The sequence below is a fragment of the Pseudomonas sp. NyZ201 genome, from assembly GCF_049860765.1.
GTDB classification, from domain to species: Bacteria; Pseudomonadota; Gammaproteobacteria; order Pseudomonadales; family Pseudomonadaceae; genus Aquipseudomonas; species Aquipseudomonas bharatica.
Window position 1 is genome coordinate 3,161,626 of sequence record NZ_CP187557.1, and the last position, 459,440, is coordinate 3,621,065.

Consider the following 459,440-nt stretch of genomic DNA (forward strand, 5'->3'; position numbering starts at 1 on the left):
TACTTCCGCGCGCGAGCTGGCGCTGTTCGAGCCCGGTCCGCTGGCGGGCAAGCGCATCACCGCCGAGGTCTGCGCGCACCATCTGCTGTTCGACGAGCGTGACTACGCAAGCCTCGGCAACCTGATCAAATGCAACCCGGCGATCAAGGCCCGTACCGACCGTGATGCCCTGCGCCAGGCGCTGTTGTGCGATCGCCTCGACGTTATCGGCACCGACCATGCGCCGCACACCCTTGAAGAGAAATCCCGCCCCTATGCCCAGGCGCTTTCCGGCCTGCCTCTGGTCCAGCACGCCTTGCCGGCGCTGCTGGAACTGGTCGCCGACGGCGTATTGCCGCTGACCCGGCTGGTGCAGAAGACCAGCCATGCGGTGGCCGGGTTGTTCGGCATCCAGGACCGCGGCTATGTCCGCGAGGGTTACTGGGCCGACCTGGTGCTGGTAGAGGCGCTGGCGCACGCCAGGCCGGTATCGCTCGATCCGCTGCTGTCCCACTGCCAATGGACACCGTTCCAGAGCCACGCATTCCGCCATCGCATCAGCACCACCCTGGTTTCCGGGCAACTGGCCTGGCACCAGGGGCGGCTGGTCGAGGGCTGCCAAGGACTACCGCTGAGTTTCAGGAAATGAACATGACCGAAGAAGAACTGCTGCAACAGCCTGAAGAGGCCTATATGAACGCCAGCCAACTGGCGTACTTCCACACTCTGCTGCTGAACGAGCGGCAGGGCTTGCAGGAGCGGATCTCAGAGCAGTTCGAATCCCTCAAGAACCACGAAATCAACTCCGACCCGGCCGATATCGGCAGCACCGAAGAAGCCCGGCACTGGCAACTGCGGGTGCTGGAGCGGGAAAAGAAGCTGCTGGACAAGATCGACGAAGCGCTGGAACGGCTGGCTCGTGGCGAATATGGCTGGTGCGCGGAAACGGGTGAGCCGATCGGCCTGAAGCGCCTGCTGCTGCGCCCGACGGCGTCGTTGTCGGTGGAGGCCAAGGAACGGCAGGAGATGAAGGAGCGGCATAAGCAGAAGGTGCGGTGATCGAAGTGCCAGTGCGGGCCTCATCCCTGCATGGGTATTTACACCTTTGAGGTCAGAAGGCCTGTCAGTAGATCGCATCAGGGCTGACAGGTGCTTGTCATGACGTTTCCAGCGCCCTTGAGATCGAGCGCCGCCCGTGCGGCGCTCGATCTTGAGGACGCTGAAGATCTATCGGAATGCGCCTGGTGGTCATCATGCGCTCTCTCGACAGGCGACACGGGGTCGCCACCTAAAACGCCCCAGCGGCCATGCAATCAAACTTTTTCACTCGCGCGCGACTCTTCTGAAACACCCCCCCGTTGATCAGGAGATGGTCATGACCCACGACGATTCCAGGCAGTCCGACAAAACGCCGCAACCGCTGTCTTCGGAAAACGCACAAAAAGGCGCAACGTCGCCTGGCCCGGTGCTGCAGCAGCCGGACCCGCGTACCGAAGCGGTGGACAAACTCATCACCCCGGTTTCGATCAAGGAAAAGCAGGAGGAGGCGCGGGAAATCGAGGAGCGACTGACCGAAGTCGAGAAGCGCGGACGGTCGTGAAATCGCCCTGGAGTACAGTTGTACTCCAGGGCGTCGGCCTCAGACCTCCCGCGCTCGTCGCGGCATCGCCAGACGTTGCAGCGGCCCGACCATCTGCGCCGAACGGTTGCAGCAGGACGAGCAGGCCCACATGTAGCTGCCGGATGCGGCGGCGTTGGCGGGCGTGGCTTGCGGGCCGATGACCTGATATTCCACCGGATTCGCCACATTGCCTGCGCCGCCATACCAGAAGCAGATCTGGCTGACCAGCGAGCCGTTGAACTCCGCCTGGCTGCCGACCGCGCTGAATACCCGTGGCTCGGCACAGAAGCGCGATTGACCTGCAACCCGCAGGACCTCGGCGGCAGTGGCCTGGAACGCTGCATGGTCCAGTGCGGCGGCCGGCAAGGGCGTGGCAGGCACGATCAGGGCCGCGACCAGGTCGGCGATCCGCCCCAGGAAGGGATACATCGGCAGCCTTCTCAGGGTCGGGATGAAGTTATCGAAGGCCTGGGACACGGCGGCGACGTCACCCGGTTCGATCAAGCGCAGGCGCAGGGCCAAGGCCGCGGCCAGCATCACCTTCAGGCAGTCTTTTTGCGCTCCTGTGGCCTGGCCGCTGCTTCGTGCAGTGGCGGCCCGTGCCGCGAGGCTGGCGATCTGTGCGTGGTCGAGAAATTGCGCACGCTGGATATCGCCATTGTTTCCCGTGGATGCCTGCCCGCGGTTGACGATGCGGTCCTGGGACGCCTGGATCGAGGCCTGGGCCCGCGGATTCAGTCCCGGGGCAGTTGGGTCCGGCCGCGGGGGCAGCGCTGCGGGGCCATGGCCCAGTTCGTTGACCAGTGTCGTGAAGTTGGCGATAGCCCCTTGTACATCGGCCAGGCGCACGAGCAAGGCGGGGTGTACCTGGGTATTGAAGCCGGCGCGGACCGTGCCCAGCAGGGCCGCCACATCGCGATGCTGGGGTTCGTAGAAGGAGTAGTCACGGCGGATCTGGGCAAAGGATGCCAAGGGCCCGAGTACCCGGCGCAACTGGCTGGTGGCGCCTTCCACATCGACGTTCAGCACCCCGGGCGCACCGGAGTTGGCGAACACATACAGGTCGCGGATCCCGTTATTGATCCGGGCGACTTCCACGGCATGGCTGTAAGGGCTGCCGACCAGGTGATCCTTGAGCGTCTCTGCGGCATACACGGTGTCGAGGTCCGGCAGTGGAAACGCGCCCATCCTTGCCGGGCTGGCGGCATAGGCGGCGATTACTCGATGGGCATAGTCCGAATCGATAGGCATGGGCTCTGATCTTCCGTGGTTGAGCAGCAGGGGCCGGGATATGGCCAGTTACTATTACGCGAATACGTGCAGCCTGTGTAGAGGGCGGTGGGCAAAACTGGCTTGTGCGCGAAGCTTTATCGCCTCAGGGATTGCCCGCAGTTTCCTGTACCTCGCCCATCCCGTCCGTTGGCAACAGATCGAACTCGTGCAGCGCACCCTTGTGATAGGGGTCGCCGATCCAGCGCGGCGCCCTGATGAACTGCGTGCTGGCCACGCTCTTGGCCGGTTCGAAGCGGTCGTAGCTCAGGCCGGCCAGGTCCGACAGGGTGTGGATCAGGTGCGAGCTGCTGTAGGCGTTGTTGGCCATCGCCTGGAGATCACGGGGATGGGCTGCCTGCCAGCTTGGCGAAGTCCAGAGGATGAACGGAATGGTGTACATCGGCCGGGTCGGGGCCGCTTCGTTGCGCCCGAGGCGATCATGGTCGCCCGAGCTGTAGACATCCTCGCCATGGTCGGAGAGGTACAGCAGGAAACCGTTGGGCGTGCTCGCCGAATAGCGCTTGATCAGGTCGGACACCACGAAGTCGTTGTACAGCACCGCATTGTCATACTCGTTGTAGGTCTCCACCTGACTGCTGGACAACTGGGCCGGCACGCCCTGGCGGTCGTTGAACCTGCGGTACTCGGGCGGATAGCGGTACTCGTAGTCCATATGGGTGCCCAGCAGGTGGACGATGATGAACTTGTTCGGCGCCGGGTCCTGCAGGGCCTTTTCGAACGGAGCGAAGACCACATCGTCGTACTGCGCGGCGTTCTGGTTGCGCTGGTTGTTCAGGTACACCGGCTCGTCGGTCTGCTGGGAGAAGGTGGTGAGCATGGTGTTGCGCTTGCTCATGGTCTGCTGGTTGGTGATCCAGAAGGTCTTGTAGCCCGCCTGTTTCATCAGGTTGATCAACGACGGGTCGGTAAGGAAGCGATCCGGGTTCTGCTCGTCGCCGAAGGTCAGGATCTGCTGCATCACCTCGATGGTGTAGGGCCGCGGCGACACCACGTTGCGGAATACCGTCAGGCCCTTGTCGCTGGCCGCCAGGGCATCCAGGTTGGGCGTGGTGTCGCGGTTGTAGCCATACAGGTGCATATGCTGGCGAGTGGTGGACTCGCCGAGCACCAGCACCAGGGTGCGGGGTTTGTCGCCACTGCTGTCCTGCAGCCCCTGTACCGGCGGCAAGGCGGCGTTCTGTTCCAGCAGCGCCTGCATGTTGTCCAGCTGCTGGCGGTACTGCCGGTAGCCGACCAGCAATTGCCAGGGCACGGCCGGCTCCATGCGCTGCTCGACCTTCTCCAGGGCATCGGCGAAGTTGCGCTGCTGGGTGACCATCTGCTTGTAGAACGGGTACACCAGGTTGCCCGCCAGCAACAGCACGACCAGCGGCAGCCGGCTGCCGAGCGGCAGGCTGAACGGACGGATGCGTTTCCACAGCCATACCGCCACCAGGGTATAGAGCAGCAGGGCGAACGCCAGCCAGATGGTGAAGTACTGGCTGAAGTATTCGCCGGCCTCCGCCGTGTTCGATTCGAACATGACGAAGATCACGCTCTGCGAGAATTCCTGGCGGTAGATCCCGTAATAGGTCAGGCCGACCAGCGACGCGGCCCACAGCACCACGCCGATCACCGCGCTGGTGCCGCGGGCCAGGCGCGGCATCAGCAGCAGCGGCACCAGCCACAGGCTGCTGAGGAAGAAGGCATCGCGCAAGCCGGCGAACCCGGTGGTGCCGCTGGCAAACAGCAGGACCTGGGTGATTCCCGAGAAATACCAGAAAAACAGCAAAGGCCAGAGCAGGCCGGACCATTTCAGTGGCGCTTTGGAAACAGGGGCAGGAGTAGCGGACACGGGTACCTCGTTGAACCTTTGGCTGTCGCCGGAATGAGCGGGTGGCTCACGCTATGCGGACGACAGTGAAAATTCCGTCAACGAAGTGGTTTTTTTGTGTTGGATGCTGGCCCGGATGCCCGGGCCAGGAAGTGCATGGCCGGGGGCTCAGGGCTTGATGGCGATCTTCAGTACGCCATCGCGCTGATGGGCGAACAGGTCGTAGGCTTCGACGATATCGCCCAGTGCGTAGTGATGGGTGACCAGTGCCCCGAAATCCGCGCGATTGGAGGCGATCACGCTCATCAGCCGACGCATGCGCTCCTTGCCGCCCGGGCAGAGCGCGGTGTTGATGCGATGATCGCCCAGGCCGGCGGCGAACGCGCCCAGCGGAATCTTCACGTCGCTGGAATACACGCCCAGGCTGGACAGCGTACCGCCGGGCTTGAGCACCTTCATGGCCTGTTCGAAGGTGCTCGGCAGGCCCAGGCACTCGATGGACGAGTCGGCGCCGCGGCCGCGGGTCAGCTTCATCACCTCGTCGATCACATCGCACTGGTTGAAGTTCAGGGTGATATCGGCGCCCATGTTGCGGGAAATGCCCAGGCGGTGGTCGTTGCCGTCCACCGCGATGATGGTCGAGGCCCCGAGCAGGCGTGCGCCGGCGGTGGCACACAGGCCGATGGGGCCTTGGGCGAAGATCACCACGGTATCGCCGATGCGGATGTTGGCATTCTCCGCGCCCTTGAAGCCGGTGGACATGATGTCCGGGCACATCAGCACCTGTTCGTCGCTCAGCCCGTCGGGAATGGGCGCCAGGTTGCCCTCGGCGTCCGGCACCAGCACGTACTCGGCCTGGGTGCCGTCGATGAGGTTGCCGAAGCGCCAGCCGGCGGTGGCCTTGTAGCCATGGCATTCGCAGCGACCGGACTCTTGCAGGTAGCTGCCGTCCTGGGAGGCCACGCCATCCTGGGCGGCGTAGGAGTTGAAGTTCGGACAGATCGCCCCGGCGATGACCCGCTGGCCCTCCTTGTAACCCTTGACTGCGCTGCCCAGTTTCTCGATTACCCCGACCGGCTCATGACCCACGGTCAGGCCGCGGGCAATGGGGTATTCGCCCTTGAGGATATGCACGTCGGTGCCGCAGATGGTCGTGGTGGTGATGCGGATCAGCGCATCGGTAGGGCCGACCTGCGGGATGGGTTTGTCCGTCAGCTCGATCCGGCCGGGCTCTACGAAAACGGCTGCTTTCATGGTTGCCATGGGTCACCTCCTGGTTGAGGGATTGAGAAAAGTCCAGGACGGCGCAGATGGCAAGGCCGGGCGTGGCCTATCTGCCGAAGGGTTGTGGCAGGTCAAGGAATCGGCATTCCTTGGCGGCTGCCACAGGATCCGCCTGGTTCAGAGCTGTACCAGGCGCAAGCGGCCTTCCAGCGCTACCACGGCGCCGTCCGGCGTAGGCAATGGCCGGCCCTGCAGGCCCATGCCTTCGCTGACGAGCACCCCGCCCGGCACCAGGCACAGGTTGGACGGCGTATCCAGGCCGCGGGCCAGCACGCTGACCTCTCCGCTGCCCAGGTCGCAGTGCAGCAGCCGCCCGCTGAAGCGGGTAAAGCCGCCATGCAGCGCCTCGCTGTTCCAGGCGGCGGTCAGCGGTTGCTGCAGGCTCTCGCAGAGTTCCAGCACCAGCAGGTTGCCTTGCGTGTCCAGGGCCAGCCCGGTGGGCAGTTGCAGGCCATCGATCAGCACCTCGATCCTGCCGCTGTCCGGCCAGACCCGGATCACCTGGCCGGCCCTGTCGGCGAAGTCCACGCCCTTGCGTTCGGGCGTGGCATGCAGCTCACCGGAGAACAGGCTGATCAGCACGGCATCGGTCGCCGGCTCGTGGACCAGGGTGACCGGGACGGCTTCCTGGCCCTGGGCAAGGTCCGGCAGATGCACCAGCACCTGCTCTTGCTCTCCCGGCCGGAACGCCACCAGCTCGTTGGTATCGGGCTTGACCGCCAGCCAGCTGCGCAGGGTCGGGTGGTAGCACAGGGCATTGAGGTTGCCCTGGCTGTGGCACACCGGCTCCGGGGGGCTGTACTGCAGATCAAGCAATCTGGAACCGGCCACGTAGTCGGTCTGGCTGACCAGGCAGCGGCCCTCGCCGCAGGCGATATCGGACAGCCCCATGATTTCGTCGCGCAGCATGCGCGCCTGCATGTTCATGGCGCGGAAGCCCTCGGCCAGGGGCCGGGGCGGCAGCCAGGCGCCTGGTCTGCCGGCCTCGGCTGGCAGGCGGCTGATCCGCCCGGTGAAGGGGTCGCCCGGCTGGCCGCTGCCGGCTTCGACCAGCAGCAGGCTGCCGTCCTCGGCGAGATGGACGCCGCGGGGGTTAAGCAGGCAGCTGGCGACAAGGGTGGACGGGCGAAGGGTTTCGCGCAGGTGTTGCGCTATATGAATGGGCAATGGCATGGGTCATCCCTGCAATGCGGTGCCTCATCGAGGAAAAACGCCGGGCGACATCACGGTCACCCGGCGCAGCCTGTCAGTTGACGTTGAGTGTGTCGTAGTCGGCCATGCTCAGCTTGACCGGCGGGTAGTTGCGCTGCACCAGCTTCTGCGCCCAGAGCTCCAGCACCGAGCGACGACCTTGCGGCATGTCGCGGGTGATGGGCATGGCCAGGGTGCTTTCTTCCTGGTACGGCTTGCTGATTAGGCGTATCAGCTGGCCAATCGCGCCCTCGATCCGCTTCAGGTTATTGAGCGGCATGTATTTGTTCATGATCGGGTACAGGTAGTAGTAGATCTGGAAGATCTCCGGGTAGATAAAGCTGTCCCAGATCACCTGGGCCGCATCCTGTTGCTGGTAGACCTCGTTCCACTTGTCGACGAAGCGCTGCTTGAGGTCGTCCTCGCTCGGAAGTACCCGTATCGGCGCAAGGAAGTCCACATAGGCGCTCAGGTAGTCGAAGCTGAAGAGGATGTCGGCGGTGCCGTCCTCGTCGGGATAGAAACGCAAGGTGGGGAAGCCCGGGTTCACCCCGGTGACGGTTACGGTGGCGATGCCGTTGGCGTCGGTGGTGATGCGCTTGTAGTCGTACTCCACCAGTTGGCTGTCGGGCTTGAGCCCGGCTTCGGGCTTGAGATAGCGGATCGCCGATGGCTCGCGGTTCTCGAAGCGCAGGCAGGCGCCCACGTTTACCCCGACACAGGTCTTGCGATAGTCCTGATAGAAGACGGGCGTCCCTGGCGTGTCCGGCTCTTCGGTGACGAATGCCACCAGCCTGCGCCCCGCGCCTTCGGTTGCCTGGGTGGTGACCTCGGCCGAATCGGTGAACTGCGGAAGGTTCTCCTTGTTCTGCTCTTGCGAACCGTCGTCCGTATGGTCGTAGAACAGGACGAAATTCGGATTGTTGCGGGTACCGAGGTAGTAGCTGGAGGTTCCCAGCAGGTAGAGGTTGTTGTATTGCGCCACCAGCAGGTCGAGGTTCGCCGCGGGCTTGCCGTTCTTCTGCACCATGATCTTCAGCTCCTTGGTCTGGCCGACGTCAAGGAAACTGCCGCTTTCGATCACTTCGGCGGTCCAGGGCTGCTGGACCGACGTTGGCACCTGGTCGCCCTGTTTGCGCAGCGCCAGCGGATTGTCCCCGGTCAGCTGGGTCACCTGGGCTGGCGTAAGGGGCAGGTCGAGCAGGCCGGACTGGTGATCGAACGCGTCCTGTTGATACTTCGTGTAGTCGAACGAAAGCGGCGGCACGAGCGGAACGAAGGTGTCGCCCTGGGTGGTACCGATATCGAACGCGCCCAGGTCCAGTTTCAGCGGTTGTGGAATCAGCGGGTCGATGCCCGGCTTGGCGGGGCCCTGGATGAACGGGAAGCTGTTCATCAGGTCCAGCGACAGCCGGTTGTCATGGACCAGCGCCGAGATCACGCCCAGTTCTACCGCCTTGGGCTTCTGGTTGTAGGAGGACGGAACCGCCACCGCGGTCTTCGCCACCAGGCGCTGGCCGTCGGGAGCCGTAGGGTACTCGCCGTCGTGCCACAGCCCCAGCACCCCCGAAGTGCAGCCATAGGCCGGGTTGAAGAAAATATCGATGGGGTTGTCGAGCGCCGCCTGGTACATCCGTTGCAGCTTCGCCGGGTCTTTTGACGCACTCACCGGTGGCTGGTCGTTGAACACGCCATTGTAGTCGTAGGCGGTCAGGTAGCTGCAGAAGCGGAACATAAGGCCTTGCACGCCTGGCTGGTCCAACTGGTCATGGAGGTTCTTCAGCAGTACCGAGTCGCCGAGCCGCCATTGCAGGTTGGCTTTCGGGAAGCAGGTTTGCCAGGTGGCGGTCACCGTGAGCAAACCTTTGAAGGCGGCCCAGTTGAAGTTGAGGAAGCGATCGAGCATGCGGTACTGCCGGGTGGCGGTCAGGCCGCAGGCAGCGTTGCCCAGCTCCAGGCGGTCGAAGTACAGCGCGGTGAAGGTGTTCTGCCAGGGGCTGACATCGACGAAGCGGGCTGGTGTCGGGGTGTCGCTGCCGAATGGGTTGCCGTACAGGTTGTAGGGCTGGTTTATCAGCGGGTCGTTGTCGATATAGCCGCCGCCGGGGCCTTCGCCACCGATGATGGTGGAGACGGTGTCCTTGTACGACACCGTGCCGCAGGCGTTGTCGCCGAAGAAGTTCCACTCGGCGGGCACGATTCCGTCCCCACCGGCATTCGGCGGCGCCTGGATGACCGCCTTCGGTGCGCTGGACAACTGCTGGTACTGGATCATCCAGGGAATCAGCTTCTCTGCGGCGTTTTCCGGGGTGATCTGGTACTGGCTGAGGAAGTCCCAGTTCATCTTCATGTTCACGGCGTCGTACAGCGGCAGCACGTCGTTGTTGTTGCCCGTGGGTGGGCTCCAGAACATGTGGCCCTTGAAGTAGATGCGGGGGAAGTTCAATACGCTCATGTCGTGCTCCTTAAGGACGCTGCCACTGGGCGCGCTTGAGCGACCAGACGTAATCGAGTTTGTTGTAGCCCTTGAACGCCGTCTCCGGCAAAGGCGCCGTGGGGTAGACGATGCCGTCCTTGCCATCCTGGCCGCTGAGCGTGAAGTTGAAGTAGCCGTCGTCCTTGGAATAGGCCGCCGTGCCGTGGCAGGCGGAGCACGAGGACTGGCTCTGGAACGCCGATTCCAGCTGCGAGTTGGCCAGCAGTTTCGGGTTGCTATCGATCTGGGTGCCGATCAGTTCGTAGCGCGACAGGTTGCCGTACCACTGCTGGAATTGGGCGTTGACAGGCACTGCCTCGGCGGTCGGCCCGGTGCTGTTGGTCATCGGCTTCGGCGGAATGGCGTTGGTGACCGTGTATTTGCTGTTGTTGACGTTCTCGAAGGTGGTCCAGACCCACTGGGGAACCAGCTTGTTGATTACGTGCAGGGCGCTGAGCGCGGCATAGCCGACCGTGTAGCTGCCGTCGTCATTCTGGTAATAGGCCTGGGCGATGTAGTAGCCATCGTCCTCCAGCTGCTTCTGGTAGGTGGTATCGGTGCCGATCCATAACCAGCCCGCTTTTGCCTCCCAGGACGTGGCCGGGAAGTCCAGGTTGGCGGTCAGGGCACTCTGGCCGTTGGTGTTGTAGACGCCTTTCTGCACGATATAGTCGAAGGTGGATTCGCTCATCAGCAGTTGGAAGCGCACCGGTTTGCCGCGTTGCGACGCCGGCACGGTCTTGCCATCCATTTCCAGCGGCAGGCCATCGACCTGCAGGATGGCATTGAGGTTGTGGAAGGCTCGCTGGGTGTTCATCCCCGGGATCCCGGCGGCCGCTTCCGTCACTGCCTGGGGCGGCGGCGCCAGCGTGTAGGCACCAGGATTGGCGCCATTGGCCAGGTACACCTGGTCCGACGGCTTGAGGGTTTCCCAGACCCGGTCCAGGCCATTGGCGGCAGGCTGGTTCAGGCAGTTGAACCAGTTCCAGCTGAGGGTTTCCTTGCTCGCTTTGAGCTGTGCCAGGGCTTGGGCCTGATTGCCGTTGAAGGTGAGGAAATTGCTGCAATCGAAGGGGTTGGTGTTATCAGCCTGGGCCAGTCCGGCCAGTGTACTGAGAACGGTTATTGAAATGGCTCGCCGCATATGTGCTCCTTGGCATTGGCCAGGTCGTTAAGGTTCTGCCCCAGGAAATGCCGAAGGAGCAGAGGTTTGACCGCCGTTGCCGCCATACTCCGCGGCAATGGCACGTCGCAATCGGTGATGAGCAACGGCCCGGCCTGCTCGCTGGCAGGCGGACGTCCATGACTGCCGCGGACCAGTCCGGTGTCCAGCGGGATCAGGTCCATGTAGTAGCGAAAGCCGAGCTTTTTCTGCAGCAGGCGGCGCGCCACTTTCAATTTGGGGAAGCGAATGGCCGGATCGACGAACAGCTCCACCGGGTCGTAGCCGGGCTTGCGGTGGATATCCACGGTGCGGGCGAAGTCCGGCGCCCGGGCGTCGTCGAACCAGTAGTAGTAATCGAACCAGCATCCCGGCGCGGCGACGGCCACCAATTCGCCGCTGCGCGGGTGATCCAGTTGCCAGGTGCGCTGCTCATGTTTGTCCAGCACCTGCTCGATGCCGGGTTGACGCTCCAGCAGGGCCTTGACCCGGGCAATGTCCGCAGCCCGCCTGACATACACATGGGCGATCTGGTGATCGGCCACGGCAAAGGCGGCGCTGGCGCCCGGATCGAGCAATTCCCAGGTCAGCGACTGGCGCACCTGCAGCAGGCCTTCCTCGCGCAATACGCGGTTGATCGATACCGACCGCTCGACCGCTTCGATGCCGTACTCGGACAACAGCATCACCGCCGCGCCCTGGTCGCGGGCGAATTCCAGCAAGCGCCCGACCTCATGATCGATGGCCCGCACTTCGGCGCCGATCGACGGGTGATCGGGGCCGACCTTCTGCAGGCTGTAGTCGAGGTGCGGCAGGTAGATCAGTTGCAGGTCGGGCCGGTTGAGCTGGAACTCCAGCAGGGCGCAATCGACGATCCAGCGACTCGATGCAATGCCCGCGGCCGGGCCCCAGAAACCGGGGAAAGGGAACTCGCCGATCTGCGCTTCGATGCGTTCGTGCAGCCCCGCCGGCGACGAGTACAGGCCGAAGATCTTGCGCCCGTCGGCCGGGTAGTGCGGACGCGGGGTGATCGAGGCATCGACATCGGCGTACATGTTGTACCACCAGAACAACTGGCTGCAGCGGAACCCGGGCAGCTCGCGCTTGAGGGTTTCCCAGACCTTCTCGCCCTGGATCAGCGCATTGGGCTGCAGCCAGAAGCGCACCTCGGCCTGCTCGCGAAAGTACCAGCCGTTGCCGACGATGCCGTGCTGTGACGGCGCTGCGCCGGTCAGGATCGAGGCCTGCACGGTGGAGGTCACCGCCGGGAACGAGGGTTGCAGGCTGGCCATCCGTGCGGTTTTCAGCAGGGCGTTGATATGCGGCGTGTTGGCCCCTAGCAGCGCGGGCGTCAGACCGACCACATTGATCAGCAGCAGGGGTTTACGGGCAGGCATCGGCAAGTCCTTCATGCAGCGGTTGTTGCAGCAGGCGGCGTTGGCGCAGTTGGGCTTGAACCCAGTCCAGCTCGGCGCCGATACCGCGCAGTTGGGCCTGTTCGTCCGTGGGCCGCAGTTGCGCGGGCAGGACACCCCAGCTGTAGGTTTCCACTTCGAGTACCGGACGCAGGCCGGGGTGGGCCGCCAGGTAGTCGAAGGTCTGCCCCAGGGCGTGCTGGCTGCCGCGCAGTTCGGGCAGCAACAGCTGCTCGCTGAACAGCGGGACGTGAAAGTGAATGCGCAATTCCCGATAGCGGCCTGGATGGCTGGCGCACTCGTCGAGTGCGGCGGGCAGGTCGGCCCAGGCCATCAGCCGGCCGTCGTGGTCGCGGGCCTTGACCTGATGCAGGTAGGTGGCCTCGGAAAAACCGGCAAGGACGTCGAGCACCTGCCTGAAGTGCGGGGCGTCCTGGTCCGGCAGGCGGCAGATCATGGCGCTGGACAGCTGGATCTTGCCGATCGGCACGCCGGCCTGTTGCAGCCGTTGCAACGAGCGGTAGCAGTCTTCGAACATCACGGCCTGGTGGCAGACGTCGAAGCACAGCGCCAGATAGCCATGGTGCGGATCGCTGGACTGCCAGTGGCGGAAGAAGGCGATGGCCTGGTCGGTGTTCTCCAGCACGCAGTCAGGTTCCATTTCCAGGCAGAACACCACCTTTTTTCCCGTCTCCCCGTGCAAGCGGGCCAGGCCGGCGGTGAGCTGGCGCAGCTGGTTTTCGGCACGTTGCTGCAATGACGGGCTCCAGCCGGCGGCGTAGCCGAGGGGGACGGTGGAAATCACCCCCTCGGCACACCCGGCCGGCAGGGCGTGCGCCAGGATGCGCGCCAGGTTCAGGCTGTAGGCAAGGCGTTCGGGCATGGACCAGTCGGGAAGGTAGACGACGGCCTTTACCGCACCCTTATGGAATTCACCATAGGGAAAGCCATTGAGCGAGGTCAGGCGCAGGCCCGTTTCTTCCAGCAGGTCGAGGAACTGGCGGCGTGCCGCCACTTCCTGCAACTGGCCGGCGGCGTGGGCGCAGATCCACAGGCCGCTGTCCTGATGGTCCAGTCCGCGCAGGCGGCGTACCGCCTGGAAGTGCCGGTCGATGGAAGCACGCAGCCCGGCCAGGTCCCGGGTCGCGTGCACGTTGCTGCAATAGCCGACCTGGCTGGGCGTCCAGCCCGTGGCGGCGCTCATTTGACCACCGGGTCCTGGCCGCGCAGGGCGGAGTTATCCTGCCAGGTCTTGCGCTGGTCGATGGGCAGCGGCGTGCTGACCAGCGTCTTGTCCAGCTGGCCGCTCTGGGCGAAGAAATCCACCGGGTTATGGAACAGCACCTGTTCCACCTGGGCCTCGCTGAAGCCCGCTTCGCGCATGGCCTGGCCGGTTTTCGGCACCTTCAGCGGATCGCTCACGCCCCAGTCGGCGGCGCTGTTGACGATCATCTTGTCGGTCCCGTATTGCTGGAGCAGCGCGACCATGCGCTGTTCGGACATCTTGGTGTTGGGGTAGACCGAATGGCCGCGCCAGCAGTCGCTGTCCAGCACCAGGGGCAGGGTCAGTTCGTTGAGGTGATCGATCACCACCAGGTGCTCCGGGATGCCCACTTCGCGGATCACCGCCAGGGTGCGCTTGGTGCCGCCGATCTTGTCGCGGTGCGGGGTATGCACCAGCACCGGCAGCTTGAACTGCCTGGCCAGGTCCAGCTGGAGGGCGAGGAAACGGTCCTCCTCGGGGGTGATGTCGTCGTAACCGATCTCGCCAACCGCCACCACGCCGTCCTTCACCAGGTAGCGCGGCAGGATGTTCACCACCTCCTGGGCCAGCTGCAGGTTGTTGGCTTCCTTGGGGTTGATGCCGATGGTGCAGAAGTGGTGGATGCCGAACATGCTGGCGCGGAAGCGCTCCCAGCCCACCAGGGTATCGAAGTAGTCGGCGAAGCTTCCGACGCTGGTCCGGGCCTGGCCCTGCCAGAAGGCCGGCTCGATCACTCCGGTGATGCCGGCGGCCGCCATGTTCTGGTAGTCGTCGGTGGTACGGCTGACCATGTGGATGTGTGGATCGAAATACTTGGGCATGCTGAATCCTCATCTACTGCGGGGAATGATCGGGTGTTCGATGGCGTAAATGCTGTTCAGGGCCCGGCGCAGTGCGCCTGCCACTCCGCCGGCAAGCGGCCTTGCCGGTGCAGGTCCGCCAGGCGCTGGCGCTGGGCCGGTTCCAGCAATTGGAAGGCAATCAGCCGCGGCAGGCTGGCCGGCACGGCACGGTTGGCGGCCAGTTGCTCGTCCATCAGGTCGAGGGCGAGCTGGTTGAGTTCGGCGCCGCGGCGTTGCTCGATGCCGATCACCCGGCCAGCGTCGAGCCCCATGCCCAGGGCCTTGAGCAGCAATTGCTGGAACGCACGCTCGGGGTAATGGCGGGACGGGTAGGGGTTGTCGAGGGCGAGAGCAGCGAATACCCGCGGATTGCTGGTGCGTCCGGCCAGCAGGGCCAGATCCACGCAGGCGCCCTGGCTATCGAGCCAGTCCAGGGCTTTGAGCAGGGCGATCTTTTCCTCGTCGTCGCCCCACAGGAACAACTGCTGCAGCAAGGCTGGCCGGGCGTGCGCGGGATGGGCCCCGCTGACCTGGGCCAGCAGCAGCGCACGGGCCAGCTCGATCGAGTCCCGGCCCTCGACGCCGGGCACTGCCTGGCGGCGCAGATGACGCTTGCACTGGCTGCTCAGCATCGCCGCGCCGTTGGCGTCCGCGGTTTGCCCGAGGCGGTTGCGCGCTTGCAGCCACCATTGCTGCTCACTGATGTCGAGCAGCGCTGTCAATGCCTGGTTCCATTCGGCCAGGCCGGTGTCGCGCAGGGTCACGTCCATGCTCATGTCGGTTTGATCCAGCGTTGCAGGCGAGGAAGCAGGAAGAACACCAGCACGCACAGCAGGCTGCCCACGGGCTGGTTGGCCACCGCCATCACCAGCGCGTCGAACAGCGGCAGTGCTGCCAGGCCTGCACCGATGAAGGCGCGGACCTTGAGGTGCCGAGGGTTGGCCAGGTGCAGCCAGTAGTGTCGGCCCAGCCAGCCGAGCCAAAGCAGCAACACGGGCCAGAACCACAGGGTTTCGGCGTACACCGCCAAGGCCAGCGGGCTGAGCATCAGCAGCAGGGGCAGGCGGCTGACCAAGCGGTTGCGGTGCTCCTGGCTGGCCAGGTAGGTCAGGCCGCTGATGTAGACACCCAGCAGGATGGCGCAGAGCCAGATGGGCTCGGGCGGTACCGCCAGGCTGGCTGCGGCGCACAGGTACAGTGCCGAGCGACAGGCGCCCATCAGCCAGACGCTGTGCACGTATTTCTTATGCAACAGGTTGTAGCCGAGGATGCAGCCGACCAGCAGGGTGACGCTGCCCAGCAACCAGCCAGGCTGTTCGATCAACCGGCTCAGGCCCAGTGCCGAAGTGCCGGCCAGGGCCAGCAGCAGCCACGAGGCGACGCGCACCTGCTGGCGGCTGACCAGGCCAAGGGTGATCGGGCGCGGGTTGTTGTGCTGTCGATCCCAATCGGCATCCAGCAGGTCGTTCAATAGCATGCCGGCCAGGTACAACAGCGACAGGGTCACCAGTAGCAGGATCCACACCAGCGCTGACGGTGGTGCCAGGGCGCCGGCGCTGCTGGCCAGGAGCGCAGCGGCCAGGCAATTGGTCCACACCGTGGGCAGGTTGGAGACCCTGCCGAGGGTCATCCAGGCCTTGAGGTTCGGTGCCTGGCTCATTGCGCATAGCCCTCGTGCAGATGGAAGGGCGATGCACCAAGGACGGACAGCCGAAGCAAGGCCTGCTCCATGATGCGATCGTCGATTTCATGCAGGTCGATGCAGCCACCGATGCGGTCGAGCATGGGGATCGACAGGCGCCCCCCCAGATGCTGACGGAACTCTTCCAGCCCCAGCAGCACCAGGGAGCGCCCCTGCGCATCCTTCAAACCCAGTTCCGGCGGGCACAGGTCGAAACCCAGCCGTTGCAACAGGTTGATGATCCGTTCGCTATCGGCATCGCCGAGCAGGCCAAGGGCATTGGCGTACAGCGCATCGAGGGCCATGCCCACGGCTACCGCTTCGCCATGGCGCAGGCGGTGCTGGCCGAGTTTTTCCAGTTTGTGCGCGGCCCAGTGGCCGTAGTCGAGCGGGCGGCCATTGCCACGTTCGAAGGGATCGCCGGCGCCAGTGATATGCGCCAGGTGCAGTTCGGCGCAGCGGCGAATGGCGTGGCGGCTGGCGGCAGGCTCGAAGCGGGCGAGCTCGTCTACTTGTTGCTCCATCCACTGGAAAAACGTCCCGTCCTTGATCAACGCCACCTTTACCGCTTCGGCCAGGCCGGCGAGCTGGTCGCGGCGGCCGAGGCTGGTGAGCAACTGGAAGTCGTTGATCACCGCATTGGCCGGGTAGAAGGCGCCCAGCAGGTTTTTCTGGCCGAAGGCATTGATGCCGTTCTTTACCCCGATACCGGCGTCGTTCTGCGCCAGCACCGTGGTCGGGATGCGGATCAGGCGAATGCCGCGGTGGAAGGTTGCGCAGGCATAGCCCACCGAATCCAGCAGGGCACCACCGCCCATGGCCAGCACATAGCAATGACGGTCCAGGCCGTGGTGCAGCATGTCGGCGTACAGCTGTTGCACTACCTCGTCGGTCTTGCTCAGCTCGCCGGCGGCCACGCTGATCGGCGCGGCCTTCAGGTGCAGGTCGGCGCTGCGGGCGCTGAACCAGCTCGAGATTTGCCCCGCAAGCTGCGGGTTGCATTGCAGCAGTCGTTGGTCGGCAAAGATCAGCACGGTCACCCGGCCATGCTGCCCGGCGGTCAGCTGCTGGCGCAGGCAGTCATTGCCCGGGGCGAACAGGTGATCGGTGAACAGCACCGGGTAGTCGTAGCTGACGGTGAAACGCCCACGCAGCGCGTGCTCTTGGGCTTGCCCGCGCAGTTTCTTCGCCAGGCCATGACCGGCCATGAACAGCCCGGGCAGGACCATGCCGGCGCACAGGGTGACCAGCAGCGCATTTTGCTCTGCCAGGAAGCTGCCCACGGCGCTATATGCCAAGGCATACGCCAAGGCCAGGCCGGCATTGGCCAGGGTGGTGACCAGGACGAAGCGGCGCAGCGGGTAGAGCTGCATGCCGGCAGCCACTACCGAGGTTTCCGCCAGGACGGGGACGCCGCGCAGGCAGATCAACGACAGGGTGCCGAGCGTGCGGACAAGCTGCCCCGGCTGACGACGATGCAGCCCCAGGCGACCCGCGAGCATGCGGAAATACCCGGCGCCGAGGGCATACCCCAGCCAGGCGCCGAGGCACAGGCCGAGGAAAATCACCAGGTAACCGCCGGTTTCGCCCAGCGCGGCCACGGCCAGCAACGCCACCACGCTTGATGGCACCGGCAGCACCACGTCGAGCGCCAGCAGGGCGATCAGCAGCAGGGCCAGGTTGGCTTTTTGCGCGGGCGTCTCGGGGAGGTACGTCTCGAGGTGGGTGAGGAAATCCAGGATCTGCTGTTCGAATGCCAGGAAGCTGGCGATCACCAGCCCCGAAAAGCAAATCACCGATACCCAGAAGGGGTCGGCATACACCCGTTTTGCGGGTGCACGACGCCAAGGAGCGCGCTTCATCAAGCATCCCTCTTGATAGTGTTGTAACTGATGTCCGTTTCAGTGTTTTGAGGCTGAGCGTCAGTGCTCGGAAGAAAAAAGGTCTCCGGGAGCGGGTGATATTGTTTTGATGGCTAATTTGACGGTTGTCACAAACTTAGCCGGTCGCCGGGCTTTTGCAAGGCGCCGGCTGAACGAATTGCCGACTTAGGTGTCGGCGGCTTTCGCAACGGTTGCCTCGGCATCCATCCGGGTGTTTTTCTTCCAGCCACGCAGGTTCATGGCGCACAGGCACACCTGCAACGCGATCAACGCCCAGGCCTGTGCCTGCCAGCCCCATAGGGCCCACAGCAGGTTGCTGGCGATAAAACAGCAAAAGCCGAGCTTGCGGCGTCCCGGGCGGCGCGAACCGATGCACCAGGCAGCCAGTACGGTCAGCGCCATGGCCGGCCAGTCCAGCAGGTCGATCCAGTATTCCATCCGATAAATCCCTCTGTGGTACCTTTCGATGTGTGACTGAATGGCCCGGAGCGCGGTTCAAGCAAATTTATGGAACCGCTCTGGGCTGCGCCTTGCCAACACTTCTGCGTGTCAAAGACTACAAGGAGGGCAACATGCCCAATGCAGAAGGCAAGATTCGATATGGCGTGGTGGCGGGCGGCTCGATTTCCCAGGGTGCGTTCATGCCCGGCGTCGGGCAGACCGACAACTCGGTAATGACTGCGCTGGTGACCGGCGATCCGCAGAAGGCCACGAAGCTGGCCGACCGATACGGCCTCAAGGCGTACGCCTACGAGGACTACGCCGCGTTGCTGGCCTCAGGCGAGGTCGATGCGCTGTACATCGCCACCCCGAACTTCCGTCATCGCGAGTTCGTGGTACCGGCCCTGGAGGCGGGGATCCACGTACTGCTGGAAAAGCCGATGGCTACCAGCGAAGAGGACTGCCAGGCGATGATCGCCGCCGCCAAACGCTCCGGGGCCAAGTTGATGATTGCCTATCGCCTGCATTGCGAGCCGGGCACCCTGGACATTATCGGTCGGGTCCGCGCCGGTGATTTCGGCGACCCGCGGCTGTTCACCTCTACCTTCACCCAGACGGTCAAGCCCACCAATCACCGGGCGCACAGCGGCTTCGGCGCCGGCCCGGTGCCAGACATGGGCCCCTATCCGTTGAACATGGTTCGCCAGTTGTTCAACGCCGAGCCGATCGAAGTGTCGGCCATCGGTGTCCATTCACCCGGCAGCGCCGTGGACACCTGGGATACGGTCACGGTCAGCCTGCGGTTTCCGGGGGAACGCCTGGCGCAGTTCACCCTGAGCTACTGCCTGCCCGACAGCGAGCGGTTCCAGTTGCTCGGCACCAAGGGTGAGATCGAAGCGTCGCCTTGCTTCGGTTATGGGGAGGGTGTAGCGATCAGTTACCGTGCCACCCTGGACGGCGAAACCCGAGAGCAGGTGCACCCGGTGGTCGATCAATTCGCCGGCGAAACCGCGTATTTCTCCGATTGCATCCTGCAGGACCGGCAGCCGGAGCCCGATGGCGAAGAAGGATGGCGGGACGTGCGGGTGGTGATGGCGATCGAGAGGGCATTGCAAAGCGGGCAGCCGCAGCGCCTGGAACCGCTGGAGTCGAGGCGCACTGCGCAGCGTGAGCAGCGTCGGGAATTCCCGCTGGCGCAGGTTCCGCCCTTCATCGATACCGAATCGCCTACGCAGTAGGGCTCAAGCCTGCGCGCCTGGCGGGGCGCGCAGGCATGTTGCATCAGGCCGCGCGCTGCTCGCCCTTGAGCAGCTTCTTTTGCATCTCCATGGCCTGGCCCAGTTCATCGAGCTTCGCCTTGCCCAGCAGCTTCTTCGCGGTCGGGAACAGCTCGCTTTCCTCTTCCTCGATATGGTGCTCGAGCAACTCCTTCATGACCTTGACCCGCCCGGCGAACTCCACCGTTCCGGGTTCGGTTTCCAGCAGGTCGGGAATCACCAGGGAGTCGACGGTACGGTGTTCTTCCTTGGCTTCGTAGTACATCTTCGCCTCTTCCTTGCCGCCGGCCTGCTTGATGGCCGGATAGAGGATTTCTTCTTCCAGCTGGGTATGGATCTGCAGTTCCTGCTCGATGCGGTGCAGCAGCTCGGCGCGTTTCTTGACGGCGCGCTCGGTAGTGGAGGACAGCTCCTCCAGCAGCTTTTTCACCAGTTCATGGTCCTTGGTCAGCAGCTCGATAGCGTTCATGGATTCACCTCTTCATGGGCTGGATAAACACGGTCTTGCACAGGGATGGAGCCGGGTTCAAGCGAAAGGGTTCAATGCCGATGATGGCCGGCACGATCAACGTTGCGGCCCCTGGCCGCCGATGGCCAGTGCGGCGCGCAAGGCGGCCAGGTGGGTCAGGCCCTGGGGCAGGTTGCCGAGGAAATGGCCCAGCCCGGGATCGATCATTTCCGAGTAGATGCCCACGCCGTGGGCAAGGCCCGCGAGCGCATCGTGCAAGGCGGACCGGGCGCGCTCGTCCTGGCCGAGCAGGGCCCAGGCCTCGATCAGCCAGAAGGTGCAGGCCAGGAAGCACCCTTCCTCCTGTGCGGCCTGGCTGTAGCGATAGTGGAAAGCCCCGGCGCCGAGCTCTTCATGGACCGCGTCCAGGGTGCTGCGCAAGCGTTCCACCGACGGGTAGCCGAAGCGCACGGCCAGGGCCACGGATGCATCCAGGCGATCACTGTCCGGGTAGAACAGGTACGCCTGGCGCGCCTCGCTCCAGCAGTGCTTCTCGATCCACGCCCGGACCCGCTCGCGTTCGCGCTGCCAGCGTTCGCGGCAGGTGGTCGGCAGGTGCCCGCCATCAGCCAGTTCGATGGCCCGGCTCAGTGCCTGCCAGCAACTGATCTTCGAGGTGGTGTAGTGGCGGCTTTGCTGCAGCTCCCAGATCCCGGCGTCTGGCTGACGCCAGCGGTCCGCGCATTGGTCGGCCAGGCGCGAGAGGATCATGGCGCTGGAGGTGTCGAGGATGTTGCCGCTGTCGATAAAGCAGCGCGCGGTTTCGAAGATATCGCCGTACACCCCGTGCTGGAGCTGGTCGCGCGCGTCGTTGCCGACCACTGGCGGGGAGTTCTTGTAGCCGGGCAGGTCAACGGGCCGCACGCACTCGCCCAGGGCGCCATCGAGTGTGTAGAACACCCGCGGCCCGTGCTCGCCGAGGCGGCGCAACAACCAGGTGAAGGCCGCCTTGGCCTCCGGTTGCGCACCGATGCCGATGAAGGCTTCGATGGTATAGCTGGCGTCCCTGATCCAGGCGAAGCGGTAGTCGTAGTTCTTCAGGCCACCGATGCGCTCGGGCAACGACGTGGTCGCCGCCGCCATGATCGAACCGCTGGGCGAGGACAGCAGCAGTTTCAATGCCAGGGCATTGCGTACCACCGTGGACCTGTACGGTCCGTCGTAGTGCAGGGTGGTTGCCCATTGCCGCCATTCGCGGTCGGAGCCGTCGATACGCTGGTCGATCAGTTCCAATGCCGGTACCACCAACGGCTCGTTGTGCCCGGCGATCAGCGCGAGCACGGTTTTCTCGCCCTTCGAGACCCGGGCGCGGGCCCTGACGCCGAGATCGTCCTTGCGCTGGATGGCCAGCCGTTCGTCATGCAGGAACAGCCCGAGAATGTCGCCGGCATAGAACACGCAGCCATTGTCGTTCGACGCCAGGTAGGGGCTGACGGTGTCGGCCTGGGTGCCGAAATCGATGGCGACATCGAACTCGAGGCTGCCTTCCAGGCCTTCGATGCGCCGCGCCAGTTCGGCCCAGGGCAGGCGCCCGGCCGGGCCGCTGTTCAAGGATTCGACCAGGCGCGCGCGGCCGCTGGGGGTAATGAACAGGGTTTCCAGCACGTTGCTGTCGGGCAGGTAGCGCCGCTCGGTGCGAAAGGCCTCGCAGGGGGTGATCGCGAAATAGCCGCCAGTCCTGGGCGACAGCAGGCGGTCGAACAAGGGCGGCGAGTCCATGTGCGGCACGCACCACCAGTCGATGGAGCCATCCAGTCCGATCAGCGCCACCGAGCGGCCATCGCCCAGCGCCGCATATTCCTCCAGCAGCAGCCAGCCGCCCTGGTCGCGTCGAGGTTCGCCGTGTTGGGTGTCAGGGGTCGAGTCTGTGGTCACGGTGCGGCCTCTTGAACGGTGGGGTCTGTTTCTGGGACAGGCCAGCGAAGCCGGGAGTTCGTCCGGAATCAGGCTGAACGCGCTGCCGCGCGCGGCGGTCAACCGCAGCATCGACGCACAAGGGAGCTGCAAGGGTGGATATCGCCACGCTATTGGAAGAACTGCTGGCCGCTCGTGGGCCCGGTGGCCAGGAGGACGAGGTGCGGGTGATCTGCCAGCGGATGCTGGAGCCGCTTTGCGATGAAACCCGCATCGACGAGGCCGGCAACCTGGTCGCAGTGATCCGTGCCGGGGGCGACGCCGACCCTGCCTCGTCGATCAGGGTCATGGCGCATCTGGACGAGATCGCCATGATCGTCAAGAACGTCATGCCCGACGGCACCCTGCAAGTGCTGGCGCTGGGCGGCGCGCAGCCGATCAGCTTCGGGGTCTGCCCGGTGGATATCCTCGGCGACCGCCTGGTGTGTCCCGGAGTGCTGTCCTACGGGTCCATGCATAACAGCGGAAACAGCGCCAACGGGCGTGACGTGCTCAACGGCGCGGTGCAGTGGAAGGATGTGCATGTCGTCACCCGCCAGACCAGGGCGCAGCTCGAAAGCGCCGGGGTTCGCCCTGGCACCCGTGTGGTTTTCAGCCAGCACTGGCGCAAGCCTTTCCGGGTAGGGGACTGTATTGCAGCGCACTTTCTCGATGACCGCGCGCCGCTGGTCGCGGTCATCGAATGCGCCAGGCGCCTGGTCGAGCGGCGCGAGCAACTGCAGCAGGATGTCTGGTTCGTGTTGACCACGATGGAGGAGGAATCCAATGCCGGTGCCATGTACGCCGCTTCATGGCTGCCGGGCAACACTACCCTCGCCGTCGAGGTCGGGCCTGTGCTCGACGAGTACGGCACGCGCCTGTGCGCCGACCCGATCGTCAATACGGGTGACCAAAAGGGCTATTACAGCCGCAGCGTGGTACAGGGCTTGCTCGCGGCCTGCACGCGGGCAGGGTATGACCCACAGGCGGCGCTATTGGTAGATTTTGCCTCGGATGCCAGCGCGGTGCTCAGCAGCGGCATCGATGCCCGCGCGGGCTGCATCGCCATTCCTACGGAAAATACCCACGGTTTCGAGATGGTCGTGATGGACGGCATAACAGCCTGTGCGGCCAGTCTGGTGGAATACCTGATCCGGCCGCAGGCCGGTTGATCAGAGAATCGGCTTGCCGCCCGTCACCGCATAGCGCGAGCCCGAGATATAGCTGCCTTCGTCCGAGCCGAGCAGCACATAGATCGGCGCCACCTCGACGGGCTGGCCCGGACGGCCAAGCGGTGTTTGCGAGCCGAAGTTCTTCACCGCGTCTTCAGGCATGGTCGCCGGGATCAGCGGCGTCCAGATCGGACCCGGCGCGACGCTGTTGACGCGGATGCCCTTGCTGCCGAGCAACTGCGCAAGGCCTGCGGTGAAGTTGGCGATGGCGCCCTTGGTGGTGGCGTAGGCCAGCAAGGTCGGGGTCGGGTCGTCGGAATTGACCGAGCTGGTATTGATGATCGAGCTGCCGGCAGGCATGGACGGCAACGCGGCCTTGCAGATGCGGAACATGGCGGTGATGTTCACATCGAAGGTGCGCACCCATTCCTCGTCGTCGATGTCGTCCAGGCTTTCCCGGGTCATCTGGAACGCAGCATTGTTGACCAGGATGTCGATGCGGCCGAACCGGCCCACGGTCTTCTCGACGATATCCTGGCAGTGCGCCTTGCTCGCCAGGTCGCCAGGCAGCAACAGGCACTGGCGCCCGGCAGCCTCTACCCAGCGTGCGGTTTCCTGGGCATCTTCATGCTCGTCAAGATAGGCGATGGCCACATCCGCACCTTCGCGTGCGTAAGCGATCGCCACGGCGCGGCCAATGCCGCTGTCGCCGCCGGTGATCAGGGCGATCTTGTCCTGCAGGCGACCGCTGCCGGTATAGCTTTGTTCGCCGCAGTCGGGGTATGGCTCCATCTTGCGCTGCGAGCCGGGGACGTCCTGGGGTTGGGTGGGGAAAGGCGGGGTAGGGTAGTCGTGCATGGCGATTCTCCTTCGATCGATAAGGCTGATATGGATTCGAAAGACAGGGCCGTGCAGGGTTGAGGTGGATTCCGGGTCGGTGCGACGAGCGGTCCTGTGCCGCGATTCCACTGAATCTTTATGCCGTGCCTGGTTCTACCGCAGACGTTCAAATGCCACCGGGAGCATCGAGTGCCGCGCATCATCACCCCGTCCACCCCCGAACACGAGATCAACGAGCGCAATGCCATGATGTTCGGTTCGCCCAAGGAACGCCTGGATTTCTACCGCCGCGAGATCCAGTACGAAACCAGCATCCTGGCCAACCGCACCGACGCCTACCTCACCGCGCAATCGTTCCTGGTGATCGCCTTCGTGTCGTGCATGGGCAACCTGAATCCCGGCTGGGGTCCGAGCTTTACCCTGATGGTCGCGCCGTTCCTGGCATTGCTCGGCGTGTTGAGTTCACTCAATGCCTGGCCGGGCATCCATGCGGCGTTCAAGATCATCGAGCATTGGCAGCTCAAGCAAAGCCATCTGCTGCGCAGCGAGCCGATGATGGGCCTGGCCTATGACGAGTCGCCGCTGTTCAGCGAGGCGGAAACCTCGCGGGTCGGGCATCGCAAGTCGCTGCTGTTTTCCCTACGCACGCCGTGGATCTTCCTGGTGTTCTGGATCGTGCTGGGCAGCTACTCGGTGTATATCCAGATGGCCTGAAGGAATACGGGGCCTTGCCGGCCCCGTATCGATCGATGCGGCTTCAGTACCTGCGACGCTTCAGCGTTGCCAGGGCAACGCCGCCCAGCAGCACCATCGCCCCGGCCAGCAGCAGGCCTGGCACCTTGTGCAACTTCGGTGAAGCCTGTTCGACGGGCTCCCAGCCGTCCTCCGGTTCGACGAAGGCCGAAGCCTCCACCAGCGTCACCGGCAGCACGGCACCGTCTACCAGGGTCAGGGCAAGGTCGCGGATCTCCCCGGCGACCCGGTCCGGAAACACCGGCTCACCCTCGGGATCGAGGCTGTCGTAGATGAAGCGGGTGCCCTCCAGCCAGCCCACTGCCGTGAGCAGTTCAGGGCCGAGGTAGTACTTGCCATCGAGGAAAAACCCCGGGAACTGGTGGGCGCGCTCGATGCTTTCCACCTGGTAGCGTTCGCCGGCCTTCATGCCTGTTGCTGGATCGATCATGGTTGCGTTCTCCTTCATACGTAATCCTTGCCCAGGGTTCCGGCCGCCGCACCCGGCACCAGGATGACCTTGCGGCAGTCATCCTCCTTCTGGTCGAACATCTTGTAGCCCAGCGCCGCTTCTTCCAGGGCCAGGCGGTGGGTGACGATCATTTCCGGTTGCAGCCGCCCGGCCTCGATATGTTCGAGCAGCTCCGGCAGGTACTTTTGCACGTGGGTCTGGCCCATCTTGAAGGTCAGGCCCTTGTCGAACGCATCGCCGAACATGAAGCCGTGGATAAAGCCGGCGTAGACCCCGGGCACGCTGACCACGCCGCCGCGGCGCACCGCAGCGATGCACTGGCGCAGCGCCTTGCCGCTGCTGGTTTCGATCTTCAGCGCGGTGAGCACCGTTTCGGTGGTGCTGCCCTTGGCTTCGAAACCGACCGCATCGATCACCGCGTCCACCCCGCGCATGCCCGGGGTCTGGCGAATGATGCTGTCGGCCGGGTCGTCGTCCTGCTCGAAGTTGATCGGGATCGCCCCGTAGGCTTCACGGGCGTAGGCCAGGCGATAGTCGTTGTCGTCGACGATGAAGATGGTCTGGGCGCCGAGCATGCGCGCGCAGGCTGCGCTGAGCAGGCCAACCGGGCCTGCACCATAGATGGCCACCGACGAACCCTGGCCGACGCCGCCATTGACCACGGCCTGCCACGCGGTGGGGAGGATGTCGGAGAGGAACAGGACCTTGTCGTCGGCCAGGCTGGTCGGCACCTTGAACGGCCCTACGTTGCCCTTGGGCACCCGCACGTAATCGGCCTGCCCGCCTGGAACGCCGCCATACAGGTGGCTGTAGCCGAACAACGCTGCGCCTGGTGGAATGGCTTTTTTGTTGATGATGGCGCCACGTCCGGTGTTGGTAGTCTCGCAGGCGGCGAACAGGTCCTGGTTGCAGAAGAAGCAACTGCCGCAGGCGATCACGAACGGGATCACCACCCGGTCGCCGACCTGCAGGTTGGTCACCGCGCTGCCGGTGTCTTCGACGATGCCCATGAACTCGTGGCCGAAGATGTCGCCATGCTCGGTTTCGGGGATCTTGCCGTGGTAAAGGTGCAGGTCCGAGCCGCAGATCGCGGTGGCGGTAACCCGCAGGATAATGTCGTCGGGCTCGTGTAGTTGCGGGTCCGGCACGGTATCCACTCTGACGTCGTTGGCGCCGTGATAGGTCAATGCTCTCATGCGCTGTCACTCCCTTGGTGGTGGTACGGTCTATTCAGGGGAAGCCGGCAGGCGGGGCAAAGTTCACACGGATTGATCGGAGGTGCGCCGCAGCGGGCCGCGGCCTGTAGAATCCGGCGTCTGTACGCTGCGAGATTCAGCATGTCCTTTATTCGTCCAATGCTGGTGTCCCTGGATGGCCCCAAGGGAACTGGCAAGACCACGCTACTGGAAGCCGTCACCCGGGTACTGAGGTCCGACGGCCACAAGGTGATCCGCCTTAGCGAGCGAAACAACGATCCCCACCGGGCCGAAACCATGGCGCTGGTCAATCGGCTCGCCCGGCACCCCGACGCGGACCTGGAGCTTGAAGTATGCGAACGCCTTGCCGACAGCCGTGCCTGGATTTCCCGGCAGGTCCTGCCCGGGCAACCCGCAGGCAGCATCATCCTGATGGACCGCTGGTACCCGTCCGAGGCGGCATTCCGGCGCAGGGTGCCGTTTGCCGAGGTGTTGCGGATCAACCTGGAGCGCGGCGTACAGGTGCCGGACCTGGCGGTGGGCGTGCTGACCGATCCGCAGGTGTCCTGGGCAAGGGCAGCGTCGCGCACGCGAGGGCTGGGGAGCACCGTCATCCTCAGGCTGGAGGAGCATGTCGCCGCTACCCGGGCCTTCGAGCAGGCGGCGCTGCAGCAGGGATGGTACCTATGCCGCAACGAAGGGACGGTGGAGGAAGCGACCCTGGCGGTGGTGGCTGCGATACGCCGGATAGCACCACCGCCAAGGCTGCAAGACCACCCCTGATTAGAGCAGCGCCGCAAGCACCGTTTGCAGGCGTCCGAGGGTTTGGGCACCGCTGGGCTGCATGGGTTCGCGCAGCTCGTTGGCGATCAGACCCTGCACGCTGAGCGCTGCCTTGACCACGGCGGGATTGGCTTCGCAGAAGGCGGTCTGGATCCACGGCAACAGCCGATGGAACACTGCCCGGGCCGCGCTGACATCACCTTCGTCCATATGCCGCATCATCTGCACGTAGAGGTCTGCCCGGACATGCGCCGAGGCGGAGATGGCGCCGGCACCGCCCAAGGCGAGATGGGTGAAGATCTGCAGGTCTTCGCCGGCCAGCACCTGGGCATGACCATCACCGATCAGGGCCAGGGTGGTTTCGATGTCGCCACCACAATCCTTCACCGCCACGATGTTCGGGTGGCGCACGATCCTGCGCAGTGTCTCCCGCTCGATGCGCACGCCGGTGCGATAGGGAATGTCATAGACCACCAGGGCAACGGACGCGGCGTCGGCTACGGTCTGGAAGAACGCCTCGATGCCCTGCTGCGACGGTCGGATATAGCACGGCGCCGGGACAAGCAGCCCGGCGATCTGGCGCTGCTGGATTTTCTCCTGGAAGGCCAGGACCTCCTGCAGGTTATAGCCCGACAGGCCCATGATCACCTGATGCGGCTGGGCGACCTGCAGCACCGCATCCAGCACCGCAAGCTGTTCGCCCTTGTCCAGGGCGGCGGCTTCGCCAGTGGTGCCGCACACCACCAGGCCCCGTGTGCCTTCGGCGAGCAGCTTCTTCGCCAGGCCTTGAAGTGCCTCGAAATCGACCTCGCCGGAACGGAAGGGTGTAGCCAGTGCAACCCAGATACCGCGCAAATCAGACATGCATTACTCCTCGGGTAGACCGAACTGGGCGCCAGAGGAGAGAAGGGGAATCAAGCGGGGGAGACCTTGCGCTATCTGTCCTGTCAGCTCATCTGACGGGACAGCGCCCCGGTCAAATGAGCGGCTGTTTCTTGGATTTCTTGGCAACGGACAGGCATGCGCTGGCCGGGGCGTGGAGGCCCTGGGCAGTAGGCATGTCGTCGTTGTTCAAGATCATGGTGGTTCTGTGCTGGAGAAAATGTTTCCGGATAATGCGCAAGGTCCGGGCGCTTAGTCAACACCCGAGCGGGACAGTGTCTGAGAACCGCGTTATGGCCACTGAGCGCATGCCGGGAGATCTTCAGCGCCCTTGAGATCGAGCGCCGCCCGCGCGGCGCATCGCGGGTGAACCCGCTCCCACATTTGTTGCAACGTGCCATGGCCTGTGAGATCTCCGTTGCCAGCCTTTGGATGTTCGGCGATCTACTGCGGGGAGGCTGTTGGGCTCGACGCGGTATCGCGTCGTACAAGCAATGCGATCACTATGGCCTGTCAGGCATAGGTACGTTGCAACAAATGTGGGAGCCGGCGTTGCCGGCGATGCGCCGCGCGGGCGGCGCTCGGTCTCAAGGACGCCGGAAAAGCCATGACGAGCACCTGCCAGCCCTGATGCGATCTACTGACGGGCCTTCTTACCTCAGATGAAACATTCCAGCCCAGCCCGTGTCCTGCGCGCAAATATTTGATAGCCTCCTATCATTTTGGAGGATTCCCATGACAACCAACGCCCAGTCAAAGCTGGCCGCACGCTACGGCGCGCAGGACATTGCACCGCTCGATGCCTGGAACGAAACCCTCGATCAGTTGCTTGACCACCGCAGTGTCCGCTCTTTCACCGATCAACCTCTGCCTGAAGGCACCCTCGAGACGTTGGTCGCCGCGGCGCAGTCCGCCTCCACGTCATCCAATCTCCAGGTCTGGAGCGTTGTGGCGGTGCAGGATGCCGGCCGCAAAAAGCGTCTGTCCGAACTCGCCGGCAACCAGGCCTATATTCACCAGGCGCCGCTGTTCCTGGTCTGGCTTGCAGACCTGTCCCGTGTCTCGCGTATCGCGGAGCAGCAAGGGGTTGAACTGGAGGCATTGCCGTACCTGGAAAGCCTGCTGCTGGGCACCATCGACGCAGCGCTGGCGGCGCAGAACGCCGTGGTTGCCCTGGAGTCGCTTGGGCTCGGGAGTGTCTATATCGGCGGCATCCGCAATGACATCGAAGGCGTCGCCAGGGAACTGGGGCTGCCTCCTCAGGTTTATCCGGTCTTCGGCCTGTGCGTGGGCTATCCCTCCACTGAGCGTCCGGCCAAGGTAAAGCCGCGCTTGCCACAGCAGGCGGTGCTGCATCACGAAACCTATACGACCACCGGTGAGGAGCAGGTGCTCTCGGAATACGATGCGCGCCTGGGTGCCTTCTATCAACGCGAGGGCATGAAGGCGTCGGGCTGGTCGGAGCAGGTGGTCAGCAGGTTGCGCAATGTTTCGAGCCTGCACGGGCGTGAGGCGCTTCTGGGTGAACTGGCGCGGATGGGGTTCGGGCTGCGCTAGCGAGGGCGCTCAACCCTTCAGCGATGGTGATCAGGTCGGCTGTGATGCCTCAGAGTTCACGTCCGAAAAGGTGGTCCAGGGAATAAGGACCGGCGCCGCGAAAGGCGATGTAGAAGAAGAGCACCAGCATCAAGACCGGATACTCCATGCCACGATCGATCCAGGGCCAGTTGGGGCCGAGAATGTAAGCGATGGCGGCCATTTGAACCGCCATCGCCGCCGCCAGTGCGCGGGTGCCGAAGCCCAGGGCCAGCAGTACACCACCGACGCCTTCGAGCAGCGCTACCAACATGGCGAAGGCCTCAGGAAACGGCAGGTGCAGCACCGTCTCGATCAGCCGGATGGAGGCGGCCATGGGGTCGGCCATGGAACCATGGGACGTGCGCAGCAGCTTGGGTAAACCATGGCTGAGCATGACAATGCCCAGGCAGGCGCGAAGCGACGCATAGGCCAGTGGTTCGCCACGCTGATAGAACCCGGCCAGAGCGGGGAACAGCAATTTGGGCGAGGCATCGACGTTGCGGACGAAGGGCTTCATGGGGGCGGTTCCTTGGCGAGTGGTCGTAGCGGTGATGATTGGATGGTCCCGGTGGCCGGTTGGCAGAAGTGCCGGGCATTGCGGTCCTCGATCAGCTGTTGCTGCAGGCCTTGGATAGCGCGCGGTAGGTAATGGCTTCGACGTTCCCCCGCGAATCGAGGTAAGTCATCCTGGCTTCCACCACCTGACAGAGGACGGTGTCAGGTACTTCGCTGGTGAGCACCTTGGTGACGTCCAGCGGCATGCCATAGTGGTACGCGCGGACTTCCATGGGTTGTTGTGAGGTGACGGCAAGCGCGCTTGCCGAGGTCAGCAGCGCCAGGGTGGCGATGGCAAGACCGATACCACGGGATGCGCCTGTAACCAGGGCCGTTCTTTTGACTTCACTCATGCTTCGCCTCCCATCAAATTCGGGGCTGGTTTGCCCACTGCACTGGAAGACATTCTGTTTGGGTGTCTGGGCTGGATAAATCCCGACAATCTGGTAAGACTGTTCAGTCATCCAAAACAATCGATACTGCCATGGACAAGCTGGACACCTTGCAACTGTTCATCCGCATCATCGAACAGGGCAGTTTCACCCGGGCCGCCAACGCCCTGGATATTCCCCGCGCCACGGCAACCCTGGCGATCAAGGAGCTGGAAGCGCGCCTGGGTGCCCGGCTGCTCGAACGCACCACCCGGCAAGTTCGCCCCACACTCGACGGCCAGGCTTTCTACGATCGGTGCAAGCGCATCCTGGGCGATCTGGAAGAAGCAGAGTCGGCGCTCAGCACATCGGCGGCCAATCCGCGAGGGCTGCTGCGCCTGGACCTGCACGGCTCCCACGCGTCGCAGATCATCCTGCCGCATATCCAGGATTTCCATCGCCGATACCCGCAGATCAAGCTGGCGATCAGCTGCGGGGATCGCCTGGTAGACCTGGTGAGTGAAGGTATCGACTGCGTAGTGCGTGCCGGTAACCCGCGCGACTCCTCGCTGGTGGTCAAGCGCTTGGCCTTGATGCCGGAAGTCGTCTGCGCCAGCCCGTCCTATCTGCAGCGCCATGGCATACCTACTTCTCCGGAAGCGATCACGGAACATCAGGCGGTAGGTTTTTTCGCCAGCAACCACGACATCCGCTATCCGTTCAGTTTCCTGGTTGACGGACAAGTGCAGGACTATGAACCGGGGGGCTGGATCTCGGTCAACGACGCGGAGCTCTACCGCGCCTGCGCCCTGAATGGCTGCGGCCTGATTCAAGTGTCGCGCTTCCGCGTCGAGGAATACCTGGCCTCCGGGCAACTGGTGGAAGTGTTGGCGGACTGGGCAAGCCCTGGCTTGCCTGTTTCGGTGCTCTATCCCTATCACCGACAGTTGTCGCCGCGGGTCAAGGTGTTTGTGGATTGGGTGTCGGGACTCTATGTCGAGCGTTTTGGGCCGCTGGGTTGAGGCGTGGGGGTCGATTGCTTATAGATGAGGGGGAGAGGGTGGGTCACGGGAAGTCAGAGAGAAAGTCACCACCAGCGATGGTTTTCTTCGCGGCTTAGTGGCCGCACTTTTTGATATTTAGTTCAGTGTGCTCGCGATCTCGGAACCAGCGCATCGATTACATTATGCTTTGCAACTCAATGACTGATGAGATACGAAATAAATATGAAGGAATGCTGTTTGAACATGGTCGAATCCATTGCTTGGGAGCAACATGGAAGCTGCAGCTTCGACTGGATACGGGAATCTGTCCTCAAGAAACGTGACTCGTCCCGGTCGCCATGAACTTCGTTGGTACTGCAAGAGAATCGGTGTTGACCGACAAAGTAGGGGTGCCTTGATTATTCCACTTGGTTAGGTTCTGATTCGGGCTCTGCTGACTTTGGTGTGAGATACATATCAAAAAGCCATCGTTTGCTGGCAAAGCAGCTACGCTTCAATGTGAATTGCATCTCATAGATAGGGACTGTCACGGTGAAGCGCATCCTCCTCTTAAGCGGCCCCATGGCCAGTGGCAAGTCCTCGATCTCCCAATTTCTGCAAGAGAATTACGGGTTCGCGGCAATCAGCAGCGGAGCGTTTCTTCGCGAACAGTTGGTTGCCCGAAGCAAGCCGATTGACCGCCAGCAGCTTCAAGAACTTGGTGATGCCCTGGATGCAGCTACAGACTTTTCTTGGATCATAGAGTCGGTGGCACGGCCAATCATCGATGCTCAGCCTCACATAGATAATTGGATCTTGGATGCCGTACGCAAGCCTCGTCAGATAGAGCTGTTCAGGCTCAATTACACTGAATCAATCAGGCATGTTCACGTAGTTGCACCAGAGTCAGTGCTTCAACGTCGATACGCAGAGCGCGGCGTAGGACTTGCGCAGTACCAAGCCAATATATCGCATCCAAACGAGCAAAGTGCGCGCTCACTCGCGACTCATGCTGACAAGGTTGTGGACACTGACGAGCTCATATTGGTTGAAATCGCAAATCAGATCTTGAAGACCTGGGAGAGCTAGCGCATGGAGAGTCGGCAGATCGTCGTGATCAGTGGCAAGTCTTGTAGTGGCAAAAGCGGGTTGGCCCGTCTACTTCAAAAAGAATTTGGCTTTAGGGTCGTTCGCGACCGTCGAGTTTCTCAGGATGCTGAGTGGAACCTCAACATGCCTCAAACGGCACTCGCAGACCGGCGCCGCAAGCTGACAGATTCCGGGAATGCGCAATGGATGCTGGAAGCTACCAAGGCAATCTGCTTGGAGGATCAGGATGGCGGTCCCTTGGTCGTTGATAATTTGAACTCGCTCGCCGAAGTACAGCAGTTTCGACTGACCTTTGGCGCAAACTTGGTGCATGTTCACCTTTATGCGAGTGAGCCCACACTTAGGGCGCGTTACGCGGAGCGATCAGAGTCTGGAGAGTCTTCAGCCACCTATGACCAAGTCAACCAGCTCAATGATCCGGCCGAGATCGATGCGCTGAAGAAAGATGCGGATGTCCGAATCTATACCGAGCGTTCAGATTCGAGCGACACGTTAGTGCGGGTGGCTGCACGTTTGCATCTGTATACGCCGCCTGATATCAGATGCGTGGATGTGCTGATCGGCGGTCAGTATGGAAGTGAAGGTAAGGGCAATATCGTTTCATACTTGGCCCGTGAGTACGACGTTATGGTTCGCGTAGGTGGCCCCAATGCTGGGCATACCGTGGTCAACTCCGCCGGCACCTATACCTACCATCATTTACCTTCCGGGTCGCGCGACGTAACTGCCCGGTTGCTCCTGGGACCAGGCATGACTATTCATTTGCCTGGGCTCCTGCAGGAAATCAAGGATTGCGGTATCCGCGAAGACCGGCTCTTCATCGATCCTCAGGCCCTCATTATTGAGGATGAGGACATAGTTACAGAGAGGAAAGGACATTTGGTATCAACTATTGCCTCTACGGGAAGTGGAAGCGGGGCTGCGGCTGCACGTCGCATCTTGGACAGAGGTAAAGGGGGCAGGCTCGCGCGAGACGTAGAAGAGCTCCGCCCCTATGTAGGTGTCTTGGGTAATTACCATGGATGCACCTCCGACCGCTTGGAGGAGGCCTATCGCAGCGGTCACTCCATTTTGCTTGAGGGTACTCAAGGTAGTGGCTTGAGTATTTTCCATGGCGATTATCCGCACGTCACGTCCAGAGACACGAACGTTGCAGGCTGCATTGCGGAGGCCGGCATCTCACCCAGCAGGATTCGTAAAATTCTAATGGTTATCCGACCGATGCCCATTCGTGTTGGTGACCCAGATGGAGACCAGGGACACACGTCAGGGAGGCTCAAGCATGCAACGAATTTTGATGAAATTGCACGCAAGGCGGGCCTGGATGCTCAAGCGTTAAACACCGCTGAGAAGACTTCGACAACTCGTCGCAATCGGCGAGTTGGTTGGTTTGAGTGGGATCAATTCCGAAAAGCGTGCGCGCTCAATGCGCCCACCGACATTGTTTTGACCTTTGCGGATTACCTCAAGGCGAGTAACCGTAATGCCAGGCGATTCGAGCAGTTGGATCCTGAAACGATCAAATTTGTGGAGGAACTTGAACGTATATCGCAAGCTCCAGTTTCGCTCATAAATACAAGGTTTACACGCGACCCGGATCCCAGCGATTTACGTTCCTTGATTGATCGACGGAATTGGACTGCACGCTCAGGGAGGAGGTGAAGCATGGATGTCGACATGTTGATTGAGCTTTACCCGCGGGTTTATCACATGGCGGAGCGGGGAGCTTGGGATAGCATCCGCGCGCGTGGATTGATGAGCGCGACGGCAGTCCTTGACCATCTTTCAGTTAAGGGTGATGACCGCGTTTCATTCGAGAGCGAGCATCGCAGTGAGAAAATGAATGTGAGGCCAGGTGACCCGTTTGATATTGTGCTCCGCGATCAGAAGCCTATGCCTGAAGGACGTTTGCTTCAGGCACTCACAGATGGAACGACGCCACGTCAATGGTATGAGTTGATCAACAATAAGGTCTTCTTCTGGGCTGAAGAAGCTAGGTTGCATCGTCTGCTCGGTGCTCGCGATTACCGCAGGCTCGAACACGATGTTCTTACGCTGGATTCAGCGAGATTCATCCCGGCCTATGCGGAAAGCATCTGGCTGTGCCATATGAATTCGGGGAACACTTGGCCCATGCCGCATCGACGTGGTACTGACATTTTCCGCCGAGTGCTTGATTATCCGGTTAAGCGGTCTGGGAAACCGGTTAAAAACGTTGTGGAGCTCGTGGTTGATTATGCCGTCCCAGACATTGCTGATTTCGTGCTTGAAGTTCGGCGGATGCGGGGTAGTGATGTGCTGGGTGTGATTGAATAGTTTATGGGAGGGGAAATGCAGCGACGCCGGTTATCTGCCCGCATTTTGCTGATCAGTGACAAGGGGCGGCTGCTGCTCTTCAACATTCGTTACGACAGTGGTCTCTTGGCGGGCAGGAGCTATTGGGCTACTCCCGGTGGAAGTTTGCGAGACGACGAGTCCTTTGAGGACGCAGCCATTCGTGAGCTTCATGAGGAGACTGGCGTCATGACACGGACTGTTGGACATTGTGTGGCACACAGGGAGTTCCCCTGGCAGATGCCAGATGGTGAGGAGGTTCTCGCCGTTGAACACTATTACGTGGTTCGCGTGAAGGATGAGCTGTGTTCGAGAGCGCTATGGAGTGATCAGGAGCGCGAGGTCGTACGTGACGTAAGATGGTGGACACTGAGCGAGTTGGCAGCCTCTAAGGAGCAGGTTATCCCGCACGACTTAGCGATCCTGTTTGACCTAGCGCATAAGCCTTCGGTCAAAGGACATCTTGATCACCTGCGGTGGCCGAGGTGAAAGATACCCAGCATCGGCAGGAGCATGTCATTTCTGACATTGCATTTAATTTAACATAATATACATTATACGAACCTTCATGCCTTCCAATCAGCCCAACCCTGCACTACATTTCAAACCCTGCATCGATCCAGGATTGCCATCCATGCCGCACCACCCATCCGCCGAGCGCATCATCGAACTTTACGAACGCCATGCCCGAACCTGGAGTCGTCTGCGTGGCGATCGATTGATCGAACGCAAATGGATCGAACGTTTTCATTCACTGCTGCCTCCGTGCTCGGCCATCCTCGACCTTGGCTGCGGTTCCGGCCAGCCCGTGGCGCGCTATCTGATCGAAGCCGGCCATGGGTTGACCGGCGTGGATTCTTCGAGGCAAATGATCGCCTTGTGCAGCGAGCGTTTTGCCGGGCATCGATGGATTCACGGGGATATGCGCAGCGTAGCGCTGAACCGCCAGTTTGCCGGCATCCTGGCCTGGAACAGCTTCTTTCATCTGGTGCACGAGGACCAGCGCCGGATGTTTCAGGTGTTCAAACGCCACGCGGCGCCCGGTGCATTGCTGATGTTCACCAGTGGCCCCAGCCATGGCGAGGCCCTTGGCGAACTCGAAGGCGAGACGCTGTATCACGCCAGCCTTGATCCGCAGGAGTACCGGGCATTGTTGAAAAGCCATGGTTTCGTGGTGCTGGATCATGTTGCCGAGGATCCGGAAAGCGGCGGCCTGACCGTCTGGCTGGTTCGTGCCCTGCCGGACTGATATTCATCCGACTTATAACTAAACTAAATGAATATTTAATTGAGTTATATAAACACTAGCCCTCAAGACCCACTCTCCACGCCTGTCTCGTCGAACCGCAACAACCGCCCGGCATTCCCCAGCACCAGCAAGGTACTCAGGTTGTGCAGCAACGCCGCGATCATCGCGCCTGCTGCGCCGAGCAGGCCAAAGGCCGCTGCCACCACTATCGCCAGGGTCCAGCCGAGGCCGATCACCACGTTCCACTGCAATGTGCGCCGACATTCCCTGCTCAAGCGCACGCAGGTGCCCAGCCGGCGCAGATCGCCGTTGATCAGTACGATATCCGCCGCTGCCAGGGCAATATCCGCCCCGCCCGCCCCCATTGCCACGCCCACTGCACCAGCCTTCAGTGCCAGCGAGTCGTTGATGCCGTCACCCACCACCATGGGCCGGAAGCCGGCCTGTAATTCGCGGTTGACGTGATGCAGCTTGTCCTCGGGCAGCGCCTGGGCGACTACCTGGGTAATACCGGCCTGCTGCGCAACCGCTTCGGCAACGCTTTGCCGGTCGCCGGTCAGCAGCAGTTGCCGGTGCAGGCCCAGCTCACGCAGTTGCGCCAGTGCTTGCGGGGCCTCCTGCCGTAGCGTGTCGGCGAGCAGCAGCCAGGCGATGAAGCGGCGCTCCAGGGCGAGGCCGGCGATAGGGCCGTCGTGTTCCGGAATCGGCGGAATGGCGATGCCCAGTTGCGCGAACAGTTCCGGGCGACCCAGTGCGGCCTCTCCCCGCTTCGTCCTGGCAACCACGCCGAAGCCCTGGCGTTCATGCACGTCGCTCAGCGTCGGCAATTGCTGGTGAGGCACCAGGCGCGCCAATGCGCGGCTCACCGGATGACTGCTCGCTGCCCCGAGACCGGCGGCCAGCTCGATGATTTCACTGTCCGGGTGTTCGCTGCCCGCCGGGATGATGCGCTGCAGGTGCAGCGAGCCATGGGTCAGGGTGCCGGTCTTGTCGATCACCAGGGACGACAGGTCCGCCAGTTCTTCGAGGAACGCCGAGCCGCGAATCAGGATGCCGTGCCGCGCCGCCACGGCGATGCCGGCAATCGCCGTGGCCGGAGCCGACAGCACCAGCGCGCAGGGACAGGCCGCTACCAGCACCGCCAGCATGGCCTGGGCATCGCTGGTGATGAACCAGGTAGCCGCGGCGATCAGCAATACCAGGAGCAGGTAGCGACCGGCATATCGCTCAAGCAACCGGGTGATCGGCGGCTTAGCCTGCTCGGCGCGTTGCATCAGGGCGATCACCTTGCCCAGGGTCGAGTCGCTGCCGACCCGGCTGATGCGCACTTTCAAGAACCCGTCGAGGTTGATCGCGCCACCGTGGATGTCCGCTCCTGGCCCGACTTCCTGGGGCAGTGCCTCACCGGTGATCGGCGAGTTATCGAGGCTGGCCTGGCCTTCCAGTACCTGCCCGTCGGCAGGCACCCGGTCACCGGCGCGTATTTCCACCAGGTCTCCCGGTACCAGGCTGGCGTTGTCAACTTCGCGCACCTGGCCACTGGCATCGAGCAGGCGCGCCTGGCTGCGTGTCAGGCGTCCCAGGGCTTCGATGGCCTCCTGCGAGCCCAGCATGCTGCGCTCTTCGAGCACGTGGCCGAGGATCATGATGATCGGCAACAGTGCCGCAGTGGCCAGGTCACCGGTGGCCCAGGCGCCGAGCATGGCCAGGGCGATCAATTGGTCGGTGATCCCGTGCAGGCTCGGGTGCAGCAGGCTATGCCAGGCCGAGCGCAACACCGGTACTGCCACCAGCAGCGAGGCTATGCCGAGCAATACATCGGCCACGCTGTCCTGCCCCGGAGCCAGCCAGCGCCAGAGCAGGCCCAGGCCAAGCAGGCCCAGGGCGATCATGGCCAGGCTCAGTTGCCGTGCGGCCTGGCGGCGCTCGTCCCCGGACAGCAGGCCGGTGCCCAGATGCAGGTGGCCATGGTGGTGATGGTCGTGGCCGTGATGGTGGTGATGGGCGCTCATTGGAGTCCTTTGATCAAGGTTTGGGACCGTCGAGGATCAGACGACCGCTGTCCTGCGGATCGACCAGGGTCACCGAGCCTGCTCGGGAGAGGATCGCCGGAACCCGCTCGCGATAGAGGCGCAGCATCAGGCCCGGGTCGTCCTGCTGACCGAGGCCGACGATGGTCGCAGTCGCGGCCTGTGCGCGGGACAGGCGTTCCCGCGCTTCGGCTTCGGCCACCTGCACGGTGCGGTCGGCGTTCTGCGTGGCCTCCTGCAGGCGGCGGGCGGCGTCGGTGCGGGCGCCGGCCACTTCCTGCTCGGCCAACTGGCTGGCCGTCAGTACCGAGTTGAAGGCATTGACGGCTGGCTGGGGCAAGGCCGATTGCACATCGACCCGGACCACCTCGATGCCCAGGTCGGTGCCGGCGGCCTTGAGCGCCGCCAGGCTGCGGTTGATGCCGTGCTGCAGGTCGCCACGCAAACGCTCGCGGCGTTCGGCAAGCTGGCTGTCGGTGCCGACCAGTTCGGGGCGGGCGACCAGGATGGTATCCATGTCTCGCGAGGCGCAGATCTGTACGGCGTTGCGCTCCACCAGGCGATCAAGCGCCGTCTCGACATGAGTGCCCTGCCGGGTAAAGGCATAGGGTTCGTTGACCTGATAGAACACCCGCACGTCCAGTTGCACGATGCCGGCGTCACCGGTCAGCAGATAGCCGGAGCCGGCCGTGGCATCGCCGGCCAGCTTCACATCGTGATCGGCCTTGACCGCCGCTTCCGAGCGCAGCAGCAGTTCGACCCGGCGCTCGGTGACGCGCCCAGCCGATGGCAGCATCAGTACCTGCTCGAACGGCCGTGGCCAGGCCAGCAGCAGCCCGGCATTCTGGATGCGCAGCTCGGCGCCCAGGCGCAGGACCACCGCACGGCTTTCCGGGCCGATCTCGCGGACATTACCGAACAGCCAGCCCAGCGCCGCCAGCAAGGTCACCCCGTACACCGCGATGAAACCGATGCGTCCGGCCTGCAGCCAGGGCGCGGCACTCCCCTGCCCTCGCTTGCTCATGGCCTCGCTCCTGCTGGCGGACCGTCCACCAGCACGCGGAACGGCGCGGCGTCGGTGCGCAGGACCAGGCGCGTGGCCGGATTGACCAGGTTGTCCAGGGTATCCAGCGAGCGCAGCAGGTTGTACAGCTCGGGCGCACCGGCGTAGGCCTTGCCATAGATCTGTGCGGCCTGGACCTGGGCGCGAGCCTGGATATCCGCAGCCTTGACGCTGGCGTCAGCTTCGATGATGCGTGCATCGCGTTCAGCGGCGGAGCGGATCTCGGCGGCCTTGCGCTTGCCTTCGGCGGTGCGCTCGGTGGCGATGGTTTCGCGCTCGGCACGCATCCGGTCAACCGTCGCTTCCAGCGTGACCTTGGGCAGGGTCAGGCGCTCGATGCCCACTTGCACCACCTTGACCCCATAGGTGTCGCGCAACTGGCCAGTGATCTGTTCGCCCAGGCGCTGCTCGAAGGCGTCGAGGCGCACCTTGCTCGCATCGACGTTGACCAGGTCGGCCAGTTCGAAGCCGCTGGCGCTGGTTTCCAGCGCCGAGCCGACCAACGTGCGGATCTGCCGCGCGGCTTCGTCGGGCTGGTTCTGCACCGCGCGCATGAAGCGCTTGACGCTTTGCGGCGTGGCCTCCACCTGCCAGGCGATATAGGCCTGGACAATGATGCGCAGGCCGTCCCGGGTGCCGACGTCCTGCAAGCCGCTCGAAGTGGTACGCAGGCGCAGGTCCACCGGCACGGTGTTCTCCAACGGCAGCGGCCAGCGCCAGGCCAGGCCGGGCTCGAGCAGAACGCGTGCGGGGTTGCCGAAACGGGTCACTACCGTGGCCTCGCCGGTGCGTACCTGCACCAGGCAAGCGGCGGCGAGCATGACCAAAGCCAGTGATCCCGCCACCAGCAGGCGGCGCCAGGTCGGCCCGGTGGCGGCTCGTTCATGCGCGTGGTCATGGGCATGATCCTGGCCGCAGCCATGGGCATGGGAGTGATCGGCGTGATCGTGGCTCAATGGGCACGCTCCTGGTCAGGTCGGGTTGCGGGTTTGCCTGTGCCCGGGCCCGCAGTGGGGTCCACGGGGAATGCATAGCTGCGCAGGTCCAGGGTCGGGGCCTGCGCAGCTCCGAGGCGGTGGTCGATGATCAGGCTGCTGGCCTTGCCCAGGCCCTTGGCCAGATGGTCCAGGTACTGTTCGAGGACAAAGGCCTGTCCTGCCTGCTGCCAGGCGCTGCGTTCGGCGCTGAAGCGCAGCTCGGCGATTCGCGCCCTGGCTTCGGTTTCATGGGCGCTGGAGGTGGCCTGGTGGTCAAGGCCGGTCGCCTTGGTCCATGCCTGGCTGCTTTGTTCGGTGGCTTTGCCTCGGTCACGGGCGATCAGGGCCTGGGCGGTGATCTGTGCAGCCTGGACGCCGTGGTAGGCATTGGCCGCGCCTGCTGGCGGATGAATTGCCTCCACCGAGGTGACGAGAACCTGCACGCCGCTGTCCAGGCGATCCAGATCCGCCTGGACGGCCGCGCCTATATCCTGGCCAAGCGCCTGCCGCTCGGCGCCGAGCACGCCATCTAGGCTCCGGCTGGCAAAATCGCGAACCAGCACACGGTTGGCGATGGTGCGCAGGAGCATGGCGACGTCGGTGCTGTGATAGGTCGCGGCCAGCGCGGCGCGGTCGTCCAGGCCGATGCGATAGATGAAGCGCACGTCCATATTGACGATCTGGAAGTTCTGCCGGCCGCCCCCGTCGCCCGCGATAACCTGGGCATTCTCGCTGATATGGCTGGCATCCCACAGACGGTTCGCCGCGGCGGGCGCCGGGCCTTCCGCATCGGCCAGCGGGTCGGCCAGTGCAGCGTCGCCGCTGGTCGCCAGTTCGTGGACCTGGCCATTGTCGACCACCAGGACCCTGCCCAGCGGCCAGGGCAAACCGAGATGCAGCCCGGGTTGCCACACCTCGACCGGGTTGCCGAAGCGCTCGTAGATGCCGCGATTGTCCATCGCGATCTGCGTCACTCCGGTCAACAGCCAGCCCACCATGGCGACCAAGGCCAGCACCGGCAACGCGGCACGGCGCATGAAGTCGAAGGCCCAGACCTGACGCAGGTCGATGCCGAAACGCTGGTGCAGCTCGTGACGCAGGAACGCCAGCGGGCGTGGCGGCCATTGCAACAGGCCGCACACCAGGCTGCGGGCCAGCAGGCGTGGTTCCTGCCCGGCGCGCCTGGGGCTAAATACGGAAAACAGCGCGCGCAGGATCAGTTCCATGGCCAGGGCGCCCGGCAACAGGCCGGTCAGCACCGCAAGGCGTACCGGCCACAGCCGCTCGCCGCCTGTAAACAGCAGGCAGGCGATCGATAGCACCTGCACGGCCACCAACCAGCGGATCTGTGCCGCCAGGTCCGCGGCTTCCGGCCACACGACCGGGTTCTCGCTGGCCAGATGACGCTCCGCCACCACCAAGGCAAACGCCGCCAGGGCCAGCACACCGCCCGCGAGCCAGTGCAGTTGACCCGCCGCGGCCGGCGCCGGCAGGTCGAGGCGCCAGGCACTGGCGACCATTACCAGCGCCAGTACCGCCAAGCCTGCAAGCCACAGCGCTTCGCTGCCCAGGCGCTGCAACTGGCGCCGTCCTGCCAGGCCAATGCGCAACAGGCCGCGTTCCAGTGCACTGAGGGGCGGATCGTCGGGATTGTCCGAAGCGCTCCACAGGGCCAGGCGCACGGCTTGGTGACCGATGGCTTCGGCGCGCCATCTGGCCACGGCCCAGGCTGAACGTCCTGCTGCTGCCAACAGCACCAGGGCCGCCGCATTCATGGCCAGCACCACTACCCATTGGCTTGCCGGATCGAATACGCCAATAAACAGTGCGCCGAGCCACAGCAGCGCCGCAGTCAATGTCGAGCCCTGGACCAGGCGGGCCAGGCGAAGGGTATGCAGGGAGGCTTGTTGAAAGCGCGGTGTTTCCTCGAACTGCCCGTCCGTGCTGGCTGGTTTGGCGCTCATGTGAATACGGGAACTCCGGGAAGGCTTATCGACCGGTTCTTGGGGCTGGGTGCGCGGGTTATGTTATAGCGGAGCTTGTGAAAAAGTCGTGTTAATGTAACTAAATGATTCAAGTTTCATCTTCAGTTCAGAGACTGCAAACGGCAAGCAACCATCCGCCCATGCCAAGGGTCAAAAAATAAACCGAACCTAAATCTGCCAAGGAAATCTCCGATGAGTTTGCCCAACGAACCCCTACGGACAAGGCAATTACTGCAAGGCGCACGACTGGGCGACGCAATCGCTGCCCACCTTGAAGGCCTCAAGCGCCTGCAAGCCCAGGTCAGTTATATGACCAGGGCAGCAGAACACGTGGACATGCAACTGAGCACGATCGAGAACGATCTCGAACAGGTTCGCGCGCAGCTTGGCGAAACACCCCGCACTTGAGCCCTGCGCGCAGGTTTTATGCGGTAAAGTTCGGCGCTTGCGCCAGGACGGCAGCACCGTGGCTGTCCAATCCTTCAATGGCAGGTCATCACGCGTCAGCAGAGCATTAGGAATGAACAAACCCGACGAGACGCTACAGGCCGAGACGCCCTACACTTCCCTGCCCAGTTTCCTGCCATTCCCCATCGTTGGCCTGGGGGCTTCCGCAGGCGGGCTGGCCGCGCTGCTGCATTTCTTCGAAGAAATGCCCAATGAAAGCGGCATGGCTTTCGTGGTGGTGATGCACCTTTCGGCTGAACACGAGAGCAGCGCCGACCGCATCCTGCAGAAGGTCACGCGCATGCCCGTGCAGCAGGTGACCAAGCCCACCCCGATCGAGCCCAACCACGTCTACCTGATCTCCCCTGCCATGCAGCTGGAAATGCTCGACGGCTACCTGCGCGTTACCGAGCGGCCCAGTGGCCAGCCGCGACATATCGCCATCGATGTGTTCTTCCGCACCATGGCCGACGCCCATCGTCATCGCAGCATCGGCATCGTCCTGTCCGGTGCCGGCAACGACGGCAGCGCCGGGCTGGTGAGGGTCAAGGAACAGGGTGGGGTGACCCTGGCCCAGTCCCTGGACGATGCCGAATACGAAAGCATGCCGCACAACGCCATCGCCACTGGCCAGGTGGACTTCGTCCTGCCGGTGGTGGACATGCCGCAAAAGCTGGTGGAACTGTGGGAAAACATGCGCAGCATCGAGTTGCCGCTGGGCGAAGAGATCGAGGCGCCGCTGCACAATCCCGAAACCGCCGAGGACGAGCGCGCCGCCGATGCCGCCCTGCGCGAGATCATCATCATCCTGCGCGCCCGCACCGGCCATGACTTCAAGCATTACAAGCGGGCCACCGTACTGCGCCGGATCGAGCGGCGCATGCAGGTCAACCGCCTGAGCGACCTGCCGGCCTATCGCGACTTCCTCAACGTCAATACCGAGGAAGCCCGCGCCCTGCTCGACGACATGCTGATCGGCGTGACCAACTTCTTCCGCGACCGCGAGGCTTTCGAAGCGCTGGAGCGGGAAATCATTCCGCGCCTGTTCGAGCTCACCGGCGAAACCGACCCCACGGTACGGGCCTGGTCGGCAGGCTGTTCTTCCGGCGAGGAGGCCTACTCCATCGCCATGCTGCTGGCCGATCATCTCGACTTCAGCCATGCCAGCCACAAGTTCCAGGTGTTCGCCACCGACATCGATGAACATGCCATCGGCGTCGGCCGGGCCGGGGTCTATCCCGAGGCGGTGGTCACCGATATACCGCCGGCACGCCTGCGCCAGCATTTCGCCAAGGAGCAGACCCACTTCAGGGTCAAGAAGGAAATCCGCGAGCGCGTGCTGTTCGCCCTGCACAACCTGCTGCGCGACCCACCTTTCTCCAAGCTGCACCTGATCAGTTGCCGCAACCTGCTCATCTACCTCGACCGGCAGGTCCAGGCGGACATCCTGCAGATGTTCCACTTCGCCCTGGCCCCGGGTGGCTACCTGTTCCTCGGCAGTTCGGAATCGGCGGACGTCTGCCTCGACCTGTTCACCCCCGTGGACAAGAAGAACCGGATCTACCGGGCCAAGGCCAGTTCCAGCCTGGGAAGACCGACCCCTGCCCTGCCCCTCAACGCCTTCACCGGGTTTTCCTTGCCCAATGTCGAGCGCAACCTGGAGCGGCGCAAGGTGTCCTTCGCCGAGGTCCACCAGCGCGTACTGGAGCAGTACGGCCCGCCCAGCGTGGTGGTCAACCAGGACTCGGACATCGTGCACATGTCCGATCGCGCCGGGCGCTTCCTGCGCTATGTCGGCGGCGAACCGTCGCACAATCTTCTGGTGCAGGTGCTGCCTGAACTGCGCCTGGAGCTGCGTACTGCGCTGTTCCAGGCCTTCCAGACCGGCAAGAGCATCGAGGCGCGGCGCGTGCAGCTCGAGCGCGAGGGGCGCAGTTACTACGTGAACATGGTGGCCCGGCCATTCCGCGACCTGGATGCCGACTTCGTCCTGGTACTGTTCGACGAGGTCGAGGAAACCATGAGTGCCGAAGTCAAGAGTATCCGCGACGACGGCAAGGACAGCGTGCTCTCCCAGCTTGAAGGCGAGCTGCACCGGACCAAGGAGCAATTGCAGGCCACCGTGGAGCAATCCGAGACCTCCACCGAAGAGCTGAAGGCTTCCAACGAAGAACTCCAGGCCATCAACGAAGAGCTGCGCTCCACCACCGAGGAGCTGGAAACCAGCAAGGAAGAGCTGCAGTCGATCAACGAAGAGCTGATCACGGTCAACCAGGAACTCAAGAGCAAGGTCGAGGAAACCGGCAAGATCAACGACGACCTGCAGAACCTGATCGCCTCCACCGATATCGCCACGGTGTTCGTCGATCGGCGCATGCGCATCAAGTCCTACACGCCGCGGGCCACCGAGATCTTCAGCATCATTCCCTCGGACACCGGCCGCTCGCTGCTCGACATCACCCATCGCCTCGACTACCCGGGCATGGCCGATGACGCAGTGGCCGCCTTCGAGTCGCTGCGCATCATCGAATGCGAGGTGCCAAGCACCGATGGTCGCTGGTATATCGCCCGGCTGCTGCCCTACCGCACCACCGAGGACCTGATCGACGGCGCCGTACTGACCTTCATCGATATCACCGAGCGGCGCCAGGCCGAGGAGCGCGTGCGCGAAGGCGAGGAACGCCTGCGCCTGGCGGCCGAAAGCACCCAGGACTTCATCATCCTGACCATGGATGCCCAGGGCCTGATCACCACCTGGAACCGCGGCGCCGAACGCACCTTCGGCTACAGCGAGGAAGACGTACTGGGCCGCAGCGCCGAATTGATCTTCCTGCCCGAAGACCGGGAAAACGGCGTGCTCCAGGAAGAACTGCGCCTGGCCCGCAGGGATGGCCGTGCCGACGACGAGCGCTGGTTGCAGCGCAAGGACGGCAGTCGCTTCTTCTGCAGCGGCGTGACCACCGCCCTGCACAACGGCCAGCACGGCTTCGCCAAGATCGGCCGGGATGTCACCGACAAGAAGCGCCAGGAGTCCGAGCAGGTCTGGCAACTGCAGCAGAGCCGTAACACCAGCAAGCTCAAGGACGAGTTTTTCGCGGTCATGTCCCATGAGCTCAAGCACCCGCTCAACCTGATCCAGCTCAACGGCGAACTGATGACCCGCCTGCCCCTGGTGCGCGGCAATGCCGTGGCCGGGCGGGCGCTGGATACCATCCTTGGCGCGGTACGCAGCCAGGCGCGGATCATCGACGACCTGCTCGACCTGTCCCGGATCAATACCGGCAAGCTCAAGCTCAACCGCGGGCCGGTGCTGCTCCAGCAATTGCTCAGCGATATTGCCGCGGTGGCCAAGGACGACGCGGCCGAGGAACGTATCCTTATCGAACTGCAATTGCCCGAGGATGCCCAGGAACCCCTGGTGATCGACGCCGACCCGGTGCGTATCGAACAGATCATCTGGAACCTGCTGAACAACGCCCTGAAATTCACCGATGCCGGCGGTCGCATCTGCCTGCGCCTGGTAGATGAAGGCAGCCATGTGCGATTCGACGTGCAGGACACCGGCCAGGGTATCGCCGCCGAATCGTTGCCGCTGATCTTCGACCTCTTCGGCCAGGTGCCGGAGCACCGCCACGGGCAGAACCGTGGCGGCCTGGGCATCGGCCTGGCGCTGGTGCGCGAGCTGGTGGAGGCGCATCACGGCCGGGTCGAGGCCAGGTCTGCCGGGCTGGGACTGGGTGCGACCTTCAGCGTCTGGCTGCCGCACTACAGCCGTGACGAACAGCCAATGGTCGGCGAGCTCGACCTGACACCGGGCGATTTCAGCGGGCTCAAGGTACTGATCGTCGATGACTCCGAGGACATTCTTGAAATCATGAAAGCGCTGATGGAGCTGGAAGGCGCCGAGGTGACCCTGGCAAGCAACGGGCTCGAGGCGCTGGAGCGGCTGGACGGCGATAGCGTCTTCGACCTGGTGTTGTCCGACCTCGGCATGCCGGTGATGAACGGGCTGGAGCTGATAGGCCGGATACGCGCCGACTCACGCTTCAACGCGCTGCCCGTGGTTGCGCTGACCGGCTTCGGCGCCAGCCAGGACAAGGCCGAGGCGCTGACGGCAGGGTTCAATGCCCATGTCGACAAGCCGGTGGCGTTCGAGGTGTTGCAAGAGACGGTGCGGGCGGTGCTGGGGCGCTAGGGCGCTAGGCGCCGGACTCGGGGTCACTGGCCGGCACGCCCCTGGGTTCCTCCTGCTCGTCGCCAAGCGAGGGGTCGGCGTCCGGATCCGGTGCCTTGTCGTGCTCGTCGGGAATCTCGACCTGCGGTCTTGACGGTTCCAACTGGCCGGGTGGCATGTCGTGATCGGGCATGCGGGTTCTCCTGAGAAAAAGGGCCGCGAAGCGGCCCTTGGTAGCTTAAGGCTTGGTCGTTTCCGAATGGTCTTTAGGGGTGGTCGGAACGCCGCCTGGACCAGGCACCACCGGATCGGTCGCATCGCGGGTGGTCGCCCCCGAACCTACCGAACTGCCGCCATGGGCTGCAGCCAGTTGGCGGGCTTTTTCCAGGTGAGCCTTCAGGGTGGGCAGGGTCTCGGCGGCGAATGCCTTCAGTTCCGCGTCCTTGCCATCCTTCGCGTAGTCATCGAATAGCTTGATGGTCGCTTCATGGGCGTTGACCTGGTTGTTGGCATAGGCCTGGTCGAACGACTTGGCGCCGCGCAGTTCCAGGATCATGGCCTTGGCCTTGTCGATCAGGTCGGCGTCGCTCGACACTTCAAGCTTCTTGCTTGCGGCCAGGGATTTCAGCTTCTCGTTGGCCGCGCCGTGGTCCTTGAGCATCATCGCCGCAAAGGATTTCACATCCGCTGCGGTGCCTTTCTCCTGGGCCAGCTTGGCCGCTTCCACCTCGGCGACGCCCTTGGCCGAGGCGTCCTCGACGAAGTCATCGGCATCCTGGGCGGCATGCACCGCGCCCGCCAGGGTGAAAGCCAGGGCAAAGCCCGCGCTACGCAACAGTGTATTCATCGTTGAATCCTCGCTTCAGTTCCGGTTCTGGTGTTGCAACCTGTTTAGGTGTCGCTAACTGTTCTGAGCCGAAGGCTTGGCCCGAGGTTCATCTTTTTTGCCCGGGGGCTATGATGGTTGCCCTTTTTGCACACGCCACCGTCCCCCCCATGAAGAAACTGGACAACTACAAGACCATTGCCGACTGCATCGCCACCCTGCTGTTCCCCCACGCGGAGGTGATCGTTCACGATCTGGCCAGCCAGACGGTCGTGCATATCGCCAACAACTTCTCCAAGCGCCAGCTTGGCGACGATTCGGCGCTGGACGAACTGCCCGGTGACTTCGACCAGGCATCCAGCCTCGGCCCCTATGAAAAGCTCAACTCGAACGGCCAGAAAATCCGTTCCATCACCAGCGTGCTGCGCGATGAGGCAGGCAAGGCCGAGGCATTGTTGTGCATCAACCTGAATTTCTCGGTGCTGGACCAGGCCCGCGAGGCACTGAACGCCTTTTTCCAGGTCAGTCGCCTGCTGCCCCAGCCGGAAGCGCTGTTCCGCGACGACTGGCAGGAGCGCATCAACACCTTTCTCCACGCCTGGCTCGCCGAGCGTCAGCTATCGCTGAGCCTCCTGGGGATGAAGGACAAGCGCGCGCTGGTCGAAGCCCTGTATGCCGAAGGGGCTTTCGAGGGGCGCAGCGCTGCCGACTACGTGGCCAGCGTTCTGGGCCTGGGGCGGGCGACGGTGTTCAAATGGGTCAAGCTTTTGCGTGAGAGTGCTCCTATAGCTCATTGATTTTCAAGAGATTATGTGAGAGCGGGTTTACCCGCGATTGCAATGGTGAATTCACCATCGCAATTGCGGGTGAACCCGCTCCCACAGGGTACGCGTTGTTCTTTCAAAGAGATTTGTTGTCTACGGTAGACTTTAAGGCTATAAATGGCTTTACCCGGGTCCTACCAACCTGCTTCAAGAAAGCGAGACAACCTTATGAAGATCAAGGAATTTGGTGTCGAGATCTGGATGAACGCCTATGAGACCCAGTGCCGCTACAACCTGGCGGAGACCTGCGTCGACTCCATAACCATCGGCCAGTTGCTGGAGTTCGCCGGCAAGAGCGGGACCATCCTCGGCGAATTGCTGCCGATGAAGATGACCTACGGCGCCATCGAAGGCTCTGAGCGCCTGCGCGACCTGATTGCCTCGCTCTACGACAATCAGCAACGGCACAACGTGATCGTTACCCACGGCGCCATCGGCGCCAACGCACTGGTCTATGAAACCCTGGTGGAGCCTGGCGACCATGTGGTGTCGGTCGCACCCACCTACCAGCAGCACTATTCGATTCCGCAGAGCTACGGTGCCGAGGTGTCGATCCTGCGCCTGCGCGAAGAAAACGCTTTCCTTCCCGATCCCGACGAGTTGCGCGGTATGGTCAGGGCCAATACCAGGGGCATCGCCCTGAACAACCCGAACAACCCGACCGGTTCGCTGATGGACCGGGCGCTGCTCGAAGAGGTCGTCGAGATCGCCCGCTCGGTGGACGCCTGGCTCCTGTGCGACGAGGTCTATCGCGGTACCGACCAGCATGGCGATGGTTTCACCGTATCGATCGCCGACCTGTACGAGAAAGGCATCAGTACCGCGAGCATGTCCAAGACCTACTCCCTGGCCGGGCTGCGCCTGGGCTGGATCGTCGCGCCGCAGGCGCTGATCCATGCCGTGTCGATCCATCGCGACTACAACACGATCAGCGTCGGCATGCTCGACGATCACTTCGCCTGCATCGCCCTGGAGAACCGCCGGTACATTCTCGATCGCGCCCACGCCATCACCCGGGAGAACCTGGCACTGCTGGAGGCCTGGGTGGAGAACGAACCGCGGGTGTCCTGGGTCAAGCCCAGGGCCGGTACCACTGCCCTGCTCAAGATCGACGTGGACATGCCGTCACGAGCGTTCTGCGTGAAGCTGCTGGAGACCAAGGAGGTGATGTTCACACCGGGCAGTGCCCTGGATATCGAGGGGTATGTGCGCATTGGCTTTGCCAATGATCGGCAGGTGATGGAGCAAGGGTTGGCGCTGGTATCGGAGTTCCTCCGGGAGATCTGAGCCATCGGGTTCCAGGACCGCCAGGCGGCCCTGGAACCATCCGCCTCACGGCAACGGATTGCCCCCGGTCACCCCGAACACCTCCCCGGTGATATAGCTCGATTCCTGCGACGCCAGCAGCACGTACAAGGGGGCGCATTCGGCCGGCTGGCCGGGCCGTTTCATCGGCACCTGCTCGCCGAAATGCGGGATCTTTTCCGCAGGCTGGCCGCCGCTGGGCTGCAGCACCGTCCAGATCGGCCCAGGCGCTACCGCATTGACCCGGATACCGCGCTCGACCACCTGCTTGGCCAGGGCCTTGGTGAAGGCAACGATGGCCGCCTTGGTCGTCGCGTAGTCCAGCAGCGTCGCCGAAGGCTGGTAGGACTGGATCGAGGCGGTGTTGATGATGGTCGCCCCCGCCGGCATCAAGGGCACGGCCGCCTGGCAAAGCCAGAACAGTGCGTAGACATTGGTCTTCATGGTCGCGTCGAACTGCTCGCTGCTGACCTGCCCTACGTCCTTGCGCGCCACCTGCTTGCCGGCCACGTTGACCAGGATGTCCAGGCCGCCCAGTTGCTCATGGGCCTGGTCCACCAGGCTTTTGCAGAACTGCTCGTCCTTGAGGTCGCCGGGAATGGCGACGGCGCGACGGCCCTCCGCCTCGATCAGCTTGACCACTTCCCTCGCGTCGGCCTGTTCGACCGGCAGGTAATTGAGCGCGATATCCGCCCCCTCGCGGGCAAAGGCAATGGCCACCGCGCGACCGATGCCCGAGTCGGCACCGGTGATCAGCGCCCTGCGCCCGGCCAGGCGACCGAAGCCCTTGTAGGTCGCCTCGCCGTGGTCCGGTTCGGGATTCATCTTCGCATCCAGCCCTGGCGCCGGCTGTCCCTGGGCCGGAAACGGCGGCTGCGGGTATTGGGTCAGCGGGTTTTGCATGCTGAACTGATCGTGTTTTTTCGTCGACATCGGAACACCTCCACGGAACGGAAAACGTCAGGTTCGTGGAGGTGAGAGCGAATGCGGCCGGGGAAGGTTTGTCCGGGCCGGGATCAGTACCGACAGGCGGTCAGTCCGCGGCGTTGCGCCATTCGCGGATCTGTTCGATGGATGCCGTGACGCCGCCGCATACCACCACCAGCACGCGCCGATACCGGCGTAGCGCTTCGCTCGGAGCATAGGCCAGGGCCAGGGCGGCGCCACAGGCCGGTTCGACCAGCACGCGGTGATCGGAGAGGAAGCGTTCGCAGGCATCCAGCGCCTGAACGTCGCTGACCACGTGGCTGATCACGTTCATCTGCTGGCTGATCCGGAACGCCTCGTCGCACACTCGCTTGGCGCCAAGGCTGGTGGCCACGGAAGCGATGCTGTCGATGCTGACCAGTTCGCCCTTGTCCATGGCCGCCGCCAGGGATGCAGCGCCGCGGGTTTCCACCGCGAAAACCGGCACATCGGACCAGCCATTGCGCCGCAATCCTTCACCGACGCCCGACAGCAGGCCGCCGCCGCCGACCGCCACGACCACGGCATCGGGCTTCATTCCGGCCTTTGCCACTTCATCCACCAGGCTGGCATGCCCCTGCCAGAGCAGCGGGTTGTCGAACGGATGGATGAAGGCATCATCGGCGCCCACCAGCGACAGCGCCAGTTCATTGGCCTCCTGCCACAGCTTGCCGTGGACGATCACCTCGGCGTTTTCCTGGCGGATCAACCGGCGCGCGCGTTCGGTGGTGGTTTGCGGTACGACCACGGTGACCGGCAAACCCAGGCAGCGCCCGGCGTAGGCCACGGCGATCCCGGCATTGCCGCCCGACGAGGAGACGAAGCGGCGCTTGCCCTGGCGGGCAAAATGCTCGCAGGCCAGGCCGATCCCGCGCAGCTTGAACGACCCGCAAGGCTGCAGGGCGTCCATTTTCAACCAGATCTGCTGCCCGTTCGCCAGGCTCAATGGCCGCGACTCCAGCAGCGGCGTATCGATATGCAAGCTCATTCGGCCACTCCCAGGTACAAGGTGCCGCGCATGTACAGCGCGCCCCGTCCACTGATGATGATCCGGCCGTTGCCCGGCAACTCGCAGTGCAACTGCCCCTGGCGTGCCCCGCCCTGGCGGGCGTTCAGGCGGGTCTTGCCCAGGCGCTGCGACCAGTAGGTCGCCAGCGAGGTATGGGCCGAGCCGGTTACCGGGTCTTCGTTGACCCCGACCTGCGGCCCGAACCAGCGCGAGACGAAATCGAATTCACCGACGCCCGGCGCGGTCACGGCCACACCCCGTACGTCATGACTGCTCAGCGCCGCGAAGTCCGGTTGCAGTCCTTCGACCACCTCGGCGCTGGCCACCACGGCGATGTAGTCGTCGCTGCGGTGCAGTTCCAGAATCTCGCAGCCCAGGGCCTCGGCCAGCCCCTCCGGCAGTGGCGTCGGTTGCGGATCCTTGAGCGGGAAGTCCAGCGCCAGGCGCTCCCCGTCACGGCTGACGCGCAATTCGCCGCTGCGCGTGAAGAACCGCAGGGTCTGCTCGGTGGCGCCGAGTTCGTTGAAGAGCACCCAGGCCGAGGCCAGCGTGGCATGGCCGCACAGGTCCACTTCCGTACCCGGGGTGAACCAGCGCAGCCGGTAGCCCTCGCCCTCGGCGACGAAGTAGGCGGTCTCCGAGAGGTTGTTTTCCTCGGCGATGCGCTGCAGGGTCGCGTCGTCCAGCCAGTGCTGGAGCGGGCACACCGCGGCCGGGTTGCCGCCAAAGATGCCGTCGCTGAAAGCATCGACCTGATAGATCGGAAGTTGCATGGGATTCCTCATCCGTTGCGGATTTCTTCGAGATAGTTGTAGACCGTATAGCGGCTCACCCCGAGGGCTGCGGCGGCCTTCTCCACCGCGCCCTTGACGATGAACAGCCCGCCGTCGTGCATCTGCCGCACCGCTTCGAGCTTCTGCGCCTTGCCAAAGCGTATGCCGCGGACGCGGGCGTCCTGCAGGGCGCCGTCGATGATGCGGGTCATCAGTTGTTCCAGGTCAGGGGTTTGTGCCGGGGGCTGGGCAGGGTCCTCGGCGGTAGCCAGCAGTTGCTCCAGGCAGGCCTGCGCAGCGGCGATGCCGCTCAGATCGGTGTTGACGCACAGGCTGGCGAAGGGCTCGCCGGCAGCATCACGGAAAACCGCGGTGGCGCTGCGAAAGGCTTTGCCGTCGTGGCCCAGGGTCGGGTAATTGCCGATCACCACCGGCGCCTGGCTGCCCTTTTCCAGGGCGGCGTGGAGCACAGCGTCGAAACCGCGGTCATGGCGAGGTCCGGCAAGGATCGGACTGCCTACCTGGCGGCCGCTGAGATGACCATTGACGATGGCCAGCACCGAGTGTTCAGGGCGCGTCAGGTCGTGCAGGACCACCTCGGTATTACGGCCCAGTACGGTGCCAAGCATGCGCACCGTGGCGTGGAGGACGTTGAGGACCAATTGGCGTTCGGGGGGCATGGGGAATCTGTCCGTTGCAGGCGGACAGGGAAAATATCAACACCAAGTTGATATTTCAACAAAAGGCCAGTTTTTCAGGCTGCGATGTCGCCCAGAGAACAGTTCCAATGCATGACGCGTATCCTGTGGGAGCGGGTTTACCCGCGATTGCTGTAGTGAATTCAACAATCGCGGGTAAACCCGCTCCCACAGGGTCCTTGCAAATCAAAGAGTTATGTTTTGCTCTACCGACACCTGTGGGGGACGGTGGGGCCTACTTTTCTGCCTCGACCACCTGGTTCAGCACCTTGCCGTCGATGGTCAGCGACGCCGTGTTGAACATGCCTGCGACATAGTCCTTGGCCGCCTGCTCCTGGCGCTGGGCACGCAGGGCATCGCGCAGTTGCGCGCGCATCTCGTCGAAGGTCGCGGTACGCGCCGGCATTTGTTCGGTGAGCTTGATGATGTGCAGGCCCAACGAGCTCTGCAGCGGCTCGCTGACACTGCCCACCTTCATTTTCGACACCGTGCCGCGCACTTCCGGCAACAACTGGTTCAAGGGTTGCAGGCCGGTGTCGCCACCGCGGGTGTTGCTGCCGGCGTCCTGCGAGTAGGACCGCGCCAGTTCGGCGAAGTCGGCATCGCCGGCCTGGGCCCGCTTGGCCAGGGACTGGGCCTGCTTGCGCACCGATTCCAGGGCGTTTTCATCCGGCACGGCAAGGAAGATCTGGCTGACACGGTACAGCGCCGGCACCTGGAAGCCCGCCTTGCCGTTTTCGTAGGCCTGTTTCAGCTCCTCGTCGCTGGGATAGTCCTGTGGCACCGCAGTCACGCTGTTGAGGTAGCTACGCAGCACGATCTGCTCGGTCGCGGCGCGGGTCTGGGCCTGAACTTCCGGGCGCTTGGACCAGCCTTTGGCTTCGGCCTGCTGGTACAGGGCCTTTTCCGCGAGCCGGGCGCGAATCCAGGTTTCCAGGGCCGGCCGGTCGTTGCTCAGTTGCTGACGCGCTTGCACCGGCAATTGCGCGAACAATGCCTTGAGCTCCTCGGCGTCGATCTTCTGCTCACCTAGACTGGCCAGCTCGGTGCCGCCCTGCCCCGCCTCAGGTACCGCGCGACTGGCCGCGACCGGGTCGGTACCCGGGCGCAGCGCCAGCCCCACTGCCAGTGCCAGGACGGCCAGGGCCCCGACCCCGGCCCAGAGCTTGCGGCTCACGACGCGCTGGCCGTTTCGGCGGCGGCCTGGGTGGCAGCAGCGTTGCGGCTGAAGTCACGCAGGTAGGTGACGAACTCCTGCAGCACGCGGTCCCACAGCAGCAACGAGCCCGCCAGATGCTGCGCACTGACGCCGTCGGCGACCACCACGTCCTGTTCCAGGACCAGGAACTCACCCTGGACCGACAGGCGCGAGAAGCGACGGGAATAGTTCCACTGGTTGGCCAGGTTTTCCGGCAGTTCGCCTTGTACGCGCAAGGCGCAGCTGAAGGTGAAGTCGAGGAACTCGCCCGTTTCCTTGCCCTGGTTGCCGAAGCGCACCGAGTAACCGATGCCCTGGCTGGCGGTCTGCAACTGCACGACCTGGTTCTGTTCGATGCGATTGACCCGGCACCCCGCGTCCTGCAGCAAGGTGGTCAGAGAATCGGCGGTGACGAACTGGATCAGGGTGGTTTCAGTCATGAATCAACTTCCTTGTGCGGTTAATGGTTTGAACTGCAAGGCAAAATTTGTAGCACATTGATAGTAGTCGGTATAGCGCGTACGCAAACCTTCCTGCGCCGATCCAGGCTGCCGTTCATCCATTTCGTGGTCCATCGCCCAGGCGCCTGAGCAATCCGTCCTCGGTCAGCAACGGCGCGAAATAGCGCCCCTGGCCCTGAAGGCAACCCATTTCCATCAGCAGCAGATGCTGTTCGGCGCTCTCCACGCCGGTCACCGTGATGCCGAGGCCCAGCCTGCTGGCCATGTTCAGAGCCGCCCTCAGGACTGCGCGATGGCGCGGGTGGTTTTCCAGCTCATGCATGAACCGGGCGGAGGTCCGGATCTCGTTGAACGGCAACTGGCACAGGCGCTGCAGCGAGCCGGCGCGGGTGCCGAACTCGCCCAGCACCAGTGCGCAACCGAGCAGGCGCAAGCGAACCAGGCCTTCGAGGTGAATCATCGAGGGTTCCGCCGGGCCATCGAACACCAGTTCGAAACCGATACCCTGCCCCATCGAGCGCTGGAACTGCATCAGCGACTTGATCCTGCGGGTCAGGCTGCGATTGTCCAGTTGCTTCAGGTGCAGGGCGAAGCACATGCGCAGTACCTGGCCGCGCGACATCAAGGCCCGTTGCAGCTCCAGCCCTTGTTCGAGCAACACCACCAGCAGGTCGTCGAGCAGGCCGCAGTGCTCGACCATCGGCAGGAAGCGGTTTTGCGCCAGTGTGCCGAGGTTCGGATGCTGCCACTGGGCAATCACGTCGACGCCGCGAATCTCGCCGTTGCCCAGGTCACAGCGCGGCAGGTAGCAGGCGACGAATTCCTTGTACGACAGGCCGCGGCGAATATCCGCCTCGCTGATCGGCGCTGCCCGCTGCGGCGCCGGCAGCGACAGCACAACGGGCTGGCGGCCGAGGTCCAGGGCCTGGCGCATGCTGCCCAATTGCAGCGGCTTGCCGACATCGCCAAGAAAGGCCAGGCCCAGGCCGTTGACCAGTTGTGCCATGGCCCGACGTACTTCCGGGTGCAGGCCGCTGCTGACGATCACCCCGCCGATCAGCGCCGCCTGCGCTGCACGATGGATGAATTCAAGGCCGTCCATGCCCTCCATGCGCACATCGCAGACCACCAGGTCCACTCGACCGATGCGGTCAAGCAAGGCCAGGGCCTCGCTGCCACCGCAGGCTTCGAAGATCTCCCGGCAACCCAGCTGGCCGAGGATCTTCACCGCGATGGCGCGCTGGAACGACTGGTTTTCAAGAATCAAGACACTCAATGACTTGGCAGGCACGTCCACTTTCCTCACAAAGGTCCCAGGCCTCATGGTGCTATCGCTTCGCTGCGGTTGAATCAGGCGACTTCCCGGCAGCAGCCGAAAAATCTCCTGTACTCGCTCATGCCTGGCACACCTGTTCCAGGCGCTGGCCAAGGCTGGTCATGGCCAGGCGCAGGTCGTCCACCAATGGGTCGATAGGCTGCACCGGACGCTGGCCGTTGACCGCCTGCTCGATGTTCTCGCAGGCACGCAACAGGCGGCGGGCCTTGATGATCCGTGCGCCGCCCTTGACCCGGTGCACCAGGTCGGCCAGCCCGCCGAGGTCGTCGGGGTGCAGCTGGACCAGGCGGACAAGGTCGTCACGGTTGCTGACCAGCAGATCGCGCAGCAGGTCCTTGATCGCCTGGTCGTCACCGCCCGTAAGCTGGCGTAGGCCCGACAGGTCGTGGCCCGCTCCCAGTCCACCCTCGGCGCCGGGTTCCACGGTTCGCCGGCCCCTGGCACAAGGTGCCAGCCTGGCGGCCAGTTCCGTGAGATCGAGAGGTTTGAACAGGCAATCGTCCATCCCCGCCTGCCGGCAGCGCAGGCGTTCCTCCGCCTGCGCATTGGCGGTACAGCCCAGGAGCAGCGCGGCCGGCCTGGCCTTGCGCCGCTGGTCCTGGCGAATCGCCCTGACCAGGGCGTAGCCGTTCATGCCGGGCATGTTGCAGTCGGTGATCAGCACGTCGAAGTGCTGGCGCAACCAGGTGCGCAAGCCTTCGTGGCCGTCGGCTGCGGTGGCCACGCGGTGACCGAGGTAGCTCAATTGCTGTTGCAGCAACAGGCGGTTGGGCGGGTAATCGTCCACCACCAGGATGTCCAGCGCGGCCATGTCGCCGGCCTCGGGCTGCGGCAGGCTGGCCAGCACCCCCGGGCAAGGGGTCAGGCGCGGCAGGTCGAGATGCAAGCGCGCCTGCGTGCCGACGCCGAGGGTGCTGCACAGCTGCATCTCGCCGCCCATCATGGCGCACAGCGCATGACTGATGCTCAGGCCCAGCCCCGATCCGCTGCGCGCGCCCTGCTGGTTGTTGCTGGCCTGGCGGAACGGACGCCCCAGTTGCTCCAGTTCGTCGGCCGGAATGCCGACCCCGGTATCCTCCACCGAGAGGTGCAGGCCAACCCGTTCGCCGCCGATATCCAGGGCCAGGCTCACGCAGACCTGGCCCTCGTCGGTGAACTTGATCGCATTGCTGATCAGGTTGGAGAGTATCTGCTTGAAACGCAGCGGATCGAGCAGTACCTGCACCGGACCCTGGCCGTCCATGTCCAGCTTCAATTGCAGGCGCTTTTGCCGGGCCTGGCCCTCGAACAGGCGTACCGTGCTTTCCACCTCGCGATACAGGTCGACCTGCTGCGGTGATAGGGTCAGATGGCCCGACTCGATCCGCGTGATGTCGAGAATGTCGCCGACCAGGTCACGCAAACCCCGTGCCGCGCCGGAAGCGACCTCCAGGGCCAGGCGGTCGAGAACACCATCCTCGGACTTGCGCAGCGCCAGCTCCAGCATGCCCAGCAAGGCGTTGAGCGGATTGCGGATTTCGTGACTCATGGTCGCCAGGAAGTTGGTCTTGGCCCGGTTGGCCGCCTCGGCGTCGTCCTTGGCCACCTGCAGTGCATCGTAGAGCTGCTGGCGCTCGGAGATATCGATCCAGCCTCCAATCAACCCGTTGACCTCGCCGTCGCTGCCGCGGTACGGCAGCATCCAGTGGTAGATGGTGATGCGCCGGCCGCCGAGCACCAGTTCGCGATCCTCGACCACCGCCTCGCCAAGGGCGATGACCTGGCGGTAGGCCTCGCGGCAATGCCGGGCCTGGGCGGCGCCGATCAACCATTCCGGGAGTGCCTGGTCGATTACCGCTTCGAAGGAAACGCCAAGGGCGTCCAGGTAGCTGACGTTGCAGGTGATCAAGCGGCCCTTGCGGTCGCGCACGTAGATCGGGTTGGGCGTGCCGTCGATCATGACCCGCATGAATTCCACCTGTTCGTTCAGCGCCTTTTCCGCCGCCTGGCGCCTGCGCACCTGCCGGCGCAGGCCGCGGATCCAGTACACCGCGAGAAACAACAGGGCCGCGGCCATCAGGAAGGTCTGCAGGATCATGCCGCGGTACTTGCGCCAATAGGTGTCGGCGACGATCACCTCGTTGCGCCAGCGACTGGTCAGCTCGTCCATTTCCTGTGGGCTGATGCTCAGCAGTGCCTTGTTCAGGATCGACAGCAGCTGATGGTCATCGCGCCGGCCGGCGAAGGCGAAATGCAACGCCGGCACCGGCAGCGCGGCACTGATCTGCAACTGCCCGCGGTAAAAGCGCGCGATGCTGTAGCGCGCGCCTATCAGGCTCACCACCGCACCATGGGCTTCACCGCTGGCGACCCGCTCCAGGGCCTGCAGCGGGCCGTCGTTCCACAGCGGGCGAATACCCGGGTGCTGCTCGCGCAGGTAGTCCTCCAGCACGCTGCCCTCGACCAGGGCCAGGCGTTTGCCCTCCAGTTGGTCGAGGCTGTCCAGACGGGTCCCGTCACGGGTTACCAGGACCAGGCTGTTGCTCAGCCAGGAGCGGGTGAAGCCCACCTGCTGCTGGCGGCGCTGGCTGAATGGCAGCGCCGCCAGCAGATCGACCTCGTTCGCCTCCAGGCGCCGGGCCATGTCGTAGAAACCACCGTTATCGACGATATCGAAGGCCAGCCCGCTGCGCTGGGTGATGAGGTCCAGCAGGTCGGCGGTGATACCGCGAAATGCGCCGTTGTCGTCGCGGTAACTGATTGGCAGGAACTGGTCGTCGATGGCCACCCTGACCCGTGGATTGCGCTGCAGCCAGTCCTGCTCGGCCAGGGTCAGGTCCAGTTGTTCGCGCTCGATGAACTCGCGGGTGCCGGCGTTCCAGCGTTGCAGGATGTCCAGGCGGGTCAGTTCGGGAATCTGTGCCAGGGCCAGGTTGACCAGATCCTTCAGGCGCCGGTTCGCGGGGTTCAGGGCAAAACCGTAATGGCCATCCTGAAAGGGATCGGCCGGCGTCAGCTGCAACTGGTTCAGGTAGCTCTTGTGCAACAGGTAGCGCGTGCCCAGGGCGTCGCCGAGAAACACATCGGCCTGACCGAAGGCCACGGCGCCGAGGGCGTTGAGCATCGATGGGTAGAAGGTTGGCAACGCCTGGGGGAACAGCTCGCGCACATGCGCCTCGGACAGATAGCCCTCGCGCAGGGCCAGGCGCATACCGGGTTTGCGCAGGTCCGGGGCTTGCGCGCTGTCACTGCGACTGGCCAGCATGGGCCGGTTCTCCGCATATGGGCGTGACAGCAGCAAACCGCTGCGAGCTGCTTCGTCGGCATTGGCGGTGCCGAGCAGGTCGATTTCGCCGCGGTTGAGCGCATCCAGGGCGGCGCTTCGGCTGGCATAGCGGCGTACACCAATCTCGACGCCGAGCAATTCTCCCAGCAGGCCGGCATAGTCGGCGGTCAGACCCTCGTAATCACGTCCGGTGGTGGTGATATCGAACGGCACCCGGTCCGGACGGCTGACCCCCAGCCACAGGGTGCGCCGCGCCCGGAGCCACTGCCGGTCATCATCCTTGAGGTGCAGGTGCAGGCCGTCACCGAGGCTGGAGCGGGCCAGCAGGCTCGGTGTTTCACCCCAGGCCAGGGCAGCGCCAAGCCATAGGCAGGGACCGAGCACGAGCAGCCACCTGAGGATGCGTTTTATCGGCCTGCGCCCGTCAGATAAGTTCATGACGCCTGGCCAGATCGGCCAGGTCGACCTGGGAATCGACCCGCAGCTTCTCCAGCAGGCGGGTCTTGTAGGTGCTGATGGTCTTGTTGCTGAGCAGCATGGCTTCCCCGATCGCCTTGTTGCTCAGGCCACGGGCCAGTTGCTGGAGAATCAGCAACTCGCGATCGGTCAGGCGCTCGATGCGTTGCGACTCGGTGGCCTGACAGTCGTAGCGGTTAACCGAGCTCAGGGACACCTCAGGAAAGTAGGTGTAGCCGGACATCACCGCCATCACCGCCTTGCGCAGCTCGGTCAGGTCGTCATTCTTCGAGACGAAGCCCGAGGCTCCCAGGCGCATGCAGCGCAGGGAGAAGTAACCGGGGACCTGGGAGGTCAACACCAGCATCTTCATGGCCATGTTCGCCGCCTTGACCCGGGTGATGATCTCCAGCCCGTCCATACGTGGAATGGAGATATCGAGAATGGCGATATCCGGTTCGTGCTCACGGATCATGCGCAAGGCATCGACGCCGTTATCGGCCTCGGCGACGATGGTGATGTTCTCCTGACGCAGCAGCATCCTCACGCTGGCGCGAATGAACGGATGATCGTCCACGATCATGGCTCTGTACATGAATCCCTCACTTTCTGGGTGACGTACCTGTCGGCGGGTAATACTGAATGGCAACCAGTCGCAATAGCATCAAAGTGCCACCACCTTATGGCCAGCAGTATCGGTTGCCGGACAGGCCTATGTGCATCGGACAATTCCCATCTGGTTGAGGGAAATTTCCGATAGCGCGCTTCAACCCTTGATTTCGACACGTCGCCGCTCTTCTCCCTCGATCAATTCGAAGCGGTACACCCGCCCCGGCGCCCGGGCGAACAGCCGGGATACGCCGGGGCGGATATGGTGCTTGGTGGCTACGGCACATTGCTTGCCGCTGCGATCACAATCATTGAAATGATCGAGCACCACGGTGGCGCTGCCCTGGTTGCTGACCCGGAACTGATCGTCCAGCTCGGCGATATCCGTGTCATAGCGGGTTTGCTGGGGACGGATGAACAGCAGCGACCCGTAGCCGGCCAGGATGTTGACCCCGGCCTTGAGTTCCTGCTCGTAGCGCTCGGCCTCTTCATCGCTGATGGCGAAGCCATCGCCGTGCTCGGGCAGCACCGGCACGAAGCGCAGGCGGAAGTAGCGCTCCTGTTCGCGTGCGCCGCGGTAGAGCAGGCGCACGGCCTGCATGCCTCCGGCCGGGACGATCAGGCGGGCCGGGCTGGCGATCAGCGGGCGTTCGGCCACGGGCAGGTGTTCATGGGAGATTTCCCGGGCGGGCCCCTGCCCGTCATGGATCACCTCGACCACGCTGACCTTGACGAAGGCGGTGGTGTCGCCCAGGTTGCGCACGCGCTTGAGCAAGGTGCTGGTACCGCCGTCGAGGTAGTCGTAGAGACCGCCGACATTGATCTGCGGGCCGGCCTGTACCGTCCCCGCCAGCAAGGCCAGGGCCAGAGTGAACAGCAGGTTTTTCATGAGCGCTCCTGAGCAAAACCTAGAAATCGGCATCGAACACCACCGTGACATCGCCCTCGTAGCGGGCGCCGGGATAGCGGGTCATCTCGCTGACCGCGCTCTTGTCCACCTGGAAATGCAGGCTGCCACCGCGGTTGATTGCCGGTTGCGTGGCGTCCATCCGGATTGCCGTGGCCTCCCCTACCGGCAACGGCAGGCGGCTGACCGGCTGGCCGTTATGCAGGATGACGCTGGGCAGGGTCAGCGCGACCTGCACCGGCACCTGGTGGTCGTTGGCGTCGTTGCGGATGGCGCACTGGCCGCCCAACGGGTACTCGCAGCGGGTGTGCACGGTGAACGGCCCCGACGACCAGATGCGCAGCGGCAGGTCGCGGTACAGGCGCTCGGGCAGGCGTTTATTGTTCAGCCATTGCGTCCAGCCGCCCGGTGGTTCAAGCACCACCCGCTCGGAGCCGGCCGGGAAATCGATGACGAAGGCGTGGACCACGTCCAGTTCGAAGTTGATGGTCAGGGTATTGCTATTGAGGTTGCTGACGTCGTTGCCGAAGTCGAAGTCGGCACCCGGGCCCACCTGGTAGGTGACCTGCCCGCGGTACATGCCTTGCTTCATGCGCAGTGGCGACGGGGTCACCAGGCGATAGGCCACGCCGAAGTCACTCACCGACACGTTCCGCTCCATTCCAGGGCTTCCGGGGCTACCGACGGGATAGCAATAGTCCGGATTCCCGGGGTTTTTCACACTCCACAGGTAAGATGCCCAGGCCCCCGTTCCCAGGGTGTACAGATAATTGCAGCCGCCCCGTACATAAAGCGTGTACACCGGGCTGTTGCTGGTCGTTGCAACGTACTGGCTGATGGCGAAGATTTCAAATGTCAACTGGTACGCCTCCCCCGTCAGCTCATGGGTCACCGTCACCGTGCGGCGCCCTGGCACCCTGATGTAGAACAGGTCGCGGTGGTCCGGCGCGCTGTGAGTGGTCTTCTTGTCATAGGTAAGCGGGATCCCGACGGTTTCCACGCCGTTGCAGTAATGCGGCCAGCGCCCGCAGAACGCGGCCTGCGGCGTTGTATTGATGAATTCGTTGCCGCCGCCGCGATACTCCGCGGTGACGGTGACCTCCGCCGCCTGTGCGGGCAAGGCGAGCAGCAGCACGAGCAGGGCAAGGCCGATCAACAGGGTTCTGGTCATGATGGATTGCTTGCAAGGCATCAAGCGTCACCTCCCGGGTTGCGTGGGGCATTCGCTGCGAGGCTGTCGGGCGAGCAGACCTGGTCGCCAGCCAGCACGACGTCGTCCTGGCGCTGGGCGCCGGTGTCGAGGCGCAGCAGGCACAGGCGCTGGCCGCCCTGGCGGACTTCCAGGGTTGGCGTCGATTCGCTCATTTCAACGGCGAAGAAGCCATCCGCTTCGCTGACACTGCGGCTGGCATGGTTGATGACCATGGCGCCGCGCAGCGGCTGGCCATGGTGGTCGAGCAGGCGGCCCAGCACGGTCACCGTGCGCATGACCCGCAGCGTGCGGTAGTCGACACCGCCACGGTTGAGGTGATAGCTCAGTGAGGACGGCTGGATCACCGCCGTCGGTGCGCCTTCGCCTTCGAAGTCCAGTTGCACGCTGCCGGACTTGTAGGCACTCACCGGAATGACGTTGCGCCCCGGCCTCAGCAGGCTGGTGTGGCCGTCCAGGTCGTCGACCCGCAGCTTCAGCTCCGGGTAGTCCGATTCCACGTCGACGATCAGCCCCGCCTCGTAAGGCAGGTATTGGCCACTCAGGGCTGCCTTGCCGCCACCGATGGCCAGGGTGCTTTCCAGGTTGAGGCCGCCGCTCACTTGATTGTTGTAGGAGGAATTCTGCACATAGGCGTCGCCATGCAGCGCGCGGTTCTCGAACTGCGCGTTGGCGGCCAGGCCGACACCGTAGCGGTCGCCGTTGAGCGTTCCGCCGACGCTGCGCAGGGTGCTGCCGTCGATGTCCTGCTGGTAGGTCAGCGAAGTGTTCAGGTCACGCCCGCCATCGCGTGAAGTGCGAGTGCCGACACTCCCGGAAATGCGCCGGCCGGGACCACCCAGGCTCATGCTCAGGCTGAAGTTGACGCCGCGGTTGCGCTGGTTGCCGCTGCTGGAGTTGCCCGGGCGGTCGAACAGCGCCAACCGCCAGTTGGCATCCGAGCCCATCACCTGGCCATGATGCGACCAGCCTAGGTCAAGGGCCACGCCGCTGTTGCCGTAGCCGCCGTCGCTATGGCTCAGGCGCACGGTCGCCGTGCTCTTGCGGGTGACGCGCTGGCTGACCGACAGGGATGACTGGCGCAGCTCGCGACTGCCTGTCTGGTCGCGGTCGCGCCCATAGTCCTCGCTGTTCTCATAGCTATCCAGGCGGCGCTGTCGCGGGTATTCGAGCCAGGACCGGTTGTGGCTGAGGACCACGCTGCCCGACGCGTGGTGCCACACACCTTGCAGGTCGTAGCCATTGCCGCGCTGGTCGGTGTGGAACACATTGCCGAACACCTTGAGGCGGTCAAGCGCATCCCAGTCCAGCGAGGTGCCATACTGCATCTGTCCATCGATGCGCTGGGCCGAGGCCCCGGCCACCAGGCGCGGGTGCAGCAGGTAGTTGGTGATGACACCGGCGGCCAAGCCGCCGTAGTCCTCGTCGTCCCAGTTGCTGAGCAGTTCGCTCTGCTTGCCCAGGTACAGGTTGTAGCGCCAGGGCGAGGCGTTGTTGCTCCAGTTGTTGGGCTTGTAGATGAATTCCTCGTTGCGCGAAGTGACCTGGCCATCCTCGACCAGGCGCACTTCCACCTCGTAGATGCCCCCCGGCAGCACGCGCGTATCGATGGCCTGCAACCCGGGCTGTACAGGCTGGCTGTTGATCAACTGGCCATTGCGGTAGATCTCGACGATGCCGGGACGGTTGGGGGTGACATAGATGGGCGTGGCGCTGGCCTTGCCGTTGTCGATCGCCAGGCTGTCGCTGCTGCCGTACATCAGGCCCAGGGTGGTGTCCGGACTGTTGCCGAGCAGGCGCGGTTGGCGACTCATGGCCTGGGCGCCGGGGGTGAAATAGCCGAGCCGGAAGAAGTTGTCCTGGTGCACGCGTTCGGCGAACAGTTCGTCCACCCGGTGCCGGGTTTGCGGCCGGTCTTCGTTGCTGCGGTCGACCTGGGCCTCGGCCACCGTGGTCCAGTTGCCGACACTGCCCTGCCCGCGCAGGGCGTAGCGGCCGACGGTTTCCTGGCCGTCGCGGCTGAGGTTGAGCTGGTTGCGCAGGATCACGCCCTGGCTGCCCTGTTCGGGCAAGACGTGCCAGGCCGCCTGCTGGTCGCGTTCGGCATTGCGGGTCAGGATCGACAGCTGCGAATTGACCAGGCTGTAGTGCACTGCCACCAGGTCCTGGGGGCAGGCCTTGATGCAATTGCCCAATGCCTGCCCGGCCTGCAGTACCTCGCCCCAGCGCTGGCGCACGGTTTCCGGTTCGCGGCTTTCGTGGGTTTCGGTGAATTCCAGCAGTTGAACCCGTTCGTCACGGCTCAGTACCACCATGGCTTCGCCGAGCAGGCGACCGTCAAGGTCGATGCGCACGGCAAGGGGTACATCGAAAAAGTGTTCGTCGAATTCCTTCGGCAATCCTTCGGCCTGTCGCAGGATGCCAAGCTGACTGGTATTCCCCGTCTCTTCCCTGGCGCTGACGTCGGTCAGCCAGACGGCGGCCATGCAGCAGCCCACCGCCATTCGTATGGATGTCGCAAGAGACATGTGTGATTGCTCGTCGCGGATGGAAGCATGACCGATCACCCCCGGCCCGACATGGGGAGCGCCGGACCGGGGACGATCGGAAAGGGAGGGACTGGCCCGGGTTTACTCGGCGGTGGTCTCGAACATCATGTTCACCACGCCCAGGTAGTTGCCCGGGACATAGCCGCCGGCACCTGCAGCCTTGGCAGCTACCTCGAAACCGACGATGGCGCCGGGCGCGGCCAGTTCCTTGCTGATCACCTCGGCGGAGGTGAGGGTCAGGGACTTGCCGGCGACGCTGACGTCCAGGCCGATGGTGTCGGCGCCACTGGTGATGGTCGCCGGGTTGGTCAGGTAGGCCGAGATCGGTCCGGTGGTGCTGCGTACCTGGAGCTGCTTGCGAATCGGTTGCAGGGTTTGCTGGAAGGAGTTCCAGGCCATGTCCTGCGGCTCGTTCATCCAGTTGCCGCCTACCGGCTCGACGTAGAAGCTTTCGGTCGGGATGCTCGCGGTCACGGTGACCTGTTTCTCGATCGGGTCGGCGGCCAGGGCGGTACCAGCCGCCATCATCAATGCCAGTGGGAGTGCGAGAACGCTGTATTTCATGACCAATTTCCTTGTTGGGTGGCAAATTTTCCGATCGCCCGGCGAGAGCGCCGGACGGGGCGAATTATTTGCTATCAAGGGAAATGGCTTACATCAGACGTATCCCAGCGAGACGAGGAAATTTCCCACCGTCTTCCGTTGAAAGGCGGTGAGGGACTACCCCAGAGTGGATAGGACAAGCAGAGACGATTGCGTAGGAGCTGGTTTACCTGCGCCTACACTGACCGCGTTGGCAGGAAGATGCTGAAGCGCGCCCCGCCCAGTGCGGACTGCCCTACCGTCAACAGCCCCCCCTGGCTCTCGATCACTCGCCTGCTGATCGCCAGGCCCAGGCCAAAGCCGCCAGTGGCCCGGTCGCGGCTGCGATCCAGGCGATAGAACGGCTGGAAGATTCGCTCGCGTTCCTGCTCGGGTATGCCGATGCCGTCATCCTCCACGCTGATCAGGCAGTTGCCCTGTCCGTCCAGGCTCAGGTCCAGCAACAGGCGCCGGTGGCAGTAGCGCATGGCATTGCGGATCAGGTTCTGCACCGCCCGCGCAGTCATCCGCGGGTCGAGGGCGAAGCGCTGGTCGCCGCCGCGCACTTCCCAGCAGATATCCCGGCTGTCCAGCTCTTCGGCAAAGCTGCCGAGCACGCTGTCGACGAACTCCAGCAGCGACACTTCCACCCGCTCGACGCTCTGCCCGGGCGTTTGCAGGCGGCTATAGGACAGCAGTTCGAGCACCAGCTCGTCGAGTTCGCGGACGTGCCCGACCAGTTGCATCAGGCGCTTGCGGCTGGCTGCCGGCAGTTCGTCGTACAGCAGTACCAGGCCGAAATCCAGGCGGGTCAGCGGCGTGCGCAACTCGTGGGACACTGCGTTGAGCAGCTCGCGCTGCTGGGTGAGCAATTGCTCAAGATCATGGGCCATGGTGTCGAACACTGCGGCCAACGCGCCGATATTCGAGCGCGGCGAAATCAGCGTGCGTTCGGAGAGCTGGCCCTGGCCAAGCAACTGCGCCGTGGCCTTGAGCCGCTGCAGGTCGCGCCAGTGCGGCCATAGCCAGAGCAACAGGCAGCCAAGCAGCGCGGCGCCGATCAGCACGGTGATGCCCCAGGACAGCAGGTTGATGTCCAATGGGTCCGGCGGATTGCGCAGGGCCACCAGCCATTCGCCGCCAAGCGGGGCGATGGCGGTCTCGTAGTAGCCCCAGTCGCCCAGGCGCACTACGTTGTTGCCGGCATCGAGACGCTCGCGTTCCGCCTCGCTCAGGCCCATTTGTTCGCGGGTGCGCAGTTCGATCGCCAGCGGTGCGAAATCCGCCGCCAGCGCTTGCGCCACCCGCGGCCATTGGTTTTCCGGGACCTGGCGAAACTGCTTGACGATCAAGCTCTGCACGCCCCGGGCCTGGTCGAGGTTGTAGGCGACGTAACGCTCGTTGAACAGGTGCAGGATGGCGTCGGGGATCAGGAAAATGCCGCCGGCGTAGGCAACGATGGTCAACAGGTACAGGCGAATCAGGATCTTGAGCATGGCCGGGCCTCAGACTTCCCATTCCACACGGCTGAACAGGTACCCCTTGCCCCACACCGTCTTGATCTTGCGCGCTTCGCCGGCGTTGTCATCGAACTTGCGCCGCAGCTTGGAGATCGCCACGTCCACCGAACGGTCGGTACCGTTGAACTCGATCCCTCGCAGGTGCTGGAGGATGTGGTCGCGGCTGAGCACCGTTCCGGCATTGCGGGCCAGCACCACCAGCAGATTGAACTCGCCACTGGACAGCTCCACCGGCAGGCCGCGCCAGGTCACGGTGCGTTCGGCCAGGTCGATGCACAAGGCGCCGACCAGGATGCGATCGCTTTCCAGATGAGGCTCGGCAATGCTGCTGCGGCGCAGCAGGGTACGCACCCGGGCCAATAGCACCCGCGGTTCGCAGGGCTTGGTCACGTAGTCGTCGGCGCCCATCTCCAGGCCCAGGACCTGGTCGTGGCTGTCGTCGCGGGCGGTCAGCATGAGGATCGGCAAGGTCTGCGACTCGCCGCGCAACAGCCTGCAGACCTGCAGGCCATCGAGGCCCGGGAGCATCAGGTCGAGAATCACCAGGTCGGGCTTGTCCCGGCGCACCTGCTCCAGCACCAGGTCACCGCGGGCGATGACGCTCACGGTGAAGGCATTGCGTTGCAGGTAGCTGGCGATCAGTTCGGACAGGGCGCAGTCGTCTTCGACCAGTAGGATAGTGGGCATGGTTCGGATTGTTCGGAGGGTGTGGAAAATCGGCAGGATATAGAAGCGGCAAAGGTAAGAAGTTATTTCTTCACACTTTTTAACAGACGTTCTACAGAGCTTCACAGCCCGGGGCCGCGTGCCTGCGTACCATGCGACGGTCATTTATGGAAGATCCCTATGTTTCCTTCAAGCCCCGCCCGTCTGCGCCTTCTTCCCCTGGCTGGTGCCTTTCTCCTGCTTGCTGCCTGTGGCGCCGAACAGGGCGCCGAGGACGCGCAGATGCCCGCCCCCAACGTTTCGGTGGAAACCGTACAGGTCCAGGCGCTGGCCATCAGCAGCGAACTGTCCGGTCGTATCCAGGCGCCGCGCATTGCCGAGGTGCGGGCGCGGGTGGCCGGTGTGGTGCTCAAGCGCGAGTACCGTGAAGGCAGCGATGTGAAGCAGGGCGATGTGCTGTTCCGTATCGACCCGGCCCCCTTCCAGGCCGACTACGACAGCGCCCGCGCGACCCTGGCCAGGGCCGAGGCCAATCGCTACCAGGCCAGGTTGCAGGACCAGCGCTACGCGGAGCTGATTGCCATCGATGCGATCAGCCGCCAGGACCGCGACAATGCTCGCGCCGCGGCGATGCAGGCGGAAGCCGACGTGGCCGCGGCCAGGGCGGCGGTGGAACGGGCCAGGCTGAATCTCGGCTATGCGACGGTCACCGCGCCGATTTCCGGGCGCATTGGGCGCGCGCTGGTGACCGAGGGCGCGCTGGTGGGCCAGAACGAAAGCACCGCGCTGGCGACCATCCAGCAACTCGACCCGATCCATGCCGATGTCACCCAGTCGACCCGCGAAATCAACGCTCTGCGCCGTTCGTTGCGGGCCGGCCAATTGCAGCAGGTCGGCCAGGAGGAGGCCAAGGTCACCCTGATCCAGGACGACGGCACGCCCTACCCGCTCCCCGGCAAACTGCTGTTCTCGGATATCGCCGTGGACCCGGGGACGGGTCAGATCACCTTGCGCAGCGAGTTCCCCAACCCCGATCTCGACCTGCTGCCGGGCAGCTTTGTCCGCGTGCGCGTCGAGCAGGCCGTGCAGCCCCAGGGCATCAGCGTGCCGCAACAGGCGATCCTGCGCGACAGCGCCGGCCAGCCACGCGTGCTGGTGGTCGACGACGAACACCGCATCGTCGAGCGTGCGGTGGTTTTGGGCGCTGCGCAGAACAATCGCTGGATCGTCAGTGACGGCCTGAGCCCGGGCGAACGGGTGGTCACCGAAGGCCTGCAGCATGTCAAGGCCGGTGACCAGGTGCAGGTCACCCCCGCCGCTTCCGTCCACCAGCCCATCGTCCAGAATTCCGGCCAGTGAGGGCCTGATCCATGCCACGGTTTTTCATCGAACGCCCGGTATTCGCCTGGGTGGTCGCCCTGTTCATCCTCCTCGCCGGCGCCCTGGCCCTGCCCAAACTGCCAGTGGCCCAGTACCCCAACGTCGCGCCGCCGCAGGTGGAAATCTATGCGGTGTATCCCGGCGCATCGGCACAAACCATGGACGACAGCGTGGTCAGCCTGATCGAGCAGGAGCTCAACGGCGCCGATCACCTGCTGTATTTCCAGTCCCAGAGCAGCCTGGGCAGCGCTACCATCACCGCCACCTTCGAGCCCGGGACCAACCCGGAGCTGGCCCAGGTGGACGTGCAGAACCGCCTGAAGATCGTCGAGTCGCGCCTGCCCCGGGCCGTGACCCAACAAGGCCTGCAGGTGGAAAAGGTGTCCACCGGTTTTCTCCTGCTGGTGACCCTCAGTTCAGAGGATGCACGGCTCGACGAGACGGCCCTGAGCGACTTTCTCGCGCGCAACGTGATGAACGAGATCCGCCGCCTGCCTGGCGTAGGCAAGGCGCAGCTGTATGGCTCCGAGCGGGCCATGCGCATCTGGATCGACCCGCGCAAGCTGATCGCCTTCAATCTTACGCCCGAGGACGTCAACGCTGCCGTTGCCGCGCAGAACGCCCAGGTGGCACCGGGCAGCATCGGCGACCTGCCCGGTCGGCCAGGCCAGGAAATCACCGCCAACGTGCTGGTCAAGGGGCAGTTGTCGAACCCCGAGGAGTTCGCCGCCATCGTCCTGCGCGCCAATCCGGACGGCTCCAGCGTGACCGTCGGCGATGTCGCCCGGGTCGAGATCGGTGCCCAGGAATACCAGTTCGGCACCCGCCTCAACGGCAAGGCGGCCACTGCGTTCAGCGTGCAACTGGCGCCGGGAGCCAACGCCATGCAGACCGCGACTTTGGTGCGCGAGAAGATGGACGAGCTGTCGCGCTACTTCCCGCCAGGTGCGAAATACGACATACCCTACGACACCTCGCCCTTCGTCAAGGTCTCCATTACCCAGGTGATCCACACCCTGGGTGAAGCCATTGTCCTGGTGTTCCTGGTGATGCTGCTGTTCCTGCAGAACATCCGCTACACCCTGATCCCGACCCTGGTGGTGCCGGTGGCATTGATGGGCACCTTCGCCGCCATGCTCGTCCTGGGGTTCTCGATCAACGTGCTGACCCTGTTCGGCATGGTCCTGGCCATCGGCATCCTGGTGGACGATGCCATCGTGGTGGTGGAAAACGTCGAGCGAATCATGATGGAGGAAGGCCTGCCGCCGAAGGAGGCAACGCGCAAGGCGATGGGGCAGATCAGCGGTGCCATCGTCGGCATTACCGTGGTGCTGGTGGCGGTATTCCTGCCGATGGCCTTCATGAGCGGATCGGTAGGCGTGATCTACCAGCAGTTTTCCATGTCCATGGCGGTGTCGATCCTGTTCTCGGCCTTCCTCGCCCTCAGCCTGACCCCGGCCCTCTGCGCCACCTTGCTCAAGCCGGTGGCCAAGGGCGAACAGCATGCGCGCCGCGGCCTGTATGGCTGGTTCAACCGGCGTTTCGAGGCCATGAGCGACGGTTACCAGCGCTGGGTGGTGCAGGCCATCGCCCGTAGCGGCCGCTACCTGCTGGTCTACGCCCTGCTGTTCGCCGCGCTGGTGTTCAGCTTCGGCCAGTTGCCGTCGTCGTTCCTGCCGACCGAGGACCAGGGCTACACCATCACCGACGTGCAGTTGCCGCCAGGCGCCAGCCGCGAGCGTACCGAGCAGGTGGCCGCGCAGATCGAGGAGCACAACGCTGCCGAACCCGGAGTGGGCGATACCACGGTAATTCTCGGTTTCAGCTTTTCCGGCAACGGGCAGAATGCGGCGCTGGTGTTCACCACGTTGAAGGACTGGTCGGAACGGGCCGCCGATGACGCTGCAGCGGCCATCGCCGAGCGCGCCACCATCGCCTTCAGCCAGTTCAAGAATGCCATCGCCTACTCGGTGCTGCCGCCGCCGGTGGACGGCCTGGGCACCTCGACCGGTTTCGAGTTTCGCCTGCAGGACCGCGGTGGCCTGGGCTATGCCCGGCTGATGGCGGCGCGCGATCAGTTGCTGGCCGCTGCGGAAAAAAGCCCGGTGTTGGTCAACGTGCGCGAGAGCGCCCTCGCGGAAAGCCCGCAGGTGCAACTGGAGATCGACCGCAAGCAGGCCAATGCGCTGGGCGTGTCCTTCGCCGATATCGGCACGGTGCTGAATACCGCCGTGGGCTCCAGCTACGTCAACGACTTCCCCAACCAGGGCCGCATGCAGCGGGTGGTGGTTCAGGCCGAGGGCGACAGCCGCAGCCAGGTCGAGGACCTGCTGCAGATCCACGTACGCAACAGCAGCGGCAAGATGGTTCCGCTGGCAGCCTTCGCCAAGGCAAGCTGGGTATCCGGGCCGGTGCAACTGACCCGCTACAACGGCTATCCGGCGATTGCCGTGAGTGGCGAACCGGCGCCAGGCTACAGTTCGGGCCAGGCCATGGCCGAGATCGAGCGACTGGTGGGCGGGCTGCCGCTGGGCTTCGGCCTGGAGTGGACCGGATTGTCCTTGCAGGAACGCTTGTCGGGTAGCCAGGCGCCATTGTTGATGGCCCTGTCGCTGCTGGTGGTGTTCCTCTGCCTGGCGGCCCTCTATGAAAGCTGGTCGATCCCGACCTCGGTGCTGCTGGTGGTACCGCTGGGAATCCTCGGCGCGGTGCTGGCCGTGACCCTGCGCGGCTTGCCCAACGACGTGTTTTTCAAGGTCGGCCTGATCACCCTGATCGGTCTGTCGGCGAAGAACGCCATCCTGATCATCGAATTCGCCAAGAGCCTGGTGGATGAAGGGCATGACCTGGTGGACGCGACGGTCCAGGCGGCACGCCTGCGCTTGCGGCCGATCGTGATGACCTCGCTGGCCTTCATCCTCGGGGTGGTGCCGCTGGCCCTCGCGACCGGAGCCAGTTCGGCCAGCCAGCAGGCGATCGGCACCGGGGTGGTCGGCGGCATGCTCAGCGCGACCCTGGCGGTGGTGTTCGTACCGGTGTTCTTCGTCGTGGTGATGCGGGTGACGGGGTATCAGAAGAAGAAAGCCGGGACTGAGGTGCCTGCGGGCGAAGTGAACTGTTGAAGATGTACCGGCCTCCCACAGGTACATCGCGGAACCTGTGGGAGCTGCGGTTCGGCGCCCCGACTTGCCAGCGATGAGGCCCTCAAGAACGACACAGTTGAAACCTGCCTGCCGCCCATGGGATGGTGCCACCCTCGTCCAGCAGGAAATCCCGCTCATGACCCTTCTCCCTCCCTGCTCCATCCTCATCCTCGCCGGCGGCCGCGGCCAGCGCATGGGCGGGCGGGACAAGGGGTTGCTGGAGTGGCGCGGCGAGCCGATGGTTGCCCATCTGCATCGCACCCTGCGCCCGCTGACCGACGACCTGATCATCTCCTGCAACCGCAATCTCGACCGCTACCGCCCCTATGCCGATACCCTGGTGCAGGATGCCGAAGGCGATTTCCCCGGCCCCTTCGCCGGTGTCCTGGCGGGCCTCGCGGTGGCACGGCATGACTGGTTGCTGGTGCTGGCCTGTGATGCACCGAAGGTCGATCGGCCCTTGCTGGAGTCGCTGCTGAAGCTGGCAACCGATGCGCATACACCGGTAATGATCCGCCAGAACGGCCACTGGCAACCCATGTTCAGCCTCATCCCGCGCGCACTTGCACCCACACTTTCAGCCGCCTGGGAAAGTGGCGAACGCAGTCTGTCGTGGGTGTTGCGCGGCGGGCCTTTGCTGGCCCTGGACTGTGCCGGGGACGATCCCCGACTGGCCAACTTCAATACGCCGGATTGCCTGGACGACGCCGCTTCAGCGCAATCGTGAGCGGATCTGTCGGCAGGTGTCGAGCATCTGCTGCATGTTGCCGGGCTCCAGGCCAAGCTTGCCGTTCATGCAATCGAGCAGTTGCGCGGCTTCGAGCTTGAGCGCCCTGCCCTTTTCGGTCAGCAGTACCTTGCGTCGACGGCGGTCGCCTGGGTCCAGGTAGACCGTGATGAAGCCGGCGTCGCTCAAGCGACGGATGATCGGCGTCAGGGTGCCAAGGTCGAACAGGGTCACCGCACTCAGGGAACTGATGGACATGTCGTCCTCGCCCCACAGCCCGATCAGCACCAGCAATTGCGGGTAGGTCACGCCATGCCGGCGCAGCGGCTCGCCATAATCGCGAACCATGGCATTGGCCGTGGAGTACAGGGTGAAGCACAGCATTCTGTCGAAATCGAAGGTAGGTTCTTCCATAGGCGTCTCTCGTGCGGTGTTCATGCAGCCACCGCGGCTTGCTCGTAGCGTGCCCGGTTCCGCAGCAGAACCAGATCCACTGGCCTGCGACCCGTGCCGGGCATGGTTGTGGTGAGTGTTGTCCGCTTCCCGCGCGCCAGCATCAGGCAGGCGTGGCACTCGCTCGGGAACAGCCGGTGCAGGGTCGTGGTCGGGAAATGGGGATACGGGCTGTTCATCCTTGATGTCCGGTGGCGATACGACCCGGGATACCGGGGTGCATCCGATGCCGCGCGATGCTGTCCTTCGATGGCGCGGACAATGGCAGGCGGCCCGGGACCTTGTCAGTGACTTCGCGGGCCAGATTAATGCGCAACGAGTCCATTACCGAAACACCCTTCATGGGTCGCCTCATTGGTTTGTGTAAAAAGTAAAGACGCAGTTGGTCGGAAATGTCTTGAAATGTGAACTGGATCCGATTTCTCCCAAGATTGCCCCATCCGAACGAATATAGCCAGTTGCCATTGCGGCGAATAAATGACGTCAAGAAACGGCGAAAGCCCGTCTGGGACGGGCTTTCGGGGTCATAGGGAATGGCTCGGTGCGTTCAGCCCAGGCTATGCCAACTGCGCTTGTCCTTGGCCAGCAGATCGTCCGCTGCCGCCGGGCCATCTTCTCCGGCAGCGTAACTGTGCACCTCGCCAGCGTCTTTCCAGGCGTCGAGGAAGGGTTGCACTGCGCGCCAGCCGTTCTCGATATTGTCGGCTCGCTGGAACAGGGTCTGGTCGCCGGTCAGGCAGTCGTAGATCAGGGTTTCGTAACCGGTGGCCGGCTGCATCCTGAAGAAGTCCTTGTAGGCGAAGCCCAGGGCGATGGTTTCCATTTCCAGGGCAGGCCCGGGACGCTTGGCTTGCAGGTCGAACCACATGCCTTCGTTGGGCTGGATCTGGATCTTCAGGTAGTTGGGCTTGGGCCGTTCGGCATCGCTGTCGCGAAATTGCGAATACGGTGCAGGCTTGAAACAGATGGCGATCTCGGTGTCGCGCACGCTCATGCGCTTGCCGGTACGCAGGTAGAACGGCACGCCGACCCAGCGCCAGTTGTCGATCATCACTTTCAGCGCGACGTAGGTTTCGGTCTGGCTGTCCGCCGCTACCCGCGGCTCCTGCCTGTAGCCCTTAAGCTTCCTGCGCCCTTGCTTGCCCTCGGTGTATTGGCCGCGTACCGAGTTCTTCAAGGCCATGGCCTTGGACCAGGGACGGATCGCGCCGATGACCTTGGCCTTTTCGCTGCGCACCGCATCGGCACCGAAGGCGGCCGGCGGCTCCATGGCCACCATCGCCAGCAACTGGAACAGGTGATTGGGCACCATGTCGCGCAAGGCACCGGTGTGGTCGTAGAACGCGCCGCGCTCCTCGACACCGACGGTTTCCGCCGCCGTGATCTGTACGTGATCGATGTAATGGTTGTTCCAGAATGCCTCGAACAGACCGTTGGAAAAACGGCTGACCAGGATGTTCTGCACCGTCTCCTTGCCCAGGTAGTGATCGATCCGGTAGATCTGCTTTTCGCTCATCACGCGCAGCAGGCTGGCGTTGAGCATCTCGGCGCTGGCGAGGTCGGAGCCGAACGGCTTTTCGATCACCACCCGGCGAAAACCCTCGGTTTCGCTGAGCAAGCCGGCGTCGCCGAGACGTTGCACCACATCGGTAAAAAACCGCGGCGCCGTGGCCAGGTAGAAGATCGCATTGCCGTTGCGCGACTTGCCGATCTGCTTGCCAATGGCCTGGTAGGTGGCCGCCTCGAGAAAATCCCCGGTCAGGTAGTCGATGCGCTTGGCCAGGCGCGCCCAGCGCTTCGGGTCGAAGCATTGCGCGCCTTCGCCGGAGCCCTTGTCGCGCTCGCGCATGAAGCCCTCCAGGCGCTGGACGAATTCGCTGGCGCTGGCCGGGTTGTGATCGACCCCGACGATCCGCAGGTTGTTGTCCAGCAGGCCGTCGCGACTCAGGTTGTACAAGGCCGGCATCAACAGGCGCTTGACCAGGTCGCCGCTGGCGCCGAACAGGAACAGGGTGCAGGGTGGCGCGGTTTCGACGTTGTACGGGTTCATTCAGGACGCTCGACATGGCCGCCGAAACCGAAGCGCATGGCTGACAACAGCTTGTCGCCATAGGTGCCCTGCTGTTGGCGCGAGCGGAAACGGGCAAACAGTGCACTGCTCAGCACCGGCACCGGAACCGCCTGTTCGACGGCTGCATCGATGGTCCAGCGGCCCTCGCCACTGTCGGCCACGGCGCCGCTGTAGTGCTCCAGGTGCGGGTCGGCCGCCAATGCGTCGGCGGTCAGGTCCAGCAGCCATGAGGTGACCACGCTGCCACGCCGCCAGACCTCGGCGATCTGCGCCAGGTCCAGCTCGTAGCGCTGGTCTGGGGGCAATGCCTCGCTGGCCTTGCCCCGCAGAATGTCGAAACCTTCGGCGTAGGCCTGCATCAGGCCGTATTCGATGCCATTGTGGATCATCTTGACGAAGTGCCCGGAACCGGCCGGGCCGGCATGGATATAGCCCTGCTCGGCGCGACCCGGTTCGCCGCTGCGACCGCGGGTGCGAGGAATGCTGCCGATTCCCGGGGCCAGGCTGGCGAACAGCGGATCGAGGCGTTCGACCACTGCCTGCTCGCCGCCGATCATCATGCAATAGCCTCGCTCCAGGCCCCACACGCCACCCGAGGTGCCCACGTCGATGTAGTGCAGGTGGCGTTTTTTCAAATCGCTGGCGCGGCGTATATCGTCCTTGTAGAAGCTGTTGCCACCATCGATCAGGACGTCGCCGGCGTCCAGCAGGTCGGCCAGTTGCGCCAGGGTCTGCTCGGTCGGCTCGCCGGCGGGCAGCATCACCCAGATCGCCCTGGGCCTGGCCAGATGGCCGACCAGGGCTGGAAGATCATTCGCGCCCTGTGCGCCCTCGACCGCCAGCGCGGCGATCGCCGCCGGGTTGCGGTCGTTCACCACCACCTGGTGACCGTTGCGCATCAGCCGCCTTGCAATGTTGCCGCCCATGCGGCCCAGTCCCACGATTCCCAGTTGCATGTGCCGATGCTCCAGTCCGAGGAAGAAGTCCTCAAGGTTAGTCCAGCATGGGCAGCGATGGTTTCACGACGAACGGCGAGACAGCGGCCAATAAAAAAGTTCCCTTGGCGAAAAAAAGAATTCAGAATCCCGCCCCGTCAAGCGTCTACGCTTCAGTTGTGTGACAAGCCATTAGTGAGGTGCCCTATGCAAACCCTGATCTCGGCAGCCCCGCCCCAGACGCTCTACGTCTCGATCCGCCGTGACGAACTGCAGCGCCTGAAGCAGGAGCGCGACGCCCTCCAGGAACAGGTCGCGCAACTGAACCTGCTGCTGCAGCAAGCCCGGCTGGGCGACCACGCGCTGACCCGCTGACTCAGCCCAGCAGCACACTACACCAGTAGATCACCCCCAGCGCCGCCAGCAGCAACAGCATCCACGCTGACAAGCGCGACACCCACGCCCTGTAGCGTTGCGCCAGGGCGTGACGCATCAGGCCGATGTACAGGGCCAGTATCCCCAGGTCCACAAGCAGCCACAGCAAGGCCAGAAGGCCGACGCTGGTGCCGAACGAGCCGGTCACCGGGATGAACTGGGGAAACAAGGCAACGAAGAACAGGATGTCCTTGGGGTTGGAGATGCCGATCAGAAAACCCTGCCACCATCCATTGGCCTTCCGGTCAGGGCTTGTCTCTCCCTCCCCGCCATCGCGCAAGCCACTGAACCCCAGCCAGCCGATGAACAGGCACCCAGCCAGGGCGCCCCACTGCAACAGGTGCGGGCTCAACGCCAGGGCCCCGGCCAGCACGCCCGCTGCCGCCGCCACCAGCACCAGCGACGCCGCATTGGCGCCGAGCGCCGTACGGATTGCACTGGCGGTGCCGCTACGACTGGCCGCATCCACGACCAGCAGCACGACCGGCCCAGGTGTCGCGATCAACAGGACAATGGTGCCCAGATAGGCAATCAGCAAGGTGGTGTTCATGTCATTCCAGGATTCGTTGATCGCGGGCATTCTGGTTAGCCGACGGCTCCTTGAAAAACGCAAAATGCGCAGGCCTACTATGACTCCAGCTCATAGTGGACTCTGTTCAGTGGCCGATCGCCTGCCTCCCCTCTACGCCCTGCGCGCCTTCGAAGTCGCGGCCCGCTCCTGCTCCTTTACCCGTGCCGCCGACGAGCTGGCCCTGACCCAGAGCGCGATCAGCCGGCATATTCGTAGCCTGGAAAGCCATCTCGGCTGCCGCCTGTTCGAACGCCAAGGGCCGCGCTTGCGCCTTACCGACGTCGGGGAGCGTCTGGCCAGGCAGCTCAATGCCGGTTTCGGCCTGATCGAGCAAGCCTGTCAGCCGTTTCGCGAGGGTGGCCGGCAACTGCGCCTTAAAGCCCCCTCGACCCTGACCATGCACTGGCTGCTGGACTGCCTGGCGCTTTTTCGCCAGGAACCGGAGCCGATGGGTGTGCAGCTCGCCAGTGTGTGGATGGATCAGGACAGCGTGGACTTTTCCAGCGAGCCCTACGACTGCGCGGTATTGCTGGGAAACGGGCATTTCGGCGAACGGGTGAAATGCCGCTTGCTGTTCGAGGAGTGGCTGATTCCCATCTGTTCACCCGCCCTGCTGGGGAACCGGGCGTGGGACGCCGCGCACCTGGGCGAGTCGCCGCTGGTGCATCCCTCGGCAGATCGACGTGACTGGCAACGCTGGCTGCAGGGCGCCGGCCTGGGTGCACAGGTGCAACTCGATCGTGGTATCTGCTTCGATACCCTGGACCAGGGCATGGGGGCGGCGATGGCCGGGCATGGCGTATCGATCGGGGATCTGGCGCTCGTTGGCCGGCATGTACGCGACGGGCGCCTGGCGCTGCCGTTCAAGCAGGCGGTGGCGACCGGGGACGGCTATTACCTGGTGTGGCCGCAAGGCAGTGCCTGGGAAACCGCAGTGCAGCGGCTGGGGGACTTTCTGCTGGAGCACCGCCCGCAGTCGGCATCGGTACAAGAACCCGGGTAACATGCCCTCATGCAAATCGACCTCTTCACCCCAGCGCCAGCAAGCGCACCGCAATGGCTCGGCCAGCAGGTCGTCCTGTTGCCAGGCTTCGCCCTTGACCGGGTCGAGCTACTGCTGCCCGCCTTGCGCCAGATCGTCCTCGCCGCCCCCTTTCGCAACATGATCACGCCCGGCGGCCGGACCATCGCCGTGCGCGTAACCAACTGCGGCGAACTGGGCTGGATCAGCGATCAGCGGGGCTACCGCTACAGCCCTGTAGACCCGCTCAGCGGCCAGCCCTGGCCGGCGCTGCCACCCGTATTCAGCGACCTGGCCCGGGCCGCTGCGCAGGCAGCCGGCTTTGCCGATTTCATCCCGGACGCGTGCCTGATCAACAGCTACCTGCCAGGCAATCGCCTGACCCTGCACCAGGACCGCAACGAGCGGGACTTCAGCCAGCCGATCGTTTCGGTATCCCTCGGCCTGCCCGCCACCTTCCTGCTCGGCGGCCATGAACGGGCCGAGCGCACGCAGAAAGTCGGCCTGCAGCATGGCGACGTGCTGGTCTGGGGCGGCGAAGACCGCCTGCGCTTCCATGGAATCCTGCCACTGAAGGACGGCGCTCACCCGGTGCTGGGGGCGCGCCGGATCAACTTCACCCTGCGCAAGGCCGGTTGATGACCATTCGCTCCGCCCGTCCCGACGATGCCGTGGTGCTTCCCGCCATAGAGCGCTCGGCGGCACAGTCGTTCGCTGCGATCGCCCACCTCGCCTGGCTGGCCAGGCATGAGGTGCTTGGCGTCGAGCAGCACCTGGCCTTTATCGCCAACGGCCTGCACTGGGTGGCGGTGGATGATGAGGATCGCCCCGAGGGTTTCCTGTGTGCGAGCGCGCAGGGGCACGCGCTTCATATCGAGGAACTCTCGGTTGCCCGAAGCAGCCAGGGGCGAGGCTTGGGGCGTGAGCTGATCATGCACGTCCAGGACCAGGCCGCCGCCGCAGGCTTCCGGGCCTTGACCCTGACGACCTTTGCCGACGTGCCCTGGAATGCACCCTTCTATGCCCGGTTGGGCTTCGAACGCGTGGACGCACATCACGCCAGCGACTTTCTTCGCCAGCAGTTGCAGCATGAGCACGCGCTCGGGCTGCCGGGGCGTTGCGCCATGGTCAAGCGCCTGTAGCCGTTATGCCTGGGTCGATTGCTGCTGCGCCGCACGCAGTGCTTCGATGCCGGCTTGCAGGTCCTTCACCTGGCTGACCAATTGCAGCCGTTCGGCGTCGACCTGTACCAGTTGCACCGCCTGATCCTGCATCTGCCGCTGCAATTCGTCCCGGGCTCCCTGGGACTGGGCCAGGTTGGCGCTCAGGGTGCGGGTTTCGAGCACGTGCTGTTCGCACTGATCCTTGAGCTGCTGGACTTCGCGCTGGATATGGCGCGCCTCCACCAGCAAGCGTTCGTTGTCGCGGTTGAGTCGGGTGGTTTCGTCCTGCTTGACGATCAGGGTCTGCTGCAACTGACGCAGCTCGACCTGCAACTGCTGCACCTGGGCTTCGTGGCGGCGCTGGTCCTGCTCGCGTTGTTCGCGACTGGCGCTGCGGTAATGTTCAAGGGCATCACGCGCATGCTGATGCTTGTCTTCCAACGAAGCGATCTGTTCGTCCTTGTCGGCCAGGCGCACGTTCAGCTCGCCCACCGCCTGGCTCAGCGTGGCATTGCGCGTGTGTTCGCTCTGCAAGGTGCTGCGCGTGGTCGCCAGTTCGGCGGACTCGGCCGCCAGCGCCGCACCCTGGATCTGCAACTGCTGCTGCGCCGCAGCCAGTGCCTGCTGGCTTTCCTGCAACTGCGCCTTGAGCGCTGTGGTTTCCACATCGAAAGACTTCTGCGCCTCATCGATCTTCGCATCGCTTTCTTCTTTCAGTTGCTCGGCCAGTTGGCGCACCAGAGCGCTGATGGACTCGCTCAGGTCCGGCACGCTGGTGGTGGCCGGGGGCTTCTGAATGTCCAGTTCCTTCAGGTACCGATGAATGGTGGTTTTCGAACCGGTATTTCCCAGTTCAATGCGCACCGCATCGATGCTCGGGTGCTCACCCCGGGCAAGGATCGCCTGACGAGCCTTGTGCACTACCGCCTTGTTGATACCACCACGCGCCATGTTGCAATTTCCTGCGATTTCATAATGTGGTACGTATGGTGTACTTACATACTGAATTAGTCAATTTGGAAGAGATTAATTTTTAAAATAAAACATCAAATAATCACGACTTATCAGATGTCAGGATGTTTTTGGTCGTGCCGAAGCGCGCAAAGGGGTGTACCTGCGTGTCCTGCAGCCCGTCCGGCGAGATGCGCTGTTTTTACAAGCGTCCACGCGCACCGCTGCACAACACTCGCGGCTCCCACTGCTCTGGAGCCGCGAAGTGCGCTTTATCTACGCCCCGCTGTTTTTCTTCGTGTTCATCTGCGCCGCCGTGATCATCGTCACCATGAGCGGCGGCTTCGTCTGGCTGCTACCGCTGCTGCTGGTGGCGATCGGCATCAGCGCCTTCTGCGAATGGCGCTGGCCTTACCGCGACCGATGGAACCGCGACCATGGCGACCGCCTGCGCGACGTGCTCCATGCCAGCGTCAATGAATCCTTGAATGTCCTCAGCATCGCGGCGATTCCGCTGATCGCTCCCTGGCTCCTCGATCTCGGCATCTGGCCCACGCATTGGCCGCTGGGCCTGCAATTGCTGCTGGCGATCCCGATCGCCGATCTCGGCATCACCCTGGTCCATTACGCCAGCCATCGTTCGGCGCTGTTATGGCGGCTGCATGCGGTGCATCACAGTGTCACCCGCATGTATGGCTTCAATGGCCTGATGAAACATCCGCTGCACCAGTTGCTGGAGGCCCTGGGCGGCACCCTGCCCCTGCTGCTCTGCGGCATGCCCCAGGACGTCACTGCATTGCTGGCGTTCAGCATTGCCATCCAGTTGCTGTTGCAGCACAGCAACGTGGACATGCGCCTGGGCGTGTTGCGTCATGTATTCGCCTGGGCGCCGCTGCATCGCCTGCATCATCTGAAATACGGCCATCATGGCGATGTGAATTTCGCCCTGTTCTTTGCGTTCTGGGATCGGCTGCTGGGGACGGCACTCTACCTGCCGGACTATGAGCTGGCGGACGACGACCTGGGCATCGGAGATCAGCCGGATTACCCGTCGGGCTACGCTGCACAGTTGCGTCAGCCGTTCAGCGCCACCCAGGCCAGCCATCCGCCGGCCGTGTTGCCAGCGGGCCTGCGCGATGCGCTAGCCGATTACGCGGAGCTTTAAATGACGCAGGTTGCGATCAGCGCGAATACCGAAGTGCTGGCGAATGCTGCGGGAAAGATGGGCGGAGTCGGCGAAACCGGCGGTAGCCCCGGCATCGGTCAGGCTGTAGCCCGACAGCGCGAGTTGCAGGGCGAAGCGCAGGCGTTGCCAGAGCACCAGGCGACGTACCGACAAACCCAGTTCGCCGGTGAACAGGCGTTCCAGCTGGCTGAGGGACAGCGCCGCTTCCCGGGCGATCTCGGCGGCTGGCAACGCATCGGCATCAAGTTGGCGGATGCGCAGCAGGGCCTTGGCCAGGCGCGGCTGCAAGGGGCGGCGTGGCAAGGTGGCTAGTGCTGCGATCAGACGTTTGGCGTCCGGCCCGGTTTGCCTACAGAGCTGACGCAATCCGGGCAGGTCGAAGGCCAGTGGCTCGGCGTAAAGGGTCAGGGTTGGCTGGCCGGTCGCAATGATTGCATGGGGCTGGCCCGATGTGATGGACAGCACCGGGCCGCGCGCAGGGACACCGTCGATCAGGGCCTCGACTTCGCAACTGCTGGCGATCAGCAGTTGGTGCGGGTAGTGGGCGTGGACGCCGGTCTCGCCTGCGCTGCCGGCGATCAGGCAGTAGTCGGTGGCCAGCCAGAGCTCGCCTTGCCAGGATTGGGACATTTGGGCTCCAGGGGTGGCTTGGTGGGCAGAGTAGCACTGGAGGTTGTGCATTGGCTTTCAGGACCTCATCGCTGGCAAGCCAGCTCCCAAAGGTTCTGGGAGGTGGCTTGCCAGCGATGAGCATGGGTATCTACATATCTTTTGAGGTGAGAGGGCCTGTCAGTAGATCGCATCAGGGCTGACAGGTGCTTGTCATGACTTTTTTGGCGCCCTTGAGATCGAGCGCCGCCCGCGCGGCGCATCGCGGGTGAACCCGCTCCCACATTTGTTGCAACGTGCCATGGCCTGTCAGATCTCCGTTGTTCGCCTTTGGATGTCCGGCGATCTATCGTGGGGAAGCTGTTGGGCTCGGCGCGATATCGCGTCGTACGAACAAGGCGGTCAACCATAGCCTGACAGGCATAGGCACGTTGCAACAAATGTGGGAGCGGGTTCACCCGCGATGCGCCGCGCGGGCGGCGCTCGATCTAGAGGGCGCTGAAGATCTACCGGCATGCATCTGGTGGCCATGACGCGGTTCTCTGACAGGCACCTCGCCACCGCCACTGCTCAGAAAAGATGTGTAGATACCCATGCAGCGATGAGGCCATCCGCCCCACCCCACCTCCCCATGTCACGCACAGTCAAACCCGCTGACACGCAGGCTCAAGACTTGCCTACCGATCGTTAGCAACACTTCCCTCCATTGCTCCGCACGCCATACCGGCGGCGCAGAGCCCTTCACCTGTCCTCGCCGACAACCAGAACAACACCCGCCGTACACGAGATCGTGCCATGACTACGAAAATCGACTTCATCTACCTTTCCGAGCAGGACATGATCCGCGCCGGCGTTACCGATATGCCGGCCTGCGTCGACACCATGGAGGAAATGTTCGGGCTGCTGTACCGGGGCGATTACCGTATGGCCGGGCCGAACAACGATTCCCACGGGGCGATGATCACCTTCCCAGAGCATTCGCCCTTCCCGGACATGCCCAAGCCCACCGCCGACCGGCGCATGATGGCGATGCCCGCCTACCTCGGCGGCAATTTCCGCACCTCCGGCTGCAAATGGTATGGCTCGAACATCGCCAACCGCGAAAAAGGCCTGCCCCGTTCGATCCTGATGTTCACCCTCAACGATGCCGACAGCGGCGCACCCCTGGCCTACATGTCGGCCAACCTGCTGTCGGCCTACCGCACCGGGGCGATCCCGGGCGTCGGCGCACGCCACCTGGCGCGCAAGGACTCCAGGGTCATCGGCCTGCTCGGCCCCGGCGTGATGGGCAAGACCACCGTCGCCGCGTTCATGGCCGCCTGCCCGCAGGTGGACACCATCAAGATCAAGGGCCGCGGCCAGCGCAGCCTCGACAGCTTCATTACCTGGGTCGAGCAGACCTACCCGCAGATCACCAGCATTCGCATCGTCGACAGCCTGGAAGAGGTGGTGCGCGATTCCGACCTGGTCACCTACTGCAGCACCGGCGAAGTCGGCGACCCGAGCACCTACCCGCTGGTCCGCCGCGAGTGGGTCAAGCCCGGCGCTTTCCTGGCCATGCCGGCGCCGTGCAGCATCGATGCCGGCATGGAGCGGGACGACATCCGCAAGGTGGTGGACAACACCGGCCTGTACGAGGCCTGGTTCGAGGAACTGCCCAAGCCTGCACACAACCATGTGCCGCTGGTGGGCGTGCGCTTCATGGACATGATCGCCGAGGGCTCGCTGCAGGCCGGGCAGGTGGAAGACATCGGCAAGATCGTCGTCGGCGACGCCCCGGGCCGCCTAAATGACGAGGAAATCATCCTGATGTCGGTGGGCGGCATGCCGGTCGAGGACCTGGCCTGGGGCACCGTGGTGTACCGCAAGGCCGTGGAGCTTGGCATTGGCGTGAAGCTCAACCTGTGGGACGAACCGGTCCTGCGCTGATACCCCTTCCCTGATAACGAGGATTTCCCCATGACCCGTATCATCAAAGTCAAAAGCGGCTCCATCTTCGAGGAAAAGGCCAGCTACTCGCGGCTGGTTGCCGTCGATAACTGGATCCATGTGTCCAATACCGCCGGGCGCAACCCGGACACCAAGCTGATTCCGGAAGACGTGATCGAGCAGGCCGAACAGGTCTTCGACAACATCGAGCGGGCCCTGGCCGCAGTCGATGCGACCCTTGCCGACGTGGTCTGCTCGCGCGTGTTCATCCAGGACCCGGCCGACGTGCCCAGGGTCATGGACTACATCGGTACCCGGTTCCGCGGTATCGACCCGGCCTGCACCGCGACCTGCCCACCGCTGGGCTCCACGGTCTACAAGGTGGAGCTGGAGGTCACCGCCTATCGCGGCGCCTCGCAAGCCGAAGTCGTGCAGATCAATCTCGGCCAGTAACGTCCTTTATAGAGCCTCGCCCATGTCGCCCAGCATCGACCCCGTACAAACCAGCCAGCAACTGCCCGCCACCACCGGCGTGGTGATCATCGGTGCCGGCATTATCGGCCTGACCGCCGCCCTGACCCTCGCCGAGCGCGGGATCCCGGTTGTGGTCGTGGAAAAAGGCCGGATCGCCGGCGAGCAGTCGTCGCGCAACCTCGGTTGGGTGCGCAAGACCAGCCGCCATGCCGATGACATTCCGCTGGCCCTGGCCGCAGACCGCCTGTGGGCACGGATGCCGGAACGGGTCGGTGCCGACGTGGGCTACCGCCAGGCCGGCATCATGTTCATCGCGCGCAACGAGGCGCAGATGGCCATGCATGCCAACTGGCTGAAGACCGTCGAGCACCTGGATCTCGACAGCCGCCTGCTCGGCAGTCGGGAAATCGCAGAGATGGTGCCTGGCGGCAAGGGCAACTGGGCCGGCGGGATCTTCACCGCGTCCGACGCCCGCGCCGAGCCGACCCTGGCCTCCAGCGCCATCGCCAGGGCGGCGATGGCCAAGGGCGCGGTCATCGTCGAGCACTGTGCGGTGCGCAGCCTGGTCACCTCGGCCGGCAGGGTCAGCGGTGTGCTGACCGAGCGCGGCGAAATCCGTTGCGACCAGGTTTTGCTGGCCGGTGGCCTGTGGTCGCGGCGTTTTCTCGGCAACCACGGGGTAGACCTGCCGACCTTGCCGTTGACCTGCTCGGTGCTGCGTACCGAACCCATGGAAGGCCCCACCGGGATCGCCGTCGGCGCCCCGGACTTCTCCTTCCGCAAGCACAAGGACGGCGGGTTCATCATCACCCAACGCGGCAAGCTGGACGCCTTCCTCACCCTCGACCACCTGCTGCTGGGCCGGCGCTACCTGCCACAGCTCAAGGCCCAGCGGGATTTCCTGAAGATTTCCCTGGGCAAGTATTTCCTCGATGACCTGAAGCTGGCCCGACGCTGGAAAGCTGGCGAGGTCAGCCCTTTCGAACAGGTCCGGGTGCAGGATCCAGCGGCCAATGAAACGCTCAATGGCGACGCCCTGCGCAACCTGCGCGCCGCCTGGCCGGTGTTCGAACAGGCGCGGGTCGCCCAGAGCTGGGCCGGCACCATCGATGTCACCCCGGATTCGAATCCGGTGATCGGCCCTATCACGGCCATTCCCGGCCTGACCCTGGCCACCGGTTTCTCAGGCCATGGTTTCGGTACTTCGCCCGCTGCGGGCCATCTGGCGGCCGACCTGGTGTCCGGAAATACCCCGATCATCGATCCGGCGCCCTACCGCTTCGAGCGCCTGGCCTGAGTGTCCACGCCGTGCCCTAGGGAATAGCGCTAGGGCCCTGGCGTAAGGGGCTGAATCGAATCACTCATTTGAAACATTCATTCATCAATAAGGGGTAACCTTGGGGAACGATGTCTAACTGACATCATCGAAGAAAGGCGCCAGCGCATCGGTCCGTCACGACAAGGTCCGACGCTGCGTGACCGGGCGGTCGCCCGGTGACTGCCAGCTTTTTCCCAAGGAGTACCCATGCAGTTCAGGCAAATGAAAATCGGCAAACGGGCCGCCAGCATGTTCACCCTGCTCGGCCTGTTGGTTCTGGCCCTCGGCCTGGTGTCGTTGTACGAGACCCGGCAGATGGACAAGGCCTCTTCGGAGATCCGCGAAACCTGGCTGCCCTCGGTGGTCGCCATGGGCCAGGTCGGCACCGACCTGAACCGTATCCGCGCCATCACCATGCGCAGCCTGCTCGAAGACCAGCCCGAGATCCGCGCGGCAACCCTCCAGCGCGCCGAGCAGCTCAACCAGGCCTTGCAAAAGCCGCTGGACGACTATGAAAAGACCATTTTCGAAGCCAGGGATCGCACGCTGTTCGATACCTTCATGAGCGCCCGCGAGCGCTACAACGGCATCCAGGCCAGTGTCACCGATGCGGTGATCAACAACCGCATGGACAATGCCCGGCAGTTGATCAACGGCCCCTTGGCCGACGCCACCGACGCCATGCAAGGCAGCCTGCGCGAACTGGTCAAATACAACGTCGACGGCGCCGATCAGGCAGCACAACGCAGCGCCGATGCCGCCGAGGAATCCTTCCTGCTGATCACCCTGGTCCTGGTGGTGATCATGCTGGCGCTGGCGGCCATTGCCACCTTGCTGACGCGCAGCATCGTCGTGCCATTGGCCGACGCCGTGGCCGTGGCCGAACGGGTTGCGACCGGCGACCTGACCAAGGACATCCAGGTCGTGGGCAAGGACGAGCCGGCGCTGCTGCTGGGTGCCCTGGGCCGCATGCAAACCAGCCTGCGCTCGACCCTGGCACGCATCAGCGCCTCATCCGACCAGCTCGCGTCGGCCTCGGAAGAGCTGCATTCGGTTACCGAGGACACCAGCCGTGGCCTGCATCAACAGAGCGCGGAAATCGAACAGGCCGCCACTGCGGTCAACCAGATGACCGCCGCCGTGGAGGAAGTGGCCAACAATGCGGTGAGCACCGCCGATGCGTCCAAGGGCGCCGACCAGACCACCCGCGACGGGCGCGACCAGGTCAACCAGGCCTTGCAGTCGATCCGCGCACTGGTCAGCGAAGTGACCAGCACGGCGGGCGACATCGAACAACTGGCGGCCAGCGCCAATGAAATCAGCCGGGTGCTGGATGTGATCGGTTCCATTGCCGGGCAAACCAATCTGCTCGCCCTCAACGCCGCCATCGAGGCTGCCCGCGCCGGCGAAGCAGGCCGCGGCTTCGCCGTGGTCGCGGATGAGGTACGGGCGTTGGCGCACCGCACCCAGGAGTCCACCGGCGAGATCGAACAGATGATCGCCGACATCCAAAGCGGCACCGAACGTGCGGTCGGTGCCATGCGCAGCAGCCAGGGACGAGCCAGTGGCACCCTGGACATCGCCCAGGCCGCCGGCGAGGCACTGGAGCTGATCGCCGAGGCCATCGCCTCGATCAACCAGCGCAACCTGGTGATCGCCAGCGCGTCCGAGGAACAGGCCCAGGTGGCCCGGGAAGTGGACCGCAACCTGGTCAATATCCGCGACCTGTCGATGCAAACCTCGGCCGGGGCCAACCAGACCAGCGCCGCAGCACAGGACCTGTCGCGCCTGGCGGTGGAGCTGAACGCGATGGTGGCGCAGTTCAAGGTCTGAAGGTTGACATCCAACCCTGTGGGAGCTGGCAAGCCAGCTCCCACAGGGTTCTCGGTGCATTCACTATCCGATTTCGGCAAACCCTCCTTCCGGTAACCGGCGACGGAGCAAAACTTGCTTCATCAGCACTTTCCCGCAAAACGGTTACCGAAATGCCCAGCAGCGTTCTGCACCACCAGACCCTGGATATCGAGGAGCACGCCAAGCGCCTGGCCGGTTGGCAGTTGCGCTATGACCAGCTCACCCCCGGGCGTTTCGCCGGCCAACTGAGCGAGCTGCGCCTGGACGGAATGCAACTGGTCCGCGACCGGGCCAACCAGGCCATGGTCAAGAACGGCGCGACCTGGCCCGGAGCGATCAGTTTCAGCATGCCCCTTGAAGCCCACTCCGGGGATTTCCACTGCGCCGGCCATGCCATCAGCGGCCAGAACCTGCTGGTGGCGCGCGGCCAGAACCTGCCCGAACTGCGTGCCCCGGCCGGGCTCGACCTGCTCAGCGTCAGCATCGACGAAACGCTGCTTGAACAGACGCTGCACCAGCAACGGCACGGCTTCGACCTGGATGCCCTGCCACGCTGCTACCGCCTGCAGGAAGGTGGCAGTCAGACGGGCCTTATCGAGCTGGTCCAGGGGCTGTTCGCCGAAAACGCCCTGCAGGCGTCATTGCTGGGGCACCAGGCCATCCGCGACGGCATCCGCGATACCGTGCTGATGCACCTGCTCGACCTCGTCGACCAGGACGCTGTCCAGCCCCTGCCGCCGAGCGCCCGCAAGCGCATGGTCGACCGCGCCCGCGAGGTGCTGCTGGCCACCCCGGACAACCCACCCTCCATCGTCGAACTGTGCAACCGTATCGGCGCCAGCCGGCGCAAGCTGCAGTATTGCTTCCAGGAAACCCTCGGCATCAACCCCCTCGCCTACCTGCGCACCCTGCGCCTCAATGCCGTGCACCGCGCCCTGCTCGAAGACCACCCTGCACCGGTACAGGACGTCGCTGCCCATTGGGGTTTCTGGCACCTGAGCCGCTTCGCCAGCGACTATCGCCAGTTGTTCGGCGAGCTGCCTTCGGAAACCCGCCGGCGCAACCGCGGTTGTGCCGATTCCGGATAACCCGCCAGCGGTCCCCGGCCCCAGCATCGAGGCACAACAACGCCAACGACCGGGGATCATCATGTTCACCAGACCGACCACAGCGCTGCTCGCGCTGTGCCTTAGCAGCAGCGCCATGGCCGTGGAAAACGGTTCGCCCACCACACCCAATGGTGTCTACGACTTCGGCGCCGGCTTCACGCCACCACCCACTCCGACAGGCACCTTCGGCCTGCGTACCGCCTTCTACTCCGCCAATCGCCTGAAGGGTGGCGACGGCCACAAGGCACCCGTGGACTTCTCCATCGACGTGCTGTCGATCGGGGCCTTCTACGGACGCATGACCGAGCATGAACTGTTCGGCGCCCGCTACGGCTTCGCAGCCGTAATGCCGTTCTTCAGCATGAGCGCCTCGCTGGACGTACCGACGCCTTTCGGCACCTTGTCCCGGGACGCCCGGGTGTTCCGCCAGGCCGACGCCCAGTTGATTCCGCTGATCCTGCAATGGACCCCGGCGCCGAACCTGGGCATCAACGCGCAACTGCAGATCCAGGCGCCGACGGGCGACTACGACAAGGATCGCTTGGTCTCCCCGGGCCTTAACCACTGGACCTTCTCGCCGATCCTCAATGCCACCTGGATCAGCCCGACCGGCCTGGAGCTGTCGTCGAGCTTCGAGGTGGACATCAACACCCGCAACCACGCGACCGACTACCGCAACGGCGTCGAGTACCGTCATGAGTTCGCTGTCGGTCAGCACGTCGGCCCCTGGACCCTGGGCATCGGCGGCTACTACTACCGCCAGTTGAGCGACGACGAGGCGCCAAATCTCACCGGTGGCAACCGCGCCCGGGTGCTGGCCGTGGGGCCGGCAATCGGGTGGTTCAAGCCGGGGATGCCGCCGGTCTGGTTGCATGCCTACAAGGAATTCGACGCGGTCAACCGCGCCGAGGGCTACACCGTCGCCCTGCGCTTCGCCCACAGTTTCTGAGGATCCGACCATGCATGCACACATCCCCCGGGTGGGCCGCGAAGGTACCGTACTGGTACTCGGCAGCAGCCTGACGATCATGGGCGCGGTGATGGTCGCGCCGATCCTGCCACGGCTGGCGGCCGAATTCGGGCCGGTCACGGCCCATGCCGAAGCCCTGGTCCCGCTGGCGGTCACCGGCCCGGCGCTGGCCATCGCCCTGTGCGCGCCTTTGGCCGGCTGGATTGCCGACCGGGTCGGGCGCAAAGCCCTGTTGATCGTCGCCACCCTGCTCTATGCCCTGTTCGGTGTCTTGCCGGCGCTGCTCGACGACCTGCCGTCCATCGTCGCCAGCCGCCTGCTGTTCGGGTGTGCCGAGGCGGCGATCATGACCTGCTGCGCCGCCTTGATCGCCGATTACTGGAAGGGTGAACAGCGCCTGCGCCTGATCAACTACCAGGTGGTCAGCATCGGCCTGGTCGGCGCGCTGTTCTTCGTGATCGGCGGCGCGGCGGGCGAGCATGGCTGGCGCACGCCCTTCTATCTCTACCTGCTGCCGCTGCTGCTGGTCCCGGCGATGCTGCGCTGGTTGTGGGAGCCGCAGCGACAGCTGCACGCCGGGCCGGACGATCCGGCGCGCAGCGCCATCCCCAGCATAGCCCTGGGCTACCTGCTGATCTTTTTCGGCATGGCGCTGAACTTCATCGTACCGGTGCAGGCACCAGCCTTGCTGGTGAGCATCGGCGTCAACTCCAGCACCCTGATCGGCCTGGCTGCCGGGCTGGGGCTGCTGGCCAGCCTGGCCGGTTCGCTGCTGTGGCCGCTGGTGCGCAGCTACCTGGGCATTCGCGGCGGCAATGCCCTGCTACTCGTCCTGCTGGCCGCCGGTCTTTGGTGGCTGGGCGCTGCACGCAATTACGCCGACGTGCTCTGGGCCGTGCTGATCCACGGGATCGGCGCTGGCCTGCTGGTGCCCAATGCCATGGCGCCGGTAATGAACGCCCTCAGCGCCCGAGCCCGGGGCCGCGGCCTCGGCGGCTTCACCGCCTGCCTTTATCTGGGCCAGTTCGCCAGTCCGCTGCTGGTCATGGCCCTCGGTGCCGATCTGCGCGGCGCCATTCACTGGCTGGCCTTCGCCAGTCTTGCCGGCGCCCTGGCCTGGGGCCTTGGCGCAACCCTGACCCGCTCCGACGCTTCCTCAACTGCCCAATGATCCGGACATCACCATGCACGACATTCAAGCCCTGATGGACCAACACGACGCCACCGGCCTGGCCGGTCTGATCCATGATCGAGAGATCAGCCGCGAGGAACTGCTGGAGGCTGCCATAGCCCGCCTTGAACAGGTCGAACCGCAACTCAACGCTGTCGCCGAAAGGCTCTATGACAGCGCCCGCTGCGCAGCCCCCGTGGACGGAGCGTTCTCCGGCGTGCCGACCCTGGTCAAGGACCTGTTCTCGCCCCTGCGCGAGGCGCGGATGAGCAACGGCTCCCTGGCGCTGGGCGAAGCGCGCCCGGGTCTCGACGATGCGCTGGTCGGCCGCCTGCGCGAGGCCGGTTGCCAGTTTATCGGGACCAGCACCTCGCCAGAGTTCGGCACGTCCTACACCACCGAATCGACCCGTTTCGGCGCCACCCGCAATCCGTGGGATACCCGGCGCAGCGCCGGCGGCTCCAGTGGCGGTGCGGCAGCGCTGGTCGCGGCGCGGGTGGTGCCCTTCGCCCATGGCAACGATGGCGGCGGCTCGTTGCGCGTGCCGGCCTCCTGCTGCGGCGTGTTCGGGCTCAAGCCCAGTCGCGGGCGCATGCCCAGCGGTCCGCTGGTGGGTGAAGGCTGGGCCGGGATGGGCACACCCCATGCGATCACCCTGTCGGTGCGCGACAGCGCCGCCTTGCTGGATATCACCGCCGGCGCGGATCTCGGCGCGCCTTATGCCGCGCCCTGGCAGGACATGCCCTTCGTCGACACCCTGCACCAGCCGCTGCGGCCATTGCGCATCGCCCTGGTGGAGCACCTGGCACCCTGGACCAGCAGCCCGCAAGCCCTGGCGGCGGTACGGCATGCCGCGCGCTTGTGCGAATCACTCGGCCATCGGGTCGAACCGGCGCGGTTGCCGGTGCAGCCCCTGGCGTTTCTCGACCAGGTGTTCGATGTGATCGGGGCCAGTACCCGCAGCTATGTCGACCTGCTGGGTGAGCTGCGCGGCCGGCCCGTGGCGCTGGAAGAACTGGAGCCGCGAACGCGGATCATCCTGCGGGAAAAAGGCGGGATCAGTGGTGCGCAGTATTCGGCGGCGGTGGCAGGGATTCATGCGCTGGGGCGGCAGCTTGCCGGCTTTCTGCAGGACTACGACCTGATCCTGACGCCGACCTTGACCCGCGAGCCGCCGCTGATCGGCAGTCTCGACCGCTTCGACGACAGCCTCGATCTCGCCACCTTGATCGATGACTTCCACAGCTATTCGCCGTTCACCGCGCTGTTCAATGCCAGCGGCCAGCCGGCGATGTCGGTGCCGCTGTACTGGACGCCGGAAGGATTGCCGATCGGGGCGCATTTCGCCGGACGCTTTGCCGAGGAAGGGACATTGCTGGCCCTGGCTGCGCAGTTGGAGCGGGTGCAGCCTTGGGTCGGGCGGGTTCCGGAGGTGAATGCGTGTAAAGGCTGATGGCCTCATCGCTGCAAATACTATGGCCAACACAAAACCAGTGGGAGCCGGCGTTGCCGGCGATGAGGCCTTGGAAAACACCACAAGATCCGGCTTAATGCCCACCTCCTCACCCGGGCAAACCCATGCTTTCCAGCTGGCGCATCCACATCCTCCTGCTCGCAGGCTTCGCAGTGCTGTTCAACCTGCTGGCCATGCCGCTCGACCGTGCCCTGCGCCCTGCCAGCCCGATCGATGAGTCGCTGATCCTCGGCAGCTTCTGCACCCTCCACGGCGTACAGAGCCTGCCCAACTCCCTGCTGGCCGAGCTCAAGGCCCAGTTTCCCGACCTCGGCGAGCAATCGTCCGGCAAAGTGCAAAGCGGTGATTGCTGCTGCGGCCATGCCGGCCAGTCCGCCTTGCCGGGCGACTATTTCAGGCATCTGTTCCCGCGCTACTGGCCTGAACGCCTGCTGCTCGGCCAGAACCCTCCGTTGCCCCTGCCCCGGGAGCAATGGCCAAGACTCAACCCCCGCGCCTCCCCCGCTTTCCTTGCCGTGATCTGACATCGCCCGCGCCCGGACGGCGCGTGCCTCTCGAATCCGTACAGGAAGCTTTTGCATGTTTCGCCTGACTTCCCTGGCACTGCTGATCGGCAGTGCCTCGACCTGCGCCCTTGCCCAGGACGCCAGCCTGACCCTGCCTGCCAGCACCATTTCCGCCGAGGGCGAGGTGCCCGCCGAAGGTACCCGCCTCGACCTCGACAAGCCCGCTGAAGCCGGTTCGCGCCTGAACCTGACACCACGGGAGAATCCTGCCTCGGTCGCCGTCGCCGATCGCGCCACCATGGAGCGCATCGGCGCGCGCACCTTCCAGGACGCGGCCAATGCCCTGCCCGGTGTGAACGCTTCGGCGCCGCCCGGCTGGGGCGGCTATGTGTCCTATCGCGGCTTCAACGGTGCGCAGATCGCCCAGTTGTTCAACGGCATCAATCTGCAATACGGCGCCGCCGCGCGCCCCGTGGGCGCGTGGATCTATGACCGCGTCGAACTGCTCGGCGGCCCTTCGTCCTTCCTTAACGGCAGCGGCGCGGTGGGCGGCAGCCTGAACATGGTGACCAGGCTGGCCGACCGGAGTGAAAACCGCGTCGAAGGCCGTGTCAGCTACGGCCGCTACGACACTCTGGAAACCGCCATCGGCATCAACCAGGCGCTCAACGAAGGCGACGGCCCGCGCCACTACGCCCGCCTCGACTACAGCCGCACGGGCAGCAACGGCTACATCGACCGCCAGGAAAACAATGCGGGCAACCTGGCCTTCTCCCTGCTCAGCGACTTCAACGAGCGCCTGTCCCACACCCTGGCCATCGAGTACCTGGAAGAACAGGAAGACAGCCCCTACTGGGGCTCGCCGGTGCTGCGCCCGCTGAGCGGCGAGCTGCATATCGACCGGCACGATCGCTTCGCCAGCTACAACGTCGAGGACGGCCGCTACGAGCAGCGTACCCGCTGGCTGCGTTCCATCACCGAGTACCGTTTCGATGACGCGACCCGGCTGCGCAACACCTTCTACCACTACAACGGCCAGCGCGATTACCGCAACCTCGAGGTCTACCGCTACACCACCGATAACAGCGCGGTGCTGCGTTCCGGAGGCTATCGCCAGCGGCACGACCAGGAGGTCAATGGCAACCGCCTGGAACTGACCCGTCAGGACCAGCTATTCGGCCTGCCCAGCGACTGGGCCTTCGGCCTGGACTACAACTGCAACCAGCAGACCAACTACCCGCTGTCCATCGGTGGCACCTTCGACACGGTGACGCCGGGCAACTTCCAGCCCGGACATTTCCTCGATATCCCCGGCATGGCTGCGCCCCGGCGCAAGGGCCGCAGCACCTGGACCGACACCCGTTCGGCCTTCGTCGAAAACCGCACCCGCCTTAGCGAACGCCTGGCCTTGGTCAGCGCCCTGCGCTACGACCACCTGGACTTCGAAGTGCGCGACCATGTCGTCGGCACTGGCCTGGAGCGGCGCTGGGATGCCCTGACCGGCCGCCTCGGCCTGGTCTATGACCTGAGCGAAAGCCTCAGCCTTTACACCCAGTTCAGCACTTCGGCCGAACCACCGGGCGGCACCCTGACCAGCGCGTCCATCGCCCAGGTCCGTGACATGGACCTGAGCAGCGGCCGGCAGATCGAGGCGGGCAGCAAGTTCGACTTTCTCGACGGTCGCGGCAGCGCCACGGCGGCGGTGTATCGCATCGTGCGCAAGAATATCCCGGTGCCCTCCTCGACACAGGCCAACGTCACCGAACAGGCCGGGCAACAGACCTCCACCGGGGTCGAACTGGCGGCTTCGTTCAAGATCACCCCGCAACTGCTGGCGGCGGGCAACTTCGCCTGGGTGCGAGCGGAGTACGACGAGTTCAACGAGCGCGTGGCCGGCGTGGTGTATTCACGGGAAGGCAAGACGCCGGTAAATATCCCCGAGCGCACCGCCAACCTGTGGCTGACCTGGGATTTCGCCCCGGGCTGGCAGGTAGGGGCCGATGCGCGCTATGTGGCGTCGGTGTATGCCGACACGGCGAACACCCTGTGGGTACCGTCCTACACCCTGTACGGGTTGTCCATGAGCCACGACCTGGACCGGCACACCAAAGTCAGCGCACGCCTGCGCAACCTGACCGACGAGGTGTATGCGCGGTTTATCCACCAGAGCAATACCCAGTACTACCTGGGTGAACCGAGAAGCCTTGAGGTGGCGGTGGACTGGCGATTCTGAGTAGAGGGATGCAGAGCGCGGGACGGTTTTCCGGGGATCTGTCAGGACCGACAAAGGTGAAAAAGCTGGCTACAGTCATTTTGATATCACTCAGTCGTCCTGCGGATTCACGGAGGAACCATGCACGCAAAGCATCTGATGGCCTTGATCACCCTGGGTGCGGCCCTTGCGGGCTGCACGTCCACGGAACGGGTCATGACCCCCTACGAAGAAAAACTCGCCGTCGATAGCTCGAACGCGGTCAAATTCCACAGCATGCTGTACTTCCCCTCCGGCACTTCCCTGCAGTACCCAGGGTATGTGGTGGCGCTGGAGAAAAGCCCCCAGGCGATCATCGGCGGCCCCAAGGCCAATCCGGGGGCGGCCTTCCTCCACGCCGACGCCTCTTACTTCAAGGGCGAGGACGGCAGCTACAACACCACTCGCGAACATATCGAGCGCTTCCAGAACAAGGACTGGAAGGCCATGTTCGTCTCGCACATCCTGAAAAACGCGGTCGTGGAGTACAAGAGCGTGGAAGCTGCGAGCTACTTCGCCAAAAGCCACTGCTTCGTCTACAACGCCTACGCCGCCAAGCCCCTCGCCGACGTGCGCAATGACTACGACCTGAGGAAGATCAGTGACTGGAACGCCTGTCCAACAGCGATCAACCTCGAGGAAAAACCGCTGGCCACCCTTAACCAGTTGTACGCCTACGGTGGGGTCGCCCTCGATGCTCTGCAAAAGAACCTGACCCGGGACCTGCATGGCGACCGCTACACCCATGTGGTCATCGTAGTGATGGGCTGGAACACCGCACAGGACGAGGCCATACGCAACATCAACGACATCACCGGCAACCTGATGGCCGCGGCCGAAGAAGCGCGCGGCGCGCAAATCAACGAACTGGCCACCAGCCCGAAAGCGCAGACCGTTGCCATGAGCCGTTTTCGGCCTCTGGTGATCGGTGTGACCTGGCCCTCGTTCTGGAGCAATTCGTTGAGCAATTTCTTCAGCTACGGAAACAAGGCGAACGACGCCGACGAAATCGGGCTGTCCTGGCTCAACAAGTTGATCAACCAGACCGTACCCAACGCCCTCGACGCGTCCGGGAGCCAGGCCCGGGTCGTCGCCATCGGCCACAGCTTCGGTGCCCGGGCCATGACCCGGGCCTTGTTCAGCTCGCCCGCACTGGATCCCGGTTCGGATGGCCCCAAAAGCCGTGTCGACCTGGCGATCGGTCTGCAAGGCGCCGTCAGCATCAATCGCTTCATGCCGGGAAAAGGTATCGAGGGCGCGCCGTACCGCGACTTCGCAAAACTCGGCAAGACCCATATTGCCCTGACCGCGTCGCAATATGACGGCGCTGCCGGAGGCCGGGTGTTCTGGTACGACCCGTCCGGCTCGATCAAGTCCTGGCACCTGGCCTGCGACGGCCGCGATGCCCAGATGGCCGCGACCTTCGACTGCCTTACCGCCAGCGATACCTCGGCATCGCCCGGAGGTGGCTTCAGCCTTTGCAAGGCCGGCGACGACCGCTGCAGCACGACGCCGGTCAGCCAAGGCAAGGTCAGCTATATCGATGCCTCGAACGGGATTACCCAGTTCAACTCGCCCGGCTCCGGCGGCGGTGCGCACAGCGATATCTATCGCTTGCCCATGGGCAGGCTGTTATGGCGGCTCGTGGAAGAGTACGCTCTGGCGCCATGAACAAGATCGACCATTACCTCCAGGCCGCCGTGCGCGACAACACGCGGCGCAGCTACCGCGCCGCCGTCGAGCATTTCGAGGTGACCTGGGGCGGCTTCCTGCCGGCCACGGCAGACAGCATCGCCCGTTATCTGGCTGATTTCGCCGCGGAGCACTCGCTCAACACCCTGCGCCAACGCCTGGCGGCGCTGGGGCAATGGCATGTCAGCCAGGGCTTTCCCGACCCGACCAAGGCGCCGCTGGTACGGCAGATGCTCAAGGGTATCCGTGCCATGCACCCGGTGCAGGAGCGCCAGGCCACGGCACTGACCCTGGAGCATCTGCAGCGCACCATCGGCCATCTTGAACAGCAGGCGCTGGTTGCCCAGCGCGAGCACTGCCTGCCCGACCTGCTGCGTGCGCGGCGTGATGCGGCGCTGCTGCTGATCGGTTTCTGGCGCGGGTTTCGTGGCGACGAGCTGGCGCGGCTGCGGGTCGAGCACATCCAGGCCCTGGCCGGCGGCGGCATGCAGCTGTACCTGCCACAGAGCAAGGGCGACCGCCAGGGGCGCGGCGTTACCCATCGGATGCCGGCATTGAAGCGTCTTTGCCCGGTACAGGCGTATCTGGAGTGGATCACGGTAGCCGGGATCGCCCGCGGACCGGTGTTCCGCAAGCTGGACCGCTGGGGCAATCTTGGTGAGGAGGCGTTGAACAGCGGAAGCCTGATTGCCCTGCTGCGCCGGATTTTCGCCGGCGCCGGATTGCCGGCCGAGACCTATAGTGCCCACTCGCTGCGACGCGGCTTTGCCACCTGGGCCAGCAGCAACGGCTGGGACACCAAGGCACTGATGAGCCATGTGGGCTGGCGGGATGTGAAGTCGGCGCTGCGCTATGTAGATGCCAGCGCTTCGTTCGGGGAGCTGGCGTTGCCGGTATCCTCTGAGCCAAAACAGATCAATTGAACCTGCCGGCCTCATCGCTGGCAACGCCAGCTCCCACAAGATCCAGCGGTGCACGCAAATCCCTGTGGGAGCCGGCGTTGCCGGCGATGAAGGCGCCCACGGGTTCAGCAGTGTCTCGCTATCTGCCACAAACGCACGATATCGCCGGCCCGTTCCGCCAGTAATTGCGCGGCATTGCCACACGCCTGCTGCAGGGTCATCGGCCCGTTGGCAATGGCGAAGGCGGCATCGATGCCATGGCCGTACAACGCTTGGTAACCCTCACCCAGCGTCCCGGCCAGCACCACCACCGGCACGCCATGGCGCTTGGCGATCCGCGCGACGCCGAACGGCGTCTTTCCGCGCAGGGTCTGGGCATCGAACCGGCCTTCGCCGGTAATCACCAGGTCAGCGCCCTGCACCGCCGCCTCCAGACCGGCCAGTTCGGCCACCACTTCGATTCCCGGACGGAACTGCGCATCGAAAAACGCCTTGGCCGCGAAACCCATGCCGCCGGCAGCCCCGCACCCGGGGAAGTCACGCACATCACGGCCCAGCAATTGCGCACAATGATCGGCGAAATGCCCCAGGGCGTGGTCCAGCAGCTGCACCTGCTCGGGATTGGCGCCCTTTTGCGGGCCGAAGATCGCCGAGGCACCGTTGCTGCCGCACAGCGGGTTGTCGACATCGGCTGCGACTTCAAGGCGTACCCCGGCCAGGCGTGGATCGAGCTGGCTGGCATCGATACGGCCGACATTGCACAGCGCCAGGCCGCCTTCTTCCAGTTCCGCACCCTGGGCGTCGTAGGTGCGCAAGCCAAGGGCACGCAGCATGCCACTGCCGGCATCGTTCGTAGCACTGCCGCCGATGGCCAGGATGATCCGCTCGGCACCGGCGTCCAGCGCTGCGCCGATCAATTGACCGGTGCCGTAGGTGCTCGTGCGGCAGGCATCGCGCGTGCTCGGTTCGAGCAGTTGCAGACCGCTGGCCTGGGCCATCTCGATGATCGCGGTACGGGACTCGGCGAGCCAGCCCCAGTGGGCAGCGACTTCCCGGCCCAGCGGCCCGCGCACGTTCAGGCGGCGTTGCTCACCGTGGCAGGCCGCGACGATGGCTTCCATGGTGCCCTCACCGCCGTCGGCCATGGGGCAGCAGACCACCTCGGCCTGCGGCAATACCCCGGCAATGCCCTGGGCAATGGCCGCGGCAACCCCCTCGGCGCTGAGGCTGTCCTTGAACGAGTCGGGGGCGATGACGATCTTCATGTGGGGCTCCTGTTGCAGATGCCTGCATGCTGCCAGTTGTCAGGCTGGCTCGCTTCTGTCGCCTGCACAAGTCGGGGTGTGGGTTGTTTGGTCAGTTGGACAAGAAATAGTTTAGGCCCCCCCCTGTGGGAGCGGGTTCACCCGCGATTGCGATGGCGGGCGCACCGCCGTCATCGCGGGTGAACCCGCTCCCACAGGGTCCGTGCAAACAGCCTATTCGGCAGGCAACAACTGCAACCCCAGGTACAGGCTCAACATCCCCTCCAGCCTCAACGGATCCACCCCGCTCAACTCACCGATCCGTTCCAGCCGGTACCTCAGGCTGTTGCGATGGATGCCCAGCGCCTCGGCACACGCCTGGCTCTGTCCGTCATGGCTGCACCAGGCGCGTAGGGTGGCCAGCAGTTGCCCGCTGACATCCTTGGCACGAATGCGCTGCAAGGGCTCGAGCAACTCGTCCAGGGCGTCATCCTGGCGATGACGCCAAAGCAGGGCCGGCAGGCGATAGCGGCTCAGGCTCAGCAACTGTTCACCGGGCAGCACCTCTCGCCCGTAGGCCAGCAGGTCGCGCACCCGGCGATAGCCCCGGCGCAGCTTTTCTACGCTGTCCGCAACCCCGCCCAGCGCCAGGCGCTGCACCTGCCAGCCCTGGATGCGCAAGCGCTCCAGCAGCCTGGCTTCGTCCAGCGCCAGTCCGGCAGGGCGACACCAGAGCAGCGAATGACGCGCCGGGCTGACGCACCAGCTGTCCGGGTAGCGCTGCATCAACCACACCGCCAGGGCCTCCGCGCCCTGCCCTTCATCCAGTTCGAACAGGCACGGCACTCGCGGCAGCTGCGGCTTGAGGCCCAACTGCCGGGCTTCATCCACCAGGCGCGGGGCATCGCCACTGCCGCCCAGCAGCAGGGCCAGCAGATCGTCGCAGCGCTGCCGCCGCCATTGCTGCTCCACCTGGAGGTGACGCTGGGCCAGGAGCATTTCCGCGGTCATCCGTACCAGTTCGGCATAGGTGCGCAGTTGCGCAGGCTCCCCGGTGATGCCGAGCACGCCGATCAGCCGGCCATCGAGCATCAACGGCAGGTTGACGCCGGGCTGCACGCCCTTCAGGCACTTGGCCGCTTCACTGTCGATCTCGACGATGCGCTCGTTGGCCAGCACCAGTTGCGCGCCTTCGTGGCGGGTGTTGATGCGCTGGGCCTCGCCGCTGCCTAGAATCAAGCCCTGGCTGTCCATGACGTTGACGTTCCAGGGAAGGATGGCCATCGCCCGATCGACGATATCCTGCGCCAGGTCATGGTCCAGTTCGAACATTGGGGGTTCCTTGCAGGTCCACAGGTTGGTCGGCGGCACAGCCAGGCGCCGCGAATGCTGTGCAAAAGCACAAAGACAGGCATCCCGCGCTCGTCGAGACTTTTCACCAGCGCCCGCCTCGACGCGGGATGCCGCACAACCATAACAACAGAGAGAGAATCATGTCATCCAGCCCTGCCCCTGACCAAGGCCACGGCATCGACCGCGACGCGCTGTACCGGCGCATCACGCTGCGGTTGATCCCGTTCATTTTCGTCTGCTACCTGTTCAACTATCTCGACCGGGTCAACGTCGGCTTCGCCAAGTTGCAGATGCTCGACGCGCTGAACTTCAGCGAGACCATCTACGGCCTCGGCGCCGGGATCTTCTTCATCGGCTACGTGCTCTGCGGCCTGCCCAGCAACCTGGCGCTGAACAAATTCGGCCCGCGGCGCTGGATCGCGCTGATGATGATCACCTGGGGCACGCTCTCCACCTGCCTGCTGTTCGTCACCACGCCGACCCAGTTCTACGTGCTGCGCCTGTTCACCGGTGCCGCCGAGGCCGGCTTCTTCCCCGGAATCGTGCTGTATCTCTCGCAGTGGTTCCCCGGCCAGCGGCGCGGGCGGATCATGGCGCTGTTCATGTCGGCGATCCCGGTGTCGGGGTTGCTTGGCGGGCCCTTCTCCGGCTGGATCCTCAACCACTTCGCGGCCGGGCAAGGCGGCCTGGCCGGCTGGCAGTGGATGTTCCTGATCCAGGGCTTGCCGACGGTGGTGCTGGGCTGCCTGGCCGTGTTCCTGCTCAGCGACAGCTTTGCCAAGGCCGGCTGGCTCAGCGCAGCCGAGCGCCAGGCGGTGGCCGATGACCTTGCCGCCGATGCCGCCGGCAAGCCGAAGACCGTCAGCGACAGCCTGCTTTCGGTGCTGACCAACCCGCTGATCTGGACCTTCGGTTTCGTGTATTTCTGCATCCAGAGCGGCGTGTATGCGATCAACTTCTGGCTGCCCTCGATCATCAAGAACCTCGGTTTCAGCGACGCCCTGCTGATCGGCTGGCTGAGCGCCATTCCTTACCTGCTGGCGGGCGTGTTCATGCTGCTGGTGGGCCGCTCGGCAGACCTGCGCAACGAACGGCGCTGGCACTTGGTGGTACCAATGCTGATGGGCGCCCTCGGCCTGCTGATCGCGGTGAACTTCGCCCATAGCCCGGTGATCGCCATTCTCGGCCTGAGCATCGCGACCATGGGCGCACTGACCGGACTGCCGATGTTCTGGCCGATGCCGACCGCGCTGCTGACTGCCGGAACCGCGGTGGCTGGCCTGGCGATCATCAACTCGGTCGGGCAGATGGCCGGCTTCCTCAGCCCCTACCTGGTGGGCTTCATCAAGGACCAGACCGGCTCGACCGATGCCGCGCTGTATTCGCTGGCGGGGTTGATCGTGTTTGGTAGCCTGGTGGCGTTGCGGGTTTCGCGGCAGCGTTGAGTCATCAAGCCTGTTGGGGGCTGGGCGGGCCTCATCGCTGGCAAGCCAGCTCCCACAGGGTTCAGCGGTGACACCACAAATTTGCAGTCAGCCTTTCCCACCTGTACAAAAGTCCCTTCCACCTGACGCGAAGGGATTTCCGACCATGATCTACCGTCCACTGGGCCGCAGCGGCCTGCAAGTCTCCGCCCTGACCCTGGGCAGCATGATGTTCGGCGAGCAGACCAGTACCGAAGAATCGCTGCGCATCATCGACAAGGCCTGGGACCAGGGCATCAACTTCATCGACACCGCCGACGTCTACAACGGCGGGCGCTCGGAAGAGATCGTCGGCGAAGGCATCGCCGCCCACCGTCATGACTGGATCCTCGCGACCAAGGTCGGCTACGGCCCGGCGGACGGGGTGCCGAACCGCAGTGGTTTGTCGCGCAAGCACATCTTCAATGCCATCGAAGCCAGCCTGACCCGCCTGGGTACCGACTACATCGACATCTATTACCTGCACCGCGAAGACCACGCCACCCCGCTGGACGTCACCGTCTCGGCCATCGGCGAGCTGCTGCGCCAAGGCAAGATCCGCCATTGGGGCGTGTCCAACTTCCGCGGCTGGCGCATCGCCGAAATCTGCAACCTGGCCGAGCGCCTCGGCGTGCCGAAGCCGGTGGTCAGCCAGCCGCTGTACAACATCGTCAACCGCCAGGCCGAACCGGAACAATTGACGGCTGCGGCGTACCACGGCCTCGGCGTGGTGCCCTTCAGCCCCTTGGCCCGCGGGGTACTCAGCGGCAAGTACGCACCCAACGTCGAACCCGAGGCCGGCAGCCGCGCAGCGCGCCAGGACAAGCGCATCCTCGAGGTGGAATGGCGTGCCGAGTCCCTGGCCATCGCCCAGAAGATCCACGCCTATACCGAAGCCAAGGGCGTGGGCATGGTCGAGTTCGCCATCGCCTGGGTGCTGAACAACCAGTCGGTCAGCTCGGCCATCGTCGGCCCGCGCACCGAGGCGCAATGGGACACCTACGGCGGCGCGTTGCAGGTGAAGATCAGCGCCGAGGACGAAGCCTTCATCGATTCGCTGGTCACCCCGGGCCATGCCTCGACCCCGGGCTTCAACGATGTCGCCCACTTTGTCAGCGGGCGTGCAGCACGCTGAGTTCGTTACCGAGCAGGTGGCTGATGGCGGCCTTGAGCTTCATCGGCCGCACCGGCTTGTGCATCAGGGTATGGCCCAGCTCGCGCACCTGCTGCTTCAATTCGTTGCTGTAGTTGGCGGTGATCATCAGCGCCGGCAGGGGTGAGACCCGCCGCGCGTTGATCGCCGCCACCGCGTCCAGGCCATTGCGATCGTTGTCCAGGTGATAGTCGACGATCAGCAACCCGGTTTCCTGCGCGGGCAACTGTCCGGCCAGTTCCTCTTCGTTCAGCGCGGTATTGACCCGGCAGCCCCACTGCTCCAGCAAGGTCCGCATGCCGGCGCAGATCGCTGCATCGTTATCCAGCACCCAGATCCGCGCCCCTTCCAGACGCTCCAGCGACGGCAGCGGCTCCGGCACCGTGACCAGGGCCTGCGGCGGCTGGCGGCTGAGCGGCACCTCGATGGCGAACACCGAGCCCTTGCCCGGCGTCGAGCGCAACTGGATGCGATGGCCCAGAATCCCGGCGATCTTCTCGACGATGGCCAGGCCCAGCCCCAGGCCCCGGTCCTGGTCGGGGCGCTGGGAGTCGCCGCGCTTGAATTCCTGGAAGATTTCCTCGCGCTTGTCCGGGGCGATGCCGATGCCGGTGTCCCAGACTTCGATCCACAGGCGCCCCGCCCGGCGCCGGCAGCCCAGCAGCAGGCGCCCGCTCGGCGTGTAGCGAATGGCATTGCTCAGCAGGTTGCGCAGGATCCGCGCCAGCAGTTGCATATCGCTGCGCACCCGCAGGCGGGTCGGCACGTAGTCCAGGCGCAGGCCCTCGCTGGCGGCGGTGGCGGAATATTCAGCGGCCAGGTTGTCGAGCAGGTCGCTGACGGCGAAGGTGGCGATATCGGCCTTGATCACCCCGGCGTCCAGCTTGGAGATATCCACCAGGGTGCCGAGCAGGCTTTCTACATCGTCGAGCGCATTGCTGACGTTGCGCACCAGCGCCGGGCTGCCGCTCTGCTCCTGCAAGGCGCTGGTGAACAGGCGTGCGGCGTTCAGCGGCTGCAGCAGGTCATGGCTGACGGCGGCAAGGAACTTGGTTTTCGACAGGTTGGCCTGCTCGGCTTCCTGCTTGGCATCGCGCAGCCGCGACTCGGCGCGGCGACGCTCCTCGATTTCGCGCAGCAACTGCTGGTTGAGCTGGGTCAGCTCGGCGGTGCGCTCGCGCACCCGCAGCTCCAGGTGCTGGTAGGCCTGGTGCAGCGCCTCGGCGGTCCGCCGGCGCTCGGTGATATCGCGGATCATCACGAAGATCCCCACCACCTCGCCGCTGGGCAGGCGATTGGGCACATAGGAGCGCAACATGTAGCGCTCCTGGCCATGGGCGTTGGTTTCGGCGAACTCGAAGGTCACGGCCTCGCCGGCCAGGGCCTGGGCGATATAGCTTTCCAGGCGCTGGTAATGCTCGGCGCTGTGCACGTCGCGCAGGCGCTGGCCGAGCATCGCCTCGTGGGGCCAGCAATACCATTGTTCGTAGACCTTGTTGGTGAACTCGTAGACCAGGTCGGCGTTCAGGTAGGCGATCAGCGCCGGCACCTGGTCGGTGATCAGGCGTATCCAGCGCTCACTCTCGCTCAGGGCTTCGGCATGCTGATAGCGCTCGGTGATATCGGTGAAGGTATTGACGAAGCCACCGGTGGGCAGCGGGTGCGTGCGGATCTCCAGCATGCGCCCGTCATACAGGCGTTGCTCCAGCTCCCGCAGCGGCCGACCGTTGGCATCGCGGCTGGCGGGGGTCAGCAGGTCCAGCTCGCTGTCACCGATGACATCGGCGAACTGCCGGTGTGCGGCAATCGGCGCCAGGCCGCTGAGTTCGAGAAAACGCCGGTTCCACAGCTCAAGCACGCCATCGGCATTGACCATGGCAACGCCTTGGGACAGGTTGTCCACGGCACGTTGCAGCAAGTGCGACTTCTGCGCCACGGCCTGCTCGCGGCGCTGGGTTTCGCTGTGCTTGACCTCGGTGATATCGGTCAGCAGCACCACGCGCCCGCCGCCCTGGGTCGGGCGTTCGGACACCTGCAGCCAGCGGCCGTCACGCAGCCGGTAAAGCAGGTTTTCGTCGTTGATGCTGCGCGGCTCCTCGGTGAACAGTCCGGTACGCAGCATCAAGCGGCGCACCTCGGAAAGGTGCATGCCGCTGATGATGCGGATCCGGCTGTTGGCCCAGAGCGCCTTGAAGCGCTGGTTGAACAAGACGATGCGCAGGTCGGCGTCGAACAGCACGAAGGCGTCGGAGATGCTCTCGATCGCATCCACCAGGTATTGATGAGCGGTTTCCGCGCGGTGGCGGGCGTCGCTGAGCAGGTGATTGCTTGCCTTCAGCTCGGCCATGGCCTGGTTCAGCGCGTCGGTGCGCTCGCGCACCTGCTCGGCCAGCACCACCGAGTGCTGGAACGCCGCATAGGAATCGTCGGGGCGCGCCGCACCGGACTCCAGGCGCTCGATCAGCGCTGCATTGATGCGGCCGAGCTTGTGGTTTTCATGGCGCAGTTGCGCGATCAGCGCCTGGGCTTCAGTCGAACCGGCGGGCACGGGAACGTCCGATGGCAACGCCGGTGAAGGTCTGGTTGATGTGCATGCCATTGAACTGTTCCCCATAGGTGTTGAACCCCACCACCGCATGCCGGCGCAGGATCGCTTCGACCTGGGCTTTTTCCGGCTGGCCTTCCAGCTCCAGGCGGCGCAGGAAACAGTCGCAGCCGATGGTCAGGACCAGCGTGCCAAGCCGCTCGCAAAGGCCGTCGAACACCGCGTTCAAATTCGGAACCAGCGGCCCCGGGTGCATGGCGGTGAGGACGATGCCGTTTTCCACGGCGCAATAGAAACTCAGGCTCAGGTCGTCGTGGACCTGCTGGATCGCCCGCACGTAGTAGCGCTCGTTGATGCGCACCGCCAGCGGATGGGCAGCGAAGGTGCGCTGGTCGATCTGCGCCACCGGCACGCCGAGCAACTGTGCATAGGCCAGGGCGGCGGGCTCGGCATTGAGCTCGTAGACCCGGCGCAGGGCGCGGTCGGCGCGGGTTACCACGAGCTTTTCCTCGCGGGGCTGGATGTGATGGGTGGTGAACACCTCGAAGTCCAGCCAGGTGTTGACCAGCAGCACCACCGCCGCGCCGCTGTGGAAGGCGCCGTCGTAGTAGACGTGGGTATGGTCCAGGTAGTTGTCGTCGCCGGCCGAGCCGCCGAAATGGGGAATATCGCCGAGGGCAGCGTTAAGCGCGGCAAGCAGCATTTCCTCGCGGCTCGACAGGCCATCGAGCAGGGTCAGGGCGAAGCTGTGGCCCTTGATCGGCGCCAGGGTGTTGCCGCGGCATTCGTTGACCAAGCGTTCGACGCAGCGCTGGGCGTCGATCAGGGTGAAATCGTGGATCGGCGCGATCAATTCGGCGGCGATGGAGAAGTGCCGGTGATCGAAACCCAGGGCGGTGATGCAGCCGCGACCGTAGCCTTCCGGGGTGATTTCCCCGGCGCTGGTGCAGCCGGCCAGGCGGATCCCGCCGAGGCTCTGCTGCAGGGCCTCGGCCAGGGCTGGCAGATCGTACTCGGCGGAGCAGAAGAACAGCACGAAGCCCAGGTGCGGGTGCATCAATTGCCGGGCGAGGTCCTGGGCGGCCTCTTCGGCGATCACGGCGCGGGATACGGCACTGAGAACGCCTTCGGCGTTGGACTGCGGCATGGCAGCCTCCAGCGTTTTAATGGATGTATGGCGCAATTCTAGGGGCCGGCGGGAGGGGCTCGAATGCTACTTGGGTAGTGGGTGGTGGTGGCATTGGTTGTAGATTGTGAATGTGTGGTGTTGCTGATGGCCCTATCGCTGGCAAGCCAGCTCCCACAGGTCCAGCGGTGCACGCGGTCACTGTGGGAGCTGGCTTGCCAGCGATAGGGCCCGAAAGGCCACCGCAAGACAGGGCCCTTGAGCCGGCAGGATGCGCCTTGCCGACCGAAAGGCCCCACCCCGCGATGGTGGGGTTCACCAGGTGAGCACGGCCCCCAGGGCCAGGGTGTCGGTGTCCTCGTTCTGCGCGTCGCCGTGATGGCCGTCGATCTCGAACTGGTTGTACTCGGCTACCAGCTTGAGGTTGTCGTTGATGTCGTGGAACAGCGCGATGCCGCGGGTCTCATAGTCCGCGCCGGTGTTCACCGCGCCGTTGCCGTCGTCCTTGGTCTTGCCATACGACAGCGCCAGGCGGTTCTTGCCGAACTTGTACGAGCCCTGCACCAGGTAGCCCTTGCTATCCACTTCGCGCAGGGTCGCTTCGCCGGCATTGTTGGTGAAGAACGGGTTGATGCCCTTGGCGGTGAAACCCGAGCCGGTCAGGGAGAACGCGCCCATTTTTGCCTGCACGCCATAGCCCAGGCCCTTGGAGGTGACGCTGTCGACGTTGTGGTCGGTGTTGTCGGAGGTCTGGTAGCTGCCGTTGATCCAGCTATAGATCTGCGCGCCGCCAAGGTCGAACTGGTAGGTGATCTCGCTCTCGGTACGCGGGTTCTTCTGGTAGGCCTTGCCCACCGCGCTGTCGTCGTTGGTGTCCACCGGGTCGAGGACGCCCACGGCGATGCGCAGGCCATCCATCACCGGGGTGCGGTAGGTGATCTGCGCCGACGGGAACGGGTACGGATAACCGCTGCCGATGTTGCCGAACGACACCCCGCCGCCATCCACCAGGCCCAGGGTGTCGCTGACCTGCCCGTAGCCGGCCAGCAGCTCGTCGAGCAGGATGTTGGAGCGGGCGAACAGGCCGAAGTCCTTGCCGATCAGCACTTCGCCCCATTCGGGATTGGCTACGGTGCCGTAGAACTGGCGCACGTCGATGGCGGTATCGGTGCCGTTCTGCTCGCTATCGTTGATGGTGACCCAGAACGAGGCGCGGCCGCCGAGCTTGAGGTCGCCCATCTGCTTGGTCATGTTGAAGCCGAGGGTGTTGGGCAGAAAGCCCATCTTGATCCGCGATTGACGGCGGTCGTACTGCTCGCCGGCGCGGTCGATATCGCTGTTGACGTAGAAGGCGTTAACGTAGCCATCGGTGGAGAAAGTCGTTTCATCCTTGTCGTACAGCATGATTTCCGCCTGGGCCAGCGGGGCGAGCCCGACGCTGGCGAGGCCGGCCAACAGCGGCAGGAAACGGGCATTGGCATTCTTATTGTTGTGCATGACGCTCTCCGCGAACGGTGGGGACGGTTGTCGGAGCCGATTATCGAAAGCCCGGACGCCCTGCCCTACGCTGCCTTGGACGCGGATTCGCGGTGCTTTGGCCGCGGCCATGGGCCGGGCGGTCGAGGGAACTAAGCCCCTGTGCGGGCGGGTCACAAGGCTAAAGTGTCGAGTGCGGGGCCCAAGGTCGGGGTTGCCCATGCAAATTTGCAGATTGGCATTGCAGTTTTGTCGATTGAGCTTGGCAAATTTGCACTGCTACGATCCGGGCGATCCTTGGCCAATACTCCACGCCTCGATAATTCATGTGGAAAATCAATAACAAAGCAGGGAGACAGCGATGACTGCGCCAGTTTCGACTACCGACAATTCCCAAGCGCAAACCGCTCAGGTCCTTTCCGAAGTCCGCAACCATATCGGCCACTTGACCCTCAACCGCCCCGCCGGCCTCAACGCCCTCACCTTGCAGATGGTCCGCGACCTGCGCCGGCACCTGGAGGCCTGGGCGGCGGATGCCGATATCCATGCCGTGGTCCTGCGCGGCGAAGGCCCCAAGGGCTTCTGCGCCGGCGGCGATATCCGCTCGCTGTACGACAGCTACAAGAGCGGTGCCACCCTGCACCATGATTTCTTCGTCGAGGAGTACGACCTCGACCTGTTCATTCATCACTACCGCAAGCCCATCGTCTGCCTGATGGACGGTTTTACCCTGGGTGGCGGCATGGGCCTGGCCCAGGGCGCCGAACTGCGCGTGGTCACCGAGCGCAGCCGCCTGGCCATGCCGGAAGTGGGCATCGGTTATTTCCCGGATGTCGGCGGCAGCTACTTCCTCTCGCGGGTGCCGGGTGAGCTGGGCACCTACCTGGGCGTGACCGGCGTGCAGATCCAGGCCGCCGACGCGCTGTATTGCGGGCTGGCCGACTGGTACCTGGAGAGCGACAAACTGGACGATCTGGACCGGGCTCTCGATCGGTTGAGCTGGGGTGAATACCCACTGAAGGACCTGCAAGGCGCCCTCGCCCGCCTCGGTAGCCAGACACTGGCCAACCCGCCATTGGCCGAGCTGCGCCCGGCTATCGACCACTTCTTCGCCCTGCCGGATATCGCCGGCATCCTCGAGCAATTGCGCACGGTGAACGTCGCCGGCAGCCATGAATGGGCGCTGAAAACCGCCGACCTGATGGACAGCCGCTCGCCGCTGGGCATGGCGGTCACCCTTGAGTTGCTGCGCCGCGGGCGTAGCCTGTCGCTGGAGGACTGCTTCAGGATGGAGCTGCACCTGGACCAGCAGTGGTTCGAGCATGGCGACCTGATGGAGGGCGTTCGCGCCCTGCTTATCGACAAGGACAAACAGCCGCGCTGGAACCCACCGACCGTAGCAGGCCTGGACCGCCAGCGCGTCGACCAATTCTTCGAAGGCCTCTGAGCGCCGGAGCACCGCTATGCAAGACCTGGAACTGACTGAAGAACAGAGCATGATCCGCGACATGGCCCGCGACTTCGCCCGCAACGAAATCGCGCCCCATGCCCAGGCCTGGGAAAAGGCCGGCTGGATCGACAACGAGGTGGTGCGCAAGATGGGCGAGCTGGGCCTGCTCGGCATGGTCGCGCCGGAAGAATGGGGCGGCAGCTACACCGACTACGTGGCCTATGCCCTGGCCGTGGAAGAAATCGCCGCCGGTGACGGTGCCACCGGGGCGATGATGAGCATTCACAACTCGGTGGGCTGTGGCCCGCTGCTGGCCTACGGCAATGCTGAACAGCAACAGGCCTGGCTGCCGCGCCTGGCCAGCGGCGAAGTGATCGGCTGCTTTTGCCTGACCGAACCGCAGGCCGGCTCCGAAGCGCACAACCTGCGCACCCGTGCCGAACTGCAGGACGGCCACTGGGTGATCAATGGTGCCAAGCAGTTCGTCAGCAACGCCCGCCGCGCAGGCCTGGCCATCGTCTTCGCCGTCACCGATCCGGAACTGGGCAAGAAAGGCCTGTCGGCGTTCCTGGTACCGACCGACAACCCCGGTTTCGTGGTCGATCGCAGCGAGCACAAGATGGGCATCAAGGCGTCCGACACCTGCGCCGTGACCCTGAACGATTGCCGGATCCCCGAGGCCAACCTGCTGGGCGAGCGCGGCAAGGGCCTGGCCATCGCCCTGTCCAACCTCGAGGGCGGGCGCATCGGTATCGCCGCCCAGGCGCTGGGCATCGCCCGTGCGGCGTTCGAAGCGGCGCTGGTGTACTCCCGCGAGCGCATCCAGTTCGGCAAGCCGATCAACGAACACCAGAGCATCGCCAACCTGCTGGCGGACATGCAGGTGCAGATCAATGCCGCACGCCTGCTGATCCTCCACGCCGCACGCCTGCGCACGGCCGGCAAACCGTGCCTGAGCGAAGCCTCGCAAGCCAAGCTGTTCGCCTCGGAAATGGCCGAGCGGGTGTGCTCCATGGCGATCCAGGTGCATGGTGGGTACGGGTATCTGGAGGATTACCCGGTGGAGAAGTACTACCGGGATGCGCGGATCACGCAGATCTACGAAGGCTCCAGCGAGATCCAGCGCATGTTGATTGCCCGGGAATTGAGGAACTATCCGTTGTAAGTGCGGCTCCCACAGGTTCAGGTCGCTGCGAACCCTGTGGGAGCTGGCTTGCCAGCGATGAGGCCTCCAGCTACCCCACCTTCCTGGCCGTGCACCGCTCAGTCGGCATCGCGGCCGGTGAACGTCACCCGCGCGGTTCCCTTCGGCGGGGCGATGACACCGTAAACGTTCTGGGTACCGTGGCAGATGACCCGCACATGGGTCGCCTGGAAGGACTGCGGTACGTTGAAGTGGAAGCGGTTTAATTCATTAGTGTTCAAACGGGTGCCGTGAAGCACGAAGTACAGACGTTCGTTCCTGGCATTACTGATCCACGCATAGCATCGAGCGGCGTCAACCTCCGCAGCGCTGGCAGCCGGATGAATAACCCCGTAGGCGCAATGCAGGGCTGGGTAAGCGATTCCGGCCCGCTGCAGGTCGGGATCGTAGAAGCCAACCAGCGTAGTGGCTGGCACACCGATCTGCTGCGGGCGGCCAGCGACATGCTCGGGAAAGTCTTCATACGGCTCCCAGGCCCTGCCATCCGAGACGAAGTTCAGCACATCGCCCTTGTTCAGTTGCAGGGTGGTGCCGTTTAAATGAAGCGTGGTCTCGTAGGTTGCCTGGTGAATGATGCGCACGCCTTTCCCTCGATTGGCGGTTTCCGGAATGGGCAGGAAGATCTCTGTAGCCCAATGCCCGTCGAAAATATCCACTTCCACCCGCTGGAAACTTCTCAGCAATGGCATAAGCCCGCCCTGACCCGCCTCTTCGGGGGCGGCGCGATACAACTCGCCCCACTCGACCATGCTTTTGCGGCCTTCATCCCACTTCATATAGCCAGTCGAGGATGTCTTGCTGAACACCGCCTTGCCCTCGATGAAGCCCTGCGCGATCTTCAGGCTGTATGGGGTGAGCATGGTGTAGCGGTTGGTGTCAGGGTACAGCGGGTAACCTTCCGCCATGGTGTCCTTGCCGAAGGAATGGCCATGGAAGGGCTGTTCACACCGGCCACTTTGGCACGTCGGCACGCCGGTTATGGCTTTTTCGAAATTGGGCAGGAAGACATTCCTGTCGCTGTCCCAGCCCCAGGTTGAATTCGGTGAAAAGGCGGCGCGGTGGATGGACCCATCGAAGCCGCCGGGGTAGTGATTGATGCCGAAGTTATGCCCCAGTTCATGGCTGAACTCGTTCCCGTCGCAACCATACAGCGTCACGATGCTGCCTCCACCGGAAAGACCGTGCACTACACGGCCATTGCTGTAGTTGCCCACCGAGCTGTGCGCCGTCAGCTGCGCCACTACCCAATGTCGGTTGAGCCCGTCCTCGCCACTGCCGGGTGAGCTGTGCACGCCAACGGCCGCGTTATTGATTCCCAGGGAGATCAGCTCCTTGCCGATGCGTTGGCGCAGATCACCGCCATGCACCTCGCCCTTTTCCGCGGAGTGGTCGGTGTAGTGGGTGCCGTCGGCCATTTCAATGACCTCGCAGTGCACCGGCTCGTACTGGTTGACGATCAGGCGAGAGCACGGAATGGTCTGGTAGTACTGGCGTTGCAGCTCATCGGTGAAATCATCGATGAACACGCGTTGGTTGGGAGTGAGCATGCCGATATCGATGGTGTTGACCAGCATTTCGCCTGGCGCGCCGACATCGGCGTCGGCGAAGGTCCCCGAGAGGGCCCCGGCCCTGAACACCAGGTCCATGCCGGCCATCACCTGCTGCCAGGGCAGGATCGCGCTCCAGAAGTTCTCGCCGTAGACGATGCGGCCATATTCCGCATCGCTGTCGCGCTCGGCGATCGGCGGCAATTGCTCCGGCGGCGCCATGGCCAGGGTGAAGTCGCCGACACTCAGCTGGATACCCTCGGCAGCGTCAATGGCACTGATGGGTTTGAACATCACCAGGATATCGCGCAGGCCGGTCAGGCGCGGCTGCACATCGCCGGCAATCGGCGAACTGCGCGACGGCAGCACCGAGACCTGGGCGAACAGGACACTGCCCTTGAGCTCGCCGACCAGGTCGTTGCCCAGGTCGCGGTCGTTGAAATACAGCGGGGATTGGCTGCTGGACATGGTGACGGGCCTCGTGGCGGAATGACATGGCTGTACGAGGCCCATTCGAACACCGGTGGGAAAAGCCAACAACTGACAGAAATATCAGGTGCCCACCCGGATTTGTCACACCAAAGTGAAGATCATCCGGCTTGTCAGCCCCTGGCTTTCGGAACCGACCAGCTCGAACTTCCCGGGACGGGCCTGCGGCGTCACTTCGATGACATGCTTGAGCATGGCTATCCCGTCGTAGGGCAACGGCAGGTCGACCGACCATTGCCAATACGCCGGCTCGTTGTACGGCAAGCGTGCGTCGTTCTCGTCGTAGAAGGACACCAGGGCAACCACGTAGATCGATTTGTCCGTGGGAATACTGATCGGCTCGCCCGCCGGCGGGGTTTTCCATTCAGCGCGAACCGCAGGCAGCAGGTCGGTGCGCAGGTTATGCATCACCACCTCGCCCACTGCGACTTCCTGGAAGTTGTGCACCACATGGATGTTCACCGTCACGGGCCAGGTACCGCGCCAGGTGTCGAGGAAACGGTGGTCAACCTCGATCCTGCCGCTCTGCGTCTCTTCGTTCTCGCTGATGAACAACCCCGTGAACGGGCCTTGCTCGCCGTTGATCTTGACGACATAGCGCACCAGGCCCACTGCTGGCTCGGCCGGCGCATAGGTGATGTGCACGGTCGGCGCTCCGATGGTAGCCGGGGCATAGAGATGCTTGTGACTGACGATCAGCTCGAAGTCGGCAGCAGAGCCGGCCCGCGGGGTGGAATCCACCGGTGCTGCTTGCTCCAGTGTCAGGGTCATCATCAACTGCAACCCATAGGCGCTATGGAGCATGGCCTGGACCTTGCCGGCCTGCGCAGCGGGAGTGATCTGCAACACGTGACCGTGGGGGACGACTCCCGTGGGCTGTCCGTAAAGCTGAACGAACCAGTCCAGCTCTTCAACCGGCAGGACAACACCCATACGGTCGTAGAAGGTCGGCGTTATCACGACCCAGGCATCGTCGCCGCTCGGGATCTCGATCCGCTCCGCTGGGTGGATGTTTCCCTCCATCCGGGCCGGGGCGATCTTGCGGGTGTCATGAAGGGATAGCGTTGCCTCGTCCAGCAAGGTGCCATCATGCAGCGCCAGCAGTTTCAATTGCACGGGCCAGGTGCCCTTGTAATGTTCGATAAATCTCCTGTCCACGAGCAAATGGCCGGTGCCCTGTTCCGGCAAGAGGTTCAGTTGCATGCCTTCGGGGATGCCTGGCTGGCCGTTGAGCGTCAGCTGGAAGCTCAGCTCCTTCGGTGCCTCCTGCGGCACCATGCTGACCTGGATGCGCGCAGTAGTAGCGCGCAGCGGCGGGTAAAGGTCACTGGAAGAGAATTCCAGGTCGATAAGCCTGGCGGTGCTGCCAAGCGGAATCCGGTTCATAGCGATCTCCTGAGGATGGTGCCAGCGGGATGAACGATCCGATTGCAGCAACATTCACCTGGAGCCACAACTGACAGAAATATCAGGTGCCCCCAGGCAAATACCGCGCACTTACATCAAGGTCAGTACCTTGGCCCGGTTCACGCCATTGGCAACGACGATCGTCGGTGCCGGCTCAGCCACCTGCGACAACGCGTCCTTGCCCGGCCGGTTGGCCCAGAAGCGGTCCCAGCATGTCTGGGTATCTACACATCGTTTCCCGAAGACCAGTGGCGACCCCGTGTCGCTTGTCAAGAGACCGCATGATGACCACCAAGCGCAAGCCGACAGATCTTCAGCGTTCTCCAGATCGAGCGCCGCCCGCGCGGCGCATCGCCGGCAACACCGGCTCCCACCCATGGCCCGTGAATCTGCGCTGCCAGCCTTTGGATGTTCGGCGATCTACTGCGGGGAGACTGTTGGGTTCGACAGGGTATCGCGTCGTACAAGCAAGGCGATCACCATGGCCTGTCAGGCATAGGTACGTTGCAACAAATGTGGGAGCCGGCGTTGCCGGCGATGCGCCGCGCGGGCGGCGCTCGATCTCAAGGGCGCTGGAAACGTCATGGCAAGCACCTGTCAGCCCTGATGCGATCTACTGACAGGCCTCTCACATTAAAAGATGTGTAGATACCCATGCCTAGCACAGGGGACTGTTCGATCGCAGTTGCCTGTAGTTCCTGCAGTTCGGTTGAGTCGCGGTTTTCCCGCACTATCGGTAATATCCCGCGCCAACGAATACAGGCCCCTCCATGAACGGCGTCCCGGTTCCTGACAGCCGGACGCCGCTCGACACTGCGAGCCTCATTCCCCGATACAGGAAATCACCATGGCACGCCTGGCCGCACTTACCGTTGCAAGCGCCCTCTCCCTCCTCAGCATCGACACGGCGCTGGCCGTGGATGCTAGCGCGGGGACCTTCACCATTACCCAGACCTGCGAAGCCTTCCAGTCCTTCAAGAACCGCACCAACCCCGGTGGGCTGTCCGTGCAGCCTGGCCAGGCGTTGCCCATCGCCGAGGTCAATCGCGAGCAGTACCAATGGGTGCGGGTCAATGTCGGCAGCGGTAGCAAGGACCTGCGCTGGGTCGCCGCCGAGTGCGGCCGGGTCGAGGGCTTGCACATCGCCCAGCCCGGCGCGCGTGCCTGCAGCGTTGCCGACCAGTACGACAGCCACGTGCTGGCGATAACCTGGCAGCCGGGCTTTTGCGAGCACGACCGCAGCGGGCCGGGCAAACCGGAATGCCAGGCCATGCGCGAAGGCGAGCTGAAGGTCGATCATTTCACCCTGCACGGCCTGTGGCCGAACAAGCAGGCCTGTGGCATCGACTACGGCAGTTGCGCCGGCCCGGCGCTGGACCTGGACCAGGCCACGGTGGACTACATCAAGCCGTGGATGCCCAACTTCCACTACGACACCCGGTTCGGCAACCACGAATGGAAGAAACACGGCGTCTGCCAGACCGCCATGGACGATGACCAGTACTTCAGGCTCGCGGTGGACCTGGTGAAATCCTTCAACGATTCGTCGGCCGGCGCCTATGTCCGCGAGAACGCCGGCGGCTCGGTGTCCAGGGAACAGTTCCAGGCAAAGCTGGCGGATGATTATGGCAACAAGGCCGCCGCCAACAACTTCCAGCTGATCTGCACCGGGGAGTACCTGGAAGAGGTCCGCGTCGCACTGCCCAGAGACTTCAAGGGCGAACGCAGTGTGAAAGGCGTGCTCGGCCAGGACTTCCTCGCCGAGCGCAGGAGCGACCGCAACGAGTGTCGTGGCGAGCGGATCCGGATCGAGGCCAGTGGGATGGCGAAGTGATTTCCTGCGCAAGGACCTGGCAGGCGTCGGCGAAGGGGGCACCGGGCCCCCTTCGTGGCGTTCACCCCTGCTATTTGAGCAGGTCCTCCCGGCCCAGCATCGGCAATGCCACCAGCGACCTTATTTCCGTTTCGCTGACCATCGGTGGTATGAACTTCTGACCCAGCACATTCGGGCCCGTATAGAAATCCATGGTGTATCCAAACAAATCGAACAATTCCTCATCGAATTGCCAAACCGTGCCCTTGTACAGTTTCCGGGTGGTGGAAGTGACCTGCTGTTTGAACCCGCCGCTCAAGAACAGTCCCCCCGCAGCCTCCGTACCGTTGTTGAGGTAGGCCGCCTTGAACGCATCGAACTTACCCGTAGCCTTTGCCTCGTCCACATGCTGGACCAACTGGGTCAGCGCCTTGGCCCGTGCCTGCTGGGCGAACCGCAGTTCACTGGGCACCGTGGGCCACTTCGCCGGAACCTTGGACAGCGGCCCGCCCCGAGTACGGAACCAGTTGCGCGGAAGCCCCTTCAGACCGTGCAGGCCCATGGAGATCCCGGCCGCCGCGCTGGCGATACCGAAGGCCTGTCCCCAGGCTTCCAGCGTCCTGGAGAGTTGGGGATCACTTTCCGCAATGATGATCGAGTCCACGTCGAAGGCGAAGGAAATCGCTGCCAGGGCGGTGGTCGCGACCGCCAGCAGCATCGAGGTGCCAGCAGTGAACGGAGCCAGCAGCACCCCCACCGCACCTGCCACGATACGGAATGCCGTGCTCTGGATGGCTGGCGCATTGTTCCAGCGCGAATACTGGGCGACCACTGCTCGGCCACTGGGGTCTGCGTTGTTGACCGGATCGGCATTGCCGAACACATAGCCTCCGGCACCACCGATACCGAACGGGCTGTTGCTGTCGCGAGAGAGGAACCGGCCAAGCGCCGGGTCGTACAGGCGATAGCCATTGCCCGGGTGGTATAGCCCCAGACTGTTCAACGGTTTGCCCTTGAAGCCCAGCCAGTTGGTTGCTTTCGTGCCGGAATAACGCTGGCCGTAGGGCTCGTAGTGGAAATAGGTGATGGCCTTGGTTGTCAGGTCGACGCTGGCGAATACCGTACCGTTGGCATCGCGCAATTCGAAGGAACGGCTTTCGTTGCTGTCGGTGATGGCATCCTGCAGCAGGCAGGCTCGGCTTTCGTTGCGCACGATGAGCGAACGCTTCTTGAAGCTGGCTCCTGTTGTGCTGTCCGTCTGCACCAGCGCATAAACGCAATCACCCCGATAGTGGTAGGTGTCCGTCATGTTGCCGATAGTGCCGCCGCGTACCCGGCCTTCCTTGTCATAGCTGAAGGTGTACTTGGTCTTGTCGCCATCGGCGGAATAGGTGTTGACCTGACCGTTGCCGTGGTAGCTCAGCCTGCGGGTGCCCCCCCCCGATGCAAAGCAGGTCGTCACCGTCACCGAGCAGGAGGTCAACAGCTACGAGTACGACAAGTCCCTGAGCCAGTTGCTGGAACTCGCGATCGTGGTGATGACCTGCACGTCACGCCCGGTAACGTTCCAGAACTTGTTGAGATAGGAACTGCCCGGGATCTCCAGCCTGGTATCGGCCTTGACCCCGGCCTGAATCAGTTGCATCCGGGCATTGACCTGCTTGCACAGGTCCATCACCCAGGTGTACTGGCCTAGCCGACCTGGCAGCGGCACGAAGGTAGTCTGTTCCAGTACGCTCTGCGTCGCCTTGTCGAGCACGCTGACCGTGATCCGTTCGCCCTCGGCAAGATCACGGCCAGACCAGACACTACCCAGGTCCACCCAATTATTCTCCATCGCGCAAGCTCCTCGGATGAGCGTCGCAGGACGGTTGCGGAAGGCATCGTCGGGCCGACGCGGAAACCACAAGAAAGGGAGAGATGCGCTTTACGCTAGAGCGGGCCGGGCCGGGCCGGCTCACAACTGACAGAAATATCAGGTGGGTGGTTATCCAGTGGTTCTTTCGGAAGCTGGCCCTGGGCAGGATTTATAGAGTCCGGCGCGGACTCGTAGGAGCGAGGCTTGCTCGCGAAGGACCGCGCAGCGGTCCCGGATTTGCGGCGACAACACAATTTTGGGACCGCTGCGCGGTCCTTCGCGGGCGAGCCTCGCTCCTACAGAAGCAGCGCGCGTGGGCGCGTGGTATCAGGCCGCCGAGCCGCTGGTGCGACACTGCGCCGCACCCCGCCCCACCTGTCGGTCCGCCCTCGAAACCCATTAGAATTGCGCGCCCCTTTTTCGCCTCATCGCATCGAGCAGCGACAACCCCAACAAAAACCAGCAGCCCCGGCCCGCAACGGTCCGGCTGACATGCGCGCGCGTCCCGAGGGTGTCTGTCCGCTGTTCAATCGATTTTCGAGGTACCTATGTCTCCGCGTTTGCTGGCGATGGCGCTGGCACCCCTGCTCGGGCTGTTCATCATGGCCCTGGGCAACGGCTTCCTGTCTTCCCTGACCACGCTGCGCCTGGATGAGGCCGGCGAGTCGGCCACCCTGATCGGCATGGTGTCGTCCGCCTACTTCATCGGCCTGACCCTCGGCGCCGTGTTCAATGACCGCCTGATCCTGCGCATCGGCCATATCCGTGCCTACAGCAGCTTCGCTTCGCTGATCGCCGTGACCATCCTGCTGCAAGGCCTGTTCGTCGATACCTGGGGCTGGATGGTGCTGCGCCTGATCAACGGCTGGGCCACGGTAGGGGTGTTCCTGGTGATCGAGAGCTGGCTGCTGATGGCCGGCGATACCAAGGTGCGCGGGCGTCTGCTGGCGCTGTACATGATCGCCTTCTACGGCGCCGGCGTATTGAGCCAGGCCGGCCTGGGCGCCCTGAGCGGCTGGGGCGACACGGCACCGTTCATGGTCGCCGGCATGCTGGCTTCGCTGTCGGTGCTGCCGATCGTGATCCTGCCGCGGGTTTCGCCGATCCTCGAACATGTCGAACCGCTCAAACCGCGCCAGTTGCTAAGCGTCACTCCGACCGGGCTGGTCGGTTGCTTCGGCTCGGGCGTGACGATCGCCGCGGTCTACACCCTGCTGCCGCTGTACCTGCAACGCAGCGGCCTGGACGTGGGCGAAGTCGGCCGGATGATGGCCTGGGTGATTCTCGGCGCCATGCTCCTGCAATATCCGGTGGGCCGCTGGTCCGACCGCAAGGACCGTCAGGACGTGCTGATCGCCCTTGCCGCGCTGTGCGTGGTGCTGTCGGTGGTGATCGTGCTACTGCCGTCCAATTCGGTATTGTTGCCGGCCATGCTGTTCCTGCTCGGCGGCGGAGTGTTCGCGGTCTACCCGGTATCGGTCAGCCATGCCGCCGACCGCGCCCCGGTGGAAGCCTTGGTGCCGATGATCCAGGGCATGCTGCTGATCAACTCGCTGGGCTCGGCCTTGAGTCCGCTGGCGATCTCGCCGGTGATGAGCAGCTACGGCGCGGCCGGGCTGTTCTGGGCCTTCGCTGCGGTCAACCTGGCGATGGTCGGCTTCTTCGTGCTGCGTCGCGGCAAGCGGCCGGTGCCGGCCAACCCCGCGCCGTTCGTGCCTTCGGCCACCTTCTCGCCAACCGGCGCGGAACTGCGGGTTACCGACGACCTGCGCCACGCCGCCCAGGAGCACCCGCCGGTGCCCGAGTGCGACAACGCCCATTCGCCGCCCGTGCCCCGCGCCGGGGTGGAGTGACGCACCGCGCGGCCGTCTGCCCCGCCCTGGTCAGGGCGTGGTCTTCGGCCGCGGTACCAGCCAGCCGAGAATCACGCCTTTCTTCGGCGCCGCCTCGATCAGTGGCCTGGCGTCGTACCAGCGCACACGATCGAGGGCATCCTGCTTGTCGCCCCAACTGTTGCGCAGGCGCAAGCCGTAGCGGCACTCTCCCGAGGCTTCGCACAGCCTGGCGTAGCCATAGATCACGTAGGAATGGGCGAAGTCCTTGCTGCAGCCCTTGGCTCCGGTCTTTTTGAGCGCGCATTCCACTTCGAGGATCAACGGCGAACCGCCATCGATGGCCTTTTTGATCACGGCCAGGGCGCCGGCATAGGTGTGGGGCTTTTTCTCGCTGTCGGGGTATTCCACCAGCTTCATGTTGCGCTCGAACGGCACATGGTTGGGCAGGCGCTTGCAGCGGTCCGGGATCACCACCCGCAACAGGAATTCACCGAATTTCCTGCCATTGAGGCCCTTGGCCAGTTGCGGGTTATCGACCGAGGGCACGATCTGGCGCAGTTCGGCCAGGACCGTCTCGGGAATGTCGGCGGTAGTGGCGAACTTACCGTTGTACTTGCGGTAGAACGCTTGCAACTGCCCGAGCAGTTCGCGCTGTGCAGCCACCGAGGCCTCGCTGATGCTGCCGTCTTCCACATAGCGGCTGCCCAGGAACGCACGTTCATCGATGCAGGCCTGGTCGATGGCCGAACCCCGGATTACCGCGGTATTGAACAATGCCAGGATCGCGCTGCCGCCTTCGGTCAGTTCCTCGGGTTTGTTGAAGCTGTAGCCGCCTTCGCCGTAGACCGGCATTTCCTGGCCCCAGACCGCCACGCCCAGCGGTGACACCAGGCGATTGGGCTCCACCGCGGTGCAGCTTTCCTTGTAGGCCTGGCAGTTGTGGTAGTTGAACACCGTAGCGGCAGAATGCCCGTAGCAGAAACCGAAGCCCTGCTGGCTGGTGGGCGCGGGCATGTTCTCCAGGACCTTGATGTCCTTGTCCGAGACGGTCCATTGCTCGTCGAAATAAAGGTCGGCACGCACGTATTGGTACTTTTCTTCGGCATGGACGAAGACCGGCAGCAGGCACAGGACGATCGGCAGGAGGCGCTTCACGGCAGGAATCCCCGGGGGGAGGCTATCAAGCGAAGCGTACAAGCAGGTATGTCGTTACGCCACTAGTTGATGTGCCTGCCTTGCAATATCAGGTCAAACCGGCCCCCAGGCGGTCATCAACGGGCCCTCGATACCGCCCAGAGGATCGGCCTCCGGCAGCGGCACCCGGGCGATGCGCGCTTGCGAACCGGCATGCCCGGCGCTGCCGGGGCGCTGGATGTCGTAGTCTTCCTGCCCGCGCGGGTAGGCGCCGACCACCAGGAAGTCCTTGCTGCACTCGACGCAACGGTGGCCGGTGCCGGCTGGCAGCACCAGCACGTCCCCCGGTTCCAGGCTCAGGGTCTGCCCCGACTCGCCGCCCAGGGTGACCCGCGCCCTGCCCTGCACCACGGCCAGCGCTTCGTGGGCCGTGGAATGGTAATGGTGATAGTCGAAAATGCCGTCGCGCCAAAGCGGACTCCAGTGGTTATCGCGGAACAGGGCCTCGAAGGCGGCGGCTGCATCGCTGCCCGGCCTGGGGCGCAGGTGGTAGCGCAACACCGGCAGGTGGCTGTTGGGCGTTGCGCCGTCGTCATGGAAGTACAGTTGCTGGACCTTGGGCAGTGCGCCGGGCAGGTCATCGAAAGCGTGCATGGTTCACCTCTTCTTGCGCGAACCCAGTTCGATCCAGGTTGGCGCGTGGTCGCTGGCCTTGGGCTCGTTGCGCACCCAGGCATCGACCCCGGCGTTCTTCAGGTAGGGCGCCAGGGATGGATTGAGCAGCAGATGGTCGATGCGCAGGCCGGCGTTCTTTTCCCAGTGCTGGCGGAAGTAATCCCAGAAGGTGTAGATGCGCTCCTCGGGATAGACGTGGCGCAGCGAATCGACCCAGCCCTGCTCCAGCAGGCGCTGGTAGCAGGCGCGGCTTTGCGGTTGCAGCAAGGCGTCCTTGAGCCAGGAACGCGGGTTGTAGATATCCAGGTCGGTCGGCACCACGTTGAAATCGCCGGCCAGCACCACCGGATGTTCGCTGTCGTGCAGCGCCCGTGCATGTTCGATCAGGCATTCGAACCAGGCCAGCTTGTAGTCGAATTTGGGGCCCGGCTGGGGATTGCCATTGGGCAGGTACAGGCAGGCGACGATCACGCCATGGGCGGCGGCCTCCAGGTAGCGGCTCTGGGCATCGTTTTCCATGCCCGGCAGGCCACGGCGGATCTCCAGCGGCTCGGCGTCGCGGGCGAGGATGGCCACGCCGTTCCATGAAGGCTGTCCCAGGAACAGGCTGCCATAGCCGGCTTCGGCGATTTGCTGGGTGGGGAAGTCGGCGGCCTTGAGTTCCTGCAGGCAGACGATGTCGGGTTTCTCGCGCTCCAGCCAGGCCAGCAGATGGGCCTGGCGTGCGCGGATGCCGTTGATATTGAAGGTGGCGATCTTCAGCGCTTTCATGCGTCGGGGTCCGCCAGCCGGCTGTCCAGCGCATCTTCAAGCGCGCGGGCATGCCCGCTGTTGGCCAACGCCTTGAGCGCCATGTACTCGTCCCAGTCCACCACCCCGCTGCTGAGCAGTTCCTCGGCGCCCTGCAACAGACTGGTGTGCCAGGCGTCGGGTGAGTCAAGGCGGTAGCCGTCGTCCATCAGCATGTCGTGCCAGGCCTGGAGTTCCGGGCGATGGGGTTTGTCATTCATGGCGATGTCCTGGTTCGGTATCTGTTGGTTTGAGCCCGGGCGGGCGGCGGGCGTTCAGAAAAAACAAACTTTTCCCGCTGCCCGTGCCTCAACACCCAGGAGGCGGCAAGTCGCCGCCATGACCTGAACAGGAGGAGCTCACTCATGGCTCAGCAACTGCAAGGCAAGAACATCCTGGTAATCACCTCGAACGCCGGGGTCGAACGGGACGAACTGCTCAAACCGCTCGAAGAGCTGCGCAGCCAGGGCGCGACCCTGGTCCACGGCTCGATCGAGGGCGGTACGGTGCAGACCTTCCTGCATGACACCGAGAAGGACCGCACCGTCGAATCCGATGCCCGGCTCAAGGACCTGCACGAAGCCGATTTCCACGCCCTGGTGATCCCGGGCGGAACGGTCAATGCCGATACCCTGCGTACCGACGAGGATGCCCGCCGCCTGATCAAGGAATTCAGCCTGGCCGGCAAGGTGGTCGCAGCGATCTGCCATGGCCCCTGGGCCTTGATCGATGCCGGCGTCGCCGAAGGCAAGACGCTGACTTCCTACCCCAGCCTGAAGATCGACCTGGCCAATGCCGGGGCCGAATGGGTCGATAAGGAAGTTCAGAAATGCGGGGCCAAGGACTGGACCCTGATCACCTCGCGCAAGCCGGATGACATTCCGGCGTTCAACCGGGCGATTGGTGAGGCGCTGGTGGCCTGACGGCTCGAGTGCCTGGACGGGCCTCATCGCCGGCAACGCCGGCTCCCACAGGTTTTGTGTGCACCGCGAACCTTGTGGGAGCCGGCGTTGCCGGCGATGAGGCCCTCAAGGCTGTCAGTGATCCATCTCGTCCTTGACGATCTTGCCGCTGTGCGGGTCGACCTTGAATTCGTATTTCATGCCATCGGCCTTGACCCCCTCGCCTTCCCAATAGCCGTCATCGGCTTCGATCTTGGTGATCTGGGTGTAGCCGGCCGCCTTGAGGGTGGTTTGCGCCTGGTCCTGGGTGACTTTCCAGTCCGCGCCGGGCTGGTCGGCAAAGGCCGGCGCGGCCAGCGCGCCGACCAGGGCCAGGCCGGCGAACATCGAGGTCAGTGGTTTCATGGGGGCATCTCCTTGTTTTGCATGAAAGGTCTGTGGTGGACCCGTACGCCGATACCAAGGTTCAGCCGGATTCGCCGCAAGCGACGGCACGGCTTACACTGTGCGGCCGTTTTACTCGTCAAACCCAGGGGTTATCCATGGCCAAACACGACATCACCTACATTCCCGACCCGGACCCGGAGTCGATTTCCTCCGATGTGACCGGCTTCAACGGCATCCTGATGTCCACGCAAATCCCCACCCGCGCCGACGGCAGCCTGGAACTGGGCGATATCACCGCGCAAAGCGAATGCACGCTGCAGGCGCTGAAAGTGGCGCTGGAAAAGGCCGGCAGTTCGATGGACCGCGTCCTGCACCTGACCATCTACCTCACCGACATGGCCGAACGCGCGGCGTTCAACGAGGTATACCAGCGTTTCTTCAAGCAGCCCTGGCCGGTGCGTGCCGCAGTGGGCGTGGCGCAACTGGCGGTTGAAGGCATGAAGGTGGAAGTCACGGCGATGGCAGCGAAGGCCTGATTTTCCCTGCTCTACACAAAACCTGTGGGAGCGGGTTCACCCGCGATGGCTATGGTGTATCCACTATCGTAATCGCGGGTGAACCCGCTCCCACAGGGGACGTGTGCGACAGCGTTGTCCGTCCCGCCTGGCAGCATTCGGATGCCCCCCGGCCAATTCGCCGCTACAATGCGCGCCTTGACCGTGAAGCAGCCCGAAAAAAACATCATGTCCTTGCCCAAGCATCACCTGGAATTGCTCAGCCCCGCCCGCGATGTCGCCATCGCCCGCGAGGCCATCCTGCATGGCGCCGACGCCGTGTACATCGGCGGCCCGAGCTTCGGCGCGCGGCATAACGCCTGCAACGACGTCAGCGATATCGCCGAGCTGGTGACGTTCGCCCGTCGCTATCACGCGCGCATCTTCACTACCATCAACACCATCCTCCACGACAACGAGCTGGAACCGGCGCGCAAGCTGATCCACCAGCTCTACGATGCCGGCGTGGATGCGCTGATCGTCCAGGACCTGGGGGTGATGGAGTTGGATATCCCGCCGATCGAACTGCACGCCAGTACCCAGACCGATATCCGCACCCTGGCCCGGGCAAAGTTCCTCGACCAGGCCGGTTTTTCCCAGCTGGTACTGGCCCGCGAGCTGAACCTCAAGGAAATCCGCGCCATCGCCGACGAAACCGACGCGGCGATCGAGTTCTTCATCCACGGCGCGCTGTGCGTGGCCTTCTCCGGCCAGTGCAACATCTCCCACGCCCAGACCGGGCGCAGTGCCAACCGTGGCGACTGCTCCCAGGCCTGCCGCCTGCCCTACACCCTCAAGGATGAAAAAGGCGGCGTGATCGCCTATGAAAAGCACCTGCTGTCGATGAAAGACAACAACCAGAGCGCCAACCTGCGCGCACTGGTCGATGCCGGGGTGCGTTCGTTCAAGATCGAAGGCCGCTACAAGGACATGGGCTATGTGAAGAACATCACCGCCTACTACCGCCAGCGCCTCGACGAGATCCTCGAGGAGCGCCCGGACCTGGCCCGCGCCTCCAGCGGCCGTACCGCGCACTTCTTCGTGCCGGATCCGGACAAGACCTTCCACCGCGGCAGCACCGACTATTTCGTCAGCGAACGCAAGATCGATATCGGAGCCTTCGACTCGCCGACCTTCACCGGCCTGCTGGTGGGCAACGTCGAGAAGGTCGGCAAGCGCGACCTGAGCGTGGTCACCCATGAGCCACTGTCCAACGGCGACGGGCTGAACGTGCTGGTCAAGCGCGAGGTGGTGGGCTTCCGCGCCAACATCGCCGAGCTCAAGGGCGAGTTCGAGGAAGACGGCGAGAAGCGCTACCGCTATCGCGTCGAGCCCAACGAGATGCCCGAGGGCCTGCACAAGCTGCGCCCGAACCATCCGCTGAGCCGCAACCTCGACCACAACTGGCAGCAGGCCCTGCTCAAGACCTCGGCGGAACGCCGGGTCGGCCTGTCCTGGGTGGCCCGCCTGCGCGAGGATGCCCTGGAACTGACCGCCACCAGCGAGGAAGGCGTCAGTGCCAGTGCCCGCCTGGCCGGTCCGTTCGGCGCCGCCAACAAGCCGGAACAAGCCCTGGAACAACTGCACGACCTGCTGGGGCAACTGGGTACCACCCAGTACCACGCCGACGCCGTGGAACTGGATGCGCCGCACGCCTTCTTCATCCCCAACTCGCAGCTCAAGGCCCTGCGCCGCGAAGTGATCGAGGCCCTGACCGAAGCGCGCATCGCCGCTCATCCTCGTGGTGGGCGCAAGGCGGAAACCACGCCGCCACCGGTCTACCCCGAGTCGCACCTGTCGTTCCTGGCCAACGTCTACAACGAGAAGGCCCGGGCGTTCTATCACCGCCATGGCGTCGAGCTGATCGATGCCGCGTACGAAGCCCACGAAGAGCCGGGCGAAGTGCCGGTGATGATCACCAAGCACTGCCTGCGATTCTCGTTCAACCTGTGCCCCAAACAGGCCAAGGGCGTGACCGGCGTGCGCACCAAGGTGGCGCCGATGCAACTGATCCATGGCGATGAAGTGCTGACCCTGAAGTTCGACTGCAAGCCGTGCGAGATGCACGTGATCGGCAAGATGAAGGGCCACATTCTCGACCTGCCGCAGCCGGGCAGCGCCATCGTCGGGCATATCAGCGCCGAAGACCTGATGAAGACCATTCCCCGCGGGCCGCACTGAGGCCCCACCTGGCATTCGTTTTGCGTCGAAATCGTCCTCCTAGACGATCAATTCCCCTGTGGGAGCGGGTTCACCCGCGATTGCTATGGTGACTTCACTACCGTAATCGCGGGTAAACCCGCTCCCACAGTGATCGCATTCCGCCATTTATCTCCACCTCCGATCCGACCACCAACCGGTAGCTCTTTGCGCAACCTGTAGGAAATATTGCTATCATCCGTAAGCTTTTTCCTACGCGACTCAGGGCCCGCCTGAGCGCCATGTCAGGGAAAAACCCAAAAAACGGCATTCAACTTTTATCGACACAGGCCGATGCAGGAACGCAGGCCGTGCCAGAGCGGCTCAGGATCAAGTCAAAATTTCGGCGCTTTATTTTCGTTGCTCCAGCAATCGGAAACACCGGCGTAGAAAAAACAAATTATTGACACCGTCATTTTGATATCACACCCTTGCCTCCTTGGAAGACTTTTGATCTGCCCCTTCTGTAGTCCAGATAGCCGTTGGCTGGAAGTACATATATGAGTCAAGCAGACGATATTGGAAATCTGTTCCTACGCTTTGGGGCCAGCGCCGACAGCTACCGGGAAATCAACACCGAGTTCGAGTACCTCGAACCGCTGCCCGGCAGGACCGAGCCGGCGCCGCTTGCGCCCGCTGTGGTGAAACCCGCCCTGGTCGAGGTCAAGCGCCTGGCCCTGGCGCCTGCCGTTCCCGTGTCATCCAACCCTGCTCCGGCACATTCGCCGTCGAGCCTGGAGGCACCGGCCGGGTCTTTGCGCGAGCGTCTTCTGGAGATCGCCCGCGAACGCCGCCAGGCCGCCGAAGAGAGCAACCGTCGCGCCCTGGACAAGGCCATGCGGGTGCAACCTGCGTCGCGCCCGCAGGCCCGGGTGCTGGCAGTGGTGTCAGCCAAGGGCGGCGTCGGCAAGACGACATTGACCACTGCCCTGGCCAGGCTGCTCAAGCGCCCGGCCGGTCGTACCCTGGTGCTCGACCTCGATCCGCAGAATGCCGTGCTCAGCCACTTCGGCCTGCCGCGCAGCACGCCGGGGCTGAACCAGGCACGCCTGCAGGCCCTGGACTGGAGCCAGATCCGCGTCCCTTGCGACGCCGGGATCGAATGCCTGCCGTTCGGCCCCAGCAATGCCTCGGACCTGCGCGCCTTCGAAAACCTCCTGGCCAGCAATCCCGAATGGCTGGTCCAGGAACTGTCCACCCTTGACCTGGGCAAGGACGACCTGCTGCTGATCGACACCGCCACCGGTGCTTCGCCGTGGCTGCATCAGGTGCTGGCCATCGCCGACCAGGTGGTCGCCTTGACCCTCGCCGACGCAGCTTCGTACCTGGTGCTGGACAAGTTGCAATCCTGGCTCTCGCCACTGCGCCCCGAGCACTGCGCGTTCCTGGTCAACCAGGTCGATGCCCGCAGCGCCCTGAGCCTGGACATGAGCGAAGTACTGCGCCAGCAACTGGGCAGCCAATGCCTGGCCGCCATCCCGTTCGACCCTCAGGTTGGCGAGGCCCTGGCCCTCGAATACAACCTTTTCCAGCAACCGGCCGATAGCCCCGCCTGCCAGGCGCTGCGCAACGTTGCCGGCCAGTTGTCCCACCGCCTCGAGCAGATTCGCGAAGAAAACAGCGCCTCATGACCGCCCAACTCACATCGACGCCGGAGTTGCCGACGTCCAGGAGAGCGCGGGCGCTTGCCTGGGTCGCCCGGATGGAACAGCTGCCATCCCCGCTGAAACTCGGCCTGAAGATCGCTGCGGCAGTGCTCGGCCTGCTCCTGCTTGCCGCCGTGGTCACCGCGCCCCTGGACCTGGAGCGCCAGTTCGCCTTCGCCGGCCTGTGCCTGGTCTGCCTGCTGGTGCTGCGCAAGGTACCCGGACGCCTGCCGGTGATGGCGATGATCGCCCTGTCGCTGCTGGCGACCTTGCGCTACGTCTATTGGCGCCTGACCGATACCCTCGGATTCGACAACTGGCTGGACATGTTCTTCGGCTATGGCCTGGTGGCCGCCGAAACCTATGCCCTGATCATCCTCGCCTTCGGCTACATGCAAACCGCCTGGCCGCTCAAGCGCAAGCCGAAGCTGCTCGACGTGCCGCCACAGGAATGGCCGGTGGTGGACGTGTTCGTGCCGACCTACAACGAAGAGCTGAGCATCGTGAAGCTCACCGTACTGGCCGCCCAGGCCATGGACTGGCCACGGGACAAGCTGCGCATCCATGTGCTCGACGACGGTCGCCGCGAGGAGTTCCGCGAGTTCTCCCGGCAGATCGGGGTCAACTACATCGTTCGCGACAACAACCGCCACGCCAAGGCCGGTAACCTCAACGAAGCGCTGAAGGTCACCGACGGCGAATTCGTGGCGATCTTCGATGCCGACCACGTGCCGACCCGCTCCTTCCTCCAGGTCACCATGGGCTGGTTCCTCAAGGACCCGAAGCTGTCGCTGCTGCAGACCCCGCACTTCTTCTTTTCTCCAGACCCGTTCGAGAAGAACCTCGACACCTTCCGTTCGGTACCCAACGAAGGCGAGCTGTTCTACGGCCTGATCCAGGACGGCAACGACCTGTGGAACGCCACGTTCTTCTGCGGCTCCTGCGCCGTGATCCGTCGTACCCACCTGATGGAAGTCGGCGGGGTGGCGGTCGAGACCGTGACCGAGGACGCCCATACCGCCCTCAAGCTCAACCGCAAGGGCTACAACACGGCCTACCTGGCGATCCCCCAGGCGGCGGGGCTGGCCACCGAGAGCCTGTCGCGGCACATCAACCAGCGTATCCGCTGGGCCCGAGGCATGGCGCAGATCTTCCGCACCGACAACCCGTTCATGGGCAAGGGCCTCAATTTCGGCCAGCGGGTCTGCTACGCCAATGCCATGGCGCACTTCTTCTACGGCCTGCCACGCCTGGTGTTCCTCACCGCGCCGCTGGCCTACCTGATCTTCGGCGCGAAGATCTTCCACGCCTCGGCGCTGATGATCACCGCCTACGTGCTGCCCCATATCATCCACGCCAGCCTGACCAACTCGCGGATCCAGGGGCGCTTCCGCCACTCGTTCTGGAACGAGGTGTACGAGTCGGTACTGGCCTGGTACATCATGCGCCCGGTGCTGGTGGCCCTGATCAACCCGAAGATCGGCGGCTTCAACGTTACCGACAAGGGCGGGATCATCGAGAAGGACTACTTCGACTGGAAGCTGGCCCGGCCCTATATCGTGCTGCTGACGCTGAACCTGATCGGCATGGTCTGCGGCATCGTCCAGTTGATCGTCGGCGACCCGGACGCGGCGGTGACCATCGTCATCAACCTGGGCTGGACCCTGTACAACGTGATCATGACCAGCGCCGCCGTGGCAGTGGCCAGTGAAAGCCGCCAGGTGCGCACCGAGCCGCGGGTGCATGCCGAGCTGCCGGTACGCCTGGCCCTGCCGGACGGCCGCCAGATCGACACCAGCACCCTGGACTTCTCGCAGAGCGGTGTCGGCGTGAAGCTGCCGCGCGACCTCGCCCTGGAGAAAGACATGGAGGTCCAGGTCACCCTGCACCGCGGCGGCCAGGCCTGTGTGCTGCCGGCACGGGTGATGTTCTCGCGCAACGGCATGGCCGGCATGCGCTTCAAGGAACTGAGCCTGCGCCAGCAAAGCGACATGGTCCGCCTGACGTTCTCCCGCGCCGACACCTGGGCCTCGACCTGGGGCGGGGCCAAGACCGACACCCCGCTGCACGCCCTGCGCGACGTCGGCAAGGTCGGCCTGCGCGGCATGTACGACCTGGGGCAGGCCACCCTGGCGGCGCTGCACCATCGCCGCTATTTCCGCAAGAACCCGACTTCTACCTCCGAACCTGCAGTGGAAACCCAATGACCTTCCAGGCTCCCGACGCCCGCCCCGTGAACCCGTTGCGCCGCCCCGCCCTGCTCGCCTGCGCCCTGCTGCTGGCCGGCGCGGCCCAGGCCGAGGACCTTGCGGCCAGCGCATCGACGCCGGCAGCGCCGGAGGCGGCACTCAGCCCGGCAGGCACCTCGCCCGGCTACCGCATGACCTTCAAGGACCTGGGCAAGGACTACACCATGAGCCTGCGGGGCATCGAGTCCGCCGACACGGTGAACTTCGACATGCGCGCCGACGAGGTGGTCACCGGCGCCCAGCTGACCCTGCAGTACACCTATTCGCCGGCCCTGCTCAGCGACCTGTCGCAGATCAACATCATGGTCAACGACGAAGTCGCCGCCAGCCTGGCGCTGCCCAAGGAAAGCGCCGGCACCCTGCAAAAGCAGACGGTGGACATCCCGCCCTACCTGATCACCGAGTTCAACCGCCTCAGCGTGCAGTTGATCGGCCACTACACCATGCAATGCGAAGACCCGCAGCATTCCAGCCTGTGGGCCAAGGTCGGCCCCGACAGCCAGTTGAGCATCCAGGTGTCCCAGGTCGAACTGCCCAACGACCTGGCCAACCTGCCGCTGCCGCTGTTCGACCGTCGCGATCGCCGCGCCCTGGCCCTGCCGTTCGTGTTCGCCGCGGCCCCTGACAACACCACCCTGGAGGCTGCCGGCGCCGTATCGTCCTGGCTAGGAGCGCTGGCCAGCTACCGTGGCGCGCGCTTCTCGACCCAGGTACAGGGCCTGCCCGCCAGCGGCAACGGCATCGTCCTGGTCAACAGCAGCGACGCCTCGCACCTGGCCGGCCTCGACCTGCCGGCGGTGGACGGCCCGACCCTGTCCATCGTCGCCAACCCCAACGACCGCTTCGGCAAGCTGCTGGTGATCGCCGGTCGCGACAGTGCCGAGATCAAGCAGGCGGCCAGCGCACTGGTGCTCGGCAGTCGCAGCTTCTCCGGGCAGCGCGTGAAGATCGAGGCCGTCGACCTGCTGCCGCGCCAGCCCTACGACGCACCCAACTGGCTGCCCAGCGACCGCCCGGTGCGCCTTGGCGAACTGCTGGAGCCGCGCCTGCTCAACGTCTCCGGCTACGCCCCGGGCATGATCACCGTGCCCCTGCGCCTGCCGCCGGATCTGTTCAACTGGCGTGAAGACGGCGCCCGCCTGGACCTGAAATACCGCTACACGCCACAGCAGACCTCGAACAATTCGTCGCTGATGGTGAGCTTCAACGACCGTTTCATCCGCTCCATGCCGCTGCCGTCGATCCAGAGCATGGGCGCCGGCGAAAGCCTGCTGGCCATGCTGAAGAAGGACGACAGCCTGGTACGCGAGGCGAGCATGCTGCTGCCGCTGGATTCAGTGGCGCTGCAATCGCGCCTGCAGTTCCGCTACCAGTTCGACTACGTCAAGCAAGGCGAATGCGGCGACATCATCATCGACAACATGCGCGGCGCCATCGACCCCGACTCGACCCTTGACCTGAGCGGCTACGACCACTTCATCGCCATGCCCAACCTCGGCGTCTTCAAGGACAGCGGTTTCCCCTTCACGCGCATGGCCGACCTGTCGCAGACCGCCGTGATCCTCCCGGACAACGCCGGCCCGGCCGACTGGGACGCCTACCTGACCGTACTCGGGCGCTTCGGCGACTCCACCGGTTACCCCGCCACCGCAGTGCGTGTTGCCCAGGCCGATGACATCGCGCAGTTCGCCGACAAGGACCTGCTGGTGCTGTCTTCGGCGCACAACCAGCCGCTGCTCACGCAATGGGCCGAGCATCTGCCAAGCCGTGCCGAAGACGCCAAGCGCTACGTGGAGTTCTCCGACCTGCCGCTGCGCCTGCGCCAATGGCTCAGCCCCGACCCGGCCGCCAACCTGCGCAAGGCCCGCGGCGCCCTGACCTTCAGCGGCGAAGACAGCGCATCCTACGTCAGCGGTTTCGAATCGCCGCTGCAGAAGGGTCGCAGCGTGGTCCTGCTGTCCAGCCCGCGTCCGGACAAGCTCGGCGAAATCACCGACGCACTGATTGGCGGCGAGCACTACACCCAGGCCCTGCAAGGCAGCCTGGCGGTGATCAAGGGCAAGAACATCCAGTCGCTGGTGGCCGAGGAGGACTACTACGTCGGCCACCTGGGCCCGTTCAGGTACATCCAGTGGGTACTGTCTCGGCATGTTCTGCTGCTGTTGGTGCTGACCGTGGTCGGCGTGTCGCTGGTCAGTTGCGCCGCCTACTTCTCGCTGCGGGCCATTGCCCGGCGCCGGCTCAAGGACCAGTAAGCCATGGGCAGCCCTTGGAAAACCCTGCTCGCAACGGCGCTCGCGGCCTGGCTGCTGCCTGCCGGCGCACAGGCCGCGGAGCAGTGCGGCGTCAGCGACTGGCCGTTGTGGCACCGCTTCGTCGAGCATTTCATCCAGCCCGACGGCCGGGTGCTGGACGCCAGTACCCCGCAGTTGCACAGCTCGTCCGAAGGCCAGTCCTACGGCATGTTCTTCGCCCTGGTGGCGAATGACCGCGATGCCTTCGACAAGCTGTGGGCATGGGCGAAAAACAACCTGGCCGGCAGCGACATCGGCGCCAACCTGCCTGGCTGGTGGTGGGGCAAGGACGACAAGGGCCAGTGGCGCCTGCTCGACAGCAACTCGGCCTCCGACGCCGACCTGTGGTTCGCCTACGCCTTGAGCGAAGCGGCGCGCCTGTGGAAGGACGAACGCTATAGCGAAGACGCCAGGCTGTTGCTGGCCAATATCAAGGCCCGGGAAGTCGCCGACCTGCCCGGCCTGGGCAAGATGCTCCTGCCCGGTCCGTTCGGCTTCGCCCAACCCGATCATCTCTGGCACCTCAACCCCAGCTACCTGCCGGTACCGGTGCTGCGCCGCCTGGCCGGGGTCGATCCACAAGGGCCGTGGAACGAAATCGCCCGCAGCACCGGCAGCCTGATGCAGCGCGCCGCCCGGCACGGCTTCGTCGCCGACTGGGTCGGCTATCGCGGTACCGGGCCCACCTCCGGGCTGTTCATCATCGACCCGCTCAAGGGCGACCTGGGCAGCTATGACGCAATCCGCACCTACCTCTGGGCCGGGCTGACGCCCAACAGCGATCCCCTGGCCAAGCCGATCCTCGACAGCCTCGACGGCATGTCGCGGATCGTCGCCACCCAGGGCACGCCACCGGAGAAGGTCGAGGTGCACGCCAACAGCACTAGCAATGCCGGCAATTTCGGTTTCTCCGCCGCCCTGCTGCCCTACCTCAAGGCCCGCCAGCAACCCTGGCTGGAGCAGCAGCAACGGGCCCGCGTCGATGCCGAACTGGCCCAAAGCCTTACCCCGCAGGCCGTGCAGGCCAGCCAACCACCCTATTACTCCGTGGTCCTCAGCCTGTTCGCCCTTGGCTACATGGATGAGCACTACCGCTTCCTCGCCGACGGGAAGCTGCAACCTCTCTGGGAGACTTCATGCGCTCGCGCCGCCAAACCCTAGCCGTCGGCCTGCTTGCCGCACTGTCCTGCTCCGCCGCCCACGCCGAACTCAGCGCCAACGGCAAGGCCCTGCTCGAACAGGGCCAGTACTGGCAGGCACGCAAGGACAAGGCACGGGCCTCCGAAGCCTGGCGCAAGCTGCTGCTGATCGATCCGCAGCAATCCGATGCCATCTACAACCTCGGCCTCATCGAGCTGGACAGCGATCGCCCGGCCAACGCCAAGCGTTATCTTGAGCAATTGCAGGCGGCCCATCCCGGCTCGCAACAGGCCCTGCTGCTGGACCAGGAAATCCGCCTGCACGGTGCCGCCACCGGCGAGCACCTGAACCAGGCGCGTATCGCGGTGGAATCCGGCGAAGCGGAAAAGGCCGTGGAAACCTACCGCGGACTGTTCGGCGGCCAGCCGCCCCAGGGTGACCTGGCCCTCGAATACTACGGCACCCTCGGCTACACCAAGGGTGGTTTGCCGGAGGCCCGTCAAGGGTTGGAGCGCCTCATCGCGCAGGGCGGCGACAATCGCCGGGCCAGGCTGATCCTGGCCAAGCTGCTGCTCGGCAACGAAAGTACCCGCGCCGACGGCCTGCGCCGCCTGGCTTCGTTCCGCGATGATCCGGTGATCGGCAGCCAGGCCGTGGAAGCCTGGCGCCAGGGGCTGTCGTGGCTGGGCGGGAGCAAGGCCGACATGGCCTTGTTCGAGGAGTACCTGAAGGCGTATCCGGACGACGAGGAAATCCGCGAGCAGATGCGTACCGGCCAGCGTCGGGCGCAGTCCGGCTATCAGCAGAATCCCCATCTGGCCCGGGGCTTCAAAGCCCTCGAAAGCGAAGACCTGAACGCTGCCGAGCAGTCGTTCCAGGCGCGCCTGCGCGAAGCGCCACAGGACGCCGATGCCCTCGGCGGCCTGGGGCTGGTGCGCCAGCGCCAGGGTCGCCTGGCAGATGCCGATGCCCTGCTGCGCCAGGCGATCAAGCAAGGCAATGCCAGCCGCTGGCAGAGTGCACTGCTCGCCAACCAGTACTGGGTGCTGCTGGACCAGGCCGCACAGGCGCGTGACGCCGGCAATCCGGACAAGGCCCGGGAACTGCTGCAACGGGCCATCGCCAGCAATCCGCGGGAAGTCCAGGGCCATCTCAACCTGGCCGACCTGCAGGCGTCCCAGGGCCAGTTCCAACTGGCCGAGACCACCTACCGCCATGCCCTGAGCCTGGATGCCGGCCAGGCCGACGCCCTCGCCGGCCTGATCGCCATCCTGGCGCAAAACGGCAAACTGGCCGAAGCACAGCGCCTGATCGACAACCTCGGCGATGCCCAGCGCCAACGCGTGGACATGAGCAGGCTGCGTGCCGCCATCGCCGTCGGCCAGGCCAAGGACGCCGAAGCCCGGGGCGATCTGGCCGCCGCGCGCAAGGCCCTGGAGGACGCGGTGCGCAACGACCCGCAGAACCCCTGGACGCGCTCGGATCTGGCCGAGATCTATCTGAAGACCGACGCCGCGAACAAGGCCCGGCAGACCATGGACGAACTGGTCCAGGCCAACCCGGGCAAGCCCGAGGCGCTGTATGCCGGTGCGCTGTTCGCCAGCCGCCAGGAACAGTGGGCCAAGGCCCGCCAGTTGCTCGAGCGCATCCCCGCCAGCCAGCGCAGCAAGGCGATGAACAACCTCGCCGAGGAAGTCGAACTGCGCCAGTTGGCCGCCCAGGCGCAAACCCTGGCCAAACAGGGCAAGCGCAGCCAGGCCCTGAACCTGCTGCAACGGGCCGAGAATGGCGTCAGCGCCAGCCCCGACCTGTATGCCGCCCTCGCCGCGGCCTATATCGAGATCGGCTACAGCGACCGCGCCGTGTCCATGCTGCGCAACGCCATCGCCCAGAGCAGCACGCCGACGCCGGCCCTGCGCATTGCCTATGCCGGCGCCCTGCTCAAGAGCGGCGACGACATGCAGGTCAGCCAGATGCTGCGCGAACTGCGCAGCCTGCCGCTGACCCGCGCCGAGCAGCGCAGCTACGACGACCTGCTGTTCCAGTACACCGTGCGCCAGGCCGACCTGCTGCGCGAGAAAGGCGACCTGGTCGCCGCCTACGACACCCTGGCCCCGGCCCTGGCCCAGCGTCCGGACGATGCCCAGGCGGTGTCCTCGCTGGCGCGCATGTACCTGGATAACCGCAATCCGCAGAAGGCGGTGGACCTCTACCAGCCCTTGCTTGCCGCCCAGCCGGACAACGCCGATGTGCAAATGGGCGCGGCCCTGGCCTACCAGCAGAACGGCCAGACCGCCCAGGCGGAGCGGGCCATCGAACGTGGCCTGGAACTGGCCCCGGAAAATCCGCAGGTGCTGAGCACGGCAGCGGCCTGGTACCGCAGCCGCGGCAAACTGGCCAAGGCCCAGGCACTTTATGCCCAGGCCCTGGCCTTGCAGGGCCCGAAGGAAGAACTGATCGACAACCCGTTCGGCCAGGCCATCGCCGCCAACCCCTTCGTCGGGCAACCGGGCCAGCGCAAGGCCTCGCGCCTGGGCGATATCGCCCTCAACGAGATTCCCGAGCCGGCCAAGGTGCAAACCAGGAACCGTGCCAGCGAACCGGTGCCCTTCGACGAGCCCATGCTGCTGGCCAGCCGTGATGCCGAGCCGCTGCAACGCCGCGCTACCCGGCCGGTGGAAGAGCCACAGCGCGACGAGGTCGAAGCGGATCCGCGAGCGGCCATCGAGACCGAACTGGCCAGCCTGCGCGAGCAGCGCAGCCCGCAGCTCAGGCAAGGCGTGACCTTCCGCAGCAACAACGGCGAGTCGGGCCTGAGCAAGATCACCGACATCCAGGCGCCGCTGGAGATCAGCTTCCCGGTCAACGACGAGCGCATGGCCGTGCGGGTGACCCCGGTGTCGCTGAACGCCGGCGGCTTCCACTCCGCAAGCAACAGCGCCCTGCGTTTCGGTGGTTTCGAGGCGGGCCAGGCGCTGGACATGGACACCTTGCTGCAAGGTTCGCCCGGTTCGCAGAAGGACGCCGGCGTCGGGCTGGCCCTGGCCTATGACATGCCGGCGCTGGGTATCAAGACCGATCTCGGCAGCACCCCCATCGGTTTCCGCGAAACCAACCTGGTCGGCGGCATCAGCCTCGACCGGCCGTTCGCCGAGAACAGCAACTTCCGCTACAACCTCAACCTGTCGCGACGGGCTATGGTCGACAGCCTGGTGTCATTCGCCGGGGCCAAGGACGAACGCAGCGGCGTGGAATGGGGCGGCGTCACCGCCACCGGCCTGCGCGGCCAGCTCAGCTACGACAACCAGCGCTGGGGCAGCTATGCCTATGCCGGCTGGGCCAACCTCGACGGCAAGAACGTCGAGGATAACCAGCGTATCGAACTGGGCAGCGGCATCTACTGGTACCTGGTCAACAACGAGGATGCCCGCCTCACCGGCGGCCTGGGCCTGTCGGCGAGCAGCTACGAGAACAACCAGAGCTTCTTCACCTACGGCCACGGCGGCTATTTCAGCCCGCAGAACTTCTTCTCCATCGGTCTCCCGGTGAACTGGGCCCAGCGTGGCCCGGACTGGTCCTACCAGATCCAGGGATCGGTCGGCCTGCAGCATATCGAGCAGGACGGCGCGCCCTACTACACCGACAAGAACGCCCAGGCGACCCTGGAAAGCCTCGCTGCGATCTACCAGGCCAACAACCCCGGCAGCCTGGTCACCACCCGCTACGAATCGCAAAGCAAGACCGGCATCGGCTATTCCCTCGGCGCCAGCGGCGAATACCGCCTCGGCGACGGTTTCTTCTTCGGCGGTGCGCTGGGCGTGGACAACGCCCGCGATTATCGCCAGTTCACCGGTGGCCTGTACCTGCGCTACCTGTTCGAGGACGGCGGCGGGGCCATGCCCCTGCCGGTCAGTCCTTACCGTTCCCCCTATTCGAATTGAGCCAAAGGAGATCCATACATGGCTGCTTCCCTGCTTGCCGGCCTGACCATCCTGATGATCGGCGACAGCCACCTGGCCACGCCCAACTACCTGATGCAGGACCTGCACGACAACCTGGTCAACCAGGGCGCGCAGGTGCATACCCTGGGCGTGTGCGGTTCCAAGGCCGGTGACTGGACCGGCACCGTGGTCGGCGAATGCGGCGGTGCCGAACGGCGCAACAAGGACAAGGCGGTGGTGCTGGGCAACAAGGCCACCACCCAACCGGTGGGCCAACTGGTCGCTGCCGACAAGGCCAACCTGATCGTGGTCGTGATGGGCGATACCATGGCCGACTACACCAAGCCGGCCTTCCCCAAGGTCTGGGCCTGGCAGCAGACCAAGCAACTGACCAAGGCCATCGCCGAGACCGGTGCCAAGTGCGTCTGGGTCGGCCCAGGCTGGGGCACCGAAGGTGGCAAGTACAAGAAGACCTTCGCCCGCGTCGAGATGACCTCGAAGTTCCTCGCGGCCAACGTTGCCCCTTGCGACTACATCGACTCCCTGACCTTCGCCAAGCAGGGGCAGTGGGCGACCACCGACGGCCAGCATTACACGCCGATGGGCTACACCAGCTGGAGCAAGGCGATCACCGACGCGATGCTGAAAACCCCGGCGGTACAAGGGGCGAAGAAATGAGCCTGCGCACCCTGCTCGCCCTGCCCCTGGCGCTGGCCGCCGCTGCGGCCAACGCCGACGTCGCGCTGTACCCCACCGGCCCGGGCGAAGACTCGGCCTTCCTGCGCTTCGTCAACGTCGCCCCCGGCGCGCTGAAGATGCAGGCCGGCGGCTCCGGCGCCAGGCTCGACCTGGATGATGCGAATAAGGTCTCCGACTACCTGCCGGTGCCGGCCAACAAGGCCATCAAGGGCACCCTCAGCCGCGGCGGCCAAAACGCACCGCTGGACCTGCAGGTGGCGCCGGGTGAGTTCGCCACGGTGTTCGCCTTCGATAACGGCGGCAAGATCAGCCAGCGCGTGGTCCGCGAACAACCGGACGACTTCAACGGCCTCAAGGCCTCGCTGGCCTTCATCAGCCTCGACGCCACCTGCCAGGGCGCCAGCCTGCGTCCGGCCGGGCGCAACGCCGACCTGTTCAAGGATGCCGCCGATGGCAGCGTGCAGCGTCGCTCGATCAACCCGGTGAAGCTCTCGGTTCAGTTGGTCTGCGCCAATGCCAACGTCGGCGAGCCGCTGGACCTGGGCGAGCTCAAGGCCGGCGAGCGCTACAGCGTGATGCTGCTGCCGGGCGCCAATGGCCCGCAGTTGCTCAACGCCACCGATACCCTGGCCAACTGACAGGACGTCCGCCGCACCATGGTTTTCGCCTCGCTCGAGTTCCTGACCCTGTTCCTGCCGCTGTTCATGCTGGTCTACGCCCTGAGCCCGGCGCGGGGACGCAACCTGGTGCTGCTGCTCGGCAGCTGGTTCTTCTATGGCTGGTTGAGCCCGCTGTTCCTGCTGCTGCACGTGGTGCTGACGGTGATCGCCTGGGCCGGCGGCCTGGCGGTGGACCGCAGCCGCGAGGATGGCCGCGGCCGGGTGCACCTGCTGGCGGCGCTGATCGTGCTCAACACCCTGGTGCTGTGCTGGTACAAGTACGCCAATATCGTCGCCGCCACCTTCAACGAGCTGATCAGCCATTACGGCTACCTGCCCATGGAGTGGCAGCGCGTGGCCCTGCCGGCGGGGCTGTCGTTCATCGTCCTGCAGGCGATCTCCTACCTGGTCGATGTGCACCGTCATACCGTGCCGGTGGAACGCAGCCTGGTGAATTTCGCCACCTATATCTCGATGTTCGGCCACTCCATCGCAGGCCCCATCATTCGCTATGACTGGGTGCGCCGCGAGCTGGAGCAGCGTTACTTCAACTGGCAGAACTTCTCCCTCGGCGCGCGGCGCTTCATGATCGGCATGTGCATGAAGGTGCTGGTGGCCGACACCCTGTCGCCGCTGGTGGACGTGGCCTTCCATCTGGACAACCCGTCGTTCCTCGACGCCTGGCTGGGCTGCCTGGCGTACTCGCTGCAACTGTTCTTCGACTTCGCCGGCTACAGCGCCATGGCCATCGGCCTGGGCCTGATGCTCGGCTTTCACTTCCCGGAAAACTTCAACCGGCCTTATCTGGCCAGCAGCATCCAGGACTTCTGGCGGCGCTGGCACCTGTCGCTGTCCAGCTGGCTGCGCGACTACCTGTACATCGCCCTGGGCGGCAACCGCTTCGGCACCTGGAACACCTACCGCAACCTGTTCCTGACCATGGCCATCGCCGGGCTCTGGCATGGCGGCGACAGCTGGAACTACCTGCTCTGGGGTGCGGCCCACGGCGTGGCCTTGTGCATCGACCGGGCCTGGAGCCGCTCCAGCCTGCCAGCGATTCCCAGGGTGCTTTCCCATACCCTGACGCTGCTGTTCGTCTGCCTGGCCTGGACCCTGTTCCGCGCTCCGGACTTCGCCACCGCCATGGACATGTACGCCGGGCAGTTCGGCCTGCACGCCTTCGCCCTCGGTGAAGCGCTGTCGGCCACGGTGCGGCCGGTGCATGGCCTGGCGGCGGCGCTCGGGGTATTTTGCGTGATCGCGCCGTTGTACCAGGCACGGCTCGAACGATCCTTCGGTCACAGCGCGCTGTATGCGCTGCTGGCTACCCTCTGGCCCGTGGCCGGTTTCCTGCTGGCGTTCTCCCTGATCGCCAGTCGCGATGCCGTGCCCTTCCTGTACTTCCAGTTCTGATGACGACCAAGACCCCGCCGCCAAGCACCGCACCGACGCCCCCGAGCGCCATCGCCTTGCGCACCAGCCCGCTGGCCGGTGCCGTCCTCGCCGCCTTCCTCGCCGCCGGGCTGTTGTCCTGTGGCTGGCTGCTGGCGAGCGGCAAGCTGCAATTGCTGCCGGGCAAGGCACTGTCCAACGACGCGGTACTGGAGGGCGAAATCACCCACCGCATTGCCAAGGAACTGGCCAAGGCACCACTGCCGGAGCATGCCGCGCAGCTCGAACGCGCTGCCAGCTGGCTGGCCCTGGGCGATACCGGGCCGCGGGTCCGCGAGGGTTGTCCGCAGTGGCTGTTCATCAGTGACGAGCTGAAGATCAACCGGCATGCAGCGGACAACGCCAAGGCCAAGGCGGCGGCCGTGATTGCCCTGCGTGACCGGTTAAAGAAACGGGGCATCCAGCTACTGGTCAGCGTGGTCCCGGACAAGAGCCGGATTGCCGCCAGCCAGCTCTGCGAACTGCCACGTCCGCCCAGCCTGGAACCACGGGTGCGGGACTGGACCGCCAGCCTGCAAGCGGCGGGCGTCAATGTGCTGGACCTCACCCCAACCCTGCAACCGCTGGGCGCCGAGGCGTTCCTGCGCCTCGATACCCACTGGAGCGAAGCCGGGGCCCATGCGGCGGCGGTGGCGATTGCCGGGAAACTCGCCGGCATGGGCTTCACGGCCACACCGACGCGCAGTTTCGAAAGTGCCCGGCAGCCTGCATCGCCACGTCCGGGGGACCTGGTGCGGCTGGCCGGGCTGGACTGGTTGCCGGCGCACCTGCAACCGGCTGAAGAAGTGGTGATGACCTCGACCATCAACGAGCAGGTGCCGCAAGCGCAAGGTGGCGGCGATAGCCTCGACGACCTGTTCGGCGACGACAACCTGCCCAACCTGGCGCTGATCGGCACCTCCTTCTCGCGCAACTCGAACTTCGCCGGCTTCCTGCAACAGGCGCTCAACGCGCCGATCGGCAATTTCGCCAAGGATGGTGGGGAATTCTCCGGGGCGGCCAAGGCCTACTTCGCCAGCCCGGCCTTCTCCCAGACCCCGCCGCAACTGGTGGTCTGGGAGATTCCGGAGCGGGATGTGCAGACTGGGTATGGTGGGGATCTGAATTTGCAATGATCGCTCGGTTCTGCCAAATGACCCTCAGCGCCGGCTCTGCGGCTGACCCAGCCCCCTGTGGGAGCCGGCGTTGCCGGCGATGAGGCCGGCACTGGCAATGATGTTGTCCGGTCGGGCCAATCGCTGGCAACGCCAGCTCCCACAGGGTTCTGCAGAGCACGCGATGAGGCCGGTGGTCACCATCAATCTCGCGGACCACACCCCGCTTCCGCAGCCGGCCCATCCAGGTACTCGCGGCTCCACTGCTCCAGCGGCAACGGCGGTTGCTGCTGGAAGATCCGCGTCATGATCCGCTTCAGCGCTTCGGGGTTGCGCATCGAATCCACCCCTGCCCCCGGCCAGGAAGCCGGCGTCTGCACCTGCCATTGCCCCTGCCCATCGCACGTCGCCATGCGGAAGCGGAAGGTGTAGTTGCCCGGAATGCCCATGCGCAGGTCGCTGACCACCAGCGCATCACCGACCACGTCATAGCGCAGCCAGTCGCCGGTGAACCAGCGCAGGCGCTCGTACAGGGGCGAGCCTTCCAGCACCCTGGCCGCTTCCAGATTGAGTGGCTGACGCTGCCATTCCGGCGGGTCGTCGTCGAACAGGCTGCTGACGCCCTCGTAGTAGTCGCCCTCCGGCGTCTTCGCCACAACCCGCCAGAGCAGTGTGTTGAACGGCATCGGCAGTGCACGCAGTTGAGTGACATCGATCTCCCGGGCGCGCAGGGCGGCGTGGAAACGCTGTTCGGCAATGTTCTTCGAGAGCAGGCCGAAGCCCAGGTAAACCGTGCTCAGCAACAGCAGTACGCCGAGCACCTGGGCGGCGCGTCCGCTGAACCCCTTGATCGCGGCATAGATCACCCCGAGCAACAGCGGCAGCGTATACAGCGGATCGATGATGAACACCGCCGCCCAGCTTTGCGGCGTGGGTTGCAACGGCCAGAACAGTTGCGTGCCGTAGACGGTGAAGGCATCCAGCAGCGGATGGGTGATCAGCACCAGCCACAGGCCGAGGAACAGCCGCGGCCCGCTGTAGCCCGCGTCGGCACGGCGATGGCGGACCAGCAGCAGGACCAGCCAGGTCAGCAGCAGGGCCAGGCCGGTGAGGACGAACAGGGAATGGGAAAAGCCGCGGTGGAAGGTCATGCTCGACACGGGGTCGGCGTAGCGGATGGCGACATCGAGGTCCGGCAGGGTCGCCAGCAGCGCACCGTAGAGCAACGATCGCCGCCCTTGTACCTTGCCCAGCACCGCGCCCTGGATGGCGCCACCCAGAACTGCTTGGGTCAATGAATCCAATGGCTTTTTCCTTGAGCAAGGGGCAAAGGGCAGATGCTAGCTCAGTGACAGGCAGGAAAGCACCCTGTGCGGAGACTTGGGTGTATTTCAGGGCCTCATCGCTGGCAAGCCAGCTCCCACAGGTTCAGCACAGATCTTGAGACTTGTGCAGTACCTGTGGGAGCTGGCTTGCCAGCGATAGGGCCAGTTCAGGCAAAACATGTCCATCAGGTGTCATATAAAGCTACGAAAAGTGAGTAGCTTCCGACTTTTTTGTAGGCATTTTCCCAAGCATACTTCTGCGCGCTTTTGACGGTTGCGCTCATGGAAACCAGCACCTAGTCTCCGCCGGTCGTTGCAAATTCAACGATCGGCTTTGACAGGCCGGGATTGCATGAACGCTAGCTACCGTTATGGCGGCTGTGCGTGTGGGCACCTTCGGGTGCGCCAGGATTCTCATGCTCTCTGGTCTGTCAACCCGCGCACAGCTGCCACCCACCTGTTTGACAGCAGGAGTCTTTCCAACTCTCAAGAGCATGAGATCACCATGAAAAAACTTGTACCTGACCCACCTCGCCTCACCACCGTCCACACCCACTTCGCCACCTGCCAGAACCACCACCCGCCCCTCTTTGCCGTCTGCGAAGGCGCCGATATCGGCGATGCCCTCGAACATCTGGCGATTGCCTTGAAATCGGCGGCGGAAACCAATGCCCAGATGTGCGACCTGGCGGACCGCAAATATGGTGATCTGCTGTGGGGTACGCAGCAGTCGCTGGAGATCTCGCAGGCGTTGGTGGCTTCGTTGTTGAAGGCGGTCAAGCGGCAGGGCCTGGAACAGTTCTAATGCCTGGCGCGTACCCTGTGGGAGCGGGTTTACCCGCGATTACGTTAGTGAACCCACCATCGTAATCGCGGCGGTTCGGCGTTCCGATAAACCCGCTCTCACAGGGTACGCGTCGTGCTTTGGAACTGTTCTATTTGCTTTTCAGCTTCAGCCAGGATTGATGCAGGTCGATCGCCCAGCCATCGATGACCTGGCGGACATCGTCCGGGCGCAGTACGGTCTTGTCGTTTTCCAGTTCCTTGCCGGTGCCCTTGCGCACCACCTGGGCCACGACCTTCTGGTTGCCGCCATCGAGGAATGCCGCCTCGGTGGCGATTTCGGCCTGCCGGTCGCGGCTGCCGGCCGCCGTGCTCGCGGCCGCCACCACCAGGGCGATGGGGATCACTTCATAGGGCTTGAGCCCTTCCACATCACTGCTCACCGCTGTAATCGCCGGACGCACCACGATCACCCCCGGCCCGGGCTTGCTCGCCAACGGCAAGGATTTGCCCAGCTCGCGCTTGAGCGCCTGGTCGTAGTAATCGGTGATGCCCTTGAGGGTGGTTGCCGGAATCTGCGCGGTCGGCGCAGGCTTCGGATAGAACTGGCTCGGCTCGATATACACGCTGGTGTAGGCCTTGCTGTCCAGTTGCGGGTCGATCCAGCGCATCACCGGCGCGCCGGACGGTGATTTCGCTTCTTTCAGGCGGCTGTAGTCCTTGAGAAAGCCCGAGTAATCCTCCGGCTTGCTGAGGTTGCTGGCGCAACCGGCAAGCAGCAACGAGCTCAGGCCAATCGCTAGGGCGACTTTCATAAGTGCTCCCCACTACGGAAATCCATGGAAAAAACCCGCTGGCACCACGCCAGCGGGTTTAGGTATAGCCCAGCTTCTGCGGCTTGCCCCGGGAAAACCGGGGCAGATCCGCAAAACATGCGCAGCGTCAGCTTTTCGGGCTGACCATGGCCTCCACGGTGCTGTCCAGGCTATCGGCCGCCTTGCTCGCCCGCCCTGCCCCGGCCACCTGCCGCGCCTGCGGACGGGCCGCATCGGCGAGGATCACCTGGGCCGCCTTTTCCGCCGCGACGTAGATCGAGGTGACGATGAAGAAGCCGGGGATCTTCGGGAAGATCGAGGCGTCCACCACCCGCAGGTTGCTGGTTCCGCGCACCCGGAAGGCGCTGTCGAGCACCGCCATCGGGTCGTTGGCCGCGCCGATCGGGCAGGTGCAGGAGGCGTGGTGACCCCAGGCCTGGTTCATCACGTACTCCTTCAATTGCTCGTCGGTCTGCACCGCGTCGCCGGGCAGCTCTTCCTCGGCTATGAGCCTGGCCTCCTTCAACGGCTTGGCCAGGTTGCGCACGAACTTGATGCCCTCGACCACCGATTGCAGGTCTTCGCCCTTGGTGTCGTTACCCTCCTCGAAATAGCGGAAGTTGATCATCGGCGTCTGCGCCGGGTCCTTCGAGCGCAGGGTGACATAGCCGGCGGTGTTGTTGGTGTACGCCTTGAGCACCGCCCAGGTCAGGTAGTTGAGCTTTTCCACGATCAGCTTCGAATAGCCCGGGAAGTACCCGCGGAACAGGGCCAGCAGCGAGAAGCAGAACAGGTCCGGCAGCGGCCGTTGCTTGAGCGACTTCTTGATCACCGCCAGCACCGCGCCGTTGGTGGAGTACACCCCGACCTTGCCCTTGGCCCACTCCTCGTACTGCGGGTCGCCCTTCTCATAGCGCGCGCCTTCGAGGACTTCCCAGTTGTCGAAGTTCATGCGGTTGACCACCCCCACTTCATAGCGGTCCTGCAGGTTGCGCCCGACGCCGGGCAGTTCGACCCGCACCGGCACGCCCACCGATTCCAGCACCTCGCGCGGGCCGATGCCGGACAGCATGAGCATCTGCGGAGTGTTGAAGGCACCACCGGCGAGAATCACCTCGCGGCTGGCCCGGACCTGGCGCAACTCGCCGCTCGAGGTCGGGTTGCGCGGCAAGGTGCAGGCCTGGTACATCCGCGAACCCTTGATGTACTCCACGCCATAGGCGCGTTGCTCATCGTCCAGCAGCACCCGGGTGACCAGCGCATCCAGCTCGATGTGCAGGTTATCGGGAAAGCGCTGCTGCACATCGAGCAGGCGCTCGCGGGTGCCCATGCGGTGATGCTTGTGGGTGGCCAGCGGCGGGTAGCGCAGGCCGATCGCCTCGTCCTTGACCAGGCGCCAGTCGTTGGGGTCGCCAACGCCCTGCAATTGCCAGCCAATGCGCTTGAGCGGCTCGGCCAGGGTCTCGAAGGCCTGCTTGGCGGACTTGACGATGGAGCGCACCAGCGAAAAATCGTCGATCACCGCTTCGGGTACCGCCTTCTCCGTGTGCAGCCAGCCCTTGAAGCCATGCCGCGACGGATTGAAGCCGAACCACGAGAGAAACCGCTGGAACGGTCGGTGGTGGCAGTTCTCCAGGCGCTGGAAATGCTCGCGCATGGCGCTGGCCTTCCAGGACGCATCGCCGGTGATCCGGGCGATGTGGTCCCAGTCCTGGTTATGCGGGTAGACGGTGATCATCGCGTTGTGCGCGGTGCAGCCGCCGAGGCAACTGGCACGCGGGTACAGCACGCCATCGACGGTTTCGCCTTCGTAGCTGCGGGTGAACTTGGGGTCCTGCAACTGGCGTGCGTCGCTGCTGTAGTGGCGCACGAAAAAGTCCCAGCGCATGGCGTTGTTCTCGGTGGAACGCGGATGGAACGCCGGCACCTGGTACTGCTCCGGCAGGCCCGCGTCGTCGCCCTTGGCCACCGGGTCGCTGCCCGATTCCAGAACCAGCACGCGCCGGCCCTCCTCGGCCAGGCGCGCGGCCAGGGTGCCGCCGCCGGCGCCGGAGCCGACCACTATGTATTCGTATTCAGTCTGGTCAGTCATGACAGCGGCCTCAGAAGGTTTTCAGCAGGGAGATCAACGCGCGCTTGTCGTCGTCGCTGAGCGGTTGTTCGTCCTTGTCCTGGAGGAATTTCGTGCCGAAGTAATGGCCCTTGTCGACCACGTAGTCCGGGCACTTGCTCACTTCCAGCAGCGGCTTGACCAGGCGCTTGAAGACCTTGCGCGCTTCCTCGTCGCTGGCACCCGGCGGCAGTTGCTTGAGGTCGTGCTTGATCTTCACCAGCAGGTCGAGCACCTGGTCGCGTTTCTCCAGGTCGATGTTGGACAGCAGGCTCACCGGCGTACCCTGCGGGATAGGTCCGATCTGGATGCCGTCGTCACCGAACAGCCACGGCAGCCAGCGGGTCAGCACGCCTTGCAGGTCCTGCAGGAACTTCGGCAGGTAGCCGCTGCTCACGCGCAGGTAGCTGGTTTCGGTGGTGGTGTCGATGGTGCCCGGGTGGGTCAGCCCGGAACGGGTGACCACTTGGAAGTTGCCCTGGCGCTTTTCCGGCCACAGCAGCATCTCGATGGAGCTGTCGAACGAGGCGATGCGATCATCCACGGTGCCGGTCCACTTGAACGGGCCCAGGGCGTTGTTGAGGAACAACGGTGCCGTCGACCAGACGCTGACCAGCGACGCCGGCCGGGTGTAGCCCCGCCCGCCACCCGGCATCTCGTATTCCCGCGCCTCGCCGGTGTAGGGGTTCTGCACCAGCATCTTGCCCACCGCCGGCAACTGCTTGTAGGACTCGGAAGAGAAGTTGTCCCAGATGTTGTCGGCCAGGGCGTTGGTCGCCAGCGGGCTGCAGGCGTTGGTTTCGAGCAGCGTTACCGGCACGCGCAGTTCGGTGGACAGGAAGTTGTCGGTGAGGAAGTCATCCTTCTTCACAATGTCGCGCATCGCGTTCTTGAACTCCGGCGTCTTGCTGTAGCTCCAGTAGTCATTCCAGCACTTGAGGTAGTTGCCGTTGACGCAGCCGTTGTCCGGGAACTTCGCCCAGGCTTTTTCCGGCAGCTTGCTGGAGTGGCAGCGCGCGCAGGTTTCGGCGAAGACTTCCTTGCCCCGCTCCAGTTGCGCCGGCGAGGCTTGCAGATGCTGCTCGCCACCGGGTGCATTCTTGAGGTTGTCGGGGGTCGCCGAGGCGAGGAAGAACAGCGCCAGGTCCGGTGTCTGCGCTTCGTTGGCACGCCAGAAGGCCGAGTTCTTGCGGGCGGTCTCGATGGTGAACGGGGTGATCGGCTTGCCACCGATCAGCGGCCGGAAGTGCTGCGTCCATTCCTCGCTGAACAGGCCGATATTAACGAACACCCGGTTCAAGGCACCCAGGGCGCCGACCGAGTCGGCACCGTCCTTGAGCACCCGCGGGGTGAACACGGTGTCCGGCTTCTTGTAGAACTGCATCAGCGGGCTGTCGGCAGGAATGCCCGGCACCTCGTTGAACTGCTTGTTGTTCAGGTCGCCACCCTTGAGGGTTTCCTTGCCCAGGTGCGCGGCCAGCTCGATGCGCGCCTTGAGGTTGTAGACGGCGTTCATGGTCCGCGGGTTGTTGATGTAGTCGGTGGACACCAGCGAGGTATCCAGGGCCCCCGGCCGCGAGGTGTGGAACAACTGGTGCGGGAAGCTGCTGTCGTCCTTCTGCCACATGAAGATGCGATCCACCCAGAAATACTGCGCCCCCGGGTTGGAGTTGAGGTTGGCCCAGGCCGGGCTCTCCGGGTTGGCCGGCGGATTGGTCGGGTTCGGCCCGACGTGGCAGAACCCGCAGGACATGCCGACGCGATACGGCTTCACCAGCTTGCTGTCGTTGTAATAGCTGGGGTCTTCGTAGTAGCGCTTGGGATCCCAGTGCTTCTGCGCTTTCTCGTCGAAATCCGGGTTGGGGAACAGGCGCAGGCCGACGATGCCGGTGCCGTAGCCGTAGTAGGAGCCGGTCTCGATGTTCTTGCCACGGGCACCGATCTTCACGCCTGGGTACTTGGCCTCGTTCTCGAACGGGTCGGGAGCGCAGGACGGGTCACGGTTATCCAGCCACAGGCCATGGCGGTCTTCGCGCGGGCCTTCGCCCTTGGTGTAGCACGGCTCGTTGACCACGCCCAGGTACTGCCAGCGGTTGCTACGGTTGGCGGCCAGGGACGGATGGTTGGAGATGGTCTTGAGGAAGTCCAGGTTGCCGACGCTGTCACGCGAGAGCTTGTCCCACAGGGCATCGTTGCCGGCGGTCCAGACGATCCAATTGTTGCGCCCGCGGGCGAAGGCGTCCACCGCCTGCTGCTGGGTAATACCGGGGATGAAGGGCGAGAGGCGGTCCACCAGCAGCGCCGGTTGCTTCGAAACGCCATAGTCCATGTCGGCGAAGTAATCCTCGTCGGCGCCCTTCAGGCTGTCGGCATCGCGGCCGACGCACTGGGCTTCGTCAAGGATCTTGCCGGGTTGGTCACCGCAAGGGTTCTTCGGTTTATCGGAACACCCCTGCAACAGCACCAGGGGAAGAAAGAGGCTCAACATCAGCTTCACGGGTGTCATGCGTTTGCTCCTTGCAAAACGTGCAGACCGGTCCCTTCTGTCCTTGAGGAACACGTTATTGCGGCCGGTCCGGTTGGCCGATCTCAACTGAATGCAGTGCCCGCCGCGCTCGGTTGTGCGGCGGACCAGTTGGTTACAACTCCTTTACAGCACCTAAAGCATATGCCATTAAGTGATGGCACATTGCTTTCATTTGGTTATGAAAACCGTCGGCTTATCGCAGCTGCTCATAGGTTTGCGTGCAGGGCTTTTGTGATGGGGTTCACAGTGGTGGCAAGTGGCTATTTCCTTGCTCTACACTCCAGCGCCAAGGGAAGCATCTCCACCCATCGGCGGGACGGCACATGGACAGGCAAGATACGGTCAGCACCGATCAAGACACCCAATTCAGCGCCGAACAGGCGCGCATCACCGAACGTCATCGCTTGCTCGGGCTGCCAACCGGCGGCAAGCGCCTGGCCCTGGCCCTGTCCGGGGGTGGCATTCGCAGCGCCACCTTCTGCCTGGGCGTGGTCCAGGCCCTGGCCCGGGCCAAGGCACCTGGCGCGCCGCCGGGATCGAACGACGACAGCAAGGCCGACGACCTGGGCAAGCGCCTGTTGCCACGCTTCGACTACCTGTCGACCGTCAGCGGCGGCGGTTATTTCGGCTCGTTCCTCGGCAGCCTGTTCCTTCCAGGGCGCCTGCGCGATCGGGAGAACACCGGCGTCATCGGCGCCGGCGAGTCCGCGCCCAGCAACGACGCCAAGCGCCAGGCGGCCCGGCAGGCCTACGAAACCCTCGACTACGAGCCACCGGGACGCATCCACACCGGCGACGACTATCGTCGCCAGCCGGTTGGCGCCGCGCCGCTGGGCTGGCTGCGGGAAAACGGTCGCTACCTCACCCCTGGCGGTGGCGGCGACCTGTTCTATGTGCTCGGCATGTCGCTGCGCAACCTGCTGGCGGTGCACACGGTCATCGGCATGCCGCTGCTGTTCGGCCTGGCCCTGGCCGTGCTGCTGCAGGTCGGCATCAGCGACCTGGCGCTGTGCTCACCGCTGGGCGCCTTTTTACCGCTGAACAGCGTGCAACTCCTGTGCGGCTCGCTGTGGTGGCTCCCGGCGGCGCTGATCGTGTTCGCAGTGGTGCCGCTGATGCTGGCGTACTGGATGATCTATCGACGCTGCAACACTGACGAAACCCCGCATCCGTGCAACCGCGCCACCGTGCTCTATGCCACCACGGGCGCGGTGATGATCCTCCTCGGCGTGTTCGCGCCCTGGCTCGGCGGGGCCTTGCGCGCCTTGCTGGTGCTGGGCGGAGTGATCTGCGGCGTCGGCCTGGCCTACTGCCTGTGGTTATGCATTTACCTGGGGCATGGCCGTCCCTCGCCGGAGAAGATTCTTGCCCGGCAAAACACGGTCGCCACCTACCGTGTGCTGGTCACCCGGCGCCTGGCCACGGCCATCATCGCCACCCTGGTCGCAGCCTTCTTCGCCCTGATTCCCTGGGCGAGCCAATGGCTGTTCCTGCGTGTCGAGCAAGGGCCGCTGCTGTCCGGCGGCATCGTGCTGCCAGCACTGATCGCACTGGTGCGCTGGGTCTCGGTATCCAGCGACGACAAGGCTACCCCGGGCTGGCTGAGCAAGCTGCCGATCAGCATCATCGCCGGTACCGCGGGGGTGGTGATCCTGCTGCTGGTCTCGCTGTTCTGGGGGCTGCTGGTGCAGTACGTGCGCTACACCGGCGACTGGTTCGGCGACTCCCATGCCTGGGCCCGCCTGCTTGGCCTGACGGTCATGGCGGCGCTGTTCAGCCTGGGCTCGGGCAAGTTCATCGGCTTCCTCAACCTGTCGTCGTGGCAATCCTTCTATCGCGCCCGGCTGGCCCGCGCCTACCTGGGGGCCTCCAACGGCCTGCGCTTTTCCGGCAATACCCGCAAGCAACGCCGGCGCCTGCTCAGCGTCGCCGAAACGCTGCCCGGGGACGACGTCAGCATCGAAGCGTACTACGCCCATGCCACCTGCGCGCCGGTACACCTGATCAACGTCACCCTGAACCAGACCGTCGACCCGGCCGAGCAACTGGTGCAGCGCGACCGCAAGGGCAAGCCACTGTGCCTGGCGCCCTCCGGCCGATACGGCGAAGGCAGCGTCAGCTACATTCTCGACGGCGAACCGCGCCAGCGTGCCCTGCAACCGGAGTCCGGGGAAATCTACCAGCCGCTGACCCTGGCACACTGGATCGCCACGTCCGGGGCCGCGTTCTCCACCGGCCTTGGACGCGCCACCACACTGGGTACTTCCCTGGCCTTCGGCCTGACCAACGTGCGCTTGGGCACCTGGTGGCCGGCGGACTTCCTGCAGAACGGCGAAAAGGACAGCGGCCTGCGTGCTCCCCGCGATACCCTGCGCGAGCGCACCCTGACCACCCAGCATTACCTGTTCTACGAAATCACCGCGCACTTCCACGGCTTGAACCGCGACTTCCAGTACCTCTCCGACGGCGGTCACTTCGAAAACACCGCCTGCTACGAGCTGATCCGCGAAGGCCGCAAGATCGACCTGATCGTGATGTGCGACTGCGGCGCCGACCCGACCTACCAGTTCGATGACCTGGCCAACCTGATCCGCCTGGCGCGGATCGACCAGGCGCTGGAAATCAGCGAGGACCCAGGCATCTTCGAGGTCGAGGAACTGGCCCCGTATTTCGGCCGGATCCAGGACTTCAAACTGGACAGCGAACAACGCAAGCAAGCGGAGTACCGGCGCTGCGCCGTGCTCCTGAACGTGCACAACAAGCAGCAGCAACTGACCTCGCGCATCCTGCTGATCAAGCCGAACCTGATCGCGGGCCTGCCGGTGGACCTGCTCAACTACGCCAGCGAACACCCGACCTTCCCCAACGAAAGCACGGCCAACCAGTTCTTCGACGAGGCGCAGTTCGAGGGGTATCGGCAGCTAGGCTTGCAGATCGGCCGGCGGTTGTTCGGGGATGGGAAGCAGGAAGCGAAGGTGGCGGATGCGTTGTGGAAGTACCTGGAGTATTAGGTGGCTGTTCGGGCTCTATCGCTGCGGTGCGGCGGTCCGACAAGCCAGCTCCCACAACCTGTGGGAGCTGGCTTGCCAGCGATGAGGCCGGATCAGGCAACAACCGAATAGGCAATTGCCGAAAGGGTAATCAACCCCACCGCCACCACGAACACGTTAGACGCCTTGCCCGAGTACTGGCGCAACGATTGCACCTTGTTGATCGCGTACATCGGCATCAGGAACAGCAGGCAGGCGATCACCGGTCCGCCGAGGGACTCGATGATCCCGAGGATGCTCGGGTTGAGCGTGGCGACGATCCAGCAGGTCAGGACCATGAACAGCGCCGTTACCCGCTCCAGGCTCTTGGTCGACAGCGAGCGGCCACGACCGCGCAGGCTTTTTACGATCAGCCCCTGGAAGCCTTCGCTGGCACCGACGTAATGGCCGAGGAAAGACTTGGTGATGGCCACCAGCGCGATCAGCGGCGCAACGAAGGCGATCACCGGTGTCTGGAAATGGTTGGCCAGGTACGACAGGATCGAAATGTTTTGCGCCTTGGCCGCCGCCAGGTCGGCCGGAGACAGGGCCAGCACGCAACTGAAGCAGAAAAACATCACCGTCAGCACCATCATCAGGTGCGAGGCCGCCAGGATGCGCCCGCTCTTGTACTCGGCACGCTCGCCATACTGGCGCTTCTGCGCCACGGCAAAGGCCGAGATGATCGGCGAGTGGTTGAAGGCGAACACCATGACCGGAATCGCCAGCCATAGCGTCTTGAGCAGCAGCCCGGCGTTCATGCCTTCGCCGGCCTGGGCGAAGAAGGCGCCGTTCCAGTAGGGAATCAGCCCCAGGGCAAGCAACAGCAGCGCGGCGACGAAGGGGTACACCAGCACGCTCATGACCCGCACGATGATGCCCTGTCCACAGCGCACCACGATCATCAGGCCACAGATCAGCAGCAACGACAGCAGCGCCCGGGGCGGTGCGGTGACGTGCAACTGGTGTTCGAGGAAATTGCCCAGGGTGTTGGTCAGCGCCACGCTGTACACCAGCAGGATCGGGAAGATGGCGAAGAAATACAGCAAGGTAATCAGTTTGCCGGCACCGGCGCCGAAATGCTCTTCCACCACTTCGGTGATGTCTTCGTTGCCGCCCTTGCGCCCGGACAGGACGAAACGGGTCAGGCCGCGATGGGCGAAGAAGGTCATGGGGAATGCCAGCAGCGCCAGGATCAGCAACGGCCAGAAACCGCCGACCCCGGCGTTGATCGGCAGGAACAGGACCCCGGCACCGATGGCGGTGCCGTACAGGCCCAGGGTCCAGGTGGTGTCGTGGCGGCTCCAGCCGCTGGAAATGGCAGGCGCAGCGGCGTCGCCACGCAATGAAGTGGTGCTGTTTACATCAGTCATCGATATCGCCTTGTAATTATTTTTGATAACCACCGTCGCCTGTGCCGGACGCCGGTCTTAACACTCGACAAAAGCGACGGCCAGGCCGCCGCGGGAGGTCTCCTTGTAGTTTTCATGCATGTCGGCGCCGGTATCGCGCATGGTGCGGATGACCCGGTCCAGGGAAATGAAATGCTCGCCATCGCCACGCAGGGCCATCTGCACGGCGTTGATCGCCTTGACCGCGGCGATCGCATTGCGCTCGATGCACGGCACCTGGACCAGGCCGCCGACCGGATCGCAGGTCAGCCCAAGGTTGTGCTCCAGGGCGATTTCCGCCGCGTTTTCCAACTGTTCCGGGGTAGCGCCGAGGACATCGGCCAGGCCGGCGGCGGCCATGGCGCAGGCCGACCCGACCTCGCCCTGGCAGCCGACCTCGGCGCCGGAAATCGAGGCGTTTTTCTTGCACAGGATGCCCACCGAGGCGGCAGCCAGGAGGAAGTCGACCACGTCGTCGTCACGGGCTTCGGGGCTGAACTTCATGTAGTAATGCAGCACTGCCGGGATGATCCCCGCCGCGCCATTGGTCGGCGCCGTGACCATGCGCCCGCCGGCGGCGTTTTCCTCGTTGACCGCCAGGGCGAACAGGTTGACCCACTCCATGGCACTGAGGGTCGAGCCGATCACGTTGGGCTTGCCCAGCTCCTGCAGGCTGCGGTGCAGCCTGGCCGCGCGGCGCTTGACCTTGAGGCCGCCAGGCAGGATGCCTTCGTTGCTCAGGCCGTTGGCGACGCACTCGCGCATCACCGCCCAGAGTTGCAGGAGCCCGGCGCGTACCTCGCTTTCCTCGCGCCAGGCCAGCTCGTTGGCCATCATCAACTGGCTGACCCGCAAGCCATGGCGCTTGCACAGGGCGAGCAGTTCTTCGGCGCTGGAAAATTCGTAAGGCAGTTCGACCTGCGGACCGGCAGGGCCCGCGCCGATTTCCGCCGCCTCGACGATGAAACCGCCGCCCACCGAGTAGTAGGTTTGCTGCAGGAGCAGGCCGTTGTCGCCGAAGGCTTCCAGGGTCATGGCGTTGGGGTGGTATGGCAGGCTCTCGTCGAGCAGCAGCAGGTCGCGTTGGCTATCGAAGGTGATCGCCCGGCTGCCGCCCAGCACCAGCACGCCGGTGCTTTGCAACTGTTCGATCCGCGGGCCGATGTACTGCGGATCGATCCGGTCCGGCCATTCGCCCATCAAGCCCAGCAGGCAGGCGCGGTCGGTAGCGTGGCCGACCCCGGTCGCCGACAACGATCCGTACAGGCGCACTTCGACACGGCTCACCGTTTCCAGCAGCCCCTGTGCACGCAGCGCCTCGACGAAGGTTGCAGCGGCGCGCATCGGGCCTACGGTATGGGAACTGGACGGGCCGATGCCGATTTTGAACAGATCGAAAACACTGATAGCCATGCTAATGCCTGCCTGCCCGAAAGCGGTGAACCCTTTCGGTGCACGGTGAAAAAATTGAGGGGTGTCGCCAAGTTGGGCGATACTGCCCTGCGAAATTTCCTACTACCAACGAAACTTTCTAACCAAGGCTTTAGCAGGACTAAACGATGCGGCGATCGATGAATGGCCAGATGTATGTCTGGTTGCATGTGTTTTCCTGCGCGGCGCGGCACCTGTCGTTTACCCGTTGCGCCGAGGAACTGCATATCACCCCCGGTGCGGTGAGCCAGCAGATCCGTCAGCTGGAAGAGCGCCTGGGCTTTCGCCTGTTCCTGCGCCGGGCCCGGGGCGTGGAACTGAGCGCCGAAGGCCAGCGCCTGGCCGTGACCGTACACGAGGCCTACGGCAGCATCGAAGCCGAGCTGCTGCGCCTGGATGCCGGGGAGATCCGCGGCACCCTGCGTTTGCGCTCGATTCCCTCGTTCCTGGCCAAATGGCTGACTCCGCGGTTGCCGCGCCTGCAACAGCGCTTCCCGGACATCCAGTTGCGCCTGGTGGCCGAGGACAGCAACCAGGCCCTGCACGAAGGGGACTTCGACCTGGCCATCGACCTCAACGACGGCAGCTATCCGGGGATGTACTCGACGCCGTTGCTGGACGAGGAAATCTTCCCGGTCTGCTCCCCCGCCCTGCTCCGCGGCCGCCCGCCGCTGCACGGGCCGAACGACCTGGTGCACTACCCGCTGCTGCATGACATCACCGCCTGGCGCGGCAGTTCGGAATACGCCGAATGGGAGTTCTATCTCGAAGCGATCGGCGCCGGCGGCCTGGATGTGCGGCGCGGGCACACCTTCAACCGCAACCACCTGACCATCGAAGCGGCGATTGCCGGAATCGGCGTGGCGATTGCCCGGCGTACGCTGCTTAACGACGAGCTGGAACGGGGGACCTTGATCGTGCCCTTCGGAGCTCCGGTACCTAATCACAAGCGTTACGTGCTGTTGTACAGCGCCGGGACCCTGGCGCACCCGAGTGCCCGGGCGGTGCATGACTGGCTGGTGGAAGAGGCCCGGGCTTTCGGCTGAACGCAAAACCCTGTGGGAGCGGGTTTACCCGCGATTGCCATGGTGAAGTCACTACCGCATCGCGGGTGAACCCGCTCCCACAGGGTACGCGTATGCCAGTCAAAAGATTTGCGCGAATGCGGGTGAGGTTTTTTTACTGTCGCGCGTCATCTTGCACGTCTAGTTACAAGGCCCGTCCCACACGCAAGGAATTCCCGATGACCGCCAACACCGAACGCGCCAGCCTGCGCTCGCAGCGCCTGAACCAGATCACCCATGCGCCGCATAGCGAGCTGGACGCGCTGGTGAAGTCCCACGCGCCTTTCGAAACCCGTGAAAACTTCGCTCGCTTCGTCGTTGCCCAGTACCTGTTCCAGAACGAACTCAAGGCGCTGTACACCGACCCACGGCTGATCGCCATCGTTCCCGACCTGGCCCAGCGCTGCCGCGCCGAACAGGCCCGCCTGGACCTGGCCGACCTCGACACCGAAGTCCCTGCCGACTTCCCCGGCGCCCTGCAGAATCCGGGCATCGCCCAGGCCATGGGCTGGATCTTCGTCTCCGAAGGCTCCAAGCTCGGCGCCGCGTTCCTGATCAAGCGCGCCGTGGCCCTGGAGCTGAACGAAAACTTCGGCGCCCGCCACCTGGGCGAGCCGGCCGGCGGCCGTGCCGAGGGCTGGAAGCAGTTCTGCCGCATCCTCGACAGTCTGGAACTGAGCGCCGAGGAAGAAGCCGCCGCCGAACAGGGCGCGGTCGCCGCCTTCGAGCGCTTCACCGCGCTGCTCAAGCATGCCTACGCCACTGCGCCTAAAGCCGAACTGGCCTGATCATGCTCCGGCCGTCATCATGACGGCCGGATTTCCCCGTGCAGTCGACAAACCCCATGACCCGACCCTCTTCCTCGAAGCTTTCCCGCGTGCTCTATGGCCTGCTGGCCTACGTGAGCCTGGGCATCGGCCTGGTGGCGATCGTCGTGCCCGGCCTGCCGACCACCGAATTCATCCTCCTCGCCGCCTGGGCCGCGACCCGCAGCTCGCCGCGCCTCAGCGCCTGGCTGGAAAACCACCGGCTGTTCGGGCCGATACTACACAACTGGCGTAACGGCAAGGTGATCCAGCGCCGGGCCAAGGTCAGCGCCACGCTCAGCATGCTGTTATGTGCCACCCTGATGCTGGTGTTTCTTGAGCACCACTGGCCGGTATGGCTGGCGATCGGCGGCATGACCCTGGGCAACCTGTGGATCTGGTCGCGCCCCGAAGCCCTCCCCGCCACCGCCGCCAAGCCGAGCGGTATTTGACCTGCGTGCGCTGATTAACTTCACTTGTCTCCTTCGACCCCAGGAGGACAACGATGCTGAACATGCTCGGCGCCATCGCCCATGACCTCGACCTGCCACGCCCGCAGGACGGCGCGGTGCGTTTTTCCACGCCCGGCAGCCTGCCGTCGGCCTTCGCCGTGACCGAGATGGCCGGGGTCAGCGTCGCTGCCGCCGGGTTGGCCGTGGCGGCACTGATCGAGCAGCAGGCCGGGGAATGCCGCCAGGTCCAGGTGGACAGGCGCCTGGCCGCCATGTGGTTCGAGTCGAGCCTGCGCCCGCAAGGCTGGGAGTTGCCACCCAAGTGGGATGCCATCGCCGGCGATTACCAGACCCGCGACGGCTGGATCCGCCTGCACACCAACGCCGCGCACCATCGCCTGATCGCCGAAGCCGTGCTCGGCCCCGCCACCGATCGCCAGGCCATGGCCCGGCGGGTACTGGCCTGGTCGGCCCAGGAACTGGAACAGGCCATCGTCGAAAGCGGTGGCTGCGCAGCGCAGATGCTCGGTTGGCAGCAGTGGTCGGATCATCCCCAGGGCCGGGCGGTAAATGCCGAGCCGCTGATCCGCCGCCAACGGCTGGACGCCGACGGCTCGCGCAACTGGTCGGGCAACACCGAGCGACCGCTGGCCGGCGTGCGGGTACTGGACCTCACCCGGATTCTCGCCGGCCCGATTGCCACCCGCCTGCTTGCCGGTTTCGGCGCCGAGGTGCTGCGCATCGACCCGCCGGACTGGAACGAGCCTGCGGTGGTCGCGGAAGTCACCCTCGGCAAGCGCTGCGCCCGCCTCGACCTGCGCAATTTCGACGACCGCAAGATCTTCGAGCGCCTGCTGGCCCAGGCCGACATCCTCGTCCACGGCTACCGCGCCGACGCGCTCGAGCGCCTGGGTTATGGCGACGAGCAGCGCCGGCTACTCAATCCGGCACTGGTGGATGTCAGCCTCAATGCCTACGGCTGGAGCGGCCCGTGGCAGTTGCGCCGCGGCTTCGACAGCCTGGTGCAGATGAGCACGGGTATCGCCCATGCTGGCATGCGCTGGCAGCAAGCCAGCCGGCCGGTGCCCTTGCCGGTACAGGCGCTGGATCATGCGACCGGCTACCTGATGGCGGCGGCCGCAGTGCGCGGGCTGGCGCAGCGCCTGGCCACGGGACAAGGGGCGATGGCGCGGTTGTCCCTGGCCAGGACAGCGAAATGGCTGGTGGAACAAGGCACCATGCCGGACGACCTGCCTCTCGCCGCAGAGACCACGGCGGACCTGGGACTGTGGCGGGAGCACACACCCTGGGGCCCGGCGCAGAGGCTGCAAGCGCCGTTGCAGGTGGTGGGGGCGGAGTTGCATTGGGAGCGAGGAGCTTCGGAACTGGGCTCGGCCGAGGCTTGTTGGTAAATCATCCCGGCCTCATCGCTGGCAAGCCAGCTTCCACAGTGTGGGAGCTGGCTTGCCAGCGATGAGGCCCGAAAGAACACCCTCACTCCCGACTCCCGATCACCGTGTCCACCGGCACCACCACCTGCCCCAGATCGATCCGCTTGAACACCGGACTCGCGCCCAGCCGCGCATTGAACCGTGTGTTGAAACTGAACTCGTCCTCCGTCGCCACGCTCAATGGCCGCCCGTAGGCCGCCTGCACCTGGGCCGCGTCATAGCCGAGCAATTGCAGCAGGGTCGGGAACAGGTTGTAGTGACTCGACCGGTCGCGGTTCTGCGCCAGGTGCGCCGACCAGTCCGGCGCCTTGACGTGCTCGCCCTGGATCACCACCAGCGGCACCAGCCCTTCCTCCATCACCGGATCGCTGTCGCAGTGGGTGTTCAGCCCCGGGTTGCCGCGCTCGTGCAGGTCCTGCCCGTGGTCCGAGGTGTAGAGCAGCACCGCCTGGTCGAGATCGGCCCGGGCCAGCAGGCGTTTGAAGAACTCACCGACATTCCACGCCAGGGTGTTGCGGTAGGCATTACGGTACAGCACCCAGTCCTGCGGGCTGCCGGCGAAGCCATCGCGGCGCCCGGTATCGGCAATATCGGCGTATTGCCCGCGAGGCAAGGCCGGGCGCCAGAGCAGGAAGTCGTCCGGGTATTTGTCGTGCACCGGAAAATGCGCGCCGACCTTGTTGACCAGGATCAATTGCGGCCGGCCGTCGCCGAGCAGCTCCACCAATTGTTGCGCGACCGCCATGTCGCGCTGCTGCACCGGTGTGTCGTCGAACTGGATGAAACGGTCGATATCGCGCTTTTCGGTTTCGCTCATCAGGTTCTGCAGGTTGCCGCCGGTGCGCTGGGCGTCGATGTAGACGGTCTGCATGCCGGCCTGGTGGGCGTACTGCCAGATCGACGGCTGGGTCGAGTTGATCCGCAGGTAGTCGGCGCGGGTGCCGCCGTAGCGCAGGGTGACATTGGTGTCGGCGCTGCAGTTGGCGATGGACGCAGCGTAGCCGAAGTTGAAGATCTTCAGCCCCGGGTGCGGCTGGGTCAGCGGGGTTGGCACGCCATGGGCGGTGTTGAGGTCGAGATAATTGCCGGACACGCTTTCGTCGATCAGCAGCACGATGTCCCGGGCCATGGGCGGACCGCTGCGCGCCAGGCTCACCGGCTGGCGCGCCCCGACGTGGTCGTGCAGGGTTTCGTAGACCAGCAGGTTGAGATAGGCCAATGGCGTGTACATCACCGGCAACCCGCGCGCGCCCTCCCCGGCACGGACGAACAGGATCGCTGTCAGCAGCAACAGGCCGAACAGCGGCGCTGCCCACGGTAGCCCACGGGGCACGCGCGGTCGGGCGCCGGGACGCAGGCCGACACCGAGCAGCAGCAAGAAGCCCCGGGCCAGCGCCAGGACGATCGCATCCTGGTACTGCACCAGCGCTTCCTGGATGAAACCGCCGGAATAGACCATCGAGATGAACGAGCTGTAGGTCAGGTAGCTGGCAGTGATCCGGGTGTAGGCATCGAAGAACACCGCACTGGCGAAGAACACCATGGCCAGCAACCAGCGCAATGCACCCTGGCGGATCTGCGCGGCCAGCCATAAACCCAGCGCCAGCACTAGGAACACCCCGGCATAGAGCACCAGCGCCGGACTCATGCCCAAGGCCTGCAGGCGCTCAAGCACCGCATCGTGAAAACAGGCCAGGTAACCCAGCAACAGCAAGCCCTTGAGATATGCGCGCATGGGTGAGTCCGCCTTTGCCACACCGGGGATTTTCGAAGGGTAGCCAGCCAGCGAAGGACTTTCCAGCTATCGACTGCCAAATAAATGGCGATTTTTTGGCGCCGAAAAATAGGGATTAACACTAAGGAAAGCGTCGCCAGCGGCTTACCCTGCAACCTCTGAAAGCCTTTCATGGCGCGGCTTTCGACCGTTTATCGAGAAACTGATCGATGACGCTGCAGCACCTTTCTGACGCAAAGGCGCGGATTGAAAGGGATTGATGGCAAAACGACCCATGCATCAGGCGACGTAAGTTAAGCGAAACATGCCATTCCCTTGACACTTTTTCCGCAGCCTGCGCTATACCCAACACACATCGCTGTTACATCCCCATTACGTCATGCGAGGCCGCCGGAATGGACGTGAGTGTGTTCGGTACGGGTTACGTGGGTCTGGTCCAGGCAGCCGCCCTGGCGGATGTCGGCCATCGGGTGCTGTGCGTGGATGTCGATAGCCACAAGATCAGCCAGCTTCGCCAGGGCGTGCCGCCGATCCATGAGCCCGGGCTGTCGGCCCTGCTCGAGGACAATATCCGCGATGGCCGCCTGCTGTTCAGCACCCAGGCCAGCGATGCGGTAAACCACGGTGAACTGATCTTCATCGCTGTCGGCACACCGCCCGACGAGGACGGTTCCGCCGACCTTTCCCATGTGCTCGGCGTCACCCGGCAGATCACCGAACTGATGGACAGCGACCGTACCCTGATCATCAAGTCCACGGTGCCGGTGGGTACCGCCGACCAGGTGGCGCAACTGGCCCGCGAACAACTCGATCGCCTGGGCAAGCTGGGCCTGAAGGTGCGGGTGGTGTCCAACCCGGAATTCCTCAAGGAGGGCAGCGCCCTCGCCGACTGCCTGCGCCCCGACCGGATCATCGTCGGCACCTGCGACGCCGATGCCCAGGACCAGCTCACCGAACTCTACGCGCCCTTCTGCCGCAACCATGAAAAGCTCATGTTCATGGACAACCGCAGCGCCGAGCTGACCAAGTACGCCGCCAACGCGATGCTCGCCACGCGCATCAGCTTCATGAACGAGCTGGCCAACCTCACCGAGCGCCTTGGTGCCGATATCGAGGCAGTACGCAAGGGCATCGGCTCCGATCCGCGCATCGGCTATCACTTCATCTACCCCGGCTGCGGCTTCGGCGGCTCGTGCTTCCCCAAGGACCTGCGCGCCCTGCTGCACACCGCCGAGCACAACGGCATGCCACTGCGCCTGCTGCAGAGCGTCAGCGAAATCAACGACAGCCAGCGGCAGATCCTCTTCGCCAAGCTCAAGCAGCATTTTCCCGGGAGCCTGGCCGGTAGGTCGGTAGCGCTCTGGGGGCTGGCCTTCAAGCCCAATACCGACGACATGCGCGAGGCGCCCAGCCGCTACCTGATGGAAGCGCTGTGGGCCGAGGGCGCGACGGTGCATGCCTTCGACCCGGAAGCCATGGCCGAATGCCGGCGCCTTTACGGCTACCGCAAGGACCTGCACCTCTGCGCGACCCGCGACGATACCCTGGAAGACGCCGATGCCCTGGTGATCTGCACCGAATGGAAAAACTTTCGCGTGGTGGACTTCACCCTGCTGGCGAGAAAGCTGCGCCAGCGCCTGATCATCGACGGCCGCAACCTGTACAACCCCGACCAGGTCGCCACCTTCGGCCTGGACTATTGCGGCATCGGCCTGCGCCATGTCGTGCCCGAGGTTCCGGCGCCATGAAAGTCCTGATGACCGGCGCCGCCGGCTTCATCGGTGCCCATTGCGCGCTGCGCCTGCTGCGCGATGGCCACCAGGTGATCGGCCTGGACAATTTCAATGCCTATTACAACCCGGCGTTGAAGGTGGCCCGGGTCGACTGGGTACGCCAGCAGGCCGGGGACTTCGCCCCGCGTATTCTCGACCTCAACGATGCCGAGGGCCTGGAGCGCCTGTTCGCCAGCGAGCGCCCCGAGATCGTCGTGCACCTGGCCGCCCAGGCCGGGGTGCGCTATTCCCTGGACAATCCCCGGGCCTACCTGGACAGCAATATCGCCGGTTTCCTCAATATCCTCGAATGCTGCCGCCGCCATCCGGTGCAACACCTGCTGTTCGCCTCGTCCAGCTCGGTTTACGGCGCCAACCGCCGGGTGCCCTATTCGGTACGCGACGGCGTCGACCACCCGCTGTCGCTGTACGCCGCGAGTAAGAAGGCCAACGAGGCCATGGCCCACTGCTACAGCCACCTGTTCGGCATCGCCGCAACCGGTCTGCGCTTCTTTACCGTGTACGGCCCCTGGGGCCGGCCCGACATGTCGCCGATCCAGTTCGCCACCGCCATCCATGAAGGCCAACCGCTGCGCCTGTTCAACCACGGCCGGCACCAGCGCGACTTCACCTGCATCGACGACATCGTCGAAAGCCTGGTGCGCCTGATACCCCTGGCGCCGACGGCCAATCCGGACTGGGATGCCCTGCACCCGGACCCGGCCAGCAGCCACGCGCCCTGGCGCCTGTACAACATCGGTGGGCAACGCCCGGTGGCCCTGCTCGACTACGTCGCGCTGCTGGAGAAGCACCTGGGGCGCAAGGCGCACATCGAGCTGCTGCCGCTGCAACCGGGCGATGTGCTCGACACCTGCGCCGACGCCAGCGACCTCGCCTTCGCCACCGGCTACAGCCCGCTGATCTCCCTGGATGAAGGGCTCGAGCGCTTCGCCGCCTGGTTCCTCGACCACTACCTGCCGCTGCTCGGGACGCCAGCGCAGATCCACCGGGCCACGCCCGCAGAGCAACGGAGGTCGTCATGACCGGACAACCGCAAAGCGCCCAGGTACAGGCGCTGCAAGAAGACAAGCGGATGGACCCCAAGCACCGCATGCGCATCGATTCGGCGGTGCACAAGCAGGGCCGTGGCTGGTTCACCGGGCGCATCGGCGGCCGGCCCTGGACCCTGTCGCGGACCAACCGCTGTGTCGCCGCCGTCGGTGCGGTGCTCCTGATCATCCTTCTGGCGCCGCTGCTGCTGGTGCTCGCGGTGCTGGTCAAGGCCAGCGGCCCGGGGCCGGTGTTCTTCGTGCAGCGGCGCACCGGTTACCGCGGGCGCTGCTTCGGCATGTACAAGTTCCGCACCATGGTCGCCGAGGCCGAGGCGTTGAAAGAATCCCTGAGGCACCTGAACAAGCACGGTGCCCACTCCATCGACTTCAAGATCGACGATGACCCGCGGGTAACCCGGATCGGCCGCTGGCTCCGGCGCAGCAGCCTCGACGAGTTGCCCAACCTGTTCAATGTGGTGCGCGGCGAGATGCGTTTGGTGGGACCCCGACCTACCTCGTTCAACGCCTACCGCTACAAGGACAGCCACCTCGCCCGCCTGAGCATCTACCCCGGCATGACCGGACTCTGGCAGATCTCCGGGCGCAGCGACATCGACTTCGACCAGCGGGTCGAGCTTGACCTCAGCTACATCGCCGAACAGAGCCTGAGCCTGGACCTGAAGATCCTGCTCAAGACCCCCTTCAAAGTCTTCACTGGCCACGGAGCAAGTTGAGATGGACGGTTCTACTTCAAGAAGCATGAGTATCGCGACCCCAAGCGAAACCAACCTGACCTCCACCGTGCTCGACCAGAATCGACGCCTGCTGTTGCTCACCGCCGCCAACAGCGGTGCCGGCACCAGCACCAGCGCCCTGGCCGTCGCCAAGCAATTGGCGCAGATGAGCGGTGGCACGGTGTTGCTGATCGATGCCAGCAACGCTCCCGACAACCTCAGCCAGCAACTGGGCCTGGGCAAGTTGCGCGGCTTGCGCGACCTGCTGTTCGACGACCAGACCCCGCCGCTGCCCCAGGACTGCATCGTGCGCCTGTCCGACCAGAGCTTCGACCTGCTGCCCTGCGGGCTGCACAAGCGCGGCGGTGCACGGCTCGATCCGGAAATGCTGCGCGTGCTACTGCGCAGGCTGGCCAACGACTACCGCTTCGTGGTGATCGACGGCGAGGCGGTCTACGCCGGGGCCGACAGCCTGGTGCTCGGGCCACTGGTGGACGGGGTGATCCTGGTCATCGACGCCGACGACACCCGCCGCGAAGTGGCCCAGGCCGCCAGCCAGCGCCTGGTCCAGGCCGGGGCGCTGCTGATCGGCAGCGTCTTCAACCGGCGCCGGTACTACATGCCCAAGTGGCTCTACAACAACCTTTGAGCCGACCGTGCGAGGGACAACGACATGAACACTCCCCTGATCGCCCTGTTCGCCCTGGTCCCGCTGCTGGCGGCCTGCAGCAGTAACCAGGAAATGCACCAGATGCCGGTGCAGATCATGACCGCACCGGCCGCCGGCGCCCAAGCCACCGAGCTGGAAAGCCAGGAGCAGGTACTGCGGCCGCAGGACGTGCTGGACGTGATCTTCCATATCGCCACCAGCGGCACCGATGCCTACCGCATCCAGCCCGGCGATACCATCGGGCTCAACTTTCTCTCCGCCAGTTCGCTGAACGGCAACCAGCTGGTGCTGCCCGACGGCCGTATCGAGCTGCCGGCGGCCAACACCTCGGTACAGGTCGCCGGGCTTACCTCCGACCAGGCCCGCGCCGCGATCCAGCAGGCCTACCGCAACAAGAGCCTGTTCCAGCCCAACCGCGACCAGTTGACCGTGCAGGTGATCAGCCCGCTGACCAACGAGCAGAACCTTAAGAACGCCCTGAACCACCCGGCCACCGGCCTGAGCCGGGAAATCACGGTGAACAGCGACGGCCGCGCGAACTTCCCCGAAGTCGGCTCGGTGGCCCTGCAGGGCATGACCGTGAGCCAGCTGGAAGCCTACCTGAACAAGCGCTATGCCGAGCTGCCGGGGAAGATGAGCGTGGACGTAATGCTCAAGTCCACGGCGGTGAACGAGATCTACGTGCTGGGTGAAGTCGGCGCACCAGGGGCTTATCCGATCCGCCGCCCGGTCTCGGTGCTCGAGGCCCTGACCCTGGCCCGCGGCCCCAGCATCAAGGCCCGCCTGGACTCGGTGATGATCATGCGGCGCAAGGGCAACCAGGTGACGGCGGTGCCCTACAACATCGACCAGGCCCTGGACGCCAGCGCCCAGCAGGTCGCCTACCTGCAACCGGACGACATGCTCTACGTGCCCAAGACCAAGCTCGCCAGCGCCGGCGAACTGGCCCGGCAACTGGCCGACGTGGTGCTGTTCCAGGGCTTCGGTGTGAGTTTCAGCTACCGCCTCGACAACAAGGGCGGCTCCAACTGACCTTCGGGAGTATCGCGACATGAATCCCAAAGAGAATTACCTGCACGAGTTCTTCCGCATCTTCTTCGCCAACCGGCAGTGGGTGAAGCGCATCTTCCTGGCCTTTGCGGTGATCGCGCTGCTGTTGCCGTTGGTGCTGCGCCAGAGCTTCGATATCGGCGCCGAGGTGATCGTCCAGTCGAAAAAACTGTCGCAGAGCGACACCAACACCGCACTGGCCCAGGAAACCGACAAGTTCATCCCGCCGTCGCTGGCCGACATGGAAACCGAGAGCAATATCCTGCGCTCGCCGACCCTGATCCGCCAGACCATCAGCCAGCTGCGCAGCGAAGGCAAGTACAGTGCGGAGCCGGGCATGCTGGAGCGCTGGGTGCTCGCTCCGCTGCACGCCCGGGTCATCGACCCGATGCGCACCGCCCTCGGCCTGCGCGTGCAGGCGGCCGGCGACAGCGAACTGGATGCCCTGACCGACCAGGCGGTGAAAAACCTCAAGGTCGATACCCTGCCCGGTTCCAACGTGATCTCGGTGAACTACAGCTTCGCCGACCCGGCCCAGGGCACCGCCTTTGTCGCGCGCCTGCTGGACAACTACCTGAAGAACCGCCAGGACCTGCAATCCAACGAGCTGCCGGAGTCCTTCTATGAACAGAAGAAACTCCAGTACCAGACCCGCCTCGATGACCTGGAAAGCAAGCGCCTTGGCTTGCTGGAGGCCAACGGTTCGTCCGATCCGAAGGAGGAAATCACCTTCCGCCTGAACGCGATCAACACCGAGGAACAGGACCTCAACCAGTACCGTGACCGCCTGCTGCAAAGCCAGCGCTGGCTCGACTACCTGAAGTCGGCCCTGGCCAGCGCCAGCTCGGCGAAGATGAGCGACTACGCCTTCCCGTTCACCTTCACCACCACGGTGGACAACATCGCCTTCGAGGATCGCGAGATCAAGCAACTGGGCGAGCAATTGACCACCCAGGTATCGCGCTACGGCAATGACACGGCGATCTTCCAGCCCGGCAGCGAGCCCATGCAACTGCAACGCGAGCAGATCACCCGCACCCGCCAGCAATTCCTCAAGGTGGTGTCCAACCGCATCAGCGAGCGCGAGAAGGACCTGACCGTGGTCCAGGAAGTGATCGCGCAGAAAACCGCGCGCATCGGCGAGCTGAAAGGCCGCATCCACCAGTTGCAGGAAACCCAGAGCAAGGCGCGCCAGCTCGACACCGAGATCGATGCCCTGCACAAGGCCTTCTTCACCTACACCCAGCGCTATGAAGAAAGCCGCGGCCAGGGCCAGCTGGACAACCTGTCCAACGCACGCATCCTCAGCGCGCCCTACCAGCCCACCGAAGCCGCCTTCCCCAGGCCGCTGCTGATCGTGCCGTTCGGCATGCTCACCGGGCTGCTGTTCGCGATCGCCCTGGTGTATGTCCGTGAGTTCTTCGACCACCGCTTCAAACATCCGGCACAGATCGGCCAGGAGCTGAACCTGCCGGTGCTGCTGGTAATCAACGACCAGACCCCGGAACTGCCCAACCCGCACCGGCAATGGTCGCTGCCGCGGCTGTGGCACTGGGTGCGCAATTGAACGCCGCGGCCCCGCGCCAGCCGATCATCCACCTGCTCAACAGCGGTGGGTTCTACGGCGCCGAGCGCATGCTGCTGGACCACTGCCTGGCCACGCCAGGGCAGCATCGGGTGTTGTTTCTCGAAGCACCGGATGAATTGCTGGCGCGCTTTCGCCGCGCCGGGGTGGACTGCCAGCGTTGCACCGGGGTGGCGGGGCTGCTCGGCGAAATCGGCCGTGGGCGGCGGGCGAAACCGCTGCTCAACGCCCACAACTTTCGTGGCCTGCTGTTCGGTTGCCTGGCTGCGCTGCTGTGGGGCGTGCCGCTGCTGGCCACCCAGCATGGCTTCACCCCGCACAATCGCAAGCAGCGCCTGTACACCTGGCTGACCCTGCGCCTGTGCCGTTCGCCGCTGGTGAGCAAGGTGGTATGCGTGGCCGAAAGTATCGCCCGGATCCTGCGTGACGCCGGGGTTGCCAGCAGCAAGATCCGGGTGATCCCCAACGGCCTGCCGGACACCGCGCAGCCACTGCGCCATGCGCCTCATCACGGTCAATGGCTGGCCGGCTACGTGGGGCGCCTGAGCAGCGAGAAAGGCCCCGACCTGTTCCTCGATACCCTGATCCCGCTGTGCCGGCGTTATCCGCACTTGCATGCGGTGATGCTCGGCGACGGCCCCGAGCTGCCGGCCCTGCGCGCACGGATCGCCGCCGCCGGGCTGGGCGAGCGCATTCTGCTGCCCGGCTTCCAGCAGGACATGCGCCCGTGGATGGGCCGGCTCGACGCCCTGGTGATCAGCTCGCGCACCGAGGGCACGCCGATGATCCTGCTCGAAGCCATGCAGGACGGGGTTCCGGTGGTGGCCTTCGGCGTCGGCGGGATCCCCGATGTGATCGAACACGGGCGCAGCGGCCTGCTGGCCCGGCCGCTGGCCGTGGACGAGCTGGCCGCGCAATTGGCCGCGCTGATCGACGACCCGGCCCAGGCCGGCGAGCTGATCGCCCAGGCCCGGCGTACCCAGCGCGAGCGCTATCACCTGCCCACCCTGGCCCAGCGCTGGGCCCAGGTCTATCTGGGCACCGCAACGGAGGTCCGCGCATGATCCTGCCTCTTTCCCTGATCGGGCTGTTCGGCCTTGTCGCCGTGGCCCTGCTCATCAGCCCCTGGCCTTACCTGGCGCCGGGCGCGGTGCTGGCCCTGGGCGCGATCCTGGCGCTGTGGCGGCGCCCGGCCTGGGGCCTGCTGGCCATCGTCGCCCTGGTGCCGTTCGAAGGCCTGTTCAAGGACAGCGACCTGTCGGCGGCCAAGCTGGTGGGTGCAGCACTGGCCCTGGTGCTGGTCCTGCAACTGGCCAGCGGCAAGCTGGACGGCCTGCGCCTGCGCAGCAACCTGTGGCCCTTGCTGCTGGGTTTCCTGGCCTGCTATGGCTTGAGTTTCTGGCTCAGCGACGACTGGCTGCTGTCGGCGCAGCACCTGCGCGAGTTGCTGATCGGCTTGCTGCTGTTCGTCATGACCCTGCTGGTCGGGCGCGAAGTCAGCCTGCCGGTGCTGGCCCGGCTGGTTTCCCTTAGCGTCGCCACCACCTGCCTGCTGGCCATGTATTCCAGCAAATACCAGGACCAGGGCCGCGCCGCCGGGTTGCTGGACGACCCCAACGTATTCGCCATGCTCATCGCCTTCGCCGTGCCATTGACCATCTGGTTGCTGCTCAATGCACCGCGCCTTGCCGAAAAGGCACTGTGGCTGCTGTGCGCCGGGCTCTTGCTGGCCGGCATGACACGCACCGAATCGCGCTCCGGCCTGGTGGTATTGCTGATCAGCCTGGGCATCGGCCTGTACCACTACCGGGTGCAACTGACGCGGATCCGCCCGCGCCACCTCGGGCTGGTCATGCTGGCCCTGGCCATACTGCTGCCCACGGCGGTGGCGGTGATGCCGGCCAAGTACATCGAGCGCATCCAGTCGCTGAGCGTGCTCAAGTCCGGGGTCAATGCCTACGAGGACGATTCCCTGGGCCGCCGCGCCTCCTATATCGTCGTTGGCAGCCGGATGATCCGCGAGAACCCGGTGTTCGGCTCCGGCCCCGGCACCTTCCCCCTGCATTACGCCCATACCGGCTACGCCAAGGCGTTCTCCGCGAACCGCAAGATCACCGACCTCTATCGCCGTGCGCACAACACCTATCTTGAGCTGTTCAGCGAAGTCGGCATTCCCGGGGCGCTGCTGTTCATCGGCATGATCGCCCTGGCCCTGCGCAACTTCTGGGCAGCCCGCGCTGCCTGGCTGCGCCAGCATGATGTGGCCCGCGCCGACCTGCTCACCCACCTGAGCATGAGCATGCTCTCGATCGGGTTGTTCCTGATGTTCCTCAGCGCGCCGAACCACAAGTACTTGTGGATCATGCTCGCGCTGTCCGCGGTACTGCGGGCCCGGGCCGAGGCGTCCCGCCAGCTGGAGGCGCAGCCATGAGCCGGGTCGCCATCGTCATCCCGATGTTCAACGAAAGCCGGCATATCGGCCGCACCCTCAGGGCCGTGCACGAGGCGGCGCGCAGGGCCGAAGCCATGTGCCGCGTCATCGTGGTCGACAATGGCTCCAGCGACGACAGCCCGCAGATAGCCCGGGCCCTGGGTGCCGAGGTACTGAGCCTGCCGGGCTTGAGCATCGGTGCCCTGCGCAACCGGGGTGCGGCCGCGTGCGACAGTGAATGGCTGGCCTTCCTCGACGCCGATATCGAGGTGCCGGATACCTGGCTCGAGCGGCTTTTCGCACTCAGTGACGAAGACCGTGGCGATGTCTTCGCCCTCGACTGCGACACCCCGCGGCAGGCGCCCTGGTTCGCCATCGCCTGGCAGCGCCGCACCTTGCGCAGCAGCGAGCTGCTGCAGCCGCGGCAATGGCTGCCCAGCCCCAACCTGCTGATGCCACGGCATTGGTTCGCAAAGGTCGGCGGCTTCAACGAAGGCCTGCGCAGCGGCGAGGACAAGGATTTCACCCTGCGCCTGCACCAGGCCGGCGCGCGCCTGGTGGCGCTGCGCGATCCGGTGGTACTGCATTGGGGTTACGAGGCCAGCTGGAAAGAATGGCTGGGCAAGGAGATGTGGCGCCAGGGCAGTCATTTGCAATTGCTGCGCAGCCATGGCGCCAGCCTGCGCTTGCTGCGCTTCCCGGCCCTGTCCCTGGGCGCCTGGGCGCTGGATGCCATGGCCCTGTCGGCGCTGCTCGACGGTTTTCCGCACCTGGGCCTGCTGCTGGTGCTGCTGGCCAGCCTGCCCGCCCTGGCCCTGAGCCTGCGGCAAAGCCTGAGGCAGCGCGACCCACGCTTGATGGCGCAGCTCTGGGGCCTGCATTTCATTCGCCTGCACCTGGCCGGCATGGCCTTCGTCCTGAGCCTGTTCAACCTCACCGCAAGGAGGCCTGCCCGTGGCTGAATTCATCTTCTGGTCGTGCCTGTTGCTACCGCTGTATGCCTGGCTCGGCTACCCGCTGGTACTGAGCCTGCTCGCGCCCTTTCGCCACCAGCCCCAGGCGCGCTCGGCACCCCCGCTGGCGGTCAGCGTGGTGATCGCCGCGCATAACGAGCAGCGGCATATCGCGCAGAAGCTGCGCAGCGTGCTAAGCCAGGCAGACGCCAGCGCCAGCCTGCAGATCATCGTCGCCAGCGACGGCTCCAGTGATCGCACCGTCGCTTGCGCGCGCAGCATCGACGACCCGCGCATCCTGGTCCTCGACCTGCCGCGCATTGGCAAGGCCGCCGCCTTGAATATCGCGGTCGAGCGCTGCCAGGGCGAGATCCTGGTGTTCACCGATGCCGACAACCAATGGGTCGACGACACCCTCGGTCACTTGCTGCGGCCGTTCGCCATGCCCGGTGTCGGCGGTAGCGCCGGGCAGATGATCATTCCCCGCACGGGCAAGGGCCTGAGCCTTGGCGATAGCCTGTATCGGCATTACGAAGGCTGGGTGCGCCGCGTGGAAAACCGCAACGGCTGCATGGTGTCCGCCGACGGTGCCTTGCTGGCGCTGCGCCGCGAGCTGTACGAGGCGATTCCCGAACAGGTCAACGATGACTTCTTTATCAGCACCTGCGCCCCGGCGGCGGGCCAGCGCATCGTCTATGTGCCCGAGGCGCTGGTGCTCGATTGCGGCGTGGACGAGCCCGGCAAGCAGTTCCGCCGGCGCCAGCGGGTCACGGTCGGCGGCTTGCGCAGCCTGGCCGCACGCAGCCAGTTGCTCGACCCGAGCCGCCACGGCCTGTACGCCATCGCCCTGATCAGCCACAAGCTGCTGCGCCGCCTGGCGCCACTGCTGCTGGTGCCGCTGTTGCTGAGCAACCTGTGCCTGCTGGATAGCGGCGCCTTCTACCTGTGGACCTGCACCCTGCAGTTGCTCGGCTACGGGATTGCCCTGATCGGCCTGCTGGATGCCGGCAGGCGCCTGCCCAGGCCCTTCCGCCTGGCGGCCTACGTACTGGTGACCTGTGCCGGGATGAGCGTCGGGCTGTGGCAATTCCTGCGCGGCCAGGGCTATCGCCAATGGAACCCCGAGCAGAATCGCTGAGGCCATGACCATGCCGATCAAGACCACGCTCAAGCGCGCCCGGGGCTGGATCTACCTCAACTCTCCGGAAGGCCGCCGCCAATTGCAGAACGCCGGGCTGATCCTGATGCTGCACCGCGTACTGCCGGACGATCGCGCCGCCACCCTGCCCCATCGCAACGAGCTGTGCGTCGGGCCGCTGGCCTTCGAACGCTTGCTGCGCTGGCTGCGCGGGCATTTCGACTGCCTGCCGCTGCTGGACCTGCTGCAAGGGCCGGGCCATGGCAAGCGCCCGCGGGTGGCGCTGACCTTCGATGACGGCTGGCGCGACAATGCCCTTCACGCCTTCCCGCTGCTGCAGCGCTACGAGATGCCGGCGAGCATCTTCCTGTCCACCGACTACATCGGCAGCCGCCAGCGCTTCTGGTGGGAGAGCCTGGGCGAGACCCTCTGGGGCAGCCATGGCGAGCCGGCACGGCACCTGCTGATCGAGAAGCTGCGCCGGGTCGGACGCCCGCTGCCGGCCGCCTACTTCATGCACGACGCGCCGCGGGCCCGCAGCCTGGCCCTGGCGTACTACCTGCACAGCCTGAAAAGCCTGGCGCCAGCGGCCTTGCAGCTATTGACCGACGCCTGCCCGGCGGAGTCCCTGCCCCAGGCCCTGAACTGGCAGCAGGTGCGCCAGCTGGAGGATTCCGGGCTGATCCGCTTCGGTCCGCATGGCGCCAGCCACGCCTTGTTGCCGGGGCTGGACGAACATCGCCTGGAGGAAGAAATCAGCCGCAGCCACCGCGCCCTGCGCAACGGCTGTCGCGATCCGCTGCCGGTGTACTGCTACCCCAATGGCGACCATGACCTGCGGGTGCGCCAGCGCCTGGCCGCGCACCAGTATCCTTGGGCCTTGGGCACTCGTCCCGGGTTGTGCCTGGGCAGCGAGGATCCCCTGGCCCTGCCGCGTATCGGTGTCAGCCAGCGCAATGCCAGCCGCCCCTCGCTGCTGGCCTGGCGCATCAGCCAGGCAGGCCGGCCATGAACCGTAGCCACTACGTGCGCCATTTGCTGCTGAGCATGGCCACCAAACTGGCGATGATCGCCCTGCGCCTGCTGCGCAATGTGCTTTTGGCGCGCCTGCTCGGTCCCAGCGAACGCGGCCTGTTCGCCTTGCTCAGCAGCCTGCCGGACCTGATCGCCGCCGCTACCAGTGGCGGGCTGAACAGCGCGATCGGCTATCAAGCGGCGCAGCAACGCGATCCCGGCCTGCTGCTGACCCAGGTGCTGGTCTACGGCTGCCTGTTGGCGGGGTTGCTGACCCTGTTCTGCCTGGGCCTGCTGCGAGGCCTGGGCATCGAACTGGAAGTCACCGAACAGTTGGGTTTGCTGGCCTGGCTGCTGTTGCTGGCGGTGCCGTTGAGCGTGCTGAAGAGCGGCCTGCTGACCCTGCACAACGCCACCGGAGGCGTCGGCGCCTTCAACGCCCTGCGCCTGACCGAATCGCTGGCGCCGTTGCTGCTGTTCATCGCCTTCTACCTGATCTGGCCCGAGGCGGCCCTGCCGGCCGCCCTGGCCAGCTGGTTGCTGGGCCTGGGCCTGGTGGCCGTGCTCGGCCTGCTGTGGCTCGGCCGCGGGCGCCGGCTGCGCCTGTGCTGGGACCGCAGCGGCCAGCGCGAGCTGCTGGCCTATAGCGCCAAGAGCCATCCCGACCTGCTGTTCCAGCAGGTGATCCTGCGCTCGGACTACCTGTTCGTCAGCGCCCTGCTCGGCAGCGCCGCCCTCGGCCACTACGCCATGGCCAGCGCTGCCGCCGAATTGCTGCTGATCGTTCCCGAGGCGGTGACCACGCCCTTGATGAAGCGCCTGCTGCAACAGGACCCGGGCATGGAGCGCCTGACCCCGCTGGCCCTGCGCCTGACCGCCACGGTGATGCTCGGCGCCTGCTTGGGCATGGCGCTGATCGGCGAATGGCTGATCGTCACCCTGTTCGGTGTCGCCTACCAGCCGGCCTATCCGGCGCTGCTGGCGTTGCTGCCGGGGCTGTTCGGCCTGTGCTACGCCAGCATCCTGCGCCTGGACCTGTTGGGCAAGAACCGTCCCGGCAGCGTGTCGCTGATGATGGGCGCCGGTGCCGCGCTGAACCTGGTCCTGAATGTGCTGCTGATCCCTCGCTACGGCATCGTCGGTGCCGGGCTGGCCTCGTCGGTCGCCTACCTGGCGGTGACCCTGGCGATGCTGGTGCTGTATTGCCGGCTCAGTGGCGTGGCCTGGTGGCGTGTGCTGATCGTGTTGCCTAGCGACCTTGTGCCGCTGTGGCGCAGGCTGCCCGGGAGGCTCACGCAATGAAAGGCCTCGGCGTGCTGATCGCGCTGTGCCTGTGCAGCGCATTGACCCAGGCCGCGCAACTGCGCTGGCCGGATATCCGCGATGGTGCGCTGTACCTGACGCCAGCGCGCAACGACACCCTGCGCCTGGACTGGGTCGGCGCCTGGCAGGCCGGAGCCAATCCGGAGCAGGTGTTCCTCCTCGATGGCCACGGGCGCCTCGCAGCGCAACGCGCCATCGCCGCCAGCGAGGTCCGTGGCCAGCAGCAATGGCCGTTGAGCACCGGGCGTGGCAGCTATCGCCTGGAAATCCCCGGCTATAGCTTCCGCCGCTACCAGCCAGCGTTCAGCGACAGCACCCAGGCACAGTTCGCCCCGGCCAGGGTGCATTTCAGCCTTCAGGTGCAAGCCGGAACCCTCTTCTATTTCCGCGTCGGCCCCGGCGAAGCGGCGGTGCTGGCGGGCAAGTACCAGGGCGGCGTCAGCGGCCTGCGTGCGGTGCGGCTCGAAGATGGGCAAAGCCTGGACCTGCTGCTGGCCCCACAGCCGGCCTACTGGCAGTACCAGCAGGTCAGCCTGCCGCGCAGCGCCAGGGCGCAGGTCTGGCGCCTGGAACTGCAAGGCAGCGGCAAGGCGGCTTTCTGGCTGGATGGCACCGCCAACCTGTTCGCACGCCGTCCCGAAGACCTGCAGCCCTTGCAGGAACAGCCCGGCACTGTCGCTCTGCGCCTGGGCAGCACGCAACTGGGGCCGACCGCGAAACTGGGGCTGAACCTGCCCTACCTGCTGCCCCCGCCGTCCAGCCATGCCTTGCTCGACGCCCTCAAGCCCCGGGCCGGTGGATTCTATAGCTTCGTCGATGTATTGGCACGACAGCCTGATTTCGAGACGGGCTTCCGGCGTTTGTATCGCCAGCGCTTCGGCATCGAGGATGACATCACCCTGCTCGCTGCCACCGGACGCCGGGCCGATCTCAAGGATGACGCGGTGAGCCGCCGCGGCCTGCACGCCTGGCTGGCGACCAGCGTCGCCTTGGGCGGCAGCGGTCGGCATTACATTGCCTTTGCCGACGAGCCCAACCTCAATTACCCGGCCTACGCGGATTTCCGCGCTTTTTTCGCTGCGCGCCTGCAACAGGTCGAGGACTATCCAGGGGCCCGTGAAGCGGGCGTGCGCATCGCCCTGCCGGCCAGTTCGCGGCTGGTCAATGGCCCCACTGCCGAGCACAGCGAGCAGCGCCGCGGGCTGGACTGGGCGCGGCGCCTGCTGGAAGAGTTCGGCCCGCGCATCGACGCCCTGGCCTGGCACGAATGGATGGTGCGCGACCTGTTGGCCACCCGCGCCTACCGCGACCAGGTGCGCCAGGCCGCGGCGCTGGTCGGCCTGGACCAACGGGGCCGACCGCGCAAGGCCTTGCTGCTGGACCAGACCAACCTGTCCAGCGGCTCCAGCCTCAGCCTCTACGAGCAGGACGGACACCTGGGCGCGCTGTGGTGGGCCTCGGTGGCGATCAACGCCAGCGCCGACGGCCTGCTGGACATGCTCAACTGGTTCCAGGCCGCCGACGAGCCGGACTACCCCAAGGGCATGCTGCGGGTCCTGGGCCCACGCCAATTCGAACTCAAGCCGGTGGGCCTGGCCCAGCAGTTCATCCAGCGCCACTGGCTGGACCAGGTAATGCACCTGGACAACGACGCCTTCGAGGTGGACGCCCTGGCCATGGCCCGCGACTCGCGGCGCAGCCTGCTGGGGGTGAACAAGAGCGAACGCCTGCAACGAGTGCTTTTCGACAGCGGCGCCCGGCAGTGCCCGACACAGACCGAGTTGACCTTCTTCGGACCCGACCACCAGCCACGCAAGGCCGAACCGGCCTGCCACGGCGGGCGCATCGGCTTCGAGCTGCCGGGGCAGACGATCTTTGCCCTGGGCTGGAACGCGTCGTGACCTGCACGGCGCCGATCACCTGTCTTGCCCGATCCAGGAGGCAATCATGCGTGTACTGAACCAGCTGCAAACCCATATCAGGCACAAAGGACTGCGCTCGGCCCTGAACACCGCCTTCCGGCACTATGTGTTCTATCACTGGGAACTGCTCTGGATGGAGCGCGACCTGGTCAGCCCGGTACCACCGCACAATCTCAAGTCGAGCCCGCCGACCCACAGCGAGCTGATCACCCTGCACAACGTGCATGCCTTCGCCCGCTATTTCGGCGACCGCCTGGACACCATGCGCGAGCTGGTTGCCGAGGGACACACCGGGATTGTCCGCCGCGACCCCGAGGGCCACGTGGTGGCCTTTATCTGGGGCAGCCCCAAGGACTATCACGACCACCACTTCTACGGTTGCTGGTTCCCGGTCAAGCCCGGCGAGTTCTTCGAGTTCGGCGGCGAGCTGACCCGCGCCTACTGGGGCACCACGCTGTCGGTGGACCTGCAGCTGGACCTGTGGAAGGCCATGAGCAAGCAGGGCTGCGACAAGGTGGTGGACGTCTGCGAAAGCCACAACATCCCGGCGCTGAAGCTGCACATGCGCATGGGTTACCACGAGCAGCACCGGGTGACCCATGTGTATTGCCTGTTCGGACGCTGGAAATTCTTCCGCCAGAGCTGCTACGAAGGTTCGCGCCTGGCCGGGCTGCGCAAGCCGGCCGCTGCCGCTGCTGCCGGAGTGGCCTGAGATGGGCTTGCGCTTGAGCTGGGTGGCCTCGCTGGCGGAACCGGGGTTTCCTGCCGCGGACTACGAAGCCCTGCGCCAGCGCCTGCCCCGGGCCACGCCGTTCAACAGCCTGGCCTGGTTGCGCGCGGCCGAGGCGGCCGTGCAACCGCGGCACAGCGTGCACGTGCTGCTGGGCCATGACGGCGAGCGCCTGCGCTTGTGCCTGCCCTTGCTGCGCATGCCGCTGCGCGGTGGCTTGCCGGGGTTGGTGGTGGTGCGCCACCTGGGCTGGCCGTTGAGCGATCGGGTCGGGTTGATGATCGATCTCGACGAGCAGAATGCGCCGCAGGTGCTGCGGGAGATTCGCCAGCGCCTGCCGCATGCGCTGTTGCAACTCAACGAACTGACCGTCGGCGAACCCTGGCTGCTGCAGTGGAGCCGGCACTGTTCGACCTACGAACGGCGCCGCATATGCACTGTGCCGGTGCACGGGATCAGCCCGGCGGACCGCCAGGAAGTCAGCGGCGACCCACGCTACAAGTTGCGCCGGGCGCGCAAGCGGATCGCCGCCTGCGGCGCGCAGGTGCGTCGGGTGCGGCTGGATGCCGGGAACATCGAGGCCTGGCTGCAACGTATCGCTGCGGTCGAGGACGCCAGCTGGAAAGGCGACGACGGCGTCGGCATCTTCAGCACGGCACCGTCCAGGGCATGGATGTTCCAGGCCCTGACGGCCCTCGCCGGGCAGGATGGCGTGCGTTTGGTCGTGCTGGAGCTTGACGGCGCGTGCATCAGCTATCGCCTCGGGCTGCTCGAGCGCGGACGCCTGTATGACTACAACCTGGCCTTCCTGCCCGCACACGCCGGGCTGGGCAGTGGCCGGGTACTGTTGCAGGAATGGATCGACTGGGGGCTCGACGAAGGCTGGCAATGGATCGATGCCTCGCGGGTCAGCCTGGAAAACTCCAGCCATCAGTTGCACGAACGCATGACCGGTCAGATCGAGCATCTGCGCCATGGTTTCTACAGCTGGCGATTATCCGGCATCTGCCTGGGCCTGGCCCTGCGCATGTGGCGCCGTTGCCAGTCCTGGTTGCGGGCCGCCGGTAAATCTTCCCCTCGTCCCTCCGTTGCAGGAGTTGCACAATGCCCCTCCAGGTCATAGTTAACGCCGATGATTTCGGTCTCAACGAAGCCACCAATGCAGTCATCCTGCGGGCTTTCCAGAATGGCCTGGTCAGCTCGGCCACGGCCATGGCCAACATGCCGGCGTTCCGCAATGCCTGCGCCCTGGCCAGGCAGCAGCCGATGCTGCGCGGGCGGATCGGGCTGCACTTCAATATCAGCTATGGGCGGCCATTGAGCGAGGCGATCCTGGAGGAGCCGTTGTTCTGCAATGGCGCCGGGGAATTCGAATTCAGCCTGTCACGCAAGAGCCTCTGGCTGCAAAAGCGCACGCGGCAGGCGGTGGAGCGGGAACTGGCGGCGCAGTGGCAGCATTGTTTGAGCCTGGGACTGCTGCCCAGCCACCTGGACTCACACCAGCATGTGCACAACGTCTGGCCCATCGGCGAGATCGTCGCCCGCTTCGCTGCGCGGGAGGGCGTGCCCGTGCGCCTGGCGCGCAATATCGGCGGCAATATCGGCACGGCGAAGCGCTTGTTCAAAAGCCTGCTCAACCGGCGGCTGCGGCAACTGGCCGGGGCCAGTGCGGATCACGTGTGCACGCCGGTGGACCTGCGCGCAGGCCTGGCGCCGCAGAACGGTTTACTGGAGGTGGTGGTGCATCCGAGTGCGCTGGGATACGCCGACTTCGGGGATGCCTACCTGGATAGCGGGGAGTCGTTGCTGGACTTGCTGGAGGATCGGTTGCCGGGGGTGAAGCGGGTTGGGTATGGGGTGTTGGCGAGAGGCATGGCCCGGACGCAAAAGCTGAGGGCCACGGGGTCCATGTAGGCGCGTGCGGGATGGTTTCGGGACCGCTATCGCGGTCCATCGCAGGCAAGCCAGGGCCTACAGGCGCCTCACTCCTCGCCAATTTTCGGGAAGCGCCTGCAGCTCTTGCGCTCCATCATCTGCTTGTCCGTAGGCCGTTCATCGATGAACCGTGCCTGGCCGTCGCTGTGGATTTCCAGGAACCCCCAGCGCAGGTCCTTTTCCGTCTGGCCCGGCTTGGGCGGTTCGAACCACCAGACTTCGCGGCTGATCAGTGCCATGTGCACCCCCTTCGGCTGAATATCATCGGTTTCCTGTCACTATAGCCACCGCCCCGCATAACTATGTGCCACCTCCTGTCCGGCAGGACGCGGTGTGCTTGCGCTCCTTCAACAAGGAGTGCCATTGATGAGCGAAAACACCTCCCCTACCTTTCATGACCTGCATGTCAAGGAGCGCCTGCCGCGCTGGCTGGAGCATCTGACGCCGGAGCAACTGGCCCGGCTGAAACACCTTGAGGATTATGCCAACTGCACCTGGGCCAATAGCACCTCGCCCGAGCTGCGCCTGGCCCTGGCCGAGGCCCGGCAGCGCAACCGCGAGGTGACCTTCGCCCTGGCAAGGGCCACCGCCGACCTGCGCAGCATCCCTGAGTTCAGCGGGCCATTGCTGATGCAACAGCTCGGGCTGGGCGGTCTGGAACTGAAGAACCTGAAGTTCGTGCGTTTTACCCGCGACTGGAACTGGAAAGCGCTGGCTACCGACCTTAACCACAGGGTCGAGCCGCTGCTGCAGGCCGCCCTGCAAAATTTCGAGAAAGACGCGGAAATGCAACCGGAAAGCGCGGCCATCAGCGGCGACTTCAAGGTCGGCTCGTTCAACGGCTACGCTCGCTACAGCTTCGATGCCCTGCCCTTCAGCGCGGCGCAGTTTGCCGCGCAGTGCCATGAGCTGGACCTTGGTCAACGCTACCAGCAGCACCTGGAGCAGGTGCTGAACCGCGAGGAGGTGCGCAGCCTGGGCATCCGCGCCCGCCGCGAGGCCCTGCAACTGGAATTGATCGTCGCGCGCATGCGCGGCCTGGAGGGCGACCATGCCCAGGTCCAGCGCTTGATCGACGGCGCCAGCGACGCCCCGCGCTGCCAGCATTTCAGCCTGTTCGGCGTGGATGTCCTCGACGCCCTGCTGATCCGCCCGGCCCACAGCGAAGCGCTGTTCCTGTACCTGCCCGGCATGCCCCGGGCGCTGAGCCATTACCCCAGCCTGGCGGCCTGCCAGCGCGCAGTGCTGCGGCAACTTTGCGATCCGGCCTTGCGCCAACGCTTCTACACCTTCATCCAGCAGGACAAGCTCGAACACTTCGCCAGTGTGTTGCAGCGCAACCTTACCGGCCAGCCCCTGGCCAGCGACCGCGACCGGCTTTGGAGCGCTGCGGCCGACACCAACCTGCACTGGGTAAGCAAGCGCATCGAGGACGACCTTTTCCCGTTTCTCCAGGACCGTCACTACCGCCGCCTGCGCAACGAGGCGCGTTTGCTGGCCGTGCCCAGCGCCGACGCGGACGAGGCCGCGCGCCAACGGCGCCTGCATTATTGGGAGTCCGTCGGGCTCGACGTGCTGGGCGTCGCGGCGTTCTTCATTCCAGCCGCCGGCAGCCTGATGATGCTGGTGTTCGCTGCACAGGTTCTCGACGAAATCTACGAAGGCGTGGAAGCCTGGGAACAGGGCGACATCGATGGCGCACTCGAACATGCCAAGGCGGTGGCCATCGATATCGGCACGGCGGTGGCCACCGGCGTCACCCTGCATTACGCCGGCAGGCTGCGCTCGAAGCTGGTCGAGATTCTCCGCCCGGATGGCACGCCACGTCTGTGGAACGGCGATCTCAGGCCCTACCGCGTTGATCCGCCTGCCGCCGCCCAGCGCAACGAGCTGGGCCTGCTGCACAGCGCTGGCGAGCATTATCTGCAACTGGACGACGGTCATTACCGCGTACAGCCCCATGCCGACGGCCAGCGTTGGCAGATCCGCCATCCGCACAATGCCAGGGCAGCGCAGCCACTGCTCGAACACAACGGCGACGGGGCCTGGCACGCTGCCCACGAACGACCGCTGGAGTGGCCGCAGGCCACCCTGCTGCGCCGCCTCGGCACCAGGGTGGCGCAGTACAGCGACGACGAGCTGGATATCGCCTGTCGCATCAGCGATACCACCCGGGATGAACTGCTGGACGTGTACCTCAAGCACAGCCCAACGCCACCGCGCCTGCTCGCCACCCTGCAGCGCCTGCGCGCCGGCCTGCCCGCGCAAGACCCGCTGGAGGCAGTGCTCGAAGGCCTCTACCACCCGGCCCGCTGCCTTCCGGCCAGCGAGCGCCTGGCCTTGCTCAGCCTGCCCGAGCAGCCTGGCTGGCCTGCCGACTGCAGCCTGGAACTGCGCGCCGGTGACCGCTCCGGACCACTGCTGGAACGCGCCGGCGAACGCTTCGCCGGGGATGTGCGCCTGATCATCAAGGGACCCGATGGTTACTTCTGCGAACCTGGCGGCCCGGTACAGGCGGACCTGTTCGATGCCATCGTCAAGGCATTCCCTGAACTCTCCAGCACTGCGCGGGCCCTGAAAAACCGCATCGTCGAACGGGCCCTGCTGCAGCCCGCGCGCACGCGCAGCTGGATCTGGTCCGGCCACAGCGCCGGCTGGCGCGACGAGGGCCGCCTGCTGGGCGGCTTCGATGCCGCGCCGCGCACCCTCCACTATCCCTCGTTCCGCCCGCCCGTCGACCCGCTGCGGGCACGCTATTGCCGACTGTATCCGGCCAGCAGTGACGAACAGGCGGGCAATGCGCTGCGCGCCTGGAGCGACGCCGGCAAACAGCCGCACCTCGAACTGCGCGCCCTGGAGCAACAGCTCGACTACCTGCGCACCACCCTGGGCCAGTGGGCGTCGGCTGCGCCACGGCGCACCGTGGCGCGGGACACATTGATCCGCAGTTGGCAACGCAACCAGCTCGACCAGCGCGAATTGAACCTCACCTCCGTCGGCCTGACCGACGAGGACCTCGCCACCCTGCCCCACCTGGCCGGTGCCTTCGGCCACGTCGAAGAACTGCACCTGAGCGGCAACCCGCTGCGCTCGATGCCCTACCTGTTGACCCGGCAGCTGCCGGCGATGCGTACCCTGTTCGCCAGTGCCATGGAACTCGAAGCGCTACCCGGCGGCCTGCCGCCAACCCTGCGCAGCCTGGAACTGACCGACAACAATATCGTCTGGAGCCCGGCGTCCCAGGACGCACTGGCCAGCTATCCGGCGCTGGAGCGCCTGAACCTGTCCGGCAACCCGCTGACCGTCACCCCATACCTGCCCGCCGCGCCCAGCCTGATCGAGGCCAACCTGTTCGACTGTTCGCTCTATGAAATGCCCATGCATCTGGAGCGTCTGCCGAACCTGGAGCACCTGGACCTGTCTTCCAACCACATCAGCGTGCTGCCTCCGGGGCTGGAGCAGCAACTGTCGGCCGACGCCCGGCGGGCCCTGAGCCTGGAACACAATCCATTGGACGAAGATGCGCTGAACCGTATCGACAACCACTACCAGGCCACCGGCATCGACCTGCTGGTGGCCGAGGACGACTACACCAGCCTGCTGCTGGACGCCGACGATTCGACCCAGGCCTGCTGGGAACGCCTGGCCCGCCTGCTGCCGGTGGAGTATCGCCGCGACCTGCGCGGGGTAGCCGACGAGCCCGCCTACCAGGCCACGCCGATCACCACCCGGCGGCGCTTCTGGTTCATGTTGCACTGGCTGGAAGGCAGCCCGCTGGCCCGGGCCGCAGCGCAGCGCATCGACGCCAGCAAGCTGCTGCACTACGAGCTGCTCGCCGATCTGCAACAGCCAGAGCCCTTCGCCACCCAGCGCCAGCGCACCGAGCACTACCTGAATGTCGCCGTGGCCGCTGCGCGCAGCCTGGCAGTGGACCAGGCCCTGCTCGCGCGCCTGCCCGGCCTTGGCGCGGAACCCATGGAGGCCCTGCGCGCCCTGACCCTGCAGCGCCTGGGCAGCGACCCGCAGCTACAGCTGCGAATCGCTCCAACCGCGCGTGAGCCGGTGAACCTTGACGGTGTGCAGCAGCAGGCGCAGCAGCTCGATGGCCTGTGGACCAGTGCCCTGCGCCATCAACTGCGGCTGATCGACGGCACAACGGCCATCGGACGCGATGCCATCCTCGCCGAACAACCCAACGGCGAACCGGCCTTGCCGTTCTGGAAGCGTCATCTGGAACAGCGCTATCACGTCCAGTTCGAGCAATTGCAGGAACAGGCCAACGCCCAGTTGCTGGATGCGGAGAACCTGCTCAGCGAAGGCGAATACCTCAACGAAGCCAACCACCTGCGCCGGCAACTGGAGCGTGAACGCCAGCGCCTGCTCGACGACCTGACCCGCAGCATCGCCGAAGGCAGCCAGACCCACTGGTAGCCCTCAGCACTGCACGCTGGTGAAACGCTCCCCGGCCAGCCAATGCTCGAAGCGCTCCGCAGGCATTGGCCGGCCGATCAGGTAACCCTGGCCATGGTCGCAGCCGGCATTGCGCAGGAATTGATGCTGTTCTTCGGTCTCGATGCCTTCGGCGGTGATGCGATAGCCGAGGGCATGCCCCAGGTCGATGATCGCCCGGGTAATCGCGACGTCGTTCTCGCCATGGGGTAGGTCCTTGATAAAGGCCCGATCGATCTTCAGGTGATCGATCGGCAAAGCCTTGAGGTAAGCCAGCGACGAATAACCGGTGCCAAAGTCGTCCACTGCCGTGGCCACGCCCAGCGCCTGCAACTGTGCCAGCACCTCGCAGGCGCGCTGCTGGCTTTCCATCAGCAGGCTCTCGGTGATTTCCACTTCCAGCAGCTCGGCGCCCAGCCCGTGACGTTCCAGGCAGCGGACCAGGCTGTGCACGTAGTCGCTGCGCTCGATCTGCAAGGCGGCGACATTGATGGCGATCGGCCCCGGCAACAGTTCGCGATCGCGCCACTGGCGGATCTGCTGGCAGACCATGTCCAGAACCTGCTCGCCCAAGGGAATGATCAAGCCGGTGCGTTCGGCCAGCGGGATGAAATCACCTGGCGACACCAGGCCCTGCTGCGGATCGCGCCAACGCAGCAGGGCTTCGGCGCCTTCGACACGGCCATTGAACAGGTCGATGCGCGGCTGGTACCAGAGCTCGAACTCGCGTTGCTCCAAGGCGCGGCGCAGAGCACTTTCCATCGCCAGGCGCTGCTGCAGGCGAGCGGTCATGTCAGCGTGGTACAGGCGCCACGCGTTGCGTCCGCCTTCCTTGGCCGCGTACATGGCGGTGTCGGCATGGCGCATCAGGATTTCGGCGCTGAGCCCGTGCTCCGGGCACAACGCCACACCAATGCTGCCGCTGACCAGCGCGGCATTGCCCTTGAGGTCGAAAGGCCGTTGCAGCGCGCGCAACAGGCCGTCCACCACCCTGCCCACCTCGTCCGGGCTGCCGGCCCGGGCGAGGATGAACGCGAACTCGTCGCCACCCAGCCGGCACACCGTGTCATGGGCGCCGATCCCCGCCACCAGGCGCTGCGCGGCCTGCTCCAGCAGCAGGTCGCCAAGGTCGTGGCCGAGGCTGTCGTTCACCTGCTTGAACCCGTCGATATCCAGCAACAGTACGGCGCTCTGTATCCGTGGCGCCGCCAGTGCCTGTTCCAGGCGACGCAGGAACAGCACACGGTTGGGCAGGCCGGTAATGGCGTCGTAGTGGGCCAGGCGCTCGAGTTGTGCCTGGGAATGCTTGAGCTCGGCATTGCGCTGGTTGATCAGGCGGTTGCTGCGGTTCAACTGGGCGACGAAGACGCTGAACAGGCCCGTGGCGCACAGGGCGAAGAGGAACAACGGCGAACCGAACAGGCTGATCGACGACCAGCCGCTGCGCGGCATCGCCGCCAGTTGCCAGGTTCCGCCTGGCACATCGACGTTCAGGGTGACCGCCGAATCGGCGAACAGCCGCGCCTCGCCCCAGATCATCGCCCCGGCCGCGCCCGCGCCATCGGCACCACGCAGGGCCAGGCGGAAGTTGGCATCCTCGACCACGCCGGCGGCCCGCAGCAGGCTGTCGATATCCGCCACTACCGAGACATTGCCCCAGTACAGGCGCACGCCCTTGTGGCCCTTGAGGAACACCGGCCGCCGGTAGATCAGGCCGCGACCGCCCTGGTACAGCTGCACGGGGCCGGCCAGCACCGCATCGCCGCTCTCCCGCGCCCGTTGCACCAGCGGGTATTGCGCAGGCAGCAGACGGTAGTCAAGCCCGACGATGCGTTCGTTGTGGTTGGCGTTCAGCGGGTAGACATCGGCGACCACATCGTTGGGTGCCACCGAGATATGGCGGATATAGGACACCGACTCCAGGGCCTGGCGCGCCATGTCGTGAAAATGCGCCGTGGAAATATTGCCATCGGCACTGAGCAACTGGGCGATGCCCTCGGTCTCACCAAAGGCCGAGCGCATCTGCGCCTCCAGGGCGGCACGAATACCCGACAGGCGCACACTGGCATTGGCGAACTGCTCGCTTTTCTGGCGCTGTACATCGAGCCGGCCAAGGGCGACGGAAAGCCCGATGCCGATCACGGCAAAGCCAAGCGGTAGCAAGCGATAGGCGGTGGAGCGCACGCGGGTGGGGAGAACTCGGGTGGTATTGCCCTGGACCAGTATTCTTGTCGTCATACGCCGGCTGCTTGCGTCCGTTTCCCGGGTTATCGGCGATGGCAAAACAATATTGAGGTGCGCTGGCTTTTTTTTGCAGTGCGGCGTTATTCTCGACTGAAACGTTTCACCCATCAAAGAAAAAGAGGTGTCGTGCCATGGATCGTTTGCTGGATTCGCTGTTTCCCACTGCCGAGGAAATCCCCGAGGCCTGGCGCCTGGGGCCACCCCTGGAGCAACGCGACTACCTGGTGGACGGCGAACTGCGCCGCTGGGAAGGTCCGCTGGCCACGGTGCGCAGCCCGGTGTGGCTGAAACAGGACGATGGCAGCGAGCAGCAGGTGATCCTCGGCAGTGCCCCGCTGCTGGATGCCGACACCGCCCTCACCGCGCTGGACGCCGCCGTGCATGCCTATGACAAGGGGCGCGGGGCCTGGCCGACGATGCGCGTGGCCGAGCGCATCCGCCATGTCGAAGATTTTCTCGGGCGCATGCGCCAGCAACGCGAGGCGGTGGTGAAGCTGCTGATGTGGGAGATCGGCAAGAACCTCAAGGACGCCGAGAAGGAATTCGACCGCACCTGCGACTACATCGTCGATACCATCGGTGCCCTCAAGGAACTGGACCGCCGCTCAAGCCGTTTCGAACTGGAACAGGACACCCTCGGCCAGATCCGTCGCGCACCGCTTGGCGTCGCACTGTGCATGGGCCCCTACAACTACCCGCTCAACGAGACCTTCACCACCCTGATCCCGGCGCTGATCATGGGCAACACCGTGGTGTTCAAGCCGGCCAAGTTCGGCGTACTGCTCATCCGTCCGTTGCTCGAAGCCTTCCGCGACAGCTTCCCGGCCGGGGTGATCAACGTGATCTACGGCCGTGGCCGCGAAACCGTCAGCGCCCTGATGGCCAGCGGCAAGGTGGACGTGTTCGCCTTCATCGGCACCAACAAGGCCGCCAGCGACCTGAAGAAACTCCACCCCCGCCCGCATCGCCTGCGCGCGGCGCTGGGCCTGGATGCGAAGAACCCCGGCATCGTCCTGCCCGAGGTCGACCTGGACAATGCGGTCAACGAAGCCTTGACCGGCGCCCTGTCGTTCAACGGCCAGCGCTGCACGGCGCTGAAGATCCTGTTCGTCCACGAGCAGGTGGTGGAGGCCTTCCTCGAGAAATTCCAGGCCCGGCTCGCCGCGCTCAAGGCCGGCATGCCATGGACCCCGGGCGTGGGCCTGACCCCGCTGCCCGAACCCGGCAAGATCGACTACCTCAACGGCCTGGTGGCCGATGCCCTGGAGCATGGCGCCAGGGTGCTCAACCCCGGCGGCGGACAGAGCCGCGGTTCGTTCTTCTACCCCGCGCTGCTGTACCCGGTGAGCCCGGCGATGCGCGTCTACCACGAGGAACAGTTCGGCCCGCTGGTGCCGGTGGTGCCGTACCGCGACCTGCACACGGTAATCGACTATGTGCTGGACTCCGATTTCGGTCAGCAGCTCAGCCTGTTCGGGACCAACTCCAGGGATATCGGCATGCTGGTGGACACCTTCGCCAACCAGGTCGGCCGGATCAATATCAACGCCCAGTGCCAGCGCGGCCCCGACACGTTCCCGTTCAATGGCCGCAAGAACTCCGCCGAAGGCACCCTGTCGGTGCACGATGCGCTGCGGGTGTTTTCCATCAGGACCCTGGTGGCCACGCGATTCCAGGAAGCCAACAAGCAACTGATCAGCGACATCATCCGCAACCGCGAGTCGAGCTTCCTCACCACCGATTACATTTTCTGAGCACCGTCCGGCGGGCTTCATGCCCGCCTGTCCTGTGGTCGCACCAACGGATTTGCACTTTTGCCGATCCTGTACAAACATACAGGTCTACGTCCGAATATCGTTTTCGGAACGCGTCCATCGTTTTTGTACAGGAGGAACAGGCAATGGCAGCAAAACCCATCCCCGAGGGGGCGCACAGCATCACCCCCTACCTGGGCATCAAGGATGCCCACCAGGCCATCGATTTCTACAAGGCCGCCTTCGGCGCCGTCGAGATGTTCCGTCTCGAAGGCCCGGACGGCCGCATCGGCCACGCCGAACTGAAGATCGGCGACTCCTCGATCATGCTCGCCGAGCCCTGCGACCAGGCCTCGCTGGTCAGCAGCCAGTCGCAGCCGGGGGTTTCCGTCGGGCTGCATCTGTACGTGGAGGACGTCGATGCGCGCTATGCCCGGGCGATCGAGGCAGGCGCCACTCCGGTCAGCCCGGTGCAGGACCAGTTCTACGGTGATCGCAGCGGCACGCTGAAGGATCCGTTCGGCAACCTGTGGTTCGTTTCGACGCACAAGGAGGACCTCAGCCCGGAAGAGATCCGCGCGCGTGCGGCGAAGTTGTTTGGTGGCTAGCAAAGATCCAGAATGCGACGCGGACCCTGTGGGAGCGGGTTCACCCGCGATTACGTCGGTGGACTCACCATCGCAATCGCGGGTGAACCCGCTCCCCACAGGGTCCGCGTCGCACTTTAATTCGCACCCCAAGGACCTCCATGCGAATCATCGATAAAAACGCCGCCCTGATCCGCAGCCTCACCCCCGCCGAGGACGACCTGCTGCGCGGTTTCAACCGCGGCACCCTGGAAGGGCCGCGCCTGCTCCAGGCCAACCAGTTGCTGATGAAGATCCGTGGCGCGGGGCACTGGCTGGCCTGCGACTGCAATGCCAGGGCGATGCCGGTGCTCAACGTCACCCTGAACAGCCACACCGGCACGCTGTTCCTCAAGAACAACCCCGGCACCGCCGACCATGCCGCCGATTGCCCGTTCATCAAGGATGAGCGCGAAGCCGGCGACAGCGACACCCAGGACGCCCCGCCCGCCGCCTGGCTGGCCCCGGATGCGCCGCTACGCCTGCTCGGCGATTTCCGCCGCGCCGCAACCACGGACGCTGCTCCCGGCGTGGCCGGCAGCGGCGACAAGCGTGACCAGCACCGCCTGCTGTCCCTGCTGCTGACCTGGATCGAAGCCAGTGGCCTGAACGTTTATGCCACACACCTGAAAAAGGACCTCACCGCCCAGTTCGCCGAACTGCGCGGGGTCGCCGCGCGCTATCCGCTGATCGAGCGGGTCCCGGCCAGCAACTACCTGGAAACCCGCCTGGACATGAAGCACATGATGATGCTCAAGGCGCGCCTGCGGGACTCCACGGTATTCGGCAACCATCGTCGCCATGGGTTGCTGCTCGATTGCGTCAACCAGATCAAGGCGCGCAAGGTCTACAACGAGCGCAGCGAAGACGGCTTCGACTTCCAGGGGCATCATCTGCTCTGGGGTGGCAGCCGCACCCCGGGCCCGTTGCTGGCCCTGGCCCTTTATTCACCGACGAGTGCCGGCAGCCATTTCTACGAACTGATCCATATCGCAAGTGTGCCGGTACTGTCGCGCGGACACCTGTTCCCGGTGTTCCGCGACGAAGAGCGCGAGCCATTGAAAATGCTGGTGTCGCTGATCGACTGGATGGCCAGCAAGGGCGTGCGGGTGACCATGCGCCGACCGGTGATCGGTGGCCAGGTAATGGACGAGCTGGTGCTCAGTTCCGACCAGGACCGGGTGCTGTCCATTTCCCTGACCGAGAAACCCATGGGCCCGGAGCCGGAGGTGGAGCATTTCCGGCGCTACGCCGATTTCAAAGGGCTGGATACCTTCCGCAAATACGTGGCGGGGTTCTTCATGCGCGGGCGGGAATAACCCTATAGCCAAGCGCCACTGGTCGCCGCGCCCACCTGCGTGATCGCACAAATCTCCCCGGGCATCCCCCAATGAAGGGTATCCATGAAAAAAGGGAGTTCGATCATGAAACGTACAGCTTTAGCCGCCCTGCTCTTCAGTGCCCTGCTGGGCGGGCAGGCCATGGCCGATACCGGGCCGACCAACCCCACTTCGCCGGGAGTGGGCTCCGGTGTGCCACCGGAGATGCCGGCGCCAGGCAGCACCGACCCGCGCATCCAGGGCAGTGATCCAGGACGCCAGGGTGGTGCGCCAACCGACGGCACGGATCGCACCCGTCCGCCAACCATCGATGATCGCGGGACCGAGCGCGGCAACGAGCGCAACGGCACGGGGAGCGGGTCCGGCATGGGTGGCTCCGGTACCGGCATGGGTGGTTCAGGGTCAGGTAGTGGTACCGGCATGGGCGGGTCCGGTACAGGTACGGGCACCGGCTCCAGTACCGGCAGCGGTACCGGTTCGGGTGGTGGTCAATAACCTGTCTGTCGATGGTTCATCGCCGGTAGCCGTATCGCCGGCGATGGCCCCTTGGCTGAAATATTCTGAGAAAATCTTTCTCCGGCATGGTCTAACCTCCATCAGCCAGCATCCGCCCGCTCAAAGGAGGTGACTACCCATGGCCGCGGCTATCGCCCCCCGTCCACAAACACTGGAAATCGCTTATCTCAGGGATACCCTCCTGGGTGTATTGACCCGTACCGAAGAGTGCCAGGTGCAGCTCGAAGCCCTGAATATCGCCGGCAAGCCCGGCGTGCAGTTGCAGATCACTCCGCCGGTGCCTGAGCGCCTGGAACGGGCCCACACCCTGGTGTTCACCTGGCGCGGCCATCAATGCCGGGGCATCGTGCAGTCGGCACGACAATGCCACGACGGCAGCCTGCAACTGCGACTGGAACTCCAGTAAGGCTCAACGGCCGGTCAGCAGACGGGACACCCTTGCATGCTCGCGCTGCTGGCGAACCCGGCTGACCAACTCGGCCAGCGCCCTGCCATTGGGCAACTCGCTTAACTGGACGTCACGCACGGTCAGCGCCGGACGTCCGGCATCGGCGGGAAAATGCAAGGTCAGCGACATCCCGTCGCTACAGCTCACTTGGCAATGATCAGGCAGGAACGCCCCTTCGATCAGTTGGCGCAATTCCAGATCGCACACTCCATGCATAGGCATGATAAAGATCCTCCTCAGACCAGGATGGCCGTCCAAGTCAGAACCTGCCGTGCGCCGGCGTCCAATGGAAAAAAGCCATGTGCAAGCGCTTGCGCCATTGATGCCGGGCATCACCTCATGCCGTCGGATCTTGTACGTCCTGTGCGTGGGAGGGGCCCGCGACGACGTCGGTTCAACGGCGTGTCGCGGGCAGCGGACGAAAGGTCAGGCCCGGCTCATCTGGCCAAAGCGGCCGGCGTGGAAGTCCTCGAAGGCCTGGACGATTTCCGCCTCGCTGTTCATCACGAACGGGCCGTAGCCGACGATGGGTTCATCCAGCGGCTCGCCGCTCAACCAGAGCAGCATGGCATCGCTGTCGGCCTCGATGAGCACCTGGTCACCGTCGCGTTCGAACAGCACCAGCTCTGCGGCGCCGACGCTTTTTTCCGCATTGACCCGGACCGTGCCGCGCAGCACGACCAGGGCAGCATTGCGCCCTTGCGCGCCTGACAAGCGCAGCGATTTGCCCGCCTTCAGTTGCACGTCCAGGACGTCCATTGGCGTGAAGGTCCGCGCCGGGCCTTCATGACCAAGGTACTCGCCGGCAATGACCCGCAGGCTGCCGGCCTCGTCCGCCAGGGCAACCCGTGGGATATCCGCGTCCAGCAGCGTTTGGTAGCCCGCCGGTGCCGATTTGTCGCGGGCTGGCAGGTTGACCCAGAGCTGGACCATTTCCAGCATGCCGCCGCTCCTGGCGAACGATGGCGCATGGAATTCCTCGTGGATGATCCCCCCGGCGGCGGTCATCCATTGCACGTCACCCGGGCCGATGAAGCCGCCGGCACCGCTGGAGTCGCGGTGCTCGAGTTCGCCCTGGTAGACGATGGTCACCGTCTCGAAACCGCGATGGGGATGCTCGCCCACGCCACGCCGGGCGCTGGTCGGTGAGAAATGCTGCGGCCCAGCATAATCCAGCAGCAGGAACGGGCTGATATGCCGCGCCAGGTTGTCGTAGCTGAACAGACTGCGCACCGGAAAACCGTCGCCGACCCAATGGGCGGGCGGGGCCTGGTACACACCGTGGATCTTTTTCATGAGAAACCTCCTCGTTGCATGGACAACACCATACCCATGCAAACAAAGCGGCGGTAGAGGGCAAAAAGCGCTTTCACTGTTCCACTGATGGAACGATCAAGCCCTTTTGAACTGCGGCTCCGCAGCGGCCTGCAACAGCCAGGCTTCGACGCGGTGGGCGCTTTCGTGAGGGTCCTCCTGCATGAAGCAGTGCCCGCCAGCGACCTTTTGCGGCACCACGTTCGGGTTAAGGCGGGCCCAGCGCGCCAGGGACAGCGGGACGAAGGGGTAGGTCTGCTCGCCATGCAGCACCAGGGTCGGGGTCTGCACACGAGACAGCGACGCCCACATGCGTTTCGGAAAGGAACTGAAGATTTCCACTTCGCGGCTCGGTCGACAGCGCAGCACCACGCCCGCACCGCACTCGCCGATGGCATGGGTGACATACGCCTGCAAAGCCGCTTCGCTCCAGCCCTTGAAGATACCGCGGCCTTGCAGCGAATCATGCGCCGCCTGGCGATCGGGCCAATAGCTGCGGCGGGTCGCGGCCTTGCGTGCCAGGCCATGGCGACGATGCATGCCGAACCAGCTGGCCACCCCCATCACGCCGATCATCGAGCGGCTGAACACCACCGGATCGAGCAGCACGGCACGCTGGAACAGCCGCGGTTGCAGTTCCAGCATGAGCCCGGTCAGCACCCCGCCGAAGCTATGGCCAACGGCGAAACAAGGCACGTCCCCATACTCCCCGCGTCCGGCATCGAAGGCTTCCAGCGCCAGTTCGGCACTGCGGTTCCAGCCCACGAAGGGCCCGCCGTGATCGCTGTCGCCATGGCCCTGCACGTCGCTCAGCCACAGGTCGAAATGCACCGCCAGCAACTCCAGCAGTGGCTGGTAGGCCAGGCAGCAGAAGCCGTTGCCATGGATGAAATGCAGCAGCGGCTTGCCGCTGGCCGGCGAACGCCAGCCGCGCAGGGTGAAGCGTTCGGCGCAATCATGCGCCCAGGGGATCAGTTCCATCGGGGCTCGCAGCGGGATTCAGGAAAAACCCGATTCTACAAACACCAGCGGATACAGCGAAAGCACCAGCAGTGTCGCCATCAGCAGGTTAAACAGCCGAAGCCGGCGGGGATCCTGCAAGAACCGCCGCAAGGCGCTGCCGAACATGACCCAGACACACACCGACGGCAGGTTGACCAGGCAGAACACCAGGGCGATGACGATGACATTGACCAGGTAACCCTGGGCCGGCGTATAGGTGGTGATCGCGCCGACCGCCATCACCCAGGCCTTGGGGTTGACCCACTGGAACGCGGCCGCACCGAAGAAGCCCAGGGGCTTGCGGCTTTGCGGCGAGGCCGCCGACATCGGACCGGACGTGGCGATCTTCCAGGCCAGGTACAGCAAGTAGGCCGCCCCGACATAGCGCAGCACCGTATAGATCACCGGATAGACCTTGAACACTTCGCCCAGGCCCAACCCCACCGCCATCACCATGACCATGAAACCGATGCTCACACCCAGCGCATGCGGGACGCTGCGACGCACGCCGAAGTTCACCCCGGAAGCCATCAGCATGGTGTTGTTCGGGCCGGGTGTGATGGACGAAACGAAAGCGAACAGCACGAAGGCTGACAGCAGGTTCAGGGAGGTGAGCAGCATGGCGGTCGATCCTGGTTGTTGTGGGATCCACCCTACAGTGCACGGGCGAACGCAGACCGGTACAGCCAGGGAGAATTAATCAGGTACACCACAGTGTTAAGCGCCTGCATGGACTTCCGGGCTGCGGGCAGCCTCTACAACGCGGTTGTTCTGGACTACGATGTCGCCACCCTTTTCCTACGGGACTTCTCCATGCCTCTGAACATCCGCCCTGCCCGCCCCGAAGACGCTGCCCAGATCCTCGCCTTCATCACCGAACTTGCCGACTACGAACGTGCCCGCCATGAGGTGGTCGCCACCGTCGAGCACATCCAGCGCAGCCTGTTCGCCGCCGACAGCAGCGCCAGGGCGCTGATCTGCGAACGCGACGGCCAGGCGATCGGCTTCGCGGTGTATTTCTTCAGCTACTCGACCTGGCTGGGGCAAAACGGCCTGTACCTGGAAGACCTCTACGTCACGCCGGAAGCCCGTGGCACGGGCGCAGGCAAATTGCTCCTGCGGCACCTGGCGCGACTGGCCTGCGACAATGACTGCGGCCGCTTCGAGTGGAGCGTGCTGGACTGGAACCAACCCGCCATCGACTTCTACAAATCCATCGGCGCCGAGCCCCAGGACGAATGGGTACGCTACCGCATGGACGGCGAAACCCTGCGCGCCTTCGCCAGGGGCTGATGGCGCGACCACAAGGGACTGCCCGGGATAACCACACATGGCCGTGAAAGCTAATACCCAGACCTTTACCATCCTCGCCCAGGACCCGGCGGTGCAACGCGCGCCCGGGCAGCCGCTGTTCGCCCGGGTTTCCGTGCCCCTGGAACGGCTGGCCGACGGCCCCACCGGCTACCGGGTCAAGGTGGTCGATTTCGATGCCGACGCCAATCGCCTGTACCTGCCGCATCACTACCAACAGGCACCGGACGACAAGGCGATCGATCCCTTCGATCCGCCGGATGCCAGCCTGCTCGGGCGTCCGGATTTCCATTGCCAGCAGGTCTATGCGGTGATCATGCGCACCCTGGCGCGCTTCGAGCTGGCCCTGGGGCGACGCGTGGCCTGGGGCTTCGACGGCCATCAGCTGCATGTGGTGCCCCATGCCTTCGTCGAGGCCAACGCCTTCTATTCCCGTGAAGACCGCGCCCTGCTCTTCGGTTACTTCCAGGATGACCAGCAGGACTGGGTGTTCACCTGCCTGTCCCACGACATCGTCGCCCACGAGACCACCCACGCCATTCTCGACGGCCTGCGCGCCGGCTTCATGCGTGCCTCGGGCCCGGACCAGGCGGCTTTCCATGAGGGCTTCGCCGATGTGATCGCGCTACTTTCGGTGTTCTCCCTGCGCGAGGTGGTCGAGTTCGCCCTGACCTGCCACCGCGGCCTGCCGATCCAGCGCCAGGGCAGTGTCCGCCTGGTCGATGGCGCTTCGCTGCAGATCGATGCGCTGGCCGATACCCTGCTGTTCGGCCTTGGCGAACAGTTCGGCCAGGCCGTCAGCGGACTGCGCGCCAACCCGCTGCGCCGCTCGGTGCAACTACGTCCTTCCACCGCCTGGCTGGAGAGTGCCGAGTACGACGAGCCTCACGCCCGCGGCGAAATCTTTTCCGCCGCCATGCTGCGCTGCATGCTGGAACTGTGGGTGGCGCGCTGCCAGGACCTCGGCACCTTCGGCGACAACCTGTACAACCTCGACGCGGTCATCGACGAGGGCGCCAAGGCCGCGGACCAGTTGCTGACCATCGCCATCCGCGCCCTCGACTATTCACCGCCACTGGACCTGGAGTTCGGCGACTATCTCGCCGCGCTGCTGACGGTCGATACGCAAGTGGCACCGGACGATTCGCGTTTCAGCTACCGACAGATCATCCGCGACACCTTCGCCGCCTATGGCATCCAGCCCCCTGCCGGACGCACCGACCCGGATGGCTGCTGGCTGACGTTCGCCGACAACGACAAGGTGCGCTATCAGAACAGCCATTTCGACTCGATGCTGCGCGATTCCGAGGAAGTGTTTCGGTTTCTCTGGGAAAACCGCGAAGTACTGCAGATCGACGAGCGCGCCTACACCGAAGTGGTCTCGGTGCGCCCCAGCCTGCGTTTCGGACCGGACGGCTTCATCCTGCGCGAGACCGTTTGCGAGTTCACCAGCCGGATCAACCTGTTCGGCGCCGAGTTCACCTCGGTGTTCAAGGAGCCGCGTCCCGAGTGGCTGAAATCCACCACGCCATTCACCGTGTATGGTGCCGGCACCTTGATCTTCGACCAGTACGGGCGGATCAAGTACTGCATCCAGCGTCCGCTGACCGACGCCCGCTGGCAGGTACGTCGCCTGGAATGGCTGTACGGACCGGGCAGCGATGCCGTGGAGCCCGGCTCCGCCGCCGACCTCACCCGTATCCACCGCGCCCGGGCCATGCAAGTGCCCTCGGAGACCCGTCCATGAGCCCGATCCGCCTGCACCTGTTCGCCTACCAGGTCGGTTTCGGCGACTGCTTCCTGCTGCGCTTCGTCTACCCGGACGACACTCGCCGCCATCTGTTGATCGACTTCGGCACCGTCGGCATGCCCGCCGGTGTCGACAAGGCCACGCAAATGCTGCGTATCGCCAACGACATCGCGGACAAGTGCGCCGGCAAGCTCGACGCCCTGGTCGCCACGCACCGGCATGCCGACCATATCAGCGGGTTCGACCCGCTCAAGAAGGGCAACGGCCCCGGCAGCATCATTGCCCGGTTGAACCCCGATGTGGTGCTGCAACCCTGGACGGAACAGCCGGACCTGGCCGAAAACGCCACTGCCCCGCTGGCCGCAGGCCATGCCCAGGCCCTGGCCGGGATGAACGAGGTGGCGCGCCGGTTGAAAGCGCGGCTGGATACCGGGCCCAAGGGACTGGCGCCGGAGCTGAACCGGCGCCTGGGCTTTCTTGGCGAGAACAACATCGCCAACAAGGGCGCGGTGAACAACCTGATCGCCATGGGCACCCGCCCGGGTGCCCGGGCGGTCTACGCCCATTTCGGCAGCGACGACCCGCTGAGCGATGTGTTGCCGGGAATTCGCACGCGGGTACTCGGCCCGCCCACCGTGGAGCAAAGCGCCGAGGTCCGCCGGGAACGACGCACCGATCCGGAGTACTGGCTGCGCGCACCCTTGCTGTTCGCCCGCAAGAGCAGCGCTGGCAGCGCGGCCTCGCCCTTCCCCGACGCCCCCGGGATACGCGGTAGCAAGTTGCCGCAGAGTGCCCGCTGGATTGCCGGAAGGGTGCGTGAGGCCAGGGGTGCGCAGTGGTTGTCCATCGTCACCGCGCTGGACAAGGCGATGAACAACACCAGCCTGATCCTGCTGTTCGAGGCCGGCGGCAAGAAACTGCTGTTTCCCGGCGACGCGCAGATCGAGAACTGGCGCTATGCCCTCAACCAGCCGGAGATCGCTGAACTGCTGAAGTCGGTCGACCTGTACAAGGTCGGCCACCATGGCAGCCTCAATGCTACGCCGAAGACGCTGTGGAACGGCTTCAGCAAGAAAGGTGAAGCGCAAACTGCCGGGCGCCTGACCAGCGTGCTGTCCACCCTGCCCGGCCAATACGGCGGCAAAAGCGCAGGCGCCAACACCGAAGTGCCGCGGGTGCCGCTGCTCAACGAACTGGCCAAGGACTCCGACCTGCATGACACCCACAGGCTGGCAGCGGACGCGCTGTATGACGAAGTGATCCTCGAACTCTGAGTGTCACTCCCGCACCGCATAGCGCTGCGCCAGTACCGCGCACACCATCAGCTGGATCTGGTGGAACAGCATCAGCGGCAGGATCAGCGTCCCCACTGCGCCACCGGCGAACAGCAGCTGCGCCATCGGTACGCCGGTGGCCATGCTTTTCTTCGAGCCGGCAAACAGGAGGGTGATGCGGTCTTCCAGGCTGAACCCGAGCCAGCGCCCCAGGCTGCGGGTAGACCACAGCACCAGGGCGAGCAGCAGGCAGCAGACCAGGGCCAGGCCGAGCAGCTTCGAGGGTGGCACCGATCGCCATAGCCCGCTGACCACCGCATCGCTGAAGGCGGTATAGACCACCAGCAGGATCGAACCCTGGTCCACCGACTTCAGCCAGCCGCTATTGCGCGCCACCCAGGCACCGAGCCACGGACGGGCCAGTTGCCCTGCCACGAAGGGCACCAGCAGTTGCAGGATGATCGCCCACACCGCCTGCAGGTTAGAGCCGCTATCGCCCTCCACCCCCATCAGCAGCATCACCAGCAGGGGCGTCAGCACGATGCCCAGCAGGCTCGAGGCCGCCGCACTGCAAATCGCCGCCGGCACGTTGCCCCGGGCCAGCGAAGTAAAGGCGATCGCCGACTGCACCGTGGCCGGCAATGCGCACAGATACAGCACGCCGAGGTACAGGGCATCGCCCACCAACGGCAGGATCAGCGGCTTCAACAACAGCCCGAACAACGGGAACATGACGAAGGTGCAGGCGAACACCAGCAGGTGCAGGCGCCAATGTCCCGCCCCGGCGAGCACCGCCTCGCGCGAGAGCTTGGCGCCGTGCAGGAAGAACAGCAGGCCGATAGCCAGATGGGTCAGGGTTTCGAAGACTGCCGCTGCGTTACCGGAGGCCGGCAGCCAGGTAGCGATGGCGATCACCGCGAGCAAGGCCAGGGTGAAGTTGTCGAAGAGCAACCGCAGGTGTTTCATCGGGTGTTTTCCACGGGTTGTTGTGAGGTGCGCAAGACGATAGGGTGTTCGCCACGTTCCGGCTAACGCCAGAAACCCGGTAATGTCGTCGAATGGACAACATCGTGCACTTGAATGAACTCGCCAACCTGCCCCGCCCGCTCTACGGGCAGCGCGACAGCTTGCCGAACATTGCCCTGGACTACCGGCATCGGCATGCCTGGGGCCAGCTTTCCCATGCCCTGCACGGCGTATTGCAGGTGCATACCGATAACGCCCGGCTGGTGGTGCCGCCGCACCGCGCGGTGTGGATTCCGCCCGGTTCGATGCATCGTGTCGAAAGCACGGCCGATGCCTGCATCCGCAGCCTCTATATCGATGCGGCGCAGTCGCCATGGCCGGGCCAGGAGTGCCGGGTGATCGCCGTCGATCCGTTGCTGCGCGAGCTGATCCGCGCATTCGGCGAGTTGCCGGTCGAGTACGACCAGGAGGCCGCCGATGGACGCCTGGCGCAGGTCCTGCTGGACCGCCTGTGCCTGGCCGAACAGCTTGACCTGGTCCTGCCCCAGCCCCGCGACCCGCGCTTGCGCGCCCTGTGCGGCCAGGCCACGGCACGGCCTTGGGCGGATATCCGGCTGGGCGAGGCCAGCCGCAAGGCTGGCGTCAGCGAAAAGACCTTCAGCCGACTGTTTCTCAAGGAAACCGGGATGACCTTCCGGACCTGGCGCCAGCGCATGCGCCTGGTCAGCGCCCTGCCGGCACTGGAGCGCGGCGAACGGGTTACCGACGTGGCGCTGGCCTGCGGCTATGAATCGCTGTCGGCATTCAGTGCGGCATTCGCCAGGCTGTTCGGCTTGTCTCCCGGCGAACTGGCCCGGGGCGGCAGCATGACGCAGGCCTGAATGAGAAGCGCTTGCTATGCTGGCGCAGCGATTTTCCCGTCACTACAACAAGGAATCGACCTTTGAAAGCTGCCTGCGTACTGCTTCTGGGCCTTTTGCCCCTCATGGCCCACGCCGCGCAAGTCGGCGAGCGCCTTGCGCCCTTCACCCTGAACGACCAGCATGACCAGGCGTTCACCCTCGACGCCAGCACCCGGGTGTTGCTGGCCGCCAGCGACATGGACGGCGCGAAGCTGGTCAAGGCCGCGCTGGCCGACCGGCCCAAGGGCTGGCTGGAAGCGCGCCACACGGTGTTCGTCGCCGATATCCAGGGCATGCCAGCGCTGATCGGCAAGCTTTTCGCCATACCGAAGATGCGCGACTACAGCTACCGCGTGGTGCTCGATCGCGAAGGCCAGGTGGTTCCGCAGTACGCAGTGCCCGCAGGCCAGGTGCAATGGCTGCAACTGGAAGACGGCAAGCTGGTGTCGAAGCGTTCGTTCAGCGATGCCGAGGCCCTGGGCAAGGCTCTTGCCGAGCTGCCGCAAGGCTGAGCTTCACGCCTCCAGGCCGCGGTCCACGAACCAGGTCAGCGGCAAGGTCAGCAGCAGGGTCGCCGCCAGTACCATCAAGGCCAGCGGCATCCCGCCAAGATCCCCCAGGCGCCCGAAAACGATGGGCGCCAGTGCCCCGCCACCGATGGTCCCGGTATAGAACAGGGCAAAGGCCTGCTCGCGCTGCCCCGGCGCAGCCAGTTCCGGAACCACACCGTAGAGCACCGACGAGGTGCCGTTCAGGACCAACCCCAGCAGCGGCAGCAGGATCATCAAGGCATTCAACGGCAGGTACACCGCAGCGACGATCAGTGCAGCGGTCAACGACTCGCTGAACCACACGGTTTTCAACAGCCCGACCCGTGCACCCAGGTAGCCGCAGATCAGCTTGCCGAAAGCGCCGCCGATAAACAGCAGCGTCAGGGCCAGGCCGATACCGGCGGTACCGGCGCCCTTGTCGCTGAGCAGGAATGGCAGGAAGGTGAGGAAACCCATGCGCACCGCACTGTCGAGAAACCCGGTCGCCAGCAGGGCGCGAAGGCCGCCCGGCGAGCCCTTGCCCTCCCCGATCCCGGCCTTGCCGGCAGTGGTGGCGGACGGGTCGATATGACGGGGTATCAGCAGGTACATGCCCAGCGCGGCCAACAGGCCCAGCACACCGGCCAGGGTTACGCTGAGGCGCCAGCTCATCACTGTCAGCGACACACCGACCAATGCCGGAACCAAGGTCTTGCCGATGTCACCGGCGAAGTTGTAATGCGATAGCGCCTGCTTCACCTGGCGCCCCGGCGCATGGGTGTCGGTAACCAGCGAAGAGGCCAGCGGATGCTGGGTGCTGGCACCGAGGCCACCCAGCACCAGCGCCGCCAGCAAGGCTGCCAGCCCGCCAGCCTGGCCGGCCAGCAGATAGGCGATGCCCACCAGGGCAGTGCCGCCGATGAGCAGGGCCCGCCGTCCGAAGCGCCTGGCTGCGCGGCTGGCGAGTAATTGAAAGCCGGCCATGGTTGCGGAGTACGCGCCGCGCATCAGGCCGATCTGCGCGTAGCTGAGCCCGAACTGGGTTTGCCAGATCGGCAGCAGGACATAGATCAGGTCGGTCAGGCCATCGTTGACCGCATGGGCACCGCACGCCGCCAGCAGGGCGCGGCGGCGCGGGGAAGCGGTTTGGGTCTGGCCTGAAACAGCGGCCGGGCAGGCATCGGACATGACTGGCAATCCACTGCTAATTGGATCCACTCATTAAAACAGTAACAAAATATTAACGCGACCCTGTTTTTCGGGCCGCTTTCATCAACCCGGAATTTCCGGCTCGACCAGATTGGCCAACTGGTTCAGAGATTCCTGCCAGCCCAGGTAGCAGCTTTCCAGGGGGATGAGATCAGGCAAGCCTGCCTGGACGATATTCACCTCGGTGCCGCACGAGACGCTGTTGAAGGTGATGGTGACGGTGATTTCCCCCGGCAGGCCGGGATCGTCGAAGCGATCGGTATAGCGGATGCGTTCGTTCACCAGCAATTCTTGGTATTCGCCGCCGAAGGCGTGGCGCTGGCCGCTGGAAAAATTGCTGAACGACATTTTGTAGGTGCCGCCGACCCGCGCATCGAGATGATCGACCTTGCAGGTGAAGCCATGGGGCGGTAGCCACTTGGCCATGGCGTCGGCATCGAGGAAAGCACGGTAGACCCGCTCGACGGGGGCCTTGAAGACACGGTGCAGGCGCACGGCATTGTTGCTCATGGACGCTATCCTTGTGGTTTATCCGGACGAGGCTATCAGTGAAGCCCAGCCCCGCGACAACGTCCAGCCGTGGCCTGCACCGGCCCTGTCAGCGCTCGCTTTCGAAGCGGTCGCTGACCAGGATCGCCTGCGCCAGCTCTTCATCGCTGGCCTGCAGGCCAGGGTTTTCCTGGCGTACACGCTGCAACACGGCTTCCAGGTAGGCGCCGCGGATCGCGCCACCGCTGGCCACGAAGCTGGACGCCTCGTCCCGGGCCGGGATGATGCGCTTGTCGTCCTTGAAGGTGGAATACAGCGAGGCCGAGACGCCGGCCGAGGTGGCGACATCACCTGCGTCCACGCGGGCCAGCGCCGAACCAACAGGCAGGCAAAGCAACAATGAAGATACGAGCAAAATACGCCGCATGACGAAGTCCTCCGGTCTACCTGAACGGAATTGTCAGGTATTACCCAGTCTAGGATTCATTTCCCCGGGTCGGAGTTCCCTAGCGGGTTCTGCTAGGGTGGCGGTTTTTCCGCCGTGGACCCTTCGTCAATGCGCTTCCCCACCCTCCTCCTGCTATGTACCTGCCCGCTGCTTGCCGTGGCAGACCCTGCCTTCGACAGCCAGGTGCGCAGTGCCGCCGAACGCGTCATGCGCGACAACGGCGTTGCCGGCCTGGCGATCGCCATCAGCGACCATGGAAAACAGTACTTCTACGAGTTCGGCGTGGCCGACAAGGCCACGGGACAAGCGGTCAGCCGCGACACCCTGTTCGAGCTGGGCTCGATCAGCAAGACCTTCACCGCCACCCTCGCCGCCCGGGCGCAGATCGACAAGCGCCTGTCGCTACACGCCAGCGCCGCCGAATACCTGCCGGAGCTGGCGGGCACTGCGTTCGGCAGGCTGAGCCTGATCAACCTGGCCACCCACAGCAACGGCGGCATGCCCCTGCAACTACCGGACGGAATCTCCAACCAGGCGCAGTTGTTCGACTGGCTCAGGCACTGGCAACCCGAGCATGCAGCGGATGGCTGGCGTGCCTATGCCAACCCGGGGATCGGCATGCTCGGAGTGATCACCGCACGGCAACTGGGCACCTCGTTCGTCAGCGCCATGCAGGAGCAACTGCTGCCGGAGCTCGGCCTCGAACACACCTACGTGCAGGTCCCGGCCAGTCAGCAGGCGCTCTATGCCCGCGGATATGACAAGAATGACGCTCCCGTGCGGGTCAACCCCGGGGTGCTGGCCGACGAAGCCTACGGCGTCAAAAGCAGCAGCCGCGACATGCTGCGCTACGTCGAGGCCCATCTTGGCCGGGTGCAACTGGCCGCGCCGCTGAAGCAGGCGCTGGACGACACCCGCCGCGGCTACTACAAACGCGGCGCGATGACCCAGGAGCTGATCTGGGAACATTACGATTACCCCCTCGCGTTGCAGACCTTGCTCGATGGCAATGACAACCGCTATGCGCTGGCCGGCAGCCCCGTAAACGCGATCAATCCACCGTTGGCACCACAGTCGAAAGCCTGGGTGAACAAGACCGGGGCCACCAACGGTTTTGGCGCCTATGTGGCGTTCGTGCCGGAGCAGCAACGCGCAGTGGTGTTGCTGGCCAACCGCAATTATCCGAACGGGGAGCGGGTGAAACTGGCCTGGCGGTTGTTCGAGTTGCTGGATGAGCAGCGGTAGACCTAAGGGCTTGCGCCTTGGCTTGCAGATTTGCAGGAGAATTCGCACAGCAATTCCGGTAGGCTCTGGCTTTTCCCAACAGGAGTACTTCCCCATGGCCCGAGCCACTGCCCGCCACATCCTCGTCAGCAGCGAAGACAAGTGCAACGAACTGAAGGCACAGATCGAAGCCGGCGCGGACTTCGCCGAAGTCGCCAAAGCCAACTCCACCTGCCCGTCCAGCCGCCAGGGCGGCGACCTGGGCTCCTTCGGTCCGGGCCAGATGGTCAAGGAATTCGATACCGTGGTGTTCAGCGCCCCGATCAACGTGGTGCAGGGTCCGGTGAAAACCCAGTTCGGCTACCACCTGCTGGAAGTGACCAGCCGCCAGGACTGATCGGTCTTGATTGGCAAGGCCATCCTGGCCTTGGGGGGCTGCCTCGCAGCCCTTCTGGGGTTCAACGCCCAGGCCGCCCCCACCCACGCCCTTACCGTCTACGGCGAGGCGCCGCGCTATCCGCAGCACTTCAGCCATTTCCAGTACACCAACCCGGACGCTCCGAAGGGCGGCAGCCTGCGCCGCTCGGCCATCGAGATCGGCCAGTTCGACCATATCCTGCCGTATATCGACAAGGGCATCGGCGTCAGCGAGATCGACGGCTGGCTGTACTCGCCCCTGGCCGTCCGCTCGCTGGACGAGCCCTACACCGTCTACGGCCTGGTCGCCCGGCGCATGGAGCGGGCCGACGATGGCCTGTGGCTGCGCTTCTACCTTGATCCGAAGGCCCGTTTCGCCGATGGCAAGCCCATCCGTGCCGAAGACGTGCGCTTCACCTACGACCTGCTGCTGCGCGAAGGCAACCTGAAATACCGCACCCAGTTCGCCGATGTCGCCGATGTGGTGGTCGAGTCGCCGACCCAGGTGCGCTTCGACTTCAAGACCAGCCAGAACCGCACCCTGCCCCTGGACCTCGCGTCGCTGCCGGTGCTGCCGGAACACTGGTGGCGCGGTCGCGATTTCGCCAACGGCGGCGGCTTCGAGGCACCGCTGGGAAGCGGCCCGTACAAGGTCGGGCGGATCGACAATGGCCGCAGCATCACCTTCGAGCGCGACCGCGACTGGTGGGGCAAGGACCTGCCGGTCAACCGCGGGCGCTACAACTTCGACCAGTTGCGCATCGAATACTTCGGCGATACCGACGTGGCGCGGCAAGTCCTGCGCGGTGGTGGCTACGACTACAACCGCGAGTTTTCCGCCACCGGCTACACCATCGGCTACGCCGGGCCGGCCCTGGACGATGGACGCCTGCAACGCGCCCACCTGGCCAGGGAAGCGCCGCAGAACGCCCAGGGCTATGTGTTCAACCTGCAACGCCCGATGTTCCAGGACCGCCGCGTACGCCAGGCCATCGCCCTGCTCTGGGACTTCGAATGGAGCAACCGGCGGATGATGCGCGACCTGTACATCCGCCAGCAAAGCTACTTCGCCAACAGCCCGCTGGCCGCCCGCGAGTTGCCGGATGCCGAGGAACTGAAGATCCTCGAACCACTGCGCGGGCAGGTTCCCGACGAGGTGTTCACCCGCGTCTTCGAGGCACCGCGTACCGACGGTTCGGGGATCATCCGCGACAAGCAACTGCAGGCCCTGGCGCTGCTGGGCGAGGCCGGTTGGCACCCGGACGGCGATCGCCTGGTGAATGCCGCTGGCGAGCCGCTGAGCTTTACCTTTCTCAACGGCCAGAACGGCATGGAGCGCCTGCTGCTGCCCTGGAAGCGCACCCTGGCGCAGATCGGCATCGACATGCAGATCCGCCGCGTGGATTCGGCGCAGTACGTCAACCGCCTGATGGCGCGGGACTACGACATGATCGTCACCGGCTATCCGGTCAGCCCCTCGCCGGGGCTGGAGCTGTACAGCTATTTCGGCTCTGCCGCGGCCAAGGATCCGGGCTCCAACAACTTCATGGTCCTGCAGAGCCCGGTGGTGGACCGCTTGATCGACGGCCTGGTGCGTGCCGACACCCAGGCCGGCATGCAGCGCCATGCCCACGCGCTGGACCGGGTGCTGCAATGGAACTACTACTGGATCCCCAACTATTACCCGCCGGGTACCTCCAGCGTATGGTGGAACCGCTTCGGCCTGCCGAAGGTCGCCGCGGCCAATGACCCGGCGCTGGACACCTGGTGGGAAGTCAGCCCGACCGCGCTGACCAACGAGCAGATGGCGCAGCGCACGGGAGGCCAGCCATGACCGCGTATATCCTGCGGCGCCTGCTGCTGGTCATCCCGACGCTGCTGGTGATCCTGCTGGTCAACTTCGTCATCGTCCAGGCCGCTCCTGGCGGGCCGGTGGAGCAGGCCGTGGCGCGGCTGCAGGGCATTGGCGCCGGCGCACCGGGCGGCGCCTCGGTGCAACTGGACTCACGCGCCAGCCGCGGCCTTGACCCGGCCTTGCTGGAAACCATCAAGAAGCAGTACGGCTTCGACAAGTCGGCGCCGGAACGCTTGTGGTTGATGCTTTGCAGCTACGCCCGGCTGGACTTTGGCAACAGCTTCTTCCGGGGAGCCAAGGTCACCGACCTGATCCTCGACAAGATGCCGGTGACCCTGTCCCTTGGCTTCTGGGCGACCCTGATCACCTACCTGGTATCGATCCCCCTCGGTATCCGCAAGGCCGTGCGCCATGGCAGCGCATTCGATGCCTGGAGCAGCAGCCTGATCGTGATCGGCTATGCCCTGCCCGCCTTCCTTTTCGCCCTGCTGCTGATCGTGCTGTTCGCCGGTGGCACCTCGCTGAACTGGTTCCCGGTGCGCGGGCTGGTTTCGGAGAACTTCGCCGAACTGAGCCTGGTGGGCAAGGTCGCCGACTATTTCTGGCACCTGGTGCTGCCGGTGGGTGCCCTGGTGATCGGCGGTTTCGCCACCCTGACCCTGCTGACCAAGAATGCCTTCCTCAACGAGATCACCCGCCAGTACGTGATCACCGCCAAGGCCAAGGGCCTCACCGAACGCCGGGTGCTCTACGGCCATGTGTTCCGCAACGCCATCCTGCTGGTGGTGGCCGGGCTGCCACAGGCGCTGATTACCGTGTTCTTTGCCGGCTCGCTGATGATCGAGGTGATCTTTTCCCTCGACGGCCTGGGACGCATGAGCTATGACGCGGCGGTGAGCCGCGACTATCCGGTGGTGTTCGGCACCCTGTTCATCTTTACCCTGTTCGGTTTGCTGATCCGTCTGGTCGGCGACCTCTGCTACACCCTGGTCGATCCGCGCATCGACTTCGCCACGAGGGCGCACTGATGATCTGCCTGTCGCCCATCGCCCAGCGTCGCTGGCAACGTTTTCGCAAGAATCGCCGCGGCTGGTTCTCGCTCTGGGCGTTCGCCGCCCTGCTCACCCTGAGCCTGGGGGCCGAGTTGATCGCCAATGACAAGCCACTGCTGCTCAAGTACGAAGGCAGCCTGTATTTCCCGGCGTTCAAGCGCTACACCGAGCAGCAGTTCGGCGGCCAGTTGCCCTTCCAGCCGGACTATCGCAGCCAGTACGTGCGCCAGCTGATCGAGGGCAACGGCGGCTGGATGCTGTTCCCGCCGATCCCGTTCAGCGCCGATACGCCGAACTACGACCTGCAGGTACCGGCGCCGAGCCCGCCTTCGGCCAGCAACTGGCTCGGCACCGACGACCAGGCGCGGGACGTGCTGGCCCGGGTGATCTACGGCACGCGCGTGTCGATCCTGTTCGCCGTGGCCCTGACCCTGATCTCCACGCTGATCGGCGTGACCGCCGGGGCACTGCAGGGCTACCACGGCGGTTGGGTCGATCTGCTCGGGCAGCGCCTGCTGGAGGTCTGGTCCGGCTTGCCGGTGCTCTACCTGCTGATCATCCTCAGCGGCTTCGTCGAGCCGGATTTCTGGTGGCTGCTGGGAATCATGGCGCTGTTTTCCTGGCTGGCACTGGTGGACGTGGTGCGCGCCGAGTTCCTGCGCGGGCGCAACCTCGAGTACGTCCAGGCTGCCCGTGCCATGGGCCTGCCGGACCGCCTGGTGATCATCCGGCATATCCTGCCCAACGCGATGAACGCCACCCTCACCTACCTGCCGTTTATCCTCACGGGCGCCATCTCGACCCTGACCGCCCTGGACTTCCTCGGCTTCGGCATGCCTGCCGGCAGTGCCTCGCTGGGTGAGCTGGTCAACCAGGGCAAGCAGAACCTGCAGGCGCCCTGGCTGGGCTTCACCGCATTCTTCGCCCTGGCCCTGATCCTGACCCTGCTGGTGTTCGTCGGCGACGCTCTGCGCGAAGCCTTCGACCCACGAGCCTGAGCCCTATTCACGGAACGACCATGCACGACGAAAGCCTCAAGGACTACCAGCGGGTGCGCCGCCTGGCGATCAAATCGCTGTTCGAGATCATCGAGCAATCCAGCGAAGGCACGGTGATCGTCGATCGCGATGCCCGGATCGTCTGGATGAACGAGCGCTATGCCCGGCGTTTCGGCCTGGCCGACGCCAGTGCCGCGATCGGCCAGCCTTGCGAACAGGTCATTCCCGGCAGCCTGATGCGCGAGGTGGTGAGCCAGGGGCGGCCTATCCTGCTGGACATGCTCGACACGCCGAAGGAGCCCCTGGTGGTGATGCGCTTGCCGATCCAGGACGCAGGTGGCGAAGTGATCGGCGCCATCGGCTTTGCCTTGTTCGACGAACTGCGCAGCCTGTCGCCGCTGCTCAAGCGCTACGCCAGCATGCAGCAGGAACTGGCCTCGACCCGCTCGTTGCTCAAGGCGCGCCAGGCCAAGTACAGCTTCGCCCAGTTCATCGGTACCAGTGCCGCCAGCCTCGAGGTCAAGCGCCGGGCGCGACGTGCGGCGAGCAGCGATTCGCCGGTCCTGCTGCTGGGCGAGACCGGCACCGGCAAGGAACTGCTCGCCCACGCCATCCACGCGGCCTCGCCGCGGGCACACAAGGCATTCGTCAGCATCAACAGCGCAGCGATCCCGGAAACCCTGCTCGAAGCCGAGTTCTTCGGTACCGCACCGGGTGCCTTTACCGGCGCCGAGCGCAAGGGCCGCGCCGGCAAGCTGCAACTGGCCGAGGGCGGCACGCTGTTCCTCGACGAGATCGGCGACATGCCCTTGCCCTTGCAAAGCAAGCTGCTGCGGGTGCTGCAGGAAAAGGAGTACGAGCCCGTGGGGTCGAACCAGATGCTGCAGAGCGATGTGCGGGTCATCGCCGCCACCTCCCGGGACCTGCAGGCGGCCATGGCGCGCGGCGAATTCCGCGCCGACCTGTATTACCGGCTGAACGTGCTGCCTATCGAGGTGCCGGCGCTGCGCGAGCGGATCGAAGACCTGCCGGCGCTGACCGAGGCGATCCTGGAAGAACTCGGTAGCCGGCACGAGCTGGAGGACAAGGCGCTGGCGCTGCTGGGCCGGCATGCCTGGCCGGGGAATATCCGCGAGCTGCGGAATGTGCTGGAACGGGCGACCTTGCTGGCGGACCGGGCGCGGTTGGAGGTCGAGGACATTCGCGGGGCGTTGGGGACCTTGATGCCTCGGGCGGTCGAGGAGACGACGCCGGTGCCTGGGTATCGCGAGGCTTGCGCGGCGTTCGAGCGGCAACTGTTGCGCGATGCACTGCAGCGCTGTGCCGGCAATGTACCGGAAGCGGCGCGGCAGCTGGGCTTGGGGCGCTCGACCTTGTACAAGAAGCTGGTGGCTTTGGGGATTCAGTCTCAATAGGGAGATCTTGATCTCTTCAAAGAGACAGCGCCGAGTACCCTGTGGGAGCGGGTTTACCCGCGATCAGGTCGGTGAATTCACCATAGCAATCGCGGGTGAACCCGCTCCCACAGGGTACGCAGGGCCCTTCCCAGTCTCACTTCAGAGACAAAATCAACCAAACAATACAAATAAACAGATTTTTCCCTTGTAAATCAGCCAGTTAAACACCTGGCACAGTCCCTGCTATCTCCTTGTTTCCAACAAAAACAAGATTCACCAAGGAGACACTCGATGAGTGTGATCATCGCCCTGGCAGCCCTGGCGCTGCTGATGCTGGCTGCCTACCGTGGTTACAGCGTCATTCTGTTTGCCCCCATCGCCGCCCTCGGTGCGGTACTGCTGACCGATCCGTCCGCCGTGGCGCCCGCCTTTACCGGGGTGTTCATGGAAAAGATGGTCGGCTTCATCAAGCTCTATTTCCCGGTGTTCCTGCTCGGCGCGGTATTCGGCAAGCTTATCGAGCTGTCGGGCTTCTCCCGCTCCATCGTCGCCGCCGCCATTCGCCTGCTCGGCACCCGCCAGGCGATGCTGGTGATCGTGCTGGTCTGCGCCCTGCTGACCTACGGCGGCGTGTCGCTGTTCGTCGTGGTGTTCGCGGTTTACCCGTTCGCCGCCGAGATGTTCCGCCAGAGCAATATCCCCAAGCGCCTGATCCCGGCGACCATCGCCCTTGGCGCGTTCTCGTTCACCATGGACGCCCTGCCCGGCACCCCGCAGATCCAGAACATCATCCCCAGCACCTTCTTCAATACCAACGCGTGGGCCGCGCCCTGGCTGGGCCTGATCGGCACCCTGTTCGTCTTCTGCGCCGGCATGCTCTACCTGCAACGCCAGCGCAACAAGGCCCTGCGCGCCGGCGAAGGCTACGGCACCGAGTTGCGCAACGAGCCGGAAACCGCCGACGACCTGAAGCTGCCCAATCCGCTGCTGGCCCTGTCGCCGCTGCTGCTGGTAGGCATCATAAACCTGCTGTTCACCCACTGGATTCCCGAGTGGTACGGGAAAAGCCACACCCTGCAGCTGCCGGGCATGACCGCACCGGTACAAACCGATATCGCCAAGCTCACCGCCATCTGGGCCGTGGAAGCGGCGTTGCTGCTGGGCATTCTGCTGGTGCTGGTCAGTGGCTTCAAGGCCATCAAGACCCGCCTGGCCGACGGCACCAAGGCCGCCGTCGGCGGTGCCTTGCTGGCGGCGATGAACACCGCTTCGGAATACGGTTTCGGCGCAGTGATCGCGTCGCTTCCCGGCTTCCTGGTACTGGCCGACGCGCTGCGCGCCATCCCCAACCCGCTGGTCAACGAAGCGATCACCGTCACCCTGCTGGCGGGGATCACAGGCTCCGCATCGGGCGGCATGAGCATCGCCCTGGCGGCCATGTCCGAGACCTTCATCAGCGCGGCACACGCGGCGAATATCCCGCTGGAGGTCCTGCATCGCGTGGCCGCCATGGCCAGCGGCGGCATGGACACCCTGCCGCACAACGGCGCGGTGATCACCCTGCTGGCGGTCACCGGCCTGACCCACCGCGAGGCCTACAAGGACATTTTCGGCATTACCCTGATCAAGACCCTGGCGGTGTTCGTCGTGATCGCCACCTTCTATGCCACCGGCATCGTTTGAGGAACCGACCTGTATGAAGCTATCCGGAAAAACCGCACTGATCACCGGCTCCACCAGCGGCATCGGCCTGGGCATCGCCCGGGTCCTGGCGCAGGCCGGCGCCGATATCCTGCTCAACGGCTTTGGCGACCCGGCGGCGGCCCTGGCCGACATCGGCCGCTTTGGCGGCAAGGTTGCCCATCACCCCGCCGACCTGGGTGACGTAGCCCAGCTCGAGGCCTTGTTCGCTCATGCACAGGAGGAATTCGGCGGGGTCGATATTCTCGTCAACAATGCCGGGATCCAGCACGTGGCGCCGGTGGACGCGTTTCCCGTGGAACGCTGGGACGCGATCATCGCCCTGAACCTGTCGGCGGTATTCCATTGCACGCGCCTTGCCCTGCCGGACATGAAGCAGCGTGGCTGGGGGCGGATCATCAATATCGCCTCGGTGCATGGCCAGGTTGGCTCGGTGGGCAAGGCGGCCTATGTGGCGGCCAAGCACGGGGTCATCGGCCTGACCAAGGTGGTCGGGCTGGAGACGGCCACCAGCGGAGTGACCTGCAACGCCATCTGCCCGGGCTGGGTGCTGACGCCGCTGGTGCAGAAGCAGATCGATGCGCGCATCGCCGAAGGCATCGACCCGCAGCAGGCACAGCATGACTTGCTGGCGGAGAAACAACCGTCACTGGCGTTCGTCACCCCGGAGCACCTGGGCGAACTGGTGCTGTTCCTGTGCAGCGAGGCCGGCAGCCAGGTGCGCGGAGCGGCGTGGAACGTGGATGGGGGGTGGCTGGCGCAGTAGATTTGTTGGGTTGCTGATGGCCTCATCGCTGGCAAGCCAGCTCCCACAGTGTCCGCGGCGCTGCTGAATGAGCTGCGCCCCGGATGTTGGACACTTTTGTCTAAAGCTATGCGGCTTGTGCTCTGTACGCTACAGGGCTCAGGCCGCCGAGCTTCATCTTGATACGTTCGTGGTTGTAGTAGCGGATGTAATCATCAATCCCAGCGCGTAATTGCTCGATGCTCTCAAATTTCTCGCGGTAGAAATACTCGGACTTCAGCGTGCCGAAAAAGCTTTCCATCGCCGCATTGTCCAGGCAGTTGCCCTTGCGCGACATGCTCTGTTCCAAGCCCGCTTCTTTCAAGCGCTGGCGGTAATCCGGATAGCGATAATGCCATCCCTGATCTGAGTGCAGCATCGGCTTACTGTCAGTCGGCAGCTTCTCCAGCGCTCGTTCAAGCATCGTTCCCACCAGGGTGTAACGCGGCCGAGTATCCGTTTGATAGGCCACGATCTCCCCGTTGTACAAGTCCAGAACTGGCGACAGATAAAGCTTTTCTCCAGCCACCTTGAACTCGGTAACGTCTGTCACCCATTTCTGATTCGGCTGATCAGCAGCGAACTCCCGGTTCATGGTGTTCGGCGATGCTTCGTCCATCAGCACTCTGTACGACTTGTATTTCTTCGGTCGTACCGTGCACTTGAGGTCCAACTCGCCCATGAGGCGGCGCACTTTCTTGCCGTTGATCACGTGCCCTTTCTGGCGCAGCGCAGCGGTCATACGACGATAACCATACCGGCCCCTGTGGTGCTCCTGAATGCCCCGCATCGCCTGTTTCAGTGGAGCGTACTTATCCTCGGCGCCCTCGTCCCCGAAGTAGGTGTAGTAAGTGCTACGAGGCAAACCAGCAGCGATCAGCAGGTATTTCAGCCTGAACTGTCGGCGCAGCGCGGTAATCAGCTGGGCTTTTTCCTTGCTGCCCGGGTCTGCCTGAGCTTCGCCTCCTCTAACTCCTCGAGCTTTTTTAGGTAGGCGTTCTCCGCTTCAAGCATGCGAACTTTCTCTAGTAACTCTTTGGGCGAGAGGTCCTCGTTACGCACGGCTGCAGGCTTGGAGGACTTGGCGGAAGGCTTGGGCATGGTGCGGGTTGAACTCTTTTCTACAGAAAGCTGGTTTGCGAGCCCGTCACTGTAATACTGGCGCAGCCATCTGCCCAGCTGACTAGAGTTACCTAGGTTGAACAACGCTGCGGCGGCGCGCTGAGAAAGACGGTCATTTAGCATGCGGTGAAGCACCGTAATCTTGAATTCGGCGCTGTGGCGCTGATGGCGACGCTCAAGGCTGGACCTGCCGTGTTGCTGATAGGCCACGACCCAACGGCGAAGCAAGGTGGGATCTATCTGGAACTGGTTCGCCACATGACGGAAACCTCGGCCTCGCTTGAGGAAGGCTTCGATGGCGGACAACTTGAACTGCTTTGAATACTTGGTCATGCAAAACACCCCGATGTTGGATTTTTTGTCCAACATCCGGGGCGCAGCTCAGAACCTTGTGGGAGCTGGCTTGCCAGCGATGAAGCCATCAGCAGCACCATAAGGGCTAGACTCAGGACATTGACAGACCACCAGGAACAATCCTGCATGAACGATGAGCTCTGGCGCCCGGACGCGGCGCGTATTCAGGCCAGCCGGATGGAAGGTTTCCGGCACGCCATCAATCAGCGCTTCAACCTCGAACTGGCGGACTATGCCGACCTGCATCGATGGAGCATCGACCAGCGCCCGGCCTTCTGGCAGGCGCTGGCCGACGAGTTCCGGATACGCTGGCGCACCCCGCCCGCCAGCGTGCTCGAGGAAGGCCCTCGGATGCCGGATGCGCGCTGGTTTCCCGGCGCTACCCTGAACTTCGCCGAACATTTGCTGCGCCGCCGCGATGACGCTATCGCTTTGGTCTCGGTACGCGAGGACGGCCAGCGGGTGACGTTGAGCCATGCCGAACTGGCCGCCGAAGTCGCAGGCTTGCAACAGGCCTTCAAGGCTGCCGGTATCGGTGTTGGCGACCGAGTCGCCGCCTGCATGCCCAACACCTGGCAGACCGTGGTCGCCATGCTCGCCGCCACTAGCCTTGGCGCCATCTGGTCCAGCTCGTCGCCGGAGTTCGGCACCCAGGGCATCGTCGAACGTTTCGGCCAGATCGAACCGAAGCTGCTGCTGGTCTGCGCCGGCTATCAATACGCGGGCAAACCCCTGTCCCAGGTAGACAAGATCAACGAGGTCCTGGCCGCCTTGCCCGGCCTGGAACACCTGCTGGTAGTGCCCTACAGCGCTACCGATATCCGCCTCGATGCGTTCGTCACCCGGGCGCGCACCCGCCTGTGGGACGATTTCTACCAACGCGGCGGCGAGCTTGACTTCGTCGCTCTGCCTTTCGATCATCCGCTGTACATCCTTTATTCCAGCGGTACCACCGGCGTGCCCAAGTGCATCGTCCACAGTGCCGGCGGCGTGCTGGTGCAACACCTCAAGGAACATGGCCTGCACAACGACCTGCAAGCCGACGACTGCCTGTTCTACTACACCACCTGCGGCTGGATGATGTGGAACTGGCTGGTCAGCGGCCTGGCCTTGGGCGCGACGCTGGTGCTGTATGACGGCTCGCCTTTCCATCCCGGCCCCGAACGCCTGCTGGACCTGATCGACGCCGAAGGCATCAGTGTCTTCGGCACCAGTGCCAAGTACCTGGCAGCACTGGAGCAGGCCGGCCTGCGGCCACGGCACAGCCACCGCCTGGAGCGCCTGCGCCTGTTGCTGTCCACCGGCTCGCCGCTGTCACCGCATAGCTACGACTACGTGTACCGCGAGCTGAAAAGCGACCTGTGCCTGGCCTCGATGTCCGGCGGCACCGATATCGTCTCCTGCTTCGTCCTTGGCAACCCGACCCTGCCGGTACGCCGCGGCGTGATCCAATGCAAGGGCCTGGGCATGGCTGTCGAGGTGTGGAACGACCAGGGCCGGCCGGTGCTCGACGAAAAAGGCGAACTGGTCTGTACCCGGCATTTCCCGGCGATTCCCCTTGGCTTCTGGCACGACCCGGCTGGCGAGCGCTTCAAGGCCGCCTATTTCAGCCAGTTTCCCGGTGTCTGGTGCCAAGGCGACTATGCCGAAGAATTCGCCGACGGCGGCCTAGCGATCCACGGGCGCTCGGATGCGGTGCTCAACCCGGGTGGCGTGCGTATCGGCACGGCGGAAATCTACCGCCAGGTAGAAAAGATCGAGCAGGTGCTCGACAGCGTCGCCATCGGCCAGCAATGGCAGCATGACGTGCGCGTGGTGCTGTTCGTGCGCCTGGCCGACGGCCTGACCCTGGACGACACCCTGCAAGCGCGGATCCGCAAGGTCATCCGCGACAACACCAGTGCCCGCCACGTCCCGGCGGTAATCGTCCAGGTAGCGGACATTCCGCGCACCATCAGCGGCAAGATCGTCGAACTGGCGGTGCGCAACGTGGTGCACGGCCTGCCGGTGAAAAACACCGACGCCTTGGCCAACCCGCAGGCGCTGGAGCATTTTCGCGACCGCATCGAACTGCGCGATCAGGCATAATCGCCGGCTTTTACCCGCAACCCCGAGGCACCCGCATCATGAAAGCACAGGCCCGTCACATCCTGGTCAAGACCGCCGAAGAGGCCGAGCAGCTCAAGCAGCGCATTGCCAAGGGCGAGGCCTTCGACGTACTGGCGAAGAAATACTCCACCTGCCCTTCGGGCAAGCGTGGTGGAGACCTGGGCGAAATCCGCCCGGGGCAGATGGTCGGGGCGATCGACCAGGTGATCTTCAAGAAACCGCTGCGCACGGTGCATGGGCCGATCAAGAGCAAGTTCGGCTATCACCTGGTGCAGACGTTCTATCGGGATTGATGATTTGTGTCGTTGCTGAGGGCCTCATCGCTGGCAAGGGCAGCTCAGAACCCTGTGGGAGCTGGCTTGCCAGCGATGAGGCCCTCAAGAACAACCCATAATCTAGCCGGCATCGCGCAATGGCTGCTTGTCCAGCAACTCGCAACGCAACTTGCTGACCAGGCTGAGGATCGCCCGCCGGCTATCGAGCTGTTCCGCGCGGATTCCGGCGACCTGCAAATCAGGCTGCGGCGAGCCGCGATTGAATAACTGCACGGTCAGCGATTGATCCGCCGCCAGCGTGCAGCGGCAACGAACCGGCAAGAAACTCTTCTCGATGATATCGCGCAGTTCCAGCGTAGATAGCATGTCCATGACTCCCGGGCAGTTGAGGGACCGCAGCTCCATGCTTGCGGCGCGTTGTGAATCCTAGGCCAAGTGTCCGGCCCTCGTCAGATCTTTTCCCGATAAGCCGTACGGCTTTTTACGTCGACCTAGCATTTTTGCCAGTTGTCCGGACATGCAATGCCCTGTATCGCTATGACATCGTCCAGCGGGCGCTGGATCGAGGCAGTACCTGGCCGTTGATCTTCCATGGAGAAACAACGTATGCGTACACCTCTGTTGCTGACCCTCACTGCTCTTTCGGCAATTCTCCCCACCAGCCAGGCCAACGCAGCCTGCACCTTCGGCCCGGATACCGGCGACAACAATTACACCTGCGACAGCGGCAGCGCCGCTTCACTGACCGACCTGACCGGCAACAACACCCTGACCCTTCCCGCCGGTGGCAGCGGCAACATCACCGGGGCCGTGAACCTGGGCATTGGCAACGATCGCATCGAGATGCATTCCGGGACCATAGGGGGTGCGGTGGTCATGGGTGACGGCATCGACACCTTCATCATGACCGGCGGACAGATCCAGTCCCTGGACCAGGGCGAAGGCCTGGATGTCTTCGAGATGAGCGGCGGACGTATCATTGGCGGCTTCGACTCGGGCGACATCGCCAGGATGAGTGGCGGCCGCATCGGCCGGGTCGATATGAAGCTGGACGACAACCTCTTCGACATGTCCGGCGGGGCCATCGACGGCAACCTCGTCACCGGCTTCGGCCGTGACACCATCATTCTCGGCAATGGCACCATTGGCGGGAACATCAGTGTCAGCGGCGGCGACGACAGCGTCACCATCAGCGGCGGCGATGTCGGCGGCAACGTGCTGCTGAGCAGCGGCAACGACAGGCTGGTGTGGCGTGACGGCGGCCTGGTCCATGGCTCGCTGCAAATGGGTGTGGGCGACGACAACGCACTGCTGAGCAACCTCACCGACACGCAATTGTCCGTGTTCACGCAACTCAACGGCGACCTTGGCAACGATGTGCTGACGCTGGACAACAGCAAGGCGACCCTCGACCCGCGTTACTTCCTGTGGGAAACCATCCAGTTGCGCAATGGCTCGCAGGGCACTCTCAACAGCACCCTGAGCCTGGGTGATGCGGTCAGCAAGGTCGGCACCCTGGCAATCGACGCCAGCAGCAGCCTGGTTTCCAGCAGCGGCATCGTCGGCACCTTCAGCGCCGGGCAGAACGCCACGGTCGACAACGCCGGCCTGATCGACCTGAGCAGCGGCGGGGATGGCGCCGGACGCCTGACCATCAACGGCAATTACATCGGCAACAACGGTCGCCTGAAGCTCAACAGCGTGCTCGGCGGTGACGGCGCGGCGTCGGATCGCCTGGTGGTCAACCAAGCCAGCATCAGCGGCACCACCACGCTGCTGGTCAACAATCTTGGCGGCGCCGGTGCCCTTACCAGCGCCAACGGCATCCAGGTGGTGGAAGCCGCAAGCGGGGTAACCAGTACCGCCAGCGCGTTCCAGCTCGGCCAGCGGCTGTCGGTTGGCGCGTACGAGTATTACCTGTTCAAGGGCGGCGTGACTGCCGACAGCACGCAAAGCTGGTACCTGCGCTCCTCGGTGGTGGCTGCGCCAGCCGCCGTCGTCGTGCCCGAACCGACGCCGGAAAACCCGACACCCGAGCCGATACCGCCTGTCCCGGCACCGGTCGCTGCCGTCGGCACCCCGCCACTGCCGGAACCGGTGGCCGGCGAAAGCATCCCCCTGTATCGCCAGGAGGTGCCGGTGTACGCCGTCGCCAATCGAGCTGCGGCGCTGGTCGGGCGCAGCACCCTTGGCACCTTCCACGAACGCCAGGGCGAACAGGGCCTGCTCACCGAGAAAGGCGCGGTACCCGCGGGGTGGGCCCGGATGTATGGCGATCACTTGCGCCAGCAGTGGAGCGGTGATGTCGCGCCGAGCCTGGATGGCAACCTGCGCGGTTTCCAGGTCGGCCACGACCTGTATGGCAGCGACGACGACAGTGGCTATGGCCAGCGGGTCGGCCTGTATGTCGCGCACACCCGCCTGACCGGCGATCTCCGCGGCTTCGCACTCGGTTTCGAGGACAGCGCGGCAGGCAATATGAAGCTCGATGGCGACAGCGTCGGCGCCTACTGGACCCTGATCGGACCGCAGCAGTGGTATGTCGACGTGGTTGCGCAGTACACCCATCTGGACGGCCGCGCCCGTTCCGACCGCGGGCTGCAGATCGACCTGAAGGGGCATTCCACCGCGTTGTCGGTGGAAACCGGCTTCCCCATCGGCCTGGGTAACGACTGGGTGCTGGAGCCCCAGGCGCAGTTGGTCGGCCAGAAAGTCTCGCTGGACCGGCAGAACGACGGCATTTCGGAGATCCGCCAGGACAGCGACACCAACTGGACCGGTCGTCTCGGCGCCCGTCTCAAGGGCCGCTACGAGGCCGGCGGAGTGCCGCTGGAACCCTACGTGCGGGCCAATGTGCTGCACAGCTTCAGCGGCGAGGACCGGCTCACCTTCGATGACGTCGACACCATCAAGACCGACCAGCAGGCCACCTGGATGGATGTCGGCGCTGGCGTCAGTGCCAGGCTGAGTCCGGCGGTAAGCGTGTATACCGGCGTCAGCTACGCCGCCAACCTCGATGGCCGGCAGCGCGAGGATATCGCCGGCAACCTCGGCCTGCGCATCAGTTGGTAAGTGCGCTCCCCGGCCGGGCTTCCAGGCTCGGCCGGTTCTTTTTAAGTGTGCTTGCTCATGCCCGCCGTGCCGCCAGCAACCCCAACCCTGCGCAACCCAGCAGCCCTGCACTCAGCCGATTGAACAATCGCCGCGGCCCCGGCTGGTTGAACCAGCGCTGCAGATACGCCCCCAGCCAGGCATAGATAGCGATGGCAAACCACTCCAGTAGCAGGAACATCACCCCCAGCCAGAGGAACTGCTCGCCCACGGGGACGGCGCTGTTCATCGACACGAACTGGGGCAGGAATGCAGTAAAGATAAGGATGGCTTTCGGATTGCCCGCTGCGACGAAAAACTCCTGCCGCGCCAGCTTCAGTACTCCGCCCTTGCGCTCGACGATCACCCCGCCCTCACCCACCGGCGCGCGCCAGAGCTGCCAGGCGATGTAGAACAGGTAGAACGCACCCAGCACCTTGATCGCCAGGAACAGGTATTCACTGGTGTGCAGTACCACCGCCAGCCCCAGGGCAGCGAGCAGGATCATGCCGGCGAAGGCGAACAAGCGGCCAATGCCGGCAACACAGGCGGTACGCAAGCCGTAGCGGCTGGCGTTGTTGAGGGACAACAGGTTGTTCGGCCCCGGGGCCATGTTGAGGGCGAAGCAGGCAGGGATGAACAGTGCGAGGGTGGACAGGTCCATGGCGGGCTCCTTGGGCAAGGAGGCCAGAGTGAGTGGCGGTGGTGGATGGCGTCAAGCTGGCGAGCCACACGATTCCGATTCGACGCGGTCCCTGTGGGAGCGGGTTCACCCGCGATTACGGGTAGCGAATTCACCGTCGCAATCGCGGGTGAACCCGCTCCCACAGAGTCCGAGTCGTGCTTTAGACCTGTTCTCCGCGCGACAAGACTGAGCGCACTCCCACAGGTCTTGCGGTGCTTTACCAGTCGTGGCTATACCCCACCGTCAACACCGTCCCCGGCGCCGGAAGGTGGCTGGTGTTGGTGCTGCTGCGCATCAATTGGCTGTACTGCGGGTAATAGTCGCGGTTGAACAGGTTCTGGATACCCAGGCTGACCTTGTCGTTGGCCGTGACCTGGTACTGGCTGACCAGGTCCACCGTGGCATAGCCATCCACCTTGCGCCGGCCAAAGCTGGCCACGCCATCCAGGCGGTAGTCGTGGCCATCGAACCAGGTCAGTTGCGCGCGATGGCTCCAGTCTTCGTCCGGCTTGTATTGCAGGTAGCCGGTGACCTTGAGCGGCGGGATGCGGTAGCCGGTCATGTCCTGCCAATCACCGTTGTCCGGTTTCTCACGGCCTTTCAGCCAACTGACGGTGCCGCCTGCGCCCCAGCGCTCGTCGTCGGTCAGCCAGTCGGCGCTGCCTTCGATGCCGTAGATGCGCTCCTGGGTACGGGTCAGGATCAGGCCGTTGTTGAAGCTCTGCACGTCGCCCAGCTTCGAGGTGGTGTAGAACACTGCCAGGCTGGCCAGGGTCTGCTCGCCGACGGCACCGCGCCAGCCCAGTTCATAGTTATTGGTCTTGACCGGCTCCAGGTTCGACGAATCGATATCGAAACCGCGCCGGGCATTGCGCACCTGTACGCCGATATCCGGCAACTGGAAGCCCTGGCTGAAGGCCGCGTACAGCTCCTGCCCGCTGACGGGCGACCAGGTCAGGCTGATATTGGAAAGCACGGCGTCGTAGTTGATCTCGCCGCCGGCCACGGTCGCCGGCGCCGCCGCGGTGGATTCGGACAGCGGTACGAAGTCGTCGTAGCGGGCCGTGGCGTACTCGTAGCGCACCCCGCCTTCCATCGACCACTGCTCGTTGAAGCGATGCTGCAACTGGGCAAAGCCGCCGAGGCTGCGGGTGGTCAGGTCGGGCATGTAGGTGAGCCGGCCGATCTTGTCGTAGACCCGGCCGCCGCTGGCGTCGTACTGGCGCGGGTCGAAGATGTCGATCGGCATGTCGCTGCGTTCCTGGTTGAAATCCGCCCCCCAGAGCAGTTCGGTAGCGCCTGCCTGGCCCAGCGGGGTGCGCAGGGTCACGCGGCTGCCGAAGACTTCGCTGTTCTGCATCACCTGGTCGACGTTGCGCCCGCGGGTCGCCACGCCCCGGGCATCGAACGGCGTGAAACGGGTGAAATAGTCGCGGTAGTAGAGCTGCGCGTTGAGGGTGCCACCGAGCACGTCGGCATGGGCGTATTCAAGGTTGACCAGGGTGTTCCTGATCTGGTTCTGCTCGTCCAGCGACAGCCCCGACAGCGCCTGGGCCGGCACCGACCCAGGCGGCAGGCGTGCCACGCTGGGGTCGGAGGTGAAGTCGCTGTCCTGATCGGCGTTGTAGTGGCTGGCGGAGAGCTGGATGCGCTGCTCGTCGTCGATGCGCAGGCCGAGCTTGCCGCCGATGTTCCAGGTGTTGGAGTCGAACAGGTCGCCCTGGCTCGGTTCAGGTGCGATGCGCTGGCCGTTGGCGTCATAGGAAGCGCCGATATGCCGGGCACCGAAGTCCAGCGCGTAATCCACCTGGCCCTCGGAACCGGAGAGATGCTGCTGCAACTGGCCGCCAAGGCCGTCGCTGCCCAGGCGGCTCAGCGGCGACTCGGCTCGCAGGCTGGTTTGCGCGCGATTCTCGCCCCCCGCAGGACGAGTGGTGATGGAGATGATCCCGCCGGTGGCGCCGGCACCGTAGATCGCGCTGCTGCCGCGGATCACTTCGACCCGCTCGATCAGCGCCGGATCGATATTGGCCAGGTTGCGCGAGGAGTCGCGGTTGGTATTGAGGGGCACGCCGTCCACCAGCACCAGCATGGTCCGCCCGCGCAGGGTCTGGCCGTAGTCGGTGATGGTGCGGCTGGAATCGGCCATTCCCGGGACGCTTTTGGCCAGCACCGTGGCCAGGCTGTCGGAGACTTCGCGCAACTGCTCGAGCTGCTCGCGCTCGATCTCGCTGACCTGGCGCGCCTGCGGTACCAGGCTGCTGCTGGTGCGCGACGAGGTGATTTCCAGGCTGGAGAGCTCCATGACTGCGGATGCGGGGGCCGCAACGCCGGCCGCGCCGGGCACCACCACGAAGGTCCGCTCGCCCTGCGCCTGCACGCTCAAGCCGCTACTGCCCAGCAGCCGCTCCAGGGCCTGCTCCAGGGTATAGCTGCCTTTCAATGCAGGAGCCTGCTTGCCGCTGGTGACATCGCTGGCAAAGAGGATCTGCGCCCCGGCCTGGCGGGCCAGGGTGTTCAGGGATTGCTCCAGCGCTGCGGCAGGAACATCGAACGCCTGCGGCGCCGGTCCGGCCAGGGCGAACGAACTGGTCAACAGGCCGGCGGCCAGCAACGACAGGGACAACGGGGACTGACTCACGCAAGGCTCTCCATGAAGTGAAAAGGGTCATGGAGATAGCCGCCAGCCGCCGCACGCAACCCTACCCCGCGCTTAAAATTATTTTTTCCCGCGTGGGCTGATCAGCACCGAGCCGTCGGCCGCCGTACCCAGCTGGACCGGCAGGATGCTCGGCAGCAACGCCAGCAAGCGCTCGACCTGGGCGCTGTCGAATACGCCGGAAACCGGCAGCGTGGCGAGACTCGGGTCCTGCAGATGCACCGGTTTGTCCCGGTAGCGGCGGACGGTATCGAGCACTTCGCGCAGCGGGGTGCGCTGGAACACCAGTTGCCCGCCTTGCCAGGCGCCAACCGCGTTGGCATCGACAGCGACCAGGGCACCGAGCCCTGCGTTGCTCGCGCGCACCTGCTGACCCGGCAGCAGCTCCCGTTCAGCGCCGCCTGCAGCGACCGCGACGCGGCCCTCGGCGACGCTGACACGTACTTCGCTTGCGTGGCGATCGACATTGAAGCGCGTCCCGACCACCCGGACGCTGGCCTGGCCAGCATCGACCAGCCAGGGCCGGTATACCCGCGGCGCCACCTCGAACAGCGCCTGGCCACGTTGCAGTTCACTACGCCGGCTGAACAGGTGCCAACTGACCGCAACTTCGCTGGCAGCGTCGAGGGTGACGACGGTGCCATCGACCAGGTTCAGGGTCTGCCGTTCGCCGACCCGTGTCAGGTAGTGCTCGCTGCGATAGGCCGGGTCCAGCCACGCCAGGGTCGCGAGCACCGCCAGTGACAACAGGCCGGTACCGAGGATACGGGTGCGCTTGTTGCGCGGTTTGGGGTCGGGCATCGGGAAGCGCTGCTTGAGTTCTTCGCGCAGGCGGGCAATGACCTGGTCTTCCTCGGCAAACTTGTCGGGACGGCTGTTGCGTTCGCTCATGCCAGGTACTCACGGCACGCCGCCATGCCAAGGCGCAGGTGCTTTTCCACGGTTTTCAGGGAAATGCCCAGGCGCTCGGCGACTTCGGCCTGGGGCAGTTCATGGAGCTTGTGCATCACGAAGACCATCTGGCAGCGCGGTGGCAGGCTTTCGATGGCCCGGACCAGGCGGTCGAGGGCCTGGCTGGCGTCGAGCTGGCGTTCCTGGCTGGGGATCTGCGCCTCCACCTCCGGCAATTCGGCAACGGTGACGAGCCAGCGCTGGCGGCGGCGCTCGCCACGGTAGCGGCCAACGGCATTGTCGTGGGCGATCTTGCGCAGCAGCGCAAGCGGGCTGCGTACGCCTTGCTTTTCCTGCTTTTCCAACAGTTGCACGCAGACATCGTGGACCACCTCGCGGGCGAAACCGCGCTCGCCGAAGCGACGGCGGATGTGCTCCACCAGTTCGTCGTAATGACGGACCAGCGTGGACAACAGCGTGGGTTGCGGGGGATCGGCCTGCACGGTGCTCTGCCTGAGAAGGGATGCCGGGGCCGGAGTGTAAATGAGAATGCATTTTATTTGAAACAGGTTTTTCAGGCTGACCTCAAGGACCTCATCGCCGGTATCGCGTAAGTACCGCCGAACCTTGTGGGAGCTGGCTTGCCAGCGATGAGGCCATCACTCACGCCTTGAGCCAGGGCGCAACTGGCTCGAACCGCCCCTCGATCCACTGTTTGAACGCCAGCACCGTCGCCGCCGGAAAACGCGCCGAGGGCCGTACCAGGTAGACCCCGCCAGTCGGGTCCAGTTGCCATTGCGGCAACACCTGTACCAGCCGCCCCGCTGCCAGGTCACGGCTCATCAGCCATTCCCCCGCGCCGAGGATTCCGGCGCCGCTGCGGGCGGCAGCCAGCAGCGATTCGCTGTCGTTGGCAGTGAGGTTGCCCTTGGGCGTCACCGTGCATTGCTCGCTGCCCGCATACAGCCGCCATTGCGGAAAGGAAGCCAGGCCGCTGAAACGCAGGCAGTTGTGCTCGCCGAGGTCCTGCGGTCGCCGGGGCGTGCCGCGGCGCTGCAGGTACTCCGGCGACGCACAGAGAATCCGCCGGTGATCGCAGAGTTTCCGGGCGATAAGGCGGTTGTCCTCCAGCTCACCGATGCGAATGGCAAGGTCGAAGCCCTCCTCGATGATGTCCACCAGGCGTTCGCTGTAGTCGGCGACGATGGACACCTGCGGCCAGGCGTCGAGAAACTCCGGCAACATGGGCCCGATGCACAGGCGCCCCATGGCTGCCGGCAGGGCCAGGCGCAATACCCCGCGCACCTCGGCGGCACCGGAAATGGCTTGTTGCTCGGCTTCGGCGATCATGCCGAGGGCGGCGCGCAGGCGCTGTTCGAGTTTTTCGCCGGTCGGCGTGACCCGCACCTGGCGGGTCGAGCGCTCGATCAGGCGCACGCCGAGGCGCTTTTCCATCGCCGCCACGCGTTTGGAGATCACCGAGGGATGGCGCTCCAGCAGACGCCCGGCGCCAACGAAGGAACCTTGCGCGGCAACGGCAAGGAACGCGGCGATTTCATCGCTGTGCGGGTTGTCCAGCAAATCGAGGTTCATGGCGTGAGAATGATCGCTCCCGAGGATCGTCCGGATTCCAGGTCGGCGTGGGCCTGGGCGGCATCGGCCAGTCGGTAGCGGGCCCAGATGCGCGGGCTGATGATACCCGCCTCGAGAGCAGCCAGCACGTCGGCGGCGCGGGCCTGGTATTCCTCGGCCGTGGCGGTATGGGCGGCCAGCGAAGGCCGGGTGATGAACAGCGAGCCCTTGCTGTTGAGGGTGGCCATTTCCACCGGCGCCGGCGCACCGCTGGAAGCGCCGAAGGAGACCATCAGGCCGCGCGGGCGCAGGCTGTCGAGGGAGGCCTCGAAGGAGAGACGGCCTATCGGGTCGTAGACCACGTCCACCTTGCGTCCGTGGGTGATGCGCGCGACATCGCCAGCCAGGGTTTGCGGATCGAAAACCAGGACCTCATCGCAACCGAGGGCACGGGCCTTGTCGACGCTGGAAGAACGCGAAACTACGCCGATCACCCGAGCGCCCAGAGCCTTGGCCCAGGGCGCCATGAGCGAACCCAGTCCACCGGCGACGCCGTAGAGCAACAGCGTGGTTCCCGGCCCTACGGCGTAGGTGGACGTGAGCAGGTACTGGGCAGTGATGCCTTTGAACAGCACGGCTGCGGCATCGTCGAAGCTGACCGAGTCCGGCAGTTTGACCAGGCGCTCGGCGGGAAACCGCCGGGCGCTGGCGTAGCCGCCCAAGGGACCGGTGGCGTAGGCGACCCGATCGCCTACCGCGACATTGCCCACCCCTGCCCCGACCCGCGCGACCCGGCCCGCGCCTTCCAGCCCGAGCCCGCCCGGCAGCAGCACGGGTACCGCACCCTTGCGCTGGGTGACATCCAGATAGTTGACGCCGATGGCCTCCTGCTCCAGCCATACCTCGCCGGGACCAGGTGCCGACTCCGCCACTTCATGCAGCTCAAGAACATCCGGGGCACCGGGCTGGCTGAAACGTATTGCGTGAGGCATTGCGGTTCTCCTTGCCCGTCCAGGCAACTGTCGTTGATGACCGGAGTATGAAAACTGCCTCACCGGGCAACAAGACCGTGAAATTGCACTTCATTACTGCATGGCTTGCAGCAATCTGCCGTGTGGAGGCGCCGTATAGGCTAGGCAGGCATCAGGGTCGCCAGGTCCAGCAAGGTGAAATGGCCGTTGGCCCAGCCGCCGGTGTCGATATGCCAGACATTGCCCAGCACCTTCACGTCCGGCACCGGCGTATGCCCGACCAGCAGCGCGCGCAGATCATCGACGCCGCGGGTGTTCTCTTCCTTCAAGCGCAGACGCGACCATTGGCAGACCTCGCGGATCTTCTCCGGAACCGCGGATTGCTCAAGCAAGGGCAGCAGATCGCGCCAGCGCCCCAGCGGGCAATCGGCGTGCAATAGACCGACCGGGCCCAGCGCCGTGTCCACCTCAAGGGCCAGGGGCAGTTGCTCGAAGGCTTCGGCAAAGCGCAGTTGCTCGGCTTCCTCGAGATCGAGAAACCAGCCGCCACCCGCAGCGAGGTACAGGCGGTAGTCCAGCCACTCGCCACGCACGTGGGAAATCGCCAGAGCTTCGTGATTGCCCTGCACCGCGTAAAACCACGGCTGCGCCAGCCAGTCGAGGGCTTCTTCGCACTCCGGGCCGCGGTCCACCAGGTCGCCGACGCTGAACAGGCGGTCCCGTAGCGGATCGAACGCCACCTGCTCCAGCGCCTCGCGCAAACGGGAAAAATGCCCATGGACATCGCCCACCGCCAGATCGCGGCCTTCAAGGTTGCGGCTTAGTCGAATCACCCTGCTCATATCACCACTCCGGTTCCATGGCGCTGCTACACTGAAATCGCTTACAGGAGGAAGAGTCATGTCCGACAAACACATTCAAACCCTGCTCACCCTCATCAACCATCGCCAGGAGCGCCTGGCCAGCGCCTGCAAGGACATCGCCGACTGGATCGACAGCCAGGGCGACCTGCCTGCCGCGGGCAGGATCCGCGAGAGCCTGCGGGCGGTGGAAGCGGATGAAGTGCTGGTGAAACGTACCCTCATCACCCTCTCGCTCGACAGGCCGTTACCGCGCTTCCGCCATTAAGCCGGGCGCCGGGGATCAATCGTCCAGGTGATCTTCGTGGTCCTCGTCGTCCAGCACATCCAGGCCATACTCCTCGTCTTCATCGACGTCATCGACGTCATCGAACATCGGGTCGGCGTATGCCTCGCCTTCCTCGTGGTCGTGGAATTCGTGATCGAGCAGGTGGTCGTGCTCCGGCTCATGGAGTTCGTCTTCATCATGCATGGGGCTGTTTCCCGGGTGTTGGATCATGGCGATCAAAGCGCCTGGCGCATCTGCACCAGGGCGACACGACGACCGTCCTGGTCCTGGCGCTCCTCGATGCCGAAGGGTACGAAGCCAAGCTTCGGGTATAGCAACAGGCCGGCAGTGTTGTGATTGAAGCACGACACTTTCATTTCACGGGCCTGATGACGACTGCGCGCTACCTCCATCATTTGCCCGACCAGGTAGCGCGCCACGCCACGGCCCCGGGCAGCAGGCGCCACCAGTACATTGCCCAGCGAACAGGTACCGCCCTGCTCCCACTGGTAGAAGTTGGCGAACGCCAGCACCTCGTCCCCCTCGACCACCACGCTGGAATCGCTGCGCTGGGCGATCGCCGTGGACAATTGCTCGGAGGTCAGGGGCCAGGTGCATCTGGGGAAGAAGAAAAATGCCTCATCGGCAGACTGGGCGAAACCACAGATGATCGGGATGTCGCTGGCCTGGACAGGCCGGAAACGCAGGGGCACGGTCGTTTTTCTCGGCAGATCGGTTGTCCAGTTAACTACAGGGTGCCGGGACTGTAAACGATGCTGGCATTTTTCACCTTGAGCGCTCTATTCCGACTGCCACGAGGTTAAAGTAAGCCCTTGCGCGAAAGGCCCATGGAAGGGATATGCAGGACAAGTACGAAATCCACTATGTAAAGAACGGCCTGAAGAAAGTCGTGGTGACCAACCACAGCGGCATGAACTGGCTGGAAGCCTGGAAGACCGCCTTGCTGATCGACGGTACCTGCGCCGGGGCGACCGTGGGCTTGCGCTGCATCGACGAAGCGATGGCCACGGCCGGGGCAAGCGGGATCAGCAAGGTGCGCTGGAACAAGGCGAGCCATATCGTCTCGTGGAGCGAGCGGGCCCGGCTCGACGAAGGCCGGTTGCTGGTCAAGCAGATCGAATGACCGTCCAGGCCAAGGCCGACCGGCAATTGCCAGCGGTCGCGCAACACCGTCATGCAACTCCCCTGCAAGCTGTGCGACAATGCGCGCCAAAATCCGGCCCTACCCCCGCCTTCACCTCCTCGACAGCCCGGTCCTGACGTGCCTCCGACGCACGGCGGACGAACGCGTCTGCCCCGGGCTGCAAGGCGTCACCCCAGTTACTGATAGGTAAGCACTTTGATTTCAACAGCCAATATCACCATGCAGTTTGGCGCCAAACCGCTGTTCGAGAACGTTTCCGTCAAGTTCAACAACGGCAATCGCTACGGCCTGATCGGCGCCAATGGCTGCGGCAAGTCCACCTTCATGAAGATCCTCGGCGGCGATCTGGAGCCAAGCGCTGGCCAGGTCATGCTCGAACCCAACACCCGGCTCGGCAAGCTGCGCCAGGACCAGTTCGCCTACGAGCAGTTCACCGTGATCGACACCGTGATCATGGGCCACGAGGAACTGTGGAAGGTCAAGGCCGAGCGCGACCGCATCTATTCGCTGCCGGAGATGACCGAGGAAGACGGCATGGCCGTCGCCGAGCTGGAAACCGAGTTCGCCGAGATGGACGGCTACACCGCCGAATCCCGCGCCGGTGAGCTGCTGCTGGGCCTGGGTATCCCGCTGGAACAGCATTTCGGGCCGATGAGCGAAGTCGCACCCGGCTGGAAACTCCGTGTGCTGCTGGCCCAGGCGCTGTTCTCCGATCCGGAAGTGCTGCTGCTCGACGAGCCGACCAACCACCTGGATATCAACACCATCCGCTGGCTGGAAAACATCCTCACGGCGCGCAACAGCACCATGATCATCATTTCCCACGACCGTCACTTCCTCAACTCGGTCTGCACCCACATGGCCGACCTGGACTATGGCGAGCTGCGCCTGTTCCCGGGCAACTACGACGAGTACATGACCGCCGCGACCCAGTCCCGCGAGCAGTTGCTGGCCGACAACGCCAAGAAAAAGGCGCAGATCGCCGAACTGCAGACCTTCGTCAGCCGGTTCTCGGCCAACGCCTCGAAAGCCAAGCAGGCCACGTCCCGCGCCAAGCAGATCGACAAGATCCAGTTGGCCGAGGTCAAACCGTCGAGCCGGGTCAGCCCGTTCATCCGCTTCGAACAGACCAAGAAGCTGCACCGCCAGGCGGTGACCCTGGAGAAAGTCTCCAAGGGCTTCGAAGACAAGCAACTGTTCAAGAACTTCAGCTTCACCGTCGAAGCCGGCGAGCGCGTTGCGGTAATCGGCCCGAACGGTATCGGCAAGACCACCCTGCTGCGCATGCTGGTCGGCGAAATGGCGCCGGACGCCGGCAGCGTGAAATGGACCGAAAGTGCCGAAGTCGGCTACTACGCCCAGGACCACGCCCACGACTTCGAGGACGACGTCAGCCTGTTCGACTGGATGGGCCAGTGGACCCAGGGCGAACAGGTGATCCGCGGTACCCTCGGGCGCATGCTGTTCTCCAACGACGAGATCCTCAAGTCGGTGAAGGTGATTTCCGGTGGTGAGCAAGGCCGCATGCTGTTCGGCAAGCTGATCCTGCAAAAGCCCAACGTGCTGGTGATGGACGAGCCGACCAACCACCTGGACATGGAATCCATCGAGGCGCTCAACCTGGCCCTGGAAAACTACCCGGGCACGCTGATCTTCGTCAGCCACGACCGCGAGTTCGTGTCGTCGCTCGCCACCCGCATCATCGAGCTGAGCCCGGATGGTGTGGTGGACTTCAGCGGCACCTACGACGACTACCTGCGCAGCCAGGGCGTCGTGGTCTGATAAACCCATGGGGCCGCTTTGCGGCCCCAACGGCAGTCCCACATGCCGGGACTTGAGCAACAGCTGATCGATTAATTCGTTAGCCTGCTTTCTTTTATTTCCGCACGCAGCCATGATGCAAGACGTCAACCGCTTGCCTGCGAACGAAACCCCATGCCTGCCGCACCCTCCGCTTCGCCCTCGTCGCTATCCATCACCCTGCGCATTCTCTCGATCGTCTTCTACACCTTCATAGCCTTTATCTGCATCGGCCTGCCGATCGCGGTATTGCCCGGCCATGTCCACGATGTGCTCGGCTACAGCGCCGTGGTAGCCGGGCTGGTCATCGGTATCCAGTACCTGTCCACCCTGCTCAGCCGGCCCATGGCCGGGCGCCTGGCGGACAGCCTGGGGACGCGGCGGTCCATCGCCTACGGTCTGATCGGCATTGCCCTGGCCGGCCTGCTGACCTGGGCGTCGGCGCTGGTGGTCAACCTGCCGCTGCTGAGCCTGATGCTGTTGCTGGTGGGTCGGGTGCTGCTGGGGGTGGCCCAGGGGCTGATCGGCGTCGGTACCCTGAGCTGGGGCATCGGCCAGGTCGGCGCCGAGCACACGGCACGGGTGATCAGCTGGAACGGCATCGCCTCCTACGGTGCCATTGCCATCGGCGCACCGGTCGGGGTGTTCATCGCCGGCGAGAGCGGTTTCTGGAGCATCGGCCTGGCATTGACCGTGCTGGCGCTGATCGCCTTGCTGGTGATCCGCAGCCAGCCTTCGCTGCCGGTCGTGCGTGGCGAGCGCCTGCCGTTCTGGGCCGCCTTCGGCCGTGTCGCACCGTGCGGCCTGGCCCTGACCCTGGCGTCGATCGGCTACGGCACCCTGACGACCTTCGTCACCCTCTTCTATCTGGAGCGCGGCTGGAGCGGCGCAGCCTGGTGCCTGAGCGCATTTGGCGTGTGCTTCATCTGCGCGCGGTTGCTGTTCGTCAACGCGGTCAACCAATGGGGCGGCTACCGCGTGGCTATCGCCTGCATGACCGTCGAGACCCTGGGCCTTGCGCTGCTCTGGCTGGCTCCCTCGCCGGTGCTGGCCCTGGTTGGCGCCGGCCTGACCGGCTTCGGCCTGTCGCTGGTGTATCCGGCCTTGGGGGTAGAGGCGATCCGGCAAGTGCCGACCACCAGTCGCGGCGCCGGGCTTGGCGCCTACGCTGTGTTCTTCGACCTGGCCCTGGCGATCGCCGGGCCGGTGATGGGATTCGTCGCCGCCCATTTGGGCTATGCCTGGATCTTCTGCGTGGCGGCGCTGCTCTCGCTGTTCGGCGTGGCGCTGGTGACGCTGCTGTTGCGCCGCTCAGTTACCGGCGGTATGTAGGCCGGCGCGAGCGGAAACGCCCAAGGCCTTGTTGAAGAAGTGCGAGGCCTCCGACTGCAGCGACAGGTGGATGCCAAGGCGATCGACACCTTCGGCATCGGTGCACAGGGCGGGCATCCGCGCCCGCTGCACCTCATCGCAAGGTGACATGAAGACGAAATGTCCCGCACCTTCCAGGCGGCGGTAGTTGGGCGTCACCGGCAGCTTGCGCGCCAGGGCCTCGGCGTTCTTGTCCACGGCCAGCAACTGGTCATGATCGCCACTGTAGATCAGCGAAGGCACCTTGACGTCCGCCAGCGCCTGGCGCCCGAAGCTCAGGCTCAGCGGGGCCATCAACAGCAATGCGCGAATCCGCGGGTCGGCTTCGGGGAGCAGGTCGTCGCGATCGGCGATCAGCTCACCCTGCCGGGTGCAGGCATCGGCATCCTGCGGACGCTCCTGGCAGTAACGCCGCAGGCGCTGCAGGTCGGGGCGTGCTCCGGAAAGGATCAAGGCGGTCTCGGCGCCGGCCGAATAGCCGATCATGCCCACCTGGTCGGGGCTGACCTCGGAAGCCAGCAGCGGATCGTCGAGGGCGGCAGTGATCGCCGCGCTGATCTGCAAAGGACGGCCATAGAGATTGCTCAAGGTGCCGAGACGGCTGTGGTCCTTGTTGTTATCGCCGGGATGCACCGCAGCGACCACCACGAAGCCGCGCCGCGCCAGGGCACTGGCCAGGTCGTGCAGGGCCATGGGCGTGCCGGTATTGCCGTGGGACAGCGCCAGCAGCGGGAAGCGCCCCATCACCACCGGCCCCTCGGCCGCCACGTTGAGCCGATAGCCATCGATACGCCGTACATGGGGCTGGCCGCTGGAGGGATAGAACGCCAGCACCTGCATTGGCTGGCCGTCCAGCGGATCGGGCACCGTCATGCGATGCAGGCCGACACTCCAGTGCTGCGCCGGTTCGGCCTGCACCAGCAGGCTGCACCCAAGCAGCGAAAGCACCAGCAACGTCCGCAGAACCTGCATTTTCGTTTCACCTTGATCCAAACGGCGATGGCCCGCTCCATGCCAAGCATAGAGCGGGCCAAAACGCAGCGTATGAAAGCTGGATGAAACTCCTGACAGCAGGATCAGGCGGCAGCGAACAGCTCGTTGGCAATCTGTGCCTGGGCCGCCTGGATTGCGCTGTTGCGCGGCTCCTCGCCATAGGCCAGGCCGTGGGCGCGGACGAACTCGACATCGGTGATGCCGATGAAGCCGAGGAGCACCTTGAGGAATTCTTCATGGCCGACACCGGTAGGCTGGCCAACATGCAGGCCACCGGCAGTGGACACCACGATCACCTTTTTGTTACCGCACAGGCCTTCAGGGCCGGCTTCGGTATAGCGGAAGGTCTTGCCGGCGACGGCGATGCGGTCGATCCAGGCTTTCAGCTGGCTGGGGATGCTGAAGTTGTACATCGGCGCACCGATGACCACGGCGTCGGCATCCAGGAACTCCTGCAGGGTATCGGCGCTCAGCTTGGCTTCATGGGCCAGGGCGGCGTCACGGGCCTCTTCCGGGGTACCGGCGGCCAGCAGGGTTGCCGAAGAGAAGTGGCTGATGGCGTCGGCAGCGAGGTCGCGGTAGATCACCTCGACACCCGGCTCGGCGGCCTGCCAGGCCTGGACCACTTGCTGGCTCAGCTGGCGCGAAGCCGAGTTGTCGCCGAGGATGCTGGAATCGATATGCAAGAGCTTCATGGGATTCTCCCTGATGTGAGGACCGCGGGTCAGCGGTGACGATGGAGTGAATCCTACCGGCATGATCAATGAGTGATAAGATGGCGAATTCGCGCCAGTTCGTCCCACCAATGGAACAATCATGCAAGACCTCAATGACCTGTTCTACTTCGCCCGCGTTGTCGAAGCCGGTGGCTTCGCCGCCGCCGGACGCCAGTTGGGCATTCCCAAGTCGCGCCTGTCGCGGCGCATCGCCGAGCTGGAAGAGCGTCTCGGCACTCGACTACTGCAACGCACCACCCGCCAGCTCAAGCTGACTGCCGTGGGCGAGCGCTACCTGCGGCATTGCCAGGCCATGCTGCTTGAGGCGGAAATGGCCGACGAGGCGGTGGCCAGCATGACCAGCGAACCCCGTGGACGCTTGCGGGTATCGAGCCCGGTCGGCCTGGCCCATGCCTTCCTGCCGGACGTCATCACGCGCTTTCTGGCCTTGTATCCGCAGGTGCAACTGGAGATGGTCCTGGTCAATCGTCGTGTCGACCTGATCAACGAGGGCATCGACGTTGCGCTGCGCGTCCGTGATGTCGGGGACGAAGACCCCGCCCTGGTCACCCGCCGCCTCAACCGGGCACAGATGCAACTGGTGGCATCGCCGGATTTCGCCCGCGCGCACCCGCTCGGGCATCCGTCCGAGCTGGCCGGGCTTCCCGTCCTGGGCGCAGTGGAGGCCGATCGCTTGGTGCACCTGCGCCTGCTCGATGGCAACGGCAAGCGCGAAGAGCTGGCCCTGGAAGCGCGCCTGGCCATCGACGACTTCGTCGTGCGCAAGGCCGCCGCCCTGGCCGGCCTCGGTTTCACCGCCCTGCCCCTGCTGCACTGCGAGCAAGAGCTGGCCCGGGGCGAACTGGTCAATCTGCTGCCGGACTGGTCGATGCCCAGCGGGTTCCTGCAGGCGGTCTACCCTCATCGACGCGGTGTGCTGCCAGCGGTGCGGGCCTGGATCGATCACCTGGTGGCGTCCTTCGAGGAATGTGGAGAGCGTTATGTCTGAGCGGCAGTTGAACGAAGAACAGGTTGCAGCCTTCTGCCTGGGCTTGCCGGGTGCCCGGGAAGACTACAAATGGGGCGGCGTACGAGTGTTCTCCGTCGCCGGCAACAAGATGTTCGCGGTCATGGACCTGGCGGGCGCGGGATTGTCGTTCAAGGTCGACAAGGACCTGTTCGTGGGTTACGTGGATATGCCCGGGGTCAGGCCGGCGCCGTATCTGGCACGAGCGCACTGGATCAGTGTGGCCTGGCCTTATGCCTTGGGAAGGGAAACACTGGAGGATCTGTTGACCCGCTCGCACCAGTTGGTGGTGAGCAAACTGCCGAAGGCGCTGCGGGCTGGGCTTACCCGGGACCTGTAGGAGCGCGGCTCAGAAAATGTGCTTCCACTGCCCGAGAAACAGCCAGTCCACCCAAATCGCCTGGTGGATCAGCACAATCATCCAGAACACCAACTGGTAGGAAAGCTTGCGCGTCTTGTGCCGCCAGGCCTGCTGTCCGACCAGCGCCCCTGGCCAGCCGCCGAGGAATTCGAGCAGATGCAGCACCTTCTCCGGGATCCGCTGCCCCTGCGCCAGTGCCTGGCGCTTGTCATGCCAGTAGAGCCCGGCACAGACCAGGCTCGCCAGCAGATAGGCCAGCGCCGGCAGCCAGAACTGCCCCGCCAGCCCCACCTTGAGTGCTCCGCCCACGGGCAGCAGGCAGAGCACCACGAAGGCGGCCAGTTTCAGGCGCGGGTAGCGCATCACCCCTGGGCCACCGACCAATCGACCCAGCCGAATACCCAGGTCGCCAGGATCAGCAAGCCAAAGCCGATGCGATACCAGGCGAACGCAGCGTAACTGTGGCTAGCGATGAATTTGAGCAGGCCGCGCACGGCGATCATGGCGAAGATGAACGAGACCACGAAACCGATGGCGAAGACCATGAAATCATCCGGCTGGAACAGGTGCCGGTATTTGTAGCCCGAATACACGGCGGCGCCGACCATGGTTGGCATGGCCAGGAAGAACGAGAACTCGGTGGCTGCCTTGCGCGACAGGCCGAACAGCAGGCCGCCGATGATGGTCGAGCCGGAACGGGAGGTTCCCGGGATCATCGCCAGGCACTGGGCGCAGCCGATCTTCAGGGCGTCGGTCCAGCGCATGTCGTCGACTTCCTCGACGCGGATCACATGCTCGCGGCGCTCGGCCCAGAGCATGATCACCCCGCCCACCACCAGTGCCACGGCCACGGTGATCGGGTTGAACAGGTAATGATGGATCAAGTCGGCAAAGGCGACGCCGAGGATCACCGCCGGGAAGAAGGCGATCAGCAGGTTGGCGGTAAAGCGCTGGGCCTGGCGCTGCTTCGGCAGGCCGACCACCACATCGAGGATCTTGCGCCGGAATTCCCACACCACCGCGAGGATCGCCCCGAGCTGGATGATGATGTTGAAGGCCATCGCCCGTTCACCACCGAAGTCGATCAGGTCGGCCACGACGATCTGGTGGCCAGTGCTGGAGATCGGCAAAAACTCTGTCAGACCCTCGACGATGCCGAGAATCACTGCCTGCATGGCGGTCCAAAAATCCATCATTCCCCCGTGAGGCGATGCTCGCGGCATGCCCCTTTGTAGTATTCGTTGCTTGGTTTAGAGACCCAGACTCGCCGAGCGCCGTAGAAAAAAGCCGGCGCACCCTTCAGTTTTGGCCCGCAAAGGCCGAGATCCTATCAGACCCGTCGGATAAACGCTGCCCGGTCGTACGCAACGGAGCCTGCCGAATCAACGACTTATCCATTGGTCGAGTAGGTAGAAGCGGCAAAGCGTGCTTGGATGCTCGTGACAATAACAAGAACTCGAGGCCACTTTTATGAAGACTTTACGCGGTATGTCGATCAGCCGGCGCCTGTGGCTCATCCTGGTGCTGGCCGTAGCGATGCTGGTGACCCTCGGCTTGCTCATGCTCAACCAGATCCACACCGACCTGTACAAGGCCAAGGCCGAGAAAACCCGCCACGTGGTGGAAACTGCCGCCGGCATCCTGGCTTATTACCAGGGCCTGGAAAGCGCCGGGACCCTCAGCCGCGAAGCAGCCCAGCAACACGCCATGAATGCCGTGCGCGGGTTGCGCTACGACCAGAACGACTACTTCTGGATCAATGACCTGGGCCCCAGGATGATCATGCACCCGACCAATCCCAAGCTCGAGGGCCAGGACCTGTCGGCGATTCGCGATCCGGACGGCTTCGCCCTGTTCAACGAGATGGTGGCGCTGGCCAAGGCCAAGGGCGCCGGCAGCATCGATTACCGCTGGCCCAAGCCCGGCGCCAGCGAGCCGGTGGAAAAAACCTCCTATATCCAGCTGTTCCAGCCTTGGGGCTGGGTCATTGGCTCGGGCATCTATATCGACGACATGCAGGCCGAGTTCTACCGCCAGTTGCGCGACGCCTCGCTGGTTGGCATCGGCATCGCGGTGATCCTCGCCCTGCTGGTGATCATGATTGCCCGCAGCATCGTCCGGCCCCTGCGCGAAGCCGAGGACGCCATGGCCACCATCGCCAGTGGCGAAGCCGACCTGACCCGCCGGCTCGACACCCACGGCAACGACGAAATCACCCGCCTCGGCCAGCATTTCAACGCCTTTACCGGGCAACTGCAGCAGGTGGTCAGCCGCCTGCGCGAGGCCGCCCATGAACTGGACGGCTCCGCCGGTGCCGTCGGCAGTACCGCCGAGCAGACCCGCCAGTGCAGCGAACAGCAATCGCAGCAGATGGAACAGGTGGCCACGGCAATCAATGAAGTCAGCTATGCGGTGCAGGATGTCGCCAAGCATGCCGAACAGGCCTCCGGCGAGACCAGCGCCGCCCAGGACTGCGCTCGCCAGGGCCAACAGAGCATCCAGGGCAGCCTGCGCAAGATCGACGAACTCTCGAGCACCATCGACGAAGCGGTCCAGGTGATCCAGGCCCTGGCCGGCCAGAGCACGCGGATCGGCAGCGTACTGGAGGTGATCCGCTCCATCGCCGAGCAGACCAACCTGCTGGCGCTCAACGCCGCCATCGAGGCGGCCCGGGCCGGGGAACAGGGCCGCGGCTTCGCCGTGGTCGCCGACGAGGTACGCCTGCTGGCCCAGCGCACCCAGCAGTCCACCGCCGAGATCCAGGCGATGATCGAACACCTGCAAGGCCAGTCGGAAGCAGCGGTCAAGGCCATCGACGCCAGCAGCCAGGTTTCCCGCGAGACCGTCGCGCAAGCCAGTGAAGCCGGGGCCAGCCTGGATGCAATCAGCCAGGCGCTGCATAACCTCACCGCACTCAATGCCTCGATCGCCAGCGCTACCCTGCAGCAATCCCATGTGGTGGAAGACATCAACCGCAGCGTCACCGAAACCGCAGGGCTGTCCCGCGAGACCACCCTCGCCGCCCAGCACTCGAGCGAGTCGGGACGTGCGCTGAATCGGCTGAGTGCGCATCTGGAGAATGTGCTGGGGCAGTTCCGGGTGTGAAAAAAACCGCCGGCGCACCCACGAAAATGCCCCTGTCGGCAGCGGGTGCCGACAGGGGCATGATTGGCCGGTCTATTTTCCGGCGTCGGACGGCAGGGGGTTGCACATGAACTGCAAACGCAGCGAAGCCTCATGGGAAATGTAAGGCCGTGCCGGCTCGAGGTTCCAGTACTCCTTGAAGGGTACACCCACCACATGGCAACCGAATTGCCTGCGCATGGAACCTGGATTGATATGTTCGGTCCAGCGCGGATCGTTCTTGAACATCTCGTACAGCTCGCTGTAGGCCCGGTCGGTCTGGTCAGGGCCCATGCGGCGTGCGCACTCCGTCGGCTTGACCTGCAGCGACCAGATCAGCCCGTAGCCCGGCTCGTCACGCTGGACCCAGGTGGCGCTCTCGATGTACTTCTGACAGTAACCCGCCTGCGCTGCGGCCGTTGCCGCCCCCTGAGCCTGCGCTGCCGCGGCTGCCGCCGCCTGAGCCTGGGCCGCCGAATTCACGGCATTTTGCGCGGCCTCCATTTGCGCTGCGGCCATGGCAGCCTGCTCGGACTGGGTCATCGCGAGCGCCAGTGTCGTCTGCAGCAGCAAGGGCAATGCCGCCACCAGTACCCATCCATTAATGCGTCTGTTCATCATCCTGTCTCCGGAGCTATTGAATAACTGATCCGACGCAACAACGACTGGACAGCCACAACTCGACGTCGCAATCACAACCTGCGCGCAACGGTCGGCAGGCGAAACTGACAGAAATATCAGGTCAGGCGCACAGCCGACCGCAGACCCATGAAAATGCCCCTGCCGGCAGCGGGTGCTGGCAGGGGCATGGCAGGCCGGTCTATTTACCGGCGTCGGACGGCAACGGGTTGCAGATGTACGGTAAGTTCAGCGAAGCCTCACTGGAAACGTAGGGCCGTGCCGGCTCGAGGTTCCACTCTTCCTTGTCCGGTACGCCGACGCGATGGCAGACGAATTGCCGGCGCATGGAGCCAGGGTTGATATTCTCGGTCCAGCGCGGGTCGGTCTTGAACATCTCGTACAGTTCGCGATACGCGCGGTCGGTCTGGTCAGGTCCCATCCGGCGTGCGCACTCCGTCGGCTTGACCTGCAACGACCAGATCAGCCCGTAGCCCGGCTCGTTACGTTGTACCCAGGTGGCACTTTCGATGTACTTCCTGCAGTAGCCCGCCTCGGTCTGCGCCTGCGCCGCAGCGGCAGCCGCCGCCTGGGCCTGGGCTGCTGCAGTTTGCGCTGCCACGGCACTTTGCGCGGCCTGGGCCTGGGCTGCCGCCAGCGCGGCCTGCTGAGCCTGGGTCATCTGGCCACTCTGCGCAGCTGCCTGTATCGCCTGGGCCGACTGGGCAGCAGTTTGCGCCGCCTGGGCAGCAGCGGCGGCAGACTGGGCGAAGGTCGCCGCCTGGGCGGCGGCCTGAGCAGCAACCTGCGCAGGTGATTGCCCGGAAACCTGCGGATATTGACCGGAAGATTGCGGCGTCGGCCCCGAGGACTGTGGAAGCTGACCGGAAGATTGCCCCGCCTGGGCAGCCGCAAGGGCTTGCGCTGCCTGGGCCGCAGCCTGTGCCTGTTGCGCCGCCTGGGCCGCCTGTTGTGCGGCCTGCGCCGCCTGGGCCGCAGATTGCGCCGGTGTCAGTACTGGCGAGCCGGGTACACCAAAGCCCGGGCTGGAGGGTTTGCCAGGCCGGCAGAAGCCCGCCGTCTTGCTGTAGCCCGGGAAAGCCATCTGCTGACCATCGCACAGGAACTGTACTTGTCCGCCCTGATACTTGGGCAATATCACCTGGACGACCGGCCGATAGTTGCCCGTGACCCGGAAGTAATCAGCCTGGTTCTTGAGTGCATCCGCGCGCCCGGCGGGGTCGGTGTACATGAACGCTGTGATGTTGGGCGGCTGGTCGTTCGACCTCAATATCTCGTTGGCCATCAGAAATTCGCGGCCGCCGGTAAGCTTGTAGGCGTCGATGAAGTCGCCGAAGGCTTCGGCCCGCCCTGCCTTGCCCCGGGCTTTGGACATGTCGAACGAGCATTGCATCTGGTACGGTTGCGGCCCCCAGGCGCCGTCCGGGGTCTGGTTGCGCCGGAATTGGTCCCACCAGGCCTGGCCGCTATTGACACCGACATTCTGGCAATGGGTTTCGGTCATCGAGGTTTGCGGGCTATCGCCGCAGCCTCGATCAGTGCGGTCATAGGTCCAGCCGTCCTTGGGGTAGGCGCACTGCGTATAGGAAATCGGCTGACCCGCGCAAACATTGGCGTTTGGCGCGATGATGTAGCCGTTATTGGTGTACACGGCGAGGTCGGCGAAGTTGATGTCGGCACGAATATACGAATACGAGTCAGTGCCCCGCTGCTTGCTGCGCGGGCTCGACTCCCAAACGTTCCAGGCCTCGCCTTTCGCCGGGTCGGCACGGGTGGTCCCGCGCAACGTCACTCCCGAACAGCTGTCGGCGGCCTCGCCGTCAGGACATATGCGCGGTGTGTAGCGGTACATCTCCTGAAGAAACTTCACGGTTTCCGCACAAGTCTCCGCCCGCGCCACGGTCCATGGCAGCAGCAAGGGTAGCGTCGATAACAACAGGGCTTTTCTGGCAGTCGCTCGCATGGCAAGGGTCTCCTTCGCATGCTGGATTAAAGGTCCCAGGCGAAAAGGAAAACGACAAACCACTGACCCACGCCACAGAGCGAAGCCTGACAGAAAGCATTCGGATGGATAACTGACAAAAATGTCAGTCCTGCCTACCGGCAAGCGCTGTCAGAAAAGCCTCATGCAGGTACAATCCGCCCCTCTTTTCCGCTTGTAACAAGGAGCGCCGATGTCCGGCCTCGAATGGCTCGCCGTGGCCTTCAGCGCTTTCTCCGTGTGGCTTACCGTGAAACAGAACCTCTGGTGCTGGCCGGTCGGCCTGGTGGGCGTGTTGCTGTTCGGCTGGCTGCTGCGCGACAACCATCTGTATTCGCAAATGGCCCTGCAAGGCGTTTATGCCGTGCTGCAGGTCTATGGCTGGTGGCAGTGGACGCGCCCGGACAGCGTGCGCGAGGCGCGCAAGGTCACCCTGCTGGCGCCGGCGCAGGTCCGCCTTGGCCTGCTGGCGGGCCTGCTGATGAGTGCCGCTCTCGGTGCCGCCATGAGCACCTGGACCGATGGCCAACAGCCTTGGATCGACGCCACCATCACCGGCTTCAGCCTGGTGGCGCAGTGGTGGATGGCGCAAAAGCGCGTGCAGTGCTGGGCGCTGTGGATCGTGGTCGACCTGGTCAGCGTCGGCCTTTTCCTCTGGCAGGGCCTGTACCTCGCCGCCGGGCTCTACGCCCTGTTCACCCTGCTGGCGATCCAGGGTCTGCGCGAATGGCGGCGGGATCCGGCCCTGGTAGCCGCAGCATGAAGGTCCTGGTACTGACCGGCCCTGAATCCAGTGGCAAAAGCTGGCTGGGCGCGGAAATCCAGGCGCATTTCGGCGGTGAACTGGTGGGTGAGTATGTCCGTCACTTCATCGATGAGCAGCAGCGCGATACCTGCTACGCCGACATCGCTACCATCGCCACCGCGCAACTGGCCTGGGAGGATGCCGCCCGCCGTCGCCAGCCGCCCCTGCTCATCCTCGATACCCACCTGCTGAGCAACATGCTGTGGAGCCGGGTACTGTTCCACGATTGCCCTGACTGGCTCGAACCGGCGCTGCTTTCACGCCGCTACGACCTGCACCTGCTGCTCAGCCCCGACGGCGTGCCGTGGATTGCCGACGGCCAGCGCAGCCAGCCGGCACTGGATGATCGAAGAACGTTCTTCGAAGACAGCCGCCGATGGCTGGAGCAGCACCGGCAACCCTTGCAGATCATCCGCGGCGATTGGGCTGGCCGCCGCGCCACGGTGCTGGCCGCAGTGCAACGCCTGCTCGACGACAGGCCGGCAGATTGCCCCACCGAGTGTTAACCGTCCGAAACAGTTCGCGCTAGCCCAGGCCACGGAATAGAGCCTGCCCGGCCCGAACGGGCAGTGTTGTAAATATGCTGATACACATCCCGCCCAAGCCGCTGCGAGCGGCCTTTTCCCTATCCTTACCGGGCCCATGCGGGCTGCCTGTTTCGTCGGCTTTACACCTGCCACCGGCGTAATTCCGTCACGTTCACGCAACCCGCTGATTCGCCTGGATAAACAAAAAGCGGCACGCCTTCTGCTCTCTCTCTCGCAACGCTAAAGGGCCAGCGAACAGAAGAAGGAACCGCCACCGTGGGGACTCACAATAAAAACCTGCTTCACCTCATGCTTGCCGGATGCGCGCTCGGCGCCTCCCTTCTGGCCGCACAGGCCCAGGCCGCCGGCAATGGCGTAGTGGTCCTGACCCGCGATGTGCATACCCGCCCCGCCATCCGCCAGGACCGCCCCGATCCCAGCCCGACCACCGTCAACCTCAACGCCTCCAAACGCATCGTCGGCCAGACCGATAACGAACTGAGCGACGGCGACTTCGCCAATGTCGCCAGTGGCTCGACGGTCAGCCGCATGCTGTTGCCGGACGCCGGCGGCGTGCGCGGGGTCAATGCGGTACCCGCCACGCTGCCGGGCATGGGCGGTGCCAACGGCCTTGGCGGTGGTGCGGCAGCGGGTGGCGGTGGCGCCGGGGCCGGCATCTCCAATCGGGTCGGCGGTGCCATCGGTGCCGGCCTGGCTCCCCTGCAGATGCTGACCGGAGGCAAATAGGATGGACGCCCGTGCGCTGTTCCTCGTGCTGTTCTGCTCCGCCAGCGCTTTGGGCGCCCCGCCGGTACAGGACAACGCCAACATCGACGGCAGCGCCCACGGCTACAAGGGCAACCTGTCGATCAACCAGGCCGCCGGCGACCAGCAACAGCAGGCCAACAGCCGGGCCATCGCCATCGGCCACGAAGCCCAGGCCAGCACCCATATCATCCAGCGCATCGACACCCCGGCCAGCCGCGCCGTGGACGCCAGCGCCACTATCGGCGGCAACGCCTTCGGCAACGGCAACGGCATCCTGGGCGTCAACCAGTCCGCCGGGGCCGGTACCCAACAGGCCAACGCGGTGCGCATCGCCATCAGCGCGGTACCGCAAAGCATCGATGACAGCGTCCTGCTCCAGCAGAACGTGGCGCTGTCCAACAGCTCCGATCCAGCCGGACAAGCCCCGGGCAGCCGCCAGGTCAGCACCAGCGACCAGGCGTTCGCCAACAGCCGCGGGGTGCTCCAGTTGAATCAGAGCGCAGGGGTGGGGAACCGAATGGCCAACACCCTGAGCGTACGGGTCGCAGATTGACCCGAAACCGGCAACACAACACTTAACAATCAAAAACGATAATGCGGAGAAACACCATGAAACCAACAATGGCACTCAAGCCCCTGGTATTCGCACTCGCAGCGGTCATGGCAGTTGCTGCACAAGCGGGTGGCAACAACGAACACGGCGGGCATAACGGCGGCCACAATGGCGGCCACGACGGCAACACCAGCTACCTGCTGAGCCTGCTGGTCAATGCCGGATCCGCCGCCACGGTGATCGACACCCAGACCAACGCCGCCAACTGGGTGAACAACCAGGCCACCCGCAACGACGCGAAGATGGACAACTCGGCCAACGGCTCGCAGGGCAACCTGGGCGCCAACACCGCCGCAGGCGACGGCAACCAGCAGGACAACGTCGCCGCCATCGCCACCGCTGACGAAAGTTTCGTCTTCGGCAGCGCCATGGCCGTGTCCAGTGCCACCCAGAACAACATCGGCAACGGCGTGGCGAACTTCTCCACGAAAAACACCGCGTCCCTCAACAGCTCGGCCAACGGCAGCTCCGGCAACATCGGCGTCAACGTTACCGCCGGCGACTTCAACCAACAGAAAAACAACCTCGCCATCGCCGTATCCGGCGGTCGGGTAGCCGTGGCCAGTGCCGCTGCCAACCAGACCACCACCGGCCTCGGTGTGAGCAACAGCGCCGACCGTACCTACAAAACCGATACGCTGTACTCCGGCTTCGCCGCCTATGGCAAGTATCAAGGCAACGGCTGGGGCTACGTAGAAGACGAAAGCAGCAACGGCCATGGCCATGGCCAGGGTCATGGCGGCGGCCGTACCGACAAGGACCCGCTGAAGTTCCACGAGGAAGGCGACTTCGCGCTGTTCGGCGTAGCCTCCTACCAAGTGCTGACGCCAACCGGCTGGGTCAACCCGGTGACCAACACCGCGTCGCTGACCAACTCGCTGAACGGCGTGTCGGGCAACGTCGGGGCCAACGTCTCGGCAGGCAACGCCAACCAGCAAAGCAACTCGCTGTCCATCGCCGCAGGCTGCCGCGCCTGCACCGGCATGTAACAGCCACCTTGATCGGGGCCCTTCGGGGCCCCTTTCCTTGAATTCATGGAAGGGGAAGCCCATGCGCGCGCTTTTGCTGACGCTGCTGGTAGTACTGGGTCTGCCGCTCGGCCAGGCCGTCGCCGTGCAACGCATGGCGGTCGCCCTGCCAGGCGGCACCATGGTCTACAAGCCGGTGCAAAGCATCCGCGAACGCCGCTTCGCCAATATCGTCCAGCAAAAGACCGACTTCAGCTGCGGCGCTGCCGCCCTCGCCACCATCCTCAAGCAGGCCTATTGGCTGGATGTGGATGAAGCCCACATCATCGAAGGCATGCTCGCCCACTCCGACCACGACCAGGTTCGCGTCCAGGGCTTTTCCATGCTCGACATGAAACGCTACGTGGAAAGCCTGGGCATGCGTGCCCGCGGCTACCGGATACCACCGGAAAGCCTGCAGAGCGTGACCATACCGGTGGTGGTGCTGATGGATATCCGCGGCTACAAGCACTTCGTGGTGCTGCAGCGCACCCAGAACGACTGGGTCTATGTCGGTGATCCGGTGCTGGGCAACAAGCGCTACAAGTTCGACGATTTCGTCAAAGGCTGGAACGGCATCATCTTCGCCGTCATCGGCCCCGGCTACGACAAGGCCAATGCCCTGCTCGCCCCGCCGGCGCCGCTGACCGCCAAACACCGGATAAACGACTTTCAACCCATCGACGACGCCCAGTTGATGGAATTCGGTTTCATCCAGAGCGACTTCTTCTAACCAAAGAAAAGCGAGCAGGGAGCTCCGGGAGCACGCGATGAAGACTTCAAGCTGGCTGGTGGCCCTGTGCATGGCGGCCAGTCTTCCTCTGCCGGCGCTGGCGCAATTCAAGCCGATCGAGGTCAAGGACCAGGAACTGGCGCAGTTGCGCGGTCGCTATGTGATGCCGGGACGGATCATCAGCTTCGGCGTGGTCATGAGCAGTACCTGGCAGAACGCCAATGGCGACCGTCTCGGTGCCACCGCCTCGCTGCAGGTGCAGCAGTCCACCTTCAAGCCGCAGTTCTACGTGTCCACCACCAGCGAAACCGGTACTGGCACGTCCACGGCCCAAGGCTATGGCAGCGTCACCGGCGGCGCCGGCCTTGGCTCCGGCCAGGGGGTGGTCCAGGTCACCCGGGCCGCCGGCGACAACAACAGCGCGTACAACGACGTGCAGATCAACGTCAAGGAAGCCAACCAGGCTCCCCCGATGGGCACCCCGCAAGGCCAGGCACTGGCCAGCGGCGGCACCATCACCACCAGCAACGGTGCTGGCACCCTCAGCGTTTCCTCCACTGCCACTGGCCTGCAGATGGGTATCCAGGCCGCCAACGGCCAGGGTTCCAGCCTTCAGCGCCTGGCCGACGGCGGCCTGATGCAGAACACCACGCTGCTCGGCGGCAACAATGCCGTGCACAACCTGACCCAGCTCAACGTGGTGCTACGAAACAACCTGCCTACCACCGGGGCGCTGAACTGCAATCTTGATCAACTGAAGGGCCTTCGTCTTTCAGGATATTGATCTACGCTCTGTTGCAACTTATTGCGCAGTTGGAAAGGATGGCTGACCTATGCACCGCTCGTTGTCATTCAATGCAGTTGTTTGTCTGAGCACACTCGTCCCTTCGTCGCTGCTCTACGCGGCGCAGGATCCCCAGGTAGAGGCGCTGAAACAGGAGTTGCAGGCCCTCAAGCAACGTTACGAGCAACAGCAGCAGGCGCTGATGGTGCTCGAACAGCGGGTTCGCCAGGTCGAGGACCAACCCGCGGCCCCTCCCCCGAAGCGCCTGGTGCGTTCGCCGGCGTCGAAACCGGCACAACCCCAGGGTTCCGGGCAAGCGGTCGCCGCCGCCGGCAGCTCCTACGGCGAATCGCTGAAGGATGATTCGGAACCGGCGCAAAGCGTATCCAACCTCTACGACGAGGCCAGCGGCTTCTTCGGTGGCGGCAAGTTCAGTTTCGAGACCGGCATCACCTACGCGCGCTACGACACCAAGCAACTGCTGCTCAACGGCTTCCTGGCGCTGGACTCGATTTTCCTCGGCAATATCAACCTCGACCGCATCAAGTCCGACACCTGGACCCTTGATCTGACCGGACGCTATAACTTCGACCAGCGTTGGCAGTTCGACATCAACGTGCCCGTGGTGTACCGCGAATCCACCTTCCAGTCCGGCGGTGCCGGCGGTTCGGGTGCGGCCCTGTCGGACGAAACCGTCACCCGCGACCCGACCATCGGCGACGTCAACGTCGGTATCGCCTACAAGTTCATGGACGAGTCGGAATACGCGCCGGATGCAGTGGTGTCGCTGCGGGTCAAGGCTCCCACCGGCAAGGAGCCCTATGGCATCAAGTTTCGCCAGTCGCCCGGCAACGACAGCCTGAGCTACCCGGAAAGCCTGCCCACCGGCAACGGCGTCTGGTCCATTACCCCGGGCATCTCGCTGGTCAAGACCTACGACCCGGCGGTACTGTTCGGCAGCGTGTCGTACACCTACAACATGGAAGAGTCGTTCGGTGATATCAGTTCCACGGAAAACCAGAAGGTGCCGGGGAAGGTCAAGCTGGGTGACAGCTTCCAGATCGGTGCGGGCGTCGCTTTCGCCCTCAACGAGAAAATGAGTATGTCGTTCTCGGTCACCGACCTGATCCAGCGCCGCTCCAAGGTCAAGGCCGACGGCGAGGACTGGAGCACCGTGGTCGGCAGCGACGCCAACGCCGGCTACTTCAACATCGGCATGACCCTGGCCGCCACCGACAAGCTGACCATCGTACCCAACCTGTCCATCGGCCTCACCGACGACGCCCCGGACTTCACCTTCAGCCTGAAATTCCCGTATTACTTCTAAAACGGTTCCAGAAAGCGCCGCGTACCCTGTGGGAGCGCGGCGCTTTCTGATTCACCGTATCTGATGCTTGTGCAGCAACCGGTAGAACGTCGGCCGCGACACCCCCAGTACCTTGGCCGCGACACTCAGGTTGTCACTGTGGCGGTCCAGCACATCGCACAACGCCTGGCGCTCGGCCTGGTGCTTGTAGTCTTCCAGCGTGCCCATCGGCACCACCAGGTTGCGCTGCTCATGCAGCCCCAGGTCCTGTGGTTCGATCTGCCGTCCCTCCGCCAGCACCAGCCCGCGCCGCACACGGTTGGCCAGCTCGCGCACATTGCCCGGCCAGTCATGCTTGCCCATCGCGCTCAAGGCGTTCTCGCTGAAGGTACGGGGACGCCGCCCGGTTTCCTGGCTGTAGAAACGGGAGAAGTGGCTGGCCAGCATCGACAGGTCGCCGTGCCGGTCACGCAGGGGTGCGGTGACCACCTGCAGGACATTCAGGCGGTAATACAGGTCTTCGCGAAAACGCCCGTTGGCGATGGCGCTCTCCAGGTCCACATGGGTCGCCGCCAGGACGCGCACATCCACCGCAACGGGCTGGCTGCCGCCGACCCGTTCGATGTGCTTTTCCTGAAGGAAGCGCAGCAGGTTGGCCTGCAACTCAAGCGGCAGATCCCCGATTTCGTCGAGGAACAGCGTGCCGCCATGGGCCGCCTCGATGCGTCCGACCTTGCGCTGGTGCGCGCCGGTGAAGGCGCCCTTTTCATGGCCGAACAGCTCTGACTGGATCAGGTGCTCGGGGATGGCACCGCAGTTGATCGCCACGAAGGGCTTGTCGTGGCGCTGCGACTCGCGGTGCAGGGTGCGCGCCACCAGTTCCTTGCCGGTACCGCTTTCCCCGCGGATCAGCACCGGCGATTCGGTCGGCGCCAGCTTGCTCAGCAGCTTGCGCAGTTCACGGATGGGCCGGCTATCGCCCAGCAGTTCATGCTGCGCCTCATCGATGCGCACCGCACCCTTGCCGCGCAGGCGGCCCATGCCGAAGGCGCGACCGAGGGTCACCTGGACCCGGGACACATCGAACGGCAAGGTATGGAAATCGAAGAACCATTCGCAGACGAAATCCCCGACCTTCTGCGCCCGCAACTCCTGGGGGCTGAGCACCGCGATCCACTCGGCGCCGCTGCGGCTGATCAGGTCCTTGACCGCGTCGGGATGCTGCACGTGCCTGGCCTGCAGGCGCAACAAGCCGACATCGCAAGGATGCTCCAGGGCCGTGGCCAGGGTACAGCTGTGGACTTCCCAGCCAATGCCGCGCAGCCCAGGCAATAAACGATGGCAATCGTCACAGGGATCGACCACCAGCAAACGACGGTGCGGGGCAGGCTCGAGCATGATCTTTCCTTGACGTCAATTTTTGGAAAAACGAATGGAAACAGCATCTTGGCAAACCCGCTTGTAACAGTAGCAACGAACGTCGGGATCCCCACTACCGTCTGTCCGTTGAAAAATCGCATTACATTTCCTTCATGGAACATTCTTCGCAATCCGCCGTCACAAGCGCCAGGAAAAAGCGAATGACCGAAGAGGGAATAAAAAATTTTCCCGACAGGTGTGACTTACCCCGTTACTTCGGACATCAGTACAAGTAACCTGCCGCCGCGAATCACGCCCGGCAACTTTCTTTCGATGTTTGGGACCACAGAGAGACCGAACCCATGAACGCTCCGCTGCGTGTCAACGAAGCACTGCTGATTGCCGACCATGCCTTCGAACCCTTCCAGTGCGTTGCCTGGGATGCGCCAAACGGTACCGGTGAGCTAAGCCTTGCCGTGATTGACCGGACCAGCACCCGGATCGGCAGCAAGCAGGTATCGAGCAGCACCTATTCCGACCCGGCACAGTGGGCTCACCTGATCGAGGAAGTGCGCGCCGAACTGCGCCAGAAGGGTTACGACCTGCAACCCTGGACCATGCCGAAGTAACTTTCCCGAATGAAAAAAGTGCACCCCAGGGTGCACTTTTTTCTTGTCGCGAAGTTGTACCTTATTGTCGCTGCGACACATCACCGCAGTTAGCCAACTGCCAGTTCATCGATATGCCGGTATTCTGCCTGCAAACTTTCCGCCAGCTGACGGGCCCGCCCAAGACGAATGGGCGCACTTTCCATATCGAGCAATAAAGTGCTGCACGGCAACGCTTGAAGTGGTTGGTCGAGGGCCAGCCGTCCGTCGGTCAGTACCAGGCAGCGTTGCGCTTCGGCCGGAAACTGCCGTTGCCGATGCGACAACCACTGCCGCGCTTGCTCCAGCGCCGCCAGCAACGGTGTCCCGCCACCCGCCCCCAGATCCGCCAACCATGGCTGCAACGCCGCCGAGGCTTTCAGGCCGTGGCGTTGCCAGCGTGGCGTGCTGCCGCTGGCCGTCAGCAGCGCCAATCGCGCCCGGGCCCGATACGCCTGGTCGAAAAAATTCGCCAGGACGCCCTTGGCCTTGCTCAGGGCTTGATAGCGCCGGGTCGAGGCCGAGGCGTCGACGATCACCAGCCAGAGTTCCGGGCTGGCGGCATGGCGCTGTGTCCAGCGCAGGTCGCCGCGCTTGCCTGGACGCCCTTTGAGCAAGGTCGCCGGCCAGTCCACCTTGCCCTGCCCCGCGCTACGCCCACGGCCGCGCGCGCCCTTGTCGAGCATGCCGGCCCAGGGCCTGGCATCCACGCTGGCGCGGGCGCGGATGCTCAGGGCTTTTTTGGCCAGGCCGGCACCTCGCGCCGTGGCCCTGTCGCGACCGGCTGCGCCGGCATTTCACCCCATTGCCCGGCTGGCATTGCCTGGTTCTGCTGCGGCTGGCCAGCCTGCGGTACCGGTGGCTGAGCGTCAGCGGGCGATTGCTGGCGACGGTGGCGCAAGGCGAACTCGGCCACCGCCTCGATATCCGCGTCCTCGATTCGCTCGCCGCCACGCCAGGCAGCATGGGCCCGGGCGGCCCGCCACCAGACCAGGTCGGCACGCAGGCCGTCCACCCCTGCCGCGAAGCAACGCTCGGTGATCAGCGCCAGCGAACGGTCATCCAGTTCGATGCTTGCCAGGCGCTGGCGGGCATCCTGGCAGCGCTGGCGCAGCGCCGCCTGGGCCGGCGCCCATTGAGCAACGAAGCCCGCAGGGTCGCTATCGAACGCCAGGCGCCGACGCAGGATCTGCCCCCTGGCCTCGGGCACGGGTTGCCCGTGCAGCGCCACATTGAGGCCGAAGCGATCGAGCAATTGCGGGCGCAACTCGCCTTCTTCCGGGTTCATCGTGCCGATCAGCACGAAGCGTGCGCTGTGCCGGTGGGACAGGCCATCGCGCTCGATGCGGTTGGTGCCGCTGGCCGCGACGTCCAGCAACAGGTCCACCAGATGGTCGGGCAGCAGGTTGACCTCGTCGACATACAACACGCCGCCGTCGGCCTTGGCCAGTACACCCGGGGAAAACTGCACGCGGCCCTGGCCCAGCGCGGCATCCAGGTCCAGGGTACCGACCAGGCGCTCTTCGCTGGCGCCCAGCGGCAAGGTCACGAACGGCCCCTCGCCAAGCAGGTCGGCCAGGCCGCGAGCCAGGGTGCTCTTGGCCATGCCGCGCGGTCCCTCGATCAGCACACCACCGATCTTCGGGTCGATGGCGGTCAGGCACAGGGCCAGTTTCAGGTCCTCGGCGCCGACCACCGCAGCCAGGGGAAAATGCACGGGTTCAGTCATTTCAAGCCTCTTCCTCGCCATCCAGCAGCTGTTGTTCAAGCGCCTCGCGATAAGCCCCCGGGTCCTGCCAGAGGCCACGCTGCTGGGCCTCGACCAGGCGCTCGGTGATATCGCGCAAGGCTTCGGGATTATGCTGCTGGACGAATTCTCGGGTCGCCGGGTCGAGCACATAGGCATCGGCCAGCGCCTGGTAATGGTGATCGTCGATCAGGTGGGTGGTGGCATCGAAGGCGAACAGGTTGTCCACCGTCGCCGCCAGTTCGAAGGCGCCCTTGTAGCCATGGCGCTTGACCCCGTCGATCCACTTGGGATTGAGCGCGCGGGCACGGATCACCCGGTTCAGTTCTTCCTTGAGGGTGCGGATGCGCGGGCGCTCCGGCTGGCTGTGATCGCCGTGATAGCTGGCGACGCCCTGCCCGCCGAGGCTTTCCACCGCCGCGAGCATGCCGCCCTGGAACTGGTAGTAGTCGTTGGAATCGAGCAGGTCGTGCTCGTGGTTATCCTGGTTCTGCACCACGGCCTGCACCTGGCTCAGGCGTCGGGCGAACGGCGCCCGTGCCTCGGTACCGTCATCGGCGCCACCGTAGGCATAGCCGCCGTGATTGAGGTAGACCTCGGCGAGGTCCTCGCGGCTGTGCCACAGGCGTCCGTCGATGGCGTTCTGCACCCCCGCTCCGTAGGCGCCGGGCTTGGCGCCGAACACCCGCCAGCCGGCCTGGCGCCGCGCCTGCTCTGCGTCCAGGCCGCTGGCGAGCAGTTCGGCGTGCTCGCTGCGCACCCGCGCCGCCAGGGGGTTCATGTCGTCCGGCTCGTCCAGCGCCGCCACCGCCTGTACCGCCGCGTCGAACAGTTTGATGAGATTGCCGAAGGCATCGCGGAAGAAGCCGGAGACGCGCAGGGTCACGTCCACCCGAGGGCGGTCCAGCAGGCTCAGCGGCAGGATCTCGAAATCGTCGACCCGGTGACTGCCCGCCGCCCATACCGGACGCACGCCCATCAGGGCCATGGCCTGGGCGATATCGTCACCGCCGGTGCGCATGGTCGCCGTGCCCCAGACCGACAGGCCAAGCTGGCGCAGATGGTCGCCGTGATCCTGCAGGTGACGTTCGAGAATCAGGCTGGCCGAAGTGAAGCCCAGGCGCCAGGCGGTGGCCGTGGGCAGGTTGCGCACATCGACGGTATAGAAGTTGCGCCCGGTGGGCAGCACATCGAGACGCCCGCGGCTCGGCGCACCGCTGGGGCCTGCGGGGACGAAACGCCCTTCGAGGGCCGACAGTACGCCGTGCATTTCCGCCTCGCCGCAGGCGTCCAGTTGCGGCGCAACACGCTCGGCCAGCGCCTCCAGCACCGCGCGCACATCGTTCCACTGCGCGTCGTCCGGCACCGCCGGCTCGCCGGCAAGGGTCTGCTCGATCAAGCGTGCCGAAAGCATTTCCAGACGCTCGCGGGTATCCCCCGCCGTGCGCCACGGCGCGTCGTCGAGGTTCGCCAGCCATTGTGGTCGGGGCCCGTGCCAGGGCTCGCCCAGCTCGCAGTCCAGCGGATCGAAGCCCAGCGCCAGGGCGCGGGCCAGCGCCCGCGGCAGGCTGGCGTTGGCTCCGCGACCGTCGCCACGGGCTACCCGCAGCAGTGCCGCCAGGGTATCGATGCGCAGCCGGCCCGTGGGCGACTCGCCGAACACATGCAGGCCGTCGCGAATCTGCGATTCCTTGAGGTCGCACAGGTAGGTATCCAGGCGCGGCAGCCACACTGCGGCATCGTCCAGCGCGCCGTCCAGTTGCAGCTCGCGGTCGATATGGTTGTCGCGCACCAGTTGCAGGATCTCCTTCTGCAACTCCACGGCACGTCGCGGGTCCAGCAACTGCGCCTCGTAGTATTCGTCGGCCAGGCGCTCCAGGTTGCGCAACGGCCCGTAGGTCTCGGCACGGGTCAGCGGCGGCATCAAATGATCGATGATCACCGCCTGGGTACGACGCTTGGCCTGGGCGCCCTCACCCGGATCGTTGACGATGAACGGGTAGATATTCGGCAGCGGCCCGATCAGTGCATCCGGCCAGCAGCCCGCCGACAGCCCGACGCCCTTGCCCGGCAGCCACTCCAGGTTGCCATGTTTGCCGACATGGATCAGCGCATCGGCGGCAAAGCCATGGCGCAGCCAGAAATAGAAGGCCAGGTAGCCATGGGGCGGGACCAGGTCGGGATCGTGATAGACCGCACTCTGGTCGAGTTGATAACCCCGCGCCGGCTGGATGCCGACAAAGGTCAGGCCCAGGCGCAGGCCGGCAATCATCATCCGCCCGCCACGGAACATCGGGTCCGCCGAGGGTTCGCCCCAGCGCTCGCGCACCGCCCGCTGGTTGGCCTCGGGCAACTGCGCGAAGGCCGCCAGGTAGTCATCCAGGGCCATGCTTTGCATGCACGGGCGCTGGTCGAGGCTGTCGAGGTCGTTGCTGACGCCACCGAGCAGGTCGTGGATCAGCCGGGTGCCGCTGTCCGGCAGCTCGCCCACCGGGTAATCCTGCTGTTTCAGGGCACGCAGGATATTCAGCGCCGCTGCCGGGGTATCCAGGCCGACACCGTTGCCGATGCGGCCATCCCGGGTCGGGTAGTTAGCCAGTACCAGGGCCACGCGCTTCTGCCGGTTGGGCAGGCGCGCCAGCGCGCACCAGCGCCGCGCAAGCTCCGCAACGAAGTCCATGCGCTCGGGCTGCGGCCGGTAGCAGACCACATCGGACTGGCTGCGCTCGCTGCGCCAGGCCAGGTCCTTGAAGCTGATCGGTCGGGTGATGATGCGCCCGTCCAGTTCCGGCAAAGCGATGTGCATGGCCAGGTCGCGGGCGCCGAGGCCTTGCTCGCTGGCCTGCCAGCCGGGTTCGTTGTCCTGGGCGCAGATCGCCTGCAGCACCGGGATATCGCGGCGGAACGGGCGCAGGTGCGGCTGTTCCGGGCTCGACTGGGCGAAACCGGTGGTGTTGATGATCAACGCCGCATCGGTTTCGTCCAGCCAGTCCTCGACCTGGGCCAGGCAGCCGGCCTCCTTCAGGCTGGCCACGGCGATCGGCAGCGGATTCAGCCCGGTGTTTTCCAGCCGCTGGCACAACACATCGATAAAACCGGTGTTGGCCGCTTGCAGATGGGAGCGATAGAACAGGATCGGCACAACGGGTCGCCCGGCGTGCCAATCGGCGCGCCAGTGGGCCATTCCGGCCTCGGCATGACGCGGGTGATACAGGCTGGTACGCGGCAGTTGCCGTGGTTCGTCCCAGGGGTAATCGCGCCCCAGCCAGGAACTGGCGAGGCAGTTGAACAGGTTCAGGGCATTGGCCTTGCCGCCCTGGCGCAGGAAGTGCCAGAGGCGCTCGGCCTGCTCGGCTGCGACGTTGCCCAGGCTGCTCAGCTCCGGGTCCGGGCGATCGTCACCCGGGACCAGGATGAGCTTCACGCCACGGGTCGCCAGTTCGACAAGCTGCTCGACGCCATAGCGCCAATAGCCGATGCCGCCGTGCAGCGACACCAGGATCACCCTGGCGTGGCGCAACACCTGGTCGACGTAGAGGTCGACCGAGGCGTGGTTCTGTACCTGCATGGGGTTGGCCAGGCGCAGGCTGGGGTAATCCTCCGGCAGCTCGCGGGCGGCTTCCGCCAGCAACGCCAGGTGCGAATCACCGCTGCAGAGAATCACCAGTTCGGCCGGGGTCTGGCCGAGGTCGGCAATGCTGTCGTCCGGCACGAAGCCGCCGGGCTGGGTCCGCAGCAGGTGCATGGATCAGGCGCCCAGGGCCGCGCGCAGCCGCGCTTCGAGGGCCGAGGCATCGAGGTCCTGGCCAATCAGCACCAGGCGGGTGATGCGCGCTTCGTCGCTGCGCCAGGCGCGGTCGAAATGCTTGTCGAAACGGCTGCCCACGCCCTGGATCAGCAGGCGCATCGGCTTGCCCGGAATCGCCGCGAAGCCCTTGACGCGCAGGATGCCGGTCTCGCTGACCAGTTGGGTCAAGGCGTCGAGCAGTAGGCTTTCGTCGGCTTCCGGCAGGTCGAGGGAGATGGAGTCGAAGGCGTCGTGGTCGTGATCGTCGTGGTCATCGTCGCCGTCATGGTGCGAATCATGGTGGGTGCGGCGGCCGTCGATATGGGCCTCGGACTCGGCCCCCAGGCCCAGCAGCACGTCCAGCGGCAGCACGCCCTTGCTCGCTTCGACCACCTTGACCGCGGGCGGCAGCTCTTCCTCGACCTCGGTACGCACGGCGGCCAGGGCTTCAGGGGCGATCTGGTCGCACTTGTTGAGAATCACCAGGTCGGCGCTGGCCAGTTGGTCGGCGAACAGCTCGTGCAGTGGCGATTCGTGGTCCAGGTTCGGGTCAAGCTTGCGCTGGGCATCGACCTGGTCGGGGAAGGCGGCGAAGGTGCCGGCGGCCACGGCCGGGCTGTCGACCACGGTGATCACCGCATCGACGGTGCAGGCATTGCGGATTTCCGGCCACTGGAACGCCTGGACCAGCGGTTTGGGCAAGGCAAGGCCGCTGGTTTCGATGAGGATCTGGTCCAGGTCGCCACGGCGCGCCACCAGCTCGCGCATCACCGGGAAGAACTCTTCCTGCACCGTGCAGCACAGGCAGCCGTTGGCCAGTTCGTAGACGCGGCCGTTGGCCTCTTCCTCGGTGCAACCGATGCTGCATTGCTTGAGGATTTCGCCATCGATGCCCAGCTCGCCGAACTCGTTGACGATCACCGCGATACGGCGGCCATTGGCGTTGTCGAGCATATGGCGCAGCAAGGTGGTCTTGCCCGAGCCGAGGAAGCCGGTGACGATGGTAACGGGAAGTTTGGCCAGTGTTTTCATGTCGGATGCCCTTGGCAGCATGGCGGGCATGGGGACGGAGGCCAGGCACCGTGCGGTCTGGACGCGTTCGCCACCGGATCACCCCGCCCGGTTAATGTGGAATCTGGTCGAGGCAGGTCTCCTGGCTTGCATTGTGTCCTCGGGACGCCATCGACGCCTTCCCGCCTTATATAACCGGCAGTGGCAATGGTCGGTGGGCTCAACGCCTACAGTTGCGGGGGCAGCCGCGGCTTCGGCACCGCGTTCCCGTCTTAGCTCCGACCCGTGTCGGAGAACCTCGAACCGGCAAGGCTACGCAGTGCCCGGAGGGCGGTCAACCGCTGTATTGACGGATGTCAACGCGCGTGATTTCCTAACGCAATTCGTTTGGGTGCCTTTTTATTGCAAAAGGTGAAACGGGAAACCGGTGCGCGGTGGTCTTCAAGACCGTGGCAAGTCCGGTGCTGCCCCCGCAACGGTAATCGAGGAAAACGTCTGATCCACTGTGCCAGCAGTCCGGCATGGGAAGGAGACGCCCAGGCCCATGGCCCCTTGAAAGCCCGGAGACCGGCCCACGACCGATTTGACCAAACCCGCGGTGGGCGGGCGACGTTGCACTCCTGGACTTCCATGCCCCGGAGTTCTTCGCGCTTGCCTGTTGCCACGACAACTGCAAAAGGAAAGCGCCATGCCCGTCACCACCACCGCCAGTCACGCCAGCACTACCTCCACCACCCTCAGCCAACGCGTCGTCGCTGCCGTCAGCGCCTCGGTACTGGGCCTGTGCCTGGTCTATTTCGCCGGCTTCTCGCATATCGAAGCGGTGCACAACGCCGCCCACGATACCCGCCACAGCGCCGCCTTCCCTTGCCACTGAGGTCGCATCATGTTCACTCGCATTGCCCGTACCGCGGGCTTTACCGGGCTGCTCGCGGCCTTGCTGCTGACCGTGCTGCAAAGCTTCTGGGTCGCGCCGCTGATTCTCCAGGCGGAAACCTACGAGGGCTCTGCACCGGCTGCCGCCCATGAGCACGAGCATGCCGACGCCGCCGCTGGCGAAAGCCATCACCACGACGCCGAAGCCTGGTCGCCGGAAGATGGCTGGCAGCGCGTGCTGTCCACCACCGGCGGCAACCTGGTGGTCGCGGTAGGCTTCGCCTTGTTGCTGGCGGGCATGTACACCCTGCGCAGTCCACGCAGCATCGGTGCCGGCGCGCTTTGGGGCCTGGGCGGGTTCGCCGTGTTCTGCCTGGCGCCGAACCTCGGCCTGCCACCGGAACTGCCCGGCACTGCGGCCGCAGACCTGGCCCAGCGCCAGTTCTGGTGGGTTGGCACCGCCGCTGCCACCGCTGTCGGCCTGGCACTGATGGTGTTTGCCGGCAACTGGGTGCTGAAAATCGCCGGTCTGATTCTGCTGGCAATTCCCCATGTGATCGGCGCGCCGCAGCCGGAAGTGCATGAAAGCCTGGCGCCGGAAGCCCTGGAATCGCAGTTCATTGTCGCTTCGTTGCTGACCAATGCCGGTTTCTGGCTGGCCCTGGGCCTGATCAGCGCCTGGCTGTACCGGCGGCAGTCCGCCTGATGGCCGTCCCGCCCGGCGTAGCGTCGCTGTACGCCGGGCTGGGTTGCCGGCGTGGCGCTCCGGCCAGCGAACTGGCCGGGTTGCTGCGCGATGTCATGCAGTCGCGCAACCTGCCTTTCGCCGCGCTGGTTGGTCTTGCCAGCATCGATCTCAAGCGCCAGGAACCCGGCCTGCTGCAACTGGCTGCCGATCTCGGCCTGCCCCTGCACTTCTTCAGTGCCGTGCAACTCGCTGCCTATACCCCGCGCCTTAGCCATCGTTCGGCCATTGCCTTTCAGCACAGCGGCTGTTATGGCGTGGCGGAAAGCAGCGCCCTGGCCCTGGCCGAACAACTGGGCGGCGGGCTGGCCGCACTGCGCGTCGAACGCATCGTGCGCGACGATATGACCCTGGCATTGGCCTGGCTCCCTGCTTCTGGCGGATAATCCGTCATTCCGTTTTCCAGAGACTTCCCATGACCGTCTATTTCATCGGCGCCGGCCCTGGCGATCCGGAGCTGATCACCGTCAAGGGCCAGCGCCTGATCCGCCGGTGCCCGGTCATCATCTATGCCGGCTCGCTGGTGCCCGCCGCTGTGCTCGACGGGCATAACGCCGAGACCCTGATCAACAGTGCAGAACTGCACCTGCAACAGATCATCGAGGCGATTGCCGCCGCCCATGCCAAGGGTCAGGATGTCGCCCGGGTGCACAGCGGCGACCCCAGCCTGTATGGCGCCATCGGCGAGCAGATCCGCCACCTGCGCGAGCTGGGGATTCCCTACGAGATCATCCCCGGGGTCACGGCCACGGCGGCCAGCGCCGCCCTGCTCGGCTGCGAACTGACCCTGCCGGACATCGCCCAGAGCGTGATCCTCACCCGCTTCGCCGATTCCTCGCCGATGCCCGAAGGCGAAGCCCTCGCCAGCCTGGCCAGCCACAAGACGACCATGGCGATTCACCTGGGGGTGCGCCATCTGCCGAAGATCGTCGAGGAACTGCGCCCGCATTACGGCGGCGACTGCCCGATCGCCGTGGTCCACCGCGCGACGTGGCCGGACCAGGACTGGGTGCTGGGGACGCTGGACGATATCGTCGCACTGACGGCGGTCAAGGGCTTCCGGCGTACCGCGCTGATCCTGGTGGGTCGTGTTCTGGCCAGCGACAGTTTCCGCGAATCGGCGTTGTACCGTGCCGGGCATGCCCACCTGTACCGGCCCTGAGGCCCCTTGCACTGCCGTTGGCGGGCCTGCACTCTACGGCAACCACCACCCGAGAAAGGATTGCCCCGATGCTGGAACTTCGTCCTTGCTGCGAATGCTGCGCCACACCACTGCCGGGCGACAGTCGCGACGCGATGATCTGTTCGTTCGAATGCACTTACTGCCGTAGCTGTGCAGGCGACCAATTGAAGGGCAAATGCCCGAATTGTGGGGGTGAATTGCAGCCGCGGCCGGCGCGGGTCGGCGAGAAGCTGGTGAAGAATCCGGCGACGACGGTGCGGACGGTGAAGGCCCAGGGTTGTTCTGCACACTGAATCCCGTGCAAGCGACGCGGACCTTGTGGGAGCGGGTTCACCCGCGATTGCAGTAGTAAATTCACTATCGCAATCGCGGGTGAACCCGCTCCCACAAGGTCTGCGTCGTTGCCTCTAGCGGTTCAATGCGCCTGCATCTTGCTCTTGATGAACCCAGCCACCCAGGTCAACACCGCGCCACCGGCACCACCGCCGATCACGCTGCTGATGATGGCCGGGATATCCAGGGTTCCTGCCGCTCCGGCCTCGGCCAGGGTTTGATCGCCAGTCAGGTGGGCCAGCACCTGCCCCAGCAGCACCCCGCCGATTGCACCTGCTACGGAGTTCAGGGTCGGCCCCATCCCCTCCTTGCTCAACCCTGCCACGTTGCCGCCAATCACACCGCTGAAGATCTGGATGATCAGAGTGATTAAGTCCATCGCAATAGCCCTCTTAGCGTCTGTAAGGACACCTCGCGTGCGGGCTACTGCGGATACGGCACTACCAACGGGCATCGAGGCGTCGATGTCCGACCGACGACGGCAAGCTGTGGCGGATAACCGACAGTATATGTAGGACTTTTTACTTGCGCGAATCGGCGTCAGGGCTTGACGTTTTTCAGTTCGTTCAGCAAGCCCAGCAACGCCTGCAATTTTTCATCGCCGAACTGTTCAAGGATGCGCTGGTAGTTGCGCTCCATATCCTCGCTCATGGCGATGAAGCATTGCTGGCCCTGCTCCGTCAGGCCGACGAAAACCCGGCGCTGGTCGGTACTGGACTTCTTGCGCCGCACCAGGCCATCGCGCTCCAGGCGAGCGAGCACGCCGGTCATGCTCGGCTTGAGGATGCAGGCCTGCTCGGCCAACTGATGGCTTTCCAGTTCACCCTGCTGGCGCAGGATGCGGATTACCCGCCATTGCTGCTCGGTCAGGCCATGCTCGTTGAGGGACGGACGGAAGAAGGCCATGGCGGCTTCGCGGGCCTGAAGCAAGGTGAGGGTCAGGGAGGGTCTTGGTTTCGACATGGTCAGACTGATATCAACGATGATGGGGCAGCTTAAGAGCCGGGGTTACGGCCTGCAAGGCCCTTGGCAGGCACGGCGAATCGAGCCGGGCCAATCGTCAAATATAATGAACTGCCTCAGTTGAAATAGACCTGATTTATCACATTAAAATCAGTATTTTAGGCCGCATACCTCGCCTAAAACGTTAATAAATACGCACACAAAAGCATGAATCCGCTTGATATATTTAACGGCTCTGGCAAGCTATGGGGCAGGTTTCGACCGGGAACAGAGCTTCGCGTGCCTCCCGGCAGTGCTCGAAACCCCAGGCAGCGCCAGCTCGATAGCGGCGCGCCTGCACAACAATGACAGGCTGCGCCTGTCCCAAGGTGACATATGCCCAACAGCAACATTGGCAATAAGAATCAGAAATCCCGCAAACCCGTGGTCCTGATGACCATGGGCACCCAAGAGCGCAAGGGTCACGACTACCAGGTGATGACCCACAAGTACATCACTCCGCTGGTGGAACACGCCGGCTGCGTCCCGGTCCTGGTCCCCACCTGCTGCGGCATCGAAGACCTCGAGCAGTACCTGGACATGGCTGACGGCGTCTACCTGACCGGTGCCGGCAGCAACATCGACCCGGCCCTCTATGGCCAGGAAAACGAAACCCCGGGCAAGGCCCAGGACCGTGACCGCGACCTGTTCGACCTGCCGCTGGTGCAACTGGCGATCGCCCGCGGCCTGCCGATTTTCGGCATCTGCCGTGGCATGCAGGAAATCAACGTGGCCCTGGGTGGCGATATCTACCAGAAGGTCTACGCCGAACCCGGCTTCAACGATCACCGGGAGAACCCCGAGGATCCGGTGGACGTGCAATATGCCGCCTCCCACAGCGTGCGCCTGAAGCCGGGCAGTTGGCTGCAGGAATTGCTGCAGAGCGACGAGATCCGCGTCAACTCGCTGCATGGCCAGGGCCTGAAAACCCTGGGCGACGGCGTCGAGCCCCTGGCTCATGCCGAAGACGGCCTGGTCGAGGCGATCCATGCGCCAAGCCTGTCGCCGTTCCTGTTCGCGGTGCAATGGCACCCGGAATGGCAAGCCGCGAAGAACCCGGATTCGGTGCGGATGTTCGAGGCATTTGGCGACGCTTGCCGGGTGCAGGCGAGCAAGAAGCAGCAGAGTAGAACCCAAAGCATCGCTTGAGATAATCACCTCAAGACACTGATGTAGAAGAGCTTTTAAATCCGAAAGGCCGTATCGAGCGCACATCGATACGGCCTTTTTTGTGCGCACCGCACCTCCATTCCGAACAATTGACTTTACATTAGACACATAACTCATTGTTTTTAAATGATTTAACCCAAAGCAGAATCAACCTTAAGAGCATCGCTCAAGTTGCTGTCTGCGCTAGGGAATAGCATCCATCCTCGGCTCCATTCCCACCCTTCCCGTCAGCTCGCCTTCGATCTGCCCCGACAACGACCAGACCCCGGCCATCACCCCGGTGCCATGGTTCTCCATCAGGTTCTGCCACTCCTCGTTCAATGCTGCATTGAGGATCACCCGCAACTGCTCGACCATCTCCGGTCGGTCGCTCTCATGCATCATCGCGCCGATCCCGGCCGAGGCCACCGAGATCGCCATCCCCGCCGCCTTGCCCACCGCCGCCGCCACGGCGCTGAGCGCCCCCCGGGGCGCCAGGGTCGCTTCCAGGCGAGTGCTGGCTTTGCTGGCCACCGATGACAGTCCGTTGTCCGACGCCGTCGCATTGACCGCTGCGGCCTTGCGAATCTCTTCGTTCAGGGCCAGCCAGGCCGGCAGTTGCACGAAGGGCTTTGCCGTGAGCACGCCGCGCAGGCTGGCATCCCGCGCGGCAGGCGGGCCCAGGGCAATGGCGGGAATACGTTCAAGGTGCAGGGCGAACTGGTCCGGCGCGGGCCGATAGCGCTCGCCAATCCCCTGGATCTGCTGGCCGAGCAATTGCACGTACAACTCGGTCGCACGCTCGCGGATCAGGTCGGGATTGATCTGCTCGGCCACCGGCTCCAGGACGCGCTCGCGATAAGCGTCCTGCAGATAAAGGGCCAGGCGGTTATCAGGCTGGTCGCGGTGCTGGCTCATCTTGTACCAGGCCACCCTGAGGGTCAGCCATTGCTGGGTCCAGTAGCCGGTGAACCAGGGAATGAAATTCTCTTCGGTCTGCACCTGTACCTGCTCGCGCCAGACCCGCATGGAGCGCCGCGCATAGTCCCCGGCCGAACCGGCGGCGCCGCGCGAAGCCTGGACGATCTCCCGGTCCACCTGCTGCCAGGCGGCGGGCGACAGCACCACCGGCGGCAACTTCGGCACGCGGTTGCGCGAACCGCAGCCGCACAGGATCACCAGCAACGCTACAAGCCACACCCGATACAGGGAACGCCGGTTCACGATCGCCACCCCCTTCGCCACGCTGTCTGGAGTATAGGAACGGCGTGGCTGCGGCGATCTAACTTCTGGCGATATCCAGCAGGGGCCAGTGCGCCAGGGGCTCGTATTGGCCTTTGCTGGACTCGTAGAGCACGAACTCCCGTGCATTCCAGCGAAACTCGGGCGCCACCGCTGCCTCGGGCACTTCGTGGCGGAAATTCCGGGCCAGCGTCAGGTGCGGGCGAAACGCTTTTGAATCGACGACGAAGCCCAGTGGCAACAAGGCCTCCTGCAACTGGTAGACCCAGCGCAGCAGCGCCTTTGGTGGTTCCTGCGTGGTCAGCACCAGCGCCTGGCTGCGCCGCCAGACCTCCAGGCGATCAAGAACCAGCGGTTGCGGACGCTCCAGCGGGCGCAGCCGTGCGGCTATTTCGAAAATCGCCGGCAACTGGCTGACACCGACTGCGCCGAGAAACATCAGGGTTACATGGAAATTCCCGGTCGGTACCGGCTTGCCGCTGCGCAGGCGCAGGTCGCTACGCCAGCGCGACAGGGCCTTGCCTTGCGTCGGGGTGCAGGGCAAGGCGAAGAACAGGCGCTTGAAGGGTTCGTTGGGTCCGGGGTCGAGGCTGATCACGAAAGGCTCCTTGGGTGTCTCGCGGCACTATGACTCAAGACAGTGCCGCCCTGCCCGGCTATCGGATCTGGCCAAGCCTGCTGATATGCAGTGTTGCTGAGGGCCCCATCGCTGGCAAGCCAGCTCCCACAGTCGCATAATGAGCTGCGCCCCGGATGTTGGACACTTTTGTCTAAAGCTATGCGGCTTGTGCTCTGTACGCTACAGGGCTCAGGCCGCCGAGCTTCATCTTGATACGTTCGTGGTTGTAGTAGCGGATGTAATCATCAATCCCAGCGCGTAATTGCTCGATGCTCTCAAATTTCTCGCGGTAGAAATACTCCGACTTCAGCGTGCCGAAAAAGCTTTCCATCGCCGCATTGTCCAGGCAGTTGCCCTTGCGCGACATGCTCTGTTCCAAGCCCGCTTCTTTCAAGCGCTGGCGATAATCCGGATAGCGATAATGCCATCCCTGATCTGAGTGCAGCATCGGCTTACTGTCAGCCGGCAGCTTCTCCAGCGCTCGTTCAAGCATCGTTCCCACCAGGGTGTAACGAGGCCGAGTATCCGTTTGATAGGCCACGATCTCCCCGTTGTACAAGTCCAGAACTGGCGACAGATAAAGCTTTTCTCCAGCCACCTTGAACTCGGTAACGTCTGTCACCCATTTCTGATTCGGCTGATCAGCAGCGAACTCCCGGTTCATGGTGTTCGGCGATGCTTCGTCCATCAGCACTCTGTACGACTTGTATTTCTTCGGTCGTACCGTGCACTTGAGGTCCAACTCGCCCATGAGGCGGCGCACTTTCTTGCCGTTGATCACGTGCCCTTTCTGGCGCAGCGCAGCGGTCATGCGACGATAACCATACCGGCCCCTGTGGTGCTCCTGAATGCCCCGCATCGCCTGTTTCAGTGGAGCGTACTTATCCTCGGCGCCCTCGCCCCCGAAGTAGGTGTAGTAAGTGCTACGAGGCAAACCAGCAGCGATCAGCAGGTATTTCAGCCTGAACTGTCGGCGCAGCGCGGTAATCAGCTGGGCTTTTTCCTTACTGCCCGGGTCTGCCTGAGCTTCGCCTCCTCTAACTCCTCGAGCTTTTTTAGGTAGGCGTTCTCCGCTTCAAGCATGCGAACTTTCTCTAGTAACTCTTTGGGCGAGAGGTCCTCGTTACGCACGGCTGCAGGCTTGGAGGACTTGGCGGAAGGCTTGGGCATGGTGCGGGTTGAACTCTTTTCTACAGAAAGCTGGTTTGCGAGCCCGTCACTGTAATACTGGCGCAGCCATCTGCCCAGCTGACTAGAGTTACCTAGGTTGAACAACGCTGCGGCGGCGCGCTGAGAAAGACGGTCATTTAGCATGCGGTGAAGCACCGTAATCTTGAATTCGGCGCTGTGGCGCTGATGGCGACGCTCAAGGCTGGACCTGCCGTGTTGCTGATAGGCCACGACCCAACGGCGAAGCAAGGTGGGATCTATCTGGAACTGGTTCGCCACATGACGGAAACCTCGGCCTCGCTTGAGGAAGGCTTCGATGGCGGACAACTTGAACTGCTTTGAATACTTGGTCATGCAAAACACCCCGATGTTGGATTTTTTGTCCAACATCCGGGGCGCAGCTCATAACCCTGTGGGAGCTGGCTTGCCAGCGATGGGGCCCTCAAAGCCAATAGAGATCTCAAACCGGCGAAATGGTCCCCAACGCCCCGATCACGATCGCCAGTGCCAGAAACCCGAACAGAAAAATCGCCATCTTGCCCATCACTGCCTCCACGTACCGAAAATAAACCTTGCATGGGGCCTATTTTCGGCAAGCATCTGTTTGCATAACAGATCCAGAAAGCACTGAAAAATACGGATCAGATCAGCAACGGAAATGCCCGACCATACCGTGCAGACGGCTGCTCAAGTGGCTCAACTCGGTACTCGCGGCGGAAATCTCGGCGCTGGCGGTGGCCGATTCCTCGGCGGTCTCGCGCACCCGGGTCACGCTTTGGTTGATCTCTTCGGTCACCGCGGCCTGTTCTTCGGCAGCCGTGGCAATCAGCTCGCTCATCTGCTGGATATTCGAGACCTGGCGGGTGATCTGCTCCAGCGCAGTGCCGGTGTCGCGCACGCCATTGACCGAGGCGCTGGTCTGCTCCAGGTTGGTCTGCATCATCCCGGTACTCTCGTTGGCGATGTGTTGCAGTGTGACGATCAGTTGCTCGATCTCGCTGGACGAGGCCTGGGTACGCTGGGCAAGGTTGCGCACTTCGTCGGCGACCACGGCGAAACCACGCCCTGCCTCGCCGGCCCGGGCCGCCTCGATCGCCGCGTTGAGGGCCAGCAGGTTGGTTTGCTCGGCGACGGCCTTGATCACATCGAGGATCGCGCCAATGCGTCCGCACTCCTGCTGCAAGCGGCCAAGGGATTCGGCAGAAACGCCCACGCCATTGGCCATCGCCTCGATCTGGCGGATCGCCTGCTGGGACATCGCCAGCACGCTGGTCACCTCATGGTCGGCGCCCTTGGCCGCACTGGCAGCCTCCTCGGAGTTGCGCGCCACTTCCTGCACGGTGGCGGCGATTTCGTTCATTGCCGTGGCGACCATATCGGTCTCATTGCGCTGGCTGTCGATGCCTTCGCGGGTGGTGCTGGTGATCGCCGCCAGTTGCGAGGCGGAAGCCGCCAGTTGCTGCGAACCACAACCGATCTGCGAAATCACCTCGCGCAGGCTCGCGGTCATGCTGTCCAGCGAGCGCAGCAGCACACCCAGTTCGTCGCCCCGCTCGGTGTGGGTTGCACCGGTCAGATCGCCACCGGCGATACGCTGGGCGGTGTTCACGGCCTCGCGCAACGGATAGACGATCTGCCGGCTGATCAGCAGGGCCACGGCGATGCCGCAGAGGATCGCCACCAGGGTAATCACCGCCAGCAGCATATGGGTGCTTTTCACCTGGGCGGAGGCGCGGTCTTCCTCGGCGTAGTACAGGGCATTGGCGCCGTCCTGGAGTTTGGAGAGCAACTGGTTGGCCGCCGTCAGTTCAGCCACCGAGCGGGCCTGCTCGCGGGCCTTGCCGTAGGTTTGCAGGTCGGCCTGGAGCTGCTGCGCCGCTGCCAGGTCCTGGGCCGGCCAGCGGCCTTCGCGGGCGTCCAGCAGCAACTGGTCGAAACCGTCCTTGAGCTTGGCGTGGTGCTCCTGGTGCAAGGACTGCTGCCCGGCGTCACCGGTCAACGCCAGGTTGTAGTTGGCCTCACGGGCAAACACGATCTCGTCGAACAGGCCGCTGATGAAACTGATGCGCTGCAACGACGCGCTGCTGTTGTGCAAGCCAAAGCCGCCGAGCAGCGACAGCAGCAAGGCGAAGGCCAGCAGCAGGCCGAAGCCGAGGCCGAGTTTGCGGGTAACGCTGAGGTTCTTCAGCGTGAATGCCTGGGACATAGTTTTCTCCAACCTGTGAATTCGCCCTCGCCGGTCCGCAGGTGACGGGGACCGGCAAGTCTGTCTGACGCCGAAGCCGATGAGGCGCGGAGCCCGTACGAACGGCACGGGCCCTGGTGCACAGGAGTGTTCCGGAGGGGATTCACGCGCTGGGCATCCATGCAGTTCCCCAGAGACGGGAAACTTCCTTTTGCCCGGACTTCCAAAGCCCGGCATTACCCTACTTGCAGCAAGGGAATAGTAACATCCGCAGATAAATGATACCAATGTGACACTACGAGTGGTTAGCGGCCACTCGCCGCGCAGCCAGGTGCTTGAGCGGGTACACAATGTGCCTCACTGCACCACCCCGACCGGATAAACGAACGCGTTCACGTCATAGAACGGCGTGCGCTGATAGAACCAGTTCAGCCGCGCCTTGGGGTCCTGGGCGAATGCCATGTCGTCCTTGAGCTTCTTGTCGAATTCCGCCTTGAGCCCCGCATCCTCTTCCAGCATCTTCCTCGCCATCGGCTCCATCACGTATTCCTCCGGCTCCTCGGCGACCACCAGGGTCGAGTTGAAGAAGCCCCAGGACCAGAACGAATCCGGGCTTTGCGGGTGCAGCAGGTTGATTGCCAGTACACCCAGCGGCTGGTCGGTATCGATCACCACCGAGCCTGCCGGGAAGGTCTGCAAGCGCTCGAACGGCTTGCCCGTGCCACTGACCAGCAGATGCCCTTCATACCCTGGAATCTCGTTGCTCTGCGCCCGGTCCGGCTCGAAGCCGCCGGCCACTTTCACCTCGTCCATGCGATAGAGCGTCACGGCGACGGCAGTCGGCTTGTCGAGGGTGCGCATGACGATACCGTGGGCCTTGAGCCGGGCAATCACATCGCGCCATTGCGCCGGAACGATGTACTGCCTTGGCCGCTTCACCACCAGGTCCGGCTCGGTATTGCCGGTGACCGGCACTTCGAGGTTCTTTGGCTGGTTGCTCCAGACGATGGTTTTCGCACCGGTGATCGGTGAGGTCTCGTAACGGTAGTCACCGACGGTGAACGGCACGTTCTGTGGCACACCGGCCTTCCAGGTGAGGATCACCTCCTTCTGCGCAGCAAGACGGGCGCGGTCCTTGTCGATGGCGGCACGCAGGGTTGCCGCCTGTTCACCGATCACCTGGAACATCGCCTTGAGCATCACATAGTTGCCCAGCACCTGGGTGCGGTACGGGTGCAGGGCATGCTGCTCGATCAGGATCGAGGGCACGTTGCGGATATCGCCGTACTGGTTGGAGAAGCGCGCCAGGTCCGTGCGGTACGGATAGTAGCCTTGGGTCGGGTCCTGGTTGTCGTTGAAGCTGATGCATTCGTGGACCACGTGCCCTTCATCCTGCAGCGCCTGGTACACCGGGGTGCGCATGACCTGGTCCATCCACGCACTGCTGGCCGGCGACCAGCCGTTGCCGTTATGGCAATAGGAACTGTCGTAGGGGTACATGGCGCCGTCGGTGGAGTGGGTGTCGGCGAAGAAGCTCAGCTCGTAATGGTTGAAGACCCAGGCGACGTTGCGGATTTCGGCACTGTCGAGCTTGGTGAAGTCGCGGTTGAGGTTGTAGTTCAGGCCGTTGACCCGCCAGCCGGCGATATCCGGGCCGTTCTGGTTGATCCGGCCGTAGGCACTGCGGCGAATGTCACCATCGATGTTGACCGTAGGGATGAAGAGGATATTGACCCGTTCCAGCAGCGCGGCGAGAGGCTTGTCACCTGCGGTCATATCACGCAGGAGCATGAACATGGCGTCCTTGCCGTTGGATTCGCCGGGGTGGATCTCGGCCTCGACGAAGATCGTCGGCTTGCCGGACTGCTTCAGTCCCGCCGGGGATTTGTCCTTGGACAATGAAGCCACGGCCAGCACCATCGGATGGCCTTCGGCACTCTTTTCCGGCAGTTCGCTCAATACCACCTTGCCGCCCGAGGCAGCGGCGAGCTTGCGCAGCCAGGCGCGGGTCTGTTCGTAGGTGCTGGTCTGCTTGAAGTCGCTGGCTTCGGCCACGGTGATCAGCGGGTTGTCCGCCTTGGCGATATAGCGGGTACTGGTGATCTGCTGTTCGAACATCGCCGGCAGGATCCGCTGCCTGGCCGCCTCGGGGTACTTGCTGTCATCGATATAGGCCGGGGCCGAGGGCAAGGCAGCCAGCGCGGACTGGCCAGCGCCGAGCAGCAAAGCGGTGAAAAACAGCCTGGAATGCTTCATGGGGGAGTTCCTTCTCACGCGGGAACTGGCAACCTTAGAACAGATTGCCAAAGGTTACGAGGAACCAACTGCCATGTTGCACAACCTGTTCGAAGGCATCGCCGAAGCGGCGGTGGAGGAACGTTTCGATGACCTGCTCAAGCGGCCGGGGCTGCGCATCGAACGCATCGTCTCCAATGGCCAGAGCAGCCCGGAGGGATTCTGGTATGACCAGGCGGAGGGGGAATTCGTGCTGGTGCTGACGGGCTCGGCGGGCTTGCGCCTGGAGCATGAGGCCGAGGTGCGGGTGCTGGGGCCGGGGGATTTCGTGGATATTCCGGCAGGCTGCAGGCACCGGGTGGAGTGGACGGATGCGGGGCAGCCGACGGTGTGGCTGGCTGTGTTCTATCAGGCGAAATGAAAGACCTCTGGGAGCGGGTTTACCCGCGATTGCGGAAGTGAACCCACCATCGCAATCGCGGGTAAACCCGCTCCCACAGGGTTCGCGTCAGGCCAGAGGGCGCAACATCCCCCGATCCACGATGAAGTCGATCAGCGTCTGCAAGCCATGCCCAGTCTTCAGGTTGGTGAAGGCCCAGGGCCGCTCCGGGCGCATGCGCCTGGTGTCACTTTCCATGACCTCCAGCGAAGCCCCGACATAGGGCGCCAGGTCGATCTTGTTGATCACCAGGAAGTCCGACTTGGTAATCCCCGGCCCGCCCTTGCGCGGGATCTTCTCGCCTTCGGCAACGTCGATCACGTATACGGTGAGGTCCGCCAGTTCCGGGCTGAAGGTGGCGCTGAGGTTGTCGCCGCCACTCTCGACGAAGATAACCTCCAGGCTGCCGAACTTGCGCGCCAGCTCTTCCACCGCCGCCAGGTTCATCGAGGCGTCCTCGCGGATCGCCGTGTGCGGGCAGCCGCCGGTTTCCACGCCGACGATGCGTTCGGGCTCAAGGGCACCGGCCTCGGTAAGGATGCGCTGGTCTTCCTTGGTGTAGATGTCGTTGGTGACCACGGCGATCTCGTAGTGGTCGCGCATGGCCTTGCACAGCGCTTCGAGCAGCGCGGTCTTGCCGGATCCGACCGGGCCGCCGACGCCGACGCGCAGGGGTTGCTTGTAGCTTTGCATAGGGAATTCCTCAGGATCGGAACAATCGGGTGTATTGGGTTTCGTGGCGCGACGAGGCGATCGCCAGCAGTGGCAGGCCGCCACCCAGTTCTTCATCGGGCAGCAGCAGAGCGCGCTCGAGCACGGCGCTCAGGTCGTCGGAGAGATCGCGCAGCAGGCTTTGCGCGGCCTGCTGGCCGAAGGGCACCAGCTTGACCCCGGCCATTACCGCGCCTTCCAGCCAACTGAAGCCATGGCCCAACAGCAGGTCGCGCAGCGGGATCTCCCAGTGCGCCGCCAGCCAGGCCATGCCGCCCAGTTGGGTCAGCTCCAGGCTGGTGCGCCACTGCGGCGCCTGGCCCAGTTGCCAGCCATCGAGCATCCGCGCCAGGGCCGCGCCACGTTGGCGTTCCTCGGTACGCAGCTCGGCGGTTTCGCGATTGGCCAGGAGGAAACGGCTCCAGTGCGCGAACGCCTCGGCATCATCGGCTTCACAGGCCCGGTACAGGCGCACCAGCAACGGCCAGTCGAGATAGCCGAGGGTGTCGTCGATCTGCTGCCGTTGCCAGGTCCGAAAGCCATCGGCGCCCTTGACCCAGCCCGCTTCCACCGCCCACTCCAGGCCCTGCGAGTAGGTGAAGCCACCCACCGGCAGGCCCGGACTGGCCAGTTGCAGCAAACGCAGGAGCTTCAGGTCGCTGTTCATCAGCCCGCCAGCAGCATCGCCGCGCCAGCCAGCAGGCCGCCGCCAAAGGCCTGTTGCAGGCGGGTATGGCGGCGCAGCACGCAGCCCAGGGCGAAGCCGGCCACCAGCAGCAGGCCGCTGACGGTGACGAAACCGGCGCTGAACACCCAGAACGCGCCCGGGCTGGCCTCGACGCCATGGGCCCAGCCATGGAACAGGGCGAACAGCGGCATCACCAGCGACAACAGGACCTGGCGCCGCGGCAGCAGCAGCGCGGCAGCAGCCACCAGCAGCGAGCCGAGGATCATCTCCTCCATGCCGATCACACCACCGAACAGGTGGCCCAGCACTGCACCGCCGAACATCGCCGCCAGGGTCAGGGCCGGCAGCACCAGGCGGCTGCGGGTCAGTGCGGCGAGCACGCCGGTGCCCAGCAGCATCAACAGGTGGTCGAGGCCGGTCAACGGATGCAGCAGGCCATCCTGCAGCGGATTGGCGTCATGGCCTGGGTGGGCGAATGCCGGAACGGCGACCAGCAGCAGGGCAAGGGCAAGACACTTCTTCATGGAAAACTCCTTGTTGTGATTTACAGCGCCTGGGCAGGCAGGCGGACGAACAGATGATCGGAATGGTTATGGCTATGCGGGGCGCTCTGGTAGGCACCGGCTTCGGGCTCGAACGGCGCTTGCTCGACACACACCTCAAGGCCGAAGCCACGGACCATGTCGTCCAGCACATAGTCATGCTGGTAACGCAGGAAACCTGCCTCGACCTGCAGCGGCACATGGCGGTTGCCCAGGTGGTAGGCCGCGCGCGCCAGCGCGAGGCCATCGGCGCAGTACACCGTTGACACCTCCTCGGCAGCAGCGATGACGCGAATCACCTCCCCGCCCGCCTCGTTCGCCAGCAGTTCGCCGCCACGGATCAACTGGCCGCGTTCCAGCATCAGCCCGGCATCGCGGCCATCGTCGAGGGTGATACGTATGCGGCTCTTGATCCGGGTATCCAGGCTCAAGGTGGCGGTGGCCGTCACGGCGCCCTCGCCCACCTTGCGGGTCAACAGAATCATCGGATTCTCCTTGCTCAAAACAGAAAGTAACGCTGGGCCATCGGCAGCACCGTGGCCGGTTCGCACACCAGCAGCTCGCCGTCGGCGCGCACCTGGTAGGTCTGCGAATCCACTTCGATATTCGGCATCAGGCCGTTGTGCACCATGTCGCCCTTGCGCACCGTGCGGCAGCCGTGGGCCAGGCCGATCAGGCTGCGCAGGCCGAGCTGCTGGTGCACGCCACGGTCCAGCGCCTCGCGCGACAGGAAGGTCATGCGCGTGGCATGCCGCGCCGCGCCGAGGGCGCCGAACATCGGCCGGTAATGCACCGGCTGCGGGGTCGGGATCGAACCGTTGATATCGCCCATCGGCGCCGTGGCGATCATCCCGCCCTTGACCACCAGGGCCGGCTTGACGCCGAAGAAGGCCGGCGCCCAGAGCACCAGGTCGGCCAGCTTGCCGGCCTCCAGCGAACCGACTTCATGGGCGATGCCATGGGTCAGCGCCGGGTTGATGGTGTACTTGGCGATGTAGCGCTTGACCCGGGTGTTGTCCCTGTACGACGAATCCCCGGCCAGCGGCCCGCGGCGCAGCTTCATCTGGTGCGCCACCTGCCAGGTGCGCAACACCACTTCGCCGACCCGGCCCATGGCCTGGGAGTCCGACGAGGTCATGGCGAAGGCGCCCAGGTCGTGAAGGATGTCCTCGGCAGCGATGGTCTCGCGGCGGATGCGCGACTCGGCGAAGGCCACGTCCTCGGCAATGCTGGTGTCCAGATGATGGCAGACCATCAGCATGTCCAGGTGCTCGTCCACGGTGTTCACCGTGTACGGCAGGGTCGGGTTGGTCGAGGACGGCAGCACGTTGGCGAAGCTCGCCGCGCGGATAATGTCCGGCGCGTGCCCGCCGCCGGCGCCCTCGGTGTGGAAGGTATGGATGGTACGGTCACCGATGGCCGCCAGGGTGTCCTCGATGCAGCCGGACTCGTTGAGGGTGTCGGTGTGGATCGCAACCTGCACGTCCATTTCCTCGGCCACGCCCAGGCAGCAGTCGATGGCCGCCGGGGTCGAGCCCCAGTCCTCGTGCAGCTTCAGGCCCACGGCGCCGGCGGCGATCTGCTCGCGCAGGGCCTCGGGGCGGGACGCATTGCCCTTGCCCAGCAGGCCGATATTGATCGGCAGCTCGTCGGCAGCCTGGAGCATGCGCGCCAGGTACCAGGGCCCGGAGGTGCAGGTGGTAGCGTTGGTGCCGGTAGCCGGCCCGGTGCCGCCACCGATGAAGGTGGTGATACCCGAGGTCAGCGCCTCTTCCACTTGCTGCGGGCAGATGAAATGGATATGCGAGTCGATACCGCCGGCCGTGACGATCTTGCCTTCGGCGGCGATCACTTCGGTACCCGGGCCGACCGGCAGGGTAACGCCGGGCTGCACGTCGGGGTTGCCGGCCTTGCCGATGCCGAAGATGCGGCCGTTCTTCACGCCGATATCGGCTTTTACGATGCCCCAGTGATCGATGATCAGGGCGTTGGTCAACACCAGGTCCATGGCCTCGTCGGCGAGCATCTGGCCCTGGCCCATGCCGTCGCGGATCACCTTGCCCCCGCCGAACTTGACCTCTTCACCGTAGATCGTGAAGTCCTTCTCCACTTCCACCCATAGCTCGGTATCGGCCAGGCGCACGCGGTCGCCGACGGTGGGGCCGAACATATCGGCATAGGCCCTGCGGGAAATCCGGCTCATGCGCCTGCCTCCAGCTTGCCCATGACCTTGCCCTGAAAGCCGTACACCTCGCGCTTGCCCACATAGGGCACCAGGGTCACGCTGCGCGACTGGCCCGGTTCGAAGCGCACGGCGGTGCCGGCCGGGATGTCCAGGCGAAAGCCACGGGTGGCCTCGCGCTCGAACACCAGGGTGTCGTTGACTTCGTAGAAGTGATAATGCGAGCCCACCTGCACCGGACGGTCGCCGTGGTTGGCGACGCTGACCACCAGGGTCTGGCGACCGGCATTGAGTTCGATATCGCCATGCTCGGCGACCTGAATTTCTCCGGGAATCATGCCGTCCTCCTAGACGATCGGATCATGGACGGTGACCAGCTTGGTCCCGTCGGGAAAGGTCGCTTCGACCTGGACGTCGTGGATCATCTCCGCCACGCCTTCCATCACCTCGTCGCGGCTCAGGACTTCGCGGCCGAGGTTCATCAGTTCGGCGACGGTGCGCCCATCACGGGCGCCCTCCATCACCGCCGCGCTGATCAGCGCCACCGCTTCCGGGTAGTTGAGCTTCAGGCCGCGGTCCCGGCGGCGCTCGGCGAGCAGCGCAGCGGTGAACAGCAGCAGTTTGTCTTTCTCTCTCGGGGTCAGCTCCATGGTCGCTCTCTCAGGTGGCCCAGATCCGCGGCGGGCACGGCGCCAGGCCAAGGATGGCCGGACGCAGCGCGCACCACAGGCGCAGCAGTGTGGATTGAAGGCGCTGGTTGTCGTGGTCGAGCAAGCGGACCACCAGCAGGTGCCCCAGCAGGGTTGCCCCGGCAGGGACGGCAAGATGCTCGATTAGGGTGCGTGTCTGTTCCAGCAGCTCCGGGGTGGCCGGTGCCGCGCAGAAGGTGGCTTGCAGCGGATAACCCGCGAGCTTGTGCAGGCTGTCGCCGTCGACGCGCAAGCGTTCGTGCAGGCCCGGATCGTCGGGCATATCGATCTGCAGGCGGCTGTCCACTGCACCGTGGCTGAAGGTTTCGCCCATCACCGGACGCCCCAGGCACAGGGTTTCCCAGGCCAGCAGGCGCGCTCCGAGGGCCAGGGAAAAACGGTTTTCCAGACGGGTGCGGGCCCCGGGGAAACAGATATTGCCGTGAGGCAACCATTCCAGCGTGCTGCCCTCGGCCAGATGGAAATGCTGCTTGAGCACCGAAACGGGGCCGGCGCTGCGGTAGAACTTGGTTGCACCGGGCATGGTCAGCAGCGCATGGGTGCCGGGGTCGAGGGTCACGTCCAGGGTCAGGCGATCGCCGCCGACCACGCCGCCTGGGGGGTGCAGTACATACACGTGGCATGGCGCGCCCTCCGGATAGAACGGCCGCTGCACCAAAAGAGGTCCGAAATGTCGGCGCGCACCAATACAGGTCCTTTCCCCGCGCTGGACAAAGCGCAATTTCAGCTCGGCACTCCAGCCTGCGGTGTCATCCGCAGCGGTGAGCAGTTCGGGTAGGGACATTCCAGTGCTTCCGAAAAACGCCGCGTTTATTGGGAAATGTCTGACATCCCGGTACTACGCAGCTGATTAAGAGCGCCTGCGAAACCCTTGTGATTGACGGGTTTGCGCGGACCTGATCGATCGATCAGTAATCGATGGAAGCTGTAAAAGCATATTGCGGGCCAGAATGGCGCATGTAGGGGATTTCTTGCGGGGAGTGTGCACTGGGATGGGGATGCAACATTTGGATCGAATGAACGCCGCGTACCCTGTGGGAGCGGGTACGCGTACGTCTTGAAGTCAGCGCTGGAATTTGGCCTGTGCGACAAGGCCTTTCACATACTCCGTCCCTGGCCGATCCAGCACCTCGGCAGTGCCGCCCTGCTCGATGATGCGCCCGTCCTTCACCACCACGATGCGATCGGCGATCGTCCTGACCACCCCCAGGTCATGGGTAACGAACACCAGGGTCATGCCCTCGGCCTGCAACTCCCGCAGCAACGCCAGGATCGCCGCCTGCACCGAGACATCCAGCGCCGAGGTGACCTCGTCGCAGATCAGCACCTCGGGCTCGCACACCAGCGCCCGGGCGATCGCGACCCGCTGGCGCTCGCCGCCGGACAGGTGATGGGGATGCTTCGCCGCCGTTTCCGCCGGCAACGCCACCCGCGCCAGCGCCGCATCGATCCTTGCCCGGCACGCAGCGCCCTTGAGCCCGAAGAAGTGCTCCAGTGGCGCTTGCAGGCATTGGCCGATGCTCTGCCGGGGGTTCAGCGCGCGATACGGGTTCTGGAAGATGTACTGGATCCGGTGCCGGGTCGCCGCGTCGCGCTTGCGCGCCATCAGGCTCAGGGGTTGTCCGTCGAAGCTCAATGCACCGACGCCGCCATCGCCCAATCCGGCCAGGGTTCGCGCCAGACTGGTCTTGCCCGACCCCGACTCGCCCACCACCGCCAGGCATTCACCACGATGTACGTCCAGAGACAGGTCGAACAGCACCTGACGGTCATAGCTTAGGTTCAGGCCGCGCAGCTCCAGCAACGGCGTGCGCGCCTGGTGCACAACCTGCACCGGCTTTGTCTCTTCCTCCGGCACTGCAGTCAGTTGCGGGTGCAGGCAAGCCACCTGCTGCACGCCATCCAGCCCCTGCAACGCCGGCTCGATTGCCGAGCATGCCGCACTGCGCCGAGGGCAGCGGGGGGCGAAGGCGCAACCGGCCGGCCGCTGCCCCGGCGCCGGCGCATGCCCGGCAATTGCCCGCAATACACGCTGGCGCCCGACCTCGGGAATCGCCGCGAGCAACCCCAGGGTGTAGGGATGCCCTGGCCGCGAGAACAGCCGCTCACGACTGGCAACCTCGACGATGCGCCCCGCGTACATCACCATGACCCGGTCCACCAGGTCCTTGATCACTCCAAGATCATGGGACACATACACCGCCGCCACGCCCTGCTCCTTGCACAGCCGGCGCACGGTGGCGAGGATATGCGCCCTTGTGCCGACATCCAGCGCCGTGGTCGGCTCGTCCAGCACGATCAGCTTCGGCCGCAACACGAACGCCAGCGCCAGCATCACCCGTTGCTGCTGCCCACCGGACAGCTGATGCGGGAAGCGCCGCAGGAACTCCTGCTCCCCTGGCAGCCCGACATCCGCCAGGGTCTGCGCCAAGCGCTGCTCGCGCGCTGCGCGGTCCAGCCCTGGCTCATGGGCCTGCAAGGTTTCCAGCAACAGCTTGCCGATACGGATCGCCGGGTTCAGGGCCAACGCCGGGTCCTGGGCGACATAGCCGATCAAACCGCCACGCGCCCGGCGCAACGCCTCGCCGTCGAGGGCCAGCAGGTCGGTCCCGGCCACGCTTACCCGTCCGCCACTGATCCGTGCACCACGACGGGCATGAGCGAGCAAGGCGGTCGCCAGGGTGGTCTTGCCCGAGCCGGACTCACCGACAAGGCCGAGGATCTCTCCCGGCGCCAGGCTGAAATCGATGTGCTCGATCACATCGGTGCCACTGTCCAGCTCGACCCGCAAGCCCTCGACCTGCAAAGCCTCGGGGGTAGAAAGAACGAATGCATTCATGAGCGCGCTCCCGCGCTGTACCGGGCAATGCCTTCGGCCAGCAGGTTGGTGCCATAGGCGAACACCGCGATCAGCAACGCCGGGGCCAGCACGGCCCAGGGCTGGATCAGCAGGCCGGCCTGGTTTTCATTGATCATCAGGCCCCAGTCCGCCGCCGGAGGGGCAACGCCGTAGCCGAGGAAACTCAAGCCCGAGAGCATGCCGATGCCCCAGGTCAGCATGTTGCCGAAATGCACCAGCAGCGGTGTGAGCACATTGGGCAGGATCTCCCGCAACAGGATGCGCGTGCGGGAAAAGCCCATCATCTGCGCGGCCTCGACGAACTCCTGGCTGGCCACCGATACCGCACTGCCCCGTGCCAGGCGGATCACCCCGGGGGTGAAAGCGATGGCCACGGTCAGCACGATCAGCCACGGCTGGCGACCCAGCATCGAAACGATCAGCAGCACCAGGATCAGGTCGGGAAAGGCCAGCCAGACATCCGCCAGCCAGGTGATCGCCTGGTCCAGGCGCTGGCGCGACAGCCCGGCGAGCATGCCCAGCGCACTGCCGACGATCAGTGCCAGCGACGCCGCGGCCACCGACATCCAGAGAATCGACAGGCCACCGGCCAGCAGCCGCGAAAGCACGTCATGGCCAAGGAAGTCATGGCCCAGCGGCGCGTCCGCCGTGGGTGCACCGTAAACGCCGCCAAGCATGTCGGTCGGCGCATGGGGCGCCAGCCACGGGCCGAAAAGGGCCAGCAGGACCACCGCCAGGGTCACCAGGGCCCCGCGGCGTATCGAAGGTTCACGCCAGAATCGTGCGCTGAACATAAGCGAATCTCCTTATCAAGGTGCCTTGGCCGCCGGACGTCGCCACCAGCTCTGGATACCGCGGCGGTTGCGCTGGATAAGGCTGGCCCGGCGCGCGGTGCGCAGTTTCGGGGTGAGCAGGACGGTGAGCAGGTCGGCCAGCAGGTTGACCAGTACCACGCCCAGGGTGATGACCAGCACCGCGCCCTGGATCAGCGGCAGGTCGCGCATCTGGATCGCACTGTTGAGCAAAGTGCCGATGCCCGGGTAGCTGAATACCACCTCGGCGAGCAACGCACCGCCGATCAGGGTGCGCAGGGTCAGGGCCACGCCCTGGATCGCCGGGACCAGCGCATTGGGCAAGGTGTGGCACCAGACCAACCGCCACTGCGGCACCCCGCGCAGGCGGGCGGCACCGACATAGTCCGAGTCCAGTGTTTCGATCATCGAGGCACGCACCAGCCGCGCCAGATACGGCAGCGCCGACAGGCTCAGGGCGAACACCGGCAAGGCCAGGTAATCCAGTTGGCGCCACAGCGGCCGGTCCGGATCGATCAGCGACACCGCCGGCAGCAGGTCGAAATGCGGCATGGAGAACAGCAGCACCAGGCCGATGGCGATCAGGTAGCCGGGCGTGGCCTTGAGCACGATCAGGGTCGCCAGGCCCCAGCGATCCAGGCGCGAATCGCGGCGCAGGGCCAGGCCGACGCCGATCGTCAGAGCCAGCGGCAGTACCACCATCAGCACGCCGAGCAGCAGCGCCAGGGTATTGCCGAAGCGGATGAACAGCAGCCCCGCCACCGGTTGCGCCGAATCCAGGGAAATCCCCAGGTCGCCGCGCAACACCTGGGCCAGCCAACTGAAGTACTGGACCAGGATCGGCCGGTCCAGCCCCAGTTGCTGGCGCAAGGTCAGGATGCTTTCCAGCGGCGCCTCGGGCCCGAGGATGACCCGGGCCGGGTCCGACGGCAGCGCCTGGGTGGCGATGAACACCACCAGGCTGATGACCCAGGCCGTCAGCAGGCCATAACCGAGCCGGCCGATGAACCACGGCAGCCAGGCGGGCAAACGGGAGGTACGGATAGGCTCAGGCATGGTTCAACCACAGGCTGTCGAAGCGCCAGGAGGCGAAGGTGGTCTGTTCGCCGTGCAGGCCGCCGACTTTCTGCGAGGCGGCATCGAGCACGTCGGTAAAGCCCCAGATCAGCAGGCCGCCACGCTGGTGCTGGATGGCCTGGGCCTCGTGCACCAGCTCGCGGCGCAGGGCCAGGTCGGGCTGGCCGAGGGCCTGGGTGAACAGTTGCGAGAAGCGCTCGTCACGGAAGTTGCTGCGGTTGTAGATCGCCAGGGGCGCATCGTTGTGCAGGCCGGTGGCGAGGAAGCCACGGGCCGGTGTCGAGCACGGCGACATCAGCCACTGCTCCTTCTGCGGGCCATTGAACACCGAACCGTCCACCGGCGTGACCTTGATCTCGATCCCGGCCTTCTTGGCCTGCTGGGCGAACACCAACGCCGCGTTGACCTCGTTGGCGGTGGTGGTCAGTTCCAGGCGCAGGTCGGTGGCCCCGGCTTGGCGCAGCAGCGAGCGAGCCTGCTCCAGGTCGTACGGACGCTGGGCGATGGCGTGGTTGTAGGTCGGGTCCTGGGGCGAATACAGGTCGTTGGCGATCCGCCCGAAGCCATTGAGGCCGCGCCCCACCAGTTCCTGGCGGTCGGCCAGCAGGCGGAACGCCTGGCGCACCCGCTCGTCCTGGAACGGCGCCTTGGCGGTATTCAGGTTGAAACCGCTGAACGAAGTGGTCGGCGAAGCCACCAGTTGCAGGCGCGGATCGGCCTTGATCAGCGCACTGTGCTCGGCCTGGATGGCACTGGCGATATCGATCTGCCCGGCGCGCAGGGCGGCGACCCGCGACACCTGGTCCTTGAATTCGATGATCTCCAGCTCGTCGGCATAGGGCTGGTTGGGCTTGAAGTAGTTCTCGAAGCGGGTGAACAGCGCCCGCTGCCCCGGCACGAAGCGCTTGAGCCGGTACGGCCCCGCGCCCACCGGATTGTTCGGATCGTAGTCGGTGGGCACGATGCCGCCGAAGGCGATCAGGGTTTCGTCGAGGGGGAAGAAGCTGCGGCCTTCCTTGAAGCGGATCTCGATGGTCCGGTCGTCCAGCTTGCGCAAGGCCTGGCGATCGATGGCGCCGACCAGCCCGGCATAGGGCGAGGCCAGCTTCGGGTCGGTCAGGCGCAGGATCGAGAACAGCATGTCGTCCGAAGTGATGGTCTTGCCGTGGTGGAACTCCAACCCCGGCTTGATGCGGATGGTCCAGGCGCTGGCGTCGGCGTTGGGTTCGGCGAACTCGGCCAGGCCCAGGCGCGTGCTGACATCGTCGTTCCATTCCCAGAATTTGCTGTACAGCGCCCAGCCGCGAATGATCCCGCCGCCGGACGGCTTGTGCGCGTCGAGGTTGCCGGCCTGGTCGCCGTCGATGATGCCGACCCGCAGGCGACCGCCGCGCACTGGCGTGCCGGGGGCGACTGCCGCCCCGGCCACGGCAGCGGGTTCGCCGCCACCGCAGCCGCTGAGCAGGCTGGAACCGAGGATCAGGCCACCACCGACGACCAGGCCGTTGCCGAGAAACGCCCGGCGGGAAAATTCGTTGCGCATGGGTACTTCCTTAGGCCGGTTCGGCGGCCGTGCGGGCCTTGAGGCGCGGAACCTCGAAGCCATGGTCCAGGTCGAGCAGCGGGAACAGCAGGTCGGCGACCCGGTGCGCCTCATCGATCAGCGGGAAGCCGGAAAGAATGAAGGCGCTGGTGCCCTGGGCCTCGTACTCGCGAAGGCGTTCGGCGACCTGTTCGGCGCTGCCCACCAGGTAAGTGCCTGCAGCAGGACCGAGCAGGTTGAAACCGAACAGGCTCGGGCCGGTCCAGACGTTCGGGTAGATTTCCAGGTCGCGGGCTTTCGGCAGACGACCTTCGCGGATCGCCTGGACATTGGCCTGGATCCGCGGGTCGTCGCTGTGGAAGCTGTCGAGGGTCTGGCCCGGCGGCAACTGGCGCTCGATGGCGGCGCGGGCGGTGGCCACGGAGGTATTGTCCAGCAGCTTCTGGGCATGGGCCCAGGCTTCTTCCTCGGTCTCGCGGACGATGATCTGCAGGCGTGTGCCATAGGTCAGCTCGCGGCCGATCTTCGCCGCTTCGGCGGCCACCTTGCGGAACTTGGCACCCAGCTTTGGCGGGGTGTCGGCGAAGCTCAGGTAAACATCCAGCAGCTGCACCGAATGGGCCACACCCGGATCGGAGGTACCGGCGCCCCACAGCGGCACGGAAAGACGCTTCGGCGGATGCCAGCCACCCAGCGGGTGCCGTGCAGCCGCGGCCGGACGTGGCGCCAGCTTGACGAACTGGCCGTCATAGCCCTCGGTGCCACCGGCATAGATCGCCTGGAAGGCCCGCCAGTATTCAAGGCTGAACTGGTAGCGCTCGTCATGCGGGTAATGCACGCCCAGGGTCGCCAGCCCGGCATCGCTGCCGTTGACCACGTTGAACAGCAGGCGGCCACCGGAGAACTCGTCGAAGGTCAGCGCCCACTTGGCCAGCACGGCCGGCGACACCTCGCCCGGATGCTGGGCCACCAGGAAGCGCAGGCGCTCGGTGGCATCGATCAGCGAGGCCGCCACGGCCAGGCTTTCGTTGGGGCTGGTGCCGAGCAGCGAGCCGTAGTAGCCGAGGCGGTCTGCGCTCACGGCCAGTTGCTTGAGGTGATTGAAGTCGGTGCGCCAGCGGCCTTGCTCTTCCCATGGATAGGGGCCGTCGGGGCTGGTGAGGTACCAGAGGATCTTCACTGCCATGGTTCGATGTCCTTATGCGCGCGGGCTGTCGTTGGCGGGCACCAGGCCCAGTTCACGGGCCTGGCCGAGCAGCTTGCTCATGGTCCATTGCTGGGTCAGCACGCCCGGGCCATAAGGCCGCGATCCACCGATGGCCTCGGCCAGCAGTTGCAGTTGCGCGCCCTCCTCCAGCAGCAGGATGAATTCCGCCGTGGCCTGCAGGCCCTGGGTGCCCCACACGGTGGCGCCGCCATTGGCTTCGAGGATCGCCGGGGTGAAGGGGTTTTGCGCAAGGCTGTCGAGGATGAAGTCCACCTCGTCCTGGCGCCGGTCGATGTACACCGGCAGCTCGCGGGCGAGCTGGAAGCGCTGCACCGGCACATAGTTGAACGGCAGCGAGCGCTGGGTCTGGGCCCAGGCGCCGAGGTACGGCGAATGCACGTGGGACACCGTGGTGATCTGCGGCTGCTGGACGAACAGCCGGGTATAGCGGTTCAGCCCGCCCTTGCCCTGGCCATGCACCAGGTTGCCGGCAAAGTCGCTGACCGTGGCCTTCAGTGGCTGGTCCTTTTTCCACGGGCCCGGGTAGTTGACCGACACCAGCAGCTCGCGCCCCGGCACCCGTTCGATAAAACCGACGGTGCCGTTGGCGGTGATGCTGTTGGTTTCCCGGTAGACCCGGAAGGCCTCGCCGGCCAGGTGGGTGACGTTGTCGACGAAGTCCTTGAGTTCGGCGTCGACCAGGTGTTCGGCAGTCAGTACGGTCATGTCAGATGTCCTTGTCTTGGGAGGTGCGTTGGGCGAGCAGGTCACGGGCGGCCTGCAACGGGCGGTGGTCGACCCACTCGGCCAGGTCGAAGTCGGCCTCGAGGAAGCCATGCAGGTTGAGGAAGGTCTTCTGGATATCGAGGAAGGCCAGGCGCTGCTCGGACAGGTCCGGGGCCAGGGTGGTGTGGAAGTCGCCACGGTAGGCCTGGTCCACGCCCTCGGCACCGGCGCGGGTCTCGTCCTGGAGAATGCGCAGCACGCCCTCGCGGTTGTCCCGCGCCCAGTCGGCGGCGCGCAGGGTCTGGGCGAGGAAGCGCACCACCAGGTCGAAATGTTCGTCGAGCAGGCTCTGGTGCACGGTGATCGGCCGCGGCGTACCGTTGTTGATGCGGTAGCGCGGGTCTTCGATCTGGTCCAGGTCGATACCCACTTCCAGGCCCAGGCGGCGCGCGGCATCGGCGGCGGAAGCGCCCTTGACGTAGACCGCATCCACTTCGCCGCGCACCAGGTAATCCAGGCCGGACCACAGGCGCTGCAAGCCCTCTTGCGGATTGGGCGCCTGCTCCTGGTCGTGCAGCGGCACCTCCACCAGGGTGACGTCATCGAAGCTCAGCCCGGCCAGGCTCAGCGCCCCCTTGTAACCGTGCAGGCTCATGGCCCGGGCGATGCTGCCGGGACGGCTGGCACCCCAGGCCGGCAGGGCCAGGCGCTTGCCTTTCAGGTCGGCAGCGCTGCGGATGCCGGAGCCGGGACGTACGAGGATGGTCTGCCATTCCTCGATCCAGGTCAGACCGATCAGGCGGCTCGGCGAACCGGCAGCACGGGCAGCCAGGGCCGGCACGTTGCCGCCCTCGCGAAACAGCCCGGGCAACTGGTGGTCGTAGTGATGGTGACCCAGCTGGCGGGCCTCCTGCAGGGTCAGGACCGGCAGGCCGTCGGCGGCGAATTCCTCGCCGAGCCAGCCGAGGGTGTAGGCGATGCCGGAAGCGGTCGGCACCGGGCAACGGGTGAACCAGAGTTGCTCCAGGGGCGCTGCGCCGGGCAGCGGCAAGGTAGCGGCAAGTGACATGAGTTGGCTCCATCAGGGGATCGAACGGGCCGGGTGGCCTTTGCCTGGGCTATTGCAGCGCTCGTGCCAACTCACTAATTCATTGTTTTTAATAGGTTTTTTGTGATCGCCAAGCACCGACTGCTGATCTGCCAACACTCCCCCAGCGGGACTGCTGCTGCCTGAGCAACAATCGGCCCGGGGCTGCTGCTGGAGCAGCAACAGGGCTCGACGAAATCGCTGCAAGCCGCGTCCTGCAAGGGCTTCAGGGCGATGGCACAGAACCTGCTCCAGGGCCTGGACCTGTTCACCCAAGGAAGCTCTATCGTGTCCAACCTGCCCCGCCGCCTGGAAAGCGAAGACCAGGCCATTACCGCCGCCCACGAGATTGCCGGCGAAATCGCCGCCCTCGCCGCCGACCCGCAACACAACCGCAGCCTGCCCCGCCGCCAGGCCCAACTGCTGTCCGACAGCGGCCTCACCGCCATCGGTGTGCCCAAGGCCGATGGCGGCCTTGGCGCCTCGGTGGAAACCATCGTCGAGACGGTGCGGATCATTTCCCGCGCCGATGGGGGCGTCGGCCAGTTGCTGCAGATCCACAATGTGATGCTGCGCGGCGTGCTCAGCGGCTATCCGGACGAAGTGCGCCAGCGCCTGATCGACGATGTGCTGGCCGGCAAGCGCCTGGGCAACGCCCTGGCCGAGATCGGCGGCAAGAACAAGTTCGCCCTCAAGACCCGGGTCGAGCGCCGCGAGGACGGCGTGCTGGTACTCAACGGCAGCAAGTTCTACTCCACCGGTTCCTACCTCGCCGAATGGATCTCCCTCACCGCCGCCAGCGACGACGGCGGCGCCGGCGTGCTGCTGCACCGCGACACCCCCGGCCTGACCCTGGTCGACGACTGGGACGCCTTCGGCCAGAACAATTCGGTCAGCGGCACCGTGCGCTTCGACAATATCGAGCTGGACGAACGCTACGTGCTGCGCCGCCAGGGCCCGATGAAGCGCACCGGCCTGACCTTCCCGCAGATCCTGCATGCCGCCATCGACACCGGCATTGCCGCCGGTGCCCTGCAGGCCGGGATCGACTACCTCAACCAGCACGCCCGGCCCTGGGTCGAGAGCGAGGTGGAACGGGCCAGCGACGAGCCGCATATCATTCGCCAGATCGGTGAATACGCCGTGGCGCTGCGTGCAGCCGAATCGCTGCTGCGCGATGCGGCGCGGGTCTTCGATGCCCACGAGCGCGATCCCGAGAACAAGGCGCTGCAGGACGAGCTGATCCTCTCGGTGGCCACCGCCCGCGCCCACTCCGACGGCGCCTCGCTGAAAATCTCCAGCGATATCTTCTCCCTGCTCGGCGCCAGTGCCTCCCTGAGCAAATGGAACCTCGACCGCTTCTGGCGCAACGCCCGGGTGCATACCACTCACGACCCGATCCGCTGGCGCCTGCACCACGTCGGCAACTACTACCTCAATGGCGTCGATCCGGGCGAGTACACCGCGATCCTGGCGGCAAAGCAGAAGGTCGGTGCCAGTCGCTGAATCCATCGCGCGGGTCGACCCGCGCGCTTCTTCGTCCTGTTTCGAGTTCTTCATGAGCCATCGACATCCGCTGCTGCGCAGCCTGGCGATCTACCGCGAAATGCCCTGGCGCTTCGCCCTGGTCGCCGGGTTGTTCGTTCTTATCAACCTGGGCCTGGTCTGGCAGCAATGGCTGATCGGCCATGCCCTCAACGACGTTACTGCCGGCGTCGCGGTGCGTCGCCTCGATGATGGCGGGCTCGACGGCACGGTGGCCTGGCACTGGTTCTGGGCCATTCTCGCCGTCGCCTTCGGCCGCGCCGTTTTGCAGTACGCCGCCTCCCTCGGCTCGCTGATCCTCGGCCAGGAACTGCTCACCCGCTTGCGCGAACGCATTCTCGAGCAGGTCTTGCGCCTGCACCTGGGTTATCACTGGCAGCACGGCATCGGCGAGATCGTCACCCGCACCACCCGCGATGCCGACAAGGTCCGCGATGCCCTGGTGAGCTTCTGGCGGCAATTGGTCGAGACCCCGCTGGTGGTGCTGGCCACCGTTGGCCTGCTCGGCTGGTACCACCCGCTGCTGGCCCTCGGGCCGTTGCTGCTGACCCTGCTCGGCCTGTACCTGTTCGTGCTGCAGACCGACCGTCTGGTGGAACTGGACCGGGCCGTGGGTGCGGCCTACGACCGGGTCAACCAGGACCTGGCCGAGGGCATCGGCGCGGTGCGGGTGATCAAGTCGTTCGGCCTGCAGCAGCAGCGCATCAACGGTTTCAGCGAGCAGGTCCGGCAGTTCACCGGGTTGGCGCGGCAGGCCCTGGCCTGGGCCAGCTCGCGGATTCCACTGCCCCAGGCCCTGGTAGCGCTGGGGCATGTGTGGATACTGGTGGTGGGTGCCCAGTTGGTCGCGGCGGGGAAAATCGGGATCGGCGAACTGGTCACCTCGCTGCTGATCGCTACCACCCTGGTGTTCCGTATCGAAGGCATTGGCCGGGTAATGCAGACCTTCGCCGATGCCCGCGCCAGCGCCGGGCGCATCTGGCAGTTGCTCGACGCACCGACGCAGATCGAAAGCGGCCCGCGCCTGCTGCCAGCGGGGCCGCTGGGCCTGCAACTGGAAGAGGTGAATGTCAGCGCCCCCGGCAGCGAGCGGGACATCCTGCGCCAGTGCTCGCTACTGATCGCGCCGGGTGAGGTGGTCGCCATCGTCGGCGCCACCGGCACCGGTAAAAGCCTGCTGGCCAGCCTGCTGCCACGCCTGACCGACGCCGACAGCGGCCGCGTGCTGCTCGGCAACCACCAAGGTGGCTGGCAGGACGTGCGCGCCCTGGACCTGAAGGACCTGCGCCGGCGCGTGCATGTGCTGCCCCAGGAAAGCTTCCTGTTCGCCGACAGCCTGGCGGCCAACCTGCGCCTTGCCGCGCCACAGGCCACGGACGAGGAACTGCTCGACGCCCTGCATCGCGCCGCCGCCGACGACATCCTCGAACGCTTGCCCAACGGCCTCGACAGCCCGCTGGGCGACCGTGGCGTGACCCTTTCCGGCGGCCAGCGCCAGCGCCTGTGCCTGGCCCGCGCGCTACTCGCCTCCCCCGACCTGTTGTGTCTCGACGACGCCACCAGCGCCCTCGATGCCATCAGCGAGCGGCATGTCCTCGACCACCTGCGTCGCCCCGGAGGCCCGACCCTGCTGCTGATCGCGAGCAAGGCCACCACCGTGGAACGTGCCGACCGCGTGCTGCTGCTGGACCAGGGCCGTATCGTCGCCAGCGGCCCACACGCCGAACTGCTGCAACGCAATGCGGCCTACCGCGACCTGCTGGGGATCGACCAATGAGCAAGAACGCCGGCAATACCGCCATGAGTGATATCGAGATCGAAGAACGCCTGGCGAAAAAGGCCCTCGACCGCAGCATGCTGCAACGCCTGCTGCCACTGCTCAAACCGGTGCGCGGCCAGGTGGCCTGGGTGATCGTGCTGGAGCTGGTGCTGGTCTTCACCGTGTTCCTGCGGCCATGGTTCGTCCGTGAATTGCTTGATCGCGGGCTGGTCCATGACGGCACTGCCTGGCTGCTGGACCTGCCGCTGGTGCTCTGGCTGGGTGCCGGGCTGGCGGCGAGCTGGCTGGGGCGGATCCTGCTGGGCGGGCTGTCGCAATACATCGCCGGCAGCGCGGCCATCGCCGTCCTCAACCAGTTGCGGGTGCGGGTCTTCGCCCATGTCCAGGCCCTGAGCATCGGCTACTTCGACCGTACCCGCGCCGGGCGCATCCTCTCGCGCGCCGACCGCGACGTCGATGCCCTTGAGCCACTGCTGATCCAGGGCCCGCCGGAACTGCTCGGCGCCCTGCTGCGCTGCACCCTGGCGGCGCTGATGCTGTGGCTGATCACCCCGCTGTTCTTCTTCGCCCTGATTGGCAGCGTGCCGTTGCTGTTCCTCGCCACCTGGGCCTTCAAGCGCGTGGCCCAGCGCAACTGGGCCAGGGTCGCCGAGCAGCGCAGCCGCTTTACCGCGCACCTGGTGGAGAGCGTCGGCGGCGTGCGCCTTCTGCAGCAGAGCGGGCGCGAGGCGGACAACCAGCGGCGCTATCGCGGGCTGCTGGACGAATTCAACAACGCCCTGATCACCGGCAGCCTGCGCTCCGGCTGGTTCGCACCCTTCACCGCGCTGCTCGCGGCCGGCGGCATGGCGGTGCTGGTGCTGGTCGGCGCCTACTCGCTGGCACAGGGCACGGTGACCGTGGGCCAGGTTGGCGAAAGCCTGTTCTACGTGATGCTGTTCCTCGGCCCGCTGCAGGAGCTGACCGACCTGTTCGAGCGCTACGCCACCGGCTCGGCCTCGGCGCAGCGGATCTTCCTGCTGCTGGATACCGCGCCGGAGATTCGCGATCCCGAGCGGCCGCTGCCGTTGCCGCGGGTGCAGGGTGAAGTGCATTTCGACAAGGTGCGCTTTGCCTACCAGCCCGACAGCGGGCGACCGGTGATCGATGACCTGGACCTGCGCATCCGCGCTGGCGAGGTATTGGCCATCGTCGGCCCGTCCGGGCATGGCAAAAGCACCCTGGTGCAGTTGCTGACCCGCTTCTACGAAGTCAACGACGGCGCCGTGCGCCTTGACGGCGTGGATATCCGCCATGTCAGCCAGGCCCAGTTGCGCCGGCATATCGGCGTGGTGCTGCAGGACAACGTGCTGTTCGCCGGCAGCATCCTCGACAACCTGCGCCTGGCCGCGCCGGGGGCGGACGACGCCAGCCTGATCGCGGCGGCGCGGGAGCTGGGCGCGGACGAGGTGCTGGAGCGCTTGCCCCATCAGTACGCGACCCAGGTCGGCAGCCTCGGCAGCCATCTGAGTCATGGCCAGCGGCAACTGGTATGCCTGGTGCGTGCCTACCTCGCCAACCCGGCGGTGCTGGTGCTGGACGAGGCCACCTCGGCGGTGGATGTGCACACCGAGCGACGCATCCAGCGGGCCCTGCGCAGGCTGTGCCAAGGCCGTACGGCGATCATCATCGCCCATCGTCTGGCGACCATCCGCGATGCCGACCGCATCGTGGTGATCCGCCAGGGCCGCGTGCATGAACAAGGCAGCCACGGGCAACTGCTGGCGGCGGACGGAGCCTACGCGGCGCTGTATCGCAGCCATGACCAGCTGGCCGTGCATGAACAGTGATTGCTTTTGGGGTGCTGCCCAGGCAGCACACAGATCCTGTGGGAGCGGGTTTACCCGCGATTGCAATAGTGGATTCACCACCGTCATCGCGGGTGAACCCGCTCCCACAGGGTCCACGTCACTCCCGTGGCACACAGGTTGCACCTTCTCTTTTCAATTCACCAAAGGACCCGCCATGACCACCGAATTCTTCTGGCGCCTGCCCCTGGGCACCGACGGCCCGCAACTGACCACCGACAAGCACAACCGCGGCAGCTTCGCCGGCCAGCACGGGCATATCGCCCCCGGCCTGCTGGCCGACGGCAGCCCCGACGGTTTCACCTACATCGACTACATCGCCCAGGTGGCCAAGACCGCCGAGCTGGCCGGCTTCGAAGGTGCCCTGCTGCCTACCGGCCCGGAGCCGTGGATAGTCGCCGCCGCCCTGGCCCGGGAAACCCGGCGCCTGCGCTTCCTCGTGGCGTTCCAGGCCACCTGGACCCTGCCCGCCTACGCCGCGCAGCAGGCCGCGATCCTGCAGCACCTGAGCCATGGGCGCCTGGACTGGAACATCATTACCGGCGGCAGCCCGGCCAGCCAGCGTGCCCAGGGCGACTTCCTCGACCACGACCAGCGCTACCAGCGTACCGGCGAGTTCCTCGACATCATCGATGGCCTGTGGAACCACGAGCGCTTCAGCTACGAAGGCCAGGTCTACCGTCTGGAAAACGGTGCCCTGCCGCCGGGCCTGGGCAACGAGCGTAAACCGGCGGTGTACTTCTCCGGCTTCTCCGACCCGGCACTGGAGGTGGCGGCCCGGCATGCCGACGTGTACCTGAACTGGGCCGAGCCGGTGGACAAGCTCAAGCCGCATATCGAGCGGGTTCGCGAACTGGCCGACAAGCAGGGACGCACGGTGCGCTTCGGCCTGCGCGTCGACCTGTTCGCCCGGGAAACCGAGGAAGCCGCCTGGCGTGACCTGCGCCGCCAGTTCGAGCGCCTGGAGGGCAAGCCCAGTGCGGTCTCCAGTGCCTTCACCCGGGCCAGCGACTCGGTCGGCGGCGCACGGCAGACCGCCTATCATCAGAACATCCAGGACTTCGACGACCTGGTCATCGGCCCTAACCTCTGGGCCGGGTTCGCCAAGGCCAAGCCGGGGCCGACCGTGGGCCTGGTGGGCAGCCACCAGAACATTGCCGAGCGCCTGGCCGAATACCGCGACGCCGGCTTCTCCACCTTCATCCTCGCCGGCAACCCGCACCTGGAAGAAGCCCTGCGCATCGGCCAGGAAGTCCTGCCGCTGCTGCGTCAACCCACTCCCCAGGCTTTCAAGGATACGATCGCCCCATGAGCACACCTCTCGATACCCTTTGGTACACCCACAGCCCGGTGCCCACCGGCCTCGGCATCGCCGTGCAGACCGGGCGCCTGGCCGAGGCCTTCGCCCCGCTGGGCACCTCGATCCAGTCGCTGCGCGAATCCAGCGAACGGGAAGTACGCGAGGCCCACTACGACCACCACCTGCCCAACTCGGTGCGCCATGGCGGCAATATCCCGGCGATCTGGGCCTACTCGGCCGGGGTCGAGACCCGGGTGCTGGGCTTGAGCTGGGCCGATGAAGTGCAGTTGATCCTGACCACCGCCGAGAGCGGGGTGAAAACCGTCCGCGACCTGAAGAACCGCCGTTTCGGCCTGCCCAAGTGGGCCAACGTACAGATCGACTTCACCCGCGCCCAGGCCCTGCGCGGCCTGGAAAACGCCCTGCGCCTGGAAGGCCTGAACGTGGGTGATGTGGAGCTGGTGGACTATCCCTATGGTGGTACCCACAGCGACGAGCAGGTCACCCATGTCCACGGCGCCGCCGTCTATCTCAGTGGTGCCCGCATCAGCCGGCGCAACAACGAGCTGATCGGCCTGCTGCGCGGCGATATCGACGCGATCTTCCTCAAGGGCGCCACGGCCTTGCAGCTCGCTTATGAGCTGGGCCTGCATGTGGTGATCGATACCGGCTCGCACCCCGACCCGCTGATCCGCGCCAACAACGGCACACCGCGCACGCTCACCGTGGACACCCACTTGCTGGACAACCATTTCGGCGCCTGCAAGCGCATCGTCGACGTGCTGCTGCGCACCGAGCAATGGGCCTGGGCCAACCCGGACGAGACCCGGCGTTACCTGGCGCGGGAGCTCAACACCAGCGAGTACTGGGTAGCGGCGGCCTACGGCGAGGACGCCCACCGGCGCCTGCGCACGACCCTCGACAGCCGCTCGATCACCGCGCTGCAGGACTTCACCGATTTCCTGTATCGCTGGGAGTTCATCCCACGGCACTTCGATGTGCGGGAATGGATTGATTTCAGGGTGCTGGAGGCGGTGATCGGGTCGACTTCGCGGGTGGCGACCTGAGGGAAACAGCTGTTGTCGCTCATGACCTCATCGCGCATTTTCTGGCGATGGGGTCGAGGTAAAAAACGATGCATAACCACACCGAAACTTATGTTTATAAAAAAGGAAACCTCTTACACCGAGCAATAAACAGGAAACAAGCCTTGAAACAAACGGTATGAATTCCCGGCATTCAATCATTTAAACGCCATCTATAACTACTTCGCCTTACCTTCAAAGCAAGCCAAGCACAGGCGTCATCTCCGAGTGCAGAGTGTGACGCCGAACCCATGGCATTGGAAAATGCGGAGTAAATATGGATCAGTTGAAAGACATTATTTATGCACCCTGCCTGCGATCAAGTACATACGACCTTCTGGCACTAAGAGAAATCGAGGAGCGTCGCCGAAAGAGGATTAGTCCAATCATATCTGCCAGGGGTAATGATTTGGCCTTGATAAGCGAGTTCGCCAAGTATTGGGAAGGTGATAGCTTCTGGCTGGACTCATCAAGATTCCCACAGGACAGCCAGACCGAACTGACAAAGAAACTGAACGATCCTAGCGGAAATTTCGACGGCAAGTTTTCTGCCTTCAGTAAGATCAAACAGATCAATCCAGGCACACTGCCCGTTGTAGGTTTCAGTTCCGGTGATAAACCGCGTAACGTGGTGCAATTCGCCCTTCGACTATATAAGGAGTTTTCAGCGGTCGCCGTTCGCATTGAGGGTTCTGGTGCAGTTCTTGAACGCAACCTGGCAACAGCGCGCGCCGTTCTGAACGCTGTCAGCGACGAAGATCTAGCACGTACAACCATCATCCTGGATGCCTGGAGCATCAGCCAGATCCCTTCCATGCAGGAAGGAAGCAGCCTTCAGAAAATGCTCCGTCTGACCGAGGAGTACGATGTCGCCAACGTGATCACCCTCAGCACGTCCTGGCCCGACGACCGTCCGGACAGAGGTGTCAACGCGACTGTGCCCTGCATTGACCCTTTCTGGCAGGCGATCACGCACAAACAGTTGGGTACCAGGGGAGTAGCACATGTCTACGGGGACTACGCCGCTACTAACCCGATGCGCGATCTTCTGGACGATTTCGATCCCAAGAAAATGGCGCAGCCCATTCCTTTCGCCGGCTACTACAACGCTTGCTCCTGGCATCAGGAACGCCATGGTGCAGGTGGTGAAAACGAGAAATATCGGGATATCGCCCGCTCATTCAGGGCACTCGGTAACTACCACGGTGACGAGTTCTGCTGGGGCACACGTGCAATCGGAGCGATCGCTAGTGGCGCACGTGACAAGCCCGGAAATATGGCGTTCTGGAACAAGATCCGTATCAACCAACACATCTGCGCCATGCTTGAGGACCTCTCGGGAGGCTTGCTGCAAGCCCTGGGCAACCCACATGAGCCTGAGTACGACGATCTGGATGACCTGATCTAGCCGCCCTTACGGTCCTTGAGACAAGCCAGTACACAACTGCGAATCGAGTCGATAGGAACAGACCCGGAGACCTTGCCGCGGACTTCCGCCTTGGTCTCCTTCTTTTTCACAACGATACCGTTTTGCTCGCACAAGGCATCCAACTCCTCACGCCAGAGCAGACCAGTGAGGTCGTAAGCATTGGCTTGACGATTAGGCTTAGCATTGCGCAACAACACGAGCCCTCCCAGGTCATCAGCAACAAGAATGCCGACGCCTTTGGGCGTGACCTCGAGTGCCTTCTCAAGATGGCGACCATGGGTACACAGCCACACCTCATCGAAGACGTTGAAATAGGCATCACATTGGCTCGGCCAGCGTTTCAACGTATCGGCACCGGATTTGATTTCAAAAGCGACAAGGCGGCCATTGGCAACTGCAAGATCCGCCCGGAAGGTCATGTCGATGGACCGCCCTTCCTGCCGGTTGACGAACCCCAGCTCCTCGATAAGCACATCATTGACGTCCTTGGAGAGATGGGTCGTGACCCAACCTTTCAGGTTGTCCCGGATGGCGGCAGGCGAAAGCATGGCGATTCCTCAAACGATAAGCGGCGGGAGTATAGGAAATCGCCAAGGGCCTAGCCAGCGTCACCTATCGGTAGCAGCCAGAAGAGTTGTTTCTAAACGGCAAAGACCGATTTCATCTTGCATAGTCGGGAAAATATGCAATAAAGGCCGCCCCACGGATTACCCGGCCTTTCGAGCCGCCATGGACTGCCAAGCCGATGAACATCAATAAGACCTGCATCGCCCTGCTGGGCCTTCTGACCCTGCCCCATGCCTCACTGTCGATTGCCGACCCTGCCAACGGCTCCGACTCAACGGCAATCTGATTCCGAAGACCTTGCAGGAAAATGGCGTGAAGATGCCGCCGTTTACCTGGAAGGTTCAGGATTTCCGGGATTTGAATCAGTACATGGTGGGGGTGATTTCAAGAGCGCGGTGATCCGGGTAGGACAATCAAGGCTGCTAAGCCATTACAGAAAGGTACAGTTGCCACCCTTTGCTTGATTCGCCGCGGCCCTTGTGGGAGCTGGCTTGCCAGCGATAGCGGTGGTGAATTCACCGCCGTCATCGCCGGCAAGCCAGCTCCCACAGGGTCCGTGTCATCAGGCCGACTTCCCGCCACATCAGGCAACGAACTTCACCGATTTCCGACTTTCTTGTAGGCAATTTCCCAAGCATACTTCCGCGGCTTATCAGCTGTTGCGTGCCGGGGAAACGCTGCCTAGTCTTGCTGCCGTCGTTGATGTCTGGCGACCGGTTTTGACAGACCGCAACCGAAAGTACCCGCAACGCCCATTTCCTTCGCGGCAGGCTTTGTATCGCCTGGGCGACGTGTCATGGCGGCTGTGCGTGGGGCGCATTCGTGCGCGCCGGGGTCCTTTCGGTCCGGTCTGTCAACCTACGTACAGCTGCCACCCGTTTGTTTGACAGCAACGCTTGGCAGTTCCTATCAATCCGAAAGGAAGTGCCCATGAAAAAGATCGTCCCCGATCCACCCCGTGCCGTCACCGTCCACACCCGCTTTTCCGCCTGCGACGGCCACCATTCCCCGCTGTTCGCCGTCTGTGCCGGTGCCGATGTCGACAAGGCGCTGGCCCATCTCGTCGTACTGCTGCGCTCTGCCTATGAAACCAATCTCCAGGCCTGCGATGCGGTCAAGAATGACCATCTGGCCGGGATCCTCTGGGCGACCCAGCACGCGCTCGAAGCGTCCCGGGCGCTGGCGGAGTCGATGATGAGGGGGATAGCGGAGCAGGCCTCTGGCTGAGCCAGTTGATTCGATGCGGACCCTGTGGGAGCGGGTTCACCCGCGATTACTCTAGTGAATTCACCGACGTAATCGCGGGTGAACCCGCTCCCACAGGGTCCGTGTCGTCAGGCCAGATACTGCAAGGCCATTACGCCCAACCGATCCCATAATCGCTCTACCCGCTTGACACCGAAGGCGCGCAACCCGGAGTGAACCAACCCGTCCACCACCTCGACATCCGCCTTGACTCCCGCTCCCACAAGTGCCACCGCATAAGCCAGCCCGTGATCCCGCAACGGATCCACCCCGGCCACGGCAATGAACGCCGGCGCCAGCCCGCTGAAGTTCTCTGCCTCCAGCGGCATGGCACAAGGATCCTGCCAATCACTCTGTTGCGGCAGAAACCCCGCCAACGACCGCCGCAATCCCGCCACTGTCATCAACGGTGCCTCGGCATGCTCGCTCATCGATGGCAGATGCTCCCGTGCCGTCAGCACCGGATAGACCAGCAACTGCCCCAACGGCTGCGGCTGACCATCCCGGCGCAAGGCCATGCACAGCCCGGCAGCCAAGGTCCCGCCAGCGCTGTCACCACCGACGATCAGCCGCTCGCGACTCAGCGCCGCATCGACCCGCCCTTCGCGCAAGCCATTCCATGCACCCATGCAATCCTCCAGCGGCGCCGGATAGCCATGTTCCGGCGCCAACCGGTACTCCACCGCCACGATCGCCACCGACACCCTTCGCCCAAGCGCATAGGCAAACCAGTCATGGGTGTCCAGGTTACCCAGGTTCCACCCACCACCATGCAGATACAGCAACGTTGGCCAGCCACCATGCGGTACCGGTCCCGCTGGCTTGTAGACCCGAAGCCTCACGCCATCCAGCACCCGGTCAGCGATAGACCAGCCTACCGGCGCCTCGGGCGTACAGGCCCGACAAGCCCGCAGAAACGCCTCCCGCCGTGCCTCGATACTGTCATCGACAGGCACAAACCGCTGGCATGCCTCGACATAGGCCTGGATTTCCGGATCAAGGCGATAACTCATGACAACACTCCAAAACGCAAAAGCCGCCGCCCGTTCCAGGGCAGCGGCAGGGTTCAAGACAAAGGTCAGAACAACGGCAAGGTATACGCCAGAATCACCCGGTTTTCATCCCGGCGCCCGGTGGCATCGCCTTGCAACTGGACATTGCGCAGGCGCAGGGCAAGGTTCTTCAGCGGCCCGTCCTGCACGGTGTAGGTGATGTCGATATTGCGCTCCCACTCGCTGCCGTCCTCGCCCGCCACCTTGAAGTTGTCGCCCTTGACGTATCGGGCGAAGGCCACCAGTCCCGGCACGCCCAGCGAGGCGAAGTCGAGGTCGTAGCGCGCCTGCCAGGAGCGCTCCTGGGCCCGGTCGAAACGCAGCACCTGCACGGCGTTGGCCGCCGCTGGCAGGTCGGTGTCGTGGATGAACGGCAACGCGCTGTCACCGGCGTTGTACTGGTAGCCGACGCGGAAGGTCTGCGGCCCGAGAGTGGCGCTGAGCATCCCGGAGGTCATGCGGCTGTCCAGCTTGCCGGCCTTCTCGGCGCCGGACTCACCGGTGTCGAGGTAGTTGAGCGTTCCGGACAGGTTCCAGTCGCCGAGCTTCTGCGTGTGGGTGACGGTAGCGAGGTTCTGCTGGTAGACATCCTCCAGACGCCCGCCCCACAGCCCCGCCGACCACTGCGGGGTGATGCGCCAGGTGCCGCCGAGGTAGTTGAAGCGGTCGCTGAAGACGCTGTAGTAGTTGCCCACCTGGATATCCCGGGCGCCTGCAAATTCACGCTGGTTGACCTGGCGCATCTGGCCGACGCTGAGGTCGAGGTTGTCGATCTCCTTTACATCGAGCATGGCGCCTTCGAAGAACTGCGGCAGCAGGCGCGCGTCGCCGGAACTGACCAGGGGGATCTTCGGGAACAGCCCGCCCACCTTCAGCTCGCTTTTCGAATACTTGAGCTTGAGCGCGGCCGTGGCTTCGGAAAACTCGTCCACCGAACGCGGATCGGCATTGCGCGGGCCGCCGGCACGGTCGTAGGCGCCTGGCAGCAAGGCAGTGCCACTGCGCGACGGTGAAGAGTCCAGCTTCAGGCCAAGCCCGGCATAGAAGTCCACGCCCACGCCAACGATGCCCTCGGTGTAGCCCGATTCGCCCTTGAGGATGAAGCCCTGGGCCCACTCCTCCAGCTTGGATTGCGCGGGCTTGGTGGAGTCGCGCAGGTCGTGGTTGTAGTAGAAGTTGCGCAGGGTAAGGTTGGCCTTGGCGTCTTCGAAGAACGCCGCATGGGCGCCCAGCGGCGCCAGGCCCAGCAGCAGTGCCAGGGGTTTTGCCGAGCGAGCGAAGCCCGCCCCGTACGAGGATGAGTTCATTGTTGTTGTTCTCTTTTTTAGCGGTGATGGATCGGTAACGCGCGGCCGGGCTCAGCGTCCGTGCCAGATAAAGGTCAGGGTCGTCTCCAGAGACTCTCCCGGGGCCAGTTCATGGGTGCCGACCTCGGCCCACTCCGCTCTGGGGCGGTTGAACGCGTCGGCCAGATGGGAAACCGGCTCCAGGCACAGGTAGCCCAGGCCTGCGGGGGCGAAGGCGACCATGTGGGTCAGGTCGCTGTACAGCTCCAGCGAACCCTGCGGATAGTCCACCTTTACCTTGCCGTCCCAGCGCGACTGGTAATGGGCGACCGCCTCGCCGTTGTCGGCGGCGATGTGCAGGGTTTTCGGTGCGTCCAGGTAGCTGCCGGTAGCGAGGTAGTCGGCATCGATCTGCCATTCACGCCCGACCCGGTATTGGACGCGCATCCCGGGATGACGCTGGAAGTACGGATGCAGCCCGACCCCAGCCGGCATCGGGGTCTCGCCCTGGTTGACAAGGCGCAGGGTGACCCGCAAGCGAGGGCCCTCCAGCGCGAACGCCTGCTCGGCACGAAACGCCCAGGGCCAGTGCTCGCCCTGGTAATCGCAGCGGATCAACGCCCTGTCGGCTTCGGCGCTGACCACTTGCCATGGCTGGGTATGACTCACGCCATGCAAGGTGTGCGGCAAAGCCGCCTGATGGGCCGGCAGACGATACTCGGCCCCCTCGAATGACAGGCGCGCATCACGAATCCGGTTGGAATACGGAAACAGCGGATACGCCCCGGCCCGCGGCCATTCCAGCGGGTCGAAGGACTTGCTGGTGATCGGCAACAGCACCTCCAGCCCCTCGGCACTGAGCGAAGCGATACGCCCGCCCCAGGCCGGCAGCAGGGCCAGCTCCCAGATTGCATTGTTCAGTTCGACACGTTGCATAAGACCCTCCGTTACCCGAAAGCGGGCACGACAAGCCCCTGCCGCCACGCCGGAGCGTGGCGGAGGTTGAAAGCCAAAAGACGACAAAGCCGGTCAGTTGCGGCGGAAGCGCTCGATCACCTGCTGATCGATGTCCAGGCCCAGACCCGCGCCCTGCGGGATCTGCAACCGGTTGCCGCTGCGCAGCGACTCCACGGGATATAGCCAGCCTGCCGGCTCGACGAACAGGTATTCCACCTGCGGCACCCACGACTGGACAGCCGCCAGGTGCAGGGTGGCGATCAGGCCGGGGCCGAAGTACGGGCAATGCGGCAGTACCACTGCCTCGCGCTGACGGGCCAGTTCGCCGATGCGCAGGCATTCGGAGATACCACCGACCTTGGTCACGCTGGGCTGGATCGAATCCACCGCCCCCGTCCCCAGGGCCTGCTCGAACTGCACTGCGGTGCACCAGTTCTCTCCCGCCGACAACGGCACGCCCTGCCCGCGCAGGCTGGCCAGGGTGGCGAAGTCTTCCGGCGGGAAGATCGGTTCTTCCAGCCACGCCAGCTTGAGGTCACGCAGTGCCGGCAGCCAGTCGCGGGTGTCTTTGACCTTCCAGCCGCAGTTGACGTCGGTGGCCAGCGGCACGTCGTCGCCGATGGCGCGGCGGCAGGCGGCGATCTCGTCGACCGTGACTTCATGCAGCTTGATATCGCTGAAGCCCATCTCCAGGGCCTTTTCGCAGATGGCCGGGGCCACCTCGTTGTCGGAATAGCGGACCAGACTGGCATAGGCCGGCACACTCTCGCGCACCGCCTCGCCGAGCAGGCGATGCAGCGGCAGATTGCGCCGGCGCGCTGCCAGGTCCCACAGGGCGATATCGATGCCGGAGATGGCGAACAGGGTCACGCCATAGCGCCCGAACAGGTGCAGGCGCAGTTGCAGTTCCTGGTTGAACGCGGCGATATCGGTGATCTCGCGGTTCAGCAGCAGCGGCGTGATCAAACGGTCTATCAGGGCCTTGGTGGCGTTGGCGACGAAGTAGCCGAAGGCCTCGCCCCAGCCGACATTACCCTGCTCGTCCTCGATACGGACCAGCACGTTTTCCAGGGTGTTCCAGGTGGTCGGGGTGATGCCCTGGCCCTTGCCACCATCATGGAACGGGATTTCCACGATCTGCGTGTCGATGCGGACGATCTTCATTGCGGGTTCTCCAGCAGCGAAGCCAGGGGCACGCCGGCGTACGCACCGCCGACATGGTCGCGGCCCGAGCCTTCCGCGGCCATGGCTTCATACGGCAGGTAGTTGTCGGCCAGATGCTCGCCGGCATTGTCCTGGGGCTGGTAGCCGAGGGCACGGGCGCGGTTGTTGTGGAACAGCGGATTGGGGCTTTCCGAGACGCCATAGACGATCTCGTTGCGCACCTTGGGGTGTTCCAGGCCGATCAGCATGAGCTGGGCCAGGTCGCGGGCGCTGGTCCACATGCGCAGGCGGCGGGCGTCGGAAACCTTGGGGTCGGCATTGCCGATCCGCACGATGAAGGTCGCCACCTCGCTGCGCAAGGAGAAGGTGGTGCAGGCGGCTTCGCCGAACACCTTGCTCAGGGCGTAGTAGCTGTCCGGGGCCACCGGCATGTCGTCGAAAAACTCGGCCCGGTCGCTGCGGTACTGGCCCAGCACGTGGTGGCTGCTGGCGAAGACGAAACGCTTCACGCCATAACGCTGCGCCGCTTCAAGCAGGTACAAGGTGCCGTGGTAATTGGGCTCCACGGTGCTGTTGAAGTGGATGTCGGTGCCATGGGAACAGGCCAGGTGGAGGATGCCATCGACCCCGTCCACCGCGCGCTGCACACAGGCCGGGTCGGTGAGGTCGCCGACCACCGCGGTCTCGCCTTCGTGCAGGTCCGCGACTTGCTGGCGGTCGAGCAGGCGCAGGCTGTAGCGCTGGCGCAGGAAGGGCCGCAGGGCGGTCCCGACGATACCGGCGGCGCCGGTGACAAGAAGCGTAGGCATAGCGAATTCCTGAAATCCTGGTAATTGCACAAGCGGGTTGCGGCCCGCAGGCCGCGTTTTACTATCAGGCTGCCGCGACCACGGCGTCGCGCTTGACCGGCGCCTTGCCGACGAAGAACGCTACGATCAGCGCTCCCAGCACACCGAGGCCGCCGGCCAGGGCGAAGCCGCTGCCGTAGGTGCCGGTGGCCTGGATGATAAAGCCGGTCACGGTCGGCGCTACGATCCCGGAGAGGTTGGCCAGGCCGTGCATGAAGCCGCCGGCAGTGCCCACCTGGTGATCCGGCACCGCGTCCTGGATCAGCGACCAATAGGCCGGTGCGGTGAGCATCAGGAAGCCGATGGCCACGGTCATCACCGCCACCGTGCTGGTGACGCTCTCGACCCGTCCGGTCAGGACGATGCACACCGCCGCCACCAGCAGGCAGGTAACCAGCACCACCTTGCGCGAGAACAGCTGCTTGCCGGTGCGCTTGAACACCCAGTCGATCAGCAGGCCGCCGCAGACGAAGCCGACCGTACCCACGAGCCAGGGCAGCGCGGTGACGATGCTCATGGACTTGAGGTCGATGCCCTTGGCGTCGATCAGGTAGCTTGGGAACCAGGTCATGAAGAAATACAGGATGTAGTTGTAACAGAACAGCGAGACGCCGGTGACCAGCACCGAACGTTGCAGGATGATCTGCAGCACCGGGGTGCGCGGGGCCTGCTCGGCGGTCATGACCGGGGCAACGCGGCCTTCGTTGATCTCGGCCAGTTCTTCCGGCGAGACCTTGGCGTGTTCCTGCGGGGTCGAAGTCGCCAGGCGGTACCAGGCGATGGCCCAGAGCACGCCGACCACCGCGATCACCACAAAGGCCACCCGCCAGCCCAGCCACAGCGCGAGGAAACCGACGATCGGGCCGGCCAGCGCACCGCCCAGCGGGCCACCGGCCTGGTTGATGCCGATGGCACGGGCGCGTTCCTTGATCGGGAACCAGCTGTTGACGGTCTTGTTCGCGGTGGTCGAAACCGGGCCTTCACCTACCCCGAACAGGGCGCGAACGATCAGCAGCGACCAGAAGTTGAAGGCCAGCGCGGTGGAACCGCAAAGCACCGACCAGAAGCTCATGGACCAAGTCAGGACCTTCTTCGGCCCGAAGCGGTCGGCCAGGTAACCGCCGACGAAGCAGAACAGTGCATAGCCGAAGAAGAAGCTGCTGAAGATCATGCCTTTTTCGGCAGGGGTCAGATGGTATTCCTGGGTAATGAAGGGCATGGCGATGGACAGTGCGGCCCGATCGACATAGTTGATGATCATGGCGATGAACAGCATCGTCAGGATCGTCCAGCGGTAATTCTTTTTCTTGTTCATGTACGTCTCCGTCCGGCGCCAGTAGCGAACCGGATCTTGTTGTTATAGCGCCGGACCCCAGGCAGGGTCCGGCTGCCTGTCGGGTCTAGACGCTGTAATCCACTGCCACCCACTCGAAGTACTGCTTGAGCTCCGCGACCAGTGCCTGGTGCGCGGGGTGTGGCAGGTACCGCTCTACCGCGGCGGCATCGTCGAAGCCCGAGTCGAGGATGTAGTCCCAGCAGATGGGGCGATCCAGCTCGTTGGCGGCGACGGTCCAGTCACGGATGAAATCGATCTCCTGATCGAGGTCGCGCATGCGCGCGACCAGGCGTTGCTCCAGTTCCGGCTGCCGCTCGACCTCGGCGAGGCGGCGAAACAACACGACGTGACGCATCATGGCGCTGCCCTCCCCTTAGCCCAGCGTCCACGCCGGCGCGTCCTGCAACGCGACCGGACGCAGGAAGCGCTCCAGCGCGGCGTAGCCGACCGAGGTGGTTTGCGGGGTGGTGGACGACGGCCAGGGCCCGCCATGCTGCTGGGCGTGGCACACCGCGACACCGGTCGGCACACCGCCGAACAGCACGCGCCCGGAGATCTTCTCGGCCGCACGAACCAACTGGCGATTGTCATCGCTGGCCTGCTCGGCACCCCATAGGGTGGTGGTCAGGCTGCCCCCGACGGCCTCCAGCACAGCCACCACTTCGGCAACCGAAGCGGCGCGCACCAGCAGCGCCGCCGGGCCGAACATCTCTTCGCGCAGATGGGCATTGGCGATGAACGCCGCCGCATCGGTGCTGAACAGGCGCGGCGCCGGGCCGGCCCCATCGGCCGCCGGGGTGAACACGGCATCGGCATTCGCCGCCACGGTGGCCGCCGCAGCATCGAAGCCCTGGCGCATGCCGGCGGTGAGCATACGGTGCGTGGCGATCGGCGCAATGGCCTCGGCCAGCTGGGTGACGAAACGCTCGCTGTGGGGCGAGTCCAGCAGCACGATCAGGCCGGGGCTGGTGCAGAACTGTCCGCAGCCGAGGGTGATCGAGGCGGCCAGCGTTTTCGCCAGGCCTTCGCTGTCTTTTTCCAGGGCGGCAGGCAGGGCCACCAGCGGGTTGATCGAACCCAGCTCGCCGAAGAACGGCACCGGGCGCGGACGCTCATTGGCCGCCTGCCACAGGGCCTTGCCGCCCTGATAGGAACCAGTGAAGGCGACGGCGGCAATGCCCGGATGCTGCACCAGGTAGGTACCGCCAGCACGGGAGGTGGCTTCGACCAGGGTCAGCAGGCCTTCCGGCAGGCCCTGCTGGCGAACCACACCGGCCGCCAGTTCGTATACCGCACGGGACAGCTCCGGGTGACCGGAATGCGCCTTGACCACCACCGGGCAACCGGCGGCCAGGGCCGAGGCGGTATCGCCACCCAGCACCGAGAAGGCGAACGGGAAGTTGCTCGCCGAGAACATGGCGACCGGACCGAGTGCACGCTGCACCCGCACCAGCGCCGGACGCCCGGCAGGCGGTGCGCCGGCCACGGCAGCGCTGACCAACTGGCGATACGGCACGCCCGCTTCCACTTCGCTGGCGAAACCGCGCAACTGGAAGGCGGTGCGGGCCACTTCGCCCTTCAGGCGGCCTTCGCCCAGGCCACTTTCACGGTCGGCAATGGCGACCAGTTCGGCCTGCTGGTCTTCCAGCGCGGTCGCCAGGCCATTGAGCAGCGCAGCGCGCACGGCGGCCGGGGACTCGGCCCAGAAATCGGCGGCGGCAACCGCCTTGGCGACCACCTGTTCGATCAGCGCCAGGGACGGATCGTGTTGAATACTCATTGAACGCATCCTTCAGCGGGCCTTGGGTTCGAGGTGATAACCGCGGCCGGTGTAGTCGAAGTCCACCAGCTCGTTGATCGCCACGTCCTTGTCCGCCGGCGAGGCGTAGTAGGCGCGGATCTCGCGGATCAGGCCGCTTTCCTCATCGAAGACGTACCACTCGTCTCCGCGCAGCGCGGTGCCCGGTCTGCTTTTCCAGTGGGTCCACTCGATCACCGCTTCATTGCTGTCGTGGCTGACCAGGATCTTCTCGATGGTCCACTGCGAGCCCAGGTTCTCCACGCACCACACCCACTTGCGGGCGATGGTGTCGGCCGTGCGCCAGGGCACTTCCGGCAGGCCGGCGGGGAAGTAATGCACGGCGTCCGGGGTGAAGCAGGACACCAGCTTGTCGTAGTCGCCCTCGTTGCAGGCGTCGAAGTAACGGCGGATCAATTGCGCGTGCTTGTGCTCGGCCACGGCTCAGGCCTCCTTGTTATCGATGATCGAGGGGATCGCCGGACGGCCACTGGCGACCCAGGCGTGGTAGTCGGAGACCGAGGCCGGGCTCGGCGGGTAGACGCCCCACAGCGGCTCGCCCGAGGCGATGCGCATGGCCAGGTAGTGCTCGATGTCGTCCTGCACGCTGCACACTTCGGCCAGCTCCTCGGCCAGGTGCGCGGGGACCACCGTCAGGCCATCGGCATCGCCGACGATGATGTCGCCCGGATACACGGCGACGCCGGCACAGCCGATCGGCACCTGCAGGTCGGCGACGTGGTGATAGGAAATGCGCGTGGTGGCGGTGATCTCGCGGGCATAGGCCGGCAGGTTCATCGCAGCGATCTCGCTGCCGTCGCGCAGTGCCCCATCGGTGACGATGGCCTTGGCGCCACGTGCCAGCAAGCGGGTCACCAGGATATTGCCGGCGGAGGCTGCGGCTGGGTCGTTGCGGCTGTCGATTACCAATACGTCGCCAGGCTGCACCTGCTCCACACCAACCCATTGCAGGTTGTCGTCGTTGGGCTTGGTGGTCATGGTCTGGTAGGTGTCGATGTCTTCACGGGCAGGAATGAAGCGCATGGTGAAGGCGCGCCCGGCGAACGGCTGGGTGTCGCGGGTCATGGCGCGCAGGCCGACCAGCGCCGGCTGGCGGAAGCCGCGCTTGAACAGCTGGGTGGTCAGCGAACCGCTACTGCAGGCGGCCAGCTTGGCCAGGGTGGCGTCGCTGACTTCGACGCGCTTGCCCGAGGCGCTTTCGTGGGCATCGGCATAGGTATGGATGACGGACATTCTTATAGGTTCTCCAGGCGGATTCATCCGATGGGCGGCCGACGTCATTCCCACCATGTGGAACAAGCGCCGGCTTCAACCCCCGTTGAGGCCGATTCTATGGGGGAAAGTCCCAGCAAAAAGGGGCAGAATCGGTGTCACAGCCGTTCCGTTCCAACTGATGGGAATAACCGATGAAACCAGGTGAAGGCACCGCCGCCCTTGAAAAGGCCCTCGACGTGCTCCAGGCCGTGGGCGCCATGCCCAGCGGTATAAGCCAGGCGCAACTGGCCGCCCAGGTGCCACTGCCGCGCACCACCCTGTACCGCATCCTCGCCACCCTGGTGGAGCGCGGGATGATCCGCCGCGATCCGACGCGCAAGGTCTACCGCCTGGGCTTCAACTACCTGGAGATGGTGCGCAATGCCTACCTGGAGCCGGACCTGGTAGCGGCGGCCAGCGAGGAACTGCGCGCCCTGCGCGACCTGACCGGGGAGACTTCGTACCTGGCGGTACTCGACGGCAACCAGGTGCTGTCCCTGGAGCGCTGTGATGGCGCCCATACCCAGCGCTCGGCGGCCAGCCTTGGCCAGGGCAAACCGGTGTACTGCACCGGCCAGGGCAAGGCGATTCTCTCGGCGCTGTCGGCCACGGCGCGGGACGAGATCCTCAAGGGCGTGGCAATGGAGCCGCTGACTCCGCTGACCATCACCGACCGCCGCCGCTTGCTGGCCGAGCTGCAGATTACCCGCGCCCGCGGCTATGCCCTCGACGACGAAGAAATCCGCCTCGGCGTGCGCTGTGTGGCAGCGCCGATCATCGACAAGCAGGGTGTGGTGCGTGGTGCGTTGAGCGTGGCCGGGCCGGCCTATCGCCTGACCCTGGAGCGCCTGACCCTGCTCGGCCCGGAGCTGGCGGAGGCGGCACGACGGGTGGGCGAGCAGTTGCGCCCGGAAACCACCCAGCGGCCGTCGGGTGCCTTGAACGTGCTGCCGGCGCCCTGGTCGTTCCATGGCGCCTTTCCGCGCTGGCATGCCGCGAGCGGCCTGCTCTACTGGGCCGACACCCTGGCCCCGGCAATCCATTGCTGGGACGGACGAACCAGCCGCCTGCTGACGCGCCTGGACATGCCGGTGCGAGCCATGGAGCTGCACCGCGACGGCTTGCTGGTGGCCCAGGCAGGGGCCTGGTCATTGGTGGATTGGGAAGGAAACGAGCATCCGATGCAGGATGTGCTGGGCAGTCGCTTGCTCGCCTTGGCCGGGCATCCGTCCGGCACCCTGTGGGCCTGTGCACGCACGGCCAGCGGTTGCCTGATCGGCGAGATGAGCAACGAGGGCGAGTTGCGTCATGGCTGGGCGCTGAGCGAGCAGGTCAGCGGTTTTCGCTGGGACGCCAGTGGCAGCGCGGTGTACGCGATCGCGCCGGAGACCGGGGCTATCCTGCGCTTGCAACCGGGCAGCACGGCGGTGCGGCGCCTGGCGTCGCTGCCTCGGGGCGGCGGTAGCCTCAGCGGGCTGGCGCTGGATGCACAGGGTGGGGTCTGGACTACCCAGCGTGATGGCTGGAGCCTGGCGCGGTTCGATGCCGAAGGGAACCTGGAGCGGATGATCGGGTTGCCGGTGCCCTGCCCTACGGACCTGTGTTTTGGCGGGGATGGGATGCGGACGCTGTTCATAACCAGTGCGCGGCAGGAATTGAAGCTGGAGGTGCTGGGGAGTGCGCCGGATTCGGGGGGTGTGTTGCAGGTGGAGACCGAGGTGGGTGGGCAGGTTGTAGGTGGGATCAACAGGTTTCCTTGACTGTCCGGGCCTCAGGAGCAACAGCAAAATGGAATTAACAAATGCAAATTCATTATTTCTGGTTCTAAGAGCAAACCAGTAGTCTCCCGCTCATGGCCCCCTGCTCCAGACAAGGAATACTCCATGAGCCACGCCGCCACCATCCTCGATTTCACCCTGCACCGCAAACGCAAGCTGGCTCAACAACAAGGTCGTCTGCTGTGGGCGATGTATGCGCAGCAGGCCGGCTTTGCCGCCAGCCCGGAGAACGTCGCCATCACCTCATCGAAAACACCGCGCCAGGCGTAATGGCATGACCACGCCCACCCGCTTTCTGATCACCTCCGACGAACCGCCTTTTGCCTTGCCCGACGCCGTCACCCAGGAAGACGACGGCATCGGCCAGCGGGTCGCCAGCAATCTCCAGCGCCTGCGCGCCAAGCGCCAACTGTCCCTCGACGCCCTGGCCCGGGCCAGCGGCGTCAGCCGGGCGATGCTGGCTCAGGTCGAATCCGGGCGCAGCGTGCCGTCGATCCGTGTGCTGTGCAAGATCGCCCGGGGCTTGAAAGTGTCGGTGGCGGCGTTTCTGGATCAGCGCGAATGCGCCGGGGTCACGGTGCTGCCGGCGCGCGACAGCAAGCGTCTGGTCAGTGCTACGGGGGCGTTCGTCAGTCGAGCGCTGTTTCCGGTGGATGTACCGCAACAGTCCGAATTCTATGAATTGCGCATCAGCCCGTTGGGCGAGGAGCACTCCGCCGGACACGGCCCGGGCGTGCGGGAGAACCTGGTAGTGGCCCAGGGTGCGCTGGAGATCAGCGTCAATGACGAGCGTTTCCTGCTGTCGACGGGCGATTCCATCGTCTTCTACGCCGACCAGCCCCACCGCTATCGCAATCCGGTGGACAGCGAAGCGGTGGCGTACCTGGTGGTGACCCATCCCGAGAGCCGGGACTGAATCAAAAGCCGTACGTCAATCCCTGTGGGAGCGGGTTTACCCGCGATTGCGATGGTGAATTCACTACTGTAATCGCGGGTGAACCCGCTCCCACAAGGTCAGTGCAAACCCGCCGATCAGCAGGTGCAGCACATCATCGGCATGCCGTTGCAGCTCATCATCATCGGCATGCTGCAGTCGTTCATCATCTTCATCATCAGCATGCAGCAGCTGTTCATCATCTCCATGCTCATGCCGGCCATCGGCATCATCTTGCAGGTCATGCCGTCGGCCATGACGGTGCACTCCATCATGCATTTCATCATCGGCATCATCATGCCGTTCATGGGCATCATCGGCATGGTCATCTGATTGCAGCCCATCAGCATCAGGTTGCCGCACTGCATCATCATCGGCATGCCGCAGTTCATCATTATCTGCATCATTTCCGCGCTGTTGCGGAACATCGCCATGTCCATGCCGGCGGCAGGCTTCATGGTGCACATCATGCCGTCGTCGACCATCTTGCAGGTCATCGTGGCCATCATCATCGGCATGCCGGTCATTGGCATCATCGGCATGGTGGCGTTCATCATCGGCATCTGCATTGCGTTCATCATGGTGAAGTCCTTGTTCAAAGTGACGAGAGGAGATGGATGCAGATTCTAGGGATCGGCGACGAGGCGGCAAGATGGCGGAAAAACAGCGGCTGGCGGTGCGACGACGGGCAAACAGGACGCTGTGGCAATTCCATCCGATGCAATGATGACGATCCGTATAACATTGCAGCCATAACCGGCATCCAGACTGGAAAAACGACGCAATGGATATCGCCAGATGATCCATGCTCATAACCGCCATGCATATTCGGTCTAAGCCGCCGTGAAATAATCGCCGGTGGCGGCTCTTCACCCGCTGGCGGATCACGGCTAACCTTGGCGACCGGTCTTTTGGAATCCCCTGTCACGATGGAAATCTCTGCCCCTCAACCTGCGGCCAACGGCAAGGACAACGCCGGCGGACGCGTCCAGGTCATCGACCGCTCGATCGTCCTCCTGCGTGCCCTCGCCAACCTCAAGCACGGCGCCAGCGCCCTGGACCTCGCACGGCAGACCGGCATCGAACGCTCCACCATCCACCGCCTGCTCAAGACCCTCACCTATTGGGGCCTGATCGAATCCCGCGGGGCCACCTACCATATCGGCCCGGAAAGCCTGATCTATTCCGCCGCCTACCTGAACCGCCTGAACCTGCGCCGCCTGGCCCTGCCCTATGCCATCGAATTGCAGCGGGTGATCGGCGAACGACCGGCGATCGTCTCGCTGTCGGTGCCGGTGGGGGACCAGGTGGTGCTGATCGAGCGCATGTGGACGCCGGCCACGCCGTTGAATGTGATCGTGGACCTGGCGGATCAGTTTCCGATCGAGGGCAGCCCCAGCGGCCGGGCGGTGCTGGCGACCTACAGCGAAGCGATGGCGCTTGGAGTGCTCGGGGAAGAGCGCTATGCCAAGGCGCTGCCAGGGTTGCAGTTGATCCATAGCCAGCAAGACTTCGCCTTCGGGCATGGGGAGTTCAAGCCGGGACTATCGTCGGTGGCGTTTCCGATCCGCGTCGCGGGCGGGCAGGCGTTGGGAGCGGTGGTGGTGGCCGGGCTGGATATGGAGGAAGAGACCCATCCGGGGTCGGCACTGGCGGCCCATGTACGGCGGGCTTGCGAGGGGATTGCGGCGCAGCTTGGGAATCCGTAACGGGTCGTATGGTCTTGGGTTGTTGCCGCTGGCCCCATCGCCGGCAACGCCGGCTCCCACAGGGTTCCTGGTCGTTCACAAAATCCCCGCCAGACGCTAAACCTGTGGGAGCCGGCGTTGCCGGCGATGAGGCCATCAGCTACACCACACAACCCGGAAATCACAACCAGATCGCATCCCAATGCGGATAATCCCCAGCCTTCGACACCAACCCGGCACGCACCGGATTTGCAACGATGTACCGCGCCACCGCAACCACATCATCCTCCCGGCGCAAGGCACGGTCATGAAAACCCTGCTGCCACGGACGCCCCTGCCTGCCATAAGCCTTGTTGATCAAACAGGTACTTCGGCATTTCACCCGGCGCATCAAGGTTGTCAACGAAACCTGATCCAGCTCTATCAACCAATGCAAGTGGTCAGGCATGACGACCCACGCCAGTGATCGGACCATCCCGGTCCGCTCGGCATGGCGCAACTGCTCGACCATCAACCTGGCCACCGCAAAATCGCTAAATACAGGTTCACGCCCATCCACAGTCGTGGTGAGCAAATACAACTGCCCGGGAATCGAAACCCGTCCCCGGCGCAGTCGGTTGGAAGCTGGACTGTCCATGTCACTCTCCTTGCGAAATGAATCCTCAAGGTAGAAACAACAGTCCAGGAATGACCAGAAGCATGGCAACAAGGTATTTCGACCTAGGCCCCCAGCACCGCCAACAACCGGTTGCGCTGCACCTTCCCATAATGCGAACGCGGCAGTTCCTCGATGAAGTGCACCTGCCTCGGCACCTTGTAGCGAGATAGCAAACCGCGACAGTGCTCCAGAAGCTCCTCCACCGTCACCACCGCGCCAGGCTCCAGGACCAGGGCCGCACACACCTGCTCCCCCCACTCCAGGTCCGCCCTGCCGAATACATGGGCCTCGCGCACCGCGGCATGGCCGAGCAACGCCTGCTCCACCTCCCCCGGCTGCACCGATTTACCGCCGCTGCGGATGATGTCCTTGCAGCGCCCGAGCACTTCCAGCAGCCCGTCAGCGCGGATTCGTCCCAGGTCGCCACTGCGCAACCAGCCGTCTACCAGCACCTCACCGGTAAGACCCGGCTGCTGCCAGTATCCCGCCATCAACTGCGGACCGGCCAGCAGGATCTCGCCCATACCGCGCTCATCCACCCGGTCGATCCTGACCGCCGCCGAGAACAGCGAACGCCCGACCACGCCTTCGGCGCTTTCGCCGGACGCACGCAGCGCAACCATTTGCGCCGCGGACAGGTAGCAGCTCCAGGGGGCTTCGGTCATGCCGTAGAGCACCGCGATGCGCCCGGCGAACAGGCTGAACGCCCCCTCAAGTACCTCGCCGGTCAAGGCCGCCGCGCCAATGTCCAGGCTCTTGAACCAAGGCAGCTCCGCCGGCGCGTTGCCGCTCTCACGCAACAACCGCAGCAACTGGGTCGGCACCAGCGAACTGAACGCCACCCGATACTCGCGCAGCGAATCCAGGAACTGCTTGCTGTCGAAGCGACCACCCAGCACCACCTCGCCACCCGCAAGCAGATGCGCCAGTACCGCCACCGCCGCGATCGGCCACAGCGGCCGCACATTCAGCAGGACATCCCCCGGCAGCGCACCACGGCCCATGACCACGTTCTGCAACACCGCGCAGAGGCTGGCATGCCGGTGCATCACCGCCTTGGGCACACCGGTGGTGCCGCCGGTGTAGTTGAGCGAGGCCAGGGACTGCGCCGGCTGCGCAGCGCGGACAGGCAAGGGTGATGCGCAACCGACCGTCAGCGAAGCCAGGTGCCGACACTCGACGCCCTCCCCGCGCAACGCCTCGGCCACCTCCGCATACGCCGAGGAAAACAGCAGCAATGCAGCCCCGGCATCGCGCAACTGGGCCAGCAACTCGCCCTGGGACAGGGCCGGGTCCAGCGGCACCCGCACGCGCCCGTTAGCCATGCAGCCATAATCGGCGATCAGGTAATCGACACTGGCATCGGCCAGCAGCGCCACCCGCGCCCCTGGCTCGATACCCAGGTCGTCCAGGGCCAGGCCGAACGCCGTCAGCGCCTGGTCCAGCTGCGCGAAGGACAGGCGTCGCCCGGTAGCCGGCTCGTGCAGCGCCGACGCCTCCGGCCATTTGCCTGCGGCCTGGCCCAGCAGGGTACTGATATCCATGCTCACCACCCGCTCAGGACGATGCGTCCATTGACCTGCCGCGATTCCAGCAGCGCATGGGCCTCACCCGCCTGCGGGAAGGGCATGACCCGGTCGATCAATGGCCGCACCTGCCCGCCATGGATCAGCGCCAATGCCGTGCGCAACTGCTCCAGGGTCGCACTGCCCGAGCCTTGCAGCCTCAACCTGCGCCCGATCAACAGACCGGGATTCACCGGTACGCTGCCCGGCTCGACATTGCCCAGCACCACCACGCGACCGCCCAGGGTCATGCTGCGCAGGGTGTCTTCCAGCGTGTGCCCGAGGTTTTCCATGGCCACATCGACGCCGCGCTTGCCAGTCAGCTTCCACACCTCGGCGCTATAGCCGCCGGCAGAAACCACGACCTCATGGGCCCCCAGCTGGTGCAGGAACTCACGCTTGGCCTCGCTCCCGGTCACCGCGATCACCCGCGCCCCCAGGGCCCGGGCCAGCTGGATCTGATGCGCCCCCAGACCGCCACTGGCGCCAGTGATCAGCACCGTCTCGCCGGGCTGCAATCCGGCTTCCCCATACAGCGCGCGAACGCTGGTAGCGATCGGGCAGGACGCCAGCGCGGCGAGCGCGTAGTCCAGCCCTTCGGGCAATTCGACCGCGGAAATCGCCGGGATCCGCAGGTATTCGGCGTAGGCGCCCTCGGTATCCACCGACGGCAGGCCCAGGGCCCGGCACAGGTCCTGACGCCCGCGCAGGCAGTCGCGGCATTGCCCACAGAAACGTCGTTGATAGACCACCACCCGCGAGCCGACCTTGAGCTGCAACACGCCGGCGCCAACCTCGACCACCTCCCCGGCCACTTCATGCCCCAGCACCACCCCGGTATGGGCCCCGGGCAGTTGCCCGGCGCGGTGCAGCAGATCGTGGTGGCAGACTCCGGCGGCGTGCACCCGCACCAGCACTTCTCCCGGCCCGGCCTGTGGCGTCGGAACCTCTTCGAGTTGCAACTGTTCCGGCCCGCCGAAGGCCTTAAGTACTATCGCTTTCATTTTTTATAACCATTTGAGAGGAACACAAAACATGTTCGTATAACAAACATGTTGTTTGCATTATGAACATACATTAAGTTTTCCCCACTTCGACGCGATGCCGCAAGAGGCAAAACGTCTTTCTTTCACCCGCAGCGAAAATCGTAATGACAGTCGACTACCAACCCCTTGGCGATGGCGTGGTGCAGATCACCCTGAACCGCCCCGAGCGCCTGAATGCCCTGGATGGCCAGGCCAAGCGCGAACTGGCCGAGGCCTGGGCACGTGCCGCCGCAGACCAACAGGCGCGGGCCATCGTCCTGCGCGGCGCCGGCGACAAGGCCTTCTGCGCCGGCTCCGACCTCAAGGAAATCCAGGCCACCGGCGAAGCCGTGGCCAGCGCCCTGCTCGCCCGCGCCCTGCCCGATGTCGGCCTGGACCTGAACAAACCGGTAGTTGCCGCCTTGCACGGCCACACCCTGGGCCTGGGCATCAGCCTGGCGATCCACTGCGATTTCCGCATCGCCCGCCCGGACACCCGTTTCAGCTTCCCGGAAGTGCGCCACGGCATGCTCTCCGGATTCAGCGCGATCACCCTGCCCAGCCTGATCGGCGAGGCGGCGGCCCTGGACATCATGCTCAGTGCCCGCAGCTTCGATGCCGAAGAGGCCCTGGCCCTGGGCCTGATCAACCGTATTGCACAGGACCCGCACAGCGCCGCCATCGAACTGGCGACACAACTGGCCGGACATTCGGCCAAGGCCATGGAATGGAGCAAGACCCTGCTGCTGGCCGACCGCAAGCGTCGCCTGCAACAACACATGGCGCTGGTCGACCAGGCCCGACAGGACGTCATGCTGTACCGATAACCAAAAGCCCAACACTTAAAAGCCTCGCCAGTACTGTCAGGAACACCCACCACCAGGAATGGACAGCGGCCCCCGATCCCGGAGCCTCACCATGTCTCGCCCCATTCTTTTCCAGCCCAGGCTCAACCTGCTGACCGCAGGCATCCTCGGCTTGTGCGTCGCGCCCCTGGCCAGCGCCGCCGATACCAGCAGCACCGACACCGCCCTGCAGACCGTGGTAGTCACCGGTGCCCGCGACAGCGGTCGCACCGTGGCCAAGAGCCTGGCGCCGATCGACGTGATCAGCGCCGACGACCTGGCCCGTTCCGGCAAGCAGAACCTGCGCGACGCCCTGGCCGCCAGCGTACCGTCCTATACCAATGCCGCAGGTTTTACCGGCGGTACCGGGCTGTCGGTGAAGTCCGCGACCCTGCGCGGCCTGGGCGGTAACCATGTGCTGGTGCTGGTCAACGGCAAGCGCCGGCACAACACGTCGCTGATCTTCGTGCAGACCGCCGCCAGTTCCAGCGGCCAGTCGCCGGCCGACCTCGACCTGATCCCGATCAGCGCGGTGGACCATGTGGAAGTCCTGCGCGATGGCGCCGCCGCGCAATACGGCTCGGACGCCATCGCCGGGGTGATCAACATCATCCTCAAGAGCAACAAGTCCGGTGGCAGCGCCAGTGCGTTGTATGGCCAGTACGAGAACCGCATCGGCGGCAAGGGCAACTTCGGTGCCCGCGGCCAGGGCCAGATCAACCAGGGCTTCGAGCTGCCCAATGACGGCTTCTTCAGCCTCAGTGCCGATATCGGCATCCAGGAGAGCTCCAACGTCGCCGGCGCCGTGCCGGAGCGCACGCGCATCTATTTCCCGGTCAATGGTGCCGCCGACCCGCGCGAAAACGGCGAAAGCCGCTACCGCCAGCAACTCGGCCAGCCGCGCTCGCAGACCTACAACTTCGGCTACAACGCCGAGTTGCCGCTGAACGACCAGGTCAGCCTGTATTCCTTCTCTACCCTCAGCCACCGCAACTCCACCAGCTGGGGCACCTACCGCACCGCCAACTCGCCGCAGAACATCGTCTCGGTGTACCCGGACGGCTTCTCGCCGCGTTTCGTAGTGGAAGAGGACGACTTCCAGACGGTGATCGGCCTGCGCAACGAGGACGTGCTGGGCTGGAAGCTGGACCTAAGCACCAGCTACGGCTACAACGACGCCAACACCCGCAACGAGAAGTCGCTGAACCCGTCCCTCGGCCCGGACAGCCCGCGCAACATGGACGGCGGCCATCTGATCGCCAGCCAGTGGACCAACAACCTCGACCTGACCCGCGCCTTCGACACCGGGCTGTTCGCCAAGCCGCTGAACGTTTCCACCGGCCTGGAGTTCCGCCGCGACGGGTTCGAGATCGAGGACGGCGAATACGCGTCCTACGCCGATGGCGGCTACGTGTTCCCGGCCGGCCACCCGCTCGCCGGCCAGCGCCCGAACCCTGGCGCACCGGGCCTGGTCGGCTTCACCCCGGCCGACGCGCACAACTATTCGCGGACCAACACCGCCGGCTACATCGACCTGAGCCAGAGCCTCACCGAGCAGTGGGACGTCAGCCTGGCCGGGCGCTTCGAGCACTACAGCGACTTCGGCGACACCGCCAGCGGCAAGTTCTCCACGCGCTATGCCTTCACTCCGCAGTTCGCCGTGCGCGGCACCATCAGCAACGGCTTCCGCGCGCCGTCGCTGCAACAGCAGTACTACTCGTCATCGCTGACTGCCTGGCGTACCAGCCCGCTGACCGGGGTACTGGAACAGGCCACCACCCGCTACGTGACCGTGGACGACGCGGCCGGCCGCGCCCTGGGTGCCAAGGACCTGAAGCCGGAAAAATCCATGAACTACAGCCTCGGCTTCGTCGCCACGCCGACCGAGAACCTGGATATCACCGTCGACCTGTACCAGATCGATATCAAGGACCGCATCCTGCAGACCAGCAACCTGCAAGGCACCGCCGTATCCAACATCCTCGCCGCCAATGGCCTGGACCCGAACCAGATCGTCTCCTACTTCGGCAACCTGGCCGACACCCGCACCCGCGGCATCGACCTGGTCGCCGACTACCGCTACGACCTCGGCGAATACGGCAAGACCAAGTGGACCCTGCTGAGCAACCAGAGCCTGCAGACCATCGAGAAGATCAAGGAACCCGATGCCCTTGCCGGCACCGGCGTGACCGCCGTCGGCCGCGACCGCCAGGGCAACCTGACCAGTGCCTATCCGAAGAACGTCACCTCGCTGACCGCTGCCTGGCAACTGGGCGACTTCGACGTCACCCTCAAGGGCACGCGCTATTCCAAGGTCACCGGGCGCAACCAGATCTCCGCCAGTCGCGACGAGGAAATCCGCCCGGCGTTCATCACCGACCTGAGCCTGGGCTACTGGCTGAGCGACTCGGTGAAGGTGACCGTCGGCGGGGAAAACATCTTCGACCGCCGGCCACAGCAACTGAACGCCGAAGCCAAGCGCTACTACTACTTCCCCACCGACGACCCGACCTACAGCTGGTACTCGCCGTACGGCCTGGAAGGCGCGTACTTCTTCGGCAAAGTCGACGTGAGCTGGTAACCCGCGATGAACAGCCTGTCCGCAACCACCGACGCCGCGCCTGCGGCGTCGGCACCGAGCTTCGACCAGCGCCTGTACCGCAAGCTGGCCTGGCGCATCATGCCGTTCCTGTTCCTGTGCTTCGTGCTCAACTGGCTGGACCGGGTCAACATCAGCTTCGCCCACTTGCAGTTCAAGGCCGACCTGAACATCAGCGACGCCACCTTCGGCATCATCGTCGGGGTGTTTTCCATCGGCTACCTGCTGTTCGAGATCCCCAGCAACCTGCTGCTGGAGAAGTTCGGGGCGAAGAAGACCATGACCCGGATCATGATCCTCTGGGGCCTGGTCACCATCGCCACCGCCTTCGCCCAGACCCCGGCGCAGTTCTATGTGCTGCGGGTGCTGCTGGGGGCGGCCGAGGCCGGATTCTTCCCCGGGGTGATCCTGTACCTGACCTACTGGTTCCCGGCGGCCTATCGGGCGCGGATCACCTCGCGCTTCATCATGGCCATCGCCGTCTGCGGCATCGTCGGCGGCCCCTTGTCCACCTGGATCATGAGCCACTTCGGCGGCCTGGGCGGCTTCAGTGGCTGGCAATGGCTGTTCGTGGTCACCGGCATCCCGCCGGTGCTGGCCGGCCTGTTCGCCTGGTATTGGCTGGACGACAAGCCGGCCAAGGCCAAATGGCTGAGCGACGTCGAGAAGCAGACCATCGAGCAGGCCCTGGCGGATGAGAAGAGCAAACGCAAGCCCGGCGGCCACCAGCGCTTCGTCGAGGCGCTGATGGACCGCAAGGTGTGGTTCATCACCCTGGCCTATTGCCTGACCATCATGTGCACCGGCAACGTCACCAACATCTGGGCGCCGTCGATCATCCGCGATTCCGGGGTGAGCAACCTCGGCCAGCTCGGTCTGTTCTCGGCCCTGCCCTATGTGGTCGGGGTCGGCGTGATGCTCTGGGCCTGCCGCCACTCCGACCTGCGCCAGGAACGCCGTTGGCATTTCGCCCTGGGCGGCCTCACCGCCGCGCTGGCCATGACCCTGCTGCCGAACCTGATCGCCGGGCCCTGGTCGGCCATCGCCCTGCTGACCCTGATGACCAGCGGTTACCTGGTGGCCACGGCGGTGTTCTGGACCATTCCCACCTACTACCTCTCCGACCGTGCCCGGGCCGCCGGCCTGGCGCTGGTCAACTGCTGCGGACAGATCAGCAGCCTGCTGACGCCGATCATGATCGGCAGCATCAAGACCAACACGGGCGATATCAGCCTGGCGCTGTACATCGTCGCGGGGCTTGTCACCTGCGGCACCCTGATCCTTTTGCTCGGCGTTCCGCGCCAGGCCTTGCGCGATGCATCCTGATCCCTTTTTCGAGACATGCCCATGACCGATTACCTGGCACTGGCCAATGAACTGGCCACCCATATCCAACCTGGCGCCGCCGAGCGCGATGCGCGGCGCATCCTGCCCCATGAGCAACTGGACCTGATCCGTCAATCCGGCCTCGGAGCCGCCCGTGTTCCCGTCGAACTGGGCGGTGGCGATGTCAGCCAGCTCGACGTGGCACGGATCTTCATCACCCTGGCCAAGGCCGACCCGAGCGTGGCCCAGGCGTTGTTTCCGCATTTCGCCACGGTGGAACACCTGCGCCTGATCGCCGACGCAGACCAGCAGCGTCGCTACCTGGGCGCTTTCGCCGAACGCCGGTTGTCCTCCGGCGCGATTGCCGAGCGCAGCGGCAAGTTCCGCGGCGAAATCCACACGCGCCTGGAGCGCGATGGCGAGCGCCTGGTGCTCAACGGCAGCAAGTTCTACAGCACCGGCTGCCTGTTCGCCGACCTGCTGAAGATCCAGGCGGTGGACGAGGCCGGTGACGCGGTGTACGTCATGCTCCCGGCCGATACCCCGGGCATCACCCTGCTCGACGACTGGGACGGCATGGGCCAGCGGGTCACCGCCAGCGGCACCACCCTGCTCAAGGATGTGCCGGTGCTGCCCGAGCAGGTCATTCCACTGGCCAGGTGGTACCAGCGACGCAACTACATCGGTGCCAGCGCCCAGTTGATCCACTGCGCCATCGATATCGGCATCGGCCTGGCGGCACTGGACGATGCGGTGGAGTGGTCACGCACGGGGGCGCGGCCGGTGCGCGAAAGCGGCGTCGACCAGGCGCGCAACGACCCGTACATCCTGCATACCGTGGGCGATCTTTCCGCTGCGATCCATGGCGCCGAGGCGCTGGTGGAAAAGGCCGCGCTGAGCGTCGACCTGGCTGCCCGCACCCAGTTGCAGGGCGCTCTCGAAGGTGAGGAACTGGACGCCCTGCTCGCCCGTTCCTCCATCGCCGTGGCCGAAGCCAAGATCGCCTCGACCCGCGCCGCCCTGCATGTCTGCGAGCGGCTCTACGAAGTCGGCGGCGCCGCCACCACGCAGTCGCGCTACAACTTCGACCGCCACTGGCGCAACGCCCGTACCCATACCACCCACGACGCGGTGGCCTACAAGTACAAGGCCATCGGCGACTACCTGGTGAACGGCAACTATCCGCCGATCGCCTTTACCTACTGAGGAGCCGGGATGCTGCCGTTTCGTCTTGCGGGGATCGCATTGTTACTGGTGTCAGGGGCCGTTGCCGCCGAGGATTGGGGCGACCTGGATGCACGGATCGCCAAGGCCCTGCCCGGGGTGATCGAGCTCCGCCACCAGATCCATCAGCACCCTGAACTGGGCAACCGCGAAGTGCAGACCGCCGAGCGTATTGCCCGGCGCCTGCGCGAGCTGGGGCTGGAGGTACAGACCGGGGTAGCCCATACCGGCGTGGTCGGCATCCTGCGCGGTGGCAAGCCGGGGCCGGTGGTGGCGATCCGCGCCGAACTGGATGCCCTGCCGCTGACCGAGCAGACCGGCCTGCCCTACGCCTCCAGCGTGCGGGCCAAGGACGAAGGTGGCGATTTCCGCACCCGGGGCAAGGAGGTCGGGGTGATGCATGCCTGCGGGCATGACGCCCATATGGCCATGGCCCTGGGCGTGGCCGAGGTGCTGGCTGCGCGGCGCGACGAATTGCCGGGCACGTTGAAGCTGATCTTCCAGCCTGCCGAGGAAGGCCCGCCACTGGGCGAATCCGGTGGGGCGAAGCAGATGATCGAAGAAGGCGTGCTGCAAAACCCGGCGCCGGCAGTGATTTTCGGGATCCATGTCACGGCTGGCGCCTCCGGTGGTTTCACCCTGAGTCGCACCCGCACAACGGCGGCGGCGGACACCTTCGTCGCCCGGATCAAGGGCCGCCAGACCCATGCTGCCTTCCCCTGGACCGGCATCGACCCGGTGCCGGTGGCGGCGCAGACGATCCTGGCCTGGCAGACCATTCCCAGCCGCCAATCGAACCTCAGCGTGTTGCCGGCGCCGGTGATTTCCGTGGGCCGGATCGAAGCCGGCGACCGGCATAACATCATCCCTGCCGAAGTGCGCCTGGAAGGCTCGGTCAGGACGGTCAGCGACGAGCAGCGCGAGGATGTGCTGCAGCGCATGCGCCGCACGGCGGAAAAGATCGCCGAGGCCTCGGGGGCCAGTGCCGAGGTGGACTACCTGCCCGGCAACTACCGCGCCGGCTACAACGACACGGCGCTGGTGGACCGGCTGTTGCCGGTGCTGGAAAGCGTCTCGACAGTGCCGGTCAAGGTGGATAGCGGCACCTACGGCGCAGACGATTTCGCCGAATATGCGCGGCAGATCCCCGGGATCTTCATGCGCATGGGGGTAACGCCGAAGGCACTGGCGGACAAGCCGGTATGGCCGACCCATTCGCCGGGGTTCCAGGTGGATGACGGGGCGTTGGCGGTGGGGATCCGGGCACTGGCCAGGATGACCCTGAGTTATATGCAGGAGCATTGATGGTGTGCTTGAGGGCCTCATCGCTGGCAAGCCAGCTCCCACAGGTCCGGCGGTGTACGCGATCACTGTGGGAGCTGGCTTGCCAGCGATGAGGCCCTCAAGGTCTAGACTCAACCAGCCACCCTACCCAGGAGCTGCCGTGATGCCCCCCGAAAAGCACCATCTCCCACCGTGTCCGGATCGAGGCGGCGCTGAAGGATTAGGCAAGAACCCGGTCGGATCGGGTTACCGGCTGCGCCCGGCGCCCCCTGAAGATGAAACCGTCACTTACCCTACCGAGGAGTTGCGCATGCAAGTCATCGCCTATGGCGCCCATTCCGGCCACCAGCCGCTGGAGCCGCTGACCATCACCCGCCGCGACGTCGGCGCCCACGACGTGCGTATCGAAATCGCCTACTGCGGCATCTGCCACTCCGACCTGCACCAGGTGCGCTCGGAGTGGGACGGTACCCGCTACCCCTGCGTGCCCGGCCATGAGATCGTCGGCCGGGTCGCCGCCGTCGGGGGGCATGTCAGCGGCTTCAAGGTCGGCGACCTGGTGGGCGTCGGTTGCATCGTCGATAGCTGCAAGCAGTGCGCCGACTGCGACGAAGGCCTCGAGAACTACTGCGACGGCATGATCGGCACCTACAACTTCCCGACGCCGGATGCCCCGGGCTGGACCCTGGGCGGGTATTCCGAACAGATCGTCGTGCACGAGCGCTATGTCCTGCGCATCCGTCACCCCGAAGAGCAACTGGCCGCCGTCGCGCCGCTGCTCTGTGCCGGCATTACCACCTACTCGCCGCTGCGCACCTGGGGTGCCGGGCCGGGCAAGAAGGTGGGTGTGGTCGGCATCGGCGGCCTGGGGCATATGGGCATCAAGCTGGCCCATGCCATGGGCGCCCATGTGGTGGCCTTCACCACCTCGGAATCCAAGCGCGAAGCGGCGCTGGAGCTGGGTGCGGATGAAGTGGTGGTGTCGCGCAACCGGGCGGAAATGGCGGCGCACAGCAAATCCTTCGACCTGATCCTCAACACCGTCGCCGCGCCCCATGACCTGGATGCCTTCCTGGTCCTGCTCAAGCGCGACGGCACCCTGACCCTGGTCGGCGCCCCGGCCACCAACCACCCGTCACCGAACGTGTTCAACCTGATCTTCAAGCGCCGCAGCATCGCCGGCTCGATGATCGGCGGGATCCCGGAAACCCAGGAAATGCTGGACTTCTGCGCCGAGCACGGGATTGTCTCGGATATCGAGCTGATTCGGGCTGAGCAGATCAACGAGAGCTACGAGCGGATGTTGAAGGGGGATGTGAAGTACCGGTTCGTGATCGATAACGGGACGCTGGCTGGCTGATCGGCGCAGGTCTTCAGGGTCAATCGCCGGCAACGCCGGCTCCCACAGGGTTTTGAGTCACTCTGGAGTCAGTGTCCGCCGCGGACTCTGTGGGAGCTGGCGTTGCCAGCGATTGGCCCGAATGAACACCACAAATCTGCCGGAGTCCCAACACCATCACTCCCCGACAAAGGTGCTGGTCATGTCCCCCATCACAGGCGGCTGCCTCTGCGGCCAGGTCCGCTTCGAAGCCCGCGGCGAGCCCTACCGCGTTGGTCTCTGCCATTGCATGGACTGCCGCAAGCACCACGGCGCCCTGCTCAACGCCTCGGCGATCTACCCCGAAACCGCCGTCAGCGTCACCGGCCAGACCGGCACCTACCAGAATCGCCATTTCTGCCCCAGGTGCGGTTCCCCGGTGTTTTCCCGCAGCGGCGATGAAGTCGAGCTGAATATCGGCTCGCTGGATGCACCCAGCCAGTTCAAACCGACCTACGAGCTCTGGGTGATACGTCGGGAAAACTGGCTCCCGGAATTTCCCGGCGTCAAGCATTTCGAACGTGACCGCACTGGCACCAGTCGCAACGAGGACTAGGCTTTTTGCTTGCTGCGCAACCGCTCCAGCACCTGCTGCGCATTCTCCGAGCAGGCCTGGCCCTGCGGCCGGCTTTCGATGCCCTCGATCGCTACCAGCAACTGTGCCTTGTTGCGCGCCAGGCGTTCCTGCAAAACCTCGATCTCCGCAACCTTGCGCCTCAGCCCGGCCAGCAGTTCCTCCTGCGGCCAGGCGCCCCCGGAAGTCGGCAGCAGGCTGCGGATCTCGTCCAGGGAAAACCCGGCGCGCTGCGCACCGGTGATGAGTTCGAGCATCCACAGCGCATCCGCCTCATAGCTGCGATAACCATTGCCCGTACGTTCCACCGTGCTCAGCAGGCCGCTGGACTCGTAGAAACGGATCCTCGACGCCGATAACCCGCTACGTTTCGCCAACTCGCCGATTTTCATTCACCACCCCGCAGCAAAGTGCTTGACCTTAAAGTTCACTTTAAACCTAAGGTGAGGCCACGACCAACCGTGGAGTCCCCTTATGAACCTGTTCACGCCCCTGACCCTGCCCAACGGCAGCGTGCTCCCCAATCGCCTGGCCAAGGCCGCCATGGAAGAAAACATGGCCGATGCCGACCATGCCCCTTCTGCCGGGCTGCTGCGCCTGTACCGGACCTGGGCCGAAGGTGGTGCCGGGCTGCTGATCAGCGGCAACGTGATGATCGATCGCCGCGCCATGACCGGCCCCGGTGGCGTGGTGCTGGAGGACGACCGTCAACTCGAACGCTTTCGCCACTGGGCCCGTGCCGGACAGGCTGGCGGCGCGCAGTTCTGGCTGCAGCTCAACCATCCCGGGCGACAGATGCCAGCCAATCTCGGCCAACCGGCCTGGGCACCCTCGGCCGTGCCCTTGGCGCTGGGCAATATGTCGCGGCATTTCGCCCTGCCCCGGGCCATGGACCAAGCAATGATCGCCGAGGTGATCCAGCGCTTCGCCAACACCGCCCGCCTCGCCGAGCAGGCCGGTTTCAACGGCGTGCAGATCCATGCGGCGCACGGTTACCTGCTCAGCCAGTTCCTTTCGCCCCTGAGCAACCAGCGCACGGATCAATGGGGCGGTTCGCTGGAGAACCGCGCACGCCTGCTGATCGAAGTGGTGAACGCCGTGCGCACCGTGGTCGCGAAGGATTTCACCGTGGCAGTCAAGCTCAACTCCGCGGACTTCCAGCGCGGCGGCTTCAGCGCCGAGGACGCCCGCGAGGTGGTGATGCGCCTGAACGAACTGCCCGTGGACCTGGTGGAATTGTCGGGCGGCAGCTATGAAGCACCGGCGATGCAGGGCGTAGCCCGGGATGGCCGGACCCTGGCCCGGGAAGCCTATTTCATCGACTTCGCCCGGGATCTGCAGGGTGTGGCGAAAATGCCGCTGATGGTGACCGGCGGCATCCGGCGTCGCCCGGTGGCCGAACAGGTGATCGCCTCCGGCGTGGCCATGGCCGGGATCGGTACGGCCCTGGCCATCGAACCCGACCTGCCGCGCCAATGGCAGCAAGGGCGGGACAACGTCCCGGCACTGCGCCCCATCACCTGGAAGAACAAGGTGCTGGCATCGATGGGCGCCATGGCCGCCGTGAAGTTCCAGTTGCGCCGGCTGGGTCGGGGCCGCGCTGCCGATGCCAGCGTATCCCCTGCCTGGGCGTTGCTGGTGCAGCAGATCAGCACACTGCGGCTGACACGCCGGTATCGCAAACACATGGCCCTGCAGCAACCGTGATCCAGGGGGCGCCGATCGGCGCCCCGCTCATCACTGCTGAAACACCTCGGTGCGGTGGTAGCGCAGGTAGTGCGCCATTGCGCCCGGCACGAAGCGCAGCGCCCGTGGCAGCCCCAGGGCCGCCCGATCAGCCTCGCCCAGCCAATGCGACACCAGCATCTGCCCCTGCTCGTCGAAAGACAGCAGGCCACGGTAGAACAGGACGTCGAGATTCGCCGACAACAGCAACCCGTTATCAGGATCCAGACGCTCCTTCGCCGTCGCCACCGCCCAGGGCTTGATATGCGAGGCACGCAACACCTCGGCGCAGGCCAGCCCGGTCACCGCACAGGCTCCGCCCCAGGTTTCCAGCAGGTCCTGGCGGAACTTGCCGCGCCCGCGGCGGGCTTGAAGGTGGGTCAGTAGCTCGGTCACCGGCTCGCGGCCTTCCAGCAGCGCATCCCGGTCCGAGGCCGCCACCGGTTCGCTCGGCGCGCAGTGGATGGCGTCGATCAAGCGCGCCCAGCGCTCGCCCCGCTGCGACGCGGGAATGGCATCCATGATCCGCCCCACCAGGGCCAGGTCCAGCTCGCTGGTGCCTGCGGACGCCAGCTTCTCCGCGCCATTGATCGCCCGCAGATCAAGGGTGACGGGCTCGTCGAACCACCAGAAGTACTCTTCCGGGCAGATCCAGGCGGGAATACGCTGAAGGTTCTGTTTCCAGTTGCGCAGGAAGTGGTGGCGGTCATCCTCGTGGATACGCCGGACCTTGGTCACGGCCCAGGCTTCTTCCCACAGTTCCTGCAGGGCGAGCTTGTCGACGATCTGCTGGCGCTGCCCCAGCAGGCGTTCGTCGAACAGGCCGACGGCGTTACCGGCGACGCCTACCAGTTGCAGGATGCCGTTGTGCGCGGCGGTCATGAACACGAAGGTCTGGCCGGCGTTTTCCACCAGCGGCGCCGCACCGGCGCCCTCGGTATGGAAGACCCGGTAACGCTGGTTGCCCTGGCGCAGGAGCAGGCGTGGCGAGTTGTTCCATTCTTCGTGGCCGTAGCCGTTTTCCCGGGCGAAGCCACTGGTGGCGAAGCCGCCGGACGGCGCGATGTAGTTGTTGGTGTTCCAGAACACCGGCTTTTGCAGGAATAACGCCATGGGACTCGGGATCCTTAGTACAACTCGCTTGCGCAGAGCGCTGGATATTATTTGTGGGCAAATGATAGCAAAAAGACACTATCCTTTCGAGAGAGCGCTGCGGACCTTGTGGGAGCGGGTTCACCCGCGATTACGGCGGTGAATTCAATATGGTAATCGCGGGTGAACCCGCTCCCACAAGGTCCGCGGCGCTCAATAAAAATACTTATTCCTGATTTTGATAAGCCACTAAATACATAACTCGCATAATTAGCTTAGAACCAAAAAGCCTTTCCCTCCCACCCGCTCCCGCGCCTATCGTTCTATCCCAAGACCCGACCCCATTCCCGGCGGAGGCCGTCCCCAACGACCTCAGCCGGAGTGAATGCGCCAATGATCCCCCTGTTTCACAACGCCCCCGCCCCGCTCCAGCTCGCTGCCGATGTGCTGGTGATCGGCGGTGGCCTCGCTGGCACCTGGGCCGCCGTCGCCGCCGCCCGCGAAGGCGCCAAGGTGGTGCTCGCCGAAAAAGGCTGGTGCGGCACCAGCGGCGTGACCGCCAGCGCCGGGCCCGGCCATTGGTGGGTGCCGCCCGACCAGCGCCAGGCCGCGATCGGCAAGCGCGTCGAGAGTGCCGCAGGCTTGGGCGACGCGCGCTGGATGGCGCGCATCCTCGACACCACCTGGCAGTCCTTGCCGCAACTGGACCGCCTCTACCATTTCCCCAGCGATGAGCAGGGACGCAAGCAGTACCGTGCACTGCGCGGCCCTGAATATATGCGCGCCATGCGCCAGCTTGCGCTGGAGCACGGCGTCACCCTGCTGGACCAGAGCCCGGCCCTGGAACTGCTGCGCAGCGAATCCGGCGAGCTGGCCGGCGCCCGCGGCTGGCAGCGCCAGCTCAACCGAGAGTGGCAGGTAACGGCCCCGGCCACGGTGCTGGCCACCGGCGGCTGCGGCTTCCTGTCACGCCTGCTCGGCAGCCATACCAATACCGGCGACGGCTACCTGATGGGCGTGGAAGCCGGCGCCGAGCTGTCGGGCATGGAGTTCTCCGCCTACTACTGCATCGCCCCGGCCGGCAGCACCATGACCCGCTCGATGGTCTACACCTTCGGCCGCTATTTCGATGCCGCCGGACGCGAGCTGGATATCCCCCAGGGCCCTGAATTCAACAACGCCCTTGCCCGCCATCTGCTGCGCGGGCCGGTGTACTGCCGCCTGGACCGGATTCCCGCCGACATCCGCGCACGCCTGCCCTATGTGCAGCCGAACCTGATGCTGCCGTTCGATCGCCTGGGAATCGACCCCTACCGCGACAAGTTCGCCGTGACCTTGCACGGCGAAGGCACCATTCGCGGTGTCGGCGGCCTGCGGGTGACCGACGACCACTGCCAGACCACCGTGCCCGGCCTGTTCACCGCCGGTGATGCCGCCAGCCGCGAAACGGTAACCGGCGCGATCTCGGGCGGCGGCGCGGTGAATTCCTCGTGGGCGCTGTCCAGCGGGCAATGGGCGGGAAGCGGTGCTGCGCAGTACGCAAAAGCCAATCGTACGGTGGTACGTACCGTGGCACGGTACGCTGAAACCTCGATTCCCGCTGCCGACGCCGATTACCGCGAGACTATCCAGGCCGTGCAGAACGAATTGCATCCGTACGACAAGAACCTGTTCCGCACCGGCGCCCAATTGCAGCGCTCGTTGCTGACGCTGGACAGCCACTGGGACCGCCTGCGCGGCAACGCTCCCCACAGCGACCCGGACAGCCTGTTGCGCCGGCGGGAAACCCAGGCCCTGCTGGCCAGTGCCCGCTGGTGCTACTCCAGCGCCCTCGCCCGCAACGAAAGCCGCGGCATCCACCAGCGCACCGACGCACCGCAACGACACGACCGCTTCGACGTGCACCTGCGCAGCGGCGGGCTGGACAGCCCTTGGGTCCGTCACGACCCGGTCACGCGCGCCGTGGAGACCCCGGCATGATCGAACTGATCTTTAGCGACCGCTGCAGCGGCTGCAGCCAATGCATCAGCGTCTGCCCTACCAATGTCCTCGCCCTCGGCAGCGACGGCAAACCGCGCATCGCCAACCAGGGCGCCTGCCAGACCTGCTTCATGTGCGAGCTGTACTGCGCCAGCGATGCGCTCTACGTACACCCCGATTGCGAACATCCGGTCAGCCTCGACCCCGCGCAGGTCCTGGCCAGCAACCTGCCTGGCCAATATCGCCGCGATTCCGGCTGGGACGAGTTCGCCAACGACCCGCGCTACGACAACCAGCACTGGCGCATGGAGCATATCTTCGCGCTCGCCCGGGAGCTGGCCACCCCTTCCCCCGACACAGGACCACGCCATGAGTGAATCCCTCAATCACCTGCTTGCCGAACTGCATGCCGAACGCGTGCGCACCTGGGCCCCGGAAGCCCTCAAGGTCAACATCGACCAGCGCCAGCGCCTGGTGGACGAAGCCGATCCGCAGCGCTTCATCAAGGCCGGCGACCTCGTCGAGCCCTTCGAACTGCTCAAGGTCGAAGGTGGCTCCGTGACCCTCGACCAGTTGCTGGAGAACGGACCTGCCGTGCTGGTGTTCTTCCGCTTCGCTGGTTGTCCGGCATGCAATATCGCCATTCCCTACTACGAGCGAAACCTGCAACCGGCCCTGCAGCGTCGTGGCGTGCCGCTGGTCGCGATCAGCCCGCAGGTGCCGGAGCGCCTGGTGGACATCCGCGACAAGCACCGCTTGACCCTGCAGGTCGCCAGCGACCCGGACAACCGGCTCGGCCGCCGCTTCGGCGTGCTCTACAGCTTCGACGAAGCATCGCGCCAGGCCGCCTTGGCCAAGGGCAGCAGCATCGGCGCCGTGACCGGCACTGGCACCTGGGAATTGCCGCAGCCCACGGTGGTGGTGATCGGCCGCGATAGCCGGGTGCAGTTCGCGGAGGTCAGCCCCGACTGGCTGGTGCGCAGCGAAGCCCAGCCGATCATCGACGCGGTGGATGCCGCCCTCGATGCCGATGGCCTGGTAGTCCGCCACGCCTGGGCCTGAGCCCTTCTTCTTCACCAACTACAGGAGTTGCAGCATGAGCACACGGCAATTGCACCTTGGCGCGATCCTCACCGGTGTCGGCACCGATCAGCAGGAATGGCTGGACCCGAGCATTCCCGGCAACGCGAGCATCGATATCGACTGGTACAAGCAGCAGGCCCGGGCGGCCGAAGCGGCGAAGTTCGACTTCGTCTTCATCGTCGACAGCCCCTACATCACCCCGGACTCTGCGCCGCACTTTCTCAATCGGCTGGAGCCGCTGACCTTGCTCTCCGCGCTGGCCGGCGCCACGGACCGGATCGGCCTGGTAGCGACCCTGACCACCTCGTACACAGAGCCCTTCAATGTCGCCCGCCAGTTCGCCTCGCTGGACCACATCAGTCATGGCCGTGCCGGCTGGAACGTGGTGACCACCGGACTGGAAGGCGCCGCCGGCAATTTCGGCCGCGAGCAGCATATCGACCACGGCGAGCGCTATCGCCGCGCCCATGAGCACGTGGCGGTGGTCCAGGGGCTGTGGGACTCCTACGAGGACGATGCCTTCCCGCGGGATCGGGCCAGCAGGCGCTTCCTCGATCCGTCCAAGCAGCATCGACTGGACCATCGCGGCGAGTTCTTCTCGGTCGCCGGGCCGCTGAACATCTCGCGCTCGGCCCAGGGCCAGCCGGTGATTTTCCAGGCCGGGGTGTCGGAGTCCGGTCGAGGGCTGGCCGCGCACATTGCCGAAGGGATCTTCGCCGGGGTCGACAACTTCGACGATGCCCGCGAGTACTACGCCGACATCAAGCGCCGGGCGGCGCAGGCCGGGCGCGATCCGGCGCAGGTACTGGTGTTCCCGGGGATCACGCCGATCATTGCCGATACCGATGAAGAGGCGCAGGCGATCCTCAAGGCCAGGCATGGCGAGCTGGACCTGAACAAGGCGCTGGTGCAACTGGGGCGGCCGTTCAATTACCACGACTTCAGCCAGTACCCGCTGGATGAGCCGTTCCCGGAGTTGGGTGACCTGGGCAGCAATGGTTATCGCGGACATGCCGAGAAGATCAAGCGGGTGGCCCGCGAACAGGGCCTGACCCTGCGCGAGACAGCGCTCAGGTTCGCTCGGCCCTTTACCGGCTTCGCCGGATCGGCGCGAACGGTGGCCGACGAGATCGAACGCTGGTTCAAGGAAGGCGCGGTGGACGGATTCAACGTGCACGTCGGCGCGCCGGCGGCGTTTGCGCGCTTTACCGACGAAGTGCTACCGATCCTGCGCGAGCGCGGGTTGTTCAGGGAGGAATATAAGGGGCGGACCTTGAGGGACCACCTGGGGCTGGTGGTGCCGGTGAATCGGCACAGTACCAAGGATGCCGAAGTCGCCTGATCGAAGACCGCCGCAGTCCCTGTGGGAGCGGGTTTACCCGCGATTGCTATGGTGAATTCACTACAGCAATCGCGGGTAAACCCGCTCCCACAGGGTACGCGCAACAGCCGCCTGAATTGCTCAACAAGGAAATGCAATAATTAAATATTCATCTGATTTTTTATTCTGAAAAATAATAATAAAAATAGATCAAAACAGTATTTCTGCCCTTCCCTTCCCCCTTGCTACAGTCCCTCCAGACCCGACCCCTCGCACGGTGGAGGCGCCCGATTCATCCACCTGCGAGTACGCCCCGATGAGCCATAGCATTACCCGCCTGCCGAACCACAACCATCGCCTGCAACTGAGCGCCCCGACCACCCACGCCGATCTTCACGCCGAACGCCTGCACCGCAAGCAACGACTCGCGGCGTCCTATCGGCTGTTCGCCGAACTGGGCTTCGAGGTCGGCCTGGCCGGGCATTTCACCGCCCGCGATCCGATCGAGACCGACCATTACTGGATCAACCCGCTGGGCGTGCCGTTCTCGCAGATCCGCACCAGCCATCTGCTGCGGGTCAACGGCCAGGGCCAGGTAGTGGAAGGCGACGGCCTGCTCAACACCAGCGCCCTGGAACTGCACTACGAGTTGCAGAAGGCCCGTCCGGAGGTGGTCGGCATTGCCCATCTGCATGGTTTCCATGGCCGGGTGTGGTCGTCCCTGGGCCAGCTGTTCCAGCCGATCACCGCCGAGTCCTCGGCCTTCGTCGGCCAGCAGGTACTGTTCGACCGCCACGCCCTGGGCACCGCCGATCGCGACCTGGTGGCCCGCGCCTTCGTCGAGACCTTCGCCGACAACAACCTGCTGGTCTGGCAGAACCACGGCCTGTGGACCACCGGCCAGACCGTGGAAAGCGCGGCGTGGCGCTTTATCCTTGCCGATGACACCGCCCGTGCTCATCTGCTGGCGTATGCCGCCGGCCAACCGCGCATTCCACAGGTGGGCGAGGACAGCTTCGATGCGGCCCAGCGCGAGCTGTTCGGCTGGCTGAACTTCCTGCCGCTGTGGGACCGCATCGTCCAGCAACAACCCGACCTGCTGGACTGAGCCATGAACATCGATCTTCACCGCCGCCGCTTCATCCAGCACAGCGCCCTGCTCGGCCTCGCCGCGGGCATGGCTCCGGCGCTGGCGAACACCCCGAAGGCACTGCGGGTCTGGCGCTACAAGGGCCAGGCCGCAAGCTTTCTCGGCGATGCCGGGCAGGCCGCCACGCCCTATCCGGTGGAATGGGTGGACATCCCCGGCGGTGCCATGGTGCTCGAGGCGTTCGCCAGCGCCAGCCTCGACTACGCCTTCATGAGCCCGGTGCTGCCATTATTCGCCAGTGCCGCTGGCAATCCGCTGGTGCTGATCGCCAGCTACCAGGGCGAGCAGAACCGTAGCGGCGTGATCGTCAAGCGCGGCAGCGGCATCCGCTCGACCAACGACCTCAAGGGCAAACGCATCAGTTTCGTACGCGCCACCGACACCCACTACCTGGTGCTCAACCTGCTACGCGACAACGGCCTCAGCCTTGACGATATCCAGGCCCGGGCGATGCCGGCGCGCGATGCGCTGATCGCGTTCCAGAACGGCCATCTCGACGCCATCGTCGCCGGCGGTATCGGGGCGCTCCAGGCCTTGACGCAAATGGACGGCGAACTGCTGGCCGATGCCAGCCGCTATCAGTGCGGCAATTACCTGATCGCCACCAGCGCGAAGGTGTTGGCGCAACCGGGCAAGCAGGCGCAGATCGCCGATTTCCTCGAACGCGAACGCGCCACCTGGGACTGGGTGGAGCGCAATCCCGACGCCTGGGCCGCGCGCAACGAAGCCCTGACCGGGATCTCCCGGTCCCTCTACCTGCAACAGTTCGACCAGCGCCAGCGGCCATGCCGCCTGCTCCCGGTCAGCGACGAGGACATCGCCGCACAGCAGCGCATCGCCGACCTGTTCCATGACAGCGGCCTGCTGCGCCAACCGGTGACGGTCCGCGACTTCTGGGACCGCCGCTTCAGTTCATTGCTCAGCGGCCAGGGATCCGCCGCGGCATAAGCGTACCGGCGCGCGCCGGACGAGACACAGGCACGCCGAACCACGGGAGCAATGGACCTCCCGCGGGCCCGGCCATGCCTGGAAAACGTGAAACAACCTATGAGAGCCCGTTCGATCGCACATCCAGGGCCTGACTGCCAATCGAACCCTTAGGAACCGTCATGAAGTCCGTATTCACTCCCTTGTCCATGGCCCCGGCGCTGCTCGCCGGCTATCTGTTCAACCCGCTCGCAGTGGCCGCCGACAGCGATACCGCGCTCGGCACGGTGATCGTCACCGGTTCGCGCGGCAGCGAGGTGCGCACCGTCACCAGCAGCCCGGCACCGATCGACGTGATCGACAGCAAGCAGCTCGAACAGACCGGCTCCAGCAGCCTGCGCGAAGCCCTGCAGAAAACCCTGCCATCGTTCTCCCAGCGCCCTTCCGGCACCTCCAACGACAGCGTCGCCCGCCCCTACAGCCTGCGCGGCCTGAACGGCTCCAACGTGCTGGTACTGGTCAACGGCAAGCGCCGCCACAACAGTTCGGTGATCAACCTCGACTCCACCGCCGCCTACGGCACCAACCCGGTGGACCTGGACATGATCCCGATCAGCGCCATCGACCATGTCGAAGTGCTGCGCGACGGTGCGTCGGCACAGTACGGCTCCGACGCCATCGCCGGGGTGATCAACATCATCCTCAAGCAGAACGACAACGGCGGCTCGGTCAGCACCCAGTACGGCCAGTACTACGAGGACGGCGACGGCGGCAACCTGCGCCAGACCCTCAACCAGGGCCTGGCCCTGGGCGACAACGGCGGCTTCTTCAACTACGCCCTGGATGCCAAGTCGGTGCAGACCGCCACCCGCTCCCGCGAGGCCACCGGCAACCTGTACTTCGCCGGCGACCCGCGCAACGCCACGGCCGACCGTGAAGTGCAGAAGAACGGCCTGCCGAAGATCAAGGCGATCAACCTGTCGTACAACGCCGAACTGCCGGTGAACGACGACCTGACCCTGTATTCCTTCTCGACCCTGAGCCAGCGCGATGCCAAGGGCGGGCAGAACTACCGGCGCCCCAACTCGACCAACATCATTCCGCAGATCTATCCGGACGGCACCGCGCCCTTCTACACCCTCAAGGAAACCGATTACCAGGCCGCTGCCGGCGGCAAGGGCGAGATCGCCGAGTGGCACTGGGACCTCAGCTCCACCTTCGGCCGGGCGAAAAGCCAGGCCGGCGCCGACGAAACCCTCAATGCCTCCCTCGGCCCCAGCAGCCCGACCCACTTCGATACCTACAGCAACACCTTCGACCAGTGGACCAACAACCTTGACCTGACCCGCGCCTTCGAGGTCGGCCTGAGCAAGCCGCTGCAGGTGTCCTGGGGCCTGGAACACCGCCACGAGCGCTACAAGACCGAGTCGGACGACCCGTTGTCGTGGATCAACGGCGGCTATATCTACCCCAGCGGCCCGCTGGCCGGACAACCCGGCTCGGTGGGTGCCCAGGGCGCGATCACCCTGACCCCGGAAGACGAAGGCCAGGCCAGTCGCAACAGCTACGCCAGCTACCTGGACCTGGGCTTCAACCCCACCGAGAAGCTCTACCTGGGCGCCGCCGCACGCTTCGAGAAATACGACGACAACAGTGGCAATACCCGCAGCGGCAAGCTCACCGCGCGCTATGACTTCACCCCGACCTTCGCCGTGCGCGGCACGGTGAGCAACGGCTTCCGCGCACCATCGCTGTCGCAGTCCACCTACGCCCAGACCGCCAACCAGTACACCACGGTCAACGGCGTGTCGCAGTTCGTCGAGGCCAAGACCGCCCGGGTCGACTCGGCCCTGGCCAAGGCCCTTGGCGCCGAGGACCTGAGCCCGGAGAAGTCGCGCAACATCAGCCTCGGCCTGACCTGGCAGCCGCTGCCCCAGGCCAGCGTGACCCTCGATGCCTACCAGATCGAGATCCGCGACCGCATCGCGCTGACCGGCTTCCTCTACGGCAACGGCGTCGATCAGATCCTCGTCGCCAACGGCTACAAGCCCGGCTACCGCATCAAGTACTTCACCAATGCCGCCGACACCACCACCCGCGGCATCGACCTGGTGGCCGACTACCGGGTCGACTATGGCCAGTTCGGCCGGGTGAAATACGGCATCGGCGCCAACTACAACAAGACCGATATCGACGACATCAAGCAGACCCCGGCCGCCCTCAAGGCCGCCGGCAACAATCTGGAACTGTTCGACCGGGTGGCCCAGGGTTACCTCACCGTGGCCAACCCCAAGACCAAGCTGATCCTCAGCGCCAACTGGCAGATCGAGCGCTTTACCGTCAACGCCGCGGTGACCCGCTACGACAAGGTCATCACCCGCGACGCCAACCCCAACTACGACGTGACCTACGGCGCCAAGTGGCTCACCGACCTGGAAGTGGCCTATGCGGTCACCGACAACTTCGATATCGCCGTGGGCGCCAACAACCTGTTCGACGTACGCGCCGATAACAACGCCTACCCGGCCGGCGACGTCAACGGCTTTCCGAAATTCGGTTCGATCTCGCCGTTCGATCCGTACGGCGGCTTCTGGTACACCCGCGTCGCCTACAACTTCTGACCCCAACGATCGAGCGCCCGCCTCGTTCGGCGGGCGCCAGGAGAATGTTCATGAGCCAAGGCCAGTTCGTACTCGGCGCCTTCATCCCCGGCACCCTCAGCGGCAGCGCCTGGCGCCTGCCGGAGGCGCCGCTGGATACCTTCCGCAGCCTGGAGCATTACCAGTACATCGCGCGCAAGCTGGAGGCCGGGCGCTTCCATTCGCTGTTCTTCAACGACACCCTCGACGTCAAGCTCGACCTGGCCCTGCAACGCGGGCCCAACAGCGTGCGCTGGGACCCGCTGATCCTGGCCCCGGCGCTGGCCGCCAGCACCCGCCATATCGGCCTGATCGCCACCGCCAGCACCACCTACAACGAGCCCTACAACGTGGCACGCAAGTACGCTGCGCTGGACCATCTGAGCGGTGGCCGGGCCGGCTGGAACCTGGTCACCTCCCTGGGCGGCGGCGAGAACTTCAATCGCCAGGAGCATGTCGAGCATGACGACCGCTATGCCCGCGCCGAGGAGTTCTACGACGTGGTCAGCGGCCTGTGGGACAGCTGGGCCGACGACGCCTTTATCCAGGACAAGGCCAGCGGTACCTGGCTGGACATCGACAAGCTGCACGTACTCGACCACCAGGGCGAACACTTCCAGGTCCGCGGCCCGCTCAACGTGTCGCGCTCGCCCCAGGGCCATCCGGTGGTGGCCCAGGCCGGCGCCTCGGTGGCGGGCAAGCGCCTGGCGGCGCGGGTCGGCGAACTGATCTTCACCGCCCAGCACACCATCGAACAGGGGCGCGCCTTCTACCAGGAAACCAAGGCCGCGGCCGCTGCGTTCGGGCGTGGTGCCAATGAGCTGAAGATCCTCCCCGGCGTATCCCCGGTAGTCGGCAAAACCCTCGCCGAAGCCCAGGCCAAGTACGACCGCCAGCAGGAACTGCTGGAGCCGAAGGCCTTCCTCAGCTCGATTTCGAAGTTCGTCAGCCTCGGCTACGACCTGTCCGAACTGCCCTTCGACGAGGTGGTGCCATTGCCACCGGAACACTTCACCACCAACACCCACCAGAGCCGGCAGAAGCTGGTGTTCGACCTGATCCGCCGCGAGCGCCCGACCGTGCGCCAGCTGTTCAACCAGCTCACGTCCGGCGGCCATCGGATCCTGATCGGTACCCCGGAAAGCATCGCCGATGACCTGCACGCCTGGTACGAGGCGGGTGCCGCCGACGGCTTCAACATCATGTTCAGCGGCCTGCATTCGGCCATCGACGATTTCGTCGACGGCGTGGTTCCCGAACTGCAACGCCGCGGCCTGTTCCAGCGCGAATATGCCGGTACCACGCTGCGGGAAAACCTCGGCCTGCCCTACCGCACCAACCGGTTTTTCTGAGGAGCGTCCATGATTCGACCCCTGGCAATCCTGGCCATCGCCGTGGCCCTGGCCGGCTGCGACGGCAAGCCCGAGCAAGCGGCCGCCACCGGCACCCCCGCGCAGCCGCAGACTGGCGGCGTACTGCGCGTGGCCTTCGACGGCGACCCGAACTGCATCGATCCGCAGCAGGCCGGCAACAACACCGCGCTCAACGTGGGCCGGCAACTGGTGGACTCGCTTACCGACCAGGACCCGCAAAGCGCCGAGATCCTGCCGTGGCTGGCCGAGCGCTGGGAAGTCAGCGAGGATTCGCGACAGTTCGATTTCCACCTGCGCGAAGGCGTGACCTTCGCCGATGGCAGCCCGCTGGATGCGGCGGCAGTTAAGGCCAATTTCGAGGCGATCGTCGCGCTTGGCGCGCGCGCGCAACTGGCCGGGACCTACCTGGCGGGCCTTGAATCGGTGGAGGTCACCGGCCCGTCGAGCGTGCGCGTCACCTTCAAGCAACCCAACGCCCAGTTCCTCCAGGCCAGTTCCACCATGAGCCTCGGGCTGTTTTCCCTCGACACCTTGAAACGCACCGCCGAGGAGCGCTGCCAGGGCGCCCTGGTGGGCTCCGGGCCGTTCACGGTGAAAAGCTTCGAGCACAACAGGCTGGTGCGCATCGAAGCCCGCCCCGACTACCGCTGGCCGTCTTCGATTGCCCAACACCAGGGCCGCGCCTGGCTGGATGCCATCGAGTTCCATATCCTCCCCGAGTCCGGCGTGCGCCTGGGCAGCCTGCTGTCCGGGCAGATCGATGTGAACACCAGTGTGCCGGTGCAGGACGAAGCGGTGCTGCAAGCCCAGGGCGTGCCCTCGATCAACCGCCCCAACCCGGGCATCGTCTTCAGCCTGACGCCGAATGTCTCGCGGGCGCCACTGGATGAGCTGGCAGTGCGCCAGGCGCTGAACAAGGCCATCGACCGCAGCCAGTTCCAGGGCGTGATTTCCCGTTACCAGAAGCCGGCGACCTCGGTACTGGCGAGCAGCACGCCGTATTACCAGGATCTGAGCAGTCATCTGGCCTACGATCCGGCGGGCGCGGAAAAGCTGCTGGATGACGCCGGCTGGCGCAAGGGTGCCGATGGCTGGCGCCAGCGCGACGGCAAGCGCCTGGGCTTCACCCTCGACTATTGGCAGGCCACTACCCCGGTGCTGGAGCTGGTACAGCAACAACTGCGCAAGATCGGCGTCGAGCTGCGCCTGAACAAATCCACCATCGGCCAGGTCAGCCTGCAACAGACCTCCCTCGACTACAGCCTGTGGTTCTTCAACCTGACCCGGGCCGATCCGGACGTACTGCGCACGGTATTCCTGTCTCCGGGACGCAACGTCAATGTTCGCGCACCGCTGCCACTCGACCGGCTGCTGCTGGACTCGGCGGCCAGCCTCGACGGGCAGAAACGTGGCGCACTGATCCAGCAGGCCAGCGCCGAATTGCTGGACCTGGGCCATGTGCTTCCGCTGGTGGAAATGGCCACCGTCACCGCTTTCCGCGACGTGGTGCACGGCCTGCACTACGAGGCCTCGACGCGCCTGCAGTTCTACGACACCTGGCTGGCACAACCGGGAGGCCACTGAGCATGCACACCTCTGCATTCTGGCGTCTGGCCCAGGCCCTGCTGGTGCTGTGGGCGGCCTTCAGCCTGTCGTTCGCCATTCTTTATGCGCTGCCGGGCGATCCGGTCGGCATCCTGCTCGCCCAGGGCGGCGAACCGGGCACCGCGGATCCGGCACAGGTCGCCGAACTGCGGGCTCGCTATCACCTCGACGGCAGCCTCTGGCAGCAATACGGCGGCGCCCTGTGGCGGTTGTTGCACCTGGACCTTGGCATGTCGCTGCAGACTGGCAAGCCGGTCGCGACGGCCCTGGCCGCAGCACTCCCGGCGACCCTGGCACTGGCCTTTGCCGCGCTGCTGATCGCCGTGCCGCTGGGCATCGGCGTGGCCCTGGCGGCCCACCAGGTGCGCCGGCGCCCGCTGCAGGCGGCGCTGCACAATGCGCCGGCGCTGGTGGTATCGCTGCCAACCTTCTGGGTTGGCCTGCTGTTGCTGCAACTGTTCTCCTTCCGCCTGCATTGGTTGCCGGCGATGGGCGATCACGGCCTCGCCAGCCTGGTGCTGCCGGCAGTCACCCTGGCCCTGCCCTGCGCTGCGATGATCGCCCAGGTGCTCGGTCGTTCCATCGCCAGCGTCAGCCAGCAGCCCTTCGTCCAGGCGCTGCGCAGCAAGGGGGTCGGGCGCTGGTCGTTGCTGTGGCGGCATATCCTGCATAACGCCTCGATCCCCCTGCTCAGCCTGACCGGCACCCTGCTGGGCAATCTGCTGGCCGGCGCGGTGGTCACCGAGACGGTGTTCTCCCGCGACGGCGTGGGCCGCCTGGCCCAGGCGGCGGTGGCCAGCCAGGACATCGCCGTGGTCCAGGGCGTGGTGCTGCTGGCCGCGACCCTCTATGTGCTGACCAACCTGCTCACCGACCTGCTCTACCCATTGCTGGACCCGCGCATTCGCCAAGGGAGCCATCCATGATCCTGCACCCCGCCATTTCCTCCTTGCCTGCGTGGCGCTACCGGCCTGGCTTGCCAGTAGCGCTGAGCCTGGTGCTGTTCGTGCTTCTGCTGGGCTGGGCGTTCTTCCCCGGGCTGTTCACCAGCCTCGATCCGTTGCTGGCCGACCCCACCCAGACCCTGCGCGCGCCCTCGGCGCAGCACTGGTTCGGCACCGACCATCTGGGCCGCGACCTGTATGCCCGTTGCGTATACGGTGCAGCGCTGTCGTTGCAGGCCACGGCCATTGCGGTGGTCATCGCCCTGCTGGCCGGGACCCTGCTCGGCGGCATTGCAGGCTGGTTCGGTGGCGCGGCCGACCGCGTGCTGGCGGTGGTGGTGGAGGTGCTGATGGCGATTCCGGCCCTGCTGCTGGCCATGGCCATCGTCACCGCCCTGGGTTTCGGCACGCTGGAGATCGCCATCGCGGTGGGGCTGTCGTCGGTGGCGGTGTTCGCCCGGCTGGCCCGGGGCGAAGTCCTGCGCTGGCGCAGCCGGGTGTTCGTCGAAGCCGCCCAGGTGGTCGGCGTTGGTTCCTGGACCAACCTGTGTCGGCATGTCCTGCCCCATGCGGCCGGGCCGTTGCTCGCCCTGGCGGCACTGGAGTTCGCCAGTGCGGTGCTGGCGGTCTCGGCCCTCAGCTTCCTCGGCTTTGGCGCCCCGCCGCCGCAACCGGAATGGGGCCTGTTGATTGCCGAAGGGCGCAACTACATGGTCGCCGCCTGGTGGTACACCACGCTGCCAGGGCTGGTGGTGGCCGGCGTCGTGCTCGCCACCCAGCAGCTTGGCCGGGGTTTGCAACGTCTTCAGGGAGAACATCCATGAGTGCGCCATTGGTGCGTATCCGCCAGTTCGGGGTCGAGTATCCGGGGGCGACGCAGGCCGCCGTGCAAGGGCTGGACCTGGACATCGCCGCAGGCGAGATCGTCTGCCTGGTCGGCGAGTCCGGCTCCGGCAAATCCACCACGGCTGCGGCGCTGGCGGGCTTGTTGCCCGAAGCGGCGCGGCAGCACGGGCAGCTGTGGTTCAAGGGCCAGGCGCTGGACAGCCTCGACGAACGTGCCTGGCGCCAGCGTCGTGGCCGCCTGGTCGGCTTCGTGCCGCAGGATCCGGGCACCTCGCTGGACCCGGTGAAGACCATCGGCGCCCAGGTGGTGGAAGCCATGACCGTGCACGGCATGCCCCTGGCCCAGGCCCGTCCGCGTGCCCTGGAGCTGCTTCGGGAAGTCGGCCTCAAGGCGCCGGAAACCCTGCTCGCCCGTTATCCCCATCAACTGTCCGGGGGCATGTGCCAGCGGGTGCTGATCGCCATTGCCCTGGCCAACGACCCGCCGCTGCTGATCGCCGACGAGCCCACCAGTGCCCTGGATGTCAGCGTGCAACGGCAGATCCTCGACCGCTTGCAGCAACTGGTCCGCGAGCGTGGCAGCAGCCTGCTGCTGATCACCCATGACCTGGCGGTGGCGCTGGATCGTGCCGACCGGATCCTGGTGATGCGCCACGGTCGCCTGCTGGAAAGCGGTACTCCGGCGCAGCTGTGGCATGCGCCGGCGCATCCCTACACCCGCCAGTTGCTCCAGGCCTCGCCGCTGGCGCGCTTGCAACAGCGTCGCGTGGCGCCAGCGCTGAGCCGGGAACCGGCGCTGCTGCAGGTCACCAGCCTGAGCCGGCGCTTCGACAAGCGCGGGGCAGCAGCGGTGGATGGTGTCAGCTTCAGCCTGCAACGGGGCACCACCACCAGCCTGGTGGGCGAGTCCGGCTCGGGCAAATCCACCACGGCGCGGATCATTCTCGCCCTGGAACAGGCCTGCTCCGGCAGCGTGCGCTTCGACGGGCTCGAAGTGCTCGGGGCCGGTCGCCGCCAACTGCACGGTTACCGGCGGCGGGTGCAGCTGGTCTACCAGAATCCTTATGCCGCGCTGGATCCGCGCCAGGATCTGCTGGCGATCGTCAGCGAGCCGCTGCGTGCGTTCGGGATAGGCCAGCGGCGCGATCACCGGGCACGGGTACTGGCGTTGCTCGAACGGGTCGGTTTGCCGGGCGACCTGCTGCATCGCCGCCCTGCCCAGCTCTCCGGCGGCCAGCGCCAGCGGGTCGCGATAGCGCGGGCGCTGGCGGCGGAGCCGGAGCTGCTGGTGCTGGACGAGCCGCTGTCAGCGCTGGATGCACCGGTGCAGGCGCAAGTGCTGGATCTATTGCAGCGTTTGCAGGAGGAACTTGGCTTGACCTATCTGTTCATCTCCCACGACCTGGCGACGGTACGCGGGATCAGTGACCAGGTGCTGGTGATGAGCCAGGGGCGGCTGGTGGACCAGGGGCCGACCGAGGAGGTGTTCGGGCGGCCGGGGAGCGACTATACGCGGCGGCTGCTGGAGGATATGCCGGGGCGGTTGGTACCGGAGGCTGAAGTGCAAACCAGGGCAGTGAATCTCTGAACATCCAAGGCTTGCAACGTCCCTGTGGGAGCGGGTTCACCCGCGATGACGATGGTGGGCTCACTAACGTCATCGCGGGTGAACCCGCTCCCACAAGGTCTCTTCAAAGAGTTATGTTTTTTCTATGAGAGCTGGCTTGCCAGTGGTTGGGCCAGCTCCCACAGGGTTGCGTGCAAGCCGCAGATGCCTTCATCCATTCTTCATCATCCCTACCAGCACGCGGTTCTCCACCGGTCGGCTCAGTAGATAGCCCTGTACCTCATGACACTGGTCGGCACTGAGCAGGTCCAGTTGCCGCTCGGTCTCGACCCCTTCGGCGGTGACCGTCATGCCCATGGCGTTGCCCAGGTTGATGATCGCCTGCACCACGCTGCGGTCGCTGTCGCTCTTGCCCAGGGCCTGGACGAAGCGCTTGTCGATCTTGATGCTGTCGAACGGATAGGTACGCAGGTACCCCAGCGACGAATAGCCGGTGCCGAAGTCGTCCATGTTCAAGCGCACGCCCAGCTCCTTGAGGGCCGTCATGGTCGCCAGGGCGTTCTCGATATCGTTGAGCATCACGTTCTCGGTGATTTCCAGCTCCAGGCGGTGCGCCGGCAGGCCGCTGTGCAGCAAGGCCTCGCGGACATCGCGCACCACATTGCTGCGGGTGAACTGCGCCGGTGACATGTTCACCGACACCAGCACCGGCTGCGGCCAGGCCCTGGCCGTGCTGCAGGCCTCGCGCAGCACCCAGTTGCCCAGCTGGACGATCAGCCCCGACTCCTCGGCCAGCGGGATGAACTCGTCCGGCCCGACCAGCCCGCGTTGTGGATGCTGCCAACGCACCAGGGCCTCCACCGACGCCACGGTGACCCCATCGATCAAAAAGCGTGGCTGGAAATGCAGGACCAGTTGCCCCTGCTCGATGCCCAGCGCCAGCTCGCGCTCCAAGGTGCGCTTGCCCTGCACGGCATCGTTCATCTGCGCCGAGAAGTGCAGCCAATTGCCCTTGCCGGCGGCCTTGGCGTTGTACAGGGCAATATCGGCGTACTTGATCAGGTCCGCCGGCTGCCCGCCGTGCTCACGGGACAGCACCACGCCAAGGCTGGCATCGATATGCAATTGCTGGCCGTCATGCTCGATGGGCCGGCGCAGGGTATCGATGACCCGCTGGCACAGGGCGTCCATTTCCTCCCGCGTGCCCGGCCGTGCCACCACCAGGACGAACTCGTCGCCGCCCAGGCGGGCCACAAGGTCGCTGTCGCGGGTGATGGTTCCCAGGCGCCGCCCCACTTCGATCAACACCGCATCGCCGGCCGGATGACCGAGGTGATCGTTGATCGGCTTGAAGTTGTCGAGGTCCAGGATCAGCACCGCCAGGTCCGCCTTCCCCTCCAGCAGGGCCTGTTCGATAAAGGCGAACAGCTTGTTGCGGTTGGGCAGACCGGTCAGGGCGTCGTGCTGCGACAAGTGCTGGATGCGGGCATGGGCCGCCACTTCATCGGTGATGTCGAAGCTGGTACCGCGAAAGCCCTGGAGCTGCTCGTGATGCAGCACCGGCCGCGCCGACAATCGGCAAATGCGCTGTTGGCCGAGGTGGTCACGGTACTGGCAGCGCAGGCTGTCGGAGCCGTTGACGCTGCCCAGTTGCGCCAGCCAGTGCTGTAGGTGGGCAGTGTCGCAACTCATCAGGTCGGTTAAGGGCCGGCCCAGCCACTCCTGCACCGGGTAGCCGGTCAGTTCGGCGAAACGCCCCGACAGGTAGGTGAGCCTGAGCTGCGCATCGGTTTCCCAGATCCAGTCCGAGGCCGCCTCGGCCACCGCCTTGAAACGCTCCTCGCTGACTTTCAGGGCTTCGCGGGACGCTGCCAGCTCCTGATAGTTGCGGTCGTTGCGCGCGCTGACGCTCAAGGCCTGGCGGGCGAAGGCGAGCATGGCCAGGAGGATTACCAGGGTCGCCAGGGCCAGCGGCGGCATGACCGTCAGGGCCAGCTCGCTGCCAGGACGCTGGACCGGCCACACCAGCCAGTAGCCGCTGTTGTCCAGGCGCATGCGGTCCTCTCCCGGCGCGTCATAGCCACGCGCAGTGACCGAGAACGAGGCCAGGCCGACGCTATCGGCCAAGGGCTGCAGTACCGCCGGGGTCAGGGGCCGGACGAAGACCAGCACCCGTTGTGGCCCGGGGACGTGATGGGGCAATTGCGGCGGGCGGATCACCGCGGCGCTGAACAGCGCCGGGCCATCGCGAAAGCGGATATAGCCCGAGGCAGCCTGGTCGTCCAGCAACGCCACGCGCGCCTGCGCCAGGATCCGTTGCTTTGCCGGGGTCAGGGCCTCCAGCGGCTGGTCGCTCAGTTGCCCGTCGACGACCGCGTAGCTGGTGGTGTTTTCGTCGATAACGAAGACCCCGGCGTAGCCATCGCTGCTGTACAGGGTCGGGCCGATATTGTCCTCGGCGTAGGCCCATTGGCGGTTGTTGCCGATGCCCAGCTCGTCGTAGGCCGCCTGCCAGAAGGCATGGGACAGCAGGTAGGTCTTCTCGGACTTTTCCAGGCTTTGCCGGACCGAACCGGCGAGAAAGGCGCTGCGCAGTTGCTCGCGTTCATCGAGGGCCACGACGATGCGGTAGAGGGATGCCAGGCCGACCGCGAGGATCAACAGGATGGCACCGGAAAAACCCAGGATCAGCTGCCGTGTCAGGCGGCTGCGGCTTGCGCTGGTAGAAGTCGTCCCTGCTTGCATGCGTGTCCTCGTTGGCCAGAATCATGCGGACCTTGGGGGAACGGTGGTGCCGGGGCTTGGTATGCCCTACGTGAAAACTGAGGGTCCGCTTGGCCAGGGTGTTCAAACCAGGCGACGGACGGACACCTGCAAAAAGCCCGAAGGCCGCGTCTGCGGCCTTCGGTGATCCTGCTATTGCTCTCCCTGCGGGTTGAGATCCGGGTCGGCACCGGCACCCGGCTCGCCCAGCGGGTCGATGTTCTGCGGGTTACCCGCCTCCTGGCGCTGGTCGATCCCCGGCGCCGGCGCCAGTTGCAGCACTTCGCTGGTATAGGCCCACTCCCGCTCCACCGCCGCCGGATCGTCGTTCAGATGCGTACCGTAGCTGGGAATGATCTGCTTGATCTTTTCCTGCCAGGCCGAAGACTGCAGCCGGTCCTTGAATACCTTCTGCATCAAGTCGAGCATGATCGGCGGCGCCGTCGAGGCACCCGGCGAAGCGCCCAGCAGGCCGGCGATGCTGCCGTCCTTGGAGGTCACCACTTCGGTACCCAGCTTGAGCACGCCGCCCTGGTTCTCGTCCTTCTTGATGATCTGCACGCGCTGGCCGGCCTGCCACAGGCGCCAGTCTTCCTTCTTCGCATGGGGGAAATAGGTCTGCAGGGCGGCGAAGCGGTCGTCATCGTTTTGCATCAGTTGGCCGATAAGGTATTTGACCAGATCGAACTCGCGCACCCCGACCCGCACCATCGGCCAGACGTTATGCACCGACATGCTGGCAAACAGGTCGAGCAGCGAGCCTTCCTTGAGGAAGCGGGTGGAGAAGGTCGCGAACGGCCCGAACAGGATCACCCGCTTGCCATCCAGGACCCGGGTGTCCAGGTGCGGCACCGACATCGGCGGCGCGCCGGTGGAAGCGATACCGTAGGCTTTGGCCATGTGCTGGAGGGCGATATCCTGCTTGTCGGTCACCAGGAACGAACCACCCACCGGGAAGCCGGCATAGTCCTTGGCCTCGGCAATGCCGGACTTCTGCAGCAGCGGCAGCGCCGCGCCGCCGGCCCCGATGAACAGGAACTTGGCGTCGGTGGTGGTCTTGCTGCCATCCTTGAGGTTCTTGTACTCGACCCGCCAGGAGCCGTCGTCGTTGCGGGTGATGTCCTCGACCTCGCTATTGAGCTTGAGGCTGAAGTTCTGCTGTTTCTGCAGGTACCCCACGTACTGGCGGGTGATCTCGCCAAAGTTGACGTCGGTGCCGATCGGGGTCCAGGTGACCGCCAGCTTCTGCTGCGGATCGCGGCCTTCCATCATCAGCGGGACCCATTTCCTGATCTGCTCGTGGTCTTCGGAATACTGCATCGGACGGAACAACGGGCTTTTCTGCAGGGCTTCGTAACGGCGCTTGAGGAAGCTGATGTTTTCATCGCCCCAGACGAAGCTCATGTGCGGCGTGGTGTTGATGAACGAACGCGGGTTGTTCAGCACGCCGCTCTTGACCTGCCAGGCGAGGAACTGACGGGTGATCTGGAACGACTCGTTGATCTCCACCGCCTTGGTGATATCGATCTTGCCGTCCTTCTCCGGGGTGTAGTTCAACTCGGCCAAGGCCGAGTGGCCGGTACCGGCGTTGTTCCAGCCGTTGGAGCTTTCCTCGGCCACCTTGTCCAGGCGCTCGACCATTTCCATCGACCAGCCCGGCTCCAGTTCGTTGAGCCAGATGGCCAGGGTCGAACTCATGATCCCGCCGCCCACCAGCAGCACATCGACCTTCTTCGGCTCGGCGGCCTGGACGCCGGCGAGGTTGCATGCCAGCGCAAAGCCGACCAGCGCGCCTCTCCACATGATCCGGTTATTCATCTTTTCTCCCACGAGGCGAGCCCCGATTCGATTGGCGTGTGTTCCCTGCCCGATGGAATGCCCGTGTTGTCCTTGATGCACGCAAGGCACCAGGCTTGAGGCTCGAAGGCAGCACTGCAAGGTTCGAGACCCTCCATCGACGAACAGTTCAAAGGTTAGCCGAGACTCCCGGGCTTGCCGGGGCGCGGCGTCCCCTGAGTAGCACGAACGGCGTGGCCGGGGCTTTAGTCGTGGCGGGCAAACATCAATCAAGACTGATGCCAGTCGCAATAATCATGAATTTTTCCTGACCCGACGTCGACATACGCTGTGCCGGAACCTCGAGTGCCCTCAAGAGGCACCGGATCTCGATAACAATTCCAATACCTGCCGAGGATCCCCCATGTCCGTTCCGTCCAATCCCGACGAGCACCTGCTCGCCAGCCACGGCTACCGCCAGGAGCTGGATCGCGGCCTGAGCCTGTGGTCGTCGTTCTCCGTGGGCTTCGCCACCATCTCGCCGGTTGTCGGCATCTATTCGGTGATGTCGCTCGGCGCCATCAGCGTCGGGCCCTCCTGGGTGTGGATCGTGCCGTTGTGCCTGTTGCTGCAGCTAAGCGTGGCACTGGTGTATGCCGAGTTATCCTCGCAGTTTCCCCTGGCCGGCGGCTGCTACCAGTGGGTGCGGCGCCTGGTCGGTGACCGCCTGGCCTGGTTCACCGGTTTCCTGTACCTGGCGGCGGCGCTGGCCTCGCTGACCACCGTGGCCTATCTCGGCGGTTTCTGGCTGGGTTTGCTGCTGTTCGATGAACCGCCCTCGGCCAATGCCCAGGTGGCCTGCGCAGCCGCGCTGCTGGCGCTGGGGCTCGGGGTGAATCTGCTGGGAATCAATCCACTCAAGTACTTCGTCAACGCCGGCATCCTTGCCGAGGCCATCGCCTCCATCGGCATCGGCGTGCTGTTGCTGCTGTTCTTCCGCAATCATTCATTCGAGCTGCTATTGAGCAGCATGGGCGCGGAAAACGCGTCCGGCGGGTCCTACTTGAGCGGGTTGCTGACTGCCATGGCCGTGTGCGGCTGGGCCTTTCTCGGTTTCGACGCCTGCTCGCAGCTGTCCGAGGAGACGACCGATGCGCGCGTTTCCACACCGCGGGCAATCCTGCGCTCGATGCTGGTGGTAGGCCTGACGGTGATGCTCACCGCCTTCGCCGTGACCCTGTCGTTCAATGACCCCGCCGCGCTGGTCAGCGGGCAGGTCATCGACCCGGTCACTCCGGCGGTGTCCGATGCGTTCGGCCGCTGGGCCGAACGCCCCTTCGTCGCTATCGTCCTGATCGCGTTCGTCGCCTGCGTGGTCTCGGTGCAGACCTACATCGGCCGGGCCATCTTCGGCATGGCCAGGGACGGTATCCTGCCTGGGTCCGGGCTGCTGCGCCGGGTGGACAAGCGCAAGGTGCCGATGGCGGCGATGCTCTGCAGTACGCTGCTGGCCAGTCTTGGCCTGATCCTGGGCCTCAACGCAACCGCCGTGGGCACGCTTATCGCCTTCGGTAGCGGCGGCTTCTTCTTCGTTTTCCTGATCGTCACCGCCAGCGCCTTGTACGCGCGCCTCAGCGGGCGCTGGGACCCGGCCAAAGGCGCCTTGCAATTGGGTCGCAAGGGGCTGGCGGTCAACTGGCTGGCCGTGTTCTGGCTGCTCTTCGAGGCAGTCAACGTGGCCTGGCCGCGGGAGCTGCTGGCGCCGCCTGGCGCCCCCTGGTTCCAGGTCTGGGCGGTGGTGCTGGTGTTCTCCGCACTGGCGCTGTTCGGTCTCACCTACCTGGCGCTGGCCAAACCCCATCGGCGTATCGCCAGAAGCCTGAGCTTCGCCGGTCGCGCCGTCGAGTAATCCTCCCCCGTCCTTGTCCCGTCACCGGCGTCCTGCCCGGCGGGACAAGGCATGCCTGCACACAGGAACCGACCATGATTCACTACTGGAACTACCCCACCGAAATCTTCTGCGGCGTCGATGCCCTCACGGTGCTCGGCGAACGGTGTGCCCTGGCTGGCATGCATCGCCCGTTGCTGGTCACCGATCCTGGCATGCTGGAGTTGCCGCCATTGCGTGCCGTGCGTGAGCATCTAAAAGCGGCAGGCATCGATCACGGGCTGTTCCATGGCCTGTCGGGTAACCCGAGCCTCGAGCACGCTCGTGCCGGGGCAGCCGCGTTCGCCGAGGGCGGTCATGACTCGCTGATCGCCCTCGGCGGCGGCAGCGCCATCGACGCCGCCAAGGGCATCGCCCTGCTCAGTCGCGATCCGCAGGGCGCGGCACGGTTCGAATGGACGCAGATGCTTGAGCATTACCCGACCCTGGCTGATTACCCGCCCCTTAACCTGCCGCCACTGATCGTCATTCCTACCACCGCCGGTACCGGCTCGGAACTGGGACGCGAAGCGGTACTGACCGATACCGTCCAAGGCGTGAAGAAAGTCATTGGTCATCGCGAGATGCTGGCGCGCGGCGTGATTCTCGACCCTCGCCTGACCCTGGGCCTGCCGCCCGGCCTCACCGCAGCCACCGGCATGGACGCCCTGACCCACCATCTCGAAGCGCTGTTTTCGCCACTATGCCATCCGATGTCGGCGGGGATCGCGGTGGAAGGTGTACGTCTGGTCCGGCTGCATCTGGAAAACGCCGTGCGCGACGGCAACGACCTGCTGGCCCGGGAAGGCATGCTGATCGCCTCGGCCAGCGCCGCCGTGGCCTTCCAGAAGGGCCTGGGCGGCGTGCATGCCCTCGCCCACCCGCTAGGCGCGCGCTATCACCTGCATCATGGCCTGCTCAATGCGGTACTGCTGCCGTACGTGCTGGTGGCCAATCGCAGCGCGATAGAGGGCGATGCTGCACGGCTGGCACGCTATCTCGAGCTGGAAGATGGCAGCTTCGACGGCTTGTTGGCATGGGTACTGGAATTGCGGGCACGGGTGGGGATTCCGGCAACGTTGGCCGAGCTTGGGTTGAATGGCGACGATGCGGCCCTGGTGGGAGAACTGGCGCTGGCGGATATCTCGTCATCGCAGACCAATGCGCTGCCGCTGGGGGCCGGCGATTATGCGCGGATCTATCGGAATGCGGTGGGTGGCGTACTGGAATAGATGCGCGGTGCCGCTACTGGCCCCATCGCCGGCAACGCCGGCTCCCACAAGATTCCTGGTAGACCACGAAATCCAGGCCAGACGCTAAGCCTGTGGGGGCTGGCGTTGCCAGCGAGAGGCCCGTGAGACCCGCATCTCACCTTGGCATTGATGCCATCAGGAACACCTTGAGCCGGCGCCAGGCGCCACCAGTCCGTGCACCGCCAGCAGATCCTCGACAAATGCCCGCGCCGCCTCGCTCCGGGGCCGGCCGCTGTAGGTGATCATGCTGTGCACCACCTCGTACTTCAGGCGCTGCGGCTGCAACGCACGCATGCGCCCGCGCTCGATCCAGATCTGCGCATAGTGGGTCGGCAGATACCCAAGGTGCGTTCCCGCCAGCACCGCATGGGCCACGGCCTCCATATGGTAGGCGGTGGCCCGGCTGCACAAGGGACGCAGCGGCAGGTCCTGGTTTTCCGGAAGGAAGCCGTGACTGATCCAGTTGCATCCGGCTATCCGCTGCAAGTCCGGGTCGGTCTCTTTGAACAGCGGATGCCGATCACCGCAAAACACGCCAATCTCCTCGTTATACAACGGCAGGTACTCCAGGCTCGGCCGCGAACGGCTGAAATAGGACACTGCCAGGTCGAGCTGCCCATCGATCACCGCCAGCTCCAGCTCGGTCGGCGAGTTGACGTAGAGATTCAGCTGCACATCCTGTTCGCGTTGGTGAAACCTTGCCAATGCCTCGCCGAAGCGCGCCTGGGGCAACGTGGCGACATTGTCCGCCATGCCCACATAAAGATCGCCCACCAGGTTGCCCGACAGCCCCTGCGCCTCGTCACGGAACAGGCCTATGGCTTCGAACATTGCCTGCGACGCTTCGAGAATCCGCTTGCCCTTGGCCGTCAGGCGAAACCCGCCCTTGCCCCGCTCGCACAGGCGATAACCCAGGCGCTGCTCCAGGCTGCCGATCTGCATGCTGATATTCGACTGGCTCATGTTCAGCTCGGCCTGCGCAGCGGTGAACCCGCCGCAGCGCACCACGGTGGTGAAGATGCGCAGCAGGCGCAGGTCGAGGTCGGTGACGGTACGGAGCATGGTGACAAAGGTCCGGGCAAAGGACGTCCAGTGTACCTGTGGCGACGTCCGCCGCCACCGCCCCGTGCCGTAATGGCCGGCTTGGTAAGCTGGAGACTCGAGGCGGTATCTTTCCGGTCATCAGACCTGGGCAGGCAACGAAGCGGCAGCCGCGCTGTCTGTATAGGCAGCCCCGTTACAAAGGACTTCACCGTGCCCAACACCCCCACCCGCGTCGACGATGCTTCGACCGCTGACATCTCCGGCCACCCGAAGGACATCTTCTTCGCCGCGGTGGAAACCACGCGCATGCCGATGATCGTCACCAACCCCAACGCCGCGGACAATCCGATCATCTTCGCCAACCAGGCGTTCCTTGATATGACCGGCTACAGCCCGGCAGAGATCGTCGGGCGCAATTGCCGCTTTCTCCAGGGGCCGGATACCGATCCGGAGGTGGTCGGGGCGATTCGCAATGCGATCGAAGGGCGCTACGACTTTTCCACCGAGATCCTCAACTACCGCAAGGACGGCAGCAGCTTCTGGAATGCCCTGTTCATTTCGCCGATCTTCAATGAGAAAGGCGAGCTGGTCTATTTCTTCGCCTCGCAGTTGGACGTCAGCCGCCGCCGCGACGCCGAGGACGCCCTGCACCAGTCGCAGAAGATGGAAGCCCTGGGCCAGTTGACCGGCGGCATCGCCCATGATTTCAACAACCTGCTGCAGGTCATGGGCGGCTATATCGACCTGATCCGTACCGCGGCGGAGAAACCCGCCCCGGACATGGAGCGCATCCGCCGCAGTACCTTCCACGCCCGCTCGGCGGTGGACAAGGCCAGTACCCTGACCAAGCAGTTGCTGGCCTTTTCCCGCAAGCAGAAGCTGCAGGGCCGGGTGCTCAACCTCAACCAGCTGGTGGACACCGTGCGCCCGCTGGTCAACCGCACCTTCGGCGACGGCGTGCAGGTGGAATACGATCTGGAGCAGACACTGAAGAACTGCCGCATCGACCCCACCCAGGCGGAAGTGGCCCTGCTGAACATCTTCATCAACTCGCGGGATGCATTGATCGGTCGCCCCAGGCCGCAGATCTTCATCGAGACCCGCAACGTCACCGTGCGCGACCTCGCAACGACGTCCTACGACGGCCTGTTGCCTGGCCACTACGTCAGCCTGGCGATCACCGACAACGGCGTCGGCATGCCGGCAAGCATTCGCGACCGGGTCATGGACCCCTTCTTCACCACCAAGGAAGAAGGCAAGGGCTCCGGGCTCGGGCTGTCCATGGTCTACGGCTTTGCCAAGCAGTCCGGCGGTACCGCGCGGATCTATACCGAGGAAGGCATCGGCACCACCCTGCGCCTGTATTTCCCGGTGGACGGCGGCCCGGTACTGCCACTGGAGCGAAACAAGACGGCGGAGGCCAGGAACGGCAACGAAAGCGTACTGATCGTCGAGGACCGCCCGGATGTGGCGGAGCTGGCGAAAATGGTCCTGGAGGACTATGGCTACCAGGCTGACCTGGTGCTCAATGCCCGCGAGGCACTGAAGCGCTTCGAGGCCGGCGAGCGCTACGACCTGCTGTTCACCGACCTGATCATGCCCGGCGGCATGAACGGGGTGATGCTGGCCCGGGAAGTGCGACGCAATCATCCGTCGATCAAAGTGCTGCTGACCACCGGCTACGCGGAGAACTCCATCGAGCGCACGGATATCGGCGGTTCCGAATTCGAAGTGATTTCCAAGCCCTACCTGCCCCATGACCTGGCGCGCAAGGTCAGGCAGGTACTGGACTCGCCGGGGGGAGTCTGAACACCGCAAGCGCGCCGCGGAAACTTGTGGGAGCGGGTTTACCCGCGATTACGGTTGTAGATTCACCGACGTCATCGCGGCGGTCCGGCGCTCCGGTGAACCCGCTCCCACAGGGTTCCGCGTCGCGCTTGCGATTGAAGATTTAGTTGCAACAGAGTTAATGAGAAGTATTACCATGCGCACCATTCCGTAACCTTTTCATGGAAGCGCGCGCATGCCCTCTTTTGCGTCCCCGCATCACGCCATCGGCGAACTCTATGTGGCCCACCACGGTTGGATCGTCCAGTTGCTCCGGCGCAAGCTGGGCAACCATCAGCAGGCGCAGGACCTGGCGCAGGACACCTTCGTCCGCCTGATGCGCCAGGGCGCACTACCCGGCTTGCGCGAACCCCGCGCCTACCTGGCCACCGTGGCCAGCCGCCTATGCGCCGAACTCTTCCGCCGGCGCGCACTGGAAAACGCCTACCTGGCGTCCCTGGCAGCCCTTGATCCACAGGAAATGCCCTCGGCAGAGACCCGCCTGCTGGTCCTCGAGGCGCTCGACGCGGTCGGTCGGGTGCTCGACGGGCTAGGCGCGCGAGTACGGGAAATCTTCCTGCTGTCGCAACTGGATGGCCTGACCTACCCGCAGATCGCCGAAACGCTGGGGATCAGCGTCAATGTGGTGCAGAAGGCCATGCTCAAGGCCTATCGCACCTGCTACGCCGCGGTCTACGAGTTGTGAGGCCGTTCCAGCCAGTGCAGCGCCAGAGCATCGACGAGCAGGTGCTGGAGCAGGCACTGCACTGGATGGTGCTGTTGCAATCCGGGGTCAGCAGCGCGGCCGACCAGCAGGCATGCGACGCGTGGCGGGCACAGAACGCAGACCATGAACTGGCCTGGCAGCGTCTGGCCAGCTTGAACCAGGACCTGCGCCAGACCACCCGCAACCTGCCGCCGGCCAAAGCCCGCAGCCTTCTGCAGGCGCGCAGCGGCAGCTCGCGACGTACGCTGCTCAAGGGCATCGCCGGCCTGGCGGTGCTCGGCGCCACAGGCGTCGGGGTGCGCGAAACCGGCCTGGTGCCGGAACTGTTCAGCGACTACCGCACCGGTACCGGCCAGCGCGAGCGCCTGCAACTGGCCGGAGGGGTCGAGTTGCAAATCGATACGCGCAGCGCAGTGGACCGGCACGCCACCGACCTGAGCCTGGAGCTGGGCCGCCTGCTGATCAACACTGGCACCCAGCCACAATGGCGCGTTCGCACCCGGGATGGCTGGGTCACGCCCGGGGCGTCAAGCAAGCTGGTGATCGCCCTGGACCTGCCGCGAACGCCCGGCAGCCAGCTGCAGGTCTTCACCGGCAGTGCAACGCTGGAACTTGCCCAAGGCGAGCGACTGACGCTTGGCGCCGGACAACAGCTGGACTTCAGGGCCGGACGCGCTTCTCCCCCGCGCTCCTTGAAAACTGCCGAACTGGCCTGGAGCGACGGGTTGCTGGTCGCCGAGCGCATGCCCCTTGGTCTGCTCCTGGCCCACCTCGACCGCTACCGCCGAGGGGTACTGCGGTGTGCGCCGGAGATTGCCGAACTGCCGGTATCGGGCTCGTATTCGCTGGATAACCCGCAGGCCAGCCTCGAGCTGCTGGCGCGCATGCTGCCGATCAAGGTAGAGCGGGTACTCGGTCTCTGGACCACGGTGAAGCCCGCCTGAGTCTCGCTTACGAATAAAAATAATTCGCGATACCTGGCAGTTTTTTCCGACTCGCGCATCAAGACAGGCAGAACGCTGAAAAACAGTGCCCCTGCCCACTCAACGGATCGTCTTCATGCTCTCACGTCCTATCCCACTGGCCTTCGCCCTGCGCCTGGCCCTGCTCGGCGCTACCCTGGGCGCCAGCCAGCCGTCATTCGCCGCCGAGGCCGCGACCCAGCAACAAAGCCGCAACTACCGGATTCCCGCAGGCAGCCTGGACAGCGTCCTCGGCGCCTTCGGCCAGCAGGCCGGGATAATGATCGGCGTGGATTCGGCACTGACCGCCGGCCTGCACAGCGACGGCCTGAGCGGTGACTACAAGGTTGCCGACGGCCTGGCCCGGATTCTCCTCGCCAGCCCTCTGCAGGCCATTGCCGACGGCCCGGGCTATCGCCTGGTCAAGCGCCCGGAAAGCGGCGCCCTGCAACTGGCCGCGACTACCATCAGCGGCCAGGGCATGGGCGAAATGACGGAAAACTCCGGGTCCTATACCACCGGCCTGGTCAGCATCGGCTCCAAGACCCCGGTCAGTCTCAAGGACACGCCGCAAAGCGTCTCGGTCATTACCAGCAAGGTCATCGAGGACCAGCGCCTGACCACCCTGCCCGAGGCCATGAAGCTGGCACCGGGCATCACTACCCGCAGCGCCACCTATCACTCGAAACAGTTCTACTCGCGCGGTTTCGGCATCGATAACCTGCAGATCGACGGCGCCGCACCGATGGATATCGGCAATGGCGTCGGCACCTTCTACAGCGACCGCCTCTACGACCTGGCCGCCTATGACCATGTCGAAGTCTTGCGTGGCGCCAGCGGCCTGCTTGGCGGCACCGGCGACCCGGGTGGCATCGTCAACCTGGTGCGCAAGCGCCCGCTGGATCACTACCAGCTCAAGCTCGATACCTCCGCCGGCTCCTGGGACAACTACCGCAGCGAGGTCGACCTGACCGGCCCCCTGGCGTTCGACGGCGCGCTGCGCGGGCGCCTGGTGGCCGCCTGGACCGACCGCCAGTACTTCATGGACAACCGCAGTACCGAGAAGCCTTTGCTGTACGGCGTCCTCGAAGCGGATCTTGGCGCGGACACCTTGCTGACCGTCGGCGGCAGTTACGACAAGGTCAAGGAAAACGGCACGGGCGACGGCCTGCCCCGCTACAGCACCGGCGGCGACGTACACCTGCCGCGACACAGTTGGTACACCACTCGCCAGGCCTGGAGCGACAGTTCGACCAAGGAGTGGTTCGCCAAGGTCGATCACTACCTGAGCGAGGACTGGAAGCTCAATAGCTCGTACACCTGGAACTACAACAGCTCCACTACCGAAGGCGTGATTCCATATGGCTCGGTGGACGAAACCAGCAACACCGGCCCGTACTGGTGGGGCAGCTACGTGTCGAGCTGGAGCGAGCAGTCGGTGTTCGATATCAACCTGTCCGGCGGCTTCGATGCCTTCGGCCGCCGCCACGAGGTGCTGCTCGGTGCCGACTACCAGAAGGTCACCAGTCGTTGGCGCGCCGCCGGCGGGATGGTCGGCAAGGGCGGCCTGATCGATCTGTGGAACCCATCGGCCACGCCGCTGCCCAGTGACGACTCCAGCCATGCCTTCTGGCGTGATTACTCACCGAACACCCGCGAGCAATATGGCGTCTATTCAACCCTGCGCCTGCAAGTGAGCGACCCGCTCAAGCTGGTGGCAGGCGCCCGTGCCCAGCGCTACAAGTTCGAGCAGGCCTACAGCAAGCGCAACAGCGACGGCACCGGACCCTGGGCGTTGCAGGACCGCGTGTTCGATCGCGAGCCGACTACCCTGGTGCCCTTCGGCGGCCTGATCTACGCCCTGGACGATCAGTGGTCGGCCTACATCAGCTACAGCGAGGTATTCAAACCCCAGGCACAAAAACTGATGGGCCCGGAAGACGCCGCGACGTCCATCGAGCCGATGACCGGCAAGACCTACGAAACCGGAATCAAGGGCGAGTTGCTGGGCGGTGCCCTGAACGTCAGCGCGGCGCTGTTTCGTACCACCCGCGAGCATCAGGCCGCGATCGATCCGGCCTACCCCGATCCGGCCTTCAGCTACAGCGGCGCCTGCTGCTACCTGGCCCAGGACAGGATCGTCAGCAAGGGCCTCGACCTGGAGGCCAGCGGCCAGATCGCGCCGGGCTGGGAGGTGCTTGCCGGCTACACCTACAACCGCGTGCAGAACGACACCGGGGAAACCCTCTACAGCACCATCACGCCCAGGCACCTGTTCAAGCTCTGGAGCATCCATACCCTGCCCGGCGCGCTATCGGCAGTACGTGTCGGCGGCGGTATCACTGCCCAGAGCCCTACCTACGTGACCGGCCAGGCCTACCGCCTCGATGCGGCAGGCAATGCCATCGACAGCCGTGCCTACGACTTCAGCCAGGCGGGCTATGCGGTGTATGACGCGCTGATTGAGTACAAGGTGGACCAGAACTGGACCGTCGCGCTCAAGGGCAACAACCTGTTCGACCGTCGCTATTACGAAAGCGTCGGGACATCCGAATACGGCAACTACTACGGGGAGCCACGCAACTTCACCCTGACGCTGCGTGGCGTGTTCGACTGATCCGCCGCGTCACTCGATGCGCAGGCGCCAGCGCTCGTAGCGGCTGAGGCTGACCCGCGATAGCGCAAGCACGTCGATGTGCTGGAACGCCGTCGGCGGGCATTGCAACACATGCATCAATGCCGCGCGAATCACCATCGGGTGGGTAATGGCCTGCCAATGCCCGGTGGCCGTCCAGCCCTCCAGCCAGTCCGCCACCCGCTGGCACAGCCGCGCCACGGACTCCCCGCCATGGGGCGCGGCCTGGGGATCGTGCAGCCATTGCTGCAGAGCATCGGGCTCGTCTTGCGCCAAGCGCTTGAGCGACAGGCCCTGCCAGCGCCCAAGATCGCAGTCGCGCAGCGCTGGCTCGGGCTGCGCGGCGAGTCCCAGCAGCTCGGCAGTCTGTCGCGTACGCCACTCAGGCGCGACCAACGTGCGCGCCTGCCCGTCGAGCGCGACGGGTGAGGCGAGCGGTACCAGCACCCCCTCCTCTTCCAGGTGGAAGCGGCCGACGCGCTGGGCGTCGCTGCGGGCGTGACAGATAAGGGTCAACTGGCTGTTGTTCATGGACGGGCCTGGACGAGGGACGGGGCGGCTGCGCGCATTGTGTCACAGCTGAATTGGAGCGCCGCTCAAGCTTCTCGCCCAAGCGCCGATAACCCTTGGACAACTATGGACATCACGGGCCCACTCATGAACCCGATCAACGCAGGATTGCGAATCTCGCCTGTTTACACCGCGCCGCAGCGCGCAGCCGACTCCAGCATCGCCATACAAGCGCCTGCCGCTACCACCAGCGGCAATGTCACTCTGGGCCAGACACGCAACGATAACGATGGCTACACCTACCCGTCACGCAGTACTGCCACGACCGCGAGCTATGCCCTGGAGCAGGACGCGGTCGACAAGCTCAGCCTCAGCCTGCTGACCGGGGTGCAAGGGGCTTCACTGGGCGAACGCCTGCGCGGCGTGGGGGCAGCCCTGGTCGAGCAACTGGCGCTCAAGGGCGGCGCATCCGTGTCGCAATCGGCGTTGCGCTATGCTGCCGGCGCCGAACCCGGCGCCGAAGCCGTGAAGCTGCGCGGCGACAGCCTGCGCCAGGCACCGGACAATGCCATCAGCCTGCGCCTGACCACCGCTTCAGGCGCCACCATTACCCTGTCCCTGGCCAGCGACGACAACGGCCTCGCGGTCAGCGCCGAGGTCCAGGGCGGTGAACTCAACGCCTACGAACTCAAGGGCCTGGCAACGCTGGCGGAGGGTTTCCAGGCCGCCATCGACGGCCTGGCCCAGGAACCGCCAAGCCTCAAGCTGGACGGCCTGGTCAGCTTCGACGCGAACCTGTTCAAGTCCTTGCAGATGAACGCCAGCCTGCGAACCGCCAGCGGCGAGCCGCAGGTGTTCGACCTGAGTCTCGATGACAAGGCACGCAACCTGAGCCTGCAAGGGCCGTCGGGGAACATCAGGCTCGATCTGGATACCCGCGACAGCAGCCTGCTGGGCAACGCCGGGCAGCGCCAGGCCGCGATCGACAACTACCTGCAGCAGTTCGACGCAGCGCGAAAGCGCGGCAACGGCGACAAGGACCTGATGAACCTGTTCAAGGACGCTTTCGTCCAGCTCAACCGCGTGGACGATGGCAGGCTTGCCAAGGAGGCCGGTTCGACCCAAGGGCGAAACGATCGGTTGCTGCTCAGCGGCCTTGCTGACTTCAGTGCCTCGATCGGCCAGCCGGCGAAGTCGGTCAACCCGCTGCTGCCCGGGGAAACCGACCGTTTCGACTATCGGGTTTCGCAAAGCACCACGGCCCAGGGCAAGGCCCTGTCCAGCCGCTCGATCCAGCAGGACCAGCAATCGCGCCTCGACGCCGCCTGGCATGTCGGGGCCAATCCGCAAGTGCCGCTGGCCTTGAGCAAGGACTACAAGTCGCAGAACTACAGCTATCACGAGATCACCGACGAAGCGAAAAGCAGCACGCGCCTGGGCTTCAACAAGGACAACCGGCTGGTGGAGGCCAGCGCGACCCAGCAGGCCAGCCAGAACGAGCGGGTGCGCAGCTATGTCGATGGCGTGCTGAGCAGCGAAACCAACACGCCCAAATCGGTCTCGCAGACGCGCAACCTGCTCGGCTTGCTGGATGACGTACTGCAGCGCGAGCGGATCTCGCTCCGGGAAAAGGGCGTCTCGGTGCTGGAGTCGCTCCTGGCGGGCAAGCGTGATGAATGGTGGTTGCAAGGTGATGCAAACGGCATCGCAGTGCACGCGTGAAACCAGGCGTTCGCGTTTGTGACCAGCCACGCAAAGCCGCAGATGCCAAATTGACATCATTCGGGGCCGGACCTACCCTCGGCCACCGTCCCCAGAATCTTTGCCGGCAAGGACCGCAGACCCGCCATGAGCCCCCGCGAACAACTCCGCCGAGACGGCTACCTGCTGCTGCGCCAGGCGATCCCGGAGGCCTGGCTGGACGACCTGCGCGCTGCCTTCGACGCCGGTGCCCGCGCCTCGCATGAATGGCCGATACCCCGTGGCCGCGACTGGCGCCACTCGCTGCTCGACAGCCATCCGCGGATCCAGGACCTGTGCCGTCTACCGTTACTGTTGGCGGCCACCGGGGCGATCATCGACGAGCGCTTCTTCCTCTCCCATGTCGAGGGCCGCGAACCCCTCGCCGGCGGTGGCCATCAGCGCCTGCACCGGGATATGTGGGGACACCGGCCGGGGGACACGGTAACGGCCATGGCCTACTTCGACGACTTCGGCCCGGACAACGGCGCGACCCGCCTGGTCCCCGGTACTCATCGCTTCGAGCCGGGGGAAACGCCGTTCGACTTCGACGATGAAACCGGGGTGGTGCAGGTATCCGGAAGGGCCGGCGACATCCTGGTGTTCGATGTCGACCTGGTCCATGGCGCCAGCCTCAACACGTCGGGCGCACGGCGCCGCTCGGTCCTGATCAACTATTGCGCCGAACCGCTCTACGCCACCCACCTGCAGACCGCACCGATGCGCAATGTGAGCATGGACAGCAGCGAGCGCTTCGAGCCCATGGACTATGCGTTCGAGCAGTAAATGCCAGGCAGCAAGGACTGAGTTGTCAGTACCGGCCTCATCGCTGGCAAGCCAGCGATGAGGCCGGTACTGAAAAGAAAGATGTCGAATCTTTCATCAAGGCCACACCCCCGGCCATCCGCGCCCTCCTACAATGACCTTGTAGAAACCCCAAGCGAAGCGCTTGACCCGCCTCTCCTGCGCGGGTAAGGTGCGCCGCAATTTCAAACCCCATAGGAGTCCTGCCTTGGACAGTTGTCCCAGTCGATTGCGACAGGTCTGAACAGCGAGCACGTCCGGCAGCACTTTCCCTGCCACTGTCTCGCTGATCCCAGCGGACAGTGGCGATCCGCATCCCACCCGGGATGACGCATCCCCATTCTCCCTCCCGACATTGCCCGGCAGCGTTCGCGCGGCCCGGTAACGCCGCGACCTTTCGCCATCCATAAACCCGCATTCGCGCCGGCTTGCAGCCGGCGTCAACACCGGCCTCTATCCGTAGAGAAACGGAGGTGAATCATGGATTGGAAAATCTTTCTGCTGCGCGCCGCTGCAGCGCTCGTCCTCGGTGCCCTGATCGGCGCCGAACGGCAACTGCGCCAGCGCCTCACCGGCCTGCGCACCAACGCCCTGGTCAGCACCGGCGCCTGCCTGTTCGTGCTGATGACCCAGAGCGTCCCGGGCCTGGCCAGCGACGCCTCGCGCATCGCCGCCTACGTGGTCTCCGGCATCGGCTTCCTTGGCGGTGGCGTGATCATGCGCGACGGCCTCAACGTCCGCGGCCTGAACACCGCCGCCACCCTCTGGTGCACCGCCGCCATCGGCGTGCTGTGCAGCATGGGCCTGCTGCTGGAAGCCGCACTGGGCGCCATGGTGGTGCTCTGCGCCAATATCCTGCTGCGCGATATCGCCCAGCGCCTGAACCATCAGGACGTGGTGCCGCCCACCGAATCGGCCCAGCACTATGTCGTGGAAATCGTCTGCCGCGCCGAGGATGAAATCCAGGTACGCAGCCTGATGCTGCACAGCTTCGACGGTGCCAGCCTGCGCCTGCAATCGCTGCACAGCGAGGACCAGGCCAACCCGGCAAAGCTGGAGGTGCGCGCCGAACTGCTCGGCAATCACGACGCTACCAGCCAGCTGGAGCGCCTGGTCAGCCGCATCAGCCTGGAAAAGGGCGTCAGCTCGGTACGCTGGCAAGTCTTCGAACTGGCGGCCGATTAAGGCCGCTGAACATCAACCCGAGAGGAGCATCCGGAGCCCGGCCATGAATCCCGACCCCAGTCCCGTGACACCCAGAACCGGGCTGGGCGGCAGCTAGCGATCGCCTTTCGCGCTGCCGTCCGGCCTGACCCGACGGCAGCGCACTCCCTGCGCTGCGCAAGCCCTATTGGTGGCGGCCCGCGCGGCAACCACCCGGGAGTAGATCATGCTGTTCAAACGCTTCGGCCAGCGCCTGCTGGCCTTCTTCGACCACGGCCTGAGCCGGCACCTGCGCCGCCAGGCGATCCTTGAATCACTGCGTGGCGGCAGCGCCCGCAGTCACCTGCCTGCAGACTTCGTGCGCCAGCTCACCCTGGTCGCCAAACTGGATAACGACGCCCTCTTCCAGCGCTTCGGCAGCCGTGCCGAAGGGCTCGACGAGGCTCGCGTCGAAGCCATTCGCGCGCGGGCCGGGGCCAACCTGGTGGGCCAGGAAAAGCCGGTCTCGCCCCTGCGCCACCTGTGGTGGTGCTACCGCAACCCGTTCAACCTGCTGCTGACCCTGCTGGCCCTGGTTTCCTGGCTGACCGAAGACCTCAAGGCCGCTACCGTGATCGGCAGCATGGTGCTGATCTCGACCCTGCTGCGCTTCGTCCAGGAGTCGCGTTCGAACCATGCCGCCGAGCGCCTGAAAAGCCTGGTGGCGAATACCGCCAGCGTGCTCCGGCCCGGAATGCCCGGAGCCGACCGGCGCGGCGCGGTGGAAATTGCCTTCCGCGACCTGGTGCCCGGTGACCTGGTGCTGCTCAGCGCCGGCGACATGATCCCCGCCGACCTGCGGGTGCTGGAAGCCAAGGACCTGTTCGTCAGCCAGGCGGCGATCACTGGCGAATCGCTGCCGGTGGAGAAGTTCGCCCTGCCCCGTCACGGCGCCGCCGGCAGCCCGCTGGAGCTCGACAACCTGTGCTTCATGGGCACCAACGTGGTCAGCGGCAGCGCCCGCGCGCTGGTGGTCGGCACCGGCGAGCACACCTGGTTCGGCAACCTCGCCGAACGGGTACTGGCCAGCGACCGCGAGCCCACCGCCTTCCAGCAAGGGGTGAACAAGGTCAGCTGGCTGCTGATCCGCTTCATGCTGGTGATGGCGCCGCTGGTGCTGCTGATCAACGGCTTCACCAAGGGTGACTGGCTGGAGGCTTCGCTGTTCGCCCTGTCCATCGCCGTCGGCCTGACCCCGGAAATGTTGCCGATGATCGTTACCTCGACCCTGGCCAAGGGCGCGGTGGTGCTGTCGCGCAAGAAAGTCATCGTCAAGCGCCTGGACGCCATCCAGAACTTCGGCGCCATGGACGTGCTGTGCACCGACAAGACCGGCACCCTGACCCAGGACCGCATCGTCCTGGAACGCCATACCGATGTGTTCGGTGCCCCCTGTGACGCGGTGCTCGACGATGCCTGGCTCAACAGCCACTACCAGACCGGCCTGAAGAACCTGCTGGATGTCGCCGTGCTGGAACACGCCGACGCCGGGCGCATGGCGCGCCTCGGCGAGCGTTTCGCCAAGGTCGACGAAATCCCTTTCGACTTCCAGCGCCGGCGCATGTCGGTGGTGGTCGGCGAGCAGGACAACGGCCACCGCCTGGTGTGCAAGGGTGCGCTGGAAGAAGTGCTCGAGGTGTGCACCCGGGTGCGCATCGGCAGCGATGAAGTGCCCCTGGACGCCGCCCTGCTGGCGCGCATCCGCCAGCACACCGCCAGCCTCAACGACGATGGCCTGCGGGTGGTCGCGGTAGCGGTACGCCAGTTGCCGGGCGCTCGCGAGCAGTATCGGGTGGCCGATGAAAGCGACCTGCTGCTGACCGGCTACATTGCCTTCCTCGACCCGCCACGGGACAGCACGGCGGCGGCCCTGAAGGTGCTGGCCGAACAGGGAGTCGAGGTCAAGGTGCTGACCGGCGACAACGAGCGCGTCACCCGCCGGGTCTGCCATGACGTGGGCCTGCCGCTGAAGGGATTGCTGCTGGGCGGCGAGATCGATGCCCTGAGCGATCGGCAACTGGGTGAACGCGCCGCCGAGTGCAACCTGTTCGCCCGCCTCACCCCGGCGCACAAGGAGCGCATCGTGCGCCTGCTGCGCCAGCGCGGGCATGTGGTCGGGTTCATGGGCGACGGCATCAACGACGCCCCGGCCCTGCGCGCGGCGGATGTGGGCATCTCGGTGGACTCGGCGGTGGATATCGCCAAGGAAGCGGCGGACATCATCCTTCTGGAAAAGAGCCTGATGGTGCTCGAAGAAGGCGTGGTCGAAGGGCGCAAGACCTTTGCCAACATGCTCAAGTACATCAAGATGACCGCCAGTTCCAACTTCGGCAACGTCTTCAGCGTACTGGTGGCCAGTGCCTTCCTGCCCTTCCTGCCGATGCTGCCGCTGCACCTGCTGGTGCAGAACCTGCTGTACGACGTGTCGCAAACCGCGATCCCGTTCGACCATGTCGATGCCGAGCAACTGCGTAGCCCGCAGCGCTGGCAGGCCGAGGACATCGGGCGCTTCATGCTGTTCTTCGGCCCGCTGAGCTCGATCTTCGACATCCTCACCTATGCGCTGATGTGGTTCGTCTTCGCCGCCGACACGCCGGATCACCAGACCCTGTTCCAGTCCGGCTGGTTCGTCGAAGGGCTACTGTCGCAGACCCTGGTGGTGCACCTGATCCGCACCCGCAAGCTGCCCTTCGTGCAGAGCCGGGCGGCCTGGCCGCTGCTGGCGATGACCGTGGCGATCGTCGCCATCGGCCTGTTGCTGCCGATGTCGCCACTGGCCGGGTACTTCAAGTTGCAGGCGCTGCCGTGGACCTACTTCCCGTTCCTGCTGGCGATCCTGGTGGGCTATGTGGGGGTGGTGCAGGCGATGAAAGGATGGTTTGCGCGGCGGTATGGATGGAAGTGACGGTTAAAGAGGGGCTGTAAGGCCGGTATTGCCCGGGAAAGCCCATTTGCTTTCCCGGACAATCCCTCTATGATTGCGATCAATTCCTAATTGCACCCTGTTATCAGGAGATCCTGGTGCCTGTCTCGCCGCCGCCCTCTTCCGCCCACGACCCGCTCCATGGCCTGTACCGCGACCACAGTGGCTGGCTGCGCGGCTGGTTGCGGCGCCGCCTGGGCGACGGCGAACGCGCCGCCGACCTGACCCAGGACACCTTCCTGCGCCTGATCACCGGTACCGTCGCCTATCCCCTGCGCGAGCCGCGCAATTTCCTCGCCACCGTGGCCAAGCGGGTGATGGTCGATCACCTGCGAAGGCGCAGCCTGGAGCAGGCCTACCTGCAAGCCTTGGGCAATGAGCCGGAGCTGCTCGAAACCTCCCCGGAACAGCGCCTGTTGCTGCTGGAAACCCTGTTGCAACTGGATGCCATGCTCGACGGGCTCGATCACAAGGTGCGCCAGGCCTTCTTCCTGGCCCAGCTCGACGGCCTGCCCTATACCGAGATCGCCCGACGCCTGGACGTATCAGTGAGTTCAGTGACCAAGTACATCGCCCGGGCCACCGAGCAGTGCCTGCTGTTCAGCCTGGACGCGGCACGGTGAATCCGGGGGCCCAGCGCGTTGCCCTGCGGGATGCGGCCAACTGGTACGCGCGCCTCGGCGCGGCGCCGGACTGTTCCGGTACACGGCATCAATGGCAGGCCTGGCTGGAACAGGACGCCATGCACCAATGGGCCTGGCAACGCCTCGAAAGGTTGCAGAGCGAGCTGCACGGACTGCCCCCGGCCTTGACTCGCGATACCCTGGCCAGCGACCTTGAGCAACCTGCCCGCCGCCTGCTGCTCAAGGGACTGGTCCTCGGCACGGGCGTCTCCGCGCTGGCCTGGAGCGGCTACCGACAGTCGCCGTTGTGGCTGGCAGACCTGCGCACGGCAACGGGCGAGCGCCGTCGCATCCTCCTCGCCGACGGCACGCAACTGATCCTCAACACCGCTTCCGCCGTGGACATCCGCTTCAGCGCCGAACAGCGCCTGATCCTCCTCCACGCCGGAGAAATCCTCGTCGCCACCGCCAAGGACCCGCGACCGCTCAGCGTGCGCAGCCGCCACGGGCACATGCGCGCTCTGGGGACGCGCTTCAGCGTGCGTCAGGAAGACAACTGCACCGAACTGCAGGTACTCGAACATGCGGTCGCCGTGCGCAACCGCGCGGGAGCAGCGGAACTGCAGGTCGAGGCCGGGATGGGGCTGCGCTTCGCCGACGGTCCGCTACCGGCTGCGCAGCCACTGGACCCGAATGGCGCCGAATGGGCCAATGGCCGCCTGGTCATCGACAACTGGCGCCTGGACCGCACCCTCGCCGAATTGCAGCGCTATCGCCCCGGATTCATCCAGTGCGCCGACGACGTCGCCCATCTGCGCCTGTCCGGCGCCTACCCACTGGCCGACACCGACCGCGCCTTGGCCGCAATCGCCAAGGTGCTTCCGGTACGCATCGACCAGCGCACCCGCTACTGGATCAAGGTGCGCGGGCGCAGCTGAGTGCTCAATGAAAAATATTTTCATTTTCCTTTGTCGATTTGGACTTCTCGCTCGACCCCTCCTTCAAATCGCCGCCATTGCCCTTGAAGGAGCCCCGCATGCAACACCCCGCCTTTGCCCGAAAACCTCTGGTCGTCGCCTTGCTGGGCGCTGCGCTGGGCCTGCAGGCCGGGCTGATCCAGCCGCTCGCCGCCAGCGGCCAGGCCCGTGCCGAAGAACCCCAGCGCCGCTATGCCATTGCCCCCGGCCCGCTGGGCGCGGTGCTCAGCCGCTTCGCCAGCGACGCCGGGGTGGTGCTGTCGTTCGATGCCCGCCTGACCCAGGACCGGCGCAGCCCGGGCTTGCAAGGTAGCTACAGCGTCGAGCAGGGTTTCGCCCTGCTGCTGCGCGACAGCGACCTGCAGGTGGTGCGCAGTGGCGGCAGCGATTACCTGCTGCTGCCACGCAGCAGCGACGACGCCATGAACCTGGGCGCCACCACCATCAACGCCGCCGGCCTGGGCACTACCACCGAGGGCACCCACTCCTACGCCACCTCCGCCGTGACCATCGGCAAATCCACCCAGAGCCTGCGGGAAACCCCGCAATCAGTGACGGTGATGACCCGCCAGTTGATGGACGACAAGAACCTCAACAGCCTCGACAAGGTCATGAGCAAGACCCCGGGCATCACCTTCAGCCAGCGCAACTACGGTGCCCATGTGTTCCAATCCCGCGGCTTCGTGCTTGGCGAGGAAAGCTATTTGATGGACGGCGTGCCCGGCCAGGCCTACACGGTGACCGGCTGGCTGCCACCGGACATGGCGGTGTATGACCGGGTCGAGGTCCTGCGCGGCGCCAGCGGCCTGCTGGTGGGTGCCGGCAACCCGGGCGGTGCGGTCAACCTGGTGCGCAAGCGGCCAACCGCCGAGCCACGTTTCTCGGTAACCGCCCGTGCCGGCTCGTGGGACAACTATCGCCTCGACCTGGATGGCAGCGGCCGGCTTAACGACTCCGGCACCGTGCGCGGGCGCTTCGTCGCCGCCTATGAAGACAGGCACTCCTACCTCGACGAACTGGAATCCCGCACGCCGCTGCTGTACGGCATCATCGAGGCCGACCTGAGCGACGACACCACGCTGACCGCCAGCCTTCGCCACCAGACCGGCGATATCAACGGCTATTCGATCTTCGGCCTGCCGCGCTACAGCAACGGCCAGTCCCTCGGCCTGTCGCGTTCCACCGCCCTGGTCCAGGACTGGAACAGCCACGAAACCGAGATGAACGAGGTATTCCTCGAACTGGACCACCGCTTCGACGACCGCTGGACCAGCACCACCTCGTTGAGCCATTCCAAGGGCCAGGTCTACCAGGCGCTGGCCTACGCCCGCGGGGCCATCGACCCGATCACCCGGACCGGTTCGACCTTTCGCGGCGTCGAGTTCCGCAAGGTCGGCATCGACAGCACCGGCATCGATAGCCACATCGACGGCAGCTTCGACGCGTTCGGCCTGACCCACCAACTGACCCTGGGGGGCAACTGGTCGAAGCAGCGGATCGACGACAAGGCGGCGGATATCTACTTCGATGACCCGGTGCCAGTGGATGTCTTCGACCCCGACCACCACTCCATCGCCAAACCGGCGCGCCCGGCCTGGACCTCGGCCAACGACCTCGTCGACCAGCGCTACGGGCTGTATGCCAATACCCGGCTCAAGCTGGCCGAGCCCCTGACCCTGGTTCTCGGCGGGCGGGTGAGCTGGTACGACTACGACTACACCTACAACCTCAAGGAAGCGCCGGACTATCAGTCCAAGGAAACCGGCCAGGTCACCCCGTTCGCCGGGCTGATCTACGACTTCAGCCAGGACTGGTCGTGGTACGCCAGCTACGCCGATATCTTCATGCCACAGAGCAACTACGTGAGCTACGCCGGCTCGCCCCTGAAGCCGGCGATCGGCACCAACTACGAAACCGGGATCAAGGGCGAGCTGTTCGACAAGGCCCTGAACCTGTCCGTGGCGCTGTTCTATATCAAGCAGAAGGATGCCGCCTACTTTGACCCTGACGAAAACCACAGCTGCCCGCAGAATGCCAACGGCTTCTGCTGGCTCAACGGCGTGGTCCAGCGCAGCAAGGGCGTGGACATCGAGGCCAGCGGCGAGCTGCTGCCGGGCCTGCAGGTACTGGCCGGCTACACCTACAACAGGACGGCCAGCAGTGGCACCGAACGGCTGTCCAGCGAAACGCCACGCCACCTGGCCAAGGTTTCCACCAGCTACAACCTGCCCGGTGCGTGGAACCGGGTGACGCTGGGCGCCGGGGTGCAGGCGCAATCGGGCTACGAAAACGAAACCTGGGACGGCTATGGCTACGGTGCCGCCGGACGGGCGATCTGGGATGCGCGGGTCGCCTACCGGATGGACGAGCACTGGACACTGAGCCTGGTCGGGGAAAACCTGGCGGATCGCAAGTACTACGTTTCGGCAGACGGAACCGACCGGGTCAACCTGTATGGTGAGCCACGCAACTATATGCTGACCCTGCGCGGGGAGTTCTAGGAGGGTGCTGAATGGTCCGGCCTCATAGTGGGGCTGGGCATGGTCTTCGGCACCTCCCGGCTGCGCGGGCTGTACCTGCGGGTCGAGCGCTGGATCAACGGGTTCGCGGGCGCAGCGCTGGTCACGCTGGGGGTGCAGCGGGTCTTCAGTCGCTGAGCTTGTCCCCCTGTAGGAGCTGGCTTGTCGGAGCGCCGAACCGCTGCGATGGACCGAGCCCTGTGGGAGCGGGTTCACCCGCGATTGCAGTAGTGAATTCACCATAGCAATCGCGGGTAAACCCGCTCCCACTGGGTACGCGTCGTGCTTTGGAACTGTTCTCTGCGCGACAGCGCAGCCTGAAAGGCTGGGCGGACTCCCACAGGGGCCACATTCCAATCAGGGACTGCGTCGTCGCTGTGTTAAAGAACCCCCAGCAAGGTCCACAACCGCCGCGCCTCGGCATCCGAATTGATCAGTTCCCCCAGCAGTTCGCGCAGCGGCTTGTTGCCCCATTCCACGCCGCGACGGATCAGGTACGGCACCGGGCTGTGCGGCTCGGTACGGGCCAGGTAGTCGGCGATCACCAGCAGTTGCCGGTAGGCTTCCTCACGGGTGCGCGGCTCGGCGAACGGCGCGCGGGGTTCGATTGCGGCAGACAGGTCCATCGCGCGGGGTTTCTCCGGTTCGGGTTGCGTGGCTTCGGGCTCGGGCGGCAGCAATTGCGGCGGGTGCAGCGCGAGGAATTCACGCAGCAGGTTTTCCAGGTTGTCCAGTTGCTTGCGCAAGCGCACGAACGAAGGCCCCTCGCCGCCCAGGTTGCGATCGCACCAGCCATCGAGCAGCAACAGTTGCGCCTTGGTGGTTTCCACCGCCTTGACCCCTTCGAGCCACCAGGCGACCGGCGTTCGCCGAACCTCGTCGTTGACCTTGTTCTGCAATGCCTGGGCCGCTTCGGCAGCGACCTTAGCCGGCTTGCTGTCATTGATCTGCACCTGGCGTTGCTTCATCTGCTGCCAGCTGTACAGGTTGAAGACGCCGATCTCTGCGGATACCTGGGGAAACAACGGCATCCGGGTATGGATCACCTCGTCATAGCGCCGCGCCATCCAGAGCAGCGGCGCGGCGCGGCGACCAGGGTCATCGTCGTCCAGTTGCGGATGCAGATCGCCGGGGTAGCGCTCGCACAGGCCACCGATCAGCGCCAGGGCATCGACCATACCCTTGAGCCCCTCGCGGTGCAGCCAGGCCTCGCCGAGCCAGGCGGCGATCATCAGGTCCTTGCTGCGCGTCTTCATGACATCGCTGGCGATCACTTCGACCTTTTCCCAGTCGGCACGCTTGACCTCGGTGGTCGACCACACGCCCGTGGGCAGGCTGGTGTCATCTTCGCGGCGCAGTTCCTTGATGCGGTCGAACACCGCCTCGTAGTGCAGGTCGGTACCACAGGGCAGGTTCGCGGAAACGGGTTCGAGCAACTGGCTGACCCGCGCGGAGAAGCCGGGGGTAGTCATGGTAGATCTCCTGAATCGACCACGGCACGCGAGGCGTAGCCGAGGGGGGATGACGGCGCCTGGACCGGCAGCGGATGAATGGACAGGGGCGCCTTGCCCCCCTGGCTCATCAGCGACAGGCGCAGGAACATCCGCGTCTGGTTGTCTTCCTCGGGCTGGGCGTGCACCGGCACTTCCAGGCTCAGGGGGAATTCGGTGTAGTCGACATTCGGCTGGCGCAGCGTGGAACCGTGGGCCGCCATCATGCGCAGCAGCGCCCAGGGCCCCTGGTACTGCCATTCGGCTTCCAGGCCGTTGACGTGGAGTTGCTGCTGCACCGGGTCGTTGACCGGCCGCTGGGTGCCGTCGCGGGCCCAGCGCAAGCGCAGATCGAGGGTCTGGCCGAGGCTCCAGTGCAACACCTGCTCATCCCCCGGCCAGACGATTTCTCGATTGCCGGCAGCCAGGGTCCAGGCGATGACCTGGTCGGCGCCGCGTTCGCTGTCGCGGTCGGTACGCCAGGTCACTTCCATGTCGATCCCGGACAGGCCGGCCTTGTCGCGCATGAGGATCGCCCCGAGCCAGGGGCGGGCCAGTGCGATCCGGTCGAGGAATTCGCCGGCCGCCGCGCGATCGCGGACCGTCAGCAGGCCGAGACCGTCCCGCGCCTGTGGCAGGCGGTTGTCGATCAGGGTGAGGAAATACTGCACCCGTGCAGGGTCCGCGTCTGGCGCATGGCGGTCGCTGGCAAAGGGGAAGCGCCCGGCCAGGTACTGATTGAAATAGCCGGCCAGTTCGTTCCAGGCGCCGGCCACGCTCTGCCGCTGGAGGTACTGGCAACGCTGCAGGGCGCTGCGCTGCAGGGCATTCCAGTGCTGGGTGAGTTGCCCGGAAGCATGGGGCGCGAGGGCCGAGCCGAGGATCTTGGCGCAACTGCCCTGGTCCATGTCGTTGAAGTCGCGCACGATCAGTTGGGTGATCAGGGCTGGCGAGCTGGACGGGTTCTGGGCCTTGTACTTGACCATCTCCTCGCTAAGGGAATTGAAACGGTTGACCAGCTCCGCCTCGCCGAGGTTGAGGCTCGGCAACTGGGTCATCAGCCAGTCCTTGGCCGGCGCCGCCTGTTCGGTGATCGCGGTGATCACGGCGAACTGTTGCTCCAGGCTGCCCTTCAGGTCCTGGGAATCCACTGCACGGAACAGGCGCAGGCCCAGGTCCTTGGTGCCGTCCCACTGGTTGATGGCGCTGTAGTCACGGAACAGCGGCTGCTGGTAGACCTCCTCGATGGCCAGGGACACATCGGCCAGGGCGCTGCGGTTCAAGGCGCTTTGCAGGCCGCTGGCCAGGTCCGGGCGCTGCAGCTGGATAAACGCACCGTGCACGGCCAGGGCCTGGTCGGTGCGCACCTGGAAGGTCGCGGCGCCGGGCAGTTCGCTGTCCACGGTCTGACGGCCCAGGCTGGCCCACATGGCGTCGCCCGCCACCGTTTCGGCCGTCTTCAGCAGGGCATTGCGGTACACCGGAGGAATGCCCGCCAGCGACTCGTGGGCATACTGCCGATAGCTGTCGGCATAGCTCTGCGCCAGGCGCAGGCCCTCGCCATCCACATGGCTCAGCGGCGTCGCCTCGCCCAGCGCATCCTCGCGCAGGGCCCGGGCGACGAAGTCACGCTTGAGCAAGAGGTTGATCGCGCTTTGCAGATGGACGATGCGGTCCTGCAAGGCCAGTTGCCCGGCAGCGTTCTGCACCAGCAGGTTGCGGCTCGACGAGCCCTGGGCGATCCACTGTTCCTTGAAGGCGTATTGCATCTGCTCGGCCTGGCGCTCGGTCTCGTCGGCGATGGCCGGGCCCAGCAGCTTGCTCTGGCGGATCTTTTCCAGCAGTTCCCCGTAGCCTGCCACCAGGTCCTGGCCCTTGCCGCGGCTCCAGGTGGAGTTGGTCAGGTCGATGGCCGACTGCAGGTCTTCGATCAGCGCATCCACATGTTCCAGCTCGCGCAGGGTCTGCCCGGCACCGTTTTCCAGGCGGTCAAGGTAGAGCTTGAGGTAACCGGCGGAAACGACATAGCCGTCGGTGCGGAAATAGTGCCCCAGCCAGTTGCCCATCAGCTGGTTGAAGTTGCCCTGGATGGTGCTGCGGTACAGCGACAGGTCTAGCGGCTTGAGCGGGCTGATGCCCTGGTTGACCAGCAGGCGGTTGTAGTAGCGCTCGTTGGGCAGGGTGCCGGCGTTCAGGTTCATGTCCAGGACCTGGTTGCTCAGCGGGATCAACTGGTCGAGCGGGGTCTTCTGGTTGGCCTGGGCCTGGCCATAGAGGCTGGCCACCTGCTCCAGGCGCAGCACCTTGTGCACCAGTTCGCGCGCCTTGAGGTAGCTCGGCCATTGCGCCGGATCACCGCCCTGGGGCGCAGCCGTACGCCGGGAGGCCTCGGCGATGGCCAGTACATCACGCAGCTCGGCCTGCAGCAGGTCGTGGATCGGCTGCTGCATATGGGTCATGGCGGTGCGCTGCAGCACCCGGTCCATGTCCTGGTCCAGCGACGAGAACCAGGAGGTCGGATAGGCCAGCGAGGTGAAGTGCCAGCGTGGCGCACGCTCCAGCACATTCCAGAAACTCTGCACGTTGTGCCGGGTCAGTTCCTGGCGATGACTGTCGTCAGGGACCGCGACGTAGTCGTTCTGTGCGTTCTGCAACAGGCGCGACAATTCGCCAGCATCGCGCAGCGAATCGCGCCACACCCAGATCATGCCGATGGCCCAGAGCACACCGACCACCGCCGCGCTCACCGCGACGATGCGCTGCCAGCGCTGGCGCAGTTGCAACAGCCGCGGAATCGGCCGGGCCAGGCCGCGCTCGGCGTTGATGCGTTGCTGCCAAAGGCCGTGGGCGAAGACGTTCTGCACCCGCGGCTGGTCCAGCGCAGTCAATGCCCCGGCCTCGCCCGACATGGCCTGGGTGCCGGTGAAGTACAGGCCGCGCAGGGCCGGCGCCTCGCCGTGGGTGTTGCCCTGGAACACCGGCCACAGGAGCATCTGCAGGTTGCGTCGCATGCCCTCGAAACGCTGCGGCAGGGTGTCCAGTTCGTTGCTCAGTTGCCCGGACAGGGTCCCCATTTGCACGATCGCTTCGGACAGCGCATGGCTGATACCATCCACCGCGTCGTCGGTCCACTGCGATTGCCAGGCCGCCTCCGCCGGATACGGCGAAGACCAGCCGAGCGCCTGCTTGCGTGCCTGCTCCGGCAAGGCCCGGGCCAGTTCCTGGAAGCCCGGCACCTCGTCCATCCCGGTGACCAGGACATACACCGGCAGGCTGGTACCCAGGCGTTGCAGCAGGTCGATGAAGCGCCGGCGTGCGTCGAGGCCCAGGGTCGCGGCGCGGTCGGCGTCGAGCAGGTCGGCGGCGGCGATGGTCCAGATCACGCCGTCCAGCGGGCGGCGCGAGCGCAGGCGCAATAGCAGGCCGATCAGGTTCCACCAGCCGCTGGCCTGCTTCATGCCCTCGCCGGGCATGAACAGCGCCTGCGGCACCACCAGTACAGCGCCGCTGGGGTCCGCCCACCAGCGACCGAACCAGGCCGGTTTGTCCACCGGGTTGAGGTTCCAGTCGGCGCACAGGCGCTTGCCTTCGACCTCGTCGCCAAGCATCAGCAGCCAGGGAGCCTGGTAGCGGTCGCTGACCCCCTGTTCGTGTTCCATCTGACGCACGGCCAGATAAAAGCTGCGCACCGTCGCGCCATTGCGGCTGCGTAGCCACAGCACCAGCAGCACCACCAGCAGCAGGACGACCAGGATGCCAATCACCCAGGCCACGACGGACAGGCTCATGAAATCGGCTCCTGGACCTGGTGGGGCACGGCCAGGTGCAGCACCGGCGACAGTTCCTGGCCAATATCGCGCCAGAACAGGTGGCCGACTGCGACCAGCAGCAAGGTCACGCCAAGGATCAGCAGGCCCAGGCGCACCCCGTCGCCCATGGCTTCCCGCGGCGCAAGCTGCTGTGGCCGGACACTGGCCGGCTCTGCCAGCAGGGCACCGACGTTGGTGTAGTCCGGGTCACGCTGGCGGGTGAAGTTGTACAGCGCATGCCGCCATTTGGCGTGCAGCGCTTCGCCGCCGGGTCCGCGCAGGCGGCCATGGAAACCGAGGATCAGGCACAACAGGTAGACATTGCCCAGGTCCTGGCTGGTGGGTGCCTGTTCATCGAGCAGGCGCTTGATTTCCACCGGCAGGCGATCGCCGGCCTGGCGGCTGCTGTACAGGCGCAACTCCAGCGGGCGCTCCTGCCACACCGGCTGGCCGGGCCAGTCGGCGAACAGCAGGGTTTCGTCGACCAGGGCGACGAAGGCGTAGACCATCGACTTGACCTGCAAGGGCGCCGAATCGCCGACGCTGGCAAAGGCCGTACGCCACAGGCGACGGGTGGCGCCGGTGGAGAGCTCGACCACCTGGTCGACGAGTTTGTCGAGGTCCTGGCCGCGCTTGTCCAGTTCGTCCCAGGCTTGCGCCCAGTCCTGCCAGGCCTGGTGAAAGGCACTGGTCAGGGGCGCATCCTGCACGCCGCGATAACGCGAAACGGCAATCCCTTCTGGCATAGGCTTCCCTACCGTGTCAGGCGTCTTGTTCTTCGTGGTCGTCGTCGATCAGCAGTACGATCTGCCAGGGCCGGAAGGCTTCACCCGAGCCGGTGGACACGATCTGCAACGGCTGGTGCGGGTCGAAGCCCGGGCCACCGGCCTCGATCACGAACAGGCGGGTATCGTCGCCGACCCCGTAGGCCACCTGATCCTTGCGGCTCATCGGGTTATGCGCCAGGCCCGGGCGGCGCTGGCGCGCCAGTTCGGGCACCTGTGCGGCAGAGGCGATGATGGTCCGCCCCAGCCACAGGCGGGCACCCTCCTCGGGCGTTCCGGCCGGCATGCGCAGGCCGATGACCAGGGTCTGGCTGGCCGCCGACGATGGCAGGCTGATCTCGTAGACATTGCCCATCTGCCTGAACAGATGGCTGCGATAGCCCAGGCGCAGCTTGCCCAGTACCTGCTCCATCCAGCGCAGCACCTCGTCGTAGCCGCGGTACAGGTCAAGAAAATCCAGCGGCGCAAAGGCCGGAACGCCCCTGGCCGGATCGAGCACCGACCAACTGCCGGCCATGCCCAGCAACAACCCGTGCAGGCCCTGGGGCGTGGCGATGCGGCTGTTGAGCAGGCCTTCGACTTCCGGCAGGCGCGCCCACAGGGCTGCCGATTGCCGGCGCAGTTCCTCGGCACTACCGGCATCCCCTTGCAGCGCCTGCAGGCGCTTGCCGAGGAAGACGCATTTCTCGCGGATCATCGCGCAGAGCTGGAAGACCCGCTGGCCCAGGGGCGATTCGGGCAGGATGCGCGGCGTCGGTGCAATGAAATCATCCATTACCTTGTAGCCGCCATCGGCCTTGCTGATCCGCAGCAACGGCAGGCACACGGTGTCGGCCTTGCTGGCATCGGTCACCAGGCGCGGGTGCGGTATCCAGACCTGGACGGGCTCGTCATCGAGGTTGTTGTCGAGGTTGGGTACCGGCTCGCTGAGCGCCGACCGCCAGCGACCGTCCAGCGGGCGCAGGCGCTGGCCCTGCCAGATCGGGCTGACGGCGAGGTAAAGGGTGACACTGGCATCGGGCGCGGCGGCGATCACCTCGACCAGGTCGAACTCGGGCAGGCCGCCCTCCCCCGGTTCGATACTGATCGGCATGCCGTCGGGCAACGTAGCCTCCAGACCAAGGATACGCAGCTTGCCGGCGACCAGCGCCGGCTGCTCCCAGGACAGTTGGGTCACGCCCCAATACCAGGGGTTGGCGGCCCTGGCCAGGTGCGCGGCAATGGCCTCGGCCCGCAGTCCTTGCAACTGAAAATGCTGGGGCAGCAGTTGCATGCCTTCGTACCAGCAGACCACATCAGGTCGCACGCTCATAGGTTCCCTTGACATCCTGTATTTGGCATCTGTGCAAACGCGCCCGCGCTCAGCGCAGGTTCTGGTCGAGCAGGGTCATCTCGCGCGCATCGAATTTCAAGCGGATGCTGCGCTGGTCTTCCAGGCGCAGGCGATGGGCGCCCGGGCTCTGGTAATTGGCAAAGGCCACGAGCCCTACCGAGGGTTTTCCGTCCAGCGGGAAGGTCGATGATTCAATCAACTGTCCCGGCACCAGTTCCAAACCCCAGACATAAAGATATTGACGAAAGTCGCGCTGATATTGATCGCGCGTTGCAAACCATTGTTTTGCTGTAAGTCCCGATAACTTTGCAAGCAAATCATTATCGTTGACGGCAATAAAGTCGACCGCGATGGGCGAGTCATCATTTGCACGCAAAGCAACATCGAGGGTAACTCCGTCGACACTTACCCTGGATCCAAAATAGGCGCAGCCGGCCATGTAGGCCAAGCCTGAAAGTATCACCGCCATCCTTAAAAACTTGAACTTCTTAAGACGCATAATGATCCAAGAAAAGTTTTATTTGCATTTCCGGATGCCTGTTATAGCATCCATGCCAATTCGCCACCACGACGAATTGAGGTGATTGCGGAAAACAGGATCCTCCAACGCGAGTGTGTCCGCTCCGCGGTCTAAGCAAGGGAATGCGATCAGTGGGAAACCGTTGCATTGCGCCCGCCTTCTGCATCGGAGTCAGCCACTATGGAAGAGAGTATTCAGCACAAGCTGGGCCGGGTTCGTCCGCCTCGTGTGCAGATCACCTACGACGTCGAAATCGGCAACGCCATCGAGAAAAAGGAACTGCCGCTGGTCATGGGCATCCTGGCGGACCTTTCCGGCGCCACGCCCAACCCGGAAAAACTCAATGAGCGTCGCTTCGTCGAGATCGACAGCGACAACTTCAACCAGGTCCTCAATTCGATCAAGCCCAGCGTTACCGTCAACGTCAAGAACACCCTTAGCGGCGGCAACTCCCCTCTTAGCGCCAAGCTGGTCTTCGAGTCGATCGAAGACTTCGATCCGATCAACGTGGTGAAAAAAGTCGATGCACTCAAGGTGCTGTTCGGTGCCCGCGAACGCCTGCGCGATCTGCTGACCAAGCTCGATGGCAACGACAGGCTCGATGAAATGCTGAAGCAGGTGCTGTCCAGTGCCGACGAGGATCTTGAGCTGATCAAGGCGGCTCGCTCCGATGCCACGGCGAAAACCGACGCCAAGCCCGAAGACAAGACAGACGACGCGGATACCGGCGAAACCCCGGAAACCAAGTAACCGGCCCGACGCCTGATTCGCCCGCCCGATCATTCCCCTTGCATCCGGAGACTTCACCATGCCCGCGTCCAGCACCGAGAATCCAAGCGAAGGCAGCACCCAGACCCTGACCCTGCTGGAAAAGATCATCCAGGAAGGTCAGATCATTCATGACGAGAGCCAGAAGGTCTACGCCCAGGACCTGATCGCCGAGTTCGCCAGCCAGGTACTCGACAAGGCCCTCACCGTCAGCCAGGGCGAAGACCCTGACACCCGCGCGCTGATCAACAACCGCATCGAGCAGATCGACAAGCTGATCGGCGACCAGCTCAACGAAATCCTCCACGACGAAGGCTTCCAGAAGCTCGAAGCGTCCTGGCGCGGCCTGCATATGCTGGTCAGCAACACCGAGACCAGCACCCGCCTGAAACTGCGCCTGCTCAACGTGTCGCAGGACGAACTGAAGAAAGACCTGACCCGCGCTGTCGACTTCGACCAGACCGTGCTCTTCAAGAAGATCTACGAAGAGGAATACGGCACCTTCGGTGGCAACCCGTTCAGCGTCCTCGTCGGCGATTACTTCTTCGGCCGCCACCCGCAGGACATCGCCTTGCTGCGCAAGCTGTCCGAAGTCGCCGCCAATGCCCACGCGCCCTTCATCGCCGCGGCCAGCCCATTGTTGTTCGACATGAAGCAGTTCACCGACCTGGGCGTACCGAAGGACCTGGCCAAGCTGTTCGAAAGCCTGGAGCTGGGCCCCTGGCAAGACTTCCGCAATACCGAGGACTCGCGCTACGTGTCCCTGGTGCTGCCACGCTTCCTCCTGCGCCTGCCCTACGGCCCGGACACGCTGCCGGTGGAGGGCATGAACTTCACCGAGAACGTCAGCGACCCGGACGGCAAGCAGTACCTGTGGGGCAACGCCGCCTGGGCCCTAGCCCGGCGCATCACCGACGCCTACGCCAGGTTCGGCTGGGCGGCGGCGATCCGCGGCGCCGAGAGCGGTGGCGCGTTGACCAACCTGCCGCAGCACACCTTCAAGACCGCGTCCGGCGACCTGACCCTCAAATGCCCGACCGAAGTGGCAATCACCGACCGCCGCGAGAAGGAGCTCAACGACCTCGGCTTCATCGCCCTGTGCCACAAGAAAAACACCGGTACCGCGGTATTCTTCGGCGGCCAGACCACCAACAAGCCACGCACCTACAACACCAACGAGGCCAATGCCAACGCGCGGATCTCCTCGATGCTGCCGTATGTGCTGGCGTCGTCGCGCTTCGCCCATTACCTGAAGGTCATCATGCGTGACAAGGTGGGCAGCTTCATGACCCGCGACAACGTACAGACCTACCTGAACAACTGGATCGCCGACTACGTGCTGGTCAACGACAACGCGCCCCAGGACATCAAGGCCCAGTACCCGCTGCGTGAAGCCCGCATCGATGTGACCGAGGTCGCCGGCAAGCCGGGCGCCTACCGTGCCACGGTGTTCCTGCGTCCGCACTTCCAGCTCGAAGAGCTGACCGCCTCGATCCGCCTGGTAGCCACCCTGCCACCACCGGTCGCTGCCTGACCCTGGCTCCTGCGGGCCCGGCCCGCAGGAGTGCTTTCCCTACCTATTCGAATTTTCTGACTGCAGGAGCTTCACGCGATGGATGCGATCATTCTGGATCTGGGCGACGACATCAAAGGTGACTCGCTGATCGAAGGCTACAAGGACAAGATCGAGATCATGTCCTACAGCCACAACGTTGCCATGCAGGTGACCAACGACGTCAGCAACACCGAGCGGACGTCGGGCAAGCCCTTCGTCGGCGAATTCACCCTGACCAAGTTCATCGATACCTCCACCCCCAACCTCAATCTCTATTGCGTCTCCGGCAAGCCGGTGGCCGAGGCCAAGATCACCGTCGGCCGTAACGCCGCCGAGAGCAGCGGGCAGATCATGCCCTTCATCGTCTACACCCTGACCAACGTGATCTTCTCCAATGTCAGCGTCAGCGGCGGCACCGGTGGCAAGCCGGTGGAAACGATTTCCCTGAACTTCACCAAGATCAAATGGGAACTGACCACGCAGAAAGACGACGGCACCAAGGAAGGCGTGGCGGGCACCAGCTGGGACATGACCCTGAACAAGGCCGGTGCCTGAGTAGATGTCCAGCGGTCACCGCCCCCTGCTGTTCGAACGCCTCGGCAACCCTGCGGGCGAGGCGCCGACCCTCGACCGCCAGGCCCTGGCCGATTCGGTCCGCGAGGAACTGACGCGGCTGCTCAACAGCCGCCGTGCGGGCCCGACGCTGAGCACGCCGCCCACGGTGCTGGACTACGGCATTGGCGACTGGAGCGGCCTGCAGGCCAGCAACAGCGACGATCGCCGGCGCATCGCCCGGGAAGTCCGCGCCGCCATCAACCACTTCGAACCACGCCTGAAGGCCGGCGAGGTCGAAGTACGCCAGGTGGCCGGACAACCACGGCGGCTGAATATCCTGGTCAGCGGCATGCTGCGCCAGGGTGGCCAGCAATGGCCGGTGGCCTTTGTCCTGGACAAGCAGGACTCGGCGGTGGAGGTCAGCCATGAGCGACTCGATTGACCCGCTGCTGCTCAACTATTACCAGCGCGAGCTGACCTGGCTGCGCAACGCCGGCAGCGCCTTCGCCGAGCGCTATCCCAAGGTGGCCCGGCGCCTTGAGCTGTCGCCCGGAGAGAGCCAGGACCCTCATGTGGAACGGCTGCTGGAAGGCTTCTCCCTGCTCTCGGCACGCCTGCAACGGCGCCTGGACGACGACTACGCCGAATTCAGCGACGCCCTGCTCGAACAGCTTTACCCGCTGGCCCTGCGCCCCTTGCCTTCCTGCGCCATTGTGCGCTTCGAACCGGACCTGACCAAGGGCGCGCTCGCCAGTGGCTATGCCCTGCCCCGCGACACGCCCCTGTTCGTCACCACGACCCGTGGCGACAGCCTGCATTTTCGTACCGGCGCCGAGGTCAACCTATGGCCGTTGCAGATCAGCGAAGCGGTGCTGCTCGGCGCCGACGAGGCCCGCGAGCTGACCGGGCTGCACCAGGCCGCGTCGGCCCTGCGCCTGCGTATCGATTGCCTGGGCAAGGCGTCCTGGAACGAACTGGACCTGCGCCATCTGCGCGTGCACCTCGATGCATCGCCCATGGTCAATGCCGCGCTTTACGACCTGTTGGGCGCCCATACCATCGCGGTGTGCAATGGCGCCAGCCGCGAGCGCCTGCTGCGCCTGGACCGCCTGCCGCAGGTGGTGGGCTTTGCCGAGCACGAGGCACTGCTGCCCGAGGAGGACGGCGTACATCCCGGTCTGCGCCTGCTGGCCGAGTACTTCGCCTTCCCGGAGAAATTCCACTTCTTCGACCTGCCCCTGGACCCGCGCCAGGTCGAGGGCAGCAGCCTGCAGCTGTACCTGGTGTTCGACCGCCCGGCACCCACGCACCTGTTTCTGCAGCCCGGCGACTTCGCCCTGGGCTGCGCCCCGGCGATCAATCTGTTCCGCCGCACCTCCGAGCCCTTGCGCCCGGACGGACGCAGCAGCGAATACCGCCTGGTCGCCGACAGCCATCGTGAGAACAGCGTCGAGATCCATAGCATCCGCAGCCTGCGTGCCCTGGGCGCCGATGGCGTGGTGCGCCCGCTGGCGCCCTACTACGGCAGCCAGCACGGCAGCGCTGCCACCCGGTACTGGCACGCCCGGCGCATCCATGGGCTGACCCCGAACCGCATCGGCAGCGACATGATGATCAGCCTGGTCGACCCCGGCTTCGATCCGCTGCGCCAGGCCTGGGATTTCAGCCTTAGCGCCGACCTGCTGTGCACCAACCGCCATCTGGCGCAGAGCCTGGCGGCCGGTACCCGGCTATCCTTCGAGCGCCCCGGCGCACCAGCCAGCGCATACCTGGTCAACCCGCCCAGCGCCCAGGGGGTACCGAACCTGGACGGCCAGTCGCGCTGGCGCCTGGTGTCGCAGCTCACGCTCAATCACCTGTCGCTGGTGGAAGGCCCGCAAGCCCTGGGGGCGCTGCGGGAAATCCTGGTGTTGCACAACCTGCGCAACGAAGCCAGCGCCAGCCGGCAGATCGACGGCCTGAAGAGCCTGAGCAGCGAACGGCGCGTCGCCCAGGTCGGCAACGATGCCTGGCGCGGCTGGCGCAAGGGCCTGGAAGTACGCATCCAGCTTGACCCGACCCACTTCGCCGGGCATAGCACCGTGCTTTTTTCTGCGGTGCTGGCGCAATTCTTCTCGCTCTATGCCACCGCCAACCGCTATATCAGTACGGTACTGGTCGATGCCGATGACCCCACCAAGGAAATCAAGACATGGAGCCCGCAAGCCGGCATGCCCCTGAGCCTTTGAGCCAGACACTGCGCGAGCGCCCGCAAGGTTTCGAGCTGCTCCAGGCCCTGCTGATCCTCGAACACGAGAACCGCAAGGCCACCTCCCTCGGCTGCGGCAGCGTCCCGCAGAACGAAGCGGTGCGCCTGCGTGGCCCGCTGACCCCGGTGTTTGCCGTGGCACAGGTGGAAAAGCTCAGCCATGACGCGGCGGATCCGCGGCCGATCCTGAGCACCCCGGTGTTCGGCCTCGGCGGCCCTGACGGCCCGCTGCCCTACGCCTTCCAGGAATGGCTGCAACAGCGTGCCGTGGCCCGCGACCATGCCCCGGCGGAATTTCTCGACCTGTTCCAGCATCGCCTGCTCAGCCTGCTCTACCGCGCTCTGCGCAAGCATCGCATCGCCTTCGGTTTCGCCAGGCCCGAGGCCAGCCCGGTGCATCGGCAACTGCGTGCCTTGAGCGGCCTGCTGCCCCAAGGCCTGCACGAGCGCCAGGGCCTGCCGGACGCCGTGCTGCTGGCGCGCACCGCCCTGCTTGCCGGCGGACGGCGCTCGCTGGCCGGCTTCGTGTCCATCGTCCGCCATCATTTCGGCCTACCGCTGAGCATCGCCCCCTACACCGGCGCCTGGTGCGAAATACCGCCCGGCAGCCGCAGCGTGCTTGGCCGTGGCCGGCGCAACCTGAGCCTGGGGCGCACGGCGATCGCCGGCAAGCACATCTGGGACGAGCACGCCGGCATTACCCTGACGTTCAGCCCGCTCAGCCAGGCCCAGGCCGACTCATTGCTGCCCGGCGCCGACGTACACGGGCAGTTGGCCGACCTCGCCGCGCTGTATTTCGGTCCCGACCTGGACTGCAGGCTGGTCCTCGAAATCAAGGGTGCGCCCGTGCTCCACCTGGGCCGCCAGCACGATACCCGGTTGAACTGGAACAACGGTGTCCGCCGCCGCGCGGATCCGGATCAGCTCCAGCGCATCGAAACCCGCTTGCGCCAACCCGACAGGGAGTGAACATGGAACTCGGCAGCCTGATCGCCTGTTTGAACCCGGATACCCGCGACGCCCTGGAGCGCGCCGCCCAGCGCTGCCTGCAGCGCGGCCATCATTTCGTCGAGGTGGAGCACTTTCTCCTCGAACTGCTGGAAATCCAGGGCGGTGACCTGGCCTGCCTGCTGCCGCCCTTCAAGGTCGAGCGCGACGCGCTGGCCGAGCAGATCAACCGGGCCCTGGAGCTGTTCAAGTCGGGCAATACCCGCACGCCATCGCTGTCGGCGCAGACCATCGACCTGCTCAAGGAAACCGTGCTCCAGGCCAGTATTCGCGGCGGCGGACAGCGTATCCGCTCCGGGCAACTGCTGCTGACCCTGCTGGAGCGCGAGGCGTTGCGCAGCCAGTTGCTCAACAGCGCCGCCGGCCTGCTGGCCATCCCGCTGGACAGCCTGCGCGCACGGTTCCAGGAACTGACCCGCAGTTCCCGCGAGCAACCGGCCGAGCCAGCGCCGTCCAAGCGTGGCAAGGGCGCGGCGAACAGCAGCGAAGATCCGATCCTCGAGCAATACACCCAGGACCTCACCGCCGACGCCAGGGCCGGCCGCATCGACCCGATCATCGGTCGCGAAGGCGAGATCCGCCAATGCATCGACATCCTCCTGCGCCGCCGGCAGAACAACCCGATCCTGGTCGGTGCGCCGGGCGTGGGCAAGACCGCGCTGGTCGAAGGCCTGGCGCTGCGCATCGCCGCCGGCGACGTACCACCGGCCCTGCAGGACGTTTGCCTGCGGGTACTCGACCTCGGCCTGCTGCAGGCCGGGGCCGGGGTCAAGGGCGAATTCGAGCAACGCCTCAAGGGCGTGATAGACGCCGTGCGCAGCTCACCCAGCCCGACCATCATGTTCATCGACGAGGCCCATACCCTGATCGGCGCCGGCGGCGCCGAAGGTGGCAGCGATGCGGCCAACCTGCTCAAGCCGGCCCTGGCCCGGGGCGAGCTGCGTACCCTGGCCGCGACCACCTGGCAGGAATACAAGAAATACTTCGAGAAGGACCCGGCCCTGGCCCGACGCTTCCAGCTGGTCCAGGTGGAAGAACCGAGCGAAGCCACCTGCGTGCAGATGCTGCGTGGCATCGCCGCCAGGCTGGAGCAGCACCACGGCGTGCTGGTGCTGGACAGCGCCATCCAGGACGCGGTGAAGCTGTCGCACCGCTACATTTCCGGGCGCCAGCTGCCGGACAAGGCCATCAGCATCCTCGACACCGCTTGCGCCCGGGTTGCCCTCGGCCAGCACGACGTGCCGCCGCCCCTGGAAAACCTGCGCCACCGCCAGCACAGCCTCGATGAAGAACTGCAGCGCCTGCGTCGCGAGCAGGCCACCGGCCAGGATCACCGCGACCGCATCACCACCCTGGAAACCGAACTGACCCTCAACCAGGACGCCATGCGCGAGCTGGAAAGCCGCTGGAGCGAAGAACGCGAAGCCGTGCGCGAGTTGCTCGAGACCCGCCGCGAGCTGCTGGCGCTGAGCGAGAAGGCCGACGCCGACGGCGAGCGCCGCGATCCCGACACCGACAGCCGCATCGATTACCTGGCCGCCGAACTGCTGCGGCTCGAGGCGGGCCTGGATGCCATTCGCCAGGATGATCCGCTGGTACCCGAGCAGGTCGACTCGAAGATCGTCGCTGCGGTGATCGCCGGCTGGACCGGTATCCCGGTGGGCAAGATGCTCGCGGACGAAGCCCATGCCGTGCGTACCCTCGGCCAGCGCATGGGCCAGCGGGTGATGGGCCAGAAAGCCGCGCTGGATACTATCGCCCAGCGCCTGCAGGCCTACCGTGCCGGCCTGACCGACCCACAGAAACCGGTCGGCGTGTTCCTCCTGCCCGGCCCCACCGGCGTGGGCAAGACCGAGACCGCCTACGCCCTGGCCGACGCCCTGTACGGTGGCGAGCGCAACCTGATCAGCATCAACCTGTCCGAGTACCAGGAAGCCCACACCGTCAGCCAGCTCAAGGGCGCCCCGCCCGGCTATGTCGGCTACGGCAGCGGCGGCGTGCTCACCGAAGCGGTGCGGCGCAAACCCTATTCGGTGGTGCTGCTGGACGAGATCGAAAAGGCCCACCCGGATGTGCTGGAAGCCTTCTACAACGTCTTCGACAAGGGCGTCATGGAAGACGGCAGCGGCCTGATCGTCGATTTCAAGAACACCGTGATGCTTGCCACCAGCAACGTCGGTGCCGAGCTGATCCTCGACACGGCGAAGGCCGACCTGGACGGTGACGCGTTCAACGAGCGCCTGCACAAGGTGCTGTTGCAGGCCTTCCGCCCGGCGTTCCTGGCGCGGATGACCGTGGTGCCCTACCACCCGCTGGACGAGGCCACGCTGGAAGGTATCGTCCTGGCCAAGCTGGAGAAACTGCGCGAACGCTACAAGGCCGCCACCGGCAAGCAGTTCGACTTCGACCGCGGCATCGTCAAGGCGGTACTCGGTAAATGCAGCGGCGCCGGAGCACGGGATATCGAAAATGTGCTGATGAAGCAGGTCACCGGAAAACTGGCGGAGTGGGCGCTTGAGTAAAAGCGCCGTAAGCGTGCCATGACCGTGTACAGTCGCAGTTTTGCCCGATCCATCCCGAGAACCCTAGATGCCCCGCGCCACCGACAGCACCACCAGCCTCTACCTCAGCGCCAGTGCCCTGCCCGATCTCTATCCCGAGGCGCTGAGCGGCACCGAGCTGCTCAATGGCCTGGGCATGCAGATGCTGCGCGGGCACTCGGATGCGGCGCTGGCCCTGGCTGACGCGGTCGCCAGCCATGTCACCGTCACCCTGCACAACGACGAGCAAGTGCGCCCGCTGGACGGCCTGGTGGCCGAGATCCGCCAGATGCCGGCCGATGCCAGCGCCGACCGCTACCAGTTGCTGCTGCGACCCTGGCTGTGGTGGCTCAACCTCGCGAGCAACAACCGGGTATTCCAGAACCTGACCACGGCGGACATCGCCAGCCAGATCTTCGATGCCCACGGCTTCAGCGACTACAAGCTGTCCCTGAACGGCAGCTACACGGCCAGGGAATACTGCGTGCAATACGGCGAAAGCGACTTCGCCTTCGTCTCGCGGTTGCTGGAGGAAGACGGCATCTTCTGGTTCTTCACCCACGACGCTGGCGTGCATACCCTGGTCCTGGCGGACAACAACGACGCCTTCCCGGCCATCCCCAACGGCCCGGCCATCCAGTACCTGGGCCAGGGCATGGGGGTGCGCGAGCTGCACGGCATCCGTTCCGGGCAACGGGTGATGCAGGCGGTCGCCGGGGTCTATTCGGCGAGCGACTACACCTTCGCCACACCCACCACCGAGCTGTACAGCCAGGCCGAAGCCAAGGCCGGGCCGCTGAACCTTTACGAACACCCCGGCGGCTACATCGAAAAGGCCCGCGGCGATGCCCTGACCAAGCAACGGGTCGACGGCCTGCGCAGCCAGGAGCAGCGCTTCATCGGCGAAAGCGACTGCCGCTGGCTGGTGCCCGGCCATTACTTCTCCCTCAGCGGCCATGACGACGAAGCCCTGAACAGCGACTGGGTAGTGACCTCGGTCACCCACGACGTCGATCACCAGCATTACCGCAACCGCTTCGAGGCAATCCCCAAGGCCACCGCCTACCGCCCGCCACGGGTCACGCCCAAGCCGCGCATGCATACCCAGACCGCCCGGGTGGTCGGCAAGGCCAGCGAGGAAATCTGGACCGACCAACATGGCCGGATCAAGATCCAGTTTCCCTGGGACCGCGACGGCAAGGGCGACGAAAGCAGTTCGTGCTGGGTCCGCGTGGTCCTGCCCTGGACCGGCCAGGCCTTCGGCATGCAGTTCGTGCCCCGGGTCGGCCAGGAAGTGATCGTTACCTTCATCGATGGCGACCCGGACCGCCCCCTGGTCAGCGGCTGCGTGTACAACGGCGACAACACGCCGCCCTGGCCCCTGCCGGAAAACCAGACCCAATCGGGCATCATGACCAACTCGTCGAAGGGCGGCGGCGGCTTCAACGCCCTGCGCTTCGACGACAAGAAGGACAGCGAGGAAGTGTTCCTCCAGGCACAGAAGGACTTCAATACCAAGGTGCTCAACGATGTCACCGTCGATATCGGCCACGACGAAACCCAGACGGTTAAGAACGCCCGGACCCGCACGGTCAAGGAAGGCGATGAAACCATCACCCTGGAAAAGGGCAAGCGTACGGTGGCGATCCAGACCGGCAGCGACAGCCTCGACGTCAAGGACAGCCGCACCGTCACCGTCGGCGGCGACCAGACCCACCAGACCGGCGGCAACTACACCGACAAGGTCAGCGGCAACTACAGCCTGACCATCGATGGCGACCTGAGCATCAAGGTCAGCGGATCCATCACCCTGCAAAGCGGTGCCAGCTTCAGCATCAAGAGCGGCGCCGACCTGGCGGTGCAGGCCAGTACGTCGATCGCGCAGAAGGCCGGTACCTCCTTCGCCAACCAGGCCGGCACCTCGCTGGAGAACAAGGCCGGCACGACCATGACCAACGACGCCGGCGTCAGCCTGACCAACAAGGGTGGCGCTGAACAGACCGTGGACGGCGGCGGCATGCTGACGATCAAGGGCGGACTGGTGAAGATCAATTGAAGAATACCGCCAGGGGTGATGCTTTCCAGCTTGAACGCGGCGACTCGCGGCTTACCGGGCGGCTGCTCGAGGGTGACCTCGATGGCCCCCTGCGCATCGAGGAAAACGCCCGGCCCCAGGCCAGCCTCAACTATGCCGGCGGGGTGCTGCACGGGGTCAGCCAGACCTTCCATGCCAATGGCCGGGTCTCGGCACGGTTGCCGTTCAGCAACGACAAGCTGGAAGGCGTGGCCAGCTTCTACGGCGAGGACGGCCAATTGCTGCGGTCAGCCAGCTACCGCCGCGGGCTGCTGCATGGCGAGGCGGTCAGCTACTTTCCCGACGGCAGCGTGGCCGAGCGCGAGCTGTACAGCAATGGTGTACGCGAGGGGTTGCAGCAGCGGTATCACCCCAACGGCAAGCTGGCGATGAGGGCGCAGTACCTCAATGGCCAGGCGCTGGATCCGGGGCAGAAATATGCCGAGGATGGCCGGCCGCTGAATGCGGCGGGGAAACCGGTTTCGCGGTTGAAGTGGTGGTGGACCAATGGGGCGGAATAAGGTCCGGGATCTGCTTTGATCCTTGAGGGCCTAATCGCTGGCAAGCCAGCTCCCACAGGGATTTGAGCTGTGGGAGCTGGCTTGCCAGCGATTAGGCCCTCAAGGCAACTCAAGGAATCAGGGTCTGGACCTGGCCGGCGAAGTTGATCTTGATCACCCCGGCCCAGTTGCACATAAGCATGCTGTTGGCATCCAGCGCCGGCATGTTGCCCAACAGCACCGTGGGCGCGCCGGGAATCCATGGCGAGGCGGTGGCCGGGATGCACGGCATCGGCGTCAGCACCCCGAGGGCGGCGGCGGTAGCGGCGGCGACCATCGGGTTGGCCATGCTCGTGCACATGCCGAAGGTGGGGATATTGACCAGCGGGATATGGTCCATGATGTTCGCCGCCGGCACCCCACCGACCATCACCCGGTTGACCGGCAGGACATTCAGCGCGCAAGGCGCAGCACCGAAGCTGCATTGCAGCAAGGCGCCGGTGCAGACTTGGGGGCAGGACATCAGCAAGCTCCAATCCGTGGGAATCGAAGTGTCCGACTCTACCCCATTCCCATGACATTTCCTTCTCCCGAGCGGTCCCGATCACCGGCATATTTCTTCCAGTTATTTATCTAGCTTTATTGATAATTGGACTGCATATCAAAACTTCTCTAAAAACCTGTTCACCCGGCCACTGTTCGCCGGGCAACTGTTCACCCAGCAACACCTGGGCAACAGTTGCCTTCCATGCCAACACCTCGGGTAGCCGCGATACCAATGCAACCCATTGATTCATAAGGCTTATGGAAACTGGAACGGCTCTTGCTCCATTCCAGGAAAACCACAGCGCCAAGGAATCCGAATCAATGAGCACCGCATTCAACATCGTCGCCGTTTCCGGTGGGGCCTGGCGCCCATCGCGCACCCTGGTCCTGACCGAGGCCCTGATCGGCGCACTCGGCCAGCATCTGGACTTCAACGTGCAGGTCATCGAACTGGGCGACATCGCCCGCCCCGTCGGCGGCGCCCTCTCACGCAGCGAATTGCCCGCCGACGTCGAGGCACAACTGTTGGCCATCGAACAGGCCGACCTGCTGATCGTCGCCGCCCCGGTGTATCGCGGCTCGTACCCGGGCCAGTTCAAGCACCTGTTCGACCTGATTGGCCAGGATGCCCTGATCGACACCCCGGTGCTGCTCGCCGCTACCGGCGGCAGCGAGCGCCACGCGCTGGTCATCGATCATCAACTGCGCCCGCTGTTCAGTTTTTTCCAGGCCCTGACCCTGCCGATCGGCGTCTACGCCTCGCAAGCCGATTTCGACGATTACCGGATCACCAGCCCGGCCTTGCAGGCACGCATCGCCCTGGCTGCGGAACGCGCCGCCGCCGTGCTTGGCGGGGTGATCGACAGTGCACCCCGCAAGATCGCTTGAGGCATGCCCATGACCCTGCCTTCGCCTACCCTGCAAACCCCACTGCAAATCGCCCGTGAGCTGGCTGCCGGATTTGCCGCCACCGCCGTCGAACGCGACGCCCGCGGCGGCACGCCGAAAGCCGAACGCGATGCCCTGCGCGCCAGCGGCCTGCTCGGCCTGGTCATTCCGACCCAGTACGGCGGCCTTGGCGCCAGCTGGAGCGAAACCTTGGAAGTGACCCGCGAATTCGCCCGGGTCGATAGCTCCATCGCCCACGTCTTCGGTTTCCAGCACCTGATGCTGGCCACCGTGCGCCTGTTTTCCCGCCCCGAGCAGTGGGAGCCCTGGTTCGAACAGACCGCGCGCAAGCACTGGTTCTGGGGCAATGCCCTGAACCCGCTGGACACACGCACCGTGGTCAAGCGCTTCGATGGCTGGGTGGAGTTTTCCGGCAGGAAGAGCTTCTGCTCCGGCGCCAGCGATTCGGAAATGCTCATTGCCTCGGCAGTGGATGAAAGCGCCGGCGGCAAGCTGTTGATCGCCGCCGTACCGAGTGCGCGCAGCGGTATCACCCTGCACGGCGACTGGGACAATATCGGCCAGCGCCAGACCGACAGCGGCAGCGCTACCTTTGAGCGGGTGCGCATCGAACACGGCGAGCTGCTCCTCGATCCCGGTCCGCTGAGCACGCCGTTCGCCTGCCTGCGGCCGCTCATCGCCCAGTTGCACTTCGCCAACCTGTTCCTCGGCATCACCGAAGGCGCCTTCGCCGAAGCGCGCCAGTACACCCTCAACGAAAGCCGTCCGTGGTTCCGCTCCAGCGCCCGCCACAGCGGCGAAGACCCTCATGTGCTGCGCCATTACGGCGAGTTCTGGGTCGGCCTGGAAAGCGTGCGCCTGCTGATCGGCCGTGCCGCCGACCTGCTCGACCAGGCCTGGGCCAAGGGCACCGCCCTGGGTGCCGAGGAGCGCGGGCAACTGGCCCTGGCCATCGGTACCGCCAAGGTTGCCGCGACCCGCCACGGCCTGGACATCTGCAATCGCCTGTTCGAGGTCACCGGCGCCCGTGCCACCCACGCCTCGCTGCGGTTCGACCGGCACTGGCGCAACCTGCGCACCCAGACCCTGCACGACCCGCTGGACTACCGCGTCCACGAGCTCGGCGAATGGGCGCTCAACGGTACGCGCCCGACTCCGACCTTCTACTCATAAGGCCCGACCATGCAACTGCTGACCCTGCCCCCGTCCCCGACCCTGGCCACCTCGATCCGCGCCACCGCGCAGGTCTTCGAAGACCCGCGCTCGCAAGCGCTGCTGGCCCACCTGCAACAGGTCGCGCCCAGCGAGGCGAGCGTGCTGATCATCGGCGCCACCGGGACCGGCAAGGAACTGGTGGCGCGGCATATCCATAACCTCAGTGGCCGGCGCAACGGGCCGTTCGTGGCGGTCAACTGCGGCGCCTTTGCCGAGTCGCTGGTGGAAGCCGAGCTGTTCGGCCATGAGAAAGGTGCCTTCACCGGCGCCCTGGCCGCCAAGGCCGGCTGGTTCGAGGAAGCCGACGGCGGGACCCTGTTCCTCGACGAAATCGGTGACCTGCCGATACCGATCCAGGTCAAGCTGCTGCGCGTGCTGCAGGAGCGCGAAGTGGTGCGCCTGGGCTCGCGCAAGAGCATCCCGATCAATGTGCGGGTGCTGGCGGCGACCAACGTGCAGCTGGAGAAGGCCATCAACGCCGGGCACTTCCGCGAAGACCTTTACTACCGCCTGAACGTGGTCAGCCTGCAACTGCACCCGCTGCGCGAACGGCCGGGGGACATCCTGCCGCTGGCCCGGCACTTCATCGCCGAATACAGCCGGCGCCTCGGCTATGCCGAAGTCAGCCTCAGCGAAGAAGCCCGCCAGCGCCTGGCCAGCTACGACTGGCCCGGCAACATCCGCGAGCTGGAAAACGTCATCCACCACACCCTGCTGCTGTGCCGCGACCAGGTGATCCGCGCAGAAGACCTGCACCTGTCGAGCCTGCGCATCGAGCGCGAGGGCGACAACAAGCCACGCCAGGAAAGCGCTGACGAACTGCTCCAGCGCGCCCTGCTGCAACTCTTCGAGGAACAGGGCGAGGGCCTGCATGAAAAGGTCGAGGACGCCCTGCTGCGCGCCGCCTACCACTTCTGCCACTACAACCAGGTGCACACCGCGCAGTTGCTCGGCCTGTCGCGCAACATCACCCGCACCCACCTGATCCGCATCGGCGAACTGGTGGTCAACAAGCGCCGACCTGCCCCCGGCGGCTTCGATGGCCGGGTGATCAATCTGTCGATCTGAATTCCTATAAAGCCCCTTGCTACGCGTGCCTACCTACCAACGATGGCAACAAGGACACTGCAATGAGTCTCGATATTTTCTGGTTCCTGCCGACTTCCGGCGACACCCGCTACCTTGGCCACTCCGCCAGCGGCCGTCCGGCGACCAACGCCTACATGCGCCAGATCGCCGTGGCTGCCGACCAGCTCGGCTACGACGGCCTGCTGATCCCCACCGGCGCCAGTTGCCTGGACCCCTGGGTCACCGCCGCCAGCCTGGTGCCGGTGACCCAGCGCATCAAGTTGCTGGTGGCGCTGCGCACCTCGCTGGGCAACCCCACCGCCTCGGCGCGCCAGGCAGCGACCCTCGACCAGGCCAGCAACGGGCGCCTGCTGCTCAACGTGGTGCCTGGCGGCGATGCCACCGAGCTGGCCGCCGACGGCGTATTCCTCGAACACGACCAGCGCTATGAAGCCTCGGACGAGTTCCTGACCATCTGGCGTCGCCTGCTGCAGGGCGAGAACGTCGATTTCGCGGGCAAGCACCTGAAGGTCGAAGGCGCGCAGAACTTCTTCCCGCCGGTGCAGCAGCCCTACCCGCCGCTGTACTTCGGGGGCTCCTCGCCCGCTGCCCATGAGCTGGCAGCCAAGCATGTGGATGCCTATCTGACCTGGGGCGAGCCGCCTGCCGCGGTGGCCGAAAAGATTGCCGACGTGCGTGCCCGCGCGGCGAAGCATGGCCGGACCGTGCGGTTCGGCGTGCGCCTGCACGTGATTGTCCGCGAAACCAGCGAAGCCGCCTGGGCCGCGGCCGACGAACTGATCAGCCATCTGGACGACGCTACCATCGCCGCGGCCCAGGCCAACTACGCGAAGATGGACTCCGAAGGCCAGCGACGCATGGCGGCGCTGCACGGCGGTGATCGCAACCGGCTGGAAGTGGCCCCCAACCTCTGGGCCGGGGTCGGCCTGGTGCGCGGTGGCGCCGGGACCGCGCTGGTCGGCGATGCAGAAACCGTCGCCGCCCGTCTGCTGGAATATGCCGAGCTGGGAGTGGACAGCTTCGTGCTGTCCGGCTACCCGCACCTGGAGGAAGCCTATCGCTTCGCCGAGCTGGTCTTCCCGCTGCTGCCGGGCAAGGGCAAGGTCACCGTGGACGGCGCCTTCACCGGCGGTGCCTTCGATGTCCGTGCCGGCAAGGGCAAGGAGCAGGCGGCATGAAGATCATCGACCTGCGCTGCCGCCCGGCCTACCTGCACCCTTTCTTTGGCGGCGTACCCGGCTCGCCCGAGCACGACACCGCACGCTGGCTCAATCGCCGGGTCGGTACCCAGGGTGCCGACAACCATTTCGAGCGGTCCCTGACCCAGGAAGGTTTCCTTGGTGAAATCCGCGCAGCCGGGCTGGACAAGGCCGTGGTGGTGGGCCGGCACACCCCGGGGCAGCATCTGTCCAACGACCTGGTCCACAGCGTGGTCCACGGCCATCACGAGCTGCTCGGCATCGGCGCGGTGGAGCCGGTGCTGCAAGGGATAGAAGGTGCCCTCGCGGAAATCGACCGGGCCATCGATGTGCTGGGCCTTGCCGGTATCGACCTGGAGCCGGGCTTTGCCGAGCCTGCGCGGCATCCGGACGACCGCCTGTACTGGCCGATCTACGAGCACCTGCAAAAACGCGGTGTGCCGCTGTTCATCATGAGCGGGCCGACCACCCCGGACCCGGCCTACAACGATCCGGGGCGCCTGGCTGCGGTGGCGCGGGCCTTCCCGCAGTTGAAGATCGTCGTCAGCCATGGCTACTGGCCGAATGTGCAGCAGGCTATCGGAGTGGCCTTCCGCTACGAGAACATCCACCTGGTACCGGACATGTACCTGTTCCAGCCCGGCAGCGAAGGGTACGTGCAAGCAGCCAACGGCTTCCTGGGCGACCAGTTGCTGTTCGGCTCCTCGTATACCTTCCGCCCGATCGGGCAGAGCATCGAGGATGCGCAGCGCCTGGGCTTCAGGGATGAGGTGGTGGAGAAGTTCTTCTACCGCAATGCGCTCAGGGTGCTGACGCCTGGCTGATGCAGCCGGCTCCGTCGCCGGCAACGCCTGGGAACCGGCGTTGTCAGCGACGGAGCCCTGCTCATTCGATGACCGAATGAACCACCCTGACCCCGTCCGCCGTAGGCCGGTCGATGAACAGGCTGTCCAGCAGCGGACTGTCCGAATACAGCTCTGCGTTCCAGTTGGCCGAGCAATGGATGTAGCGACGCCGTAGCAGGCCGATCTCCTGCGCATCCGGCGCCTGCCCGCCGAGCACCTTGGCGGCGATGGCCTGCAACTCTTCGGGCAAGGTCCAGTCGTCCGGTTCCAGCGGCACGCCGGCCTGCACCGCCCGCTCATGCATCAAGCGCAGGTACACGCGCGACAACGCGCCACTCACCTGGCGCTCCCCCTGAATCCACACCCTCACCCGCTTTTCCCGCTGGATATCGCGCTTGGGCAGGAAAGGCTGATCGATGCTGCGACTTTGCAGCTGCACGCTCAGCCCCAGTGCCTCCCATTCCTGGCGACGACGCTCCAGGCACTGGCTCGCCAGTTGCCAGGCCCGGGTCTTTTCCAGCGGCACATGCGCCCACTCAAGGCTGCTGAATGGCCGCTCCAGCACCAGACGCTCGAGCCCGTCCCGATAGCCCCCGCCGATATCGCAGTGATCCCCAGGCAACAGCCGGTCGTCCGGCCCGGCAACCAGGGGGAAATTCAAACGCCGCTCATCCGCCGCCACCAGATGCACCACCCGCCGCGCCTGATTGGCGCGCAGGGCCAGGCGCAAGCCGTCAAAGTCGGCATTGGCCGCGCTCAGGTTGCCCTTGAGCGGCGCGATGATGCTGGCCACCGTGTCGAACAGACCGATGAAATTCAGGCTCACCGGCAGATCACCGCAGACGCTGCGCAGCCCCTGCAGGTCGTTGGCCAGGTGCCGTGCGGCCGCGGCGCCACGACTGAATCCGAACAGATCGAGCTTGATGCCCGAAACCGCCAGCGACGGGTTGGCCACCAGGAAACGCTGGAGCAACGCCTCGACCTGGCTCGGCACCTGTGCTACCCGCGCGGCCACGCCGGAGGCGCCCCGCCCGGTAGCCTGGGTGAACATGGCGTCGGGCTCGCCGCACGCAGTGCCGATACCTTCGATGTACAAGGCCAGCGCAGCCTGCCGTGCATCGGCGGGCACATGCAGGCTGTGCCGGTAGCGCTCGAACAGCCGTGCCACATTGCTTTTGCCCCTGGCATAGCTGCCAGCCCCGTCTTGCCCGCTGTTATGCAGGTTCATGCCGGTGCCGTCGAAGAACAGCCCAAGGTGGAGAGTGATGTCCTGATGTCGCGGAGGGAGTGTCGGATTCATGACGGTTCCTGTGTCGTGAGAACAAGGAACCGATCGGATCACCCCGCGCAATCGCGGGGTATAAGGGAAATCGACTCAGCGCGTACGAACAAGCTGATGCTCAGGCCAGCAGCGCCTGGATCTGTTCGCGCAGGCTATCGAGGTCGAACGGCTTGGCCAGGATTGGCGCGCGGAAGGCGATGGGGCTGCCGGATTCGCGGATTTCCGCCGGATAGCCGCTGATGAAGATAACCTTCAGGTCAGGCCGCAGCTTGACCGCCGGTTCGGCGATGTCGACCCCGGAGATTCCGCCGGGCAGGCGGAAATCGGTGACCATCAGGTCCAGGTGCGGCTTGCTGGCGAGGATCTCGAACGCCTGGGCGCCATCCTCGGCCAGGAGGACGCGGTAGCCCTCCCCCGACAGGTAGTCATTGAGGACCATACGGATAACCGGCTCGTCCTCGACGACCAGTACTACATCTTGCGCATCTACGCTCATGCCAACGCCTTGATTCTTTTCATTCGGGTGATGATGACCATACTGACCCCGGGGCTACGCAGAGGTTGCTTCGGAGCGACCACTTTCATCATTTTGTTCATGCACATCGCATACCAGCGGCAGATGCACGCGGAACGTCGCACCCTCGCCTTCGGCACTGCTGACCGAAATGCGCCCGCCGTGGGCCAGGACGATCTGTTCGGAGATATACAGCCCCAGGCCGAGCCCGGCGACGCTGTGGTTGGAGGCGACCCGTTCGAACTGCTGGAAGATCCGCCGCTGGTTCTCCGGGCTGATGCCGATGCCCTGGTCGCGCACTTCGACGCAGGCCATGCCCTGGTCTTCCAGCACGCGCACCTGCACCGGCCGTTTGGCACCGTAACGCAAGGCGTTACTGAGCAGGTTGGCAATCACCTGTTCGATGCGGAACTCGTCCCAGATGCCTTCCAGCGGCCCGGCAACTTCCAGTTCGATGACCGAACCGACCGCCGCGGCCTGGGCCGCGAAGTTCTCCACCAGGCCACCGACCAGTTGGGTCAGGTTGAAGCGCGACGGGCTGATGGACAATTTGCCGGTGCGGATCCGCGACACATCGAGCATGTCCTCGATCAGCCGGATAAGGCTGTTGATCTGGCGCTCGTCGCGCTCGACCATGGCCCGCATCTTGTCGAGGGTGAAGGCGTCGGCGTTGTCCCGGGACAGGTGCAGCTTGCGCAGCTGGGTCTCCAGGATCAGCCCGTTGAGCGGCGTACGCACCTCGTGGGACACGATCGACATGAAGTCGTCGCGCATGCGCACGGCCCGCTCCAGCTCGCCCCGTGCCACCTGCAGCTGTTCGAGCAGTTGCTGCTGCTCCTGCTGGCTGCGCGCCAGGGCCTGGACCTGACGGTCGAGGGCCTTGCGCTGGCGATACAGCTCGACGAAGACCTTGACCTTGCTCTTCACCGCCAGGGTATCCAGCGGCTTGTGCAGGAAGTCCACCGCGCCGCTCTCATAGCCCTTGAACGCATAGTTCATCTCGCGCCCGGCGGCGCTGACGAAGACGATGGGGATGTGCTTGGTTTTCTCCATCCCGCGCATCAGCTCGGCCAGCTCGAAACCGTTCATGCCGGGCATCTGCACATCGAGGATGGCCAGGGCGAATTCGTGCTCGAGCAGCAGCGACAGGGCCTGGTCGGCGGAGCCTGCCTGGTAGACCTCGCGATCCTCGGCCTTGATCAGCGCTTCGAGCGCCAGCAGGTTTTCCGGAAGATCGTCGACGATCAGCAGTTTGGCTTGGATGTGGCTCAGCATTCTTGTGATTCCAGCTTGGCGAGCAAATGCCCGATGCCATTCAAAGGGAGTATATGGTCGGGCCGATGCAGCGCCAGCGCTGCCTCCGGCATGGCCGGGACCTGGGCTTCGGCCGGGTCCTGGACGATGCTCAGACCACCGTACTGGCTGATTCGTGCCAGACCGGCGGCACCATCTTCATTGGCCCCGGTCAGCAATACTCCGGCGAGGTTTGCCCCATAGGCGTCGGCGGCGGATTCGAAGAGGATATCGATCGACGGGCGGGAGAAGTGCACGCGCTCCTCCTGGCTCAGGGACAGGCTGCGGTCACGCTCCACCGACAGGTGATAGCCGGGCCCGGCAACGTAGATCATCCCCGCCTCGATGCTTTCCTTGTCCCGCGCCTCCACCACCGGCCGTCCCAGCCTGCGGGCGAAGACCTCGGCCAGGCGGCTGTCGTGGTCATCGGGCAGGTGCAGCACGCAGATCAGCGGCAGGCGATAGAACCTGGGCAGGCAGGCCATTACTGTCAGCAACGCGCTGACCCCGCCGGCCGAGGCGCCCATGACGATCGCTTCGATGCGCCTCATAGCTTGCGGTAGATCCGTTCGGGCTTGACCAGCGCCTCGAAACGTTTGGCATAGGCGGAAAAATCCAGGGTCTCCTTACTGCCCAGAACGAGGAACCCGCGGTGGCACAAGGACTCATGGAACAGCCCGAAGGAGCGATCCTGCAGGTCTTTGTTGAAATAGATCAGCACGTTGCGGCACGACACCAACTGGGTTTCGGAGAACACGCTATCGGTGGCCAGGCTGTGGTCGGCGAAGGTCACGTTTTCCCGCAGGCTGCCGTCCATGATGGCGTTGCCGTAGGCACAGGTGTAGTAGTCGCTGAATGCCCGGGTACCGCCGGCAGCCACGTAGTTGCGCTCGTAGGTGCGCATGGCGTCCATGCTGTAGATGCCCTGCTTGGCCTTCTCCAGGGAGTTGGGGTTGATGTCCGTGGCGTAGATGATGGTGCGCTCCAGCAAGCCTTCCTCGCGCAGCAGGATGGCCATGGAATACACCTCTTCGCCGGTGCTGCAGCCGGCGATCCAGATCTTGATCGACGGCCAGGTCTTCAGGTGCGGGACCACCTCACGGCGCAGCGCGAGGAAGTGGCTGGGGTCGCGGAACATCTCGCTGACCGGGATGGTCAGGTACTGCAGCAATTGCAGGAAGATGCCCGGGTCATGCAGCACCTTCTCCTGCAGCGCGGTCACCGTGGCGCAGTCGAACTGGCGCACGGCATGCAGGATCCGGCGCTTGATCGAAGCGCCGGAGTAGTCGCGGAAATCGTAGCTGTACTTGAGGTAGATGGCCTCGATCAGCAGGCGGATTTCGATGTCGGTATTACGCTCGCTAGTCAAATTCGCTCCAGTTGCGGCAGCCACACGCGGATCAGGGAGAACAGCCGGTCAAGGTCGATCGGCTTGGCCAGGTAGTCGTTGGCGCCTGCCTGCAGGCAGCGTTCCTGATCGTCTTTCATTGCCTTGGCGGTGACGGCGATGATCGGCAGCTTGCGCCAGCGCGGGTCCTTGCGGATCAGGCGGGTCGCCTCGAAACCATCCATCTCCGGCATCATCACATCCATCAGCACCAGGTCGATATCACCGCCCTGCTCCTCCAGGCGTTCGATGGACTCGCGACCGTTGCGCGCGATCTCCACCAGGGCGCCCTTGTGCTCCAAAGCACTGGTCAGGGCGAAGATATTACGCACATCGTCGTCCACCAGGAGGATCCTGCGTCCTTCGAAGACCTTGTCGCGGCTGCGCGCGGTGCGCAGCATGCGTTGCCTTTCGTGGGACAGCGTCGATTCGACTTTGTGCAGGAAAAGTGTCACTTCGTCCAGCAGCCGCTCCGGCGAGCGGGCGCCCTTGATGATGATCGAGCGCGAATACTTGAGCAGTTCGGTCTCTTCATCGCGGCTCAGGTTACGCCCGGTGTAGACGATCACCGGCGGGAAAGACTGGATCTCGTCGACGGTCATGCGCTTGAGCAGTTCGTTGCCCGGCATGTCCGGCAGCTTGAAGTCGATCACCATGCAGTCGTAGATGTGCGCCTTGAGCAGTTCCAGGGCCTCCTGGGCGGTACCCACGGCGGTGATCTGCACATCGTCGTCGCCGATCAGGCGGGCAATGCTCTCGCGCTGCAGGTCGTCGTCCTCGACCAGGAGGATGTGCTTGAGCTTCTGGGTCAGTTTTTCTTCGAGGCGGGCGAAGACGGTTTTCAGCTCCTCGCGACTGGTGGGCTTGACCACATAGCCCACCGCGCCCATGTGCAGCGCGGTCTCGATACGGTCCTCGACGGAAATCACGTGCACCGGGATGTGTCGGGTCGCGGCCTGTTCCTTGAGACGTTGCAGCACGGTCAGGCCGGAGTGGTCGGGCAGGCGCATGTCCAGCAGGATGGCGTCGGGGACGAAGCGTTCGGCCAGGTCGAAGCCGTCGTCGGCGGCATGGGCGACCAGGCAGTTGTAGCCCAGCTCGTGGGCCAGGTCGAAGAGGATGCGGGCGAAGTTCGGCTCGTCCTCGATCACCAGGATGCAACGCTTGCTGAACGGCGCTTTGTGCCGGTCGTCCTCGAAAGCCAGGCGACGCACCGCGCCCTCGGCCGGCGGCACGCCCTGCGCCGCCACCCGCGGTGCCGGGGTCGGCACGGCCGGTACCAGCGGCTGCGCACGAACAGGCGCCAGCGATGGCGTCTGGTCGACGATGGGCTCGTAGCTTTCCGGCAGGCTCAGGCTGAATACGCTGCCCTGCCCCGGAGTGCTCTGCACTTCGATCTCGCCACCGAGCAGGCGCGCCAGGTCACGGGAGATCGACAGGCCCAGGCCGGTTCCGCCGTAGCGGCGGTTGGTGGTGCCGTCGGCCTGGTGGAACGCTTCGAAGATCGCCTGCTGCTGATCGGCGGCAATGCCGATGCCGCTGTCCTGCACGCGGAACACCACGCCGCCGGGCTGCGCGGCCACGGTCAGGCTGACCTGGCCCTGCTCGGTGAACTTGAGCGCGTTGGACAGCAGGTTCTTGAGGATCTGCTCCAGGCGCTGGCGATCGGAGTACAGGGTCGCCGGCACCTGCGGCTCGACGTTGACGGCGAAGGCCAGGCCCTTGTCCGCCGCCAGCGGCTCGAACAGCCCGCGCAGGCCATCGGCCAGGCGCGCCACCTGGAAGGTCTCGGCACGCACGTCGAGCTTGCCGGCCTCGACCTTGGCGATATCGAGGATGTCGTTGATCAGGTTGAGCAGGTCGTTGCCGGCAGAGTAGATCGACTCGGCGTACTTGACCTGCTCGTCGCTGAGGTTGTCCTGCGGGTTCTCGGCCAGCAGCTTGGCCAGGATCAGCGTGCTGTTGAGCGGCGTACGCAGCTCGTGGGACATGTTGGCGAGGAACTCCGACTTGTATTTGCTCGACCGCTGCAGCTCCTCGGCACGTTCCTGCAACTGGATCTGCGCTTCGTTGAGTTCGTTGTTCTTGATGTCCAGGGCGTCGCGCTGCGAGGCCAGGGCTTCGGTACGCTCGGCCAGTTGCTCGTTGGTCTGCTCCAACTCGGCACGCTGGGTTTCCAGATGGGCCTGGGACTCCTTGAGCACCCGCGACTGCTCCTCGAGCTCTTCGTTGGCGGTCTTGAGCTCTTCCTGCTGGACCTGCAGCTCCTCGTTGAGCTGTTGGGTCTGGGCCAGCACTTCCTGCAGGCGCTGACGATAGCGGGCGCTTTCGATGGAGGTGCCGAGGTTGCCGGCAACCCGCTCCAGCAGCTCATGGTCGCGCGGGTTCAGCGGGCGCAGGAAGCCCAGTTCGATCACCCCGTTGATCTGCCCGTCATGGGTCATCGGCATCAGCATCACGCTGCGCGGCAGGCCGTCGCCCAGGCCCGAACTGACCTTGAAGTAGTCCTGCGGCACTTCCTCCAGGGCCAGCAAGCGATTTTGCACCAGCACCTGGCCGACCAGGCCCTCACGAGGGCCGACCACCTGGTCGAGGGCTTCCTGGTCGCGGGAAAAGCCGTAGCTGGCGACGCGATGCAGGTTGTCGAACTCGTCGCGCACGTACAGCGCAGCGACCACGCTGCCGAGGTAGTTGGAGAAGAACTGCAGGATGTTGTGCCCGAGGGTCGGCAGCGTTTGCTGCCCCAGCACACGCTCGGCCAGTTGGGTCTGCCCGCTCCGGATCCAGGCCTGTTGCTCCAGGCGCTGGGTGGAGCGCTCCTGGGCATCGATATTGGCCTGGTAGCTGCGCGACAGGTTGACCAGGTCGCGCCGCCCGACCCAGGCCAGCAGGCCGCTCACCACCACGACGAACAGCAGGTACAGGGAAATCGACACCCAGGTGGTGGTGCTCACCTGCTCGTTGCGCTCGGCCCGCAGGCGCTGTTCCAGGGCGACGAAGTCCTCGTATTCCTTGCGGATCTGGTCGGTCAGGCGCTTGCCACGACCGGCCTCGATGTCGGAGCGGTAATCGTCGCCATTGCGACGCCGGTCGATCATTTCCTTGCCGAAGGCATTCCATTCGGCCTGCAGGGCTTCGAGGCGGCTGAGGCGATCGAGCTGGACCGGGTTATCCGCCACCAGCTCGCGCAGGGTATTCATCTGCGCCGCGATACGCGGCTTGGCCAGTTCGTAAGGGTCGAGGAAGTGTTCTTCCCCGGTAAGCAGGAAACCACGCATGCCGGTTTCCTTGTCGATGGACAGCTTGAGCGACTCGTTGGCGTTGTTGATCACCCGGTCGGTATGCCCGACCCACTGGATCACCGAAAGCAGGTACGCAATCACCGCAACGAACACCACGGCACTCAGCAGCCCCACTCCCAGGGGCAGGCTGATGTTGCGCACCAACAGCTTCTGGAAGCGCTGCTGGTCGATAGGGCTTGATTGATTCATCTGTTGGTCCATGCGGCAGAGTGTGACAATTGTTTTCTGGGCTTTGGGTCGGGCGCGAGCGCGACCGGAACGGCGCTGATGTCCCAGTCTATCCGTCTTCGCGGCTATTGGCAGGGCATAAAGCCAGCATTTGAGGCATGACGTCCGGATTCGTTCCGTGCATTATCACGGCCCCGCTATGCTCAACCAGGTCGCCCCCGGGAACTTCCAGCCGCGTGCCGCTTACAGAGTGAGTAACCATCATTGCCTCAGGAGTCACCCATGCCCGACACCCTCCCGCTTCTGGTCGTTGAAGACGACAACATCGTGCGCATGCTGATGCTCGACGTACTTGAGGAACTGGGATACGAGGTCACGGAAGCAGAAGACGGGGAAACAGCCCTCGCACTGCTGCGCAGTGGGCAGCAGTTCGCGCTGATGCTCACCGATGTCGGCCTGCCCGGTATCGACGGCAAGGAACTGGCCCGCCAGGCCCGCGAATTGCGGCCGCAGCTACCGATCATGTTCGCCAGCGGCTATGGGCAGAGCATCGACCTGCCCGAAGGCATGCACATGATCAGCAAGCCATTCGGCATCGATCAGTTGCGCGACAAGATGAAGGCGATCCTCGGCTAGGCCGCAATAGGCATGGGTTTCTGCATATCTTTTGAGGTAGAAAGCCCGCCAGTAGATCGCATCAGGGCTGGCAGGTGCTTGTCATGACTTTTCCGGCGCCCTTGAGATCGAGCGCCGCGCGGGCGGCGCTCGATCTGGAGAACGCTGAAGATCTCCCGGCGTGCAAATAGTGACCATCACTATTCAGATACCGTGATAGGCCCCCTCTCCCTGCCCCGAACGCAAAATTGTGACCAACGGGTCACGCCCACCCCCAGCGTCTCCTACACTCATCAATCCTGCCTGCCAGCCGCACGGAAGCACCATCCAAAAAAGTTTGAACCTTCCGTGAAACCGGCCAGTCAGGAATTCAAGTAGGTCATCGTTTCCGGCATTCCGGACGCGGCCCGCCCATCTCTACCCTTCGTCACCTCGTCAACGGCTGGAGCGCCGATTGGCGCAGCGCTTGCACGGACGACAGGGACGCAACACCGCCAGCAGAAAAAGAGAGAAGGGATACAGGCATCGAATTCGGGCGAATCGCCCATCAGTACAAGGGACGGAGAGAAGTTAAATGATCAGTGCCGCTGTCGAACCGCAGTTCAATCCAGACACCAGCGCCCCCGTGGGCAGTGATATCGTCACCACCGGCCGTGGCTTCATTGGCGATAACAGGCAGAACCGGCACAAACGCAAAGTCTTGTTCGTCACTTCGGAAATCGCCGACCTGGTCAAGACCGGCGGCCTTGGCGACGTCTCCGCCGCCCTGCCCCGCGCCCTGCGCCATTTGCACGATGTGCGGGTGCTGATTCCGGGCTACCCCCAGGTCATGGACAGCGACTACCCCATCCATGTGGTCGGCCACCTCGGTGGCCATGCCGCCCTGCCGCCTTGCCAGATCGGGCGCATGGACCTGCCCGACGGCCTGGTCATCTACGTGCTGATCTGCCCCGAGCTGTACCAGCGCGAAGGCACGCCGTACGGCGCCAACAACGGTCGCGACTGGCCGGACAACCATATCCGCTTTGCCCGCCTGGGCCTGGCGGCGGCGGAAATCGCCGCCGGCGAAGGCATGGTCCACTGGACGCCCGAACTGATCCATGCCCACGACTGGCCCGCGGGCCTGGCCCCCGCCTACATGCACTGGCGCGGCCTGAACACGCCGACCCTGTTCACCATCCATAACCTTGCCTATCAGGGCGTGCACAGCCTGGGCTGCTGCCCGGAGCTGGCGATTCCCGAGCATGCGCTGCAACAGGAAGGCATGGAGTTCTACGGCAAGCTGTCGTTCCTCAAGGCGGGCCTGGCCTACTCCAGCCACATCACCACGGTCAGCGCCACCTACGCCCGCGAAATCACCACGCCGGCGTTCGGCTGCGGACTCGACGGCTTCCTCGCCAGCAAGGCCCAGCAAGGGCTGCTGAGCGGTATCCCAAACGGCATCGACGAGAGCTGGAACTCGGCCACCGACAGCCACCTGCAACATAATTTCGGCCTGAACGACTGGGAAGGCAAAGCGGCCAACGCCACCCAGGTACGCGAGCTGTTCGGCCTGGAGCCTTCCACCGGGCCGCTGTTCGCCGTGGTTTCGCGCCTGGTCTACCAGAAGGGCCTGGACCTGACCCTGGGCGTGGCCGAGTACATCGTCCAGCAGGGCGGCCAGCTCGCGGTGATCGGCCGCGGCGAGCCCGAAGAGGAACAGGCCATGCGCGAGCTGGCCCTGCGCTTCCCGGGCCGGATCGGCGTGCGCATCGGCTTCAACGAAACCGATGCCCGGCGCATGTTCGCCGGCAGCGACTTCCTGCTGATGCCGTCACGCTACGAACCTTGTGGCCTGAGCCAGATGTACGCCCAGCGCTTTGGCTCGTTGCCGATCGCCCGCAACACCGGCGGCCTGGCCGACACCATCGAAAACGGCGTAACCGGCTTCCTCTTCGACGAATCCACCGTCGAGAGCTATCGCGAAGCCCTGGGCCGGGCCTTCTACGTGTTCGAGAAAAAGCCGCTGCTCAACGCCATGCGCTGCCTGGCCATGACCCAACCCTTCAACTGGTGCCAGGCAGTGGAACCCTACGCCCGGCTCTACGAGGACCTGGTCGTTCGCGCCACGTGCGTACGGGGGTGAGCCATGCCGGCACTGCCCCTGCGCTTCACCCATGGAGCGCTGGTCGAAGACGGCCAGCGCACCTGCTTCTCGCTCTGGGCACCTGACGCCCGTTCCGTCGAACTGGAACTGGACGGCGCCACGTTCGCCATGGCCCCCGAGGCCGACGGCTGGTTCCGCCTGCACCGGCGCTGCGCCCAGGGTGCCCTGTACCGCTACCGGATCGATGGCGAACTGTCGGTGCCGGATCCGGCCTCGCGCTTCCAGCCCCAGGGCGTGCATGGCCCGAGCCAGGTCATCGCGCCCGGGCGTCATCCCTGGCGCCATGAGCAGTGGCGCGGACGGCCATGGACCGAGGCGGTCATCCAGGAACTGCATGTCGGGCTGCTCGGTGGCTATGCCGGGGTCATGCGCGAGCTGCCGCGCCTCGCCGAACTGGGCATCACCGCCATCGAGCTGATGCCGATCAACCAGTTTCCCGGCGAGCGCAACTGGGGCTACGACGGCGTCCTGCCCTTCGCGCCGCAGCACAGCTACGGCAGCCCGGACGAACTGATGGCGTTGATCGACCAGGCCCATGGCCTGGGCCTGATGGTCATGCTCGATGTGGTCTACAACCACTTCGGCCCGGATGGCAATTACCTGCACCGCTACGCCGAACGCTTTTTCCGCGAGGACAAGCACACGCCCTGGGGCGCCGCCATCGACTTCCGCCGCCCGCAAGTGCGGGACTTCTTCATTGAAAACGCGCTGATGTGGCTCAGCGACTACCGCTTCGATGGGCTGCGCCTGGACGCGGTCCATGCCATCGAGGACCCCGATTTTCTCCGCGTGCTGTCCAGCGCCGTGCGCCAGCACTGCGGCGAGGACCGCCATTGCTGGCTGGTACTGGAGAACGAAGCGAACCAGGCGAGCCTTCTGGAAAGCGCCTTCGATGGCCAATGGAATGACGACGGCCACAACACCCTGCACGTCATGCTGACCGGCGAGAAGGAAGGCTACTACGCGGATTTCCAGGCGCCGACCGAGCGCCTGGCGCGCTGCCTGGGCGAAGGTTTCGTCTACCAGGGCGAGGCCAGCCACCACGGCACGCCCCGTGGCGAACCGAGCGCGCACCTGCCGCCGACGGCCTTCGTGCTGTTCCTGCAGAACCACGACCAGACCGGCAACCGCGCCCTGGGCGAGCGCCTGTCCAGCCTGTGTTCGCCCCAGGCGTTGCGCGCGGCGACCACGCTGCTGCTGCTGTCGCCGATGATCCCGCTGCTGTTCATGGGCGACGAGTGGGCCAGCGAGTCGCCGTTCCTGTTCTTCACCGACCATCACGACGAACTGGCCGACGCCGTGCGCGAAGGCCGCCGCGCCGAGTTCAAGGGCTTCGCCGCCTTTGCCGACCCGGCGCAAAGGGCGCGGATCCCCGACCCCAACGCGCTGCAGACCTTCCTCGACTCGCGACCGCGGCGCAACGCCGACAGCGACGACTGGGAGGCCTTCTACAAACGGCTGCTGGACCTGCGTCGCCAGCACTTGGTGCCCCATCTGCCGGGCACCCGCGCACTGGGTGCACAGGTGCTCGGCGACAGGGCAGTCAGTGCCCGCTGGCGCCTGGGTAACGGCAGCGAACTGCGCATCGACCTCAACCTCGGCCCGGATCCGGTGCAGACGCACCTGCCGGCTACCTATCAACCGCTGTTCAACTGCACTGAAGAAGTGCACCAGCCAGGCACGCTGCACCCGTACAGCGCCCTGGTCAGTCTCGATTCCACCACCGCAGCGGAGCCTGCCCCATGAGTGACCTGCAACTGCACCATCTGGCCCGACGCGCTGGCGTCGCCGTGGACTGGATAGATGCCAACGGCCGTGCACAACAGGTCAGCGAAGCCAATCTGCGCCGGATCCTCGGCGCCCTTGGCCACCCCGCCGACGATCCGGACAGCGTCGCCAGCAGCCTGGCGGCACTGGAAGACGCCGAAGACGGGCAACACCTGCCGCCCCTGCTGACCGCGGATGTCGATGCCCCGCTGGACCTGTCGCGCTGGTTCGACGGCGCCAGCCTGGTCCACGCAACCTTGGAAGACGGCAGCGAGCAAGCCCTGCGCCTCGATGCCCATGGCAAGCTGCCGGCCGGTTTGCCGATCGGTTACCACCGCCTGAACATAAACGGCGAGGGCTTCACGGTTGCCGTGGCGCCGCAGCGCTGCTTCACCCTGGCCGACGCGAAGCACCAGGCCACGCCCCGTGCCTGGGGCATCAGCGCCCAGTTGTACAGCCTGCGACGCCCCGGTGATGGCGGCTTCGGCGACTGCCAGGCCCTCGAAGCCCTGGCCCGCAGCGCTGCCGAACGCGGCGCCGACGCGCTGGCGATCAGTCCGACCCATGCGATGTTCGCCAACGACAGCCACACCTTCAGCCCCTACTCGCCGTCCAGCCGCCTGTTCTTCAATGCCCTGTATGCCAGCCCGGAACTGCTGCTCGGCGAGCGGGTGGTACGGGTTGCGAAGGAGTCCCTTGAACAGCCTTTCGAAGAGCTCGAGCAATTGCCGCTGATCGACTGGCCGCTGGCCGCGGCAGCCAAGCAGAAATTGCTGCGCGCGCTGTACCGTGACTTCAGCCGCGGCGAGCATCCGCTGCGAGAGGATTTCCAAAGCTTTCGCAAGGCCGGTGGCCAGCCGCTGGAGGACCATTGCCGTTACGAAGCCCTGCTCGATGCCGCCGCCAGCCGCGGCATCGGTACCGACTGGCGCAACTGGCATGACGACTGGCGTGACCCGGGCAGCCTCGAAGTGGCACGGTTCGCCGAGCACTACCCGGCCGCCATCGAGTACTACGCGTTCTGCCAATGGCTGGTAGCCCGTGGCCTGCAACGGGTGCAGCAGGCCGCACGTGGCCAGGGCATGGCCGTGGGCCTGATCGCCGACCTCGCCGTGGGCGCCGACGGTGCCGGTAGCCAGGCCTGGAGCCGGCAGGCCGAGTTGCTTGCCAACGTGCATGTCGGCGCGCCCCCGGACATCCTCAACCGCGCCGGACAGAACTGGGGGATCAGCGCCTTCTCGCCGCAGGGCCTCAAGCGCAATGGCTTTCGCGCCTTCATCGAAATGCTGCGGGCCAACCTGGCCCATGCCGGCGGCCTGCGCATCGACCATGTGATGGGCCTTTACCGCCTGTGGCTGATTCCCGCCGGAGCCAGTGCCCAGGAAGGCGCCTACCTGCATTACCCGATCGACGACCTGCTGCGCCTGCTGGCGCTGGAGTCGGTACGCCACCGGGCGATCATCCTTGGCGAAGACCTCGGCACCGTGCCCGAGGGCCTGCGGGAAAAGCTCGCGGCCAGGGGCATCCTCGGCATGCGCGTATTGCTTTTCGAGCAGGACCCGCCGGGGCATTTCAAACCCATCCTCGACTGGCCCGACAGCGCCCTGGCCACCACCAGCACCCACGACCTGCCGCCGCTGGCCGGCTGGCTGGCCTCCCGGGACATCGACTGGAACCACCGCCTGCAACTGATCGACGCCATCACCGAACGCGACTGGCGCGACACCCGACAGACCGAAATCAAGGGACTAGGCCAATTGCTGGAACGCAACTATCACACCCCGCTGCAGAACCCCGATGCCGTGATCGACGCCAGTGTGCGCCTGCTCGGCCATACCCGCGCCCCGTTGGTGCTGCTGCCGCTGGAAGACCTGCTAGGGGTCGATGAACAACCCAACCTGCCCGGCACCATCGACGGACATCCCAACTGGCGCCGGCGCTTCGCCGCCCCGGCCGCGGCGCTGCTCGACGATGCCGACGCCGCGCGCCGCCTCGAACTCCTCGCGCAGGCGCGCGAACAAGCCTGGGAGCGCGACCGATGAAAGCCCTGACCGCGACCCTGCGCCTGCAATTCCACGCAGGTTTCACCCTCGACGACGCCGTGCCGCTGGTGCCCTACTTCGCCCGCCTGGGTATCAGCCATGTCTATGCGTCGCCGCTGCTGGAGGCGCGCCCCGGCTCCATGCACGGCTATGACGTGGTCGACCCGACCCGGGTCAACCCGGAGCTGGGCGGCGAAGCGGCCCTTGAACGGCTGGTGGCCGCCCTGCGCCAGCACGGCATGGGCCTGCTGCTGGATATCGTGTCCAACCATATGGCCGTGGGCGGCGAACACAACCGCTGGTGGCAGGACCTGCTGGCCTGGGGCCGGCGCAGCCGCTATGCCGAGTTCTTCGATATCCAGTGGCACTCCCCGGATCCGCTGCTCGAAGGCCAACTGCTCCTGCCCTTCCTCGCCGACGACTACGGCAAGGTCCTGCAGCAAGGCGCCGCGCCGCTGCGGTTCGACGCTGCCAGCGGACACTTCCTTATCCACCACCACGACCATCGCTTCCCCATCAGCCCAGCGGACTACGGCCTGATCCTCGCCGGCAGCCAGTTAAGCGAGCTGCGCGAGCTGGCCGGACGCTTCGCTGCCTGCGCCAACCCGGACGAGGCCGAAGCGCTGCTGCACGCGCTGGCCGGGCTGGCGCGCAATGCCCAGCACGCGGTGGATATCGAGCGTTTGCTGGAGGGCTTCGACTCGCGCCAGCCCGAAGGTTTCCAGCGCCTGCACGCCCTTCTCGAACGCCAGCACTACCGGCTGGCAAGCTGGCGCACGGCCGCCGACGATATCAACTGGCGACGCTTCTTCGACGTCAACGAGCTGGGCGGCCTGCGGGTGGAGAAACCGGCCGTGTTCGAAGCCACTCACGGCAAGGTCTTCGAACTGATCGCCCGGGGCCTGGTGGACGGCCTGCGCATCGACCATATCGACGGCCTGGCCGACCCGCGCGGCTACTGCCGCAAGCTGCGCCGGCGCACCACCGCCCTGCTCGCCGGGCGACCGCTGGACGCGGCGCTGGAGCATCTGCCGATCTATGTCGAGAAGATCCTCGGCGCCGATGAGCGCCTGCACCGCGACTGGGGGGTGGACGGCACCACGGGCTACGAATTCATGAACCAGGTCTCGCTGTTGCAGCACGACCCGGCCGGCGAAGCTGCGCTGACCGCGCTATGGCAGGACCTCAGCGAGCGTCCGGCCTTCGCCGACGAAGTGCGCCAGGCGCGTCAACTGGTGTTGCAGGGCACCCTGGCCGGTGATTTCGAGTCGGTGGCCCAGGCTCTGTTGCAGGTCGCCCGCAACGATGTGATGAGTCGCGACCTGACCCTCGGCGCCATTCGCCGGGCATTGCAGGCGCTGGTCGAGCACTACCCGGTGTACCGCACCTACATCGGCCCCTGTGGCCGCCCTGCCGAGGACGAGGCTTTCTTCCAGCAGGCCCTGGAGCAGGCGCGGGCCAGCCTGGGCGATGCCGATGCCAACGTCCTCGACTACCTGCAACGCTGGCTCGGCGGCGAGCCTTGGCGCAGCCTGCCGCCGGGACGGGCGCGCAAACAGTTGCGCCATGCCTGCGTGCGCTTCCAGCAACTGACCTCGCCCACCGCCGCCAAGGCGGTCGAGGACACCGCCTTCTATCGTTCGGCGGTACTGCTGTCGCGCAACGACGTCGGCTTCGATGCCGAGCGCTTCAGCGCGTCGCCCGCCGTCTTTCACGCCCACTGCCTGCAACGCCTGGCGGCGTTTCCGGGCAACCTGCTGGCCACCGCCACCCACGACCACAAGCGCGGCGAAGACATGCGCGCGCGGCTGGCGGTGATCAGCGAGCGGCCGGAGTGGTATGCCCATCGCGTCGAACACTGGCGCGAGCTCGCCACACCGCTGCGCCAAGCACTGGCCGACGGCCCGGCGCCCTCGGCCGGTGACGAACTGATGCTCTACCAGACCCTGCTTGGCAGCTGGCCGCTGGACCTCGACCCGAACGACGACGCCGGCCTGCGCGGCTATGCCGAGCGCCTGCGGCAGTGGCAGGTCAAGGCGCTGCGCGAAGCCAAGCTGCGCAGCAGCTGGAGCGCCAACAACGAGCCTTACGAAGCGGCCTGTGCGGCCTTCCTCGACGCCATCCTGCTGGATGACCAATGCCAGCAACTGCGTCGCTCCATCGCCGAAGCGGCACTGGCGCTGGCCTGCCCGGGTGCGCTCAACAGCCTGGTGCAGACCTTGCTGCGCATGACCGCCCCGGGTATCCCGGACCTGTACCAGGGTGCCGAATTCTGGGACTTCAGCCTGGTCGACCCGGACAATCGCCGTCCCGTGGACTTCAGCGCCCGGCGCCAGGCCCTGGGCGAGGACCTGCCCGTCGGCGAACTGCTCGGCCAGTGGCGCGACGGGCGGGTCAAGCAAGCCTTGATCGGCCAGGTGCTGGAGCGCCGCCAACGCTTCCCGGACCTGTTCCTGCACGGTGACTATCTGCCGCTGCAGGTGCTTGGCAAGCATGCCGAGCGTGTCCTGGCCTTCGCCCGTGTGCACGACGGGCAACAGGCGGTGGTCGTCGTGCCACGCCTGGCCGCCGGCCTGCTCGGTGGCCAGGCGCAACCGCTGATCCCGGCGCAGAACTGGGACGACACGCGGGTGCTGTTGCCGTTCGAACTGCCTGCCAGCAACTGTTCGGGACTTTTCGAGCAGCGCGTAGTCACACACAACAGAGAGCTGTGGCTGAACAGCGCGCTGGAACACTTTCCCGTGAATCTCTTTATCGATCGCATCGAGTCATCAGGAGCCTAGCCATGAGTGTCGAAGAAAAACGCATACGCGAATTCGCGTACCAGATCTGGGAGTCGGAAGGCAAACCCGAAGGTCAGGAAGAGCGCCATTGGGACATGGCGCGCAAGCTGGCCGAGGCCGAAGCCCTGGCGCCGCAAGCCAAGTCCGCCGGCAAGACGGCGGGCAAGGCCGCCAGCACGCCGGCCAAGCCCAGGGCCGCGGCCAAGCCCAAGGCCGAACCGGCTGCGAGCCTGGGCAGCAAGCCTGCCGTGAGCAAGCCGGCGGCGGCGGCGAAAAAACCGCGCGCACCGAAGAAACCCGCCCCGCTCTGATCCCGGGCTTCCAAATCGTTTGATCCGCCACACGCGACAGCCTCCGGGCTGTCGTGCAGGCCTCCTGTACCCCTAGAATCGCTTCAGGTGACCCATGAGCCGTCGTCAAGAAAAACCCGCAAACGTACACACCGAACCCTCGCGCATCCGTGAAGGCCTGCCCTTCCCCCTCGGTGCGACCTGGGATGGCCTAGGGGTCAACTTCGCCATCTTCTCGGCCAACGCCACCAAGGTCGAGCTGTGCCTGTTCGACGCCAGCGGCGAAACCGAGATCGAGCGCATCGAGCTGCCCGAGTACACCGACGAGATCTTCCACGGCTACCTGCCCGATGCCCATCCCGGCCTGATCTACGGCTACCGCGTGCACGGCCCGTACGAGCCGCACAACGGCCATCGCTTCAACCCTAACAAGCTGCTGATCGACCCCTATGCCAAGCAACTGGTGGGCAGCCTCAAATGGTCGGAGGCGCTGTTCGGCTATACCATCGGCCACCCGGACGGCGACCTCAGCTTCGATGAACGTGACAGCGCGCCCTATGTACCCAAGTGCAAGGTCATCGACCCGGCCTACACCTGGGGCCGCGACCGCCGTGTGGGCACGCCCTGGGAAAAGACCATCGTCTACGAAGCCCACGTGCGCGGCATCAGCATGCGCCATCCGTCCGTGCCCGATGCCGCCCGCGGCACCTTCGCCGGGCTGATGAACGACGACCTGATCGGGCACATCAAGGACCTCGGCGTAACCGCCATCGAGCTGCTGCCGATCCATGCCTTCGTCAACGACCAGCACCTACTGCAAAAAGGCCTGAACAACTACTGGGGCTACAACAGCATCGCCTTCTTCGCCCCCCATCCGCGTTACCTGGCCAAGGGCAAGATCGCCGAGTTCAAGGAGATGGTCGCGCACCTGCACGATGCCGGCCTGGAGCTGATCCTCGATGTGGTCTACAACCACACCGCCGAGGGCAACGAGCTTGGCCCGACCCTGTCCATGCGCGGTATCGACAACGCCTCGTACTACCGCCTGATGCCCGATGACAAGCGTTACTACATCAACGATTCCGGCACCGGCAACACCCTCGACCTCAGCCATCCCTGCGTCCTCCAGCTGGTCACCGACTCGCTGCGCTACTGGGCCGGCGAGATGCATGTGGACGGTTTCCGCTTCGACCTGGCGACCATTCTCGGCCGTTACCACGAGGGCTTCGACGAGCGCCACAGCTTCCTCGTGGCCTGCCGCCAGGACCCTTTGCTGCGCCAGGTCAAGCTGATCGCCGAGCCCTGGGACTGCGGCCCGGGCGGCTACCAGGTGGGCAACTTCGCCCCGGGCTGGGCGGAATGGAACGACCGCTTCCGCGATACCGTGCGGGCGTTCTGGAAAGGCGACGAAGGCCAACTGGCCGATTTCGCCGCGCGCATGACCGCCTCCGGCGAGCTGTTCAACCGCCGTGGTCGCCGGCCTTACGCATCGGTCAACTTCATCACCGCCCATGATGGCTTCACCCTGCGCGACCTGGTTTCGTACAACGACAAGCACAACGAGGACAACGACGAAAACAACCAGGACGGCAGCAACAACAACCTGTCCTGGAACCACGGTGTCGAAGGCCCGACGGACGACCCGGAAATCAACGCCCTGCGCCTGCGCCAGATGCGCAACCTGTTCGCCACCCTGCTGCTGGCCCAGGGCACGCCGATGATCGTCGCCGGCGACGAGTTCAGCCGCACCCAGCACGGCAACAACAATGCCTATTGCCAGGACAGTGAGATCGGCTGGATCAACTGGGACCTGGACGAAGACGGCAAGGAACTGCTGGCCTTCGTCAAGCGCCTGACCCGGCTGCGCCAGAGCTATCCGATCCTGCGCCGGGCGCGCTTCCTGGTGGGCGACTACAACGAAGCGATCGGGGTCAAGGACGTCACCTGGCTGGCGCCGGATGCCAACGAAATGAGCGTCGAGCAGTGGGAAGACGCCAATGGCCGCTGCCTGGGCATGTTGATGGACGGACGCGCCCAGGTCACCGGGATCCGCAAGCCGGGGGCGGACGCCACCTTGCTGTTGATCGTCAATGCACACCACGACACCGTGCCCTTCACCTTGCCCGAGGTGCCCCAGGGCGAGTACTGGAGCGCGCTGATCGATACCAACCAACCGAAGCGACGCAAATCGCCGAAGCTGGCGTTTGGCAGCCCGTACGAAGTGACCGGGCGCAGCCTGGTGTTGCTGGAACTGGTGCGGGACGAGGAGGCATGACCGCGGCAGGAGCGTGGCTTGCCACGCTCCTGCAACGATTCGAAATAGCAACCCCTGCTGAAAGACCAAGGATCTATATCGAAAATAAAAGAGCGTTTATTTTCATGGGCTTGTATCCAAGAACAATCCCTTCAAAGCCTTTTCACAAAATCTTGACGCCCCGCCCCCGCTCTCCTTGACTGAACCTTAGCAGCATCGCTCCACACTCAATCCGAGCCTCTAGCCCGCGCCTTTTCGCGCGGACAGGCTTCGTTTTGCTGGTTTGGGTCGCCCCTCCTCGAGCCGTGACATCAGGCCAGACCCTTGGCTGTCATCTTGAGGAGAACGTCATGAAAACAGCGTCCAACCCGTCCGGCCTTGACTCCTTGTTCCTGGCCATGTCCGCCTCGCTGCTGCTGGCTGCCCCGGCGGATGCCCTGGAACTGGAAGACCTCGATCCATCCCTGTTCTACGACACGCCGATGTTCAGCATGCCGAAGGTGAGCCTCGACGGCCTGGGAGCAAGGACGCCCGCTACCTCCTCCGCCTACCGCACCGAGGTGTTCGTCGGCCACAGCGACCCGCAAAGCGGCCCGGCCATCAAGCGTGCACAAACAGCAGGCAAGTATTCGACGGTACCTGCGGAAGGCGACAGCACCGGGGTCTACTGGCGCCTGAGCCATGACCGGGGCTGGCATGTGGATGCCATGGCCAAAAGCACCCGGTTCGACGCCAGCGGGCACAACGCCCAAGGCGCGCCCATCAGTGACGACGCGCGCGGTGTGGTCCTGTCGGTGGGAGGCGGCTTTCCCATCGGCCTGGGCAAGCACTGGGTGATCGAGCCACAGGCACAGGTCATCAACCAACAGTACTTCGCCGTCGGCCAGGCCACTGCGCTCGACGGGCAACCTGGCTGGAGCGGCCGGGTCGGCGCGAAGTTGTCCGCGAATTACGTGGTGAGCGGCATGCCCATCCAGCCCTTTGTGCGGACCAACGTCTGGTATGACTTTTCCAACGCCGCCACGGTGAGCCTGGACAAGGTCGACAAGATCAGCAGCGGGCGCAACTCGCCCACCGTCGAAGTGGGTCTGGGCCTGGTGGCGCGAATTACGCCAAGGGTGGCGCTGTTCGTCAGTGCCGATTACAGCAGTGACGTGGATGACAATGACCTGAACGGCTTGATCGGTAATCTTGGCGTACGGGTACGTTGGTGAGCGCTGCGGGCTGGCCGCTCAGCGCTTCGCCTCCATCTGCCTGGCGGCCTCCACACCCGCGCTGGTCAGCCTGATCGGAAATTCCACGCTCGGCTCGTGTTCCTGCACCGTGACCGGAGTGCCCTGGATCAGCTTGCGCTCCTGCAGGGTCTTGAGCATTCCGGCAACGGCCTTCTCGCCGCGGTAGTTGTCCAGTACTTCCTTGCCAAGCCCCTCCGGATGCGCGTGCAGCAGACGGGTCAGCACTTCACGTTCCAGTTCATCGTTGCTCATGACTGCCTCTCTCGATGCGATGGTCGTTGTGCTTGTGACCGTGTTACGGCAGAGGAGATTCAACCGGATTGCCGTGCTGGCATAACCGGTTGCCAGCGGCTTATCTCATGGACTCCCCCCTGCATACCAAGGAAGGTCCGATGAGCTCCGCCACCGATGGAAAACTCAGTGTCAGCGCTCTGACCGCACTGGTCGTGGGTTCGATGATCGGCGCGGGGATCTTCTCCCTCCCCGCCACCTTCGGCCGCGCCAGCGGCGGTTTCGGGGCGATCCTCGCCTGGCTGATCGCCGGCGCCGGGATGCTCATGCTGGCCTTCGTGTTCCAGACCCTCGCCCGGCGCAAGCCGGACCTGGACTCGGGGATCTACGCCTACGCCCGTGCCGGTTTCGGTAACTACCTGGGCTTTGCCTCGGCGTTCGGTTTCTGGGCCGGGACCTGCATCGGCAACGTGTCCTATTTCATCCTGATCAAGTCGACCCTGGGTGCGTTCTTCCCGGTGCTGGGTGATGGCAACACCGTGGTCGCCATCGTCCTCTCCTCGCTGCTGCTATGGGGCTTCCACCTGCTGGTGCTGCGCGGGGTCCAGGAGGCGGCGGTGATCAATACCATCGCCACGGTAGCGAAGATGATCCCGATCCTGGTGTTCATCATCGTCGTGGCCGTCGCCTTCGACCGAGAGCTGTTCATGCTGAACTTCTGGGGAGGCCCTGCTGCGATCGCCTCCGACCCGGACCTGGCCCATCTGGACGACTACGGCCGGATCGGCCATGCCGCCGCCGAACTGGTGAACGTGCCACAGGAGTCGCTGTTCGAACAGGTGCGCAGCACCATGCTGGTGACCGTATTCGTGTTCCTCGGAATCGAGGGCGCCAGCGTGTATTCCCGCTATGCGCGCAACCCGCGGGATGTGGGCCTGGCGACGGTACTGGGCTTCGTCGGCGTGTTGTGCCTGCTGATCCTGATCACCCTGCTCAGCTACGGCGTGCTGTTGCGCCCCGAGCTGGCGGCGCTGCGCCAGCCGTCCATGGCCGGGGTGCTGGAGATGATCGTTGGGCGCTGGGGTGCGATCTTTATCAGCATCGGCCTGATCGTCTCGGTGCTGGGGGCATTTCTCTCCTGGACGTTGCTGGCCTGCGAGGTGCTGCATGCCGCGGCCCACGACCAGGCCATGCCCAAGCTGCTGACCCGGGAGAACGCCCATGGCGTGCCCAGTGCGGCGTTGTGGCTGACCACGCTGTTCGTGCAGTTGTTCCTGGTCCTGACCTACTTCACCGAGGCGGCTTTCACCCTGGCACTGGAACTGACCAGCTCGCTGACCCTGGTGCCCTATCTGCTGGTTGCGGCCTATGCGGTGAAGCTGGCGCACACCGGCGAGGGCTATGAAAACGGCGTCGGGCGTGGCAAGGATCTGCTGGTTGCGGTGCTGGCTACCGCCTATGCAGTGTTGATGGTGCTGGCTGGAGGGCTGAAGTACCTGCTGCTGTCGGCGCTGATCTACGGGCCGGGGACGCTGCTGTATCTCAAGGCGCGGCACGAGCAGGGAGTGGCGGCGTTCAACGGGAGGGAGAAAGGGGTATTCGCGGTGGTGGTGCTGGGGGCGGTGGTGGCTCTGGCAGGGTTGTTTGGTGGCTGGATTGTGTTGTGACCTCGATGGCCTCATCGCTGCGGTGCGGCGATGAGGCCGGTACTGCCAAAAACGACTAGCGGGCCGGCCGCAGAATCAGCACGCCCAACGGCGGCAGGTTCACCTCCAGCGACATCGGCTGCCCATGGCTGGGCACCGCACTGCCCTTCACCGCCCCTTCGTTGCCGAAGTTGGAGCCGGCATAACGTTGCGAGTCGCTGTTGAACACCTCGTCCCAGCGGTCACCAAACGGCACGCCGATACGGTAGCCCTCGCGCGGCACCGGGGTGAAGTTGGCGACCACCAGCAACGGCTCGCCATTGGCACTCCAGCGCAGCCAGGCGTACACGCTGTTGTGCGCGTCATCGCCGATCAGCCATTGGAAACCCTGCGGCTGGCAGTCCTGCTGGTGCAGCGCGCCCTCCTCCCGATATAGCCGGTTGAGGTCGCCGACCAGGCGTTGCACGCCCAGGTGCTCGCTGTATTGCAACAGGTACCAGTCCAATTCGCTGTCATGGTTCCACTCGCGCCATTGACCGAACTCGCAGCCCATGAACAGCAGCTTCTTGCCCGGATGACACCACATGAAGGCCAGGTAGGCCCGCAGGTTGGCGAACTTCTGCCAGCGGTCGCCCGGCATCTTGTCGATCAGCGAGCGCTTGCCATGCACCACTTCGTCGTGGGAAATCGGCAGGATGAAATGCTCGGAATAGGCATAGATCAGGCCGAAGCTCATTTCGTTGTGGTGGTGCTGGCGGTGGATCGGGTCGTTCTGGATGTAGTGCAGGGTGTCGTGCATCCAGCCCATGTTCCATTTGTACGAGAAGCCCAGCCCGCCCTGCTGCACCGGCTGGCTGACCCCCGGCCAGGCAGTGGACTCCTCGGCGATGACCAGGGCACCCGGCACCTCCAGGCTGACCACATCGTTGAGATGACGCAGGAAGTCGATGGCTTCGAGGTTCTCCCGCCCGCCATGGCGGTTGGGCACCCATTCACCGGCCTTGCGCGAATAGTCGCGGTAGAGCATCGAGGCCACCGCATCGACGCGCAGGCCGTCGATATGGAACTCGCGCAGCCAGTGCAGCGCCGAGGCCAGCATGAAGCCGTGGACCTCGGTGCGCCCCAGGTTGTAGATCAGCGTGTCCCAGTCCTGGTGGAAGCCTTCCAGCGGATTGTCGTACTCGTACAGCGCAGTACCGTCGAAACGGGCCAGGCCGTGGCTGTCGGTGGGGAAATGCGCCGGCACCCAGTCGAGGATCACGCCGATCCGCGCCTGGTGGCAGGCATCGACGAAGGCGGCGAAATCTTCCGCGGTGCCATAGCGCGAGGTCGGCGCGAACAGCGACAGCGGCTGGTAGCCCCAGGAGCCGCCGAAGGGGTGTTCCATGATCGGCATCAGCTCGATATGGGTGAAGCCCAGCTCCTGCACGTAGGGAATCAGCCGTTCGGCCAGCTCGCGCCAGTTGTACAGGCGGCTGACTTCACCGGCCTCGTCCAGCTCGCACTGCCAGGAGCCGGCATGCAGTTCGTAGATCGACAGCGGCGCCCCGATGGCCTGGGTTTCCCCCGCGTTCGCGCAGCCATTGTTCGTCACGCCATTCATGGGCCAGCGGACCGGCCACCTTCGACGCCGTACTCGGCGGCAGCTCGGTGGCGCGGGCCAGCGGGTCGGCCTTGAGCGGCAGCACGCCGTCGCGTCCGAGCACCTCGTACTTGTAGGTCTCGCCGGCCCGCAGCCCGGGGATGAACAGCTCCCACACACCGCTGGCGTGACGCAGGCGCATGGGGTGACGGCGGCCGTCCCAATTGTTGAAATCCCCCACCACCGAGACCCGCCGCGCGTTCGGCGCCCATACCGAGAAGCGTACGCCCTCGACGCCGTCCACCATCACCGGCTGGGCGCCAAGGCGATTGGCCAGGTCGCGGTGATTGCCCTCGCTGAACAGGTAGAGGTCCATGTCGCCCAACTGCGGGCCATAGCTGTACGGGTCCGGGGTTACCTGCTCGCCACCGGCCCAGTTGATCCGCCAGCGGTATTTGTCGACACCCCGCTGTACATGCGCGGTAAACAGGCCCGGCACAGTCTCCTGCTGCAATTCGGCGATCAGCTCGTCGCTGTCGCCAGCCAGCGCCTGCACGCTCAAGGCCTCCGGCAGATAGGCCCGTAGCCAGGTGCCTCCTGCACCATCGGCGTGCGCGCCGAGCACCGCGAACGGATCGGCGTGCCTGGCATTGACCAGATCGTCGATATCGCTGCGGCCCAGTCCGCCCTGTTCCTTCTTGTGCACGCTCATTTACTGCTCTCCCCAGGTACTCACAAGCCCATGGAGACCATGCAAGGGCACGGCCAGCCAACTCGGGCGATTTTCCGCTTCATAGGCGATTTCATAGGCAGCCTTTTCCAGGCTGAACAATTCCAGTGCCGCCTGCTCGCCGCCTTCCTTGAGCCAGGCATGCGGCAGGCTGGCGGTAGCCAGGCCATAAGCCTGGACGAAGGCGTGGCGCGAGGCGTGCAGGTAGCGCTTGGCGACGCGCTGGCGCGCCTGCAGGTTGTCCGGCAACGCACCGGCCCCTGCCGCACCGCGCAAGGCCATCGCAGCAGCGTAGTCGAAGGATCGCAGCACACCGCTCACATCCTTGTACGGGCTGTGCCTGGCCCGGCGCTCTTCCAGGGGCCGTGCGGGTTCGCCTTCGAAGTCGATCAGGTAGGCATCGCCCTGCACCACCAGGACCTGCCCCAGGTGCAGGTCGCCATGCACGCGCATCACCAGGCCGCCCTCGGCCTGCTGCGCCAGTTGCCCGACCTCGCGCAACAGGCCATCGCGCTGCTGTTCCAGATCCTTGACCAGCGCCTGGCTTTCCTCGTCCAGCTCGTCGCGGTGCTGCACCAGCAGATCGAGGGCGGTGCGCAACTGCTCGGCAATCTGCTCACTCCAGCGGCGGGTGTCCTCGCCGTCGCTGATGCGGGTCTGGAAGGCTTCGTCGTCGGTGGGCCGGGCCAGCGCCTGGTGCATTTCGCCAAGGCGCTGGCCTAGCAAGGCGGCGAAGCCGGTGAGGTCGTCCAGCGCGCTGGCGTGCGCTTCGCCACGCAGTTGCGGCGGCTCCATCTCGTCGCGGATGGCCCGTTCCAGGTTGTTCTGGGTCCAGTCCCAGGCATCGCCCTGGTTGTTCAGATAGCCTTGGGCGATGGCCAGCAGATGGGGCTCGCCAGCGGCATCGACGCGGTTCAGCCAGCCCAGCAACGGCGAGATGTTGGCGAAACCGGCGGCGGTCAGGTAGGCGCCCATTTCCAGTTCGGGATGCACGCCGCCGTTGACCCGTCGGATCAGCTTGAGCACCAGGCGCCCACCCACCACCACCGAGCTGTTGGACTGCTCGGCAGACAGGTAGCGCACCTCGGCATCGGCATCCAGGTTCAGTTGTGCCAGTTGCGGCGTCGATTCGAATTGCAGCTCGCCATCGCTGCCCGGCAGGCGCAGGTGCTCCTGGAAACCGGCAAGCAGGCCACGGACGAAGGTTTCCAGGCTGAAGGCATCGGTGATAAAGCCCACCTGCCTGCCGCGACGGACCCTGGCCAGCGCCAGTTGCTGTGGCAACGCGGTGTGGATCTGGTCTTCGCCGACCAGGCCGAAGGGCAGGAAATAGCGCCGGCGCTGGCCGCCGCTGTCCACCTCCAGCTCACCCAGCAGCACCGGCGTGGTCGGCGTGCCGAAACGCACGCCGTAGGCCAGGTGGACCTTGTCGATGGATTGGTCCTTGCCGGCGAACCAGCGCCGTTTCGGCAGGTATTCGGGAAGGATGCTGTTTTCGAGGGTTTGCCGGGCCGGAGCCTCGAGCAGTTCCTCCATGCGTTTCTTGACGACCAAGGTAGTGAGCTCCGGCAAGGGTTGCGCTGCCTCGACGTGCCAGCTGGGCATCTGGTCCTTCGGGGCGAGGAGGAACCAATAAAAGCCATAGGGCGCCAGGGTCAGCAGGAAAGGCAGATGGCCGATGGGCGGGAAGGCGCAGCCGCCGAGCATTTCCACCGGCACCCGATCGAGCCAGGGGGCCAGGTCCAGCTCCACGGCCTGGGCGGCGCGCGACACGTTGGCCACGCACAGCACGGTTTCGCTGACGCCCTCGGGGCTTGTGTACTCGCGCAGGTAGGCCAGGATGCGGCGGTTGTTCGGTGCCAGCATCTTCAAGGTGCCGCGGCCGAAGGCCTTCTGCTGCTTGCGCACGGCGAGCAGACGACGGTTCCAGTTGAGCAGCGAGTGCGGATCCTCGGCCTGGGATTCGACATTGATGGTCTGGTAGCCGTACTGCGGATCCATGATCGGCGGCAATACCAGGCGCGCCGGGTCGGCGCGGGAGAAGCCGCCGTTGCGGTCGATCGACCACTGCATAGGCGTGCGCACGCCATCGCGGTCGCCCAGGTAGATGTTGTCGCCCATGCCGATCTCGTCGCCGTAGTACAGGGTCGGCGTGCCGGGCATGGACAGCAGCAGGCTGGTCAGCAGCTCCACCCGGCGCCGGTCACGCTGCATCAACGGCGCCAGGCGGCGACGAATGCCGAGGTTGATCCGCGCGCGGCGGTCCGCTGCATAGTAGTTCCACAGGTAGTCGCGCTCGCGGTCGGTGACCATCTCCAGGGTCAGCTCGTCGTGGTTGCGCAGGAAGATCGCCCATTGGCAATTGGCGGGAATCTCCGGGGTCTGGCGCAGGATATCGGTGATCGGGAAGCGGTCTTCCTGGGCCACGGCCATGTACATGCGCGGCATCAGCGGGAAGTGGAAAGCCATATGGCACTCGTCGCCCTCGCCTTCGCCGAAATACTGCTGGGTGTCCTCGGGCCACTGGTTGGCTTCGGCCAGAAGCATGCGGTCGGGATAGTTGGCGTCGATCTCGGCACGGATGCGCTTGAGCACCGCATGGGTTTCGGCGAGGTTCTCGTTGTTGGTGCCGTCGCGCTCGATCAGGTAGGGAATGGCATCCAGGCGCAGCCCATCGACGCCCATGTCCAGCCAGAAGCGCATGACGCCGATGACCGCCTTCATCACCTGCGGGTTGTCGAAGTTCAGGTCCGGCTGGTGCGAGTAGAAGCGATGCCAGTAGTACTGGCCGGCCACAGGGTCCCAGGTCCAGTTGGACTTCTCGGTATCGAGGAAGATGATCCGCGTGCCGTCGTACTTCTGGTCGGAGTCGGACCACACGTAGAAATTGCGTGCCGCCGAGCCCGGCTTGGCCCGTCGCGCCTTCTGGAACCAGGGATGCTGGTCGGAGGTATGGTTGATGACCAGCTCGGTGATCACCCGCAGGTTGCGCTTGTGCGCCTCGGCGATGAAGCGGCGCACATCGGCCATGGTCCCATAGTCGCTGTGCACCGCCTTGTAGGCGGCGATGTCGTAGCCATCGTCACGCCGCGGCGAGGGGTAGAACGGCAGCAGCCAGAGCGTATTGACGCCAAGCTCGGCGATGTAATCGAGCTTGGCCAGCAGGCCGGGAAAATCGCCGATGCCGTCGTTGTTCGAATCGAAGAACGACTTGACGTGGATCTGGTAGATGACCGCGTCCTTGTACCAGAGCGGATCATCGATAAAGGCTGCGGGACGGGTTTTCTTCGCCATGCTCGACTTCCCTTCCTTACACCTTGTCCAGGCGCCAGATACCGAACGGCAGGTGCCAGGGTTCGATGCGCATCCACTGGGTCTTGCCATACCACTCCCAGCGATGGCCGTTCATCAGGTCCTCGCCGCGGGTCACGGCGTTGTCATCCAGGCCCAGTTCCCACAGCGGCAGCTCGAAGTGCGCCTCCTGGGCGTTGTGCGGATCGAGGCTGACCGCCACCAGGACGAAGCTTTCGCCATCCGGGGAGGGCTTGCCGAAATACACGATGTTGTCGTTCCAGGCGTTGTAGAAGCGTACGCCCAGGTGGCTGTGCAAGGCCGGCTGCTGGCGACGGATGCGGTTGAGCTGGGCGATCTCGGCGATGATGTTGCCCGGCTGGGTGAAGTCCCTCGGGCGGATCTGGTATTTCTCCGAATCCAGGTATTCCTCCTTGCCCGGGATCGGCGCTGCCTCGCACAGCTCGAAGCCCGAATACATGCCCCACAGGCCCGAGCCCATGGTTGCGAGGGCCGCACGGATGAGGAAGCCGGCGCGCCCCGACTGATGCAGGAAGAATGGGTTGATGTCCGGCGTATTGACGAAGAAGTTCGGCCGGTAGCACAGCGACCATGGCGGCTGGTTGAGCGTCTCGAAATACTCCTGGATCTCGGCCTTGGTATTGCGCCAGGTGAAGTAGGTGTAGCTCTGGCTGTAGCCGACCTTGCCCAGGCGGGCCATCATCGCCGGCTTGGTAAAGGCTTCGGCAAGGAAGATCACCTCGGGATGGCGGCTGCGAATATCGGCGATCAACCATTGCCAGAACGGCAGCGGCTTGGTGTGCGGGTTGTCCACGCGGAACTGCTTGACGCCTTCCTGTACCCAGCCTTCCACCACGTCGCGCAGCGCCAGCCACAGCGACGGCACGGCGTCGGCGGCGTAGAAGTCGACGTTGACGATGTCCTGGTATTTCTTCGGCGGGTTTTCCGCGTAGCGGATGCTGCCGTCCGGTCGCCAGGAAAACCAGCCGGGATGCTCGGTCAGCCAGGGATGGTCCTGGGAGCACTGGATGGCAAAGTCCAGGGCGATCTCAAGCCCGTGGTCCGCGGCGGCGGCGACCAGGCGACGGAAGTCCTCGCGGCTGCCCAGTTGCGGATGGATCGCATCATGGCCGCCGTCCGGGCTGCCGATGGCATAGGGGCTGCCCGGGTCGCCGGGTTCGGCGCTGAGGGCGTTGTTGCGGCCTTTGCGGAACTTGCTGCCGATGGGGTGGATGGGCGGGAAATACAGCACATCGAAACCCATGTCGCGGATCATCGGCAGGCGCGCATGTACGTCGTTGAAGGTGCCGTGGCGCTGGGGATCGTCGGTAATCGAGCGGGGAAACAGCTCGTACCAACTGGCAAAGGCGGCACGTTCGCGCTCCACGTCCAAGGGAAACTCGGGGCTGCGGCTAAGGTAGCTGCGCGGATCGGCTTGGGCCATCAGCACGCGGGTCTCGCTGGCCACCAGCATTTCCACCCGGGACGCCACCGGCAGGCCCTTGCGCAAGCGCCGGGCAAGCCCGGCCAGTTCCTCGCGCAGCGGCCCGGCGCTGCGTTCGGCGGCATGCTCGAGGTGCAGGCGGCCCTCCTCCAGCTCCAGTTCGACATCCACCCCGGCGGCGAATTTCTTTTCCAGGTCGTGACAATAGGTGGCATAGCCGTCGATCCACGCCTCGATCACGAACAGGTGGCGGCCCATCTCGTTGATGCTGAAGCTGCCCTCCCAGCGGTCATTGCCGAGCAAGGTCATGCTGATGCTGCGCCAGCGCCGGCTATGGGCCTGGCGCCAGTTGAGGGTCACCGCCAGGACATCGTGGCCATCGGCATAGACCGTACTGCCGACCGTTACCGTGCGGCCGACCTCGGTCTTGACCGCATACAGGCCGGCGTCGATCACCGGCGTGGTGTTCTCGATCACCACCCGGGGCAGCAACAAGGCCTGGGCCAGGGTCAGCGGATCGTCGGCAGGATTGTCGGCAGCGGCCATGCGCTCGGTTACGAAAGGCTCATTGCGGGTCATCGAACATCGCTCCGTTACGGCGTGGCGGTAAGGGTTCAGAGCAATGGCAGGCGCGGGGGTTCAATAAAAAATGAGCGTTGCCGCGGGAAAGCGGTCCAAGCCAAAGACACGATCACCGTCCTTGCGAGGTACAGCGATGAGTATCCCTATCCCGGCGGAGACGCCCGATCCGAATATCGACGACCCGACCCTGCCGCCAACGGTGCCCGACGAGGAAGATCCGGAGGGCGTGCCGGTCAAGCCGACCGTGCCGCCGACCGTTGGCGATCCGCCCAGCGAGGAGCCGCCGGTGAAAGGTAGAGCGTAGACGGGTTAACGACGTTTGAGGGTGTTGCTGATGGCATCATCGCTGGCAAGCCAGCTCCCACAGGTCTTGCGGTGCACCCTGTGGGAGCTGGCTTGCCAGCGATGAGGCCTGGAAGAACAACTCAGTTCTGCCTGAGCTCCTCGATGCTGATCTCTCTCATCCTGAACTTCTGCACCTTGCCCGTTACCGTCATGGGGAATTCCTCGACGAAACGGAAATGCCGCGGGGTCTTGAAGTGTGCGATGCGGTTCTTGCACCAGGCTTGCAGCTCCACATCCGTGGCGCTGTGCCCGGGATGGAACTTGATCCAGGCGACGATCTCCTCGCCATAGCGCTCATCGGGAATGCCGATCACCTGGACATCCGCCACCGCCGGATGGGTGAAGAAGAACTCTTCCAGTTCCCGTGGGTAAATGTTTTCACCGCCACGGATGATCATGTCCTTGTTGCGCCCTGCGATGCACACGTAGCCCTGTTCGTCCATGCTCGCCAGGTCGCCGGTGTGCATCCAGCCCGCCGGATCGATGGCTTCGGCGGTGGCCGCAGGGTTGCCCCAGTAGCCGAGCATCACGCTGTAGCCACGGGTGCACAGCTCGCCGATCTGCCCGCGCGGCACCACGCAGCCATGCTCGTCGATGATCTTGCTCTCCAGTTGCGGCTGGGTTCGCCCGACCGTGGTCACGCGCAGTTCCAGCTCGTCGTCCGGGCCGGTCTGCAGCGACACCGGGCTGGTCTCGGTCATGCCGTAGGCGATCTGCACCTCGCTCATGTGCAGTTCGTTGATCACCCGGCGCATCACCTCGATCGGGCAGATGGCCCCGGCCATGATGCCGGTGCGCAGGCAGGACAGGTCGTGGTCGGCGCGCTGCGGCTGGTCGAGCACGGCGATAAACATGGTCGGCACGCCGTACAGCGCGGTGGCGCGCTCCTCGGCCACGGCCTGCAGGGTCAGGGCCGGGTCGAAGGCGTCGTTGGGGTAGATCATGGTGCTGCCGTGGGTCATGCAGCCGAGGTTGCCCATGACCATGCCGAAGCAGTGGTACAGCGGCACCGGAATCACCATACGGTCATGCTCGGTCAGGCCCAGGCTCTCGCCGACCATGTAGCCGTTGTTGAGGATGTTGTAGTGGCTGAGGGTGGCGCCCTTGGGGAAGCCAGTGGTGCCGGAGGTGTACTGGATATTCACCGCCTGGTCGAACTGCAGGCTTTGCTGGCGGGCAGCGTAGTCGTCGAGCCCGACCCTGGCGCCCTGCTCGCCCAGTGTTTCCCAGGCCAGGAAGCCGGGTGGCGGCTCGCTGGCCAGGCTGATCACCCCACGCAGGTCAGGCAGGCGTTCGCAGGCGAGCTGTCCCGGCGCCTGGTGGGCCAGTTCCGGCAGCAGCTCGGCGAGCATGGCATGGTAATCCGAACTCTTGAATGCCCCGGCACAGATCAACCATTGGCAGCCGGACTGCTTGAGCGCGTACTCCAGCTCGCTGGTGCGATACGCCGGGTTGATATTGACCAGGATGATCCCGGCCTTGGCGCTGGCGAACTGGGCGATGCACCACTGCGCACAGTTGGGCGCCCAGATGCCCAGGCGGTCGCCGGTCTTCAGGCCCAGGGCCATGAACGCACGGGCATGCAGGTCGACGGCGGCGGCCAGCTGCGCCCAGCTATAGCGCACCTGCTGATGACGGACCACCAGCGCTTCTCGATCGCCGAAGCGCGCTACCGTGCGGTCGAAGGCCTGGCCGATGGTCATGGCCAGCAAGGGTTTGTCCTGGCGACCCTGGGTATAGCTCGGTTGATTCATGACGTTCCCTTTTTGTGGTTGTTCTGGGAGCTGATCGGGGCGGGAAATACTCTCGCCCAAATTAACGTTAACGTAAAGGTCATGTTGACGATTGACACTGCACTTTCTCAGGTTTACGTTAACGTAAAGGTGAAATCGACATCGCGCCCAGCGCCAGGATCCGCACGCCTGCGACTCCGCCCCATCCAAGAACAAACAATAGAAGGTGCCCGAGCATGCTTTATCCCTCCCTGAACTTCGCCCTTGGTGAAACCATCGACATGCTGCGCGAGCAGGTGCAGGCCTTCGTCGCCAGCGAACTGGCGCCGCGCGCCGCGCAGATCGACCACGACAACCTGTTCCCTGCCGATATGTGGCGCAAGTTCGGCGACCTGGGGCTGCTCGGCGTGACCGTCAGCGAAGAATATGGCGGTGCCGGCCTGGGTTACCTGGCCCATGTGGTGGCCATGGAGGAAATCAGCCGTGGCTCGGCCTCGGTCGCCCTCTCCTATGGCGCCCACTCCAACCTGTGCGTGAACCAGATCAACCGCAACGGCAACCACGAGCAGAAAGCCAGGTACCTGCCGAAACTGATCAGCGGCGAGCATGTCGGCGCCCTGGCCATGAGCGAGCCCAATGCCGGCTCCGACGTGGTGTCGATGAAACTGCGCGCCGACAAGCGCGGCGACCGCTTCGTGCTCAACGGCAGCAAGACCTGGATCACCAACGGCCCGGACGCCAACACCTACGTGATCTACGCCAAGACCGACCTGGAAAAGGGCCCCCACGGCATTACCGCGTTCATCGTCGAGCGCGACTGGAAGGGCTTCAGCCGCAGCAACAAATTCGACAAGCTGGGCATGCGTGGCTCCAACACCTGCGAGCTGTTCTTCGACGATGTCGAGGTGCCGGAGGAAAACATCCTCGGCAAGCTCAACGGCGGCGTGAAAGTGCTGATGAGCGGGCTGGACTACGAGCGCGTGGTGCTGTCCGGCGGTCCTACCGGGATCATGCAAGCCTGCATGGACCTCGTTGTCCCTTATATCCACGACCGCAAGCAGTTCGGCCAGAGCATCGGCGAGTTCCAGCTGATCCAGGGCAAGATCGCCGACATGTACACCCAGCTCAACGCCAGCCGCGCCTACCTCTACGCCGTGGCCCAGGCCTGCGACCGTGGCGAGACCACGCGCAAGGACGCCGCCGGGGTGATCCTCTACACCGCCGAGCGCGCCACGCAAATGGCCCTGGAGGCGATCCAGATCCTCGGTGGCAATGGCTACATCAACGAATTCCCGGCCGGCCGCCTGCTGCGCGACGCCAAGCTGTACGAGATCGGTGCCGGTACCAGCGAGATCCGCCGCATGCTGATCGGCCGCGAGCTGTTCAACGAGACCCGCTGAAACGCCGCCTCGCTTCCGCTCCCTTCTTGCGGCTTCCCACGGAAGCCGCCGAGGACCAACAATGATTCTCAAGTCTCAGTTGAACACCCGCGCCCCGGACTTCGCCGTCAACAGCGCGGCCATGCTGGAACAGGTCAAGGCCCTGCGCACCCTCCTCGCCCAGGTGCATCAAGGTGGCGGGGCCAAGGCCCAGGAACGCCATACCTCCCGCGGCAAGCTGCTGCCCCGCGAACGTATCGACCGCCTGCTCGATCCGGGCTCGCCTTTCCTCGAGATCGGCCAGTTGGCGGCCCATGAGGTCTATGGCGAAGAGGTCCCCGCCGCCGGCGTGATCGCCGGTATCGGCCGGGTCGAAGGCGTCGAGTGCATGATCGTCGCCAACGACGCCACGGTGAAAGGCGGCTCCTACTATCCGCTGACCGTGAAGAAACACCTGCGCGCCCAGGCCATCGCCCAGCAGAACCGCCTGCCCTGCCTGTACCTGGTGGACTCCGGTGGCGCGAACCTGCCGCGCCAGGACGAAGTCTTCCCCGACCGCGAGCATTTCGGGCGGATCTTCTTCAACCAGGCCAACATGAGTGCCCAGGGCATCCCGCAGATCGCCGTGGTCATGGGTTCCTGCACCGCCGGCGGCGCCTACGTGCCGGCGATGTCCGACGAGACCATCATGGTCCGCCAGCAGGCCACCATCTTCCTCGCCGGCCCGCCGCTGGTGAAGGCGGCCACCGGCGAGGTGGTCAGTGCCGAAGACCTGGGCGGCGCCGACGTGCACTGCAAGACCAGCGGCGTGGCCGATCACTATGCCGACAACGATGAACACGCCCTGGCGATTGCCCGTCGCTGCGTGGCCAACCTCAACTGGCACAAGCAGGGCGAACTGCAGGTGCGTACGCCGATTGCCCCGCTGTATGCCGCGGAGGAGTTGTATGGCGTGGTGCCGGCAGATGCCAAGCAACCCTTCGATGTGCGCGAGATCATCGCGCGCCTGGTGGATGGCTCGGTGTTCGATGAATTCAAGGCGCTGTTCGGCACCACCCTGGTCTGCGGCTTCGCCCACCTGCACGGCTACCCGATCGCCATCCTCGCCAACAACGGCATCCTCTTCGCCGAAGCCGCGCAGAAAGGCGCGCATTTCATCGAACTGGCCTGCCAGCGGGGTATTCCACTGCTGTTCCTGCAGAACATCACCGGCTTCATGGTCGGGCAGAAATACGAAGCCGGCGGCATCGCCAAGCACGGCGCCAAGCTGGTCACTGCGGTGGCCTGCGCCAGGGTACCGAAGTTCACCGTGATCATCGGCGGCAGCTTCGGCGCCGGTAACTACGGCATGTGTGGGCGCGCCTACGACCCGCGCTTCCTATGGATGTGGCCGAATGCGCGGATCGGCGTGATGGGTGCCGAGCAGGCCGCCGGGGTGCTGGCCCAGGTCAAGCGCGAGCAGAGCGAGCGTTCCGGACAGGCCTTCAGCGCCGAGGACGAGGCCAGGCTCAAGCAGCCGATCCTCGACCAGTACGAACACCAGGGCCATCCCTACTATTCCAGCGCGCGTCTTTGGGACGATGGCGTCATCGACCCGGCGCAGACCCGCGAGATCCTCGCCCTGGCCCTGTCCGCTTCGCTCAACGCACCGATCGAAGCCACCCGCTTCGGCATTTTCCGGATGTGACCGATGACCGACTTCAGCACCCTCGAACTGATCAAGGATCCGCGCGGCTTCGCCACCCTGTGGTTGAGCCGCGCGGACAAGAACAACGCCTTCAATGCGCAGATGATCCGCGAGCTGATCGTCGCCCTCGACGAACTGGCCGCCGATGCCAGCCTGCGCTTCGTCCTTCTGCGTGGCCGGGGCCGGCATTTCAGTGCCGGTGCGGACCTGGCCTGGATGCAGCAAAGCGCGGCCCTGGATTACCAGAGCAACCTGGATGACGCCCGTGAGCTGGCGGAACTGATGTACAACCTGGCGCGCCTGAAGCTGCCGACCCTGGCGGTGGTCCAGGGCGCGGCCTTCGGTGGCGCCCTCGGCCTGATCGCCTGCTGTGATATGGCCATCGGTGCCGAAGAGGCGCAACTGTGCCTGTCGGAAGTGCGCATCGGCCTGGCACCGGCGGTGATCAGCCCGTTCGTGGTCCAGGCCATGGGCGAACGTGCCGCACGTCGCTACGCCCTCACCGCCGAGCGCTTCAGCGGCATCCGCGCCCGCGAGCTTGGCCTGCTGGCGGAGGCTTATCCGGCGGCGGAGCTGGAAGAGCGCGTGGAAGACTGGATCGTCAACCTGCTGCAGAACAGCCCGCAGGCCATGCGTGCCAGCAAGGAACTGCTGCGCGAGGTCGGCCCGGGTGAACTGACCCCGGCCCTGCGTCGCTACTGCGAGAACGCCATCGCCCGGATCCGCGTCAGCGGCGAAGGCCAGGAAGGCCTGCGCGCCTTCCTGGAAAAACGCCAACCGGCCTGGCAGGCCGCCCCATCCTCCTCTTCATCCGCCACGGAGCCCCGCCCATGAGCCGTCCCGAGCTGACCACCCTGCTGGTCGCCAACCGTGGCGAGATCGCCTGCCGGGTGATGCGCACCGCAAAATCCCTGGGCCTGACCACCGTCGCCGTGCACAGCGCGGTGGACCGTGAAGCGCGCCACAGCCGCGAAGCCGATATTCGCGTCGATCTTGGCGGTGCCAAGCCGGCGGAGAGCTACCTGGTGATCGACAAGCTGATCGCCGCGGCCAAGGCCAGCGGCGCCCAGGCGATCCATCCCGGCTATGGCTTCCTCTCGGAAAATGCCGGGTTCGCCAAGGCCATCGAGGACGCCGGGCTGATCTTCCTCGGCCCGCCCGCCAGCGCCATCGAGGCCATGGGCAGCAAATCGGCGGCCAAGGCGCTGATGGAAACCGCCGGGGTGCCCCTGGTGCCGGGATATCACGGCGAGGCCCAGGACCTGGAAACCTTCCGCGCCGCGGCCGAAAGGATCGGCTACCCGGTACTGCTCAAGGCCACCGCCGGCGGCGGCGGCAAGGGCATGAAGGTGGTCGAGCAGGAAAGCCAGCTGGCCGAAGCCCTGGCCTCCGCACAGCGCGAGGCACAGTCCTCGTTCGGCGATGCGCGGATGCTGGTGGAAAAGTACGTGCTCAAGCCGCGCCACGTGGAAATCCAGGTGTTTGCCGACCAGCATGGCAACTGCCTGTATCTAAACGAGCGCGACTGCTCGATCCAGCGTCGCCATCAGAAGGTGGTCGAGGAAGCCCCGGCACCGGGCCTCAGCGTCGAGCAACGCAGAGCCATGGGCGAGGCAGCGGTCCGCGCGGCCCAGGCCATTGGTTATGTCGGTGCGGGGACGGTGGAATTCCTTCTGGATGCCCGCGGTGAATTCTTCTTCATGGAGATGAACACCCGCCTGCAGGTGGAGCATCCGGTGACCGAGGCGATCACCGGCCTCGACCTGGTGGCCTGGCAGATCCGCGTGGCCCGCGGCGAGGCGCTGCCGATCAGCCAGGAGCAGGTGCCCCTGATCGGCCATGCCATCGAAGTGCGGCTGTATGCGGAGGACCCGGCCAATGATTTCCTTCCGGCCACCGGCCGGCTGGCACTGTATCGGGAAAGCGCGGCAGGCGATGGTCGCCGCGTCGATAGCGGGGTCGCCGAGGGCGACGAGGTATCACCGTTCTACGACCCGATGCTGGGCAAGCTGATCGCCTGGGGCGAGGACCGCGAGCAAGCGCGCCTGCGCCTGCTGGCGATGCTGGACGAGTTCGCCATTGGCGGAGTGAAGACCAATATCGGTTTCCTGAGGCGGATCCTGGCCCATCCGGCGTTTGCGGCGGCGGAGCTGGATACCGGCTTCATCCCGCGCTACCACGACGACCTGCTGCCAGCGCCAGGCGCCCTGTCCGCCGGCTTCTGGCAGGCCGCGGCAGAGGCCTGGGTGCAGGGGCTGGCGACCAACACCCGCGATGACGATGCCGCCTCGCCGTGGGCTTCCCGGCAGGGTTTCCGCGCCGGCGTTCCGGCGCACATCAGCCTGCACCTGAGCAGCAATGGCCAGCAGCAGGCACTGGGGCTGGATCGAACCGCGCCGTCGCTGTTCACGCTCGATGGCGAGCGCCTGCGCATCGACGACAACGGCGTGCGTCGCCAGTACCAGGCGATCCGCCGGGGTGACACGCTGTACCTGCGCTGGGACGGCGAGCTGCATGCGGTCCAGGCCTTCGACCCGATCGCCCAGGCCGAAGCCGGTCATGGCCACCAGGGCGGCCTGACGGCACCGATGAACGGCAGCATCGTGCGCGTACTGGTGGAGCCCGGGCAGGTGGTCGAGGCCGGGACCCAACTGGTGGTGCTGGAGGCGATGAAGATGGAGCACAGCATCCGTGCCCCCCACGCTGGCAAGGTGGCGACGCTGTATTGCCAGGAAGGCGAGATGGTCAGTGAAGGGAGTGTGCTGGTGGCGTTGGAGGAAAGCGCCAGCTAAGAGGCCGGTGCTGGCCTCACGAAACAGAAACGGCGCCCTCGGCGCCGTTTTCATTGCCATGGTTCAGAAGCGAATCCCGCCCTGGATGGCGACCCCGAGCAATTCGCAGTCCTCGCCACACAGCATCATCGGATAGGTCGGATTGAGCGGCTTGAGGAAGCGCTGCCCCTCCTCCACCACCAACTGCCGCAACACGCCCTGGGAGTGGCCCGGCACCCGGGCGATGACCAGGCGCCCGACCTGCGCCTGCACCCCCGGATCGACCAGGACCAGCATACCGGCACAGAGGCTCAAGCCAGCCGGTGCGGTCATCGCATCACCCTCGACCCGCAGCCAGAACGCCTTGCCCTGGGCCTTGTAGTCGGTGATTTCCTCGGCCACCGGCGCGTCCTCGGCAACATCCGTCAGCACGACCCAATCCGACTGCGGATAACGGAAGGTGGTCGGCAGGCCATAGTTGGCCGGCTCCTCCTCCGAGTCCGGGGTAGCCTTCATGCTCATGTGGGGCAGTTCGAGTGCTACCAGCACGCGGTTCATGCGCGTGAGGGTCAGCTCGCGCTCACCACGCAGCCACAGGCCCACGCAGCCCTGGGTGACCCCGACGCGTTCGGCCAGTTTCTCTTGCGTGAGCTTGAGTTCACGCATCCGATCTTTGACTAGTGCGATCCATTTTTCCATCGCAGGCACGATACGGACTGCCCATTCTCGCTCAATACACAAATTGTAGTATTTAAAACGCTGTAAAAAATACGCCAGGTACTATATTTCCCCGTGCCTCTCCACAACCCCAAGGAAGACCCTCCTCATGAGTGCCAGTACCTCCAGCCATCTGGACAGCGACTCCTCGCGCCGTGCCCTCGATTACTACTTCAACCCGGCTCCGGAGAACGCGCCCGGACTGGAAGACATGCAGCTGGTGGTGGCGCGCGACGACCTGTCGCCACAGGCCGCCGCCGAGCAGGCGGCGTGGCTGCTGCGCTGCGCCTCGGGCACTGCCTACCAGGCCGCACAGATCGCGCGGGACAAGGCCCAGGACCAGATGCTGATGTCCATGCACCTGATCAACCTCGCACGCGCGATGATTGACCACAGCCACAGCCGCATGCCGAAAGACGAGGAAAGGAAGGAATAACAACAGCGTGAGGGCCCGGACTGCCTGGGTTCAGGCACGGGAAGAAAGAATTTTCGGAGAATTACCGAAAATTCATTTGACTTGAAAATGAGAACGATTATTATTGATCGCAACTGGTCGCGAGACTGGTTGGATAACCCGGAGCCCTTAGGTCGGACTCCAGATTATCTCCTCATCAGGCTAATCACGGTTTTTGACCCGGCTTTTTGCCGGGTCTTTTTTTTGGGCTCTTCAGGCTAATGAAGGCGATGTGTTGCTGAATGTGGCGATGATATCAAAGGACCATCCCTGTGATAAGCCCAAGGCGCGCCTTTGCTGAAATTAGCACTTGAGAATCAATCTCGTTAAGACTAAGCTCTCAACCGCATCAAGGAAGATGCCCCCTACCTCCCTCCTCCGTTTCCACCGCAAGGAGCTGGAACCATGACCCGTCTGCTGCTGCCACTGGACCATCACGCCGAACCCGCCGACACCGCCGAACTCGCGCTGCTGCACCGCCTGAAAGCGCTGCCACGCCGGGTTCAGCAGGTATTCCTGCTGAGCCGCCTCGACCAGTTGACCTACGCGGTCATCGCCAGGCGCCTGGACCTGTCCGACGCGAGCGTCGAGCGTCATATGAACCAAGTCCTGCAGGCCACCCTGCCCGCCCCTGCTCCGCTCGCCCGTGCTGCCGGCCAGTGGTATGTGCGGCTGCAAAGTCCGCTGATCACCGCCAGCGAGCGCATCGATTTCCGCCGCTGGCTGGACGCCGACCCGGAGCACCTGGCGGCCTTCCACGCCACCGAGCTGCGTTGGCGCAGCCTGCTGGCGCCGGCCCGGGCGCTGGGCGAAAACCTCTGGTATCGGCAGACCCGGGCCGCGTTTTCCCTGGGTGGCTGCACCGTCGCCATGGGTCTTGGCCTGGCCACCTTGCTGGCCCTGGGTTTCTGGTACTGACCGGGTTGTGTAGAGTTGTTGCCCACAACAACTCTGCAAAGGACCCAGGCCAATGACCGCACTGAGCATCGACTGCGACTTCGACTCCGGCAATATCCTCGTTCGGGATACCAGCAATCCCGCCCAGGTGCGCTTGGCGATCCGCCCCGACAGCGCCAGCGCGCATTTCCAATGGTTCCACTTCAAGGCCAGCGGCCTGACGCCCGGCCAGACCCACGCCTTCACCCTGGAGAATGCCAGCGGGTCCTCCTACAACAAGGCATGGGACGGTTACCACGCCGTCGCCTCCTACGATCAGCGCAACTGGTTCCGTGTTCCGTCACGCTTCGATGGCCAGGCCCTGCATTTCAGCCTCGAAGCCCAGGAGCCGCAGGCCTGGTTCGCCTACTTCGAGCCGTACTCGCGGGCTCGCCACAATCAATTGATCGAGCGTGCCCGGCATCTGCCGGGTGTCAGCCTGCTGGCCACCGGGCGCAGTGTCGAAGGCCGTGATATTCCGTTGCTGCGTGTTGGTGACGGCGCCGCAGGCAAGCGCAAGGTATGGATCATCGCCCAGCAGCATCCCGGCGAGCACATGGCCGAGTGGTTCATGGAAGGTGTGATCGACCGTGTCGCCGCCAACGATGCCGGCCTGCAGCAGCTACTGGCCGCTGCCGACCTGTACCTGATCCCCAACATGAACCCCGACGGCGCCTTCCACGGTCATTTGCGCACCAACGCCAAAGGCTTCGATCTCAATCGCGCCTGGCAGGATGCAAGCAGCGAAGAGACCCCCGAGGTACTGTTCGCCCAGCAGCAGATGAAGCTGCATGGGGTCGACCTGTTCCTCGATGTTCATGGCGACGAAGAGATTCCCCACGTGTTCACTGCCGCCTGCGAGGGCAACCCGGGCTACACCCCGCGTATCGCCGCGCTGGAGGAGCGTTTCCGCAAAACCCTCTGCGGGCTGACCCGGGACTTCCAGGATGTGCATGGTTATCCCCGCAGTGCGCCGGGCCAGGCCAACATGACCCTGGCCTGCAATGCGGTGGGCCAGGCCCATGACTGCCTGTCGCTGACCCTGGAAATGCCGTTCAAGGACCACGACGACGCACCGAACCCGGCCACCGGCTGGTCGGGCAAGCGTTCGAAGGAGCTTGCATCGGCGGTGCTGGATGCGGTCGGGCAGATGGTCCACGAATTGCGCTGAAGGAAGTAGCTACGTTCTCGTAGAACAAAACACAACTCTTTGAGTTGCTGGGACCTTGTGGGAGCGGGTTCACCCGCGATTGCTATGGTGAATTCACTACAGCAATCGCGGGTGAACCCGCTCCCACAGGGGACGCGTCGTGCTTGCAACTGTCTAGAAAGCCACATCCAGGATCACACTGTCCTGGTACGCCCCCGCCGGCGGCGTGGCTTGATCGGTGTAGACCCTGGCGTTGTAGTTGAACACCTGGCTGCCCGTGCCGGTGCCGTTGCCCGGGTTGATATCGGCATCGCTGCTGGAGCGACGCGCGCTGGTCAGCGAACCCCAGCGCACGGTACCGGCACTTTTGAAAATGTCGTAGGCCAGGTAATTGTTGGCCGGCGACTTCATGCGTCGGCGCCCGCCCGACACATACAGACCATCATTCAGCCCCACGGTATAGGCACTGCCCTTGGTGCAGTTGAGGCTGACACTCTGGCTCACCGTGGAAAACCCGCTCACCACCGGAGCGGTGCCGAAGTTGATCGCCGGGGTAGTGATCTGGCAGTCGGCGGTGACGGTCAGGGTCACGGTCATGGTGGTGCTGCCGGTCTGGGTCTGGCGCCCGACGCACAAACCGCCGACGCCGATGCCGTAGCAATAATCCCAGTTCCAGAACACGGTGAAGGTTTCCGAGTAGTTGCCGGCGGCGACGTTGCTTCCGGTCAGGGTCCGCACGTACACCGGGATGGTCGCCGGTACCACGTTGCCGAGGATCCCCAGCGCATCGAGGATGCCGTTGCGCGCGAAATCGAAGGGCTGGCCGCGGGTGATCGGGTAGGACGTGGTGTTGTCGGCATACAGTGTGTACTGGATGACGTCGCCGGTGGGCCCGACCAGGCCGGTGGTGCCTCCGGTCGGCGTGAAGGACGCCTTGAAGAAGTCATCGCTGCGCAACAACGTCACCAGCGAGCCACTGCAACGCAGGCCGGCATTAGTACTGGACGAGGATTGCACGGTGGACGCCAGCGTAGTGGAGGCCACGCTGCCGAACGCCACATTGCCGGCCTGCACCACCGAACACAGCGCCTGCACGGGCTCGGCAAGCAACAGCAGCGCCAGCATCGGCAGCAGGCGTTTCATTTGCACACCAGCGGGCCGAGCAGCGGCACATCGTCCTGTCCGGCGTCGAGGCTGAAATGCACCAGGCAAGTGCCGCCGCCGGCGATCCGTACCTCCAGGGTATTGTCCTCGGCCAGCCCTTCCAGGTAGACCAGTCCGTCCCAACCGACCACTGCGGCAGCGCCAGTCTGCTGATGGCGGACCTGGCTGCCCAGTGGCAGGTCCTGGTGACTGGCATCGACCAGCTCGATGCTCGCCGCCCGCACCCGGTTCAACGGGAAATTCAGCAGGTACCCGGCGCCACGGCGTACCGCTACGCGCTGCTCGACGTTTTCTGCGCGCACGTTGGCCGGCAGTTCCAGGGTGTCGATTTCGTACTTGCCGCGGTAATAGGCGCTGCTCCACGGCACCAGCAGATGCCCCTTGCTGTCGGTGCGGCCGACATTCTGGTTCTCGTAGCGCACCGGCACATCGGCGAAGCCCTCGGTACTGACCACGACGAAGGCATCATCGATCCGGTTGGCGGCGAATACGCCGGCATCCATCCACACCAGCGAGCCGCTGGCATCGGCCCAGCGGGTCATGGCCTGGCTGGTGCCATAGGTGCCGGCCTGGAGCTGCACCGACTGCAGGCGCCAGGTCAGGTCGGCCTGGCGGTAGGCCGACTGGTCGCCGCCGCTGGCGTAGCCGAGGTTGTAACCCAGGCCACCATCGCTGGGCACCGCGCGGCTGTAATTAACCCGCTGGACATTCTCGCCGCTCTGGTTGCGCTCGGTGCTCAGGCTGAGGGTGCCGTGCAGGTCGAAGGGAATCACCAGCTGCGCCTGGGTCGCCCACTGCTCGCCACCAAGCTCGCGGTTGGCCGACAGGTACAGGCTGGTATTGCCCCATAGCGACTTGCTCCAGCTCAGGTTCACCAGGCGGGTGCGAGAGTTGTCGCCGGCGCGCACGTCGAAATAGCCGGCGCCAAGGCTGCCGTAGCGTTCCAGGTTGAGGCTGAGCGTGACCTGCTCGCTACGCTGGCTCAGGCGGGCATAGGGGCTGTCCAGCAACGAGGCGTCGGCGTAGTCGCCATACCGCTCCAGGCGCTGGTAATTGAAGCCGATGCGCTGGCTGTTGTACTGATAGCCGAGGCTCAGTTGCTGGCCGCTGCGGCTATCGAAGGTGCTCTGGCTGACCGCGGCGTTGACCACCCCGAAGGTGCCCACCAGCAGATTGCCGCCGATCCCGCCAAGGGCCAGGGACTGCGCCGCCTCGCCGTGGGTTTCCAGGGTAAAACTGTCGCTGATGCCGTAGCGCAGGCTGGCCGAGGTCAGGCCCTTGCCGTAGGAGAAATCGCTGATCCCGTAATTGCGCCGCAAGGCACCGGCAGCCACCGAGAAATCACTCATGCCTTTCTGCAGCAAGGTGCTGGTGACGTAGAACGGCAAGGTGGTGGACACCTGCCGGCCCTGGGCATCGGTGGTCACCACTACCGCATCGCCGGCGCCGTTGATGTAGGGCACGTTGGTCAGGGTGTAGGGCCCAGGCTGCAGGTCGGCGCTGGCGCTTTTGTAGCCGTTGATGAACAGGTCCACCGATGACGGCACCGCCGCCTCGCCGGCGAAGGCCGGCAGCGGATAGGTGACCAGGTCCGGGCGTACCGAGAAGTCACGCGACAGCAGCACCCCGCCCAGGCGCACCGAACTGGTCCAGGGCAGCGCGCCACTGATCACGTCGCCCGCCTCGAAGGTCAGCAGGCGCTCCTCGTCGGTGTAGCGAAAGGTCGTGTCGTAGCGCAGGAAGCCACGCTGGTTGTCGGCGTAGTTGCGCCCGCTGATCTGCTGGCGCCATTGGCCCGTGGTGGAGAACGTCCCCCAGGCGTCGAACACCCGCAGCTCGTTCCACACCGACAGGCTGCTGCCGATATCGTCGGTGTCGTTGAGGTAGGCATCGTAGTTGAGCAAGGCGCCAAAGCTGCTGTTGGCCTCGCCGCCGGGGCCCAGGGAGCGGTTGCCGATACGCTGGCCAGGCAGCCAGGCCGGCGGGACCTGCAGCACCAGGCGCTGGGCCTGGCTGTCGTAGTCGCTGTGCAGGCCGGCGACGCTATCGAGCGCGACCTCTTCCGGCACCGGCACGGGAAAGTCGATGCCCACGGCACGCAGGTCGCTGGCCGCCACGTAGAAGCGCCCGGAACGCTGGTGCACGACCACCACGTTACCGCTGTTCATCTGGTTGACCACCAGTTCCAGATACAGCTCGGCATCGCTGATCGCCTCCTCCGCAGAGGGCGGCGGCGGCAGCTCGCCGGCCCACGACGTGGCACCGAGGCACCACGCCAGGCCACCCGCCAGCAACAGCGGGCAGGAACCCGTGGTAAATCCCTTCACGCACCTTTCCCCGCCATCGTCGGGTGCTCCCTGGCCCGAGGTTCATCCTTTGCTCACCCGGCTCACTGGCCCTGGGCTATGGTTTGCGCCGTGTCACCGCCATTGATCCGTCCCTTGAGCGCGGTAGACGCCGAGGCCTGCAGTGGCGCCGGCCAGCGCATGGTCGCGCCCGGCAGCACATAGCCGAGCAGCCCTTCCACCAGCGGCCGGCTCTGCGCGCCCTGCTGCATCACCACATCGGTCAGGCGCGCATGAACCGGACCGGTGTTGCGGATCTCCACCCAGGAGCGCCCCTGCGTCGATACCTGGCGCCAGCTCAGTTGCGGCTTGCCGACCCCGGCGTCGCTGCGCTGCCCGCTGGGGTCGGCCTTGCCCCACAGGCCCTGGCCGTAGACGAACAGCGGTACCGAATAGCGCATCTGGAAGCGGATCGCGGCCTGGGGCTTGTCGGCGTTGTCCGGCGGCAAGGCCGGAGGAATTTCATCGATGATGATGCGGTAGGCCTGCTCCTGGCCCACCGGCGAGGTACCGGTGCGGGTCAGGCGGATGAGCTGTTTCTGCCCCGGCGCGATCTTCGCCAGCGGCGGGCTACCGATTATGTCCCGCTGGTTCTGGTATTGATCGTCGAACCCGCCCTGGCGCCAGGCGAAGATCCGCACCTGCAGGTTGGCTTCCTCGTTGCCGCGGTTTTCCAGCCACAACGCGCCGGCCTTCTGCTCGGCCTCGATCACCGGGTCGATCGGCCAGATCAGCACCGATGTCGCCGCCGACGTCGCTCCGGCCCACAGCAGCAATGCCGCCAATGCCAGCCTCGCCCTCTCCCTGAACATCCCGCTCTCCTTCATGGTGGTCGTGCAATACCGGCGCGTACGCCGTCAAAAGGTCAAGGTCACCTGCAGCACATCGCTATAGCTGCCCGCGGGCAGCGCTCCGGTCAGTTGCGCCCGGGCGTACACGGGCAGCTTGATGGCCGTCGGATCGGCATAGCTGACATTGACGGTCTGGTCGATGCCCAGCGCCTGGCTGAAGGCCGCGTCGCTGTACAACTGGTAGGCCACCAGGTTGCTGCCGGTGCTGCGCTTGAGGTTGCGCACCCCGTTGTTGTTCTGCCCCCCGCCGATCTTCATGCTCAGCGTCACACCAGGCGTGCATTGCAGGGTGACGGTGGTACCGCCGAGCTGGGTGGTCACGGCGGCGGTGGACAATGCCGAATAGCTGCCGAACGCCAGGTTGCCGTAGTTGGTCACCCCGCCAACCACCAGGCACCCGGCCTGGACGGTCGCATTGACCAGAAACGTGCTGCTGGTGGCCGCATCCAGGGGTATCGGCGCTGCAGCCGCCGCGAGTAGCGCCAGGGCCAGGCGCTCGCTCATGGCTCAGAAACTCAGCTCGACCGCCACGGTGTCGGTATAGGTGCCCGGGGGCAGCCCGGCCTTGCCCACGGCCTTGCCGTACAGGTTGACGGTCTGCGCCGTACCGCTGCTGGTAGGCAGGGTAATGGTGCCGTTGATCGGTATCACGGTGGTCAGCCCGGAGTCGGAATAGAAGTCATAAGGCACCGAATTACCCGAGCCGTCGGCCAGTGCGCGGGTACCGCCGGTGGAGGCGCCGTCATGGGCGCCCGCGCCGATCTTGATCACCGGGATCGCGCCATTGGAGCAGAGAATGCTCATCGCCCCGCCACCGCCCGCCAGCACCTGGGCGCCCGCCGTGGTGAACAACGCCGTCTGGGTGCCGAAGTTCAGGGCGCCGAAATTGACCCCGGTGGTGGCCGTGGAGCCGTTCACCTGGCAACTGGAGATCAGCACCAGCGAGGCGTTTATCTGCCCGGTGACCGTGGCCGCCTGGGCCTGGGAAGCCAGCAACAGCCCGATGCCGGCAAAAACGAAACGATTCAGTTGCGGTTTCATGGTTCACTCCTTGATGGCTGTTACCAGTCCAGCGTCACCGTCAGGGTGTCGCGATAAACGCCCGCAGGCAGGGCGTTGGGGTTGGCTACGACCACGCCGTAGATAGGGATGGGAATCTGCTGCGCGCTGCTCACGGTGAAGTTGAGCTGCTGGCCGATCCCGTAGTTGCTGCGCCCGCCCGGGTCGGTGGAGAGCTGGTAGGGAATCAGCACGCCGCCGTTGCTCAGCCGGCGCGTGGCGCCGTCGGGGTTGGCGCCGCCGTTGATGGTCACAGTGAAGGCGCGGACCTGAGGGTTGCAACTGATCTGCAGGTTGCCACTGCCGCCAGGTTCATCGATGGCCGCGCGCAGGGTCTGGTTCCACAGCGGGCCCTGCTGGCCGAAATCGATCACGCCGCCCGCCGCGCTGGCCGGCGCGGTACTGGCCGGGTCGCTGCTGATCTGGCAGGCCGAGGTAAGCACCAGGCGCGCCTCGATATGTCCGCTGATCGCGCCATGGGCTGCCGGGCTGAGCAACAGCGGCCCCAGGCCCAGCAGGAGAATGCGTGATGCGTGCATGCTGCTCGCTCCCTAAGCAGTGCGGTTCATGACCCTCACCAGGTGACGGTCACCTTCAACAAGTCCGAATAGCGCCCCGTCCGTGGAAGCTCGGTTTGTGTGTCGATACGTGCGTACAAGGGAAGTTCCACCGTTCCGCTGTCCGGTACCCGGCCATGCTGGGCAATATTCACCGACAGCGGCACGCGCCAGGCCGGATCCTGGTACAGGCGGTAGGGTATGGGCCGGGCCTTGGGATCGGCGGATACCAGGTAGCGCACCTCGCCGGTGCCGCCATGCAGGCCGCCATCGACCCGCACCTGATAGGCTGTGTCCGGATTGCACTCCAGCCGAGGCGGGCGCTGGACCAGCAACTGGCTGCCCAAGGGCCCGTAGGGATCGTCCAGCCGTGGACTCTGGCCGAAATCCAGCACGCCCAAGGCCTGCGCGGAAGCCGACCGTGGCTCGTGGATGAGCAGGCAGCCCCGCTGTACGTCGATGCGAACCTCGACGAGGAAATCCGTGGCGGCAACGCCTTGGGCCGCGTACAACCCCAACAACGCCACCAGTGATCTTCCCTTCACCGTTCCTCCCTGTCCTTGCAGGAATTGACCTGGGGTTCAGGGTAGCAGTCGAGGAAAATGCTGCCAGCCGAACTGGAAATGTACAGCTCATGTATAGGAAATATCCGACGAATACGGGCGTTCGCGACTGGCAGCACTTTTCACTATCTGGTTAATATTGCCGCCGTTCGTCACCTGCCACCGTTCGAGGAACATCTCTTGCCCGCCTGGATCCGCTCGCCCCTGCGCGCCTTGCGCCAACGCCTGGCCGCCGCCCCTGCCGCCGAGCCTGGCAAAGCCCGCGAGATCCAACGGTTTTTCGCCGACAAGGCGCAGCAGCAAGGCTACCGCCTGAGCCAGGGCCAGCAGCAGGTGATTGCAGCCATGGCCGAGCAGGCCGCACGCCTGCCAACCGGGAGGGCCCGCAGCCTGTACCTGCACGGCCAGGTCGGGCGCGGCAAAAGCTGGCTGCTGGACGGTTTCTTCACCGCGCTGGGCGATATTCCCAAGCGGCGCCTGCATTTCCATGACTTCTTTGCCCGGCTGCACCAGGGCATGTTCGAGCACCGCCGCCAGGACGATGCCTTGGCGGTCACCCTCGACGCGTTGCTCGGCGACTGCCGCGTGCTGTGCTTCGATGAGTTCCATGTCCACGATATCGGCGATGCCATGCTGCTCACGCGGCTGTACCAGGCCCTGTTCGAGCGCGGCATCTTCGTTCTGGTGACGTCCAACTATCCGCCCAAGGGGCTCTTGCCCAACCCGCTCTATCACCAGCGTTTCGAACCGGTCATCCGGCTGATCGAAGCGCGTATGGACGTGCTCGAGGTCGGTGGCGAACAGGACTACCGCGCCCTGCCCGACGCCGGACGCCAGCAGCGCTTTACCCAGGGACACTACGTCTGGCCCGGGACTGCCGGGCAATTGCAGCGACTGGGCTTCGGTGGCGCGACCCACGAGCAAGTGCTCCAGGTGAACAAGCGCCAATTGCGCGCCCGGGTGCGTGACGAGCGCAGCGTGGTCTTCGATTTCGCCAGCATCTGCGAACAGGCGACCGCGGTAATCGATTACCTGGAACTGATCCAGCGTTTCGAGCACTGGACCATCGAAGGCCTGCCGGACCTGCAGGAATGCACCATCGCCGCCCAGCAGCGCTTCATCAACCTGATCGACGTACTGTATGACCGTGACAAGCGGCTGTTGCTGATCGGCGAGCGGCCGCTGGCGCAAAGCCTGGGCGGCAGCGTGGCCGACCTGGCAAGGACGCGGAGCCGGCTGGGGCAGTTGCAGCAGGTCGGGCCTGAATGATGTGGTGGGGCTGATCGCTGCGAGGGGTATCTACACATCCTTTGAGGTGAGAAGGCTCGTCAGTAGATCGCATCAAGGCTGACAGGTGCTTGTCATGACTGTTCCGGCGCCCTTGAGATCGAGCGCCGCCCGCGCGGCGCATCGCCGGCAACGCCGGCTCCCACATTTGTTGCAACGTACCTATGCCTGACAGGCCATAGTGATCGCCTTGCTTGTACGACGCGATACCCTGTCGAACCCAACAGTCTCCCGCAGTAGATCGCCGAACATCCAAAGGCTGGCAGCGCAGATCTCACAGGCCATGGCACGTTGCAAATGTGGGAGCTGGCTTGCCAGCGATGCGCCGCGCGGGCGGCGCTCGATCTCAAGGGCGCTGAAGATCTATCGGCATGCGCCCGGTGGCCATAACGAGGTTCTCAGGCACTACGCGCCAACCCCGCCAACACCTCCTCGATCTCCACCAACACCGCAGGATCATCCAGGGTCGACGGCGCCACGTAAGGCTGCTGGTCGGCGATCTTGCGCAGCACCGCGCGCAGGATCTTCCCGGAGCGGGTCTTGGGCAGCCGCTTGACTACCCGGACCTGGTTGAAACAGGCCAGCGCACCGATCTGCTCGCGTACCGTGGCCACCAGCTCGGCCTGCAACTGCGCCTCGCCGCTGTCCACGCCATCCTTGAGCACCAGCAGCGCCAACGGCACCTGGCCCTTGATTTCGTCGCGCACGCCCACCACCGCGCACTCGGCCACCGCCGGGTGGCGGGCGACCAGGTCTTCCATCTCGCCCGTGGACAGGCGATGCCCGGAAACGTTAATCACGTCGTCGGTACGCCCCATGATATAGACGAAGCCGTCTTCATCCAGATAGCCGCCGTCCCCGGTGTGGTAGTAGCCGGGATAGGTCTGCAGGTACGACTCCAGGTAGCGCTGGTGATCGCCCCACAGGGTCTGGCTGCACCCGGGCGGCAATGGCAGGGCGATGACGATGGCGCCCTGCTGATTGGCACCGAGTACCTGTCCATCTTCATCCAGCACCCGCACGTGATAACCCGGCACCGCCCGGTTGCTCGACCCCGCGCGCCCGCCGCTGCCATGCAGGCCCAGGCAGGGTGCAGTCACCGGCCAGCCGGTCTCGGTCTGCCACCAGTGATCGTGCACGGCCTTGCCGCTGACGCTTTCCAGCCATTGATGGGTACTGGAGTCGAGGCGTTCGCCGGCCAGGAACAACTGGCGCAGCGAGCTGAGGTCGTAACGGCGCAGCAGCAGGCCCTGCGGGTCCTCCTTGCGGATCGCCCGCATGGCCGTCGGTGCACAGAACAGGCCGTTGACCCGGTACTGCTCCACTACCCGCCAATAGGCCCCGGCATCCGGGGTACGGATCGGCTTGCCCTCGTAGAACACCGTGGTGCAGCCGTTCATCAGCGGGCCATAGACGATCAGCGAATGCCCGACCACCCAGCCGACATCGGAAATGCCCCACCACACGTCGCCGGCCTGCATGCCGTAGATGTGTTTCATGGCAAAGCGCAAGGCCACGGCATTGCCGCCGTTCTCGCGCACGATGCCCTTGGGTTTGCCGGTGGTTCCGGAGGTGTACATGATGTACAGCGGATCGGTCGCGAGCAGTTCCACCGGCGGCACCGGTGTGGCCTGTTGCACGGCGGCCTGCCAGTCCAGGTCACGGCCTTCGACCAGGGTGGCGCGGGCCTGCGCTCGTTGCAGCACCAACACCTGGCGCGGCTGGTGCGCGGATTGCTCCAGGGCCCGGTCGACCAGCGGCTTGTACTCGATGACGCGGTCGAACTCCAGGCCGCAGGACGCGGTGAGCAGCAGGGTCGGCCGCGCGTCGTCGATGCGCAGCGCCAGCTCGTGGGGGGCGAAGCCGCCGAACACCACCGAATGCACCGCGCCGATCCGCGCACAGGCGAGCATGGCCATCGCCGCCTCGGGCACCATGGGCATGTAGATGACCACCCCGTCGCCCTGTGCCACACCGAGCTCGCGCAGCAGTCCGGCAAGGCGCGCCACCTGGTCGCGCAACTGGTTGAAGGTGAAGGTCTGCTGGCTGCCGGTGACCGGCGAATCGTAGATCAGGGCCAGTTGCTCGCCGCGGCCGTCCTCGATCTGCTGGTCAAGGGCCAGGTGGCAACTGTTCAGCCGGCCGTCGGCGAACCATTGGTGGGTGCCGTCGGGGTTGTCGCGCAGGATCTCCGTAGGCTTGCGCAACCAGGCCAGGCTTTGCGCCTGCTCGGCCCAGAACTCGGCGGGCGCGGCGATGGAGCGGTCATAGCACTGCTGATAACTCATCGATGAATAACCCTGTGTTTGTTGTTATTAAAGGGCGAACGTCGAGTATGGCCTGCTCGCGCCAGCCTGCTATCGAACTTAAGTCGCATGGGCAACGGGCTTTGCCCTTATCATGACGGCCTTTTCTTCCACGGCAGCACCCATGCATTCTCTCGACGATCTCAAGTCCGGCCGCCTGGCAGGCAGCGTGCGCCTCGACCTGGCCTGCGGCCTTGAGCAGTTCCCGCAGGAAATCTTCAACCTTGCCGACAGCCTCGAAGTCCTCAACCTCACCGGCAACCGCCTGACCAGCCTGCCCGACGACCTGGGTCGGCTGCACAAGCTGAAAGTGCTGTTTTGTTCGGAGAATCGCTTAAGCGAACTGCCGCAGGGGATCGGTGGTTGCGCGCAGTTGCAGGTGGTCGGCGTCAAGAGCAACCGCATCGTTCATGTAGCGCCCGCCGCCCTGCCCCCGCGCCTGCGCTCCCTGGTACTCACCGACAACCGCATCGAAGAACTGCCCGAGGCCCTTGGCGACTGCACCGGTTTGCAAAAGCTCATGCTCTCCGGCAACCGTCTGCGCTACCTGCCGGACAGCCTGCAACGCTGCACAGGGCTGGAGCTGCTGCGCATCGCCGCCAACCGCCTCGAACAGCTGCCCGGGTGGCTGCTGCGCATGCCCAGGCTGGCCTGGCTGGCCTATGCCGGCAACCCGTTGCCCGAGGGCCTGCGCACACCAGCGGCACCGGCCGGCTTCCCGCGCATCGCCTGGCAGGACATCCAGCTCGACCAGCGTCTCGGCCAGGGCGCCTCGGGCATCATCCACCGCGCCCGTCTAAAGGGGCGCGAGGGCGCCGTGGCGGTCAAGCTGTACAAGGGCGACATCACCAGCGACGGCACGCCGCTGGACGAAATGACCGCCTGCATGCTGGCCGGTAGCCATGAGCATCTGATTCCGCTGCTGGGCAGGGTCGAGGATCATCCCGAGGGCATCGCGGCGCTGGTCATGGAACTGATCGATCCGGCCTGGTTCAGCCTTGCCGGGCCGCCAAGCCTCGACAGCTGCACCCGGGATATCTACCCCGTCGAGCGCCGCCTGGATGGCCCGGGGCTGCGGCGCCTGGCGCTGTCCATCGCGCACGTGGCGGCGCACTTGCATGGGCAGGGCCTGAGTCATGGCGATCTGTATGGCCACAACATCCTCTGTGATGACCGCGGGCACAGCCTGCTTGGCGATTTCGGTGCGGCATCGTTCCATCCGCTGGACGGAAGTACCGAAGCGCGGTTGCTGGAGCGGATCGAAGTGCGGGCGTTCGGCGTGCTGCTGGGCGAGTTGCTGGAGCGATGCGATGAGCAATTACAGGGAATAAAGGCGTTGCAGCAGGCCTGTGTGCAGGCCGAGGTCATTCAAAGGCCGGGATTTGCGGGGATCGTGCAACAACTGGCGTCCCTGCATCGTCCATAGGAGCCCCAAAACAAAGGGACCGCATGCGGTCCCTTTTTCATGGCTGGCGGTGTCAGCCCGCAAGCCCTACATAGACATTCTGCACGTCGTCGTGCCCGTCGATGGCGTCGAGGAAGGCTTCCACTTCCGCCAGCGCCTCGGCGCTCAGGCTGGCGGCACTGACCGGGTTCTTCGGGGTGTAGCCGATCTTCGCCGAGATCACGGTGAAACCCTGGGCCGGCAGGGCTTTCTGCACGCTGTCCAGGTCGGTGGTTTCGGTGATGAACAGGGTCGCGCCCTCTTCGGCAGGCTCGAAATCCTGGGCACCGGCCTCGATGGCGGCCAGCTCCGGGTCGGCATCGGCGCTGTCCGGGGTTGCCTCGATCAGGCCGACATGGTTGAAGTCCCACGACACCGAACCCTCGGCGCCCAGCTGGCCCTTGCGGAACAGTACGCGGACTTCGGCGACGGTGCGGTTGACGTTATCGGTCAGGCACTCGACGATCAGCGGTACCTGGTGCGGGGCGAAACCTTCGTATTTCACCGCGTGGTACTGCACCTGCTCACCCAGCAGGCCGGCGCCCTTCTTGATGGCACGTTCGAGGGTCTCGCGGGTCATGGAAGCCTTCTTGGCCTGCTCGACCACCAGACGCAAGCGTGCGTTCATGTCCGGGTCGGCACCGCTGCGCGCGGCGATCTGAATTTCCTTGGCCAGCTTGCCCATGATCTTGCCCTTGGCATTGGCAGCTGCTTCTTTATGCTTGGCTTTCCACTGTGCGCCCATTTCGACTCTCTTTGTTCCAGGTGCTTGTTCCAGGTGCCGGTTGAGGAAGCGACCGGCTAAGTGGCGAGCAGTTTATACGCGCCGTGTCGGGCAATCGACAAAAAAGTCAAAAGCGCCTGCGTTGCAGAGGGCAGTTTTCTTCAATACCGGCGCAGGTGCACGCCGATAGAGTCCAGGCCTCGTTCCCTGCAAGAGAAACATCCATGAGCCTGACTCTCTCCATGGCCGCCTTCGCGCTGGCCGCTTCCATCTCCCCCGGCCCGGTCAACCTTGTCGCCCTGGCCGCCGGCGCCCGCCACGGCTTGCGCCCGGCGCTGCGGCATGTCACCGGTGCCACCCTGGGCTTCTGCCTACTGCTGATGCTGGTGGGCCTGGGGCTGCATGCAGTGATGCTGCGCTGGCCCGGCCTGACCGACGCGCTGCGCTGGGCCGGGATCCTGTTCCTGCTGTACATGGCCTGGAAACTGGCCGCCGATGACGGCCGGCTCGGTAATGGCGAGCCGCAACGCGCCCCCGGTTTTTTCTACGGAGCGCTGATGCAATGGCTCAACCCCAAGGCCTGGCTGGCCTGCGTCGCCGGGGTCGGCGCCTTCGTCGGCGAAGGCGAGACCGCCCTGCTCTGGCGCTTCACCTTGATCTACCTGGTGATCTGCTACCTGTCGGTGGGCTGCTGGGCCTGGGCCGGCACGGTGATTCGCCGCCATCTCGAAGAACCACGGCGCATGCGCCTGTTCAACCGCTCGCTGGCAGCCCTGCTGGCTGCCAGTGCCGGCTACCTGCTAGTGGGCTGAGCGATAGTGCCCCGGGGTCGCCGCCAGATGCTGCTTGAAGGCACGCTGCAGGTGGGCCTGGTCGGCGAACCCGGCCTCATGGGCAACCTCGGCGATCAGCCGCCCCTGGCGCAACTGCGCGCGGGCATAGCGCACCCGCTGGTCGAGCAGGTAGCCATGGGGCGTCAGGCCAAAATGCTGCTTGAAGGCGCGGGTCAGGTAGGACGTCGATAACCCCGCCGCCTCGCCGATGTCCTCCAGCCTCAGCGGCTCGGTGCAGTGCTGGCGAATATAGTCCGCAGCCCGCTGCACCCGCTCGTTGCCCTGCGCCGTCGCGCTCGGCGCGGCCTGGATCTGCTCGCGCAACTGCCCGAAGAAACGTTCGGCGGCGAGGCGCTTGTCGTCGCTGGCTGCGAGGCTGTCGGTCAAGCGCTCGTACAGTGCCAGCAGCGAGCGATACAACTGCGGCGCGGTGCTCAGGGTCTGCCCCAGGGGCTCGAAGCCCTGCGCGCGCAACCAGGGCATATCGACATAGAGCATCAGGTACGACCAGGGCTGGTCGGCGATCGGGTTGCAGGCGTGCACCACTCCGGGATTCATCATCACCACCGTCCCCGCCTCCACCTCGTGCCAGCGCTGCCCGTCGAAATAGGTGCTGCGCCCGGCGGTGATCGCACCGATCGAGAAGCCTTCGTGGGAGTGCCGCGAATAGCAGACCTTGCGCCCGTCGGCGACCGCCCGGGCCTCGATGAACGGCAACGCCGGATCGCGCCAGAAAGTCGAACCATTGCTCATCGAAAAGTCTCCCGGAGTCGTACGAAAACGACGACGAGCCTAGCACTCGGCAGGGTCTGCTGCCAGGCGTTCTTCGCCGCTCAAACCTTGATCGATCAAAGGCCTGAGCAAGGCCATGAGGTCCCGGTACAGCGCGCTTGCGGGGTGATCCCGGCTGCGATCGAACAACGCCAGCAACGGGTCGCCCACGCTACCCTCGGCCAGCGGCTCGTAGCGCGCGGCCATGTATAGGGTTTCGAACAGCGAGTGATAGCCATTGCGCAGCCAGAACGCGCTGTTGGCCAATTGGAAGCGCCAGTACTCAGGCAGCGATGGCAGGCCGTCGAACAGGTGCGGCAAATCGCGACACAGCGCCTCGGTGGCGGCACTGATGCCGCCGATGAACGGGGTGTCCAGCGCGTCCATGTAGCGCGTGGCGGGATGCAGCGGGTCGGGTACCCATTGGTGGGCGCTGCGGTATTTGTCTTCGCCTATCAACCAGCGATTGTCCCCGGCCAGCAGCCGCTCCGGCCGGGCATTGAGGATCAGCCAGGGGTCGGGGCGCGCCAGGGCGTTGCCGGCATCCAGCCCGTGCGGATTGACCTGGGCATGCCCGCCGCCAAGCTGCCCGGCCCGCAGGCGCAGCACCTGGAACAACAACTGTCGACGCAGGTCGCGACTGTCGGCGTCGGCGTGCTGGTCCTCGCCGAGCAGCCACTTGAGCAGACGCAGGTTCCGCGCCCGATGGGGCATGGGCTCCAGGGCCATGCCCGGCAAACGCCTGGCCTGGGCCAGGGTGGCCTGGACATAGGCGTCGTCCAGCAGCTTTTGCAGGCCACCGCGCTTGAGCATCCGCGCGGCGATGGCCGCAAGCGAGGCATCCAGCGCCGACCAGCGCCAGATCCGGTCGGCCAGGGCGCGCTCCCGGAGCATTTTGCCCAGGGCATTGCCCTGGCCGTCGCGCAGGCTTGCCCGCGGTGCTTCCGGCACCGCCAGCAACGCCCCGGGCGTCAGATGATTGCGCTCCAGCAGGCGTTGCCACTGGGCCATGAACGCCGCACGCTCGCGCGGGCTGTTGAGCCAGGGGCAAGCGCCCTCGCCCTGCTCGCGCAATCTGTGCAAACGCTCGAAGAATGCCGAGTTATGAGCCCAGGCGCGCTGCACCTCGGCGGCGCACAGATGACGGCTGCCCTGCCGGTCCACCACGGCGAACGGGGTCACCGCCAGGTAGTCGCTGCCATGAGGCAGTTCCAGCAGATACAGGTGCTCGCCAAAACCCACGGAGCGCTCCAGTTCACGGATGCCGACGAAGCGACCGTCGCGGTCAGGGTCGTAATGGCTGGTGGCATAGCTGTCCATGGCGATGGTCTGGAAGCTGGCGATATCGGCGTAGCGGTTGAGCAGATCCTCCAGGCGCCGCGGCAGATCCACCTCGCGCACCTTGCCCTGCGCGCCCGCCTCGTCGAACGCCTCGATGCCGATCTGGTTGCACTCCTTGCGGTCGACGTTGATTACCCGAAGCCGCGAGCCATCCTCCATCACCCGTACCAGGAAACCGCTGCGCAGCGTGTGTTCGGAGACCAGCCAATGGCCGAGGAACGCCTCCACGAACGCAGTGCGCACCAGCACCGAGCGGATCGGCGCAAAGGTCGGCGAACGTCCCGGTTCGTGCTTGAGGCGATAGTGTTGCTGCCAGGCCAGGGAGCGCGCCGCCGTACCGAAGGAGAAATTCATCAGGCTGCGGGTTGCGGTCACCAGGCGGCCGTGCTCCAGGTGCAGGTCCTTGTAGCGTCCCTCGAAATCGGCATCGACCAGCGCCACGTTCATCCGCACGTACCCAGGCCGCTCCTCCATCAGCAGCAGCGACAGGTTCACCGGCAAGCCGTCGGAAGCCGCAGGCACCTCGGCCAGGTCCACCGGCTTGCCGTCGAGCAGCGCGCGGTAGCGTTCGGCGAGCGCCTTCCAGCCCTGTTGCCGGGCGAAGGGCGTGACCCGACGGGCATCGCCTTCGCTGTCGATCTTGCGTTGCAGCAGGTCGATCATCCGTTGCAGGCGCTGCAGCACCCCCGCACATGGGTTGCGCAGGCCGTCACCGGCGCGGATCAGCCGCAATCCCTTGCGCCAGGCGCCTTCGAAGCCGTGCATGGCGGCCTGCTGGCGACCATAGAGCGAGATATCCCGGTCCAGCGCCTGGCGGTACGGGCTATCGCTGTCGAGCGCCTCGCGGAGGCGGCGCAGCATGGCCAGGTGTTCGTCGATGCCCCGCGGGTTGTCGTCCATGCTGAAGTGCTGCGCGGCCAGCACGTTGAGGGTGGTGTGCTGGATCTCCAGCAGGCGGGCGTCGGTCTCGGCCAGGTAATCGGCGCGTTCGCCGGGAGTGAGATGGAACCAGGGGCTGCGCTTCGGTGCGGCGGCGATGCGCTGGTCGATCAGGGTGTTGAGCAGGCGGGAATAGTCCCGCGAGGGCTGGATCATGGCGGTCGTCCTTGAGGCCAGGAAAAGCCGTGATGCTAGCGCCACCCCGGATACAAGGGCGCCGGCAAGACCTACCCTGCGTCGTGCACCACTACCAGCAACTGCGCCGGCTGCTCGCCGAGGGAGCGCAGGCGATGCGGGGTCTGGGCGTTGAAGTAAAGGGCATCGCCACGTTCGAGAATGACCCGCTCGTTCATGAAATCCACTTCGACCCGGCCCTCGTGGACGAAAAGGAATTCCTCGCCCAGATGCTCCTTGAAGGTGGAGTCGCTGAAGTCCATCGGCGGGCTGATCAGGAACGGCAACAGGCTGCGCTGGCCGATCTGGTTGGCCAGCACCGCGTAGCCCGGCCCCTCGCCACTGCCGGCCAGCGGCTGGCGCTCGCCGCTGCGCACCAGGCTGTAACGCGCCTGGTTCGGTGCGTCTTCGGCGAACAGTTCCTCGACATTGACGTTCAATGCCCGCGCCAGCTTCAGCGCAGCGGCGATGGACGGCGTATTCAGACCACGCTCGACCTTGGACAGGTAGCTTTTGGTCATGCCGGCTTTGTCGGCCAATACCTCAAGGGTGATGCCGAGTTTTTTTCTCAATAATTTCAAACGGATAGACATGCGCTGCAGTTGATTCCGGTCAGTGATGCAACTTTTCGCTTGCTTATGACACTTTGTGTCATATAGCCTTGTTTGTGTCACAACGCAAACCGCCCCCGCTCGTTTTCCAGGCAATCGGGGGCGGGCTCCACTTACTTCACCGAGGACCACTCGATGACCGACACAATGACACTGCCCAAGGACCAACTGGTCCGCCAGGCGCTTGCGCGGATGCAAGGTTCGCTTGCGGATAATACGTGGACTGTACGGGAAAAGCTGGCCCTGACCTGCCGCATTCTCTTCGACCGCGGCCATGATTCCGGCCTGGCCGGGCAGATCAGCGCCCGCGGCCCGCAGCCAGGCACCTTCTACACCCAGCAACTGGGGCTGGGCTTCGACGAGATCAGCGCCAGCAACCTGCTGCTGGTCAACGAAGACCTGGAGGTGCTCGAAGGCAGCGGCATGGCCAATCCGGCCAACCGTTTCCACAGCTGGCTGTACCGCGCCCGCCCGGACGTCAACTGCATCATCCACACCCACCCGACCCACGTCGCGGCCCTGTCGATGCTGGAAGTGCCGTTGCAGGTGTCGCACATGGATGTCTGCCCGCTGTATGACGATTGCGCATTCCTGCAAGCCTGGCCGGGCGTGCCGGTGGGCAACGAGGAAGGCGAGATCATCGCGGCGGCGCTGGGCGACAAGCGTGCCATCCTGCTTTCCCATCATGGCCAGTTGTCCACCGGCGCCGATATCGAACAAGCCTGCGTCACCGCCAACCTGATCGAACGCGCGGCGCAACTGCAACTGCTGGCAATGGCCGCAGGTGCCGTCAAGCCCATCGACCCGGCCCTGGGCCGCGAAGCCCACGACTGGATCGACCGGCCCAAGCGCCACGGTGCCGCCTTCAACTATTTCGCCCGGCAAAGCCTGCGCAAGCACGCCGACTGCCTGAACTGACCTTTGCTGGAGCACAGACCATGAGCAATCCTTTCCACGGCATCATCGGCTACACCGTCACCCCCTTCAGCGGCACCGATGGCGAACGTCTCGATCTCGCCGCCCTGGGCCAGTCCATCGAACGCCTGATCGAGGGCGGCGTGCAGGTCATCGCGCCGCTGGGCAGCACCGGTGAAGGCGCCTACCTGAGCGATCGCGAATGGAGCCAGGTGGCCGAGTTCAGCCTGGCGCACATCGCCCGGCGCGTGCCGACCATCGTCAGCGTGTCCGACCTGACCACCGCCAACGCCATCCGTCGTGCGCGCTTCGCCGAAGAACAGGGGGCCGATGCAGTGATGGTACTGCCGGCGGCCTACTGGAAGCTCAGCGAGGCGGAAATCCTCCGGCATTACCAGCGCATCGGCGACAGCATCGGCATCCCGATCATGCTCTACAACAACCCGGCCACCAGTGGCACCGACATGTCGGTGCAGTTGATCCTGCGCATCGTCAAGGCGGTGGAAAACGTGACCATGGTCAAGGAGAGCACTGGCGATATCCAGCGCATGCACGCCCTGCAGCAACTGGGCGAAGGCCAAGTGCCGTTCTACAACGGCTGCAACCCGCTGGCCCTGGAAGCCTTCGTCGCCGGAGCGACGGGCTGGTGCACGGCCGCCGCCAACCTGATTCCGCAGCTCAACCAGCAGCTCTATCGCGCGGTCACGGACAATGACCTGGAGCGCGCGCGGGCGCTGTTCTACCGGCAGTTGCCGCTGCTCGAGTTCATTCTCAAGGGCGGCCTGCCGGCAACGGTGAAGGCCGGTTTGAAGCTGACCGGCATCGATTGCGGCGTGCCGAGGGCGCCGGTGTTCCCGCTGGATGAGGCCGGGCAGGAGCAGTTGAAAGGGTTGATCGCTCGACTCGGCTGACACCCAGGTTCATGAAACAACGCTGGCTCCCACAGGCTCCGAGCCAGCCGCAGATTTTGCGTTCGATACTGACCTTGTGGGAGCTGGCTTGCCAGCGATTGGCCCGCCAGACAACATCGTTGCCTGTGCCGGCCTCATCGCCGGCAACGCCGGCTCCCACAGGAATGGCGCCAGCTTTCCAGCAATTCGTGACTTTCGGGCAAAGATATTGTGCCCCGCCAGCCATTTTTCCCATGATCCAGGCCCGGGATACTGCCCTCATTCCCACCCCAAACGATGAGGACATCCCATGACCCTTCCCCTGTTCGGCCTCGGCACCTTCCGCCTCAAGGGCCAGGTGGTCATCGACTCGGTGAGCCAGGCCCTGGAGCTAGGCTACCGGGCCATCGATACCGCGCAGATCTACGGCAACGAAGCCGAGGTCGGCCAGGCCATCGCCGCCAGCAGCGTGCCCCGCGAGCAGTTGTACCTGACCAGCAAGATATGGACCGAGAACCTCGGCGCCGATCGCCTGATCCCCAGCCTGAAGGAAAGCCTGCACAAGCTGCGCACCGATCATCTGGACCTGACCCTGATCCACTGGCCCTCGCCGAACGGCGCCGTTGCCGTGGACGAATTCATGGGCGCACTGATGCAGGCCAGGACCGAGGGCCTGACCAGGGAAATCGGTGCGTCCAACTTCACCATCGACTTGCTGCGCCAGGCCATCGAGGTGACCGGGCCGGGCCAGATCGCCACCAACCAGATCGAACTGCATCCGTACCTGCAGAACCGTCGGCTGGTGCAGTTCATGGCTGCGCAAGACATCGCCGTGACCTCCTACATGACCCTCGGCTATGGCAAGGTCCTGCAGGATCCGGTGATCCAGGCAATCGCCACGCAGCACAACGCCACCCCGGCGCAGGTTGCCCTCGCCTGGGCCATGCAACTGGGCTATGCGGTGATTCCCTCTTCGACCAAACGCGAGAACCTGGCCGGTAACCTGAAGGCGGTCGACCTGCGCCTGAGCGACACGGACATGACCCGTATCGCAGCGCTGGACAGCGGCCAGCGGATTACCGACCCGGCAGGGCTGGCACCGCAATGGGACTGAGTCAGCCCTGTTCGGTGCAGCTATCGGACAGCATCCGGTAACCCAGCTTCTGCACCTGGCCGCTGGAGTCGAGGTAGGTCATCACGGCGTTGACCACCTTGCACTGCGGGTCTTGCGCTGGTTTCTGGATATTCAGCACCTTGGCGACATCCAGGTGCATGCCGTAGTGGTATTGCACGACACCCTGCTGGGAAGCCAGGGCAGTGACGGGCAGGAGCAGGACAAGCGGCACGAGCAAACGCAATTTCATGGCGGATCTCCTTCGTAAAAGGTACGCACCGAGCTGCGGTTACATCACCTTTGAGTGTGGATCCGCCTTGCCGACTCCGTAATCCGGGGGGATCAACGGCCATGCGATCGGTTAATCTGACGAACTGCACCCCGCCCCCGGAATCCTGCCTTCATGGAACTGCACATCACCCTGCACGGCCGCAAGGCGCTGGCCGAACAGCTTTACCGGCAATTGCGCGACGGCATCGACAGCGGCCGCCTCGCCGCCGGTACCCAGTTGCCGCCGACCCGGTTGCTGGCCGAACAGCTCGGGGTGTCGCGCAAGACCGTGGCCGAGGCCTATTCGCGCCTGACCTATGACAACCTGCTCAGCGGTCAGGTCGGGCGCGGCACCTTCGTCACCCCGCAACCGCCCGCGCCAGCGGCCTCTGCGCCCGACACCCCGCTGGCCGGCGCCGACACGCTGGCGCGCTGGCGGGCCCGTGGCATCCCCATGGGACGTCCGACCCTGGCACAGCCATCGCGCTACGACTTCGTCGGCGGCGCCTCGAGCAAGGCGCACTTTCCCTTCGACGCCTGGCGCCAGTGCTCACAGCACGCCCTGCGCCAATGCCAGCGCACCGACACGCGCTACAGCAATGCCCAGGGCCTGCCCGAATTGCGCGAAGCCATTGCCCGGCATATTGCCTTCGCCCGGGGCGTGCGCTGCACGGCGGCGGATGTGCAGGTGTGCAATGGCGCCCAGCAGGCGCTGGACCTGATCGCCCGGGTGCTGATCGAGCCGGGCTGCAGCGTCGCCATGGAAGACCCTGGCTATCCGCCGGCCAGGTACCTGTTCGAGGCACTCGGCGCGCGGGTCCGGCACGTGCCGGTGGACCGCGAAGGGATTCGCGTGGACCTGATCGAGGACGGCGTGCGCTTGATCTACGTGACCCCGTCGCACCAGTTTCCCCTGGGCATGCCCATGAGCCTGGAACGCCGCCATGCCTTGCTGGCCCGCGCCGCAACGCTGGGCGCGCTGATCATCGAGGACGACTACGACAGCGAGTTCCGCTATGCGGCGCGGCCCACCGATGCCCTGCAAAGCCTCGACCGACACGGCCTGGTCGCCTACGTCGGCACCTTCTCAAAGACCGTGCTGCCGGAATTGCGCCTGGGCTATGCGATCCTGCCGCCGGCGTTGCAGGAACCGGTGTGCATCGCCAAGCGCTTGAGCGACTGGCATACCTCGACCCTGAGCCAATGGACCCTGGCGCGCTTCATCGACGAGGGGCACCTGGTCAGGCATGTGCGTCGCAGCCACGCGCTGTATGCCGCGCGGCGCGAACGCATCCTGCAACGGCTGGAGGCGGACCTGGGCCAGTGGTTCGAGGCGATACCCACCAGTGCCGGGTACCACCTGAGTGCACTGGCCAAGGGCGAACTGGACGTGGAGAAGGTCATCGCGCTAGCGCGCGAGCGGGAAGTGGGCCTGTACTCGCTAAGACCCTTTCATACCGAGGCGGCGCCGAAACCCGGCTTGCTGCTGGGATTCGGCGCCATCGAGCTGCTGGATATCGACCCGGCGCTGGACCGCCTGCGCGAGACCTTGCACGCCCTCAGTTGACCAGGCTGGCCGGTTGCGGCCGGTCCGCCATCGCTGGCGCATAGCCCTTGGGCGCGAAACGTCCGGTCACCAGTAACATCAGGACCACCGTGGCCGTCAGCAAGCTCCAGGACGCCTGGAAATCGCCGCTGATATCCCGCAGCCAGCCGGTCAGGTACGGCACCAGCCCGGTGATGATGAAGCCGATGCCCTGCACGAAGGCCGCGAGCCCGCCGGCCTGGCGCGGATCCTTGAGGTGTTCGAGGGTCAGGGTAAGGCTCAGGCTGAAACAGGCGCCCAGGCCGAAGCCGATCAGGCTGACCCACAGTCCCGGCGACAAGGCCGGATCCAGCAACAAACCGGCGAAACCGATCAACTGCGAGGCCAGCGCCAGCCACAACCCCGGACGTCGGTCGAGCATTGTGCGCAACAACAGCGGCAGGCCCAGGGCACCGAGCACCTGGCAGATGGTCATCACCCCCACCAGTTCGCCACCGCCACGGGCACTGCCACCGACCTGCTGGTAGTAGGCCGGCAGCCAGGCCACCATGCTGGTATAGCCGCCATTGATCAGGCCGAAATACACCGCCAGCAGCCATGCCCGGCGATTGCCGAAGAAATGCCCGCCGCCATTGCCGCCACGACCGGCGGCGGCTTCGAGCCTCGGCCCGACCAGCCCGAGCAGAAGCAGTGCGAACAGCACCGGCAACAACCACACGCCCAGCCCGGCCTGCCAGTGGCCGAAGTGCTCGGCTACCCGCGGTCCGAGTACCGCCGCCACCCCGCCACCACTCATCAGTGCCGCCGAGTACAGGCCCATGGCCAGGGCCAGGCGCCGGGAAAACCAGCGGTTGACCAGCCCTGGCATCAACGCCTGGACAAAAGCCACGCCAAGCCCGGCGAGCACCGCGCTGGCGATCAACGCCGTACCGCTGTCCAGCAACAAGCGCCACAGGCAGGCCAGGCCGATGGCGCCGAGGCCCAGCAACAAACCACCCTGCTCGCTCAACCAACGCCGCAGCCACGGCTGCAACAGCGGCACCAGGCCCATGCACAGCACCGGCAGCGCGGTCAGCAACGCCGCCTGTTGATAGCCGATGCCGGTCCCGGCGCGGATATCCTCCAGCAGCGGCCCGATACTGGTCAGGATCGGCCGCAGGTTGAGCGTCACCGCGATCACCAGGGCCATCAACGCCATCCCGCGCCCACGCGAACGTGCCGCGATCATGTCGGACGCACTTGCTGCCATTGGCCGTAAAGCCCCTCCTCACCCGCCGGTTTCAGCGGACGCAGCGCTAACGATTGCTGCTGCGGCGGCCGACTCATCTGCTCGTAGACCGCGGCGGTGGACAACCCATACGGCTCGCCCTCGGCGTTGTCGTAGGCGAACCATGCCCGCTCGATGCCGCACAGGTGCATGGCGGCCAGGCACATCGGGCACGGATGACCGCTGGCGTAGATCTCGCAGCCATCCAGGCGTGCACGCCCCAGCACCTGGCTGGCCTGGCGGATCGCCTGCAATTCGGCGTGGGCCGTGGGATCGTTGCTGCTGTGGATCTGGTTGACCGCCCGGGCGATCACCTTCCCCTGGTGCACCAGTACCGCACCGAAAGGCCGGCCACCGGCGCGGATATTGTCCCGGGCCAGGGCCAGGGCCTCGCCCATGAATGCTTCGTTGGCCATGCCGATTCCTCGCTGACGAATGAGGGGCGATTATCCCGGGCGCCGGGTGTAGCATGAAATTAATTGATTTCATGCATACCAGTGGATTTACGCATGCTTGACCCACTACTGCTTCGCGCCTTCGTTACCGTGGTCGAAACCGGCAACTTCACCCGGGCCGGCGAGCGGTTGCACCTGACCCAGTCCACCGTCAGCCAGCAGATCATCCGCCTGGAGCAAAGCCTCGGTGCCCGCCTGCTGGACCGCAGCCAGCGGCAGGTCTGGCCTACCGAGGCCGGCGAACGGTTGCTGGGCTATGCCCGACGCATCCTGCGCCTGGAAGAGGAAGCGCGGCAGGCGCTCGCGCCGGTGAAGACGGAAACCGCCCTGCGCCTGGGCGCGCCCGAGGACCTGGCCGGGGAACTGCTGACCGAGGCCCTGCGCGGATTTATCGGCGAGCGCCCGCACCTGCGCCTGGAAGTGGAAAGCGGCTTGAGCAACCCGTTGCTGCACCTGTATCGCAATGGCGAGCTGGACATCCTGCTGGTCAAGCAATGGGGCGCGGACCGCGATGCCCAAGCGCGCTGGCCGGAACCGTTGTCATGGGTGTGCAGCGCCCGCGGGATGGTGGCGGATGATCCGTTGCCGTTGGTGGTGTTTCCGGTTGGCGCGCTGTATCGGCAGGAGATGATCCACGCCCTGGAAAGCAGCGGGCGGCCATGGCGGATCAGTTATTCAAGCACCAGCCTGGCCGGGCTGGGGGCCGCGGTAAGCGCCGGGCTGGGGGTCAGCCTGGTGCCCAGCCGGTGTGTGCTGGACGGGCATCGGGTATTGGGGATTGACGATGGTTTTCCTCCGGTCGAGGGGCTGGAACTGGCCCTGTATGCCAGGGCCGGGCTGGATGAGGATGGGCTGGCGTTGCGGGACTTGCTGGAAACGCTATGCACAACGCGATCAAGGGATGGATTTGGGACAGAACAGAACACGTTGGCTTTGCGCTGACCTTGTGGGCTAACCCGCGATTACGCTCGTGGCGGCACCACCGCAATCGCTGGCAAGCCAGCTCCCACAGGGACGCTGTGGGGGCTTGCCAGCAGGGCCCTCAAGGTCACCTATTGGCCTCCTGGTAAATCCCGGAATTGGCTATTCGGCCAGAGGCCATTGCCGCTTAAGGTGTGCGCCATCCTCTAGCACAATGGAGCCACCGAAATGACCACCCGAATCGAATGGGCCAAGCACGCCCCGGACGCCTACAAGGCCATGCTCGGCCTGGAACAGGCGGTGCTGAAATCCGGCCTGGAGCACTCGCTGCTGGAGCTGATCCGCCTGCGCACCTCGCAGATCAACGGCTGCGCCTATTGCGTGAACATGCATGCCAACGACGCACGCGAGGCCGGGGAGACCGAAGCGCGCCTGCAAACCCTCAGCGTCTGGGCCGATACCCACTTCTTCACGCCAAGGGAAAAGGCTGCCCTGGCCTGGGCCGAGAGCCTTGCCCGCCTGCCAGAGAAACACGCCCCGCAGCATCAGTACGAAGCCCTGCTGGAGCACTTCAGCGAAAGCGAAGTGGTCAACCTGACCCTGGCCATCGCCACCATCAATGCCTGGAACCGCTTCGGCGTGGGCTTTGCCATGGTTCCGGCCTGATCCGGGCTAAAGGCTGGAGAGACGCTGGCGATAGCTGCCGGGACTCTCCCCGGTCCATTTCTTGAACGCCCGGTGAAACGCGCTGGGCTCCTGGAAGCCGGTCTGCGCGGCGATCTCGGCGACGCTGAGGTCGCTGTCGCGCAGGCATTCGAAGGCCATGGCCCGGCGGACCTGGTCCTTGATCTGCTGGAACGAGCAGCCCTCGCGCTCCAGCTGGCGACGGAAGCTGCTCGGGCTCAGGCCCAGCTCGCCGGCCAGGGCCAGCAGGGTCGGCCACTGGTCGTACGCGGTGCCGCGCAGGTGCCGGTAGACCCGCGCCGCCACCCCGCCCTGGTTGCGCCAACGCACCACCAGCCCTTGCGGCGCCGTGCGCAGGAAGGCCTTCAACGCCCCGAGATCCTGCACCACGGGCAACTTCAGATAATCGGCAGCGAACTCCACCTCGGTACGCCCGGCCCCCAGGTGCAGGTTCGGCCCCCACAACAGCGCATCGCCTTCAAGCCGCATCCGCGCGTCCGCCAGCTCGGTGCGGTCGATAGCGATGCGCCGCCCGCCCAGCCAGCACAGCAGGCTGATCACCAGCACCAGGAAGGTTTCTTCGGCGTAGACCCGGCGTTGCGGGTCGTCGATGCATGAGTGCAGGCTGATCACCGCACGCTGCCCGCGCAGGCTGAGGGTGCCGCGGGTGTCGCGCAGGAACAGGGCGAAATTGCCCAGGCATTGGCGCAGTGCCTTTTCCAGGTTGGGTTCCTGGATCAGCCCACGGCAGATCAGGGCGAAGCTGCCCAAGGGCATGCCATGGCTGTCGAGGCCGAAGAATTCGTCATCGAGGGTCTCGATCAGGATCAGCCATAACCGGGCGAACGCCGTTGCCGGCACCCGCGCGCTGCTATCCTCCAGCAACGCCGGCTCGATGCCGGCCTGGCGCAACAGCGCCGCGGCCCGCGCCGGTTGTTCGCGCAGGGCGTAAAGCATGATGTGGACGAAGTACACCGCGACCGAGTCGTTTTCCCGCATGAACAGTTCCGCGTTGGCCCGCCCTGCATTGCAAAAAATGACAGGCAGGCTGGACAGTTAAGGCATAGGCCCGGCCCCGTCCCTTGCCTAGACTCGCTGGCAAACCGGGCGTGACCGGGCGCCATTGTCGCAGAGCGGCTGGTGCCTGGCGACGCTTTCGCTATCTGGAGTGGATCATGAACAGCAACGATATCTATGTAGTCAGTGCGGTGCGCTCGGCCATCGGCACCTTCGGCGGCTCGCTCAAGGACCTGCCGCTGGCCGACCTCGCCACCCAGGTCACCCGCGCCGCCCTCGAACGCTCCGGCGTTGCACCCGAGCAGATCGGCCATGTGGTGATGGGCAACGTGATCCCCACCGAGGCCCGCGACGCCTACCTGGGCCGGGTGGCCGCAATGAACGCCGGCATCCCCAAGGAAACCCCGGCCTTCAACGTCAACCGCCTGTGCGGTTCCGGCCTGCAGGCCATCGTTTCCGCTGCGCAGACCCTGCAACTGGGTGAAGCCGAAGCCGTGCTGGCCGCCGGCGCCGAGGCCATGAGCCGCGGGCCGTACCTGCTGACCCAGGCCCGTTGGGGCGCTCGCATGGGCGACATGAAGAGCATCGACTACATGCTCGGCATCCTGCATGACCCCTTCGAAGGCTTCCACATGGGCATCACCGCCGAGAACGTCGCGGCCAGGCACGGCATCAGCCGCGAGATGCAGGACGAAGTGGCGATCACCAGCCAGCAGCGTGCCGCCCGCGCCATCGCCGAAGGCCGTTTCGACAGCCAGATCGTCGCCATCGAAGTGCCTGGCCGCAAAGGTCTGGTGCAGTTCAAGGTCGACGAGCACGTGCGTGGTGAGGTCAGCGCCGAGCAACTGGCCGGCATGAAGACCGCCTTCAAGAAAGACGGCAGCGTTACCGCCGGCAACGCCAGCGGCTTGAACGACGGTGCCGCGGCGCTGGTCCTGGCGACCGGGGCGATGGTCGAGCGCGACGGCCTGAAGCCACTGGCGCGCCTGGTGGCCTATGCCCATGCCGGCGTCGAGCCGGAACTGATGGGCCTGGGCCCCGTACCCGCGACCCAGAAGGTGCTGGCCAAAGCGGGCATCACCGTCGCCGACCTGGACGTGATCGAGTCCAACGAAGCCTTCGCCGCCCAGGCCTGCGCCGTCTCCAGGCTGCTGGGCTTCGACCCGGAGAAGGTCAACCCCAACGGTTCCGGCATCTCCCTGGGCCATCCGGTGGGCGCTACCGGCGCGATCATCGCCACCAAGGCCATCCATGAATTGCAACGCATCCAGGGTCGCTACGCCCTGGCGACCATGTGCATCGGCGGCGGCCAGGGTATCGCCGTCCTGTTCGAACGCGCTTGAGGAGCCACCGCATGAACCTTCATAACATCGCCGTGATCGGCGCCGGGACCATGGGCAACGGCATCGCCCAGGTCTGCGCGGTGGCCGGTTACCAGGTCACCCTGATCGACGTGTCCGACGCCGCCCTCGAGCGTGGCGTGGCCACCCTGCGCAAGAACCTCGAGCGCCAGGTCAGCAAGCAGACCCTCGAAGCGGCCCAGGCCGAGGCGGCTATCGGGCGCATTCGCACCAGTACCGACTACGCGCAGCTCGGCGACGCGCAACTGGTGATCGAGGCCGCCACCGAAAACCTCGAACTGAAGCGGCGCATCCTCCAGCAGGTTGCCGCCAGCGTCAGCGACAGCTGCGTGATCGCCACCAATACCTCGTCGCTGTCCATCACCCAACTGGCCGCTACCGTGAGCCAGCCGCAGCGCTTCATCGGCGTGCATTTCTTCAACCCGGTGCCGATGATGGCCCTGGTCGAGGTGATCCGCGGCCTGCAGACCGACGACGCCACCTACGCTGCGGCCATGGCCCTGACCGGCCAGGTGGGCAAGACCGCCATCACCGCTGGCAACCGTCCGGGCTTCGTGGTCAACCGCATCCTGGTGCCGATGATCAACGAGGCGATCTTTGTCCTCCAGGAAGGCCTGGCCAGCGCCGAGGACATCGACACCGGCATGCGCCTGGGCTGCAACCAGCCGATCGGCCCGCTGGCCCTGGCCGACCTCATCGGCCTGGACACCCTGCTGGCGATCATCGAGGCCTTCCACGAGGGCTTCAACGACAGCAAGTACCGCCCCGCACCGCTGCTCAAGGAGATGGTCGCGGCCGGCTACCTGGGCCGCAAGAGCGGCCGCGGCTTCCACGTCTACGGGTAAGCCGCCATGCCCAGGACCTGTGCCGATTATGAAGAACGCCGCGACAAGGCCCTCGAACTCTTCGCCCTCAAGGGCTTCGGCCAGGTCAGCATGCGCGAGCTGGCGGCGCACGTGGGCCTTACCGCCGGCTCGCTGTATCACCATTTCCCCAGCAAGCAGCACCTGTTGTTCGACCTGATCGAGGAGCTGTACGAAGAATTGCTGGCGACCCTGCATCCTTCAGGCCGGGGCCGGGATGTCACGGCGCGCCTGTCGGCGGTGATCCGTGCCCATTGGGAGCTGCATGCGGAACGCCCGTTGCAGTTTCGCCTGGCGGAACGGGACCTGTGCTGCCTGAGCGAAGAGCAGCAGGCGCAGATCGCCGGGATGCGCCAGGACTACGAGCAGCGCTTGCTGGAGTTGATCGCACCGACCTCGCGCCTCAGCGGGCCGGCGCTGCAAGCGTCGGCGCAGGTAGTGGCAAGCCTGCTCAACAGCCTGCCGGGGTGGCTGCAGAACTCTGCCGCGCCTGAAGCGCAACGCCTGGCCTTGATGGAAAGCATGTTGCGTGGAGCGATCGAGCGCGGCTTGCCGGCTGGGATCAGTTCTGCGGCCTAGGCGCTATAACCTACTATCGGACCACCTCGACCCGATCGGCCAACCCCTTGACCCGCTGCAGGTCGCCGTCCTTGACCGCGACCCGCAAGCGCCCCAGCGCCC

At 64.9% G+C, this 459,440-nt stretch carries 385 protein-coding genes, 5 pseudogenes and 2 riboswitches (2 of these 392 only partly in view); of the genes and pseudogenes, 211 read left to right on the plus strand and 179 right to left on the minus strand.

Annotated features, from left to right (window positions below):
* The 3 genes from ACPFMA_RS14070 to ACPFMA_RS14080 form a co-directional block, all read left to right on the plus strand.
* Positions 1-628 carry the 3' portion of a dihydroorotase gene (locus ACPFMA_RS14070; protein WP_425930551.1) on the plus strand. Its footprint begins 710 nt before the window's first position, so the window shows 628 of its 1,338 coding nt (coding positions 711-1,338); its start codon lies beyond the left edge, outside the window; the stop codon is at positions 626-628.
* Positions 629-630: 2 nt separating this feature from the next.
* Positions 631-1,038, plus strand: coding sequence for an RNA polymerase-binding protein DksA (gene dksA / locus ACPFMA_RS14075; protein WP_420056521.1), 408 nt, complete (start codon positions 631-633; stop codon positions 1,036-1,038).
* 316 nt (positions 1,039-1,354) lie between these two features.
* Positions 1,355-1,579 carry a hypothetical protein gene (locus ACPFMA_RS14080; protein ID WP_425930552.1) on the plus strand — a complete coding sequence of 75 codons (225 nt, stop codon included), beginning with the start codon at positions 1,355-1,357 and terminating at the stop codon, positions 1,577-1,579.
* 39 nt (positions 1,580-1,618) lie between these two features.
* Here ACPFMA_RS14080 and ACPFMA_RS14085 read toward each other — a convergent pair whose 3' ends face one another.
* The 13 genes from ACPFMA_RS14085 to ACPFMA_RS14145 all read right to left on the minus strand — a co-directional run bounded on the left by ACPFMA_RS14085 (position 1,619) and on the right by ACPFMA_RS14145 (position 18,342).
* Positions 1,619-2,851: a hypothetical protein gene (locus ACPFMA_RS14085; RefSeq protein WP_425930553.1), complete on the minus strand. Its 1,233-nt coding sequence runs from the start codon at positions 2,849-2,851 to the stop codon at positions 1,619-1,621.
* A 124-nt stretch (positions 2,852-2,975) separates the two neighbouring features.
* A complete protein-coding gene (locus ACPFMA_RS14090; RefSeq protein ID WP_425930554.1) occupies positions 2,976-4,727 on the minus strand; it encodes a phosphoethanolamine transferase CptA in 1,752 nt (583 codons plus the stop codon).
* Between the two features lie 147 nt (positions 4,728-4,874).
* Positions 4,875-5,969 (minus strand): NAD(P)-dependent alcohol dehydrogenase, encoded by a 1,095-nt coding sequence (locus ACPFMA_RS14095; protein WP_279898614.1) that lies wholly within the window; start codon positions 5,967-5,969, stop codon positions 4,875-4,877.
* A 138-nt stretch (positions 5,970-6,107) separates the two neighbouring features.
* A complete protein-coding gene (locus tag ACPFMA_RS14100) occupies positions 6,108-7,163 on the minus strand; it encodes a hypothetical protein (protein ID WP_425930555.1) in 1,056 nt (351 codons plus the stop codon).
* A 73-nt stretch (positions 7,164-7,236) separates the two neighbouring features.
* A complete protein-coding gene (locus ACPFMA_RS14105) occupies positions 7,237-9,636 on the minus strand; it encodes a hypothetical protein (RefSeq protein WP_425930556.1) in 2,400 nt (799 codons plus the stop codon).
* A gap of 10 nt (positions 9,637-9,646) precedes the next feature.
* Positions 9,647-10,801, minus strand: a complete 1,155-nt coding sequence (locus ACPFMA_RS14110; RefSeq protein ID WP_420056517.1) for a hypothetical protein — start codon at positions 10,799-10,801, stop codon at positions 9,647-9,649.
* On the minus strand, positions 10,780-12,216 hold the full coding sequence (locus ACPFMA_RS14115) for an alkaline phosphatase family protein (protein WP_425928001.1): 1,437 nt from the start codon (positions 12,214-12,216) through the stop codon (positions 10,780-10,782). Before ACPFMA_RS14115 ends, ACPFMA_RS14110 begins: the two co-directional genes overlap by 22 nt.
* Positions 12,203-13,438 (minus strand): metabolite traffic protein EboE, encoded by a 1,236-nt coding sequence (gene eboE, locus ACPFMA_RS14120; RefSeq protein ID WP_425928002.1) that lies wholly within the window; start codon positions 13,436-13,438, stop codon positions 12,203-12,205. The genes ACPFMA_RS14115 and eboE overlap by 14 nt, the downstream gene beginning before the upstream one ends.
* Complete coding sequence (locus tag ACPFMA_RS14125; protein WP_009405369.1) at positions 13,435-14,319, minus strand: TatD family hydrolase; 885 nt, start codon at positions 14,317-14,319, stop codon at positions 13,435-13,437. The genes eboE and ACPFMA_RS14125 overlap by 4 nt, the downstream gene beginning before the upstream one ends.
* 56 nt (positions 14,320-14,375) lie before the next feature.
* A complete protein-coding gene (locus ACPFMA_RS14130) occupies positions 14,376-15,116 on the minus strand; it encodes an EboA domain-containing protein (protein ID WP_425928003.1) in 741 nt (246 codons plus the stop codon).
* Positions 15,113-16,000, minus strand: coding sequence for a UbiA family prenyltransferase (locus ACPFMA_RS14135; RefSeq protein WP_279898602.1), 888 nt, complete (start codon positions 15,998-16,000; stop codon positions 15,113-15,115). The genes ACPFMA_RS14130 and ACPFMA_RS14135 overlap by 4 nt, the downstream gene beginning before the upstream one ends.
* Positions 15,997-17,883 (minus strand): 3-dehydroquinate synthase, encoded by a 1,887-nt coding sequence (locus ACPFMA_RS14140; RefSeq protein ID WP_425928004.1) that lies wholly within the window; start codon positions 17,881-17,883, stop codon positions 15,997-15,999. Before ACPFMA_RS14140 ends, ACPFMA_RS14135 begins: the two co-directional genes overlap by 4 nt.
* Before the next feature lie 186 nt (positions 17,884-18,069).
* A complete protein-coding gene (locus tag ACPFMA_RS14145; RefSeq protein WP_420056511.1) occupies positions 18,070-18,342 on the minus strand; it encodes a hypothetical protein in 273 nt (90 codons plus the stop codon).
* Between the two features lie 134 nt (positions 18,343-18,476).
* Here ACPFMA_RS14145 and ACPFMA_RS14150 point away from each other — a divergent pair, with 134 nt between their 5' ends.
* Positions 18,477-19,583 (plus strand): Gfo/Idh/MocA family protein, encoded by a 1,107-nt coding sequence (locus tag ACPFMA_RS14150; protein WP_425928005.1) that lies wholly within the window; start codon positions 18,477-18,479, stop codon positions 19,581-19,583.
* A gap of 43 nt (positions 19,584-19,626) precedes the next feature.
* On the opposite strand, the gene ACPFMA_RS14155 is transcribed toward ACPFMA_RS14150, so the two are convergent.
* Together ACPFMA_RS14155 and ACPFMA_RS14160 are read right to left on the minus strand one after the other, a co-directional pair.
* Positions 19,627-20,091, minus strand: a complete 465-nt coding sequence (locus ACPFMA_RS14155; protein WP_009405377.1) for a hemerythrin domain-containing protein — start codon at positions 20,089-20,091, stop codon at positions 19,627-19,629.
* A 96-nt stretch (positions 20,092-20,187) separates the two neighbouring features.
* A complete protein-coding gene (locus ACPFMA_RS14160) occupies positions 20,188-21,942 on the minus strand; it encodes a glycoside hydrolase family 15 protein (protein ID WP_425930598.1) in 1,755 nt (584 codons plus the stop codon).
* 197 nt (positions 21,943-22,139) lie between these two features.
* On the opposite strand from ACPFMA_RS14160, the gene ACPFMA_RS14165 reads away from it, so the two are divergent.
* A complete protein-coding gene (locus ACPFMA_RS14165; RefSeq protein ID WP_425928006.1) occupies positions 22,140-23,195 on the plus strand; it encodes a M28 family peptidase in 1,056 nt (351 codons plus the stop codon).
* Here the strand turns inward: ACPFMA_RS14165 and ACPFMA_RS14170 are convergent, their stop codons facing one another.
* Entirely contained in the window at positions 23,196-24,053 is an 858-nt protein-coding gene (locus tag ACPFMA_RS14170) for an SDR family oxidoreductase (RefSeq protein WP_009405380.1), read from the minus strand.
* A 171-nt stretch (positions 24,054-24,224) separates the two neighbouring features.
* Here ACPFMA_RS14170 and ACPFMA_RS14175 point away from each other — a divergent pair, with 171 nt between their 5' ends.
* A complete protein-coding gene (locus tag ACPFMA_RS14175; protein ID WP_420056508.1) occupies positions 24,225-24,749 on the plus strand; it encodes a hypothetical protein in 525 nt (174 codons plus the stop codon).
* 186 nt (positions 24,750-24,935) lie between these two features.
* Here ACPFMA_RS14175 and ACPFMA_RS14180 read toward each other — a convergent pair.
* Positions 24,936-25,218 (minus strand): annotated as a pseudogene (locus ACPFMA_RS14180) (short chain dehydrogenase); the annotation flags it as partial.
* A gap of 14 nt (positions 25,219-25,232) precedes the next feature.
* Complete coding sequence (locus ACPFMA_RS14185; protein WP_425928007.1) at positions 25,233-26,435, minus strand: zinc-dependent alcohol dehydrogenase; 1,203 nt, start codon at positions 26,433-26,435, stop codon at positions 25,233-25,235.
* Between the two features lie 141 nt (positions 26,436-26,576).
* Here ACPFMA_RS14185 and ACPFMA_RS14190 point away from each other — a divergent pair, with 141 nt between their 5' ends.
* Positions 26,577-27,218, plus strand: a complete 642-nt coding sequence (locus ACPFMA_RS14190) for a dTMP kinase (protein ID WP_425928008.1) — start codon at positions 26,577-26,579, stop codon at positions 27,216-27,218.
* Here the strand turns inward: ACPFMA_RS14190 and dapA are convergent, their stop codons facing one another.
* Positions 27,219-28,082 carry a 4-hydroxy-tetrahydrodipicolinate synthase gene (gene dapA / locus ACPFMA_RS14195; RefSeq protein WP_425928009.1) on the minus strand — a complete coding sequence of 288 codons (864 nt, stop codon included), beginning with the start codon at positions 28,080-28,082 and terminating at the stop codon, positions 27,219-27,221.
* A 753-nt stretch (positions 28,083-28,835) separates the two neighbouring features.
* Here dapA and ACPFMA_RS14200 point away from each other — a divergent pair.
* Positions 28,836-29,657 (plus strand): NADPH-dependent oxidoreductase, encoded by an 822-nt coding sequence (locus ACPFMA_RS14200; protein ID WP_420056504.1) that lies wholly within the window; start codon positions 28,836-28,838, stop codon positions 29,655-29,657.
* A gap of 49 nt (positions 29,658-29,706) precedes the next feature.
* Here ACPFMA_RS14200 and ACPFMA_RS14205 read toward each other — a convergent pair whose 3' ends face one another.
* Positions 29,707-30,195 carry a DoxX family protein gene (locus ACPFMA_RS14205; RefSeq protein WP_425928010.1) on the minus strand — a complete coding sequence of 163 codons (489 nt, stop codon included), beginning with the start codon at positions 30,193-30,195 and terminating at the stop codon, positions 29,707-29,709.
* A 91-nt stretch (positions 30,196-30,286) separates the two neighbouring features.
* Positions 30,287-30,586 carry a DUF2790 domain-containing protein gene (locus ACPFMA_RS14210; protein ID WP_425928011.1) on the minus strand — a complete coding sequence of 100 codons (300 nt, stop codon included), beginning with the start codon at positions 30,584-30,586 and terminating at the stop codon, positions 30,287-30,289.
* A gap of 131 nt (positions 30,587-30,717) precedes the next feature.
* Here ACPFMA_RS14210 and ACPFMA_RS14215 point away from each other — a divergent pair, with 131 nt between their 5' ends.
* From ACPFMA_RS14215 to ACPFMA_RS14240, 6 genes are all read left to right on the plus strand, one after another.
* Entirely contained in the window at positions 30,718-31,626 is a 909-nt protein-coding gene (locus ACPFMA_RS14215) for a LysR substrate-binding domain-containing protein (protein ID WP_425928012.1), read from the plus strand.
* Positions 31,627-32,139: 513 nt separating this feature from the next.
* Positions 32,140-32,676 carry an AAA family ATPase gene (locus ACPFMA_RS14220; protein WP_081263268.1) on the plus strand — a complete coding sequence of 179 codons (537 nt, stop codon included), beginning with the start codon at positions 32,140-32,142 and terminating at the stop codon, positions 32,674-32,676.
* A 3-nt stretch (positions 32,677-32,679) separates the two neighbouring features.
* Positions 32,680-34,359, plus strand: coding sequence for an adenylosuccinate synthetase (locus ACPFMA_RS14225; protein ID WP_425928013.1), 1,680 nt, complete (start codon positions 32,680-32,682; stop codon positions 34,357-34,359).
* A gap of 3 nt (positions 34,360-34,362) precedes the next feature.
* Positions 34,363-35,013, plus strand: a complete 651-nt coding sequence (locus ACPFMA_RS14230; protein WP_425928014.1) for a DUF7002 family protein — start codon at positions 34,363-34,365, stop codon at positions 35,011-35,013.
* A 15-nt stretch (positions 35,014-35,028) separates the two neighbouring features.
* Entirely contained in the window at positions 35,029-35,520 is a 492-nt protein-coding gene (locus ACPFMA_RS14235) for an NUDIX hydrolase (RefSeq protein ID WP_425928015.1), read from the plus strand.
* A gap of 145 nt (positions 35,521-35,665) precedes the next feature.
* Positions 35,666-36,280, plus strand: coding sequence for a class I SAM-dependent DNA methyltransferase (locus ACPFMA_RS14240; protein ID WP_425928016.1), 615 nt, complete (start codon positions 35,666-35,668; stop codon positions 36,278-36,280).
* Between the two features lie 62 nt (positions 36,281-36,342).
* Here ACPFMA_RS14240 and ACPFMA_RS14245 read toward each other — a convergent pair whose 3' ends face one another.
* Genes ACPFMA_RS14245 through hflK (ACPFMA_RS14260) form a run of 4 tightly spaced genes read right to left on the minus strand, consistent with a single transcriptional unit; the run spans position 36,343 to position 42,314 of the window.
* Positions 36,343-38,292, minus strand: coding sequence for a heavy metal translocating P-type ATPase (locus tag ACPFMA_RS14245; RefSeq protein WP_425928017.1), 1,950 nt, complete (start codon positions 38,290-38,292; stop codon positions 36,343-36,345).
* 13 nt (positions 38,293-38,305) lie between these two features.
* Entirely contained in the window at positions 38,306-39,334 is a 1,029-nt protein-coding gene (hflK, locus tag ACPFMA_RS14250; protein ID WP_425928018.1) for a protease modulator HflK, read from the minus strand.
* On the minus strand, positions 39,331-40,329 hold the full coding sequence (hflC, locus tag ACPFMA_RS14255; protein ID WP_420056496.1) for a protease modulator HflC: 999 nt from the start codon (positions 40,327-40,329) through the stop codon (positions 39,331-39,333). Before hflC ends, hflK (ACPFMA_RS14250) begins: the two co-directional genes overlap by 4 nt.
* Positions 40,326-42,314: a protease modulator HflK gene (gene hflK / locus ACPFMA_RS14260; protein WP_425928019.1), complete on the minus strand. Its 1,989-nt coding sequence runs from the start codon at positions 42,312-42,314 to the stop codon at positions 40,326-40,328. The genes hflC and hflK (ACPFMA_RS14260) overlap by 4 nt, the downstream gene beginning before the upstream one ends.
* 213 nt (positions 42,315-42,527) lie before the next feature.
* Here hflK (ACPFMA_RS14260) and ACPFMA_RS14265 point away from each other — a divergent pair, with 213 nt between their 5' ends.
* Both ACPFMA_RS14265 and ACPFMA_RS14270 read left to right on the plus strand, forming a co-directional pair.
* Positions 42,528-42,743 (plus strand): hypothetical protein, encoded by a 216-nt coding sequence (locus ACPFMA_RS14265; RefSeq protein WP_425928020.1) that lies wholly within the window; start codon positions 42,528-42,530, stop codon positions 42,741-42,743.
* Between the two features lie 112 nt (positions 42,744-42,855).
* Positions 42,856-46,977 carry a CheR family methyltransferase gene (locus ACPFMA_RS14270; protein WP_420056493.1) on the plus strand — a complete coding sequence of 1,374 codons (4,122 nt, stop codon included), beginning with the start codon at positions 42,856-42,858 and terminating at the stop codon, positions 46,975-46,977.
* A gap of 4 nt (positions 46,978-46,981) precedes the next feature.
* Here the strand turns inward: ACPFMA_RS14270 and ACPFMA_RS14275 are convergent, their stop codons facing one another.
* Together ACPFMA_RS14275 and ACPFMA_RS14280 are read right to left on the minus strand one after the other, a co-directional pair.
* Positions 46,982-47,149, minus strand: coding sequence for a hypothetical protein (locus ACPFMA_RS14275; RefSeq protein WP_158467808.1), 168 nt, complete (start codon positions 47,147-47,149; stop codon positions 46,982-46,984).
* Positions 47,150-47,299: 150 nt separating this feature from the next.
* Positions 47,300-47,803, minus strand: a pseudogene (locus tag ACPFMA_RS14280) (DUF4142 domain-containing protein); the annotation flags it as partial.
* Positions 47,804-47,952: 149 nt separating this feature from the next.
* Between ACPFMA_RS14280 and ACPFMA_RS14285 the strand changes: the two are divergent.
* Both ACPFMA_RS14285 and ACPFMA_RS14290 read left to right on the plus strand, forming a co-directional pair.
* A complete protein-coding gene (locus ACPFMA_RS14285) occupies positions 47,953-48,579 on the plus strand; it encodes a helix-turn-helix transcriptional regulator (protein ID WP_425928021.1) in 627 nt (208 codons plus the stop codon).
* A 195-nt stretch (positions 48,580-48,774) separates the two neighbouring features.
* Entirely contained in the window at positions 48,775-49,893 is a 1,119-nt protein-coding gene (locus ACPFMA_RS14290; protein ID WP_425928022.1) for an aminotransferase, read from the plus strand.
* A gap of 45 nt (positions 49,894-49,938) precedes the next feature.
* On the opposite strand, the gene ACPFMA_RS14295 is transcribed toward ACPFMA_RS14290, so the two are convergent.
* The 15 genes from ACPFMA_RS14295 to ACPFMA_RS14365 all read right to left on the minus strand — a co-directional run bounded on the left by ACPFMA_RS14295 (position 49,939) and on the right by ACPFMA_RS14365 (position 68,137).
* Entirely contained in the window at positions 49,939-50,844 is a 906-nt protein-coding gene (locus ACPFMA_RS14295) for an SDR family oxidoreductase (protein ID WP_009402199.1), read from the minus strand.
* Positions 50,845-50,944: 100 nt separating this feature from the next.
* Complete coding sequence (locus tag ACPFMA_RS14300) at positions 50,945-51,865, minus strand: pyridoxal-phosphate dependent enzyme (RefSeq protein WP_420056491.1); 921 nt, start codon at positions 51,863-51,865, stop codon at positions 50,945-50,947.
* Positions 51,862-52,659, minus strand: coding sequence for a PhzF family phenazine biosynthesis protein (locus ACPFMA_RS14305; protein WP_425928023.1), 798 nt, complete (start codon positions 52,657-52,659; stop codon positions 51,862-51,864). Before ACPFMA_RS14305 ends, ACPFMA_RS14300 begins: the two co-directional genes overlap by 4 nt.
* An 8-nt stretch (positions 52,660-52,667) precedes the next feature.
* Positions 52,668-53,339 carry a helix-turn-helix transcriptional regulator gene (locus tag ACPFMA_RS14310; protein ID WP_425928024.1) on the minus strand — a complete coding sequence of 224 codons (672 nt, stop codon included), beginning with the start codon at positions 53,337-53,339 and terminating at the stop codon, positions 52,668-52,670.
* Positions 53,340-53,592: 253 nt separating this feature from the next.
* Positions 53,593-54,534, minus strand: coding sequence for a peptidylprolyl isomerase (locus ACPFMA_RS14315; protein WP_425928025.1), 942 nt, complete (start codon positions 54,532-54,534; stop codon positions 53,593-53,595).
* The gene (locus ACPFMA_RS14320) at positions 54,531-54,995 is read right to left on the minus strand and encodes a YbjN domain-containing protein (RefSeq protein WP_009402208.1); all 465 of its coding nucleotides are present in this window, start codon (positions 54,993-54,995) and stop codon (positions 54,531-54,533) included. The genes ACPFMA_RS14315 and ACPFMA_RS14320 overlap by 4 nt, the downstream gene beginning before the upstream one ends.
* Before the next feature lie 115 nt (positions 54,996-55,110).
* The gene (locus tag ACPFMA_RS14325; RefSeq protein ID WP_420056488.1) at positions 55,111-56,307 is read right to left on the minus strand and encodes an EAL domain-containing response regulator; all 1,197 of its coding nucleotides are present in this window, start codon (positions 56,305-56,307) and stop codon (positions 55,111-55,113) included.
* A 103-nt stretch (positions 56,308-56,410) separates the two neighbouring features.
* Positions 56,411-60,001, minus strand: coding sequence for a transporter substrate-binding domain-containing protein (locus tag ACPFMA_RS14330; RefSeq protein WP_425928026.1), 3,591 nt, complete (start codon positions 59,999-60,001; stop codon positions 56,411-56,413).
* 40 nt (positions 60,002-60,041) lie between these two features.
* Positions 60,042-60,668, minus strand: a complete 627-nt coding sequence (locus tag ACPFMA_RS14335) for a response regulator transcription factor (protein ID WP_064304516.1) — start codon at positions 60,666-60,668, stop codon at positions 60,042-60,044.
* 171 nt (positions 60,669-60,839) lie between these two features.
* Positions 60,840-61,571 carry a molecular chaperone gene (locus ACPFMA_RS14340; RefSeq protein WP_420056485.1) on the minus strand — a complete coding sequence of 244 codons (732 nt, stop codon included), beginning with the start codon at positions 61,569-61,571 and terminating at the stop codon, positions 60,840-60,842.
* A gap of 19 nt (positions 61,572-61,590) precedes the next feature.
* On the minus strand, positions 61,591-62,760 hold the full coding sequence (locus tag ACPFMA_RS14345; protein ID WP_425928027.1) for a hypothetical protein: 1,170 nt from the start codon (positions 62,758-62,760) through the stop codon (positions 61,591-61,593).
* A gap of 20 nt (positions 62,761-62,780) precedes the next feature.
* On the minus strand, positions 62,781-65,285 hold the full coding sequence (locus ACPFMA_RS14350; protein ID WP_425928028.1) for a TcfC E-set like domain-containing protein: 2,505 nt from the start codon (positions 65,283-65,285) through the stop codon (positions 62,781-62,783).
* A gap of 144 nt (positions 65,286-65,429) precedes the next feature.
* The gene (locus tag ACPFMA_RS14355; protein ID WP_425928029.1) at positions 65,430-65,912 is read right to left on the minus strand and encodes a CS1 type fimbrial major subunit; all 483 of its coding nucleotides are present in this window, start codon (positions 65,910-65,912) and stop codon (positions 65,430-65,432) included.
* A 215-nt stretch (positions 65,913-66,127) separates the two neighbouring features.
* On the minus strand, positions 66,128-67,426 hold the full coding sequence (locus ACPFMA_RS14360) for an ATP-binding protein (RefSeq protein ID WP_420056482.1): 1,299 nt from the start codon (positions 67,424-67,426) through the stop codon (positions 66,128-66,130).
* A gap of 9 nt (positions 67,427-67,435) precedes the next feature.
* On the minus strand, positions 67,436-68,137 hold the full coding sequence (locus tag ACPFMA_RS14365; protein ID WP_009402221.1) for a response regulator transcription factor: 702 nt from the start codon (positions 68,135-68,137) through the stop codon (positions 67,436-67,438).
* A 159-nt stretch (positions 68,138-68,296) separates the two neighbouring features.
* On the opposite strand from ACPFMA_RS14365, the gene ACPFMA_RS14370 reads away from it, so the two are divergent.
* The 3 genes from ACPFMA_RS14370 (at position 68,297) to mobA (ending at position 73,366) form a co-directional block, all read left to right on the plus strand.
* On the plus strand, positions 68,297-69,475 hold the full coding sequence (locus tag ACPFMA_RS14370) for an efflux RND transporter periplasmic adaptor subunit (RefSeq protein ID WP_425928030.1): 1,179 nt from the start codon (positions 68,297-68,299) through the stop codon (positions 69,473-69,475).
* 11 nt (positions 69,476-69,486) lie between these two features.
* Positions 69,487-72,618, plus strand: coding sequence for a multidrug efflux RND transporter permease subunit (locus tag ACPFMA_RS14375; protein ID WP_425928031.1), 3,132 nt, complete (start codon positions 69,487-69,489; stop codon positions 72,616-72,618).
* Between the two features lie 157 nt (positions 72,619-72,775).
* Positions 72,776-73,366, plus strand: a complete 591-nt coding sequence (mobA, locus tag ACPFMA_RS14380; RefSeq protein WP_425928032.1) for a molybdenum cofactor guanylyltransferase MobA — start codon at positions 72,776-72,778, stop codon at positions 73,364-73,366.
* Here mobA and ACPFMA_RS14385 read toward each other — a convergent pair.
* The 3 genes and pseudogenes from ACPFMA_RS14385 to gnd form a co-directional block, all read right to left on the minus strand.
* Positions 73,352-73,780, minus strand: coding sequence for a MarR family winged helix-turn-helix transcriptional regulator (locus ACPFMA_RS14385; RefSeq protein WP_009408122.1), 429 nt, complete (start codon positions 73,778-73,780; stop codon positions 73,352-73,354). The two genes, mobA and ACPFMA_RS14385, sit on opposite strands and share 15 nt — an antisense overlap.
* A gap of 586 nt (positions 73,781-74,366) precedes the next feature.
* Entirely contained in the window at positions 74,367-75,869 is a 1,503-nt protein-coding gene (gene zwf / locus ACPFMA_RS14390; protein WP_425928033.1) for a glucose-6-phosphate dehydrogenase, read from the minus strand.
* Positions 75,866-76,867, minus strand: a pseudogene (gnd, locus tag ACPFMA_RS14395) (phosphogluconate dehydrogenase (NAD(+)-dependent, decarboxylating)); the annotation flags it as partial. The gene zwf and the pseudogene gnd, both read right to left, overlap by 4 nt.
* A 165-nt stretch (positions 76,868-77,032) precedes the next feature.
* Here gnd and ACPFMA_RS14400 point away from each other — a divergent pair.
* On the plus strand, positions 77,033-77,200 hold the full coding sequence (locus ACPFMA_RS14400) for a DUF6026 family protein (RefSeq protein WP_420056477.1): 168 nt from the start codon (positions 77,033-77,035) through the stop codon (positions 77,198-77,200).
* Between the two features lies 1 nt (position 77,201).
* On the opposite strand, the gene ACPFMA_RS14405 is transcribed toward ACPFMA_RS14400, so the two are convergent.
* A complete protein-coding gene (locus ACPFMA_RS14405) occupies positions 77,202-77,810 on the minus strand; it encodes a LysE family translocator (RefSeq protein WP_420056476.1) in 609 nt (202 codons plus the stop codon).
* A 109-nt stretch (positions 77,811-77,919) separates the two neighbouring features.
* Between ACPFMA_RS14405 and ACPFMA_RS14410 the strand changes: the two genes are divergently transcribed.
* The 3 genes from ACPFMA_RS14410 to ACPFMA_RS14420 are packed head-to-tail and all read left to right on the plus strand — an operon-like array spanning position 77,920 to position 79,994.
* Complete coding sequence (locus tag ACPFMA_RS14410) at positions 77,920-78,834, plus strand: LysR substrate-binding domain-containing protein (protein ID WP_425928034.1); 915 nt, start codon at positions 77,920-77,922, stop codon at positions 78,832-78,834.
* Positions 78,835-78,843: 9 nt separating this feature from the next.
* Positions 78,844-79,491, plus strand: coding sequence for a DNA oxidative demethylase AlkB (alkB, locus tag ACPFMA_RS14415; protein ID WP_425928035.1), 648 nt, complete (start codon positions 78,844-78,846; stop codon positions 79,489-79,491).
* Positions 79,491-79,994 (plus strand): GNAT family N-acetyltransferase, encoded by a 504-nt coding sequence (locus ACPFMA_RS14420; protein ID WP_425928036.1) that lies wholly within the window; start codon positions 79,491-79,493, stop codon positions 79,992-79,994. Before alkB ends, ACPFMA_RS14420 begins: the two co-directional genes overlap by 1 nt.
* A 3-nt stretch (positions 79,995-79,997) precedes the next feature.
* Here ACPFMA_RS14420 and ACPFMA_RS14425 read toward each other — a convergent pair whose 3' ends face one another.
* Positions 79,998-80,966, minus strand: coding sequence for a DNA-binding protein (locus ACPFMA_RS14425; RefSeq protein WP_064304529.1), 969 nt, complete (start codon positions 80,964-80,966; stop codon positions 79,998-80,000).
* Between the two features lie 265 nt (positions 80,967-81,231).
* Here ACPFMA_RS14425 and ACPFMA_RS14430 point away from each other — a divergent pair, with 265 nt between their 5' ends.
* Positions 81,232-82,131, plus strand: a complete 900-nt coding sequence (locus tag ACPFMA_RS14430; protein WP_425928037.1) for a sterol desaturase family protein — start codon at positions 81,232-81,234, stop codon at positions 82,129-82,131.
* Here the strand turns inward: ACPFMA_RS14430 and ACPFMA_RS14435 are convergent.
* Complete coding sequence (locus tag ACPFMA_RS14435) at positions 82,108-82,782, minus strand: helix-turn-helix domain-containing protein (RefSeq protein ID WP_064304531.1); 675 nt, start codon at positions 82,780-82,782, stop codon at positions 82,108-82,110. The genes ACPFMA_RS14430 and ACPFMA_RS14435 overlap by 24 nt on opposite strands.
* Positions 82,783-83,556: 774 nt before the next feature.
* On the opposite strand from ACPFMA_RS14435, the gene ACPFMA_RS14440 reads away from it, so the two are divergent.
* The 12 genes from ACPFMA_RS14440 (at position 83,557) to ACPFMA_RS14495 (ending at position 98,432) form a co-directional block, all read left to right on the plus strand.
* Complete coding sequence (locus ACPFMA_RS14440) at positions 83,557-84,690, plus strand: tyramine oxidase subunit B (RefSeq protein WP_425928038.1); 1,134 nt, start codon at positions 83,557-83,559, stop codon at positions 84,688-84,690.
* 30 nt (positions 84,691-84,720) lie between these two features.
* Positions 84,721-85,143: a RidA family protein gene (locus ACPFMA_RS14445; RefSeq protein WP_064304533.1), complete on the plus strand. Its 423-nt coding sequence runs from the start codon at positions 84,721-84,723 to the stop codon at positions 85,141-85,143.
* Between the two features lie 22 nt (positions 85,144-85,165).
* Positions 85,166-86,461, plus strand: a complete 1,296-nt coding sequence (locus ACPFMA_RS14450; protein WP_425928039.1) for an NAD(P)/FAD-dependent oxidoreductase — start codon at positions 85,166-85,168, stop codon at positions 86,459-86,461.
* Between the two features lie 243 nt (positions 86,462-86,704).
* Positions 86,705-88,315, plus strand: a complete 1,611-nt coding sequence (locus ACPFMA_RS14455; RefSeq protein WP_425930599.1) for a methyl-accepting chemotaxis protein — start codon at positions 86,705-86,707, stop codon at positions 88,313-88,315.
* Between the two features lie 152 nt (positions 88,316-88,467).
* Positions 88,468-89,424, plus strand: a complete 957-nt coding sequence (locus tag ACPFMA_RS14460) for a helix-turn-helix domain-containing protein (RefSeq protein ID WP_425928040.1) — start codon at positions 88,468-88,470, stop codon at positions 89,422-89,424.
* 61 nt (positions 89,425-89,485) lie between these two features.
* Complete coding sequence (locus tag ACPFMA_RS14465; RefSeq protein WP_425928041.1) at positions 89,486-90,394, plus strand: SphA family protein; 909 nt, start codon at positions 89,486-89,488, stop codon at positions 90,392-90,394.
* Between the two features lie 10 nt (positions 90,395-90,404).
* Positions 90,405-91,586: an MFS transporter gene (locus tag ACPFMA_RS14470; RefSeq protein ID WP_425928042.1), complete on the plus strand. Its 1,182-nt coding sequence runs from the start codon at positions 90,405-90,407 to the stop codon at positions 91,584-91,586.
* A 13-nt stretch (positions 91,587-91,599) separates the two neighbouring features.
* A complete protein-coding gene (locus tag ACPFMA_RS14475; RefSeq protein ID WP_425928043.1) occupies positions 91,600-93,039 on the plus strand; it encodes an amidase in 1,440 nt (479 codons plus the stop codon).
* A gap of 125 nt (positions 93,040-93,164) precedes the next feature.
* Positions 93,165-93,584 (plus strand): DUF2946 family protein, encoded by a 420-nt coding sequence (locus ACPFMA_RS14480; RefSeq protein ID WP_420056466.1) that lies wholly within the window; start codon positions 93,165-93,167, stop codon positions 93,582-93,584.
* A gap of 55 nt (positions 93,585-93,639) precedes the next feature.
* Entirely contained in the window at positions 93,640-95,799 is a 2,160-nt protein-coding gene (locus ACPFMA_RS14485) for a TonB-dependent receptor (protein ID WP_425928044.1), read from the plus strand.
* Between the two features lie 120 nt (positions 95,800-95,919).
* Positions 95,920-97,488, plus strand: a complete 1,569-nt coding sequence (locus tag ACPFMA_RS14490) for an alpha/beta hydrolase (protein WP_425928045.1) — start codon at positions 95,920-95,922, stop codon at positions 97,486-97,488.
* The gene (locus ACPFMA_RS14495; RefSeq protein WP_420056463.1) at positions 97,485-98,432 is read left to right on the plus strand and encodes a site-specific integrase; all 948 of its coding nucleotides are present in this window, start codon (positions 97,485-97,487) and stop codon (positions 98,430-98,432) included. Before ACPFMA_RS14490 ends, ACPFMA_RS14495 begins: the two co-directional genes overlap by 4 nt.
* A 104-nt stretch (positions 98,433-98,536) precedes the next feature.
* On the opposite strand, the gene ACPFMA_RS14500 is transcribed toward ACPFMA_RS14495, so the two are convergent.
* Both ACPFMA_RS14500 and ACPFMA_RS14505 read right to left on the minus strand, forming a co-directional pair.
* Positions 98,537-99,676 (minus strand): glycerate kinase, encoded by a 1,140-nt coding sequence (locus tag ACPFMA_RS14500; protein WP_420056462.1) that lies wholly within the window; start codon positions 99,674-99,676, stop codon positions 98,537-98,539.
* Positions 99,677-99,889: 213 nt separating this feature from the next.
* On the minus strand, positions 99,890-100,987 hold the full coding sequence (locus ACPFMA_RS14505) for a sugar diacid recognition domain-containing protein (protein ID WP_064304544.1): 1,098 nt from the start codon (positions 100,985-100,987) through the stop codon (positions 99,890-99,892).
* 161 nt (positions 100,988-101,148) lie between these two features.
* Here ACPFMA_RS14505 and ACPFMA_RS14510 point away from each other — a divergent pair, with 161 nt between their 5' ends.
* Both ACPFMA_RS14510 and ACPFMA_RS14515 read left to right on the plus strand, forming a co-directional pair.
* The gene (locus ACPFMA_RS14510; protein ID WP_009408002.1) at positions 101,149-102,453 is read left to right on the plus strand and encodes an MFS transporter; all 1,305 of its coding nucleotides are present in this window, start codon (positions 101,149-101,151) and stop codon (positions 102,451-102,453) included.
* A gap of 145 nt (positions 102,454-102,598) precedes the next feature.
* A complete protein-coding gene (locus ACPFMA_RS14515; protein ID WP_279897465.1) occupies positions 102,599-103,606 on the plus strand; it encodes an aldo/keto reductase in 1,008 nt (335 codons plus the stop codon).
* Here ACPFMA_RS14515 and nahK read toward each other — a convergent pair.
* The 3 genes from nahK to ACPFMA_RS14530 form a co-directional block, all read right to left on the minus strand.
* Complete coding sequence (nahK, locus tag ACPFMA_RS14520) at positions 103,584-106,223, minus strand: hybrid sensor histidine kinase/response regulator NahK/ErcS' (RefSeq protein WP_425928046.1); 2,640 nt, start codon at positions 106,221-106,223, stop codon at positions 103,584-103,586. The genes ACPFMA_RS14515 and nahK overlap by 23 nt on opposite strands.
* A complete protein-coding gene (gene nosP / locus ACPFMA_RS14525; protein ID WP_064304547.1) occupies positions 106,153-107,316 on the minus strand; it encodes a nitric oxide-sensing protein NosP in 1,164 nt (387 codons plus the stop codon). The genes nahK and nosP overlap by 71 nt, the downstream gene beginning before the upstream one ends.
* A gap of 294 nt (positions 107,317-107,610) precedes the next feature.
* Complete coding sequence (locus ACPFMA_RS14530) at positions 107,611-108,792, minus strand: porin (RefSeq protein WP_009407998.1); 1,182 nt, start codon at positions 108,790-108,792, stop codon at positions 107,611-107,613.
* A gap of 340 nt (positions 108,793-109,132) precedes the next feature.
* Between ACPFMA_RS14530 and ACPFMA_RS14535 the strand changes: the two genes are divergently transcribed.
* Both ACPFMA_RS14535 and ACPFMA_RS14540 read left to right on the plus strand, forming a co-directional pair.
* Positions 109,133-110,218: an enoyl-CoA hydratase/isomerase family protein gene (locus ACPFMA_RS14535; RefSeq protein WP_425928047.1), complete on the plus strand. Its 1,086-nt coding sequence runs from the start codon at positions 109,133-109,135 to the stop codon at positions 110,216-110,218.
* Positions 110,219-110,234: 16 nt separating this feature from the next.
* Positions 110,235-111,386: an acyl-CoA dehydrogenase family protein gene (locus ACPFMA_RS14540; protein ID WP_425928048.1), complete on the plus strand. Its 1,152-nt coding sequence runs from the start codon at positions 110,235-110,237 to the stop codon at positions 111,384-111,386.
* 98 nt (positions 111,387-111,484) lie between these two features.
* On the opposite strand, the gene ACPFMA_RS14545 is transcribed toward ACPFMA_RS14540, so the two are convergent.
* The gene (locus tag ACPFMA_RS14545; RefSeq protein WP_425928049.1) at positions 111,485-113,440 is read right to left on the minus strand and encodes a M66 family metalloprotease; all 1,956 of its coding nucleotides are present in this window, start codon (positions 113,438-113,440) and stop codon (positions 111,485-111,487) included.
* 105 nt (positions 113,441-113,545) lie between these two features.
* A complete protein-coding gene (locus tag ACPFMA_RS14550) occupies positions 113,546-114,847 on the minus strand; it encodes a hypothetical protein (protein WP_425928050.1) in 1,302 nt (433 codons plus the stop codon).
* An 868-nt stretch (positions 114,848-115,715) separates the two neighbouring features.
* Between ACPFMA_RS14550 and ACPFMA_RS14555 the strand changes: the two genes are divergently transcribed.
* Positions 115,716-116,702, plus strand: coding sequence for a ribonuclease T2 family protein (locus ACPFMA_RS14555; RefSeq protein WP_425928051.1), 987 nt, complete (start codon positions 115,716-115,718; stop codon positions 116,700-116,702).
* A gap of 70 nt (positions 116,703-116,772) precedes the next feature.
* Here ACPFMA_RS14555 and ACPFMA_RS14560 read toward each other — a convergent pair whose 3' ends face one another.
* Both ACPFMA_RS14560 and ACPFMA_RS14565 read right to left on the minus strand, forming a co-directional pair.
* Positions 116,773-118,149 carry an RHS repeat-associated core domain-containing protein gene (locus ACPFMA_RS14560; protein WP_425928052.1) on the minus strand — a complete coding sequence of 459 codons (1,377 nt, stop codon included), beginning with the start codon at positions 118,147-118,149 and terminating at the stop codon, positions 116,773-116,775.
* 18 nt (positions 118,150-118,167) lie between these two features.
* Positions 118,168-118,518 (minus strand): hypothetical protein, encoded by a 351-nt coding sequence (locus ACPFMA_RS14565; protein ID WP_425928053.1) that lies wholly within the window; start codon positions 118,516-118,518, stop codon positions 118,168-118,170.
* 569 nt (positions 118,519-119,087) lie between these two features.
* Between ACPFMA_RS14565 and ACPFMA_RS14570 the strand changes: the two genes are divergently transcribed.
* Positions 119,088-120,392 (plus strand): MFS transporter, encoded by a 1,305-nt coding sequence (locus ACPFMA_RS14570; protein WP_425928054.1) that lies wholly within the window; start codon positions 119,088-119,090, stop codon positions 120,390-120,392.
* A 30-nt stretch (positions 120,393-120,422) separates the two neighbouring features.
* Here ACPFMA_RS14570 and ACPFMA_RS14575 read toward each other — a convergent pair whose 3' ends face one another.
* From ACPFMA_RS14575 to ACPFMA_RS14590, 4 genes are all read right to left on the minus strand, one after another.
* Positions 120,423-121,529, minus strand: coding sequence for a hypothetical protein (locus tag ACPFMA_RS14575; protein WP_425928055.1), 1,107 nt, complete (start codon positions 121,527-121,529; stop codon positions 120,423-120,425).
* A 93-nt stretch (positions 121,530-121,622) separates the two neighbouring features.
* Positions 121,623-122,162, minus strand: a complete 540-nt coding sequence (locus ACPFMA_RS14580) for a cupin domain-containing protein (protein ID WP_420056448.1) — start codon at positions 122,160-122,162, stop codon at positions 121,623-121,625.
* 3 nt (positions 122,163-122,165) lie between these two features.
* Complete coding sequence (xth, locus tag ACPFMA_RS14585; RefSeq protein ID WP_425928056.1) at positions 122,166-122,954, minus strand: exodeoxyribonuclease III; 789 nt, start codon at positions 122,952-122,954, stop codon at positions 122,166-122,168.
* Positions 122,951-123,193 (minus strand): hypothetical protein, encoded by a 243-nt coding sequence (locus ACPFMA_RS14590; RefSeq protein WP_064304561.1) that lies wholly within the window; start codon positions 123,191-123,193, stop codon positions 122,951-122,953. Before ACPFMA_RS14590 ends, xth begins: the two co-directional genes overlap by 4 nt.
* 144 nt (positions 123,194-123,337) lie before the next feature.
* Between ACPFMA_RS14590 and ACPFMA_RS14595 the strand changes: the two genes are divergently transcribed.
* Positions 123,338-123,895, plus strand: coding sequence for a type 1 glutamine amidotransferase domain-containing protein (locus ACPFMA_RS14595; protein ID WP_279897493.1), 558 nt, complete (start codon positions 123,338-123,340; stop codon positions 123,893-123,895).
* Positions 123,896-124,009: 114 nt separating this feature from the next.
* Here the strand turns inward: ACPFMA_RS14595 and ACPFMA_RS14600 are convergent, their stop codons facing one another.
* Positions 124,010-124,279, minus strand: coding sequence for a PepSY domain-containing protein (locus tag ACPFMA_RS14600; protein WP_064304563.1), 270 nt, complete (start codon positions 124,277-124,279; stop codon positions 124,010-124,012).
* 137 nt (positions 124,280-124,416) lie between these two features.
* On the opposite strand from ACPFMA_RS14600, the gene ACPFMA_RS14605 reads away from it, so the two are divergent.
* The 11 genes from ACPFMA_RS14605 (at position 124,417) to ACPFMA_RS14655 (ending at position 142,209) form a co-directional block, all read left to right on the plus strand.
* Positions 124,417-124,797, plus strand: a complete 381-nt coding sequence (locus tag ACPFMA_RS14605) for a RidA family protein (protein WP_420056445.1) — start codon at positions 124,417-124,419, stop codon at positions 124,795-124,797.
* A 207-nt stretch (positions 124,798-125,004) separates the two neighbouring features.
* Positions 125,005-126,996 (plus strand): peptidase U32 family protein, encoded by a 1,992-nt coding sequence (locus tag ACPFMA_RS14610; protein WP_425928057.1) that lies wholly within the window; start codon positions 125,005-125,007, stop codon positions 126,994-126,996.
* 518 nt (positions 126,997-127,514) lie between these two features.
* Positions 127,515-128,645, plus strand: coding sequence for a cellulose biosynthesis protein BcsQ (gene bcsQ / locus ACPFMA_RS14615; protein ID WP_425928058.1), 1,131 nt, complete (start codon positions 127,515-127,517; stop codon positions 128,643-128,645).
* Complete coding sequence (bcsA, locus tag ACPFMA_RS14620; protein WP_420056442.1) at positions 128,642-130,867, plus strand: UDP-forming cellulose synthase catalytic subunit; 2,226 nt, start codon at positions 128,642-128,644, stop codon at positions 130,865-130,867. Before bcsQ ends, bcsA begins: the two co-directional genes overlap by 4 nt.
* On the plus strand, positions 130,864-133,164 hold the full coding sequence (gene bcsB, locus ACPFMA_RS14625) for a cellulose biosynthesis cyclic di-GMP-binding regulatory protein BcsB (RefSeq protein WP_420056441.1): 2,301 nt from the start codon (positions 130,864-130,866) through the stop codon (positions 133,162-133,164). The genes bcsA and bcsB overlap by 4 nt, the downstream gene beginning before the upstream one ends.
* Before the next feature lie 3 nt (positions 133,165-133,167).
* A complete protein-coding gene (gene bcsZ / locus ACPFMA_RS14630; RefSeq protein ID WP_425928059.1) occupies positions 133,168-134,364 on the plus strand; it encodes a cellulose synthase complex periplasmic endoglucanase BcsZ in 1,197 nt (398 codons plus the stop codon).
* A complete protein-coding gene (locus ACPFMA_RS14635) occupies positions 134,340-138,284 on the plus strand; it encodes a cellulose synthase subunit BcsC-related outer membrane protein (RefSeq protein ID WP_425928060.1) in 3,945 nt (1,314 codons plus the stop codon). The genes bcsZ and ACPFMA_RS14635 overlap by 25 nt, the downstream gene beginning before the upstream one ends.
* 18 nt (positions 138,285-138,302) lie before the next feature.
* Positions 138,303-138,962, plus strand: a complete 660-nt coding sequence (locus ACPFMA_RS14640) for an SGNH/GDSL hydrolase family protein (protein ID WP_279897505.1) — start codon at positions 138,303-138,305, stop codon at positions 138,960-138,962.
* On the plus strand, positions 138,959-139,621 hold the full coding sequence (locus ACPFMA_RS14645; protein WP_425928061.1) for an alginate O-acetyltransferase AlgF: 663 nt from the start codon (positions 138,959-138,961) through the stop codon (positions 139,619-139,621). The genes ACPFMA_RS14640 and ACPFMA_RS14645 overlap by 4 nt, the downstream gene beginning before the upstream one ends.
* 18 nt (positions 139,622-139,639) lie before the next feature.
* Complete coding sequence (locus ACPFMA_RS14650; RefSeq protein WP_425928062.1) at positions 139,640-141,055, plus strand: MBOAT family O-acyltransferase; 1,416 nt, start codon at positions 139,640-139,642, stop codon at positions 141,053-141,055.
* Positions 141,055-142,209 carry an alginate O-acetyltransferase AlgX-related protein gene (locus tag ACPFMA_RS14655; RefSeq protein ID WP_425928063.1) on the plus strand — a complete coding sequence of 385 codons (1,155 nt, stop codon included), beginning with the start codon at positions 141,055-141,057 and terminating at the stop codon, positions 142,207-142,209. The genes ACPFMA_RS14650 and ACPFMA_RS14655 overlap by 1 nt, the downstream gene beginning before the upstream one ends.
* A 182-nt stretch (positions 142,210-142,391) precedes the next feature.
* On the opposite strand, the gene ACPFMA_RS14660 is transcribed toward ACPFMA_RS14655, so the two are convergent.
* Positions 142,392-143,492 (minus strand): metal-dependent hydrolase, encoded by a 1,101-nt coding sequence (locus ACPFMA_RS14660; RefSeq protein ID WP_425928064.1) that lies wholly within the window; start codon positions 143,490-143,492, stop codon positions 142,392-142,394.
* Positions 143,493-143,865: 373 nt separating this feature from the next.
* Between ACPFMA_RS14660 and ACPFMA_RS14665 the strand changes: the two genes are divergently transcribed.
* Positions 143,866-144,318, plus strand: a complete 453-nt coding sequence (locus ACPFMA_RS14665; RefSeq protein ID WP_420056434.1) for a hypothetical protein — start codon at positions 143,866-143,868, stop codon at positions 144,316-144,318.
* A gap of 130 nt (positions 144,319-144,448) precedes the next feature.
* Here ACPFMA_RS14665 and ACPFMA_RS14670 read toward each other — a convergent pair whose 3' ends face one another.
* From ACPFMA_RS14670 to ACPFMA_RS14680, 3 genes are all read right to left on the minus strand, one after another.
* Complete coding sequence (locus tag ACPFMA_RS14670; RefSeq protein ID WP_064304575.1) at positions 144,449-145,111, minus strand: DUF3313 domain-containing protein; 663 nt, start codon at positions 145,109-145,111, stop codon at positions 144,449-144,451.
* A 127-nt stretch (positions 145,112-145,238) separates the two neighbouring features.
* Complete coding sequence (locus ACPFMA_RS14675) at positions 145,239-147,203, minus strand: GMC family oxidoreductase (protein WP_425928065.1); 1,965 nt, start codon at positions 147,201-147,203, stop codon at positions 145,239-145,241.
* A 10-nt stretch (positions 147,204-147,213) separates the two neighbouring features.
* Positions 147,214-149,727, minus strand: coding sequence for a hypothetical protein (locus tag ACPFMA_RS14680; protein ID WP_425928066.1), 2,514 nt, complete (start codon positions 149,725-149,727; stop codon positions 147,214-147,216).
* A 344-nt stretch (positions 149,728-150,071) separates the two neighbouring features.
* Between ACPFMA_RS14680 and ACPFMA_RS14685 the strand changes: the two genes are divergently transcribed.
* Positions 150,072-152,759, plus strand: a complete 2,688-nt coding sequence (locus ACPFMA_RS14685) for a hypothetical protein (RefSeq protein WP_425928067.1) — start codon at positions 150,072-150,074, stop codon at positions 152,757-152,759.
* Between the two features lie 92 nt (positions 152,760-152,851).
* Here ACPFMA_RS14685 and ACPFMA_RS14690 read toward each other — a convergent pair whose 3' ends face one another.
* Together ACPFMA_RS14690 and ACPFMA_RS14695 are read right to left on the minus strand one after the other, a co-directional pair.
* Positions 152,852-154,150 (minus strand): serine/threonine transporter, encoded by a 1,299-nt coding sequence (locus tag ACPFMA_RS14690; RefSeq protein ID WP_425928068.1) that lies wholly within the window; start codon positions 154,148-154,150, stop codon positions 152,852-152,854.
* 57 nt (positions 154,151-154,207) lie between these two features.
* Positions 154,208-155,581: an L-serine ammonia-lyase gene (locus tag ACPFMA_RS14695; protein ID WP_425928069.1), complete on the minus strand. Its 1,374-nt coding sequence runs from the start codon at positions 155,579-155,581 to the stop codon at positions 154,208-154,210.
* A gap of 146 nt (positions 155,582-155,727) precedes the next feature.
* Here ACPFMA_RS14695 and ACPFMA_RS14700 point away from each other — a divergent pair, with 146 nt between their 5' ends.
* From ACPFMA_RS14700 to ACPFMA_RS14715, 4 genes are all read left to right on the plus strand, one after another.
* Positions 155,728-156,645 (plus strand): LysR substrate-binding domain-containing protein, encoded by a 918-nt coding sequence (locus ACPFMA_RS14700; protein WP_064304581.1) that lies wholly within the window; start codon positions 155,728-155,730, stop codon positions 156,643-156,645.
* Between the two features lie 197 nt (positions 156,646-156,842).
* The gene (locus tag ACPFMA_RS14705) at positions 156,843-157,451 is read left to right on the plus strand and encodes a biliverdin-producing heme oxygenase (protein WP_425928070.1); all 609 of its coding nucleotides are present in this window, start codon (positions 156,843-156,845) and stop codon (positions 157,449-157,451) included.
* Between the two features lie 56 nt (positions 157,452-157,507).
* A complete protein-coding gene (locus ACPFMA_RS14710; protein ID WP_064304583.1) occupies positions 157,508-157,921 on the plus strand; it encodes a YbaN family protein in 414 nt (137 codons plus the stop codon).
* Positions 157,922-157,974: 53 nt separating this feature from the next.
* Positions 157,975-159,333: a CoA transferase gene (locus ACPFMA_RS14715; RefSeq protein WP_425928071.1), complete on the plus strand. Its 1,359-nt coding sequence runs from the start codon at positions 157,975-157,977 to the stop codon at positions 159,331-159,333.
* Positions 159,334-159,415: 82 nt separating this feature from the next.
* On the opposite strand, the gene ACPFMA_RS14720 is transcribed toward ACPFMA_RS14715, so the two are convergent.
* A complete protein-coding gene (locus tag ACPFMA_RS14720; RefSeq protein ID WP_425928072.1) occupies positions 159,416-161,107 on the minus strand; it encodes a sulfatase-like hydrolase/transferase in 1,692 nt (563 codons plus the stop codon).
* 395 nt (positions 161,108-161,502) lie between these two features.
* On the opposite strand from ACPFMA_RS14720, the gene ACPFMA_RS14725 reads away from it, so the two are divergent.
* Genes ACPFMA_RS14725 through ACPFMA_RS14800 form a run of 16 tightly spaced genes read left to right on the plus strand, consistent with a single transcriptional unit; the run spans position 161,503 to position 179,395 of the window.
* Positions 161,503-162,855 carry a UDP-glucose dehydrogenase family protein gene (locus ACPFMA_RS14725; protein ID WP_064304586.1) on the plus strand — a complete coding sequence of 451 codons (1,353 nt, stop codon included), beginning with the start codon at positions 161,503-161,505 and terminating at the stop codon, positions 162,853-162,855.
* Positions 162,852-163,922: an NAD-dependent epimerase gene (locus tag ACPFMA_RS14730; RefSeq protein WP_425928073.1), complete on the plus strand. Its 1,071-nt coding sequence runs from the start codon at positions 162,852-162,854 to the stop codon at positions 163,920-163,922. The genes ACPFMA_RS14725 and ACPFMA_RS14730 overlap by 4 nt, the downstream gene beginning before the upstream one ends.
* Positions 163,919-164,665, plus strand: a complete 747-nt coding sequence (locus ACPFMA_RS14735) for a sugar transferase (RefSeq protein WP_279897531.1) — start codon at positions 163,919-163,921, stop codon at positions 164,663-164,665. Before ACPFMA_RS14730 ends, ACPFMA_RS14735 begins: the two co-directional genes overlap by 4 nt.
* A gap of 1 nt (position 164,666) precedes the next feature.
* Positions 164,667-165,314, plus strand: coding sequence for a CpsD/CapB family tyrosine-protein kinase (locus ACPFMA_RS14740; protein WP_279897532.1), 648 nt, complete (start codon positions 164,667-164,669; stop codon positions 165,312-165,314).
* Between the two features lie 24 nt (positions 165,315-165,338).
* A complete protein-coding gene (locus tag ACPFMA_RS14745; RefSeq protein WP_425928074.1) occupies positions 165,339-166,367 on the plus strand; it encodes a polysaccharide biosynthesis/export family protein in 1,029 nt (342 codons plus the stop codon).
* 19 nt (positions 166,368-166,386) lie between these two features.
* The gene (locus tag ACPFMA_RS14750; RefSeq protein ID WP_420056424.1) at positions 166,387-167,952 is read left to right on the plus strand and encodes a GumC family protein; all 1,566 of its coding nucleotides are present in this window, start codon (positions 166,387-166,389) and stop codon (positions 167,950-167,952) included.
* Entirely contained in the window at positions 167,913-169,034 is a 1,122-nt protein-coding gene (locus ACPFMA_RS14755; RefSeq protein ID WP_420056423.1) for a glycosyltransferase family 4 protein, read from the plus strand. Before ACPFMA_RS14750 ends, ACPFMA_RS14755 begins: the two co-directional genes overlap by 40 nt.
* A complete protein-coding gene (locus tag ACPFMA_RS14760) occupies positions 169,031-170,401 on the plus strand; it encodes an O-antigen ligase family protein (protein ID WP_064304593.1) in 1,371 nt (456 codons plus the stop codon). Before ACPFMA_RS14755 ends, ACPFMA_RS14760 begins: the two co-directional genes overlap by 4 nt.
* Positions 170,398-171,363 (plus strand): glycosyltransferase family 2 protein, encoded by a 966-nt coding sequence (locus tag ACPFMA_RS14765; RefSeq protein WP_064304594.1) that lies wholly within the window; start codon positions 170,398-170,400, stop codon positions 171,361-171,363. The genes ACPFMA_RS14760 and ACPFMA_RS14765 overlap by 4 nt, the downstream gene beginning before the upstream one ends.
* Positions 171,356-172,492, plus strand: a complete 1,137-nt coding sequence (locus ACPFMA_RS14770; protein ID WP_425928075.1) for a glycosyltransferase — start codon at positions 171,356-171,358, stop codon at positions 172,490-172,492. Before ACPFMA_RS14765 ends, ACPFMA_RS14770 begins: the two co-directional genes overlap by 8 nt.
* Positions 172,493-172,502: 10 nt before the next feature.
* On the plus strand, positions 172,503-173,504 hold the full coding sequence (locus ACPFMA_RS14775; RefSeq protein WP_064304767.1) for a polysaccharide deacetylase family protein: 1,002 nt from the start codon (positions 172,503-172,505) through the stop codon (positions 173,502-173,504).
* The gene (locus ACPFMA_RS14780) at positions 173,501-174,808 is read left to right on the plus strand and encodes a lipopolysaccharide biosynthesis protein (RefSeq protein ID WP_425928076.1); all 1,308 of its coding nucleotides are present in this window, start codon (positions 173,501-173,503) and stop codon (positions 174,806-174,808) included. The genes ACPFMA_RS14775 and ACPFMA_RS14780 overlap by 4 nt, the downstream gene beginning before the upstream one ends.
* Entirely contained in the window at positions 174,805-176,730 is a 1,926-nt protein-coding gene (locus tag ACPFMA_RS14785; protein WP_425928077.1) for a hypothetical protein, read from the plus strand. The genes ACPFMA_RS14780 and ACPFMA_RS14785 overlap by 4 nt, the downstream gene beginning before the upstream one ends.
* 46 nt (positions 176,731-176,776) lie before the next feature.
* A complete protein-coding gene (locus ACPFMA_RS14790) occupies positions 176,777-177,463 on the plus strand; it encodes a hypothetical protein (RefSeq protein ID WP_064304598.1) in 687 nt (228 codons plus the stop codon).
* A gap of 1 nt (position 177,464) precedes the next feature.
* Positions 177,465-178,604, plus strand: coding sequence for a GNAT family N-acetyltransferase (locus tag ACPFMA_RS14795; protein ID WP_425928078.1), 1,140 nt, complete (start codon positions 177,465-177,467; stop codon positions 178,602-178,604).
* Positions 178,586-179,395, plus strand: coding sequence for a carbohydrate deacetylase (locus ACPFMA_RS14800; protein ID WP_425928079.1), 810 nt, complete (start codon positions 178,586-178,588; stop codon positions 179,393-179,395). Before ACPFMA_RS14795 ends, ACPFMA_RS14800 begins: the two co-directional genes overlap by 19 nt.
* Positions 179,396-179,463: 68 nt before the next feature.
* Here ACPFMA_RS14800 and ACPFMA_RS14805 read toward each other — a convergent pair whose 3' ends face one another.
* Complete coding sequence (locus tag ACPFMA_RS14805) at positions 179,464-179,655, minus strand: hypothetical protein (protein ID WP_064304600.1); 192 nt, start codon at positions 179,653-179,655, stop codon at positions 179,464-179,466.
* Between the two features lie 127 nt (positions 179,656-179,782).
* On the opposite strand from ACPFMA_RS14805, the gene ACPFMA_RS14810 reads away from it, so the two are divergent.
* A complete protein-coding gene (locus ACPFMA_RS14810; protein ID WP_425928080.1) occupies positions 179,783-183,847 on the plus strand; it encodes a dermonecrotic toxin domain-containing protein in 4,065 nt (1,354 codons plus the stop codon).
* Between the two features lie 3 nt (positions 183,848-183,850).
* Here the strand turns inward: ACPFMA_RS14810 and ACPFMA_RS14815 are convergent, their stop codons facing one another.
* Complete coding sequence (locus tag ACPFMA_RS14815; protein ID WP_425928081.1) at positions 183,851-186,103, minus strand: putative bifunctional diguanylate cyclase/phosphodiesterase; 2,253 nt, start codon at positions 186,101-186,103, stop codon at positions 183,851-183,853.
* A gap of 137 nt (positions 186,104-186,240) precedes the next feature.
* Here ACPFMA_RS14815 and ACPFMA_RS14820 point away from each other — a divergent pair, with 137 nt between their 5' ends.
* The 5 genes from ACPFMA_RS14820 to ACPFMA_RS14840 all read left to right on the plus strand — a co-directional run bounded on the left by ACPFMA_RS14820 (position 186,241) and on the right by ACPFMA_RS14840 (position 190,751).
* Positions 186,241-187,863, plus strand: coding sequence for an NADP-dependent glyceraldehyde-3-phosphate dehydrogenase (locus ACPFMA_RS14820; protein WP_064304603.1), 1,623 nt, complete (start codon positions 186,241-186,243; stop codon positions 187,861-187,863).
* Between the two features lie 146 nt (positions 187,864-188,009).
* A complete protein-coding gene (locus ACPFMA_RS14825) occupies positions 188,010-188,471 on the plus strand; it encodes a VOC family protein (protein ID WP_064304604.1) in 462 nt (153 codons plus the stop codon).
* A gap of 140 nt (positions 188,472-188,611) precedes the next feature.
* Positions 188,612-189,808 (plus strand): hypothetical protein, encoded by a 1,197-nt coding sequence (locus tag ACPFMA_RS14830; protein WP_425928082.1) that lies wholly within the window; start codon positions 188,612-188,614, stop codon positions 189,806-189,808.
* Between the two features lie 105 nt (positions 189,809-189,913).
* Positions 189,914-190,324 carry a hypothetical protein gene (locus ACPFMA_RS14835; protein WP_425928083.1) on the plus strand — a complete coding sequence of 137 codons (411 nt, stop codon included), beginning with the start codon at positions 189,914-189,916 and terminating at the stop codon, positions 190,322-190,324.
* 139 nt (positions 190,325-190,463) lie between these two features.
* Positions 190,464-190,751: a hypothetical protein gene (locus tag ACPFMA_RS14840; RefSeq protein ID WP_420056409.1), complete on the plus strand. Its 288-nt coding sequence runs from the start codon at positions 190,464-190,466 to the stop codon at positions 190,749-190,751.
* 3 nt (positions 190,752-190,754) lie between these two features.
* Here the strand turns inward: ACPFMA_RS14840 and ACPFMA_RS14845 are convergent, their stop codons facing one another.
* From ACPFMA_RS14845 to ACPFMA_RS14860, 4 genes are all read right to left on the minus strand, one after another.
* The gene (locus ACPFMA_RS14845; RefSeq protein WP_064304608.1) at positions 190,755-191,015 is read right to left on the minus strand and encodes a DUF1652 domain-containing protein; all 261 of its coding nucleotides are present in this window, start codon (positions 191,013-191,015) and stop codon (positions 190,755-190,757) included.
* Positions 191,016-191,219: 204 nt separating this feature from the next.
* Positions 191,220-192,089: a pirin family protein gene (locus ACPFMA_RS14850; protein WP_064304609.1), complete on the minus strand. Its 870-nt coding sequence runs from the start codon at positions 192,087-192,089 to the stop codon at positions 191,220-191,222.
* Positions 192,090-192,185: 96 nt separating this feature from the next.
* Complete coding sequence (locus tag ACPFMA_RS14855; protein ID WP_425928084.1) at positions 192,186-193,088, minus strand: alpha/beta fold hydrolase; 903 nt, start codon at positions 193,086-193,088, stop codon at positions 192,186-192,188.
* Positions 193,089-193,106: 18 nt separating this feature from the next.
* Positions 193,107-193,730: a LysE family translocator gene (locus ACPFMA_RS14860; RefSeq protein WP_009397010.1), complete on the minus strand. Its 624-nt coding sequence runs from the start codon at positions 193,728-193,730 to the stop codon at positions 193,107-193,109.
* Between the two features lie 192 nt (positions 193,731-193,922).
* On the opposite strand from ACPFMA_RS14860, the gene ACPFMA_RS14865 reads away from it, so the two are divergent.
* The 3 genes from ACPFMA_RS14865 to ACPFMA_RS14875 are packed head-to-tail and all read left to right on the plus strand — an operon-like array spanning position 193,923 to position 197,444.
* Positions 193,923-194,402 carry a GNAT family N-acetyltransferase gene (locus ACPFMA_RS14865; protein WP_279897562.1) on the plus strand — a complete coding sequence of 160 codons (480 nt, stop codon included), beginning with the start codon at positions 193,923-193,925 and terminating at the stop codon, positions 194,400-194,402.
* Positions 194,403-194,439: 37 nt separating this feature from the next.
* Positions 194,440-196,167 (plus strand): hypothetical protein, encoded by a 1,728-nt coding sequence (locus ACPFMA_RS14870; protein WP_420056405.1) that lies wholly within the window; start codon positions 194,440-194,442, stop codon positions 196,165-196,167.
* The gene (locus ACPFMA_RS14875) at positions 196,164-197,444 is read left to right on the plus strand and encodes a hypothetical protein (RefSeq protein WP_420056404.1); all 1,281 of its coding nucleotides are present in this window, start codon (positions 196,164-196,166) and stop codon (positions 197,442-197,444) included. The genes ACPFMA_RS14870 and ACPFMA_RS14875 overlap by 4 nt, the downstream gene beginning before the upstream one ends.
* Before the next feature lie 3 nt (positions 197,445-197,447).
* On the opposite strand, the gene ACPFMA_RS14880 is transcribed toward ACPFMA_RS14875, so the two are convergent.
* Entirely contained in the window at positions 197,448-198,410 is a 963-nt protein-coding gene (locus tag ACPFMA_RS14880; protein ID WP_064304613.1) for a bile acid:sodium symporter family protein, read from the minus strand.
* Positions 198,411-198,502: 92 nt separating this feature from the next.
* Here ACPFMA_RS14880 and ACPFMA_RS14885 point away from each other — a divergent pair, with 92 nt between their 5' ends.
* Both ACPFMA_RS14885 and ACPFMA_RS14890 read left to right on the plus strand, forming a co-directional pair.
* Positions 198,503-199,291, plus strand: a complete 789-nt coding sequence (locus tag ACPFMA_RS14885; protein WP_425928085.1) for an AraC family transcriptional regulator — start codon at positions 198,503-198,505, stop codon at positions 199,289-199,291.
* A 62-nt stretch (positions 199,292-199,353) separates the two neighbouring features.
* Complete coding sequence (locus ACPFMA_RS14890) at positions 199,354-199,824, plus strand: FAD/FMN-containing dehydrogenase (RefSeq protein WP_425928086.1); 471 nt, start codon at positions 199,354-199,356, stop codon at positions 199,822-199,824.
* A 3-nt stretch (positions 199,825-199,827) separates the two neighbouring features.
* Here the strand turns inward: ACPFMA_RS14890 and ACPFMA_RS14895 are convergent, their stop codons facing one another.
* From ACPFMA_RS14895 to ACPFMA_RS14905, 3 genes are all read right to left on the minus strand, one after another.
* Positions 199,828-201,030 (minus strand): MFS transporter, encoded by a 1,203-nt coding sequence (locus ACPFMA_RS14895; RefSeq protein ID WP_425928087.1) that lies wholly within the window; start codon positions 201,028-201,030, stop codon positions 199,828-199,830.
* Between the two features lie 84 nt (positions 201,031-201,114).
* A complete protein-coding gene (locus tag ACPFMA_RS14900; RefSeq protein WP_425928088.1) occupies positions 201,115-201,561 on the minus strand; it encodes an SRPBCC family protein in 447 nt (148 codons plus the stop codon).
* An 88-nt stretch (positions 201,562-201,649) separates the two neighbouring features.
* Positions 201,650-201,967, minus strand: coding sequence for a DUF2388 domain-containing protein (locus ACPFMA_RS14905; RefSeq protein WP_009396993.1), 318 nt, complete (start codon positions 201,965-201,967; stop codon positions 201,650-201,652).
* A 129-nt stretch (positions 201,968-202,096) separates the two neighbouring features.
* On the opposite strand from ACPFMA_RS14905, the gene ampC reads away from it, so the two are divergent.
* From ampC to hbdH, 8 genes are all read left to right on the plus strand, one after another.
* Positions 202,097-203,233, plus strand: coding sequence for a class C beta-lactamase (gene ampC / locus ACPFMA_RS14910; protein WP_425928089.1), 1,137 nt, complete (start codon positions 202,097-202,099; stop codon positions 203,231-203,233).
* Positions 203,234-203,327: 94 nt separating this feature from the next.
* The gene (locus tag ACPFMA_RS14915) at positions 203,328-203,609 is read left to right on the plus strand and encodes a peptidylprolyl isomerase (RefSeq protein WP_064304619.1); all 282 of its coding nucleotides are present in this window, start codon (positions 203,328-203,330) and stop codon (positions 203,607-203,609) included.
* A 6-nt stretch (positions 203,610-203,615) separates the two neighbouring features.
* Positions 203,616-205,463: an extracellular solute-binding protein gene (locus ACPFMA_RS14920; protein ID WP_425928090.1), complete on the plus strand. Its 1,848-nt coding sequence runs from the start codon at positions 203,616-203,618 to the stop codon at positions 205,461-205,463.
* Positions 205,460-206,512 (plus strand): microcin C ABC transporter permease YejB, encoded by a 1,053-nt coding sequence (locus tag ACPFMA_RS14925; protein WP_064304620.1) that lies wholly within the window; start codon positions 205,460-205,462, stop codon positions 206,510-206,512. The genes ACPFMA_RS14920 and ACPFMA_RS14925 overlap by 4 nt, the downstream gene beginning before the upstream one ends.
* A complete protein-coding gene (locus ACPFMA_RS14930; protein WP_420056394.1) occupies positions 206,512-207,534 on the plus strand; it encodes an ABC transporter permease in 1,023 nt (340 codons plus the stop codon). Before ACPFMA_RS14925 ends, ACPFMA_RS14930 begins: the two co-directional genes overlap by 1 nt.
* Before the next feature lie 20 nt (positions 207,535-207,554).
* Positions 207,555-208,949 (plus strand): sigma-54 interaction domain-containing protein, encoded by a 1,395-nt coding sequence (locus ACPFMA_RS14935; RefSeq protein WP_425928091.1) that lies wholly within the window; start codon positions 207,555-207,557, stop codon positions 208,947-208,949.
* A 273-nt stretch (positions 208,950-209,222) separates the two neighbouring features.
* On the plus strand, positions 209,223-210,614 hold the full coding sequence (locus tag ACPFMA_RS14940) for a GntP family permease (RefSeq protein ID WP_425928092.1): 1,392 nt from the start codon (positions 209,223-209,225) through the stop codon (positions 210,612-210,614).
* A gap of 13 nt (positions 210,615-210,627) precedes the next feature.
* Positions 210,628-211,398 (plus strand): 3-hydroxybutyrate dehydrogenase, encoded by a 771-nt coding sequence (gene hbdH / locus ACPFMA_RS14945; RefSeq protein WP_425928093.1) that lies wholly within the window; start codon positions 210,628-210,630, stop codon positions 211,396-211,398.
* Between the two features lie 106 nt (positions 211,399-211,504).
* Here the strand turns inward: hbdH and ACPFMA_RS14950 are convergent.
* Positions 211,505-212,871 (minus strand): IS3 family transposase gene (locus tag ACPFMA_RS14950; protein WP_425928094.1). Its coding sequence is split into 2 segments (ribosomal slippage): positions 211,505-212,406 and positions 212,406-212,871, totalling 1,368 coding nucleotides; the frame shifts between segments, so codons are not numbered across the junction.
* 147 nt (positions 212,872-213,018) lie between these two features.
* On the opposite strand from ACPFMA_RS14950, the gene ACPFMA_RS14955 reads away from it, so the two are divergent.
* Complete coding sequence (locus tag ACPFMA_RS14955; protein WP_420056389.1) at positions 213,019-214,980, plus strand: acetoacetate--CoA ligase; 1,962 nt, start codon at positions 213,019-213,021, stop codon at positions 214,978-214,980.
* 38 nt (positions 214,981-215,018) lie between these two features.
* Positions 215,019-215,294: a peptidylprolyl isomerase gene (locus ACPFMA_RS14960; protein ID WP_064304626.1), complete on the plus strand. Its 276-nt coding sequence runs from the start codon at positions 215,019-215,021 to the stop codon at positions 215,292-215,294.
* Between the two features lie 102 nt (positions 215,295-215,396).
* Here the strand turns inward: ACPFMA_RS14960 and ACPFMA_RS14965 are convergent, their stop codons facing one another.
* Positions 215,397-215,681 carry a DUF1652 domain-containing protein gene (locus ACPFMA_RS14965; RefSeq protein ID WP_425928095.1) on the minus strand — a complete coding sequence of 95 codons (285 nt, stop codon included), beginning with the start codon at positions 215,679-215,681 and terminating at the stop codon, positions 215,397-215,399.
* A 201-nt stretch (positions 215,682-215,882) separates the two neighbouring features.
* On the opposite strand from ACPFMA_RS14965, the gene ACPFMA_RS14970 reads away from it, so the two are divergent.
* Positions 215,883-218,348, plus strand: a complete 2,466-nt coding sequence (locus ACPFMA_RS14970; protein ID WP_425928096.1) for an autotransporter outer membrane beta-barrel domain-containing protein — start codon at positions 215,883-215,885, stop codon at positions 218,346-218,348.
* A 55-nt stretch (positions 218,349-218,403) separates the two neighbouring features.
* Here ACPFMA_RS14970 and ACPFMA_RS14975 read toward each other — a convergent pair whose 3' ends face one another.
* The 7 genes from ACPFMA_RS14975 to ACPFMA_RS15005 form a co-directional block, all read right to left on the minus strand.
* Complete coding sequence (locus tag ACPFMA_RS14975) at positions 218,404-219,030, minus strand: LysE family translocator (RefSeq protein ID WP_064304629.1); 627 nt, start codon at positions 219,028-219,030, stop codon at positions 218,404-218,406.
* Between the two features lie 238 nt (positions 219,031-219,268).
* Positions 219,269-221,692, minus strand: a complete 2,424-nt coding sequence (locus ACPFMA_RS14980; protein ID WP_425928097.1) for a TonB-dependent siderophore receptor — start codon at positions 221,690-221,692, stop codon at positions 219,269-219,271.
* Positions 221,693-221,770: 78 nt separating this feature from the next.
* Positions 221,771-222,601, minus strand: coding sequence for a FecR family protein (locus tag ACPFMA_RS14985; protein WP_425928098.1), 831 nt, complete (start codon positions 222,599-222,601; stop codon positions 221,771-221,773).
* The gene (locus ACPFMA_RS14990; protein WP_064304770.1) at positions 222,598-223,104 is read right to left on the minus strand and encodes an RNA polymerase sigma factor; all 507 of its coding nucleotides are present in this window, start codon (positions 223,102-223,104) and stop codon (positions 222,598-222,600) included. The genes ACPFMA_RS14985 and ACPFMA_RS14990 overlap by 4 nt, the downstream gene beginning before the upstream one ends.
* Positions 223,105-223,264: 160 nt before the next feature.
* Entirely contained in the window at positions 223,265-224,194 is a 930-nt protein-coding gene (locus ACPFMA_RS14995) for a LysR family transcriptional regulator (protein WP_425928099.1), read from the minus strand.
* A complete protein-coding gene (locus ACPFMA_RS15000; RefSeq protein ID WP_420056382.1) occupies positions 224,191-225,165 on the minus strand; it encodes a quinone oxidoreductase family protein in 975 nt (324 codons plus the stop codon). Before ACPFMA_RS15000 ends, ACPFMA_RS14995 begins: the two co-directional genes overlap by 4 nt.
* A gap of 140 nt (positions 225,166-225,305) precedes the next feature.
* Positions 225,306-225,986 (minus strand): metallophosphoesterase, encoded by a 681-nt coding sequence (locus ACPFMA_RS15005; protein ID WP_425928100.1) that lies wholly within the window; start codon positions 225,984-225,986, stop codon positions 225,306-225,308.
* A gap of 58 nt (positions 225,987-226,044) precedes the next feature.
* On the opposite strand from ACPFMA_RS15005, the gene ACPFMA_RS15010 reads away from it, so the two are divergent.
* Positions 226,045-226,272 (plus strand): hypothetical protein, encoded by a 228-nt coding sequence (locus ACPFMA_RS15010; RefSeq protein ID WP_425928101.1) that lies wholly within the window; start codon positions 226,045-226,047, stop codon positions 226,270-226,272.
* Between the two features lie 15 nt (positions 226,273-226,287).
* Here ACPFMA_RS15010 and ACPFMA_RS15015 read toward each other — a convergent pair whose 3' ends face one another.
* Together ACPFMA_RS15015 and ACPFMA_RS15020 are read right to left on the minus strand one after the other, a co-directional pair.
* Positions 226,288-226,476, minus strand: a complete 189-nt coding sequence (locus ACPFMA_RS15015) for a hypothetical protein (RefSeq protein ID WP_064304636.1) — start codon at positions 226,474-226,476, stop codon at positions 226,288-226,290.
* 32 nt (positions 226,477-226,508) lie between these two features.
* Positions 226,509-226,985 (minus strand): GNAT family N-acetyltransferase, encoded by a 477-nt coding sequence (locus ACPFMA_RS15020; protein ID WP_064304637.1) that lies wholly within the window; start codon positions 226,983-226,985, stop codon positions 226,509-226,511.
* Positions 226,986-227,131: 146 nt separating this feature from the next.
* Here ACPFMA_RS15020 and ACPFMA_RS15025 point away from each other — a divergent pair, with 146 nt between their 5' ends.
* From ACPFMA_RS15025 to ACPFMA_RS15035, 3 genes are all read left to right on the plus strand, one after another.
* A complete protein-coding gene (locus ACPFMA_RS15025; protein WP_009396960.1) occupies positions 227,132-227,416 on the plus strand; it encodes a hypothetical protein in 285 nt (94 codons plus the stop codon).
* Positions 227,417-227,632: 216 nt separating this feature from the next.
* On the plus strand, positions 227,633-229,219 hold the full coding sequence (locus ACPFMA_RS15030) for an ABC-F family ATPase (protein ID WP_009394839.1): 1,587 nt from the start codon (positions 227,633-227,635) through the stop codon (positions 229,217-229,219).
* Between the two features lie 153 nt (positions 229,220-229,372).
* The gene (locus ACPFMA_RS15035; RefSeq protein ID WP_425928102.1) at positions 229,373-230,569 is read left to right on the plus strand and encodes an MFS transporter; all 1,197 of its coding nucleotides are present in this window, start codon (positions 229,373-229,375) and stop codon (positions 230,567-230,569) included.
* Here ACPFMA_RS15035 and ACPFMA_RS15040 read toward each other — a convergent pair.
* Together ACPFMA_RS15040 and ACPFMA_RS15045 are read right to left on the minus strand one after the other, a co-directional pair.
* Positions 230,549-231,580 carry an alpha/beta hydrolase family protein gene (locus ACPFMA_RS15040; protein ID WP_009394837.1) on the minus strand — a complete coding sequence of 344 codons (1,032 nt, stop codon included), beginning with the start codon at positions 231,578-231,580 and terminating at the stop codon, positions 230,549-230,551. The genes ACPFMA_RS15035 and ACPFMA_RS15040 overlap by 21 nt on opposite strands.
* Before the next feature lie 104 nt (positions 231,581-231,684).
* Positions 231,685-232,296 (minus strand): FMN-dependent NADH-azoreductase, encoded by a 612-nt coding sequence (locus ACPFMA_RS15045; RefSeq protein WP_425928103.1) that lies wholly within the window; start codon positions 232,294-232,296, stop codon positions 231,685-231,687.
* 121 nt (positions 232,297-232,417) lie between these two features.
* Between ACPFMA_RS15045 and ACPFMA_RS15050 the strand changes: the two genes are divergently transcribed.
* Both ACPFMA_RS15050 and ACPFMA_RS15055 read left to right on the plus strand, forming a co-directional pair.
* Positions 232,418-233,326, plus strand: a complete 909-nt coding sequence (locus tag ACPFMA_RS15050) for a LysR substrate-binding domain-containing protein (RefSeq protein ID WP_064304706.1) — start codon at positions 232,418-232,420, stop codon at positions 233,324-233,326.
* Positions 233,319-233,684, plus strand: coding sequence for an MmcQ/YjbR family DNA-binding protein (locus tag ACPFMA_RS15055; RefSeq protein WP_425928104.1), 366 nt, complete (start codon positions 233,319-233,321; stop codon positions 233,682-233,684). Before ACPFMA_RS15050 ends, ACPFMA_RS15055 begins: the two co-directional genes overlap by 8 nt.
* Before the next feature lie 9 nt (positions 233,685-233,693).
* On the opposite strand, the gene ACPFMA_RS15060 is transcribed toward ACPFMA_RS15055, so the two are convergent.
* Positions 233,694-234,068: a DUF1294 domain-containing protein gene (locus tag ACPFMA_RS15060; protein ID WP_064304708.1), complete on the minus strand. Its 375-nt coding sequence runs from the start codon at positions 234,066-234,068 to the stop codon at positions 233,694-233,696.
* Complete coding sequence (locus tag ACPFMA_RS15065; protein ID WP_420056375.1) at positions 234,068-234,898, minus strand: undecaprenyl-diphosphate phosphatase; 831 nt, start codon at positions 234,896-234,898, stop codon at positions 234,068-234,070. The genes ACPFMA_RS15060 and ACPFMA_RS15065 overlap by 1 nt, the downstream gene beginning before the upstream one ends.
* 277 nt (positions 234,899-235,175) lie before the next feature.
* On the opposite strand from ACPFMA_RS15065, the gene ACPFMA_RS15070 reads away from it, so the two are divergent.
* Positions 235,176-236,810, plus strand: a complete 1,635-nt coding sequence (locus ACPFMA_RS15070) for a methyl-accepting chemotaxis protein (protein WP_064304710.1) — start codon at positions 235,176-235,178, stop codon at positions 236,808-236,810.
* 72 nt (positions 236,811-236,882) lie between these two features.
* Here ACPFMA_RS15070 and ACPFMA_RS15075 read toward each other — a convergent pair whose 3' ends face one another.
* Together ACPFMA_RS15075 and ACPFMA_RS15080 are read right to left on the minus strand one after the other, a co-directional pair.
* The gene (locus ACPFMA_RS15075) at positions 236,883-237,446 is read right to left on the minus strand and encodes a DUF2599 domain-containing protein (protein ID WP_425928105.1); all 564 of its coding nucleotides are present in this window, start codon (positions 237,444-237,446) and stop codon (positions 236,883-236,885) included.
* 202 nt (positions 237,447-237,648) lie between these two features.
* Positions 237,649-239,430 carry a DUF2599 domain-containing protein gene (locus ACPFMA_RS15080; protein ID WP_425928106.1) on the minus strand — a complete coding sequence of 594 codons (1,782 nt, stop codon included), beginning with the start codon at positions 239,428-239,430 and terminating at the stop codon, positions 237,649-237,651.
* 211 nt (positions 239,431-239,641) lie between these two features.
* Between ACPFMA_RS15080 and pnuC the strand changes: the two genes are divergently transcribed.
* The 8 genes from pnuC to ACPFMA_RS15120 all read left to right on the plus strand — a co-directional run bounded on the left by pnuC (position 239,642) and on the right by ACPFMA_RS15120 (position 246,012).
* On the plus strand, positions 239,642-240,211 hold the full coding sequence (gene pnuC, locus ACPFMA_RS15085; protein WP_425928107.1) for a nicotinamide riboside transporter PnuC: 570 nt from the start codon (positions 239,642-239,644) through the stop codon (positions 240,209-240,211).
* Entirely contained in the window at positions 240,208-240,759 is a 552-nt protein-coding gene (locus tag ACPFMA_RS15090; protein WP_425928108.1) for an AAA family ATPase, read from the plus strand. The genes pnuC and ACPFMA_RS15090 overlap by 4 nt, the downstream gene beginning before the upstream one ends.
* Positions 240,760-241,056: 297 nt before the next feature.
* Positions 241,057-241,527 (plus strand): hypothetical protein, encoded by a 471-nt coding sequence (locus ACPFMA_RS15095; RefSeq protein ID WP_425928109.1) that lies wholly within the window; start codon positions 241,057-241,059, stop codon positions 241,525-241,527.
* Position 241,528: 1 nt separating this feature from the next.
* Entirely contained in the window at positions 241,529-242,101 is a 573-nt protein-coding gene (locus tag ACPFMA_RS15100) for an adhesin (RefSeq protein ID WP_420056368.1), read from the plus strand.
* Positions 242,102-242,157: 56 nt separating this feature from the next.
* The gene (locus ACPFMA_RS15105; RefSeq protein ID WP_420056367.1) at positions 242,158-243,150 is read left to right on the plus strand and encodes a heme utilization protein; all 993 of its coding nucleotides are present in this window, start codon (positions 242,158-242,160) and stop codon (positions 243,148-243,150) included.
* Positions 243,151-243,211: 61 nt separating this feature from the next.
* Positions 243,212-243,901, plus strand: coding sequence for a C39 family peptidase (locus ACPFMA_RS15110; protein ID WP_064304716.1), 690 nt, complete (start codon positions 243,212-243,214; stop codon positions 243,899-243,901).
* A 37-nt stretch (positions 243,902-243,938) separates the two neighbouring features.
* The gene (locus ACPFMA_RS15115) at positions 243,939-244,685 is read left to right on the plus strand and encodes a hypothetical protein (RefSeq protein ID WP_425928110.1); all 747 of its coding nucleotides are present in this window, start codon (positions 243,939-243,941) and stop codon (positions 244,683-244,685) included.
* Between the two features lie 49 nt (positions 244,686-244,734).
* Positions 244,735-246,012 carry a hypothetical protein gene (locus ACPFMA_RS15120; RefSeq protein ID WP_064304718.1) on the plus strand — a complete coding sequence of 426 codons (1,278 nt, stop codon included), beginning with the start codon at positions 244,735-244,737 and terminating at the stop codon, positions 246,010-246,012.
* Between the two features lie 51 nt (positions 246,013-246,063).
* On the opposite strand, the gene ACPFMA_RS15125 is transcribed toward ACPFMA_RS15120, so the two are convergent.
* Positions 246,064-247,389, minus strand: a complete 1,326-nt coding sequence (locus tag ACPFMA_RS15125) for a sigma-54 dependent transcriptional regulator (RefSeq protein ID WP_420056364.1) — start codon at positions 247,387-247,389, stop codon at positions 246,064-246,066.
* A gap of 323 nt (positions 247,390-247,712) precedes the next feature.
* Between ACPFMA_RS15125 and ACPFMA_RS15130 the strand changes: the two genes are divergently transcribed.
* Complete coding sequence (locus ACPFMA_RS15130) at positions 247,713-247,979, plus strand: hypothetical protein (RefSeq protein ID WP_009405454.1); 267 nt, start codon at positions 247,713-247,715, stop codon at positions 247,977-247,979.
* 89 nt (positions 247,980-248,068) lie between these two features.
* Here the strand turns inward: ACPFMA_RS15130 and ACPFMA_RS15135 are convergent, their stop codons facing one another.
* From ACPFMA_RS15135 to cobW, 4 genes are read right to left on the minus strand one after another with little or no spacing between them, the layout of a single operon-like run.
* Positions 248,069-248,683, minus strand: coding sequence for a vWA domain-containing protein (locus ACPFMA_RS15135; RefSeq protein WP_425930600.1), 615 nt, complete (start codon positions 248,681-248,683; stop codon positions 248,069-248,071).
* A gap of 44 nt (positions 248,684-248,727) precedes the next feature.
* On the minus strand, positions 248,728-249,726 hold the full coding sequence (locus ACPFMA_RS15140) for an ATP-binding protein (RefSeq protein ID WP_425928111.1): 999 nt from the start codon (positions 249,724-249,726) through the stop codon (positions 248,728-248,730).
* Position 249,727: 1 nt separating this feature from the next.
* Complete coding sequence (cobN, locus tag ACPFMA_RS15145; RefSeq protein ID WP_425928112.1) at positions 249,728-253,489, minus strand: cobaltochelatase subunit CobN; 3,762 nt, start codon at positions 253,487-253,489, stop codon at positions 249,728-249,730.
* Positions 253,490-253,492: 3 nt separating this feature from the next.
* Positions 253,493-254,563, minus strand: a complete 1,071-nt coding sequence (cobW, locus tag ACPFMA_RS15150; protein WP_425928113.1) for a cobalamin biosynthesis protein CobW — start codon at positions 254,561-254,563, stop codon at positions 253,493-253,495.
* A 94-nt stretch (positions 254,564-254,657) separates the two neighbouring features.
* A riboswitch (cobalamin riboswitch) is annotated at positions 254,658-254,858 on the minus strand.
* A gap of 56 nt (positions 254,859-254,914) precedes the next feature.
* Positions 254,915-255,133, plus strand: a riboswitch (cobalamin riboswitch).
* Between the two features lie 97 nt (positions 255,134-255,230).
* Here cobW and ACPFMA_RS15155 point away from each other — a divergent pair.
* From ACPFMA_RS15155 to ACPFMA_RS15175, 5 genes are all read left to right on the plus strand, one after another.
* Positions 255,231-255,419, plus strand: a complete 189-nt coding sequence (locus ACPFMA_RS15155; RefSeq protein WP_064304725.1) for a CbtB domain-containing protein — start codon at positions 255,231-255,233, stop codon at positions 255,417-255,419.
* Between the two features lie 9 nt (positions 255,420-255,428).
* Positions 255,429-256,124: a CbtA family protein gene (locus ACPFMA_RS15160; RefSeq protein ID WP_009405467.1), complete on the plus strand. Its 696-nt coding sequence runs from the start codon at positions 255,429-255,431 to the stop codon at positions 256,122-256,124.
* On the plus strand, positions 256,124-256,549 hold the full coding sequence (locus tag ACPFMA_RS15165; protein WP_064304726.1) for a cobalamin biosynthesis protein: 426 nt from the start codon (positions 256,124-256,126) through the stop codon (positions 256,547-256,549). Before ACPFMA_RS15160 ends, ACPFMA_RS15165 begins: the two co-directional genes overlap by 1 nt.
* Positions 256,550-256,578: 29 nt before the next feature.
* Positions 256,579-257,325, plus strand: a complete 747-nt coding sequence (gene cobM, locus ACPFMA_RS15170) for a precorrin-4 C(11)-methyltransferase (protein ID WP_420056359.1) — start codon at positions 256,579-256,581, stop codon at positions 257,323-257,325.
* Positions 257,326-257,393: 68 nt separating this feature from the next.
* Complete coding sequence (locus ACPFMA_RS15175; protein WP_081263282.1) at positions 257,394-257,639, plus strand: DUF1272 domain-containing protein; 246 nt, start codon at positions 257,394-257,396, stop codon at positions 257,637-257,639.
* A 122-nt stretch (positions 257,640-257,761) separates the two neighbouring features.
* Here ACPFMA_RS15175 and ACPFMA_RS15180 read toward each other — a convergent pair whose 3' ends face one another.
* Entirely contained in the window at positions 257,762-258,058 is a 297-nt protein-coding gene (locus tag ACPFMA_RS15180; protein WP_425928114.1) for a hypothetical protein, read from the minus strand.
* A 161-nt stretch (positions 258,059-258,219) separates the two neighbouring features.
* The gene (gene hpaR, locus ACPFMA_RS15185; RefSeq protein ID WP_009407736.1) at positions 258,220-258,642 is read right to left on the minus strand and encodes a homoprotocatechuate degradation operon regulator HpaR; all 423 of its coding nucleotides are present in this window, start codon (positions 258,640-258,642) and stop codon (positions 258,220-258,222) included.
* Positions 258,643-259,017: 375 nt separating this feature from the next.
* Between hpaR and ACPFMA_RS15190 the strand changes: the two genes are divergently transcribed.
* Positions 259,018-259,830: a gamma-glutamyl-gamma-aminobutyrate hydrolase family protein gene (locus ACPFMA_RS15190; protein ID WP_425928115.1), complete on the plus strand. Its 813-nt coding sequence runs from the start codon at positions 259,018-259,020 to the stop codon at positions 259,828-259,830.
* A gap of 204 nt (positions 259,831-260,034) precedes the next feature.
* On the opposite strand, the gene ACPFMA_RS15195 is transcribed toward ACPFMA_RS15190, so the two are convergent.
* The 5 genes from ACPFMA_RS15195 to ACPFMA_RS15215 form a co-directional block, all read right to left on the minus strand.
* Positions 260,035-261,063: a hypothetical protein gene (locus ACPFMA_RS15195; RefSeq protein ID WP_425928116.1), complete on the minus strand. Its 1,029-nt coding sequence runs from the start codon at positions 261,061-261,063 to the stop codon at positions 260,035-260,037.
* A 49-nt stretch (positions 261,064-261,112) separates the two neighbouring features.
* Positions 261,113-261,670 (minus strand): RNA 2',3'-cyclic phosphodiesterase, encoded by a 558-nt coding sequence (gene thpR / locus ACPFMA_RS15200; RefSeq protein WP_425928117.1) that lies wholly within the window; start codon positions 261,668-261,670, stop codon positions 261,113-261,115.
* Positions 261,671-261,848: 178 nt separating this feature from the next.
* Positions 261,849-263,215, minus strand: a protein-coding gene (locus ACPFMA_RS15205; RefSeq protein ID WP_420059606.1) for an IS3 family transposase whose coding sequence is annotated in 2 segments (ribosomal slippage) — positions 261,849-262,750 and positions 262,750-263,215 — 1,368 coding nt in all. Because the reading frame shifts where the segments join, the coding sequence is not laid out codon by codon here.
* A 292-nt stretch (positions 263,216-263,507) separates the two neighbouring features.
* On the minus strand, positions 263,508-265,283 hold the full coding sequence (locus tag ACPFMA_RS15210) for a methyl-accepting chemotaxis protein (protein ID WP_425928118.1): 1,776 nt from the start codon (positions 265,281-265,283) through the stop codon (positions 263,508-263,510).
* 120 nt (positions 265,284-265,403) lie between these two features.
* On the minus strand, positions 265,404-267,302 hold the full coding sequence (locus ACPFMA_RS15215) for a M14 family metallopeptidase (protein WP_425928119.1): 1,899 nt from the start codon (positions 267,300-267,302) through the stop codon (positions 265,404-265,406).
* A gap of 73 nt (positions 267,303-267,375) precedes the next feature.
* On the opposite strand from ACPFMA_RS15215, the gene ACPFMA_RS15220 reads away from it, so the two are divergent.
* Positions 267,376-267,702, plus strand: coding sequence for a cupin domain-containing protein (locus ACPFMA_RS15220; RefSeq protein ID WP_064304778.1), 327 nt, complete (start codon positions 267,376-267,378; stop codon positions 267,700-267,702).
* Positions 267,703-267,789: 87 nt separating this feature from the next.
* Here the strand turns inward: ACPFMA_RS15220 and ureG are convergent, their stop codons facing one another.
* From ureG to ACPFMA_RS15295, 15 genes are all read right to left on the minus strand, one after another.
* Positions 267,790-268,413, minus strand: a complete 624-nt coding sequence (gene ureG, locus ACPFMA_RS15225; RefSeq protein WP_425928120.1) for an urease accessory protein UreG — start codon at positions 268,411-268,413, stop codon at positions 267,790-267,792.
* 10 nt (positions 268,414-268,423) lie between these two features.
* Positions 268,424-269,098: an urease accessory protein UreF gene (locus tag ACPFMA_RS15230; RefSeq protein WP_425928121.1), complete on the minus strand. Its 675-nt coding sequence runs from the start codon at positions 269,096-269,098 to the stop codon at positions 268,424-268,426.
* Positions 269,098-269,643 (minus strand): HupE/UreJ family protein, encoded by a 546-nt coding sequence (locus ACPFMA_RS15235; protein ID WP_064304736.1) that lies wholly within the window; start codon positions 269,641-269,643, stop codon positions 269,098-269,100. The genes ACPFMA_RS15230 and ACPFMA_RS15235 overlap by 1 nt, the downstream gene beginning before the upstream one ends.
* 20 nt (positions 269,644-269,663) lie before the next feature.
* Complete coding sequence (gene ureE / locus ACPFMA_RS15240) at positions 269,664-270,146, minus strand: urease accessory protein UreE (protein ID WP_425928122.1); 483 nt, start codon at positions 270,144-270,146, stop codon at positions 269,664-269,666.
* 14 nt (positions 270,147-270,160) lie between these two features.
* A complete protein-coding gene (gene ureC, locus ACPFMA_RS15245; RefSeq protein WP_425928123.1) occupies positions 270,161-271,864 on the minus strand; it encodes an urease subunit alpha in 1,704 nt (567 codons plus the stop codon).
* Positions 271,861-272,181 (minus strand): urease subunit beta, encoded by a 321-nt coding sequence (locus tag ACPFMA_RS15250; RefSeq protein ID WP_064304739.1) that lies wholly within the window; start codon positions 272,179-272,181, stop codon positions 271,861-271,863. Before ACPFMA_RS15250 ends, ureC begins: the two co-directional genes overlap by 4 nt.
* Positions 272,182-272,190: 9 nt before the next feature.
* On the minus strand, positions 272,191-272,493 hold the full coding sequence (locus tag ACPFMA_RS15255; protein WP_009407763.1) for an urease subunit gamma: 303 nt from the start codon (positions 272,491-272,493) through the stop codon (positions 272,191-272,193).
* 10 nt (positions 272,494-272,503) lie between these two features.
* Positions 272,504-273,337: an urease accessory protein UreD gene (locus tag ACPFMA_RS15260; protein WP_425928124.1), complete on the minus strand. Its 834-nt coding sequence runs from the start codon at positions 273,335-273,337 to the stop codon at positions 272,504-272,506.
* 279 nt (positions 273,338-273,616) lie between these two features.
* Positions 273,617-275,392, minus strand: coding sequence for a dipeptide ABC transporter ATP-binding protein (locus tag ACPFMA_RS15265; RefSeq protein WP_425928125.1), 1,776 nt, complete (start codon positions 275,390-275,392; stop codon positions 273,617-273,619).
* Positions 275,389-276,207, minus strand: coding sequence for an ABC transporter permease (locus ACPFMA_RS15270; RefSeq protein WP_425928126.1), 819 nt, complete (start codon positions 276,205-276,207; stop codon positions 275,389-275,391). Before ACPFMA_RS15270 ends, ACPFMA_RS15265 begins: the two co-directional genes overlap by 4 nt.
* A gap of 15 nt (positions 276,208-276,222) precedes the next feature.
* Positions 276,223-277,281 carry an ABC transporter permease gene (locus tag ACPFMA_RS15275; protein WP_064304742.1) on the minus strand — a complete coding sequence of 353 codons (1,059 nt, stop codon included), beginning with the start codon at positions 277,279-277,281 and terminating at the stop codon, positions 276,223-276,225.
* On the minus strand, positions 277,274-278,845 hold the full coding sequence (locus ACPFMA_RS15280) for an ABC transporter substrate-binding protein (protein WP_425928127.1): 1,572 nt from the start codon (positions 278,843-278,845) through the stop codon (positions 277,274-277,276). The genes ACPFMA_RS15275 and ACPFMA_RS15280 overlap by 8 nt, the downstream gene beginning before the upstream one ends.
* Before the next feature lie 10 nt (positions 278,846-278,855).
* On the minus strand, positions 278,856-280,031 hold the full coding sequence (locus ACPFMA_RS15285; protein ID WP_420056350.1) for an LLM class flavin-dependent oxidoreductase: 1,176 nt from the start codon (positions 280,029-280,031) through the stop codon (positions 278,856-278,858).
* Positions 280,032-280,043: 12 nt separating this feature from the next.
* Entirely contained in the window at positions 280,044-280,778 is a 735-nt protein-coding gene (locus ACPFMA_RS15290) for a class II aldolase/adducin family protein (protein ID WP_425928128.1), read from the minus strand.
* Position 280,779: 1 nt separating this feature from the next.
* Positions 280,780-281,847 (minus strand): ABC transporter substrate-binding protein, encoded by a 1,068-nt coding sequence (locus tag ACPFMA_RS15295; protein ID WP_425928129.1) that lies wholly within the window; start codon positions 281,845-281,847, stop codon positions 280,780-280,782.
* A 306-nt stretch (positions 281,848-282,153) separates the two neighbouring features.
* On the opposite strand from ACPFMA_RS15295, the gene ACPFMA_RS15300 reads away from it, so the two are divergent.
* The 6 genes from ACPFMA_RS15300 to ACPFMA_RS15325 all read left to right on the plus strand — a co-directional run bounded on the left by ACPFMA_RS15300 (position 282,154) and on the right by ACPFMA_RS15325 (position 290,830).
* Positions 282,154-283,371 carry an acyl-CoA dehydrogenase family protein gene (locus ACPFMA_RS15300; RefSeq protein WP_425928130.1) on the plus strand — a complete coding sequence of 406 codons (1,218 nt, stop codon included), beginning with the start codon at positions 282,154-282,156 and terminating at the stop codon, positions 283,369-283,371.
* 52 nt (positions 283,372-283,423) lie between these two features.
* A complete protein-coding gene (locus tag ACPFMA_RS15305) occupies positions 283,424-285,187 on the plus strand; it encodes an ABC transporter ATP-binding protein (protein ID WP_425928131.1) in 1,764 nt (587 codons plus the stop codon).
* Positions 285,184-287,019, plus strand: coding sequence for an ABC transporter ATP-binding protein (locus ACPFMA_RS15310; RefSeq protein WP_064304746.1), 1,836 nt, complete (start codon positions 285,184-285,186; stop codon positions 287,017-287,019). The genes ACPFMA_RS15305 and ACPFMA_RS15310 overlap by 4 nt, the downstream gene beginning before the upstream one ends.
* 175 nt (positions 287,020-287,194) lie before the next feature.
* A complete protein-coding gene (locus ACPFMA_RS15315; RefSeq protein ID WP_425928132.1) occupies positions 287,195-288,349 on the plus strand; it encodes an LLM class flavin-dependent oxidoreductase in 1,155 nt (384 codons plus the stop codon).
* Positions 288,346-289,404, plus strand: coding sequence for an ABC transporter substrate-binding protein (locus tag ACPFMA_RS15320; RefSeq protein WP_064304748.1), 1,059 nt, complete (start codon positions 288,346-288,348; stop codon positions 289,402-289,404). Before ACPFMA_RS15315 ends, ACPFMA_RS15320 begins: the two co-directional genes overlap by 4 nt.
* A gap of 295 nt (positions 289,405-289,699) precedes the next feature.
* Positions 289,700-290,830: a beta family protein gene (locus tag ACPFMA_RS15325; RefSeq protein WP_425928133.1), complete on the plus strand. Its 1,131-nt coding sequence runs from the start codon at positions 289,700-289,702 to the stop codon at positions 290,828-290,830.
* Here the strand turns inward: ACPFMA_RS15325 and ACPFMA_RS15330 are convergent.
* Positions 290,827-291,399, minus strand: coding sequence for a sce7726 family protein (locus ACPFMA_RS15330; RefSeq protein WP_064304750.1), 573 nt, complete (start codon positions 291,397-291,399; stop codon positions 290,827-290,829). The two genes, ACPFMA_RS15325 and ACPFMA_RS15330, sit on opposite strands and share 4 nt — an antisense overlap.
* Positions 291,400-291,682: 283 nt before the next feature.
* Here ACPFMA_RS15330 and ACPFMA_RS15335 point away from each other — a divergent pair.
* Positions 291,683-291,817, plus strand: a pseudogene (locus ACPFMA_RS15335) (cytochrome c); the annotation flags it as partial.
* Between the two features lie 531 nt (positions 291,818-292,348).
* Positions 292,349-292,645, plus strand: coding sequence for a DUF3077 domain-containing protein (locus ACPFMA_RS15340; protein ID WP_064304751.1), 297 nt, complete (start codon positions 292,349-292,351; stop codon positions 292,643-292,645).
* Positions 292,646-292,752: 107 nt separating this feature from the next.
* Here the strand turns inward: ACPFMA_RS15340 and ACPFMA_RS15345 are convergent, their stop codons facing one another.
* The 10 genes from ACPFMA_RS15345 to ACPFMA_RS15390 all read right to left on the minus strand — a co-directional run bounded on the left by ACPFMA_RS15345 (position 292,753) and on the right by ACPFMA_RS15390 (position 302,358).
* The gene (locus tag ACPFMA_RS15345) at positions 292,753-293,676 is read right to left on the minus strand and encodes an alpha/beta hydrolase (protein WP_425928134.1); all 924 of its coding nucleotides are present in this window, start codon (positions 293,674-293,676) and stop codon (positions 292,753-292,755) included.
* A 65-nt stretch (positions 293,677-293,741) separates the two neighbouring features.
* The gene (locus ACPFMA_RS15350) at positions 293,742-295,022 is read right to left on the minus strand and encodes an OprD family porin (RefSeq protein WP_425928135.1); all 1,281 of its coding nucleotides are present in this window, start codon (positions 295,020-295,022) and stop codon (positions 293,742-293,744) included.
* 51 nt (positions 295,023-295,073) lie between these two features.
* Positions 295,074-295,937 (minus strand): aldose 1-epimerase, encoded by an 864-nt coding sequence (locus ACPFMA_RS15355; RefSeq protein ID WP_425928136.1) that lies wholly within the window; start codon positions 295,935-295,937, stop codon positions 295,074-295,076.
* A gap of 93 nt (positions 295,938-296,030) precedes the next feature.
* Positions 296,031-297,122, minus strand: coding sequence for a mandelate racemase/muconate lactonizing enzyme family protein (locus ACPFMA_RS15360; RefSeq protein ID WP_425928137.1), 1,092 nt, complete (start codon positions 297,120-297,122; stop codon positions 296,031-296,033).
* Positions 297,119-297,931 (minus strand): NAD-dependent epimerase/dehydratase family protein, encoded by an 813-nt coding sequence (locus ACPFMA_RS15365; protein WP_425928138.1) that lies wholly within the window; start codon positions 297,929-297,931, stop codon positions 297,119-297,121. Before ACPFMA_RS15365 ends, ACPFMA_RS15360 begins: the two co-directional genes overlap by 4 nt.
* A 64-nt stretch (positions 297,932-297,995) precedes the next feature.
* Entirely contained in the window at positions 297,996-299,285 is a 1,290-nt protein-coding gene (locus ACPFMA_RS15370; protein WP_009407799.1) for an MFS transporter, read from the minus strand.
* An 85-nt stretch (positions 299,286-299,370) separates the two neighbouring features.
* Entirely contained in the window at positions 299,371-299,664 is a 294-nt protein-coding gene (locus tag ACPFMA_RS15375) for a Dabb family protein (protein WP_009407801.1), read from the minus strand.
* A 15-nt stretch (positions 299,665-299,679) separates the two neighbouring features.
* Positions 299,680-301,086, minus strand: coding sequence for an aldehyde dehydrogenase (NADP(+)) (locus tag ACPFMA_RS15380; RefSeq protein WP_425928139.1), 1,407 nt, complete (start codon positions 301,084-301,086; stop codon positions 299,680-299,682).
* A 12-nt stretch (positions 301,087-301,098) separates the two neighbouring features.
* The gene (locus tag ACPFMA_RS15385) at positions 301,099-301,545 is read right to left on the minus strand and encodes a nuclear transport factor 2 family protein (RefSeq protein ID WP_425928140.1); all 447 of its coding nucleotides are present in this window, start codon (positions 301,543-301,545) and stop codon (positions 301,099-301,101) included.
* Between the two features lie 3 nt (positions 301,546-301,548).
* Positions 301,549-302,358, minus strand: coding sequence for a ribonuclease activity regulator RraA (locus ACPFMA_RS15390; RefSeq protein ID WP_425928141.1), 810 nt, complete (start codon positions 302,356-302,358; stop codon positions 301,549-301,551).
* A gap of 173 nt (positions 302,359-302,531) precedes the next feature.
* Between ACPFMA_RS15390 and ACPFMA_RS15395 the strand changes: the two genes are divergently transcribed.
* The 3 genes from ACPFMA_RS15395 to ACPFMA_RS15405 all read left to right on the plus strand — a co-directional run bounded on the left by ACPFMA_RS15395 (position 302,532) and on the right by ACPFMA_RS15405 (position 305,073).
* Positions 302,532-304,139 (plus strand): IclR family transcriptional regulator domain-containing protein, encoded by a 1,608-nt coding sequence (locus tag ACPFMA_RS15395; protein ID WP_425928142.1) that lies wholly within the window; start codon positions 302,532-302,534, stop codon positions 304,137-304,139.
* Positions 304,140-304,262: 123 nt separating this feature from the next.
* Entirely contained in the window at positions 304,263-304,427 is a 165-nt protein-coding gene (locus ACPFMA_RS15400) for a hypothetical protein (RefSeq protein WP_279898308.1), read from the plus strand.
* 4 nt (positions 304,428-304,431) lie between these two features.
* Positions 304,432-305,073, plus strand: a complete 642-nt coding sequence (locus ACPFMA_RS15405) for a helix-turn-helix domain-containing protein (protein WP_064304801.1) — start codon at positions 304,432-304,434, stop codon at positions 305,071-305,073.
* 116 nt (positions 305,074-305,189) lie between these two features.
* Here ACPFMA_RS15405 and ACPFMA_RS15410 read toward each other — a convergent pair whose 3' ends face one another.
* Positions 305,190-305,672: a hypothetical protein gene (locus ACPFMA_RS15410; protein ID WP_425928143.1), complete on the minus strand. Its 483-nt coding sequence runs from the start codon at positions 305,670-305,672 to the stop codon at positions 305,190-305,192.
* 348 nt (positions 305,673-306,020) lie between these two features.
* Between ACPFMA_RS15410 and ACPFMA_RS15415 the strand changes: the two genes are divergently transcribed.
* A complete protein-coding gene (locus tag ACPFMA_RS15415) occupies positions 306,021-306,800 on the plus strand; it encodes an IclR family transcriptional regulator (protein ID WP_064304802.1) in 780 nt (259 codons plus the stop codon).
* A gap of 160 nt (positions 306,801-306,960) precedes the next feature.
* On the opposite strand, the gene ACPFMA_RS15420 is transcribed toward ACPFMA_RS15415, so the two are convergent.
* From ACPFMA_RS15420 to ACPFMA_RS15430, 3 genes are all read right to left on the minus strand, one after another.
* Positions 306,961-307,416: an REP-associated tyrosine transposase gene (locus ACPFMA_RS15420; protein WP_425928144.1), complete on the minus strand. Its 456-nt coding sequence runs from the start codon at positions 307,414-307,416 to the stop codon at positions 306,961-306,963.
* 83 nt (positions 307,417-307,499) lie between these two features.
* The gene (locus ACPFMA_RS15425; RefSeq protein ID WP_425928145.1) at positions 307,500-308,981 is read right to left on the minus strand and encodes a class I adenylate-forming enzyme family protein; all 1,482 of its coding nucleotides are present in this window, start codon (positions 308,979-308,981) and stop codon (positions 307,500-307,502) included.
* 2 nt (positions 308,982-308,983) lie between these two features.
* Positions 308,984-310,006, minus strand: coding sequence for an alcohol dehydrogenase catalytic domain-containing protein (locus ACPFMA_RS15430; RefSeq protein WP_425928146.1), 1,023 nt, complete (start codon positions 310,004-310,006; stop codon positions 308,984-308,986).
* Between the two features lie 146 nt (positions 310,007-310,152).
* Here ACPFMA_RS15430 and ACPFMA_RS15435 point away from each other — a divergent pair, with 146 nt between their 5' ends.
* The 7 genes from ACPFMA_RS15435 (at position 310,153) to ACPFMA_RS15465 (ending at position 319,239) form a co-directional block, all read left to right on the plus strand.
* Positions 310,153-310,854, plus strand: a complete 702-nt coding sequence (locus tag ACPFMA_RS15435; RefSeq protein ID WP_064304806.1) for an enoyl-CoA hydratase/isomerase family protein — start codon at positions 310,153-310,155, stop codon at positions 310,852-310,854.
* Positions 310,855-310,945: 91 nt separating this feature from the next.
* Positions 310,946-313,453 carry a TonB-dependent receptor plug domain-containing protein gene (locus tag ACPFMA_RS15440; protein ID WP_064304807.1) on the plus strand — a complete coding sequence of 836 codons (2,508 nt, stop codon included), beginning with the start codon at positions 310,946-310,948 and terminating at the stop codon, positions 313,451-313,453.
* Positions 313,454-313,459: 6 nt separating this feature from the next.
* Positions 313,460-314,797 carry an MFS transporter gene (locus ACPFMA_RS15445; RefSeq protein ID WP_425928147.1) on the plus strand — a complete coding sequence of 446 codons (1,338 nt, stop codon included), beginning with the start codon at positions 313,460-313,462 and terminating at the stop codon, positions 314,795-314,797.
* Between the two features lie 21 nt (positions 314,798-314,818).
* Positions 314,819-316,003, plus strand: a complete 1,185-nt coding sequence (locus ACPFMA_RS15450) for an acyl-CoA dehydrogenase family protein (RefSeq protein ID WP_425928148.1) — start codon at positions 314,819-314,821, stop codon at positions 316,001-316,003.
* Between the two features lie 9 nt (positions 316,004-316,012).
* A complete protein-coding gene (locus ACPFMA_RS15455; protein WP_425928149.1) occupies positions 316,013-317,326 on the plus strand; it encodes an amidohydrolase in 1,314 nt (437 codons plus the stop codon).
* 289 nt (positions 317,327-317,615) lie between these two features.
* Positions 317,616-318,665, plus strand: coding sequence for an NAD(P)-dependent alcohol dehydrogenase (locus ACPFMA_RS15460; RefSeq protein WP_064304812.1), 1,050 nt, complete (start codon positions 317,616-317,618; stop codon positions 318,663-318,665).
* Positions 318,666-318,846: 181 nt separating this feature from the next.
* Positions 318,847-319,239 (plus strand): GFA family protein, encoded by a 393-nt coding sequence (locus ACPFMA_RS15465; RefSeq protein ID WP_420056329.1) that lies wholly within the window; start codon positions 318,847-318,849, stop codon positions 319,237-319,239.
* Here the strand turns inward: ACPFMA_RS15465 and ACPFMA_RS15470 are convergent.
* On the minus strand, positions 319,236-319,649 hold the full coding sequence (locus ACPFMA_RS15470) for a MerR family transcriptional regulator (RefSeq protein WP_420056328.1): 414 nt from the start codon (positions 319,647-319,649) through the stop codon (positions 319,236-319,238). The two genes, ACPFMA_RS15465 and ACPFMA_RS15470, sit on opposite strands and share 4 nt — an antisense overlap.
* A gap of 82 nt (positions 319,650-319,731) precedes the next feature.
* Between ACPFMA_RS15470 and ACPFMA_RS15475 the strand changes: the two genes are divergently transcribed.
* Positions 319,732-320,964 (plus strand): NADH:flavin oxidoreductase/NADH oxidase family protein, encoded by a 1,233-nt coding sequence (locus ACPFMA_RS15475; RefSeq protein ID WP_425928150.1) that lies wholly within the window; start codon positions 319,732-319,734, stop codon positions 320,962-320,964.
* Positions 320,965-320,994: 30 nt separating this feature from the next.
* Here ACPFMA_RS15475 and ACPFMA_RS15480 read toward each other — a convergent pair whose 3' ends face one another.
* On the minus strand, positions 320,995-322,095 hold the full coding sequence (locus ACPFMA_RS15480; protein WP_425928151.1) for an HNH endonuclease: 1,101 nt from the start codon (positions 322,093-322,095) through the stop codon (positions 320,995-320,997).
* A gap of 372 nt (positions 322,096-322,467) precedes the next feature.
* On the opposite strand from ACPFMA_RS15480, the gene ACPFMA_RS15485 reads away from it, so the two are divergent.
* From ACPFMA_RS15485 to ACPFMA_RS15540, 12 genes are all read left to right on the plus strand, one after another.
* Positions 322,468-324,054, plus strand: a complete 1,587-nt coding sequence (locus tag ACPFMA_RS15485; protein WP_425928152.1) for an FAD-dependent oxidoreductase — start codon at positions 322,468-322,470, stop codon at positions 324,052-324,054.
* Positions 324,051-324,431 (plus strand): 4Fe-4S dicluster domain-containing protein, encoded by a 381-nt coding sequence (locus ACPFMA_RS15490; RefSeq protein WP_425928153.1) that lies wholly within the window; start codon positions 324,051-324,053, stop codon positions 324,429-324,431. Before ACPFMA_RS15485 ends, ACPFMA_RS15490 begins: the two co-directional genes overlap by 4 nt.
* Positions 324,424-325,116: a peroxiredoxin-like family protein gene (locus tag ACPFMA_RS15495; protein WP_420056321.1), complete on the plus strand. Its 693-nt coding sequence runs from the start codon at positions 324,424-324,426 to the stop codon at positions 325,114-325,116. The genes ACPFMA_RS15490 and ACPFMA_RS15495 overlap by 8 nt, the downstream gene beginning before the upstream one ends.
* 34 nt (positions 325,117-325,150) lie before the next feature.
* Complete coding sequence (locus tag ACPFMA_RS15500; protein WP_420056320.1) at positions 325,151-326,479, plus strand: LLM class flavin-dependent oxidoreductase; 1,329 nt, start codon at positions 325,151-325,153, stop codon at positions 326,477-326,479.
* A gap of 295 nt (positions 326,480-326,774) precedes the next feature.
* Complete coding sequence (locus ACPFMA_RS15505) at positions 326,775-327,566, plus strand: class II aldolase/adducin family protein (RefSeq protein WP_425928154.1); 792 nt, start codon at positions 326,775-326,777, stop codon at positions 327,564-327,566.
* 3 nt (positions 327,567-327,569) lie between these two features.
* Complete coding sequence (locus ACPFMA_RS15510; RefSeq protein ID WP_425928155.1) at positions 327,570-328,556, plus strand: ABC transporter substrate-binding protein; 987 nt, start codon at positions 327,570-327,572, stop codon at positions 328,554-328,556.
* A gap of 161 nt (positions 328,557-328,717) precedes the next feature.
* Entirely contained in the window at positions 328,718-331,156 is a 2,439-nt protein-coding gene (locus ACPFMA_RS15515; protein WP_425928156.1) for a TonB-dependent receptor plug domain-containing protein, read from the plus strand.
* A gap of 50 nt (positions 331,157-331,206) precedes the next feature.
* On the plus strand, positions 331,207-332,526 hold the full coding sequence (locus ACPFMA_RS15520; RefSeq protein WP_064304290.1) for an LLM class flavin-dependent oxidoreductase: 1,320 nt from the start codon (positions 331,207-331,209) through the stop codon (positions 332,524-332,526).
* A gap of 9 nt (positions 332,527-332,535) precedes the next feature.
* Positions 332,536-334,131 carry an ABC transporter substrate-binding protein gene (locus ACPFMA_RS15525; RefSeq protein ID WP_279898282.1) on the plus strand — a complete coding sequence of 532 codons (1,596 nt, stop codon included), beginning with the start codon at positions 332,536-332,538 and terminating at the stop codon, positions 334,129-334,131.
* A gap of 2 nt (positions 334,132-334,133) precedes the next feature.
* The gene (locus ACPFMA_RS15530) at positions 334,134-335,078 is read left to right on the plus strand and encodes an ABC transporter permease (protein WP_425928157.1); all 945 of its coding nucleotides are present in this window, start codon (positions 334,134-334,136) and stop codon (positions 335,076-335,078) included.
* Positions 335,075-335,920: an ABC transporter permease gene (locus ACPFMA_RS15535; RefSeq protein WP_420058152.1), complete on the plus strand. Its 846-nt coding sequence runs from the start codon at positions 335,075-335,077 to the stop codon at positions 335,918-335,920. Before ACPFMA_RS15530 ends, ACPFMA_RS15535 begins: the two co-directional genes overlap by 4 nt.
* Entirely contained in the window at positions 335,917-337,530 is a 1,614-nt protein-coding gene (locus ACPFMA_RS15540) for a dipeptide ABC transporter ATP-binding protein (protein ID WP_425928158.1), read from the plus strand. The genes ACPFMA_RS15535 and ACPFMA_RS15540 overlap by 4 nt, the downstream gene beginning before the upstream one ends.
* A 189-nt stretch (positions 337,531-337,719) precedes the next feature.
* On the opposite strand, the gene ACPFMA_RS15545 is transcribed toward ACPFMA_RS15540, so the two are convergent.
* On the minus strand, positions 337,720-340,254 hold the full coding sequence (locus tag ACPFMA_RS15545) for a bifunctional diguanylate cyclase/phosphodiesterase (protein ID WP_425928159.1): 2,535 nt from the start codon (positions 340,252-340,254) through the stop codon (positions 337,720-337,722).
* 171 nt (positions 340,255-340,425) lie between these two features.
* Positions 340,426-342,090, minus strand: coding sequence for a malate dehydrogenase (quinone) (mqo, locus tag ACPFMA_RS15550; RefSeq protein WP_425928160.1), 1,665 nt, complete (start codon positions 342,088-342,090; stop codon positions 340,426-340,428).
* A gap of 382 nt (positions 342,091-342,472) precedes the next feature.
* Between mqo and ACPFMA_RS15555 the strand changes: the two genes are divergently transcribed.
* On the plus strand, positions 342,473-343,957 hold the full coding sequence (locus tag ACPFMA_RS15555) for an APC family permease (protein WP_425928161.1): 1,485 nt from the start codon (positions 342,473-342,475) through the stop codon (positions 343,955-343,957).
* Positions 343,958-344,031: 74 nt separating this feature from the next.
* Positions 344,032-345,207 (plus strand): iron-containing alcohol dehydrogenase, encoded by a 1,176-nt coding sequence (locus ACPFMA_RS15560; RefSeq protein WP_425928162.1) that lies wholly within the window; start codon positions 344,032-344,034, stop codon positions 345,205-345,207.
* 156 nt (positions 345,208-345,363) lie between these two features.
* Here the strand turns inward: ACPFMA_RS15560 and ACPFMA_RS15565 are convergent, their stop codons facing one another.
* A complete protein-coding gene (locus ACPFMA_RS15565) occupies positions 345,364-346,290 on the minus strand; it encodes a LysR family transcriptional regulator (RefSeq protein WP_064304281.1) in 927 nt (308 codons plus the stop codon).
* 192 nt (positions 346,291-346,482) lie between these two features.
* Between ACPFMA_RS15565 and ACPFMA_RS15570 the strand changes: the two genes are divergently transcribed.
* From ACPFMA_RS15570 to ACPFMA_RS15585, 4 genes are all read left to right on the plus strand, one after another.
* Positions 346,483-348,081 carry a hybrid sensor histidine kinase/response regulator gene (locus ACPFMA_RS15570; protein ID WP_420058147.1) on the plus strand — a complete coding sequence of 533 codons (1,599 nt, stop codon included), beginning with the start codon at positions 346,483-346,485 and terminating at the stop codon, positions 348,079-348,081.
* Between the two features lie 214 nt (positions 348,082-348,295).
* Positions 348,296-348,805 carry a sigma-70 family RNA polymerase sigma factor gene (locus ACPFMA_RS15575; protein ID WP_420058146.1) on the plus strand — a complete coding sequence of 170 codons (510 nt, stop codon included), beginning with the start codon at positions 348,296-348,298 and terminating at the stop codon, positions 348,803-348,805.
* A complete protein-coding gene (locus ACPFMA_RS15580) occupies positions 348,802-349,770 on the plus strand; it encodes a DUF4880 domain-containing protein (RefSeq protein ID WP_425928163.1) in 969 nt (322 codons plus the stop codon). Before ACPFMA_RS15575 ends, ACPFMA_RS15580 begins: the two co-directional genes overlap by 4 nt.
* A 115-nt stretch (positions 349,771-349,885) precedes the next feature.
* The gene (locus ACPFMA_RS15585; protein WP_425928164.1) at positions 349,886-352,405 is read left to right on the plus strand and encodes a TonB-dependent siderophore receptor; all 2,520 of its coding nucleotides are present in this window, start codon (positions 349,886-349,888) and stop codon (positions 352,403-352,405) included.
* 9 nt (positions 352,406-352,414) lie between these two features.
* On the opposite strand, the gene ACPFMA_RS15590 is transcribed toward ACPFMA_RS15585, so the two are convergent.
* Entirely contained in the window at positions 352,415-352,954 is a 540-nt protein-coding gene (locus ACPFMA_RS15590; RefSeq protein ID WP_425928165.1) for a histidine phosphatase family protein, read from the minus strand.
* A 126-nt stretch (positions 352,955-353,080) separates the two neighbouring features.
* Between ACPFMA_RS15590 and ACPFMA_RS15595 the strand changes: the two genes are divergently transcribed.
* From ACPFMA_RS15595 to ACPFMA_RS15625, 7 genes are all read left to right on the plus strand, one after another.
* Entirely contained in the window at positions 353,081-354,655 is a 1,575-nt protein-coding gene (locus ACPFMA_RS15595; RefSeq protein ID WP_425928166.1) for a hypothetical protein, read from the plus strand.
* 126 nt (positions 354,656-354,781) lie between these two features.
* A complete protein-coding gene (locus ACPFMA_RS15600) occupies positions 354,782-355,459 on the plus strand; it encodes a phytanoyl-CoA dioxygenase family protein (RefSeq protein ID WP_420058142.1) in 678 nt (225 codons plus the stop codon).
* A 498-nt stretch (positions 355,460-355,957) separates the two neighbouring features.
* On the plus strand, positions 355,958-356,662 hold the full coding sequence (locus ACPFMA_RS15605) for an MgtC/SapB family protein (protein ID WP_425928167.1): 705 nt from the start codon (positions 355,958-355,960) through the stop codon (positions 356,660-356,662).
* 205 nt (positions 356,663-356,867) lie between these two features.
* Positions 356,868-359,585, plus strand: coding sequence for a magnesium-translocating P-type ATPase (gene mgtA, locus ACPFMA_RS15610; protein ID WP_425928168.1), 2,718 nt, complete (start codon positions 356,868-356,870; stop codon positions 359,583-359,585).
* 116 nt (positions 359,586-359,701) lie between these two features.
* Positions 359,702-360,226, plus strand: a complete 525-nt coding sequence (locus ACPFMA_RS15615) for a sigma-70 family RNA polymerase sigma factor (protein ID WP_420058139.1) — start codon at positions 359,702-359,704, stop codon at positions 360,224-360,226.
* Positions 360,223-361,164 carry a FecR domain-containing protein gene (locus ACPFMA_RS15620; RefSeq protein WP_425928169.1) on the plus strand — a complete coding sequence of 314 codons (942 nt, stop codon included), beginning with the start codon at positions 360,223-360,225 and terminating at the stop codon, positions 361,162-361,164. The genes ACPFMA_RS15615 and ACPFMA_RS15620 overlap by 4 nt, the downstream gene beginning before the upstream one ends.
* A 98-nt stretch (positions 361,165-361,262) precedes the next feature.
* Complete coding sequence (locus ACPFMA_RS15625) at positions 361,263-363,704, plus strand: TonB-dependent siderophore receptor (RefSeq protein WP_420058137.1); 2,442 nt, start codon at positions 361,263-361,265, stop codon at positions 363,702-363,704.
* Positions 363,705-364,102: 398 nt separating this feature from the next.
* Here ACPFMA_RS15625 and tssA read toward each other — a convergent pair whose 3' ends face one another.
* Genes tssA through ACPFMA_RS15650 form a run of 5 tightly spaced genes read right to left on the minus strand, consistent with a single transcriptional unit; the run spans position 364,103 to position 371,638 of the window.
* Positions 364,103-365,194: a type VI secretion system protein TssA gene (gene tssA, locus ACPFMA_RS15630; protein ID WP_064304267.1), complete on the minus strand. Its 1,092-nt coding sequence runs from the start codon at positions 365,192-365,194 to the stop codon at positions 364,103-364,105.
* Positions 365,191-369,000, minus strand: coding sequence for a type VI secretion system protein (locus tag ACPFMA_RS15635; RefSeq protein WP_420058135.1), 3,810 nt, complete (start codon positions 368,998-369,000; stop codon positions 365,191-365,193). Before ACPFMA_RS15635 ends, tssA begins: the two co-directional genes overlap by 4 nt.
* On the minus strand, positions 368,997-369,767 hold the full coding sequence (locus ACPFMA_RS15640; RefSeq protein ID WP_064304265.1) for a DotU family type IV/VI secretion system protein: 771 nt from the start codon (positions 369,765-369,767) through the stop codon (positions 368,997-368,999). The genes ACPFMA_RS15635 and ACPFMA_RS15640 overlap by 4 nt, the downstream gene beginning before the upstream one ends.
* 16 nt (positions 369,768-369,783) lie before the next feature.
* Positions 369,784-371,118 (minus strand): type VI secretion system baseplate subunit TssK, encoded by a 1,335-nt coding sequence (gene tssK, locus ACPFMA_RS15645; protein WP_420058134.1) that lies wholly within the window; start codon positions 371,116-371,118, stop codon positions 369,784-369,786.
* 49 nt (positions 371,119-371,167) lie between these two features.
* On the minus strand, positions 371,168-371,638 hold the full coding sequence (locus ACPFMA_RS15650; protein WP_064304264.1) for a hypothetical protein: 471 nt from the start codon (positions 371,636-371,638) through the stop codon (positions 371,168-371,170).
* 201 nt (positions 371,639-371,839) lie between these two features.
* Between ACPFMA_RS15650 and tssB the strand changes: the two genes are divergently transcribed.
* The 9 genes from tssB (at position 371,840) to ACPFMA_RS15695 (ending at position 382,928) form a co-directional block, all read left to right on the plus strand.
* A complete protein-coding gene (gene tssB, locus ACPFMA_RS15655) occupies positions 371,840-372,409 on the plus strand; it encodes a type VI secretion system contractile sheath small subunit (protein ID WP_064304263.1) in 570 nt (189 codons plus the stop codon).
* 58 nt (positions 372,410-372,467) lie between these two features.
* Positions 372,468-373,961 carry a type VI secretion system contractile sheath large subunit gene (gene tssC, locus ACPFMA_RS15660; protein ID WP_064304262.1) on the plus strand — a complete coding sequence of 498 codons (1,494 nt, stop codon included), beginning with the start codon at positions 372,468-372,470 and terminating at the stop codon, positions 373,959-373,961.
* 78 nt (positions 373,962-374,039) lie between these two features.
* Positions 374,040-374,537: an Hcp family type VI secretion system effector gene (locus ACPFMA_RS15665; RefSeq protein ID WP_009395379.1), complete on the plus strand. Its 498-nt coding sequence runs from the start codon at positions 374,040-374,042 to the stop codon at positions 374,535-374,537.
* 4 nt (positions 374,538-374,541) lie between these two features.
* Positions 374,542-374,979 carry a type VI secretion system baseplate subunit TssE gene (gene tssE, locus ACPFMA_RS15670; RefSeq protein WP_420058132.1) on the plus strand — a complete coding sequence of 146 codons (438 nt, stop codon included), beginning with the start codon at positions 374,542-374,544 and terminating at the stop codon, positions 374,977-374,979.
* Positions 374,963-376,765, plus strand: a complete 1,803-nt coding sequence (tssF, locus tag ACPFMA_RS15675; RefSeq protein ID WP_425928170.1) for a type VI secretion system baseplate subunit TssF — start codon at positions 374,963-374,965, stop codon at positions 376,763-376,765. The genes tssE and tssF overlap by 17 nt, the downstream gene beginning before the upstream one ends.
* Positions 376,729-377,754: a type VI secretion system baseplate subunit TssG gene (gene tssG, locus ACPFMA_RS15680; RefSeq protein ID WP_064304260.1), complete on the plus strand. Its 1,026-nt coding sequence runs from the start codon at positions 376,729-376,731 to the stop codon at positions 377,752-377,754. The genes tssF and tssG overlap by 37 nt, the downstream gene beginning before the upstream one ends.
* 2 nt (positions 377,755-377,756) lie before the next feature.
* The gene (gene tssH / locus ACPFMA_RS15685) at positions 377,757-380,315 is read left to right on the plus strand and encodes a type VI secretion system ATPase TssH (protein WP_420058129.1); all 2,559 of its coding nucleotides are present in this window, start codon (positions 377,757-377,759) and stop codon (positions 380,313-380,315) included.
* A 67-nt stretch (positions 380,316-380,382) separates the two neighbouring features.
* Complete coding sequence (gene tssI / locus ACPFMA_RS15690) at positions 380,383-382,389, plus strand: type VI secretion system tip protein TssI/VgrG (RefSeq protein WP_420058128.1); 2,007 nt, start codon at positions 380,383-380,385, stop codon at positions 382,387-382,389.
* The gene (locus tag ACPFMA_RS15695) at positions 382,386-382,928 is read left to right on the plus strand and encodes a toxin-antitoxin system YwqK family antitoxin (RefSeq protein ID WP_064304257.1); all 543 of its coding nucleotides are present in this window, start codon (positions 382,386-382,388) and stop codon (positions 382,926-382,928) included. The genes tssI and ACPFMA_RS15695 overlap by 4 nt, the downstream gene beginning before the upstream one ends.
* Before the next feature lie 109 nt (positions 382,929-383,037).
* Here the strand turns inward: ACPFMA_RS15695 and ACPFMA_RS15700 are convergent, their stop codons facing one another.
* Positions 383,038-383,430, minus strand: a complete 393-nt coding sequence (locus ACPFMA_RS15700; protein WP_009395363.1) for a DUF4280 domain-containing protein — start codon at positions 383,428-383,430, stop codon at positions 383,038-383,040.
* A gap of 344 nt (positions 383,431-383,774) precedes the next feature.
* Between ACPFMA_RS15700 and msuE the strand changes: the two genes are divergently transcribed.
* From msuE to ACPFMA_RS15725, 5 genes are all read left to right on the plus strand, one after another.
* Entirely contained in the window at positions 383,775-384,341 is a 567-nt protein-coding gene (gene msuE, locus ACPFMA_RS15705; RefSeq protein ID WP_279898247.1) for an FMN reductase, read from the plus strand.
* 9 nt (positions 384,342-384,350) lie between these two features.
* A complete protein-coding gene (locus ACPFMA_RS15710) occupies positions 384,351-385,535 on the plus strand; it encodes an acyl-CoA dehydrogenase family protein (protein ID WP_064304255.1) in 1,185 nt (394 codons plus the stop codon).
* A 9-nt stretch (positions 385,536-385,544) separates the two neighbouring features.
* Positions 385,545-386,645 (plus strand): sigma-54 interaction domain-containing protein, encoded by a 1,101-nt coding sequence (locus ACPFMA_RS15715; RefSeq protein WP_064304254.1) that lies wholly within the window; start codon positions 385,545-385,547, stop codon positions 386,643-386,645.
* A gap of 62 nt (positions 386,646-386,707) precedes the next feature.
* On the plus strand, positions 386,708-387,844 hold the full coding sequence (gene ssuD, locus ACPFMA_RS15720; RefSeq protein ID WP_009395357.1) for an FMNH2-dependent alkanesulfonate monooxygenase: 1,137 nt from the start codon (positions 386,708-386,710) through the stop codon (positions 387,842-387,844).
* A complete protein-coding gene (locus ACPFMA_RS15725; RefSeq protein WP_009395356.1) occupies positions 387,841-388,689 on the plus strand; it encodes an amidohydrolase family protein in 849 nt (282 codons plus the stop codon). The genes ssuD and ACPFMA_RS15725 overlap by 4 nt, the downstream gene beginning before the upstream one ends.
* 61 nt (positions 388,690-388,750) lie before the next feature.
* On the opposite strand, the gene ACPFMA_RS15730 is transcribed toward ACPFMA_RS15725, so the two are convergent.
* The 6 genes from ACPFMA_RS15730 to ACPFMA_RS15755 form a co-directional block, all read right to left on the minus strand.
* Positions 388,751-390,010, minus strand: a complete 1,260-nt coding sequence (locus ACPFMA_RS15730; RefSeq protein ID WP_425928171.1) for a T6SS phospholipase effector Tle1-like catalytic domain-containing protein — start codon at positions 390,008-390,010, stop codon at positions 388,751-388,753.
* A gap of 100 nt (positions 390,011-390,110) precedes the next feature.
* Positions 390,111-390,488 (minus strand): response regulator, encoded by a 378-nt coding sequence (locus ACPFMA_RS15735; RefSeq protein WP_009395352.1) that lies wholly within the window; start codon positions 390,486-390,488, stop codon positions 390,111-390,113.
* Between the two features lie 54 nt (positions 390,489-390,542).
* Positions 390,543-391,781, minus strand: coding sequence for a hybrid sensor histidine kinase/response regulator (locus ACPFMA_RS15740; RefSeq protein WP_420058122.1), 1,239 nt, complete (start codon positions 391,779-391,781; stop codon positions 390,543-390,545).
* Positions 391,775-392,350 carry a chemotaxis protein CheB gene (locus ACPFMA_RS15745; protein WP_009395348.1) on the minus strand — a complete coding sequence of 192 codons (576 nt, stop codon included), beginning with the start codon at positions 392,348-392,350 and terminating at the stop codon, positions 391,775-391,777. Before ACPFMA_RS15745 ends, ACPFMA_RS15740 begins: the two co-directional genes overlap by 7 nt.
* Positions 392,347-393,168, minus strand: a complete 822-nt coding sequence (locus ACPFMA_RS15750; protein ID WP_009395346.1) for a CheR family methyltransferase — start codon at positions 393,166-393,168, stop codon at positions 392,347-392,349. The genes ACPFMA_RS15745 and ACPFMA_RS15750 overlap by 4 nt, the downstream gene beginning before the upstream one ends.
* Positions 393,165-396,677, minus strand: a complete 3,513-nt coding sequence (locus ACPFMA_RS15755) for a response regulator (RefSeq protein WP_425928172.1) — start codon at positions 396,675-396,677, stop codon at positions 393,165-393,167. Before ACPFMA_RS15755 ends, ACPFMA_RS15750 begins: the two co-directional genes overlap by 4 nt.
* 261 nt (positions 396,678-396,938) lie before the next feature.
* On the opposite strand from ACPFMA_RS15755, the gene ACPFMA_RS15760 reads away from it, so the two are divergent.
* The 8 genes from ACPFMA_RS15760 to ACPFMA_RS15795 all read left to right on the plus strand — a co-directional run bounded on the left by ACPFMA_RS15760 (position 396,939) and on the right by ACPFMA_RS15795 (position 409,767).
* Positions 396,939-397,292 carry a response regulator gene (locus ACPFMA_RS15760; RefSeq protein WP_425928173.1) on the plus strand — a complete coding sequence of 118 codons (354 nt, stop codon included), beginning with the start codon at positions 396,939-396,941 and terminating at the stop codon, positions 397,290-397,292.
* 553 nt (positions 397,293-397,845) lie between these two features.
* Entirely contained in the window at positions 397,846-399,396 is a 1,551-nt protein-coding gene (gene glgA, locus ACPFMA_RS15765) for a glycogen synthase GlgA (protein ID WP_009406540.1), read from the plus strand.
* 3 nt (positions 399,397-399,399) lie between these two features.
* Positions 399,400-401,163 carry a malto-oligosyltrehalose trehalohydrolase gene (gene treZ / locus ACPFMA_RS15770; RefSeq protein WP_425928174.1) on the plus strand — a complete coding sequence of 588 codons (1,764 nt, stop codon included), beginning with the start codon at positions 399,400-399,402 and terminating at the stop codon, positions 401,161-401,163.
* Positions 401,160-403,226 carry a 4-alpha-glucanotransferase gene (malQ, locus tag ACPFMA_RS15775; RefSeq protein ID WP_425928175.1) on the plus strand — a complete coding sequence of 689 codons (2,067 nt, stop codon included), beginning with the start codon at positions 401,160-401,162 and terminating at the stop codon, positions 403,224-403,226. Before treZ ends, malQ begins: the two co-directional genes overlap by 4 nt.
* The gene (locus ACPFMA_RS15780; protein ID WP_425928176.1) at positions 403,223-406,009 is read left to right on the plus strand and encodes a malto-oligosyltrehalose synthase; all 2,787 of its coding nucleotides are present in this window, start codon (positions 403,223-403,225) and stop codon (positions 406,007-406,009) included. Before malQ ends, ACPFMA_RS15780 begins: the two co-directional genes overlap by 4 nt.
* Before the next feature lie 2 nt (positions 406,010-406,011).
* On the plus strand, positions 406,012-406,320 hold the full coding sequence (locus tag ACPFMA_RS15785) for a DUF2934 domain-containing protein (RefSeq protein ID WP_425928177.1): 309 nt from the start codon (positions 406,012-406,014) through the stop codon (positions 406,318-406,320).
* Between the two features lie 94 nt (positions 406,321-406,414).
* A complete protein-coding gene (gene glgX / locus ACPFMA_RS15790; RefSeq protein ID WP_009406545.1) occupies positions 406,415-408,574 on the plus strand; it encodes a glycogen debranching protein GlgX in 2,160 nt (719 codons plus the stop codon).
* 329 nt (positions 408,575-408,903) lie between these two features.
* Positions 408,904-409,767 carry an autotransporter outer membrane beta-barrel domain-containing protein gene (locus ACPFMA_RS15795; protein ID WP_425928178.1) on the plus strand — a complete coding sequence of 288 codons (864 nt, stop codon included), beginning with the start codon at positions 408,904-408,906 and terminating at the stop codon, positions 409,765-409,767.
* 18 nt (positions 409,768-409,785) lie between these two features.
* Here the strand turns inward: ACPFMA_RS15795 and ACPFMA_RS15800 are convergent, their stop codons facing one another.
* On the minus strand, positions 409,786-410,040 hold the full coding sequence (locus ACPFMA_RS15800; protein ID WP_064304242.1) for a hypothetical protein: 255 nt from the start codon (positions 410,038-410,040) through the stop codon (positions 409,786-409,788).
* 140 nt (positions 410,041-410,180) lie between these two features.
* On the opposite strand from ACPFMA_RS15800, the gene ACPFMA_RS15805 reads away from it, so the two are divergent.
* Positions 410,181-411,686 carry an amino acid permease gene (locus ACPFMA_RS15805; RefSeq protein ID WP_425928179.1) on the plus strand — a complete coding sequence of 502 codons (1,506 nt, stop codon included), beginning with the start codon at positions 410,181-410,183 and terminating at the stop codon, positions 411,684-411,686.
* Positions 411,687-411,741: 55 nt separating this feature from the next.
* Here ACPFMA_RS15805 and glgB read toward each other — a convergent pair.
* From glgB to ACPFMA_RS15820, 3 genes and pseudogenes are all read right to left on the minus strand, one after another.
* Positions 411,742-413,959, minus strand: a pseudogene (glgB, locus tag ACPFMA_RS15810) (1,4-alpha-glucan branching protein GlgB).
* Complete coding sequence (treS, locus tag ACPFMA_RS15815; protein WP_425928180.1) at positions 413,960-417,271, minus strand: maltose alpha-D-glucosyltransferase; 3,312 nt, start codon at positions 417,269-417,271, stop codon at positions 413,960-413,962.
* Positions 417,272-417,287: 16 nt separating this feature from the next.
* Complete coding sequence (locus ACPFMA_RS15820; protein WP_425928181.1) at positions 417,288-419,312, minus strand: alpha-1,4-glucan--maltose-1-phosphate maltosyltransferase; 2,025 nt, start codon at positions 419,310-419,312, stop codon at positions 417,288-417,290.
* Between the two features lie 136 nt (positions 419,313-419,448).
* On the opposite strand from ACPFMA_RS15820, the gene ACPFMA_RS15825 reads away from it, so the two are divergent.
* A complete protein-coding gene (locus tag ACPFMA_RS15825) occupies positions 419,449-419,619 on the plus strand; it encodes a hypothetical protein (protein WP_425928182.1) in 171 nt (56 codons plus the stop codon).
* A 121-nt stretch (positions 419,620-419,740) separates the two neighbouring features.
* Here the strand turns inward: ACPFMA_RS15825 and ACPFMA_RS15830 are convergent, their stop codons facing one another.
* Positions 419,741-421,414, minus strand: a complete 1,674-nt coding sequence (locus ACPFMA_RS15830; RefSeq protein ID WP_420058101.1) for an AMP-binding protein — start codon at positions 421,412-421,414, stop codon at positions 419,741-419,743.
* Positions 421,415-421,629: 215 nt separating this feature from the next.
* Between ACPFMA_RS15830 and ACPFMA_RS15835 the strand changes: the two genes are divergently transcribed.
* The 4 genes from ACPFMA_RS15835 (at position 421,630) to ACPFMA_RS15850 (ending at position 427,251) form a co-directional block, all read left to right on the plus strand.
* A complete protein-coding gene (locus ACPFMA_RS15835) occupies positions 421,630-422,793 on the plus strand; it encodes an isovaleryl-CoA dehydrogenase (RefSeq protein ID WP_064304236.1) in 1,164 nt (387 codons plus the stop codon).
* Between the two features lie 61 nt (positions 422,794-422,854).
* Positions 422,855-424,459: a carboxyl transferase domain-containing protein gene (locus ACPFMA_RS15840; RefSeq protein ID WP_420058100.1), complete on the plus strand. Its 1,605-nt coding sequence runs from the start codon at positions 422,855-422,857 to the stop codon at positions 424,457-424,459.
* A 3-nt stretch (positions 424,460-424,462) separates the two neighbouring features.
* Positions 424,463-425,293 (plus strand): gamma-carboxygeranoyl-CoA hydratase, encoded by an 831-nt coding sequence (locus tag ACPFMA_RS15845; protein ID WP_420058098.1) that lies wholly within the window; start codon positions 424,463-424,465, stop codon positions 425,291-425,293.
* Entirely contained in the window at positions 425,290-427,251 is a 1,962-nt protein-coding gene (locus tag ACPFMA_RS15850) for an acetyl/propionyl/methylcrotonyl-CoA carboxylase subunit alpha (RefSeq protein ID WP_425928183.1), read from the plus strand. Before ACPFMA_RS15845 ends, ACPFMA_RS15850 begins: the two co-directional genes overlap by 4 nt.
* Positions 427,252-427,314: 63 nt before the next feature.
* Here the strand turns inward: ACPFMA_RS15850 and ACPFMA_RS15855 are convergent, their stop codons facing one another.
* Positions 427,315-427,929 carry a LexA family protein gene (locus ACPFMA_RS15855; protein ID WP_279898226.1) on the minus strand — a complete coding sequence of 205 codons (615 nt, stop codon included), beginning with the start codon at positions 427,927-427,929 and terminating at the stop codon, positions 427,315-427,317.
* Between the two features lie 127 nt (positions 427,930-428,056).
* Here ACPFMA_RS15855 and ACPFMA_RS15860 point away from each other — a divergent pair, with 127 nt between their 5' ends.
* From ACPFMA_RS15860 to ACPFMA_RS15870, 3 genes are all read left to right on the plus strand, one after another.
* Positions 428,057-428,383, plus strand: a complete 327-nt coding sequence (locus ACPFMA_RS15860; protein ID WP_009406560.1) for a hypothetical protein — start codon at positions 428,057-428,059, stop codon at positions 428,381-428,383.
* A gap of 423 nt (positions 428,384-428,806) precedes the next feature.
* A complete protein-coding gene (locus tag ACPFMA_RS15865) occupies positions 428,807-429,319 on the plus strand; it encodes a DUF4880 domain-containing protein (RefSeq protein ID WP_425928184.1) in 513 nt (170 codons plus the stop codon).
* Between the two features lie 52 nt (positions 429,320-429,371).
* Positions 429,372-430,508: a M14 family metallopeptidase gene (locus ACPFMA_RS15870; protein ID WP_425928185.1), complete on the plus strand. Its 1,137-nt coding sequence runs from the start codon at positions 429,372-429,374 to the stop codon at positions 430,506-430,508.
* A 153-nt stretch (positions 430,509-430,661) separates the two neighbouring features.
* Here ACPFMA_RS15870 and ACPFMA_RS15875 read toward each other — a convergent pair whose 3' ends face one another.
* The 7 genes from ACPFMA_RS15875 to ACPFMA_RS15905 all read right to left on the minus strand — a co-directional run bounded on the left by ACPFMA_RS15875 (position 430,662) and on the right by ACPFMA_RS15905 (position 437,008).
* Positions 430,662-431,630 (minus strand): Csu type fimbrial protein, encoded by a 969-nt coding sequence (locus tag ACPFMA_RS15875; protein WP_425928186.1) that lies wholly within the window; start codon positions 431,628-431,630, stop codon positions 430,662-430,664.
* Positions 431,627-433,978, minus strand: coding sequence for a fimbria/pilus outer membrane usher protein (locus ACPFMA_RS15880; protein WP_425928187.1), 2,352 nt, complete (start codon positions 433,976-433,978; stop codon positions 431,627-431,629). Before ACPFMA_RS15880 ends, ACPFMA_RS15875 begins: the two co-directional genes overlap by 4 nt.
* Positions 433,979-434,040: 62 nt before the next feature.
* Positions 434,041-434,808 carry a fimbrial biogenesis chaperone gene (locus ACPFMA_RS15885; RefSeq protein WP_420058088.1) on the minus strand — a complete coding sequence of 256 codons (768 nt, stop codon included), beginning with the start codon at positions 434,806-434,808 and terminating at the stop codon, positions 434,041-434,043.
* A 45-nt stretch (positions 434,809-434,853) separates the two neighbouring features.
* Positions 434,854-435,351 carry a Csu type fimbrial protein gene (locus ACPFMA_RS15890; protein WP_425928188.1) on the minus strand — a complete coding sequence of 166 codons (498 nt, stop codon included), beginning with the start codon at positions 435,349-435,351 and terminating at the stop codon, positions 434,854-434,856.
* A 3-nt stretch (positions 435,352-435,354) separates the two neighbouring features.
* Positions 435,355-435,888 carry a Csu type fimbrial protein gene (locus tag ACPFMA_RS15895; RefSeq protein ID WP_064304225.1) on the minus strand — a complete coding sequence of 178 codons (534 nt, stop codon included), beginning with the start codon at positions 435,886-435,888 and terminating at the stop codon, positions 435,355-435,357.
* Between the two features lie 20 nt (positions 435,889-435,908).
* Positions 435,909-436,445, minus strand: a complete 537-nt coding sequence (locus ACPFMA_RS15900) for a Csu type fimbrial protein (RefSeq protein ID WP_425928189.1) — start codon at positions 436,443-436,445, stop codon at positions 435,909-435,911.
* A 35-nt stretch (positions 436,446-436,480) separates the two neighbouring features.
* The gene (locus tag ACPFMA_RS15905; RefSeq protein WP_420058084.1) at positions 436,481-437,008 is read right to left on the minus strand and encodes a Csu type fimbrial protein; all 528 of its coding nucleotides are present in this window, start codon (positions 437,006-437,008) and stop codon (positions 436,481-436,483) included.
* 198 nt (positions 437,009-437,206) lie between these two features.
* Here ACPFMA_RS15905 and zapE point away from each other — a divergent pair, with 198 nt between their 5' ends.
* Positions 437,207-438,295: a cell division protein ZapE gene (gene zapE / locus ACPFMA_RS15910; RefSeq protein WP_425928190.1), complete on the plus strand. Its 1,089-nt coding sequence runs from the start codon at positions 437,207-437,209 to the stop codon at positions 438,293-438,295.
* Positions 438,296-438,711: 416 nt separating this feature from the next.
* On the opposite strand, the gene ACPFMA_RS15915 is transcribed toward zapE, so the two are convergent.
* Positions 438,712-440,601, minus strand: a complete 1,890-nt coding sequence (locus ACPFMA_RS15915) for a propionyl-CoA synthetase (RefSeq protein ID WP_425928191.1) — start codon at positions 440,599-440,601, stop codon at positions 438,712-438,714.
* Between the two features lie 142 nt (positions 440,602-440,743).
* Here ACPFMA_RS15915 and ACPFMA_RS15920 point away from each other — a divergent pair, with 142 nt between their 5' ends.
* On the plus strand, positions 440,744-442,045 hold the full coding sequence (locus tag ACPFMA_RS15920) for a leucine-rich repeat-containing protein kinase family protein (RefSeq protein ID WP_425928192.1): 1,302 nt from the start codon (positions 440,744-440,746) through the stop codon (positions 442,043-442,045).
* Between the two features lie 52 nt (positions 442,046-442,097).
* Here the strand turns inward: ACPFMA_RS15920 and ACPFMA_RS15925 are convergent, their stop codons facing one another.
* Positions 442,098-442,808, minus strand: coding sequence for a YebC/PmpR family DNA-binding transcriptional regulator (locus ACPFMA_RS15925; RefSeq protein ID WP_009406573.1), 711 nt, complete (start codon positions 442,806-442,808; stop codon positions 442,098-442,100).
* Between the two features lie 203 nt (positions 442,809-443,011).
* On the opposite strand from ACPFMA_RS15925, the gene ACPFMA_RS15930 reads away from it, so the two are divergent.
* Positions 443,012-443,599, plus strand: coding sequence for a LysE family translocator (locus tag ACPFMA_RS15930; RefSeq protein ID WP_009406574.1), 588 nt, complete (start codon positions 443,012-443,014; stop codon positions 443,597-443,599).
* Here the strand turns inward: ACPFMA_RS15930 and ACPFMA_RS15935 are convergent.
* The 3 genes from ACPFMA_RS15935 to ACPFMA_RS15945 form a co-directional block, all read right to left on the minus strand.
* On the minus strand, positions 443,588-444,373 hold the full coding sequence (locus tag ACPFMA_RS15935) for a helix-turn-helix domain-containing protein (protein WP_425928193.1): 786 nt from the start codon (positions 444,371-444,373) through the stop codon (positions 443,588-443,590). The genes ACPFMA_RS15930 and ACPFMA_RS15935 overlap by 12 nt on opposite strands.
* 39 nt (positions 444,374-444,412) lie before the next feature.
* Entirely contained in the window at positions 444,413-446,827 is a 2,415-nt protein-coding gene (locus tag ACPFMA_RS15940) for a hypothetical protein (RefSeq protein ID WP_425928194.1), read from the minus strand.
* Positions 446,828-446,898: 71 nt separating this feature from the next.
* Entirely contained in the window at positions 446,899-447,438 is a 540-nt protein-coding gene (locus ACPFMA_RS15945; protein ID WP_009406577.1) for a helix-turn-helix domain-containing protein, read from the minus strand.
* A 153-nt stretch (positions 447,439-447,591) separates the two neighbouring features.
* Here ACPFMA_RS15945 and ACPFMA_RS15950 point away from each other — a divergent pair, with 153 nt between their 5' ends.
* The 3 genes from ACPFMA_RS15950 to dkgB all read left to right on the plus strand — a co-directional run bounded on the left by ACPFMA_RS15950 (position 447,592) and on the right by dkgB (position 450,375).
* Positions 447,592-448,374, plus strand: a complete 783-nt coding sequence (locus tag ACPFMA_RS15950; protein WP_064304216.1) for an aldolase — start codon at positions 447,592-447,594, stop codon at positions 448,372-448,374.
* 20 nt (positions 448,375-448,394) lie between these two features.
* Entirely contained in the window at positions 448,395-449,282 is an 888-nt protein-coding gene (locus ACPFMA_RS15955) for a dihydrodipicolinate synthase family protein (RefSeq protein WP_420058073.1), read from the plus strand.
* A gap of 289 nt (positions 449,283-449,571) precedes the next feature.
* Positions 449,572-450,375, plus strand: a complete 804-nt coding sequence (dkgB, locus tag ACPFMA_RS15960; RefSeq protein ID WP_420058071.1) for a 2,5-didehydrogluconate reductase DkgB — start codon at positions 449,572-449,574, stop codon at positions 450,373-450,375.
* A gap of 1 nt (position 450,376) precedes the next feature.
* Here dkgB and ACPFMA_RS15965 read toward each other — a convergent pair whose 3' ends face one another.
* Positions 450,377-450,625: a DUF2790 domain-containing protein gene (locus ACPFMA_RS15965; protein WP_064304214.1), complete on the minus strand. Its 249-nt coding sequence runs from the start codon at positions 450,623-450,625 to the stop codon at positions 450,377-450,379.
* 153 nt (positions 450,626-450,778) lie between these two features.
* On the opposite strand from ACPFMA_RS15965, the gene ACPFMA_RS15970 reads away from it, so the two are divergent.
* The gene (locus ACPFMA_RS15970) at positions 450,779-452,212 is read left to right on the plus strand and encodes a PLP-dependent aminotransferase family protein (protein WP_425928195.1); all 1,434 of its coding nucleotides are present in this window, start codon (positions 450,779-450,781) and stop codon (positions 452,210-452,212) included.
* Here the strand turns inward: ACPFMA_RS15970 and ACPFMA_RS15975 are convergent.
* Together ACPFMA_RS15975 and ACPFMA_RS15980 are read right to left on the minus strand one after the other, a co-directional pair.
* Complete coding sequence (locus tag ACPFMA_RS15975; protein ID WP_425928196.1) at positions 452,205-453,419, minus strand: CynX/NimT family MFS transporter; 1,215 nt, start codon at positions 453,417-453,419, stop codon at positions 452,205-452,207. The two genes, ACPFMA_RS15970 and ACPFMA_RS15975, sit on opposite strands and share 8 nt — an antisense overlap.
* On the minus strand, positions 453,416-453,874 hold the full coding sequence (locus ACPFMA_RS15980) for a nucleoside deaminase (RefSeq protein ID WP_009400927.1): 459 nt from the start codon (positions 453,872-453,874) through the stop codon (positions 453,416-453,418). Before ACPFMA_RS15980 ends, ACPFMA_RS15975 begins: the two co-directional genes overlap by 4 nt.
* Positions 453,875-453,967: 93 nt before the next feature.
* Between ACPFMA_RS15980 and ACPFMA_RS15985 the strand changes: the two genes are divergently transcribed.
* Together ACPFMA_RS15985 and ACPFMA_RS15990 are read left to right on the plus strand one after the other, a co-directional pair.
* Positions 453,968-454,855: a LysR substrate-binding domain-containing protein gene (locus ACPFMA_RS15985; RefSeq protein ID WP_064304211.1), complete on the plus strand. Its 888-nt coding sequence runs from the start codon at positions 453,968-453,970 to the stop codon at positions 454,853-454,855.
* 207 nt (positions 454,856-455,062) lie between these two features.
* The gene (locus ACPFMA_RS15990; protein WP_064304210.1) at positions 455,063-455,500 is read left to right on the plus strand and encodes a carboxymuconolactone decarboxylase family protein; all 438 of its coding nucleotides are present in this window, start codon (positions 455,063-455,065) and stop codon (positions 455,498-455,500) included.
* Between the two features lie 6 nt (positions 455,501-455,506).
* Here ACPFMA_RS15990 and ACPFMA_RS15995 read toward each other — a convergent pair whose 3' ends face one another.
* A complete protein-coding gene (locus ACPFMA_RS15995) occupies positions 455,507-456,517 on the minus strand; it encodes an AraC family transcriptional regulator ligand-binding domain-containing protein (RefSeq protein WP_425928197.1) in 1,011 nt (336 codons plus the stop codon).
* A gap of 176 nt (positions 456,518-456,693) precedes the next feature.
* On the opposite strand from ACPFMA_RS15995, the gene ACPFMA_RS16000 reads away from it, so the two are divergent.
* The 3 genes from ACPFMA_RS16000 to ACPFMA_RS16010 are packed head-to-tail and all read left to right on the plus strand — an operon-like array spanning position 456,694 to position 459,338.
* Entirely contained in the window at positions 456,694-457,878 is a 1,185-nt protein-coding gene (locus ACPFMA_RS16000; protein ID WP_425928198.1) for an acetyl-CoA C-acyltransferase family protein, read from the plus strand.
* A gap of 11 nt (positions 457,879-457,889) precedes the next feature.
* The gene (locus ACPFMA_RS16005) at positions 457,890-458,741 is read left to right on the plus strand and encodes a 3-hydroxybutyryl-CoA dehydrogenase (RefSeq protein WP_064304207.1); all 852 of its coding nucleotides are present in this window, start codon (positions 457,890-457,892) and stop codon (positions 458,739-458,741) included.
* A 6-nt stretch (positions 458,742-458,747) separates the two neighbouring features.
* Positions 458,748-459,338, plus strand: a complete 591-nt coding sequence (locus ACPFMA_RS16010) for a TetR/AcrR family transcriptional regulator (protein ID WP_420058064.1) — start codon at positions 458,748-458,750, stop codon at positions 459,336-459,338.
* 13 nt (positions 459,339-459,351) lie between these two features.
* On the opposite strand, the gene ACPFMA_RS16015 is transcribed toward ACPFMA_RS16010, so the two are convergent.
* A protein-coding gene (locus ACPFMA_RS16015) for a methionine ABC transporter ATP-binding protein (RefSeq protein WP_425928199.1) crosses the window boundary here: on the minus strand, positions 459,352-459,440 show its end. Its footprint extends 904 nt past the window's final position; only the last 89 of its 993 coding nucleotides appear in the window; the start codon falls outside the window, past its right edge; the stop codon is at positions 459,352-459,354.

What these genes read in the sequence shown, in the direction of transcription:
- dksA (WP_420056521.1), top strand. Translation starts at nt 631, where the DNA reads ATGACCGAAGAAGAACTGCTGCAACAGCCTGAAGAGGCCTATATGAAC.
- ACPFMA_RS14080 (WP_425930552.1), top strand. Translation starts at nt 1,355, where the DNA reads ATGACCCACGACGATTCCAGGCAGTCCGACAAAACGCCGCAACCGCTG.
- ACPFMA_RS14085 (WP_425930553.1), bottom strand. Translation starts at nt 2,851, where the DNA reads ATGCCTATCGATTCGGACTATGCCCATCGAGTAATCGCCGCCTATGCC.
- ACPFMA_RS14095 (WP_279898614.1), bottom strand. Translation starts at nt 5,969, where the DNA reads ATGGCAACCATGAAAGCAGCCGTTTTCGTAGAGCCCGGCCGGATCGAG.
- ACPFMA_RS14100 (WP_425930555.1), bottom strand. Translation starts at nt 7,163, where the DNA reads ATGCCATTGCCCATTCATATAGCGCAACACCTGCGCGAAACCCTTCGC.
- ACPFMA_RS14105 (WP_425930556.1), bottom strand. Translation starts at nt 9,636, where the DNA reads ATGAGCGTATTGAACTTCCCCCGCATCTACTTCAAGGGCCACATGTTC.
- ACPFMA_RS14110 (WP_420056517.1), bottom strand. Translation starts at nt 10,801, where the DNA reads ATGCGGCGAGCCATTTCAATAACCGTTCTCAGTACACTGGCCGGACTG.
- ACPFMA_RS14115 (WP_425928001.1), bottom strand. Translation starts at nt 12,216, where the DNA reads ATGCCTGCCCGTAAACCCCTGCTGCTGATCAATGTGGTCGGTCTGACG.
- eboE (WP_425928002.1), bottom strand. Translation starts at nt 13,438, where the DNA reads ATGAGCGCCGCCACGGGCTGGACGCCCAGCCAGGTCGGCTATTGCAGC.
- ACPFMA_RS14125 (WP_009405369.1), bottom strand. Translation starts at nt 14,319, where the DNA reads ATGCCCAAGTATTTCGATCCACACATCCACATGGTCAGCCGTACCACC.
- ACPFMA_RS14130 (WP_425928003.1), bottom strand. Translation starts at nt 15,116, where the DNA reads ATGAGCATGGACGTGACCCTGCGCGACACCGGCCTGGCCGAATGGAAC.
- ACPFMA_RS14135 (WP_279898602.1), bottom strand. Translation starts at nt 16,000, where the DNA reads ATGAGCCAGGCACCGAACCTCAAGGCCTGGATGACCCTCGGCAGGGTC.
- ACPFMA_RS14140 (WP_425928004.1), bottom strand. Translation starts at nt 17,883, where the DNA reads ATGAAGCGCGCTCCTTGGCGTCGTGCACCCGCAAAACGGGTGTATGCC.
- ACPFMA_RS14145 (WP_420056511.1), bottom strand. Translation starts at nt 18,342, where the DNA reads ATGGAATACTGGATCGACCTGCTGGACTGGCCGGCCATGGCGCTGACC.
- ACPFMA_RS14150 (WP_425928005.1), top strand. Translation starts at nt 18,477, where the DNA reads ATGCCCAATGCAGAAGGCAAGATTCGATATGGCGTGGTGGCGGGCGGC.
- ACPFMA_RS14155 (WP_009405377.1), bottom strand. Translation starts at nt 20,091, where the DNA reads ATGAACGCTATCGAGCTGCTGACCAAGGACCATGAACTGGTGAAAAAG.
- ACPFMA_RS14170 (WP_009405380.1), bottom strand. Translation starts at nt 24,053, where the DNA reads ATGCACGACTACCCTACCCCGCCTTTCCCCACCCAACCCCAGGACGTC.
- ACPFMA_RS14185 (WP_425928007.1), bottom strand. Translation starts at nt 26,435, where the DNA reads ATGAGAGCATTGACCTATCACGGCGCCAACGACGTCAGAGTGGATACC.
- ACPFMA_RS14190 (WP_425928008.1), top strand. Translation starts at nt 26,577, where the DNA reads ATGTCCTTTATTCGTCCAATGCTGGTGTCCCTGGATGGCCCCAAGGGA.
- dapA (WP_425928009.1), bottom strand. Translation starts at nt 28,082, where the DNA reads ATGTCTGATTTGCGCGGTATCTGGGTTGCACTGGCTACACCCTTCCGT.
- ACPFMA_RS14200 (WP_420056504.1), top strand. Translation starts at nt 28,836, where the DNA reads ATGACAACCAACGCCCAGTCAAAGCTGGCCGCACGCTACGGCGCGCAG.
- ACPFMA_RS14205 (WP_425928010.1), bottom strand. Translation starts at nt 30,195, where the DNA reads ATGAAGCCCTTCGTCCGCAACGTCGATGCCTCGCCCAAATTGCTGTTC.
- ACPFMA_RS14210 (WP_425928011.1), bottom strand. Translation starts at nt 30,586, where the DNA reads ATGAGTGAAGTCAAAAGAACGGCCCTGGTTACAGGCGCATCCCGTGGT.
- ACPFMA_RS14215 (WP_425928012.1), top strand. Translation starts at nt 30,718, where the DNA reads ATGGACAAGCTGGACACCTTGCAACTGTTCATCCGCATCATCGAACAG.
- ACPFMA_RS14225 (WP_425928013.1), top strand. Translation starts at nt 32,680, where the DNA reads ATGGAGAGTCGGCAGATCGTCGTGATCAGTGGCAAGTCTTGTAGTGGC.
- ACPFMA_RS14230 (WP_425928014.1), top strand. Translation starts at nt 34,363, where the DNA reads ATGGATGTCGACATGTTGATTGAGCTTTACCCGCGGGTTTATCACATG.
- ACPFMA_RS14235 (WP_425928015.1), top strand. Translation starts at nt 35,029, where the DNA reads ATGCAGCGACGCCGGTTATCTGCCCGCATTTTGCTGATCAGTGACAAG.
- ACPFMA_RS14240 (WP_425928016.1), top strand. Translation starts at nt 35,666, where the DNA reads ATGCCGCACCACCCATCCGCCGAGCGCATCATCGAACTTTACGAACGC.
- ACPFMA_RS14245 (WP_425928017.1), bottom strand. Translation starts at nt 38,292, where the DNA reads ATGAGCGCCCATCACCACCATCACGGCCACGACCATCACCACCATGGC.
- hflK (WP_425928018.1), bottom strand. Translation starts at nt 39,334, where the DNA reads ATGAGCAAGCGAGGGCAGGGGAGTGCCGCGCCCTGGCTGCAGGCCGGA.
- hflK (WP_425928019.1), bottom strand. Translation starts at nt 42,314, where the DNA reads ATGAGCGCCAAACCAGCCAGCACGGACGGGCAGTTCGAGGAAACACCG.
- ACPFMA_RS14265 (WP_425928020.1), top strand. Translation starts at nt 42,528, where the DNA reads ATGAGTTTGCCCAACGAACCCCTACGGACAAGGCAATTACTGCAAGGC.
- ACPFMA_RS14270 (WP_420056493.1), top strand. Translation starts at nt 42,856, where the DNA reads ATGAACAAACCCGACGAGACGCTACAGGCCGAGACGCCCTACACTTCC.
- ACPFMA_RS14275 (WP_158467808.1), bottom strand. Translation starts at nt 47,149, where the DNA reads ATGCCCGATCACGACATGCCACCCGGCCAGTTGGAACCGTCAAGACCG.
- ACPFMA_RS14285 (WP_425928021.1), top strand. Translation starts at nt 47,953, where the DNA reads ATGAAGAAACTGGACAACTACAAGACCATTGCCGACTGCATCGCCACC.
- ACPFMA_RS14290 (WP_425928022.1), top strand. Translation starts at nt 48,775, where the DNA reads ATGAAGATCAAGGAATTTGGTGTCGAGATCTGGATGAACGCCTATGAG.
- ACPFMA_RS14295 (WP_009402199.1), bottom strand. Translation starts at nt 50,844, where the DNA reads ATGTCGACGAAAAAACACGATCAGTTCAGCATGCAAAACCCGCTGACC.
- ACPFMA_RS14300 (WP_420056491.1), bottom strand. Translation starts at nt 51,865, where the DNA reads ATGAGCTTGCATATCGATACGCCGCTGCTGGAGTCGCGGCCATTGAGC.
- ACPFMA_RS14305 (WP_425928023.1), bottom strand. Translation starts at nt 52,659, where the DNA reads ATGCAACTTCCGATCTATCAGGTCGATGCTTTCAGCGACGGCATCTTT.
- ACPFMA_RS14310 (WP_425928024.1), bottom strand. Translation starts at nt 53,339, where the DNA reads ATGCCCCCCGAACGCCAATTGGTCCTCAACGTCCTCCACGCCACGGTG.
- ACPFMA_RS14320 (WP_009402208.1), bottom strand. Translation starts at nt 54,995, where the DNA reads ATGACTGAAACCACCCTGATCCAGTTCGTCACCGCCGATTCTCTGACC.
- ACPFMA_RS14335 (WP_064304516.1), bottom strand. Translation starts at nt 60,668, where the DNA reads ATGTACAGAGCCATGATCGTGGACGATCATCCGTTCATTCGCGCCAGC.
- ACPFMA_RS14340 (WP_420056485.1), bottom strand. Translation starts at nt 61,571, where the DNA reads ATGAAAAACCTGCTGTTCACTCTGGCCCTGGCCTTGCTGGCGGGGACG.
- ACPFMA_RS14345 (WP_425928027.1), bottom strand. Translation starts at nt 62,760, where the DNA reads ATGACCAGAACCCTGTTGATCGGCCTTGCCCTGCTCGTGCTGCTGCTC.
- ACPFMA_RS14350 (WP_425928028.1), bottom strand. Translation starts at nt 65,285, where the DNA reads ATGGCCGCCGTCTGGCTGACCGACGTCAGCGCCAGGGAAGAGACGGGG.
- ACPFMA_RS14355 (WP_425928029.1), bottom strand. Translation starts at nt 65,912, where the DNA reads ATGAAATACAGCGTTCTCGCACTCCCACTGGCATTGATGATGGCGGCT.
- ACPFMA_RS14360 (WP_420056482.1), bottom strand. Translation starts at nt 67,426, where the DNA reads ATGCTCAAGATCCTGATTCGCCTGTACCTGTTGACCATCGTTGCCTAC.
- ACPFMA_RS14365 (WP_009402221.1), bottom strand. Translation starts at nt 68,137, where the DNA reads ATGCCCACTATCCTACTGGTCGAAGACGACTGCGCCCTGTCCGAACTG.
- ACPFMA_RS14370 (WP_425928030.1), top strand. Translation starts at nt 68,297, where the DNA reads ATGTTTCCTTCAAGCCCCGCCCGTCTGCGCCTTCTTCCCCTGGCTGGT.
- ACPFMA_RS14375 (WP_425928031.1), top strand. Translation starts at nt 69,487, where the DNA reads ATGCCACGGTTTTTCATCGAACGCCCGGTATTCGCCTGGGTGGTCGCC.
- mobA (WP_425928032.1), top strand. Translation starts at nt 72,776, where the DNA reads ATGACCCTTCTCCCTCCCTGCTCCATCCTCATCCTCGCCGGCGGCCGC.
- ACPFMA_RS14385 (WP_009408122.1), bottom strand. Translation starts at nt 73,780, where the DNA reads ATGGAAGAACCTACCTTCGATTTCGACAGAATGCTGTGCTTCACCCTG.
- zwf (WP_425928033.1), bottom strand. Translation starts at nt 75,869, where the DNA reads ATGAACCCGTACAACGTCGAAACCGCGCCACCCTGCACCCTGTTCCTG.
- ACPFMA_RS14400 (WP_420056477.1), top strand. Translation starts at nt 77,033, where the DNA reads ATGCAAACCCTGATCTCGGCAGCCCCGCCCCAGACGCTCTACGTCTCG.
- ACPFMA_RS14405 (WP_420056476.1), bottom strand. Translation starts at nt 77,810, where the DNA reads ATGAACACCACCTTGCTGATTGCCTATCTGGGCACCATTGTCCTGTTG.
- alkB (WP_425928035.1), top strand. Translation starts at nt 78,844, where the DNA reads ATGCAAATCGACCTCTTCACCCCAGCGCCAGCAAGCGCACCGCAATGG.
- ACPFMA_RS14420 (WP_425928036.1), top strand. Translation starts at nt 79,491, where the DNA reads ATGACCATTCGCTCCGCCCGTCCCGACGATGCCGTGGTGCTTCCCGCC.
- ACPFMA_RS14425 (WP_064304529.1), bottom strand. Translation starts at nt 80,966, where the DNA reads ATGGCGCGTGGTGGTATCAACAAGGCGGTAGTGCACAAGGCTCGTCAG.
- ACPFMA_RS14435 (WP_064304531.1), bottom strand. Translation starts at nt 82,782, where the DNA reads ATGTCCCAATCCTGGCAAGGCGAGCTCTGGCTGGCCACCGACTACTGC.
- ACPFMA_RS14440 (WP_425928038.1), top strand. Translation starts at nt 83,557, where the DNA reads ATGACTACGAAAATCGACTTCATCTACCTTTCCGAGCAGGACATGATC.
- ACPFMA_RS14445 (WP_064304533.1), top strand. Translation starts at nt 84,721, where the DNA reads ATGACCCGTATCATCAAAGTCAAAAGCGGCTCCATCTTCGAGGAAAAG.
- ACPFMA_RS14450 (WP_425928039.1), top strand. Translation starts at nt 85,166, where the DNA reads ATGTCGCCCAGCATCGACCCCGTACAAACCAGCCAGCAACTGCCCGCC.
- ACPFMA_RS14455 (WP_425930599.1), top strand. Translation starts at nt 86,705, where the DNA reads ATGAAAATCGGCAAACGGGCCGCCAGCATGTTCACCCTGCTCGGCCTG.
- ACPFMA_RS14460 (WP_425928040.1), top strand. Translation starts at nt 88,468, where the DNA reads ATGCCCAGCAGCGTTCTGCACCACCAGACCCTGGATATCGAGGAGCAC.
- ACPFMA_RS14465 (WP_425928041.1), top strand. Translation starts at nt 89,486, where the DNA reads ATGTTCACCAGACCGACCACAGCGCTGCTCGCGCTGTGCCTTAGCAGC.
- ACPFMA_RS14470 (WP_425928042.1), top strand. Translation starts at nt 90,405, where the DNA reads ATGCATGCACACATCCCCCGGGTGGGCCGCGAAGGTACCGTACTGGTA.
- ACPFMA_RS14475 (WP_425928043.1), top strand. Translation starts at nt 91,600, where the DNA reads ATGCACGACATTCAAGCCCTGATGGACCAACACGACGCCACCGGCCTG.
- ACPFMA_RS14480 (WP_420056466.1), top strand. Translation starts at nt 93,165, where the DNA reads ATGCTTTCCAGCTGGCGCATCCACATCCTCCTGCTCGCAGGCTTCGCA.
- ACPFMA_RS14485 (WP_425928044.1), top strand. Translation starts at nt 93,640, where the DNA reads ATGTTTCGCCTGACTTCCCTGGCACTGCTGATCGGCAGTGCCTCGACC.
- ACPFMA_RS14490 (WP_425928045.1), top strand. Translation starts at nt 95,920, where the DNA reads ATGCACGCAAAGCATCTGATGGCCTTGATCACCCTGGGTGCGGCCCTT.
- ACPFMA_RS14495 (WP_420056463.1), top strand. Translation starts at nt 97,485, where the DNA reads ATGAACAAGATCGACCATTACCTCCAGGCCGCCGTGCGCGACAACACG.
- ACPFMA_RS14500 (WP_420056462.1), bottom strand. Translation starts at nt 99,676, where the DNA reads ATGAAGATCGTCATCGCCCCCGACTCGTTCAAGGACAGCCTCAGCGCC.
- ACPFMA_RS14505 (WP_064304544.1), bottom strand. Translation starts at nt 100,987, where the DNA reads ATGTTCGAACTGGACCATGACCTGGCGCAGGATATCGTCGATCGGGCG.
- ACPFMA_RS14510 (WP_009408002.1), top strand. Translation starts at nt 101,149, where the DNA reads ATGTCATCCAGCCCTGCCCCTGACCAAGGCCACGGCATCGACCGCGAC.
- ACPFMA_RS14515 (WP_279897465.1), top strand. Translation starts at nt 102,599, where the DNA reads ATGATCTACCGTCCACTGGGCCGCAGCGGCCTGCAAGTCTCCGCCCTG.
- nahK (WP_425928046.1), bottom strand. Translation starts at nt 106,223, where the DNA reads ATGGCATGCACATCAACCAGACCTTCACCGGCGTTGCCATCGGACGTT.
- nosP (WP_064304547.1), bottom strand. Translation starts at nt 107,316, where the DNA reads ATGCCGCAGTCCAACGCCGAAGGCGTTCTCAGTGCCGTATCCCGCGCC.
- ACPFMA_RS14530 (WP_009407998.1), bottom strand. Translation starts at nt 108,792, where the DNA reads ATGCACAACAATAAGAATGCCAATGCCCGTTTCCTGCCGCTGTTGGCC.
- ACPFMA_RS14535 (WP_425928047.1), top strand. Translation starts at nt 109,133, where the DNA reads ATGACTGCGCCAGTTTCGACTACCGACAATTCCCAAGCGCAAACCGCT.
- ACPFMA_RS14540 (WP_425928048.1), top strand. Translation starts at nt 110,235, where the DNA reads ATGCAAGACCTGGAACTGACTGAAGAACAGAGCATGATCCGCGACATG.
- ACPFMA_RS14545 (WP_425928049.1), bottom strand. Translation starts at nt 113,440, where the DNA reads ATGTCCAGCAGCCAATCCCCGCTGTATTTCAACGACCGCGACCTGGGC.
- ACPFMA_RS14550 (WP_425928050.1), bottom strand. Translation starts at nt 114,847, where the DNA reads ATGAACCGGATTCCGCTTGGCAGCACCGCCAGGCTTATCGACCTGGAA.
- ACPFMA_RS14555 (WP_425928051.1), top strand. Translation starts at nt 115,716, where the DNA reads ATGGCACGCCTGGCCGCACTTACCGTTGCAAGCGCCCTCTCCCTCCTC.
- ACPFMA_RS14565 (WP_425928053.1), bottom strand. Translation starts at nt 118,518, where the DNA reads ATGGAGAATAATTGGGTGGACCTGGGTAGTGTCTGGTCTGGCCGTGAT.
- ACPFMA_RS14570 (WP_425928054.1), top strand. Translation starts at nt 119,088, where the DNA reads ATGTCTCCGCGTTTGCTGGCGATGGCGCTGGCACCCCTGCTCGGGCTG.
- ACPFMA_RS14580 (WP_420056448.1), bottom strand. Translation starts at nt 122,162, where the DNA reads ATGCACGCTTTCGATGACCTGCCCGGCGCACTGCCCAAGGTCCAGCAA.
- xth (WP_425928056.1), bottom strand. Translation starts at nt 122,954, where the DNA reads ATGAAAGCGCTGAAGATCGCCACCTTCAATATCAACGGCATCCGCGCA.
- ACPFMA_RS14590 (WP_064304561.1), bottom strand. Translation starts at nt 123,193, where the DNA reads ATGAATGACAAACCCCATCGCCCGGAACTCCAGGCCTGGCACGACATG.
- ACPFMA_RS14595 (WP_279897493.1), top strand. Translation starts at nt 123,338, where the DNA reads ATGGCTCAGCAACTGCAAGGCAAGAACATCCTGGTAATCACCTCGAAC.
- ACPFMA_RS14600 (WP_064304563.1), bottom strand. Translation starts at nt 124,279, where the DNA reads ATGAAACCACTGACCTCGATGTTCGCCGGCCTGGCCCTGGTCGGCGCG.
- ACPFMA_RS14605 (WP_420056445.1), top strand. Translation starts at nt 124,417, where the DNA reads ATGGCCAAACACGACATCACCTACATTCCCGACCCGGACCCGGAGTCG.
- ACPFMA_RS14610 (WP_425928057.1), top strand. Translation starts at nt 125,005, where the DNA reads ATGTCCTTGCCCAAGCATCACCTGGAATTGCTCAGCCCCGCCCGCGAT.
- bcsQ (WP_425928058.1), top strand. Translation starts at nt 127,515, where the DNA reads ATGAGTCAAGCAGACGATATTGGAAATCTGTTCCTACGCTTTGGGGCC.
- bcsA (WP_420056442.1), top strand. Translation starts at nt 128,642, where the DNA reads ATGACCGCCCAACTCACATCGACGCCGGAGTTGCCGACGTCCAGGAGA.
- bcsB (WP_420056441.1), top strand. Translation starts at nt 130,864, where the DNA reads ATGACCTTCCAGGCTCCCGACGCCCGCCCCGTGAACCCGTTGCGCCGC.
- bcsZ (WP_425928059.1), top strand. Translation starts at nt 133,168, where the DNA reads ATGGGCAGCCCTTGGAAAACCCTGCTCGCAACGGCGCTCGCGGCCTGG.
- ACPFMA_RS14635 (WP_425928060.1), top strand. Translation starts at nt 134,340, where the DNA reads ATGCGCTCGCGCCGCCAAACCCTAGCCGTCGGCCTGCTTGCCGCACTG.
- ACPFMA_RS14640 (WP_279897505.1), top strand. Translation starts at nt 138,303, where the DNA reads ATGGCTGCTTCCCTGCTTGCCGGCCTGACCATCCTGATGATCGGCGAC.
- ACPFMA_RS14645 (WP_425928061.1), top strand. Translation starts at nt 138,959, where the DNA reads ATGAGCCTGCGCACCCTGCTCGCCCTGCCCCTGGCGCTGGCCGCCGCT.
- ACPFMA_RS14650 (WP_425928062.1), top strand. Translation starts at nt 139,640, where the DNA reads ATGGTTTTCGCCTCGCTCGAGTTCCTGACCCTGTTCCTGCCGCTGTTC.
- ACPFMA_RS14655 (WP_425928063.1), top strand. Translation starts at nt 141,055, where the DNA reads ATGACGACCAAGACCCCGCCGCCAAGCACCGCACCGACGCCCCCGAGC.
- ACPFMA_RS14665 (WP_420056434.1), top strand. Translation starts at nt 143,866, where the DNA reads ATGAACGCTAGCTACCGTTATGGCGGCTGTGCGTGTGGGCACCTTCGG.
- ACPFMA_RS14670 (WP_064304575.1), bottom strand. Translation starts at nt 145,111, where the DNA reads ATGAAAGTCGCCCTAGCGATTGGCCTGAGCTCGTTGCTGCTTGCCGGT.
- ACPFMA_RS14675 (WP_425928065.1), bottom strand. Translation starts at nt 147,203, where the DNA reads ATGACTGACCAGACTGAATACGAATACATAGTGGTCGGCTCCGGCGCC.
- ACPFMA_RS14680 (WP_425928066.1), bottom strand. Translation starts at nt 149,727, where the DNA reads ATGACACCCGTGAAGCTGATGTTGAGCCTCTTTCTTCCCCTGGTGCTG.
- ACPFMA_RS14685 (WP_425928067.1), top strand. Translation starts at nt 150,072, where the DNA reads ATGGACAGGCAAGATACGGTCAGCACCGATCAAGACACCCAATTCAGC.
- ACPFMA_RS14690 (WP_425928068.1), bottom strand. Translation starts at nt 154,150, where the DNA reads ATGACTGATGTAAACAGCACCACTTCATTGCGTGGCGACGCCGCTGCG.
- ACPFMA_RS14695 (WP_425928069.1), bottom strand. Translation starts at nt 155,581, where the DNA reads ATGGCTATCAGTGTTTTCGATCTGTTCAAAATCGGCATCGGCCCGTCC.
- ACPFMA_RS14700 (WP_064304581.1), top strand. Translation starts at nt 155,728, where the DNA reads ATGCGGCGATCGATGAATGGCCAGATGTATGTCTGGTTGCATGTGTTT.
- ACPFMA_RS14705 (WP_425928070.1), top strand. Translation starts at nt 156,843, where the DNA reads ATGACCGCCAACACCGAACGCGCCAGCCTGCGCTCGCAGCGCCTGAAC.
- ACPFMA_RS14710 (WP_064304583.1), top strand. Translation starts at nt 157,508, where the DNA reads ATGACCCGACCCTCTTCCTCGAAGCTTTCCCGCGTGCTCTATGGCCTG.
- ACPFMA_RS14715 (WP_425928071.1), top strand. Translation starts at nt 157,975, where the DNA reads ATGCTGAACATGCTCGGCGCCATCGCCCATGACCTCGACCTGCCACGC.
- ACPFMA_RS14720 (WP_425928072.1), bottom strand. Translation starts at nt 161,107, where the DNA reads ATGCGCGCATATCTCAAGGGCTTGCTGTTGCTGGGTTACCTGGCCTGT.
- ACPFMA_RS14725 (WP_064304586.1), top strand. Translation starts at nt 161,503, where the DNA reads ATGGACGTGAGTGTGTTCGGTACGGGTTACGTGGGTCTGGTCCAGGCA.
- ACPFMA_RS14730 (WP_425928073.1), top strand. Translation starts at nt 162,852, where the DNA reads ATGAAAGTCCTGATGACCGGCGCCGCCGGCTTCATCGGTGCCCATTGC.
- ACPFMA_RS14735 (WP_279897531.1), top strand. Translation starts at nt 163,919, where the DNA reads ATGACCGGACAACCGCAAAGCGCCCAGGTACAGGCGCTGCAAGAAGAC.
- ACPFMA_RS14740 (WP_279897532.1), top strand. Translation starts at nt 164,667, where the DNA reads ATGGACGGTTCTACTTCAAGAAGCATGAGTATCGCGACCCCAAGCGAA.
- ACPFMA_RS14745 (WP_425928074.1), top strand. Translation starts at nt 165,339, where the DNA reads ATGAACACTCCCCTGATCGCCCTGTTCGCCCTGGTCCCGCTGCTGGCG.
- ACPFMA_RS14750 (WP_420056424.1), top strand. Translation starts at nt 166,387, where the DNA reads ATGAATCCCAAAGAGAATTACCTGCACGAGTTCTTCCGCATCTTCTTC.
- ACPFMA_RS14755 (WP_420056423.1), top strand. Translation starts at nt 167,913, where the DNA reads ATGGTCGCTGCCGCGGCTGTGGCACTGGGTGCGCAATTGAACGCCGCG.
- ACPFMA_RS14760 (WP_064304593.1), top strand. Translation starts at nt 169,031, where the DNA reads ATGATCCTGCCTCTTTCCCTGATCGGGCTGTTCGGCCTTGTCGCCGTG.
- ACPFMA_RS14765 (WP_064304594.1), top strand. Translation starts at nt 170,398, where the DNA reads ATGAGCCGGGTCGCCATCGTCATCCCGATGTTCAACGAAAGCCGGCAT.
- ACPFMA_RS14775 (WP_064304767.1), top strand. Translation starts at nt 172,503, where the DNA reads ATGCCGATCAAGACCACGCTCAAGCGCGCCCGGGGCTGGATCTACCTC.
- ACPFMA_RS14780 (WP_425928076.1), top strand. Translation starts at nt 173,501, where the DNA reads ATGAACCGTAGCCACTACGTGCGCCATTTGCTGCTGAGCATGGCCACC.
- ACPFMA_RS14785 (WP_425928077.1), top strand. Translation starts at nt 174,805, where the DNA reads ATGAAAGGCCTCGGCGTGCTGATCGCGCTGTGCCTGTGCAGCGCATTG.
- ACPFMA_RS14790 (WP_064304598.1), top strand. Translation starts at nt 176,777, where the DNA reads ATGCGTGTACTGAACCAGCTGCAAACCCATATCAGGCACAAAGGACTG.
- ACPFMA_RS14795 (WP_425928078.1), top strand. Translation starts at nt 177,465, where the DNA reads ATGGGCTTGCGCTTGAGCTGGGTGGCCTCGCTGGCGGAACCGGGGTTT.
- ACPFMA_RS14800 (WP_425928079.1), top strand. Translation starts at nt 178,586, where the DNA reads ATGCCCCTCCAGGTCATAGTTAACGCCGATGATTTCGGTCTCAACGAA.
- ACPFMA_RS14805 (WP_064304600.1), bottom strand. Translation starts at nt 179,655, where the DNA reads ATGGCACTGATCAGCCGCGAAGTCTGGTGGTTCGAACCGCCCAAGCCG.
- ACPFMA_RS14810 (WP_425928080.1), top strand. Translation starts at nt 179,783, where the DNA reads ATGAGCGAAAACACCTCCCCTACCTTTCATGACCTGCATGTCAAGGAG.
- ACPFMA_RS14815 (WP_425928081.1), bottom strand. Translation starts at nt 186,103, where the DNA reads ATGACGACAAGAATACTGGTCCAGGGCAATACCACCCGAGTTCTCCCC.
- ACPFMA_RS14820 (WP_064304603.1), top strand. Translation starts at nt 186,241, where the DNA reads ATGGATCGTTTGCTGGATTCGCTGTTTCCCACTGCCGAGGAAATCCCC.
- ACPFMA_RS14825 (WP_064304604.1), top strand. Translation starts at nt 188,010, where the DNA reads ATGGCAGCAAAACCCATCCCCGAGGGGGCGCACAGCATCACCCCCTAC.
- ACPFMA_RS14830 (WP_425928082.1), top strand. Translation starts at nt 188,612, where the DNA reads ATGCGAATCATCGATAAAAACGCCGCCCTGATCCGCAGCCTCACCCCC.
- ACPFMA_RS14835 (WP_425928083.1), top strand. Translation starts at nt 189,914, where the DNA reads ATGAAACGTACAGCTTTAGCCGCCCTGCTCTTCAGTGCCCTGCTGGGC.
- ACPFMA_RS14840 (WP_420056409.1), top strand. Translation starts at nt 190,464, where the DNA reads ATGGCCGCGGCTATCGCCCCCCGTCCACAAACACTGGAAATCGCTTAT.
- ACPFMA_RS14845 (WP_064304608.1), bottom strand. Translation starts at nt 191,015, where the DNA reads ATGCCTATGCATGGAGTGTGCGATCTGGAATTGCGCCAACTGATCGAA.
- ACPFMA_RS14850 (WP_064304609.1), bottom strand. Translation starts at nt 192,089, where the DNA reads ATGAAAAAGATCCACGGTGTGTACCAGGCCCCGCCCGCCCATTGGGTC.
- ACPFMA_RS14855 (WP_425928084.1), bottom strand. Translation starts at nt 193,088, where the DNA reads ATGGAACTGATCCCCTGGGCGCATGATTGCGCCGAACGCTTCACCCTG.
- ACPFMA_RS14860 (WP_009397010.1), bottom strand. Translation starts at nt 193,730, where the DNA reads ATGCTGCTCACCTCCCTGAACCTGCTGTCAGCCTTCGTGCTGTTCGCT.
- ACPFMA_RS14865 (WP_279897562.1), top strand. Translation starts at nt 193,923, where the DNA reads ATGCCTCTGAACATCCGCCCTGCCCGCCCCGAAGACGCTGCCCAGATC.
- ACPFMA_RS14870 (WP_420056405.1), top strand. Translation starts at nt 194,440, where the DNA reads ATGGCCGTGAAAGCTAATACCCAGACCTTTACCATCCTCGCCCAGGAC.
- ACPFMA_RS14875 (WP_420056404.1), top strand. Translation starts at nt 196,164, where the DNA reads ATGAGCCCGATCCGCCTGCACCTGTTCGCCTACCAGGTCGGTTTCGGC.
- ACPFMA_RS14880 (WP_064304613.1), bottom strand. Translation starts at nt 198,410, where the DNA reads ATGAAACACCTGCGGTTGCTCTTCGACAACTTCACCCTGGCCTTGCTC.
- ACPFMA_RS14885 (WP_425928085.1), top strand. Translation starts at nt 198,503, where the DNA reads ATGGACAACATCGTGCACTTGAATGAACTCGCCAACCTGCCCCGCCCG.
- ACPFMA_RS14895 (WP_425928087.1), bottom strand. Translation starts at nt 201,030, where the DNA reads ATGTCCGATGCCTGCCCGGCCGCTGTTTCAGGCCAGACCCAAACCGCT.
- ACPFMA_RS14900 (WP_425928088.1), bottom strand. Translation starts at nt 201,561, where the DNA reads ATGAGCAACAATGCCGTGCGCCTGCACCGTGTCTTCAAGGCCCCCGTC.
- ACPFMA_RS14905 (WP_009396993.1), bottom strand. Translation starts at nt 201,967, where the DNA reads ATGCGGCGTATTTTGCTCGTATCTTCATTGTTGCTTTGCCTGCCTGTT.
- ampC (WP_425928089.1), top strand. Translation starts at nt 202,097, where the DNA reads ATGCGCTTCCCCACCCTCCTCCTGCTATGTACCTGCCCGCTGCTTGCC.
- ACPFMA_RS14915 (WP_064304619.1), top strand. Translation starts at nt 203,328, where the DNA reads ATGGCCCGAGCCACTGCCCGCCACATCCTCGTCAGCAGCGAAGACAAG.
- ACPFMA_RS14925 (WP_064304620.1), top strand. Translation starts at nt 205,460, where the DNA reads ATGACCGCGTATATCCTGCGGCGCCTGCTGCTGGTCATCCCGACGCTG.
- ACPFMA_RS14930 (WP_420056394.1), top strand. Translation starts at nt 206,512, where the DNA reads ATGATCTGCCTGTCGCCCATCGCCCAGCGTCGCTGGCAACGTTTTCGC.
- ACPFMA_RS14935 (WP_425928091.1), top strand. Translation starts at nt 207,555, where the DNA reads ATGCACGACGAAAGCCTCAAGGACTACCAGCGGGTGCGCCGCCTGGCG.
- ACPFMA_RS14940 (WP_425928092.1), top strand. Translation starts at nt 209,223, where the DNA reads ATGAGTGTGATCATCGCCCTGGCAGCCCTGGCGCTGCTGATGCTGGCT.
- hbdH (WP_425928093.1), top strand. Translation starts at nt 210,628, where the DNA reads ATGAAGCTATCCGGAAAAACCGCACTGATCACCGGCTCCACCAGCGGC.
- ACPFMA_RS14955 (WP_420056389.1), top strand. Translation starts at nt 213,019, where the DNA reads ATGAACGATGAGCTCTGGCGCCCGGACGCGGCGCGTATTCAGGCCAGC.
- ACPFMA_RS14960 (WP_064304626.1), top strand. Translation starts at nt 215,019, where the DNA reads ATGAAAGCACAGGCCCGTCACATCCTGGTCAAGACCGCCGAAGAGGCC.
- ACPFMA_RS14965 (WP_425928095.1), bottom strand. Translation starts at nt 215,681, where the DNA reads ATGGAGCTGCGGTCCCTCAACTGCCCGGGAGTCATGGACATGCTATCT.
- ACPFMA_RS14970 (WP_425928096.1), top strand. Translation starts at nt 215,883, where the DNA reads ATGCGTACACCTCTGTTGCTGACCCTCACTGCTCTTTCGGCAATTCTC.
- ACPFMA_RS14975 (WP_064304629.1), bottom strand. Translation starts at nt 219,030, where the DNA reads ATGGACCTGTCCACCCTCGCACTGTTCATCCCTGCCTGCTTCGCCCTC.
- ACPFMA_RS14985 (WP_425928098.1), bottom strand. Translation starts at nt 222,601, where the DNA reads ATGAGCGAACGCAACAGCCGTCCCGACAAGTTTGCCGAGGAAGACCAG.
- ACPFMA_RS14995 (WP_425928099.1), bottom strand. Translation starts at nt 224,194, where the DNA reads ATGAACCTCGATTTGCTGGACAACCCGCACAGCGATGAAATCGCCGCG.
- ACPFMA_RS15000 (WP_420056382.1), bottom strand. Translation starts at nt 225,165, where the DNA reads ATGCCTCACGCAATACGTTTCAGCCAGCCCGGTGCCCCGGATGTTCTT.
- ACPFMA_RS15005 (WP_425928100.1), bottom strand. Translation starts at nt 225,986, where the DNA reads ATGAGCAGGGTGATTCGACTAAGCCGCAACCTTGAAGGCCGCGATCTG.
- ACPFMA_RS15010 (WP_425928101.1), top strand. Translation starts at nt 226,045, where the DNA reads ATGTCCGACAAACACATTCAAACCCTGCTCACCCTCATCAACCATCGC.
- ACPFMA_RS15015 (WP_064304636.1), bottom strand. Translation starts at nt 226,476, where the DNA reads ATGCATGATGAAGACGAACTCCATGAGCCGGAGCACGACCACCTGCTC.
- ACPFMA_RS15025 (WP_009396960.1), top strand. Translation starts at nt 227,132, where the DNA reads ATGCAGGACAAGTACGAAATCCACTATGTAAAGAACGGCCTGAAGAAA.
- ACPFMA_RS15035 (WP_425928102.1), top strand. Translation starts at nt 229,373, where the DNA reads ATGCCTGCCGCACCCTCCGCTTCGCCCTCGTCGCTATCCATCACCCTG.
- ACPFMA_RS15040 (WP_009394837.1), bottom strand. Translation starts at nt 231,580, where the DNA reads ATGCAGGTTCTGCGGACGTTGCTGGTGCTTTCGCTGCTTGGGTGCAGC.
- ACPFMA_RS15045 (WP_425928103.1), bottom strand. Translation starts at nt 232,296, where the DNA reads ATGAAGCTCTTGCATATCGATTCCAGCATCCTCGGCGACAACTCGGCT.
- ACPFMA_RS15050 (WP_064304706.1), top strand. Translation starts at nt 232,418, where the DNA reads ATGCAAGACCTCAATGACCTGTTCTACTTCGCCCGCGTTGTCGAAGCC.
- ACPFMA_RS15055 (WP_425928104.1), top strand. Translation starts at nt 233,319, where the DNA reads ATGTCTGAGCGGCAGTTGAACGAAGAACAGGTTGCAGCCTTCTGCCTG.
- ACPFMA_RS15060 (WP_064304708.1), bottom strand. Translation starts at nt 234,068, where the DNA reads ATGCGCTACCCGCGCCTGAAACTGGCCGCCTTCGTGGTGCTCTGCCTG.
- ACPFMA_RS15065 (WP_420056375.1), bottom strand. Translation starts at nt 234,898, where the DNA reads ATGGATTTTTGGACCGCCATGCAGGCAGTGATTCTCGGCATCGTCGAG.
- ACPFMA_RS15070 (WP_064304710.1), top strand. Translation starts at nt 235,176, where the DNA reads ATGAAGACTTTACGCGGTATGTCGATCAGCCGGCGCCTGTGGCTCATC.
- ACPFMA_RS15075 (WP_425928105.1), bottom strand. Translation starts at nt 237,446, where the DNA reads ATGAACAGACGCATTAATGGATGGGTACTGGTGGCGGCATTGCCCTTG.
- ACPFMA_RS15080 (WP_425928106.1), bottom strand. Translation starts at nt 239,430, where the DNA reads ATGCGAGCGACTGCCAGAAAAGCCCTGTTGTTATCGACGCTACCCTTG.
- pnuC (WP_425928107.1), top strand. Translation starts at nt 239,642, where the DNA reads ATGTCCGGCCTCGAATGGCTCGCCGTGGCCTTCAGCGCTTTCTCCGTG.
- ACPFMA_RS15090 (WP_425928108.1), top strand. Translation starts at nt 240,208, where the DNA reads ATGAAGGTCCTGGTACTGACCGGCCCTGAATCCAGTGGCAAAAGCTGG.
- ACPFMA_RS15100 (WP_420056368.1), top strand. Translation starts at nt 241,529, where the DNA reads ATGGACGCCCGTGCGCTGTTCCTCGTGCTGTTCTGCTCCGCCAGCGCT.
- ACPFMA_RS15105 (WP_420056367.1), top strand. Translation starts at nt 242,158, where the DNA reads ATGAAACCAACAATGGCACTCAAGCCCCTGGTATTCGCACTCGCAGCG.
- ACPFMA_RS15110 (WP_064304716.1), top strand. Translation starts at nt 243,212, where the DNA reads ATGCGCGCGCTTTTGCTGACGCTGCTGGTAGTACTGGGTCTGCCGCTC.
- ACPFMA_RS15115 (WP_425928110.1), top strand. Translation starts at nt 243,939, where the DNA reads ATGAAGACTTCAAGCTGGCTGGTGGCCCTGTGCATGGCGGCCAGTCTT.
- ACPFMA_RS15120 (WP_064304718.1), top strand. Translation starts at nt 244,735, where the DNA reads ATGCACCGCTCGTTGTCATTCAATGCAGTTGTTTGTCTGAGCACACTC.
- ACPFMA_RS15125 (WP_420056364.1), bottom strand. Translation starts at nt 247,389, where the DNA reads ATGCTCGAGCCTGCCCCGCACCGTCGTTTGCTGGTGGTCGATCCCTGT.
- ACPFMA_RS15130 (WP_009405454.1), top strand. Translation starts at nt 247,713, where the DNA reads ATGAACGCTCCGCTGCGTGTCAACGAAGCACTGCTGATTGCCGACCAT.
- ACPFMA_RS15135 (WP_425930600.1), bottom strand. Translation starts at nt 248,683, where the DNA reads ATGCTCGACAAGGGCGCGCGCGGCCGTGGGCGTAGCGCGGGGCAGGGC.
- ACPFMA_RS15140 (WP_425928111.1), bottom strand. Translation starts at nt 249,726, where the DNA reads ATGACTGAACCCGTGCATTTTCCCCTGGCTGCGGTGGTCGGCGCCGAG.
- cobN (WP_425928112.1), bottom strand. Translation starts at nt 253,489, where the DNA reads ATGCACCTGCTGCGGACCCAGCCCGGCGGCTTCGTGCCGGACGACAGC.
- cobW (WP_425928113.1), bottom strand. Translation starts at nt 254,563, where the DNA reads ATGAAAACACTGGCCAAACTTCCCGTTACCATCGTCACCGGCTTCCTC.
- ACPFMA_RS15155 (WP_064304725.1), top strand. Translation starts at nt 255,231, where the DNA reads ATGCCCGTCACCACCACCGCCAGTCACGCCAGCACTACCTCCACCACC.
- ACPFMA_RS15160 (WP_009405467.1), top strand. Translation starts at nt 255,429, where the DNA reads ATGTTCACTCGCATTGCCCGTACCGCGGGCTTTACCGGGCTGCTCGCG.
- ACPFMA_RS15165 (WP_064304726.1), top strand. Translation starts at nt 256,124, where the DNA reads ATGGCCGTCCCGCCCGGCGTAGCGTCGCTGTACGCCGGGCTGGGTTGC.
- cobM (WP_420056359.1), top strand. Translation starts at nt 256,579, where the DNA reads ATGACCGTCTATTTCATCGGCGCCGGCCCTGGCGATCCGGAGCTGATC.
- ACPFMA_RS15175 (WP_081263282.1), top strand. Translation starts at nt 257,394, where the DNA reads ATGCTGGAACTTCGTCCTTGCTGCGAATGCTGCGCCACACCACTGCCG.
- ACPFMA_RS15180 (WP_425928114.1), bottom strand. Translation starts at nt 258,058, where the DNA reads ATGGACTTAATCACTCTGATCATCCAGATCTTCAGCGGTGTGATTGGC.
- hpaR (WP_009407736.1), bottom strand. Translation starts at nt 258,642, where the DNA reads ATGTCGAAACCAAGACCCTCCCTGACCCTCACCTTGCTTCAGGCCCGC.
- ACPFMA_RS15190 (WP_425928115.1), top strand. Translation starts at nt 259,018, where the DNA reads ATGCCCAACAGCAACATTGGCAATAAGAATCAGAAATCCCGCAAACCC.
- ACPFMA_RS15210 (WP_425928118.1), bottom strand. Translation starts at nt 265,283, where the DNA reads ATGCCGGGCTTTGGAAGTCCGGGCAAAAGGAAGTTTCCCGTCTCTGGG.
- ACPFMA_RS15215 (WP_425928119.1), bottom strand. Translation starts at nt 267,302, where the DNA reads ATGAAGCATTCCAGGCTGTTTTTCACCGCTTTGCTGCTCGGCGCTGGC.
- ACPFMA_RS15220 (WP_064304778.1), top strand. Translation starts at nt 267,376, where the DNA reads ATGTTGCACAACCTGTTCGAAGGCATCGCCGAAGCGGCGGTGGAGGAA.
- ureG (WP_425928120.1), bottom strand. Translation starts at nt 268,413, where the DNA reads ATGCAAAGCTACAAGCAACCCCTGCGCGTCGGCGTCGGCGGCCCGGTC.
- ACPFMA_RS15230 (WP_425928121.1), bottom strand. Translation starts at nt 269,098, where the DNA reads ATGAACAGCGACCTGAAGCTCCTGCGTTTGCTGCAACTGGCCAGTCCG.
- ACPFMA_RS15235 (WP_064304736.1), bottom strand. Translation starts at nt 269,643, where the DNA reads ATGAAGAAGTGTCTTGCCCTTGCCCTGCTGCTGGTCGCCGTTCCGGCA.
- ureE (WP_425928122.1), bottom strand. Translation starts at nt 270,146, where the DNA reads ATGATTCTGTTGACCCGCAAGGTGGGCGAGGGCGCCGTGACGGCCACC.
- ureC (WP_425928123.1), bottom strand. Translation starts at nt 271,864, where the DNA reads ATGAGCCGGATTTCCCGCAGGGCCTATGCCGATATGTTCGGCCCCACC.
- ACPFMA_RS15250 (WP_064304739.1), bottom strand. Translation starts at nt 272,181, where the DNA reads ATGATTCCCGGAGAAATTCAGGTCGCCGAGCATGGCGATATCGAACTC.
- ACPFMA_RS15255 (WP_009407763.1), bottom strand. Translation starts at nt 272,493, where the DNA reads ATGGAGCTGACCCCGAGAGAGAAAGACAAACTGCTGCTGTTCACCGCT.
- ACPFMA_RS15260 (WP_425928124.1), bottom strand. Translation starts at nt 273,337, where the DNA reads ATGTCCCTACCCGAACTGCTCACCGCTGCGGATGACACCGCAGGCTGG.
- ACPFMA_RS15265 (WP_425928125.1), bottom strand. Translation starts at nt 275,392, where the DNA reads ATGAATGCATTCGTTCTTTCTACCCCCGAGGCTTTGCAGGTCGAGGGC.
- ACPFMA_RS15270 (WP_425928126.1), bottom strand. Translation starts at nt 276,207, where the DNA reads ATGTTCAGCGCACGATTCTGGCGTGAACCTTCGATACGCCGCGGGGCC.
- ACPFMA_RS15275 (WP_064304742.1), bottom strand. Translation starts at nt 277,281, where the DNA reads ATGCCTGAGCCTATCCGTACCTCCCGTTTGCCCGCCTGGCTGCCGTGG.
- ACPFMA_RS15280 (WP_425928127.1), bottom strand. Translation starts at nt 278,845, where the DNA reads ATGCGCAACGAATTTTCCCGCCGGGCGTTTCTCGGCAACGGCCTGGTC.
- ACPFMA_RS15285 (WP_420056350.1), bottom strand. Translation starts at nt 280,031, where the DNA reads ATGGCAGTGAAGATCCTCTGGTACCTCACCAGCCCCGACGGCCCCTAT.
- ACPFMA_RS15290 (WP_425928128.1), bottom strand. Translation starts at nt 280,778, where the DNA reads ATGACCGTACTGACTGCCGAACACCTGGTCGACGCCGAACTCAAGGAC.
- ACPFMA_RS15295 (WP_425928129.1), bottom strand. Translation starts at nt 281,847, where the DNA reads ATGTCACTTGCCGCTACCTTGCCGCTGCCCGGCGCAGCGCCCCTGGAG.
- ACPFMA_RS15305 (WP_425928131.1), top strand. Translation starts at nt 283,424, where the DNA reads ATGAGCCATCGACATCCGCTGCTGCGCAGCCTGGCGATCTACCGCGAA.
- ACPFMA_RS15310 (WP_064304746.1), top strand. Translation starts at nt 285,184, where the DNA reads ATGAGCAAGAACGCCGGCAATACCGCCATGAGTGATATCGAGATCGAA.
- ACPFMA_RS15315 (WP_425928132.1), top strand. Translation starts at nt 287,195, where the DNA reads ATGACCACCGAATTCTTCTGGCGCCTGCCCCTGGGCACCGACGGCCCG.
- ACPFMA_RS15320 (WP_064304748.1), top strand. Translation starts at nt 288,346, where the DNA reads ATGAGCACACCTCTCGATACCCTTTGGTACACCCACAGCCCGGTGCCC.
- ACPFMA_RS15325 (WP_425928133.1), top strand. Translation starts at nt 289,700, where the DNA reads ATGGATCAGTTGAAAGACATTATTTATGCACCCTGCCTGCGATCAAGT.
- ACPFMA_RS15330 (WP_064304750.1), bottom strand. Translation starts at nt 291,399, where the DNA reads ATGCTTTCGCCTGCCGCCATCCGGGACAACCTGAAAGGTTGGGTCACG.
- ACPFMA_RS15340 (WP_064304751.1), top strand. Translation starts at nt 292,349, where the DNA reads ATGAAAAAGATCGTCCCCGATCCACCCCGTGCCGTCACCGTCCACACC.
- ACPFMA_RS15345 (WP_425928134.1), bottom strand. Translation starts at nt 293,676, where the DNA reads ATGAGTTATCGCCTTGATCCGGAAATCCAGGCCTATGTCGAGGCATGC.
- ACPFMA_RS15350 (WP_425928135.1), bottom strand. Translation starts at nt 295,022, where the DNA reads ATGAACTCATCCTCGTACGGGGCGGGCTTCGCTCGCTCGGCAAAACCC.
- ACPFMA_RS15355 (WP_425928136.1), bottom strand. Translation starts at nt 295,937, where the DNA reads ATGCAACGTGTCGAACTGAACAATGCAATCTGGGAGCTGGCCCTGCTG.
- ACPFMA_RS15360 (WP_425928137.1), bottom strand. Translation starts at nt 297,122, where the DNA reads ATGAAGATCGTCCGCATCGACACGCAGATCGTGGAAATCCCGTTCCAT.
- ACPFMA_RS15365 (WP_425928138.1), bottom strand. Translation starts at nt 297,931, where the DNA reads ATGCCTACGCTTCTTGTCACCGGCGCCGCCGGTATCGTCGGGACCGCC.
- ACPFMA_RS15370 (WP_009407799.1), bottom strand. Translation starts at nt 299,285, where the DNA reads ATGAACAAGAAAAAGAATTACCGCTGGACGATCCTGACGATGCTGTTC.
- ACPFMA_RS15375 (WP_009407801.1), bottom strand. Translation starts at nt 299,664, where the DNA reads ATGATGCGTCACGTCGTGTTGTTTCGCCGCCTCGCCGAGGTCGAGCGG.
- ACPFMA_RS15380 (WP_425928139.1), bottom strand. Translation starts at nt 301,086, where the DNA reads ATGAGTATTCAACACGATCCGTCCCTGGCGCTGATCGAACAGGTGGTC.
- ACPFMA_RS15390 (WP_425928141.1), bottom strand. Translation starts at nt 302,358, where the DNA reads ATGTCCGTCATCCATACCTATGCCGATGCCCACGAAAGCGCCTCGGGC.
- ACPFMA_RS15395 (WP_425928142.1), top strand. Translation starts at nt 302,532, where the DNA reads ATGAAACCAGGTGAAGGCACCGCCGCCCTTGAAAAGGCCCTCGACGTG.
- ACPFMA_RS15400 (WP_279898308.1), top strand. Translation starts at nt 304,263, where the DNA reads ATGAGCCACGCCGCCACCATCCTCGATTTCACCCTGCACCGCAAACGC.
- ACPFMA_RS15405 (WP_064304801.1), top strand. Translation starts at nt 304,432, where the DNA reads ATGACCACGCCCACCCGCTTTCTGATCACCTCCGACGAACCGCCTTTT.
- ACPFMA_RS15410 (WP_425928143.1), bottom strand. Translation starts at nt 305,672, where the DNA reads ATGATGAACGCAATGCAGATGCCGATGATGAACGCCACCATGCCGATG.
- ACPFMA_RS15415 (WP_064304802.1), top strand. Translation starts at nt 306,021, where the DNA reads ATGGAAATCTCTGCCCCTCAACCTGCGGCCAACGGCAAGGACAACGCC.
- ACPFMA_RS15420 (WP_425928144.1), bottom strand. Translation starts at nt 307,416, where the DNA reads ATGGACAGTCCAGCTTCCAACCGACTGCGCCGGGGACGGGTTTCGATT.
- ACPFMA_RS15425 (WP_425928145.1), bottom strand. Translation starts at nt 308,981, where the DNA reads ATGGATATCAGTACCCTGCTGGGCCAGGCCGCAGGCAAATGGCCGGAG.
- ACPFMA_RS15430 (WP_425928146.1), bottom strand. Translation starts at nt 310,006, where the DNA reads ATGAAAGCGATAGTACTTAAGGCCTTCGGCGGGCCGGAACAGTTGCAA.
- ACPFMA_RS15435 (WP_064304806.1), top strand. Translation starts at nt 310,153, where the DNA reads ATGACAGTCGACTACCAACCCCTTGGCGATGGCGTGGTGCAGATCACC.
- ACPFMA_RS15440 (WP_064304807.1), top strand. Translation starts at nt 310,946, where the DNA reads ATGTCTCGCCCCATTCTTTTCCAGCCCAGGCTCAACCTGCTGACCGCA.
- ACPFMA_RS15445 (WP_425928147.1), top strand. Translation starts at nt 313,460, where the DNA reads ATGAACAGCCTGTCCGCAACCACCGACGCCGCGCCTGCGGCGTCGGCA.
- ACPFMA_RS15450 (WP_425928148.1), top strand. Translation starts at nt 314,819, where the DNA reads ATGACCGATTACCTGGCACTGGCCAATGAACTGGCCACCCATATCCAA.
- ACPFMA_RS15455 (WP_425928149.1), top strand. Translation starts at nt 316,013, where the DNA reads ATGCTGCCGTTTCGTCTTGCGGGGATCGCATTGTTACTGGTGTCAGGG.
- ACPFMA_RS15460 (WP_064304812.1), top strand. Translation starts at nt 317,616, where the DNA reads ATGCAAGTCATCGCCTATGGCGCCCATTCCGGCCACCAGCCGCTGGAG.
- ACPFMA_RS15465 (WP_420056329.1), top strand. Translation starts at nt 318,847, where the DNA reads ATGTCCCCCATCACAGGCGGCTGCCTCTGCGGCCAGGTCCGCTTCGAA.
- ACPFMA_RS15470 (WP_420056328.1), bottom strand. Translation starts at nt 319,649, where the DNA reads ATGAAAATCGGCGAGTTGGCGAAACGTAGCGGGTTATCGGCGTCGAGG.
- ACPFMA_RS15475 (WP_425928150.1), top strand. Translation starts at nt 319,732, where the DNA reads ATGAACCTGTTCACGCCCCTGACCCTGCCCAACGGCAGCGTGCTCCCC.
- ACPFMA_RS15480 (WP_425928151.1), bottom strand. Translation starts at nt 322,095, where the DNA reads ATGGCGTTATTCCTGCAAAAGCCGGTGTTCTGGAACACCAACAACTAC.
- ACPFMA_RS15485 (WP_425928152.1), top strand. Translation starts at nt 322,468, where the DNA reads ATGATCCCCCTGTTTCACAACGCCCCCGCCCCGCTCCAGCTCGCTGCC.
- ACPFMA_RS15490 (WP_425928153.1), top strand. Translation starts at nt 324,051, where the DNA reads ATGATCGAACTGATCTTTAGCGACCGCTGCAGCGGCTGCAGCCAATGC.
- ACPFMA_RS15495 (WP_420056321.1), top strand. Translation starts at nt 324,424, where the DNA reads ATGAGTGAATCCCTCAATCACCTGCTTGCCGAACTGCATGCCGAACGC.
- ACPFMA_RS15500 (WP_420056320.1), top strand. Translation starts at nt 325,151, where the DNA reads ATGAGCACACGGCAATTGCACCTTGGCGCGATCCTCACCGGTGTCGGC.
- ACPFMA_RS15505 (WP_425928154.1), top strand. Translation starts at nt 326,775, where the DNA reads ATGAGCCATAGCATTACCCGCCTGCCGAACCACAACCATCGCCTGCAA.
- ACPFMA_RS15510 (WP_425928155.1), top strand. Translation starts at nt 327,570, where the DNA reads ATGAACATCGATCTTCACCGCCGCCGCTTCATCCAGCACAGCGCCCTG.
- ACPFMA_RS15515 (WP_425928156.1), top strand. Translation starts at nt 328,718, where the DNA reads ATGAAGTCCGTATTCACTCCCTTGTCCATGGCCCCGGCGCTGCTCGCC.
- ACPFMA_RS15520 (WP_064304290.1), top strand. Translation starts at nt 331,207, where the DNA reads ATGAGCCAAGGCCAGTTCGTACTCGGCGCCTTCATCCCCGGCACCCTC.
- ACPFMA_RS15525 (WP_279898282.1), top strand. Translation starts at nt 332,536, where the DNA reads ATGATTCGACCCCTGGCAATCCTGGCCATCGCCGTGGCCCTGGCCGGC.
- ACPFMA_RS15530 (WP_425928157.1), top strand. Translation starts at nt 334,134, where the DNA reads ATGCACACCTCTGCATTCTGGCGTCTGGCCCAGGCCCTGCTGGTGCTG.
- ACPFMA_RS15535 (WP_420058152.1), top strand. Translation starts at nt 335,075, where the DNA reads ATGATCCTGCACCCCGCCATTTCCTCCTTGCCTGCGTGGCGCTACCGG.
- ACPFMA_RS15540 (WP_425928158.1), top strand. Translation starts at nt 335,917, where the DNA reads ATGAGTGCGCCATTGGTGCGTATCCGCCAGTTCGGGGTCGAGTATCCG.
- ACPFMA_RS15545 (WP_425928159.1), bottom strand. Translation starts at nt 340,254, where the DNA reads ATGCAAGCAGGGACGACTTCTACCAGCGCAAGCCGCAGCCGCCTGACA.
- mqo (WP_425928160.1), bottom strand. Translation starts at nt 342,090, where the DNA reads ATGAATAACCGGATCATGTGGAGAGGCGCGCTGGTCGGCTTTGCGCTG.
- ACPFMA_RS15555 (WP_425928161.1), top strand. Translation starts at nt 342,473, where the DNA reads ATGTCCGTTCCGTCCAATCCCGACGAGCACCTGCTCGCCAGCCACGGC.
- ACPFMA_RS15560 (WP_425928162.1), top strand. Translation starts at nt 344,032, where the DNA reads ATGATTCACTACTGGAACTACCCCACCGAAATCTTCTGCGGCGTCGAT.
- ACPFMA_RS15565 (WP_064304281.1), bottom strand. Translation starts at nt 346,290, where the DNA reads ATGCTCCGTACCGTCACCGACCTCGACCTGCGCCTGCTGCGCATCTTC.
- ACPFMA_RS15575 (WP_420058146.1), top strand. Translation starts at nt 348,296, where the DNA reads ATGCCCTCTTTTGCGTCCCCGCATCACGCCATCGGCGAACTCTATGTG.
- ACPFMA_RS15585 (WP_425928164.1), top strand. Translation starts at nt 349,886, where the DNA reads ATGCTCTCACGTCCTATCCCACTGGCCTTCGCCCTGCGCCTGGCCCTG.
- ACPFMA_RS15590 (WP_425928165.1), bottom strand. Translation starts at nt 352,954, where the DNA reads ATGAACAACAGCCAGTTGACCCTTATCTGTCACGCCCGCAGCGACGCC.
- ACPFMA_RS15595 (WP_425928166.1), top strand. Translation starts at nt 353,081, where the DNA reads ATGAACCCGATCAACGCAGGATTGCGAATCTCGCCTGTTTACACCGCG.
- ACPFMA_RS15600 (WP_420058142.1), top strand. Translation starts at nt 354,782, where the DNA reads ATGAGCCCCCGCGAACAACTCCGCCGAGACGGCTACCTGCTGCTGCGC.
- ACPFMA_RS15605 (WP_425928167.1), top strand. Translation starts at nt 355,958, where the DNA reads ATGGATTGGAAAATCTTTCTGCTGCGCGCCGCTGCAGCGCTCGTCCTC.
- mgtA (WP_425928168.1), top strand. Translation starts at nt 356,868, where the DNA reads ATGCTGTTCAAACGCTTCGGCCAGCGCCTGCTGGCCTTCTTCGACCAC.
- ACPFMA_RS15625 (WP_420058137.1), top strand. Translation starts at nt 361,263, where the DNA reads ATGCAACACCCCGCCTTTGCCCGAAAACCTCTGGTCGTCGCCTTGCTG.
- tssA (WP_064304267.1), bottom strand. Translation starts at nt 365,194, where the DNA reads ATGACTACCCCCGGCTTCTCCGCGCGGGTCAGCCAGTTGCTCGAACCC.
- ACPFMA_RS15635 (WP_420058135.1), bottom strand. Translation starts at nt 369,000, where the DNA reads ATGAGCCTGTCCGTCGTGGCCTGGGTGATTGGCATCCTGGTCGTCCTG.
- ACPFMA_RS15640 (WP_064304265.1), bottom strand. Translation starts at nt 369,767, where the DNA reads ATGCCAGAAGGGATTGCCGTTTCGCGTTATCGCGGCGTGCAGGATGCG.
- tssK (WP_420058134.1), bottom strand. Translation starts at nt 371,118, where the DNA reads ATGAGCGTGCGACCTGATGTGGTCTGCTGGTACGAAGGCATGCAACTG.
- ACPFMA_RS15650 (WP_064304264.1), bottom strand. Translation starts at nt 371,638, where the DNA reads ATGCGTCTTAAGAAGTTCAAGTTTTTAAGGATGGCGGTGATACTTTCA.
- tssB (WP_064304263.1), top strand. Translation starts at nt 371,840, where the DNA reads ATGGAAGAGAGTATTCAGCACAAGCTGGGCCGGGTTCGTCCGCCTCGT.
- tssC (WP_064304262.1), top strand. Translation starts at nt 372,468, where the DNA reads ATGCCCGCGTCCAGCACCGAGAATCCAAGCGAAGGCAGCACCCAGACC.
- ACPFMA_RS15665 (WP_009395379.1), top strand. Translation starts at nt 374,040, where the DNA reads ATGGATGCGATCATTCTGGATCTGGGCGACGACATCAAAGGTGACTCG.
- tssE (WP_420058132.1), top strand. Translation starts at nt 374,542, where the DNA reads ATGTCCAGCGGTCACCGCCCCCTGCTGTTCGAACGCCTCGGCAACCCT.
- tssF (WP_425928170.1), top strand. Translation starts at nt 374,963, where the DNA reads ATGAGCGACTCGATTGACCCGCTGCTGCTCAACTATTACCAGCGCGAG.
- tssG (WP_064304260.1), top strand. Translation starts at nt 376,729, where the DNA reads ATGGAGCCCGCAAGCCGGCATGCCCCTGAGCCTTTGAGCCAGACACTG.
- tssH (WP_420058129.1), top strand. Translation starts at nt 377,757, where the DNA reads ATGGAACTCGGCAGCCTGATCGCCTGTTTGAACCCGGATACCCGCGAC.
- tssI (WP_420058128.1), top strand. Translation starts at nt 380,383, where the DNA reads ATGCCCCGCGCCACCGACAGCACCACCAGCCTCTACCTCAGCGCCAGT.
- ACPFMA_RS15700 (WP_009395363.1), bottom strand. Translation starts at nt 383,430, where the DNA reads ATGTCCTGCCCCCAAGTCTGCACCGGCGCCTTGCTGCAATGCAGCTTC.
- msuE (WP_279898247.1), top strand. Translation starts at nt 383,775, where the DNA reads ATGAGCACCGCATTCAACATCGTCGCCGTTTCCGGTGGGGCCTGGCGC.
- ACPFMA_RS15710 (WP_064304255.1), top strand. Translation starts at nt 384,351, where the DNA reads ATGACCCTGCCTTCGCCTACCCTGCAAACCCCACTGCAAATCGCCCGT.
- ACPFMA_RS15715 (WP_064304254.1), top strand. Translation starts at nt 385,545, where the DNA reads ATGCAACTGCTGACCCTGCCCCCGTCCCCGACCCTGGCCACCTCGATC.
- ssuD (WP_009395357.1), top strand. Translation starts at nt 386,708, where the DNA reads ATGAGTCTCGATATTTTCTGGTTCCTGCCGACTTCCGGCGACACCCGC.
- ACPFMA_RS15725 (WP_009395356.1), top strand. Translation starts at nt 387,841, where the DNA reads ATGAAGATCATCGACCTGCGCTGCCGCCCGGCCTACCTGCACCCTTTC.
- ACPFMA_RS15730 (WP_425928171.1), bottom strand. Translation starts at nt 390,010, where the DNA reads ATGAATCCGACACTCCCTCCGCGACATCAGGACATCACTCTCCACCTT.
- ACPFMA_RS15735 (WP_009395352.1), bottom strand. Translation starts at nt 390,488, where the DNA reads ATGAGCGTAGATGCGCAAGATGTAGTACTGGTCGTCGAGGACGAGCCG.
- ACPFMA_RS15740 (WP_420058122.1), bottom strand. Translation starts at nt 391,781, where the DNA reads ATGCTGAGCCACATCCAAGCCAAACTGCTGATCGTCGACGATCTTCCG.
- ACPFMA_RS15745 (WP_009395348.1), bottom strand. Translation starts at nt 392,350, where the DNA reads ATGAGGCGCATCGAAGCGATCGTCATGGGCGCCTCGGCCGGCGGGGTC.
- ACPFMA_RS15755 (WP_425928172.1), bottom strand. Translation starts at nt 396,677, where the DNA reads ATGAATCAATCAAGCCCTATCGACCAGCAGCGCTTCCAGAAGCTGTTG.
- ACPFMA_RS15760 (WP_425928173.1), top strand. Translation starts at nt 396,939, where the DNA reads ATGCCCGACACCCTCCCGCTTCTGGTCGTTGAAGACGACAACATCGTG.
- glgA (WP_009406540.1), top strand. Translation starts at nt 397,846, where the DNA reads ATGATCAGTGCCGCTGTCGAACCGCAGTTCAATCCAGACACCAGCGCC.
- treZ (WP_425928174.1), top strand. Translation starts at nt 399,400, where the DNA reads ATGCCGGCACTGCCCCTGCGCTTCACCCATGGAGCGCTGGTCGAAGAC.
- malQ (WP_425928175.1), top strand. Translation starts at nt 401,160, where the DNA reads ATGAGTGACCTGCAACTGCACCATCTGGCCCGACGCGCTGGCGTCGCC.
- ACPFMA_RS15780 (WP_425928176.1), top strand. Translation starts at nt 403,223, where the DNA reads ATGAAAGCCCTGACCGCGACCCTGCGCCTGCAATTCCACGCAGGTTTC.
- ACPFMA_RS15785 (WP_425928177.1), top strand. Translation starts at nt 406,012, where the DNA reads ATGAGTGTCGAAGAAAAACGCATACGCGAATTCGCGTACCAGATCTGG.
- glgX (WP_009406545.1), top strand. Translation starts at nt 406,415, where the DNA reads ATGAGCCGTCGTCAAGAAAAACCCGCAAACGTACACACCGAACCCTCG.
- ACPFMA_RS15795 (WP_425928178.1), top strand. Translation starts at nt 408,904, where the DNA reads ATGAAAACAGCGTCCAACCCGTCCGGCCTTGACTCCTTGTTCCTGGCC.
- ACPFMA_RS15800 (WP_064304242.1), bottom strand. Translation starts at nt 410,040, where the DNA reads ATGAGCAACGATGAACTGGAACGTGAAGTGCTGACCCGTCTGCTGCAC.
- ACPFMA_RS15805 (WP_425928179.1), top strand. Translation starts at nt 410,181, where the DNA reads ATGAGCTCCGCCACCGATGGAAAACTCAGTGTCAGCGCTCTGACCGCA.
- treS (WP_425928180.1), bottom strand. Translation starts at nt 417,271, where the DNA reads ATGGCGAAGAAAACCCGTCCCGCAGCCTTTATCGATGATCCGCTCTGG.
- ACPFMA_RS15820 (WP_425928181.1), bottom strand. Translation starts at nt 419,312, where the DNA reads ATGACCCGCAATGAGCCTTTCGTAACCGAGCGCATGGCCGCTGCCGAC.
- ACPFMA_RS15825 (WP_425928182.1), top strand. Translation starts at nt 419,449, where the DNA reads ATGAGTATCCCTATCCCGGCGGAGACGCCCGATCCGAATATCGACGAC.
- ACPFMA_RS15830 (WP_420058101.1), bottom strand. Translation starts at nt 421,414, where the DNA reads ATGAATCAACCGAGCTATACCCAGGGTCGCCAGGACAAACCCTTGCTG.
- ACPFMA_RS15835 (WP_064304236.1), top strand. Translation starts at nt 421,630, where the DNA reads ATGCTTTATCCCTCCCTGAACTTCGCCCTTGGTGAAACCATCGACATG.
- ACPFMA_RS15840 (WP_420058100.1), top strand. Translation starts at nt 422,855, where the DNA reads ATGATTCTCAAGTCTCAGTTGAACACCCGCGCCCCGGACTTCGCCGTC.
- ACPFMA_RS15845 (WP_420058098.1), top strand. Translation starts at nt 424,463, where the DNA reads ATGACCGACTTCAGCACCCTCGAACTGATCAAGGATCCGCGCGGCTTC.
- ACPFMA_RS15850 (WP_425928183.1), top strand. Translation starts at nt 425,290, where the DNA reads ATGAGCCGTCCCGAGCTGACCACCCTGCTGGTCGCCAACCGTGGCGAG.
- ACPFMA_RS15855 (WP_279898226.1), bottom strand. Translation starts at nt 427,929, where the DNA reads ATGGAAAAATGGATCGCACTAGTCAAAGATCGGATGCGTGAACTCAAG.
- ACPFMA_RS15860 (WP_009406560.1), top strand. Translation starts at nt 428,057, where the DNA reads ATGAGTGCCAGTACCTCCAGCCATCTGGACAGCGACTCCTCGCGCCGT.
- ACPFMA_RS15865 (WP_425928184.1), top strand. Translation starts at nt 428,807, where the DNA reads ATGACCCGTCTGCTGCTGCCACTGGACCATCACGCCGAACCCGCCGAC.
- ACPFMA_RS15870 (WP_425928185.1), top strand. Translation starts at nt 429,372, where the DNA reads ATGACCGCACTGAGCATCGACTGCGACTTCGACTCCGGCAATATCCTC.
- ACPFMA_RS15875 (WP_425928186.1), bottom strand. Translation starts at nt 431,630, where the DNA reads ATGAAACGCCTGCTGCCGATGCTGGCGCTGCTGTTGCTTGCCGAGCCC.
- ACPFMA_RS15885 (WP_420058088.1), bottom strand. Translation starts at nt 434,808, where the DNA reads ATGTTCAGGGAGAGGGCGAGGCTGGCATTGGCGGCATTGCTGCTGTGG.
- ACPFMA_RS15890 (WP_425928188.1), bottom strand. Translation starts at nt 435,351, where the DNA reads ATGAGCGAGCGCCTGGCCCTGGCGCTACTCGCGGCGGCTGCAGCGCCG.
- ACPFMA_RS15895 (WP_064304225.1), bottom strand. Translation starts at nt 435,888, where the DNA reads ATGAAACCGCAACTGAATCGTTTCGTTTTTGCCGGCATCGGGCTGTTG.
- ACPFMA_RS15900 (WP_425928189.1), bottom strand. Translation starts at nt 436,445, where the DNA reads ATGCACGCATCACGCATTCTCCTGCTGGGCCTGGGGCCGCTGTTGCTC.
- ACPFMA_RS15915 (WP_425928191.1), bottom strand. Translation starts at nt 440,601, where the DNA reads ATGAGTTATCAGCAGTGCTATGACCGCTCCATCGCCGCGCCCGCCGAG.
- ACPFMA_RS15920 (WP_425928192.1), top strand. Translation starts at nt 440,744, where the DNA reads ATGCATTCTCTCGACGATCTCAAGTCCGGCCGCCTGGCAGGCAGCGTG.
- ACPFMA_RS15925 (WP_009406573.1), bottom strand. Translation starts at nt 442,808, where the DNA reads ATGGGCGCACAGTGGAAAGCCAAGCATAAAGAAGCAGCTGCCAATGCC.
- ACPFMA_RS15930 (WP_009406574.1), top strand. Translation starts at nt 443,012, where the DNA reads ATGAGCCTGACTCTCTCCATGGCCGCCTTCGCGCTGGCCGCTTCCATC.
- ACPFMA_RS15935 (WP_425928193.1), bottom strand. Translation starts at nt 444,373, where the DNA reads ATGAGCAATGGTTCGACTTTCTGGCGCGATCCGGCGTTGCCGTTCATC.
- ACPFMA_RS15940 (WP_425928194.1), bottom strand. Translation starts at nt 446,827, where the DNA reads ATGATCCAGCCCTCGCGGGACTATTCCCGCCTGCTCAACACCCTGATC.
- ACPFMA_RS15945 (WP_009406577.1), bottom strand. Translation starts at nt 447,438, where the DNA reads ATGTCTATCCGTTTGAAATTATTGAGAAAAAAACTCGGCATCACCCTT.
- ACPFMA_RS15950 (WP_064304216.1), top strand. Translation starts at nt 447,592, where the DNA reads ATGACCGACACAATGACACTGCCCAAGGACCAACTGGTCCGCCAGGCG.
- ACPFMA_RS15955 (WP_420058073.1), top strand. Translation starts at nt 448,395, where the DNA reads ATGAGCAATCCTTTCCACGGCATCATCGGCTACACCGTCACCCCCTTC.
- dkgB (WP_420058071.1), top strand. Translation starts at nt 449,572, where the DNA reads ATGACCCTTCCCCTGTTCGGCCTCGGCACCTTCCGCCTCAAGGGCCAG.
- ACPFMA_RS15965 (WP_064304214.1), bottom strand. Translation starts at nt 450,625, where the DNA reads ATGAAATTGCGTTTGCTCGTGCCGCTTGTCCTGCTCCTGCCCGTCACT.
- ACPFMA_RS15970 (WP_425928195.1), top strand. Translation starts at nt 450,779, where the DNA reads ATGGAACTGCACATCACCCTGCACGGCCGCAAGGCGCTGGCCGAACAG.
- ACPFMA_RS15975 (WP_425928196.1), bottom strand. Translation starts at nt 453,419, where the DNA reads ATGATCGCGGCACGTTCGCGTGGGCGCGGGATGGCGTTGATGGCCCTG.
- ACPFMA_RS15980 (WP_009400927.1), bottom strand. Translation starts at nt 453,874, where the DNA reads ATGGCCAACGAAGCATTCATGGGCGAGGCCCTGGCCCTGGCCCGGGAC.
- ACPFMA_RS15985 (WP_064304211.1), top strand. Translation starts at nt 453,968, where the DNA reads ATGCTTGACCCACTACTGCTTCGCGCCTTCGTTACCGTGGTCGAAACC.
- ACPFMA_RS15990 (WP_064304210.1), top strand. Translation starts at nt 455,063, where the DNA reads ATGACCACCCGAATCGAATGGGCCAAGCACGCCCCGGACGCCTACAAG.
- ACPFMA_RS15995 (WP_425928197.1), bottom strand. Translation starts at nt 456,517, where the DNA reads ATGCGGGAAAACGACTCGGTCGCGGTGTACTTCGTCCACATCATGCTT.
- ACPFMA_RS16000 (WP_425928198.1), top strand. Translation starts at nt 456,694, where the DNA reads ATGAACAGCAACGATATCTATGTAGTCAGTGCGGTGCGCTCGGCCATC.
- ACPFMA_RS16005 (WP_064304207.1), top strand. Translation starts at nt 457,890, where the DNA reads ATGAACCTTCATAACATCGCCGTGATCGGCGCCGGGACCATGGGCAAC.
- ACPFMA_RS16010 (WP_420058064.1), top strand. Translation starts at nt 458,748, where the DNA reads ATGCCCAGGACCTGTGCCGATTATGAAGAACGCCGCGACAAGGCCCTC.